Raw genomic sequence first — 459,542 nt, forward strand, 5'->3', positions numbered from 1 at the left:
CTGCGTATTCGGCCATTGTCGGAACAGTCGGGTGACGATGGTCTGGCACTCGTCGAAGCTGCCATTCACTGCAAACTGATGAACCCTTGGGTGCGCCGCTGCTTGCAGATGCTGGAGTTGGTCCAGGGGTACGCCCTTCTCTGGGTAAAACACCACCACAGAGGTGTCCTCGCAGTGCTTGAACGCCTCGATGGCCGCCAGCCCGGTATCGCCGTTGGTGGCACCGATCACCACCCCGCGACGCCCGCGCTTGCGCAGAAAATACGGCACCAGCCGCGCCTGCAACTGCGCGGCGAAATCTTTCGAGGAGCGAGTCGGTCCGTGGAACAGCTCCAGCACCCACTCGTTACGATCGACCTGATGCAAAGGTGCAAGGGATCGATGGCGGAATTGGCTGCCCGCCTCTTTGAGCAGGCGCTTGAGGTCTGTTTCGCAGATCGCCTCCCCCACGAACGGACTGATCACCCTGTAGGCCAGTTCGTCATAGGGCAAGGTCGACCAGTTGGCGATGTCCTGCGCTTCAAACAGCGGCAGTTCCAGCGGTACGAACAGCCCTCCGTCCTGGGCAATGCCAGACAATACGACCTGTTCGAAGTCGACCTGCACGGCCGAATTTCGGGTACTCACATAACGCATGGTTGGCTCCGGCCATTCATTTGAAACGATGTGCCTGCTCGACCAGCCAGGTGGAAAACATCACCGCGTCGGGGTGCTGCTCGGCCCCGGAACCGCGCACAAGGTAAAAAGACTCGCTGGCTTCGATACGCTGAGTAAAGGGTTCGACCAACCGTCCGTCCTGAAGCATCTCCTCCACCATCGAGGACCGCGCCAGGGCGATCCCCTGCCCTAACTCGGCCATGCGCAAAGTGGAAATCAATGTGTCGAACTGCATGCCGGTCGAGGAGTCGACGCTGTCCGCACCGACCATGTTCAACCAGTATCCCCAACCCTCTTCGTAACCCAGGACATGCAACAGCGGATGGTGCGACACGTCCGCCGGGACCGTCAGCGGCGACCTTGCCATCAGGTCCGGCGAGCAGACCGGGAACAACGTGTCCCAGGTCAGGCGCTGCGACACCAGGCCGGGCCATTGACCGTGGCCCCAGCGAATCTCCATGTCATCCTCACCGTCCAGTTCCTTGACCCAGATATTGCTGATGTAGCGGATATCGACATGCGGATGCGCCTGGCTAAACCCCGCCAGCTTGGGTGCCAGCCAATGCACGAAGAACGCCAGGCTGCCACGCACCTTGATCGGCCGACGTTTGTGCTGGCCAAAAATCTCGTTGGTCCCCACGGCCAGTCGCGTGATCGCATCCTGCACCACCGGCAGATAAGCCTGGCCTTCCTCGGTCAGTCCCAAGCCACGGGGCAAGCGCTTGAACAGTGCCACTCCAAGGTGGCTTTCCAGTTGGCGGATCTGTTGACTGACGGCGCCCTGGGTCAAAAACAGTTCTTCGGCAGCATGGGTGAAGTTCAAACAGCGGGCAGACACCTCGAATGCCCGTAGCCAGTTCAATGGGGGTAGCGTCTTTTGCTTCATGACTTGAACCTCTTGGACGCCCCCTCCACCGAGCACGCTTGCCCATCCCGTCGACGCTGACTAGAACGCATCGGACGGTTGTGCCAAGGGGGCAACCGACAAGCGTCGCTCGCGGCTTTTGCGGGTAATGTAATACACGAAATAGCACCAGGCGATGAAGGGCAAACCGAAGTACAACGCCACTCGCTGCTCCGGATCGAACGCAATCCCGACACACGCCAGACTGCAGCAGACCAGCGCTCCCAACGGCACCCATGGATAACCCCGGACACGGAATTTCAAGTCGCGGATGTCACCGCCGTTGGCCACATAGTGACGGCGGAAAGCAATCTGGCTTGCGGCGATGCTCATCCAGACCACCACCACCGCCAATCCGGAGATCGACACCAGCGCCAGATAGATGGTGTCGGCGGCAAACACACTGCTGAGCAACGAGGCAGCCCCACCCGCCATGCTGATGATAATCGCGTTGAGCGGCGTGCCCATACGCGTCAGTGCCGAGAATTGCTTGGGCAGGTGACCCTGATCACTCAGCGTCCAGATCATCCGTGACGCGGCATACAAACCGGAGTTGGCGGCCGACAGCAAGGCACTGATGATCACAAAGTTCATGATGTCTGCCGAATAGGGAATCCCGATGTAGGTGAACACAGTCACGAATGGACTCTCTACCAGGTCGGCCTGCTCTCGAGGCAATAGTGTTGCCAGGACAAAAATGGTCCCCACGAAAAAGATCGCCAGGCGCAGCACCGTCGTGCGGATGGCACGCGGCACGTTGCGTTGCGGGTCCTTGGTTTCCCCGGCGGCAATACCGATCAACTCAGTACCGGAGAACGCAAAAGACACCGCCAATAACGTCATGGCGATCGGCATGACGCCGGTAGGAAAAAGTCCTTCGCGAGTGAAGTTGCTCAACCCGATGCTGTGGCTCTGATCGATGTGCAGCAAACCGAGAATCGCGCCACCGCCAATCATCAAAAACACGATGACGGTCACCACTTTAACCAGAGACAACCAGAACTCGGTCTCAGCGAACAAACGCACCGAAATCACATTGGTCAGAAACACCAGACCTGCAAACAACGCACTCCAGATCCATACAGGTGTATCCGGGAACCAACGCACCATCAAGATACCGGCGGCGGTGAATTCAGAACCGATGGCCACCGTCCAGGTCAGCCAATACAGCCATGCGACGGTATACCCGGTACCAGGCCCCAGAAAGCGGGTGGCATAGGTACTGAACGAACCGGTTTCCGGCATCTGTACCGCCAGTTCGCCCAGGCACATCATCACCATGTAAACCATGAGCGCGCCGATGATGTAGGCGATCACCGCACCCAGGGGACCGGCTTGGTTGACCGTATATCCAGACGTGAGAAACAGCCCGGTACCGATGACGCCACCTAATGCCAACATGACGATATGCCGTGTTTGCATTTCCTGTTTAAAACCGGAACGCAAGTGAAGTTGTTCTTCTTTTATGGACATGGTTGCTCTCATGAAAGTTATTAGGGCGCGGATTAACGTCTGCGATGACTGACTGGGCAGAGAAAAAACAGATCGCCACTAAGTTTTATTATTATTCCACTTCATGAACGCCCCACTCACATCCTTGCAGTGAGGTTTAACGCTAACGCTTCAGTTTGCAACTTCGGCGCAACTTTCATCGATTGAAAGCTGCGTGTTTGATGGTGCGGGTGCGTTGCCCGTCTCCCGGACAAATGCGAACGCCTGTTTCAGGTCGTCGAGCAGATCGTCGGTGTCTTCGATGCCGACAGAGATCCGCACCAGCCCTTCGGAAATACCCAGGGCCAGGCGTTCCTCCAGCGTGTTCTCGACATGGCTGGTGGTGCGGGCCGGACCGTAGATGGTTTCCACCGCACCGAGATTGCCCGCGCAGTGGGCGAATCGCAGTCGTGGCAAGAGCACTTTGACCGTGTCCATGCCGCCCGCCACGACAAAGCTGACGATGGCACCGAAGCCGGACATTTGCGCGCACGCCACCGCATGATTCGGATGGCCGGGCAAACCGGGATAATTGACCGACTCCACCAAGGGTTCGACGCAGAGGTACTCGGCCAGCGCGCGGGCACTGCGTTGCTGCTGACGCATGCGCAGCACCAGGGTTTTCATGCCGCGAATGATCATGTAGGCGGAGAACGGGTCGAGCGTCGCCCCGTTGATTTCCCGGTAATGACGCACCTTGGCCATCAGTGATTCGCTACCGCACACCAGGCCGCCAAGCACATCGCCGTGGCCGCTGAGAAACTTGGTGGCACTGTGAATGACCACGTCCACACCCAGCGCCAGCGGGTTCTGATTCAATGGCGTGGCGAAGGTGTTATCCGCCACCACAATGGCGCCGACGCGCTTGGCTGCAGCCACCAGACGCTCGATATCGAGTATTTTCAGCGTCGGGTTGGTTGGCGTTTCCAGATACACCAATTGGCAACCCTTGGCGATTTCGCATTCGATTTCTTCGTGATCGAACGTCTCGCACAACGTCACGTTCACACCGGTGCGAGGCAGAAACTCTTCGAAAATCTTGTTGGTGCCGCCATAGCTGTCCCTGGTCGAGACCACCCGATCGCCATGGGCCAGGAAGGTGTAGAGCACGCTGCTGATCGCCGCCATCCCGCTGCTGAAAGCCACGGCCGATTCGGCCAGTTCCAACTCGCGAATCTTTGCCTCGAGGGTCTCGACTGTCGGGTTGCTCATGCGGCTGTAAATAAAGCCGGGCGCCTTGCCCAACGCAACGTCGTACCAGACATCGATGTCGTCATAACCATAGGCGGCACTGACCACGATGGGGGTTTGAGTGGCGTTGTAGGGATGCCTGACCTGCTCCCCGCCCCACACGGCACGGGTTCCCGCACCTGCATTAACAAACCCTGCGTTGTCTGGTTTTTTATTCATAAAGACTACTCGCACTGAGGGTGGCGAATGTTGAGTCACTCACCGGATCTGGTGGCCAATATAGTGAAATGCAGCGCCGCCGAGAAACGATGTTATCGGTGCCAAAGGGCTGCTTTTTTTAATGGCTGTGATGGCGCAGATTCAGGTCAGTTGCGGCAGCGAAACGATCTCTTTCAGGAGCGACATCGGCATTCAATACTCCGATAACGTGAATTTTTCCTTGGTCTCGCGCGCCTGCCGCCCCCCCGGCCTCAACGGCGAGTGCAAAGTTTCCCGTGTCGATATCAGGCACGGAGGTGGCGCGATCAGGTATCTGGATTGTCGGACAAGCCGGGTAAGGTGGCGCAACTTTTCACTGCGGTGGCCACATCGCGGTGACAGAGCTTCTAGAACAGTAGCGTTGAGGACTGTCGCTTTCAGGAGGGGCAACAGCAAGCCCCCATGATCGCCCACCCCTCACTCAGAACGCTTGAATGTCGATCGCCAAAGAGTAAAAAAAATGATCAGCCCGAGCTCCAAGGATTCGAGTGGCCAATTGGCGCAGGGCTTCAAGCCTCGTCACGTCACAATGCTGTCAATCGCCGGTATCATCGGCGCCGGTTTGTTCGTTGGCTCAGGACATGCCATTGCAGCTGCCGGGCCGGCCGTCCTGCTGGCCTATCTATTCTCCGGCCTGCTCGTCGTTCTGGTCATGCGCATGCTCGGTGAAATGGCGGTGGCCAACCCGGACACCGGTTCGTTCTCCACCTATGCCGATCAGGCCATCGGACGTTGGGCGGGCTTTACCATCGGTTGGCTGTACTGGTGGTTCTGGGTGCTGGTGATTCCTATCGAAGCACTGGCCGCCGGCCATGTGTTGAACCAGTGGTTTCCCCAGATCGATGCCTGGCTGTTCGCCCTGGTGTCGATCATTGCGTTGGTGATCACCAATCTGTTCAGTGTCTCCAAGTACGGTGAATTCGAGTTCTGGTTCGCCATGGCCAAGGTGGTGGCGATCATTGGTTTCATCGGCGTGGGTTTTGCCGTGCTGATGGGCTGGGTGCCCGATCGGGAAGTCAGCGGACTGAGCGGGCTGATGGCCGAACATGGCGGGTTCGCCCCCAACGGCCTGTCGGCGGTAGTCGGCGCCTTCATCACCATCATGTTCAGCTTCATTGGTACTGAAGCGGTCACCATCGCCGCCGCCGAATCCGACAACCCGTCGCAGAACATTGCCAAGGCCACGCGTTCGGTGATCTGGCGCATCGGCGTGTTCTACCTGTTGTCGATTTTCGTGGTCATCTCCGTGGTGCCCTGGAATGATCCTCTGTTGGCCTCGGTAGGTTCCTATCAACGGGCCCTGGAAATCATGAACATTCCCCACGCCAAGTTCATGGTGGACGTCGTAGTACTGATCGCCGTGGCCAGTTGCATGAACTCCTCGATCTACATTGCCTCGCGCATGCTGTACTCGCTGGGCCGTCGGGGCGATGCGCCGAAGGCGCTGAAGGCGACCTCCTCTGAAGGCGTGCCGCGGGCAGCCGTCATCGCCAGCACCGTGCTGGGCGCAGCGATCACCGTGTGGAGCTACTTCATGCCCGCCGGGCTGTTTGACTTCCTGCTGGCCAGCTCCGGTGCGATTGCCTTGCTGGTGTACCTGGCCATTGCGGTGTCGCAGCTGCGGATGCGCCGGATGCTACGTCGGCGGAATGTCGAACTGGCCTTTCGCATGTGGCTGTTCCCGTGGCTCACCTGGCTGGTGATCGCGTTCATTTGCGCAGCGTTGGCGGTGATGATGATCACCCCGGAGCACCGAAGCGAAGTGAGCTCGACCATTGGCCTGGCGCTGGCAATTTCCTTTATCGGTCTGGTGACATCGCGTCAACCTGCGCGGGATGCAAGGGCGACGTCGGTGGGATAAAAACAGGGCGGTAGTTGCGCCGAACCTGATACCCCCACGCGCCAAGGCTGGGGGTATTGCAAGCGCCTGTGTCTCAGTCCGTAATCGCTCTTTGTGAGGGCATGACCCCCGATGTCATCGAAATCCACCGTGTCCGACAGTACCCCTACAAAATCAGTTGGTTTTCTGCTGCTGGATAAATTCACGCTGATTTCCCTGGCGTCAGCCGTAGAGCCCCTGCGCATGGCCAATCAGTTGTCGGGACAAGAGCTGTATCGCTGGCATACGTTCAGCCCCGGTGGAGAGGCGGTCTGGGCCAGTGATGGCGTGCCGATCACTCCGGATGCTTCGTGGAGCAATCCGTTGGTGGCGGACACTGTAATCGTGTGCGGCGGCGTTGGAATCCAGAACGTGATTACCCGCGAGCACATTACCTGGCTGCAAGCCCTTGCGCGTAAATCCAGACGGCTGGGAGGCGTGTGCACGGGCAGTTGGGCACTGGCCAAGGCCGGGCTGCTCGACGGTTATGAATGCAGTGTGCATTGGGAGTTTCTGGCCGCCATGCAGGAAGCTTTTCCGCGAGTCAGCGTCAGTTCGAGTCTGTTCACCCTCGACCGAAACCGCTTCACCAGTTCCGGCGGAACGGCCCCTATGGACATGATGTTGCACCTGATCGGTCGCGACCATGGTCGTGAATTATCGGCTGCCATCTCTGAGATGTTTGTCTACGAGCGCATACGCAACGAACAGGACCATCAGCGCGTTCCGCTCAAGCACGTGTTGGGAACTCACCAGCCCAAGCTGCAGGAGATCGTTGCGTTGATGGAGGCCAACCTCGAGGAACCGCTCGACCTGGATAACCTTGCACAATACGTTGATCTGTCACGTCGACAACTAGAGCGGCTATTTCAGAAATACCTTCACTGTACGCCGTCACGCTACTACTTGAGGTTACGTCTTGTTCGAGCGCGACAACTGCTCAAGCAAACATCACTGTCGATCATTGAGTTGGCGTATGTCTGCGGTTTCGTGTCCACACCCCACTTTTCCAAATGCTACCGCGAGTACTTTGGTGTTCCACCGAGCGACGAGCGTTCCGGCTCTGAAATGAGTCGCCTACCGGCAACGCTCGCGACTGCGCAGCAGTCATCGACCAGACCGCTGACAGCGCTCGACCAGGCTCGAAACGAATCGACTTTTGCCAGTGTTCGAATGATTGATCGTTCCGATTTGGCGCAATCGTGCTGATCGGCCGTCCTTGCCACCCCCATTCATCCGTAGTGCCTGGGTTTACTCAACAAGATCACGCAGGAGATTTGACGTGCACATTGGTGTTCCTCTCGAAACCCAGACCGGTGAAACACGGGTTGCTGCAACCCCGGAAACCATCAAGAAGCTGATCGGCCAGGGCCATAAGGTCACTGTACAAAGCGGCGCCGGCATTAATGCCAGCGTTGTCGACAGTGCCTATGAAGCGGCAGGCGCAAACATTGGCAGCGCCAACGATGCGTTTGGTGCAGAGCTGATTTTGAAGGTGGTCGCGCCCAGCGACAGCGAGCTGGCGCTGATCAAGAGCGGCACCGTTGTGGTGGGCATGCTCAATCCGTTCAGCAATGAAACCATCGCCAAAATGGCCGAATGCGGGATTACCGCCTTTGCCCTGGAGGCGGCGCCGCGCACCTCCCGCGCCCAGAGCCTGGACGTACTGTCCTCGCAAGCCAACATCGCCGGCTATAAAGCCGTGTTGCTGGCCGCTCACCACTATCCGCGCTTCATGCCGATGCTGATGACCGCTGCGGGCACCGTGAAAGCGGCGCGCGTGCTGATCCTTGGTGCCGGTGTGGCCGGCTTGCAGGCGATCGCTACGGCGAAACGCCTGGGTGCAGTGATCGAAGCATCCGACGTGCGTCCTGCGGTAAAAGAGCAGATCGAATCCCTCGGCGCCAAGTTCGTCGACGTGCCGTACGAGACCGATGAAGAACGTGAGTGCGCCGTCGGTGTCGGCGGTTACGCCCGCCCGATGCCGGCCAGCTGGATGCAGCGCCAGGCCGCGGCCGTGCACGAGCGCGCCAAGCAGGCGGACATCGTGATCACCACCGCACTGATTCCCGGCCGCAAGGCACCGACGCTGTTGAGCGCGCAAACCGTGGCCCAGATGAAACCGGGCTCGGTGGTCATCGACCTCGCGGCCGCCCAGGGCGGCAACTGCCCGCTGACCGTGGCCGATCAGGTGGTCGTCGCACATGGCGTGACCATCGTGGGCCCGACCAACCTGGCCAGCGCCGTGGCGGCTGACGCTTCGGCGCTGTACGCCCGCAACCTGCTGGACTTCATGAAACTGTTGTTCGATAAAGACGGACAACTGGTGATCAACCTTGAAGACGATATCGTCGCCGCGTGCCTGATGTGCCGCGACGGCCAGATCGTGCGCAAGAACGGCTGAGGATAAAAATAATGGAAGACATGCTGATCTCTCACGGTATCTACAACCTGATCATTTTCGTGCTGGCGATCTATGTCGGCTACCACGTGGTCTGGAACGTCACACCGGCACTGCACACGCCGCTGATGGCGGTGACCAACGCCATTTCGGCCATTGTGATCGTCGGCGCCATGCTCGCCGCCGCCCTCACCGTGACCCCGCTGGGCAAGACCATGGGCACCCTGGCCGTGGCCCTGGCCGCCGTCAACGTGTTTGGTGGCTTCCTGGTGACCCGCCGCATGCTGGAAATGTTCAAGAAAAAAGCGGCCAAAGCGCCGGCGGCCAAGGCCGAAGCAGTCAAGGCCGAGGTGCAGCAAGCATGAGCATGAACCTGGTTACTTCCCTGTATTTGATCGCCTCGGTCTGCTTCATCCAGGCGCTCAAGGGCCTCTCGCACCCCACCACGTCGCGTCGTGGCAACCTGTTCGGCATGCTCGGCATGGGCCTGGCGATTCTCACCACGGTGGGCCTGATCTACAAGCTGGGCTCCGAGTTGGCACAAGACGGCATCGTCTACGTGATCGTCGGCCTGCTGATCGGCGGCACCGCCGGTTCGATCATGGCCAAACGCGTCGAAATGACCAAGATGCCCGAACTGGTCGCCTTCATGCACAGCATGATCGGCCTGGCAGCGGTGTTCATCGCCGTGGCTGCCGTGGTCGAGCCGCAGTCGCTGGGCATCGTGCAGAACCTCGGCGACGCGATCCCGGCCGGTAATCGCCTGGAGCTGTTCCTCGGTGCCGCCATCGGTGCAATCACCTTCTCCGGCTCGGTCATTGCCTTCGGCAAGCTGGCGGGCAGCTCTTTTTTCATGAAGCAGAAGTTCCGCCTGTTCCAGGGTGCGCCGGTCCAGTTCGGCGGCCAGCACAAGCTGAACCTGCTGCTGGGCCTGGCCACCCTGGGCCTGGGCGTGACCTTCATGCTCACCGGCGACTACACCGCTTTCGCCGTGATGCTGGCCCTGGCCTTCGTGCTCGGCGTGCTGATCATCATCCCGATCGGTGGCGCGGACATGCCCGTGGTCGTGTCGATGCTCAACAGCTACTCCGGCTGGGCAGCGGCAGGTATCGGCTTCTCGCTGAACAACTCGATGCTGATCATCGCAGGTTCCTTGGTAGGCTCGTCCGGTGCGATCCTCTCGTACATCATGTGCAAGGCGATGAACCGCTCCTTCTTTAATGTGCTGCTCGGTGGCTTCGGCAACACGGCAGAGGCGGCCGGCCCGGCGGGCTCGAAAGAAGCCCGTCCGGTGAAATCCGGCTCGGCTGACGACGCGACCTTCCTGCTGACCAACGCCGACACCGTGATCATCGTGCCGGGTTACGGCCTGGCGGTCGCGCGGGCACAACATGCGCTGAAGGAACTGACCGAGAAGCTGACCCACCGTGGCGTGACCGTGAAGTACGCGATCCACCCGGTGGCCGGTCGCATGCCCGGGCACATGAACGTGTTGCTGGCCGAGGCCGAAGTGCCTTACGACCAGGTGTTCGAGATGGACGACATCAACTCCGAGTTCGGCCAGGCCGACGTGGTACTGGTGTTGGGCGCCAACGACGTGGTCAACCCGGCGGCGAAGAACGATCCGAAATCGCCGATTGCCGGCATGCCGATCCTCGAGGCGTTCAAGGCCAAGACCATCATCGTCAACAAGCGCTCGATGGCCAGCGGCTACGCCGGTCTGGACAACGAACTGTTCTACCTGGACAAGACCATGATGGTGTTCGGCGACGCTAAAAAGGTCATCGAGGACATGGTCAAGGCTGTCGAGTAAAACTTGCTTCGCCGATCCCTCATTGCGGCCATTGTTCGAGCAGTATTGAAACGAACTTCTCCGCAGCGGGGGATAGTGATGCCCCGCGACGGTAAACCAATCCCAACGATCGATTCACCACAGGTTCTATCAAAGGGACGCTTACCAGCGTTGGGTGATCCCCGGCAGGCATTGCCAGACTTGGCATCGCCGATACGCCTAGCCCAGCCTCTACCAGGCCCAGAGAAGTAGACAAGTGCTGTACCTCGTAGAACCACTGTGGGCGCCAACTCAAGCCTGATAAAGCGTGATCCAGCAGCATACGGTTTCCGCTCAGGCGACCCACGCCGATAAGACGATAATCGCTGAGTTCAGACCAGGTCACCGAGCTACGTTCAGCCAACTCATGATCACGCCTGCAGGCCAACACAAAAGGCTCATTCACTAATGGCACGAACTCGATATCCGGGTGCTGGCCGCTCATCATATTGATGCCGAAATCGGCTTCACCCCGCAGGACTGCCTCAAGGCCTTCATTCGCACTAAGGTCCAGCAGTCGGATTCGAATTTTAGGATAGCGCTCGTTGTACAGGCGGATCACCGAAGGCAGAAAGTAGAATGCGGCAGTCGGAATACACGCCAGGGTCACCCTGCCAATTTGACGTTCCGCGAGCTCGCGGATATTGAGAATCGACTCATCGAAATCGTCCAGTAATCGCCGTGCCTTAGGCAGAAAATCCCTACCTACGCTGGTCAGGCTGACCTTGCGCGTTGTGCGATCGAGCAATGAGGTTCCCAACCCTTCTTCCAGCTTTTTGATACGCCGGCTCAAGGCTGGCTGAGACAGATGCAGCGCATCAGCCGCTTCGTGAAAACTGCCCAGTTCGGCAATCTTCACGAAAGATCGTATGTCGTTAAGCTCATAGTCCATTTTTTGTCATGCCAGCAACGAGAATGGATAGCAATCTACCTCAATTTAATCATTCGTCAAACGCAATAATAGCGACGATATTTGCATTGGAAACATTTTTTAAAGCCTGACACTCTTGCCTCAAGAACATCAATTACCCCGATTGATCAACAAGAGTCTGTGTCATGCAAAGAATTCCCTGTGTGCTAATGCGTGGCGGTACTTCCAAAGGCCCGGTATTTCTCGCTTGGGATTTACCTGTAGCCATCGAAGCCCGTGACGAGCTGCTGCTCAACCTGATGGGCTCAGGTCATGAACTGGAAATCGATGGCATCGGCGGCGGCAGCCCGCAAACCAGCAAAGTAGCTATTGTCAGCCCTTCGTTGCACCCGGATGCGGATGTCGACTATCTGTTCGTACAAGTGATGGTTTCACAACGTCGGGTGGATACCGCTCCCAACTGCGGCAACATGCTGTGCGCCGTGGGTCCATTTGCTATTGAACAGGGGCTGGTCAAGGCTACCGGCGAGCGTACTCGCGTACGCATTCGCAATTTGAACACAGGGACATTTGTGAATTCCGAAGTGCAGACCCCGGATGGCAAGGTCAGTTACGAGGGAGAGACTGCAATCGACGGCGTGCCGGGTACCGCTGCACCGGTGCAACTGACCTTCCTCGATGCCGCCGGCAGTAAGACTGGCAAACTCTTCCCTACAGGAAACACACAGGATGTGATCGATAACGTTCCTGTGACCTGCATCGACATGGCAATGCCAATGCTTCTTGTCGAAGCTGGCCAGTTGGGCAAACGTGGAGATGAAAGCCCGGCCGAACTGGACGCCGACAAGGAATTTTTGCGGCGCCTCGAGTCGTTGCGGCTTCAAGCAGGCCTCGCAATGGGCCTGGGTGATGTCAGCGACAAGGTCATTCCCAAACCCGTATTGGTATCACCGGCCAAAGCCGGTGGCACGATCCAGGTTCGCTACTTCATGCCCCACAACTGCCACCGTGCCCTTGCCATTACTGGCTCCATCGGCCTGGCCACCGCTTGCGTCACTGAAGGCAGCGTAGTCGCGCAGATGCTGGGTGGAATCAGCACCCCTCGCCTGGAAAATGTTCGAATCGAGCATCCAAGCGGCGCAATTGACGTCGTGTTGTCCTATACCGGCGACAAGGCTGAGACCATTCGTGCCTCCGTAGTACGCACCGCTCGCAGGCTTTTCGCCGGTTACGTCTACGCCACTGCCACTGCGCGACTTGCCGGATAAATCTCGGTATCAGTTGGCATTTTGCATCAGCACAATTCTAAAAATGGGTGATGCCATGAAAGTTGTTAAATCGCTCTATTTCCAGATCTTCTGCGCTGTCCTGCTGGGCGTAATCGTCGGGCATTTCTGGGCTCAGCAAGCTATCGCTCTCAAGCCGCTCGGTGATGCCTTCATCAAACTGATCAAGATGATGATTGCACCTGTCGTGTTCTGCACCATCGTCACTGGCATTGCCGGGATGAGTGACAAGCGTTCACTCGGTCGCCTGCTCAGCAAGACCATGTTGCTGTTTCTTGGGTTGACGGTGATCAGCCTGATCATCGACCTGGTCGCTGTCTATGTGTTCAAGCCTGGCGCCGGCATGAATATTGATCCGAGTCAGTTAAGCACCAGCGGATTGACTCAATACACCGAGTCGGCTGCGAAGCTTGGGGTGGTCGAGTTTTTCATGCACATCATCCCCGATACCTTTATCGGTGCATTCAGCAAGGGTGAAGTACTGCCGGTGCTGTTCATTGCGGTGTTGTCTGGCTTTGCCCTGTCCTCGCTTGGCGAGCGTGGCAAGCCGGTGCTTGACGTTCTTGAAGCCGCGTCGCACATGGTGTTCAAGATTTTCTCTTACCTGATGCGTTTTGCACCCATCGGCGCTTTCGGCGCGTTGGCGTTCACGGTAGGGCAGTACGGCATCACTTCGCTTGGTTCGCTGGCGAAATTGATCATGACCTTGTACATCGCCTGCGGTTTCTTTGTTTTCGTGGTGTTGGGAAGCATTTGTCGCGCTAATGGCTTCAGTCTCTGGAAGCTGTTGCGATACTTGCGTGAAGAGTTCCTGGTGGTACTGGGGACGTCTTCCACTGAACCTGTGATGCCGCGCATGCTGGAGAAGCTCGAAGCCTTGGGTTGCAAGAAAGGCGTGGTGGGCCTGGTATTGCCGACAGGTTATTCGTTCAACCTGGATGGCACTGCCATCTATCTGTCGCTGGCCGCCATTTTTATTGCCCAAGCCTGCAACATCGACCTCACCTTCACCCAGACCATCACCATGTTGGCGATCATGCTCTTATCCTCAAAAGGAGCTGCTGGCGTTACCGGCAGCGGTTTTGTCGCACTGGCCTCTACGCTGACCGTGATTCACGACATACCTTTGGCCGGCTTGGCCTTGCTGATTGGCATCGATCGTTTCATGTCCGAGGCACGTGCACTGACCAGCCTGGCCAGCAATGCTGTGGCAACTGTCGTGATCTCTATATCGGAAAATGCTTGCAACCGGGAAACGCTGATACAAACCCTGGACGGAAAACCTGTTCCGGCTGAGGCGCTGGCCAAGAAAGAATCCTGGGAAGACCTGGAAGTCGCCAGGAACGCCAAGATCGGATAGTTCCTACTCCTGACTTTACTCAAAACCCACCCGCCAGGCACCGTTGATCGTGTCGCTTAGCGGGTTGGGGTGCGTATGCCTCGGCGTCAGCCACTCTAACGATAACAACAAGAGAATCGTCCTATGCTCGCTTTCCTTGGCTTAGCCATGGTGGTCGTATTCACCTTCCTCATAATGACTAAGCGTTTGTCGCCCATTGTCGCACTGACTGTTGTGCCCATTGTATTCGCCGTCATTGGCGGATTTGGCGGCACCACCGGCAAGTTGATGCTCGACGGCCTGAAAATGGTCGCCCCTTCAGCTGCACTCCTTTTATTCGCAATCCTGTTCTTTGGCTTGATGATCGACGCCGGTTTATTCGATCCACTGATTCGCAAAATATTGAAGCGAGTCAATGGTGACCCAATGAAGATCGCTGTTGGCACTGCCCTCCTCTCCTTGCTTGTAGCTTTGGATGGTGACGGCACAACCACTTACATGATTACTTGCGCGGCAATGCTGCCGCTGTACAAGCGCATCGGCATGAACCCGATGATATTAGCGACCATCGCTATGTTGTCTCTTAGCATTATGAGTGGCATGACGCCATGGGGCGGCCCCGCGACTCGCGCGATCGCGGCATTGGGCCTGGATGCAGGTGAATACTTCGTGCCTTTGCTACCGACCATGATTGGTGGTGCGATGTGGGTAGTCTTTACCGCGTTTTTGCTGGGCCGTGCCGAGCGTAAGCGTATCGGCAATGTTCAGCTGCAAAGTGGTGGCGGCGATTGCTACATCGAGGCGATTCTCGAGGACACACCGCACAAGCGTCCCAAGCTTGCGTACATCAACCTGCTACTCGTAGCCGCAGTGATGGCAACTCTAGTGATGGGGCTGATGCACTCCGCGATTCTGTTCCTGATCGGCTTCGTTCTGGCGCTGATGATCAACTATCCACAATTGGACATTCAGAAAGAACGCATCCTTGCCCATTCGGGCAATGCCATGACCGTCGTGTTGCTGGTGTTTGCAGCCGGGATTTTTGCCGGGATTTTTTCTGGTACAAAAATGGTAGACGCCTTGGCCCAAACCCTCGTCGACTGGATCCCGCCGTCCTGGGGGCACCTGTTCCCACTGGTCGTTGCGATCACCAGCATGCCGCTGACCTTCGTACTGTCTAACGACGCCTACTATTTTGGCGTATTGCCGATCCTGGCCAATGCGGCCACAGCTTACGGCATTGATCCCGTGGAGATCGCCCGAGCGTCTATTCTCGGACAGCCTGTACACCTGATGAGCCCACTGGTCGCTTCTACTCTGTTGCTGGTGGGAATGGTCGACCGCGATATTGGCGACTTCCAGAAAGCCACTGTCAAATGGGCGGTGCTCACCTCGCTGGTGGTTACTGCACTGGCCTTGTTAACCGGGGCAATCAGCCTGTTCACCTGATTCACCCAAATCTTATGCCGTTGTCCAACGCGCCTCACTAGCGAGGCGCGCGCTGTCCTGCACTCTAAAAAACAATAATGAGTAATTTGCCATGAGCTTTTTGTATTCCCGTCAGGCTTTGTTTTGCGTTTTAGGTTTGTTGCCAATGGCCGGTGCCAGCGCCGAAGGCTTTATCGATGACAGCAAACTTAAACTGCAACTACGAAATGTGTATTTCAACGAAAACTTTCGTGACGAGCACGGCATGAGCGCACGAGCAGCGAGAACCGCAAAAAGTGAGCGAACCGAGTGGGCTCAAGGATTCTTGCTGGACTATCAGTCAGGATTTACACAAGGGACGATGGGGTTTGGCATTGATGCCCTTGGCCTGCTTGGGGTCAAGCTCGACTCAGGTCGTGGCCGTAGCGGTACCGGACTATTGCCGGTTCATGATGACGGTCGGGCGGCCGACGAGTTTGCCAGTGCCGGTGTTACAGCAAAAGCACGGTTTGCAAAGACCACCGTCAAATACGGCACCTTGCTGCCCAAGACCCCTGTGCTGATTTACAACGATGCGAGATTGTTGCCACAGACCTATCAAGGCACCCAAATAAGCAGCAGCGACATAGAAAACCTTACCGTCACCGGAGGGTACCTGGACCGTTTCAAACTCCGGGATTCTACCGACAGTGTGCCGATCGTACCTGACGGTTTCAGTGGGGATAAATCAGGAGACTTCAGCTACGCCGGTGCCGAATATAAATTGGGCAAGGACATCCGTCTGAGCTATTTCTATGGCGAGCTCGACAACTTCTACCGCCAGAACTTCGCAGGCATCCAACACGACCTGCCTTTGGCCGGTGGAGTGCTCACCAGTGACTTGCGCTACTTCCATAGCGCTGATACTGGATCTGCCTTCGACGGCAAAATCGACAACGACATGCTCAGTGGCCAACTATCGTATGCCATCGCGGGCCATACGATGGGGGGTGGCTATCAGACCCTTAGCGGCGATGCAGGCTTACCCTTCATCAGTGGTGCTACCGTCTATTCATTCAGTAACGCCGGCATTGGCAAATTCATTGAGGAAGACGAGAAGACCTGGATGCTTAATTACGGCTACAACTTCGCGGCCGCAGGCGTGCCTGGCTTGACCTTTTCCGCGCGCTACCTGAGCGGCAATGACGGAAAATCCGATACCACCGTCAAGGAATGGGAGCGTGATACCGAGCTGGCTTACGTCGTTCAAGGAGGCACTCTCAAGGGCCTGGGCGTGCGCCTTCGCAACTATGTCTACCGCTCGGATTTTTCCCGGGGGCGTGATAGCAACCGGATCTACCTTACCTACGACATTGTCCTTTGGTAGGACACGGATCACGACCGGATACCAAGGCTCGGGGCCGTGATCACGAACCAACTCATTTGAACGATGGCTTGCAGATCTCCCCCGACGCCGCCATGCACAAAACACCGCTCGTGGTAACCGGCATCGTTGGCGGGGGAAGCATTTTTTTGCCTGCACGCAAATTTGTGACGCCGCCGCAGACCAAAGGGACTCTGCGGTTTTCAATCACTCCATCAACCCATTACAGCTGACCGGCAGACACCGATCGCTCTGCTGCGGCGATGGATCCGACGGATCGGGCTATATCCGAACGCTGGCAAAAGTTGATTCGTTGCGCGCCTGGCTCAGCGCCGACAACGGTCCGGACAACGGCGACAGCACCAGCGCTTGCGGCAATGGCGTCATCGCGACCTGTTGTGTGGTGTTGGAACTTACACGCTCGTCGCGTGGCGGAATACCGTAGTACTCGCGGTAGCACTTGGAGAAGTGCGGCGTGGACACGAAACCGCAGACCGACGCCACTTCGATGATCGACATCGGCGTTTGCTTGAGCAATTGCCGGGCGCGGATCAGGCGCAGCTTCAGGTAATAGCGCGACGGTGAGCAGTGCAGGTACTTCTGGAATAGCCGCTCCAGCTGACGTCGCGAAACGGCGACGTACACCGCCAGTTCGTCGAGGTCGATCGGCTCTTCGAGGTTGGCATCCATCAGCGCCACGATTTCCTGCAATTTCGGCTGGTTGGTGCCGAGCATGTGCTTGAGTGGCACGCGTTGGTGATCCTGCTCATTGCGGATGCGCTCGTAGACGAACATCTCGGAAATGGCCGCCGACAGTTCACGCCCGTGATCGCGGCTGATCAGGTGCAGCATCATGTCCAGTGGCGCGGTGCCGCCGGAGCTGGTGAAACGGTTACGGTCGAGAGTGAACAGCCGGGTGCTCATGGTCACCCGGGGAAAGGCTTCCTGCATCGCCGCCAGGCATTCCCAGTGCACACTGCAATCGAATCCATCCAGCAAGCCGGCACCGGCCAGCGCCCAGCTACCGGTGCACACCGCGCCCAAGCGTTTGGACTGACGTGCCTGACTCTGCAGCCAGGACACGTGTGCGCGAGTCACCGTGCGTTGAATGCCGATCCCGCCACAGACAATCACAATGTCGAGCGGCGGTGCTTTGTGCATGGCGGCGTCAGGGGTGATCTGCAGACCGTCACTGGCCCAGACTTGACCGCCATCGACGGTGAGCGTGGTCCAGCGATACAGCTCGCGACCGGACAACTGATTCGCCATGCGCAGGGGTTCCACTGCGGACGCCAGGGAAATCAGCGTGAAATTGTCCAGCAGCAGAAAGCCAATGGATTGAGGCGCACTGTTCTGGGGTTGGGCCCCGGAGTTGAACGTCGTCATCGCGGTATCTCCTCACACAAAGCGGGTAAACGGCCTCAGGCGCAGGCTCTTTTTATTGCTCGTCGGGCGAGCTATTTGTATTTATCTGCAAAACTCACACCTGACTTCAATGGATTCTTCCATGCGTTCAAAAAACGACACTCCGATGTCTCTATCTCGATGGTCGCAAGGCGCAAGGTTAAAAGCGAAGGAGATGGGGTCAACCGCTCTACTCATTGGCAGTGAGCAATAAGGTAGCGTTTTTGGTAGGGAATGGCCGAAAACGACAACCTGCCTGCTACCGACATGCACAGGTCGGTTTTCGAAAAGAACAATGGGCGACAACGTTGGTGATTGCAGCAGCCTGAAGTATTCGAGGTGATGGCTCTGAGATACTATCTAAAGGTCAGAGAGTAGGATTGCGAACGGATATGCCAAAAAAACAATCGCCTTTAAAAATGAGTGGCCCAGGAGAAATCAACACGAGTCCATTTCGAAGCCTCCCGGAAGTGGTTGATTTTATAGGTGGTTCGTCGCAGAGGGTATTCCAGAAAGCAGGCCTGAGTTTAGAGCAATTCGTCAATGAAGAGCGGCACCTCGCCTATATGGACGCTGCTCACCTGTTCAAGGCTGCATTCGAACACACAGATTGCCCCCACATTGGCTTACTGATAGGCGAGCGTTTTACACTGGATAAGTTGGGGCCGGTGGGCCAGCTTATGCGTCTGGCGAATACACCAGGCGATGCATTGATCGATCTGGTCGGGCATGCAAACCTCTATGATCGTGGCGCGACCCCACTCCTTCTTCCTTTGGCGGGCCAACATAGTTTGCTGGGATATGTCATTTATCGCCACGACCTGCCCAATCAATCATTACTTGTCGACACTGCCGTCATGGTTGGCCTGCAAATGTTACGGACATTGTTAGGCGCTAACTGGACACCCGTTCGTGTGCAGTTTTCATATCGCAAGCCATCGGATATCACCCCGTACGTCAGAAAATTTCGCTGCAACATTCAGTTCAACGCAAGCATCTCCGGACTTGTAATAAACAATCAGCAACTCCGGCAAATTCAATGTACGGCGAACCCACGCTTACACCATCTGCTAAAACTGGCTATTTCGACCGCCACGTCACCTTTGACGATTTCAGAACAAATAAAGAGTCAGGCATACGCTCTATTATTGAAAGGCCAGGCAAACTCCAGGCACATCGCCAGTCAGTTTTCATTGAATGAAAGAACATTGCGACGCCGGCTGGATGCGGAAGGTTCTCACCTTAAAGAACTGATCACCGACTCCAGAAGCAACTTCGCGCGGCAGCTCTTGAAAGATACGGATTTGCCGATATCCACAATCTCTCAGGCCCTTCAATACCAGGATCCAAACACCTTCTCCCGTGCATTCAAAACGTGGACAAATACGTCACCGCAGCATTGGAGAAATGGACTGGAGTAGCCTCCATTGAGGGGTGATTCGCCAATTTCCATACCACCGAGATACCGCGCGCACTGTCCGAAAATGCAAGATGCCTTTCTGATGATTGCCGTAAAGTGAACGCAACAACAGGCTGATTGCAAAGCTGATCTTCGGTTTTTTGTGCTGTTCATGAGGTTGGCGATTAGTTGCACCTGCGGGTGGAGTTCCGCGCAGATACTCAAGAAGGCCACACGAGAAAAAAACGATGCCCTGGCCTTCGGGCGATGCAAGCGACATAGACTGAGTGATCTGATAGAGAGGGATTTCATGCCATTAAATAAAAGTGTGTTGTCGATTACTGTTCTTGGTGCGCTGACACTTTTGACCAGTGGCCGCAGTGTTGCCGGTGGCCTGATGTTGTACGAAACCGCCACCGACAACGTCGGACTGGCCAATGCCGGTGCAGCGGCCCGGGCACAAGGCCCTTCGACCATCGCCAGCAACCCCGCAGGCTTGAGTTACCTCAGCGGAACACAGATCTCCGCTGGCGCTCAGGTTCTTTTTGGTGACTTATCTTTTGATAAAGACAGTGAAACCAATACACCGGGCACTGGCAGTGGTAACGCGCTCGATCCCATACCAGGTGGCAGTTTCTTCATCAGCCATCAACTGGATGATCGGTGGTCCGTCGGTTTCGGCTCCTATGGCGATTTCGGCCTGGCTGAAAACTATGACAACGACTGGTCCGGCCGTTATTTCGTACAGAACGCGAGCATTGCGGGACTGTCACTGGTACCCAGTGTCGCCTATCGCTTCAACGATCAATGGTCCGTCGGCGTCGGACTCAAAGCCATGTACGGGATGCTGAAGAGCGAAGCCGCCATCGATCAGGCGCCGCTCGGACTGACACAACGGGGTGACGGCCAATACAAATACCGGGACAGCACCTGGGGTTACGGCGCCAACGCAGGCGTGATTTATGCCCCAAAGCCCGGTACCCGGATTGGCCTGGCTTACACCAGTCAGGTTGACCTCGACTTCGAGGATCGCCTGGATGTGAAGAGCAGTGCTCCGTTGGTGAGCCGCCTCAACAGCGTCAATACCAGGATCGATCTGAAAGTACCGCAAACGGCAACCCTCAGCCTGTACCAACAACTGGATACGCAATGGGCTTTTCTGGCTACAGTCAATTGGCAGGATTGGTCGAAATTCGGCGACATCGGCATTGACGTAGACACGTCCAGAACCGGTTCAAGGGCCGCCTCAATCGATGCGCATTACAAAGACACGTATCAATTGGCGCTTGGCGCTCAATACCAGATGAACCAGGACTGGATCTGGGATTTCGGTATCGCCTATGACACCTCCGCGGTGTCCGATGGTGATCGTACGCTCACCGTGCCCATGGGCGCCGCCTGGCGCTTCGCCACAGGCTTTACTTATTCGCTGAATAAAGAGACAGACGTGAATTTCAGTTGGGTCACGGTGTGGATGGGGGACATGTCAGTCGATCAGCAAAAAACGCTGTCTGGCGATCATGTATCAGGCGAGTTCGACAACGCCTGGATTCAAGCCCTGACCGCCAACATGACTTGGCGCTATTAAAAAATCGGCGAGGGTTTCAGGTCTTCAGATGACTTGACCGTGGATATGAACACTCACGACGTCAGCTTGCACAAAACCAACGAGGTGAACATGAACAGGAAGTCTAACAGGGGCTGGACAATGGCTGCGGCGGTCGTCGTCGTGGGTTCAACGCTTTTCGCGGGGTGTGCGGGCAAGAACGATCCGATCGCGCAGGCCGACAAGGCGGATGTGGCCAAGGGCGTGGCCGCGCCGAGTCTGGAGCAGACCAAGGCGATCGCCGAGGAAGGCTTTATCTACGGCTTGCCGCTGGTCATGAACTACGCCGTGATGAACGAATTCGCGGTGGACGCCAAGTCCAGCCAGTTCAAGGCCCCCTTCAACCAGCTGTACAACGAGCATCGGGTTTCTACTCCCGCCGATACGGCCGTCATTACGCCCAACAGCGACACACCGTACTCGATACTCTGGGCCGACCTGCGCGCCGAGCCGCTGGTGATCACCGTGCCGGCCGTCTCCAAAAAACGTTACTACTCGGTGCAGTTGATCGACGGCAACACCTATAACTACGGTTACATCGGCAGCCGTGCCACGGCCAGCGCAGCCGGGAGCTATCTGATCGCAGGTCCCGACTGGAAGGGGGCGACACCCCCTGGCATCGACAAGGTGTTCAGTTCCACGACGCCCTTCGCACTGACGCTGATCCGCACCCAGCTGTTCAATCCGGCCGACATGCCGAATGTCGAGAAGGTGCAGGCGGCTTACAAGATCCAGCCGCTGTCCGCTTTCCTCCATCAACCCGCGCCGCCCGCTGCGCCGAAAATCGCTTTCGTGCCGGCCACCACGGAGGGCATCAAGGCCAACTTCTTCGAGTACCTGTCGGCCGCGCTGGAGTATGTGCCGCCATCGGCTGAGGACAAGGCGATCCGGGCGAAGCTGGCCAGCATCGGCGTAGGCCCCGGTCGCAGCTTCGAATTCAAGGACCTCTCGCTCGAGCACAAGGCCGCGATCCTGCTGGGAATGAAGGCCGGCGACGAGCAGGTCGACAAGTTCCTCGCGAGCGGCATGAAGAACATCAACGGCTGGAACGTCGGCGCGTTCTTCGGCGACCAGGCGTTCTACAAAGGCGACTGGCTGATGCGGGCTGGCGCCGCGAAGGGCGGTCTGTACGGCAACAACGCCACCGAGGCGACGTACCCCTACACGCGCACCGACGGCAGCGGTCAGACGCTGAATACCGGCAAGCGCAACTACACGCTGACCTTCCCGGCCGGCAAACTGCCGCCCGTCAATGCCTTCTGGTCGGTGACCATGTACGACGGCAAGAGCCAGCTGCTGATCAAGAACCCGCTCAACCGCTACCTGATCAATTCGCCGATGCTGTCGGCGATGAAGAAGAACGCGGATGGCTCGCTGACCCTGTACATCCAGAAGGATTCGCCGGGCAAGGCCAAGGAAGCCAACTGGTTGCCGGCGCCTGACGACACGGTCTATCTGGTGATGCGCCTCTACTGGCCGAAGACCACGGCACCTTCGATTCTTCCCGCAGGCAGCGGCAGCTGGCAGCCGCCGGCAGTGGTGGCATCGAAGTAACGCGAACTTGCGGCTGCTTGCAGTTGGCAAGCAGTCGTTCGATTGCTCAGGCAGAGATCCAGCGGGCTTATTGCCGAAAGGGCTGAGGCCACAGGGTCTGGCCTTGAATAACAGACATTCAGGAACACATCCCTCAAGGAGTACCGTTACATGAACTTCTCGCACAAATGGATAACGGGTGCCGCACTGAGCAGCTTGTTATTGACCGGTTGCGTATCGAAAGTTACCGAGCAACAACAGTACTCCGGCTTTCTGAAGAGTTATGGCGGCCTGCAGGAAACCACCTCGCCAAGTGGCGTGGAGGTGCTGCGCTGGGTGGCGCCAGGATTCAAGCCTGCGGATTATTCCACGGTGGTCTTCGAGCGTTTGGAACTGTATCCGGCGCCCAAGCCGGATGAACGCGTGGACCTGAAAACATTACAGGAACTGCAGGCCTACACCACTGAAAGCGCCAAGCAGGCATTGTCCCAAAACTACCTGGTCGTTCCAGACTCCAGAGATGTTCGCAAAGGCGAGCGAGCGCTGATCCTGCAGGCGGCAATCACTGGCGTGACAGCCACCAATGAAGGCATGAAATGGTACGAAGTGGTGCCGGTCGCGGCAGTCATAGGTGCAACTCAGGCCGCCACGGGGCATCGCGACCAGAATACCGAACTGTATATCGAGGCGGACTTGATCGACGCCAAAACCGGTGCACCGGTCGCAAAAGCCGTGCGTAAAGTGTTTGGCGAGAACCTGAAGAACGCCAGCCAGAAAATCACCGCGAATGACTTCAAAGCGGCCATCAAGGGAATGACCAGCGACATGCAGACGTTACTCAAGTAATCGTCACTGCAGCGGTAAAGTTTTACGACTCCTCGTGCCCGGGCTCGACAAGACCTGGTTACGGGGATCACGTAAAACAAAGACTTACAGCAAGACAAGGAGCGTTATGAGATATCAAGTCGTGAGCAAACGCGACATTGAATCTCGCCTGATTAGCAGCTAGCAGACCGACTCAATCATCTAACACGAAAAATGGAGTTTCAGGTTCATGATAACCACACTACCGAGAACATTTGGCTGTGCGATGGTATTGCTCGCGTCCTTGGGATTTACGCACGCCCAGGCAGCGGACATCACTCCCGCCGAGACGAAAGCCATCGCCGAGGAAGGCTACATCTACGGTCTGCCCATCGTGATGAACTACGCGACCCTGTATGAATATGCCGTGGACAAAAGCTCCAGCCAGTACAAGGCGCCGTTCAACCACATTTACAACATGCACAAAGTCTTTAGCTACAAGGACACGGCCATCGTCTCGCCGAACAGCGACACGCCGTATTCCTTGATGTTCATGGACCTGCGCAGCGAGCCGGTCGTGCTCTCGGTACCGACGGTGGAGAAACCGCGGTATTACTCGGTGCAGTTGATCGATAACAACACCAACAACTTCGGTTACATCGGCAGCCGTACCACCGGCAGCGAAGCCGGCGATTACCTGGTAGTCGGCCCAGACTGGAAGGGCGCGACCCCGCCAGGCATCAAGAAGGTGTTTCATTCCCAAACACAACTACTCTTCGCTATCTTTCGCACCCAGCTCTTCAATCCGGCAGACATGCCAAACGTCGAAAAGGTCCAGGTCGGTTATGCGACCCAGCCGTTATCGGCTTATCTCAAGCAGCCCGCGCCGCCTGCCGCGCCGGCGATCGACTTTCCGAAGTTCGACAAGGCCCTGGCCAAGACCGACTTCTTCAAGTACCTGGGCTTTGCCTTGCAGTTTGCCCCGGCCACCCCGGATGAAGTGGCGATCCGCGCGAAGCTGGCCCGTATGGGCATTGGCGCCGGCAAAGACTTCAACTTCCAGGCGCTCTCCGCCGAGCAAAAGGCCGCTGTGGTCGAGGGCATGCAGGCTGGGCATGCGAAGGTCCAGGATGCGGTCAATCATCTCGGCACGCAGGTCAATGGCTGGAACATCGTGAGTTCCGGCGGTGATGCCGCGTTCTACAACGGTGATTGGCTAAAGCGCGCCGCCATCGCACAAGCGGGCATCTACGCCAACGACGCCGAAGAGGCCACGTATCCGATGGCCAAGATCCTGTCCGATGGTACGCCGCTTGACGGCAGCAAACACAACTACACCCTCACCTTTCCCGCTGGACAGCTCCCGCCGGTCAATGCCTTCTGGTCGGTGACGATGTACGACGGCAAGAGCCAACTGCTGATCAAGAATCCGGTCAATCGCTACCTCATCAACTCGCCGATGCTGCCTGACATGAAGAAAAATGCAGACGGCTCGCTGACGCTCTACATCCAGAAGGACTCGCCCGGCGCGGACAAGGAAAACAACTGGCTGCCCGCACCGAATGATCTGATCTACATGGTGATGCGCCTGTATTGGCCAAAGACCGAAAACCCTTCCATCCTGCCTCCTGGCAAAGGCACCTGGAGTCCGCCCGCGATCGTCAAAATCAATTGAGCACCTGACGACCGGTTGCAGCGGACGGCGCGGGCGTGCCGCCGCTGGACCGGGGCGTCGGCTGTGATTAGCCAAAGGCCTGCGGTGGCCGCAAACCGTAGATATTGTTGTTTGGGCGTTATTTGCACGGCACTGCGCATGCCGCGATTCAACGCCATTGGATGGATCCCCCTCCTCAGGAGGGGGGCGGTGTGAGCACGGTCTGTTCACGATGCTCTTAATGCATCGCGCAGTTCCTTCCACCGTCCAATAGAGAACAACAAGCATGTTTTATGAAAACATCGACACCTCCTCCATCAACGACGAGGACCTGCCGTGGGTTCCGTTCGCACCTTACAGCGATGAAATCTTCATCAAATACATCAAGTGCGACCCGGTTCGCGGGGAAACCATCACCCTGCTCAAGGCCCCGGCCGGGTCTTCTCTGCCCAAGCACTATCACTCCGGTACGGTCATCGTTTACACCGTCAAGGGTGGCTGGAAATACCTGGAGCACGACTGGATCTCGACACAGGGCGGCGTAGTGTTCGAAACCGCAGGTTCCAGCCACACGCCGATCGTGCTGACTGAATATGGCGATGAACTGATCACCTTGAACATCACCCAGGGCGATCTGCTGTATTACGACGATAACAACAACGTCGTGGCCGTCGAGAACTGGAAATCCAGCGTGGATCGTTACCTGGCGTTCTGCAAAGCCAATGATATCGAGCCCAAAGACATCACCAGCTTTGCGGTCTGACCAGCCCGCCAATCTCTCGGCCGTCCGGTCTTCGACCGGGCGGCTGCGCCGTTGCCATGAATAAAAAACGGAGACACCCATGTCCCAGAAGCTGCAACCCGCCGGACGTTTCACCCTGAAACTCTGCGCACTGTTGGCCAGCTCGGTCGCATCCGCACAAGACTCACTGCCCTTCCCGCCGACGCCTTCGGCCAGTGACGCCAAACCGACGCTGCAAGAATCGAAGCACCAGAAACGTCAGCATCAATCCCGCCTTCCTCCCGAGGCTCCCAATATTCTGGTGATCATGCTCGATGACGCCGGCTTCGCGCAGTCCGACACCGTCGGCGGCGCAGTCCATACGCCGACCCTGAGTCGAGTCGCCGACAGCGGTGTGCGCTACAACGCTTTTCATACCGCTGCCATCAGCTCCGCAACGCGTGCCGCATTGCTCACCGGACGCAACCATCACCGAGTTGGCAACGGCGTCATCGCAGAGCTGGCCACTGACTGGGATGGCTACACCGGCAAGATCCCCAAAAGCTCGGCGACCATGGCCGAGGTGCTCAAGCAATATGGCTACAGCACCGCCGCGTTCGGCAAATGGCATAACACGCCCCCCCTGGACACCACAGCGGCCGGTCCTTTCGATACATGGCCGACGGCCTACGGTTTTGAACATTTCTACGGTTTCCTGGCCGGCGAAACCTCTCAGTACGAACCGCGTCTGTACCGCGACACAACGCCAATCGAACCGGCGCGAGATCCGAAATATCACCTCAGCGAGGATCTCGCCAATCAGGCCGTAAACTGGCTGCAAGACCATCAGACCTACGCGCCGGAAAAACCATTTTTCATGTATTGGACACCGGGTGCCGTACATGGCCCGCACCAGGTGAATGCACAGTGGGCCGATAAATACAAAGGCAAGTTCGACGGTGGTTGGGACGCCTATCGTGAGCAGACATTCGCTCGCCAGAAAGCGCTGGGCTTTATCCCGCAGGACGCCGTCCTCACCCCACGCCCGGCGGAACTCCCAGCCTGGGACAGCTTGTCGTCCGAACAGAAACAGTATCAGGCACGGTTGATGGAGGTGTATGCCGGCTTCCTGGAACATGCCGACACGCAGGCCGGCAAGATCCTCGACGAACTGGAGCGTGAAGGTCAGCGCGACAACACGCTGATCTTTTATGTCTTCAGCGACAACGGCGCTTCTTCCGAGGGGATGGAGGGGACGATCAATGAGTTGCTGGCCCAGAACGGGATTCCAGTCCCCAAAGAGCAGCAGTTGAAAGTCCTCGACGAGATGTATGGCGGCTTGTCCGCGCTCGGCGGTCCTAAACTTGAAAGCATGTACAACGCCGCGTGGACCTGGGCAGGTTCAGGGCCATTCGCAGGCACTAAACTGGTCGCCGGCTACTTCGGCGGTACGCGCACGCCGCTGGCCGTTTCCTGGCCGAAACAGATCAAGGCCGACGCCAGGGTTCGCGCGCAATTCCACCACGTCAACGACATTGCCCCGACGGTCTACGACGTACTGTCGATCACGCCACCCAAAGAGGTCAACGGTATCGCTCAGGACCCAATGGATGGCATCAGTCTGCGCTACACCTTCAACGACGCTCAGGTGAGGTCGAAAAAGCCGGCGCAATACTTCGAAGTCCTGGGCAGTCGTGGCATTTACAAGGATGGCTGGATGGCCTCGGTTTTTGGCCCGCGCAAACCCTGGGTGCAAGGCTTTGCGCAGTTCATGGGCTGGAATCCGGCGAATGATCGATGGGCGCTCTACAACCTGCAAGACGACTACTCCCAGGCCAACGATGTAGCCGCGAGCAATCCGCAAAAGCTTGCAGAGCTCAAGGCAGAGTTTGACGTGCAGGCCAAGGCGAACCATGTCTATCCGATCGGTGCCGGTCTCTACCCCTTCCTCGATCCGACTGCACGAATCTCCAGCAGCCAACGCGAATGGCACTTCAGTGATCGCGTCCAGCGCTTTCCGGAGTTTGCGGCCCCCAACCTGCGCAATCAGAACAGCAAAGTCGTCGTCGACGCCGACGTTCCGGCTAACGCCACCGGTGTGTTGTATGCTTTGGGCGGTATCGGCGGCGGGGTCAGCCTGTACATGGATGACGGTTTCCTGATCTACGAGTACAACGCGCTGGCTATCTCTCGCGTCAAACTGCGTTCGGCCGAACGAGTACCCGCCGGCAAAGTCAGTATCGAAGTGCTGACGACCCTGTCGTCAGCCAAGCCCGGAGCGCCGGCCAATCTGAGCTTGCGACTTGACGGGCAGGAAGCCGCCAAAGGGGTGACGCCGTTTACTCCGGCACTGACGTTCACCGCCAGCGAAACCTTCGACGTCGCTCAAGACCTCGGTTCCCCCGTCACCCTGGACTATTTCGAGCGTGCGCCCTTCGCATTCAATGGCAAGGTCAAGGATGTACACGTGACGTATTTGCCTTGACCCTCAATGCCGCCCGGATAACCGGGCGGCAGATTGATGACTCCCGGACCCTGCCCCCATGCCTACCCACGAAACCCCGCCCCAGGGCTTGCATCTCATGGCCAAACCCGTCGGGCCGATCTGCAACCTCGATTGCAGTTATTGTTTCTACCTCGAAAAAGAACAGCTTTACCCGCCCAGGGAACGCTTCAGCATGACCGACGAGGTGCTGCGTCTGTATGTGCAGCGCTACATCGAGGCCCAGCCCACGCCTGAAGTCGAATTTACCTGGCAAGGCGGCGAACCGACGTTGCTGGGGTTGGATTTTTTCCAGCGCGCGGTCCTGTATCAACGCCAGTTCGCGGGCAACAAAGTCATTCGCAACACGTTGCAGACCAATGGCACGTTACTCAGTGACGACTGGTGCGCATTCCTCGCCCGTGAACGCTTCATGGTGGGGATCAGCCTCGACGGCCCTCGATTCGTCCACGACCTCTATCGCCCCGACAAGCGCGGGCACTCCAGTTTCGATGACGTGATGCACGGCCTGGAACTGCTCAAGCAGCATGGCGTCGACTTCAATGTGTTGGTGACCGTGGCGCGTGATGTCGCCAGATATCCCTTGGAAATCTATCGATTCCTCAAGTCTGAAGGCGTTCGTCATATTCAGTTCAACCCCGTGGTAGAACGCGAGCCCAGCGCCTCACAGGTCAGTCAGGGTCTGCATTTCGCTATCCCGCCGGAGTTGCGCTTGCACGTGGTACCGGAGCCGGCGATGGTGACGGAGCAAACGGTTGCCCCCCAGGCCTATGGCGATTTTCTCATCACGATTTTTGACGAGTGGGTACGCCAGGATGTCGGGGAGGTTCATGTCATGAACTTCGAATGGGCACTGGCCTCATGGTGTCAGCTGCCGGCCTCGGTGTGCCTGTTCAGCCCGCGCTGCGGCAAAGCGGCAATCGTGGAGCACGACGGCAACGTGTACTCCTGCGATCACTACATGTATCCCGAGTATTTGCTGGGCAACCTGAAGACCGATGACCCTGCCGAACTACTCGCCTCTGCTGCGCAACAAGCCTTTGGCGCCGCCAAGGAAGAGACACTGCCGACGTATTGCCAGCAGTGCGATTACCGCTTCGCCTGCCATGGCGAATGTCCGAAAAACCGCTTCATGAATGCGCCCGACGGCGAGCCGGGCCTGAACTACCTGTGCCCGAGCTACAAGAAATACTTCCGTCACCTGACGCCCTACATGAACGCCATGGCCCAACTGGTCAGCCACCGGCAACCCGTGGCGTTGATCATGCAGGCCTTCGCCGGCCCGCTGATCGTGCCCCTGGATAAATAACCTTTCAGGGTTGATCAAGGAGCACGACGGAGCAGGAAATGCGACAGCGCCGGGATCAGCACCAAGGCGCCGACCATGTTCCAGATGAACATGAAGGTCAGCAGGATGCCCATGTCGGCCTGGAACTTGATCGGCGACCACGCCCAGGTGATCACGCCCGCCGCCAGGGTGATGCCGACCAGCGCCACCACTTTGCCGGTGAAGGCCACGGAGTTTTTGTAGGCTTCGGTCAACGACAGGCCGGCACGCTGCTGAGCCAACTGAACGCTGAGCAGGTACAGCGCGTAATCGACACCGATGCCGACACCCAAGGCAATCACCGGCAAGGTCGCGACCTTCACGCCCATGCCCAGCCAGACCATCAACGCCTCGCAGAGAATCGACGTCAGCATCAACGGCACGACCGCCACCACCACCGCCCGCCAGCTGCGGAAGGTGATGAAGCACAGCACGATCACCGCGCCATACACGTAGAACAACATGGTGCGATTGGCCTCGCGCACGACGATATTGGTCGCCGCTTCGATCCCGGCACTACCGGCGGCGAGCATGAACTGGCGATCGTCGTTGCTGTGTTCACGGGCGAATTGATCGGCCACTTTCACCACGTGATCGAGGGTTTCAGCCTTGTGGTCGGAGAGATAGGCGATCACCGGCATCATCGAACAGTCACTGTCGAACAGTTCCGGGTTGTTCACCGAGGCCTGTTGCGCGCCGTAGTTCAGCACGTTCTGGTTGCGCGCGACGGTCAGCATTTTCGGGTTGCCTTCATAGGAACCCGCCGTGATCTGGCGCACCGCGTTGACCAGCGACACGGTCGTCTGCACGCCCGGTTGCTGTTGCAGCAGCCAGCCGAGACGATCGGCTTCCACCAGGGTTTCGTACTTCAGGCAACCTTCGCTGGCGGTTTTGACCATGACCGCAAACTGGTCGCTGGACAGCGAATAGTTGGCCGTGATGTAGGCGTTGTCACGGTTGTAACGTGAGTCGGCGCGCAGTTCGGGTGCGCCCGGATCGAGATCACCAATCTTCAATTGGGTGCTGACCATGAAGCCACCTACCGCCAGCAACCCGGCCACCACCACCGCCACCGTCGCCCAGCGACGCTCGGTAAAGCGATCAAGCAGGCTCCACACATTGCCCAGCCCTTTGCCTTTCAGTTCCTGACTTTCCTGACGCAAGCTGCGCGCCGCCGCCTTGGGACTGACACCCCAATAAGACAGCAGCACTGGCAGCAACACCAGGTTGGTAAAGATCAAGACCGCCACACCAATGCTCGCGGTGACGGCCAGGTCCTGGATCACCGGAATGTCGATCAGCATCAGTACCGCAAAACCCACGGCATCGGCCAGCAATGCGGTCAGTCCGGCCAGGAACAGGCGGCGGAAGGTATAACGCGCGGCGACCAACTGGTGGGTGCCGCGTCCGACGTCCTGCATGATCCCGTTCATTTTCTGCGCACCGTGGGACACGCCGATGGCGAACACCAGAAACGGCACCAGAATCGAAAACGGGTCGAGTGCATAACCGAGCAAGGTGATCAGGCCCAGTTGCCAGACCACCGCAACCACCGAGCATAGAATCACCAGCGCGGTGCTGCGCACGCAACGGGTAAAGCCAAAGATGATCGCGGTGGCGATCAGCGCCGCGGCACCGAAGTACATCATGATCAGCATCAAGCCATCGATCAGGTCGCCCACCAGTTTGGCGAAACCGATGACGCGGATTTTGATCGGGCCCTTGCCCTCTTCGCCCGCCTTGTGTTCCGCGCTGCTGTCGGCAAACTCGAACTTGTCACGCAGTTGTTCTTCGAGCGTGCGCGAAAAGCGGTGATAGTCGATGGCGGCGCCCGTGACCGGATCCTTCTCCAGCAGCGGCACCACAATCATGCTCGATTTGAAGTTGTTGCCGACCAGGCTGCCAATGATGCCGGAGCGGGCAATGTTCAAGCGCAGTTGCTCGACCCCACTGGCTGACCCGTCGTAGGAGTCCGGCATGACCGGGCCACCACGGAAGCCCTCCTCCGTGACCTCGGTCCAGCGCACGGCAGGCGTCCACAATGACTTTATCCAGGCCCGGTCCACGCCCGGGGTCAGGAACAAGGTGTCATTGACCTGCTTGAGCACCTCCAGGTATTTCGGGTCGTAGATGTCGCCGTCGGTGTTTTCCACCACCACTCGAACCGTATTGCCCAGCCCGCGTAACGACTGGCGATTCTCAAGGTAGTTTTTGATGTACGGCTGACTCTGCGGAATCATTTTTTCGAAGCTGGCATTGAGCGTCAGCCGAGTGGCCGCGAAGTAGCTCAGCAGCACCGTCACGATAAGGCAAGTCAGCACCACCAACAGGCGGTTATTGAAAATCAAGCGTTCAAGGAAGTTGCCGGAGCGTGCATCGAAGCCCTTGAGCTCTCGGATCACCGGCATCGTATCGAGGTTGTAGTTACCCATGACGTGGCTCGTCTCTTTTTATTGTGTGAAGTGGGCTTATTCAAAGGGCAATTGACGCAAGCCCTGTGCGCCCGCGAGCACGACGGAACTTGACCCGACGGCTTGCGCAGCAGCGGCTGGCCCTAGGCGTTGTTGTGGCTTTTGCGTGAAGCTAGCACCGTCGTCGGCGCTCACCAGCACGTGACCGGCTTGGCTGACCAGAATGATTCGGCCGTCTGCCGTGACCGTACTCGCGGTGATGCTTGAGGACAGACCCAGCTCAACCTTTTCCCAGTTCACGCCGTGATCGACGCTGCGATAAACATTGCCACGCAGGCCATAAACGAGCACCGAGCCCGGCTTGCCGGTGATGCCGAAATAGCTGCCGCTGTAGGGTGTCGGGATGTTGATGAAGCGTTGCGTTGCCGGGTCCAGTTTCAATACCAGACCTTGCTCGCCGACAATGAACAGGTCATCGCCGATGGCACGCATCCCGTAGAAATTCAGCGCCCCCGGATTGTCGGTGCGATCCATCAATGGAACCCAGCTGCGGCCGCCGTCTTCGGTGCGGAAAATCAGATTGAACGCGCCGACGATATAGCCGGTTTTATCATTGGCGAACCAAACGTCCAGAAAAGGTTTGTCGGCCCCTTCATCGACCATTCGTTGAGCCTCAGCCAACAACGCATCATTGGGCTGTTGCCCTTCCTGCCTCTGAAAATGTTCGAGCATAATCTGCCCCACCTGACGGCCATCGAGCTGACGCTTCCAGGTTTCACCCCTGTTGTCGCTGTGCAACACAATGCCGTCATGCCCGACCGCCCACCCCTGCGTCGGGCTCGGAAACTGCACGGCCACCAGATCGGAACTCACCGGCACTTCTGCCTGGTGCCAGCGGCCGCCGTTATCATCGGAATAAAAAATATGACCGCGTTGGCCCACGGCGACCAGACGCTGACCTGCACGGGTCAATCCGGTGAACATCCCGCTAATCGCCTTGTCACTCTGAATCGCGGGGCTCGACAGCACGTCGACAAAATCGGCGGCGACGACGGCTCTGGTGAATGGGGCAGCCAACGCCACAATTAGCGCAGTGAGCGCAATCCATCTAAATGTATTCATGAGATCTACTCGGCAAAAAAAGCCGCCAAACAGTGCGGCACACACTGTCGGCGACAAAAAACACCTGCGTTATGGCTCAGCGAATACCCGTGCCGGCCAATGACTCAGGCGCCCATTGCGCTTTCGAAAGCGGGTCGATGTACTTGACGCCGCCGTACGGCCCGTAGACGCCGGTGATGTTGTAGCTGCCAGAGACCAGGTCATAAATCATGTGGTTATCGGAGTTCGGCGCCTGCACGTCATAGCTGTATGCCAAGTGGGCAAAGGATCCGCGGTACAGCTTGCCGCTGGCGTCATATTCATCCGAAGCCAGTGCGATCCAGCTGTCTTCGTCGAGGTAGAAGGTGCGCTTGCTGTAGATGTGGCGTTTGCCCGGTTTCAGCGTGGCTTCGACCACCCACACGCGGTGCAACTCCCAGCGCATCAGGTCCGGATTGACGTGATGCGGCGTGGTGATATCCGCAGCGATCTTGTGATAGTTCAGCTTGTAGGTGTTGTAAGGAACGATCATTTCCTTCTTGCCGACGAGCTTGAAGTCGTAACGGTCAAGTGCACCGTTGAATACCCAGGCATCGTCATAGGTCGAAGCACCGGCCGAGCCAGGGTTTGGCGTGTCGTAGGCGATATCCGGGGCGAGTTTCACGCGGCGCTGACCTGGCAGGTATTGCCAGCCACGACGCTCCATTTTCAGAGGGTTGACGGCATCCTGCACCAGGATGGCTTCGCCTGCGCGACGGGCCGGGGCCTGGTAATAGAGTTTGGTCTTGAAGAACAGATCCGTCTCTTTCGCCGGTTCCGTACGCTTCGGATCGTACAGCGGGTACTCCAGATAGCCATTACCGGTCGTGGCCAGAATAGCCCGGCCGGAACTGTCGACGTTCCAGGAGTCATACTTGATATTGGTGGCGTACCCCTGATAACGCAGCAGGTGGTTCCACATGGCCTCGTAGCCATCTTTCGGGATCGGGAACGGAACGCCCGGCAACGCGTTTTCCAGTGCTACCCCGCCGTCGAGTGTTTTGGTGCCGACGGCATTTTTTGCGGTGTTATCCAGCAACCGTTGCGGCAGAGCAACGCTGCGATGGGTGGGAAACACATCGACCCGGAACGTCGGGTAACGCTTGAGCAGTTCTTGCGTGGTCGCAGTCAGTTTGTCGGTGTATTGACTGACATTTTTGCCATCGACGACCACGCGTGGTTTATCGGCCTCGTAAGGGTCCGGACGGAACGAACTGCCCGGTTGAAAACTCGCCGGCGCCGTGGTGAGACCACCGGTGTAGGACGGAATGGTGTTGTCGGCATTGCCGGCCTTTTCAGCGCCGACGCCTGTCAGGCTGTTGCCGAGTCTGGCCGCTTCATCGGAGGACACGGCCGCGTGTGCCGAACCCGCGATGGCAACGGTCAATGCAGTGAACAAAAGTGTGTTGACGAATTTCATGGAGTGACTCCTGCTATCAAGCGAATACTTCGATCAAATGGTCGTTTTGAAGGTAAAAGTGACCATGCCCCGATCCTTGAGCTGAGGCTGAGTACCGCCGAAAGCAGTGGTCTGCCCCGGTACGCAGTTGTATTGGCCGTTGGCCCCTGGTGCGGCACCCTCGCCCTGTGCACCTGCACCACCGGCTGAGCCGCAGGTGTCGAACGGACCAAAGTTGTCCACGTACTTCAGGTCGAACCGGTACTGGTTGTGCACGTCCATGCCAACGCCCACCGAGTAGCTGCCGGAGTCCTTGTTACCCCCGAGCTGAACCGACGAGTTGCCCGCAAGGCCGACGCTGTAGTTGGCCGGCAGGTACATATCGATGCCGGGGAACACCTGATACCAGGTCGGGTTGAAGTTGACGCCCAGGACGTAGTTGTCCTTGGTGACCTTGTCGACACCGCGATACCAGTCTTCGCCTTTGAACAGCTGCTTGTTCTCGGTGACGTCCAGCCAGCGGCTGTAGGCGAGTTCAACCAGCAAGGTCGAACTGTCCCAGACCGGTGTCGCACCGAAAGTGGTCAAGCCGTTGAGCACCGCGTGCACGGTGTTGCCTCGGGCCACGCCGTTGTCACCATCAAAACTGCTGATGAAGCCAGGCAAACCGGCAGCACCGGCTGCCGGACTGACCGTTGCCGGCACGCTGGCCAGCGGCATGTTGTGGCGATAGTTCAGGTCGAGACCGACGCTGACACCTTCGATGCTTTTCGACAGGCTGATGCCGTAGATATCGATGTCGTCGACATAGAACTGGTTGTAGCTGCCGGCATTGCCGGAGATCAGTTGCGCAGGGCCGACCGCCGTTGGCTGCAACACCAGGTTGGGCAGAATGTCGGAGGTTTTGCGGTAGTAGAAACCCAGCGTACCCTGCAGCCATTCCGGGCTCCACTTGGCCATCAGGCCAAAGTCACCCTGGTTGTCCGGGGTAAACGTATGCCCGTTGGACAGCCGTAAAAACTGGTTGGCACCCAGTGGGCCAGGTGTGCCGAACAGCGGGTTTCGGCCGCCGATCAACGACAGGTTGTGCCCGCCATTTTGAATGCCGTCGTTGAACCCCAGATAAGTGCCCGACTCCGGCAACCGCGCGGCGTCCCAGTCCAGGAAGTATTGCGCGACGAGGGTCAGTTCCGGATTGACCGTGAGGCTGGTGGACAACTGATTACGCGGAATGAACAGTTCTTTGGCTTCTGTTCCCGGGACCGCCAGCGACTTGGAAATATCCAGACCGGACTGGCCATAACTGTTGCCATGGGCAAAGGCGAGGATGCTTTCGCCCCAGTAAACGGTGTGCTTGCCGAGCTTGCCGCTGAGCAGTGACTCATCGCCGACTTCCGTGCTGCCAAACACGAAGGCATCAAGGATTTCCGAAGAAGGACCGTTGTAATACCGATCGGCGTAACCGCTTTGATGACGAGAGTCCGGCTTACCGTCGTTGAGCTGATTGGTCGAGGCGTTATCGCTGCCAATATCGTCGTAGGCGTGGTCGTACCAGGTGTTGGCGCTGACACGGAAACCGACTTTTTCTTTGTAAACCACGTCCAGTTCGGTCAGCACATCCAGTCGTTGAGAAACGGGACTGCCGGAGGAGAAATTGCGATCTCCGTCATTGTTGTTCCACGAATTGGCCAACTTGCTGTTGGGGGCTTCCACGCGCTGGGCGTAGTTGAACTTCAGGGTGTTGTCGAAGCGAACCGCAAAGTCTTCATTCCCCGTGTTGATCTCCACAGCCCCTACGGGCGCGATGCCCAGGCCGGTGAGAATGGCGGAGGCCAACAACCCTTTGCGAAGGTTTGCATGGCAGATCTTATTATTTTTGTTCATCTAGCTTGCCACCTGCTCTATGGTTTACGAAAAGTCATGGGTTGAATCACGGCGTAGTGAGCCTCCTCTCAGGTGCGCTGCAAAAGGGTGACCGACACTGCCCGGCCCAGGGCGGTGCTATGTTGTAAAGCCGTGCGGGCATCAGCAATTTGCCTGCCGTCGGCCATGCCGCGCAGTTGCCAGACCAACTCGACCAGTTGCGCCAACCCGGTGGCACCCGGGGCGTGACCACGTCCCAGCAAGCCACCCGATGGGCACACCGCATTCATCTGTCCTTTCAGGCAGTGTCCTTGCTGCACGAATCGATCGATCTCGTCCTCCCGGCAAAAGCCCAGCGCGGCGCTATTGATCATGAAGTCGCCGACGCTTTGGTCGTGCAGTTCAACCACGTCGATGTCTTCCGCCCCGAGGCCCGCCTGCTGATAGGCCAACTGTGCGACTCGCCGGGTGGTCGCCTGTCCGAGCACATCCAGCACGCAACCCGATTCCTGCTCTGAAGCGCTGTCACTGCCCCTGACACTGGCCAGCACGGTGACGTCCGTCCGAGCGCCGAAGCGCAGGGCGAAGGTCGGGGTACAGAGCAGGATGGCCGCCGCACCGCAAGCGGGCGGGCACAGATAAGGCGCGAGCCAGCCGTCGCGATCCGGCAGGCGGTTCAACACGGCGTAGGGATTGCGACCGGCCTGGACCCGTGCCCGTTCAAGCACTTGATCGAAGCTGCTTTGAGCAATGCCCATACGTGTCAATAACCAGCTGGTTTGGGCAGCGAACAACAGCGCCGGTTGTTGTCGACGCTCGATAAAGCCGATGGGGTTCTCACCTTGCCTGACCTTTGCCGACTCATCGCGAGCGAGATCTTTCAAACCGAAAAACTCACGATGGGAAATACCTGCCGGCATGCACTCGACACCCACCAACAGGACACATTCAGCCTGGCCGCACAGCAGGCTATTGCGGGCCAGCTGGAAAGCACTGCTGGCCGACGCACAGCCATCGCCGAGGCTGAAAATCGGCACGCCCGAGTAACCAATCTGCGACAACATTTGCTCGGCGATACCGGCTTGTGCGTGTACGCAGGAAGTAAACACCTGGTCGACCAGGTCATAGTCGATCCGCGCATCGGCCAGCGCCGCACGAATGGCTTGCCCCGCCAACGTCGCATGGCTGTCAGAGCCACCCAGCGGTAGAAACGGCACCATTGCTGCACCGGCGATCAGCACTCTTTCAGACATAAACCTGCTCCCACTCACCGATACGTTGGCGCTTTTGTGGGGTCAGACTATTGCGAAGTCGAAAAGCGCACCCCCCCATTGACTGGGGGGGCGATTGGACATCGGATGTGGGGGGCGATTGAAGGATGATCCGAACGGATCATCTCGGGTGGTGAGTTCGCATCAGCCCGCTGTCTCGAGAATTCCCAGCATGTAGGCACGCGCGACTACATGCTGTCTTGTGCCGGCCTGGAATTTTCCAAACAGGTTTTTCAGGTGCCACTTCACGGTTTCCTCGCCGACATTCAGCGCCAGGGCGATTTGCTTGTTGGACAGGTTGCGAGCCAACAGCTGCAACACCTCGCGTTCCTTGGGCGTCAATAGACGACTTGGGGACACGGTCAATGGGGTGGATTCCGGTCGCGGAACAGGTGCGGGCGTAGAGGTCGCCGCGAGCAAATTGACGGTATCACGCTGGAGCGTCTGCTCCCATTTGATCAGGTCCGGATGGGTGTCCTGCACCACGCGCAACATACCGTTTTCTTGCGCGAGGCTGACAGCCTCCAGCAAATAGTCGGTGCCGCCCTGTCCGGTTGCCCGAAGTGCCAGTGCCCTGAGCAACTTGATCTGTACGATGTCTCGTCCACGACGCAGGTATTCGGCCGTTTCGCCAACCTTGTCCAGCACCGCCAGCATAGCCTCCCAATCACGTTGGGCCAGTAACGCGTAAGCGTTGGCTACCCCGGCCAGCAAGTCCAGCTCCGGCCCCAGCAACCCGGCTCGCTCACGGGCAATAACCGGCGTGAAACTGTCCAGCCGTCGCCATAATGCCTGACAGGTATCGCTGCGTCCCAGCAAGGCATGCAGGCGTATTTGCTCTCCCAGGGAGGCAATGCAGAATCGTGGAATATTTCGCTCTTCTCCAAGGGCGAATAACGCCTCGAGCAGATCCTGCCCTCGATGCCCCTGCCCCTGGATTGAAGCCAGTCGAGCGGCGGCGAGAAAACCCTGCACAATGGCATCGGGGGACGCCAATCGTTCAACGATATCCAGCCTGTTCGCCAGCACCGTAGCGGACGCCTGAATGTCCCCCTGCTCCAGCAACACCGTCGCCAGAGCGCTCGCCAGAATGACCGCCACCGGACTGCGCCGACCGATGTCCCGTTCGGCAAGCAACAGGCTGTCGTGCAACGCGGTGCGCGCCGACACCATTCGGCCCTCGTATAAATAAGCAAGACCGACCACCCACTCGCCATACCCGCGTATGGCATCAAGGCCAGGTCTACCGGCGTAAAGCGGTGCTCGCTGAAGAATTCGTCGGGCTTTCTCCGGCTGCCCCTGCAACAGCGTCAGCCGGGCGATCAGGTTCGCGACCAAGGCTTGCACCGTGGTTGAGAATGAAGGCAATCGATCGACCCAAGGCATGATGAGCTCATGGGATTGATCCGGATGGTCCGCAAAGAAGGCGGCTGCGGCGGCGATGGTGGCCGCTTCACAACGTGTCGCCTCGTCGGCGGACGGATGCTGTTCAATAGCCGCAATCAATTGCGCCGCTTCTGCCTGACGCGCTCCCATCGCTAACGTCCAGGCCGCCGCCAGGCAGATGCGCGGATGCGCCAACACGTCAGCGGGGCCAAGCTCCTCGACCCACTCCAGCACCCGGCTGAACTGCCCTTGCAACGCGACTTCGTACAGGCAGTTGCCGATCAACGTATAGGCCGGCTGGGGCATGCCGGCCAACAGATATTGCCGGGCGGCCTGCTCCAGGAAACCGTGTTGTTCCAGCCACACAGCGCCTCGCCGGTGATAACCCTGACGCTCCTCCAACGGCAAGTCGGCAAAACGGCCGAGCAGAAATTCCCGCGCCAATGGATGGATGCGCACCCAGTCACTGTCGATACTTTCAACAAAGATCGGTGTCGAGGCACACAATTCCTTCAGCAATTCGCCCGAGCGCGCGTTGCCCGTCAGCGCCTCGCATAACAAGGGCTGGACCATTTCCAGCAATGCAATGCCGGTCAGAAAACGAACCTGCTCCTCCCGAAGATGTGCGAGCAGACTGTCGACGAAATAACGCTGGATATCCCCCAGACAAGTCGACAACCCTTCGACTGCCGCACTCCGGTTCGGGCTCTTCTCCAACGCCGAAATCGCCAATTGCAGGCCAAGCGGCCAGCCCTCGGTTATCTCGTGCAGCCGCACGCAGAGGTCGGCATCAACCCTTGCGCCGAAACGGTCATTGAGGATGGCGAGCGCCTCTTCCACATTCAGTCGTAAGGCCGCTGTCATGATCGTCGTGAAAAGCCCCCTTGCCGCGAGGTCCGTCACGTGCAGATTCAACCGTGCGCGAGAGGCCATGACGATGCGCAAATTGGCCGGTGCGTTGTGCAGCAGGTACGTCAGGGAGTGCCGGATCGTCAGCTCGGGCAAGGTATCCACTTCATCCAGAATCAATACGGTTTCGCTACCCAGGTCAGCCACTTCCACCAACCACTGCGTCAGCCTCTCCTGTTCGTCACGCCCCGGTCCTGCAATAGGCTCGAATACGCGGGCAAACGACGGCCGACCGCTGCCAATGGCCATGGCTGCTCCCAGCCCCTGGACAAAACGCGCACCATCATCCTGTGCATCCAGCGTCATCCAGGCCACCACGGCGCCGTGAGACAGACATTCACGGCGCCATTGGGTCAGCAGAAAGGTTTTGCCGAAACCTCCCGGCGCTTGAACGGCGATCACCACTTTGTCTGTCAGCTCCTGGGTATGGATACCCAGGCGGTTTCGCATCCGTGCTGATTTCTGACTGCGCGGCGGTGTCGTTTTGAGGATCAGTTGGGGCTCTATGCAGTCCATTGTTTCAGACCTGAGTGGTTGAGAGACGCTTACCCAAGGAGCGTCTGAAGGTCCCTGGATACAGTTCCAAACGGTCGAACACTACCATGGAATAGTCCGAGGGCTTGAACCCCGGTGCAATCCAACACAAGCCGCTTGCGTACTTTCGGTGCAGTGACCTGCTCGCCACGCCAAAGCATCCGCTACCTTCCAGCCAGGGCTCTGTATTCGGCCGGCGTACTGGCGTGCGCAACCTTGAACGCAGCAGTCAGGTGGCTCTGCGAGCTGAAACCACACTCCAGTGCCACATGCAAAATAGGTAGATCGGTCTGCATGAGCAGATCACGTGCATGTTCCAGTCGTAGATTCATCACATAGCGATGGGGCGGCATACCCATGGCGCGCTGGAACAGCCGTCGGAAATGAGCCGGGCTGACACCCGTCTGGTCAGCCAGCGTGCTGATCGAGAGTTCCTGCCCAAGATTCTCGCGAATGAAGACCAGCACTGTATGCAGGCGCGCCAGATGAATATGCGGCGGATAAATACCTCTGCTCGCGTCAACTCGCAGCGCACGATACACCTGCTCAAGCATGACCATGGCCAGTCTTGCCATGAACCCCTGATCAGCCCCTTTCCCAAGACTTAGCTCATCCATCAATTGCCGGGCCGCTGCGCTCACCAAACCATCACTGACGGGCAATGGTGCCTGCGCGCCAGCGCATAGCTCACGCAATTGCCCAAACACGCCATCAGTGCGCTCGGGCAGATAAAAAACCGCGAAATCAATGCTGCCGGAATAGTGCCATTGAGTGGCACAACCGGCAGGCAGCAGCATTGACAAGCGGGGCATCGATGTCGAGCGCAATTCGCCCCCTGCCCCCTCATCCGCCCGCGAGCCACCGAACTGGGTCAGCAGGGCCATGAAGTCAACGGGCGGGACGGATAGATCAGTCGTGTGCAGGAAATAGCGCTCCGCATACAAGGGGATGTCACTGCACACCAGGCCACCCAGCAAGGGTAATCCCAGTGTTTCATGGACCTGTTGTTGCGGATTCATGGGCATCTCGGGATGAGCATATTTTGACAAATATGACCGCTTTTCCGGTGAGTTGTCGATGCCGGGAAGAACAATAATCGACCAAATATTCCGCCACTCGCCTTAAAGCGAGGCAGGCACAACCGCCCGCCCGCATGACTGATCACAGCCAGGAGAACAGCATGAACAAGAAGACCGTCACTGTATTCGGCGCCACCGGGACCGCCGGCGTCGCGTGCGTCAATGAGTTCATTCGCCAGGGCCTGGTCAATATCAATGTGCTGGCGCGCCGCTCCGGCCAGGTGGAACACTCATCGTCGGGCATCAGCAAGAGCGAGGCGCAAAAACAGCTGCAGTACGCCGAATGGGCGCGTCAGGGCGTGACCATCAAGGAGGTCGACGTCACCATTGCCCAAGCGCTGGTCCCGGCGCTGCGTGGCACCGACTACCTGGTGTCCTGCGTGCCGCTCTACGCCACCGAATCGCAGATGCCGCTGATCTTTGCGGCCAAGGAAGCCGGGGTCGAACGCTTCGTGCCATCCGAATACGGCGCGATCTACGAGTTCGAGCAGTTCTGGCAGACCGACACCACGCACCGCTTGATGGCCCGGCAGAAGGCGTTCATCCGACGCATGATCGAACTGGCCGGCATGGACTACACCATCATTCCGGCCGGTGCCTGGATCGAGTACTACATGCTCGAGCCGGTGATGGTGATGGGTGATCCCGACGCCAGGCTGGCCTGGTCGACCGGCGCGGATGTCGGCCGCATCATTCCACATGTGCTGGCCCACCCGGCCTCGCGCAATGCGATCTGCCCAGTCGCGGCCACGGCCTGGTGTTCGTGGAACGAGCTGCTGGCCGCGCGCGAACAGGCCGCGGGTCGCCCGATCGAGCGTAACGAGTTGACGCCCGAGCAGTGGCGCGCAGCCTACGCGGCTTCCCATCCCGGCGCCATCCAGACCCTGCTGGCGATCGGCGTCGCCATGGTCGATACCCCAGCAGGCATGTCGCTGTGCGGCCACTGGAACAAGACCTTCCTCCCCGAATTCAAGGGGACACCGCTGCAAGAGCTGTTCGTCGACACCGTAGAGCCTTTCGTCGAGGCCACGCGTGCCGCGCTGATCGCCGCCGGCGAACTGCCGACCGACGCCTGACGCGTCTCGATGCCTGGCGTGCAGGCCATAAGAAAAACCGAGCGATATGACGAGGCCCATGATGAAACTGAGTAACCGGATCAACCTGCCTGACATTTCAATGACCGGCTTTGAAACGCCCCTGAACGAGGTCGAGCGCGGCATCCAGGACAGCGTGCATCGCTTTGCCAAGGACTTCATGAGGCCCCTTGGTCAGGAACTCGACAAGATGACCGCAGAGCAGGTGGTTGCCCCCGGCTCGCCGTACTACAGCCTGTTCAGCGAAGCCGCCAAGTTGGGCCTGAGTTCCGATCTGCTGGCCGAACTGCCGCCGGAAACGGCTGTACGCGTCGAGTCTATGATCGGCGAGGAAATGGGCTGGGGCGATGCCGGTCTGGCGGTTTCCCTGGGCGTCAGCACCTTCCCGAACGAGATGGCCAAAGCCGTAGGGAACCAGGAGCTGATCGATCTGAGTGCCGGGAAAATCGGCTGCTGGATGATTACCCATCCGGACAAGGGCACTGATGTCAGCGCCTTCGACTTGCAGCGCGACTGGGTGCCAGGGCAGTTGGGCAACAAGGGCAATCTCTTCGCCAAGGTCGGCGAGCACGAGATCGTCATTAACGGCCAGTGCTCGGCCTGGGTGTCCAACGGTGCGGTGGCCCAAGTGGCTCTGGCCTACATGACCGCCGACTATGGCAACGGCTTCTACGATGCCAATGGCTTGCCCTATGGCATCTCCGTCATCGTGCCCCTGGACTTGCCCGGTGTCAGCAGGGGCAAGCCCCTGGAGAAGATCGGTCAGCGCGCCCTGCCCCAGGGCGAGGTGTATTTCGACAACGTGCGGATTCCCAAGCGCTTCGCCGTGGCCCTGCAGGACGAGTACTACGGCAACGTCGTGTCGACCTGGTCGTTCGCTGGCACCCACATGGCGCAATGGTTCACTGGCGTGGCACGTTCCGCCTTCGAACTGGCCCTGGCCTACTGTCATGAGCGCAAGCAGGGTGGCCAACTGCTGATCAACCACCAGCTTACCCGCTACCGCATCGGCGACATGATGCGTCGTGTCGAGCTTTGCCGGGCTGTCGCCCGGCGCACCCTGGCCTATGCGCGCCTGTCCCCGCAGGGGCACCCCTGTGCCACGGCTTCCGGCAAGGTCACCGTGACCGAAGAGGCCATGCGCGTGGTCAGCGATGCCATGCAGCTGTTCGGCGGCAACGGCCTGACCCGCGAGTACCCCATGGAGAAGTTGTTCCGCGATGCCCGCGCCGCGCTGATCGAGGATGGCGAGAACATGATGCTCACCACCCGCCTTGGGTTCCTTGTCCAGGAGCTCTACGAAGACGGCTGGCCCCAGTACTGATCCCAAACCCGACTGACAATAAACGTTGGAGACAATAGAAATGGCTAAGTATCCCGTAGTTGTCTATGGCGCCAGTGGCTACACCGGCATGCTGACCATGGACTGGCTGATCGACCAGAACATCCCCTTCACCGCTGTGGCGCGCGATGCCAGGCGCGCGCAGGAAATGATGGCGCAACGTGTGGTACGCCTGGAGTCCGCGACCTATGAAATCATCGAGGCCGAGCACAACGTCGAGTCGCTGAGCGCCGCCTTCAAGGGAGCCAAGGTCGTCTGCAACACCGTTGGGCCCTTCGTCAACTTCGGTCTGACCACCGTTGAGGCCGCGCTCAAGGCCGGCTGCCACCACATAGATACCACTGGCGAGCAAAGCTATGTCCGCCAGGTTCGCGAGCAATTTGGCGAACTCTATCGTCAGGCTGGCTTACTGGTTTCACCCTCGCTGTCCTACATGTTCAGCTTCTCCGAGATCGCCGCCGAACTGGCGCTGGAAACCCCCGGTATCGATGTGTTGGAAACCGCCGCCCTGTGCCGCGGCCCGCGTGATGTCGCAGGGGTCAGCCTGGGCTCGGCGGCGTCGATTTTCGAATTGTTCCACAGGGAGCAGTTCTACCTGTGGGAAAACAAGCTGGTGCAGCACCCGGCCACCGCTTCGTTCAACATTGTCGACCCCAACTTCATGCAGCCGGTTTTCTGCCTGCCTTGGGGGGGCACCTCGCTGCCGATTTACTTCGAGCATGATCCGCGCGTGCGCGCCTGCACCTCCGCGGTCGGTTTCTACGACAACAATGTGATGCCGATGGTGCATGGTCTAAGCCAGAAGTGGGAAGCGGAATACAAGCACCTGTCCAAGGAGCAGCAGGACGCGGTGGTGAGGAGCCTGGTAGAGGCCACCACGCCGAGCATGCCGCCCCGCGAACGCACCACCTTGCAACGCAGCGTCGACATCGCTATCGGCCGCGGTCACCTGGCCGCTGTGCGCGCTACCGTGCATGGCGTCACCCCCTATATTTCCACCGGTGCCCTACAGGCCGCGGCGGCGATCAGGCTGCTCGACGACGACACCAACAAGGTCGGCTTCGCTTCCGGCTCCAAGGCTTTTGGACATCGCTATCTGCTCGGTTTCCTGGAAGAGCGCGGCCTGGCCCGTGCCACCGTTACCAAACTCTGATTACCGGCACAGGAACCACTTATGGCCATCATCGACTTTTACGATCGCGGCTGGGGCATCAACCCTGGCGGGGTCGCCTACATCCAGGGCGAGCGCTCTTACACCTTCGACGAAATCGGCGAACTCTCGTGTCGCATCGCCAACAAGCTGCTCGCACTGGGCTTGCCGAAGGAAACCAAGGGTGCCGTCTGGTCAGGTAACGACGTCACCGCCTGGGCCTGCACGCTGGGTCTATGGCGCGCCAACATGACCTGGATTCCCGTCAACGCGCGCAACTCGAGCGAAGAAAATCACTACATCCTCGACGCATTCGATTGCGAGGTGATGTTCTACCAAAACGATTTCGCGCCAATCATTGCCGAGCTACGGCCCAGGCTGCCGAAGATCAGGCACTGGATCTGTATTGATTCCGAAGCTGTCGATGCACCCTCGTTGGAACTATGGAGTGCCGGCCAGGCATCGAGCCGTCCCGAAGTCACCTATGACATGGACGACGTAGTGGCGGTCTCACCCACTGGCGGCACTACAGGCACGCCAAAGGGAGTGATGAACACCCACCGCAGCCTGCAGACGTTCATCGCCCACTTCATGCTGACCTGTGCTTATCGCAATGGTGAAAAGCCGGTGAATATGGCCGCCGCACCGATGACCCACACTGCCGGCCTGTTGGCCGTACCCTGCACGGCGCAAGGTGGCACTGTCGTGGTCATTACCAAACCCGATCCGGCATTGATGTTGAACGCCATTGCGCAACACAAGGTCAGCGAGCTCTTTCTGCCGCCAACGGTGATCTACAGGCTGTTGGAAATTCCCGGTATCGAGAAGCTGGACTTCTCTTCGGTGAAGTACCTGATGTACGGCGCGGCTCCTATGTCGGTAGACAAGCTGAAGAAAGCTATCGGGGTTTTCGGCCCGGTCATGACCGGCGGCTATGGTCAGACCGAAGCACCGGCCAGTATCGCCAACTTTCGTCCCGACGAGCATCTGGTGGACGGCCAATTCGCCGACGACGAACGCCTGTCCTCGGTCGGCCGCCCCAACCCGCTGGTCCGCGTCGAAGTGATGAGCGACACCAACCAGATCCTGCCGCGCGGTGAAACCGGTGAAATATGCGTGCGCGGCGACCTGATCATGAAGGGTTACTACAAGCAGCCGGAGAAGACCGCCGAGACCATCATCGACGGTTGGCTGCATACCGGCGACATCGGCCATATCGATGCCGAAGGCTATCTGCACCTCACCGATCGCAAAAAGGACATGATCATTTCCGGCGGTTTCAACGTTTATCCCAGCCAGGTCGAGCAAGTGCTGTGGGGACATCCGGCCGTTCAGGACTGCGCCGTGATTGGCGTGCCCGATGAAAAATGGGGCGAGGCCGTCAAGGCCGTGGTCGAGCTCAACCCAGGCCAGGAAACCACCGAGCAAGAGCTTATCGAGCTGTGCAAAGCCAGGCTGGGCAGCGTGATGGCACCGAAGTCGGTCGACTTCACTACCAGCCTGCCACGCAGCCCGGTGGGCAAGGTGCTGAAAAAAGAACTGCGTCAGCCGTATTGGGAAAACTCGGCTCGCAAGATCTGACACAACCGGAGGGATGCGAACTGGACACCAACCAACTGAATATAAGGAATTTTCAATGAGCAATATCTATATCGCCGGCATCGCCATGACCGTTTTCGGTCGCCACATCGAACGCAGCCTCGACGACTTGGCACGCGAGGCTTTTCAGGGCGCATTGAAGGACGCCCACTGCAGTGCCGCCGATCTCGATATCGCATTTTATGCCGGCATGACCAATGGCCCGTTGCAAGGCCAGCTCTCGATCCCCGGTCAAGTCGTGTTCAGCAAGATCGGTATTCAAGGCATTCCTATCTATAACGTCGAGAATGCCTGCGCCTCGGGTAGCTCAGCCTTCAATCTGGCCGTGCAAAGCCTCAAGGCCGGTACAGCCAGTATCGCGCTGGCGTTGGGCGCGGAAAAGATGAACATCCCGGATAAACTCAAAGCCCTCTCGCTGTTCGAGGCTGGTTGGGACGTATCTTGCGCCGAAGAGAATTATCAGACGCTGGTGAAAATGGGCGAAGGCGTGGTGCCGCCCGCCGGGTCGGAATCGGACAAGCCTTACAGTAAGTTCATGGCCATCTATGCCGCATTGTGCCGCCAGCATATGAAAACCTACGGCACCACACAGCGGCAGATCGCAGCGGTGTCGGCAAAAAACCACACTCACTCGGTCCATAACCCTTACTCGCAATTTCGCAAAGCCTTCAGTATCGACGAAATCCTTGCCGCCCCTCCGATCACCTACCCGCTCACCCTGCCAATGTGCGCGCCGCTGTCGGACGGTGCAGCCGCCGCCATCCTGTGCACCGAGGAAGGACTCACACGCATCGGTGCCGACAAGAGCCGCTGCATCAAGGTAGCGGCCAGTGTCATCCGCAGCTTCAGCCATCGCCGGCTCGATCAGCCGGAACTGAACGTCGGTCACCTGGCAGCTAACCTGGCCTATGACCTGGCGGGTCTGGGGCCACAAGACATGCATGTCGCCGAAGTCCATGACGCCTCGGCGATGGGCGAAATCATTCAGGTCGAAAACCTGGGCCTGGTCCCGTTCGGTCAAGGCGGACCCGCGGCTGAACGTGGCGAATTCACCCTGGGCGGACGCATCCCGGTCAATACCTCGGGTGGCCTGGAATCGAAAGGTCATCCGCTCGGTGCTACCGGGATTGGCCAGCTCTACGAACTGGTGACGCAACTGCGCGGAGAGGCTGGCGCACGCCAGGTTCATGGCGCACGCCATGCAATCCAGGAGAACGGCGGCGGCTTGCAGGGTATTGAGGAGGCAGCGGTCGCGATCCACATTCTCAGCAAATAGTGCTTGTCAGCAAAAAAATTGTAGTGGCGAAACCAATCAAAACAAGAAGGATAAAAACATGTTCCGAAACAAAGTGGTCGTCATCACTGGCGCAGGATCAGGCATCGGTCGGGAGTTGGCTATCCAGATGGTGGAAGCTGGCGCACATGTCGCCCTGTCGGACATCAACCAGGTGGGTCTCGACAAAACCATGAAGCTGTTGCCTGACGCCAGCAAAGCGAAAAGTTACCTCCTGGACGTATCGTCCTGGGACGCCTTCCAGGCTCATGCCGACGAAGTGAAGCGCGATTTTGGCACGGCGCACTTCGTCATCAATAACGCGGGCGCCGCCGTCATCGGGACAGTTGCCAATACCTCCATCGATGAGTACGAGTGGCAACTGGGTATCAACCTGTGGGGCGTGTTGTACGGTACCAAAGCGTTCCTGCCGATGATGCAGGCCCAGCGGGAAGGCTGCATCGTCAATATTTCCAGCGTATTTGGCCTGGTGGGCTTCCCGATGCAAAGCGCTTACAACATGTCGAAGTTCGCCGTACGTGGTCTGACCGAAGCCTTATGGTCGGAACTCGAAGGTAGCGGTGTACGCGCCGTGTGTGTGCACCCTGGCGGAATCCGAACCAATATCGAGAAGTCCGGACGACGTTGCAAAGCCGCCGGTAACACAGAAGAAAGGTTCACGGCACTGGCAGACAAGATGCTGCTGACGCCAGCGGCGGATTGTGCCGGCGACATCATCAAGGGGCTGCGCAAAGGAACCAAACGCATTATCACAGGGAACAAATCGAGCACCTTGTTCTGGATAAGCAGGCTGTTCCCCAATAGCTATCCGGCACTACTCAAGCTGCTTGGCTGAGCCCCAGAAGTTACAAGATGTCTCTGCATGGTGCGAGGCGTCACCACCTATCAGGAACAACCCCATGATCGACAGTTATACCCGCAAGCTTTTTATTTCTGCCGCTTGTTTCAACGTACTCGCGGGTCTTCCATTACTTGTAGCTCTGCGCCCCGTAGCTGCACTGTTGGGGCTGCAAATTACCCCCACCTCAACCCTCTTCATTCAACTCACCACGTGCCTGGTTATCGTATTCGGCTGGGCCTATTGGATGATCGCTCGCGATCCGCTGCACTATCGTCCCTATATCCTGCTCGGGGTAATCCTGAAAGTACTGTTCGTTGTGGTGGTTTATGGTCACTGGCTGGCGGGCAGCATCCCCTGGCCATTACCAGTAGCGGCATCGGGAGACATCGTCTATGCATTACTGTTCTGGCGTTATTTCCAGCGTGCTGAGCGTTGAACTACGTCGTGCTGACCGTCGATGCTGCCGGAGCATCAAGGATTGAGCCAGGAAAATCGAGAGTGTCAGATTTTTTGTGTACGGGCCGGTAACGACCTGCCGTCGGGCAGACCTGGCTCTTCTGTGGGCGAGCTTGCTCGCGATAGCGGCCTGCCAAGACAAACGCACCCAGCAACCAGGCCGGCAGATGTACACCCTCAAAAATCCACACCGCCTGAAAATCGGCGTCCTTGATCTCACATTTTGTTACCGCATACCCCAGCCGGGTGTAAAAAACTGCCTTGGTAACAGCCTCGCAGGCAGCCTCCCTCCCTGCGCTCACTTGCCTGTCAAGCCCATCCCAGAGCGCTTTACGCACTTTCTCAAACGCCCAATCCGCGAATTGGCCGGGTGATTGCATATGCTTGTCTGTACAAGTATCTGCGTGTGCATAAGACATATTGCCAAGCAGTACTCGTTCTCTTGCGTCACAAGCGCTTTCGATGGTCCCTGGGAATAAAATAATGAAAAAAGCATTTCTCACCCTTTCTGCATTAGCTTTGTGTGTAGCTGCAGGTTCTGCGCTGGCCAAGGAGTACAAGGAGTTGCGCTTTGGCGTCGATCCCTCTTATGCCCCGTTCGAATCCAAGGCCGCCGATGGCAGCCTGGTGGGCTTCGATATCGATCTGGGTAACGCGATCTGCGCCGAACTGAAGGTCAAGTGCAAGTGGGTCGAAAGCGACTTCGACGGCATGATTCCCGGCCTCAAGGCCAACAAGTTCGACGGTGTGATTTCCTCCATGACCGCCACGCCAGCACGTGAGAAAGTCATCGATTTCTCAAACGAGCTGTTCTCTGGCCCGACCGCGCTGGTATTCAAAAAAGGCGTGGCCATCGGCACCGACCCGGCCTCCCTCAAGGGCAAGAAAGTCGGCTACGAGCAAGGCTCCATCCAGGAAGCCTACGCCAAGGCCGTGCTGGACAAGGCCGGGGTAGAAACCCAGGCCTACGCCAACCAGGACCAGGTCTACGCTGACTTGACTTCCGGTCGTCTCGATGCAGGGATCCAGGACATGCTGCAAGCCGAACTGGGCTTCCTTAAGTCGCCACCAGGCGCCGACTTCCAGGTCAGCGAGCCGATCGAAAGCCCCCTGCTGCCAGCCAAAACCGCCGTGGGTATCACCAAAGGCAACGCCGAGCTCCAGGCCTTGCTGAACAAAGGTATCCAGGCACTGCACGACAATGGCACCTATGCGGCCGTCCAGCAGAAGCACTTTGGCGACCTGAATCTGTACAGCGGCAAATAATGACCCTGCGCCCATTTGCGGATGGGCACTTTTTTGATCGATGTAGGGCTGCCCAATGCTAGAAAACCTGTTGATGATCCTGGGGCTGTCAGGCTTCAGCCTCAAGGGCTTCGGCCCGCTGCTGCTGCAAGGCTCCTGGATGACTGTCAAATTATCCTTTCTGTGCTTGCTGGTGAGCGTTGGCCTGGGCCTGATCGGCGCCAGCGCCAAGCTTTCGAAATCGGCACTGCTGCGCGTCCCTGCGCAGGCCTACACCACGCTGATCCGCGGGGTGCCGGACCTGGTGCTGATGCTGCTGATCTTCTACAGCCTGCAAACCTGGCTGACCTCGTTTACCGATTTCATGGAATGGGAATACATCGAGATCAACCCGTTCAGTGCCGGGGTCATTACCCTGGGCTTCATCTACGGGGCTTATTTCACCGAAACCTTCCGTGGCGCCATCCTTGCCGTACCGCGAGGGCAGATGGAAGCGGCTACCGCCTACGGCCTGACCCGCGCTCAGCGCTTTCGCTTGGTGGTGTTCCCGCAAATGATGCGTTTTGCCCTGCCGGGTATCAGTAACAACTGGATGGTGATCCTCAAGGCCACGGCGCTGGTGTCGATCATTGGCCTGGCCGACCTGGTCAAGGTGGCCCAGGACGCGGGCAAGAGCTCCTATCAGCTGTTCTTCTTCCTGATTCTGGCCGCCTTGATTTATCTGGTGATAACCACCGTTTCGAACTACGTCTTGCGCCGGATGGAAATCTTCTACGCCGCAGGTACCCGGGAGGCCGTGCGATGATCGAACTTCTACAGGAGTACTGGAAACCTTTCCTGTTCCAGGACGGCAATCACATCACCGGGCTGGCCATGACCCTCTGGCTGCTCAGCGCCTCGATCTTCTTCGGCTTCGTGATGTCGATCCCGCTGTCGATTGCCCGGGTCTCGGACAATGTCTGGGTGCGCTGGCCGGTGCAGTTCTACACCTACCTGTTTCGCGGAACGCCGCTCTATATCCAACTGCTGATCTGTTACACCGGCATTTACAGCCTGGCCGCGGTGCGTGCTCAGCCCGTGCTGGACGCGTTCTTTCGCGATGCGATGAACTGCACCATCCTGGCCTTCGCCCTGAACACCTGCGCCTACACCACGGAGATCTTCGCCGGGGCAATCCGCAGCATGGCCCACGGTGAAGTCGAAGCGACCAAGGCTTACGGACTGACCGGCTGGAAGCTGTATGCCTACGTGATCATGCCGTCGGCCCTGCGTCGTTCGTTGCCGTACTACAGCAACGAAGTGATCCTGATGCTGCACTCGACCACCGTGGCCTTCACCGCGACCATCCCGGACATTCTGAAAGTCGCACGGGACGCCAACTCGGCGACCTTCCTGACCTTCCAGTCGTTCGGCATCGCCGCGTTGATCTACCTGGCAGTCACTTTCTCTCTGGTCGGCCTGTTCCGCCTGGCTGAACGCCGTTGGTTGTCTTTCCTCGGCCCGGCTCACTAATTCAGGATGCTTGCTCATGTACAAACTGACCGTTGAAAACCTGCACAAAAGTTATGGCAACCATGAAGTCCTCAAGGGCGTTTCGCTGAACGCCAGGACCGGCGATGTGATCAGCCTGATTGGCGCCAGTGGTTCGGGCAAAAGCACCTTTCTGCGTTGCATCAACTTCCTGGAAACGCCCAATGACGGCGCCATGAGCCTGGACAACCAGCCGATTCAAATGGTCCATGACCGCCACGGCATGCGCGTGGCTGACGCCAATGAACTGCAACGCATCCGCACTCGCCTGGCCATGGTGTTCCAGCACTTCAACCTGTGGAGCCACATGACCGTACTCGAGAACATCACCATGGCCCCACGCCGGGTGCTGGGCGTCAGCAAGAAGGACGCAGAGGATCGCGCCCGGCGCTACCTGGACAAGGTCGGTTTGCCGGCACGGGTGGCCGATCAATACCCGGCGTTTCTCTCGGGTGGTCAGCAGCAACGGGTCGCCATTGCCCGTGCCCTGAGCATGGAACCGGAGATCATGCTGTTCGATGAACCGACGTCGGCCCTGGACCCGGAACTGGTCGGCGAAGTACTCAAGGTGATCCAGGGGCTGGCCGAAGAAGGCCGCACCATGATCATGGTGACCCACGAAATGAGCTTTGCGCGCAAAGTGTCGAACCAGGTGCTGTTCCTGCACCAGGGGCGGGTCGAAGAACAGGGTGCGCCCGAGGACGTATTGGGTAACCCGAAAAGCGAGCGTCTGCAGCAGTTCCTCAGCGGCAACCTGAAGTGACAAGAGCGCCTTCGAGCAACCGCAGGGTCGCTCGAAGGCATACTCAATGACGCTTTACATCTCAACCTGTGTACCCAGCTCTATTACCCGATTCAATGGCAATTTGAAGTACTTCAGATTGCTATTGGCATTCTTCAGCAAAAACGCGAACAGGCTTTCTCGCCATCGGGCCATACCGATGCGCTTGGTCGGGATCACCGTTTCCCGGCTCAGGAAATAGGTGGTGCGCATCGGGCTGAAGTCCAGCTCGGCCAAGTGACAGAGACTCAACGCCAAGGGGACATCGGGCTCCTCTATAAAGCCAAAGTGCAGACTGACCCGGAAGAACCCTTCACCATAGGCTTCAACCTCGAACCGCCGTTCAGCGCTAACGCGAGGGCTGTCTTCAGACACCACGGTGAGCAATACCACCTGCGCATGTAAAACCTGGTTGTGCAGCAAGTTGTGCAGCAGCGCATGCGGAACGGCATCGGCCCTGGCTGTCAGAAATACCGCCGTGCCTTGTACCCGATGAGGAGGCTGCGTACGGATGCTGCCGATGAACAGTGGTAGAGGCAGCGTGGTTTCATCCAGTCGTTCAACGATGATCTTGCGACCCCGTTTCCAGGTGGTCATCAAAATGAACAGGCCAATGCCGGCAATCACCGGGAACGCACCACCCTGAAAGATCTTCGGAGCATTGGCCGCGAAGTAAAGGCTGTCTACCAGCAGAAAACCGAGCAGCATCGGAATGGCCAACCAGCGAGGGGTTTTCCATAGCAGCAGGACGACGGCCGAGGACAGGATGGTGGTGATCAGCATGGTGCCCGTCACCGCGACCCCATAAGCAGCGGCCAAAGCACTGGAAGACTCGAAACCAAGCACCAACAGCACAACACCGACCATCAACGCCCAGTTGACCGTGCCGATGTAGATTTGCCCCTGCTCCTGGCTGGAGGTGTGCTGGATAAACATGCGAGGGACATACCCAAGCTGGATGGCCTGGTGGGTCAGGGAAAATGCGCCTGAGATCACGGCTTGAGAAGCGATGATGGTCGCCAGTGTGGAGAGTGCGACCATCGGCAGCAGCGCCCAGCCCGGCGCGAGCAAATAAAATGGATTGCGCACCGCCTCCGGGCTCTCCAGGATCAAGGCTCCCTGGCCAAAATAATTGAGTAGCAGTCCTGGTAAAACCAGAATGAACCACGCGCGGGCAATGGGGTTACGACCGAAGTGCCCCATGTCGGCATACAGTGCTTCGGCGCCCGTCAGCGCGAGTACCACTGCACCAAGGATGGCCACGCCGATTCCCGGATGGGCAATAAAAAAATGCGCTCCCCAGTATGGATTGAGCGCTTGCAGTACTTCCGGTCGCTGGGAAATGCCATAGATCCCCAGCACACCCAGCACGACAAACCACAGCACCATCACTGGGCCGAACAGAATACCGATGCGAGCCGTGCCGTGTTTTTGTATCAAGAACAGCGCCACCAGCACGATCAATGACAAAGGCACCACCCAGTGCTCTATTCCGTCAAACGCCAGCTCTAGCCCCTCAACCGCAGAGAGCACCGAGATAGCCGGGGTGATCATGCTGTCCCCGTAAAAAAGTGCCGCACCGAAGAGGCCAAGCAGAACGAGTACTTTACTCATAGCCGGATAGGGGGCTGCCGCCCGACGGGCCAATGCCGTCAGCGCCATGATCCCGCCTTCACCCTGGTTGTTGGCGCGCAGAATGAACAGCACGTACTTGATCGAGACCACCCAGATCAACGACCAGAAGATCAACGACAGAATGCCCAGCACGCCATCGTGGTTGGCCTGGACACCGTAGTGACCGGCAAACACTTCCTTTAGGGTGTACAGGGGGCTGGTGCCGATATCTCCGTACACCACTCCGACAGCTGCGATGAGCAGTCCCACCGCTGAAGTTTTGCGATGGGGTTCTTCAATTGCATGGATCGCTGTTTCGCTCACTTTCTACGTCTCGAGTATTGAGGGCCGAAAACGCATTCCGTGAGATTTCAAGGCCGGTGGACTTCAGTGAAACCGCCATCGACTTCAGATGAGCAGCAAATTGCACAGCCAAGTGCTCACTCTTTCCGAAGGGCCTGCGACAGCCCCACGCCACCTTCTACTCCCCTGCAAGCAGCGTCGAAAACCCTGAGGAAATTTGAGGGTAATAACGTAGAAGTTGAGAGATATGAGGCATAAAAGCAATGTCGGTTTTGCCAGCCAGTATCGTTGCGAGTAACAAAAGCCACCGTAAAAAAAGCGTAAATTTAGAGCCTTTTTTGCATCCCAGGTTGAAGATATTTGTATTTTCAAAAAGCTATCTGCGGTTGCGCCAATCGCTAATCAAGTAATCCCGGAAAACTTCGCTTGAGGGACGATGCGGCGCATAAAAGGCGAGCTCACGCTCGACCTCGTAGTTTGGTGGCGCACGCGTTTCCCTGTAGGAGCTGCCGGAGGCTACTCCTACGGATATTTCGTTATATGTGTTCCCCCGGATTCCGTGAAGAACCTTATCTTATGCAGTCTGTCGACGCAGGGTCAGGATGGCTGCTGCGAAGCAGATGAAGGTCGACCCTACCACCCAACTGACCCACCGGGACAAGTCAGGCCGCGTCAGCACGCCCCTGGCCCGGGAGGCAAGCGCGGCATACAGGCTCAGCGACGCAACCGACAACGCCATGAAGATCGAGGTGAGGATCAGGAACTGCGGCAGCAACGTCGCACTCTGGTCGATGAATTGCGGGAACAACGCAGTGAAGAACATCGTCGCCTTAGGGTTGGTCAGCGCCGTCAGGAAAGCCGACTTGTACAACTTCAAGCGCGTGGGCCTGCTCTTCTTCGAACCATCCTGCATACCGTCCACGAGCATCGGGCTCTTTTTGAACAACTGCCTGACACCCAGGTAGAACAGATAGCCGGCACCGATGACCTTCACCGCATTGAACAGCCATTCGGAACTGGCAAGCAACGCCCCCAGGCCCAGCATGGCAGCGGCAGACAGGCAGAACAGGCCACTGGCATTACCAAGGGACGACCACACTGCGCTGCGCTGTCCGTGGGCCAGGCTGTTGTTGATCGCCATCAGGGTCGCAGGCCCTGGACTGGCAATGGCAATCGCAGCAACCAAGGTAAAAGCAAGAATCGAGTGAAATTCCATTTTCAAAGCTCTTAGTGGGATCGGCGCTGCATATTACAGCAGGTGATGGGTCTACACGTCACATGACACTCAGCTACCTGGCTAAAGAGGTGAGAGGTCGGCGCGCTCATCCGCACTCGAGCCGAAAGCTCATCGACACGACGCGCCGAGGTGTAATTCAACTTCAGCCAATCGATGGCTTTCGCGATCCGATACCCCTGGCCATCGACAGACGTTATTTGTCGAAGCCGGCTCGCCTGATCACTCTGCAAGAGACGGTAATGAATCTCGCGCTGAATCAAGGGGGCCAGAACAGGGATGGACTCAGGCTCATCGAGCAGTGCCAGTAAACGCTCGAACGACGCCAGCATCGCGGGGGTCACTCAACCAATTCCTACCCCCTTCGCAACCGGTCGATCACGGGTTGGCGGCAAGTCACTTTGCGTTATCAGCTCCGCCAGCATGCGCAGATCGAGTTTCAACGTCAGCCCCACGCATGGCTGTTCCGGGCTTGCCGCCAGCACTTCTGAATTGGCAGGCAAGTCCAATGAGGTGATCAGAAATCGCGACCTGTCATAGGGGTAACCTTCGCCACCTACCCAGAGCAGTTTCTGATTGACTGGCAGAGACCTTTGGAGCCCAGTAATCAGCTGACTGATCAGAAGAGAATCCTCCTCTGGATTTTCACAAGCGAGTATTTACTTGAGCCCCAGTGGTCCTCTGCGCTACGAGAGTCCAGCAACAGCCGGTGGGGGGAAAAGTAGGGGGAATCCATTTCATGGACCAAAATCACCCTCGAAGAACCCGAGTTGCTGACTGCCCATTGGCCCACTGCCGATTCAAGTGGTGCGCTTGCATTATCACGCCTGTTTGCAAGCCAACGAGTCAGTCCCCACGCAGAATCAGTGCATGCGCGCCATCCCACTCGGCGAAGATTTTTTGCCCGCAGTGCACGCCGAGCAAGTTGTAATCGGCATGCCGTTTCTGCACCTGCAACTCAAGCCCGCCGCTGGCTTCGAGATAAATGTTGACCATCGAACCGATGAACTCTTCACCGATGACGGTGCAGTTCAGCCGGTTGCGTCGCATAGGCTGCGCGGTCAGGTCGATATGCTCGGCGCTTACGCAGACCGTAACGTGCTCAGCGGGAACAACGGTTTTACCCTCCGGCAGCCGCGCCAGGAATCCACCGTGCTGCGAATCGAGGCAAACCAAACCGCTATCGTCGAAGCCAACGACAGTGCAATCAAGGATGTTTTTACCGCCAACGAACTCGGCAACGAAGCGGTTGTGAGGCTCAAGGAAAACTTCCTGCGGCGAGCCGATCTGTTCGACCCGGCCTCGACTCATGATCACTACTCGATCGGCCATTGCAAAGGCTTCGGATTGACTGTGAGTGACGTAGACAAAAGTGATACCCAGGTCCTTCTGCAGTCCAGTCAGCACGCCTTGCATGCGCACACTCAGATGAGCGTCGAGGGCGCTCAGGGGCTCGTCGAGCAGCAGGATCGGCGGTTCGGTGACCAACGAGCGCGCCAACGCCACGCGTTGCCGCTGGCCACCGGAGAGCAGGCTTATATCGCGAGTGGCGAACTCCTCCAATCCAAGCCGCTCAATCCACAGTAGTGCCTTCTTGCGTCGCTCAGCCTTGGCCATCCCTCTCATTCGCAGACCGAACTCGACGTTCTCCAGCACGTCAAGAAACGGGAACAGTGCCAGGTTTTGCCAGACCAGCGGCGTCTCCCGTTCCCAGGAGTAGAGATCATTGATGCGCTCACCGTTAAGACGAATTTCGCCTTCACTGGGTTTATCCAGCCCCGCGAGCATGCGCAGCGTTGTGGTCTTGCCGCAGCCGCTCGACCCCATGATTGCGACGAACTCACCTTTGTAAATCTCCAGGTTCATACGCTCGACAGCCTGATAGCTACCGAAATGTTTAACCACGTTGTCGAATACCACCAACGGTTGAGTCATGGCTGAATCCTTCGTGTTCGGATGATTGTCAGGTTGGTATCAGGCACTGGCGGGCTTACGCCGCCGCATCAACAGCAGTTGCGCGAGGATCACCAGGGTCATGGTCGTGATAAAGACGATGGTGCCGATTGCGTTGATGGTCGGGCTCACCTGTCCTTGCAGCGTATTGAGGATGCGCACGGGCACCGTTTCGTTAAGCCCCGACACGAACCAGGCGACAGCGAACTCATCGAAGGAAACGGCCATGGTCACGAACAGCGCGGCGAAAATGCTCGGCGCCGTGAATGGCAGGATCACATAACGCATGGCCTTCCATTGATTGGCCCCCAGGTTCCAGGCCGCCGCCTCAATGTTCGGATCCATCTGCGCCAGGCGCATCCTGATGACCGCCATTGCGAACGGTGCGCACATCACGATATGGCTGATCATCACCGCGTAGATCTCGCCGGAAAGTCCGACCCGCGACAGGAAGGCCAGCATCGCCAGCCCCATGATCACCACCGGAATGGTGGGCGGCAGTAGCGCAAGCGCCATGTAGATCGACTTGCCGAAGAACGAGTAACGGAAGTCCGTGTAAGCCGCCGTAAACCCAAGCAGAGTTGAGACCAGCGACACGACCACACCCACCGTCAGGCTGTTCCTGAATGCCTGCCAGACCGCCGGATCGCTGGCGATCATCTCGTACCAGTGCAGGCTGAAGCCGCCCAGCGGCAAGGAAGGGAAACGGTCAATGTTGAACGAGAACACGAAGCTGCCGGCAATCGGCAAAAAGATGAAGAGGAACACCAGTACGACAAAGCTGCGAAGCAAGAAGTTAATCAGCCGATGCTCGTTCATGCGCGCCTCCGGTAAGCGAAGCGAACCGCACCAAAAGCCGCGATGAGCAACGTCACAATCATCATCGTTGCGATCACCGCCGCGCGTGGCCATTGCTGGCCGGACTTGGTGGTGTCAGTAATCAGCGTACTCAAGGTCGGCGGCTGACCACCCCCCAGGTAGAGCGGGCTGACAAAGTCGCCGAAGGTCAGGATGAAACAGAACAGCGCCGCAACCACGATGCCGATCCGCGCCGACGGCACCACCACCAGCAGCACCGTTCGCAATCGTCCGCAGCCGAGGTTGTGCGCGGCCTCAATCAACGAACGATCGATGTACATCAAGCTGAACAGTTGCAGCAAAACCACCAATGGCAGACACAGCGTGAAGTAGCCAATGTAAGTACCGAACGCTGTATTGAGCATGGCAAACGGCTCCAGCCCAAGCAGACCGAGCGCTGCATTGAAGATGCCGTTATCGCTGAGGAACACCTGCCATGAATAGGTGCGCACCAGATAGCTGGTGAAGAACGGAGTGACCAGCAGCAACACCAGCAGCTGCTTTGCCGACTCGCGAAACTTGAAGGCGATTGTGTAAGCGCAGGGAAAGGCCACCAGGCTGACCAGCACAGTGGCACCCGCCGCCATGGCGAGTGTATGGACGTAAGCATCCCAAAAGAAGCCGCGGCTGAGCATGTAGCTCCAGTTTTGCCACTCGAACGTCGGCACCATCCTGAAGTTACGTACAAGCCAAAAACTGATGGCCACCAGAAATGCCAGCGGAAATACGAAGAAAATCAATTGCCAGATCAGGATAGGCATCGAGAAACAGAGGCCAAACCAGGGCAAGCGCCACACCCTCCTTGAACGGCGCTCTGTTCGGGCACCTGCATTACCGGAGAGTACCGACGGTGAAGTCTTCAACTTGTCTGAAATCATAGCGACCACCTCCACTCGTCTCGTCAAGCACCCTTGTATTGCGACCAGAAGTCATTCCACTCATCCAGACTCTGCCGGACCGGAAGTTCGCGGTACTTGATACGACCATCGCGTATGTCATCCATGACGTTGCGCTGACCGAGCAGCATGCCCTGGCGCTTCGCCTCGGCGGGATCGGTCTGGTTCAGCAGTTCCCAGCCCTTTTTGCTCGGGATCAGCGCGGGATAAGCGGCCATCTTCGCCGACTTGACCTGGCCTTCAGGTGAAGTGATGTATTGGATGAACTTCTTCGCCAGCTCCGGGCTGTGGGCTTTTTTAGCGATGCAGTAAGACTCCGTCCATTGCAACCCGCCCTCCTTCGGCAATACGGTTTTCACCGGTGCGCCGGCACGTTGCAAGACACCGGTGATCCAGTCGCCGATGCCGCACATGGCATGGACCTGACCGTTTTTCAGTGAAGAAAAGGTTCCGCCGTAATCGAAGAAACCGCCGATTTGCGCACGCAAGCTCATCATCTTCTGCTGCACCGTTTGCCAGTGCGCGGTATCGATGTCGTACGGGCGCGCGTTGCCATTCATCAAGCTGATCTGTCCGAGATTCGGCAGGTGCCAGTCGAAGTGTCCAACCTTGCCCTTGAGGCTTTCGTCCCAGAACACGTCATAGCTGTGCACCTTGGCTTCGGGAACGAGTTGGGTGTTGTAGGCGATGCCGAGGAAGCCAAAGCGAATCAGGACCGAGTAGAGCTTGTCCCCCTGCCAGTGGCCGGGGAAATGCTGGAACTCTGGGTAGAAGTCATCGAAGGGGTAGTCAGCGGGGTCAAGTTGCTCGATGTACTCGGCGGCATTGAGTTGCTGGACATATTCGGCATCGGACAGAATCAGGTCGAAAGTGCCCGGCGGGGACTGTGAGATCAACCCCAGCATGTTGTCGCCGCCGGTGTAGTACTTGGCCCGGACCTTGACCCCATATTGGCGCTCGAAATCAGCGACGATGTCCGGCTCTGCGTGTCCAGCCCATGCGAGTATGACCAGTTCTTTTTCCGCTACGGCGAAGCTTCTCAAGGGCAGCAAACCAGAAAGCGCGGCGGTGCCTGCCAGAATGCTGGTGGTCTTGAGGAATGTACGGCGTGAATGGTCGATGCGATTTTTCATTATTGTCTCGCCTGGTGATGGAAAGTGGCTCAGATGAAAAGTGCTCCTGTCCGTCTCATCCTTTTGCTCTTGCCTGCTGCCTGCTATCGCTGCCAACCACGGCATCATTCGCTGGCTGGATGCATTGCAGCAGGTCGCCATCACCCGTTTTTGTGCGCGCTCGACCTGGACTTTGTCAGATCCGACTCATGCCCCTTCTCACGCAAAAGCGACGAGCCTTAATCCGATAACCGGACAGAAATGACAAATCAGAGGGTGATTTGTCATTTACGGGTCGGATTTAGACAATTCTGCACCCTCTCCCTCTGATCGAATTGATTCATGCGCCGCCTTCGATTCCTGCAATCTGGAAGGTCGGCCAGACGATAGGCAAACGCCCCCAACCACCGGTTAAAAATGACCAACGGTCAAACGCTTTCAGAGGCTGTATAGATGAACAACAGTGTCGTTATTGGAGAACTCACCTGGCCTGCGTATGCAGAGAAGGTCGCTGCCGGCAGCCCAATCTTTCTGCCCGTGGGTGCACTGGAACAGCATGGACATCACATGTGCATGGAAGTCGATGTGCTGCTGCCTACCGCGATATGCAAAGCGGTAGCGCAGAATGTCAGCGGCCTGGTCTTGCCTGCCCTCGCCTATGGCTACAAATCTCAGCAGAAATCAGGCGGCGGCAACCACTTCCCGGGAACAACCAGCCTCGATGGCGCCACGCTGACCCATACCGTGCAGGACATCATCAGAGAACTTGCCCGCCATGGCGCACGCAAACTGGTGATGATGAACGGGCACTTTGAAAACTCGATGTTCATTGTCGAGGGCATAGACCTTGCCCTTCGGGAGCTTCGCTACGGTGGCATCAACGACTTCAAGGTCGTTGTGCTGTCCTATTGGGACTTCGTCAACGATCCTGCCGTCATCGAAAAGTTGTATCCCGAGGGATTCCTCGGCTGGGATATCGAGCATGGCGGTATTTTCGAAACCTCTTTGATGCTGGCCCTGCACCCCGACAAGGTCGATCTGAGTAGTGCGGTTGATCATCCTCCCGCGACCTTCCCGCCTTACGACGTATTTCCCATCATCCCTGAGCGCACGCCGGCCTGCGGAACACTGTCATCCCCTAAAGGTTCTTGTCGCGAGAAAGGCGAGCTGATTCTCGAAGTCTGTGTCTCTGGCATCAGCGCCGCTGTGCGCGAGGCTTTTGATTTGGACACCTGAAGAACACACGGACGTGCCGAAACGAGTACTCACGGTTATTGCTTCACCCTCTCCAAGTAAAATAAAAAGGGTAAGTCTCATGTCCAGCAGCTCAACCTTGGCCCCAGGCCTCAAGCAGCGTCACGTCACCATGCTGTCCATTGCCGGTGCCATTGGCGCCGGCCTGTTCATCGGTTCAGGACACGCCATCGCCTCGGCGGGGCCGGCCGCCATCCTGGCGTACATTTTTTCCGGCACCCTGGTCGTGCTGGTGATGCGCATGCTGGGAGAGATGGCCGTAGCGTCGCCCGATACAGGATCGTTTTCGACCTACGCCGAGCGGGCGATGGGACGCAGCGCCGGCTTCACCATCGGCTGGCTGTACTGGTGGTTCTGGGTACTGGTCATTCCGATTGAAGCCATCGCCGCTGCCGCCATCTTGCACGCCTGGTTTCCCGCCATTCAGACCTGGGAGTTCGCCATAGCGGTCACGGGCCTGCTGACATTGACCAACCTGTTCAGTGTCGCCCGGTACGGGGAGTTCGAGTTCTGGTTCGCCATGCTCAAAGTCATCGCGGTTCTGGGGTTTATCGCGCTTGGCGCACTTGCCCTGGTGGGCGGATTACCGGATACGACGGTGAGTGGGGTCGTTCAACTAAGTCATGAGTTCGGTGGTTTCATGCCCAATGGCATGACCGCCGTCATCGGCGCGATGCTCACCACCGTGTTCAGCTTCATGGGCACGGAAATCGTCACCATTGCCGCTGCCGAATCGCAAAACCCCTCCAAACAGATCACCCGCGCGACCAACTCCGTCGTCTGGCGAATGGGGATTTTCTATATCGTCTCGGTATTCCTCATCATCTCCATCGTCCCCTGGAACGACCCCATGCTCATGGAAGTCGGCTCTTATCAGAGGGCGCTCGAGTTGATGAACATTCCACACGCGAAAATGATCGTCGATATCGTCGTGCTGATTGCTGTAGCCAGCTGCCTCAACTCAGCCATCTATACGGCGTCACGCATGGTCTACTCCCTGAGCAAACGCGGTGATGGTCCTCGAGTGCTGCAGAAGACGTCGTCTTCAGGGGTGCCTTATATCGCGGTGCTGGCCAGCACAGCGGTCGGTTTTCTGACCACGGCACTCAATTACTTTGCACCCAACGAAGTCTTCTCCTTCCTCCTGGCCAGCTCCGGTGCCGTTGCGCTGCTGGTCTATCTGGTCATCGCTGTTTCGCAACTGGTACTGCGCAAGAAAATGAATGCTTCGCGGCAACCGATCGCGTTCAAGATGTGGTTTTTCCCTTGGCTCAGCTACCTGGTCATTGCCTGCATCTTGAGCATCCTGGTGGTCATGCTGATCTTGCCGCAGCATCGCATGGAAGTGGTTGCGACGGGTGCGCTGACACTGTCCATCGTCTGTATGGGCGCAATCTTCAACTCCAGGAAGAAGACAGTGCAAGCCGTCGACATCGCACGAACCGAAAACGCTTGAAGCGCTATCCCCGATAGCAACACTCATCCTCGTTCACCTCTTTCCGGCCGCTCTCCACCACAGAGCTGGCCGGTTTTTTTGTTGATCACTCATGCCTTGCTCCCCACGTTTTCTACACCCCTCCAGCCAATCGAGACTCATGACATCTTGCGTGCATAATCCTTTCGTCACGGTCTATTGACCGGACACACCGTGTAAAATCCTGAAGCCTGTAAACAGGGCTTACAATCATAAAAACGAGATGACGTTGCCCGTGTCGGCAGCTTGCCGCGGCGCATGTCACTGATGCAGTTGAGGAGCGTTAATAATGGCGAAACTCCAGGTGGCGAAACCCGCCGCAGGACGTTCGGCGAATGAACAACGACCGGTGAAAACCGTGGGTTTTCTGGTCATCCCCAACTTCACCACCATCGGCTTCGCCTCCGCCGTGGAAACACTGCGCATGGCCAATCTGGCCGCACGCAAACCGATGTTCCGTACGGTCATCATCGCCGCCAGCCTGGAGCCGGTGACGGCCAGCAACGGCATGCGCATCCTGCCTGACCATACCATCACCGATGCACCCAAACTCGACATGCTGTTCGTTGTCGGATCAAACCCGATCGTCTCCAATCACGGCAGCCGACCACTGCTCAATTGGCTACGCAAGCTGGCGCATGATCAGGTACCACTGGGCGGGATCTGCACCGGCAGCCACTTGTTGGCGCGCGCCGATCTGCTCAAGGGCTATCGCTGCACGATTCACTGGGAAGATATCGAAGCACTGAAGGAGCGTTTTCCGGGGATCATCATTTCCAACCAGTTGTTCGAGCTGGACCGTGATCGCTACACCTGCTCCGGTGGCGTGGCCTCCATGGACATGACCCTGCAGCTGATTGCCCGCGAACCTGGTGGTCGCGATATCGCAGCCCATGCGGCCGAGTTGTTGTTGTGTGATCGGGTACGTAATGCACAGGAACAACAGCGAGTGCCATTGCGGCAAAAGCTGGGTACCTCGCAGCCCAAGCTCAGCCAGATGGTGGCGATCATGGAAGCCAATCTCGAGGAGCCGGTGGGCCTTGAGGAACTCGCGCGGTTGAACGAGGTGTCGGTGCGCCAGCTCGAACGCCTGTTTCACAAGCACCTGCAGCGCACGCCGAGTCAGTACTACCTGGAATTGCGCCTGGCACGGGCGCGTCAATTATTGCTGCGCAGCGAATCGCAGGTACGTGATATCGCCCTCGCCTGCGGCTTCGTTTCCCCGGCGCACTTCTCCAAATGCTACAGCCGTTTCTTTGGCGTATCGCCGATGGGTGAGCGCAAGCAAGTAGCGGCGGTGCATTGATTGGCAGGTTGGCATTCAACATTGATGTCAGCTGGAATGGCCTCTTCGCGAGCAGGCTCGCTCCTACATTTATCTTTAGTGAACACAGAATGTGTGTCCGCTAAAGATCCCTTGTGGGAGCGAGCCTGCTCGCGAAGTCATCCTCGAGGACACCTCAGTCTGTCAGTCCTGCAACGCCTTATGCGCCGTTTCCCGGCTCGCCAGCATGGCAATCAATGCCACCGCCGCTGCCGCCAGCAGATACCAGGCCGGGGCCATTTTGTTGCCGGTCAGTTGAATCAGCCAGGTCGCGATAAACGGCGCGGTGCCGCCAAACACCGCGTTGGCGATGTTGAAGCTGAAGGCGAAACCACTGAAGCGGACGCGGGTGGGAAATATCTCGGCGAGGAAACACGGCAAGGTGCCGTCGTTCATCGCCAGGATCGCGCCGAAAGCAATCTGGATCATCAGAATCACCATCAGCGGTTGATTCTCCAACATCCCGAACAGCGGAAATGTCAGCGCCAGGAACAATACTGAAGCGGTCAGCAGCATGGTTTTGCGCCCGAACCGATCCGACAGTTTGCCCATCAGAAAGATCAGCCCGATGTAGGTCGCCAGGGATACCGTGGACGCCAGGAACGAATCACTTTCGCTCATGCCCATTTCGGTGGACAGGTAGGTTGGCATGTAGCTGAGCAACAAGTAGAACGCTACCGCATTCAGGCAGGTCGCGCCGATCCCGATCATCACACTGCGTCGGTGCACGGTCAGCAATTCGCGAACCGGAGCGTGGGTTGCGCATTCCTTTGCTTCAAGGCGTTTTTCCATCTCCAGGAACTTGGGCGTGTCTTGCAGACTCATGCGGATGTAGCGCCCCACCAGCCCAAATGGCGCTGCCAGCAGGAAGGGTAAACGCCAGCCCCAGCTGTGCAGATCCTCGACACTCATCCACGCATGCAGGCCGGCGACAAAGACCGCGCCGAAGAGCAAACCAGCCGCCGTACTCGCCGGGACAATGCTGGTGTACAAACCGCGTTTACCCTCGGGCGCATACTCGGCGAGAAAGGCCGATGCCCCGGCGTATTCACCTGAAGCGGAGAAACCCTGGAACAAGCGAATCAGCAACAGCAAGGCCGGTGCCCACAGGCCGATATGGTTGTAGGTCGGCAGGATGCCGATACAGAAGGTCGAGATCGACATGATCAGAATCGACCAGGACAGCGCACTACGCCGCCCGTATTTGTCACCGAAGTGACCCCAGACCAGTCCCCCCAGCGGGCGGACGATAAACGACAGCGCAAACACGGCGAACGTCGCCAGTAGCGCGGTCGTCTTGTCGGTTTGCGGAAAAAACGTGAGCGCGATGACGGTTGCCAGATAGCCGTAGGCCGCATAGTCGAACCACTCGACGAAATTGCCCATGAAGCTGGCACTGGCCGCGCGCCGCAGGGCCTTGCGCTCGGCGGTCTGTTCAAGTTTCTGCGCCAGGGTCGGCGTCAGGCTTGCGCTTTGGGTGTTCATTGGGCACCTCCGGTGTCAGAGGTGTGGTTATCGAAACGAAGAGTCGCGTAGAACATGACAAAACCCTCTATTGTTTTACTTGGCAGGGTTAAGGTTCAGTAGATGCTGCGCGTTTTTTAGCGTGCATACGTTATTTTTTCGCTAGTACACAACCATTCCTCAAAAAGAAACGCCGCACAGGTTCACTGTGCGGCGCGGGATCTTACTTCTTGATGATGTTGTGTTCCGGGCCATACGGGAACTTGGTGATGTTTTCCCCGCCCTGCTCGTTGACGATCAGGATGTCGTGCTCACGATAACCGCCGGCACCTGGAAGGCCTTCGGGCAGCATGATCATCGGTTCAATGGACACCACCATCCCTGGCTCCAGCACCGTGTCGATGTCTTCGCGCAATTCCAACCCGGCTTCGCGTCCGTAGTAATGGCTCAGCGTACCGAAGGAGTGGCCGTAGCCGAAGGTGCGGTATTGCAGCAGATCGTGTTCCAGGAAAATCTCGTTCAATTGCAGCGCGATATCGCAGCAGCGCATGCCTGGCTTGATCAGCTTCAGACCGGCCTCGTGCACTTTGACGTTAACTTCCCATAAGCGCAGATGCTCATCGGAGCAGTGGTCCAGGAACAAGGTACGTTCCAGTGCGGTGTAGTAACCGGCAATCATCGGGAAGCAGTTAAGGCTGAGGATGTCGCCCTTGTTGACCTTGCGCGACGTGACCGGGTTATGTGCACCATCGGTGTTGATACCGGACTGGAACCAGGTCCAGGTGTCCATCAGTTCGGAATCCGGGAAAGTGCGGGCAATTTCGCGCACCATCGCCTGAGTGGCATGCAGGGCTACTTCGTATTCTGGCACCTGATCACGCAAAGCTTCGACGATGGCCGCACCGCCGATGTCCGCGATGCGCGCGCCATGACGGATGATCGCGTGTTCTTCGGCGGACTTGATCATGCGCATACGCATGCACGGTGCGGCGATATCCACCAGCTCAGCCTGCGGATAGCGGCTGGCGAGTTTGTCGCGATTGAGCAAGTTCAGATGGTCGAATTCGATGCCGATGCGCCCGGCCTTGGGCAAGGCCTGCTGGATCGCGACGAAGTAATTGTCGCGCTGCCAGTCGGTGTAGACGATGTTTTCAGTGCCGACGGTACGGCGCCATGGCTGACCGCCATCAATGTTGGCGCTGATGGTCACGGCGCTGTCCTGGGTCACGACCAGCGCGTACTGACGCCCGAAGGAGCAGTACAGGAAATCGCTGTAGTAGTTGATGTTGTGATAAGACGTGAAGACTGCCGCGTCAATATTGTTCTGCGCCAGATACGCCCGCAATTTGGCCTGGCGGTTGGCATATTCCTGAGCCGAGAACGTCGGGTTCACTTTTTCGCCGTTCTTGATCTGGATGGTTTTCGGCATTTGCATGTCATTTATCCTTGTCAGTGATTGAGCAACAGAAGGCGCCAATCTGGCGGGTCGCTGAAGATCATTCGAACAGATGCAAGGTGAGTTTTTTTGTGCGAATCCGACCTGTAGTTGGTCATACCCGCTGTCTGCGAATCGGGTCCCCGAGTCCCCCGGCAGAAACAAAAATGCCCCCGGCAAGCGCAATAAAAGCCGCTTGGCGGAGGCATTGGCAACGCAGTCAGTGCGCGAGCGTGCTTGCTCGCGATGTGGCCGGTGTGTTCAACATTGCTACCCGCTGATTCTGCGCCTTCGTGAGCAAGCTCGCGCCCATATGATCGCGAGGGTGCGCTCCGAAGTATTGGCGATAGCAGCGCGAGAAATGTTGCACCGAGACGAAACCACACTCCCCGGCGACATCTGACAAGGCATGTTCACCGGCCCGCAACAACTGGCGCGCCTGTTGCAGCCGCAAGTCCAGGTAGTGTCGGGACGGCGAACAACCCAGGCTGCGCTTGAACAGCCGTTCCAGATGTCGCCGGGAAATGCCCATGGTTTCGGCCAGTTCGTCGATACCCAGCGTTCGGCGCAAATGCTCGCTCATCAATGCCAGTGTTGCTTGAAGTTTTTCCGGGGCGTCATGCAGGGGAAGTAGCGGCCGGGCCTGGCGTGCTGCATGTTTTTCCATCCGCAGTATCAGACCACGACCGTGGGTCCGGGCGAGAAGCTCGTGCATCAAGCCTTGAACGGCCTGCGGGCCGACGCAGGTCAGACGTTGGCGATCGACACAGAACGGTGCTGCTACCGGCGTCAACCCGCGCAAAGCAGCAAAGGTCGGTGATGGGGTGGGCTCAGGCAAACTGCAGCGGAAACCATCCAGCGCGCCAATCTGCGCCAGCAGCCAACCGGCCTTACCCAACGCCCCCAGGCTGATCGGTTGCCTCGCCCAGTGGTTCAGCTGCTGGAGCAAGTCTGGATATTCGGTTTGAAGATGCAGGTTATCTCCACCGCAGAGGATTAATACATCGAACATTTGTGCCTGATCCAGTCGTGCAGTGGCGGTTGCGATGCCGTTGCTGGCGTTCAGTTGCTGTCCGTCCAGGCTAAGCATTTGCCATTGGCAAACATTGCACCCCGCCAACTGATTGGCCAGGCGCAATGGCTCCAGCGCATTGGCAAGGGCATACAAATCGAAGGCTTCCATCAACCAGAAACCAATACGCAGCACCGGCGGTTGTGGCCGGCCAGACTCGGTCAGTTGCAGCATGTTCCACTCCCCCGTTGGTCAAGGTAACTCAGCACTCGATGGAGCTGACCGCCAGCCCGCCACGGGAGGTCTCTTTGTATTTGTCATGCATGTCGGCACCGGTATCGCGCATGGTGCGGATGACCCGGTCAAGAGAAATGAAATGTGTGCCGTCACCGCGCAAAGCCATTTGCGTAGCATTGATCGCTTTCACCGCCGCAATAGCGTTGCGCTCAATGCACGGTACCTGCACCAGGCCCCCGACGGGATCGCAGGTCAGTCCGAGGTTGTGTTCCAGGCCAATTTCCGCAGCGTTTTCCACTTGCTCGGGACTGGCTCCGAGGATTTCCGCCAAGCCCGCAGCAGCCATTGCGCAAGCCGAGCCGACTTCGCCCTGACACCCTACTTCCGCTCCGGAAATCGAAGCGTTGCGTTTGCACAAAATGCCCACCGCGGCAGCAGCGAGGAAATAGTCCACGACGTCGCTGTCCTTGGCTTCGGGGCAGAACTTCATGTAGTACTGCAATACCGCCGGAATAATCCCTGCCGCTCCGTTCGTGGGGGCGGTCACCATACGCCCGCCGGCAGCGTTTTCTTCATTGACTGCCAGGGCAAACAGATTCACCCACTCCATGGCGCTCAAGGTCGATCCGATGACATTGGGTTTGCCGATTTCCAGCAGGCTGCGGTGCAGACGCGCCGCGCGGCGCTGTACATTCAATCCTCCGGGCAAGACACCTTCATGCCGCAGGCCCGCGTCCACGCAATTGCGCATCGCCTGCCAGATCTGCGCCAGCCCGTGGCGGATGTCTTCTTCACTGCGCCATACCCGCTCATTGGCCAGCATCAGCTGGGAAATACGTAGCCCATGAGCCTTGCACTGGCTCAGCATCTGCGCGGCAGTGCCGAAGTCGTAGGGCAGTTCGCTCTGATCCCGATCGAGCCGGCCACTGGCGGCTTGCTGTTGATCTACGACAAAGCCACCGCCGATGGAGTAGTAGGTTTCGCACAACAGCGGTTGATCCTCGGCAAATGCGCTCAAGGTCATGGCGTTGGGATGGTATGACAGGTTTTCATCCAGCAGTCGCATGTCCCGCTGCCAGATAAAAGGCACACGGAACTCGCCGGCCAATAGCAGGCATTGTGTCTCGCGCAGATCCAGCAAGCGTGGCTCGATCAGCAGCGGGTCGACGTTATCCGGCCACTCCCCCATCAACCCCATGATCACCGCTTTATCGGTGCCATGGCCGATACCCGTGGCCGACAGCGAACCATACAACCGCACTTCGATACGCTGCACTTGCGCCAGCATTTCCCGTTCGCGCAAGGCCTCGACAAACAGAGCCCCGGCACGCATCGGGCCGACGGTATGGGAGCTGGAGGGGCCGACTCCAATCTTGAACAAGTCAAAAACACTGATAGCCATCGTCGATCTCCGCGCCGCTTCAAAGGTGACAGGAACTCACCCGATTGTCGGCGTCAGGAATCATCAAGGCGTGTCAGATATCGACCCCTAAGTGCTCGCCACTACCAATGGCGAGCTGGATGTGTTGCTCGCACTCGCCTTTGCGGTTGCGCAGAAGACGTTCATCGTCAATGGCGGTGCATTGAGCTATGAGGCGCAATTCGTCAACGCAGTGATCACCGCCAAGGCTCCAGTCAAGGGTCGCTTGAACTTCGAGTGGTTCGGCGCCTGGGAAAACGTCATCGGCAAGATGCGCGAAGTCACCAGCAGGACCAAGAAGGACGAGGACACTGGCGAGTTCAAGAAGCACCGTGTTCCGGGCTGGAGCTTTGACGACGAGAAAGGCCTTGGGATTAAGGTCTGGGCAACCTTCAAGGGTGAAGACGAGCCACGCATTCTGGAGCCTCTGCTCACTCAGGTCCGCACGCGGAACTCCACACTTTGGGCGGAAGATCCCAAGCAGCAGATTGCCTACCTGGTAACTAAAAAATGGGCGCGACTCTTCTGCCCTGACGTCATACATGCGCGAACTGTGCTTCGAGCGATTGGCGAAGAAGTCCAAGCACAACGTCAGCAGCGCTTCCATAAAGTGGGGTCACATCGAAGAACAGAAGGCTCAGGACGCCTACGAGATGCTGACCGGCAACATCGTCATACCGTCAGAGTTCGTCGTCCACCCGAAGTACGACTGGCTCGGCTGCTCGCCAGACGGCCTGATCAACGATGACGGGGGCACCGAGTCAAAGTGTCCCTTCAACGAGGCAATACACGTCAGGACCTGGCTCGAAGGCATGCCCGAGGAACACATGCCTCAGGTGCAGGGCTGCATGTTCGTAACTGGGCGGAAATGGTGGGACTTTTTGTCGTTCGATTCTCGTCAAGATGAAGAATGCCAGCTCTACGTCGAGACGATTTACCGCGACGAAGAGTACATCGCCAACCTTCACAAAGAGCTCGTCCAATTCAACCTGGAACTGAATCGCATGGTTGATGAGGTCGCGGACAAAGTGCGGGCACAAGCCCACAGATTAGGAGCTTGAGCATGATCAGCAACCTTAAATACGACATAGAGTTCCGGCGCGATAAAGCCCTGGAGCTTTCCAGTCAGGTCGAACAGTACCTGGCCGCGGGCGGACGGTTCTCCAGAGCGGAACCTGCTCAACTCAATCCACCACCAGCGGTGCGCTCGACGAAGATCGATCCGGAAACAGTCCTCAAGTCCCGCCGCCCCGCCATCACAGCGGCAGAAAGAAAGGCGCTGCGCAAACTCGCGGAGGCCGTATGAAGAAGCGCAAAGCAAATAATGGCTTCGCCCGTGCCGAACGCAGCTGCCGGGCGCTGCTCAGTACCAACCACGTCGCGATCGTGAACATCGACCCCAGCGGCAGCCAGATCATGGCGAACTGGAAGAGCTGCCGGCAGATTCGCAGTCTGGCGATCGCCAATGCCATCTTCGATTTCTCCTACCGCTGGACGATCTACATCGCCGCCATGTGTCGAGACGAGCGCGGCGGTGAATACGTCAAGTCAGTGGAGATATCGCCGGAGGGCATTTACAAGGTCGAGCGCCTGACGGATGCCATCGAGCACTACTACCTGGAGATCCGGAACAGCTGCAACCCAAACCATCTGGTTGCGTCTGGTTGGATCGCCGTTCCCGCCGAGATATCGCTGGCGGAAGACCAAGCCGCCCGGGTGTTCGACGCCGTGGGTGTCTGGAATCAGCAGAGGGCAGCATGAGGCGCATCAGCAACCAGGTGCGCCAGCGCCGACGACAGACATGGCTGGATCTACCAGCCCACGGAATTGAAGAGGCAGGCCATGGCCAAAGACAATGCGCAGACTCAGCGGGGTAAGCGCGCCAAGGAGGAAGCTCTGCTGGACCGGATCGGTGCCGAGAAACGATAGCTGATTGTGTCAAAGGCGCTGGATGATGTCCTTCAGATCCTCGGCGAGCGCCACGACTTGGAGGAGTGGCAGGAGACGGTGTCGACGCTCTTGATCAACCTCGCCGCCGCGCCCACCGAAGAGTCCGCCCGTTTCATCACCATGTCGCGACCTACATTCGTCATCGCTGAAAAGCAATCGCGACATCTTGAAGAGTTCGCAAACACTAGGTGTGACCCTATTGGCTAAATTGGGGAGATTTATAGTTTTCAGGAGCATCTACGTCAGCAATTTGCTGAAGCAGCATCAAATTAAACATTTCACCTGGCTTTATCACAAGGGTATGCCGCTTGAACCCGGCATCGATACAAACCAATCTATAAGCCTCAACTTTTTTACCGTAAATCTCTCTTGGACCAGAAAAAACAAGCCAGCCGTGCAACGGAACTCCATGTTGAACTGGAGCGTCTTTTTTATATATCAAATTACTCTTGAATTTATGCAAGGTTATTTTTTCGCCGTTCACGTCGTTAAAACTCAGAACGTCATATTTTTCCATGCCATAGACGCGCAACAAACGCACCCAACTACCAGATATTTTGACACACATCTCATAATCCAAAATGTGCATCACATTCTTTCTTGAGTTCAGCAAATATAAATAAGGAATAAAAATTGAAACATTCTCGCCTGGATCCCCATCAGAATTAGCCTTTATTACATTCAGCATACTTCCGGTTATTTTTGGCTTATTAGCTTGATGATCAATAAATACTTTAAACCACCCTGACAATGCGATGAGAACTCCGACTAACTTAACCGTGAGATCCATATCCATTAATTCCGCCCCTATCTAGCGCCAACTGCGTTTGACATAAATACCCCACTTCAACGAATCACGCCAGCCGGCGAGGATCAGTTGAGGTCGAGGATGAGCAGCAGTCGCAAAGATTCTTCTATCGACTGAATGCTGACTGCCCAGTGCTCAGCATCCTTGTGTGATTTGTCGGTAAAGGTATCCGGGAAAAGAGCCTTTATTGCGTCTATCTGAGGTCGATACCGGTCAACAACTGGCGGTCGCCAATGAAAGAGCAGTTTTTGTCGAGAAGGCATGATCGAGAAGCACCACGCATCACCCTTGGTGATAGCAACAGAGCGGACCTTTCCCTGATGAGCCGCCCTGCAACTGACACTTTTCAGGCAGGTGAAGGTGCCAACCAATAAAGCGAAGGCCTCTCTTACTCCGTTATCCCTGATGTACTCGTAGAACTCCGCGATTCGCTCCGAATCCTCTGCACCGTTCAGCATCACCAATCCTCCACCCTACCCCTCAAACACTGTAGCCGTTTGGCGACGAGGCACACCTATGTCCGCACAACAGAAGAAACACCCCTTCGATTTCAAAACCCAATACGGACTCGGCTTCAGCACTCAGGACGATGAGATCGTTGTCGACTTCTTCTGTGGTGGTGGCGGCGCCGGTACCGGACTGGAAATGGGCCTGGGCCGCGCGGTGAATGTGGTGAAGAACCACAGCGCCAGCGCTATCAGCATGCACACCGTGAATCACCCGGGCGCGGTGCATTACACGACCGACGTGTTCGACGGTGACCCGGACACCGAGTGCGATGGCAAGGCCGTTGGCTGGTTTCACATGTCACCTGATTGCACACACCACAGCCAGGCCGCCGGCGGCCAGCCGCGCAAACGCGAGATTCGCAACCTGTCGTGGATCGGCCTGAAGTGGGCCGGAAAGAAGAAGCCCCGCGTCATCAGCCTGGAAAACGTGAAACAGATCCTGCAGTGGGGGCCGTTGATCGCCAAGCGTTGCAAGGCTACCGGCCGCGTCGTGAAATTGGGCGGCGGCGTTGCCGAACCGGGAGAAGTGGTTCCGGTTCACCAGCAGTTCCTGGTGCCCGACCCTAAACGCCGCGGTCAAACCTGGGCCGTGTTCGTTGCTGAGCTGCGGCACCTGGGATACGTCGTTGAGTGGCGGGTGCTGAAGGCCTGCGACTACGGCGCGCCGACCAGCCGGGAACGCCTGTTCATGATCGCCCGTTGCGACGACCAGCCTATCGTGTGGCCTGAGCCGACCCACGCCAAGCACCCTGCCAAAGGCCAGAAGAAGTGGCGCACCGCCGCCGAGTGCATTGACTGGACGATCCCAAGCAAGAGCATTTTCGACCGGCCGAAGCCGCTGGCACCAGCCACCCTGCGCCGGATCGCCAAGGGCATGAAGAAGTTCGTCATCGATGCCGCTGACCCGTTCATTGTACCGATCGCAAACTGGTCCGGCGAAAGCGTGCAGTCAGCGCATGACCCGCTGCGCACAGTGACCTCCTGGCCTCGCGGCGGTTCGTTCGCCATGGCCAGCCCGATCATCGCGCCAGCCACGCACCAGGGTAGCGACAGGATAAATGATCCACACGCCCCGCTGCCGACGGTGACTTGTGCCAATCGCGGCGAGCTGACGCTCATCAGTCCAACCCTGATTCAAACCGGTTACGGCGAGCGCGCCGGACAAGAGCCGCGGGTGCCTGGTCTGGATCAACCGCTCGGTACAGTGGTCGCTGGCGGAGTGAAACATGCACTCGCCGCAGCGCACCTAGTGAAGTTCCGGTTTGCAGACGAGGGCAAGGCGCTCGATGAGCCGCTGCCAACCATAACCAGCGGCGGCAACTACCAGCGCCCGGCCGGGGCCGCCCACGCGATGGGCATTTCGACGGTGTTCATGGCCCAGATGAATGGCGGCTTCAACACCACCGATGCCAAGAGCATTGAAGACCCGATGACAGCGGTGACCAACACCGGTAGCCAGCAGCAGCTGGTGACCGCGAACTTGGTGCACCTGCGCGGCAACTGCGATGCACGGGACGCCACTGATCCGCTGCATACCATCAGCGCCGGCGGCCCCAATCACGGGCTGGTCACTGCGTTCATGGAGCGTCAGTTCGGCGTCAGCGTTGGCCAGGAGGTGGACGTGCCAGCGCCAACGATCACCGCGGGCGGAGGCGGCAAAAGTTCGCTGGTCGAGCTCCAGCTCTCGCCAGAGGTTGAAGCCGGCGCGCTGCGGGTCGCGGCATTTCTGATCAGCTACTACGGCACCGAGAACATGAGCGCCGCCGATGCGCCAGCACCAACGATCACCACCAAGGACCGGCTCGGCCTAGTCACCGTCACCATCAAAGGCACGCCGTATGTGATCGTCGACATCTGCCTGCGGATGCTGCAACCCGCCGAGCTGTACAAGGCCCAGGGCTTCCCCGCCGACTACATCATCAGCCATGGCGCCGACGGCAAGCCATTCACTAAGACCCAACAGGTGGTGCACATGTGCGGGAACAGCGTCAGCCCTCCACCGATGGCAGCGCTGGCTAGGGCGAATGACCCATGGCGGCAGGCAACATACCAAGTTAAAGCAGCGTAACCCATAAGGCGGAACTTTAGCTCTGCTCAGCCTCCCATTACTGCCAAAGACTATCGTCCAGATTTCTAACGATTTTGTAGTTTTTAAATGCTGTTCTCACCTTAAAACACTCAACTTCACCGAAGCGCTCTCCCAACGAACGCTTTAGTTGCTCCTTAGACACCGAAGAATTACAACCCAGTATCACCTGGCGCAACTTACCGATCTCCGAAAATGGCTTGAAATAAAGTTCGCCACCTTTTTCCGCTCCAGACAACAGAAAAATTTGGCGAACTTCCTTCTCATACGACCATTCAGAGTGCTTTATACGCAGTTGCCTTAACATAATTTCAAAACGTTCATCTTTTGACTTTTTGATGAAAGTTTCGGGAGCAAACTGCATACGACCGCGTCGATACTCGACCGTGTGTAGATTCTCGGTGCTTACATCGAATGCCAAGCATAATCCCTTATGCCTGTCTCCATAATGCCCCCATTGAACGGGACTAACATAGGTTTTACTAAAACATAACATCCCATACAGTTCAGCCACACGTCTTTTGAAATAAGAAATGGCTTTCCTCATACCTTCCTCAGGGGAGGAGTAACACATCATTTCAAACGGATCATTTAAATCCATAACCGTTGCAACTTTCAGCCTTGATCTCTCTATGTTTTGCAAGCCATATTCTTGATTGCAAAAATGATAAACCCTAATCGTTGACGCATTTGTCATGTTCTCCCTCACCTGACAGAGGACAAAGCGCCAAATATACCGCCGAGGCTTCTCCATGCCCACAGAAAACAAACCGGCCGAACCGCTTCCCAGCCTGGCGACCGGTGCCGAGCTCAATCCAGCATCCTGGGCTGAATTCGTAGAACGCCTTCGCCATGACTGCAACGGTGCCGGCGTTAAATGGCACCACATAGCGGCCGCGCTTTTCACCGTACAGACCAAGCGAATCGATTACAGCTTCGAGCCGGACTATGCGGAAGGCTTGGTCGTGTGTCGCGAGGACTGCTCGTGGTTCAACCCTGAAGATTACTGGGAGGATTGCGACGAAGAAGACCAGGCTGAGTTGAACGCCAGGGTCCAAGAAGACAACTATTGCGACTTCCTGGAACTCGCCACCGATGATTAGTGGGAGCTGCTCGGCGAACTCGATGATCACACCGTCACCGGATGGAACAAGCGCTGGGAGATCGTGAACAGCCACTTCACAAAGGACGCCGCCGAGGCATTCATCCGCCGGAAAAAACACGACTACGGCGAGATGCGCGTCTACGTCGAATCTCAGTATTACGCCTGGGAATTCGAGGCCATCAAGGAAGCCATCCTCAACGGCACGCTGACTTACACGCCGAAGGTGGCCGCATGATCATCCCAATAGCCGCCCCGTTCTATATGCTCTTGCTCATCTACAAGGGCCCGCGACGATGACTTCAGGCTCGCTTACTTCCCTTCACCCAGCCCGCAATCATCAGTACCAACCCAGGAATCCAAAGACCGGGCGCGGAGATAGCAATACCGCAGATCGCCAGCGGCAACCCGGTTAAGAACAACGAATTTCGAAACGCCTTTTCCATAGCAACAACTCCTTTAAGAACTTATCTCATTAAACCACAAAGCCTGCCGGTGAACGCGGGCGAGGAATTCATGCATGCCTGAAATTATGTGCGAATACGGCCACGTTCAGCGGATCGGCACTGATGATTGGGTTGCGCAGCTAACTCTCGATCAGCTTCGTTACGCACGCCAGCAGATGGACGAGAAAATCAGATCCGCCGAGGAGCAGCCGAGACGAACCGTCTGGTGCGTGGATAACGGAATTGCCGTCATTACCTGGTATCGAGAGGGAGATTACGAAAAGGCAGCTGATCATCTGTTGCGGATTTACAAACAGACGTTTCTCGAGGAAGCGAAGGATTTCAAGGGCGGCCCGGGCTCAGTCCATGATTTCAAAGAGTCCATCCCATCAGTCAACCCTCGGCGTGTGACCCAGCTCGAATACGACACCGAGTGGTTTCCCGCCAAATCCGAATAACCACCTTCTGCCGCCACACGCGGCATGGAGCATTTCCCATGGCAAACGCTACAGCGGCCAAGGCCAGCAGCATCCCACCGAGGTTCATTCGGTTCATGGATGCGCCAGGTTATCTCGGCATGTGCCGGGATGAATTCAACAAAACGGTCAGGCCGAACGTACGTGAATTCCCTATCGGGAAACAGGGCGTGGCGTTTGATCGCATCGAGCTGGATGAGTGGGCAGACGCCTACATCGAGAGTAAGTCGATTGAAAAGACCGTGAATCAGGACAACAATCGCCCTCGCAGCGAGCGCCAGGGTGGAGCCAAAGGAGGTAAACCATGGCGAGAAAAGCGATCTCTGGCCTCTACCAGAAAGGTGGAGTCTGGCAAATCGACAAAGTGTTCCGAGGCGAGCGCCTTCGAGAGAGCACTGGAACTGGTGACCGGCAAGAAGCCGAGCAGTACCTGATTCACCGGCTGGAGCAACTTCGACAGCAGAAAGTATACGGCGTACGCCGCACCCGAACCTGGGAGGAAGCGGCGACAAGGTTCCTGATAGAGAGCAAGGACCAGCCCTCTATCAAGTTGACGGCGCACCACCTGAAGCAGCTCAACCCTTATCTCAAGGATCTGCCGCTGACGCACATCGATGACTAGGCGCTTGAGCCGTTTGTGAAGGATCGTTTGAAGGGAATGGTGTTGCCATGCGGGAAGCAGTTGAAGCCGGTGGCACCTCGGACGATCAACATCTCGATCGAGCGGGTGATACGGGTTCTTTCGCTTTGTGCGAGGAAATGGCGGGACGAAGAGCGACGGCCCTGGCTTGATTCGGTGCCGATGCTGGCCAAGCTGGATCTGAAGAAGAAGGTTCGCGAGCCCTACCCCATGACATGGGAAGAGCAATCGATCCTTTTCGGGGAGTTGCCGGCGCACCTGCAAACGATGGCCCTGTTCAAGGTGGACACGGGTTGCCGCGAGCAGGAGGTCTGCAAATTGAGGTGGGATTGGGAAATCTCGGTCCCGGAGCTCGGGACCAGTGTTTTTCTGATACCGGCTGATTTTGGCGGGAGACACGAACGGTCCGGGGTGAAAAACGGTGATGAGCGACTGGTCGTGCTGAACAGCGTGGCGAAATCGATCATCGACAAGCAGCGCGGCCAGAGCAAGGACTGGGTATTCCCTTTCAACGGCAACGCGATGCACCGGATGAATGACTCAGCCTGGAAGAAAGCGCGGGTGAGAGCGGCGAAACTCTGGCAGGAGGAAAACCTTCGCCCCGCTCACCCTGGATACGCATCCATAAGGGTGCACGACTTGAAGCATACGGGAAGATCGAAAGGCCTTGCTGGGACACAAGAACGGCAGCATCACCAGTCACTACTCGGGCGCTGAGCTCGGGCATCTGATTGAGGCTGCAAATATGGTATCAGCAACTGACTCGCGGGGGCCGGTGCTGACGATCTTGAAGAGGAAACAGGCGTGAAAAATAGAGAAGTCACGCAAAAGTCACGCACATGAAAAAGGCCAATGCTGTGAACATTGGCCTAAGTCATTGAAAAATATGGTCGGGACGGAGTGATTCGAACACTCGACCCCTAGCACCCCATGCTAGTGCGCTACCGGACTGCGCTACGCCCCGACTAGGCGTGAAACCTGTTCCTCACCTCGAGGAACGCTCAAGAATATATCGCAAGCTTTTGAAAACTGGAAGTATTTAAAAGCGAGAATTTATTTCTTGAGTACCACCAGAACATCTTCGAGCTCGGCGATCATCTGGCGGATCATTTGTTTGTATTGGGTGGTGTCGTCTTTGGCTTCATCGCCAGACAAACGCAAGCGTGCGCCGCCGATGGTGAACCCCTGATCGTAAAGAAGCGCGCGGATCTGCCGGATCATCAGCACGTCCTGGCGCTGATAATACCGGCGGTTTCCGCGGCGTTTGACAGGGTTGAGTTGAGGAAACTCCTGCTCCCAGTAGCGCAGCACGTGCGGTTTTACCGCACACAGCTCGCTGACTTCACCAATGGTGAAGTAGCGTTTGCCCGGGATGACGGGGAGCTCGTCGTTATGACTTGGTTCCAGCATAAGCCTCAACTCGGGCCTTCAACTTCTGCCCTGGACGAAAGGTGACCACACGGCGAGCCGTGATCGGGATTTCTTCCCCCGTTTTCGGATTGCGGCCAGGCCGCTGGCGTTTGTCCCGAAGGTCGAAATTGCCGAAACCGGACAATTTGACTTGTTCGTTGTCTTCGAGAGCGTGCCTGATTTCTTCAAAAAACAGTTCGACCAATTCCTTGGCCTCCCGTTTATTCAGGCCCAGCTCCTCATACAGACGTTCCGCCATCTCAGCTTTCGTCAGAGCCCCCATACGTCACTTCCTTAACGTGGCGTTCAACCTTTGTTCGAGCGAGGTGAGGATGTTTTGCGTTGCGGTATTCACCTCATCGTCATTAAGAGTGCGCGATGGATGCTGCCAGGTCAAGCCGACTGCGAGGCTTTTTCTATCAGGATCAATGCCTTTACCCTGATACACGTCAAATAGCCTGAGGTCTGTCAGCCATTCGCCTGCATTTTCACGGATTACGTCCAGTACAGCCGTGGCTGCAACGTCTTTATGCGCAATCAGTGCAAGGTCACGACGCACTTCAGGAAAGCGCGATAACTCGTGGAATTTTGGCATTTTGCCCGACGCCACTTCCGCCAGAACCAGCTCGAAGACGAAGACCGGACGGTCGAGACCGAGGGTTTTCGACAATTCAGGGTGGATCGCGCCAATGAAGCCGACCAGACGACCGTCACGCTCGATGCGCGCGGTTTGACCCGGGTGCAGCGCTGGGTGCTTGCCCGGCACGAAAGTGAACGCATCCAGGGCACCGGCGAAGCCCAGCACCGCTTCCACGTCAGCCTTGACGTCGAAGAAGTCGACGGTATCGCGCCCCTGCGCCCAGCCTTCCGGCAGGCGACTGCCGCAAACAACACCCGCCAACATCGGCTCTTGCTTCAGACCTTCAAGCTGACCCACGAAACGCAGGCCGCTTTCGAACAGGCGCACGCGATCCTGCTGACGGTTCAGGTTGTGCTGAAGCGCCTTGACCAGACCCGGCCACAGCGACGAACGCATGGCAGCCATGTCATTGGAAATCGGATTGGCCAGCAACAACGGCTCCACACCCGGATTAAACAGTTCGAACTGTTTCGGATCGATGAAGCTGTAGGTAATTGCTTCCTGATAACCACGGGCAACCAGCAGGCGACGCAGTTCAGGCAGGTCGCTACGCGCCTCTGCCTTGGCTTGCGGCGCCAGACGCGCTTGCGGATAACGAACCGGCAAACGGTTGTAGCCGTACAGGCGTGCCAGCTCTTCGATCAGGTCGACTTCCAGGCTGATGTCGAAGCGATGGCTTGGCACGTCCACACGCCACTGCCCTGCCCCGTCGGCAGCAATGGTCAGGCCCAAGGCATTGAGCAGACGCTCCACTTCGGCCGAATCCATTTCCATACCCAGCATCTGGGTAATGCGCTGGGCACGCAGGGTGATCGGAGCAATTTTCGGCAGGTGCTGTTCGCTGACGGTCTCGATGATCGGACCCGCTTCACCACCGGTGATTTCCAGCAGCAAGCCAGTCGCGCGCTCCATGGCTTCGCGGGCCAGTTGCCAGTCCACGCCACGCTCATAGCGATGGGACGCATCGGTATGCAGGCCATAGGAACGGGCCTTGCCTGCTACGGCGATCTGATCGAAGAAGGCACTTTCCAGGAACACATCACGGGTGGTCGCGCTAACACCGCTGTGCTCGCCACCCATGACGCCGGCGATGGCCAGTGCGCGGGAGTGGTCGGCAATCACCAGCGTATCGCTACGCAGGCTGACTTCCTGACCGTCGAGCAGCACCAGCTTCTCGCCGTCTTCGGCCATGCGCACACGGATGCCACCGTTGATTTCGGCGAGATCGAAAGCGTGCAGCGGCTGACCCAGCTCCAGCATCACGTAGTTGGTGATGTCGACGGCAGCATCGATGCTGCGCACATCTGCACGACGCAGGCGCTCAACCATCCACAGCGGCGTAGGCCTGGACAGGTCGACGTTACGAATCACACGACCGAGGTAGCGCGGGCACGCGGCGGGCGCCAGTACTTCTACCGAACGCACTTCGTCGTGGGCGGCAGGAACCGAAGCCACCACCGGACGGACCACAGGAGCGGCGTACAGTGCACCGACTTCACGGGCCAGACCGGCCAGGGACAGGCAGTCACCACGGTTCGGGGTCAGGTCGACCTCGATGCTGGCATCTTCCAGGTCCAGATAAACACGAAAATCCTTACCTACCGGCGCATCGGCCGGCAGTTCCATCAGACCGTCATTGCCTTCACCGATCTGCAGCTCGGATTGCGAGCACAGCATGCCGTTGGACTCAACGCCACGCAGCTTGGCCTTCTTGATCTTGAAGTCGCCTGGCAGCTCGGCGCCGATCATGGCGAAAGGAATCTTCAGGCCCGGGCGCACGTTTGGCGCACCGCAAACAACCTGGAAGGTTTCCGAACCGTTGCTGACCTGGCACACGCGCAGCTTGTCGGCGTCCGGGTGCTGCTCGGTGCTGAGCACCTCGCCAACGACCACGCCACTGAAAACACCGGCGGCCGGCGTAACGCTATCGACCTCAAGACCGGCCATCGACAGACGAGCAACCAGCTCATCGCGACTTACCTGCGGGCTAACCCAGCCACGCAGCCATTGTTCACTGAATTTCATCCTGCTCTCCTAAGAATTCGTTACGACTAGCGAAATTGCGCGAGGAACCGCAAGTCGTTGTCGAAGAACAGACGCAAGTCGTTCACGCCGTAACGCAGCATGGCCAGACGCTCTACGCCCATGCCGAAGGCAAAGCCCGAGAACTCTTCCGGGTCGATCCCGGACATGCGCAGCACGTTCGGGTGAACCATGCCGCAGCCCATCACTTCCAGCCAGCCGGTCTGCTTGCAGACGCGGCAGCCTTTACCGCTGCACATCACGCATTCCATGTCGACTTCAGCGGATGGCTCGGTAAACGGGAAGTAAGAAGGACGGAAACGCACCGCCAGTTCCTTTTCGAAGAACACCCGCAGGAATTCTTCGATGGTGCCTTTGAGGTCGGCGAAATTGATGTCGCGATCGATCAGCAGGCCTTCGACCTGGTGGAACATCGGCGAGTGGGTAATATCGGAGTCGCTGCGGTATACACGGCCGGGGCAGACGATGCGGATCGGCGGCTGTTTCGACTCCATGGTGCGGACCTGTACCGGCGAGGTATGGGTGCGCAACAGCATGTTCGCATTGAAATAGAAGGTGTCATGCATCGACCGGGCCGGGTGGTGGCCTGGGATGTTGAGCGCTTCGAAGTTGTGATAGTCGTCTTCGACCTCAGGGCCTTCGGCGATGCCGTAGCCAATACGGGTGAAGAACTGTTCGACGCGTTCCAGAGTGCGGGTAACCGGATGCAGACCACCGGAGGTCTGACCACGGCCAGGCAGGGTCACGTCAATGGACTCGGCGGAGAGTTTGGCAGCCAGATCGGCTTCTTCAAACAATGCCTTGCGCGCATTAAGGACCTCTGTGACACGCTCCTTGGCAACGTTGATCAGCGCACCGACCTGCGGACGCTCTTCTGCCGGCAAATTCCCCAGGGTCTTCATCACCTGAGTCAATTCACCCTTCTTGCCAAGGTAGTGAACCCGGATTTGCTCCAGGGCATTGATATCTTCAGCGCTTTGCACAGCCTCTAGTGCTTGAGAGACGAGCGCATCCAGGTTTTCCATGTACAGACTCCAGATACAAAATAGGGGAAGAGCTTGAAGGCTCTTCCCCTATTTATGACGTTTAACACCTGGCCCCACAGATGCGAGGCCGGGTGACTGTCGGGGGTACTTAAGCCAAGGTGGCTTTAGCTTTCTCGACAATCGCAGCAAACGCCGCTTTTTCGTTCACTGCCAGATCAGCCAGAACCTTACGGTCGATCTCGATGGACGCTTTTTTCAGGCCGGCGATGAAACGGCTGTAGGACAGACCGTTGATACGAGCACCAGCGTTGATACGAGCGATCCACAGAGCGCGGAACTGACGTTTTTTCTGACGACGGTCACGGTAGGCGTATTGGCCTGCCTTGATTACCGCTTGCTTGGCAACACGGAATACGCGGGAGCGTGCGCCGTAGTAGCCTTTAGCAAGTTTCAGAATTTTTTTGTGACGCTTACGGGCAATGACGCCACGCTTTACACGAGCCATGAGTTACTTCCTCTATTCTTGACTAAAATTAACGAAGGCGCAGCATGCGCTCGACTTTTGCCACGTCAGACGGATGCAGCAAGCTGCTACCGCGCAGTTGACGCTTACGCTTGGTCGACATTTTGGTCAGGATGTGGCTCTTGAAAGCGTGCTTGTGCTTGATACCGTTAGCAGTTTTCAGAAACCGCTTAGCAGCACCACTTTTGGTCTTCATTTTTGGCATGTTCGGATACTCCGCATTCAGTTGATAAACATAATCAGAAGGCCTGCCGTGCCCTGTTGATTACTTCTTCTTTTTCGGGGCGATGACCATGATCAGCTGGCGTCCTTCCATCTTAGGATGCTGTTCGACCGAACCGTACTCGAGCAAGTCACCTTCAACTCGCTTGAGGAGTTCCATCCCCAGCTCCTGGTGGGCCATCTCACGGCCGCGGAATCGCAAGGATACCTTGGCCCTGTCCCCATCACTCAGGAAACGTACCAGGTTGCGCAGTTTTACCTGGTAATCCCCTTCCTCCGTCCCTGGACGAAACTTGATTTCTTTAACCTGGATCTGCTTCTGGTTTTTCTTGGCCGCAGCAATCTGCTTCTTCTTTTCGAAGATCGATTTGCCGTAGTCCATCAGTTTGCAAACAGGTGGTACTGCATCGGCGGAAATCTCCACCAGATCCAGCTTGGCCTCTTCAGCCTTAAGAAGCGCGTCTTCAATTGACACAATCCCGAGCTGTTCACCTTCAGCTCCAATTAACCGAACCTCGCGTGCCGAGATATTCTCGTTGATCGGGGCTTTCGGTGCAGCTCGTTTATCTTGTCTCATTTCACGCTTAATAATAATTACTCCGAATCTGGGCGACCACGCCGGGAAACCGCTTGCGCGAGGAACTCAGCGAACTGGGCGACGGGCATCGAGCCCAGGTCAGCACCTTCACGAGTACGCACAGCGACAGTCTGCATCTCGACTTCCCGATCTCCGATAACCAGGAGATAAGGAACCTTGAGCAACGTATGCTCGCGGATTTTAAAGCCGATCTTTTCATTTCTCAAGTCAGACTTGGCACGAAACCCGCTTTCGTTGAGAGTTTTTTCCACTTCGGCGGCAAAATCAGCCTGTTTATCAGTGATATTCATCACCACTGCCTGGGTCGGAGCCAGCCACGCGGGGAACGCGCCCTCGTAGTGCTCGATCAGGATTCCGACGAAACGTTCGAAGGACCCCAGGATCGCCCGGTGCAACATGACCGGGTGCTTGCGGCTGTTGTCTTCGGAGACGTATTCGGCTCCCAGACGGACAGGCAGGTTAAAATCGAGCTGCAGGGTACCACATTGCCAGACGCGACCGAGGCAATCTTTCAGCGAGAATTCGATCTTCGGACCGTAGAACGCACCCTCGCCCGGTTGCAGATCGTACGGCAGGCCCGCGCTATCAAGGGCTGCGGCCAGTGCAGCTTCGGCGCGATCCCAAAGCTCGTCGGAACCGACGCGTTTTTCCGGACGAGTGGACAGCTTCATCTCGACATCTTTAAAGCCGAAATCGGCGTAGACGTCCATGGTCAGCTTGATGAACGCGGCGGACTCGGCCTGCATCTGCTCTTCGGTGCAGAAGATGTGGGCGTCGTCCTGAGTGAACGCACGCACGCGCATGATGCCGTGCAAGGCGCCCGATGGCTCGTTACGGTGGCATGCACCGAATTCGGCCAGGCGCATCGGCAACTCGCGGTAGCTTTTCAGACCCTGGTTGAACACCTGCACGTGGCAAGGGCAGTTCATTGGCTTGATCGCGTAGTCGCGGTTTTCCGACTGGGTAGTGAACATGTTGTCGGCGTAGTTGGCCCAGTGCCCGGATTTCTCCCACAGGCTGCGGTCAACGACTTGCGGCGTTTTGATCTCCAGGTAGCCGTTGTCACGCTGAACCTTGCGCATGTACTGCTCGAGCACCTGGTACAAAGTCCAGCCGTTCGGGTGCCAGAACACCATGCCCGGCGCTTCTTCCTGGGTGTGGAACAGGCCCAGGCGCTTGCCGATCTTGCGGTGGTCGCGCTTTTCAGCTTCTTCGATGCGCTGGATGTAAGCCGCCAGCTGCTTCTTGTCCGCCCATGCGGTGCCGTAGACGCGCTGCAACTGCTCGTTCTTGGCATCACCGCGCCAGTAGGCGCCGGACAGCTTGGTCAGCTTGAAGGATTTCAGGAAACGCGTGTTCGGCACGTGCGGACCGCGGCACATGTCGACGTATTCTTCGTGATAGTACAGGCCCATGGCCTGCTCGTTCGGCATGTCTTCGACCAGGCGCAACTTGTAGTCTTCGCCACGGGCCTTGAACACTTCGATCACTTCGGCGCGCGGAGTGACTTTCTTGATCACGTCGTAATCTTTCTCGATCAGCTGCTGCATGCGCTGTTCGATGGCGGCCAGGTCGTCCGGGGTGAAAGGACGTTCGAAGGCGATGTCGTAATAGAAACCTTCATCGATGACCGGACCGATGACCATCCTGGCGGTCGGGTACAACTGCTTGACCGCGTGGCCAACCAGGTGGGCGCAAGAGTGGCGAATGATCTCCAGCCCCTCTTCATCCTTTGGCGTGATGATTTGCAGCGACGCGTCGCTGTCGATGATGTCACTGGCGTCGACCAGCTTGCCATCGACCTTGCCGGCAACGGTGGCCTTGGCCAGGCCTGCACCGATGGATGCGGCGACCTCGGCTACGGAAACCGGGTGATCGAATGAACGTTGACTGCCGTCGGGAAGAGTAATAGTTGGCATGGCGCCTCCTCTCCTAGTGGTGACCCCTACCAAAGGTCACGTGGGTTGGGATGAGCCAGTACAAGATCCGGTCCAGGCCATTCAATGACGAACGCCTGCCTTACAGCGGCAGGAGCCTTGCGGCCAACCGGAAAACCGAACCAGAGTGACTGGGATTCAAATCAGGGTTAATCGTGCATCTGCCGCCACCGGGACTGAAGGTCCGTCGGAGCCTGCAAACGCCCGAGCGAGGCATGCTAGCACAGATGAACGGTCGTCGATGCACGCAGACTCCGTGCGGGGGCAAATCGGGCATTTTTATGCCAGAGTGCTGAACTTGAACACTGCTTCGCCCCTCAGATAACACGTCATTGACCCACAAGGAGCATCCCAGCATGCGTCTGAACCGTTTGTTCGCCGTATTCGCACCCATCGTTCTGCTGCTGCCACTGGCCGCCCATGCCGATTGGCCAAAGGGTGAGCGCGAGAAATACATGGCGCAATGCGTCCCTGCAGCGGCACAAAAGATCGGTGATGCGAAGGCAAAAGCCGTCTGTGGTTGCGGCGCCGATCAGCTCAAATCCTATCCTGCCAAAGACCTTCAGGCATTGATGGACGGCACGGCAAGTCAAGAACTGGGAAATAAGGCGATGCAGAAAATCGCCACTTGCAGGGTGGATGCCGGGGCGAAGAAATAAGCTTCTCCCATTGATTTTTTCACCTGCAATGACCGAAAAACAGGCCGAATGTCGCTTTGCCTGACATTTTTTGAAGGTTTTACAGCTTTTTTTTCGTCTTTTCTTTCGGCTGAAAGCCTTTTAAAACGGGGCTTCCAGCGATAAGAAGCACCAAAGACCGCTCAACAGCAAGGCAAACAGCTCGCCCGGGGGGCTCCCAAAGCGAACATTTCGACTATGATACCCGGGTGTGCCCAGTTGGCCTGAGCAGCACAGTACTACTGAAAATATATGTTTCTTGGAGATACACCATGTCTAATCGCCAAACCGGCACCGTTAAATGGTTCAACGATGAAAAAGGCTTCGGCTTCATCACTCCTCAAGGTGGCGGTGACGACCTGTTCGTACACTTCAAAGCTATCGAAAGCGACGGTTTCAAAAGCCTGAAAGAAGGCCAGACTGTTTCCTTCGTGGCTGAGAAAGGCCAAAAGGGTATGCAAGCTGCTCAAGTTCGCCCAGAGTAATTTCCAGGCGCACTAAAAAAACCCCGTCCATGTGACGGGGTTTTTTATGGGTGAAACAAAAGCCGGGCGATCAGCCGCAGTTGACGCGGGTCACTACCCGGCCGGCATCGGTGTTCAGGTTCAGGCGATCGGAGCGGTATTCCAGCGTCACCATATCGGTTGGCAGCAGGAACCTTGCGCTTTGCGCCCCTGCGCGGGTACGTGCCTGCTCGAGCAGTTGCGGCGACGCCTGTTTGCCGATGGTGAATTCGGCAGCCTTTGCCTCACAGCGACTGTGACCCGTGTCAGTCGTCGCAACATCCGTTGTTGCCGACTCCGTAGAGGGAGTGCTGCAACCGGCCAGCGTGGCAACGGCCAACAAAGTACCCAATGACGCGCGCTTCCAAGGCATGAAGCCTCCTTTTTCAATGATTAAGCTGAGATCGTGCGACAACCAGACTGGCGTTTGGTTTCACAGGCAGCACCCTGCCCATGATCCGGACGAGCCGCGATTCTGCCTGAGCGTCGCCCTGCCCTTAATCACTGAATCGTGACTGAATATGAACGACGCTCAATAGACGTCGATATAGTCGTAAGGCGGATTGGGCCAGTTCTCTTTCAAGGCATTGAAGATTTGCATGACCCAGACTTCATCGCTGGCCGCGACCCGCCCGACATAACCGGAGCCCTTGGCCCAGGTTTCGAGCCGGAACAACAACCCGTCGATATCGGTACCGCCCACGACACCCGAGGAGATGTAGGCAATGCCGCCTTTGGTGACCCGCAACTGGGTGTGCTCATCGTCACTGGCGCCGGCCAGCAACCGACGCACCGCCTCGAGGGTCAGGCCATCCGGGGAGTTCAAATCGATCTGCACAGCGCGTTCCTTGAATATTCGTCAGAGACCAAGTGTCGCACAGCCCTCCTTTCATGCCTAAGTCGACGTGTCAAAAGCCCCGCAAAATGGTTAACTCGGCACTCAGACTTCCCCGACCTCACGAGCGCCATCATGACCACCGTAAGCATCGACGCCGACATCAAGGCCAAGTGGCAAGACGGCCACAGCTCCTACAGCCCAAGCAGCACGGAAGAGCTCGCCATTATCGGTATCGACCTTCTGGTCAGGGACCTTGGAACCGAAGCCGCCCAATCGTTCATCGAGCAGATTTTCGAGAAACACCTATCGGACCAAAAGACCGAAGCGGTTAGCGCGAGGGAGTGAAGCCCGCAGGCAAGCACCTGCGGGAGATGATGCTTACTTCAGACGGGCCAGACGCTCGGTCAGCAGATCGAAGAAGCCCTGTGCGTCGCCGCCTTCTACCCAGAAAGCGTTCTTTGGCGCGTTCAAGCCGTCATACCAGTCGACGATGGTTTGTCCAAAGGTCGGTCCTTCGCGGCTGTCGACCACCACGTTGACCGAACGACCGCTGAATAATTGCGGCTTGAGCAGGTAAGCGACAACCGTGGCGTCATGCACCGGGCCGCCTGGAATGCCGTAGTGCTCCATGTCGCCTTTGATGTACTCATTGAGAATATCGCCCACCAATCGGCTGGCATTGTTATTCAGCGCGGCAATCTGTTGCAGGCGCGCTTCGCTGGTAAGGATCTTGTGGGTCACATCCAGCGGCAGGTAGGTCAGCTTCACGCCACTCTTGAGCACCACTTCGGCTGCTTGCGGGTCGGCGAACAGGTTGAACTCGGCCACCGGCGTGATATTGCCGCCGTTGAAATGCGCTCCGCCCATGACCACCACTTCCTTGATCCCCCGGACGATGCCCGGCTCCTGGATGAGCGCCAGGGCCAGGTTGGTCTGCGGGCCCAGCATGGCGATGGTAATACTGTGGGGCTCGGCAGATTTCAGGGTGTCGATCAGATAAGTGATAGCGCTGCCCTTGTCCAGACCTTTCCTGGGCTCATGCACGGCAATGCCCGACAACCCTTCCTTGCCATGAATGTCCTCGGCGTAAATGGGTGTGCGCATCAGGGGCCTCGACGCCCCCGCATAGACCGGCACCTCTTCGCGCCCCGCCCACTCCCGGGCCAGTCGCGCATTGCGCGAGGTCTTGTCAAGGCGAACGTTGCCGGCAACGGTGGTCAATGCCCGAACGTTCAGTTCGTCTGGCGACGCCAGGGCGAACAACAGGGCAACAACGTCGTCAGCCCCCGGATCGGTGTCGATGATCAGATCAATCTTTGGTGCCGCGTGGGCGTTGGTTACGGTCATCAGGGACAAAAGCAGCAGGCTCCGGAGCAGTGGATGCAGTTTCTGAGCATAGCGATACATGGCGCACTCCTTGTGCATGGGACATCAAAAACGCGGACAGCCCGTCAAAACGTAACGCCGGCGACCAGCACAATGTTGCAGTACGGCTGGCATTCGCCTGTACGAACAATCGCCCTGGCTTGTCGGCTCAGGACCTTGAATTGTTCATGGGTGAGCACCTCGCGCCGCCCCAACGCACCTTCGCTGTCCAGCTCTTCCAGCGCGACCAGGGCCGACGGCTTTTTATCGAAGATTTCCTGAGCCAGCACATGGCTTTCAACCTGCATCTCACTGAGCACGATCTTCAAGGTGCTGACAAAATCCGGAATGCCATGGGTCAGGGCCAAGTCGATCAATTCAACGCCCGGAGGAACCGGCAGCCCCGCATCTCCGATGACGACCATGTCGCCATGTCCCAATGAAGCGATCAGCCGCGACAGCGCAATGTTGAGCAGAGGGGTCTTTTTCATGGGGCTTTAAACGCCTGTACATCGCTCAAGGCGGGAATCGAAGGTTGTGCGCCAGCACGTGTGACTGACAGCGCCGCAGCCACCTGCCCGAAGCGAATCGCCTGCGCCTCATCTTGACCCGCGGCCAGTGCCGCGGCGAAACCGCCGACAAACGTATCGCCGGCCGCCGTGGTATCGACAGCCTTCACCACGGGCGCGGGGAAATGCTCGAAGCCTTGGCCATCGGCAAACAGCGAACCTTGCGCGCCGAGGGTGATGATCACCTTGCCGGCGCCCAGGGCAATCAGGCGGGTCGCCGCGGCTTGTGCGGTGTCCAGGGAGTCCACCGACAGACCGCTCAGGGCCGATGCTTCGCTTTCGTTGGGAATCAGGTAATCGATGGACGCGTACCAGTCCGGTGGTAACGGGCGGCTGACCGGTGCCGGGTTGAGGATGACCGTCTTGCCCAGCTCGCGGCCGCGCTTGAGCGCATGGCCAACAGAAGCATCGGGCACTTCCAGCTGACAGATGAGCACGTCCGCCGCCTGTATCACCGAATCAAAACGGTCGATGGCTTCAGCGGTCAATTCACCGTTGGCGCCGGGGACGATCACGATGGTGTTCTGACTGCTGTCGTCGACCACAATCAATGCCACGCCGCTGGAGCCATCAACGGTGCTCACCGCCTGGCAATCGATCTGCTCGGCCAACAACGCCCCGCGCAGCGCCTCACCATAAGCGTCATTGCCCACGCAGCCGATCATCGACACCCGAGCTCCCAGCCGCGCCGCAGCCACGGCCTGATTGGCGCCCTTGCCGCCGGAGACGGTGGTAAACGACTGACCTATCAGCGTTTCGCCGCCCTTGGGCAAGCGTGGTGCCCGGGTCACCAGGTCCATGTTCAAACTGCCTATTACCACTACTTTTGCTGGCATACATTGCTACTCATCGAGTCTGTTTCGGCGGCGCTGTGGATTCAGCGGCTTTCTGCTTTCAACGGCTTTCTATTTTCAACGGAAGTGGTCAAACACGCCGGCCAGCGGCGCCGTCGATTCACGGATGACGATACTCGGCGTCACGATCCGCTGATCGGTCGCCAGGTCCGGCGTGGCGATTCGCCGTAAAAGCACTTCGGCGGCCATTTCGCCGAGTTGCAGGATCGATTGCCCGACCGTGGTCAACGACGGATAGACATACCGACTCATCTGGATATCGTCGAAGCCGATCACCGACAACTCGCTCGGTACGCGAATATTGCGCTCGGCGGCCGCCCGCAGCACGCCGATGCCGATCATGTCGTTGGCCGCAAAAATGGCACTAGGCGGATTGCTCTCCAGCAGAATCGCGGCGGCGCTGTAACCGCCGGTGCTGGTGAAGTCGCTTTCCAGCATGCGCTCGGGAGAGACTTCGACGCCCGCCTCTTTCAAGGCCCGGCGATAACCCGCCAGCCGCATCTGCGCCACACTGGTGTTTTCCGGCCCGCTGATCGTGGCGATGTCCCGGTGCCCCAACTCCAACAGGTGCCGGGTCGCCAGATACGCACCGTATTCATGGTCGATGCGCACCAGGTCCGCATCGATACCGTCCAGTCCGCGGTCGACGATCACCATGGGTGTGCGGACGCCTTTGAGCCCTTGTACCAGGCCACTGTCACCACCGGCCGAGGCGACAATCAGGCCGTCGATGCGTTTTTCCAGCAGCACACGCAGGTAGCTGCGCTGCTTGTCCGGATTGTCGTCGGAGTTGCACAGGATGACGCAGTAACCGTTTCGCTCACAGTAATCCTCGATACCCCGGGCCAGTTCGGCGAAATACGGGTTGAGGCTGTTGGGGACAAGCAGGCCGATGGTCGCCGTGGTCTTGGCCTTGAGCGAACGGGCCACCGCGCTGGGAACGTAGTCGAGGGTCTGGATGGCCGCTTCGACTTTGATCCGGACTTCTTCACTGACCGGGCGGGTCTTGTTCACCACATGGGAAACCGTGGTGTAGGAAATGCCGGCAAGGGCTGCCACATCTTTGATAGTCGCCATGACTCAGGTCCGCCGGCTTGCGCGCTGACTGCGATAAGTGTCCAGCACCACCGCCACCACGATCACCGCGCCGGTAATGATGCGCTTGGTCGGCTCGGTTGCCCCGATCTGCGCCAGCCCCGCGGCCAGCACGGAAATGATCAGGACGCCAAAAAACGTGCTGATCACCGAACCGCGACCGCCCATCAGGCTGGTGCCGCCGATCACCACCGCGGCGATCACCTGCAGCTCAAGGCCGGAGCCGGCATTCGGGTCGGCGGCCTCCAGGCGGGAAATCTGGAACAACGCGGCAATGCCAGCCAGCAACCCCATCAGGCTGAAGACCAGAATTTTGTAAGGCTTCGGATTGATCCCCGCCAGCCGCACGGCCTCTTCGTTGGTGCCGATACCGATCAGGTAACGACCGAACACCGTGCGGGTCAACACGGCCTGGGCAATGAAAATGATCAGCAAGGCAATGATGAACGACGGTGAAATGCCAAAGGCGATCGGATTGGACAACCAGGCGAACGCATCGCCAATGTAGGCCGTACGCGAACCGGTCATCTGGTACGCCACCCCACGGGCCATTTCCAGCACGCCCAGGGACACGATGAACGACGGAATCCGCCACGCCACCGTGATCGAGCCGGTGACGGTACCGGCGAGCGCCGCGACGGCCATGCCCAGCAGCGCCGCCGGCAGCACGCCCCAGCCCCAGCCGAGAATCGCCACGCTCACGGTCGAAGCCGCCAAGGCCAGCACCGAGCCAACCGACAGGTCGATGCCACCGATGATCAACACAAAGGTCATGCCGACCGCCAGCACCATCAGGTCCGGAATCTGGTTGGCCAGGGTGCTGAAGGTATCGTAGGACAGAAAGTGACTGCTCAGCACCGAGAACAGCACGATCATCGCCAACAAGGCACCCGCCAGGCCCAGATAGGTGCCCAGGCCGTAGAAGTTGCCACTGCGTTTGCCGGCGTAAGAAGCGGTATTCATGGAAGATCCCTAGGCGCGGCTTCGTTAAGCAGCGCATCACGTTTTTGGTAGCCCGCAAAAGCAGCGGCGAGCAACTCATCCTGGGTCCAGCTGTCGCGATCGAATGTATCGATCAGGCGCCCGGCCGACAGCACGCCGATCCGGTCGCAGATCAGCATCAGCTCACGCAAGTCGCTGGAGACCACCACCAGCGCCTTGCCCTGGCGGGTCAATTCGCCGAGCAGGTTGTAGATATCGAACTTGGCGCCGACGTCGATGCCGCGTGTCGGCTCGTCGAACAGCAGCACCGAGCAATCGCGCTCCAGCCAACGGCCGATGACGACTTTCTGCTGATTACCGCCGGACAACTCGGACACCAACTGTGCCGGACCGGAGCTGCGAATGCGCATGGCATCGATCTGACGCTGGGCCAGGGCGTTTTCGCCATCGTTGTCGACAAAGCCCGCTCTGGAGATGCCGGGCATGTTGCCCAAGGCGATATTGGCGCCGATCGACTGCGTCAACAAAAGGCCTTCGCCCTTGCGATCTTCAGTGATCAACGCGATGCCATGCCCGACCGCATCCACCGGCGAGCGCACATTGATGACCTGCGCCGGCGCCCCCAGGGCAATCGTGCCGCTGTCGGCGATATCGGCACCGAAGATCAGACGCAGCAACTCGGTGCGCCCCGCGCCGATCAAACCGGAAATGCCGAAAATCTCTCCGGCACGGACTTCGAACGACACGTCGCGAACCTTGTCGGCACGGCTCAGGCCCTTGACCGTCAACACCGGAGCGCCGATCTTGCGCGCCCCCATATCGATGTGTTCGCCGAGCTCGCGGCCGACCATCAGCGTGACCAGTTGCTCGCTGTTGTAGTTGGCCATCGGCTCGACGCAGACCAGGTTGCCATCGCGCAGCACGGCAATGCGTTGCGCGACTCGCGCCAGCTCTTCAAGGCGATGGGAGATGTAGATGATCGATACGCCACGAGCCTGCAGACGGGTAATCTGCTCGAACAGCATTTCGACTTCGCGGGCAGTGAGCATCGCGGTCGGCTCATCGAGAATCAGCACATGACAATCGCCAATCAGGTTACGGGCGATCTCGACCATTTGCTGGTGGCCGATACCCAGTTCGCCGACCAGGGTGTCCGGGTCAATGGCGTCGAGCCCGACATGCGCCATGGCCTCGATGGCGGCCTTGCGCAACTGCTTGCGACTGATCCAGCCGCCCTTGCTGGGCAGGTTGTCGAGAAACAGGTTTTCCGCCACCGACAGGGTCGGTAGCAGATTGAGCTCCTGCATGACCATGCGGATACCCAGCGCCTCAGCCTGAGCCCGGCTACCCGGACGATAGTCCTGCCCCTGAAACCGCATCTGGCCGGTGGTCGGCGTGACCAGCCCGCCAATAATCTTCGAAAGCGTGCTTTTGCCCGCACCGTTCTCGCCGGTCAACGCCAGCACTTCCCCGCGCATGAGCGTCAGGTCGATGCCGGCCAGGACCGGTTGGGCGTAGGTCTTGCCGATACCGCTGACCGAAAGGACAGCGTTCGGAGCGCAAACTGACATAAAAACTCTCCATGCGCTCGTCCGGCTGGACGAGCGCCGTTGCGTCGCCAGAAGGTTACTTGGTGACCAGTTCAACCGGCGTTTCGATCACGCCATTGGCGCCGCCTTCGACCTTCTCGCCCTTGAGAATCTTCAATGCAGTCTCGATGCCGAACACCGCCTGCCTGGCCGCAAACTGGTCCGCGGTGGCCAGCACACGGCCATCCTTGAGCATTGGCTGGATGGCATTGATGTTGTCGTAGCCGACCACTTGCACCTTGCCGGCCTTGCCCGCGGCGCGCACCGCAGACACCGCACCGACCGCCATGCTGTCGTTGCCGGCCAACAGGGCCTTGGTTTGCGGATATTCGCTGAGAATCGATGCAGCGACCTTGTTGCCCTTGTCGATCTCCCAGTCACCGGATTGCAGGGACACGACCTTGATCTGCGCCGCCTCCATCGCATCCTTGAAACCTGCGGTCCGCTGTTGGGCATTGGTGGTGGTGGACACACCTTCGATGATGCCGACTTCGTCACCGGCCTTCAGCTGTTTGGCCAGGTAATCGCCCACCAGCCGTGCGCCCTTGCGGTTGTCCGGGCCTACGAACGGAACATTGATGTTTTTGCTTTTGACGACAGCGGGGTCCAACTGGTTGTCGATGTTGATCACGGTGATACCGGCATCGATGGCTTTCTTGATCACCGGGACCATGGCCTTGGAGTCTGCCGGTGCAATCACCAAGGCATTGACCTTGGCTAGGATCATCTGCTCGACGATGCGCGTCTGGCCCGCGGTGTCGGTTTCATCCTTGATGCCGTTGGAGATGAGGTCGAATTCGCCGGAGTGATCTTTCTGGTAGGCCTTGGCGCCGTCCTCCATGGTCAGGAAGAACTCGTTGGCCAGGGATTTCATGACCAGAGCGACTTTCGGTTTTTCAGCGGTTTCAGCAAAGGCCGAAGAGACAGGCAGTGCAGCGGGTGCGGCAGCCAGCATAGCGACAGCGAGAAGACGTCCAGCGAATGGCAGCTTCATGGGTTCACTCCGATCTTATGATTATTGTGAGCAACGCTTGCGCTGGCGTAAGCTTCACGGCCCACCGCGATGAAAAGCCATCATTGGAGCCGCGCAAACGTTTGCGTTAACCAAACTATGCGAACCCTGCCTGTATTTGTCAACGACCTGAAATGCGCTTTCAGAGATGCCTGGCAAAAAAACGGCATTCAATTCATGCCGTGGTGTTGACCACCGTTCCCGTGCCGGAACCCTTGGCCAGCTCCTTGATCAGGCTTGCGCTCACTTGCAGGATGGCGCCGTTGGTGTCGGCAACCTGCCCCTGAATGGCCGCTACCGCGGTGGTCTTGGCTTCCGGGGTTGGATAGGACGCTGCCTGGGTTTGCGCCAGTTGCTGCTGTTGCTCGCGCAATTGCTGCTGCAACTCCTTCAGACGCTTGAGCAAGACCTTCACCGCAACGCTGGTGTTATCGCTGGTTTGCGATTCAGCCTGTGCGCCGGCGCTCTCCCCCAGACCTACCGGGCCCGTCTTGACCTGAGTGCCATCGCTTTTCTTTGTACCCAGCGCCTGGGCGGCCGCATCAGCTGCTGCGTCGCTCAAGGCGCGAAGGGTAGTGGCCGATTTGCCACCGATGGTGACGCCGGCGGCATTGGGTATGCCAACAGATAACGACATGTGAACTCCTGAAGAAAAAGATCCCTTGAAGGAGCATCGACCGGCGCGGGCGTTTCTTGAGTCGTCAGTGATGATTTGATCCGTTGAAATCTTAAACAAGACCGCGATCCGTTTCGGAGAGCCGAACGCGAAAGTTAAACATGTTCGGCATTCCGGACGCCCCACCCCCGAAACCGGGTTGGCTACAAACATAAATATCGTTACAAATCATTAACTTAAACGAGTTTTTCGATTCACGACATTACTGGTACAGATCCTGCTCTTCCTCTCGCACCTCCGGCATTCAGATTCGCCCGGGGCGTATCTAGATGAACCTGCATCTGCACCGTCTCACAACTAGAAGAGAAAAATAATGACATCTGCACTCAAGACCTTTGTTCCGGGAGCCTTGGCCCTGCTGCTGCTTCTGCCCACCGCCCTTCAGGCCAAAGAAGCCGAAACCCAACAGAAACTGGCCAACGTGGTGATCCTGGCCACGGGCGGCACCATTGCCGGCGCGGGGGCCAGCGCCGCCAACAGCGCGACCTATCAAGCGGCGAAAGTCGGCATTGAACAGTTGATCGCCGGCGTTCCTGAACTGAGCCAATTGGCTAATGTTCGCGGCGAACAGGTCATGCAAATCGCCTCCGAAAGCATCACCAACGAAAACCTGCTGCAACTGGGTCGCCGCGTAGCCGAACTGGCCGACAGCAAAGACGTCGATGGCATCGTGATCACCCATGGCACCGACACCCTGGAAGAAACGGCGTACTTCCTGAACCTGGTGGAAAAAACCGAGAAGCCGATCATCGTCGTGGGCTCCATGCGCCCAGGTACCGCGATGTCCGCCGACGGCATGTTGAACCTGTACAACGCGGTGGCCGTGGCCAGCAGCAAGGACGCGCGAGGCAAAGGCGTGCTGGTGACCATGAACGATGAAATCCAGTCGGGTCGCGACGTCAGCAAAATGATCAACATCAAGACCGAAGCGTTTAAAAGCGCCTGGGGTCCGCTGGGCATGGTGGTAGAAGGCAAATCCTACTGGTTCCGCTTGCCAGCCAAGCGCCACACCATGGATTCCGAGTTCGACATCAAGACCATCAAGAGCCTGCCTGACGTCGAGATCGCCTATTCCTACGGCAATGTCAGCGACACTGCTTACAAGGCCCTGGCTCAATCCGGCGCCAAAGCCATCATCCACGCAGGCACCGGCAATGGCTCGGTATCGTCGCGGGTAGTTCCATCCCTGCAAGCCTTGCGCAAGGACGGCGTGCAGATCATTCGCTCCTCCCACGTCAACGCCGGCGGCTTTGTATTGCGCAACGCCGAACAGCCTGACGATAAATACGACTGGGTCGTGGCTCACGATCTGAACCCGCAAAAGGCCCGGATCCTGGCAATGGTCGCGCTGACCAAAACCAATGACAGCAAAGAGCTGCAACGGATGTTCTGGGAATACTGATTCGCCCTCGCCTGACCGATCCGGTCGGGCACCCCGTGCGCCACTCGCCAGCCTTGGCGAGTGGCTGCCGCTGGATCTTACAAAAAAACTTCCTTCGCCTTACGCCAAACGGAACAAATCGCTGTCAGAGGATTTTCTTGGTTTTTAAGCAGTTGCGAAATGGCCTACAGTTAAATACTGTATGCACGTACAGCTTAATAAGGATAATTCTGTGGACACCACCTCTGACTCTCCTGACACCTATGTACGCATGGGCCTGCGCGTTCAGAAAATCATCAACTCTCCCACCGCACAAAAGGCCAGGGCGGCACTGATCTTCCGCCTGCCTGACGAACCGGTGGATGAATGGGAACGCTTGCTGGAAGAAATCGACGAGAACGACAACGTCACCCTCGCTTATCGCGACGATGGCGGCGTGCAGATTTTCTGGGTTGTGCCGAAGGAAGATTGAGTCGATGAGTGTCCGCTGGTTTGCTTTGCTGTTTCTGTTTTTTGTCATGGGCGCGCAAGCTGACGCGCCGCGCACCTTCACCGAAGCGAAAAAGGTCGCCTGGACGCTCTACGCGCCCCAGTCCACCGAGTTTTACTGTGGCTGCAAGTACACCGGCAACCGGGTGAACCTTGCCGCCTGCGGTTATGTGCCCCGTAAAAATGCCAAACGTGCAGCCCGCATCGAGTGGGAGCATATTGTTCCGGCCTGGCAAATCGGCCATCAACGCCAATGCTGGCAACAGGGCGGCCGCAAGAACTGCACCCGCTACGACCCGGTTTACCAGAAGGCCGAGGCTGATTTGCACAACCTGGTGCCCAGCATTGGCGAAGTCAATGGCGATCGCAGCAACTTCAGCTTCGGCTGGCTGCCCGAGCAGTCGGGGCAATATGGTTCCTGCCTGACCCAGGTCGACTTCAAGGCCAAGAAAGTCATGCCCCGCCCTTCCATTCGCGGCATGATCGCCAGGACCTACTTCTACATGAGCAAGCAATACGGCTTGCGTCTGTCGAAACAGGATCGGCAACTGTATGAAGCCTGGGACAAGACCTATCCGGTACAGGCCTGGGAGCGCCAACGCAACCAGAGCGTGGGGTGCGTCATGGGACGCGGCAACGAGTTCGTCGGCCCGGTAGACATGAAGGCCTGCGGCTGAATCCAGAACGGGACACCTGAAACGACAAAGGCCTCGAGGTTAAACACCCGAGGCCTTTTTTGTATCTCCAGCGTCTGCGCTACGTTATTGAGCGGCTGGACGCTCAAGCACCAGCAATTCGATATTTTGTTTCTTCGAGCGAGTGAGCGCCGCGCGAACCTCATCCTGTTTGGCTTCGGCCTCGGCTTTCGAATTGAACGGCCCCATCAGGATTCGGGTATTGCCATTCTCCTTGACGACGCTGGACATGAAGCTGTGCTCGATCAGCCAGCCACTCAAATCGCTGACCGCCTGAGGGGTTTCACCTCGCACTTCAAGATCCCATTGCGGGCCGGACACTGGCGCAGGCACGACAGCCATGGCCGGCTTGGGCTTTGGCGCATCCACACTGCTGCCCTCGCCACATCCCGCCAGTGCCAATATCGCGATGACCAAAACCATTTTGCGCACGACGCTTCCCTCCAAATGCATAAAGCGGCGATTTTAACACCCATGAATACTTCACGAGTGCCGTAAAATGGGCTTAAAACAACGAGAATGATGGTTGCGGCCTCTGTATAGTTACGCCTTGGGAATTAATGCCGCATCTGCGCGTCAGAATGAGGCACCCAAACCGCGAGACTTCGCACTAATCTATACATAACACCGACCTCTGCACTGTCCGAATCAGGTGCCCCACAAAGCAATCAAGGAGAAGACCATGCTGATACTCACCCGCAAAGTCGGTGAAAGCATAAACATAGGTGATGACATTACGATCACCATCCTCGGCGTAAGCGGCCAGCAAGTCAGGATCGGCATCAACGCTCCGAAGGACGTTGCAGTGCATCGTGAAGAGATTTACCAGCGTATTCAGGCCGGCCTGACCGCCCCGGAAAAGCCGCAATCCTGAATCCTGTTGCAGTCAGTAGCCAGCCCGTTCAGTCCGGAATCACGGCTGGCTAAAGATTCAGTACCCCATCGCCCTGCACTTTCGCCCCCACCCAAACCCCAGGGGCTGATACTAGCGGCAAGCCTCACTCCATTGCTGTCAGACTTTTCTGGTTTACCCCAGGGAAGGATGCGTTCACTGCGCGATCAACCCAGCATCACGCCTCGCGCCATGCCCGTCGCCGCCACCACCATCAGCAGCACCAGCAGCGCCTCGATATGACTGATCCGTGCAAACAGCTTCGCACGGCCGGTATCGATCGCCATTTTACGGGCAAGCGCTATTCGCCACTTGATCAGCGTCACCATGGGTGCGATTTCCAGCAGCAAGATCAGGACGAACAGCGTCATCTTCAGATGAAACAGCGGCTGATGCAGGTAATAGTCCGTGCCTTTCTCGTACCCGCCAAACGCTCGCACCCCCCCACTGATCAATAAAACGACAGCTGAGATACCCCACATATTGTCCGCCATCAGAACACCGCGCACCTCTGCGGCTCCATCGGCCAAACGCCGAAAAGCCGTGCCTCGAACCAACACGGCCCAAAACCCCAGGGCAAATGCCAGAAGATGAACCGCCGCCAGAAACCAGTGAGTCAGCATCGAGAAACTCCTGCCAGGTCGAAGTTGTTTGAGCCTGTCAGTAGTAGCCCATGAAATGACTGCGTGCACGGCATCCGCAGACAATGCCCGAAACAGAATATGACAGACCAACTAGACTCCACTGCGCTGGTACTGAGCGTCCGCGGCAATACCCGCCCCAACAGCAACTCACTCCCACCGCATTGAACTGAGTAAACAAAATCATGTGTGAATCATGTGATTCAAGCTCTGCTTCAAACACAACAGGCCGTCGTCGTTTTCTTCAATTTGCCGGATTGAGCGCAGGCGCCCTGCTGCTGACCGGCACACTGCCCGGCAAGATCATCCAGGCAGCCGAAAAAGCGTCAGCCCCACCCAAACCTCAAAACGTAATCAATCCCGACATGGCGTTGCAAAGACTGATGGAGGGCAATGCACGATATGTAGGCGGTACTTCCACAACGCACGATTTCAAGGCAGAGCGAGAGGCCCTGGTGTCCGGCCAAAATCCGTTCGTGGCCGTGCTGAGTTGCTCTGACTCGAGGATCGCCCCGGAATATGCGTTCGACACCGCGCGCGGCGATCTTTTCTCCATTCGCGTCGCGGGCAACTTCGTTACACCGGAAGGCTTGGCCAGTCTTGAATACGGAGTTGCCGTATTGGGCGCCCCGCTGATTCTCGTACTCGGGCATGAGAGCTGCGGCGCCATCGAGGCCGGTATCAAGGCCGTCAAGGATCAGACGATTTTCCCCGGGCATATCCCGAAACTGACTGAGGCACTCAAGTCGGCAGTCGAGGCAGTACTCAAGCAGCCCGGGAACCTGATGGAAAACGCCACCGCGCAAAACGTCAAGAATTCGGTCAACAGCCTGAAGCAGGCCTCACCATTGCTGACCGATGCGCAGAGCAAAGGCGTGCTGAAGATCGTAGGCGGTATCTATCGCCTGGCGAGCGGCAAGGTAGAGCTGATCGCTTGATCCACGAAGCGCACCTCGCCGGCATCGGTGCATGACCCCGCATCGGCAAAGAGCCCAGCGCGACGGCTGGGCTCTGGTTATCTTCGGTTTTGCATCATTTTATCCGCGAGGGTTCTGGCCCTCTCGATCAACAGGTTCTGCCTGTCCTCGTGGGTAGCCCCACCCACAATCGGAGCAGTCAGATTGCTTTCGGCAATCAATGCAGCGCAGAAATATCGATCCCAGACAGCCGTGTCCACAGGTGCCTGCTTGCTCATTTGATCGGCGTTCATAGACGGCTCCTTTTGATGAGGTCCCATCGCTAGTTTACGCCTGAATAACAAAAAATCCGGGCCGTCATTCACAGTGGCTCGCCATTCGTCGCCTGCCAGAACACCACGAGGAATTCGCCCCTATCTGTGGCTTGAGGCTTGCTAAGATCGCCCGTAGCAGCGCCGTAACGACAGGATTCTGACGCCGCAGCCCTTCAATCAATGCTTAAGGACGCCAGCGATACGCTTGGTCAGTCACCGGGAGATGTAACGTGTCAACGCTCAACGAAATCGCAATGAACCACGCGAGAATGGCCAGGGAAAAAGCAGAAAAGTCGATCGAACTGAGCGAGCAACACTTCCAGATCGTAGCAAGCTTCGAAGTACCGTCCATTGAGGTACAGCAGAACATCCCAATGCACCTGATCGCGGGAGTACAGGAAGGCCACCACAACTCCCGCCAGTCAACGCCTTCTGGTCGGTGACGATTTACGACGGGTCAACGACAGGATCATCGACGCGGCCGCTTTTTCCAGCTTCCGGATACTCACTCGTCACCGAGTTAGCGGCATCTACATCTACCATTTCTTCATCGACAGGTGCTTCGTCGTCCGCGGGCAGCGGAACTTCAGATTCTTCACGCCCGGGATCATCGCTCTGCCGGGAAGTGTTTATAGGAGCGTTCTCATCAATGTGCATGCTGACTCTCCATACTGATTCGCGGATGTTTAGCCCGAACTAACCGCCCTGGGTATCTATATCAGCATCTTGAACCGGTTTATGTTCAGGCTCGGATTTGAAATCGGGGCTGTAAGAGTTTCCTTTAGCTACGGGATCGTGCTTTGGATTATTAGGCGCAGTGGCTGAACCAAACGGATCAGACACATAGGTCGAATCCTGATCATTCCCCAGCTCATTTTTCCCACTGCCGGGGTTGATCCGGGATTTCTTCAGCGGCACATCAGGCCGCCTTGGATCATGGCCTGTTTCGTTATCCGCACTGCTGCCCGCGCCACCCTGTTGCGATATGTTTCCTGGAGCATTCTCATCAATATCCATGCTGGCTCTCCGTATGGTTACGTGAAATGTCCGTGCTTGAACATGAGAGACGCTGAAGCGCTGGTAAGTGCAAAGCAGTGGACGAATGGCGAGAACGAAAAACCCGGCTCACTGGCCATATTGCTGTTCAGTTGAGGAAATTGTAGGAGCGAGCTTGCTCGCGATGGACCTGAGAACACCGCGGGGTATCAGGTTTGCAGCGTCATCGTTAACGACCATCGCGAGCAGGCTCGCGCCTACAGGGGACCACATTCGCTTAAGTGAACAGCAGAAATTCCCGCAGGAGTACATTCAGGCGCTGATGAGGCATGCAGACGAGAGGCCAGGTTGGCGTTTTGAGTGAGGACTTTGAAAATCTCAGCCAACAAAAAAGGGCCCACCTTTCGGTGAGCCCTTCCAGACCGCCCAGCAGAGCGGATTTTGTTTGGTAGGCGCGATTGGACTCGAACCAACGACCCCCACCATGTCAAGGTGGTGCTCTAACCAACTGAGCTACGTGCCTGCTGTGAGGCGGCATTCTACGGAATTCCCGAGGGGTGTCAACACCTTTTTTCGCGCTAACCCTATGAATATGCAAAATATTTAATTTTGCCGGTACAAAGAAGATTTTCCGGGTGGCTGGCGGGCGATTTTCAACTCGGGTAGGATCAATGCACTCGTAAAATATATTAAACAGAGGCTGCCGGATGGCTAACACTCCCTACCCCGAGTCCTATTACGCCGCATCGGCCAATGCGGTTCCGCCGCGACCGGCGTTGCAGGATGACGTCGAGACCGATGTCTGTGTGATTGGCGCCGGTTATACGGGGCTGTCCTCTGCCCTGTTTCTGCTGGAGAACGGCTTCAAGGTCACGGTGCTCGAAGCCGCCAGGGTGGGTTTCGGGGCGTCCGGGCGTAATGGCGGCCAGATCGTTAACAGCTATAGCCGCGATATCGATGTCATCGAGCGCACGGTCGGTCCCAAGCAGGCCCAGTTGCTGGGGCAGATGGCGTTCGAGGGTGGGCGAATCATTCGTGAGCGAGTCGCCAGGTACAACATTCAGTGCGATTTGAAGGACGGTGGCGTGTTCGCCGCGATGACCGCTAAGCAGATGGGCCATCTCGAATCCCAGAAGCGCCTGTGGGAGCGTTTCGGGCATACCCAGCTTGAGTTGATGGATCAACGTCGCATCCGTGAAGTAGTGGCCTGCGATCAGTACGTCGGCGGGATGCTCGACATGAGTGGCGGCCACATCCATCCGCTTAACCTGGCGCTGGGTGAAGCGGCGGCGGTCGAGTCCCTGGGGGGGACGATTTATGAGCAGTCGCCGGCGATGCGCATTGTGCGTGGCGCGAATCCGGTGGTGCACACGCCGCAGGGTAAGGTCCGGGCCAAATTCATCATCGTCGCCGGCAACGCTTATCTGGGCAACCTGGTGCCGGAACTGGCCGCCAAGTCGATGCCTTGCGGCACACAGGTAATTACCACCGAGCCATTGGGCGAAGAACTGGCCAAGACCCTGTTGCCTCAGGATTACTGTGTCGAAGACTGCAATTACTTGCTCGACTACTACCGCCTCAGCGGCGACAAGCGTCTGATTTTCGGCGGTGGCGTGGTGTATGGCGCGCGGGATCCGGCGAACATCGAAGCGATCATCCGGCCGAAGATGCTCAAGGCATTCCCGCAGCTCAAGGACGTGAAGATCGACTACGCGTGGACAGGCAATTTCCTGCTGACCCTGTCGCGCCTGCCCCAGGTCGGACGGCTGGGCGACAACATCTACTATTCCCAGGGCTGCAGCGGCCATGGCGTGACTTACACACATCTGGCGGGCAAGGTGCTGGCCGAGGCATTACGCGGTCAGGCAGAGCGTTTTGATGCGTTTGCCGACCTGCCCCACTACCCGTTCCCCGGCGGGCAAATGCTGCGCACACCGTTTGCGGCATTGGGTGCGTGGTATTACGGATTGCGGGATAAGTTCGGGTACTAAGCGGCACGCAATACATTGTAGGAGCGAGCCTGCTCGCGATATCGGTCTAGCAGCCAACGAATATGTTGGATGCTACGACCTCATCGCGAGCAGGCTCGCTCCCACAGGGGTTTTGGGTTAGAGACGTTCCCGTGGGATACCGCTGCGAATCCGCAGGATGTCCGCCAACACCGCCAAGGCAATCTCTGCAGGCGTCTTGCTGCCCAGGTTCAAACCGATCGGCGCATGAATCCGCCCCAACTCGACATCTCCCAGGCCACCAATGCGTCGCAAGCGCTCGAAGCGCTTTTGCGAAGTTTGCATGGAGCCCATCACACCGATGTAGAACGCCTCGGTGCGAACAGCCTCCATCATCGCCAGGTCATCGATACGTGGATCGTGGGTCAACGCCACCACCGCCGTGTCGCTGTGGCAACCGCCGTCGGCGATGAACACCGACGGCAGTTGGCGACGAATCTCCACATTTTCCAGCACGACGCCTTCCAGCACTTCGTCCCGCGGGTCACACAGAATCACCTCGAACCCCAGGCCCACGGCAAACTCCGCACAGGCCAGGGCGACACTGGAATACCCCGCCAGCAGCAAGCGCTGGGCCGCGCCGACGCGCACGCGCACCCGGTCGATTTCACGCTCGATACGCACACCCTGCTCACGATCATCGAACAGACTGCGCGCACCGCTGAGCAAATCAACCTCGCGGATCAACCGACGTCGGCCCAACAGCGCCGCCTCCAGTTCCCGCAGATGCGCCTGCACCTCGCAATCGGCCTCAAGCTTCTCGACCAGCACATCCAGCACCCCGCCACAGGGCAGGCTGACGCGTGAGCGGGGGTCGTCGCCTTCGCCGTAACGAACAACGCTGACCGGCTCCAGAAACGCGCCCTCGGCGACTCGCTCGAGAAAGTCTTCCTCGACACAGCCACCGGACAGCGAGCCAATCCAGTGCCCCTGCGTGTTCACCGCCAACAGCGAACCCGGTGCCCGCGGTGCCGAGCCGTAAGTGGCCAGCACCGTACACAGCCAGATGCGCTGTCCGGCCGCCGACCACTCCAGCGCCCGGCGTATCACTTGCAGATCCAGATGCTGCATGTCAGTGGGCCTTGTGCTCGAGCGGCGGCGCATCGGCACGCAACTTCTGCACGTCATTCACAGCCAGATCATTCGGCTGACCGCCCCAACCCTGACGCAGGTAGTTCAGTAGATCCGTGAGTTGCGCGTCGCTCAACTTGTCGACAAATCCCGGCATCGGTTGCATGTGTTCGAACCCGGAGAACTTCTGCTCACCGATACCGTCGTCGATCACCCGTACCAGGTTGCGCGGATCTTCCAGGCGCAGCGTGGTGTTGCCGCGCATGGCCACCGCGATGTGCGGCTTGCCCTCGCCGCCAGGTGCATGGCAACCGGCGCAGACATTCAAATATTCCTGACGGCCGCGCTGGGCACTTGGGCTCAGCTTGTCCAACGGCACTTCGGTGAGCACTTTCGCCGCAGGTGGCTGATCGCCGAGCAGGAAAGTCGCCATCGCCGCCAGGTCCGGATCACTCAGGCCCTGGGTGCTGTTGTGGAACACCGGGAACATCTCGTTGAACATCGTGCCCTGGGCGCTCATGCCGTGCTTGAGGAACGAGCTCAGGTCCTGATGATTCCAGCCACGGGCCGCCAGGTCAGTGGCCAGCAGGCTTGGCGCCAGATAACCATTGAGAATGCCGCCGGTCATGCGTTTGTCCTGCTGCATCGCGCCAGGCAAGCCGCGTGGGGTGTGGCACTCGCCACAGTGACCCAACACGTCGACCATGTACTGGCCGCGCTTCCAGGCTTCGCTTTTGCCTTCGGCAGGCTCCAGCTTCACATCCTTGCCGTACACCATGTTCCAGCCCATCAGGCCCAGGCGCACGTTGAACGGGAAGCTCAGGCTGGTAACCGGTGCTGCACGCTCGATCGGCTCGACGGTTTTCAGGTAGGCATGAATCGCGTCGGAATCTGCACGCGGGATCAAGTGATACGAGGTGTAGGGCATCGCCGGATACAGGTTTGCGCCGTCGCGGCGCTTGCCTTCGGTCAGCGCGGCGAAGAACTCGTCATCGTTGTACTGGCCGATGCCGTGCTCTTTACTCGGGGTGATGTTGGTGCCGTAGATCGTGCCGAACGGCGACACGATCGGCAGGCCGCCCGCGTATGGGGCGCCACCCGGTGCGGTGTGGCACGCCATGCAGTCGGCGGCGCGGGCGAGGTACTCGCCTTGCTTGACCTGCGCATCATCCGCGTGAGCCGCCACCACAGGCGCAACCAGACCAACCGCCAACGCCAGGCGGCTAAGTAGAAGCTTCATGCTTAACCCTCCTTGACCAGGCCGAGATCGGTCAGCACGTTGCGGGTGGCGCTGTAGTAGCGCACGTACCCGGTGCAACGGCAGATGTGATGACCGAGGCTGTCCTCGATGACTTTTTCCAGCTGGCTTTTGACGATCGGCTGGCGCTGCAGCTTTTCCACCAGCACGGTCGCGGCATTGACGAAGCCTGGCGCGCAATAGCTGCACTGGAAGGCGAACTCGTCGACGAAGCGCTGCTGGATCGGGTTCAGTTCGGTGACCTTGCCCTGCTCGTCGCGGGTCGCATGGCCTTCGATGGTCCGAACCTTCTTGCCTTCGAAATAGTGTGCGCCGGTGATGCAGGTGCGCACTTCTTCGCTGGTGCCGTCCGGGTTGTCGACGATCACCACGCAAGCGTGGCAGATACCCTGGCCGCAACCCAGGCGCGAACCGGTGAGGTTCTTGTACTCGTGCAGGTAGTCGATCATCGGCAGGTCATCAGGGATGTCCACCGGGCCGACGGATTGACCGTTGAGGGTCAGTTGAAGCGGACGGTTAGCCATTGAGGGCCTCCTTGATGCGTGCAGAAGTGATAGGCAGGTCGCGGACACGTTTACCGATGGCATGGGCCACGGCGTTGCCGATGGCACCGACCACCGGGATCATCACCACCTCGGCGATGCCCTTGGACGGGTCGCTCGGCGACAATGGCGGCAGGATGTCCGCCGTCTGCTTCCACACCGCGACGTGACGCGCCATCGGCAAACGGTAACGGTTGAAGTTCCAGTCACCCTCCCCCGGCCCGCCTTCGTACAGCGGCATCTCTTCCATCAGCGCGTGGCCGATGCCCATGGCGATACCGCCTTCGAGCTGGCCCCTGACCAGTTCTTCCACCAGCACCCGACCGCACTCGACCCACGAGTGATGGTTGAGTACCGACACTTCGTTCGAACCCTTGTTGACCTTCACTTCCACCAGCGTCGCAACCGGGCTGTAGTAAGTCACCGCCGCGTTGTTCAACTGGGTCGCCGGGTAGGCGATGCCCTGCCGATCCAGCAGATGGAAACCGGCGCTGTTCATCTGCGCCTTCTTCGCCTTCGGTGCACCGTCGCCGTACTTCACGGCCAGGCCGTCGAGCGGCAAGCGCTCACGCACGCCGTCGATGCTGAACTCGGCCTCGGCCCAGCTCCAGCGATTGAAACCGTGCACGGTGGCACCGCTCACCAGGCCACGTTCGTGAACGCGCCTGGCCAGCATGGCGAATGGCAGTGGCTCCATGCCGTTGGCCGTGAGCTTGCCGTCGACCCAGTGGGCGTCTTCGCGGCGCACCACGTAAGGGTTGGCCTGGCCGCCGTAAGGGCCCTGGCGCCAGATCTCCAGCGCCGCCGGCCACAGGCCGTGGTTGAACAGCACGCGCGCCGCTTCACGGGTGGCGTGGCTGAAGTAGTACGCCGAGTTGGTGGCCGACGAAGCCGAAGCGACCTTGCCGACCCAGCGTGGATTGCGCAGGAAATTGTCCTGCTCGGCCTGGCTCATGATGTACGGGTTGCCGCCACTGACCAGCTGCAACTCTTTCCATTCGGTTTCGCCGGTCTTCACTTCGTGCGCCGGGATACCGAGGAAATCGGCCACGACCATGGCCTGGGAGGTGGACATGCCGGTGCCGATTTCGATACCGATGTGGCGCAGGCTGATGCGACCTTCGGCAGTGAATTCAATGCTGGCCATCGGCGCTTCGGAACCGGTGCCGAAGTCTTTCTGGCAGATGGCGAAACCCACCCCGTACCAGTTGTCCGGATCGGCTGCTTCGCGTTGTTTCTTGATCGCGTCGCGGTTTTTCCAGGTGTCGTGGGCCGCCGCCTTGTCGAGAATCTCGTGCAGGCGCAAGGCACCGGCCGGGATCGCGCCCTGGGTGTTTTTCATGCCCGAGCGCAGTGCGTTCTTGCGGCGCAGTTCGATGGCATCGACACCGAGGCGACCGGCGATTTCGTCAACCATCATCTCGGTCGCCGCCATGCTCTGCAGGGTGCCGTAGCCACGCATCGACCCGGCTTCAACGGCGCGGGAGTGATAGGCCGTGACCTGCAGATCGTTCTGCGGCATGTAGTAGATCGACTGTGCCGCCGTGGCGCCCACCGCCGCCACCGAAGGGCTGTAGTTGATTCGCCCGCCACCGTCGACGCTCATCTCACAGCGGAAAATCTTGAAGCTGTGGTCGGTCTTGTCCACCGCCAATTGGTAGCGGATGTCGAACGGGTGACGCTTGATCCCGCTCTGGAACTGCTCGTAACGGTCGTTGGCCAGGCGAACCGGCACACCGGCGCCGTACAACGCCGCCAGCGCTGCGTAGTAGACGAAAATGTTGTGGTCTTTCGAGCCATAACCGACGGTGTAACCCGGGTGCATGTTCAGGTTGGCCAGGCCGAAACGCGACGGCGCGATCATCTTCGCGGTTTCGGTCGCCGCTTCCAGCGGACACTGGGTGGCGACGACGAAATGCAGGGTCTTGGTCGCCGGGTCATACCAGCCGTTGCCGTTGTCCGGCTCCAGGGCAGCCGGTTCGATCGACGGGGTCTTGTAGCGCTCGTCGAAAACCAGCCAGTTGTCCGGTGGCGTATCGATCTGCTGCTTCATGCGCTCGGCGTAGAATAACCCGCGCTCGGTCAGGTTGCCGTGCAGGTTCGGCTGGGCGTTCCACACCGGACGACGGTTTTTCAGCATCGGGAACAGGATCGAATCCTTGAGGCTGGCGAACTCGTCTTCGTCGGCCGAGGTCGCACCGCCGACGCGCACGTAGCGGAAGCTGCCGTAGGGATCGCCTTCGTAGAACGGCGCTTTCTCGCCGTAGCGGATTGCCTTGTCATTGAACTTGAGTTGGTTCTTGGCCTGACGGAAGCGCTCGAAATCGTTCCAGATCAGGATCGCCACCGGGTGCCCGATGAACATCGGCACCTTGCCGGCCGGCAGCAACGGATCCGGGGCGTGCTCCTCAGGGAACACGATGCCGTCCTTGACCAGGTCTTCGGCAGTAACGATGCGGTCCGGCTGCAACCCGGCATCGAGCCACGACAGGTCGATGCCTGCAAAGATGTGGTCGGCCTTGATGGTTTTGAGCAGCATGGCGTGGCCTTGCTGCTGCGGCCAGCCCGGCATGTCCTTGGCGCGGATGTCGCGGGCAAAGACCTTGCTGCCGCAGACCTTGGACAAGGCATCGTTACGGGCCCGCGCCTTGCCATTGTTGCCGAGCCACTGCTCGGACGGCACGGTCACGCTGTTTTCCATCAAGGCGGCCAGCGCCTGGCTGCTCAACGGCGTGAGCGTCACGCTCACGCCCGCTACCAGCCCGCCCTGAAGGAACGAGCGCCGGGATATATCACGGTTGGACATGGATCATCCTCTGGGCGGTTATGGGGTCCGCCCTTCTGGTTATGTTCTGGAAAATCTCGAGTCTTGCAGAAGCCCTTTTCGACGATGCAAAGGGCTGTTGTTGACAGTGCAAAGCTGACCGAAAGGTTAAGTTTATAGGCTTATGGCCTTACGGAAAACCAAAAACTGACCAGAAAATCAAAAAAACGCGACTATTCGACGCAGCACAGTAATAGTAGACGTGAATCTCGGTAGCGCGAGGTCAGGGGGGGCGCTGAACGACGGCGTCGTCAGCTCCAATCGGCCATTCATGCAAAGGGGCATGCAGAAAGGTCCGCCTGGAAAAAGGCGAGAGGAGAAAAACCTGAATTTCAGACACAAAAAACCCCGGCCTTTCGACCAGGGTCTTTGCTATCGACTCGAAGTAAACCTGCGGTTTTCTTCGTAGCTCCAAGGCGTTCAGTGGGCCTCGGGGCAGATATGGCGCAGCGGACGGGACTCGAACCCGCGACCCCCGGCGTGACAGGCCGGTATTCTAACCGACTGAACTACCGCTGCGTATCGCTTTGGACTTTCGTCCAAGTAACTCGTCTGATTGAAAACTCAGTAGCTTTTCAATCTCGAGCCAGGCATGCCTAACTCGGAAAATATGGCGCAGCGGACGGGACTCGAACCCGCGACCCCCGGCGTGACAGGCCGGTATTCTAACCGACTGAACTACCGCTGCGCGTCGGTGGAGGCATTTCAGCCTACCTCTTGCTTTCGCAAGTATCTCGGAAGTGGTGGGTGATGACGGGATCGAACCGCCGACATTCTGCTTGTAAGGCAGACGCTCTCCCAGCTGAGCTAATCACCCGTTTGCATCTCCGAGGCCGCGAAATTTACGCAGGTAGCGAACCTAAGTCAATAGCAGGATTGAAGTTTTTCTGAAAAAGACAAAATCATTTCATTCCGGCCAGTGTCGGCAACCATCAGTCCGCCTTCGCGGGCAAGCTCGCTCCCACAGTTAAAAGCATGCTCTCTCCCTCTGTGGAGCTTGCTCGCGATGAGGGCAGCACATTCAACATCAAATGCTGAAGACCGCACCCTGCCCCCATCACTCGCTGTAAATCATCTTTTTGGTCATGCCGCCATCGACCACGAATTCCTGGCCGGTGACAAACCCGGCATTCCTCGACAGCAGCCAGGCTACCATCGCCGCTACGTCCTCGACCGTCCCTACCCTGCCCGCCGGATGCTGGGCATGATCGGCTTCGGTCAAGGGCTCGGCACGCCGCACCGAGGGGTCGCGTGCATCGATCCAGCCCGGGCTGACGGCATTGACCCGGATCTCCGGACCCAGGCTGATGGCCAACGCATGGGTCAGGGCCAACAAACCGCCCTTGCTCGCCGCATAGGCCTCCGTGTCGGGTTCCGACTGCCCGGCGCGGGTCGAGGCCAAATTGACGATGGCACCGCTGTGAGCGCGCAGGTACGGCGCACAGTGTTTGGCCAGCAACATCGGCCCGCTGAGGTTCACCGCCAACACCCGATTCCAGTGGGCCAGATCAAGGCTTTCCAGGGTGATATTGTGCGGATCGGCAACCGCTGCGTTGCATACCAGCGCATCCAGTCGCCCGAACTGGCCGAGCACCTCGGCCACGCCAAGTGCGACTTGCCCTTCATTCGAGACATCCATGGCGATGAACCAGGCGTTGTCGCCCAGCACTTTCGCCACCTTCGAACCGCGCTCCCGGTCCAGGTCCGTCAGCACGACTTGCCAGCCTTCGCTGATCAGCCAGGCCGAGATCCCCAGGCCAATGCCCCGCGCAGCACCGGTCACCAGCGCTACGCGACCATTCGAGCCGGTGGTCGGCGCAGACAACTCGATCACAACGCAGCCAGACCGCGCGCCAGATCGGCTTGCAGGTCCGCCACGTCTTCCAGACCGACCGCAACGCGGATCAGGCTGTCACGAATGCCCGCCGCTTCACGCTCCTGAGGCGCCAGACGACCATGGGAGGTGGTGCTCGGGTGGGTAATGGTGGTCTTGCTGTCGCCCAGGTTGGCAGTGATCGAAATCAGACGCGTGGCATCGATAAAGCGCCAGGCGCCCTCTTTGCCGCCCTTGACCTCAAAACTGACGACCGCACCGAAGCCCTTCTGCTGGCGCAGCGCCAGTTCGTGCTGCGGATGGCTCTTGAGGCCGGCGTAATGGACTTTCTCGATGCCGTCCTGCTGCTCCAGCCACTCGGCCAGTTGCTGGGCGTTGGCGCAATGGGCCTTCATCCGCAGGTTGAGGGTTTCCAGGCCCTTGAGGAAGATCCAGGCGTTGAACGGGCTCAGGGTCGGCCCGGCGGTACGCAGGAAGCCGACCACCTCTTTCATCTGCTCGCTACGACCGGCGACCACGCCACCCATGCAACGGCCCTGGCCGTCGATGAACTTGGTGGCCGAGTGCACGACGATGTCCGCGCCCATTTTCAGCGGCTGCTGCAACGCCGGGGTGCAGAAGCAGTTGTCGACCACCAGCATCGCGCCTTTGGCGTGAGCGATTTTCGACAGCTCAGCGATGTCGACCAACTCGGCCAGCGGGTTGGACGGCGACTCGACAAACAGCAATTTGGTGTTGGCCTTGATTGCCGCATCCCAGCCGGACAAGTCCGCCAGGGCCACGTAATCGACTTCGATGCCGAAACGCTTGAAGTACTTTTCGAACAGGCTGATGGTCGAGCCGAATACGCTGCGCGACACCAGCACATGATCACCGGCGCTGCACAGGCTCATCACCACGGCCATGATCGCGGCCATGCCAGTGGCGGTGGCCACGGCCTGCTCGGCGCTTTCCAGCGCGGCGATGCGTTCTTCGAACGCGCGTACGGTCGGGTTGGTGTAGCGCGAATAAACGTTGCCCGGCACTTCGCCAGCGAAGCGCGCAGCGGCGTCGGCGGCGGTACGGAACACGTAGCTGGAGGTGAAGAACATCGGATCACCATGTTCGCCTTCCGGCGTACGGTGCTGACCGGCGCGTACGGCCAGGGTATCGAACGCTACACCTTCGAGGTCGCTGTCCAGCCGACCGGCATCCCATTCCTGACTCATGCTGTCACTCCTTTCCTTATTCTCGTAAATAAAAAGCCAGATACAAAACCGGCCCCTCAGGGCCGGTAGAAACTCAGTTGTTGTACAGATCGATGATCGCACTGACTGCCTGCGTCTTGACCTTGGAGGCATCGTTGCGTGCCTGCTCGATCTTGTTCAGGTAAGCCTCGTCGACGTCGCCGGTGACGTACTGGCCGTCGAACACCGCGCAATCGAACTTGTCGATCTTGATCTTGCCGCCACCGACCGCTTCGATCAAGTCAGGCAGGTCCTGATAGATCAGCCAGTCGGCGCCGATCAGGTCAGCCACGTCCTGGGTCGAACGGTTGTGGGCGATCAGCTCGTGAGCGCTCGGCATGTCGATGCCGTAGACGTTCGGGTAGCGAACCGCTGGCGCCGCGGAGCAGAAGTAGACGTTCTTGGCGCCGGCTTCGCGGGCCATCTGAATGATCTGCTTGCAAGTAGTGCCACGAACGATGGAGTCGTCCACCAGCATCACGTTCTTGCCACGGAATTCCAGTTCGATGGCGTTGAGCTTCTGGCGTACGGATTTTTTCCGCGCGGCCTGGCCTGGCATGATGAAAGTCCGGCCGATGTAGCGGTTCTTCACGAAGCCTTCGCGGAACTTCACGCCCAGATGGTTCGCCAGCTCCAGCGCCGCGGTGCGACTGGTATCCGGAATCGGGATGACCACGTCGATGTCGTGATCCGGACGCTCGCGCTGGATCTTCTCGGCCAGCTTCTCACCCATGCGCAGGCGGGCCTTGTAGACCGATACGCCGTCGATGATCGAGTCCGGACGCGCCAGGTAGACGTGCTCGAAGATGCACGGCGTCAGGGACGGGTTGGTCGCGCACTGACGGGTGTACAGCTTGCCCTCTTCAGTGATGTAGACCGCTTCGCCCGGTGCCAGGTCGCGAATCAGGGTGAAGCCCAGCACGTCCAGGGAAACGCTTTCCGAGGCGATCATGTACTCGACGCCTTCATCGGTGTGACGCTGGCCGAACACGATCGGGCGGATGCCGTGCGGGTCGCGGAAGCCGACGATGCCGTAGCCGGTGATCATCGCCACGACGGCGTAACCACCGACGCAACGGTTGTGCACGTCGGTGACCGCGGCGAAAACGTCTTCTTCGGTCGGCTGCAACTTGCCGCGCTGGGCCAGTTCGTGCGCGAACACGTTGAGCAGCACTTCCGAATCGGAACTGGTGTTGACGTGGCGCAGGTCAGATTCGTAAATCTCCTTGGCCAGTTGTTCAACGTTGGTCAGGTTACCGTTGTGCGCCAGGGTGATGCCGTAAGGCGAGTTGACGTAAAACGGTTGAGCTTCAGCCGAAGTCGAGCTGCCCGCGGTTGGATAACGCACATGGCCAATGCCCATGTGACCGACCAGGCGCTGCATGTGACGCTGCTGGAACACGTCACGCACCAGACCATTGTCCTTGCGCAGGAATAACCGGCCATCATGGCTGGTCACGATACCGGCAGCGTCCTGGCCGCGGTGCTGGAGGACGGTTAGCGCGTCATACAGCGCCTGATTGACGTTCGACTTACCGACGATACCGACGATGCCACACATGCGACGCAACCCCTACTTAATGGATCTGAACTGAGCACTACTCACTGAGGCGTTTTGGCCGTCGGCAAGAGTTGCTCCTTGAACGGAATATCAGCGGGTACGCTGATTCCGCTGGCAAGCCACTGACTGCTCCACCCGAGGATCAGGTTTTTGGACCAGTCTGCGACCAATAGAAATTTTGGCACGAGCTGTGACTCTTTCCACCACCCGTCCTGCTGTACCGGCCCCAGGCTCAACAGCCCGACGGCGATAACGACCAGCAACCCGCCACGCGCGGCGCCGAAGGCCATGCCGAGGAATCGGTCGGTCCCGGAGAGCCCGGTGACGCGAACCAGTTCGCCGATAAGATAATTGATCATTGCGCCTACGATTAAAGTGGCGACAAACATGATGGCACAGCCCGTGATTATACGTGCCGATGGCGTTTGAATGTACCCGCCGAGGTACTCGGACAGTGAGCCACCGAACATCCAGGCTACGACTCCTGCGATGATCCAGGTCAACAGCGACAGAGCTTCTTTGACGAAGCCGCGGCTCAGACTGATCAATGCGGAGATGGCGACGATTGCTACGATCGCCCAGTCAACCCAGGTAAATGGCACAGTGCAGCCTACAGACGGATAAGGCGGCGCATTTTAGCAGAGCCCATGCTTATCGGTAAGCTGCGATTGTCAGTGCATTTCATATCGGGGCGATAGTTTTAGCCACGTTCCGGCTGAAAGCGCACCACAAACCCCTTGAGGTTCTGCTGGCGGTTCAGCAAGTCACGCAGCCGGTCGGCTTCAGCGCGTTCGATCAGCGGCCCGACAAACACCCGGTTTTTGCCGTCGGCGGTGCGGATGTAGGCGTTGTAGCCCTGGCTGCGCAGGGTTTTCTGAAGCTTTTCCGCGCTTTCACGGCTAGACAGGCTGGCCAGTTGCACCGACCAGCTGACAGACAAGCCATTGGCATCGACACGGCTTGGCGTGGTGTCCGGCTTGCCCGGTGCCGCAGTGATGGGCTGGGCAGGCGCTGTCGCAGGTTTGGCCGCCAAAGCCGGGACCGGCGCAGGTGCAGCCGGCTTGGCTGCCGGCGCTGGAGCCACCGGCGCAGTTGGCACCGCCGATTCCTGCTGGGCGATTTCGTCATCGCTCGGCACGGGTTCCTGAGGCAAGGCTTGCGGCTCAGGCACCACCACGGGCTCGACCTGCACCTGGGGCAACGCCGGCGCCTGTGGAGCCGCAGGCGCTTCGACCGTCACCTGGCGCTGTTCGTCCTGGCGGGAAAACAGCATCGGCAGAAAAATCACCGCCAGCGCGACCAACACCAGGGCGCCAACCATGCGCTGTTTGTATGCCTTATCCAGCAATGCCATTTGCCGCTTCCTCCGTGGAGCGCCGGGCCAGCCACTCAAGGGCCTCGGCGACACAATAAAATGATCCGAACAACAGGATTTCGTCGTCGTTCGTGGCCTGCGCGCACTGCCCTTCCAGGGCGGCCGCTACGCTGCCGTATGACGTGACCGACGCACCAAGACCTTGCAACGCATCGTGCAAATCCGCAACCGGACGCGCCCGAGGCGAGTCCAGCGGTGCGACAGCCCAGTGCTGGACACTAGCATTCAATTCGCCGACAACACCACCCAGGTCTTTGTCCGCCAGCAGCCCGAACACCGCCAGGCGCCTGCCGACCGGCGGGCGACTGGCCAGGCGACGAGCCAGATACTCCGCCGCATGGGGGTTGTGTCCCACATCCAGCAATAGATTCAAGCGCTTGCCTTGCCACTCGATCTCACGGCGATCCAGACGACCGACCACCTTCGTTGCCTGCAGCGCCTCGACAATCTGCGCATCCACCCAAGGCAAACCGAGCAGCTGGTACGCCTGCAACGCCAGCGCAGCGTTTTCCATCGGCAGATCGAGCAGCGGCAAGTCGCGCAGTTCAACCGCGCGCCCTTGCCCATCGACACCGCACCATTGCCAGTTGTGATCGGTCACACCGAGGTCGAAATCGCGTCCACGCAGGAAAAACGGGCAATTGAGCTCGCGCGCCTTATCCAGCAGAGGTTGTGGAGGATTCAGGTCGCCGCAGAGCGCAGGCGCGCCCTGACGGAAAATACCGGCCTTCTCGAAGGCCACGGACTCTCGGGTATCACCCAGGTAATCCGCATGATCGACACCAATACTGGTGACCAGCGCCATGTCGGCGTCCACCACGTTGACCGTGTCCAGCCGACCGCCCAGACCGACTTCCAGCACCACCGCATCGAGCCCGGAGCGCTGGAACAGCCAGAATGCCGCCAGGGTGCCCATTTCGAAGTAAGTCAGGGAAGTGTCGCCGCGCCCGGCCTCTACCGCGGCAAAGGCCTCGCACAACTCGGCATCCGTGGCTTCGACGCCATTGACCGTTACCCGCTCGTTGTAACGCAGCAGGTGCGGGGAGTTGTAGACCCCCACTTTCAAGCCCTGTGCCCGCAGCAGGGACGCCACGAACGCACAGGTGGAACCCTTGCCGTTGGTCCCGGTGACCGTGATCACCCGAGGCGCCGGCTTGCCCAGTCCCATGCGGGACGCTACCTGTTGCGACCGCTCCAGGCCCATGTCGATGACCGAAGGGTGCAACTGCTCAAGGTAGGCGAGCCATTCGCCAAGGGTTCGTTGGGTCATAGGTTGGCAGGTACCGGTGGAACCACGATCGGCTCGATGGGTGCAGCCACGAACTTCGGCGTCGGCAGGCCCATCATTTGCGCCAGCAGGTTGCCCAGGCGCGGACGCAGTTCCTGACGGTCGATGATCATGTCGATGGCACCGTGCTCCAGCAGGAACTCGCTGCGCTGGAAGCCTTCCGGCAGTTTTTCACGCACGGTCTGCTCGATCACACGTGGACCGGCAAAACCGATCAACGCCTTCGGCTCGCCGACAATCACATCGCCCAGCATCGCCAGACTGGCGGAAACGCCGCCGTAGACCGGATCGGTCAACACGGAAATGAACGGGATGCCTTCTTCACGCAGACGAGCCAGCACCGCGGAGGTCTTGGCCATTTGCATCAGGGAAATCAGCGCTTCCTGCATCCGCGCACCACCGGAAGCGGAGAAGCAGATCATCGGGCAACGTTTTTCCAGGGCGTAGTTGGCGGCGCGCACGAAACGCTCACCGACGATGGCGCCCATCGAACCACCCATGAAGGAAAACTCGAACGCCGAAACCACCACCGGCATCCCCAGCAAAGTACCGCTCATGGAAACCAGCGCGTCTTTTTCGCCGGTCTGCTTTTGGGCAGCGGTCAGGCGATCCTTGTACTTCTTGCCGTCGCGAAACTTCAGACGGTCGACCGGCTCCAGGTCCGCACCCAGTTCGGCACGGCCTTCAACATCGAGGAAGATGTCGATACGGGCGCGGGCGCCGATACGCATGTGATGGTTGCACTTGGGGCAAACGTCCAGGGTCTTTTCCAGCTCCGGACGATACAGCACAGCCTCGCAAGACGGGCATTTGTGCCAAAGACCTTCAGGCACCGAGCTCTTCTTGACCTCGGAACGCATGATCGAAGGGATCAGTTTGTCTACTAACCAGTTGCTCATGCTTTCTTTCTCCAGTACCGGCGGCCCGAACGCTCTGGTTCGCGGCCCCGTGTATGCCCTAGCGCTAAATTCATGTGTGCGAAGAGGGTCGAGGACTGCCACGGTCAGCGCGAAACATGACCTGCGTGCAACCAAAAACCCTCGGATCTGCCTGCTGTGTGCAGTGCATCCGCTTTGTACAGTGCAGTGGACGGCGGCAGTCTGCCAGCCGTCACATCAACAGGTGCTACCGCGTACCGCTTTGATAAATGCCCGGATCCTTGCGTGATCCTTGATGCCCTTGCTCGCCTCTACCCCACCGCTGACATCCACGGCATAAGGCCGGACGCGGGCAATCGCTTCGGCGACGTTATCCGGCGTCAGACCACCCGCCAGAATGATCGGCTTGCTCAAGCCTTGCGGTATCAGTGACCAGTCAAATGCCTCGCCGGTTCCTCCGGGAACGCCTTCGACATAGGTATCGAGCAAGATGCCGCTGGCACTGGCATAGGCATCACAGGCCGCGGCGATATCATCCCCCGCCTTGACCCGCAGCGCCTTGATGTACGGGCGGTGCCAACCCTCACAATCCTCTGCGCTTTCATCGCCGTGAAATTGCAGCAGGTCCAGGGGCACTGCGTCGAGGAGCTCACCCAATTCGCAACGGCTCGCATTGACGAACAGGCCCACGGTGGTCACGAACGGCGGCAGCGCCTTGATGATCGAGCGCGCCTGCTGGAACGTCACCGCACGGGGGCTTTTGGCGTAGAACACGAATCCGATGGCATCCGCCCCGGCCTCGACGGCCGCCAACGCATCCTCTATGCGGGTAATCCCACAGATCTTGCTGCGAACGGCTGACATGTCGACACAACTCCAAGACAAATCCGGGAAAGTCCCGGATGGTAACAAAAGCATTCGAGGGCGTCAGCCGCCAAGTTCCGAGAACCCGGTCAGGAAGTGTGGACCGATGTAACGCTCGGGCAATTGGAACTCGTCACGGTACTCGACCTGAACCAGATACAAACCGAATGGATGCGCGGTCACGCCACCGGTCCGTCGAATCCGACTCTCCAGCACCTCTTTCATCCACTCCACCGGACGCTCTCCGGCGCCAATGGTCATCAGCACGCCGGCAATGTTGCGCACCATGTGATGCAGGAAGGCGCTGGCGCGGATATCCAGCACGATCATCTTGCCGTGACGGGTGACGCGCAGGTGATGCAGTTCCTTGATCGGCGACTTGGCCTGGCACTGGCCGGCACGAAAAGCGCTGAAATCATGGGTGCCGAGCAGGTATTGAGCGGCCTCGGCCATGCGCTCGACGTCCAGCGGACGGTGGTTCCAGGTCACTTCTTCGTTCAGGTGCGCCGGGCGGATCTGATCGTTGTAGATCACATAGCGATAACGCCGGGCAATGGCCTTGAAGCGCGCATGGAAGTGCGCCGGCATGACCTTGGCCCAACTGACACTGACGTCGTGGGGCAAATTGATGTTGGCACCCATGGTCCAGGCCTTCATCGAACGCTCGACCTGGGTGTCGAAATGTACCACCTGTCCGCAGGCATGCACCCCGGCGTCGGTACGCCCGGCGCACATCAGCGAAACGGGTGAGTCGGCGACTTTGGACAAGGCGTTTTCAAGGGTTTCCTGCACGGTGAGGACGCCGGAGGCCTGGCGCTGCCAGCCGCGATAGCGCGAGCCTTTGTATTCGACGCCCAGCGCGATCCGGAAAAAGCCGTCGGCAGCCATTTCGGCGGCCGGGTTATCTATATTTGCCAAGGAGGGACAGCCTGATGATGTACCAAAGGCGGGCATTATAAGGCCGACTGGAGGGGATGCCAGTACAACTGAGGGCCTGGAGTGAATGTCAGGGCCTCTTCGCGAGCAGGCTCGCTCCCACAGGGGATGGGTGCAGAGCCCAATATTGCGGAAGACATTGATCCAATGTGGGAGCGAGCCTGCTCGCGAAAATCCCAGGGAGCACGGGGACTCACTGCAAAAACGGCAGCCTCTATGGGCTGCCGCTTTTCTTACAACCTACCGATCACTCAAGCCAGGCGCGACAGCATTTCCTCGGCTTCACCCTTCTGCTCGGCATTGCCTTCGCTTACGACCTCTTTGAGGATGTCACGAGCACCGTCGCTGTCGCCCATGTCGATATAGGCCTGAGCCAGATCGAGCTTGGTAGCGGCCTCGTCAGTGCCCGAAAGGAAGTCGAAGTCATCATCGTCGCCCAGTGCGGCATCTGCTTCGGTGAAGGTCGGTTCGCCAATGCTGCTGGACAGGCTCTCCAGTTCAGCGTTGACATCATCCAGCTCTGCCGCGAACGCATCCGGTGCGTCCAGCTCATCGGCCAGCGACAGATCGAAATCGGCCGGCAATTCCAGGTCATCCAGCGCGACCTCAGGAACAGACGGTGTTTCGGCAACCGGAAAATCCTTCACGCCCTCATCCAGGTCCAGCAGGAAGTCGTCTTCAGCCAGCATCGCCGGCGACGGTTGCGCACCGAGATCCAGGTCAAGGTCAAGGTCGAAGTCCGACAGATCGTCGAGGTTTTCCTTGATGTCAGTCTGCTGCTGCAACACCGACTCAAAACTCAGGTCGTCGTCCAGCGGGAACTCTTCCAGGTCTGCCAGCCCCGCTACTTCGGGCTCCGGTGCAGGTGCGGGTGCGGGCGCCACAGGTGTAATCGAGTCCAGATCATCCAGGCTCAGGTCGAAGGCGCTGTCGAGGTCATCCTCGAACGGCGCAGGCGCAAGCTCTGGTTCTGGCGCTGGTGCTTGCGGCTCATCGAGCAACAGGTCCTTGACGTATTGCGCGTCCAGCTCGGCGGCAACGGCGGCTGCGGCGATACCACCGGCAGCGACCAGCGCCATGGCCGGGAAGCGGCTTTTGAGCTTTTCAACCTGGGCGAAGTTGTCGCCATTGGCCACCAACTGACGCTCCTGGCCGACGAATGCATCGCGGTCGCCTTGCTGGCCGTAGACTTCCATCAGTTTCAAGCGCAAGTCGCTGCGCTTGGGCTCTTGCTTGACGCCGTCCTCCAGCAATGCGGCAGCCTGGTTCAGGCGACCGGCATCGATGTGCGACTGAGCCTGGCCCAGCACGTCGTCGGAACGCTCGGCAGCGGGTGCCACCAATGGCGCGGCGATCGGCGTGGTCATCACCACCGGAGCAACTACCGGCGCTGGCGCGGGAGCAGGCGTCGGGGCTGTCGCCAGTTTCACGCTCGGCGGCGGAACTTCCAGGCCATCGAAGCTGCTTTCCGGCAAGTCGAAATCGGCCGAGAACGGCTGTTCTTCGGCCAGGGCACGGGCCATGCGCAGATGTTTTTCGGCTTCTTGCCGGGCTTTGCGGCGACGCGCCAGCAACAGCAGCAGGAGCAGCAGAATCACCGCACCGCCACCGACCAGGCCCAGCAACACCGGATTGGTCAGCAATTCATTGAATTTCTGATCGTCGGATGCGGCCGGTGTCGCCTCAACAGGTTTTTCGGCGGGTGTCGGAGTTGCCCCGGGCGCTGGCGCAGTGTCAGCGGGAGCAGGCGCTGCCCCTGGGTTGGCAGCCAGTTCGGCCGACATTGCCGGCGCTGTCACGGCCGCAGCGCCCTCGGTTTGCAACTTGGCCAACTGGTTGTTCTTCAACTCGATCAGGCGCTGCAGCTTGTCCACCTGGCTTTGCAGGTCGGCCATGCGACTTTTCAGTTCGGCGTTATCACGACGGCTGGTGTCGAGGCTTTCCTGAGTCACCGCCAGCTTGTTGCTGAGGGCCTTGGCATCTCCGACAGCTCCTTTGCCTGGGTTCTTGCCGGATTCGGCCGACACCAGGCTCAGCTTGTCGGTGGCCGCTTGCGCCGGCGCGCCATCAGTACGCGCGCGATGGGTAGCGTCGAGCTGTTGCTGCCCTGCCCCGGGTTTGGCCACATAACGGCGACCCTGGCGCCAGGCCTTGTTCTGTGCGGCCACTTCGGCAATCGCCTTGGCTTGCGGCAGGTCCGTGCTCTGCGCCTGGCCCGGCAGGCGCAGCACCTGGCCGGTTTTCAGGCGGTTGATGTTGCCGTCGATAAAGGCATCCGGGTTCAGCGCCTGGATGGCCAGCATGGTTTGCTGGATCGAACCACCATTACGCGCCTTCGCGGCGATTTCCCACAGGGTATCGCGCGCCGTGGTGGTGTATTGGGACGGTTTGGTCGCACCGGTGACGGGCGCGGCAACCGTTGACGCCGGTTGTGCGGCCGCTTCAGCGGTTTGCGGCGAGAATTTGGACGGATCGAGCAGCACACTGTAGTCGCGCAGCAAACGGCCGTTCGGCCACATGACCTGAACCAGGAATTTCACCATGGGTTCGGAAAGCGGCTTGCTGGAGGTCACGCGCAGGATGCTTTTGCCGCCGGCGTTGAGCACAGGGGTGAAGGTCAAGTCATTGAGAAACGCCTGGCGGTCGACACCGGCCTTGGCGAAATCGTCTGGTGAGGCCAGGCTCGGCACCACTTCGGCGGCGGTGAGTTCCTTGACATCGAGCAGCTCGATTTCCGCTACCAGCGGCTGGTTGAGCGTCGATTTCAGGGTCAACTCCCCGAGCCCGAGGGCATGCGCCATACCGGAGGACAGCGCCGAGGCGGCCGCTATTGCTAACACCAGTTTGCGAACTTGAACCATTAGCTCATCCTTAGTTTGAACATTCCTCGGCCAGCGAGAAGGTATTGATAGCCGCTGCCGTAAGGCACTGCGCGCAACGGCGAGGGTCGTCACGCGGAATTATTCGACAAATAGTTGCAAAGTATCTTTTACAGCAGGTCTTTTATCAACAACTCGGCCAGCTGCACAGCGTTGAGCGCCGCGCCTTTGCGTACGTTATCTGACGTCAGCCACAGATTAAGTTCCGACGGGTCGTCGATACCCTGGCGAACCCGACCCACGTAGACCACATCCTGCCCTACCGCATCGCCCACCGGTGTCGGGTAATCGCCGGCTTCCACCAGCTCGATGCCGGGCGCGTCTTCCAGGGCCGCATTGATTTTCCCCAGGTCGATCTCACTCGCGGACTGCAGGGCCACGCTATAGCTATCGCCAAAAAACACCGGGGCTTGAATGCAAGTGACGGAAATCTTCAATGAAGGCCGCGCCATGACCTGGCGCAGCTCACGCACCAGGCGTTTTTCCAGCAGCGTATGACCTTGCTCATCCGGTTTGCCGACCTGGGCCAACAGGTTGAAGGCCATCTGCCGATCAAAGAATTTCGGCTCCAGCGGCCGCACATTCAGCAGCTCGGCGGTCTGCCGGGCGAGTTCGCTCACGGCTTCGCGCCCCTGGGCCGATACCGCGAGGCTGGCGGTCAGGCTGATGCGCTGCAAATCGAGCAAATCCATCAGCGGCGCGAGTACCACCGCCAGCGTGGTGGCCGATGGGCTTGGACTGCTGACCTGAAAGGGTTTTTTCAAGCCGGCCAACACTTGGGCGTTGGCCTCAGGCACGACCTGTGGCGCCTTTTCGGCCGGCAGGGCACCGGAGAGATCGATCACCGAGCAACCGGCGTCTGTCGCCCGGGAAGCAAAACTCAACGAAACCGCCGGGCCGGCGGCAAAGAATGCCAACTGCACCTTGCTGAAGTCGAACTCATCGACCTCTCGCACCCGCACGTTCTTGCCGCGAAACGGCACCGAACTGCCGGCCGATTCGCTGCTGGCCAGCAGGTGAAGGGTGCCGATCGGGAAATCGCGCTCTTCGAGAATCTGCACGAGTGTTTCGCCGACAGTACCGGTGGCGCCGATCACGGCAATATCAATGGACTGGCTCATGGTTTGACCTCTGGCGAAACGGGGGGAGCGGCACTTTACCGGGTGGGTGACATGCAGGCAATTCTGTGGTGCCTGACCTGGCCCCTTCGCGAGCAGGCTCGCTCCCACAGGGGTTGATGGTGTACACAAATTTCCTATTCAACTGCAACTCTCTGTGGGAGCGAGCCTGCTCGCGATGAGGCCAGCACTGACGACGCTACTTCCATAAAAAAACCCGCGCCTCTTGCAAGGCGCGGGTTCTTTCATTTCATCAATCGATCAACGCTCGAGCAGGATCCGCAGCATGCGGCGCAGCGGTTCGGCCGCACCCCACAGCAACTGGTCGCCGACGGTGAACGCGCCGACAAACTGCGAACCCATGTTCAGCTTGCGCAGACGGCCAACCGGGATGTTCAGGGTGCCGGTGACCTTGTTCGGGCTCAGCTCCTGAATGCTGGTTTCGCGGCTGTTCGGCACCAGCTTGACCCAAGGGTTGTGCTGGCTGATCAGCCCTTCGATATCAGCGATCGGTACGTCTTTGTTCAGCTTGATGGTCAGCGCCTGGCTGTGGCAGCGCATGGCGCCGATGCGCACGCAGATGCCATCGACCGGGATCGGGCTCTTGAAGCGACCGAGGATCTTGTTGGTCTCTGCCTGGGCCTTCCACTCTTCGCGGCTCTGGCCGTTCGGCAGTTCCTTGTCGATCCACGGGATCAGGCTGCCGGCCAGCGGTACGCCGAAGTTTTCGGTCGGGTACGCGTCGCTGCGCATGGCTTCGGCCACACGGCGGTCGATGTCGAGGATCGCGCTGGCCGGATCGGCCAGTTGATCGGCAACAGCGGCGTGGGTCGCGCCCATTTGCTTGATCAGTTCACGCATGTTCTGCGCGCCGGCACCGGAGGCCGCCTGATAGGTCATGGCGCTCATCCACTCCACCAGCCCAGCCTCGAACAGACCACCGAGGCCCATCAGCATCAGGCTGACGGTGCAGTTGCCGCCGATGTAGTTCTTGGTGCCTGCATCCAGCTGCTGGTCGATGACCTTGCGGTTGACCGGATCCAGAACGATCACCGCGTCATCCTGCATGCGCAGGCTGGAAGCGGCATCGATCCAGTAACCCTGCCAGCCGGCTTCGCGCAGCTTGGGGAAGACTTCGCTGGTGTAGTCGCCACCCTGGCAGGTCAGAATCACGTCGAGGGTCTTCAGCTCTTCAATGCTGTAAGCGTCCTTGAGCGGAGCAATGTCCTTGCCCACGGACGGGCCTTGGCCACCGACATTGGAAGTGGTGAAAAACACCGGCTCGATAAGATCGAAATCCTGCTCTTCCAGCATCCGCTGCATGAGCACGGAACCGACCATGCCGCGCCAACCGATCAGACCTACACGTTTCATCGCAACTACACCTTCTTGAAATGTGGACCGCTACCTTGTCTTGAATTTGGCAGCGGGCCCGAGAGATTACAGATTCCGCAGCGCGGCGACTACTGCGTCACCCATTTCCTGCGTACCGACTTTAGTACAACCGGCCGACCAGATGTCGCCGGTGCGCAAGCCCTGATCCAGCACCAGGCTGACGGCTTTCTCGATGGCATCGGCCGCGGCTTGCTGGCTGAAGCTGTAGCGCAGCATCATCGACACCGACAAAATGGTCGCCAACGGGTTGGCGATGCCCTTGCCCGCGATGTCCGGCGCCGAACCGTGGCACGGCTCGTACATGCCCTTGTTGTGGGTGTCCAGAGACGCCGACGGCAGCATGCCGATCGAACCGGTAAGCATCGAGGCCTGGTCGGACAGGATGTCGCCGAACATGTTGTCGGTGACGATCACGTCGAACTGCTTCGGTGCGCGCACCAACTGCATCGCGGCGTTGTCGACGTACATGTGGCTCAGTTCGACTTCAGGATAATCCTTGGCCACTTGTTCGACCACTTCACGCCACAGTTGGCTGGAGGCCAGTACGTTGGCCTTGTCCACCGAGCACAGCTTCTTGCCACGAACCATGGCCATGTCGAAACCGACACGGGCGATACGACGGATTTCGCTTTCGCTGTACGGCAGGGTGTCATAAGACTGACGCTCGCCGTTTTCCAGGGTGCGGGTGCCGCGAGGCGCGCCAAAGTAGATACCGCCGGTCAGCTCACGCACGATCAGGATGTCCAGCCCGGAAACGATTTCCGGCTTCAGGCTGGAAGCCTCGGCCAGTTGCGGGTACAGGATCGCCGGGCGCAGGTTGCCGAACAGGCCCAGTTGCGCACGGATCTTCAACAGGCCGCGCTCAGGGCGGATGTCACGTTCGATGGCATCCCATTTCGGACCGCCAACGGCGCCCAGCAATACGGCGTCGGCCGCGCGGGCACGTTCCAGAGTCTCGTCGGCCAGGGGCACGCCGTGCTTGTCGATGGCAGCACCACCGATCACGTCATGGCTCAGCTCGAAGCCCAGGGCGAACTTGTCGCTGGCCAACTCCAGCACCTTGACCGCTTCGGCCATGATTTCCGGACCAATACCGTCACCTGGGAGAATCAGAATCTGCTTGCTCATGCTTTCCTCATGTCATCAGTCGGTGCGCCTTTGGCGCACCCGGAAAAATTCTATCGATCGGTGCCTATCTTTCTACAAACAGCACCAATACATCGGTACTGAACGAACCATCGGCCTCAATCTCGAAATATTCGCGTACTTCGTTGCCCATCGACTGCTGCAATTCGCGGATCGCCGCGCGCATCACTTCAGGCGTGCGCATGCGCTCGACCCAGCTGTTGTACTCCAGGCGCAAACGCTGACGCGTGGTACTGCGGGTGTGCAGCCCCGCCTCGCTGACCTGGCGCAACCACTCGCCGGCGGAATAATCGCGCACATGGCTGGTGTCGCGCAGCACTTCGACGCTTTGCAGGTAAGTGTCGAACAGCGGGCTACCCGGTGACAATACGTCGACGAATGCCGCCACACCGCCCGGCTTCAGGACTCGACGCACCTCCCGCAGGGCCACGCCCAGATCGCTCCAATGGTGCGCCGAATAACGGCTGAAGACGAAATCGAATTCGCCATCGGCGAACGGCAGGCGCTCAGCGGCACCGTTGACCGTGGACACGTTGCTCAAACCACGATCGACAGCGGCAGCGGTCACCACGTCGAGCATCTGTTGGGACAGGTCGTAAGCCACCACTTCTTTGACCAATGAGGCCACATGAAAACTCACGTGACCGGCACCGCAGCCCAGGTCCAGGACCCGGGCATCGCCCTGCCCTGCCAGCTCGGCCTGTAGCAGCGCAAATTCAGTGCCTTGAGCGTGTACGGCGCTGCTCAGGTAGGCCGAGGCCTGTTCACCGAATTGCTTCTGGACTACCTGGGTGTGCTGGGCGGTGCTGGTCATGGGGACTTCCTTTTGGGGCTTAGTCTTGGGGTGTCTCTACTGCCGCCATCGCTAGCAGGCTAGCTCCCACATTGGATCTATGGCGTACACAAGTCCCCTGTGGGAGCTAGCCTGCTAGCGATGAGGCCAGAGTGGCCTACATCAATGTCGGATCAATCAAGCGTCGCGAAACAACCACGGCTGGCTAGCCCGGTGCTTGGCCTCAAACGTCGCAATCGCCTCATGGTCCTGCAACGTCAGGCCGATATCGTCCAGGCCGTTGAGCAGACAATGTTTGCGGAAGGCATCGATTTCGAAGCTCAACACCTTGCCGTCAGGGCGGGTCACGGTCTGGGCTTGCAGATCGACCTGCAACTGGTAGCCCGGATTGGCCTCGACCTGCTGGAACAGCTCATCGACTTCGGCATCGCTCAAAATGATCGGCAGCAAGCCGTTCTTGAAGCTGTTGTTGAAGAAGATGTCGGCATAGCTCGGCGCGATGATGCTGCGGAAACCGTACTCTTCCAGCGCCCACGGCGCGTGTTCACGGCTGGATCCGCAACCGAAGTTCTCCCGGGCCAGCAACACGCTGGCGCCCTGGTAACGTTCGGCGTTGAGGACGAAGTCCTTGTTCAGCGGACGCTTGGAGTTGTCCTGGTAAGGCTGGCCCACATCCAGGTAGCGCCATTCATCGAACAGGTTCGGGCCAAAACCCGTGCGCTTGATCGACTTCAAGAATTGCTTCGGGATGATCTGGTCGGTGTCGACGTTGGCACGATCCAAAGGCGCGACAAGACCAGTATGTTGGGTAAATGCTCTCATGCTTACTGCGCTCCCTGAATCAATTCACGGACGTCGATGAAACGACCGTTCACAGCGGCTGCGGCGGCCATGGCCGGGCTGACGAGGTGGGTACGACCACCGGCGCCCTGACGGCCTTCGAAGTTACGGTTGGAGGTCGAGGCGCAATGCTCGCCGGACTCCAAACGGTCCGGGTTCATCGCCAGGCACATCGAGCAACCCGGCTCACGCCATTCGAAACCGGCTTCGAGGAAAATCTTGTCCAGGCCTTCCGATTCAGCCTGGGCTTTGACCAGACCCGAGCCCGGCACGACGATGGCCTGCTTGATGGTCGAGGCCACTTTGCGGCCCTTGGCGATCACGGCCGCAGCGCGCAGGTCCTCGATCCGCGAGTTGGTGCACGAACCGATGAACACGCGATCCAACTGAATGTCGGTGATCGCCTGGTTGGCGGTCAAACCCATGTACTTCAAGGCACGGACGATGGAGTCGCGCTTGACCAGGTCCATTTCCTTCGCGGGATCCGGCACGTTCTGATCCACCGCCAACACCATCTCAGGCGAAGTGCCCCAGCTGACTTGCGGCTTGATGTCGGCTGCATCGAGTTCAACAACGGTGTCGAAGACGGCGTCGGCATCGGAAACCAGGTCTTTCCAGGCTTCGACGGCCAGGTCCCATTCGGCGCCTTTCGGAGCAAATGGACGGCCCTTGACGTAGGCCACGGTTTTTTCGTCAGCCGCTACCAGGCCTACGCGAGCGCCGGCCTCGATGGACATGTTGCAAATGGTCATGCGGCCTTCGACGGACAGGTCGCGTATCGCGCTGCCAGCGAATTCGATGGCGTGGCCGTTGCCGCCGGCGGTGCCGATCTTGCCGATCACCGCGAGCACGATGTCCTTGGCGGTCACGCCGAACGGCAATTGGCCTTCGACGCTCACCAGCATGTTTTTCATTTTCTTGGCGACCAGGCACTGGGTGGCGAGCACATGCTCGACCTCGGAAGTGCCGATACCGTGAGCCAATGCGCCGAATGCGCCGTGGGTCGAGGTGTGGGAGTCGCCGCAGACCACGGTCATGCCCGGCAAGGTCGCGCCCTGCTCCGGGTCGATGACGTGGACGATGCCCTGGCGAACGTCGTTCATCTTGAACTCGACGATGCCGTATTCATCGCAGTTGTCATCGAGGGTCTGGACTTGCAGGCGCGAGACCTGGTCGACGATGGCGTCGATGCCACCCTTGCGCTCCGGCGTGGTCGGTACGTTGTGGTCCGGGGTCGCGATGTTGGCATCGATGCGCCATGGCTTGCGCCCGGCCAGACGCAGGCCTTCGAAGGCTTGCGGCGAGGTCACTTCGTGGATGATGTGACGATCGATGTAGATCAGCGCGGAGCCATCGTCGCGCTGCTTGACCAAATGCGAATCCCAGAGCTTGTCGTAGAGCGTTTTGCCGGCCATCAGACGGTTCCTCATCAGCTTGTTTCTATGCCAGAGAGGTCTGTATAGCGAGTTTCGTTAGTCAACTTCGGCGCCAGAAGCCCATATCCTGCGTTGCTGCTCCTCGCCATAGCGCGCTATGACTCGTCGCAGCGCCTTGGCTATGGACTTCTGGCATCCGAATTTGAACTAACAAACTCGCTACACAGACCTCTGGGTTTTGAAAGTCTCAATAACCCTTTGGCTTGTGAGGCTGATCCTATGGGGTTACATTAAATAACTCAAATTCATATTTTTTATGCTTTGGATAACCAATTGGAATGCGACTATGGATCTGGCCAACCTCAATGCTTTTATTGCCATCGCCGAGACCGGAAGCTTCTCCGGCGCCGGCGAACGGCTGCACCTGACCCAGCCTGCCATCAGCAAACGCATCGCCGGGCTGGAGCAGCAATTGAAGGTGCGGCTGTTCGATCGCCTGGGGCGTGAAGTGGGCCTGACCGAGGCCGGGCGCGCCCTGCTGCCGCGGGCCTACCAGATTCTCAATGTCCTCGATGATACGCGCCGCGCCCTGACCAACCTCACCGGCGAAGTGACCGGCCGTCTGACCCTGGCCACCAGTCACCACATCGGCCTGCACCGTTTGCCGCCCTTATTAAGGGAGTTCACCCGGCGCTACCCACAGGTGGCACTGGATATTCAGTTCCTCGATTCGGAAGTGGCCTACGAGGAAATTCTCCACGGCCGCGCCGAACTGGCGGTCATTACCCTGGCACCGGAACCCCACGCGCTGGTCAAGGCCACCCCGGTGTGGGACGACCCGCTGGATTTCGTGGTTGCCCCGGAGCATTCGCTGCTCAATAACGGCCAGGTCAGCCTGGCGGACATCGCCCGTCACCCGGCGGTCTTCCCCGGCGGCAACACCTTTACCCACCACATCGTGCAGCGGCTGTTTGAAGCCCAGGGCCTGACGCCAAACATCGCGATGAGCACCAACTACCTGGAAACCATCAAGATGATGGTCTCGATCGGCCTGGCCTGGAGCGTTTTGCCGCGCACCATGCTCGATGACCAAGTGGCGCGCATACCTTTGCCGGGCATACAGCTCACTCGCCAGCTAGGCTATATCCTGCACACGGAAAGGACACTGTCGAACGCCGCGCGGGCCTTCATGGCCCTGCTGGATGCTCAACTCGATCCGCCAGGGACTCAAGGCTAAGTTGTGCTACTCCTATAGAGCCGCGAATTCCCGTGCCAAACGCCCATTCAGCCTAAGGCTTGCCAATGCCCAAATCTGTTGACCGTATTCCGCCAATGCCGCGCATACAGGCACTTGACCCGAAAAACTCCGAACAGAGCTGGGAAAGTGCCTCGCAACTGTTGGCCGCGCTCAACGGCGCACGCCTGGGTGCCTGGTATTGGGACATCGAGCGCGGGCAGATCAGTTGGTCTCGGGGTACGCAGGCGCTGTTCGGCTTCGATCCCCGGCAACCGCTGCCACGGGATCTGGAATACCTTGACCTGCTGCCCCCGGAAGATCGCGCGAAAACCCTTCGCGCATTCCACGCGGTCATCGCTGGCGCACCACTGGAGCAAGCGATGCATCACCGCATCCGCTGGCCCGATGGCAGCCTGCACTGGCTGGAGATCAACGGCAGCCTGTTGCCGGACAAACACGGCCGGCCACGGATGATCGGTGTGATCCGCGAGATTACCCACCAGCGTCAGCGCGAACAGGCGTTGAGCAGCTCGGAAAAGCGCTTCGCCACCCTGTTCCACCTGTGCCCGAACATGGTCCTGCTGACCCGCCAGGAAGACGGCCTGATCTCCGAAGCCAACCAGTATTTCGAAAGCCTGTTCGGCTGGCCGGTGCAAAACGCGATCGGCCGCACTACCCTGGAGCTGGGCCTGTGGGTACACCCCGAGCAACGGGACGAACTGGTCAAGGCCACCAAAGCCAAAGGCGACCTGGTCAGCATGGAAGTGCAGTTTCGCGCCAGCAATGGGCAAATCCATGATGGCATCCTCAGTGCGCAAAAGGTCGAGCTCGAAGGCCAGCCCTATCTACTGAGCACCTTCCTTGACACCACCGAACGCAAAATCGCCGAACAGGCCCTCAAGGACAGCCAGGAACGTCTCGATCTGGCCCTGGACTCGGCGCAACTCGGCACCTGGGACTGGCACATTCCCAGCGGCATGCTCTACGGATCGGCACGGGCCGCCCAACTGCACGGCCTGGACGCCAAACCCTTTCACGAGTCCTTCGACGAGTTCTTCGAAGGCGTGCCCGGCGAAGAGCGCGACACCATGCGTGACGCTTACCGCAGCCTGCGTGAAGGCCCGGCCGGCAACTACCAATTGACCTACCGCGTGCAATTGCCCGACGGCAGTTCGCGCTACCTGGAAAGCCGTGCCCGCCTCTACCGTGATGACAGCGGCGTGCCGGTGCGCATGGCCGGTACATTGCTCGACATCACCGACCAGGTGGAGCGCGAACAACGGCTGGTGGCCTCCGAAGAAAAATTCGCCACGCTGTTCCAGGTCAGCCCCGATCCGATCTGCGTCACCCACCAGGACACCGGCCAGTTCATTGAAATCAACTCCAGCTTCACCCAGACCTTCGGCTGGAGCACCGCCGATGTGATCGGCCGCAGCGCCGACGAAATCGGCCTGTGGGACGCTTCGGCGAAAAGCCTGCGACGGATCGAACAAGTGATCCGCGAACAAGGCCTGAACAACGTGGCCATTCTCGTCCAGCACAAGGACGGACAGGTCCTGACCTGCGTGATTTCCAGCCGCCAGATCAGCGTCGGCGACCAGGCCTGCATCGTCACTACGCTGCGCGATATCACCCAGCAACAGCGCTCGGAAGCGGCGCTCAAGGCCAGTGAAGAGAAATTCGCCAAGGCCTTCCACTCCAGCCCCGACGCCATCACCATCACCGAGCGCGACACCGGACGCTATCTGGAGGTCAACGACGGTTTCTGCCGCCTGACCGGTTACCGCGCCGAGGAAGTGGTGGGCCGCACGGTGTATCAGGTCGGGATCTGGGCTGAAGAAAAACAACGCTCGGCGCTGCTGGCCGAATTGCAGATCAAGGGTCGGGTTCATCACCAGGAAATGCTCGGGCGCAACAAGCGCGGCGAACTGCTCACCGTCGAAGTCTCGGTGGAACCGATCACCCTCAACGAAACCGCCTGCCTGTTATTGACCGCACGCGACGTCAGCCTGCTGAAAAACGCCGAAGCGCAGATCCGCCACCTGGCCTACCACGACCCACTGACCAACCTGCCCAATCGTGCCTTGCTGATGGACCGTCTGAGCCAGCAGATCGCCCTGCTCAAACGCCACAACCTGCGCGGCGCGCTGATGTTCCTCGACCTCGACCATTTCAAGCACATCAACGACTCCCTCGGGCACCCGGTGGGCGACACGGTGCTGAAAATCATCACCGCGCGCCTGGAAGCCAGCGTGCGCATGGAGGACACCGTTGCGCGCCTGGGCGGTGACGAGTTCGTGATACTGCTCAGTGGCCTCGAAGGCTCGCGCAGCGAGGTCAGCGATCAGGTTCGCGAAGTGGCCGACACCATTCGCGAGCTGCTATCCGAACCAATGTTCCTCGACGGCCAGCGCCTGCAGGTAACCCCAAGCATCGGCATCGCCCTGATCCCCGATCACGGCTCGACCCCGACCGACCTGCTCAAGCGCGCGGACATCGCGCTTTATCGCGCCAAGGACTCGGGGCGCAATACCGCACAGATGTACCACAACACCATGCAGAAGGCCGCGAGTGAACGCTTGCGCATGGAAACCGACCTGCGCCTGGCGCTTTCCCGGGGCGAATTTCGCGTACATTACCAACCCCAGGTCGACGCCCGGGGCGACCGCATCGTCGGCGCCGAGGCCCTGGTACGCTGGAATCATCCGGAGCTCGGCCCGCAGTCACCCAACGAGTTCATCAAGGTACTGGAAGACAGCGGACTGATTCTGGAGGTCGGCACCTGGATCCTCGACGAAGCCTGCCAGGCCTTCAAGCAATTGATCGAAAACGGCCTGATAGACCCGCTAAGATTCAGCCTGTGCGTGAACATCAGCCCGCGCCAGTTCCGCCAGAACGACTTCGTCGAACGCGTCGAAAACAGCCTGTCCAGCCATGGCCTGCCCTGCTCCCTGTTGAAGCTGGAAATCACCGAAGGCATCGTCATCCAGAACCTGGAAGACACCATCAGCAAAATGCGCCGCCTGAAAAAACTCGGCGTAAGCTTCGCCATGGACGACTTCGGCACCGGCTATTCCTCGCTGACCTACCTCAAGCGCCTGCCAGTCGATACCCTGAAAATCGACAAGTCGTTCATCCGCGACGCCACCAGCGACCCGAACGACGCCGAGATCATCCGCGCCATCGTCGCCATGGCCCACAGCCTGGATTTGAAGGTGATTGCCGAAGGGGTGGAAACAGCGGAGCAGCTGGAGTTCTTGCAGGGGTTGGACTGTCACTTCTACCAAGGGTATTTGCACAGTCAGCCGTTGCCGGTGGAGGAGTTTCAAAAACTGCTGAAGTGACGAGCACAAAAAAGGGCGCCAATGGCGCCCTTCTTCTTGCTCTGACTCAGTGTTGCAGAGCCTTCTTCTGCGTGCCGTTGATCGGGATGCGCTTGGCTTTCGCCTCTTCCGGTACCACCCGCAGCAGGTCGATGCTCAACAGACCATTACTCAGACCGGCAGCCTTGATCTCGATGTGATCAGCCAGACGGAAGGACAGTTTGAAGGCACGTTGCGCAATGCCCTGATACAGATAAGTGACGTCTTCGTCCGCGTCGCGTTTACCGCCACTGATGGTCAGCACACCTTTCTCGACTTCGAGTTCCAGATCTTCTTCCTGGAAACCTGCCGCGGCAATTACGATGCGGTATTGATCGTCGCCGTGTTTCTCCACGTTATAGGGTGGATAGCTGCTGCCTGGCTCGTTGCGCAGGGCGGTCTCGAACAGGTCGTTGAAACGGTCGAAACCTACCGAGGAACGGAACAGTGGGGCCATGGAAAATGTAGTAGCCATGATGCAAATCTCCTGAAAACAATCAGCAAGGTTTTTTGTCTCCGCGACCCGAATTCGGCATCGCGTAATCCTTAGATAGGGACCGCTGATTGCATTTCAAGAGATTGTTTTCTGCTTTTTTCATAAAAAGTTTCAGGCCGCTGCCGCCACCGGCAGCCCCAGCAAACGCGAGACGTTATCCAGCTCGGTCTCACGACGCAGCACGGTGAACAGCTCTACCGCCTCGGGATAATTGCGGGTCAGCATCGCCAGCCATTGCTTCAGGCGGCCCGGCGACTGGCGTGGCGTCATCTGTGCCTTGGCTTGCAGCCAGAAGTCCTGGATCAGCGGCAGCAACTCGGCCCACGTCATCTCGACCACTTCTTCACCGGCCCGCGCTGCGGCGATCTGCCGGGCAAGGTCCGGACGCGAAACCAGGCCGCGACCAAGCATGATGTCTTCAACGCCGCTGATCTCGCGGCAGCGACGCCAGTCTTCGACGCTCCAGATGTCGCCGTTGGCGAACACCGGAACCTTGACCACGTCCTGCACCCGCGGAATCCACTCCCAGTGCGCCGGCGGCTTGTAGCCGTCGACCTTGGTCCGCGCGTGCACCACGATGTGTTCGGCGCCGCCTTCGGCCAGGGCCGTGGCACATACCAGCGAACCGTCCGGGCTGTCGAAGCCCAGGCGCATCTTGGCGGTGACCGGAATGTGCGCGGGGACGGCACGACGGACATGCTCGACGATCTGGTTGAGCAGCTCGGGCTCCTTGAGCAATACCGCGCCACCACGGGATTTGTTGACGGTCTTGGCTGGACAGCCGAAATTCAGGTCGATCACTTCGGAACCCAGCTCGCAGGCCAGCGCGGCATTTTCCGCCAGGCACACGGGATCGGAACCGAGCAATTGCACACGCAGCGGCACGCCGGAGGCCGTCCGGGCGCCGTTGAGCAACTCCGGGCCGAACTTGTGGAAATAGGCAGGTGTCAGCAACTGGTCGTTGACCCGAATGAACTCGGTCACGCACCAGTCAATACCACCCACGCGGGTCAACACATCGCGCAGGATGTCGTCGACCAACCCCTCCATGGGCGCCAAAGCAATTTGCATGAAAAACACACTCGAGGAAAAACGTGCGGCAGTTTACTGGATTGCGCGAAGAATCTGCAGAACATCACAAATCCCCCCTGTAGGAGCAGCCGGTCGACGCTCGATTGCTCGCGAAAAACCTGAGACCACCGTGGGGAGCCAGGCTGGTCGCGTTATCGTTGACGACCATCGCGAGCGAGCTCGCTCCTACATTGGTTAGAGCGATAGCAACGCCGGGCCATAGCCTTCGATGAACTCCGCCGGCATGCGCTTGGGTTTGCCGCTCGACAGTTCGATACAGACGAAGGTGGTTTGCGCGCGCAGCAAGGTCGAATTGTCACTGGGTCGGATCAACTGGAAGTGCCGGGTCATTTTCAGGCGTTGGTCCCAATCCACGATCCAGGTCGCCAATTGCAATTCATCGTCCTCATAGGCAGCCGCCAGGTAATCGATCTCGTGCCGCACCACCGCCATCGCCCGGTCCAGCCGACGATATTCGACCAGGTCCAGGCCCAGGCGCTGGGAGTGGCGCCAGGCACAGCGTTCGAGCCAGGTCACATAGACCGCGTTGTTCGCGTGCCCCAACCCGTCAATGTCCTCGGCGCTCACTTGCAGATCAATGATGAACGGCGTTTCCCGATCCCAGCCCATGCCCGACTCCCTGGTCAGATAATTTCGACCAGGGCAGTGTAACGGAAGCTCAGGCGGATTGGCGTGATTGCAGGCTGCGCCCGGCCAGCAGTGATAACACACCATCGATCACCCGAGGGTCGGCCAACACTCGCTGATGACCACCCTCTTTCAAACGCAGCAAGCGGCTGTCGAACCACGCTTCGTGAATCAGCTGGGATTCCTTCACCAAGACGAAGTTGTCGTCTTCGGCGTGGACAACCAGACCGGGCATGTCGAGTTGATAGTGCGCGACATCCAGCGTCGCGGCTCGCATGCCGACGTCTTGCTCGACCTGGCGAATGAACGCCGAGCGGGCCTTCGGTGGCAGCCCGACATAGCGGGCAAAGCCACGCAACACGCCGAGAATCCGCGCCGGAGCCGCAATGGTGACCAGGGTTTCGGTGCGCAAGCCCAACTGGACCGCGAGCATGGCGCTGGCGCCGCCCATGGAGTGGCCGATGACCGCTTGCAGAGGTGGCAGTTCGGCGGCCGCTTCGAGCATGGCGCGAGCGAACAGCACCACATTCGCTTCGCTGCCCGGCGAGCGACCGTGGGCCGGACCATCCAGGGCCACGACCGAGTAACCGGCATCGACCAGCGCCGTGATGAGGCTGGCAAACTGCGTCGGCCGCCCTTCCCAACCATGCATCAGCAAGACTGCCGGGCCTTGGCCCCAGCGCAGGGCCGAGAGGCCAAAACGCAGGGTGATCCGCTCGGACTTGGCCAGCAGTGGCAACTCCCAGTCACGCAGCGGCAGATCCCTTGGCGTCATGAACGCCTGTCGCATTTTGCTTGCGACCAGTTTCGGGGCAAACCAGCCCAAGGTGCCATTAACGCCACGAACCCACTTTAACGCGCTCATCGCATTCTCCTCAGGCCGCAGCCTTCAGGTCAACGCACTGCCGATTTGGCGGCACGCAGTAATCGATCGGACAACTCTCCAGGCCCCAGCGCCCGCGCCAGAGCCAACCCACCCACCATCAAGGCCATGTCGGCCAGGGCTTTTTCGGTTTCTTCAGGGCTGGCCGCCAACTGCGCGACCATCAATTCCACATGCTCATTGAGCGCAACACGAAACGCTTCCGGCAGCCGCCCCAGTTCGCCGACCGATGCCGGGATCGGACAGGCCGATTCGGAGGAATCACGGTGCTTGCGCGACAGATAGAACGCTGCCACCAGCGCGCGGCGCTCTTCGCCGGTCAACTGCGCGTCCATGTCGGCAATCAGGTCGCGGCGGTGACCGAGCAATTGCCTGAACGCCTCGAGCATCATCGCGTCCTTGCTTTCGAAGTGGGCGTAGAAGCCGCCGACCGTCAGGCCCGCCGCACCCATCACTTCGCCCACACTTGGCTCGGCCGGGCCGCGCTGAATCAGCGCTGCGCTGGCGGCCTTGAGGATGCGTTCGCGGGTTTGAGCTTTTTTATCGTTCATCGTCGCCTCCGAATATTACGATTGAAATATTATTCTCATAATAAATTTTAGCAAGTCATGGACATGACCGCTGGTCTGAAGAACAGTTTTTTGGAAATGGGAGGGTTTTTGTCAAACGCCAGACAAACAAAAGGGCCATTCAATAATTGAATGACCCTTATAAAATCCCGCAGAGCGGGTAATCGTGGCGTCCCCTAGGGGACTCGAACCCCTGTTACCGCCGTGAAAGGGCGGTGTCCTAGGCCACTAGACGAAGGGGACACAAACCCTTCTATACAACTGATCAGTGCTGAGTGCTGATCGATTCAAGGCCGGTGTGGCCAGACCTTGAACTGTAAAATTGGTGGAGCTAAGCGGGATCGAACCGCTGACCTCCTGCATGCCATGCAGGCGCTCTCCCAGCTGAGCTATAGCCCCGGATTTTTCGCCTCGCGGCGGAGCGACATCTTGCAACATCGCTTCTGTAAAACTGGCGTCCCCTAGGGGACTCGAACCCCTGTTACCGCCGTGAAAGGGCGGTGTCCTAGGCCACTAGACGAAGGGGACGCAAACCCTTCTATACAACTGATCAGTGCTGAGTGCTGATCGCTTCAAGACCGGTGTGGCCAAGTCTTGAAGTGTAAATTGGTGGAGCTAGACGGGATCGAACCGTCGACCTCTTGCATGCCATGCAAGCGCTCTCCCAGCTGAGCTATAGCCCCTCATCGTTGATGTCATCGCTGAGGACGGGGCGAATCTTAAGGGCGTATCGAAAGTCTGTCAAACTTATTTTTGAAAAATTTCAAAATTTTTTGCCGACATAACAACCACTTACCGCCCTCCCCCTCGTAAATTCAGGGGGAGCGCCGAAGAACGGGAGCAAAAGATCCCGGCCTTCGGCCATTACCGCAGAGGCAAACGCAATCAGGCGATAGCGCCCAACAGCTTTTCCCACTCTTTGTTTTCTTTCTTCGACACGCCGCCCAGCAGGTCAATGGCCTGGCGCAGACGGAAACGGGTCAGGTCCGGCCCGAGGATTTCCATCGCATCGAGCACCGACACCGAGCTGGCCTGGCCGGTGATCGCAGCGAACATCAGCGGCATGGCATCACGCAGCTTCAGCTCCAGGGACTCGACCACAGCCTGAATGGTTGCGGTGATGCTGTCCTTCTCCCACTGACGCAGGCTTTCGAGCTTCCACAGGATCAACTGCATCAACTGGCGGACCTGATCGCCCGACAGCTTCTTGGATTCGAACAGCTTGGCATCGGGGTTCACGCCACCGGCAAAGAAAAACCCGGCCAGTGGTGCCACCTGGCTGAAGGTTTCGACCCGGCCCTGCACATGCGGCGCGATTTTCATCATGTATTCGGAGTTGAACGCCCACTTCTGCACGCGCGCGGCGAACTCTTCCACCGGCAGGTCGCGCAGCCACTGGCCGTTGAGCCACGACAGCTTCTCGATGTCGAAGATCGGCCCGCCGAGGGACACGCGCTTGAGGTCGAAGTTGTCGACCATTTCCTGCAGCGAGAACTTCTCGCGCTCGTCCGGCATCGACCAGCCCATGCGCCCCAGGTAGTTGAGCATCGCTTCGGGCATGAAGCCCATGCGCTCGTAGAAGGTCACCGAGGTCGGGTTTTTGCGCTTGGACAGCTTACTCTTGTCCGGGTTACGCAGCAGCGGCATGTAGCACAGCTCCGGTTGTTCCCAGCCGAAGTATTCGTAAAGCAGGATCAGCTTCGGTGCCGATGGCAGCCACTCTTCGCCACGCAATACGTGGGTGATGCCCATCAGATGGTCATCGACCACGTTGGCCAGGAAGTACGTCGGCAGGCCGTCGGTCTTCATCAGGACTTGCATGTCCATGCGGTCCCACGGGATCTCGACGTCGCCACGCAGCATGTCCGGCACCACGCAGACGCCTTCGCTTGGTACTTTCATCCGGATAACGTGGGGCTCGCCAGCCGCCAGGCGACGGGCGACTTCTTCCTTCGACAGCAGCAGCGCGCGGCCGTCGTAGCGCGGGGTTTCACCACGGGCCATCTGCTCGGCGCGCATCTGATCCAGCTCTTCGGCAGTGCAGAAGCACGGGAAAGCATGACCGAGCTCTACAAGCTGCTGGCAATACTTCTGATAAATATCGCCGCGCTCGCTTTGACGGTACGGACCGTGCGGGCCGCCGACGTCCGGGCCTTCGCTCCAGTCGATCCCGAGCCAGCGCAAGGCGTCGAAAATCTGCTGTTCGGACTCGCGAGTCGAACGCAGTTGGTCGGTGTCTTCGATCCGCAGGATGAACTCACCGCCGTGCTGCTTGGCAAAGCAGTAGTTGAACAAGGCGATGTAAGCGGTACCTACGTGGGGATCCCCGGTAGGCGATGGCGCGATGCGAGTGCGGACGGTGGTCATGGCATGTCTCGAAAAGAAAAAAAGCAAAGTTCAAACAAGGCGCGAATGGTAACAGGCGATACCCGCCCGGCTCCAGCGAACAGGGCATTTAAGCCAAGGTTGCGGCTGTAACGCCCGTATGTCGCGGATATCGGCCGACGGCATTTACCGCTTATCGGCTGTATGCCAGATTTGCCTGCTGATAACTTCCCTTACAATTTCTCGACTACAGTTTGCCTCATGCCTGCCCAACTCAAGCGTCGCCTCTTCACGTTCCTGCTGATTGTCCTGCTGATTGCCGGGGGCCTGTTTGCCCATTGGTTCTTCAAGGGGCGCTTTTATGAAAGCACCGACAACGCTTATGTCCAGGGCGAGATCACCCGCGTGTCGAGCCAATTGGGCGCGCGCATCGATCAGGTGCTGGTGCAGGACAACCAGCATGTCGAGAAAGGCCAATTGCTGGTCAAACTCGAAGGCGACGACTTCCACCTCGCTGTCGACCGCGCCAATGCCGTCCTGGCCACCCGCCAGGCCGAGCGCCTGCAAGCCACGAGCAAACTGACCCAGCAGGCCAGCCTGATTGCCGCCAGCGAAGCGCAAGTCGCCTCCAGCCAGGCCAGCCTGGGCCGCTCGCAGATTGACCTGACCCGCGCCGAGACCTTGCGCAAACCCGGTTATGTCTCGGAAGAACGGGTGACCACCCTCTCCGCCGAATCCCACATTGCCCGCTCCCAACTGGCCAAGGCCCAGGCCGACGCACAAAGTCAGCGCCAGCAAGTCAACGCACTCACCGCAGAGATCAAACGCCTCGACGCGCAGATCGCCAACGCTAAAACCGATTTGGCCCAGGCCGAACTGAACCTGACCCGCAGCGAAATCCACGCCCCCATCAGCGGCCTGATCGGCCAGCGTGCGGCCCGCGAGGGCCAATACGTGCAGGCCGGCGCTTACCTGTTGTCGATCGTGCCGGACGAAGACATCTGGATTCAGGCCAATTTCAAGGAAACCCAGATTGGCCACATGCAGCCCGGCCAGGAAGCCGAACTGACCTTCGATGCCTACAGCGATACCCCGATCAAAGCCCGGGTCGACAGCCTGTTCGCCGCCTCGGGTGCGCAGTTCAGCCTGTTGCCGCCGGACAATGCCACGGGCAACTTCACCAAAGTCGTACAACGGATTCCGGTAAAACTGACGTTCGCCGCGGACAATCCACTACGCGGCAAGATCCGCCCGGGCATGTCGGTCACCGCCAAAGTGAACATCAAGGACGCGCCTGAAGAAATCACCCCCAAAGTGAGCCACAAAGACGCCCCTGACGATGGCCGGTGATCAACTGATCCGCCCGGTCGGCGAACCGACCCGGCGGGACTGGATTGCGGTGATGAGCGTGATGCTCGGTGCGTTCATGGCGGTGCTGGACATTCAGATCACCAACTCCTCGCTCAAGGACATCCAGGGCGCGCTGTCGGCGACCCTGGAAGAAGGTTCATGGATCTCCACCTCGTACCTGGTGGCGGAAATCATCATGATCCCCCTCACCGCCTGGCTCGTGCAGTTGCTGTCGGCGCGGCGCCTGGCGGTGTGGGTATCCCTCGGGTTCCTGGCCGCATCCCTGCTCTGCTCCATGGCGTGGAGCCTGGAAAGCATGATCGTGTTCCGCGCCCTGCAAGGTTTTACCGGTGGCGCGCTGATTCCGCTGGCGTTCACCCTGACCCTGATCAAGCTGCCGGAACACCACCGCGCCAAGGGCATGGCCATGTTCGCCATGACCGCCACCTTCGCCCCTTCCATCGGCCCTACCCTCGGCGGCTGGCTGACGGAGAACTGGGGCTGGGAATACATTTTCTATATCAACATCCCGCCTGGCCTGATCATGATCGCCGGCCTGATGTACGGCCTGGAGAAGAAAGAAGCCCACTGGGAATTGCTGAAAAGCACCGACTACGCCGGCATTCTCACCCTCGGCGTCGGGCTCGGTTGCTTGCAGGTGTTCCTGGAGGAAGGCCATCGCAAGGACTGGCTGGAATCGAGCCTGATCGTGACCCTGGGCAGCATCGCGCTGGTCAGCCTGATCAGCTTTGTGATCGTGCAGTTCTCCAAACCCAATCCGCTGATCAATCTCGGTATCCTCGGCAACCGCAACTTCGGGTTATCCAGTATTTCCAGCGTCGGGATGGGGGTCGGTTTGTACGGCTCGATCTACCTGTTGCCGCTGTACCTGGCGCAGATCCAGAACTACAACGCCCTGCAGATCGGTGAAGTGATCATGTGGATGGGCGTGCCGCAGCTGTTTCTGATCCCGCTGGTGCCCAAGCTGATGAAATACATCTCGCCCAAATGGCTGTGCACCCTGGGGTTCGGGCTGTTCGGGCTGGCGAGTTTTTCCTCGGGCGTGCTGAACCCGGACTTTGCCGGGCCGCAGTTCAATCAGATCCAGATCATCCGCGCCCTGGGCCAACCGCTGATCATGGTCACCATCTCGCTGATCGCCACCGCCTACATCCTGCCCCAGGATGCGGGATCGGCCTCGAGCCTGTTCAACATCCTGCGCAACCTCGGCGGCGCCATCGGCATCGCCCTGCTCGCCACGCTGCTGGATGCGCGGACCAAGGTTTACTTTGACTACTTGCGTGAATCCATCGTGCCGAGCAATCCGCAGGTGGCAGAACGGATCGCCTCGCTGGCTGACCGGCTGGGCAATGAAACGGCAGCACTGGGCAAACTCAGCGAGATCGCCCACCAACAGGCGTCGATCATGGCCTACAACGATGCGTTTCATTTTGTCGGGATTGCGCTGGGGATCAGCATGCTGGCGGTGTTGCTGACCAGGAAATTGCCGGAGGGGTTGAAGGCTGGGGAAGCGCACTGAGACCGAGTTGCCCCAATCGCGAGCAGGCTCGCTCCTACAGGGATCACATTGAACCCTGTAGGAGCGAGCCTGCTCGCGATGAGGCCAGTTCAGACACTACAAATCAAACAGTGATCAACCGCTCGCGCAACTTGGCAATCTCGTCGCGCATCTGCGCCGCCGCTTCGAACTCCAGATCACGAGCAAGCTGATACATCTTCTCTTCCAGGGCCTTGATGCGCTTGGCGATCTCGCCCGGCGAGCGCAACTCGGCTTCGTATCGGGCGTTTTCCTCGGCGGCCTTGGCCATGCCCTTGCGCTTCTTGCTGCGCGAACCGGGCACGGTGGCGCCTTCCATGATGTCGGCGACGTCCTTGAACACGCCTTTGGGGGTAATGCCATTGGCCAGGTTGAAGGCGATCTGCTTGTCGCGACGGCGCTCGGTTTCGCCGATGGCCCGCTCCATGGAACCGGTGATCCGGTCGGCATACAGAATCGCCCGACCGTTGAGGTTACGCGCCGCGCGGCCGATGGTCTGGATCAGCGAGCGCTCGGAACGCAGGAAGCCCTCCTTGTCGGCGTCGAGAATCGCCACCAGCGACACTTCCGGCATGTCCAGGCCTTCACGCAACAGGTTGATCCCCACCAGCACATCGAAGGTGCCCAGACGCAGGTCGCGGATGATCTCGACCCGCTCCACGGTGTCGATGTCCGAGTGCAGATAACGCACACGCACACCGTGGTCGGCCAGGTAATCGGTCAAATCCTCGGCCATGCGCTTGGTCAGCGTGGTGACGAGCACCCGCTCTTCCAGAGCGACACGCTTGGTGATTTCCGACAGCAAGTCGTCGACCTGGGTCAGTGCCGGGCGGATCTCGATTTGTGGATCCACCAGCCCGGTCGGACGCACCACCATGTCAATGACGCGCCCGGCGTGCTCGGCTTCATAGTTGCCCGGGGTCGCCGAGACGAAAATCGTCTGCGGGCTGATGCTTTCCCACTCATCGAAACGCATCGGCCGATTGTCCAGCGCCGACGGCAGACGGAATCCATATTCCACCAGCGTCTCTTTACGCGAACGGTCGCCTTTGTACATCGCACCGACCTGCGGAACGCTGACGTGGGACTCGTCGATCACCAACAAGGCATCGGCCGGCAGGTAATCGTAAAGCGTCGGTGGCGCCGCGCCGGCTTCGCGGCCGGACAGATAACGCGAGTAGTTTTCGATGCCGTTGCAATAACCCAGCTCGAGGATCATCTCCAGATCGAAACGGGTGCGCTGCTCCAGGCGCTGGGCTTCCACCAGTTTGTTGTTGGAGCGCAGGTATTCCAGGCGCTCCTGCAACTCGACCTTGATGCCTTCGACCGCGCCCATCAGGGTTTCCCGTGGCGTCACGTAGTGGCTCTTCGGATAGAAGGTGAAGCGCGGCAGTTTGCGAATGACTTCGCCGGTCAGCGGATCGAATGCCGACAGGCTTTCCACCTCATCGTCGAACAGCTCGATGCGGATCGCCTCGAAATCGGATTCCGCCGGGTGAATATCGATCACATCGCCACGCACGCGAAAGGTCGCACGGGCAAAATCCATGTCGTTGCGGGTGTACTGCAGGTCGGCCAGGCGTCGCAGCAGTTCACGCTGATCGAGCCGGTCGCCGCGATCCACGTGCAACACCATTTTCAGATAGGTTTCCGGGCTGCCCAGACCGTAGATGCAGGACACCGTGGTGACGATGATCGCGTCCTTGCGTTCCAGCAATGCCTTGGTCGCCGACAGACGCATCTGCTCGATGTGGTCGTTGATCGACGCATCCTTCTCAATGAAGGTGTCCGAGGACGGCACGTAGGCTTCCGGCTGGTAGTAGTCGTAGTAGGAAACGAAATATTCCACCGCGTTGTTCGGGAAGAACGCCTTGAACTCACCGTACAACTGCGCCGCCAGGGTCTTGTTCGGCGCCAGCACCAGCGTCGGGCGCTGCACCTGGGCGATCACGTTGGCGATGCTGAAGGTCTTGCCCGAGCCGGTCACACCGAGCAGCGTCTGGTGCGCCAGCCCGGCTTCGATGCCTTCGACCATCAGGCGGATGGCTTCCGGCTGATCGCCGGCGGGCTCGAAACGGGTGACTAGCTGGAATTCAGACATGAAATACCTCTGGATCACTCTTGCCGGTATAACCGACACGAACGAGAAAGACCGTAAACGACCGACTGTCGCCCGAAGAAAAAACTGGATTGTGCTCAATGTGGAGCCGATTGCCAGCGCTTTCAAGGCAAACGTCCTACATCGCGCAAAACCTTTGCCGACGCCATTCGACTAACGGTCGAAAAATAATCGGAAAAACTTAACCGAAAAGCCGAATCGCCTGTCGCCATTGATCGCGGATGGCCTCTATACTAGCTCCCCGTTTGTGCACCGCTCTAGTGCATTCGGCTGGAGCGCGACACGTCCCTCCACTCTCCATTCAGAGCCGCCGCAATAATGAGCCTGTTCTCCGCTGTCGAAATGGCACCACGCGATCCAATCCTGGGCCTCAACGAAGCATTCAACGCCGATACCCGGACCAACAAAGTCAACCTGGGGGTCGGTGTTTACTGCAACGAGGAGGGGCGAATTCCACTCCTGCGCGCCGTTGTCGAAGCCGAAACGATTCGCGCCGCTCAACACCTTTCCCGTGGCTACCTGCCAATCGACGGCATCGCCGCCTACGACCAGGCTGTGCAGAAATTGCTGTTCGGCAATGACTCGCCGCTGATCGCCGCTGGCCGCGTGATCACCACCCAGGCCGTTGGCGGTACGGGTGCTCTGAAAATCGGTGCCGACTTCCTCAAGCAACTGCTGCCGAACGCCGTTGTGGCGATCAGCGACCCGAGCTGGGAAAACCACCGCGCCCTGTTCGAAACCGCCGGTTTCCCGGTGCAGAACTACCGTTACTACGACGCCGCGACCCACGACGTGAACCGTACCGGCATGCTGGAAGACTTGAACGCACTGCCAAACGGCTCGATCATTGTGCTGCACGCTTGCTGCCACAACCCGACTGGCGTGGACCTGAGCCCGGCGGACTGGAAAAACGTCCTGGACGTCGTTAAAGCCAAAGGCCACGTGCCGTTCCTCGACATGGCGTATCAGGGCTTTGGCGATGGCATCGACGAAGATGCCGCCGCCGTACGCCTGTTCGCTGAATCGGGCCTGACTTTCTTCGCCTCCAGCTCGTTCTCCAAGTCGTTCTCGCTGTACGGCGAGCGCGTGGGCGCCCTGTCGATCGTCAGCGAATCGAAAGAAGAAAGCGCGCGCGTGTTGTCGCAAGTCAAACGCGTGATCCGCACCAACTACTCCAACCCGCCGACCCACGGTGCCAGCGTTGTCGCTGCTGTGCTGAACAGCCCGGAACTGCGCGCCCATTGGGAAGCCGAACTGGCCGAAATGCGCTTGCGCATTCGTGGCATGCGCACCCAGATGGTCGACCTGCTGGCCAAAAAAGCACCTCAGCGCGATTTCAGCTTCGTCGGTCGTCAGAGCGGCATGTTCTCCTACTCCGGTTTGACCGTTGAGCAGGTTCACCGCCTGCGCAACGAGTTCGGCATCTACGCCCTGGACACCGGCCGCATCTGCGTGGCCGCGTTGAACCAGAGCAACATCGAGGTGGTGACGGACGCTATCGTCCAGGTCATCTGATTACGCCTTGAAATGAAAAACGGGAAGCCATGTGGCTTCCCGTTTTTTTATTTGTCGCCTCTAAACTCCACACAATCCAAAATGTGGGAGCGAGCCTGCTCGCGATAGCGATGTACCAGTCACCACTAATGGTGAATGTGCTGTTGCCATCGCGAGCAGGCTCGCTCCTACAGGTTTTGTGTACACCCTGGAATTCCTGCGAGAACCCACATGAAAAACGATGACCTGCGCGCCGACCGCGATGACCTGGATGACCTTGATCACTTCATCCCCCGCGCCCCGACAAAACGCGGCAACAACCTGGTGATGCAAGTGGCCGCCGGTGTGTTTCTCGGCGGCCTGGCTCTGTGGCTGGTGCAATTGGGGGCCACGGCGCTCTACGCCAAGCTGATGCTTGCCACGATCACCTTCGGCGGTTAAGCCAGTTCGGTCGCACGCTGGCTGGCAGCATCGTCGTAGGCGACATACAGCGATTCCGCGACCTGGCTCTTGATCGCTTTAGTGCTTTCCAGGCCCAGAACAAAACCTTCGGCCTTACCGCCAGCACGGTTCAATGCTTCAGCGGTGCTGGCTTGAGTGATGGCGTCGAACAACTTTTCGGCGTGGGGGCCGACACCTTTGGGCAGGCTGATCTGAGAGATGCTCATGAGTGCACCCCGTGGTATCGAGGTGTGAGGGTCAAATGATTCATGGCGCGTACCTTTTCGGCGAATGGCCGGCAGCGCGTGTCACCACTTCCGGGCGGCCATGGTAGACCTCTGGTGCGATTCTGGTAACCGCCAATGTCCGCGAAACCACCGTCCGCCACCACGAATCCGTCCAATTGCCATTCGGTGCTTGACTTCTCTTTTTGAATCAGTAACATAGGCGCCATTCCGCGATAGCTCAGTTGGTAGAGCAAGTGACTGTTAATCACTGGGTCCCTGGTTCGAGTCCAGGTCGTGGAGCCAGACAGAAGCATCGAAAAGCCCCTGAATCGAAAGATCCAGGGGCTTTTTTGTGGCCGATGACTCGCCGGGTTATTCACGCATTCCGACCATCCGGTTCGGCAATCGCTACGGCGCCTCTTAGGTTCGCCAGACCGAGGCAATTGGCTCAAGGGTTTTGGACAGGCTGACAGCCGCGTCGGTAATCGCCTTCAAATCGTCGATCGTGGTCTGTGGAGCAAGATCAAAGAGTCTTGCATAGTGGTTGATGTTACGAAGCAGCGTATTGGCTTCATGCAAATAATCGACCTTCAAGCCTTCTACCGATTTTACCTGCCTCAAGATATCAACTCTGGTTTCTTGATCTGCCTGCAGTTTCTGGTACTCATTTTTTTGTTCAAAATAATGTGCACGCTTAATCCGCAAACCGTCTCGGGCCCGTACCATCTCAGTGTATTTTATATACTCAGAAGCCTGTTCAAGAATCTTGCGCAGCAGTTCCAATCCTTTTTTCACTAGCTCAGCCTGCGGAGTAGATATCTCAAAACTCTTGAAAAAATTGGCATCCGGAATCCATGGCAACAGGTGATCGATCAGGTTTTTATCATCTATCACACGGATCAAATCATCTAGAATCCTGCATTGCACCTCAACCTCTTCAATCCGCCTGTCCAGATCACTGAGCGCCTTCACAATATCCTCATCGAACCCAGGCAAAATACTTGAATCACCTTGCCCCTCCCCCAGCACATCGATATCGCCCAGACTATTGAGATGAGCATTCAGTGCAAGCATGCCCCCTCGAATCTTCCCCGCATCGGCATTAATACTTTTTATATAATCAGCCTTAAGACCTTCCAGGGTCTTCATTCGCACATCACCCGACAAATCCGGCTCATGGCTCAACCGCTGAAATTCGGTCATGAAACTCTTGAAATTAGCCTCCCTCAACATAGGCATTACAGCCACTGCCACCCCAACGATACTCGCATGCGCATCATTGAGCGCTCCATCAAGCCGCCCCAACTTTGCTTTCAAATAATCGGAAAAATCCAGATTCAATTGAGCAACAATTTTATTGATAGCCTTTTTATTAAATTTCATCAACGAATAATTTGGCATACGCTGCTCATGAACCATTACTGCACCGTCCGTATTCATACCACCCCCTCTTCCTGAAGAGCACTCTGTTCATTAAAATCCTTGATCGCCTTCCTCAGGGAACTCAGCAGCGTATCAGCCACATTCTGAACTTCACTCCAAGGGGAAATACCGCGATTAAAACTCTGCTTAAATCGGATCAGGCTTACGCCATCCTCTATCAGTGAAAACTCAGTGGCAGACCTGTCGATCTCGGCCACGACGGAGTTCCAAACTAACACCAATGCGTTCGACGCCCTTGCGGCAGCCGCCATGTGAGCGGATAGATTGTCCAGCGACTTGCTGTGAGAAAGAATCAACCCAGGCAACTTCTCCTGCCCGTCAATCAGGCTCAACAGCCTCCGCTTTTCCATGATGAAGCTGTAGAGCTTTTCCTGGGCCTCAAGGAACGCCTTACCCAGGAGTGCCTCTTCAGGACTGGAGAAAAGCGCATTCAAAAGCACCCCAAGACCATCGATACCCCTCACAATCTGCATCGCACTATGCTTAACTAACTCCTTGTTTGTCTGATCGATATTTTTTTCAATCCACTCAAGTTCCGCACGAAATTTGTCAAGATCAATCGCAAAATCAACGGTATCGAGCTTGGCTACCTTCTCACTTATCAATGGAATGAGCTTATCATTCAATATCCTGTTGAAGTTTTCTATTTCAACTTTCAATCCCAATGCTGGCTTACTGGCAGCAACTACACTTTTTTTAAGGTCTTCGAACACCAACCCAAGCTGGGTGTGAATAGCCACATCGCTCTGGTCAAGCTCCATGAATGGCGCGTTCTCGACCTCCAGATCATTATATGGCTTGAGGCGCTCGACTATGGGCATTTGATCAATATCGCTGACCAGATTCTGACTGAACTCAACCAGATCCTTTGCCAACCCGCTCAATCCACTACCGACCTGAACCAATCCACTTTCTATGGAAGGCCACCCAGCAGCGTGATCTTTTACTTTTACATTCAAATCCTGAATTTCCAACCACCCAAAATTCGGATGATCAATGACCCCTCCCAGGTTTTTTTCTATCTCTCCACGCTCAGTCGGCAGCGTTCGACCAAATCGTACATACTGCTTTATTTCCAGCAACTGCTCTGGTGTGACCACCAGCCTTGGTTGATAAACCGATTCATCACGCCTCCCTGAACTCACGTCAATCGAAGGTTGAGCCCCCTCATGACTGGCCGGACTATAAATCTCGATATCTTCCATGATTACTCCACGCCCAAGTTATTACATTCAATTTCTAGAGGAGCTATCAATTTGTGAGAGCAGACCTTGAAAACTACCAGACAATGGTAGCCATTTAAAAAAAACAGCGAAATGTAATTCTTCACTTCCGCGCGTAGGAAATCAGACTTTATAACAGAAACCTTTTACACAATTCGAAGCAACACATTAATACAAAGAGCATTAAACCAAGTCAGCCTGCGAAACACTTGGCATACCCAGGCGTTATCCTTATTCTCGCTAACAACAAGCCATACCGCTGCATTTCCCGGATACAAAAAAAAGGCCGATCTACCTGTTGGTAAATCGGCCTCGTTCATCAAGCCTTGTTGTCAGACATGCTCACTGCTTTTCGCATGCACCGCATGTGGCTCGCCATGTCCGTGGTCCACCTCAACCACCGGAATTTCCTTGCCGTCGCAATCATGCAGTTTACCGTCGCTGAAGTAGTCCCCCTCACGCAGCGCCGCCAGATCCTGATAACGCAGCACTCGCTCGGTACCGGCCGCAAACACCGATTGCTGGTCGGAGTTACCGGCGGTGAGGTGGTTGAAGGTCAGGTTCAGCACGATGGCCATGATCGCCGAGGAACTGATGCCCGAATGGAAAATGGTCGCGAACCAGCTTGGGAAGTGATCGTAGAAGCTTGGTGCCGCGATCGGGATCATGCCGAAGCCAATCGAGGTGGCAACGATGATCAGGTTGACGTTGTTGCGGTAGTCGACCTTGGACAAGGTGCGAATACCGCTGGCGGCGACGGTACCGAACAGCACGATGCCGGCGCCACCCAGTACCGAGGTCGGCACGGCGGCGATGACCCGGCCCATGAAGGGCAGCAGACCGAGGATCACCAGGAACAGGCCGCCAGTGGCCACTACATAGCGGCTCTTGATGCCGGTGACCGCCACCAGCCCGACGTTCTGGGCAAAGGCACTCTGGGTGAAGGAACCGAAGATCGGCGCGAACATGCTCGACAGCATGTCGGCGCGCAGGCCGTTGCCCAGGCGTTTGGAGTCAACCTTGGTACCGATGATTTCACCGACAGCCAGAATGTCCGCCGAGGTCTCCACCAGCGTCACCATCACCACGATGCACATCGACAGGATCGCAGCGAAGTGGAAGGTCGGCATGCCGAAGTGGAACGGCGTCGGGAAGCCGAACATCGGGCCCTGGGTTACGGACGAGAAGTCCGCCATGCCGAGGAACACCGCGATGATCGTCCCGATGACCATGGCCAGCAGAATCGACAGGCGGGAGATGGTCGCACTGCCGATTTTGCTCAGCAGCAGCACCAGCACCAGCGTAACCGCCGCCAGACCGATGTTCGCCATGCTGCCGAAGTCCGGCGCATGGCTGTTGCCGCCCATTGCCCAGCGCGCGGCGACCGGCATCAGCGTCAGGCCGATGGTGGTAATCACGATGCCGGTCACCAGCGGCGGGAAGAACCTGGTGATGCGTGAAAACACCGGGGTTATCAGCAAACCGATCAGGGATGCCGCTATGACCGCGCCCAATACCGATTGAAACCCGCCCTCCCCGCCACTGCTGACAATCGCCACCATGGTCGCGACGCCGGAGAAGGACACGCCCTGCACCAGCGGCAACTGACAACCAAAAAACGGTAAGCCCAGGGTTTGCAGCAACGTTGCCAGCCCCCCTGCAAACAATGAAGCAGCAATCAACAAACCGATGTCCGCCGGCGAGAGCCCGGCCGCTTGGCCGATGATCAGTGGCACAGCGACGATACCGCCATACATGGTCAGAACATGTTGCAGGCCATAAGCCATATTCGCGCCGATCCCAAGATTTTCGTCCTCGGGCCGTTGGTGTGAAACATGGGGCGTTTTCATGGTAGGGGGTTCCCTGGTTTTTGTTATTCGCACACTGTATTCAATAGTCAGGACAAATGTCTATAGAGTTGTATACAACTTATCGGTCACAAAATGGATACATGTCCATTTCACCCTGCTACCCATCCTCCTGGCCCTGCCAAAAAACCTTGAAATACACCCCCTCCCTGTCCAACCCCTGGTGCTGACCAGTCTTTCGAATTCCTGGCGACCATCGGTAAGGGTTGCCTTTTTATACATATAAAATATGCATAATTAAGTCATTCAAAATGCAGTTCCGCATCGCCACCAAAAGCGAGCGCCGTCAGTACCTGGAGGCATGACCGATGAAAGACGAATACGATTTCAGCAACGCCAGGCGCGGGGCCGTGGTGCCCGCCAAAGGCAAGACCCGCATTACCATCATGCTCGATGACGCGGTCATCGAAGCGGCCCGCGCACTGGCAGAACACGAGGGGTACGGCTACCAGACGGCGATCAACAATACGTTGCGCCGAGCCCTGCTCAACGAAGGCAGAACCGCGCACTTGAAACACCCCCTCACCCCTGCCGAACTCAAGGACCTGGAGCAGAAACTGGCAGAGGCCTTGCGCGAAATCCAGCGGGTGATGGAGCCGGGAGTCCGGCCCTGAAACACAAAAGGCCAATCAATCGGATCAGCCCATTGTGATGCCTGTGATCAGCCGGCTATTGCGGCGCTGCGATCAATCGCTCCAGCGTCCGCGCCAATTGCGCCTGTTCCGGCACGCGAATGCCGAACTCGCTGCCCAGCAGGCCAATCAGTTCCAGCACATCCGTCACCTCCCGCCGTTCGCTGTCATGGCCAATCCGGTGAATCGCGAAACTGCCGTTGTTGAGCGTGCGCCGCCACCCCTCTCCGGTACGCGCCACCATCAACTGCTTGACGAAAGACGACTCGGGGTGGGTCGAGACGTACCAGTTGCCCACAGCAAAATCGATATCTTCCTGGCGTTGCAGGTCGAAGATGTACATCGCTCGCCACTCGCCCGCAACGTTGGCGCGCAGGGTAAAGCCGTCGACGTTCAGGTCGATGCGATACGGCTCGTGCGGGGTGAGTTGTTCGGCGCGAGTATCGAGTAACAGGGGCGCGGTCGGCACCATGCCGCCGAAGCCGACGTCGGTGATGTAGCGCACGTCATCGATGATGACCAGGCTCAGGCGATGGGTCCGGGCCGTCCATGCACCCTCCGGCTGGCCCATCACCACCCGGCCGCTGATGGCACGGGCGTCGAAACCCAAATCCTGAAGCAAGGCCAGGAACAGGTTGTTGAGTTCGTAGCAGTAACCGCCACGACCCTCGTGCAAGACCTTCTGCTCGATGGACGGCAGGTCGATCAGCACCGGCTCGCCGGATAAAGTGGTGAGGTTCTCAAACGGGAAAACGCTGGTATGGCGCAGTTGCAGTTGGCGCAAGGTTTCCAGGGTCGGTGCCGCAGGTGCATCGAAGCCCAGGCGTCGCAGATACAAAGCTAGGTCGGTCAGGCGTGGCTCGCTCATCGTTCAATCCTTTTGCACGCAAGCGGCGGATTGCTCCGCCAGTGGCCGTTATGTATACGGGATCAAGCACTGTCGCCGACAATTGATTTAGCCAATCAACCGGCATGAAAAACTCAACGCCGCTTGTGCGGGCCCAATTGAATCCAGGTCGGCGCGTGGTCGCTGGCATGAGGCTCGTTACGCACCCAGGCATCCACCCCGGCGTCTTGCAGATACGGACTCAGGGCCGGGTTGAGCAACAGATGATCAATGCGCAGCCCGGAGTTTTTCTGCCAGTGCTGACGGAAATAATCCCAAAACGTGTAGAGCCGATCCTGCGGATGCAAGTGCCGCAATGAATCGGTCCAGCCCTGATCCAGCAATCGCTGGTAACACTCGCGACTTTCCGGTTGCAGCAAGGCGTCCTTGAGCCAGGAACGCGGGTTGTAGATGTCCAGGTCGGTGGGCACCACGTTGTAGTCTCCCGCCAGCACCACCGGATGTTCGCTGCCTTGAAGTGTCTGCGCATGACGGATAAGCCGTTCGAACCACGCCAGCTTGTAATCGAATTTCGGCCCCGGTTGCGGATTGCCGTTGGGCAGATACAAGCAACCCACCAGAACCCCGTGGACAGCGGCTTCCAGATAACGACTGTGGCTATCGCTGTCATCGCCGGGCAACCCGCGTCGGCTTTCCAGTGGCTGCGCATCCCGCGCAAGGATCGCCACGCCGTTCCAGGACGCCTGCCCCTGCCAGATGGCGCCGTAGCCGGCCGCTTCAAGCTCGGCAGCCGGGAATGCGCTGTCCACCGCCTTCAATTCCTGCAGGCAGGCGATATCCGGTTTTTCCCGCTCAAGCCAGGCCAGCAGATTCGGCAGCCGTGCGCGCAGGCCATTGACGTTGAACGTGGCGATCCGCAGTTTCTTCATGAATGGACACTCCTGAGGACGAGGTGCCTGACTTGTGACACCAGCACGTTTCGCAGGTTGCGTCAGCAATCTCGGGTGCGGTAGTACCTTGAGCGTAAACTGGACGATGATGGCCGGCGTTGAGACAGCCACTCGTCAACCGAATGGCACCCACCGCGTGCCCCTTCACACCAACATCAGGTAACGGCTCATCCCGGGAGACGACCATGATGAACATCAAAATGACTTCTCTGCTCATGGCCGGATGGTTGTCGGCAGCGTCCCTGGCCACCTTTGCGGCGTCCGGCGATGGCCCTGGCGCGCCCGGTACGGCACCCGGCGCAACCCGCAACTCAACCCTGCTGCCAGACAACAACCGCCCCAGCGATCCCTCGGGCAACAACAGCCGCGGTCAGCGCCCCAGCTCGTCAAGCGGCAGCACCGGCGTCAATGGTCCGGGCAGTGGCGCGGGCGGCGGCACCGGTGCGCCCGGTGGCGGAACCGGCGGTGCTGGCGGCGGGACGGGTAGCTGGACAGGCCAAGGCCGCCAATGACCTGCAGTCGTTGGCGGCTTCAGATCACCTGAGACTTACATCGGCTTGACCGCCGGCGGGACCGGCAGCGCTAACGGAACTCTAGATGATCAATACCACCAGGCCCGGGAGACGGACCACCGGCGGAAAAAACTTCAACGGTCAGAGCGCATCAATGCCTCGACGCCACCGGCCATCGACAACGTTGCCACGCGGTTTCGCCCCGAATGCTTGGCCTGATACAACGCCGCATCCGCCCGCTCGACGAACACGTCCATGCTGTCACGCCCCGATGGCACAAACGCATAGCAACCCAGACTGACCGTCACGTAGCCGTTGGGCGAGCCGGTGTGACTGATGTGCCTGTCGATGACGCTGCGGCGGATCTGCTCGGCAATCGTCATGGCGCCGTGGATGTCGGTGTCCGGCAGCAACACCGCAAACTCTTCGCCGCCGTAACGCACCGCCAGATCGGCTTTGCGTTGGCAGCAACCCTTCAGCGCCCGTGCCACCTCGGCCAGGCAGTGATCGCCCACCACGTGCCCGTAGGTGTCGTTGTAGCGCTTGAAGTAATCGATATCGAGCATGATCAGGCTCAAGGGGTTCGCCTGCCTGGCGCCGCGCCCGAACTCGATGTCCAGCGCCCGCTCGAATAATCGTCGGTTGGCCAGCCCGGTCAGACTGTCGTGGGTGGCGATCAGCTCCAGCGCTTGCTGGGCCCTGCGCAAATCCGACTCGACTCGCTCGCCGACACGCACCTGATGCAGGAACACCCACCCGAACAGCCCCACGCCCACCAGCACCAGGGCAACGATGAGACTGGAGCGAAACGCCGTGTCGTACCAGCCCGCGAGAATGGACTCCGTGGACGACGCCGCGGCGACCACCAGCGGATACCCCTCCAGCTGTCGGTAACCGTACATGCGTGTCACACCGTCGATGATGGACGTGAACATCGCATTGCCGGAGGTGGCCAGCGGCAGGAACTTCTGGAAGATCTCGCTCTGGGCCAGCGACACGCCGATCTGCGCCTCTACAAAAGGTCGACGCGCCAACAAGGTGCCATCGGTCAGGCCGAGAAACATCGAGCCGTTGTCGTCGAGGCTGAAGCTTTTGAAAAACTGGTCGAAGTACGACATCTTGATGCCGGCCAACAACACGCCCTGAAAATGCCCGTTCCTGTCGTTGATCCGCCTGGATATCGGAATGATCCACTCACCGTTTTCCCGGCTGCGGATGGCCGGGCCGATATGCGCCACCGACGATACGTTTTGCTGGTGATACTTGAAGTACTCGCGATCCGCGACACCGGCACCCCGGGGCAGATTTTCAAACGAGCTCACCACCCACTGGCCCTTCTGATCGAACAGCAGGATGCCGTGCAACTGATCCAGCGCCAGCACTCGCCGGGCGAAGGTCTGCTGCAAGCGTGGCCGTTGATCCGGGCCGAAACCGTCGACCTGAATCCAGTCCACCAGGCTGGTCAACACCAGGTCGGCCTTCATGAAGGTGTCTTCGGCTTGCTGCGCCATGGCCCGCGTCAGGTTCGAAGACGCCACTTGCGCCAGGCTCAGGTCATGGCGACGGGACTGTTCCAGTTGCAGATAAAGCAAACCACACAGGCACAGGCACACCGTGGCAATGAACAATACCGCGGCCTTGCGCAGCGGTATGCGTTTCAATGCGACGCCAGGGGCGTGGTCCGGGTCGTTAAAGCGCGTGGGCAAAAATTCATCCTGTCGGGGGGGCAAGGCATGGGCAACAACCCAAAGCCCTCAGTCTTTGTGGGGCGTAGTTTACGGGGTTATCCAGGACAAATGGGTGGCCACTTGCCCGGCGGTATCACACCTGTCCGGCCTAAGCTGCAAACATGACCCAGGGCAAGCGCTGCCTGTGCGTCAACGAGCTACGATTAGACTGACTTCAATAAAGGGAATCGACATGAGCAAAGCAGACGAGCTCGCCGCAAAATTGAAACAGGCACGGCTGACCAGTGCGGATCAAGCGATCGATGGCTGGCCGGGCCAGGTCTACGAACTGTATCAACGGATAGAGGCCTGGCTGCTGCCCTTGACCGAAGCGGGCCTGGTCCTGCGGCGCAACCCCACCCACGTGTTCGAGAGCCACCCCAATGGCGACGCTTACGACTACGCCATCGACCAGTTGGTCATCTCCGGCAACGAGCACAGCATTACCTTTGACCCGGTTGCACGCTTCACCGCCGATGGCGAGGGACGGGTCGAGATCCACACGACAGGCAACGAACTCGCCCTGTTGCGCACCGTGGACGAGCACGGTGAAACACACTGGTGGCTGCAGACGATCGAACAGGCCACCGCGCAGCCGGATGCGGTGGCGCTGACGGAAACCGATCTGCTTGTGGTGGTGCAACAAGGGTTGGCGCTTTAGGGGATTGGCTGAATACCAGTTTGTTGAATGCCACAAACCCTGTAGGAGCGAGCCTGCTCGCGATGGTCGTTAACGATAACGCGTACTTACTGGCTAAACGCGGCGTTCTTGAGTCCATCGCGAGCAGGCTCGCTCCCACAAGGTCCGGGGTGTGATTCATTACTGTTTGCTCTGCCCCGTCACCACCAGCGGCACCTCTGCAAGACGCAAGTCCAGGGCGGGTAATTTCACAGGCTGACTCAAGCCCTGCAACACCCTGGCATCGTAATCATAAATGTCAGGCTTGAACGTCACCCGCCCGTCCTTGCTCAGGTCCACGGTCCAGTAAGCCAACAACACCGGCACTTTCACCGGTAGCAGGACGTTCTCGGTCCGGCCATTGGCCAACTGCTTCTGGATGCCGGCGCTGTTCCAGCGCACCGGGTCGTTGAACAACAGTTCGACCAGTTGCAGCGGGTTTTCCACACGGATGCAGCCTGAGCTGGTGGCCCGGACCGTTTTGGCGAACAGCTCGCGGTGCGGTGTGTCGTGCAGGTAAATCGCATAGTCGTTGGGGAAACGGATCACCACCTGCCCCAGCGAACTGTCGGGGCCGGCATCCTGACGCAGATGGATGCCTCGCGGATTGCTCCAGTCAACGTCCGACGGGTCGAGCACATTGCCTTCGCGATCAAGCACACGAATCCGGTTCGCCGCCAGGTAGCCCGGATCGTTCTGGACTTTCGGAATCACGTCCTGCTTGAGGATGGTCGGCGGCACGGTCCAGGTCGGGTTGAAGGTGATGTAGGTGATTTCGGCCTGGAACACCGGCGTACTGCGCACCGGTTTACCGACTTGCACCCGCGAATGCCAGATCGGCAGACCGTCGCGATACATCGCCACCTTGTAGCCGGCGATATCGACGATCACAAACGTGCCCTGAAGCTTGTACAACAGCCAGCGGGCACGCTCCATGTTGACCCGCACCTGATCGATCCGCGCCTCGACAGGCACGTTCAGGGCCGCCAGCGTCGCCGCCCCCGCCACACCATCGGCCCCCAGGTATTGCTCGGCCTGATATTTCTTCACCGCGGCAGTGACCTTGTCGTCATAACCGGCTTTTTTCGACAAGTGCGGGTCCAGGTAACCGCCCGCCACCAGACGCGCACGCAATTGTGCGACCGCCACCCCGTCCATGCCCGGCTTGAGCGATTGACCTTCGGCGACTTTCGGCCAGCCGCCCGCATCACGCACCTGGCGCAACCGGGCCAGGCCCTCACGCAAGTTGCGGTAAATCTCTTCCTGAGGAGGTGCCTCGGCAAAGGCACGCGCCACGTCATGGTCATCGAGGGCGGCGAACAGATTGTTCATGTCCTCGCGGGCATTGCCGCCGGCAGGTTCGAAATTCCAGTGAATGTCCAGCCGCGACGGATCGACTTTGCCGCGCCGCAATTGCAGCAGCGCGGTGATGAAGGTGCGGGTCGCCGCCATGTCGAACATTGCCCGTTGCGCCGTGGAAGGCATGGCCGCCGCCAGCGACTCATGGGCCTGGGCCAGTTCGGTGATGCGAAAATCCGCCGGGTTCAGGCCGTCGATCCGGGTGTCTTCGAGGCTCTTGAGTAATTGCGCCACGTCACGATCATCCGTCCACGCGGCGCGATAGTTGCGATGCATATAGAAATCGAGCACCACCCGGCTGACATCCACCCGCTGATGGCGCCTGGAGGTGAGCAACGGCGGAAAAGCCGACCGCAGCGGTTCCAGCGTCGCCTGAATCACATGGCCGACCGCATCGCCGGGCGCTGCGGCATCGATTGTGCTGCGCGCCACCGATACCGGCTCAATCGGCGAAATTTGCCCAACCGCCGCACCGCTGATCAGAAAGCCCATAAAAAACATGCGGCTTATGACGAATGACCTTGTTAATTGCACCATGGATAATCCTTAATCCCCCGTTTCAAACGGCTAGCTTTCCACTCGCCGCCAGCTAGACTCGAAATTATCATGATGAGACCCGACTATGGCGCTAAACCGCTTTGGCCTTTTATTTGCCATTTTACTGACGTGCCTTTCAGTAACGTCAGCCTACGCCGATTCGCTTGAAAACGCGCTGGTCAAAGCAGCCCCCGGCGCCGACGCCAAAGTGATTGCCCTGGCCGTTCGGGCCACCCAATGCATCCGCGCCCAAGGCGTTGCCCCCGCCCAAAGACTGGCGGTGATCGATTACTCCCTGCCCTCGACCGAACAACGCCTGTGGGTCTTTGATCTCAAGCGGCGCAAGTTGCTGTTTCACGAACTGGTCGCCCATGGTCGCAACAGCGGTGAAAACATGGCCACGCTGTTCTCCAACCGCAACGAAAGCCATGCCACCAGCCTCGGTCTGTTCCGCACCCAGCAAAGCTACCTCGGCCAGAACGGTTACTCGTTGCGCATGGAAGGCCTGGAGCCCGGCTTCAACGATAACGCCTTTGACCGGGCCATCGTCATTCACGGCGCGCCCTATGTCAGCCCGGTGCTGGCGCGCGCCAATGGCCGTATCGGCCGCAGCCTCGGTTGCCCGGCCGTCAGACCGGCGATTGCCCATCGGCTGATTGATTCGATGAAGGACGGGCAATTGTTGTTTTCCTACTACCCGGACCAACGCTGGCTGAAGTCGTCGTCCTATATCAACTGCGGCGGCGACACCGTGGCCTCGAGGGAAAAGTCCACTTCAAGCCAGAAAACGACGCCCAACCTGTCAAAAATGTAATCTTCGCCTCAGCCTGCTGAAAGCACCGCCCGCTAGACTCATCGGCAAGTTCAACAGGCTGACGGGCGGAACACACGGCATGCACTCCCACACTTCAAGACGCACCTTCGTCAAAGGCCTGGCCATCGGCGGGCTCTTCGGCGGCCTCGGGTTATGGCGCACGCCGGTCTGGGCGATCAGCAGCCCCGGCGAACCGCAGGTGTTGGCGGGTAGCGACTTCGACCTGTTCGTCGGCGAATCCCCGGTCAACTTCAGCGGCAACCCGCGCACCGCCATGACCATCAACGGCGGCATTCCCGGCCCGCTGCTGCGCTGGCGTGAAGGCGATACGGTGACGCTGCGGGTGCGCAACAGACTCAAGGACAGCACCTCCATTCACTGGCACGGCATCTTGCTGCCAGCCAACATGGACGGCGTGCCGGGGCTGAGCTTCAAGGGCATCGAGCCCGGCGGCCTGTACGTCTACCAGTTCACCGTGCGGCAGAACGGCACCTACTGGTATCACAGCCACTCAGGGTTCCAGGAACAATCCGGCGTCTACGGCCCGCTGGTGATCGACGCCAAAGACCCGGAGCCGTTCCAGTACGACCGCGATTACGTGGTGATGCTCAGCGACTGGACCGACGAAGACCCGGTCGGCCTGATGAAGACCCTGAAAAAGCAGTCCGATTACTACAACTTCAACAAACGCACCGTGGGCGACTTCATCCACGACGTCAGCGAAAAAGGCTGGGGGCCGGCCGTCGCCGACCGCAAGATGTGGGCCGAGATGAAGATGAACCCCACCGACCTGGCGGACGTCGGCGGCGCCACCTACACCTACCTGTTGAACGGACAGGCGCCCGATTCGAACTGGACCGGGGTATTCCGCCCGGGGGAAAAGCTGCGGCTGCGCTTCATCAACGGCTCGTCCATGACCTACTTCGACGTGCGCATCCCCGGCCTGAAAATGACCGTGGTCGCTGCCGACGGCCTGCACGTCAAACCAGTGAGCGTCGACGAATTTCGCATTGCCGTGGCGGAGACCTTCGACGTTATCGTCGAGCCGACCGAAGCGGTCTACACCCTGTTCGCCCAGGCGATGGATCGCACCGGCTACGCACGGGGCACCCTGGCGGTGAAGGCGGGACAGGTTGCACCACTGCCGCCACTGGACCCGCGCCCGCTGGTGACCATGGAAGACATGGGCATGGGCGGCATGGACCACGGCAGCATGGCGGGCATGGATCACAGCAACATGGACATGGGCGACATGCCCGGCATGCAGTCCCACCCGGCCTCGGAAACCGACAACCCACTGGTGGACATGCAAGCCATGTCCACCTCACCGAAACTCGACGATCCGGGCATGGGCCTGCGCAACAACGGTCGCCGCGTGCTCACCTATTCCGACCTGCGCAGCACCTTCGAAGACCCGGACGGCCGCGAGCCTGGCCGCACCATCGAACTGCACCTGACCGGCCACATGGAAAAATTCGCCTGGTCGTTCAACGGCGTGAAGTTCTCTGATGCAGAGCCCCTGCGCCTCAAGTACGGCGAGCGGCTGCGGATCGTGCTGGTCAACGACACGATGATGATGCACCCCATCCACCTGCACGGAATGTGGAGCGACCTCGAAGACGAGAATGGCCAGTTCATGGTGCGCAAACACACCATCGACATGCCGCCGGGCTCCCGGCGCAGCTATCGGGTCACCGCCGATGCGCTCGGCCGCTGGGCCTATCACTGCCATCTCCTGTACCACATGGAAATGGGCATGTTCCGTGAAGTTCGCGTGGAAGAATGAGGTGCACCCCATGATTCGATTCACCCCGTTTTTTTTGGCACTCGCGACCTCGACGGCGATGGCCGCCAGCGATGACATGCAAGGCATGGATCACAGCCAGATGGACCATGGTCAGATGCAAGGCATGGACCACAGTCAGATGGACCACACCCAGATGCAAGGCATGGACGACGGCCAGATGCAGCCCGCCGCGCCCAGCGAAAGCCGTACGCCGATCCCGGTGCTGACCGATGCCGACCGCGCTGCGGTGTATGCCGATCCCGCCGGCCACCACGTACATGACAGCACGCTCAATTCCTTTTTCCTCGCCGACAAACTGGAGTGGCAGGACGCCGACGACGGCAGCACCCTGGCCTGGGATTTGTCCGGTTGGGTCGGCGGTGACATCGATCGCCTGTGGCTGCGCTCCGAAGGTGAACGCACCAACGGCGTGACCGAAGACGCGGAAATCCAGGCCCTGTGGGGCCACGCCATTTCCCCGTGGTGGGACGTCGTCAGCGGCGTGCGCCAGGACTTCAAACCCGGCGCCCCGCAAACCTGGGCCGCGCTCGGCGTGCAAGGCATGGCGCTGTACAACTTCGAGGCCGAAGCCACGGCCTTTATCGGCGAAGGCGGCCAGAGCGCAGTGCGGCTGGAGGGCGACTACGACATCCTGCTGACCAATCGGCTGATCCTGCAGCCGACCGTCGAGCTCAACGCCTACGGTAAAAACGATCCGCAACGGGGTATCGGCGCGGGCCTGTCCAACACCGAAGCCGGCCTGCGCCTGCGCTACGAAATCCGCCGGGAATTCGCGCCCTACCTCGGCGTAACCTGGAACCGCACCTACGGCAACACCGCCGACTTTGCCAACGACGAAGGCGAGGACCGCAGCGAAACCCGCCTGGTGCTCGGTGTTCGGCTGTGGTTCTGAACAGACTCACCCAAAACCAACAACAACCGCTTCAAGCGGTAAAGGACCTTGCATGCGCCTCATCAAACCCACCGCTATCGCAGTCGCGTTGCTCAGCGGCCTGCTTGTCAGCACCCTCGCTCAAGCGCACCCCAAACTACTCTCTTCCACCCCGGCGCAAGGCGTAGAAGGTGCATCGCCGGACAAGATCGAACTGCACTTTTCCGAAAACCTCGTCACCCAGTTTTCCGGCGCCAAACTGCTGATGACCGAAATGGCCGGCATGGCCCACGCCCCGATGCCGGTCAAGGCCAAAGTCAGTGGCGGCAGTGACCCGAAGACCATGCTCATCACACCGACAGCGCCTCTGACTCCCGGCACCTACAAGGTCGAATGGCGCGCGGTGTCGTCGGACACCCACCCGATCACCGGCAACGTCACCTTCAAAGTGAAATGATCGATGAGCGACTCGGCCAACGTCGTGCTGCGGTTTGTGTTGTATGCGGATCTGATGCTGTTGTTTGGTGTGGCACTGTTCGGGCTGTATAGCCTCAAAGGACGGGACCGGCGTTCGGGGACCGTGCTGCCCTTTCGCGGGTTATTGGCGGGTTTTGTCGGACTCGGGGCATTGTTGTCGAGCGCCGGCATGGTGCTGATGGCGAGCAACATGAGCGGCGAATCAGACGTTGCCGAGTTGCGTCCTCACATCGAGATGATGCTGTTCGAGACAGACGTCGGGTTGGCCTGGGCTGTACGGATGATTGCATTAGCGGTCGTGGGGCTGGCGTTGATACTGAACCCACGCGCCCCCGGTATCAGCCTGGTGATCGCTGCCACGGCCGGCGGCATCGCCCTCGCCAGCGTGGCCTGGAGCGGGCATGGCGCCATGGACGAAGGCAGTCACCGCTACTGGCACTTTACGGCAGACATCCTGCACCTGTTGGTGGCCGGCGTCTGGTTCGGCGCGTTGCTCGCGTTTGCCCTGATGGCTCAACCCCGGGCCCTGCAAACCGAAGCACACATTCGCTTGCTGGCCGACGCGGTCAAGCGATTCGAACTTGTCGGTGCGCTGATCGTTGTGATCATCACCGTGACGGGCTTGGTGAACTACCTGTACATCGTCGGGCCGAAGCTCGATGAGGTTTTACTCAGCCACTACGGAATTCTGCTGGCGATCAAAGTGCTGCTGTTTGCCGGGATGCTGGCGTTGGCGGCGTTGAACCGCTTCCATCTTGGCCCCTTGCTGGAGCGGTCATTGCGGGAGGGGCAATATCGCGCGGCAGCCCATGCACTTCGGCGCAGTGTGGTGGTGGAAATGGCCGCGGCGGTTTTGATTGTGGGCTTGGTGGCGTGGCTGGGGACGTTGAGTCCGGAAGTGGAATGAGCCATCTTCAGGAGACGTTGATTTTTCACAGCGGTGAAAGTTTCACTACACTCCCCTTCAAATCCACTCCAGCACAAAAGCCCGATAACAATGACGAAAATCAAAAGAGCAATGATGCTCGGCGGCTTGCTCGCACTCACCCTTGGCGCTCAGGCAGAACCTTCGCATCTGGACAGCGTCATGCAACAGGGACAACTGCGGGTCTGCACCACCGGCGACTACAAGCCCTACACCCTCAAGGCCGCGGACGGCGAATATTCCGGCATCGACATCGCCATGGCCCGCGCACTGGCCGACAGCCTTGGCGTCAAGGTCGAGTGGGTGCCCACCACCTGGAAAACCCTGATGCCCGACATGCTCGCCGGCAAGTGCGACATCGCCATGGGCGGCATCTCGGTCACCCTGGAACGGCAGAAAAAAGCCTTTTTCAGCAGCCTCCTCGACGTCGACGGCAAAATCCCCCTGGTGCGCTGCGAAGACCAGGCGCGGTACCAAACCGTCGAACAGATCAACCAGCCAACGGTTCGCCTGGTCGAACCCGCCGGCGGCACCAACGAAGCCTTCGTCCACGCCTACCTGCCCAAGGCGCACTTGCGACTGCACGACAACGTGAGCATCTTTCAGGAACTGCTGGATAAAAAAGCCGACGTGATGATCACCGACGCCTCGGAGGCGCTGTACCAGCAGAAGCTCAGGCCGGGCCTGTGTGCGGTCAACCCCACGCACTACATGCAGTACGGCGAAAAAGCCTACCTGCTGCCCCGCGACGACATCACCTGGAAGCTGTACATCGATCAATGGCTGCACCTGGCCAAGGCGACAGGCAACTACCAGAAGATCCTGCGCCAGTGGCTGGCGGTGCCTGACGCCAAGTAACGGATCTTTTTTTCGCACATAGAAGGGCGCCCCCAAAGGAGCGCCCTTCTTCATTGCGGACCCCGCCCCGTATCAGTCGTCGTGCAGCAAACCTGAACCGTATTCGCCAAAGCTGTTGCCGAGTGCGCTGCCGTGGAAATTCATCTTGTCGGGAGTACGGCTGGTCGGCCCCGGGCCGAAGCCGGCAGGTTGCACCGAGTCGATCGAATAATCGTCGTGGGAGCTCACACCCGAACAGGCGCTCAACAACAAAGCACCGGCCATCAGCGAGACTTTGACGAGGTTTGCGATCATTTTTTTGTTCCTGTGGGTTGAGGCGCGGGGGGGCATGATCTTTGGTGGACATGCTATGCCTCACCTCAACGAAACATCGTGAAACTTTTCGGCAAGTCAGCGTTGGTTCAGGAACCGTGATCACCTGGAGATCTGTCATCCCAACTGCCTTGGGGATCGACATTGTCCAAAGCTCGATTCACCAACAACTCCCCCACCACCGCCAGTTGCTGAATCGACAGCGCCAGACTGCGTGTTGAACCTTCGAGCTTGCAAGCCAGATCAGTGGTCAAGACGTTCAACGATGCAAGGGTTTCGCAGGCGTGGCACAAGAGCGTTTCAGTATCGACGTTGGGCAAAATGGTGAACACATGGCAGACGGGATCAGCGTGATTCGGATTTCGCAGACGTTTGCTGACCACCCGCTGAGAGTCAGCGGAGAGTTGACCAAGATCGAGAGAACCGGAAGCCGTTGCGGTTTCCGGAGGATCAGGCGTGATCTTTTTCATCGTGTGAGTTCCTAGAATTAACCAAAGGAACTGCCAGCATCACTTCCACATGATGGGGTGGCAGCTGTGCGCAGGTGTGGAAGACCGGGGATCTAGGAACCCGGCGCACCCGAAAGTGCCCCGCGCACAGCCGCCATAATTTAACAGCAGACATGAAAAAAGCGCCTGCCTAAATTCAGGTGGCGCCTGTGCGCCTAGATCTTGTGAAGGGCTTCCACACCCTTGTCGCTGAATTTGCAGCGACGGAGGGAGGTTAACTGGGTGATCAGAGTGAGGGCAATATGGGCAATGTGGACGCGATTTGAGGGAAATCTCCTACTTTTTCGTGATGCTTTCAACGCAATACCCTGCACTGACTCAATCGTCCTGAGGCACGCCCAAGTCCCGCCGCCCCATTCCTGATAAACTCCCCACCTCCTAGCCTCACCGATTCCAGATCCCCCATGTCCGTAACCACCGCCACACCCGCCCCGCTCTCCCGCCGTTTCTCCGTCGCGCCGATGATGGATTGGACCGACCGCCACTGCCGCTTCTTCCTGCGCCTATTGTCGAAAAACGCCCTGCTCTACACCGAAATGGTCACCACCGGTGCCCTGCTCAACGGCGATCACGAGCGCTTCCTTCGCCATAACGAAGCCGAACACCCGCTCGCCCTGCAGCTCGGTGGCAGTGTGCCGCTGGACCTGGCCGCGTGTGCGCGCATGGCGCAGGAGCATGGTTACGACGAGGTGAACCTGAATGTCGGCTGCCCGAGTGATCGGGTGCAGAACAATATGATCGGTGCGTGCCTGATGGGGCATCCGCAGTTGGTGGCCGATTGTGTGAAGGCGATGCGGGATGCGGTGTCGATTCCGGTGACGGTCAAGCACCGTATCGGGATCAACGGGCGGGACAGTTACGAGCAGCTGTGTGATTTCGTCGGCACGGTGCGCGATGCCGGGTGCACCAGTTTTACCGTGCACGCGCGGATTGCGATTCTGGAGGGGTTGTCGCCGAAGGAAAACCGCGACATCCCGCCCCTGCGTTATGACGTGGCGGCGCGGCTGAAGGTGGATTTTCCCGAGCTGGAGATCATTCTCAACGGCGGGATCAAGACGCTGGAGGCCTGTCACGAACATTTGCAGACGTTCGACGGTGTGATGTTGGGCCGCGAGGCGTATCACAACCCTTATGTGATGGCCGAGGTGGATCAGCAGCTGTTCGGCAGCACGGTGCCGGTGATCACCCGTGCCGAAGCACTGGCGCAGCTGCGGCCGTATATCGCTGCACACATCGACGTTGGCGGTTCGATGCACCACATCACTCGCCATGTGCTGGGGCTGGGCACCGGGTTCCCGGGGGCGCGCAAGTTTCGGCAGTTGTTGTCGGTGGATATCCACAAGGCCAAGGAGCCCCTGGCCTTGCTGGATCAAGCTGCGGAGCTGCTTGAAGGGCGCTAATGCCCGGTTGTTCTCGTCACTTCAGCCAGGCGGTTTGATCCGCCTGGCTCGCCTGTCAGCCGGCGGTCGCCGCCGTCCAGTTCACCCATCCGAATGCCCAGGTTGCCAGGATCAACAATCCGAAAACGATCCGGTACCACGCGAAGGCGGCATAACTATGGTTCGCAATGAACTTGAGCAGGCCGCGTACGGCGATCATGGCGAAAAAGAACGCCGTGACGAAGCCCAGGGCGAAAACCGGCAGGTCGCCAGCCTGGAACAGCTCTCGGTACTTGTAGCCTGAATACACCGCCGCACCGACCATGGTGGGCATCGCCAGGAAGAACGAGTACTCGGTGGCTGCCTTGCGCGACAGGCCAAACAGCAAGCCGCCGATAATGGTCGATCCGGAGCGGGAAGTGCCCGGTATCATCGCCAGGCATTGCGCGAAACCTACCTTCAGTGCATCCGACCAGCGCATGTCGTCGACATGGTCCACGTGCACCACGTGGTCCCTCTGCTCCGCCCACAACATGACAATACCGCCCACGACCAATGCGACTGCCACGGTGATCGGGTTGAACAGGTAGTGATGAATCTGGTCGGCGAACAAGACACCCAGAACCACGGCCGGAAGAAAACCGATCAGCAAGTTCAGCGTGAATCGTTGTGCATTGCGTTGGGTCGGCAGTCCTTTGACGATCTCTGTAATCTTGCGGCGAAACTCCCAGACAACAGCAAGGATTGCGCCCAGCTGAATAATGATATTGAACGCCATGGCGCGTTCACCGCCAAATTCCAGCAAGTCCGCAACAATAATCTGGTGGCCCGTACTGGAGATCGGCAAAAACTCAGTCAGGCCCTCTACCGCGCCCAGGATCAACACTTTGAAAAGGGTCCAGAAATCCATCAATCCTCCGTCAGACCGTTCTGCGGGAACGATCCGTCAACTGCACTCAGATATTGAGTAGCTCAAGCAAAACATTCGAGACATCCACACCCATTACCTGATGTAGCAAGGGAGAATATGTCTTATCAAAAGACACACTCAAGCCATGTTAATAATCGTCCGGGTACGAACAGCTAGGAAATATATTTAGCTATTTAGTAGAAAAAAGCCTCGCCACTCAATAAAGTGTGATCGCTCTCACACTAATTATGTGTCTTACTGGATTCAGCACCCTGGCATGAATGGTGGCACGCAGTGGGCCAAACAGTGGCAAAAGGACACAAAAAACAAATCGCCATCGTTTCAAAATAGTGGCACAATTTCATATTGCCACCATCTAACGATGATATTTCACTAGTTCAGCTCGCCGAGAAAATCAACTAAAAGCTTGAAAAGCTTAAACATTGTTAAAAAACTCGGGAGCCACGTCTAAAATTCGCGCAAATGTTACCAATTGTCAGTCACAGATGAGAACCGGTGCTTTAACATCCCGATGTCAGCACCTATTCGAGTCAATGCATGATGCTTACAGGGAACTTAGCGACTAGAAGCCAGCGCCAGACAAACGATGAACCCGGAGTTCTCACTCTAGGTCGTACCCGTGGCGTGGCTGAACATTTTAGAGCGCTAGTCGCAAGGCATGTGCGGACCGATATGGCACTAGAGGCCAACTCTTACACTAGTTCATTCAAGAAGAATGAACGCCCTGGTTCGTATCGCGCCATCTTCATCATCATCGACAGCCCCCAAGCCCTCGAGGAAAGCCTCGCGCTAGTGGAAAACCTGCGCACCGGCAACTTGAAACCCATCATTTGCGCGGTCATCACGGGCCGAGGCACCTACAACAAGATCAAGTACTATCTTGCGGGGGCCGACTACTGCATCAAGCTCAATACCCTTTCCGATGAAAGCTCTGAGTTGCTTGCCGAGTTCTTCAACAGTGAAGAATGGCAAAGAGATATCAATTTGATATTGGACCCGACCCGTATTTGTCTACTGGGCACCAGCAAGAAGCTGGACATCTCCTTTGCAGAAATGAAGATCCTCGAAGCCTTCGCGCAAACCAGTAACCACATACTAAGTCACGATGAAATCGCCAACATCATGGGGCTCAACACCAACTTTTATGACCCCAGGGCGTTGGAAAAGTCGATCAGCCGCCTTCGTGGAAAAATCAAGGACATGTATGGCACAAACGCCATCCAGAGCATCCGGGGGCATGGTTACCGGTTGATGAGGGGGCTGATCTCAACCCCCTGATACACAGAAGAGATGGCGCTTTAGTATCAATTAATCAGGCGATTTCCTTAACGACAAAAGTCTAGACTTCATCGTTTTTTTTGTATTTCATACCAAAGGCATTTATCGATTCCATGACCGTGGCAACATCGAACCATAACAATAAAAGTTTATTCTATAGCAGCAGATCGAGTGGAACCTATCGAGGGCCAAATTTGGGCCCAGACCCTGCCTTTCGACCACTTCCCAGGGAGTCATTGCTCCCCTGCCGATCATCTTTTCGCCAAATTTGGTGTGTACTTCAGGAGAGAGACATGGAAACTAGTACAACCCTCCCAAGGAAATACTTTGTCGTCGTGACCCACAGCACTACGTCGCAGCGTGAACTTGAGACCATCCTGTCCAGTGAGCGCTTCAACTCGTTTGGCACCTCCCAGGCACAAATGTTTATTGAAGGTGCTGCGTCGCCCTCTTCCGCTCCCGTGCTGATGGAGTTCCGCTACCCAAGCGTTTCAAGGAAAAACGTTGCGCGCAGTATCGAGCATGATACACAGCGACTATTGGCCACCCTGGAGTCCGAATGGCTGGCAGCGCAATCGACGAATCCATTCCACAGCATGCCGGCAACAGCCGGGGCAGCCAACGATATTGCGCAAACAATCGAGGGCGACACGCCATACAGCGAAGCCTGGCAACTCGACAAGGATCAAAGCGTATTGGTAAAAGAGGGCGTCGAGATCAGCCTGACCGGATTGGAAGCTGCACTGGTAAAGAAAATGCTGCACCATGAAGAGCGTGTCGTCAGTCGAGACGAACTGATCCTCAGCATCGGCAGGGAGCCGGAACAATACCGCGGCCTGGAAATGTGCCTGAGTCGACTGCAAGACAAATTCAAAAGTGCCAGCAATGGTGAACGGCTGTTTCGTGCAGTAAGAAATCGCGGCTATTGCCTGATCCAGGAAGTCGTGGCGTAAACACCTCCACCTTTAACGAATAAAACAAACAGAAACAGTGCGATTACAACAATAAAAAAGCACTCTGTTTGGTTTCAACCTCCGCGCCAGTCAGACCGCCCTCATCCCCACCCCTCCTACAATACCAAAGACCACTCTAATTATTCACCCCCTTCCATTCGACCTTTTCTAACGCTCGGCTTTTTCTAAAATACTGATAGTTGGCACTTTGCCATCTTGTTAGAACTCGTCAGACAGCATCTCCGCCAATAACTTAGTCTATTGACTGACGACAGTTCGGCATATCGACGTTGTTGCCTCAGGACACTCGCTCTAACAACAATAATAAGTCTGTTTAACAACTCGGATTTCAACTGTCGAAACCTGAATGGACGTCTTTTGGGGATATTGTATGGATCTTACTCTTGGTATCAATCGAAACACCGGCCTCAAGGGACTTACCTTTTGGGGGCAATGGGCGCTGGCACAGGGCTTTGTAGTTTCCCTGTTGTTCATACTTGCCGAGCGGCACACTGGAACGGTCGAGTTCTATTACAGAATGTGCGCAACGCTCGCCGTACTGGCCTCGGTTCCGGCTTATACGTTCAGTGGTGTGTACCGCAAAAGAGACAATTATCTGTCAGGGCTGGGACGCCTGTTCATGGGCTGGTCCATGACGATGGCGGCACTGGCCTGCATCGCGTTTATCTGCAAGGCCGATGAGCTGTTTTCCCGACAAGTCATCCTGGGTTGGGCGGTGTACGGCTTCCTCGGCCAGGCGTTGCTGTATGCGCCGCTGCATGCGTTCTCGAAGTTCTACCAGCGGTCACGTAAAAGCGAGCATAAAACCCTGATCGTCGGCACCGGTGAACTGGCGCTGGGATTGGCGAACAAGCTGAGCGACCTCGAAAACCTGCCGTTGGTGGGCCTGGTCAGCAACGGTGCCCTTCCTGCCCTGGAGCCGGGCTCACCGCGCATCGTCGGTGCCCAGGAGGACTTGCTGGAACTGATCAAGACCCATGACATCCGTCGTTTGTACATCACGCTGCCCCTGTCGGAAGCGGCAAAAATCGAAGCCCTGTACGTCGATTTGCTGGATGCCAACGTTGACGTGGTCTGGGTGCCGGACTTGAACAGCCTGACGCTGCTCAATCACTCGGTGAAAGTCGTGGACGGCCTGCCGGCGATCTACTTGAACGAAAGTCCGCTGACCAGCCGGCCCACTGCCGCGCTCAGTAAAAGCCTGGTGGAAAAGAGCGTGGCCCTGCTGGCCATTATCCTGTTGAGCCCGGTGTTGCTGGTCATTGCCCTGGCCGTAAAGCTCAACTCCCCCGGCCCGGTGTTCTTCAAGCAGGACCGCCATGGCTGGAACGGCAAGGTGATTCAGGTCTGGAAGTTCCGCTCCATGCGTGTGCACGACGACCATGAAGTCAAGCAGGCCAGCCGTAACGACTCGCGTATCACCGCCGTCGGACGCTTCATCCGTCGCACTTCGCTGGACGAGTTGCCGCAACTGTTCAACGTGCTGCAAGGACAAATGGCGCTGGTCGGCCCGCGCCCTCATGCCATCGCGCACAACAACTACTACTCCGGGAAAATTCTCGCCTACATGGCGCGCCACCGAATCAAACCGGGCATCACTGGCCTGGCGCAGATCAACGGTTGCCGTGGCGAGACCGACACCATCGACAAGATGCAGAAGCGTGTCGAGATCGACCTCAAGTACATCAACAACTGGTCGTTGTGGCTGGACCTGAAGATTCTGGTGAAGACGCCGTTCACCTTGTTGTCGAAGGACATCTACTGACGGTTTAGGGCTGCACAAGGCAACACCGCAAGGGGACGCAAGTCCCCTTTTTCGTCGCTGTGAATCGGCAGATTTTTTCTCCCTGCTACCAGAGCAAGAGCATCCAGCGACCAATCGTCTCAGGCAAACCCGGTGAAACAGGATTACAGTTAGAGCACACCGTCGGACAAGAACGGTGGCTTTAAACCGGACCTCTGAGGAACACCGTATGCCGTGGAAAAACTCCAAGTCGCGCTACAGCACCGTATCGATCGCGCTGCATTGGTTGATGCTGGTCCTGCTGGTGCTGGTTTACGCCTGTATCGAGTTTCGCGGGCTCTTTCCCAAGGGCAGTGGTGGGCGCACGCTGATCGTAGAATCACACTTCATGCTCGGCCTGACCGTATTCGTTCTGGTCTGGCTGCGATTGTTCGCGCGCAGCCTCGGCCCGGCGCCGCAGATCTTCCCGGCCTCGCCGCACTGGCAAACGACGCTGGCCAGGCTGATGCACTGGGCGCTGTACATTTTCATGATCGTCACGCCGATTCTCGGCTGGCTGGTCACCAGCGCCAAAGGCAATCAGGTGATGTTCTACGGTTTCGACCTGCCGATGCTGGTAGCGGAAGACAAGGACCTGGCCAAACAACTCCAGGACTGGCATGAGCTCGGCGGCACTATCGGCTATTGGCTGATCGGCCTGCATGCCGCGGCCGGGCTGTATCACCACTATGTGGTGGGCGATAACACCTTGCTGCGGATGATGCCCAAGCGGGTGAACCGCGACGCCTGAGACCAATGAACTCCAATGTGGGAGCGAGCTTGCTCGCGATGAGGGTGTTGCATTCGGCGCATTTGTCGACTGATACACCGCCATCGCGAGCAGGCTCGCTCCCACATTGGTTTTCGGTGACTTTCAGACTTGAGAGTTGAACCCCCGCCGCCCTTGCAAGCCGCCCGTGTGGACGAATATCAGCCGAGTGCCCCGGGCGAATTTCCCCGCCTCGACTTGTTGCTTGAGGGCCATGAGTGCCTTGCCGGTATACAGCGGCTCCAATGGAATACTTCCCGCCTGCTCTGTCTGTTCGATAAAGTCGAGCAGCAGCGGATCAACCTTGGCAAACCCGCCGCGACTGGCCTCGAACAGCTCATACACTGCATCGATCAGCCCCGTTTCCTGCACGATCCTCTCGACCTGCTGCGCCACCCCGTGGTCGTCAGGCACCGCCAGGGCACCGTACACCGGATGATCCCCCGCTTCGGCCAGCACCAGGCCGGCCAGGGTTGTGCCGGTTCCGCAGGCCAGCCACCAACCGTCATAGTCACGCCAATCCAAGCCCTCCAGTTGCGCGCAAACGCTGGCCCGCAGTTGCATGCAGCCCAGGGCGCCAGGCAAACCGCCTCCCCCTTCAGGCACCGGATGCAACGTCGGGTAGCGGGTTTGCCAGGGTTGCCAGAAACCCTCTTCATGCCTGGCTCGATAGCCTGCGTAACCGAGCCAGTGCAACTCCATGCCGAACGCCTGCAAGTCCTTGACCGTCGGGGTTTGCTGCGGATGCCCGCGCAACAGGCCGACAGTGGCAAAGCCCAGGCGCTTGCCCGCCGCCGCCAATGCGTGGAGGTGATTGGAGTGCGCACCACCGAGACTGATGATGCCCTCGGCACCCAGGCGTTCGGCGGTCTTCAGGTGTTCGATGAGCTTGAACCATTTGTTGCCACTGATCAGCGGGTCGATCTGGTCCAGACGCAGTACCGCTACTTCGATGCCGGCTTGAGTGAGCCAGTCGAGATCAAGGCGTTGGAGGGGAGCCTGGGGTAGCCAGGTGGAGAGAGGGAGAAGCATTGGCGCCTGATTGAGCTAAAAAAGAATTTACATTCTAGTCGCTCAAAGACAGCCATCGCGAGCAGGCTCGCTCACACACTGAATCTGTGTCGTTCAGCAGATCGAAGGTGGGAGCGAGCCTGCTCGCGATAGCCATTGGTATGCTGAGCCTGCTATTACAACTGCGCCGCCAACCGCGAACCCTGATTGATCGCCCGCTTGGCATCCAGTTCTGCCGCAACATCCGCGCCGCCGATCAGGTGCACACTCTGCCCCGCCGACACCAGACCGTCATGCAATTCGCGCAGCGGATCCTGCCCGGCGCAAATCACGATGTTGTCCACTGGCAGCACCTGCGGCTCGCCGGTTTCGCCGATGCGAATGTGCAGGCCTGCGTCGTCGATCTTCAGGTATTCGACACTGTTGAGCATCTGCACCTGCTTGTTCTTAAGGCCCGTGCGATGAATCCAGCCGGTGGTCTTGCCCAGGCCGTCGCCGACCTTGGACGTCTTGCGTTGCAGCAGGAACACCTCGCGGGCCGGCGCATGGGGTGCCGCCTTGATACCCGCGACACCGCCGCGCGCTTCAAGATGCGTATCGATGCCCCATTCTTTCCAGAACGCGGCGCGATCCTGACTGGTGGCGACACCTTCATGCACCAGGAACTCGGAGACGTCGAAACCGATACCACCGGCACCAATCACCGCGACACGCTTGCCGACCGGTTTGCGCGCCAGGATCACGTCCAGGTAGCTCAGCACCTTGGCGTTTTCCACCCCTGGAATGGCCGGCACGCGCGGCGCAATGCCGGTGGCCAGAATGATCTCGTCGTAACCGCCCTCGACCAGCCCGGCCACGTCGACGCGGGTGTTCAGGCACACCTCGACATTGGTGGTCTGCAACTTGCGGTTGAAGTAGCGAATGGTTTCGTAGAACTCTTCCTTGCCCGGAACGCGCTTGGCAATGTTGAACTGACCGCCGATCTCGCTGGCCGAATCGAACAGCGTCACCTGATGGCCACGCTCGGCGGCCACGGTCGCTGCAGATAAACCGGCCGGACCGGCACCGACCACGGCAATTTTCTTCAACTGCTGCACCGGCAGATAGTTGAGCTCGGTTTCGTGGCAGGCACGCGGGTTGACCAGGCAACTGGTCAGCTTGCCGCCGAAGGTGTGGTCGAGGCAGGCCTGGTTGCAACCGATGCAGGTGTTGATTTCATCGGCACGGCCTTCAGCGGCCTTGTTGACGAAATCCGGGTCGGCGAGGAACGGCCGCGCCATGGACACCATGTCGGCATCGCCGTCGGCCAGGATCTGCTCGGCCACTTCCGGGGTGTTGATACGGTTGGTGGTGATCAGCGGAATACTGACCGAACCTCGCAGCTTGGCCGTGACCTTGCTGAAGGCCGCGCGTGGAACTTTGGTGGCGATGGTCGGAATCCGCGCTTCGTGCCAACCGATACCGGTGTTGATGATGGTCGCGCCGGCCTGCTCGATGGCCTTGGCCAGTTGAACGATCTCTCCCCAAGTGCTGCCGCCTTCGACCAGGTCGAGCATCGACAGGCGGAAAATGATGATGAAGTTCGGACCTACCGCTTCACGCACGCGACGCACGATCTCCACCGGCAAGCGCATGCGGTTTTCGTAGCTGCCGCCCCAGCGGTCGGTACGGTGGTTGGTGTGGGCGGCGAGGAACTGGTTAATGAAATAACCTTCGGAGCCCATGATTTCCACGCCGTCGTACTCGGCGGTTTGTGCCAGTACCGAGCAGGTAACGAAATCGCTGATCTGCTTCTCGATGCCTTCCTCGTCCAGTTCCCTGGGCTTGAACGGGTTGATCGGCGCCTGGATCGCGCTGGGCGCAACCTGTTTCGGGCTGTAGGCATAACGACCGGCATGGAGGATCTGCATGCAGATCTTGCCGCCCGCGTCATGCACGGCACGGGTGACGATACGGTGCTTGAGCGCCTCTTCTTCGGTCGTCAGCTTGGCCGCGCCGGAATACACGCCACCCTCGTCGTTCGGGCCGATACCGCCGGTAACCATCAGGCCGACACCGCCACGGGCACGCTCGGCGAAGTACGCCGCCATGCGCTCGAAGCCACCCGGTTTCTCTTCAAGGCCAGTGTGCATCGACCCCATCAGGGTGCGATTGCGCAGCGTGGTGAACCCCAGGTCCAGCGGAGCCAGCAGGTGCGGGTATTGAGCGGCGGTCATCGGTAACTCCACATCGAGCGATCACGGAAAGTGCGGGAGCTCTGTGGCCCCCATCAGTCATGTTCGACAGACTAAGAGTCGCACCGCCATCGCTCAATGACCGTAAGTTACAACTTATTGATCAAAATGAGCAGAAACTCAGTACCGGCCTAGCATGCGCTTGCTACTGCCCGCGCAGGCGCAACGTAGTCGTCCTGTTGTTTCGCTCGCTGGGTCAACACCAGCATCGTCAGGAACCCGAGCGCAATCAGCAGCGGATAAGCCATCAACAGTTCGGAAAGGGAATACTTCCAGGCCAAAGGGCGCCCGACTCCCAGCATGGCGGCATACAGCCATGACACTGCTGACAACGACCCGCAGGCCAACGCCATCATCCGTGCACTGAATCCGAGATTGAGCAAGGAGCCTGCCTTTTTCAGGGCCGGCAGTACCAGGCGATGCAACAGGACGCCGTTGTAACTAAGCAACGCCACAATAATGACTTTGGCTTGAAGCTTTGGATTCAAAAAGTAATCGGCTCCTTTACCCAGGTAATCGATACCGACGACAGCGACACCCGTTACCCATAACGCTATGAGTGCAACGATGACAGACTTCTGAAGACTTTCCATGTGAGCATTATCATGCTCAGTAAATACTTTCCGTTTTAAAAGGTCCCTGACCATCGCAACATCACTGGTCAGCACCAAACCGATGGCCACACAACACGCCACCAAATGAACGTAAATAACGCCCAGACGCAAAAACTCCAGGAATTCCTTATTTTCCAGCAGACTCATAATGGTATTTATCGCCACGGTAATTTCTCCACCTTATTCGAGAGTACGGATCGACCACTTGACAGAATCTTCAATTATTAAAAACCCTGTACGACCTTACTTCTAAAAGATAAGCCAAATCATGGACTCGGCACTGTCAACCTCATTGACGCACTTGGAAAATCAATGACCGGTTGGTTTATTGCCTCCCTGAGTTTCAGATAAAAAATCCCCATTTGCTTTCACTGCATTTGAGATTCCATTTCCACTTCTTTTTTTGCAATCGCGGAGGCAAGTCATGGCTGACGTGCTCAAGGATCAGAGGCCGCAGACGCTGCAATGTTCATTTTTCGCACAAACCACCGACAAACGGTGCACAGCGCAAGTTCGCCTGACGCGACAGCAATGAGTAAACTTCCGCGCTATTGCCCACGACAACTGGCCTGCTTGACTAGATGCACTTCGACAATTGAAAATTGGATCCGCTAGTTGTTATACATCTCACAACTCGCGCTATAGCGAGCGACTCTCATCCAGAGCAAACTTCAACTGCGGATTCACCGTGATCCAGCCACCCTTTCAGGTAGACGGCAACGCAGGATTAACTGAAACAGACAGGATGCCAATCAGGTCAGTTAATTGTCAGCGAATAAAACTGTGCACAGTCAAACCCTATCGAATGGAAAGTACATTAAAACGGAATACCCGCCAGTTGTGGTTACGCTCAAAACCCGAAGTAGATAAATGCCGTAGCTGCCACGATACCCCATGCGACCAACGCCATTACCGTTGAGTTTTGCGTCGACCAGGATTCGTCCAATCGCTGCAAGCCGAACTTCGAAAATCCGGCCTGGTCATAACAGTAATGCATGATCGCCCGGTAGGTATATCGCAGGCCGGCCAACAGAAACAGGGTAATCAGGCCAAGGAAAAGTGCATGCCTGAAAGCCGGTTTAACCAATGGCGCAAGATGATCCTGTTCGCAAGCAACGCTATCGACTTCCACAACGGTTATTCGCTGATAGTCCGCCGAAGACCGCTGTTGGCCAATCTGAATCACCGCCTGTTGCTCCAGATCCAGCGCCTGGTACTTCCAGAGCGTTGATGATCCTTCCCGGCAGTAGGTAAACGCAGCAGGACTTGAGACGGCGATAATACAGGCGTCGTTGATGCCCATTTCTTTGAGCGTTTGCGTGGCTGATCGGGTGAAGTCCAGGTCGAAGAGCGGAGTGACCCCGCTGGCAGATGCCGCGACCGAAACCAATAGGCTGCTCAAGAGGCAGATGGCTGAAATGTTCAAGGCCGGGTTTCCTTTTTCCATTGTTTCTTTGATTTCGCAGTTCGGTTCCAACCTGCTTTGATGAGTTCCAGTACGCTGCTGGCACCCCGATAGCTAATGGGCAATCGAATGGAAGGAGAAAGGGAGGGCATCCATTGCCCTCCCCTGCGCTGTCCATGCTCCCTGCGACAGTACTGACCAGGACCTCAAGTGGCCAGAATGAAGTCCGTCTGATCAACGGCCGCGCTGGCGACACCCACAAGGCGGATGGAGTCCGCCCCGATCCCCACCATCGTGTCCGCCCCGTCAGCCGTTATGCTCACGTTGGCCGCGAACGTCGCACTGGTGATCCCCAACCCCGTGATGTTGAGCAAGTCGTGCCCTGCGACCAGATTGGCTCCGAAGTTAAAGATCGCATCGGTGCCGAAACCCGCGGCAGCAAACACGAAGGTATCGTTGCCGCCGATACCGCTACTCAACAGGTCGTTACCACCACCACCGGTGAGCACGTCGTTACCCGCACCACCCACGATCGTGTTGTTGAGCGTGTTACCCGTGCCCGCGAAGTTGCCGCTGCCGCCGAAGAACAGACTCTCGACATTGGCACCCAGGGTGTAGCTCGAGAGCGAGGTCCAGACCGTATCGTTACCACCACCGGCGGCCTCGGTCACCACGTCCCCAAGGTCGGTGACTTCGTAGACATCGTTGCCGGCACCGCCGGCCATCGTGTCGGAACCTGAACTACCGATGATGACGTCGTTACCCGCACCGCCCACAAGCGTGTTGGCGAGCCCGTTACCGGTGCCCCTGAAGTTGCCGCTACCGCCGAAATACAGATTGTCGACGTTGGCGCCCAGGGCGTAGTTCACGAGCGAAGTCCAGACCGTATCACTACCGGCGCCGGCGAGCTCGGTCACCACGTCTCCAAGGTCGGTGACCTCGTAGACATCGTTGCCGGCACCGCCGGCCATCGTGTCGGCACTTCCGCCACCTCTGATGACGTCGTTACCCGCACCGCCCACGACCGTGTTGGCCAGCGCATTACCGGTACCCGCGAAGTTGCCGCTGCCGCCGAAAAACAGATTGTCGACGTTGGCACCCAGGGTGTAGTTCGCGAGCGAGGTCCAGACCGTGTCGCTACCGCCACCGACAAGCTCGGTCACCACGTCTCCAAGGTCGGTGACTTCGTAGACATCGTTGCCGGCACCGCCGGTCATCGCGTCGGCACTTCCGCCACCTCTGATGACGTCGTTACCCGCACCGCCCACGATCGTGTTGGCCAACGCATTACCGGTGCCCGCGAAGTTGCCGCTACCGCCGAAATACAGATTCTCGACGTTGGCACCCAGGGTGTAGGTCGCGAGCGAAGTCCAGACCGTATCGCTGCCGCCACCGGCGAGCTCGGTCACCACGTCCCCGACGGAGGTGACTTCGAAGGTATCGTTGCCAGTACCGCCGGCCATCGTGTCGCTACCGTTACCACCGACGAGAATGTCATTGCCTGCATCACCATTGATGATGTCGTTGCCACCCTGGCCGTTCATGATGTCGTTGCCGTCACCTCCGCTGGCCACATCATTGCCCGCCGTGCCGATCCATGTGTCGACACCGACGGTACCGGCAAATGTAGTACCGACGAGCACAGGGGCCGTGGCGTCGGATGCGATGCTTTCGGTCACACCGAAGTCATCCACGAAACTGACCACCACGCGCACTTGATCGCCGACCTGAGCCTGACCAAGCGTGAAGGTGCTACTGGTGGCTCCGGCGATGTTGACGAAGCTGACCCCGTTGGTCTCCTGCCACTGGAAGGTGAACTGCGGATTGCTGAGGCCATCGACGTCGACGAGGGTCGACAGGTTGGCGGCCAGCACTTCGTTCAGGAACGCAAACCCGAGGATGCCCGGCCCTGCGATCGGTGCGTTGTTCGCCGACGAGTCGACGATCTCCAGCGTACCATTGGCATCCTGATACACCGCCCGAACACGGATGTTCAGACCGGCGACATCGTCCGCCACCAGATAGGAGGCGCCGGTCGCCCGTGAAGCCTCGCCTGCGGCGATAAAGGTGATGTCCTCAAAGATGCCCGAACCCGGGACGTTTTCGACCTGCCAGTAGTAAGACACGGCCCCGGTAATCGCACCGGTCACATTGGCCACGCCCTGGTTGTTGGCGTCGCGTACCGTCTGGCTGCTGACGCGCAGCAGCTGGCCGGCGACAGGCGCATCGACACGAGCACCGGTGGTAGCATCGAGGATCGCCAGACGCCCCACAGGAGCGCTGTTCGTGGCGGTGCCAACACCGGAGGCCTGCGCCTGGTCAGCGAACTGCAGGCGCTCGATGCCCGTCAGGCGATCGACGCCATCACGCCCTGCAACCAGGTCGGTCACGATGACAGCGTTGCCATCGACAGTGACGGTGTACTCCGACGCATTACCGGAGAACACCGCAGTGTCGAAGTCGTCAGTGCCGGTCAGGATCTCCCGCACGATGACCAGTTGGCCCGGGTTGTAGGTACCGTTCAACATCGCCTGGACCATCGGCCCCATGCTGTCGAACGTGGCGATTTCCGCGCCGGTGCCATCAGCGTTTGCCCGTACGCTGATGCGTACGTTCAGCCACTTGTCACCGTCGATGATGTCGTCACCGCCGCGACCTTCGATGAGGTCGCTGCCGCTGCCACCGAGGATGATGTTGCCGCCGTCGTAGAACGTCGCGCCGACCGGCAGCAGACCCGCCAGACCGTTGATCAGGCTGATGTTGGTCAGCACACTGCCGGTTGCACCCAAAGTGGGTAGCGTTGTTGCATCGGAGCTATCACCGCGCAGGAAGTCACCGTGTGACGAGCCCGACAGACCTTCCGTGGCGTCGAAACGCACCAGCGCCGAGGCTCCCGAACCCGGCATCGGTGGCACATCGAAGAAGCGGTCGCTGAAATCGATGCTAACGCCTTGGGCGAGATCCTTGAAGGTCGCCCAGTCATAGCCCGAGCCGCCGATATAGCGGTCACCAAAGCCGAGACTGCCGACCATGATGTCGTCACCGCCTTCGCCGTTGAACTTATCGTTCTCGCCGCCGCCGATGTAAACATCGTGGCCGATCACAGGGTCGTTGCCCAGCGGGTCGAAGTTGTCGCCAGGTGCACCGTCCGAGGTGCCCTTCTCGATCCAGTCGTCGCCTTCGTTACCCATGTCCTGTTCGTTGGCTTTGCTACCCAGGATGAAGTCATTGCCCTGGCCACCAATGGCCTCGGAGGCGTCCTCACCGGTAATGATGAAGTCGTTGCCGAACCCGCCAATGATCAGGTTGACGCCGTTGCCTCCGTGCAGTACGTCGTGGCCGTCGCCACCCTGGAGGTTATCGTCGCCGCCGGTGTCGGTGATGATGTCGTCGCCGGCACCACCGCGCAGTTGGTCGTTGCCGTCACCGCCATCGATGCGATCGTTGCCACCATCGCCCCAGACCGTGTCATCGCCTTCACTGGAAATGAGGATGTCTGCGTTGTCGGTGCCGCCCAGCACGATGTGCTCATCACCTGTGTACTTGATGTAGTTGGTGTCCGCCCCCACGGTCAGCGGGTTGTCGCGGAACACTACCTGCGCGCCGTTCGGGCCGAGCGGATCGGCAGTGAGCAGGCCTTCGTTGAATTGCCTGCCCTGGTCCACTTCCAGATAGAACCCCGGATCCGAGAACACCAGGCCCGGCAAGTGAGTGGCGGAGGTGTTGGCCATGATCAGCTTGGCGAACGAGTTGCTTTCAAGCTCGGCATTCATCGATAGACCAGAGGTACGCTCCAGGTAGTAGAAGCGATCGCCGTCCTGCAGTTTTTCCAACTGGTTCTCGAACACGAAGTTGAAGGTCGAGCCGAGCATGCCGCCGAACGGGGTTTTCGCTTCGGCCAGACCGCCGATCCAGAGATCGATGGCGTCGACGCCAGTGACCGTCACGTTCCTCAGATCGTCGGCGGTGCCCAGCACGCCATCCGTGCCGGCCAGCGTTACGTTGGCAAAGGCACCCGTGCTGTTGAGGAAGTCCAGACGGTCAGCCGGTGCGCCCACACCACCGAAGACCAGCGCCAGAGCTGCCGCGCGCTTGCCTTCCAGAGTGGTCGCCGCCGTGATCGTGTCATGCGTGCCATAGGCCGCGATGAAGTTGATCAACGACTCCGGATGTTTGAGGTACTGCACCAGATCGACCCAGCTGGTGTACGGCTTGAGTTGGGTATCACCGGTCTGGCTGTAGATGTCGCGGCGGATCGCGTTGAGTGAGGGAATCCCCACGTCGCGGCCACGGGCGATGTTGATCGCCGGCAGGTCGAGCGGCAGGCCGAGCAGGTTATTGCGCAGCGCCTCGGTGACGAACTCGTCGATTTCGTTACCGGCTTGCCGAGTCACCCCACGTATGATCGCACTGGTCGCATCCTCTGGCGACACGCCACTGGCGGCGTACGCCAACGGGTTAAGGAACGCCGCGATCAAGCCCAGTTGCTGATCGGGATTAGCGCTGGCCGGATCGCCTATCACGTTGAAGTCGATGTCGTAGCGATCGACGGTCTCGGTCAGCATCGAGTGCCCAAACCGGTACACGGTGTGGGCGAACTCGGCGACGATCGAGGCATCGAGGTCGACGTCGTAGACCTGGGTCGGTGCGAAGAACAGGTCGACTCGAGGCTGGATGGTCCGCGCAAACTCCTCGAACACCAGGTGCTGATACTGCATTTCGGTGCCGAACTTGGCCGCCTGGAACAAGCGCTCGCCATTCCACTGCAGCGCATCGAACTCGGCCTGGGTGGTTGGCAATGCCGCCACCGGATTGAGCAGCCACTCGTTGAGGAAGGCCACGTCACCCGAGTCGAGCACGGTGTCCTTGGTCTGCTGGACCAGGCGGTTGTGCTCGGAGTGGAAGATCGCATGCACCGCGGTCAGGCCGATGTTCTCGTTGACCCGGCCGTCGCCAGCGATGTAGTGAGCGTCGAGCAGTTCGTTGTCATAGGTCAGGTTGTTGCCGCCTGGGCCAACGGGCTGAGCATTGCCGACAAGGGTGTCGGCATCCGCCTGCAGAACCCCGCCGGTAACGACCGGCACGGCGTTGTGGGCGATGTCGTTGAGGAAGGCATGGCTGGTGCGCACCGCGTTCACGAGGCTTACCGGACTGGCCGGATTGCCTTCGACAAGCGTAGTGACGTCATCGGCGTTGCCGGCAATGCCGTCCGCCCCGTTGTTGACCCGAATGACAACCTGCGGGAAGCCGTTCGGCCCTTTGATGAAGTTGCCATAGGCGTCAGTCGCCAGCAGCGGGCCGCTGTCGATATCGGCATCGGTAAGGTTGATACCCAGGATGTCGCGGGCTTGCGCCTTGACCACCTTCCAGGTTGCCATGCCACCGATTTCGACGTCGTCCGCGGTACCAAACGTGCCATCCACACCCAGATCACGGTTGGTGATCAACCGGCCAGTCGCTACGGGGCCGTTGGCGGTCAGTTCATAACCGCGCAGGAACACCTGATGCGACGGGTGCGAGCTATAGGTCTGGTTCTGGTCCACGAACGGCGAGGTGGTGTTGGTGTGCTCATGGATGTCGTCGGCCGTACCAAGAACGCCATCCGCCCCTGGTTGGTTGGTCGCGCGGGTCAGCACCATGAAGTTCGTCGGGCTGCCTGGGACAAAGAGTGGATCATCCGGCTGAAGCGGAATGAAGACAGTGCCCGAACCACCTTTGGTGACCAGGTCCAGACCATGATCGAAGAACTGCCCGAAGAAGGTCATCCAGGCGTTGAACGGCGCGGATAACCCCGCGTCCGCCGTGGTGTTCTCGAACAGGTACACGTCGTGGTCGTCGGCCGTACCGAACTGTCCATCCAGCCCGGGGCTGGCAACTATCTGTACGCCATCCTTGAGTACGTCGTCATTACCCACGCCCACCACGCCGAAGTTGAGCACGCCGTCCAGACCCGGGTTGAATGCCGTGGCATAGGCCGCCGGGTTGTTCGCCGTCTGATCGACGATCAGGTTACTGATGGTGCGCGGCTGCGAGTCAATCACCAGGCCGCTGTTCTGCGTATACGAAGTTCCCTGCTCCGCCGGATTGAACACCGGATCGGTCAAGCGCGGGAAGAGGTTATCGGCTGCACCAAACTCGGTGTTGTCAATGCCGTTGAGGTTCATCAGATTGTTGTTTGACCCGTCGACCGTACGCAGGCCCAACGGCGCGCGGATGTTCGGAATCAGCGAGAGGATGTCCTGTCCGGCCGCATCCGCCTCGGCAATCCTGATCTGGTCAAGAATGAAATTGAGGTCGGAGCGGACCATGTTCAGGCCCGCACCACCCGCCGTGGCATCGACCACTGGCGTCGGCGCCGTCGGCACGACCGGCGCGCCGGGAGCTACCACTGAAGTGGGTTGCGAGAACAACACTTCAGTCGTGCCATGACCGTCCTGGTAGATCGCCTTGACCCGCAATGACAGCCCGGCAAGGTCGGGAGAGACCTTGAACGTAGTGCCGTCGGCACTCTGGAACGCCAGGTCGCCAGCCGGCAACAGGATGATGTCCTCGAATATGCCGCTGCCTGCCTCCGCCTCGAATTGCCAGTAGTAGGACACCGAACCGTTGATCAAGCCCTGCGGATTACCCCCTGTGACGTTGTCGTCATCGCTCACCCCGGCCACGCTGACAGTCAGTATATCGCCCACCGTGATCTCGCCGCCGTTGCCATCCGTGACAGTCGGGCTGCCATTCGGTTGGGCATTGAGCCCCGCCACCAACACTTGCTGGTTATCGGCGAACTGCAAGCGTTCGATATTCAGCAGCGTATCGATGCCGTCGCGACCGGCTACGCTATCTGCCACAGTCCAGACATCGTCCGTCACATCGTCCGTGCCACGGTCGTCGACAGTCACCGCATACTCGGCCTCAAGCCCGGAGAAAATGGCCGTGTCGAAGGCCTCCCCGTCAGTCGAGGCGCCGGGCATGATTTCCCGCACGGCCTTGAGCTGACCGGGGTTGATGGTGCCGTCCAGCATAAGCGGGATCATATCCACCATGCTGTCGAAGGACGCGATTTCGGGACCGGTATGGTTGACGTCAGCCGGGTCGTAAACGGCAATCCTGACATTGATCCATTTGTCGCCATCGATCAGGTCATCGCCTCCGCGCCCCTCGATCAGGTCACTGCCATCGCCACCGAGGATGATGTTGCCAGTAGCAAAGCCGGTGGTCGGCAACCCGGCATCGGCCAGGAACTGGTCCAGTCCGCGGATCAACGCCACATTGGTCAGCGCACTGCCTGTGGTACCGCCGTGGTTGATGATAGTGTCCGCATTGATATTATCGCCTTTGAGCACATCGCCAAAACTCGAACCGGACAAGCCCTCGACCTCGGCAAAACGGTCGAGAATCGAGGCCGGCGAGGCGCCGACCGGATTGAACACCCCGGTGTTCTGGTTTGGCGCATTACCGTGTGGCTGTGCCAGCGCGGCCATGGTCAGGTCGGCGGTCACGCCGATCCTGTCATTCTTGTAGGTCACCCAGTCGAAACCGGACATGCCTTCCATCTTGTCCTGAGCGTCGCTGCCGGTAAATATGTCATCGCCACCCTCGCCGATCATTTCGTCGAAGCCGGGACCACCGACAAAGATGTCGTTGCCGATCACATCGTCAGTGAGCAGTGGCGCGAAGTTATCGCCAGGCGCACCGTCCTGGGTGCCCTTCTCGATCCAGTCATCACCTTCGTTGCCGGTCGGTGGCAGGTTGGTCTTGGCACCGAGGATGAAGTCGTCACCCTGGCCGCCGAAGGTGGTGGTGATGTCTTCGGTGGTGATGATGAAGTCCTGACCATCGCCACCCAGGATCAGGTTGCCTGCAGCAAGCATGCTGCCGGCCACGATCACATCGTTACCGGCATTGCCTTCCAGACGGTTGTCACCGAACGAGTCGCTGATGATGTCATCGCCATCGCCACCCAGTACCGCATCGTTGCCCGCACCGCCTTCGAGGCGGTCGTTGCCTGCGTCGCCGTAAAGGGTGTCATCACCGTCACCGGAAATGATGATGTCATTGCCGGCGGTGCCACCCATGACGATATGGTCTTCACCGGTGTACTGCAGATAGTTGGTGTCCGGACCCACGGTGTCGGGGTTGTCGCGAATCACAAGGGACACGACTTCGACGCCGTTGATCAGGATGCCGCCAATCGGGTCGGCACGGCCATCCACGCCAAGGCCGGTGAACTGAGAGGCCTGATTCACTTCGAGGGTGAACGTCGGCGTCAGGAACACGGTGTTCGACAGGTGGGTGACATCGGTGTTGAGCATGATCAGCTTGGCAAAAGAGTTGTTTTCCAACTCGGTGCCGAAGTTCAGGCCCGCGGTACGCGACAGGTAGTAGAAGCGGTCGCCGTTCTGCAACGCCTCCATCTGGGTTTCAAACACGAAGTTGAAGGTCGAGCCGAGCATGCCGCCGAACGGCATCTTCTGTTCGGCGAGGCCACCGACCCAGAAGTCGATGTCGTCGACGCCCGTGACCGTCACACCGGTCAGGTCATCGGCAGTACCCAGTACCCCATCCCTGCCGGCCGTCGTTACGTTGGCGTAGGCACCGGTGCTGTTGAGGAAGTCCAGGCGGTCAGCCGGCGAACCCACGCCACCCAATACCAGCGCCAGGGCTGCATCGCGTTTGCCTGCCAGTGTGGTCGCCGCCGTGATCGTGCTGTGCGTGCCATAGGCCGCGATGAAGTTGACCAGCGACTCGGGGTGCTTGAGGCTGTCTGCCAGGTCAGCCCAACTGATGTAAGGCTTGAGCTGGCTGTCGCCGGTGGATGCGTAGAACTCCCGGCGCGCCTCATTCAAGGTGGGGATGCCCGTGTCGCGACCACGTGCCAGGTTCAGGGCCGGCAAATCGAGTGGCAGACCGAGCAGGTTGTTGCGCAACGCTTCAGTGACGAACTCATCGATTTCGTTGCCGACCTGGCGGGTCACACCGCGAATGATCGCACCTGCCGCCTGGTCCGCGGTCAACCCGCTGCTGGCGAACGCCAGAGGGTTGAGGAAGGCCGCGATCAACCCCATTTGCGAGTCCGGGTTGGTGGGGTCAGTGAGCAGCGGATTGAACGCGGGGTCGAAGCGATCGACGGTCTCGGTCAACATCGAGTGACCGAAGCGGTACACCACATGGGCGAACTCGGCGAGGATTGCCGGATTGATTGAGGTGTCATACCCGGTGGGAGCAAGGAATGCGTCGACCTGTGGCTGGACGGTCCGCGCGAACTCCTCGAACACCAGATGTTGGTACTGCATTTCAGTACCGAACTTGGCAGCCTGGAACAGGCGTTCGCCGTCCCACACCAGCGCCGCGATCTCGGCCGGTGTGGTGGGTATAGCGGCCACGTCGTTCACCAGCCACTCATTGAGGAAGGCCAGGTCGCCAGCGGCAATGAGGGTGTCCTTGGTTTGCTGGACCAGACGGTTGTGCTCGGAGTGAAACACATGGTGCACGGAGGTCAGGCCAATGTTTTCGTTCGCCCGGCCATCGCCGGCAATGTAGTGGGCGTCGAGCAGTTCGTTGTCATACGTCAGGTTGTTGCCGGTAGGGCCAACGGGCTGCGCATTGCCGACAGCGATGTCGGCGTCCGCCTGCAGAACCCCGCCGACGACGACCGGCGCGGCATTGTGGGCGATGTCGTCGAGGAAACCATGCCCGGTGCTTACGGCATTGGCCAGACTGATGGGGGCTGCCCGGTTGCCTTCGACCAGTTGAGTGACGTCATCAGCCGTCCCGGCAATGCCGTCGGCACCGTTGCTGATGCGAATCACCACCTGCGGCATGCCGTTCGGCCCGCGGATGAAGTTGCCGTACGCATCGGTTGCCAGCAAAGGCACGTTGTGCACGTCGGCGTCGGTCAGGTTGATGCCGAGAATGTCACGGGCCTGGGCCTTGACCACTTTCCAGGTCGCCATGCCGCCATTTTCGCTGGCGCCATCATCGGCGGTGCCGAACAAGCCATCGGCGCCAAGGTCGCGGTTGGTAATCAAGCGCCCCGTTGTTACAGGATCGCCCGCCGCGTTGAGCACGTATTCGCGCAGGAACACTTGATGCGAGGGGTGCGAGCTGTAGGTCTGGCTCTGGTCGACGAACGGCGAGGTGGTGTTCGTCTGGCCATCATCGGCAGTGCCGACTACTCCGTCCGCTCCAGCGGTACGCACTGCGCGTGACAGCACCATGAAATTGGTCGGGCTGCCCGGTACGAACAACGGATCGTCCGGCTGCAGCGGAATGAACACAATGTCGGTAGCACTCTTGGTGACCAGGTCGAGACCGTGGTCGAAGAACTGGCCGAAGAAAGTCATCCACGAGTTGAAGCTGGCGGTCAGGCCGACGTCCGGCGACACGTTGGGAAAGAAGAATACGTCCTTGTCATCGGCCGTGCCGAACACGCCATCCAGTCCGGGGCTGGCGACTATCTGAACGCCATCCTTGAGTACGTCGTCATTACCCACGGCGCCGAAGTTGAGCACACCGTCCAGGCCCGGGTCGAACGCAGAGGCATAGGCCGCCGGGTTGTTGGCGGTCTGGTCGACGACAAGGTTACTGATAATCCGTGGTTGCGGGTCGACCACCGTCCCGGTTCCGGCATACTCCGCCGATAGAAAAGAAGGATCAAGCAGGCGCGGAAAGTCAGCGTCCGCGGCGCCAAAATCACTCTGGCCGGTGACCAGGTTGTTAAAGCTGCCATCGACGGTACGCAGGCCGAATGGCACCTGAGTATTGGGAAGCAAATCAATGAGGCTGGTGCCGGCGGCATTCGCTTCGGCGATAAAGATTTGCTTGAGGATGAACTCCAGGTCCGACTTGCTGAAATTGGCCATTTTGGATTGCCCTCGATCTGTCTGGGTAAAGGCGCGGGACGAGAAAATCCTCCCGCGCCAAGTCAAGTGCTGGCTTGCGCAGTTTGTTGGTTGTGTTTTTTTGCGAGAGCTGGCGTTACCCGGGACCCGGGATCAGCGCCTGGAATTCGCTATATGAATTGCTCGCCGGGCGATCAGGCAGAGCGGATTCGAGCCCTGGGCGGGCCATGGAATCTGGAAGTGAAGGCAAACGTCCTGGAAAGCCCCTTCCCTCTGCAAAAGAACGAAATGATCGACATATTTCTGCTCCTCTCGGGAAAATCACCGCGCCTTGCACTGCCAAAGCGATGGCAGGCTTCAGGCGGGCGGGCCCCCCGATAACTAAGACTAAAGTTCCATAGCAAATCTTTGTCAATATTACGTCGTTAAAACAGACGACTGGTGGCAGGCATTCCAACTAGCTGTTTTTAAAAGATATATAGAAAGTTGTGTGCTGGTATAGAGCGAAATGTTATTTCGGAGTGTTTAAGCGCCACCTACGCTGCTGCTTAAGGGAGCAACGCAGCGATTTCGGAAGACTCGCCATCCCCTAGAGCGACCAGCCTGCGTGTCCATAAGCTGTTTACAGGACTACATTTACTGTTAGCTGTTGCGCCCCAGGGGCAATCGGCTTTTCGCAGTGGGAGGATCAACATGCCCAAGCAGTCGAGCATCCGTTCCGAACTGGCCGACGCGCTCTTTCGCCTGCGCCGCAGTTTTTATTCGCTGGCAGCATTCAGCGGCGTCATAAACGTCATGATGTTGACGCCAGCTATTTATATGCTGCAGGTCTACGATCGAGCCCTGGTCAGTCGCAACGTTACGACGCTGGCAATGTTGACGGTCTTGGTGGTGGGCCTGTTCCTGCTGATGTCCACGCTGGAGATGGTCCGCACCCGCGTGCTGATCCGGGTCGGCAACTGCCTCGACATGGATCTCAACCGACGCATTTTCACCGCTGCATTCGAGCGCAACCTGAGCCGCGCCGGAGGTAACCCGGCCCAGGCCCTGCAAGACCTCGCCCAGGTTCGTCAGTTCGTCACCGGCAACGCCCTGTTCGCTTTCTTCGATGCACCGTGGACGCCGATCTACCTGCTGGTCGCCTATCTGATCCACCCGATACTCGGACTGATCACGCTGATCGGCTCGCTGATCCTGGTGGCCCTGGCCTGGCTCACCGAGAAGGCGACACAGAAGCCGCTGGCCGAAGCCAATCAGGCCGCCATGTCTTCCTCCCTATACGCCAACAACAACCTGCGCAACGCCGAGGTCATCGAGGCCATGGGCATGCTGCCGTCGATCAGCAAGCGCTGGTTCCAAAGCCATTTGCGCATCCTGGAAATGCAGACCCTGGCCTCCGACCGCGCCGCCTTGATCAGCAGCACCGGGCGCTTCGTGCGGATCACTTTGCAGTCGCTGATCCTCGGCGCCGGTGCGCTGCTGGCGATCGAAGGCAAGATCACCCCGGGGATGATGATTGCCTGCTCGATCCTCTCCGGCCGCGCACTGGGTCCGGTGGAACAGGTCATCGCGTCGTGGAAGCAATTGCTCGGCTGCCGCTCGGCCTGGGGCCGGCTCAACGAGATGCTGCAGGACTATCCGCGCCGGCCACCGAGCATGTCGCTGCAGCGGCCAATGGGCATGCTGGCGGTTGAGAATGTGTATGCCGGCGCCCCGGCTACCAACAACACGATTCTGCGCGGCGTGAGCTTCAGCCTTGTCCCCGGCGAAAGCCTTGGCATTATCGGCCCGTCCGCCTCGGGCAAATCCACCCTCGCCCGCCTGCTGGTCGGCGTCTGGCCGGCACAGGCCGGCAAGGTGCGCCTGGACGGTGCGGACATATTCAACTGGAACAAGGGCGAACTTGGCCCCTGGCTCGGCTATCTGCCACAGGACGTGGAGCTGTTCGAGGGCAATATCGCCGACAACATTGCGCGCTTTGGCGAAGTGGACAGCGAAGCGGTCATCCGCGCCGCCAAGATCACTGGCGTGCACGAGATGATCCTGCGTTTTCCGCAGGGTTACGACACCCGCCTGGGTACTGATGGCAGCCCGCTTTCCGGCGGCCAGAAGCAACGCATCGCCTTGGCCCGCGCGTTGTATGGCGAGCCCAATCTGATCGTGCTGGACGAGCCGAACGCCAACCTCGACGACGTCGGCGAAAAGGCCTTGGTCGATGCCCTGGCCGAACTCAAGGGCCGTGGCGCGACCGTCATTCTGATTTCTCACCGTCCCAACGTACTCTGTGCCGTCGATAAGGTACTGATGCTGCGCGACGGCAGCGTGCAGATGCTCGGCACGCGCGATGAAGTATTCGCAGCGCTGCGCAAGGCCAGTGTCATCCCTGCAGGCGCGTCGACTCCGCTGGCCTCCGTCAAAGCACGGGAGTGACCGATCATGCAAATGAGCCAACATACCGAGATGATTACAGCCGATTCCAGGAGCGTGGTAGACCTGGACGTTGGCAAACCCGCGCGGTGGGGCGTGTGGCTGGTGCTTGCCGGCTTCGGCGGCTTCCTCCTGTGGTCATGGCTGGCGCCGCTGGATGCCGGCGTGGTAGCGACAGCCACGGTCAAGGTCACCAGCAATCGCAAAGCCGTGCAGCACCTGAGCGGCGGCACCGTGGAGGCCATTCTCGTTCGCGAAGGCGATCTGGTGACAAAAGGCCAGGAGGTGGTCCGCCTCGACTCGTTGCGTGCCCTTGCCGAACAGGGTGCGGTCAGCGCTCAGTACATCGTCAGCAAGACGGTGGAAAACCGTCTGGAAGCGGAACGTGACGGTCGCGATGTAGTGAACTTCGATCCTGAACTGCTCAAGCGCTTCCAGGATGACCACCGCCTGGAAGCCGCCATGGACCTGCAACAGCGTCTGCTCGACACCCGGCGCGCCGGTCTCGCCGGCGAAATCAGCATCCTGCAGGAGAACCTGGCGGCGTCGGCCGTGCAGCTCAAGGGCCTGCAGCAGGTCTATAGTGCCCGCGCCTCGCAGATCAGTTTCCTCAACCAGGAACTGCAAGGCACCCGCGTGCTGACGGCCGAAGGCTATGTGCCGCGCAACCGCCTGCTTGAGCTGGAACGCAGTAATGCCGACCTCTCCGCCGGCCAGGCCGAGAACCTCAACAACATCGCCCGCGTGCGCAGCCAGACCACCGAAATCAAGCTGCGCATCCTGCAGCGCCAACACGACTACCTGAAGGAAGTCGAATCGCAGTTGACGGAAACCGCCAAGGAAAATACTACCCTGGCCGACCGCTTGCGCGCGCTCGACTATGAAGTGACACACACGGTGATTCGGTCACCGATCGATGGCATGGTCCAGGCTTTGAGCATCGCCACCGTCGGCGGGATCATTCAGCCCGGCTTCAAGATCATGGAGATCGTTCCAGTCAACGAACCCTTGCAGGTCGACGCGATGATTCCTGTGCAGGCCATCGACAAGATGGTCCCCGGCCTGCCCGTGGACATTTCCTTCCCGGCCTTCAACCATGCCAAGACACCAAACATCCCCGGCCGTGTGATGACCATTTCCGCCGACCGCCTGATGGACGAGGAAAGCAAGCAGCCGTTCTATCTGGCCCAGGTGGAAGTCACCCCCGATGGCATGGGTCTGCTTGGCACCAATCACATTCGCCCCGGAATGCCCGCCAGCGTCACCATAAAGACCGGCGAACGCAATATGTTGAGCTATCTTCTTAAACCAATGCTCGAACGTGTGGACAGCTCATTCAAGGAACAATGAAATGGATCGTCATTGCTTGCTCTTCTGCCTGATGGGGTTGGCCTTGCCGGCCAACGCCATGGACCTCAAGCAAGCCTGGGACCTGTTGCAGTTCCAGGGCCCCATCTACCAGGCCGCCATGCATGAAAAGGAGGCCGGCGGGGAAAACCGCGCCATTGGCACGGCCGGCCTGCTACCGCAGATCAACGCCTCGGCCTACGACAACAAGGTCAATGGCACGCAACGCCAGAGCGGTATCGAAAGGGATCTCGACTATGACTCCAAGGGCGCCAACGTGCGCCTGCGCCAGCCGCTGTTCAACAAACAGAAAATGGCCGAATACCGTCAGGGTCAGCAGCGTGCCGACTACAGCAATGCGGTATTCGATGCCAAGAGCCAGGATGCCGCGGTGCGCCTGGCCGAAAGCTATTTCGACGTGCTCCTGGCCAGCGAAACCATCACCTTGGCCAAGTCCAAGCTGACCGCCTTTGAAGAGCAACTCGCCTCGGCGAAACGGCGCCTGGAACTGGGGGCCGGCACCGTCACCGACGTCGACGAATCGACCGCTCGCCGCGACCTTGCCGAAGCCGAACTGATCGAAGCGCAAGACAACCTGGTCAACGCGCGTCGCAAGCTCGAGGAATACATCGGTGAAACCCCCGAATCGCTGACCACCTTGCGTCCGAGCTTCGATACACCACCGCTGCTGCCGAGCAACCTGCAGGACTGGCTGGTCAAAGCCCAGGTCGATAGCCCGTTGCTCCATGCGCGCCGGTACAGCCGCGACCTCGCCGAAGAAGAAGTGAACCGCGCCAGGGCCGGCCACTGGCCAACCCTGGATTTCGTTGCCGGCTACACCGCGGGTGAGAGCCAATCCCTCTCCGAGCTGAATCAACGCAACCGCTACGGTTCGATCGGACTGGAAGTCAACATCCCGATATTCGCCGGTGGCGGCGTCAGCGCGTTGACACGCCAGGCCAGTGCCAATAGCGACAAGGCCACGGACGAACTCGACGCCGCGCGACAGGAGGTCATCACCGGAACCACCCGCGAATATCAAGGCATCCTGAGCGGAGCCAAACGCATCCGTGCCCTGGAGAAGGCCGTGGCGTCCAACGAACGCTCACTGGCATCGTCACGCAAGGGCTTCAAGGAAGGCGGCACCAGCACCAACTCGGATGTCCTCAATGCAGAAGAACTGCTCTTCGTTGCGCGCCACGATCTGTTCGATGCCAAGTTGCGCTATTTGATGTCACGCCTGCGCCTGGCCTCCTCGGTAGGCAGCCTGGGCGACGACGATATCGACCAGATCAACAACTACCTCGGCCCGGAATTGCTGGTCACCAATTGACGCTCACTTGCCGGCCGGTCGCGCAAAATGATGGCTGACCGGCGTTCCACTAAGCTCTTGATTCCCTTTATGCTCGATCCGGTTCCAAATCAAAAGCCACGCCCGGCTCCAGGCTGTAAACTGTTTCCCCATGCGCAAACTTTTGTACCTGACATTTTCCATGGCGTTGCTCGCCGCCCTCACGACCTACGCGATGTGGGCCGCAGACCGGCCGGTGGGTCATTACCTTTCGGACCTGCGGATCAGCCTGGCTGTCGACCAGGGCACGCCCGCGGACCGAGGCAATCTGTTGGGCATCCAGCCCGAACTGTTTCCTACCGACTATCAAAGCCCCGAGCGTTTGCACCGCAAACTCGCGGCCTATCTGCAAGCAGCCCGGGACCAGGGTTTGCTGAACGGCAAGACCGTCGTTGTGTTGCCGGAGCACGTCGGTACCTGGCTGATGGTCAGCGGCGAGAAAGATGAGCTGTATCAGGCCAGCACCCTCAAGGAGGCCATGAACTGGCTGGCGGTGAGCAATCCCCTGAAGTTCGCCAAGGCGTTGATCGGTGCCGAAGGCGGCAATCGTCTGGACGATGCCCACCTGCGCATGAAAGCCAAGGCAATGGCCAGGGACTACCAGGCATTGTTCGGAGGTCTGGCCAGGGAGTTCCACGTGACACTGGTGGCGGGCTCCATCGTGTTGCCCGAACCAAGCATCATCGACGGCACCTTGAGAATCGGCCGCGGCGCGCTGTACAACAGCAGCGTGGTGTTCAACAGCGAAGGCCTGCCGATCGGCCAGCCCCAGCGCCAGATACACCCGCTCTTCGCGGAACAGAACGGGATCAAGGCGAACGGCGAGCACTCGCTCAATGTCGTTGATACCCCCGCGGGAAGGCTGGGCGTATTGATCGGCCACGACAGCTGGTACCCGGAAAACTACCTCAAGCTCAACGACCAAAGCGTGCAGCTGGTTGCGGTACCGGCCTATGTTGCCGGCCGTGGCACCTGGGATCAACCGTGGCGCGGCTACAGGGGCTCGTCGGCGCCGGCGTCGGTCAACTTGAAGCCAGGGGACGTCAGTGAAGGCCAGGCCTGGCAGCGCCTGACCCTCACGACCCGGATGCCGGCCAGTCAGGCGGTCGCTGGCATGAGTGTGTTCCTGCGAGGTCGGTTCTGGGACCAGGGCAGCGCCGGGCATAGCTTCCTCAGCAGCAATGGCCAGCACTTTGCCGATGGCAACGCCCATGGTGCACGCTTGCTGAACCTCTGGTTGTAAGCCATGAATCCACAGCCGATGCGCCTCGGCGATCTGTCGGTGGGCTTTGTTCATAGCCTGGCCGATGCCGTGCGCAGTCATGGCGTCGATCCGCAGCCGCTGCTCGATCAATACGGTCTCGATGCCGCGCGCCTGAGCGAAGCCGGTGCCCGGTTGTCGATACCGCGCTACATGCGTCTGGGCCACAGCGCCATTCAACTGACCGATAACCCTGCCCTTGGCTTGCGCATGGGGCGGCTCAGTCGCCTGAGTCAGGCAGACCTCGCCGGGGTCACCGCCGCCCAGGCGCCGACGGTACGTGAAGCCGCGCGTTGCCTGATTCGATTCGAAGCCTTGTACGGCTCCAATTATCGGGGCCAATCAAGCTTTCACGAAGACGCCCAGGGCGCCTGGCTGCGCTTCTATTCGATCAGCCCCTACAATGCCTATAACCGCTTTGTGGTGGATTCGATCATCGCCGGATGGTTGCAGCAATTATCCAGTGTCAGCCCTGCCCCGCTGCACGCCGAACGCATCGAGATCGAATTCGAGGAGCCCGGTTACCGTGCGGCCTATGACGTGTTGGGTGATTGTCCGATTCAGTTTGGCGGCGAGCGCAATCAACTGCGCTTGAGCCTGGCAAGTCTCGCCCAGCGCAATCCCGAGCATTGCCCGAGTACCTGGAGGCATTTGCTGCAACTGTGCGAGCGGGAACTGGAACAACTGACACGCACCCGCAGCCTGCGTGAACGCATCATCGCGCTGCTGGGACCCTTGCTCAATGGTGGCCGGGAGCCCGACCTGCAGGAAGTGGCGGCACGCCTGAAACTGCCCACCTGGACCTTGCGCCGCAAGCTCGCCGATGAGGGCACACAATTTCGTGCGATTCTCAACGACACCCGTCGCGACCTGGCCATGACTTACATACGCGACACCGAACTGGCGTTCGGAGAGATCGCCTACCTGCTGGGTTTTGCCTCAGCCGAAGCCTTTCAACGCGCATTCAAACGCTGGAACGGGCAGACACCCGGCGAATTTCGCCGCAGCCATCGCCAATCCGCCTGATGCCTACAACTCGGTAGCGTCTTCCGCTGGCTCCAGTGGATCCAGTTCAAACGCCTGGTACTCGAGCAGCTCTTCTTGATAATCGTCCATTTTTGAATCCCCCAAACCATACTGAAAAACGTCTGAATTAATGACCAGTTCCCTGAGCATAAAGTGCCCGCGTGAAAGAAAAATGACGCGGACACGACACTCTGTCGCTACTGAATAAAACGTAGCAGCTGGTCAGGAATTTATCATTGGTTTTTTTAGCGCAAGGCCGCAGAACAGCGGACCTCGTTGATGAGGGTCAATCTTTTGGCTGGCAACGGGATCGGGTCATCTGACCCGATCCCGTGACGTTTCCATCACTGGCCGGAGGCAGGCATCGCCGGGATGGGTTCGCTCGGCGGTGGCAAGTCACTCGGGTTCGACGGTGGCGTGACGATTTCCTGGAACGATGCAGGCTCTACGTGCTCGGTCGGCGTGATCGGCGTGATCGGCGCCGCTTCAGGAGGCGGGGCAACCGGCTCGGAGGCCGCTGGAACGGCTTCAACGGGTGCTGGTGCAGCAGGCTCTACAGCGGGAGTCGCTGCCGGGGCAGGTACCAACGGTGCCGGTGCTGCCTTGGCTTCAGGCATGCCCAGGTCCGTTTTCGGCTTTTCGGGGATGTGCGCAGCTTTTTTCGCTTCCGGCGGCAGGAACAGCTCGACCAGTGCGAAGAAACGCTCGTAAAACTTGGCAGACGATACGGTTTCGCTGGCGACCTTGACCATCGAGTCATCGGAGGAGCCGATCGGCATCGACACCGAGCCCAACACACCCACACCGAGACTGGCGGAGTTGTTGGTCTTCTTCAGCGCATAACGATCCTGCAGGGCATTGGCGAACACGGTCGCGTGGTGCCCTTCGCTGCCGTCATCGGCGCAGACCACACTGAAGCTGATCTCCATGTGATTCTCGCCGGTCTGCTGGAAACTCTTGTGACCGCTGACCAGCTTCGGATCGTTGCTGGTGATGATGTAACCCTGACTGAGCAAGGCGCGACGGGCGGCTTCACAGCTCTGGGTATCGGTGACCGGATAGTTTCTGGAAAAGGTACCTGAGTCGTCGAAATTCTCATGCTCATAGATGGCAGCCTTGTTCGATGAACAACCAGCCGCAGTGGCAAACACGGCTGCCAGCCCGACAACCCGCATGGGAAGTGATTTAAACATTGAACATCCTGAGGAAAACGGTTCGGGGCATATTGTGCAACAGATCGATGCTCAGCGGAGCATCGATCTGTCTTATTACGGTTACAGGCTGATTGACCCCGGTTTTGCGTAAAAGTCACCGCGGCAAATGACGTACGGCGCACAACAAAAAAAAGACCCCGGTCTTTCGGCCGGGGTCTTCTGTGCAGCGCTAAACCTGGTCAGGCATCAGTAACGCTTGATCTCCGCCTGGCTTTCCAGCTGCTTGCGATAGGCCGCGAAGTCTTGCTGGCCGATGCGCGAAGCGAGGTAGCGACGATACTGTGCTTTCTCTTCTTCAGTCGGCGCCGCTGCTTCGTTCACGCCATTGAGGCGCACGATCATCAGGCTTCCATCAGCCAGCGTCACGCTGGTGAAGGTCGGCTTGTCCTTGGCCACAGGCTTCGCCATGCGGAACAGCGCTTGCAGCACCGCCGGGTCGACACCTTCCTGAGCACGGGTCGCCGCCTCGGTGACTTTCCAGGTCTGGCCGTCGATCGCCTGATCCAGCGGGGTCTTGCCGTCGCGCAGACTGGCAATCAGGGTGTCAGCCTTGGTCTTGGCATCGGCGCTGGCGTGTTCCTTGGCCAATTGCACACGGATCGCGGCAGAAACGCTTTCCAGCGGCAATTGCGAAGGCTTCAGGTGCTCCTTGGCGCGCAATACGACCACGGTTTCCGGATCCAGCTCGATGGCGGTGCTGTTCGCACCCTCATCCAGCACTTCCGGGCTGAACGCAGCCGTGATCACGGCACGGTTAGCGGCAATACCCTCACCGCCTTCACGGCCGAACGGCTTGGACGTATGGACGGTCAGTTTCAGGTCCTGCGCCGGCTGAGCCAGATCGGAGGCTTCGAACGAGGCGTCTTCCAGTTGCTTGGTCGCCTCGACAAACCGCTGTTCGACCTGCTGGGCCTTCATTTCGCGGGTCAGCTTGTCTTTCAGGCTGGCGAATGTCGGAACTTCTGGCGCTTCCACGCCCAACAGCTTGATCAGGTGGAACCCGAAATCGGTACGCACCGGCGCGGAAACCTGATCCTTGGTCAACGAATACAGGGCTTTCTCGAACGCAGGGTCGTAGACGCCAGGACCGGCATAACCCAGGTCACCGCCGTTGTTCGCCGAACCCGGATCCTGGGAGAATTCCTTGGCCAGCGCCTCGAATTTCTCGCCCTTGGCCAGACGGGCCTGGATCTCTTCGATCTTCGCCTTGGCTTGCGCCTCGGTGGTCTTGTCGTTCACTTCAATCAGAATATGCGCCGCCTGACGTTGCTCGGACAGGTTCGCGATTTCTTTCTGATAGGCCGCCTGCAGGTCTTCGTCATTGACGCTGACCTGATCGAAGAAGGAAGCCTTCTTCAGCTCGAGGTAATCGATGACCACCTGATCCGGCGTCATGAATTCCTTGGCGTGCTCGTCGTAGTAAGCCTTGACCTCATCGTCGGTCAGCTTCACCGCTGCCGGGTCGGTCTTGATGTTCAGGGAGGCAAAATCGCGAGTCTGTTTTTCCAGACGGGCAAAGGCCAGTACCTGTGCGTCGGTCACGAAACCGCTACCGGCCAGGCCGGCACGCAGCTGACCGATCAGCATTTCCTGAGCCATCAGTTGGCGGAATTGCATGCGGGTGTAGCCGAGTTGGCGAATCACCTGGTCGAAACGCTCGGAACTGAACTTGCCATCCACCTGAAAGTCAGGCGTTTGCAGGATGACCTGATCCAGAGCCGCTTCGGAAAAAGCGAATTTCGAACTTTCTGCGCCTTGCAGCAGCAGCTTGCGATCGATCAGGCCCTTGAGAGCCGACTCGCGCAGCATTTTTTCATCGAGCAAGGAAGCATCGAAATCCTTGCCCAGCTGTTGCATGAGCTGGCGGCGTTGCATATCGACCGCCTGGCTCAGCTCGTTCTGGCTGATTTCTTCGCCATTGACCTTCGCCGCTTCATTCTTGTTCGTCGTGGCCTGAAAAATGGCGTCGAAACCGGTCAAAGCCATCAGTGCAACGATGACCCCGATAATAGTCTTGGCAATCCAGCCTTGTGAATTGTCCCTGATATTCTGCAGCATGCGTCCCCCAGAAACGGTTGAACTTCAAAAATTAGGCAACCGTGGAGCGTGGGTAGAATCCGGATAGAAGAAAGGCGCATCCGAGGATGCGCCTTCTCGTAACTGGCGGAGCGGATCGAGGGGCTCGAACTGGCGACCCTCGGTGTCTTGAACCGGCGACCTGCAGACAGGACTGCCGCTCCGCTGCCAAGTCAGGCATGACCCCGACCCGGATGGGTAAAAACCTGAATCGAACTTAGTTGACAGCTTCTTTCAGTGCTTTACCGGCTTTGAAACCTGGTTTTTTGGCTGCTGCGATTTCCAGCGTCTTACCGGTCTGTGGATTACGACCAATGCGAGCCGGACGATCAGTTACGGAGAAGGTACCGAAACCAACCAGAACAACAGAGTCGCCAGCCTTGAGAGCGCCAGTGACGGATTCGATTACAGCGTCCAGCGCACGGCCAGCAGCAGCTTTCGGGATATCAGCGGATGCAGCGATAGCATCAATCAGTTCCGACTTGTTCACTCTAAGTCCCCTTATATCTATTTGAGTATGATTCTAAGTTTTTTTGGTGAAAGCAAAAACGAGTGCTGAATGGCCTACAGACACTTAAGAGCCGCTTTATAACAAGGGCTCTAAAAAGCTGTCAAGAAAGCCCCCCAGGCAAATACGTACTAATGCGTGCTAATTCTTTCCTTAGAATCTGCGTCACGTTTCTCATCCTTCGCGACTATCTCCGGAGCCACGTCCGGCAAGGGCTCCGGCGCGTATTGCAACGCAATTTGCAGGACCTCGTCAATCCATTTAACCGGTTTAATCTGTAGATCCTGCTTGATATTGTCCGGAATCTCTTTGAGATCGCGCACATTCTCTTCAGGAATGATCACCGTCTTGATTCCGCCGCGATGGGCAGCCAGCAGTTTTTCTTTCAAGCCACCAATGGCCAGGACCTGGCCACGCAGCGTGATTTCGCCGGTCATGGCGACATCCGCGCGCACCGGAATGCCGGTCAATGCCGATACCAGGGCCGTGCACATGCCCACGCCGGCGCTAGGGCCGTCCTTGGGCGTCGCCCCTTCCGGCATATGGATGTGCGTGTCGCGCTTCTCATGGAAGTCCAGGGGAATGCCCAGGCTCTTCGCCCGGCTGCGAACTACGGTCAAGGCAGCGGTGATCGACTCGACCATCACGTCGCCCAGAGAACCGGTCTTGATCAACTGGCCCTTGCCCGGCACTACCGCGGCTTCAATGGTCAGCAGTTCGCCGCCCACCTGAGTCCACGCCAGCCCGGTCACCTGACCGATCTGATCCTGCTGCTCGGCCAGGCCGTAGCGGAATTTGCGCACGCCCAGGAAGTGCTCCAGCATGTCTGCGGTGACCTTCACCGAAAAGCGTTTTTCCAGCGCATGCTCCTTGACGGCCTTGCGGCAAACCTTGGCAATCTGGCGTTCCAGCCCACGCACACCGGCTTCACGGGTGTAGTAGCGGATGATGTCGCGGATCGCTTCCGCATCAAACTCCAACTCGCCTTTCTTCAGGCCGTTGGCCGTAATCTGTTTTGGCGAAAGGTATTTGACGGCGATGTTGATCTTCTCGTCTTCGGTGTAGCCCGGCAGACGGATCACTTCCATCCGGTCCAGCAACGCCGGCGGGATATTCATCGAGTTCGAGGTGCACAGGAACATCACATCGGACAGGTCGTAATCGACTTCCAGATAGTGATCGTTGAAGTTGTGGTTCTGCTCGGGATCGAGCACTTCCAGCAACGCCGATGCCGGATCGCCACGCATGTCGCTGCCCATCTTGTCGATTTCGTCGAGCAGGAACAGCGGGTTGCGGACACCCACTTTTGTCATCTTTTGAATCAATCTTCCTGGCATCGAACCGATGTAAGTACGGCGATGACCACGAATTTCCGCCTCGTCACGCACACCACCGAGGGCCATGCGTACGAATTTACGGTTGGTGGCGTGAGCAATCGACTCCGCCAGGGACGTTTTACCCACCCCGGGAGGACCGACCAGGCACAACACCGGACCACGAATCTTCTTCACGCGCTTTTGCACGGCGAGGTATTCAAGGATGCGTTCCTTGACCTCTTCGAGGCCATAGTGGTCGGCATCCAGAATGTCTTCTGCACGCGCCAGGTCCAGGCGTACCTTGCTCTGAGCCTTCCACGGCACCTGAACCAGCCAGTCGATGTACGAACGCACCACAGTCGCTTCCGCGGACATCGGCGACATCTGCTTGAGCTTGTTCAGCTCGGCCGTCGCCTTGGCCAGTGCGTCTTTCGGCAGGCCGGCAGCATCGATACGCTTTTTCAGCTCTTCGACTTCGTTGTGACCTTCGTCGCTGTCGCCGAGCTCTTTCTGAATGGCCTTCATCTGCTCATTCAGGTAGTACTCGCGCTGACTGCGCTCCATTTGTTTTTTGACGCGGCCGCGAATGCGTTTTTCGACTTGCAGCAGATCGATCTCGGCATCCAGCAACGCCAGGACGTGCTCGACCCGGGCCGACAAATCGATGATTTCGAGGATTTCCTGCTTCTGTTCGATTTTCAATGCCATGTGCGCGGCCATAGTGTCTACCAGGCGGCCTGGCTCATCGATGCTGTTGAGCGACGACAGGACTTCAGCCGGGACTTTCTTGCCCAACTGCACATATTGCTCGAACTGGGACAGCAAGCTGCGAACGAACACTTCCGACTCGCGCTCTGGTGCTTCGACTTCGTCGATCAGGGAGACTTCGGCACGGCAGTGGCCGTCCACTTCGCTGAAGCGCTCGACAGCGCCCCGCTGCTCGCCTTCGACCAGAACCTTGACCGTTCCGTCAGGCAGCTTCAGCAGCTGCAGAACGGTGGCAATCGTACCAACGCGGTACAGGGCCTCTTCACCGGGATCGTCGTCAGCCGGGTTTCTCTGGGCCAGCAGAAGAATCTGCTTGTCACCCGTCATCGCAGCTTCGAGGGCTTCGATGGATTTCTCGCGCCCCACGAACAGCGGGATAACCATGTGCGGATAAACCACGACATCACGCAATGGCAGGAGAGGCAATTCGATGGTTGTCTTCATGATTTCGCCTCTACGGCGGCCATAAGGCCGGAAACAGATGGAAGTAAGCTTGAAACCAAGATGGGGGCTGCTCTGGAAAAAAACAAGCGGATAAAAGTACGACTTAAAAGATTGCAGCTGATGGCAGCGTTTGTGATGGTCCGGACACATCCGAAAATCAGATGGGTTGTCAGCTCGCCTTCGCCAGCAGGCCAGCTCCCACAAAAGCAAAGGGGCCCGAAGGCCCCTTCTTTGTACCGGCTGCGCGACGCTTAAGCGTCTGGCGCTGCCTTGGCAGCAGGCTCACTGTTTTCGTAGATATACAGTGGCTTGGACTTGCCCTCTATCACGCTTTCATCGATCACTACTTTGCTCACCTCCGATTGCGAGGGGATTTCATACATAGTGTCGAGCAATACACCTTCGAGAATCGAACGCAGGCCACGGGCACCGGTTTTACGCTCCAGGGCGCGCTTGGCGACCGATTTCAGAGCGTCGCTGCGGAATTCCAGATCCACGCCTTCCATCTCGAACAGCTTGGCATACTGCTTGGTCAGGGCATTTTTCGGCTCGGTGAGGATCTGCATCAATGCAGCCTCGTCGAGCTCGTCCAGCGTGGCAAGTACCGGCAGACGACCAACGAATTCCGGGATCAGACCGAACTTGACCAGATCGTCAGGCTCGACTTCACGCAGGGACTCACCGACTTTCTTGCCTTCTTCCTTGCTGCGCACTTCTGCGTTGAAGCCGATGCCGCCCTTGGTGGAACGGTTTTGAATAACCTTTTCCAGACCAGAGAACGCACCACCGCAGATGAACAGGATGTTACGGGTGTCGACCTGCAGGAACTCCTGCTGCGGATGCTTGCGACCGCCTTGTGGCGGAACGGAAGCGACCGTGCCTTCGATCAACTTGAGCAGGGCCTGCTGCACGCCTTCACCGGAAACGTCCCGGGTGATCGACGGGTTGTCAGACTTGCGCGAAATCTTGTCGATTTCATCGATATAGACAATGCCCATCTGGGCTTTTTCCACGTCGTAATCGCACTTCTGCAACAGCTTCTGAATGATGTTCTCGACATCTTCACCCACGTAACCCGCCTCGGTGAGGGTGGTTGCGTCGGCGATGGTGAACGGAACGTTCAGCAAGCGGGCCAGTGTTTCGGCAAGCAGGGTCTTACCCGAGCCTGTCGGGCCGATCAGCAGGATGTTGCTCTTGCCGAGTTCGACGTCGTCATTCTTTTTGTCACGCTGGTTCAGGCGCTTGTAGTGGTTGTACACCGCTACGGCCAGAACCTTTTTCGCACGCTCCTGACCAATCACATACTGATCAAGGATGCCGCTGATTTCTTTAGGCGAAGGCAATTTATGCGCGCTGCTTTCGGCCTGTGCTTCCTGCACCTCCTCGCGGATGATGTCGTTGCACAGGTCGACGCACTCGTCGCAGATAAAGACCGAGGGGCCGGCAATCAATTTGCGTACTTCATGCTGGCTTTTGCCACAGAAGGAGCAATAGAGCAGCTTGCCGTTGTCCTCGCCGTTGCGGGTGTCAGTCATTCGTTCGATCCAAATCCGATAGGCTTGCAACACAAGATGAAGGCTATTGCGGGCTTTTTCAAGCCCGCAGGTGTCGGACCCGCCGACCAACCTTATTTTGAGCTGCTTATTTTAAGCAGGACGCTGGCTGATCACTTCATCGATCAACCCGTACTCACGCGCGGCTTCTGCACTCATGAAATTGTCGCGATTGGTATCACGCTCGATTTCTTCGAGAGTGCGCCCGCTGTGCTGGGCCATCAGCGTGTTGAGACGCTCACGAATGAAGAGGATTTCCTTGGCATGGATTTCGATATCCGACGCCTGGCCCTGGAAACCGCCCAGTGGCTGGTGAATCATCACACGCGAGTTCGGCAGGCAGTAACGCTTGCCTTGTGCACCGGCCGTCAGCAGGAACGCACCCATGCTGCACGCCTGACCGATACAGGTGGTCGCCACGTTGGGTTTGATGAACTGCATGGTGTCATAGATCGACATGCCCGCCGTCACCGAACCGCCCGGGGAGTTGATATAGAGATGGATGTCCTTGTCCGGGTTTTCCGCTTCAAGGAACAGCAGTTGCGCACAAATCAGGTTGGCCATGTAGTCCTCTACCGGACCAACCAGAAAGATCACCCGCTCCTTGAGGAGACGCGAGTAGATGTCGTAGGCGCGCTCGCCACGAGCGGACTGCTCGACAACCATCGGGACCAGGCCGCCTGCGGCCTGGATATCAGAGTTCTGCTGAATATACGAATTACGGAACATGCTCTGCAGTCACTCCCAAATAGTTATGTCTTGAATACGCATAAGCCAGCTCGAAGGCTGGCTTATGGTGTTTGCTTCTTACCGCAAAAGTGATCAGTCGGCTTGTGGAGCTTCTACCGGCTTGACCGCTTCTTCGTAAGAGACCGATTTGTCGGTCACGCTAGCTTTCTGCAGAACAGTATCCACAACTTGCTCTTCCAGCACAACCGAGCGAACTTCGTTCAGTTGCTGGTCGTTCTTGTAGTACCAGGACACAACTTGCTCAGGCTCCTGGTAGGCCGAAGCCATTTCCTGAATCATCTCGCGAACGCGGGTTTCGTCAGGCTTGAGGTCGAATTGCTTGACCACTTCAGCCACGATCAGGCCCAGCACTACGCGGCGCTTGGCTTGCTCTTCGAACAGCTCGGCCGGCAGTTGGTCAGGCTTGATGTTGCCGCCGAACTGCTGGACAGCCTGCACGCGCAGACGGTCAACTTCGTTGGACAGCAGAGCCTTTGGCACTTCGATCGGGTTGGTGGCCAGCAGACCGTCCATTACCTGATTCTTGACCTTGGATTTGATCGCCTGACGCAGCTCGCGCTCCATGTTCTTGCGAACTTCGGCGCGGAAGCCTTCCAGACCGGTTTCCTTGATACCGAATTGAGCGAAGAACTCTTCGGTCAGTTCTGGCAGCTTTGGCTCGGAAACGGTGTTGACGGTCACGGTGAACTCGGCGGTTTTGCCAGCCAGGTCCAGGTTCTGATAGTCCTCTGGGAAAGTCAGGTTCAGAACGCGTTCTTCACCGGCTTTTGCGCCAACCAGGCCATCTTCGAAACCAGGGATCATGCGGCCGGAACCCAGAACCAGCTGAGTACCCTTGGCGGAACCGCCAGCGAACACTTCACCGTCGACCTTGCCGACGAAATCGATGTTCAGCTGGTCTTCGTTTTGAGCGGCGCGATCGGCCACTTCGAAACGGGTGTTCTGCTTGCGCAGGATGTCCAGCATCTTGTCCAGATCGGCATCAGACACGTCAGCGCTCAGGCGCTCTACGGTGATACCTTCGAAACCGGCAACGGTGAACTCAGGGAACACTTCGAATACGGCTACGTATTCCAGGTCCTTGCCCGCTTCCAGGGATTTCGGCTCGATCGAAGGCTGACCGGCCGGGTTCAGCTTCTGCTCAACCACAGCTTCGTAGAAAGAAGACTGGATCACGTCGCCTACCGCTTCCTGGCGAGCGTCGGCACCGAAACGGCGCTTGATTTCGCTCATTGGCACTTTGCCTGGACGGAAGCCAGCAATCTTGGCCTTTTGGGCGGTCTGCTGCAGACGCTTGTTGACCTGGCTCTCGATGCGCTCAGCCGGCACGGTGACGCTCATGCGGCGCTCAAGAGCAGTAGTATTTTCAACAGAAACTTGCATGGATATTCCTCGTTGCACAGACGTTAGCCGGCCGTTTCCGACCCCAGAATCAAGGGCATGCATTCTAGTGGGTCAAACTCAAGAAGTCACCCTACTGAAAACGGGTAAAAACGCAGCAGGCAATTTATAGGTGCGAATGCACGAATGCACCTCGCCCCGATGGCAAATACAACCAATCACGCCAGGGCTCTGCGCCAACCTTTCCATATATAGAGGAGGTCGCCAATCATCTCCCTGACAGCCGAACTCGCAAGCAAGGCCGGCGGGCAGGACCGCATCATCGAGAAACATAAATACGACGAAACGCCCTGCCCCTGCGACCCGGAACCTGCGGCCGCTGAAACAAAAAAGGCGCCAGACTTTTCAATCTGGCGCCTTTCGAAATATGGGGTGGACGATGGGGATCGAACCCACGACAACGGGAGTCACAATCCCGTGCTCTACCAACTGAGCTACGCCCACCATATTGCCTGTTAAAGAAGCCAAACAACTTCTTTATCAAGCTCCAGCCAGGCCAACGACCTGAGTGAAGCTTTAATTGGTGCGGATGAAGAGACTCGAACTCTTACGCCTCGCGGCGCTGGAACCTAAATCCAGTGTGTCTACCAATTCCACCACATCCGCGGGTGAAGCCTTTAAAGCAAAGGCGCCAGACTGTTAATCTGGCGCCTTTCGAAATATGGGGTGGACGATGGGGATCGAACCCACGACAACGGGAGTCACAATCCCGTGCTCTACCAACTGAGCTACGCCCACCATATCGCGCTACTTGTGCCAAAGCTGCCTAATGGCGCACCCGGCAGGACTCGAACCTGCGACCATCCGCTTAGAAGGCGGATGCTCTATCCAGCTGAGCTACGGGCGCCTTGTTAGCTGTAACCTTGGAGGACTACAAACTAAGTGCTTTCCAGTCTCGCAGAACCGTAATCCCGCTCAACCTTCCTAACCAGTGCTAGGCTGTGCCCGACAAGTGCGACGAATAGTATAGAGCCACCCGAAGGTCGTCAAATCCTTTTTAAAAAAAATTCATTTAATTAAAGGAGTTAGGGGAATTTGCAGACCAAGCGCCTTTGCCCTCACCGCATGACATGCGAGAATGCGTTCTCTTTTTTTCCCCTCTCGATGGTTAATCACGCGCAATGACTGCACAACTTATCGACGGCAAATCGATCGCCGCCAGCCTGCGCCAGCAGATCGCCCAACGTGTCACCGAGCGTCGCCAGCAAGGCCTGCGCACGCCCGGCCTTGCGGTGATCCTGGTCGGCAGCGATCCTGCCTCTCAGGTTTATGTCTCGCACAAGCGTAAAGACTGTGAAGAGGTCGGCTTTCTATCCCAAGCCTATGACCTGCCTTCGGAAACCACTCAAGAAGCGCTGACCGAGCTGATCGATCGCCTGAATGACGACCCTGCAATCGACGGCGTCCTGCTTCAGCTTCCGCTTCCCGAACACCTGGACGCGTCCAGGCTGCTGGAACGCATTCGTCCGGACAAAGACGTCGACGGCTTCCATCCTTATAACGTCGGTCGCCTGGCCCAGCGTATCCCGCTGCTGCGCCCATGCACCCCCAAAGGCATCATGACCCTGCTGGAAAGCACCGGTGTCGACCTTTACGGGATGGATGCCGTGGTTGTCGGCGCGTCCAATATCGTTGGCCGTCCGATGGCCATGGAATTGCTGCTGGCCGGTTGCACCGTGACGGTCACCCACCGCTTTACCAAGGACCTGGCCGGCCATGTCGGCCGTGCGGACCTGGTCGTCGTCGCCGCCGGCAAGCCGGGCCTGGTCAAGGGCGAGTGGATCAAGGAAGGCGCGATCGTGATCGATGTCGGCATCAACCGTCAGGAAGACGGCAAGCTGGTGGGTGACGTGATCTACGAAACCGCCTTGCCCCGCGCTGGCTGGATCACTCCTGTACCGGGCGGCGTAGGCCCGATGACCCGTGCCTGCCTGCTGGAAAACACCCTGTATGCCGCCGAAACCCTGCACAGCTGAGTTACACCGCGGACGCTGGCAGCGTGACAAGGAACCCCGCCCTGGCGGGGTTTTTTTTGCCTGCGAGAAACACCGACCGCCCGCCGGAAAATGACTTTTTTTTCATGTTTCTCAGGACTTTCACCCGTTACTTGAACAACCATCGACAGTTATTCAGCCATACTCCAGAATGTCGCGCTTTTTACGAAATAGCCCGTTACAAAACGGCTTATCAACACCTTACGAGTCTGCCAGCGTGAAAATCCGTCTTTCCATCCTGAGCCTATTTTTTGCAGTTACAGGGACTTTCATCACGCCAATCGCCAGCGCTGGCGAAACCACCGCCGCGCCTCGGGATACCTCGCAACTCAAACTCGCTTCCGGCAGCTCTTTACTGCTGGATATGCAGACCAACAAAGTCATCTATGCCAGCAATCCGGACGTTGTCGTCCCCATCGCGTCCGTCAGCAAACTGATGACCGGCCTGGTCGTGGTTGAAGCCCGACAAAACATGGATGAATACATCAACATCAACATCAGCGACACACCGGAAATGAAAGGTGTGTACTCTCGGGTCAAGCTCAAGAGCGAACTGCCGCGCCGGGAAATGCTGCTGATTGCCCTGATGTCATCTGAAAACCGGGCCGCCGCAAGCCTGGCCCACCACTATCCGGGTGGTTATGCCGCGTTCATTGCTGCAATGAACGCCAAGGCCCGGGCCTTGGGCATGACCAATACCCATTTCGTCGAACCGACAGGTCTCTCGCCGCGCAACGTTTCGACCGCTCGTGATTTGAGCAAACTGTTGATCGCCGCGCACAAGTACCCGCTGCTGACCGAGCTGAGTACAACCAAGGAAAAGACCGTTTCGTTTCGCAAACCGAACTACAGCCTGGGTTTCCGCAACACCGACCATTTGGTCCGCAAGCCGGACTGGGACATCCAGCTGACAAAAACCGGTTTCACCAACGAAGCAGGTCACTGCCTGGTGCTGGTGACCCGAATGAGCAACCGCCCGGTGGCCTTGGTGATCCTTGACGCCTATGGCAAGTACACCCACTTCGCCGATGCCACGCGCATGCGTAATTGGGTAGAGAGCGGAAAGAGCGCGGAGGTGCCTTCCGTGGCCTTGCAGTACAAGGCAGACAAGAACCTCAAGCAGCGCCAGAGCGGCGTGGTTGAAGCCTCGAAGTAACCTTGCTGCAAACCCATGAAAAAGCCCCGAACATCCGGGGCTTTTTTTCGTCGCAACGTCAGTCGTTGGGCAGCGGCATCTGGTCGTCATCCGGGATGCCGTCGCCAGCACTTGGATCCCTCCACCCCTTCGGCTTTCCAGTGGGCACCACCGTTGGCCGCGCCAGGGGATCCCTCAAAGGGCTGTCGGGGTCCATCACCGGATCGGTGCTTTGCTCGGGAGTCGTGGGGACGGTTTCCGGACGTTTGTCGTCGAAACTGGAATCGGTAGACATACACACCTCCATTGAACCTAAGGCTTCAGGTTGCCCAGTGGATCATAGGGCTTGGCCGGTGCCTTGGGGTTGTCACCCGGCTTCACGTCCCTCGGTGCCTTGGCGGGCCCGATCGGGTCGACCTGAGGATCGGCAAGGTCCGGGGAATCGGGATCGAAACCCAACTCATCGCCAGACGAATGTTCAGACGAGTGCGGACCGACGGGGGTTGTGGAATCAGCCATGGAAGCCTCCTGATCTTGGCCCGAAGTGATGTTGCGGGCCCTTTAGATCAGAGGCTGGCGGTGGACAATGGTGCCCGGCGGGTGACCAACGGACTTACTGGCTGGCCAAGGCTTTTTTCGCCCTGGCGGCGGCCTGCTCCTGACCGGCCTGGGCCAGATCGTTGGCGGCCTTGAGCCATCGCTGCTGATCGACCTGGGCCGGTATTTGCGTCGGTTTCTGGATCAGCACCGCCCAACCACCGGCGTCCTTGAACGCCGACTCGAAGGAGCTGAAGCTCATCAGTTCGCGGCGGTTCATCCCGGCACGCAGCAGCACGGTCTGCTTCTGACGGTTGTAGCCGGCCAGAATGGCGTATCGCGGTTCGGCCCACATGGCCGAGCCTTCGGTAAAGCGCACCATCACCGGATAACCGGCGGCGACTTGCGTCAACAACGCCGCCAGGTTGCTGTCGAGGGGATAAACGACCATCCCGTACTCCCGGGCCAGGTTCTGCATGTTCTGTTGTAATTGGGCTTCGCCCCCCGGCAAATGCAAGGGTTTGTCGAGCAGTCCCGGGGTAATCACGATGCCCTGCTGGGACAGCATGCTGGCCAGCACCTGCGGCCCGCTTTGATACGCATCGCCCCGGTAGAACCGGCCACTGAGCTCGACACGCTCGGGCAAGCGCTTGATCTCGGGCGCAACGCTCCCGGCACAGCCCGCCAGGCTTGCCACGCAACCGGCGATCAGCATGGTCGACAAAATTCGAGAAAATCCCCGCACCATCATCTCTCTCTTGTTCAGGTTCAGACGCCAGGCAATCCCATTCCCGGCTTGGTCGTCGATCATAGGTCGCCGCGCCGCTACGGTATAGCTCTAAACGGTAGTGGAGTGAATTCGATAGAGCGAACTGGTTGGTGACAGGCGACTTTCGGTCAATAGCCTGAAATGCAGCAACGGCTAGACTGTTCCCTGAAGAGACGACAGCGAAGCGTGAGTGCCCAAAGAAGGGCAAAGAGGAGGCACAGATGAGCCTGACCATGATCATTGTAATGTTGCTTTGCGGCTGGCTGGCGGTCGCCGCCGCCATGCTGTGGGGCGTGCTGCGCATTACCCGCCGCCACCACCACCCTGTCCGGCCGGCCCCTGCGCCTGAAGCAGACAAGACGCCGAACCAACCCGCCAACGCTCACTGACCACACCTTTACCCCAGACCAACAAAAACGGCCGCCTGCACTCCTTCGAGTTCAGGCGGCCGTTTCCTTTAGCGTGGGTCAGGCCTCAGTGGCTGCCCGCTTCTCCCTGGACCGACGGGACATCATGTTCAACACCTCGATCGCAGCCGAGAATGCCATGGCCGCATAGACGTAACCTTTCGGTACATGGGCGCCAAAGCCTTCGGCAATCAGCGTCATGCCGATCATGATCAGGAAGCCCAGGGCCAGCATCACCACCGTCGGGTTGTCGTTGATGAACTTGGCCAGCGGATCAGCCGCCAGCAACATCACCAGTACCGACACCACCACCGCGATGACCATGATCGGCAAATGCTCGGTCATGCCGACAGCGGTAATGATGCTGTCGATGGAGAACACCATGTCCAGCATCAGGATCTGACCGATCGCGGCAGCGAAGCCCAGGGTCACGGTCGAGGTCGCCGACTTCGGATCTTCTGGCGCCGGGTCCATGCTGTGATGGATCTCGGTGGTCGCCTTCCACAACAGGAACAGGCCACCGGCAATCAGGATCATGTCTTTCCAGGAAAACGCGTGGCCCAGGATCTCGATCACCGGCGCAGTCAACTGCACGATGAACGCGATGGTGCTCAGCAAGCCCAGACGCAGGATCAACGCCATACCGATACCAATGCGCCGTGCGCGCTGGCGATTGTGCAAGGGCAGCTTGTTGGTCAGGATCGAGATGAAGATCAGGTTATCGATGCCGAGCACGATCTCCATCACGATCAGGGTGGCAAGGGCGACCCAGGCGGTGGGGCTGGCGGCAAGTTGTAAAAGGTAGTCCATGGGTCAGTCCTGACTCGTTGTAATACGGTTTAGATTTCCTGGGAGGAAGATTCGGTTTTTTCCGATTCTTTTTCCGATGATTCTTTTTTGCTGATCAACCCGCTGGTGGCGTCACTGAGCGCTTGCTCGGCGGCCTTGTGGGTATCGTCAATCGCCTGTTTGGCGCTTTCGGCAGCCTTGCCCATCAATTGTTGCGCGCTTTTCTCGGCCTGGTCGCAACCGGCCAGTACCAGTAAAGACGTGATCAGCAGTGCCGTGGTTTTAAGCTTCATGATGCTTTCCTCGATAGAACGAACGGGACCTAAACGATGGCCCGTTGATAGCGATGCATTCTAGGGAAGCAAACACTTCAGGAAAATTCGTATTTTCAGCGGTTATACTTCGGTTTTTACGAACTATAGATCGCCATGCTCAATTATCGACAATTGCATTACTTCTGGGTGGTGGCCAAAACCGGCAGCATCGTGCGCGCCTGCGAGCAGCTCAATCTCACGCCACAAACCATCAGCGGGCAGATTTCATTACTGGAACAGACTTTTGGCATCGAGTTGTTTCAGCGCGTGGGACGTCAACTCGAACTGACCGAGGCCGGCCGCCAGGCCCTGCCCTACGCCGAACAAATGTTTCAGCTGGGTGGCGAACTGGAACTGATGCTGCGGGCACAGCCCAATGAACAGCAGATCCTGTTTCGCGTCGGTGTGGCCGACGTAGTGCCCAAGTCCATTGTCTATCGCCTGATCGCACCGACCATGGAACTGAGCGAACCGCTGCGCATCACGTGCCGCGAAGACAAGCTTGAACGTTTGTTGGCCGACCTGGCGATCCAGCGCCTGGACCTGGTGATATCCGACAGCCCGATGCCGTCGCACCTGGACATCAAGGGCTACAGCCAGAAACTCGGTGAGTGCGGGATCAGCTTCTTCGCCACCCCTGAGCTGGCGGCCCGTTACGGTCGCGACTTTCCGCGCAATCTGCACGGTGCGCCGCTGCTGATTCCCGGCCCGGAAACCGTGGTGCGCAGCCGTTTGCAACGCTGGTTCGCCGAGCAGCAAATCCAGCCAAGAATTGTCGGTGAGTTCGACGACAGCGCTCTGATGCAGGCCTTCGGCCAATCCGGCAGCGGGATCTTCATCGGCCCGAGCGTGATTGCCGATGAAGTGCAACGCCAATATGGCGTGGAGGTGATTGGCCAGACCGACGCGGTGAGCGAGTCGTTCTATGCCATCTCAGTGGAACGCAAGGTCAAGCACCCCGGCATAGTCGCCATTACCGAAGGTGCCCGACGCGAGCTGTTTACAGCGCTGTGATTTCTTCGCGCGGCTTGAGGGTCATCAGGGCGATGGCCAGCAGGATCGACGCCAGAATGAAAGCGGCGGCTGCAAAGCCAAGGCCTTGCAGACCGACGCTGTCGATCACCCGACCACCGATCATCGCGCCCAAGCCAATACCGAGGTTGGCCCCGGCAATGTTCAGCGACGCGGCGAAGGCCGGCGCTTCGGGCGCTGCTTTCATCAGGCGCACATGGCTGACCAGGAACAACGCTGCCTGGGTCACACCCCAGATGCCCATCGCCGCCGCCAGACCGAGGGGCGAATGGATGTTCGGCACCAGCGCCACCAGGCCGGCAATCATGAATGCACAGAACATCATCGACGCCATCAGCGGATGACGATCCACCGCCCGGCCGCCCAGGGAGTTGCCGATCAACCCCACCGCGCCAAAGCCCATCAAGCACCAGCCGACCACGGTGCCGTTGAAGCCGGCCAGCCGCTCGAGAATGTCCGCCAGATAGGTGTAGGCGGTGAACATGCCGCTGAACACAATCACTGACAGCAGCACATGACCGAGCATAAGCGGACTGCGCAGGATCTTGAACTGCGAGCGAAAGCTCACCTGATGCTGGTGCAGGTTGGTCCTGGGCAGATAGATAAACAGCAACAACGCCTTGGCAAAGGCGATGACCGCCAGAATCGCGAAGGCGCTGCGCCAGCCGAATGCATCGGAAATCAGCGTGCCTACGGGAATGCCAAACACCGTGGCGCAGACGATGCCGAAGCCGATCTTGGCGATGGCGCGACCGGCGTAATCCGGCCCAACGATGTCCACCGCCGTTTCGCTGGCCAAGGCCCAGAACACCGGCAGCCCCAGCGCCGGGATCAAGCGGGCGAACGCCATCACCCAGATATTCGGCGCCAGCGCCGCGAGCGTGTTGGCCAGGCCAAACATGATCAGCACCGAGATGAACAGCTTGCGGCGCTCGAAGCGGGCGAAATACGCCGTCAGGAACGGCCCGAACGCGGCCACGGTGAAGGCGAACAGGGTCACCAGCAAACCGGCCTGCGGGATGCTGACCTCCAGGTCCCGGGCGATGGCTGGCAACAGGCCAACGATGATGAACTCCGTGGTCAGCACCGTGAAGCCGGCGGCGGACAACAGAAGAATGGGCAACAGCATGCAAAACTCCAGAAAACGAAAACACCAGCGATAGCCCGAAGGCCCACTGGCAGACATGAAAATGAGGATGGCGAATATTAACAGAGTGTTTTCGGATGCGGTTGCACGAACCTGCAATTCGCGTTGAATGCCAGGGTGGCAGTTCGTCACAGGTCTGAAAGATCGTTCCTGCGCTGTGATAAAGTTCGCGCCCTGAAAAACGTACACCCTGTGATCAATGCCGATCATTTAAGGGGCAAAACCTGCTCCCACAAGGAATGCGGCGTTCTACACCCTGTGTTCCCCTCTCGGTTTCCCGTCTGCGGCCTGCCCTGCTTGTTGCTGCAACTGCGACGAAACCATGCACTTATAAAAATTCAGAGATGCCGTTTTATGACTGTTTCATCCCCTTCTCTATTGCAACGCCTTAAACGCTTGAGCCTGGTCACACAGATCGTGATCGGCCTGATCGCCGGTATTGCCCTGGCGCTGATTGCCCCCGACATGGCGAAGTCCACGGCGTTCATCGGCAAAGTGTTTGTCTCGGCACTCAAAGCCGTCGCGCCGATTCTGGTGTTCGTGCTGGTCATGGCGTCGATTGCCAACCACAAGCACGGTCAGGAAACCCATATCCGGCCGATTCTGTTCCTGTATCTGCTGGGTACTTTCGCCGCGGCCGTAGTCGCGGTGGTTGCCAGCATGACGTTCCCGTCGAACCTGGTGCTGTCGACCCAGGACGTTGCGGTCACAGCGCCAGGCGGGATTGGCGAAGTGTTGCAAAGCCTGTTGCTGAGCGTGGTCGACAACCCGGTCAGTGCCTTGATGAACGCCAACTTCATCGGCATCCTGGCCTGGGCCATCGGTATGGGCATTGCCATTCGCCATGCTGGCAACACCACCCGTGAAGTACTGGGCGACCTGTCCAACGGTGTGACCGTGATCGTGCGAGTGGTGATTCGCTTCGCACCGCTAGGCATCTTCGGCCTGGTGGCCTCGACCCTGGCCACTTCCGGTTTCGGCGCCTTGATCGGTTACGCGCACCTGCTGGCCGTGCTGCTGGGCTGCATGCTGTTCGTGGCACTGGTGATGAACCCGCTCATCGTGTTCTGGAAACTGCGCCGCAACCCGTACCCGCTGGTGCTCACCTGCCTGCGCGAAAGCGGCATCACGGCGTTCTTCACCCGCAGCTCGGCAGCGAACATTCCGGTCAACCTGGAGTTGAGCAAGCGACTGGGCCTGCACGAAGACACCTACTCGGTATCGATCCCGCTGGGTGCGACCATCAACATGGCCGGCGCGGCAATCACCATCACCGTGCTGACCCTGGCGGCGGTGCACACCCTCGGTATCGCCGTGGACATCCCCACCGCGATCCTGTTGAGCGTTGTCGCGGCGATCTGCGCTTGCGGCGCCTCGGGCGTGGCCGGTGGCTCGCTGTTGCTGATTCCGCTGGCGTGCAGCCTGTTCGGCATCCCGAGCGAAATCGCCATGCAGGTGGTGGCGGTCGGTTTCATCATCGGCGTGTTGCAGGACTCGGCGGAAACCGCGCTGAACTCCTCCACCGACGTGCTGTTCACCGCGGCGGCTTGCCTGGGTGAAGAGCAGAAAGCCGAACGTCTGGCCTGACACTCACCCGCTGTAGGAGCGAGCTTGCTCGCGATGGACGTTAACGATAACGCTGGCAGCCTGACACCCCGCGGCGTTCTCTGGCTCATCGCGAGCAAGCTCGCTCCTACAAGTACCTGGCCGGTTTAGAACGCGCCCATGTAGTCGCGCTTGCCCACTTCCACGCCGTTGTGGCGCAGCAGTGCGTAAGTGGTGGTGACGTGGAAGAAGAACTGCGGCAGGCCGTAGGTCAGCAGGTAGGACTGGCCGCTGAAGCGCTTCTCTTTAGGCGTGCCCGGACGGGTGACGATCTCGATGCCTTCCTTGCCGTTGATCTGCTCTGGCGTGAACTCGCCGATATAGGCCAGAACCTTGGCGATCAGTGCTTGCAGCTCGGCGAAGGTGGTTTCAGTGTCGTCGTACTTCGGCAGTTCGACTTCGGCCAGACGCGAAGAAATGCCTTTGGCGAAATCAACGGCGATCTGCACCTGACGCACCAGCGGGAACATGTCCGGGAACAGGCGCGCTTGCAGGAAGGCGTTAGGGTCGATGTTTTTTTCGGTGGCGTGGGCTTCGGCCTTCTTCAGTACATCGCTCAGGGCGTTGAGCATTTGCTGGAAAACAGGGATGGAAGCGTCGTACAGGGAAATGGTCATGACAGGTCTCGTGTGGTGACTGGAGGGAAACGTCGGCCACCTGTAGGAGCGAGCTTGCTCGCGATGGACTCAAGCGCAACGCGTTTATCCAGAATCAACGCGTTATCGTTAACGTCCATCGCGAGCAGGCTCGCTCCCACAGGTGATCGGTTTTGGAACGTGGGCCGATTATAGCCATGCACGCCCCTCCCCGGACCGGACTTTTTTAGCTGCCGTAAACCTTCGCCGCCGGAACGGCCTGAGCCACCAGCTGTGCGACGGCTTCGCCCATCTCACCTACTGCCCAACGGCCCTGGCGATCCAGTTGCGGGCCACGACGCCAGCCGTCGGCAATGGACAACTTGCCGCCCTCGACTTCGAACATCTGCCCGGTCACCTCGGCGGAAGCCTCGGAGCCCAACCACACCACCAGCGGCGCGACGTTTTCCGGGGCGAAGTAATCGAAGCCCTCTTCAGGCTTTTTCATGGTGTCGGCGAACACTTGCTCGGTCATCCCGGTGCGCGCGGCCGGTGCCAAGGCGTTGGCGGTGATCCCGTAACGGCGCAGTTCAGCCGCCTGCACCAACGTCAGCGAGGCAATACCGCCCTTGGCCGCCGCGTAGTTGGACTGACCAATGGAACCCTGCAACCCGGCGCCGGAACTGGTGTTGATGATCCGCGCATCGACCTTGGCGCCGCCCTTGGCCTGCTCGCGCCAGTACTTCACGGCGTGGCTGGAAATGCAGAAGTGGCCCTTGAGGTGCACGGCCACCACGGCATCCCAGTCGGCTTCGCTGAGGCTGGCGAACATGCGGTCGCGGCAGATGCCGGCATTGTTGACCACCACGTTCAGGTCGCCGAAGGTTTCGATGGCCTGGCGCACGATCAGCCCCGCCGAGTCATAGCGGGTGATGTCGTCGCTGTTGGCCACGGCACTGCCGCCCTGGCCGAGGATTTCACCGACCACGGCCAGCGCCGCTTCGCGGTTGATGTCGTTGACCACCACTTTCGCGCCTTCGGCGGCGAAAGCCAGCGCGTAGGCGCGGCCCAGACCACCGCCGGCACCGGTGATGATCACCACGCGGTTTTCACAGGTTTTCATGTTCTACATCCTTCAAATTCATCACGGGTCGACACAATCCCCTGTAGGAGCGAGCCTGCTCGCGATGGTCGTTAACGAATACGCGGGGGTATCTGGATAACCGCGTCGTTCTTGAGCCCATCGCGAGCAGGCTCGCGCCCACAGGCTCGGTGTGCATCCTGGGTTACAAACGTTCGATAATCGTCACATTGGCCTGCCCGCCGCCTTCGCACATGGTCTGCATACCGAAGCGACCGCCGCTGCGTTCCAGTTCATGCAGCAAGGTGCACATCAAGCGGGTGCCGGTGGCGCCCAATGGGTGACCAAGGGCAATCGCGCCGCCGTTGACGTTGGTCTGTTCATGGGGATAGCCAGTCTCTTTGAGCCAGGCCATGGCCACCGAGGCGAAGGCTTCATTGATCTCCACCCGGTCGATGTCTTCGAGCTTCATGCCGGCGCGCTTGAGTGCGTAAGCGGTAGCCGGGATCGGCGCGGTGAGCATCCAGATCGGGTCTTCGGCGCGCACGCTCAGGTGATGAATGCGTGCCCGTGGCGTCAGGCCGTAACGCTTGAGCGCCGCCTCCGAGACGATCAGCATCGCGCTGGCCGCGTCGCAGGTCTGGCTCGACACCGCGGCGGTCACCCGGTCACAGCCGAACAGGAATTCCAGCTCCGCCATTTTTTCCAGACTGGTCTGGCGCGGGGTTTCGTCATGCATCACTCCGGCCAGTGGCACGATCTCGCGGTTGAAACGGCCTTGCTCGATGGCCTGCAAGGCACGTCGATGGGACTCCAGCGAATAGGCTTCAAGCTGGGCCCGGGACAAGCCCCACTTTTCGGCAATCATCTGCGCCGAACGGAACTGGGTCGGCGGTTGCGCGCCATAGCGCCGCACCCAGCCTTCAGAACCGCTGAACGGATCGGTGAAGCCCAGGGGCTCGGCAGCGATCATCGCCGAGGAAATCGGGATCTGGGTCATGGTTTGTACACCACCGGCGACGACCACGTCCTGAGTGCCGCTCATCACCGCCTGGGCGGCGAAGTGCACCGCTTGCTGGGACGAACCGCACTGGCGATCGATGGTGGTGCCCGGCACCGCTTGCGACAGGCCGGCCGCCAGCCAACTGGTGCGGGCGATGTCACCGGCCAGCGGGCCGATGGTATCGACACAGCCGAAGATCACGTCGTCGTAATCCTCGTCGGGAATGGCGTTGCGCTCGACCAGCGCGCGCAACACATGGGCGCCCAGGTCGGCGGCGTGGATCTGGCTCAGACCACCCTTGCGCCGCCCGGTGGGCGTACGCAGGGCGTCGACGATATAAGCTTCAGGCATGGTCTACCTCGGTGAAGAAATTGAAATCTGGTATTGAAAGTGCCGAAAATCCTGTGGGAGCGAGCCTGCTCGCGAAGGCGGTGTATCAGGCAACATGAATAGTGAATGTGCCGGCCTCTTCGCGAGCAGGCTCGCTCCCACAGGGATGTAGTCACCCTTAATGACTGGTTAGAACGTACTACCCGCTCCCAGCGCGAGCTTGCCGTCAAACAGCGCCGCGCGAATTCGCCCTTTGTGATACCCGCGATCACCCCAGACCTTGTCCAGCGCCCAGGCGCGCTTCATGAACAGGTGCAGGTCGACTTCCCAGGTGTACCCCATGGCGCCATGGGCCTGGATGCTGTTCTTCGCCGCGAGCATGGCCGCTTCCGCCGTTGCCAGCTTGGCGTGGGACACCTGCACGTCCTGTCCCGGTTGTTGCTCGGCCAACGCATACGCGGCGCGGTACAACGGGCCTTTGGCGAACTCGATCTGCACCGCGACGTTGGCCATCAAGTGCTTGACCGCCTGGAACGAACCCACCGGTTTGCCGAACTGTTTGCGCTCGAAGGTGTAGTCCACCGCCAGGTCAACCATGCGTTTGGCCAGCCCGAGCAATTGCGCGGCACTGGCGAGGGCGCCACGGTTGAACGTGGCCGTCCACAAGCGTCGGCCCTGCTCACCGCAGGCAACGCAAGTGGCGGGAGTTGGCGTCCACTCGACCTGGAACAATTGACGGCTCGGATCGACCGACTCGTTGCGGGTCAGGCGCACGGCATCACGCTCCAGCGCATGCACCTCATCGCCATGGGCCAGCAACAGCAGATCGGCGACATGGGCATCGCTGACCAGGGGATTACCCGGCTCGGCAACCGCGAGACGCGCACGGCCCTCGGCCACTCGCGACAGCCATTTTTGTTTGAGTGGCGCGTGTTGCTCATCGAGAGCGGCGAGCATCGGTACGCCGATCAGCATGGTGTCCACCAGCGGTTCGGGCAGCCCGGCGTAACCGCATTCCTGGGCGATCAGCACGACGTCCAGCTCATTCATGCCCATGCCGTCCTGCGCCTCGGGCACGGTCAGGGCGGTCAGGCCCAGTTCCACCAATTGCGCCCAGAGCTGATCACTGCGCCCGCTGTCGCTCTGCCACAGTTCGCGGATGCGTTCCGGGGTGACTTCGTTGATCAGAAAGCTGCGGACGTTGTCCTGAAACAGCAGTTGGTCGCGGCTGAAACTAAAGTCCATGGTCTATTCCTCAGGCACGCGGCATGCCGAGCATGCGTTCGGCAATGATGTTGCGCTGGATCTCGTTGGTGCCGGCGTAGATCGGCCCGGCCTGGGCAAACAGGAAACCTTCCAGCCAATGGCCGACGTCACCGGCGGCCGGGGCTTGCGGCAGCAGTTCGCCGCGCAGGCCAAGAATGCTCATGGCGGTGTCGTGCATGCGCTGGTCGAGTTCGGACCAGAAGATCTTGTTGGTCGACGACTCCGGGCCGATCTTGCCGCCCTGCACCAGTTGCGAAGCGGTCATGTAGGTGCTCAGGGTGTAGGCCTCGGCATCGAGCCAGGCGCGCATCACCGCTTCAACGATGGCCGGGTCGCGGTCGGCCTGCTCACGATTGGCCAGGTACAACTGCACCAGGCGCTTGGCGGTTTCCTGGAAGCGCGCCGGAGAACGCAGCAACAAACCACGCTCGAACCCGGCAGTGGACATCGCCACGTGCCAGCCCATGCCTTCGCCACCGAGGGCGTTTTCCACCGGCACCTTGACGTCGTCGAAGAAAATTTCGGCGAAACCCGGCAAGCCGTTGAGCTGCGGAATCGGCCGCACGGTAATGCCCGGCGTGTCCAGCGGCAGCAGGATGAAGGTCAGCCCGTGGTGACGCTGGGACTGCGAGTCGGTCCGGAAAATGCCGAACGCCCAATCGGCCCACACCGCGCGGGTCGACCAGGTCTTCTGGCCATTGATCACGTAGTGATCGCCCACCCGCTCTGCCTTGGAACGGATCGCCGCCATGTCGGAACCGGCGCCCGGCTCGGACCAGGCCTGGGCCCAGATGTCTTCGCCGGTGGCCATGCGCGGCAGAAAGCGTGCCTTTTGTTCAGCGCTGCCGTACTCCATCAGGGTCGGGCCGAGCAGGAAGATGCCGTTCTGGTTGACCCGTGCCGGCGCTCCGGAGCGGTAGTATTCCTCTTCGAAAATCAGCCACTCGATCAGGTCGCAGCCGCGCCCGCCAAGTTCGGTCGGCCAGGTGACCATGCCCCAACGGCCTTCATTGAGCCTGGCTTCCCAGGCGCGGTGCTCGGCAAAGCCCTGTTCGGTGTCGAACGATTGCAGCGGTTCACTCGGTACATTGGCCGCCAGCCAGGTCCGTGCCTCGGCACGAAAAGCCTGCTGGGCCGGGGTATAGGTCAGGTCCATGGATATGCCTTCAGCCGTTGAATCGGGCATCGCGTTTCTCGACGAACGAGTCGCGTGCTTCCTGAGAGTCCAGTGAGCGGTAGGCTTCGAGGGTGAAGCCCTGCTCCCAGCGGTATTTGTCTTCCAGATTGCCGTCTTCGATGCCGCTCAACGCCTCCTTGGCCAGGCTGATCATGCCGGGGCTCTTGGCGGCGATGGTGCGGGCGATCTGCAACGCGGCTTCACGCAGGTCTTCGCGCTTGACCACCCGCTCCACCGCACCCAGGCGGTAAGCCTCGGCGGCGTCGATGGCCTCGCCGGTGAAGTACATGTGGCGGACTTTCTGCACCGGGAACAGGCGCTGCAAATGCGCACCGCCGCCCATGGCCCCGCGATCCACTTCCGGCACGCCGAAGGTGGCGCACTCGGACGCGACAATGATGTCGGCGGCGCCGCAGATGCCGATGCCGCCGCCCAATACGAAGCCGTGCACGGCCACGATCACCGGTTTCGGGTTGCGGTGAATGGCCTTGAAGCTGTCGTAGTTGCCCTTGTTCACCGCGACGATCAGGTTGCCGTCGGCGGCCAGTTCCTTGATGTCGACCCCGGCGCAGAAACCCCGGCCTTCGGCACGGATCACGATCACCCGCACGTCGCTGTTGCGGCCCAGGCCCTCGATCTCGCTGGCGATATCGGCCCAGCCCTGACTGCTGAAGGCATTGACCGGTGGCCGGTCGAACACCAATTCTGCAATGCCGCTATCAATACTCACGCTAAATGGTTTCATGCCTTTCCCCTTCACGATACACGGCGGCACAGCTCGCCCAGGCGCGTTTCGGCGTCGCGGACGATCTGTTCAATCAATTGGGCGCAGCTGGGCAAGCTGTCGATGGAGGCGGCGATCTGTCCGGCGGGCAACACGCCCGCGGCCGGTTGCCCGTCGACCATGGCTTTCTGGATCACCATCGGTGCGTTGGCGGCCATGATGCTTTGCGCGGCGGTCAACTCTCCGGCACCGCGCATCTTCAGCGCGCTGGTGAGCAACTGGGTCAGGCTCATGCCGGTGTGGCGGCGGTAGGCCAGGCCACTTTGCAAGGCCAGCAACAGACGCTTGAGGCCGCCGCTGTTTTCCAGCTGGTTGAGCAATTCGTTGCGGATCATCCGTTGCGGCATGCCGTCGATGGCGCGGCTGATGATGATCGCCGCCGGGTCCTTGACCGCCAGGTATCGGGCCAGGGTCGCCTGGGGCACCGGGCTGTCGGCGCACATCAGGAAACGCGTGCCCATGGCGATGCCTTCCGCGCCATAGGCCAAGGCCGAGACCAGCCCCTTGCCATCCTTGAAACCACCGGCCGCCACCACGGGCACCGACACGGCATTGACCACTTGATCGAGCAACAACGAAGTCGGCACGGACCCGGTGTGACCACCCCCCTCGCCGCCCTGCACGGTTACCGCATCGGCGCCCATTTCCACGGCTTTCTGCGCATGCTTGAGCGCGCCCACGGTAGGAATACACACCACCCCGGCATCCTTCAGGCGGCTGATCATTTGCTTGCCCGGCGAACGGCTGTAGCTGACCGCCCGGACTTGGTGGCGCAACACCAGCTCGACGATCTCGCCGGCATTGGCCTGGTACATGTGGAAATTAACCCCGAACGGCTGATCGGTCAGGCGTCGGGTTTCGATAATCGCCGCTTCCATCTGCTGCGGTTCGATGGTCGCCCCGGCGAGAAAACCGAAGCCACCGGCATTGCCCGTGGCCGCCACCAGTTTCGGGTCGGCGACCCACCCCATGGCGGTCTGGATGATCGGGTAGCGGCAACCGAGCAGGTCAGTCAAACGGGTATTCAACGAGATTGCCATGTTCACGCCTCGCCCGTTTTGCGCTGGGAACTGGCCATGGCCTTGGCGTCATAGCCGCCGAGACGGTCGCCGGACACCAGTTCATTGTGGGCATGGGCGAAGTGATGCAGGCCGAACACCATGTCCATGGTCGCGCGCTTGCCCATCAGGTCTTCGGCGTTGTTCACCGCTTGCTTGCTCAGTTGCAGGCCCAGGCGCGGCATCTGGGCGATGCGCCCGGCGATGTCCAGGGTCTGTTGCTCCAGCTCGTCGCGAGCGACTACCCGGTTGAGCATGCCCATCTGATAGGCACGCGGTGCCGGCATGCGCTCGCCAAGGAACAGGAATTCCTTGGCGATACGCGGATTGAGTTCATGCACATGGGCGAAATACTCGACCCCGGGAATGCCCATGCGCACCACTGGATCGGCGAAGTAGGCATCCTCGCTGGCGACGATCAGGTCGCAGACCCAAGCCAGCATCAGCCCACCGGCAATGCACGCGCCCTGGACCATGGCGATCGTCGGCTTAGGGATTTCGCGCCAGCGGCGGCACATGCCCAGATAAACTTCATGCTCCCGGGCATAGAGAAACTCGCCGCCCGGTTTGTTTACATGGTCGTACCACAGGCTGGCGCGGTCGAAGGTCTTGTCGACGTCGCGGCCCGGGGTACCGATGTCATGCCCGGCGGAGAAATGCTTGCCGGCGCCACGCAGCACAATGACCTTCACTTCATCGTCATCGCAGGCCCGGCGAAACGCCGCGTCCAGCGCATAGGTCATCTGCGAGTTCTGCGCGTTGTGGAACTCGGGGCGGTTCATGGTGACCAGGGCCACCGCGCCACGCACCTCGTACAGCACCACCTCGGCCTGATTGTTATCGTTATCTTCAGCCATCACTTTTCTCCGCAACGCGTTGCTCAGCGTTGGCCTGGCGGGTTGTCTTTGAGTTGCAGGGCGCGCAGGTTGTGCGGGTCCAGACGCTGGATCAGCTGCAACTGCTCGGCCGTCGGTGCTGCCGTGATCGGGCAGGCGTCCGGCACGTGCAGTTCAAAGCCGGTGTTGTCCTGGACCTGCGCCGCTGTTACGCCGGGGTGCAGCGAACGGATGCGCATCTGCCGCTGCGGGCCCTGGAAGTCCAGGACGCAGAGGTCGGTGATGATCAGGCGGATGTCGATGTCATCCAGCGACCAGCCCCGCGCCAGACGGGCCGGGTTGTAGCCGACCGAGGCGACCATATCGACCTCGCCTTCGACGAACACCCGACGGTTATGGCTCGGCACGCAAAACGAGTTGGCGTGACTGATCGAGTTGCCGGGAAAACCGCGCACACCGAGCATCTGCGCCTTGGGTTTGGCGTAGTCGCCGATGCAGGAAATGTTGGCCTGACCGTAACGGTCGATCTGGGTCGGGCCGACCAGGGCATGGCGCTTGCCGCCCCAGACGTTGTCGAAAATCCGCGAGAAACCCATCCAGCTGTCGCGCTTTGGTTCGTAGCCTTTACGTGCGCCCAACGGCACCGGCTCGGCAACCATGTAGGCTTCGGAATCGGTCATCAGCAGTCGCGGGTTGCTGGTCAGCATGGCCAAGGACGCGGCCAGACGCGGGATCACGCCGATGCCAGAGGCCAATACTTCGCCGTCTTCGCGCCAGGCGTCGCAGGCCGCGCAGATCATCAACTCAGCGAGGCTGTAATCAATAGTGCTCATCGAAAGGCTCCTTAGAAAATCGGCAACGGCAGTTCACGGATCGCAGCCAGGCCGCCAACCTTTTCCAGATACTGTTCGTGGGTGCAGTCGACGTAGTCGCGGACATAGCCCTGCCAGCCATCGGCCGCCTGGACCGTGGCGTTGTAGGCCTTGAAGTGCGCGACATCGAAACCGTACAGCGGCGCGCAGGACGACGGATGCGCCCCGCCCGGCACGTGAGCCACGGCGGTGGTCAGGTTGCGTTCCCAGAACACTTGATGGGCATGGGCGCTGTCCTGATGGAAGTAGTCGCTGTCGACCAGCTCATCGCAGGTTACGTAGCTGTGGGTCGCGGCACGTACGAACAGGTCGTCCATGTAGTGATCCGGACCGCTGATCTGGCACACGCCGCGTTTGTCGGCGCGGTCGACATGCACCAGCGCCGCGTCGAGCTTGAGCGCCGGCATGGCCACCCAGTCCTTGCCATCGGCGTACGGCGAGGCAATCAACTTGATCTGGCGGTTGTGGCGCAGCACGTCAGTGCCCAGGCCCACGGCGGTCGGAATGAACGGCACATTCATCGCCGCCGCCCGCAGGCCGAGCAGCAGCATGCCTTCATCGATCTCCATCACTTCCAGCGCCGCTTCCTGGCGCGCCTTGCGGAAGTACGGCTCCAGCGGAATGAAATCCAGGGACACGAAGGCGAATATCAGTTTCTTGATCTTGCCGGCGGCACAGAGCATGCCGACATCGGCACCACCGTAGGCGACCACGGTCAGGTCCTTGAGGTCCGAGCGCAGAATCTCGCGCACCAGCGCCATTGGCTTGCGACGCGGACCCCAGCCACCGATACCGATGGTCATGCCGTCACGCAGTTGGCCGACGATCTCGGCGGTGCTCATTTGCTTGTCCATCGTCTTGTTCCTCATTGGCGACCGACACTGAAGTCGTGGCCCCAGTGGCTGACCAAGGTGCTTTCGAACGGCGTGTGGCGATCCCAGTCGACCACCAGGCCATCGCAGCCGTACTCCAGGTCAAACCCGGACGGGGTCTTGATATAGAAAGAAATCATCTGGTCGTTGGTGTGCTGGCCGAGGGTGGCCGACAGCTTCACGCCATTGGCGTGGACGCGGTCCAGGGCGCGGCCGACTTCGTCCAGCGCGTTGACCTCGACCATCATGTGCACGCAACCGTGGGGCATCGGGCACTCGAAAATCGCCAGCGAGTGGTGGCGGCCGTTGTTGCAGTGCAGGAAGTGGATGCGTTTTTGCGGCTCGGCCGGGTCCGGGGTGAAGCGGACTTTCATCAGGTCCGACAGGCCGAAACCCATCACCTGTTCGTAGAAATCGCGGCAGCGTTCGAAGGCCGGGGCTGGCAATACAACGTGGCCCATGCCGAGGTCGTTGGTAACGAACCCTTTGACGCCAACCGGCGAAACGAAACGGGCGAAGTCCTGCAGCGGGCCCCAGAAAATTTCGTGGCGATTGCCATCCGGGTCGCTGAAGTGCACCAACTCCTGGACCTTGCGCAGCTCGGCCTCGGCCGCTGTGCCACGGGTCACTTGCACGTCGGCCTGTTGCAACTCGCTGACCGCCTGTTCCAGCGCCGCCTTGCCGGCCACTTCCCAGCCGCAGGCACCGAAGCTGTTTTCGGCATTCTTCTGCACGAGGATGCGGTAATGACGTTCGTCCATTTTCAGGTACAGACGCTCATCATCGCCGCTGACCATCATGCCCAACACCTGGCTTGCGTAGTGGCGCCATTGCGCCAGGTCGCTGGACAGCAGGGTGACGTAACCCAGACCACGGATATCCATGGATGCACTCCTCGTTTTTCTCAGGCGGTGTCGCCCTTCGGCTGGTGCCGGGGGAGACTTTATGTAGGGCCTATTCAAACGGGTTCGGCGAGGGGCAACATCGTCCAATGGGACTAGCGGAAATGATGGCTTTTGATGCAAAAAAACCTGTGGGAGCCAGCCTGCTGGCGATAGCGGTGTGTCAGGCAACATGGATGTTGAATGTCAGGCCGCTATCGCCAGCAGGCTAGCTCCCACAGGGGGCAGTGGTATGGCGGGTTTATGCGGCTGGTTCGATTTGGTCCAGCACGCGGTTTGCCGTGATTTCGGCCAGCATCACGCTGTTTGAAATGCCTGGCAGGACATTGCGCGATGAACCTTCCAGATGATCGACCAGGTAATGAACCATCACATCCACCGAGGCCAGCGTCTCGACCAGATAGACCACCAGGGTTTCGGTCGTGGCCCCGGGGTCGACGATGAACAGCGTACTGATTGTTCGAGGGGTGGCGCGGATGTCGGCGTTTGAGGGGATGCGCTCGGTTTCCGGCGGATTAGGTGAAGGTTTGACCATAGTTGAATGCTCCAAAATGTGGAGCCGTCACCTACTTGCGACTAAACAAGAGGGGTGGCAGCTGTACGCAGGTTAGTCGACCGGCGGAGCACGAAACCGGCGCGCCCGAAGGCGCCCTGCGCACAGCTACCATGAAGTGCAGGGCATGAAATGGCCTGACTGTTTGGGATGCAAATGCGCTTCGTGTCACAACGGGCGACTAAACCCGATCACTGATGAGCAGTGACGCGAATCAAGTTACCGAGGGGGTCCAGGGCGCACAAGCCGGCGGATTCTGGCGTACCTGTAGGCAACGACGCAAGGCGTTGTAGCTTTCATCAAGTAACGCTGACAGCCGTTAAACAGGCGCTATCTATAGGCCAAAAACCTGTAGGAGCGAGCCTGCTCGCGATGGTCGTCAACGATAACGCTGGAAACCTGACACCCCGCGGCGCTCTCCGGTTCATCGCGAGCAGGCTCGCTCCTACAAGGGGTATGCGGTGTTCAATCTTATTCGGCAGGCATAAAAAAACGGGCCTTGGGGACCCGTTGGAAAGTTGACCTGACGTCCATGCCAGGCCTGAAATGCGATCAAACTGTGGGAGCCAGCCTGCTGGCGATGGCGGTGTGTCAGACAACATGGATGTTGAATGTAAGACCGCTATCGCCAGCAGGCTGGCTCCCACAGGGGTTGCGAGGTTTGACCCGCATCAACCCTTACGGAAGTGCGGAATCACCTTCTCGCCAATGTTCTTCAAAGTCTCCAGCTGCGCCCACTGCGGCACGGTGCCCATCTGGCAGATGAACAGGATTTCGTCGGCGCCGGCATCGATCAAGCGCTGCACGTAGCCGATGCAATCCTCGACGGTGCCGTAAGCATGGTTCGGGTTCATCATGGCCATGGTCGGGTCGGAGAAGTCGACGCTGACTTCTTCCGAGGCAAAGCGCGACTTGATTACGCTCTGGCCGTTGCCGTCGACGAAGGTGTCGTCCTTCCACTTCTCCGGGTCCGGACGCTCGCCACCGCCGTACCAGTAGCCCAGGGATTCCATGAAGTAACGCTGGCCACGGATACCGATGCGGCGCGCTTCTTCGTTATCTTCCAGCACGATGGCCGGGCACAGCGCGGCGATGTGACGGTTAGGGCGGAAGCCCACTTGCTTCTTCTCGTCACGGTTGTCGTAGGCCGTGTGATACACCTCGACCTTCTTGGCGATCTCTTCCGGGCCACCGAAGCCCAGCACCAGCGCGCCCATGCCACGACCGCCGGCATTTTTCAGCGACTCGGTGTTGGTGCATGCCAGGTACATCGGCGGGTGCGGATCCTGGTACGGCTTTGGATGGATCGGGCGCTTGGGGATCTGCACGAAGTCGCCGTTGTGCTCGATCTCGTCCTGCACGAACATTTTCGGAATCAGGTACATCATCTCGTCGATCTGCGGCTGCAAGGTCGCCAGGTCGTAGCCGAAGGTGCCGGCTTCCTGCTGAGTGCCGCCCTTGCCCACGCCGAAGTGCACACGGCCCTTGGACAACAGGTCGAGGGTGGCGATGCGCTCGGCGACTTTCACCGGGTGGTTCATCGCCGGCGGCAGACAGACCACGCCGTGGCCGATGCCGATGCGTTCGGTTTTACCGGCCACGAACGCCAGCATGGTTTCCGGCGCGGACATGTGCGAGTAGTTGCTCAGCGCGGTGTGTTCCACGCACCAGAAGGTGTCGAAGCCGAGCTTGTCGGCGAGCACGGCCTGCTCGACGGTGTCTTCGAAAATCTTGCGGTCGCCTTCGCGGCTGGAGTCCACCGTCTGGGCTTCGTAAATCAGGGAAAATTTCATGGTTGATCCTTGTGCTTATTTGGATGCGCAGTCGGCGCCGTAGACCTTCGCCTTACCGCCAATGCTCGTGCATCGACGGGGCGCTCGAATCACGCAAACGGACTAGCTGATTCATGCGTAACTGTCAGAGGAAAAAGTCGCTGCTGTCCTGACCCATGCTGACCCCGCCGAGGTTCCAGGCGTACTTGGCCGGGCTGTTGGCGACGTGGGCGCGACCGGTGTGAATGTCGCGGAACGCACGGTTGATCGGATGGCTGCGGAAGATCGTCGAAGCACCGCTGTTGAACATCAGGTCGCCCACAGTCTTGGCGCACTTATCGGCCACCAGTGCCGAGTCGTATCGCATCTTCACCCGCTCGGGCATGCTCAACGGCTCACCCTTCTGCGCGCGCTCCAGCATCAGGGCGAAGTTGCGATGCAGCACGGTCTTGCACTCGTCGACGCAGACCATGGCATTGGCCAACGCCGATTGCGCAGCCGGGTCCTGGACCATCTTGCGCCCGTCATTGACCCCGACCCGGGCACGGTTGTGCTCGACAAACTGATCCACCGCGCCTTGCAGGGCACCGATGGCCGACGACGAAACCGCACGCACGAAAATCTGCCCGAACGGCAGGCGGAACAACGGTGCGGTGTTCACCGCATTGCCCGGACTGTTCTGCATGAATCCGTCGAACGCGCGATGGGTGCGGTACTCGGGAACGAAGGCGTCTTCCACCAGAATGTCGTGGGAACCGGTGGCTTCCAGACCCATGACGTTCCAGTTGTCGAGGATCTGGTAGTCGCTGCGCGGCACCAGGAACGTCCGATAATCCGGCGCCCCGCCCGCCTCTGCCGGCGGCACCAGCGCACCGAGGAACACCCAGTCGCAATGCTTGCTGCCGGAAGAAAAGCCCCAGCGACCGCTCAACTTGAAGCCACCCTCGACCCGCTCGACCTTGCCCACCGGCATATAGGAAGAGGAGATCAACACGCTGGAGTCGCTACCCCAGACATCCTGGGCCGCGCGGTCGTCGAACAACGCCAGTTGCCAGTTGTGGATCGCCACCACCCCCAGCACCCAGGCCGAGGACATGCAGCCTTCGGCAAGGGTCATCTGTACGTCGAAGAAATCCTTGGGCTCCAGCTCATAGCCTTCCCAACGGGACGGTTGCAGGATGCGAAAGAACCCGGCGTCCTGGAAATCCTTCAGGGTTTCTTCAGGCAACTGCCCGGCTTGCGCGGCATTCAGGGCGCGTTCACGCAGGATCGGCACCAACTCGCGGGCACGTTGGCTCAGACGCTGGCGAATCAGGTCTTGGTTGAGCATTTTTATTGTTCTCCTTTGTTCACCCCATCCGCCGGGGCGCGCGTGCAACGGGGCGGGTGTAGCGCCCCTACACTGGCATTCAAACAATGCGCAACGCGGCGGGCATCCCTCAAACGGACCATGTGGTTTTGGGACAACAGTTACTTGGGGTACATCTGAAAGAGGTGTGTTGGTTGGCAGGCCGCCATCGCCAGCAGGCTGGCTCCCACAGGGATTAGCGTCGTACACAAAATCAGTGAACAACCACCAACCCTGTGGGAGCCAGCCTGCTGGCGATGGGGCCGGCACATTCAACATTGAAATGGCCTGATGCCTAGTCCCCTCGGACGATGTTTGCGCTAGACGTCAGCGCAAGAATCCATCGCACTCCCCAACCAACAAAAAGGCCCAGTGCGATGAACGACGTCAATCTCAAAGCCGACATGCTCCAGGCCATGCGCCGCCTGGCCAAGTCAGTCACCATTATCAGCACCAGCAACGGCACCGAACGCTTCGCCATGGCCGCCACGGCCGTTGACTCCCTGAGCACCGAGCCGCCATCGCTGCTGATCTGCGTCAACAAGACCGCCTCGCCCCACGCCGCACTGGCGACCGGCGCCGACTTCTGCGTCAACATCCTCGGCGTCGAACAACAAGACCTGGCCAACCTGTGCAGCGGTGCAATCAAAGGCGAAGCGCGCTTCGACCGTGGCAACTGGCTGACCAGCCCCGGCGGTATTCCTTACCTGGGTGATGCGCAGTCGGCAATCCTCTGCCGCCAGGACGGCCACTTCAGCTACGGCACCCACACCGTGTTCATCGGGCGCATCCTGCAGATCCACACCACCGCCGAAATCACCCCGCTGGTCTACCTCGACGGCAGCTACACCACCACCGCCAAACCCGCACCTTCTCTCGCTGCTGCTGGCTGAGGCCCGAACATGGACAGCCTGAACCGGTTGACGGCGTTGCGAGTGAACAGCGCCGACCAGTTGCCATGGGACGACCGCTGCGACTTGCTGATCGTCGGGTTTGGCGGTGCCGGCGCCTGTGCCGCCATCGAAGCCAGCGCTCGCGGCTTGTCGGTGCTCGCACTGGATCGCTTCGAAGGCGGCGGCGCCACGGCACTCAGCGGTGGCGTGGTGTATGCCGGCGGCGGTACGCCGTATCAGCGTCAGGCTGGCTACGAAGACAGCAGTGAAGCCATGTTCAATTACCTGCGTCAGGAAGTCGGGGAAGCCGTCAGCGGCGAAACCCTAAAGCACTTCTGCGACGGCAGCCGCGAGCAACTGGCCTGGCTGGAGCGACAAGGCGCGGCCTTCGAGGCCAGCGTGCCACCGCATAAAACCTCGTACCCGAGCGACCAGTACTATCTCTATTTCTCCGGCAACGAAGCCGTGCCGGCCTATGCCGCCAGCGCCAGGCCGGCGCCCCGTGGCCACCGCACCCAAGGCCCGGGTATGTCCGGCGCCAGCCTGTTCGCCCCGCTCAAGGCCAGCGCCTTGCGTCATGGCGCACGCCTGCGCAGCCAGTGCGAAGTGCGGCGACTGGTGCTCGACCTCGACGACAAGGTCATCGGCGTCGAAGCCTGGCAACTGCCGTCGGGCAGCCGCGCCGCCAAACAACATGCGCGCCTGTCGCGCTGGACCGCTGCCATTCATATGTACGCTCCGGCATTGGCCGACCGCTTGCGCGCCCGGCAGCGTCGCATCGAACAGAGCAGCGCCATTCGGCAATTGATTCGCGCCGAACAGGCAGTGCTGCTGAGCAGCGGCGGCTTTATCTTCAATCGCGATCTGGTGCGCCAACACGCGCCGCAATACCTGGCCGGCCTGCCGCTGGGCGCCACCGGGTGCAATGGCAGCGGCATCGCCCTGGGCCAGAGCGCCGGTGGCAGCGTGGCGCGGATGGACAAGGTCAGCGCCTGGCGTTTCATCAACCCGCCACTGGCCTGGGCCCGCGGGCTGATCGTCAATGCCCGCGGACAGCGTTACGCCAACGAAGAAATCTACGGCGCGACCCTCGGCCACGCCATGGTCGAAGAGCAGGATGGCCGAGCCATTCTGGTACTCAACCGTGAGCTGGTGCGCGAAGCGCTGCGCCAGGTCGGCCCGGGCAAAGTCTGGAATTTCCAGCGCCTGCCGGTGCTGCTCAATCTGCTGTTCAACGCCAAGCGCAGCAACAGCCTGGCCGGGTTGGCCAAACGCTGCAACCTGCCGCCGGAACTGCTGCGCCAAAGTGTCGAACGCTACTCCCGAGCAGCACGCGGTGAGGTCGCCGACGAGTTCGGCAAGTCCGCCGCGATGCTCGCCAACCTCGACCAGGGTCCGTGGTACGCCCTCGACCTGTCTTTCGACAGCAAGCTCTTCCCCTGCCCGGTCATCACCCTCGGCGGGCTGAAGGTCTGCGAGGCCAGCGGACAGGTGCTGGACCACGCCGGCCAGCCAATAAACGGTCTCTACAGCGCCGGCCGTAACGCTGTCGGTGTCGCGTCCAACCTTTATGTCTCCGGCCTGTCATTGGCCGACTGCATCTTTTCCGGTCGCCGGGCTGCCGCCCACGTGGCCGACCAATTCGCACTTCAAACCGCACGATCAGGAGAACAACAATGCAACGTGTAGAAGGCAAAGTCTGCATCATCACCGGCGCCGCCAGCGGCATCGGTCGCGAAGACGCCCTGCTGCTGGCCCGCGAAGGCGCCAAAGTGGTGCTGACCGATCTCAACGAAGAGGCTGGCCGTCAGGTTGCCGCCGAGATCGGCAGCAACGCGCTATTCATCCGCCACGACATCGCCAGCGAAAGCGATTGGCAACACGTGGTCAAGACCACCGTCGAACACTTCGGCCGTCTCGATGTATTGGTCAACAACGCCGCGATCCTGGCCCTGGGCAGCATCGAAGACACCACGCTGGAACTGTGGCAGAAAGTGCAGAAGATCAACGGCGAAGGCTACTTCCTCGGCTGCAAGTACGCGATCCAGGCCATGAAGGAAACCGGCGGCGGCTCGATCATCAACATGTCGTCGGTGGCGGCCTTGGGCGCAATGCCGATGTTCTGTGCCTACTCGGCGTCCAAAGGCGCAGTGGCGGCGATGACCCGCTCCATCGCCTTGCACTGCAAGCAACAGGGTTACCGCATCCGCTGCAACAGCGTGCACCCCGATGGCGTGAACACGCCGATGACCCAGGCCCTGGCCGGTGGTCAACCGATCCCGCAGGAAGCGCTGGACCAGGACCCGATGAACCGAATGGCCGCGCCACGGGACATTGCCAACGTGGTGCTGTTCCTCGCCGCCGACGAGTCGCGATTCGTCAACGGTGCCGAGATCCGCGTCGACAACGCCCAGCTGATCAGCGGGCTCTGAGGTCGAGGTGAACATGGGCACGCAACAACAGAACCTGACCCCGGCCGAACACACGACGGGAAGTGTCTCATTGCAAGTGTGCGCGGTGATCGACGAGACCGCCGATGCGCGCTCGCTGGTGCTGGACGTACCGCCAACCCTGCGTGAGCGCTTTCGCTACAAACCGGGCCAGTTCCTGAGTTTTCGCGTGCCCTTGGCCGGTAAACTGTTGACCCGTTGCTATTCCATGGCCAGCTCGCCCCTCGCGGACGCGCTGCCCAAGGTCACGGTGAAACGGGTCGACGGCGGCCGGGTGTCGAACTGGATGAACGAAGTGCAGGTCGGCGACTGGCTGGAAGTACTGCCACCGGCCGGGTTTTTCTGCCTGGACCCGCAGGCGGACACCGAAAAGCCCCTGGTCCTGTTCGGGGGCGGTTCGGGCATCACCCCGGTGTTCTCGATTCTCAAGTCGGTGCTGCACAGCAGTCGGCGGCCGATCAAGTTGATCTACGCCAACCGCGATGAAGCGTCGGTGATTTTCAAGGACGAGCTGTGCCGGTTGATCAAGGCGCATCCTGATCAACTGCACGTGGTGCACGTCCTCGATTCGGTGCAGGGTTTCCTGACGGACCATCAGGTCCGTCATCTGCTGCGCGGGTCGGTCGGCGGCGACTACTTCATCTGCGGGCCGGGACCGTTCATGGACACCGTGGAGCGCGCGCTGCTGGCACTGGGCGAAGCGGCCGAGCGGATCCATGTCGAACGTTTCGTCTCACCGCCGGACCCCGACGAACTATTGGCCGAAGAAGCCCTCGCCCGCGAGGCAGCGATGGGTTCGCAGTGCAAAGCGCTGATCGTCGAACTCGATGGCCAGCAACACGAAATTACCTGCCAGCCGGGCGACACCCTGCTGCAAAGTTGCAAGGCCGCCGGCCTGGATGTGCCGTCGTCCTGTGAAGAAGGTTTCTGCGGCGCGTGCATGTGTGTGGTCAAGGAAGGCGAGGTTCAGTTGGCACGCAACGATGTGCTGACGCCCAAGGAACTGGCCGACGGCTGGACCCTGGCCTGCCAGAGCCGACCAACCGGCGCCAAGGTACACCTGAAATTCCCCGATTGAAGATACGCATCCCCCTGTAGGAGCGAGCCTGCTCGCGATGGACGTCAACGATAACGCGCCCTATCTGAATGACCGCGGTGCCCGGGCGTTTTTCGCGAGCAGGCTCGCTCCTACAGTTGAAATGTGCCGGTCTTGAGATCTGTTGCTTAGTCTCATTGGACGATCACCCAGGCCCGGTCAGCGGTTAGACTCGGCCACAGCATTAGCCCACAACAATAAAGAGGTGCAGTTATGGCTCGTTTGCAGAATAAGGTCGCGGTGGTCACCGGCGGCGCTTCGGGGATCGGTCTGGCCTGCGTGCGCCGTTTCGCGGCCGAAGGCGCGCAAGTGGTCGGGCTGGACATCGGCAGCGCACCGGCAGACTTTCCCGGCCTGTTCATGACCCTGGACGTGCGCGACGAAGCGCAGGTGCAGCAGGTCATGCAAGAAGTCATCAACCGCTTCGGACGCATCGACGTACTGGTCAATGCCGCTGGCGTCGCCGACCAGGGCAGCGTGACCCAGACCACCACCGCCAACTGGCAACGGGTAATGGACATCAACCTGACCGGCAGCATGCTCACCAGCAAGTACGCGCTGGCGTCGATGGTTGAACAACGCAATGGCTCGATCATCAACGTCGGTTCGATCTTCGGCCTGCAAGGCTGCGACGGCAACGTGGCCTACAACGTGTCCAAGGGCGGCATCAACCAACTGACCCGCTCGATGGCCATCGACTACGGCTACGCCAACGTGCGCGTCAACGGTTTGTGCCCGGGCCTGATCGAAACGCCGATGACCAGCATGGTCCGTGACAACGACGCGTTCCACGCCTTCTTCGCCTCGCAGCATATGCTCAGCCGCTCCGGGCAACCGGAAGAAGTGGCCAACGTCGCGCTGTTCCTGGCCTCCGACGAAGCGTCCTTTGTCAGCGGCCAGATGATCGCCGTGGACGGTGGTTTCTCCGCCGGTCGCCGTTTCGCCCCGCCCGCCCAGTAATTCGTTATCCGGCCGGGCGCCCTGCCCGGCCTACTCCCTTTTTCGCAACTGTCTTCTAACCGGGGAGGCCCCATGCCGCCTGTCGCCACCGCACTGACCATCGCTCAACTGTTCGCCAACGCTGCCCAGGCCTACGGCGATCGCCCGGCCATCGAGGACGCGGGCCTCGTCATCAGTTACCGACAACTGGACCAACTGCGCCGCCAGGCTGCCCGCGCACTGCTGGCCCTCGACGTACAGGTCGGGGACCGCGTGGCGGTCTGGGCACCCAACGTGTGGGAATGGATTGTCGCCGCCGGTGCCCTGCAAAGTGTCGGCGCCGCCCTGGTGCCGCTCAATACCCGGATGAAAGGCAGCGAGGCCGGCTACATCCTGCGAGAAAGCGGCACCTGCGTACTGTTTGCCATCGGCGAGTTTCTTGGTGCGGACTATCCCGGCATGCTGGCGTCCGAGGATCTGCCTGAGCTGCGCCACATCGTCAGCGTACGCGGTGCCAACTCAGGCACCCTGGCCTGGGAACGGTTTATGGACCTGGGGATCGACGTGCCGCACCTGGCCCTGCGTACCCGCGAACAGAGCGTTGGCCCGCAGGCCTTGTCCGACGTGCTGTTCACCTCCGGCACCACCGGCAAACCCAAAGGCGTGATGACCAGCCACGGCCAGAACCTGCGCATCGTGCGTGACTGGAGCGATATCGTCGGCTTGCGCGAGAGCGATCGCTACCTGATCGTCAATCCGTTCTTCCACTCCTTCGGCTACAAGGCCGGTTGGCTGGCGGCGTTGATGCGTGGCTGCACTCTGCTGCCGCAGCAAGTGTTCGACGTGCAGGCCGTGCTCGAATGCGTGCAACGGGAACGCATCACCGTGTTGCCCGGGCCACCGACGTTGTATCAGTCGTTGCTGGCCCATCCGCAGCGCAACGAATTCGACCTGAGTTCCTTGCGCGTGGCAGTGACCGGGGCGGCGGCGATTCCCGTGGAGATGATCCACCGCATGCGCGACGAACTGGGCTTCGCCACCATCGTCACCGCGTATGGCCTGACGGAAGTCTGCGGTTTCGCCACGATCTGCCGCGCCGGTGACTCTGCGGAACGGGTCGCCAACACCAGTGGCCGGGCGATGCCGGGAGTTGAAGTGCGTTGTGTCGGCAGCAGCGGTCGCAGCCAGCCGGCGAGCGTTCCCGGTGAAGTGCAGATTCGCGGCTACAACCTGATGCAGGGTTATCTGAACAACCCCGAAGCCAGCCAGGAAATTCTCGACGCCGACGGCTGGCTGCACACCGGCGACATCGGCATGCTCGACGAGCAGGGTTACCTGCGCATCACCGAACGCCTCAAGGACATGTTCATCACCGGCGGCTTCAATGTGTACCCGGCGGAGATCGAACAGTGCTTGCTGACCTATCCGGGCGTGGCCCAGGCAGCGGTGATCGGCATTCCCGATGAGCGCATGGGTGAAGTGGCGATGGCGTTCCTGCTGCCCGCACCAGGTGTGGAAATCGAACAGGCGCGGTTCCTCGCCTGGTGCCGCGAGCAGATGGCCAACTACAAGGTTCCGCGCCGGGTGCAGGTGCTGCAGAAGATGCCGATCAATGCGGCGGGCAAAGTGACCAAGAATGTGTTGCGCGAGTGGGCACTGCAGCCCGCAGACTAAACGCAATCCCTGTAGGAGCGAGCCTGCTCGCGATGGTGTGTCAGTCGACATCAATGCAACTGATAGACCATCGCGAGCAGGCTCGCTCCTACAATGTTCGAGGGTGTACACAGATTTCGCGTCCGACACAGATCAACTGTGGGATCGAGCTTGCTCGCGATAGCGTCAGGTCAGTCAACATAGATGTTGAATGTTCTGCCGTCATCGCGAGCAGGCTCGCTCCTACAGATTTTTGTGTATGACTGGACGGCTCAGACCACCCGCGCCGGATGCTGCTGGCGCGGGTTGCCGAGCATGGCGCGGTGGGACGGTGGCTGGCGGCCTTCGGCTTCACTGATGCCGTAGCCGGGGGCGATTTCGGCGGTGATCAGGGTCTGCCCGGACAACGCCATCAACTGTGGATCATTGAGCAAGGCATGAATCACCCGCCCGTTGAACTGTGGGGTTTCAGCGTGAGCCAGGAACGCCTGGTACTGCTCGCCATGCTGCTCGCCGGCAATCTTCGTGCGTTCGGTCAGTTGCGGGCCGAGCCACAGCGATAACGCCGCCACACCCTGCCCTTCGAAATCGATCGCCATGTCCGCCGCCAGCTTGTCGACCCCGGCCTTTTGCGCGCCGTACGCCGGGCCATGCATGTAGCACCCGGCACCGAATGACGAGGTAAAGCAAATCAGCCCCTGGGCACTTTTCAGCAACAACGGTGCCGCGTAGAAGCTGGCGATGTAAGCCGAGCGCAGACCGACGTCGAGAATGCGCACCAGCTCCAGCGGTTTGGCCCAGAACGGCCCCGGTTCGATCAACCGGTCATGGATGAACGCGGCGTTGTTGACCAGCAAATCCAGATGCCCGCTCTCTGCTTCAACGCGGGCAAACAGTGCCTGAACCTGCGCGTCATCGGCGTGGTCACAGACGACCGCGATACCGCGTCCACCGGCAGCGGTAACCGCAGCGGCGGTGTCCTGCAACGAGCCGCGCAAGGCATGCCCATACAAATTCGACCCGCCTTGCGCCGGAGCACGACCGGTGACATACACTGTCATGCCCGCCGCCCCGAGGGCCTGGGCAATGCCCTGCCCGACTCCGCGACTGGCGCCGGTCACTACGGCGACCTGTGGATGCTGGTTGTTCATTCGACACTCCCGAACAAGGTTTTCGCCGACGCGGTTTCGCTCTGGCGTTTGATGTGATTGGCGGCCAGGTAACCGAAAGTCATGGCCGGGCCGATGGTAGAACCGGCGCCCGGATAGGTGCGGCCCATCATTGAGGCGGCGCTGTTGCCGATGGCGTACAGGCCGTTGATCGGTTCGCCGTCTTCATGCAACACGCGGGCGTGCACGTCGGTCAGCAGGCCACCCTTGGTGCCGATGTCGCCGGCGTCGATGCGCACGGCATAGAACGGTCCCTTGAGCAACGGCGCCAGGCACGGATTGGGTTGCACGTTCGGGTCGCCGTAGTAGCGATCGAACAGCGATTCGCCCTTGTGGAAATCCTCGTCGACGCCCTGCACCGCCATGCCATTGAAGCGCTGCACGGTGCGCACCAGCCCGCCAGCGTCGACACCGATTTTCGTCGCCAGTTCTTCCAGGCTCGACGCCTTCTGGAAGTAGTCGCGCAAATGCTCGGGCAATTGCCAATCGCGCTGGGCATAGCCCGGCAGCAACGCACCGCACGGGTATTTGCGGCGGAACTCGGCGTCAAACACCATCCAGCACGGCACGCTCGCGGCACCTTCGCGGTTATTGGCGTACATCGCGTAAACGATATCGGTATAGGGCGCGGCTTCGTTGACGAAACGCGCCCCCGCCGCGTTGACCATCACGCACCCCGGTAACGTACGTTCAACGAACAAGGCGCGCTGTTTTTCTTCCCCGCGCACGTAAGTGGTCGGCGCCCACCAGCTGTGCTCCATCAACGCGGTTCGTGCGCCAATGGCCTGACCCGCGCGGATACCGTCGCCGGTATTGTTCGGCGGCGTGGCGCTCCAGTTCACCTGGGACGGCTGCGGCAGGTACTGCTCGCGCATCGCCTGGTTACGCTCGAAACCACCGGCGGCAATGATCACCCCGTAACGCGCCTTGACGTTGAGCAACTGACCGTTGCGATTGACCCGCGCCCCACCGACCCGGTCATCAACCAGCAATAGTTCTTCGAGCGCACAGTTGAGCCACAGCGACTTGCCGCGATCGAGCAACGAACAGCGCAAGGCGCCGATCAAGGCATTGCCCAAAGTCAGGAAACGGTCGCGACGGGACAAGCGTCGGCCTTCGCGATCACGCCAGTAGCGCCACATCACCCGCAGGGTCAGGCGCAACCAGCCGGGCCCACGGCACAACAGCACTTGCGCCTCTTTCATGGTCATCGCCATGCGCCCCATCATCAGGGTGCCGGGGGACGGTGCGCGCATGCGCAGGAATTCTTCGCCGAGTTCGGCGGCATCGAACGGTTGCGGATCCATCGAGCGATAGCCCGGTTTGCCGCCCTCGACTTCCGGGTAGTAATCGGCGTAGCGCGGTTGCGCCTCGAAGCGCACACGGGTGTGTTGTTCCAGGTACTCGACCATCTCCCGACCATGCTCGACATAGGCTTCGATGCGCCCGTCATCGATCTCGCCATGGGTCACGGCGCGGATGTAGGCAATCGCTTCGGCCGCCGAATCACTGCCGCCGATCGCATTGATCCGGTGGTTGTTGGGGATCCAGATGCCGCCGCCGGACACCGCCGAGGTACCGCCGTACTCGCCGCTCTTTTCGATCAGCAGCGCATTGAGGCCCAGGTCGTGGGCGCGCAGCGCAGCGGTCATGCCCCCGGCTCCCGAGCCAATCACCAACACATCACAGCACTCATCCCATTTGATCCCGGCAGCGTTCATGCGATCACCCTTGTTCAGCGCCCATCAGGCAGAAACCGCCACCGCCGGATCTTCGCCCGGTGCAGTCGGTCTCGGGATTGTTCGCCGCGCGCGCCGGGTGTTCATCGTCCGATAAGACTAAGGCCAGGCCTGGGGCCGCCCCGTACAAATCGCTTAGTCCGCTTGGACGATGTTGCGCGCAAGTCGTGACTCCATAGTCGCCCACAGCACCAATCACCCCCCTGAAATGCAGGTCGGGCAGGTCTGACCTGGGCCATGAGGACGACATGATAAAAACAATAATCGCCCCACCAACACAGCACCCTCGCACACAGCTTGTTCTATTGATGCTGGCTGGTGGACTTAGCGCTCACGTTAACGCCATGAGCTTTCAGCAAAGCGAAGACTTGAGCATCGACTGGGACACCACACTGACGTACAGCCTCGCCTGGCGGACCGAGTCTCGCGATCACAAATTGACTGCCAATGCCAACGGCAACGACGGCGACAACGCGTTCGACAAAGGCAGCCTGATCAACAACCGCAGTGGCTTTCTCACCGAAGCCAACATCAAGTGGCAAGACGACTACGGCGTGTTCGTCCGGGCGACGGGCTTCTACGACAACGTCTACGATCAGGACAACGACAACACCACCGGCACTTCCAACTGCTTCGCCGGCGGCCATTGCAGCAAGCCTGACCGCTTCTCCCAGGACACCATCGACCAGCACCGCAATGAACTGCGCATGCTCGATTACTACGCCTATGGCACCTGGGACCTGGGCGGCCATGCCTTCAACGCGCGCCTGGGCAACCAGGTGGTGAGCTGGGGTGAAAGCCTGTTCTATCCGGGCATTTCCGCGGCCCAGAGCCCGGTGGACGCGACCAAGGCGACCACCCCGGGCGTCGAGGTCAAGGAAATCCTGCTGCCGGTCGGCCAGCTGTTCACCCAGTTCGCCCTGACCGAAAGCCTGGGTATCCAGGCCTACTACCAATACAAGTGGGAAAAGACCGAGCTGTTCGGCGTGGGTAGCTACTTCTCCACCACCGACTTCATCGACGAGGGCGGTTTCAACGACGCCTCCGGTTTTGTCACCCGTCTGAAGGACGACAAGCCGAGCGACAGCGGCCAGTACGGTGTGGCCTTCACCTACGCCGCCGAGTCGCTGAACAACACCGAGTTCGGCCTCTTCTATTCGCGCTATCACGACAAGACGCCGTCGCTGGATTTCGCGACGAACCTGGGCCGCTACCAGGTGCGCTACTTCGACAACATCGACCTGTTTGGCGCGAGCTTCGCCACCGTGCTGGGCGACGTCAGTTGGGCCGGTGAAGTCAGCTACCGCGACGGCACGCCGGTGATGGTCGACAACGGTTTCTCCAGCCCCGTGCGTGGCAAGACCGTGCAAGCGCAAACGTCGATGATCTACGTGCTCGGCCCGACCGCCTTCGCCGACAACACCAGCCTGACCGGCGAGCTGGTCTACAACACCGTGGTCAGCAACGACAAGTCGCAGCCGGTGACCCTGGCGCCGGGCTTCGCGCTGCCGGGAACCGACAGCCTGGTCTACGACCGCGATGCCTGGGGCTACACGGTGCAGGCGAACTTTGACTACAACGACGTGTTCAGCGGATGGGACATGTCGGTGCCTGTCACCTTCAGCGCCGCCGCTCACGGCGACAGCTCGATGGTCGGCTCGATCAACGCCGGCCAGAACGATAACCGCGCCAGCATCGGCAGCTCGTGGCGCTACCTGGGCAACTTCACCGTCGAGGCCCGTTACAACGCCTACCTCGGCAGCGCCAACAACAGCCCGTTGGCCGACCGCGACAACGTCGCGCTCAACTTCAAGTACCGGTTCTGATTCCCCTGTCGGAGGAGCACAGCATGTCCAGATTCACCCAAACCTTACTGAGCACGGCATTGACCGTCGGCCTGCTCGGCAGTGGCCTGGCCTACGCCAAGGTCAGCCCCGAAGAAGCCGCCCGCCTGGGCCAGGACCTGACCCCGATGGGCGCGGAAAAAGCCGGCAACGCCGACGGCAGCATCCCGGCCTGGTCCGGCAAATGGCTCGGCCTGCCGCCAGGCCTCAAGTTTGACGGCCCCGGTACGCCATACCCGGACCCCTATGCCGCGGAAAAACCGTTGTTCGTGATCGACTCGAAGAACATGGACAAGTACGCCGAGAACCTCACCGACGGCCAGAAAGCGTTGCTCAAGCGCTACCCTGACACCTTCAAGATCCCGGTGTACCCGAGCCACCGCGACTTCCGCGTTGACCCGAAACTGGTCGAGGCGGTCAAGCACAACGCCGTCAACGCCGAGCTGGCCAACGACAACAACGACACGAAAAACGCCTGGGCCGGTTCACCGTTCCCGATTCCCAAGAACGGCAGCGAGTTGATGTTCAACCACACCCTCGCCGGCCGCGCCGCCGCCGAAGAGGCCAACTACCGGCAGGCCGTGGTGTACTCCAACAAGGAGCGGGTACTCGAAGAGGTCAACTACAAGATCTTCTCGATCTGGTCCAACCCGGACCGAACCCTGGAGACATCCAACGGCATTCTCACCAACTTCCTGATCACCACGCTGGAACCGGTGCGCAAGAAAGGCGAGATCGTCGTCGGTCACGAGTTCATCAACCCGACCGCCTCCCCGCGTCAGGCCTGGCAGTACAGCCCCGGTCAGCGCCGGGTGCGTCGCGCGCCGACCGTGGGCTACGACTCGCCGACCGGCGCGGGAGGTTTTCGCGTGTACGACGAAGACCGTTTGTTCAACGGTGCCCCGGACCGCTACAACTGGACCATCGTCGGCAAAAAGGAAATCTACATTCCTTATCACAACTACAAGATCGATGATCCGAGCGTAAGCACCGATCAGATTCTGGCCACCACCGGCCATATCGATCCGCAGTACATGCGCTATGAAAAACACCGCGTCTGGGTGCTGCAAGCCACCCTCAAGGAAGGTGCCCGCCACGTGTACGCCAAGCGTGTGATGTACCTGGACGAGGACACCTGGGCCGCGACCCTGGCCGACAACTACGACAGTCGCGGCCAACTCTGGCGCACCAACATGCAGACATCGATCTACGCCTACGAGATGCAGCGTTACCACGCTCGCCTCGGGGTCTATCACGACCTGATCGCCGGTTCGTATCTGGTTGACCGGATGCTGATCGATCAGAAACCGGCGAAGCTCAACGCCACCGCCTTCACCGAAGACGAGTTCACCCCTGGCAACCTGCGCAAACTCGGTACCCGCTAAAACCTCAGCGCCCCGACCGATTCATTCGGTCGGGGCGTTATGCTTTTCCAAATCTGTAGATTTCACGGAAGACTGCCCATGAACAAACTCCTCACCGGCGTCATCGCCATGGCCAGCGTTGGCCTGTCGATGCACGCCAATGCCCTGAACATCCTGCTGACCAACGACGACGGTTGCCGTGCACCCGGCATCGATGCGATGTACCGCGCCCTGACTGCTGCCGGGCATAAAGTCACCCTGGTCGGCCCGTTGAACGACAGCAGCGGCATCAGCGCCGCCAGCGTGGTCGTACCTGGCCAGGCCCTGGCGGTGACCGAACTGGCGCCGGGCAAATTTTGCGTCGGGCCACCGCAGGGCTACACCCCGCCAGCCGGCAAGACGTCCGCCATCGGCACGCCGGTGGATGCAGTCAACGTCGGCCTCGATGTCATCCTCAAGGATTCGCCGCCGGACCTGGTGGTATCGGGCAGCAACTTTGGCGAAAACGTCGGCCCGCTGACGCAGATGTCGGGCACCCTCAACGCCGCCGTTCGTGCCATGTTCAAAGGGGTTCCAGCCGTGGCGGTGTCAACGGCCATCGACATGGACCTGATCATCCGCGACCAGCAGGCCGGCTACCGCAAGACCCTCGGCGCCATGGACGACACGGCGCGCTTTGCCGTGAAGGTGATCGAACAGGCGAGCCTGACCGGCGCCGAAGCCAGACAGGCCTGCGCCAAAAGCAAACACTCGTGTGAGCTGAACGTGCTCGGCCTGCCAGGCGTCAACGGCCTGAACCTCAACTACCCGCCCCTGAAACCCGATGAAGTCAAAGGCGTGAGCTTTGCGCCGATCGGCAACTGGGATCGGGTGAACTTCACCTCACAGCGCGGCGCCGACGGCGTGGTCCACGTCAACCTGGCCCCACCGTCGACACCGACCGAAGTCCAGCAAAAGGCCGATGCCTATCAACTGTGGCAAGGCCACGCGGTCATCACCGTGATCGACGGCAACATGACCGCGCCGCAGGCAGTGCAGGATCAGGCGAAGGAGATGTTGCAAGGCATCAAGCCTTAAACCGACGCATATCGACCGGCAAGTTCAACTCGACGTCTCTTGTTTCTGAATGACTCGTAGGACATTTCCTGTTCGTACCCGGACACCTTGAATTCCGTCGCTGCCCCGTTAGTTTGCGCTAGCCCGGCTCACACCCGAGCCAGTGCAAACCATCGAGCAGCAGCGCCTCCCTCACCGGGGGTGCCAAGGACACGGAGTTCGAATCATGGCTGAAGGATATTTTATTTGTCTGGGCGACTGGACCAGCTGCGGTGGCAAGGTGCTGGACGCCAAAGCAGACGTCGCGATGTTCGACGTCGCCCTTGCGTGTGAGGGCGATCCGGTTTCCTGTGGCGCGAACAACAATATTTACGTGATCCTCGGCGGTGTCCCGAGTATCGACAGCGACGGAAGACTGGTGGCCGGTACCCTGGACAGCTACAGCAGTTGCCCCTGCAGCGCCAGGCTGATCCCTTCGATACTCGATACCACTTATGAGTCCAGCGATGACGCTGAGGCACTGACTTCCAGAACAGTCGCTCAGCCGGCAACTTACGCTCCAGCCTATTATTCAACGACCGCGCGGGCTCCGGCCTCCCCGCCACCGCCATCGGGATGGGTGCAGAAACAGCCGACACCCAACAAAATCGGCATTGCACTGCGCATCGGCGTGTTTTTCGACGGTACTGGAAACAATGCCGACAACACCGCACTCGGGCTGGCTTGCGGGGCCCACCATGCCATCCTGCCTGAAGATCTGGAGGCCAGTTGCAAGCCGTATATGAGTGATCCGGGGAGTAGTTATGGGAATGATGTGACCAACATCAAAAAACTCAGCGAGCTTTACATCTCAGATGAAGGCATGGAAGAAGCAGGGTTAAGCAAGTCGGTGCAGCGAACACTTTATGTTGAGGGTATCGGTACTCGATCTGGCGAAAAGGACAGCCTGATAGGGTCCGGAACAGGTCGAGGTGAGTCTGGTGTTGTTGGGCGAGTTCAACAGTCGTTTGGAGTTATCAGTACCTTTATCGATGAAGTTGCAAGGGAAAACCCGGACGGCGAAATCACCTCACTGACCTTCGACACCTTCGGCTTCAGTCGCGGTGCAGCCGCTGCCCGTCACTTCGCCAATGAGGTGGCGCTGAGCAGTCAGGGACTGCTGCAAAGGGTTCTGATCAACAATGCACAGGGCTTCAGTCGCCAGTTCCTGGGGCAGTATCACCGCGACATCCATATGGGGTTTATCGGTCTGTTTGACACCGTCGCCTCCGTTGCCGGTATCAGCAACCTGGGCAATGTCCAGAGTTCGGTCGCTCCGGGTTTGCGCCTGCATCTGCCCCGCTCCCTGTTTCTCGATGTGGTGCATCTGGTGGCCCGCGATGAGCATCGCGCCAATTTCCCCTTGAGCCGGGTCGCACCCGATCATCCAGAAATTGCCTTGCCCGGGGTGCACTCGGACATCGGTGGCGGCTACCTCGCCGAAGCCCAGGAACGCGTACTCGTTGGCCCGATGCAGGGTTTGACCGTAGCTCAGGGCACGGATGTCAGGAGCACGTCGATCTACCGTGTTGCGCGGCAGCACAGGGCCAACATGATTACCCAGGGTTGGCCGGCCGACATGCTGGAAATTGTCACCCCCGAGCCAAGGCTGCTGCCCCCCGACCTGCAGGACCGTGCAAGCGCGCGGGAGCAACGGGTTTACGCTGGCTTGCAACTTACGCGCTCGGTCCGGGGCGAGCTGTCGCGAGTCTACCTGCGACTGATGCACGAACTAGCCAAACAAAAAGGTGTGAGGTTTAACGATCTTGATGAGCATGACCCTCAATACAGCCTTCCGATAGAACTCCAAGCGCTATGCGACAGGTTTGTTGCCGGTGCCTACCACGTTATGCCAGCCGAAGAACGCATGCTCAAGCACCGCTACATCCACACATCGGCACACTGGAATCACCCGCTGGATAAAACCGGGCAACGCGAAACCAGGGTTCTGTACATCAATGCGCCCACCGCCGATGCCGTACGTGTGCAGCACCCTCACGCACCACGCGGAGGTCAGGGATGATGAAAAAATGGATGACCCTCACGGGCCTTTTATTCCTCGGCGGCTGCCAGGCCACCGATCCGTTGTCAGCTGAGCACGACCCGCACTCGCCTTGGTGGAGCATTGATTTTCAAGGGCCGTCGTACATGCTCGGCTGGGTCGAAAACAGTACTGCAGAAGATATAAACGGCAAATTCTTCAACAATCATATGGGAGGAGTAATCGGGACTGACACCGCATTGGAGGGCTCGGAGGCCGCTCGTGGCTGGCACCGGGCCGGAGGTAATGTCAGGCCCGTGACCGGCGCCGCACTGCCCAAGCGCATCTTTGTCCGCTGGCAATCGGTCGTCGAACCCCAAACCTACAAGGTCTGGGTCGACATCCCCGAGCAAGCGCGCGAGATCATGCGCACATCCATCAGTCGACGCTGCCCGGACACCCTTCGATCTCGCTACTACGCCTCGCTGATTCTGGGCCTGGCCCCGGGCGGCGTGGTGCAGGTGTGGGTGCGCGATAGCTGTCATGACGCAATCAAGGTCGCCCGGGCTCAGGCCGAGGTCGAGCCCTTGGGTCCGCATCTGGGTAAGTCCAATGGACACTACTACCCACAATCCGAGAAATCGAAGCGCTACATCGAACGCTACGGCATCCCCTATGGCAGTTGGTAACCCTGCGCTGCCACTCCGAGGCCAAGGATGATGAAAAGTCTGGCAGACGACGCCCGGCGCACGCCCTCTCCCACCGGTTTATGGGCTTGCATTAGCCTATCGGTTGAAACGGCACGAATTCCGTCACTTCCAGGTCGAACCCGGACACGGCCTTGTACGGTACCGGGGAGCTCATCAAGCGCATTTTGCGTACATTCTGGTCGCGCAGGATCTGTGCGCCGATGCCCAGGGTTCGTTGTGGAAACTGTGGTGTGCGCTGCTTGCCGCCACTGCGCTGGCGCAACTGTTCAAGCACACCGTCGGCGCTTTCCTTTTGGGCCAGTAACACCAGTACGCCGTTACCGGCGGCGGCGATGCTCGCCAGTGAGCGATCCAGGCTCCACTGCTGCGCCCCGCTTTCGCTTTCACACCCCAGCACATCGCGCAACGTCTCGATGCCTTGCACCCGCACCAGCACCGGTTGCGTGCTGTCGATCCGGCCCTTGACCAGCGCCAGGTGCAGCGAGCCCTGGTAGGTGTCCTGATAGGTCGTCACGCGGAACTCGCCGTGGCGGGTATGCAAGGGATATTCGCCGCCGCGCTCGATCGTGCCTTCATGCAGGATGCGGTAGTGAATCAGGTCGGCGATGGTGCCGATGCGCAGGCCATGCCGATGGGCAAATTCATGCAGCTCGGCACCACGGGCCAGTTCGCCGTCCTCGTTGAGAATGCCCACCAGGGTTGCCGCCGGTTGCAGTCCCGCCAGGCGCGTCAGGTCGCACGCGGCCTCGACATGTCCGGCCCGCTGCATCACGCCACCGGGCAAGGCCTGCACCGGGAAGATATGCCCCGGCTGCACCAGGTCCGTCGGGCCGCTGGCCGGATCGACCGCGACCTGGATCGAACGCGCCCGGTCCGCCGCCGAGATACCCGTGGACACCCCGGTGGCGGCTTCGATCGAGCGGGTAAAACCCACGCCATGTTGCGCCCGGGAGTTGGGCACCATCAGGTCCAGGCCCAGCGCACGGCAGCGCTGCTCGGTCAGGGCCAGGCAAATCAGCCCGCGCGCCTGCACCGCCATGAAGGTGACGGCCTCGGCCCCGGCTTGTTCGGCGGCCATCAACAGCGAGCCTTCGCCGTTGTGTTCGTCGTCGGTGATCACCACCATCTGACCTGCACCAATGGCCTCGATCAGTTGCGGTACCGTGTTGAAAGCCAGGCCGCTCATTTGAGCGCCCCGCGCAGGTCGGTCGCCGCATCGGACAAGGCGCGTGCCGCCCCTTCGACAAATGCAGCCATGCTGATAAAACCGTGGATCATGCCGTCACAACGCTGTACCCGCACAGGCACACCGGCCTCGCGCAAGCACTCGGCCATTGCCTCGCCTTCATCACGCAACGGGTCGAATTCGGCGGTGATCAGGGTCGTTGGCGGCAATCCCGCCAGGCTCTCGGCGCGCAGTGGCGAGGCCAAAGGATCATCCGCCTGCCCGACGTCTTGCAGATATTGCTGCCAGAACCAGCGCATCATCCCGGCGGAAAGCAGATAGCTTTCGGCAAAGTCTTCGAAGGACTGAGAGTCGCAACCTGCGTCGGTAACGGGATAGAACAGACACTGATAGCTGATTTTCGGCCCCCGGCGCTGTACCGCCAACTGACTGACCGCCAACGCCAGATTGCCCCCGGCGCTGTCCCCGGCCACGGCCAGTCGACTGCCATCGACCCCAAGTTCGGCGGCATGTTCGACCAGCCAGCAGGTGGCCGCATAACAATCGAGGGGCGCCGCCGGGAACGGGTTTTCGGGGGCCAGTCGGTAGGCAACGGACACCACCACCGCCTCGGTCTGGCGGGCCAGCGAGCGGCAGAGATTGTCGTGGGTATCGAGATTGCCCATGACAAATCCGCCGCCATGGAAAAACACCAGCAATGGCAGATCAGGTTGTTCCGATGGCCGGTACAGGCGTGCGTCCAGTTCACCGTCCGCGCCGGCCACCCGCAGGTTGCGCACCTCGCTCATCGGTTCGCCGGGGATCGCCGGCAGCAGGTTGTCGGAGAACTGCCGGTACTGAGCAGCATCGACCTGGCTGAAATCGGGCTCCGGGATGTCGCGAAACTGCTGGAGGACCCCAGCGATCTGCTTATCGAGCGGCATGGGCATCATCCTCTACGTCGGCCATTTGGAACTGCGGATTGGTCTCGCCCAGAATGCTTTGGACCCGACGCTCAAGGGCCGGCTTGAAACCCTTGTGGGGCAGGATCCAGAAACGCTTTTGCGCGACGGCGGCGAACACCTGCGCGGCCAGTTCCGCCGGGGTCATGCCCTGGCGAATGGTGCTGTCGAGCAGTTGACTGAAGTCGGATCCGGCAGTGTCCATCACCTGGTTCGAGGCCATGATTTCACTGGCCACCGGCCCCGGGCACAGCACCGAAACCGACACCGGTGCACCGATCATTGCCAGTTCGTAATGCAGGGTTTCCGAGAGCGCGACCACAGCCTGCTTGGTCACGTTGTACGGTGCCATCAGCGGACTGCTGACCAGCCCGGCAAGGGACGCCGTGTTGATCACATGGGCCGCCCGGCCCTGGCTGAGCAACAGCGGCACAAAACTGCGAATGCCGTTGATCACGCCGTTGAGGTTGACGTCGAGCATGCGCTGCCATTGCGCTTCGGTGATTTCCCAGCTGAAACCGGTCTGCATCACCCCGGCATTGTTGAACAGCAGGTCGACCCCGCCAAAGTGCTCGACAGCCCGATCACGCAAGCGCTCGACCTGCTTCGCATCACCGACATCGGTGACGCAGGCAATCGCTTGCACACCGCAAACCTTCAATTCGTCGCACAGGGCTTGCAGGCCCGCTGCATCCCGATCCGCCAGCACCAGGCGCATGCCCAGCGTCGCCGCGTGTTCGGCCAAGCCGCGGCCAATACCACTGGCGGCCCCGGTAATCACCGCTACCGGCCCTTGTTCATTACTCATCGCCAACTCCTGCCATGGGTCCAATGGCACCAGTAGAGCGGGCCTACTTAACGCAGCCATCGTCCATTCAGACGATGCCCGCTTTTACAGGGGCGGCAGAATCCGTTACATGCGCCAACCCCGTGATCCCTTGGGAGAATAATAAGATGAGTACCCTGCACCGCATCGAAGCCAAACTGCTGGAAGACCGCTACGCCCGCGGCTGGCATTGCCTGGGCCTGGCCGCGCAATACCGCGACGGCAAGGCCCACCGCCTGGAGGTGTTCGGCACCCGCTTGGTGGCGTTCCAGGGTGAAGACGGCGAACTGCATATCCTTGATGGCTACTGCCCGCACATGGGCGCCGACCTGAGCACCGGTTGCGTTGAAGGCAACTCGATCCGCTGCCCGTTCCACGCCTGGCGCTGGGGCGCCGATGGTGTTTGCGATGACATCCCTTATGCCAAGCGCATTCCGCCACGGGCCAGGATCAAGAGCTGGCCGATCATGGAAGAGAACCAGTTGCTGTTCGTCTGGAATGACCCCGAAGGCAACCCGCCGCTGCCGGAACAACGCATTCCGCGCATCGACGCCTGCTACAGCGACGAATGGGCGGCATGGGAAGTTGCCGAATTGCAGATTGGCACCAACTGCCGCGAACTGATCGACAACATCGCCGACATGGCGCACTTCGGCACCGTGCACGGCGCGCCGGTCGAAGAGTTCATCAACATCTTCCAGGGCCACCTGGCCACCCAGATCATGCGCGCCCGCAGTGAGCGCCTGTCCGGCGACAGCGTGCTGACCACCGAAGCCACCTACTTCGGCCCGGCCTATCAGATCACCGAGATGAACGGCGCCATGAACGGCCAGCCGATCCATTCGATCCTGCTCAACTGCCACGTGCCGATCGATCTGGACAGCTTCACCCTGCGCTACGGCGTGCTGGTGAAGAAGATCCCGGGCTTGAGCGAAGAGCAGAACCAGGCGATGGCCAAGGCCTACGTAGCGCAGGCGCAGGCAGCCTTCTACGAAGACGTGGCCATCTGGCACAGCAAGACCCGCGTCGACAACCCGTTGCTGTGTGACGGCGACGGTCCGGTCTATCAGTTGCGCCGCTGGTACGAGCAGTTCTACACCGACGTCCAGGCGCTGTCGGCGGACGTTGCCGAACACAAGAAGTTCGTCGTGCGCGCCAGCGAACGGGTCTGACGCCAGCGGCTTTTCGCCCGCCCCGGGCCTGACCGGCAGCCGCCGGTCAGGCCCTGAGCCCGAGCGTTGCAAGGAGTCGATACCGGCGCTTATCCTCGGCCACCGCCAACGCTAATAATAAAAACGGTTTTTCCCTATGCAGCAGAGCCTCAGCCTCGATACGTTCAGTGATTTGATCGGCAACCTCTATCAGGGGCCGCTGGAAACCATTCCCTGGGCGACTTTTCTCAATCAGCTCAATGTGCATCTGAACAGCAAGTACGTGACCTTCATCCTGCGTCCGCCCAGCGCCCATGTGGACGGCCTGATGGTCAACACCACCGGCACCTCGACCGAGGCGACCGCGTCGTACAACAAACACTTTTTCAGCCTCGATCCGTTTGTCGACCTGCCCAACCGCCAGGTCGTGACCCTCGCCGAGTTCGTCTCCAACGACGACTGGCAGAATTCCGAGTTCTATAAGAATTTCCTCGAACCGGTGGACGTGTTCCACATCCTCGGCGCCGACATCAACACCGTCGACGGCGCCCAGTGCCGCATTCGCATCAGCCGCGGACGTGACGACAAGCCGTTCGGCAATGAAGAAAAGGCCATGCTCACGCATTTCATTGCGCACCTGGAACGCTCGATCAAGATCCACATGCAACTCAACCGCATCGAAGCCGAGCGCAACCTGTACGCCGGCGCGGTGAACCAGATGGCGGTCGGCACGATCATCCTCGACGAGTCCGGCAAGGTGCTGCAGACCAACCAGGTCGCCGACCGGCTGATCCAGGAAAAGGACGGCATCAAACTGGTCAACGATGGCTTGCAGGTCGGTACGGCCCGGGATACCCAGGAATTCCGCAGACTGGTCAAGCAGTCGCTACTGTCGCAAAAGAGCGGCAACCCGTCAGTGGTCGAGGCCCTGCGCGTACAGCGGCCGTCGGGGAAAGCGGATCTGGGGATCATCGTGCGCTCGGTGCCCTTGAGCGACTGGAGCGAAGGCAAGCAGTGTCCGACCGTGGTGATTTTCATCAGCGACCCGGAGCAGCAGTCCACCGCACCGCAGGATATTGTCCGTGCGCTGTTCGACTTCACCCCGGCGGAAACCCAGCTGGCGATGTTGCTGGCCAACGGCTTGACCCTCGACGAAGCGTCGGAAGAGCTGGGCATCAGCCGCAACACCTCCCGGGCACACTTGCGCTCGACCTTCTCCAAGACCGGCGTGACCCGCCAGACCATGCTGGTGCGCCTGATCCTGCGCAGCGTGGCAACCCTCGGCTAACCCTCATTGCTGCCCTCGTCCGCTCGGACGATGGCGGCTCCCGTTGTACAGCGCACAGTGTCTTTATCCCAAACAGGGGACTGCCCCATGCGCAACTGCCCAACCATCCTCAAGACTGAACTGCTGGCGCAAAGCGGCCACTTTCAGATCGAAGCCCTGCACCTGCAATTCAGCAACGGCCAGCAGCGGGTCTACGAACGCCTGCGCGGCACCGGTTATCGCTCGGTGATGCTGGTGGCGATGCCCGATCCTGCGCATGTGCTGCTGGTGCGCGAATACGCGGTCGGCGTGGAAAAAACCATTCTCGGCCTGCCCAAGGGCGGTGCCGAGCCCGATGAAGACTATTTGCAGGCGGCGCAGCGCGAGCTGAGCGAAGAAGTCGGCATGCGCGCCGAACGCCTCACCGAACTGGGCGAGCTGACCTTGGCACCGGGGCACTTGTGCCACCGCTACCGGGTGGTGCTGGCCGAACAATTGAGCCCCTGCCAACTGCAAGGCGACGAACCCGAACCCCTGGAATGCCTGCGTGTACCCCTGGCACAGATCCCCGAACTGGTGGCCCGTGGCGAACTGCATGAAGCCCGGGCGATTGCGGCGCTGTTCATGGCCATGGGCGCCCTCGCCCGACGCACCTGACACCACACAAAACCTGTAGGAGCGAGCCTGCTCGCGATGAGGCCAGCACATCCAACATCCATGCCGCCTGACATACCGCCATCGCGAGCAGGCTCGCTCCTACAGGGGATCACGACCAGGCACAGATCCCGGGAACACCACAAGGAACGGGGAAGCTTCAATTTGAACGGATAGTCCATTCGGACGAAGCCACTCGCGAACCGCCGCCATAACCTGTCTCTACAACAATAAAACCGTGTCGAGACTCACCATGCGCAAAACCACTTGTGCTCTGTTCATCATCCTCTGTGCGGGTGCTTCCACCAGCCTCTGCCAACTGTTCAAGAACGAAGCCTACCGACCGACCACCGCCTACTTCAGCTGTTCGAGCTCGGCGATCAATTGCTTTCCGCCCGTGGTGCGCAATCTGCTGCCTTGAGCATGGTTTCCACCGGCCATAAAAAAACCACCGAATCATCGGTGGTTTTTTCGTTGCCGCAATAATCAGGTCGGCAGTGCACCCCTGGCCCGCGACAGGGTCAGTGCCAGGTCTTCGATCATGTCTTCCTGACCACCCACGGTTCCGCGTCGGCCCAGCTCAACCAGCAGCTCGCGAGCAGCAATACCGTACTTCTGCTCAGCCCGCTTGGCGAACAGCAGGAACGAGCTGTACACCCCGGCATAACCCAACGTCAGCGCATCGCGGTCGAGGCGGATCGGCTGGTCCATCATCGGCACCACCAGGTCTTCGGCCACGTCCATGATCTTGTACAGGTCGACGCCACTGTTGACGCCCATGCGCTCCAGCACCGCGACGAACACTTCCAGCGGCGTATTGCCCGCCCCCGCGCCAAGACCTGCAACCGATCCGTCGATGCGCGCGGCGCCGGCCTCAATGGCCGCCAGGGAGTTGGCGATGGCCATGCCCATGTTGTGATGGCCGTGGAAACCGACTTCGGTCCCGGCATTCAATCCGGCACGCAGGGCGCCGATCTTCTGCGTCACTTCATCGGGCAGCATGTAGCCGGCCGAGTCGGTACAGTAGATGCAATTGGCGCCGTAGCTTTCCATCAGGCGCGCCTGCTCCAGCAGCTTCTCCGGGCTGACCATGTGCGCCATCATCAGGAAGCCGACGGTGTCCAGGCCCATCTTCGCCGACATACCGATGTGCTGGCCGGACACGTCTGCCTCGGTGCAGTGAGTGGCCACGCGAATGGTCGATACGCCGTGTTCGTGGGCCATCTTCAGGTGGTCGAGGGTGCCGATCCCCGGCAACAGCAGGGCCGAGACCCTGGCCTGTTTCATCTGCGGAATCACCGCGGCGAAATACTCCTCGTCGCTGTGGGCCGGAAAGCCGTAGTTCAGCGACGCACCGCCCAGGCCATCGCCGTGGGTGATTTCGATCAGCGGCACACCCGCCGCATCGAGGCCGGTGGCCACCGAGACCATTTGTTCAATGCTGATCTGGTGCTGTTTGGCGTGCATGCCGTCGCGCAGGCTCATGTCGTGCAGACGGACGCTCTTACCTTGCAAATTCATCGGAATTCTCCACTCAACGGACAGGCAGTTGCAGGGTGCCCTTGTGGGCTTCTTCGGCGAACATCTCGGCCGTGCGCAAACCGGCGGCGGTCATGATGTCGAGGTTGCCGGCGGACTTGGGCAGGAAATCGCCGAGGCCTTCGACCTCGATGAAAATCGACACCTTGCGCCCGTCGAACACCGGCCCGTTGATCAGTTTGTAGCCCGGTACATAGCGCTGAACTTCGCGGACCATCTCCAGCACCGACGTACGGATCGCATCCTGGTTCGGCTCGTCATCGGTCAGGCAGTGGATGGTGTCGCGCATCATCAGCGGTGGCTCGGCCGGGTTGATCACGATGATCGCCTTGCCGCGTCGGGCGCCACCGATCTTCTCCACCGCACCGGCCGTGGTGCGGGTGAACTCGTCGATGTTCTGTCGCGTACCCGGGCCGACCGAACCGGAAGAAACCGTCGCGACGATTTCGCCGTAGCTCACCGGTTGCACCCGCGACACTGCTGCCACCATCGGGATGGTCGCCTGGCCACCGCAGGTGACCATGTTGACGTTCATCGCCAGGCTCGACGCGTGCTCCTTGAGGTTGACCGGCGGCACGCAGAACGGGCCGATGGCCGCCGGCGTGAGGTCGATCATGATCACCCCCAGCTCGTTGAGCTTGCGGCTGTTTTCGGCATGCACGTAGGCCGAGGTGGCATCGAAGGCGATACGGATGTCATCGTCGAGTACGTGGGGCAGCAAGCCATCGACACCGCCGGCAGTAGTTTTGATGCCCATTTCCCGAGCACGTTTCAGACCCTCGGATTCAGGGTCGACACCGACCATCCAGACGGGCTCGATCCATTGCGATCGGCACATTTTCATCAGCAGATCGGTGCCGATGTTGCCCGGGCCGATAATGGCCGCTCTGAGTTTTTTACTCATGGGGTCAAACTCCAAAAGTCAGGCGCAGAAAGACACCCGGGCACTGCCCAGGCCATCAATGGTCAGTTCAAAACGGTCGCCGGCACGGGCCGGTTCCAGTGGCACCAGCGAGCCGGACAGGATGATTTCCCCGGCTTTGAACGGAATGCCGAAGGCACCCAGGGTGTTGGCCAGCCAGGCCACCGCCGTCAACGGGTTACCCTGCACCGCCGAACCCAGGCCTTCGCTCAGGGGCTCACCGTTCTTGAACACACGCATGCGCAAGTTCGGCAGGTCCAGCTCGCGGGGGGCGACCTTGCTGTCGCCCAGCACGAACACGCCGCAGGAGGCGTTGTCTGCGACCGTGTCCTGGATGCGGATGCGCCAGTCATGAATCCGCGAGTCGACGATCTCGAAGCACGGCATCACGTATTCGGTGGCGGCCAGCACGTCGGCCTCGGTAATGCCGGGGCCGACCAGGTCATGCTTGAGCTTGAAGGCGATCTCGCCCTCGGCGCGGGGCTGGATCAGTTTGTTGGCGGACAGGGAAATCCGGGCATCGTCATCGAACGACATCTGCCGCGTGATGAAGCCGAAATCCGGCTGATGCACGTTGAGCATCTGCTGCACCGCCGCCGAGGTCACGCCGATTTTCTTGCCGACGATCTGGTCACCCGCCGCCACCCGACGCTCAATGGCGTACAGGGAAATGTGATAGGCATCTTCGATGCTGATCGACGGCCAACGCTCGGTCAGCGGCGCCAGGGTGGAGCCGCTGAGCAGCGCCTGATAAAGCTCTTCGCCGAACTCTCGGCGCAATTGCACGCTCATCCGAGGGCCTCCTGAAAAAACGCCAGGCACTGGCGGTTGAAAAAGTCACGGTGCTCGACCTGGACCCAATGCCCGCACTCGCTGAGCATCACGAAACGGATTTTGCTGCAGTGCTCAAGCATGGTCTGGGCGCCGGAGGACGGGCAGAACTTGTCGTTCATGCCCCAGAAACCGAGGATCGGGCACTGCAACTCGCCCAGGCGTGACGTCATGTTCGGCACCTGCATGGTCGACAGCACGTACACCGGTTGCTGTTGCACCACAGCCACGCGTTCGTTGACCGTTTCGTCGCTGATCAGGCTTTCATCGAACAGTTGCAGCGCCAGCAGGCGACGCATGCCCGCCGCATCGTTCAGTTCACCCTTGGCGAAGGCCGCACCCATTTTCTGGATGCCTTCCATCTGCAGGTAGTACTGTTCCTTTTCCATCAGACCACCGGGCGCCATCAGCACCAGACGGCTGACACGCTGCGGTTGGTCGAGGGCCAGTTTGATCGCGATCGCGCCGCCCAGGGAGTTGCCGACCAGCACGCAACGCTGGATGTCCAGGGCGTCGAGCAGACCGTTCAGCGCTGCAACAAAGAAGTCCAGGGTGTAGAGGGTGTCGGGTTTGTCCGAAGCGCCGTAGCCCGGCAGGTCCGGGACGATCACCCGGTAACCGGCCTCGGCGAACACCGGGTAGTTCTGCTTGAAGTTGCTGTGACCGCTGGCACCCGGCCCGCTGCCATGGATGAAAATCACGGGGTCGCCGTTGCCGGTGTCATGCCCGCCGATGTCTTTGTAGTGCAGCTGCAAACCATCCGACAGCGTAACGAAGTGCCCTTGCGCTGAAGCGCCCATAAGGTGTCCTCCCGGCCTGTTGTTGTAGCCGGATTATTCCGAGGGGCCGGATGGTCAACATCGTCCGACAGGACTACGTGCCCCACCTGTAGGAGCGAGCTTGCTCGCGAAGGAGGCCAGGACAGCGCGGGGCATCAGGTTTTACGCGTTATCGTTGACGTCCATCGCGAGCAGGCTCGCTCCTACACCGTTCCTAGTCTCATCGGACGTTGGATTACAGGGACCACAGACCTAGCATCGATAGCATTCCCGAGCGACAAAAAGAGAATCCCCATGCTTGATCCGATGGACTTTCGCAGCAAAGTGGTACTGGTCACCGGCGGTGGCAAAGGTGTGGGGCGCGGTATCAGCCAGCGCTTCCTCGACTGCGGCGCCGAGGTGGTGATCTGCGGGCGCGAAGCACCACAGACCTTACCTGCCAGCGCCGGGCGCGAGGCGCTGTTCCTGCCCTGTGATCTGCGGGATGTCGAGCAGTCCGGGCGTTTGATCGCACACATCGTCGAGCGTTTCGGTCGCCTCGATGTGTTGGTCAACAACGCCGGCGGTTCGCCGAATGCCGATGCCGCCACAGCCTCGTCGCGTTTCAGCGAAGCGATCATCCGCCTGAACCTGATCGCGCCGCTGAACCTCTGCCAGCAGGCCAACCAGGTGATGCAGGCCCAGGCCGATGGCGGTGCGATCATCAACATCTGCAGCGTCAGCGCCACCCGCCCTTCCCCCGGCACCGCCGCTTATGGCGCGGCCAAGGCCGGCCTGCTGAACCTGACCACCTCGCTGGCAGTGGAATGGGCGCCAAAGGTGCGAGTCAACGCCGTGACCGCCGGGCTGATTCTCACCGAGCAGGCGGCCATGCATTATGGTGACGACGCAGGCATTGCACGGGTGGCGGCAACCATTCCGTTGCAACGCCTGGCGACCCCGGAGGACATTGGCGACACCTGCCTGTACCTGGCTTCGAAGCTGGCCCGTTACGTCAGTGGCGCGGATATCGCAGTGCATGGCGCGGGTGAGCGGCCGGCGTTTCTTGATGCCGCACAATCTCATTCATAAGAGGACTTTCGAGATGCCCGCGATTGCCAGCCACATCGTACTGCTTGACCTTTCACAGCCAGCCGCATGGGCCAAACTGCGCGACCTGAGCCTCGCTCCACACTACGTGCCGGGCCTGACCGGTTGCCAGTTTCATCCCGGCGCAACGCAAGGTGTCGGCGCCAGTCGCCGAGTGTTGCGCAAGAGTGGTCAGTATCTGGATGAAAGCGTGGTGCAGTGGCAGGAAGGCACAGGGTTCGTGTTGCGGTTGCACAAGGGCGGCAATGACTCGCCCTTTCCGTTTCGCGAGGCGAGTTTCAGTTATGCCTTGCAAGCCGAAGGCAACGCGACCCGCGTCACCCTGCAAATGCGATACAGCCTGCGCGGCGGCAGGCTGATGGAATTATTTTTGGGAAAAGCCTTCAACAAAGTCGTGCGGCAGATTGCCGAGAACCTCAAGGTTTACTACGAAACCGGCCGAACGCAGAATCCGGATATGGCTGTCAGCATATCCAACATCGATGTTGCCTGACACGCCGCCTTCGTCGGAACGCCGCCCGGGGCAAGCCCGCTCCCACAGGGGATTGGGGATACTCGCAATGTCGGCGTCACCACAAAAAACTGTAGGAGCGAGCCTGAACTGGTCAAGTAATCCCGGACACCGGTTACGGTGTTTATGCCGCTTTTTGCTCCATGGCTATTGGCGACAGATAGTTGTTGTAGCTGTGGAGCCTGGTGCGGTTGTAGTACATGAAGAAGCGCACCATATCGGTTTTTGCTTCCTCGATCTTGCTGTAACCACTGCGAGGCACCCATTCTGATTTCAGCGTGCCGAAAAACCGCTCTGTTGGAGCGTTGTCCCAGCACTGCCCGCGATGACTCATGCTTTGCAATATGTCACGACGCTTCAGTTCTTCTTGAAACTTGCGGCTGGTGTACTGACAGCCCTGATCCGAATGGAACATCAGTCCCGGAGGACACGTTCGAACCTCTGCTGCCATGCGTAGCGCCTTGCTGACCAAGTGGGCGTCATTGACCAGCGAAAACGCCCAGCCAATGACGCGGCGAGCAAACAAGTCGATCACGATGGCCAGATGAACCCAGCGTTTGCCCACCATCAAGCTGGTAACGTCGCCACACCAAACCTGATCGACTGCAGCCGGCTTGAAATTGCGCTTGAGCCGATTGGGCGCGACAAATGCTTCAACGCCTTTGGATCTGAATGGGTGAGGCTGACGTTGTTTACTGACAATGTTGGCCTCCCTCATCAGCACTCTGACAAGGCCTCTTCCGATCGCGATGTTTTGGGACTTCAGGTTCTTGCTGATCATTCTGGAACCCATGGCTTCCCGGCTTTCGCTGTGCAGTTCAACCACTTTCAGCTTGAGCTCTTCGCGTCTGATCCGCGGTTTGGCTCGCCGCTGAAGCCACTCATAAAAGCTGCTGCGCTTCACCTCGAAAACACGACACACAATGGCAGTCGGGAATGACTCTCTTAGTTCCGCAATCATCGAAAACGATCGGGATCCGACATCAAGAGAGCGGTAGCCTTTTTTAAGATCTCGGCTTCCATCTCCATGCGCTTGATCTTGGCCTTTAGTTCCTGGATCTGCCGTTGATCTTCGGTAATCGCCTTGGTGCCCTTGACGGGCTGTCCCTCGCGTTCCTTGCGAACCTGATCGACCCAGCGCCGTAAAGCGGTGGGCCCGATGTCCAGCGATGCACACACGTCTGGAACCGGGCAGTTATCATCAAGCACCATGCTGGCAGCATGCAGCTTGAATTCGCGGGTATAGACCTTTCTTTCGTTCATGGAACCTCCAAGTTGGCGAAATCATATCGCCCTTAAGAGGTGTCCGGAATTATTAGGCCAGTTCAGCCTGCTCGCGATGAGGCCGGCAAATTCAACATTGATGTTGCCTGTCATGCCGCCATCGCGAGCAGGCTCGCTCCCACAAGGGGGATCGGGTTGTACGCTAATGCCAGGTTCACCACAAAGAAACTGTGGGAGCGAGCCTGCTCGCGATGAGGCCGGCACATTCAACATTGATGTTGCCTGTCATGCCGCCATCGCGAGCAGGCTCGCTCCCACAGGGGGATCGGGTTGTACGCTAATGCCAGGTTCACCACAAAGAAACTGTGGGAGCGAGCCTGCTCGCGATGAGGCCGGCACATTCAACATTGATGTTGCCTGTCATGCCGCCATCGCGAGCAGGCTCGCTCCCACAGGGGGATCGGGTTGTACGCTAATGCCAGGGTCACCCCAAAAACTGTGGGAGCGAGCTTGCTCGCGATGAGGCCGGCACGTCCAACATCAATGTTGCCTGACATGCCGCCTTCGCGAGCAGGCTCGCTCCCACAGGGGCCACCTCTGGGGCGAGCGGTCTTCAGGAACGCGCCACTTGCGAGTGAGCGGTAAAACGGGTGGCGACTATCTTCCATTGGCCGGCGATACGCTGGTAACGGTCCTGATAGAAGCCACCCAGCTGCCGCGTCGCCCCGCTCTCGCCATCCAGGTTGAAATACCACAGGGCCCAACGGCCCTGGGCCTGATCCTCGTTCAGCACCTCGATTTCCGGGTTGGCGCCGTGATGCAGGTCGATCACCCGCTCATGGCAAGCCAGTTCGCGGTACAGCGCGACAAAACTGTCGCGCTCACGAAAGATCCCCAACGGCCCGTAATCGATCAGCACTTCACCTTCGGCGAAGCAGTCGGCAATCACCTCGACCTGCTTGAGATCGCAGGCGTTGAGGTAGCGATGCTTGAGTTGGCGGATATCCTCCAGTGCCTCCAGGCGGGCAATCCGCTGTTCCAGGTTCATGCTGCACCTCGCGCTGTTACGTTAACTTCACTCCAGAAGGCTTTCATCGAGCGGATCTTGCCGTCGGCGTCGAACTCCATCACGTCGATCACATGCAGTGAGCACGGTTGCCCGCCCCACTCCATATCGACCCGGAACGGCATCGCTCCGCAACCGTTGAGCGTCGCGCGCACCGGACCGGTCCGGGTCGCCGAGACCTTCATCGCCCCCAGTCCTTCACGGTAAAAGCGCGTGATGGCGTCGATGCCTTGCAACGGCGCCTGGCCGACCGGGTCTTCAACGGTGGCGTCTTTGGCGTAGAGCGCGAGGATGCCCTCGATGTCGCCGGCATCCACCAGTTCCACGTAGCGTGCCATGGTCGCCTGGATCTGCTGTGCGCTGATCATTCAGACCACCTCGAACAGGGCGGCAGCGCCCATGCCGCCACCGATGCACATGCTCACCACCACGTAACGCAAGCCGCGACGCTGGCCTTCGACCAACGCGTGGCCGACCATCCGCGCCCCGGACATGCCGAACGGATGGCCGATGGAGATCGCCCCGCCGTTGACGTTCAGGCGCTCGGCCGCAATGCCCAGGGTGTCGCGGCAGTACAGCACCTGACAGGCGAACGCTTCGTTCAACTCCCAGAGGCCGATGTGGTCCATGGTCAGACCGTGGCGCTTGAGCAGCTTGGGAATGGCATACACCGGGCCGATGCCCATCTCGTCGGAATTGCAGCCGGCGACGGCCATGCCGCGATAGATCCCCAGTGGTTCCAGGCCACGCTTCTCGGCCATTTTGGCGCTCATCAACACCGAAGCCGATGCGCCGTCGGATAGCTGGGAGGCGTTGCCGGCGGTGATGAATCGACCCTTGTCGCTCCACTGACCGCCGGGCCATACCGGTTCCAGGGCGCTCAGGCTTTCGCGAGAGGTGTCGATGCGGTTGCATTCGTCACGCAGCAAGGTGACGGTTTCATAGCTGGTTTCGCCGGTGGCCTTGTCGAACAGTGCCTTGCGGCTGGTCAGCGGCGCCAGTTCCCGGTCGAATCGCCCGGCGCTCTGGGCCTGTGCGGTACGCAGCTGGCTCTGGTAGCTGTATTCGTCCTGCTCGTCGCGGGAGATGCCGTAGCGCGCGGAGACGATCTCGGCGGTTTCGATCATCGGGATGTAGGCGTGCGGGTCCAGCTCGATCACCGAACCCGACTGGTTGCGATAGAGGTTCTTGTGCTTGTTCTGCACCAGGGATATCGACTCCAGGCCACCGGCCACGGCGATGTCGATTTCGTCGCACATGATGCCTTTGGCGGCCATGGCGATGCTCATCAGGCCCGACGAGCACTGGCGCTCGACCGCCATCCCGGCCACTGACGTCGGCAAGCCGCCGGCAATCGCGCAAAGACGCCCCAAATTGTACGACTGGGTGCCCTGCTGCGCCGCGGCGCCGATGATCACGTCGTCCACTTCACCCGGCTCGATGCCGGCACGGCGCACGGCTTCGCGCACCACGTGGCCACCCAGTTGCGGCGCTTCGGTGTCATTGAACGCACCACGAAAGGCTTTGCCGATCGGAGTGCGGGCGGTGGAAACGATGACGGCTTCTTTCATGCTGGATTCCTCGAAAATTCTATTGAAGGTCAAGCCGGGTAATAGCGACTGATGGTGTCGACCACGCACCCGGGACGTTCCTCGCCGTCGATTTCGACGCTGACGCGGATGGTCGCCTGCACGCCGCCCTTCACTTCCTCGACCGCGATCAATTGCGCACTGCCGCGCACCCGCGAGCCGACGCGCACCACCGAAGGAAAACGCACCCGCTCACAGCCGTAATTGACGCCCATCGCCAGGCCACGGACCTCGACGATCTGCGGCAGGAACAGATTGACCAGCGACAGGCTCAGGTAACCATGGGCAATGCAGGTGCCAAACGGGCCGCTGGCAGCCTTGACTGGATCGACGTGAATCCACTGGTGATCGCCAGTGGCGTCGGCGAACCGATCGATGCGGTCTTGTTCCAGCAACAGCCAGTCGCTGGCGCCGAGTGATTCGCCCACGGCATCGAACAAGGCCATCGGCGTGTCGAACATTCGTGGCATGGTCACGCCCTCTGGCTGGACACCGACAACACTTCGCCGGTCATGTAGGAGCTGTAGTCGCTGGCCAGGAACATCATCACGTTGGCCACTTCCCAGACTTCGGCGGCGCGGCCGAACGCTTCGTTGGCGGCCAGTTGATCGAGCACCGCCTGGGGCGCGGACTTGCGCAGGAAATCGTGCAGGGCAATGCTCGGGCTGACCGCGTTGATGCGGATGCCGTAGTCGGCGGCCTCGACCGCTGTGCAGCGGGTCAGCGCCATGACTCCGGCCTTGGCGGCGGCGTAGTGCGCCTGTTCTTTCTGCGCGCGCCAGCCCAGCACTGAGGCGTTGTTGACGATCACTCCGGCACGCCGCTCCATCATTTTCGGCAGCATGGCGCGGGTCATGCGCATGGTGCCGGTGAGCGTCACATCAATGACCCGATTCCACTCTTCATCGGCCATGTCCACCAGCAAGCGCGAGCCGCCGAGGCCCGCGTTGTTGATCAGCACATCCACGCCTTGCAAGTCACGTTCGGCGCAGGCGATCAGCTGCTGAACCTGGGCTTCGTCGGCAACGTTGCAGACCTGGCCGAACACGTGTTGCAGCCCGGTGGTTTCGCGGATTTTCAGCACCGCTTCGGCCAGCCGGCCTTCATGGATATCGCTGATCATCAGCGCACGGCAGCCTTCTTCGGCAGCACGCACGGCGGCGGAAAAACCGATACCGGCGCCTGCGGCGGCGGTGATCAGCACCGACTTGCCGCGCAGCAGGCCGCGACCTTCAACATATTGAGGTACAGACATGAACTCTCTCCTTTCAGGCACGCGGACGCGGCTCTTTGGGCATGCCCAAGGCACGCTCGGCAATGATGTTGCGCTGGATTTCGTTGCTGCCGCCGTAGAGGGTGTCGGCGCGGCTGAACAGGTACAGCGACTGCAAACGGGTCAGTTGGTAAGGTCCGGCTTCGAGCAATTCCGCCTCGGCGCCGAGAACGTCCATCGCCAACTTGCCGAGGCTGGCGTGCCAGGTCGACCAGAACAGCTTGTAGATGGTCGCCTCCTTGCGCAGCGATCCGTCCTGGCTACCCGAGAGCATGCGCAGCGAGTTGTAACGCATGATCCGCAGCCCGCTCCAGGCTTCGGCCAGGCGCTGACGCAGGATCGGATCGCGGTCGGCGCCATTGGATTTGGCGATGGCGATGATTTCGTTGAGTTCGTTCTGGAACTGCATTTGCTGGCCGAGGGTCGAGACTCCGCGCTCGAAGCCCAGCAGCGCCATGGCGATCTTCCAGCCGTCGCCCGGCGCGCCGATGATGTTGGCGGCGTCGGTGCGGGCATCGTCGAAGAACACCTCGTTGAATTCCGAGGTGCCGGTCAGTTGCTCAATCGGGCGAACGCTGATTTCAGCCTGGGCCATCGGCACCAGCAGGAACGACAGACCGCGATGGCCGACGCTGCCCGGTTCGGTGCGGGCGATGACAAAACACCAGTCCGACTCGTGGGCCAGGGAGGTCCAGACTTTTTGCCCATTGATCAGCCATTGGCCGGTCGCTTCATCCAGCGTTGCACGGGTCTTGACGTTGGCCAGGTCGGAACCGGCGCCCGGCTCTGAATAGCCCTGGCACCAGAACGACGTACCGCTGACGATCCCCGGCAAAAAGCGCTGTTGCTGTTCGACCGTGCCGAATGCGGCGATGGTCGGCCCGGCCAGGCCTTCGCCGATATGGCCCATGCGGCCAGGGCCGCCGGCGCGGGCGTACTCTTCGTTGAAGATCACCTGCCGGGTGATCGACAGGCCGCGCCCGCCATGCTCCGGCGCCCAGCCGACGCAGGTCCAGCCGCCTTCTGCGAGCTTGCGCTCCCAGGCTTTGCGTTCTTCGGGAAACATGTGCTCATCGCCCGGACCACCGCGAAAACGCAGGGCTTCGAACTCGCCGCAGAGGTTGGCGCTCATCCAGTCGGCGACTTCCCGACGGAAGCATTCGTCCTGCTCGCTGAAACTGATTTTCATGGCTGCTCTCCCAGAATCACCGAAGCAATGCGCTCGCGATGCCAGGCCGGTAGCCCGAGGAAACTCTCGCTGGCGCGGGCGCGTTTGAAGTAGAGGTGCGGGTCGTATTCCCAGGTGAAACCGACGCCGCCGTGCAACTGGATGGACTCGGAGGCGCAGTGGAAATAGGTTTCCGAACACTGCGCCTTGGCCAGCGCCGCCGCCAGAGGCAGTTCGGCCGCGACCTGAGGATCACCTTGGGGATCGAGGACCTCTTGGGCCACGCACGCGGCGTAATAACTGGCGGATCGCGCGCATTCGACTTGCAGCATCATGTCGGCGGCGCGGTGTTTGAGGGCCTGAAAACTGGCAATCGGACGACCGAACTGCTGGCGCTCCTGCATGTAGGCCACGCTGAGGTCGAGCACCTGTTGCGCGCCGCCGGTCTGCTCGGCGGCCAGGCCGATGCAGGCCAGTTGCAGGACGCGTTCAAGGTGCGACCAGCCGTTCCCGAATTCTCCCAGCAGGCAGTCGGCTTCAAGGTACAGGCCCTTGAGCTGGATCCGCGCCTGGCGCCGGGTCTGGTCCATGGTCGGCAGCATTTGCCGTTCGATGCCTGCGCTTACGGCGTTCACGGCAAACAGACTGATGCCTTTTTCGCCGGTGGTTCCGGGTTGTCGCGCGGCAATGATCAACAGGTCGGCGCCATGGCCGTCGAGCACATGCTTGAGGGTGCCGTCGAGGACGAACCCGTCGCCTTCGGCCACCACCGTTGTCTGGACATCCTCGGCGGACCAACCGTTGGCACTGCTGAACGCCAGGGTCCCGGTCACGCTGCCGTCTGCAATCGACGGCAACCAGCGCTGCTTCTGTTCATCATTGGCCGCCAGCAACAGTGCTGGGGTGGCCATGCAGGCGGTGGCGAAAAACGGCGAGCACAGCAAGCGCCGGCCCATCTGCTCCAGCAGGATCGTCAGCTCGACAAAGCCCAGGCCCAGGCCACCATAGGTTTCGGGGATATGAATCGCCGGCCAGTACATTTCCTGGCACAGACGCTGCCAGAGGGCTTCGTCGAAACCCCGCTCGCTGACCATCGCCGCGCGCACGGCGGCTGAATCCGAGACATCGGCGAGGAAACCCTCGGCCGATGCGCGGATCATTTCCTGTTCGTCGCTGAATGCAAACTCCATCGCGGCGCCTTCTGCTCGTTTGGCGGGGCGCGCGTGGCGCAACACCCCTTTGAGCATGAAGTTTGGCGCTGGCCGGACGCGGCAGAATCGTTAGCCTTGCCTAGTCCGAACGGGCGATGTCAAAGTGCGCTTACGCAAGTGAAAAACATGAATCGGCTAAGGATGCAGAACCATGAGCACTGAGCAAGAGACGACTTTCGACGAGCCGCGGCTCAACAGCACGGAAATCCGCATTCTGGGATCGTTGATCGAGAAACAGGCCACCAGCCCGGAAACCTATCCCCTGACCCTCAATGCCCTGGTGATTGCCTGCAACCAGAAAACCAGCCGCGAGCCGGTGATGAACCTGACGCCGGGCCAGGTCGGCCAGAGCCTGCGCGCCCTCGAAGGACGCGGTTTCGCCAGGCTGGTGATGGGCAGCCGCGCCGACCGCTGGGAGCACAAGGTCGACAAGGCCCTGGAACTGGTGCCGGCGCAAGTCATCCTGACCGGGCTGATGTTTCTGCGTGGTCCGCAGACCGTCAATGAACTGCTGACCCGTAGCGGCCGCATGCATGAGTTCGAAGACACCGAACAGGTGGTGCATCAACTCGAACGCCTGATTGCCCGGGGTCTGGCGGTGCTGATTCCGCGTCAGGCTGGCCAGCGCGAAGACCGATACACCCACGCCCTGGGCGACCCGGCGGATATCGAAGCGATCATGGCGGCAAGGAACAACCCGGCCGAGCGTGGCAGCAGCGGGGTTTCGGTTGAACGCATCGAAGAACTGGAAGCGCGGATTGCGGCGCTGGAAGAAAGGCTGGCTCGGCTCGAATAACCTGGATGTTTGCCTGGCAAAAAAACCTGTAGGAGCGAGCCTGCTCGCGAAAAACGTCCAGACGACGCGCTCATTCAGACAGCACGCGTTATCGTTGACGTCCATCGCGAGCAGGCTCGCTCCTACAGTAGCTTGAGAGGCTGCGCCTATTCGCCGTCCCAGTAATCCACCCCATCGGCTTGCCGGGCAACGGCAACAAAGCCTGACGCATTACCCTCGGCATCCACCTTGAAATCATCCATCACGGCATACTTGCCGGAATCCGGGTACTCACAGATCTCCGGTGATTGCTGGGTGCTGACGGCCAGGTATCGCAACTCGCCGTTGCTGGTATTGATGATCTGGTGCGCCTTTTCAGGCCCGCCCGGTGGACAGGCGATCACATCACCGGTGCGGATCGGAAAACGTTCGGTTCCCAGGCGGACCTCTCCTTCCCCGGCCACAACGTAGAACATTTCCTCATTGACCCGATGACTGTGGAACGGGCTGCCGCGCATGCCTGGCTCCAGCGCATACAGGCGATAACCCAGCTTTTGCGCCCCCAATTGCTGACCGACTCGGGCCAGGCGCTGTTGATAGCGCCCGGCGGTTTCACCGCCCGGCGCAAACGCTTCGGGCAGCGCTTCAAGTTCGACCGAATCCAGATTGAGAATGGGGGGATGCATGGACAGCTCCTAGCTGCGGGCAAACGCCACGGCCTTGTGAAATTGCTCGTCCGTCGGACGTACGCCGGTATAGAGCACAAATTGCTCCAGTGCCTGGATCGCGATCACTTCCAGTCCGGTGATGACCCGCTTGCCTTCGGCACGAGCACGCACGATCAACGGTGTTTCCGAGGGAATCGCTACCACATCGAAGACAGTTTCCGCTTTTTCGATCACATCAGACTCGAAGGCCAGTTGATCGGCCTCAGGTCCTCCCGTCATGCCGATCGGGGTGACGTTGACCAGCATTTGTGGGCGACGATTCCCCAGCTCGGCCTGCCACTCATACCCCAACGACTGTGCCAGCGCCTGCCCGGCGCGCTCGTTGCGGGCCACGATCAGGCCGTTTTCATAGCCGCCATCGCGCAAGGCGCTCGCCACGGCCTTGGCCATGCCGCCGCTGCCGCGCAAGGCAAAGCTCGAGTCCTTGGGCACCTGGTGTTTTTCAAGCAATTGGGCCACGGCGATGTAGTCGGTGTTGTAGGCCTTGAGATGTCCGTCGGTGTTGACGATGGTGTTGATCGATTGAATGGCGGCGGCAGACGCGTCGAGTTCATCCACCAGGGCAATGCAGGCTTCCTTGAACGGCATCGACACGCCACAACCACGAATCCGCAGGGCGCGAATGCCGGCGACGGCACCCGTCAGGTCCTGGCTGGCAAAGGCCTTGTAGTAAAAATTCAGACCCAGCTGTTCATACAGATGATTGTGAAAACGCAGACCAAAGTTCCCGGGGCGTCCTGAAAGGGACATGCACAGCTGGGTGTCTTTGTTGGGGTTCATCTGCATGGGCAAGCTCCTTCAAATGCACTTTTCGGATGGACGGGATTAGCCCTCCATCGGGTTCTGATCGATCATATAAGTGTGTTAACGCGGCCTTACAGGGGACGGTAAGAAAGTCGGTACAGACCTTACACAAAATTTACCTCGCCGCCGTGCTGTTTTTCGAAAAAAAGCTGTCTTAGAAGTATCCCCGCGACAATCCCTGGGTCTATTGCAGATACAGGCGCCGGGTGGAAGAACCGAGGAACTATCATGATCCGTAAAGTCCCCACAGTAGCCTTGCTGATCGGCACCCTCGCTATCGCAGGACAGGCGCAAGCCGGTGGTGGTAATGACGCCGCGGTATTTGGAGCGATCGTTGGTACTGCCATCGTCGGCTCGGCTCTGATCAACGCCAACCGCCCGGTCTACGTCGCACCGCAACCGGTCTACTACCAGCCCGCGCCGGTTTATTACGCACCACCGCCTCCGGTTTACTACCAGCCGGCCCCGGTCTACGTGCAGCAACCGATCTACTACCGTCCGGTCCCGGTGTACTACGGTCCACCCCGTGGTTACTATGGCCCGCCACGGGGCTACTACGGCCACGGCCATGGCCGCTGGTAACGAACTCATCAAGCCCCGCTGAAACTGCGTAATGCTGTTCACTTAAGGAAGTTGTAGGAGCGAGCTTGCTCGCGATGAACCTGAGAACACCGCGGGGTATCAGGTTTGCAGCGTCATCGTTGACGACCATCGCGAGCAAGCTCGCTCCTACAGAGGACCACATTCGCTTAACTGAACAGCATTACGCTGAAACAGCGGGGCTTTTTTATGCCCGTTTGTCGGTGCAGGTCTGAATAAATCTCGCCAAGGTCGCTATCGGGACAGTGCCCGTGGCTGAAACGGGCAAGATGAACTCGAGCCGATTTCTGCCGTGTGGCAAAAAACGGTCATATTTTTGTCATGACAGTTCCGCAAGCTCGCTGCTGTCCGTCGAAAACAGATTGATAACAACAAGGACGACCACATGCCAACGCAAAACCCGCACCGCATCGTCGGTCTGTGCACCTCCGGCAAGGTGTACAACGCACTGACCGAACTCAAGCACCTGGAAGGTCATCGCAGCGCCAAGTTTCTCTCGCTGCTGGCGCAAAGCCTGGTGCGCAAGGGCCTGCTCAACGAGCAGGAAGTGGTTCATATGCTTGATCAGGTGGTCAGCTGACCGTCCAAGGGTCGTTTACCCCCTCTGGCATCAATGACCACTATCGAAAGCGTTGATTACTCCTCAAGGCACCCGGACCTTACAGTAACTCCACAGATTGATGGAGGTACTTGTCATGTCAAAGGTTCAGATCATGTCCGTTATCGGCAGCGCCGTCCCCGCACAGCTCAGGGAGCTGGGCATGCTCGCCTGCTGGTATCTGGTGCAGGACGGCGTGCAGATCAGCGGCCCGCTCACTTCACTGCCCGCCGCCCGTGAACTGTCGCAACGCATCGGCACCGGCCAGTCCGGCAGGCTCAGCGCCTAAGGCAGCTGCATCCGCGGTTTGGTTTCAACGAAAATGGCCCAGCTCGACATGAACAGGGCCGCGATCAACGGGCCGATGACAAAGCCGTTCAACCCGAAAATCGACAGGCCGCCGAGGGTCGAGATCAAGACCATGTAGTCCGGCATTCTGGTGTCCTTGCCCACCAGCAACGGCCTGAGCAGGTTGTCCACCAGCCCGATCACGAAGACCCCGAACAATACCAGCAACACGCCCTGCCAGATCGCCCCGGTGAACAGGAAAAACGCCGCCACCGGCAGCCAGACGATTCCCGCCCCCACCGCCGGCAGCAGCGACAGAAACGCCATCAACACCGCCCAGAGCAATACGCTGGGAATGTCCAGGAACCAGAAGATCAGACCGCCCAGCGCGCCTTGGGTAATGGCCACCAACAGGTTGCCTTTCACCGTGGCCCGCACCACATGATTGAGCTTGAGCTGCAAACGGCGTTTCTGCTGCTCCTGCAACGGCACCGCCTGGCGTACCTTGCGTGCCAGTTCCGCACCGTCGCGCAGGAAGAAGAACAGCAGGTACAGCATGATGAAGATACTGACGATGAACTCGAACGTACCCTGGCCGAAACTGAATGCATGAGAGGCCAGCACCTGTCCGCCGGTCATTGCGCTCTTGACGATTTTCTCTCGCAGCCCGCTCAACTCGCCCATGCCGAAGCGATCCAGCAGATACTGGAAATACGGTGGCAGGCTGTGCTTGAACTGCGACACGTACCCGGCGATGTCGAGTTCACCGCTCTCGACGCGTTTGTAGAGTACCGCCCCCTCCTGAACCAGCAAGGCGCTGATGGTGATCACCGGCAGAATCGCGATCACCAGGCAAATGCTCAATGTGCACAGCGACGTGAGGTTGCGTGGCCAGCCGAACTTCAGTTGCAGTCGACTCTGCAGTGGCGCAAAGACGATGCCGAGGATCACCGCCCAGAACGCCGCGCCGTAAAACGGCAGCAGGATCCAGATGAAGGCAGCGCTCACCAGCACCAGCAAAACCATCAAGGACTTGTCTTGTAGGGTCGTTTCGTTCATGTCCGATCCGTGCGAGCCAGTCAGGACGAAAAACTTTCGTCTTGATGTTTAGTCCGCCACGGCTCGCGCGAGTGCCATCGGTTTGTTGATCAGGCATAGATCCAGGTCAATAAACCCTTGGCACAGGGCATTTACCCTGTGCGGCTTTTGCGACCGACACCGCCATGACCCTCACCGCGCCAGAACTGCTCGCCCCCGCCGGCACCCTGAAAAACATGCGTTACGCCTTCGCCTACGGCGCCGATGCGGTGTACGCCGGCCAACCGCGCTACAGCCTGCGGGTGCGCAACAACGAATTCGATCATGCCAACCTCGCCCTCGGCATTCGCGAGGCACAGGCCCGGGGCAAGCGCTTCTACGTGGTGGTGAACATCGCGCCGCACAACGCCAAGCTCAAGACCTTCCTCAAGGACCTTGAACCGGTGATCGCCATGGCCCCGGATGCGCTGATCATGTCCGACCCCGGATTGATCATGCTGGTGCGCCGGCACTATCCGCAGATGCCGGTCCACCTTTCGGTGCAGGCCAATACGGTGAACTGGGCGAGCGTCGAGTTCTGGCAGCAGCAAGGCTTGAGCCGGATCATCCTGTCCCGGGAGCTGTCCCTGGAAGAAATCGCCGAGATCCGCGAGCAAGTGCCCGCCATGGAACTGGAAGTGTTCGTGCACGGCGCGTTGTGCATGGCCTATTCCGGTCGCTGCCTGCTGTCGGGCTACATGAACAAGCGTGACGCCAATCAGGGCAGTTGCACCAACGCTTGCCGCTGGAAATACTCGGCGCAACCGGCCACGGAAAACCAGCTCGGCGAGATCGTCCAGACCTTCGATCCCGAACCGACCCTGGGCATCGGTACGCCCACCGATCAGGTGTTCCTGTTGCAAGAAGCCAATCGTCCCGGCGAACAGATGCCGGCCTTCGAAGACGAACACGGCACCTACATCATGAACGCCAAGGACCTGCGCGCCGTGCAGCACGTCGAACGCCTGACCCACATGGGCGTGCACTCCCTGAAAATCGAAGGCCGGACCAAATCGCACTTTTATTGCGCGCGCACCACCCAGGTGTATCGCCGGGCCATCGACGATGCGGTGGCGGGCCGGGCCTTCGACCGCGACCTGATGACCGACCTGGAGTCCCTCGCCCAGCGCGGCTACACCGAAGGTTTTCTGCGCCGGCATGTGCATGACGAATACCAGAACTACCAGAACGGCAGTTCGGTCTCGGAGCGCCAGCAGTTTGCCGGTGAACTGACCGGCCAGCGGCGGGATCGCCTGGCCGAGGTCAAGGTGAAAAACCGCTTCGGCCTGGGCGATCACATGGAGCTGATGACGCCCAAGGGCAACTTCCACTTCGATCTGCATCAATTGCAAAACGCCAAGGGTGAAGCGATCGAAGTTGCACCGGGGGATGGGCATACGGTGTATTTGCCGATTCCGGATGCGGTGGATCTGGAGTTTGGTTTGCTGATGCGGGACGTAGGTGTGAACTGACCTTCAAATACACACAAAACCCTGTGGGAGCGAGCTTGCTCGCGATAGCGGAGTGTCAGTCACTTTCAACGTTGACTGATGCACTGCTATCGCGAGCAGGCTCGCTCCTACAAGGAAATGCGTCAGACAAATTCCTCGCGCAGCATCGCCACAAACGCCTCACGCGCCGGATGCACCCCGGCGTTTTCATGCCAATAGAACAGGTTGTCGACGGCGGTCAGTTCGGGGAACTCAAACCCCGCGCACCCGGCGCCTTTGGCGTATTGATCGAACACGCCTTTGGGCACCAGCGCCACGCCGGCCCCGGCGCTGACGCAACCGACAATTGCGCCATAGCTGGCCAGGCTGACAATCGGCAGCGCCTGCCCCTGTCGCAACAGCCAATGCTCCAGCGCCGCCCGGTATGGACAGCCCTGGGGCCACATGAACACGGTCTGGTCCTGCAAATCGCTGACGTCCCGCAGCGGCCCCAGGGAGGTCGAGGCGATCAGCAGCAGCTCTTCGCGGTACATCGGCGTGCGCTTGAGGTGCGCACGCTCGACGTCCACCGCCACGATGGCACCGTCGAGCTTGTGATTGAGCGTGTCATCGAGCAACTGCCCCCAGGAGCCGGTGCTCAACTCCAGCGCTACCTGTGGGAAACGCTTGTGGAATTTCGCCAGCAAACGCGGCAATCGCCCGGTGGCCGACGACTCGATGGCCCCGATGCGCAATGGCCCCGACGGTTCGGCCGAAGGGTCGACCGCACGCTTGGCCTCGGCGGTGAGGGCAAGAATTTTCGAGGCGTAGGCCAGAAAAGTCTGCCCCGACGGGCTGATGCGCAGCCCTCGCCCCTCACGCAGAAACAGCGCGACACCCAGTTCGGCCTCCAGGGCCTTGATCCGTGCCGTGATGTTCGACGGCACGCAATGCAGTAATTCGGCCGCGCGGGCGATGCTGCCGACATCGGCCACGGTCTTGAACATGCGAATCTGTGCCAGTTCCATACATCACCCACAGTGAACGGTTCTAGCATTATAAGTCAGTTGTGGCGAACGATCCGCTTTCCGATACTCGGTGCATCCACCACAGGTGCACGACCATGACGCCGCTCACACCCTCCCCCGTTTCACCCTGGAAAATCATCCTGGCCATGGTGTTTGTCGTGGCGTGCTGGGGCTATTCCCCGACCGGCATCCATATCGGCTTACAGGCCTACGACCCCGTGCATCTGGCACTGCTGCGCTTCCTGCTGGCTTCCGTATTCATGGCCGTGGTCGCGATGTTCAAGGGCGTTCGCCTGCCGAGTCTGCGCGATCTGCCGCTGATGTTCGGCCTGGGTTTCTTCGCGGTAAGCCTGCACCACGTGGCTATCAACTTCGGACAGCAGGGTGTCAGCGCAGGTGCTTCGAGCGTGTTGGCGCAGACCACGCCGCTGTTCAGCACATTGATTGCACGCTTCGTGTTCAAGGATCAGGTGAGCCTGTGGCGCTGGGGGTGTGTGCTGCTCGGATTGTTTGGCGTGCTGGTTGTCGTAGCCGGCGATCACGGCCTGGGCAGCATCGACGCCCACGGCTTGTTGATCCTGCTGGCAGCGGTGTCCTGGAGCCTCTACTTTGCCCTGCAAAAGCATCACACCGGGCGTTACGACGGGCTGACGCTGGTGTGTTACACGGTGTGGTCCGGGACAGCGCTGTTGCTGGTTTTTTTGCCCGGCCTGGCGGATCAAGTCGCCCAGGCGCCGCTGCGCGTACAGTTTGCAGTGATTGCCCTGGGGATATTTCCCAGTGCCCTGGCGTACCTGGCCTGGGCCTATGTGCTGGCGCATGTCGATTTGAGCCGGGCGACGATGACCCTGTATTTGACGCCGCCGACGGCGATGGTCATTGCGTCTTATGCGCTTGGCGAGCGGCCGACGTCGATGATCGTGGTCGGCGGGTTAGTGGTGTTGGCGAGTGTGCTGGCGTTGAATCTGGAGCGGCAGCCGGTCGTTGCTCGGGTTGCCAGAATTTAATCTGATTTCTGCGCTGACTCGTCTGGCGTCATCGCGAGCAGGCTCGCTTCCACAGGGGTACGCATTCCAATGTGGAAGCGAGCCTGCTCGCGAAGAACGATGACGCGGTATCACTGACCATCAACTGGCCGAAAACCGGTCGCGACTGTTGGTCAGGTGCAGCCACATCGCCGCCCTCGCCGCGTCCGGATCCTGGCGTTTGATGGCGTTGAGAATCGCCTCGTGCTCCAGGTTGGCCAACTGACCGAGCTTGCTCAAATCCACCGCGCCACGCTCGGCGGCATTGACCCGGGTGCGCGGGATCATGGCACTGCCCAGGTGCTGCATGATTTCGGTGAAGCAAACGTTGCCGGTGGCTTCGGCGATCAGCAGATGAAAGCGCCGGTCCGCTTCGACACAGCTGTCGTTGTTGGCCAGCAGGCTTTGATAGTCATCCAGCGCTTCACGCATCTGCGCCAGCTGCAGGTCGGTGCGGCGCGTTGCCGCCAGCGCCGCCGCCTGGGTTTCCAGGCCCATGCGCAACTCCAAAATACTGCGCACCCCCAACGCCGTATCGACATTCAGCCGCAGCCCCTGCTCCGGCGCGCGCTCGATCACGAACGTGCCAATGCCGTGCCGGGTTTCCACCAGCCCCGAGGCTTGCAGCTTCGAGATCGCCTCACGCACCACCGTGCGGCTGACCCCGTGTTCCTGAACGATGGTGTTTTCCGACGGCAACTTGTCACCGGGCAACATCTGGCCGAGCAGGATGCGCTGGGTCAGTTTCTCCACCAAGTCATGGGCCAGGTTGTGGCTGCGCTTGCGGGCGGGTACTTCGAGGTCTTCTTGCATGGGAGTGTCCGAAATCAGGGCTATCGAATCGTAGCACCGCGCCGGACGGGAATCCTGAAAAATCTCGTCTAGCTTGTATGACAACACTCAACAACACGCCCATATTGAGCAGCCAGAAAGGCCATCAATCACCACTAATAGAATAAATAATCCCAGCAAAAGCGCTATTCTGTTGGACGAACGTAGTTGCGCGATCAAAAAATCTAGTTGTATGATGTCTATCAACAACACAACACCCAGCTTCACCCCGCATAAAAATAACGAGTGGGAGAAAACGCAGTGAATACATCCATCTCCGGGATGCACGACGACGCCAATTCAGCGCTGAAGTCCGCCATCGCCAAAGTCAAACGTCACGTCTTGCCGCTGTTCGTCATCATGTTCATCGTCAATTACATTGATCGCGTGAACATCGGTTTTGTCCGTGCCCACATGGAACACGACCTGGGCATTGGCGCGGCCGCCTATGGCCTGGGTGCCGGTCTGTTCTTCATCGGTTATGCACTGTTCGAGGTGCCCTCCAACATCCTTCTGCAGAAAGTCGGCGCGCGTATATGGCTGACGCGGATCATGCTGACCTGGGGCCTGGTCGCCGCGGGCATGGCGTTCATCCAGAACGAAACCCACTTCTACATCCTGCGTTTTCTGCTGGGCGTGGCCGAAGCCGGGTTCTTTCCCGGGGTGATCTACTACTTCACCCGCTGGTTGCCCGGCGTAGAGCGCGGCAAGGCGATTGCGATTTTCCTCAGCGGCTCGGCGATTGCCTCGCTGATCTCCGGCCCGCTGTCCGGGCTACTCCTGCAAATCAGCGGCCTGGGCATGCACGGCTGGCAATGGATGTACTTCATCGAAGGCATGTTTTCGGTGGGGTTGTGCGTGTTCGTCTGGTTCTGGCTGGACTCCAGACCCCATGACGCCAAATGGCTGAGCCGCGAAGAGCAGGATGCACTGGTCAAGGCCATCGACGACGAACAACTGGCCCGGGAGGCCGCCACGCCGATCAAGCCGTCGCTGGGCAAGTTGCTCAAGGATCGCCAGATCATCCTGTTCTGCCTGATCTACTTCTTTATCCAGCTGACCATCTACGCCGCGACCTTCTGGCTGCCGAGCATCATCAAGAAGATGGGCGAGCTGAGCGATGTCCAGGTCGGGCTGTTCAACTCGATCCCGTGGTTGCTGTCGATTGTCGGCATGTACGCCTTCGCGTCCCTGTCGGCCAAGTGGAAACACCAGCAAGCCTGGGTTGCCACTGCCCTGCTGATCGCCGCGGCCGGGATGTTCATGTCCACCACCGGCGGGCCGGTCTTCGCCTTTGTCGCCATCTGCTTTGCTGCACTGGGCTTCAAATCGGCCTCGTCGCTGTTCTGGCCGATTCCCCAGGCCTATCTGGATGCGCGCATTGCCGCCGGTGTCATCGCGCTGATCAACTCGGTGGGCAACCTCGGCGGCTTCGTTGCGCCGACCACGTTCGGCCTGCTGGAAGAACGCACCGGTTCCATTCAGGGCGGGCTGTACGGCCTGGCCGCGACCTCGATCATCGCCGCCATCATCGTGTTTGCCGCCCGCAACAAACCCAAATCCGCGCCTGCCGTCGAATCGGCCAAAGCTGCGCCACGTCACGCCTGAAAGGATAAAAAAATGACTGCACAAGAAATCGCCAAGGCCCCGATCATCACCAGCATGCAGATTGTTCCGGTGGCCGGCCACGATGGCATGCTACTCAACCTGAGCGGCGCCCACGGCCCGTTTTTCACCCGCAACATCGTGATCCTCAAGGACAACGCCGGCCATACCGGCGTTGGCGAAGTGCCGGGAGGCGAGCGCATTCGCCAGACCCTCGAAGACGCCCGCAGCCTGGTGGTCGGCAGCCCGATTGGCACTTATCAGAAGATTCTCAATCAGGTACGCCAGACCTTCGCCGATCGCGATGCCGGCGGCCGCGGTTTGCAGACCTTCGACCTGCGCATCACCATCCACGCGGTTACCGGCCTGGAAGCCGCATTGCTCGACTTGCTCGGCCAGCACCTGGACGTGCCGGTGGCCGCCCTGCTCGGCGAAGGTCAGCAGCGCGATGAAGTGAAGATGCTCGGCTATCTGTTCTATGTCGGTGATCGCAACGAAACCGACCTCGCCTACCGCAGCGAACCGGACGCCGACAACGACTGGTTCCGCGTGCGGCACGAGAAAGCCATGACCGCCGATGCGGTGGTGCGCCTGGCCGAGGCGGCCCACGCGCGTTATGGCTTCAAGGACTTCAAACTCAAGGGTGGCGTGCTCAGCGGCAACGCCGAAATCGAAGCCGTCACGGCCCTGGCTGAACGCTTCCCCGATGCGCGCATCACCCTCGACCCGAATGGCGCCTGGTCATTGAAAGAAGCCATCCGCCTGTGCCGCGATCAGCATCACGTCCTGGCCTATGCCGAAGACCCGTGCGGGGCGGAAAACGGTTACTCGGGACGCGAAGTCATGGCTGAATTCCGCCGGGCCACAGGCCTGAAAACCGCAACCAACATGATCGCCACCGACTGGCGGGAGATGGGCCACGCGATCCAGTTGCAGTCAGTCGACATTCCCCTGGCCGACCCGCACTTCTGGACCCTGCAGGGCTCGGTACGCGTGGCGCAGATGTGCCACGAGTGGGGCCTGACCTGGGGCTCGCACTCCAACAACCACTTCGACATCTCCCTGGCGATGTTCACCCATGTCGCGGCGGCCGCGCCGGGCGAGATCACCGCCATCGACACCCACTGGATCTGGCAGGACGGCCAGCGCCTGACCAAGGCCCCGCTGCAAATCGTCGACGGCTGCGTGCAGGTGCCACAGAAACCGGGGCTGGGGGTGGAGCTGGACTTGGACCAGGTCGCCAAAGCTCATGAACTCTACAAAGGCATGGGCCTGGGGGCGCGGGATGACAGCATGGCGATGCAGTTCCTGATTCCCGGCTGGAAGTTCGATAACAAGCGGCCGTGCCTGGTACGTTGAATCGACGGATGCGCATCTTGTAACAATAAACCCGACCCGCCTGTGGGCGGTCGGTTTTAAAAAACAGGGTTTCTTCCCCTAGAATGGCGCGCAACTAAATCAACGACGGACGAAACCAACATGGACAGGCTGAAAACCATCGTCGCTTGGATAGCGATATTCGCCGCGGGCCAGTGCGTGGCACAGGATCAAATCGAGACCGTGGTGAACGCCGCTGTACAACCGGTGATGCAGGCCGAGGGTATTCACGGAATGGCCGTGGCAGTCACCGTCAACGGCCAGGCGCATTACTTCAACTATGGCGTCGCCTCGAAAGAAACCGGCAACCCCGTTACGCAAGACACCCTGTTCGAAATCGGCTCTGTCAGTAAAACCTTCACCGCCACCCTCGCCGCCTACGCCCAGGCCACGGGCAAGCTGTCGCTGTCGGACAAGGCCAGTCATGTCCTGCCGGCCTTGCGCGGCAGTGCGTTCGACCACATCAGCGTGCTGCAACTGGGCACTTACAGCGCCGGTGGCCTACCGCTGCAATTCCCTGCTGAATCTGATTCGGCCGACAAAATGCTCGGCTACTACAAACAATGGAAACCGCTCTACGCCCCCGGCAGCCACCGACTGTATTCGAACCCCAGTCTCGGCCTGTTCGGCTACCTCGCCGCCCAAAGCATGGGCCAGCCGTTTGATGAGCTGATGGAGAAAACCCTGCTGCCGAAACTGGGCCTCCAGCACACCTATGTGCACGTGCCGCAGGATCAGATGGCGCTGTACGCCCAGGGCTACAACAAGGATGGCCAACCGGTACGTGTCACTCCGGGTGCGCTGGATTCCGAGGCATATGGGGTGAAAACCAGCGCCGCGGACTTGCTGGGCTATGTCGGTGCAAACATGAAACCGGCGTCCCTGGAAAAGCCGTTGCAGCAAGCCATCGCCCTGACCCATAGCGGTTACTACACCGTTGGCGATATGACCCAGGGCCTCGGTTGGGAGATGTATCGCTACCCGATCACACTGGATCGTTTGCTGGAGGGCAACTCCACGCCGATGGCCATGCAGGCCCATGAAGTCCGGTGGCTGAACCCGTCACAAGCGCTGCCGCTGAACGTGCTGATCAACAAGACAGGCTCAACCGGTGGCTTTGGGGCATACGTGGCGTACGTGCCATCGAAGGACATTGGCATTGTGATGCTGGCCAACAAGAATTATCCCAATGCAGAACGGGTCAAGATTGCCCATCAGATTCTGAGTACCCTTTCCCAATAGTGGCTGATCCATCTGTGGGAGCTCGCTCCCACAGCAAAACCTTCCATCGCCACAAGATTGAGGTTCAATCATCCGGCATTTCAGGCGGCTTGGCGGGCTTGGCCGGTTTTCCGGATTTTGTACCTTTGGCGCCTTTGGCCGCCGGTTCCGCTTCAGTGACGGGAGCGGCCACGGTCGCGGTAAATTCTTTCTCGGCCGCCGGCAACTGATCGACAGCGCTGAAAATCTCCTCCAGCTTGATGGCGTCCGACTGTTCAAGTTTCTTTTCGCCGTCCTTGCCGACCAGAATCACCTTGGTCTTGGCGCCGGCACCCAGTTTGAGCGAGCGGATCAGTGCCGCAGTGTCCTGCGGCCCCAGGTCCTTGCCGTCGCGCTGGCCCATCAGGTTCAGTACGGTGTAGAGCACCATGTTGCGGTCGGTGAAACCCTTGCGATTGGCCGGCTCATCCAGGGACTTTTTCAGGCTGACCCAGGCCGGATCAACCGTGCTCGGAGCGATGACGATCAGTGGCCGGGCCCTGCCCTTGTCCATGTCCAGTGGTGAGTCGCCATCGGCGGCGAACGAGGTGCCGGCAATCGCCAGCAAAGTAGCCAGGGTCAGTGACCTGATGAGCATGCGCATCTCCTTTTGATATCCACGCTCTAATGATTGCGCATTGCGGCGATCGTTCCGGGTGACGTACCGCAAATATGTCTCGCCTTGCCCCAAGCTTAGGTCAGGGCGGTCATTGCGCAACAGACTGGGCTAATCATGAGGGCTTATGACAGCCCGCTCGATCCGTGGCGCGGTGAGCAATGATTGAGGGAGGTCAATGATCAGACGGGAGGACGGCGGGTGTATTTCGATGACCCGGACGGGCATCTGCTGGAAATATTCACCCGCGAATGAAGCTTACGTGACGGCTTGAATCAGAACGCCAGTTTGTAGCCGATCATCAACAGCATGGTCGCCAGGCAAGGGCGCAGTACTTCGTCGGAGATACGCCCGGTCAGGTGGCTGCCCAGGTAAATCCCCGGCAACGAGCCCACCAGCAAGTAACCCAGGACGTGCCAATCCATGTTGCCCATGCTGGCATGGCCAAGGCCCGCGACCAGGGTCAGCGGCACGGCATGGGCGATTTCAGTCCCCACCAGGCGGCGGGTCGGCAGCATCGGATAGAGAATGAACAGTGCCACGGTGCCCAGCGCACCGGCACCGATGGACGTCAGCGCGACCACGGCGCCAAGGACCAGCCCGGTGATGACCGTCATCACGTTCAAGCGCAATCCGCTGGGGTTGTAGTTGCCGCCCGCACGTTTGTGGGCGAAGTCGAGCAGGCGCCTCTTGAACAGGATCGCCAATGCCGTGGCGAACAACACAAACCCGAGGGACTGCTTGATGATCGCGTTCATCGCCTCGGGGGCGCTGTGCAGTGTACTGAGGAACCACAGCGTCAACGCCACCGCGGGCACGCTGCCCAAGGTCAGCCAGCCGGTAATCGCCCAGTCGATGTTGTTGTTCTTGCGGTGAACCAGTACGCCGCTGGACTTGGTGATGGCGGCGTACAGCAGGTCGGTACCGACCGCCGTCGCCGGGTTGATCCCGAACCACAGCAGGATCGGGGTCATGAGCGACCCGCCACCTACGCCAGTCATGCCGACGATGAAGCCGACGACCAGCCCGGCAACGACCAACCCGATGTTCAGTAAATCCATGAATACGTCCACAACGATCGCAGGGGAAATCCGGCCCGCAGCATAACGGCATTTCTTATAACCAGCTATATCGATGCGATCTATCTTTATACCCTGAGCTCAATCCCCCCTGTGGGAGCGGTGCTGAGTTCACTGCACCGGCAGGAAATTCAGGAACAGCAGGCTCTGGGCATAGTTCAGGCCGATGCGCCGGTAGCGTTCGTCGAGCATCTGGGTCAGCAGGTCCAGCCGGGCGACGATCTTGCCGAACTCGACGGCAAAGCTCAGGTTGCTGCCCTCCTCCGAGATTTCATTGGAGAACAGCAAGGGCTGGCCCTCTTTGTTCTGTCGCTGGCTGAGGATCCAGGTGGCGATCTCGATGTTGCGCGCGGCATTGCTGACGAATACCGGGTTGATCGTATCGGTCATGTAGAACTCGAGGCGATTGCCATGGGCGGTCACCAGCATGCTGCCGACGGCATAGATGAACGCGCCGACCCGATCGCCCAGAAACTCCGGGCTCATGGCAAAACGCAGGGCCGCAAGGTCCTTTTTGCCGCCCAGGGTCGGTAAGGGCTGCTGCAACTCGATGGCCATGCGCACTTGCTTGCCGGCGGTGCGGGCATCGAGGAACCCGGATTTTTTCAGTTCATCGGGGTTACGCAGGTAGAGCTTGCTCATCAACAGGTAAAGGCTGTCGAGGTTGTCGCGCATGGTCAGGGTGGCCATGCGGTCGACGCTGGTCTGCAGGAACTCCTGGGGTTTGCCTTCGCGCATCTGGTCGATGATGTCGCCGCCCTGCTGCTGGCTGCAACCGGTGACGAAGAATATCGACAGACCTGCCAGCAGCAGGCAATGACGGCGGATTTTAGTAGTGATCGCGGGTGAAACTCGAGCCATGGGTTCTTGGACTTGGGCATGGGCCGGCGGTGGGGATCGCCGCAGGCTGCCATGGATAGAGCCGGACATTTCGAAAAAGTGCAGTATCGGCACAGAGCAATCGATCACCGGCAAGGTGCAGCTCAAGAGATCACAGCCCGCGGCGGAACCGATGGACTATTCTGCTGCCCACAGAAATAGTCATCGGCATTCATAAAGGAGGTTTGCATGCGCACGCTTGAACTGGCTGGCACCAGGGTCCCGGTCATCGGCCAGGGGACCTGGCAGATGGGCGAAGACCGTTCACGGCACACGCAAGAAGTCGCTGCACTGCGCCTGGGTATCGAACTGGGCATGACCCTGATCGACACCGCGGAAATGTACGCCGAAGGCGGTGCCGAGAAAGTGGTCCGCGATGCCATTGCCGGCCAGCGCGACAGCGTCTTTCTGGTCAGCAAGGTGTACCCGCACAACGCCAGTCGCCAGGGCATTCCCCTGGCTTGCGAGCGAAGCCTGCGCCGGCTTGGCACCGATTACATCGATCTGTATCTGCTGCATTGGCGCGGCCAGTATCCGCTGGAAGAAACCGTTGAAGCCTTCGAACGCCTGCGCGAAGACGGCAAGATCGGGCGTTGGGGCGTGTCCAATTTCGACCTTGACGACTTGCTGGAACTGGACGCCCCGGCCTGCGCCACCAATCAGGTGCTCTACAACCTGGCACAACGGGGCATAGAATTTGATTTACTGCCCTGGAGCCAGCAACAGCGGTTGCCGGTCATGGCTTACTGCCCGATCGACCAGGGCGGAAAATTGCTCGCCAATGCCACCCTCAAACAGGTGGCCGCCCGACACGACGCGACGCCTGCACAAGTGGCACTGGCATGGATCCTGCGTAAGGACGGCGTGATCGCCATCCCCAAAGCGGTCCGCTCCGAGCATGTGCGGCTCAATGCCCAAGCTGCCCGATTGCAGCTTGAAGCCGGGGATCTGGAGGCGCTGGACCAAGCGTTTCACGCGCCACAACGCAAACAGCGGCTGGCCATGGTCTGAACCACCGCAGTCAGTCAGAGAGCTTCACCATGAGAAGCACCGACCACCAGGACCCGTTCAATCTGCAACGTTTTCTCGATGCTCAAGACCCGGTGTTCGACCGGGTTCAAACCGAGCTGAACAACGGGCACAAGCGCAGTCACTGGATGTGGTTCATTTTTCCCCAGTTTGCCGGGCTCGGCGGCAGCGAGATGTCGCGCCGCTTTGCCATCCGATCGCGGGAGGAAGCTCTGGCCTACCTTGAGCATCCGTTGCTGGGCGCCCGGCTACGCACCTGCACCCAGGAAGTACTGAACATCCGGGAGCGTTCGGTGGCCGGGATTTTCGGCCATCCCGACGACTTGAAGTTTCATTCCTCGATGACCCTGTTTGCCCAGGTCACCGATGCCGACAGCCTTTTCCAGCAAGCCTTGAATCAGTACTTCCATGGCATCCTGGATGACTGGACCTTGTCGCTGATGGACTCAAAACAGGCCCAGTTGCCCCCCAACCAGGGTTGAGAAGTCGTCGTCGACAAACGGCAGTATGGCGTCCGCCACCGGTTGCAGCTGTTTAGTGATGTAGTGGTCGTAATCGATGGGCGCGCTGCGCACTTCCAGCGGTTCAGGGCCGGCGACGGTGATCACGTAGCTGATCCAGCCGCCGTTCTGGTATTGCCGCGGGCGGCCCTGGCGGTCGTTGTACTCGTCGGCCAGGCGTGCCGCGCGCACATGGGGCGGCACGTTACGCTGATAGTCATCGAGGGTGCGGCGCAGGCGTTTGCGGTAGATCAGCCGGTCATCGAATTCACCGGCCAGGGTCTTGCGCACGTAGTCACGCACATAATCCTGGTAGGGCTTGCGCAGGAAGATCCGCGAATACAGCTCCTGCTGGAATTGCCGAGCCAGCAGCGACCAGTCGGTGCGCACGGTTTCCAGGCCTTTGTAGACCATTTCGTCGCTGCCATCCTCCCGGGTGACCAGCCCGGCGTAGCGCTTCTTGCTGCCTTCCTCGGCGCCGCGAATGGTCGGCATCAAAAAACGCTTGTAGTGGGTCTCGAACTGCAATTCGAGAACGCTCTGCAGGCCGTATTCCTGCTGCACGTGCTCGCGCCACCACTGATTGACGTGCGCCACCAGCGCGTGGCCGATCTGCGCCGCCTCCTGCTGGCCATGGGCGCGACGCAGCCAGACGAACGTCGAGTCGGTGTCGCCGTAAATCACCGCATGGCCCTGGGCTTCGATCAACTGGCGGGTGCGCAGCATGATTTCGTGCCCGCGCAAGGTGATGGATGACGCCAGGCGCGTGTCGAAGAAGCGACAACCGCTGGAGCCGAGTACGCCGTAGAAGGCGTTCATGATGATTTTCAGCGCCTGGGACAGCGGCGCGTTGTGTTCGCGCTTGGCGGTTTCCCGGCCTTCGGCCACCCGGGCGACGATGGATGGCAGGCAATGTCGGGTGCGGGAAAAGCGCGCGCCACGAAAACCCGGCACCGACTCGCTGTCGTCCGGGTGCTTGAGCCCTTCAATCAACCCCACGGGGTCAATCAGGAAGGTGCGGATGATCGACGGATAGAGGCTTTTGTAGTCGAGCACCAGCACCGACTCGTACAGCCCCGGCTGCGAATCCATGACAAAACCGCCGGGGCTGGCTTCGGGTGGCTTGCCACCGAGGTTCGGCGCAACGAAACCCTGACGGTGCATCAGCGGCATGTACAGGTGCGTGAACGCGGCCACCGAACCGCCCATGCGATCGGCCGGCAAACCGGTGACGCTGGCCCGCTCCAGCAGGAAGGTGAGCAACTCGGTCCTGGCAAAAATCCGCGTAACCAATTCGCAGTCCTTGAGGTTGTATTTGGCCAGCGCCGGTTTGTCCTCGGCGAACATGCGATTGATTTCGTCCATGCGCTGGTACGGGTTGTCGATGGACTTGCCCTCGCCGAGCAAGGTTTGTGCGACGTTTTCCAGGCTGAACGAGGGGAAACTCCAGGTCGCCGAACGCAGGGCCTCGATACCGTCGATGATCAAGCGACCAGCGGCTGAAGCGAAGTAGTGGTTGCCGTTGCCGTGTTCACGCCACTGCATTTCCTCGCCGCCACGCCCCAGTTTCAACGGCACCGCCAGGCGTCGGGCGTGTTCGTGGAGCACCCGCAAGTCGAACTGCACGACGTTCCAGCCGATGATCGCGTCCGGGTCGAACCGGGCAAACCAGTCGTTGAGCTTTTTCAGCAGCAGGGTTCTCGAATCGCAGTATTCGAGCTGGAAATCCACCTGGCTGGCGTCGCCATTGGGTGGACCGAGCATGTACACCTGACGCTCGCCGCAGCCTTCCAGGGCGATGGAATACAACTCGCCCTGGGCGGTGGTCTCGATGTCCAGGGATACGAGTTTCAGGCTCGGCCGGTAATCGGCATCCGGTTTCATCTGGGCGTCGAGCAGCAGGCCCTCGGCATTCGGCGTGCCACTGAAACGCACCGGCGCGGTGATGAAGCGTTCCATCATGTAGCGTTCCGGCGGGCGCACGTCGGCTTCGAACACCTCGACACCGGCCCGGCGCAGCGCGGTTTCCAGGCGCATCAACTGGCCATGTTGCTGACAGTAAAGTCCGAGGACCGGGCGATGTTCGAAGTCCTGCAGGGCCAGAGGCCTGAGCTCGACGTTCTTCTCGCCATGCAAAACGCTTTCTGCGGGCTGACGCTGCGCAGCGGGGATGAACGCCACCGATGGTTGATGAGGCAAGCGCAGACGCCGGGGACCGCTGTCGGTCGCCAGCCAGAACTCGACTTCCGTACCGACCGGGGTGTCGCGCCAATGCCGGGTCAGGACGAAGCCCTGCTGTAGATCCACCACTGCAAACCTCGAAACTGATTCAGAGGGTGATTCTACCCGCCATCGGTGGCGATAGCGCGTTCGTCGCCGGTCTATCAGGCAGACACCGCACACAGGTGGTTCGTTGGCCTTAAATGAGGGGTTTGCCGAAAAAAACCGCCGAATGACGTTTTTTGCGTGTTATCTGCCGCATTCGCCCTTGCCCAGAACGCTCGCGTCTACGATTCTTCAAGAACAACGACAACACCCGAGTAACCACCATGAAAACCGTCGCCCAACTGCTCAAGCTCAAAGATCAGAAGAATCAGGAAGTGCACCAGATCAAACCCGACCACATGGTGCTCGAAGCACTGATGAAGATGGCCGAGAAAAACGTCGGGGCCTTGCTGGTGGTGGATAATGATGAAGTGCTGGGCATTATCAGCGAACGGGACTACGCGCGAAAACTGGTGCTGCACGGCCGCTCTTCGGTGGGCACGCCGGTGCGCGACATCATGGTGTCACCGGTGATTACCGTCGACACCCATCAAACCGTGGATACCTGCCTGGGCATCATGTCCGACAAACGCCTGCGTCACTTGCCGGTGGTCGAAGGTGGCAAATTGATCGGCCTGCTGTCGATCGGTGACCTGGTCAAGGAAGCCATTGCCGAACAGGCGGAGCTGATCAAGCAGTTGGAGCAGTACATTCGCGGGGAGTGAATCCGCACACGCCGCCCCCCTGTAGGAGCGAGCCTGCTCGCGATGGCGGTATGTCAGTCACTTAGATGTTGAATGATAAGCCGCCATCGCGAGCAGGCTCGCTCCTACAGGGGGGGGTCAGGCCGGCCAATGCCGGGCGAACACCGGTGCCAGTGCCGGGTGGCGGTCGATGCGTTCCAGCCAGGCGAAAAAACCAGGCCGGGCGTTGCGCAAATGTTCCCGGCTGCCCGCCCATCGCGAGATCACCGCCGCCAGCACATCCAGGGCCCCTGGCTTCTCACTGCCCAGGTACAACTCGCCCGAAAACTGATCGGCAAACACCTCCCAACTCCAGTGCAGGCGCCGGCGGGCGCCCTCCATGAGGTTCTGCCTGGACGACTCATCCGCCTCGGCCAGCCAGCGTTCGGGGTAATCGATGATGCCGATGGCCGCATAGCAATTGCTGACGATGTAGGCCATGCCGCGAATGGCCTGGCCTCGCTCGGCCGGATCCTGCGGCAACAATCCCGATGCGGGAAAGGTCAACCCGAGGTGGATCAGGATCGCCGCGCTCTCGGTCAGGACAGCGCCATCGGGTAGCTGCAAGGTCGGAATCTGTTTGAGCGGGTTGAGTTTTTCCAGCGTCTGGGCCGCCTCCGCGGACGTCTCGACATCGATGAAGCGATAAGCGACATCACAGAGTTCAAGAGCAGCCTCGATGGCCGCCGCCCCGGAGTTCTGATGGCCGTAGAGCTGGTACATAAACGTCTCCTTGCATACCTCGATCTCTGCCGGGCCACATCGACCGTCGCGGCAGAGGAACGCGCCAGCTATCCAGTGTAGAAGCCGCCGCCGACCACACCGTAGCCATCCGACGACCGCACCATCACGCTCACAAGAGGAGTGGCGTCGGTCCTATCATTGCCGTCGATGTTCACCATCACCTCAATGAAGTTCTCTTAAAAAATCCCCGGCGTAACATCTGCTCCATACCAACCCATAAGCACCCCGGAGCACACCATCATGAAACGCCAAACCCTCCTCAGCATCGCTTTCTCGGTTTTCGCCGTTAACGCTTTCGCCGCAAACTCTGCTCAACCTGTGGTCGCTGAAGGCGGCTCGGATCGTCTGATTGAAAGCCGTGTGGCCGAGGGTGGCTCCGATCGCCTGATCGAGAATCGCGTGGCCGAAGGTGGTTCGGATCGCCTGCTGGAAAAACGTGTTGCCGAAGGCGGTTCCGACAAGCTCCTGCAAAACCGCGTTGCCGAAGGCGGTTCCGACAAACTGCTGCAAAACCGCGTCGCTGAAGGCGGTTCCGACAAACTGCTGCAAAACCGCGTTGCCGAAGGTGGCTCGGACCGTCTGATCGAAAGCCGCGCTGTCTGAATGCAGTGCTTGACCGCGGGACTCAATGAAAACCCGGCCTTACCCGCCTAATGCTGTTCACTTAAGCGAATGTGGTCCTCTGTAGGAGCGAGCTTGCTCGCGATGGTCGTTAACGATAACGCGTATTTACTGGCTAAACGCGGCGTTCTTGAGTCCATCGCGAGCAAGCTCGCTCCTACAACTTCCTTAACTGAACAGCATTAGGCCTTACCCGCCGGGTTTTTTATGCTTTTTTGCGCCGCGATTACTTCCCCGCCCGCGCCATGCAGCGCTGGTAGCGTTCATCGACTCGCTTGGCGAACCAGGCGGTGGTGAGTTTGCGGGTGATTTTCGGGCTTTGCAGCACGATCCCCGGCAACACTTCACGGGGTAACGGCCGGCCCTCGGCCCGTTCGGCCAGTTCGAAAACCCGCCGATAGAGTTTACTGTCTTCGAACGCCAGGGTGTTCCCCTCTTCCAGTTGGTCGCGGATCGTCGGATTGCGCATGTCCAGTTGCTTGCCAAGGGTACGCACGGCCAGTTCCGTGGTGCCGGGCATGATCGAACCGTAGCGCACCAGGTCGCCATCCAGCGCCAACGGGATACCGGAAGCCCGGCTCACCGCGTTCTGGAATGCAGCGTTACGGCTGGCGTACCAACCCGCGTTGAAGTCCGCAAAGCGGTACAACGGCTGTGGGTAACTGACCGGATACCCGAGCAGATGCGCGATGCCGAAATACATGCCGCCGCGCCGGGTGAACACTTCATGACGAATCGAGCCTTTCACCGGATACGGATAGCCCTTGGCCTGCTGTTCGGCAAAATCAATGCTGACCTGCATCGGCCCGCCGGTATGCACCGGGTTGAAGCCGCCGAACAGCTTCTTGCCCATCGGCACCATGCCGATGAAGTCGTCAAAAACAGCGCTCAGTTCCTTTTCACTGCGCGCGGCATTCAGGCGGTTGCTGTAGCTTTTGCCATTGGGCGAATCGAGCATTAACGCACCGCTCACCAGCAGGCGGGGAATATGTGCCTTGGCGGCACGGCGGTCGATCTCGTCACGGGCGATCTTGCCAAGGCCCGGTACGTTCGGATCGACCTGAAAGGTCGACTCCTGTTCAGTCACCGCCAGCACCGAGCACAGGTTTTGCGTGGTCGGCGAGATGTCTTGCGCGGTAAACGCCACCTGGATATCCGTGGCCCAACCCTGGGGATCGGCGGCCTTGGCCGGCAGCAAACGAACAATCTCGGCCTTCACTTCGGCCGGGCTGCGCGCCGCCGGTTCCTGGGTCCGTTGGCTGCCGCAACCGGCCAATATCAGCAATACGGCAACGCTTGTGATCAATCTGATTTGCATGTCGTTCCATCTAATCCGTTTGTCCGGGCCAACCATACGACCAATGGCAGGTCAGCGGCTACGTCCGTGGCAGTCCGACGGTTGCCGCCCTCCCCGACTGGACCATACTTGACTCACACAGCGAGGAGGACAGGTCATGCACCGCAGCGACGTGTTGATCATCGGCGCCGGCCCGACCGGGCTGGTCCTGGCGTTGTGGCTAAGCAAACTGGGGGTGCGCGTGCGGATCGTCGACAAAACCTCGGCCCCCGGCACCACGTCCCGGGCGCTGGCCGTCCAGGCACGGACGCTGGAGTTGTATCGCCAACTCGGACTGGACGAGGCTGTGGTGCAACACGGCCATCAAGTAAAGGCCGGCAACTTCTGGGTCAAGGGTGAGCCCGTGGCACGCCTGCCTCTGTCCCGGATCGGCGAGGGCCTGACACCTTACTCGTTTCTCGAGATATTCCCGCAGGACGAACACGAACGGCTGCTGATCGAGCACCTGCAAGCCTTCGGCATTACGGTGGAACGCAACACTGAACTGGCAGGCTTCGAGCAAACCGCAGACGGCATCACGGCCACGCTGCAGCTGCCCGACGGCCAGCAGGAAATCTGCCAGGCCTGTTATCTGGCCGGATGCGACGGTGCCCGGTCGATAGTGCGCAAGACCCTGGATACCGGGTTTCCCGGCGGGACTTACCAACAGATTTTCTACGTCGCCGACGTGCAGGCCAGCGGCCCGACATTCAACGGCGAACTGCATGTGGATCTCGACGAGGCGGACTTCCTCGCCGTGTTCCCGCTGGCAGACACGGGTCGCGCGCGCTTGATCGGCACGGTGCGCGACGAGCGCGCCGAACACGCCGAGACCCTGCGCTTCGAGGATGTCAGCAGCCGGGCCATCGAGCACATGAAGGTGCAGATCGAGCAACTGAACTGGTTTTCGACCTACCGCGTGCACCATCGGGTGGCGGATCACTTCCGCAAAGAGCGGGCGTTTTTGCTGGGTGATGCCGCCCATGTGCACAGCCCGGCGGGCGGCCAGGGCATGAACACCGGGATTGGCGATGCCATCAACCTGGCCTGGAAACTGGCGGCCGTGTTGAGCGGCGGTGCCGAGGCCAGGCTGCTCGACACCTATGAAACCGAGCGCATTGCGTTTGCGCGCAAACTGGTGGCGACCACCGATCGGGTCTTCACGTTCGTCACTGCCGACGGGCCGATTGCCGATTTGCTGCGTACGCGCCTGGCCCCGTTCTTGTTACCGAAAATGACCGCGTTCGAAACCTCCCGCCAGTTCCTGTTTCGCACGGTGTCGCAGATCACCCTGAATTATCGTGGAATGCCGCTGAGTACCGGCGTTGCCGGGCATGTGCATGGCGGTGATCGCCTGCCCTGGGCCCATGACGGCGAGGGGGATAATTTCGAGTCGCTCAAGTGCCTGACCTGGCAGGTGCATGTCTATGGCGACACCAGCGACGAGATGATCGCCTGGTGCCACGAGCACCACCTGCCGCTGCACGTATTCGACTGGCGACCGGCGTTCGAAGCAGCGGGTCTGGGGCGCAACGGCTTTTATCTGTTGCGGCCCGATACCTATGTGGCAATTGCCGAAACCTGTTCGGACCCGAAAGTGATCGAACGGTACTTCCGTGATCACGGGATCCGGCCGTTTTTTGGCGCGCCCTGAGAACACCATATCCCCTTGTGGGAGCGGGCTTACTCGCGAAAGCGGTGGGTCAGTCGATACAAATGCTGCCTGACACTACGCCATCGCGAGCAGGCTCGCTCCCACAGGTTATGCGGTGTATCAGCTCGCGACAGGACTTGGAATCTGCAACCCGCGCACCACCGCCGGCCGCGCCAGGAAGCGTTCCAGCACCCGCGTGACGTTAGGGAAGTTCTGGATGCCCACCAGATCGCCAGCCTCATAAAAGCCGATCAGGTTGCGCACCCACGGGAAGGTGGCGATGTCGGCGATGGTGTAGCGCTCGCCCATGATCCAGTCACGCCCTTGCAGCCGGCCGTCGAGTACCTTGAGCAGGCGCCTGCTTTCCTCGACGTAGCGGTCACGGGGACGCTTGTCTTCGTAGTCCTTGCCGGCGAATTTGTTGAAAAACCCGAGCTGGCCGAACATCGGACCAATACCACCCATCTGGAACATCAGCCACTGGATCGTTTCGTAGCGCGCTGCCGATTCCTGGGCCAGCAGTTGCCCGCTCTTGTCGGCCAGGTAGATCAGAATCGCTCCCGATTCGAATAGCGCCAGCGGCTGGTCATCCGGACCGTGGGGGTCGAGGATCGCCGGGATCTTGTTGTTGGGATTGAGGGAAAGAAATTCCCGGGACATCTGGTCGTTGGTGTCGAAGCCTACCCGGTGAGGCTCATACGGCAGGCCGATCTCTTCGAGCATGATCGAGACCTTGACGCCGTTGGGGGTCGGCAAGGAGTACAGCTGAATCCACTCCGGATACTGGGCAGGCCATTTGCGGGTGATGGGAAATGCGGACAAATCGGTCATGGGCGGGATCCACGAAGACATTGAGAGTGACGATCATAATGTAGATATCCGCTCAGCGATCCCTTGAAACCATCAATCTCGCTGATAGAGGAGATCAAAAGAGATCACGACCGTTTCAACGCCATTGAGTGTAGGGTGTCCACAATTGTGCAACATCCTGTCGATAACCTTCGCTGCAAACCCATGAAGGTTACCGGTACATTGCCGCCCACTCGGCCGGAATCGAACCAAACGGGTTCAGGGGACTCTGAGCACCACCCCCTTTGATAACGGACCGGCTTCAATGACATGGAAAACACCCGACGCAGGACAATCGTGGTGGAAAGGTTTGTCAGCCTTAACTGAATTACGCTGAAGACCCTTTACTCATGAACCTGTTCAATTTTGCCCAACGTTTCAGACATCGAGCTTACCTGCTGTTGCCCGCCTTGCTGGTGGTCAGCGCGTTGTTCCTGTCGCTGGAATCCGGTCTGAGTCGCGCCCAACCGATGGATGGCACCCAGACGCTGGTCTTCCTGCGCCACGGGGAAAAACCCGACGGTGGCCTGGGCCAGCTCAATTGCCAGGGACTGAACCGCGCCATCGACCTGGCCACGCTGCTGCCGGAAAAGTTCGGCAAGGCCAACTATGTGTTCGCGGCGAACCCGACCCGTAACGTCGAGGAAGGCGAGCTCGACAATTCCTACAGCTACATCCGCCCCCTGATGACCATCAGCCCCAGCGCCATCAAGCTGGGCCTGCCGGTGAACATCAATTTTTCCGCCAATGACACCAGTGACCTGGCCGATGAGTTGCTGCACGACAAGTACCACAACTCGATCATCTACACCGCCTGGTCCCACGGTTACCTGCCGGAGCTGATCAACAAGGTGGCCGGCGACGCTACCGGCAAGAAAACGACCATCACCGATGACTGGGAGTCCAGCGACTATGACTCGCTGTATGTGTTGACCCTGACCTGGCATAACGGCAAGGCCAGTTTGCAGAGCCATGTGTACAAACAGGGTCTGGATAATGGCGCTGAAACTTGCCCGACCTGAGGTTTTGCTTTGTCTGAACGGGCGCCATCGCGAGCAGGCTCGCTCCCACATTCGATCTTCAGCGAACACAATTTTTGTGACCGCCGCTGATTAAATGTGGGAGCGAGCCTGCTCGCGATGGGGCCGGCAAAAACACCCTCAACCTTTCTGTCTGCCCCGCTCGCGCAGATACTCGAGAACCGCCCCCCGCTCCCCGGCAAACTCGATCCGCGCGTCTTTCTTCTCCCGCTGAAACGCGTACATCGGGTCGTAATACTCGCGCAGCAACCCTTCGATCCAGCCCCGGTGCAGATCCACCGCGCCACTGCGGGCCTGCTCCGCCAACGCATCCTCCATCAAAACCAGCATGCGACGATGACGTTCGCCACCCAGGCGTTTCTGCACATTGTTCAGGCTCGCCAGCAAGCGTTCGGAAAACAACGCAAAGCCCTCCTCGCCATGCACGTCGATGAATTCGGCGCACAGATCCACCACGTAATCGCGCAGGATCCGCTCGACCCGACCTTCCAGGCTGTCTTCCAGCCAGACCATCGGGAACTGCTGCATGCCCTGGTACAGTGGCAACGGCAGCGCACAACTGCCCACCGCACGGCTTTCGTCTTCCAGTACGAACTGCTCGATGCCCCGGGCGCGTTTTTTCAGCACGTCGATGGCCAAGCGGTTTTCGAAGTCGATATTCGAGGGTTGGCCCGTTGCGCGCTTGCCGAAACTGGAGCCGCGATGGTTGGCATGGCCTTCAAGGTCCACGGCGTTGCCCAGTTGCGTGAGCACCTCGGTCTTGCCGGTGCCGGTCATGCCGCCCAGCAGGACGAAATCACACTGGGTCACGGCTTGATCGAGGGTGTCCAGCAGGAAGGTGCGCATGGCCTTGTAGCCGCCGCCCACCCGTGGATAGTCGATACCGGCCTCGTCCTTGAGCCATTGCTGGACTATCTGCGAGCGCAGGCCGCCGCGAAAGCAATACAGCAAGCCATCCGGATGCGCCCGGGCAAAATCGGCCCAGGCCTGGATGCGTTCGGCCTTGACCGCCCCCGACACCAGTTGATGCCCCAGCACGATGGCCGCTTGTTGGCCGTGCTGCTTGTAGCAGGTGCCGACCCGCTGGCGTTCATGGTCATTCATCAACGGCAGGTTGATCACGCCGGGAAACGCGCCCTTGTTGAATTCGACCGGCGCGCGGGCGTCCATCATGGGCCGATCGTTGAGGAAGATATCGCGGTAATCAGTGCAGTCGACGAACATCAATACACCTCGACCGCGTTGCTCTGTCGCTCGACCAGTTCACCGATCGGTTCCAGGCTCAGGCCCAGTTCGGCGGCCACTGAGAGGAATTGCTCGTTGCCTTGCGGCGTCACGGCAATCAGCAGGCCACCGCTGGTCTGCGGATCGCAGAGCACGCGTTTGTGCAGTTCCTGAAGGCGTCCGAGCTTGCTGGCGTAGCTGTCGAAATTGCGCAAAGTCCCGCCCGGTACGCAGCCCTGTTCCAGGTAATACTCCACCCCCGGCAGGCGCGGTACGCGTTCATATTCAATGCGCGCCGTGAGCTGGCTGCCGTCGGCCATTTCCACCAGGTGCCCGAGCAAGCCGAAACCGGTGACATCGGTCATCGCGGTCACGCCGTCGAGCTTGCCGAAACGGCTGCCGGGTTTGTTCAGGGTGCACATCCAGTCCCGGGTCAGGCCGATGTCGGCGTTGCGCAATTTGCCCTTTTTCTCGGCGGTCGTAAGGATGCCGATCCCCAGGGGCTTGGTGAGGTATAGCAGGCAACCGGCCGTGGCGGTGTCGTTGCGTTTCATGTGGCGCTTTTCCACCAGACCGGTCACAGCCAGGCCAAAGATCGGTTCCGGCGCGTCGATGGAGTGCCCGCCTGCCAGCGGGATACCCGCCGCGTCACACACCGCGCGGCCGCCGCGTATCACTTCCCGGGCAACTTCCGGCGCCAGCACGTTCACCGGCCAGCCCAGAATCGCTATCGCCATCAAGGGATCGCCGCCCATCGCATAGATGTCGCTGATGGCATTGGTGGCGGCAATTCGGCCGAAATCGAAGGGATCGTCGACGATCGGCATGAAAAAGTCGGTGGTCGAGACCACGCCGCGTTCCTCGTCAATGGCATACACCGCCGCATCATCGCGCGAGGCATTGCCGACCCAAAGCTTCGGGTCGAGGTTCTGCGCCCCGCTGCCGGCCAGGATCACTTCCAGCACCTGAGGGGAAATCTTGCAACCGCAACCGGCGCCGTGGCTGTATTGGGTCAGGCGAATCGGCTCGCTCATAGGGGTACCTCATTGGGTCAATGGGGCCGATTCTAGCAGAGCGAGGCATGCGCAAGGTGTTGCACAGCCACGGACTTTGTGGGAGCGGGCTTGCTCGCGAAGAGGCCATGTCAGTCGACATGGATATTGAATCTCACTACGCCTTCGCGAGCAGGCTGAACTGGCCTAATAATTCCGGACACCTCTTAAGGGCGATATGATTTCGCCAACTTGGAGGTTCCATGAACGAAAGAAAGGTCTATACCCGCGAATTCAAGCTGCATGCTGCCAGCATGGTGCTTGATGATAACTGCCCGGTTCCAGACGTGTGTGCATCGCTGGACATCGGGCCCACCGCTTTACGGCGCTGGGTCGATCAGGTTCGCAAGGAACGCGAGGGACAGCCCGTCAAGGGCACCAAGGCGATTACCGAAGATCAACGGCAGATCCAGGAACTAAAGGCCAAGATCAAGCGCATGGAGATGGAAGCCGAGATCTTAAAAAAGGCTACCGCTCTCTTGATGTCGGATCCCGATCGTTTTCGATGATTGCGGAACTAAGAGAGTCATTCCCGACTGCCATTGTGTGTCGTGTTTTCGAGGTGAAGCGCAGCAGCTTTTATGAGTGGCTTCAGCGGCGAGCCAAACCGCGGATCAGACGCGAAGAGCTCAAGCTGAAAGTGGTTGAACTGCACAGCGAAAGCCGGGAAGCCATGGGTTCCAGAATGATCAGCAAGAACCTGAAGTCCCAAAACATCGCGATCGGAAGAGGCCTTGTCAGAGTGCTGATGAGGGAGGCCAACATTGTCAGTAAACAACGTCAGCCTCACCCATTCAGATCCAAAGGCGTTGAAGCATTTGTCGCGCCCAATCGGCTCAAGCGCAATTTCAAGCCGGCTGCAGTCGATCAGGTTTGGTGTGGCGACGTTACCAGCTTGATGGTGGGCAAACGCTGGGTTCATCTGGCCATCGTGATCGACTTGTTTGCTCGCCGCGTCATTGGCTGGGCGTTTTCGCTGGTCAATGACGCCCACTTGGTCAGCAAGGCGCTACGCATGGCAGCAGAGGTTCGAACGTGTCCTCCGGGACTGATGTTCCATTCGGATCAGGGCTGTCAGTACACCAGCCGCAAGTTTCAAGAAGAACTGAAGCGTCGTGACATATTGCAAAGCATGAGTCATCGCGGGCAGTGCTGGGACAACGCTCCAACAGAGCGGTTTTTCGGCACGCTGAAATCAGAATGGGTGCCTCGCAGTGGTTACAGCAAGATCGAGGAAGCAAAAACCGATATGGTGCGCTTCTTCATGTACTACAACCGCACCAGGCTCCACAGCTACAACAACTATCTGTCGCCAATAGCCATGGAGCAAAAAGCGGCATAAACACCGTAACCGGTGTCCGGGATTACTTGACCAGTTCAGGCTCGCTCCTACAGGGGTTGGGTCAGGGCAGCAGAATCACCTTGTCGCCACTGCCCTGATTCACCTCGGCATAACGCTCAAGGCCTTCGGCCAGTGGCGACTCGAACAAACCCTGGGGCAACGGCAACAGGTCCTGGTCGAAGAACCGGCCGAACTGGTCGAGCATCGCCGCACACGCCTGCACTCCGTACAGCAACGAGTTGATCCCCACCACCGAGCCACCCTTGCGATACAACGCCAGCGACGGCAAGTGCACGTGACCGTCCAGAGGCGCCGCGATGATCGCGATGCGGCCGAACGCGGCCAGAGCGGGTACCGAGGCCGGCAGCCAGAAACCGGTGGTGTCGAAAATCACGTCGGCGCCGCCGGCATAGACGGCGTTGACCTGAGCCCCGAGGTCTTCGGGTTTATCCAGTTGCAGGGTCTGATAACCCTGATCCTGCAAGTCCTTGACCTGCTCCGGACGCCGCGCGGCCGCCAGCACCCGGGCACCGCGCACCTTGGCCAAGGCCAGCGCGGCACTGCCGACTGCCCCGCCACCGATGACCAGCAATCGGGTTTCGGCCGTCACCAGGCTGCGTTCCAGAGCATCCCACGCCGTGGTGTAGGGCACACCAAGGCTGGCGGCCTGCGTGAAGCTCAAATGCGTGGGTTTGAGCGCCACGCCGTTGGCCGGCAGCTTGACGAACTGCGCGTGTGAACCGTCGGCGAAAAACCCCAGTTCCTTGCCCGTGCCCCAGACCTCCTGACCGATCAGCGCCTGCGGGCCGGCCACGACAACACCGGCAAAGTCACGACCGGGAATCCGCGGCAAGGTGGTGTAGGGAAAACGCCCCAGCACGTTCTTGACATCGCTCGGGTTGAGGCCGGCGGCCTTGATCTGGACCAGCACTTCATCGGTGCCTGGCACAGGTGTAGGCACCTCGACGTAGCGCAGGGCCGAGAGATCACCGGTTTTATCGAATTGCAGAGCTTTCATGGGCGTATCCATCGAGTCGAAAGGGTTCAGGAGATCCAGCCAGCCACCAGCCCCCGCCCCATCGGCCAGAGCTTTTCGCCGGCAAGCATGCCGAGCAGGCCCACCAGCGCGATGGCCGGGGGTGCGGGGGAACGAAAGTCCAGGGCGCCGTAGAGCAAACCGACACCCAGACCGATGGCCACTGACACGAGGTAGTTCATGGCAGACTCCGGGGGCAATTGAGGTATGCGCTGAGTCTAGAAGGCGATGCCTTTGAGCATCGGCCAAGTGCTTCTGAATTTCGGCCAAAGCCTGGCCTCGGCGAACTCAGTCCTGGCGTTGCGCCGCCGGAAACTGCGAAGGCGCAACGCCCAGTTCACGACGAAACATGTCGCTGAAGCTGCTCGGTGAATAGCCCAGCTCCCGGGCAATCGCGCTGACCGGTACGCCCTGGATCAACTCGGCCACCGCCGTCGCCAGTTGCACCTGACGCCGCCACTCGGCGAAGCCCATGCCCAAGCCGTCCTTGAACAGTCGCGCCAGGGTGCGCACGCTGGCTCCGGCGTTATCCGCATGTTGTTCGAAAGGAATATCCAGTGAAGGCGCGGCCATGACCGCCTGACACAAATTCATCAATCGCCGGTCGGAATCGTCCGGCAGCGGGATTTTCAGCAACGAGCGCCTGGCCCGCTTGAGTTCCAGCAGCGCCAGGCCCACCAGCGCATCGTAATACTCGGGCGCACCGTCGTTGCCCTGCTCCACCAGGCCGACGATCAGTTCGCGCAGCAAGCCGCCGACCTCGATCACCTGAACGCGGTCATCCAGGGTCGCGGCCAGGGACGGCCGCAGGTAGATGTTGCGCATTTGCAGGTCGGACACCACACGAATTCCATGAGGTACGCCGGGCGGCAACCACACCGCCCGCTGCGGCGGCACCACCAGCGCCTCGTGCGGCGTCTCGACCCACATCACCCCGCTCATCGCATACAGCAACTGGCCCCAGACGTGCTCATGGGGCTCGATGTACAACCCGCGCGGATAGGTGCGCGCCAGCGGCTGCACGGGCACATCGGTGTCACTCAGGTCAGGCGGTGCGGCGAGGGCCATGATCAATGTTCATTGGGGGTGCGGGAGGCTCAATGGTAACGGGGCGTAGAACTTGTCGCCAGCAATCGCCGCCGTCCGACAATCCGAATGAATTTTCCTGAGGGCGCGCGATCCTTCTATGTACAACAGGGAGGAACCGGGGCTTTATGAACAGTGCAAAATTATTCGTCATCGAGTACACCCTCCATGGCGCTCCGAAATCATTCATCATCCGCCTGGACAAAATGGATAACGCAGAAGCCTGGCATTGGGCGAGCTGTGATGCGGGGGTGGGGCGAATCCCCCGCTTCGGACGCGAGAAGGTGCAAAAGACCAGCAAGCCGATGGCTGAAAAATTCGGCGTGGAAAACGTCAAGTGGCGACCGACGAACTAATATCCGGTAACCATCAGGTTCGGGGGAAGGGATATGAGCGCAACATCCGTCAACAGCCCTGCGCAGCTGGACTACGGTCTGGACACACTGTTCGGCCGCATCACCAAAAGCGCCGAGTGCCGGATCGGGCTGGAACAGGTCGAAAATGCCCCATTCTGCTTCGCCATACGCGTCCCGGTGCCACTGCCGGAAGATCTGGAGCAAGCCAGGACCCTGGTGCTGCGGGTCGAAGGCCGGCGCTTGCAGGGCACCGTGCGCCACAGCGAACGCCTGGAAGATGACAGCCTCAGGCTGGAAGTGGAGCCGGATTAGGCTCCACTTTGGCGTGTGCCGTGGTTTTCAGTGGGCACACTTGCAGCCTTGGGATGCGCACTCCTCGCCGTGCTCGTGATGCTTGGCACAGGCTTCACAGCAGTAATGCTTGCCGTGACGCACGATCGGATGTTCACCGAGCTTGCAGTTACATTTCGGACAGTCGCAAGTACGTTCGGTCATGGGTTTGACTCCTTGGGTACTGATCTTCGGGGACGTTGAGGTACAACCCGTGTTGTCAGTGTAGGAGCTACCATCCAACGGAACCGGTCGGCTGTCGGATCGATTTGGCGTGAACCCTGTGGGAGCGAGCTTGCTCGCGATAGCGGTGGCTCAGCCAACATCAATGCTGAATGTGCTGCCGTCATCGCGAGCAAGCTCGCTCCCACAGGTTTTGTCTCTGTTCTGTCAGATCCGGAACTGCCCCACCAGACCACCCAGGCGCTGACCGAGGTCGGCCAGGCTGCGCGAAGTCTGCGCGCCAAGCTGGGTTTCGTCGGCGACGTTATCCACCGCCACGGCAATCTGATGCACGCTGCGGTTGATCTCCTCGGCGACGGCAGTCTGTTCTTCGGCGGCACTGGCGATTTGTGCGTTCATCGAGTTGATGGTCGCGATCAGCTGAGCCATGGTGTCCAGCGAAGCCCCCGCCTCATTGGCCTGGGCCGAGGTGCCGTCGCCGGCCTCGCTGGAGCGGCGCATCGCCTCCACCGCCGACTGGGTGCCGGCCTGCAAGCGGTCGATCATGCCCTGGATTTCCTGGGTGCTGATTTGCGTGCGGCTGGCCAGCGCCCGTACCTCATCGGCCACCACCGCAAAGCCGCGCCCGGCCTCGCCGGCGCGGGCGGCTTCGATGGCCGCGTTGAGGGCCAGCAGGTTGGTCTGCTCGGCAATCGAGCGGATCACCCCGAGCACGCTGACAATCGACGACACGTCTTTTTGCAGGCTGTCCAGGGACACGCCGCTGCTGCGGATGTCGTCCACCAGGGCATGAATTTTCTCGATGCTGCCGGCCACCACACGCTTGGCGGCCTGGCCTTCTTCGTCGGTCTGCTGGGCTGCCACCGCGGCATTCTGCGCGCTCTTGGCCACTTCCTGGGCCGCCGCCGACATTTCGTTGATGGCCGTGGCCACCTGATCGGTCTCATGGCGCTGACGCTCCATGGCCTGGTCCGAGCGATTGGCCTGGTCGGACACCTGATTCACCAGTCCGGTCAGTTGCGAGGTCATTTCGGTGATCTGCCGCACCAGGCCATGGATCTTGTCGACGAAACGGTTGAACGAGCCGGCCAGTTCACCGAGCTCGTCCTGGCTGGTAATGGTCAGGCGGCGTGTCAGGTCGCCCTCGCCTGCCGCGATGTCGTCGAGGTTGGCTTTCATCAGATGCAGCGGACGCAGAATGGTATTGGCCAGCAGCATCCCGGCAGCGGCGATCACCAGCAGCACCACGACTGCTACGCCAACAATGCTCAGCACCATGCCTTGCATGCGCTCCTGAACCTTGGCTTCGACCACCGCCACCTGTGCTTCAATGCCGTCGAGGTTGACCGAGGTGCCGACCGCCATGTCCCACTTGGGCAGGTATTCGGTGTAGCCGAGCTTGGGCACCAGCACTTGGGTGTTGCCGGGCAATGGCGAGCTGTATTGCAGGTAGTGCGTACCATCCTTGGCGACTTTCACCAGGTCGCGGTTGACGTAGACACCGTTCGGGTCGCGGTTGTCCTTGAAGCTCTGGCCCACGCCTTCGGGGCTGTTGGCCTTGAACAGGCGCACGGTGTTGGAGTCGTAGCCGAAGAAGTAGCCGTCCTTGCCATAGGTGATGCTCGACAGCAGCTTGATCACCTGGGCCCGCGCCGCCTCATCGCCGGGGGCGGCCGCGTCGTAGAGCGGTTTGATCGTGGTCATGGCCACGGCCACGTAGCTTTGCAGGGTTGCCTTGGCATCACTGAGCAGGCGCTCGCGGGTCTGCTCGACTTCCTTGCGTGCCTGATCCTGCAGAATGAACAGCGTGGTCAGGCTGATGACCAGCGCAAACAGCAACACCGGGAGGACGGCAAGGGACAGGACTTTGGCCTTGAGGCTCATGCGCATGACGTTCACTCTTTTGATTTTGTTAGCGTGGTTAAAAGCTTTAACGGCACGACAAATCAAAAGTTGAATTCAGTCATCAGGAGCACTGAAGATCCCTTGTAGGAGCGAGCCTGCTCGCGAAGGTGTGTCAGCTACCTTGGTGTCGGCTGACACACCATCGCGAGCAGGCTCGCTCCTACAGGGGTATCGGGGTTACAGGACCATCGCCGCTACCCAGCCAAACACCAGTAGCGGCAGGTTGTAGTGCAGGAAGGTCGGGACCACGGTGTCCCAGATGTGATGGTGCTGGCCGTCGATGTTCAGGCCGGAGGTCGGGCCCAGGGTCGAGTCCGAAGCCGGTGAACCGGCGTCGCCCAGGGCACCGGCCGTGCCGACGATGCACACGATCGCCAATGGGCTGAAGCCCAGTTGCACGCACAGCGGCACGAAAATCGCCGCCAGGATCGGCACGGTGGAGAACGACGAGCCGATGCCCATGGTCACCAGCAACCCCACCAGCAACATCAGCAAGGCGCCAATGCCTTTGCTGTGATCGATGTACGCCGCCGACGACTCGACCAGCGTCTGCACCTCACCGGTGGCCTTCATCACTTCGGCAAACCCGGAGGCGGCGATCATGATGAAGCCGATCATCGCCATCATTTTCATGCCTTCGGTGAACAGGTCATCGGTGTCGCGCCATTTGACGATGCCCGACACCGAGAAAATCAGGAAGCCGGCCAGCGCACCGATAATCATCGAATCCAGCAGCAACTGAATGATGAACGCCGCCGCGATGGCCACGCCGGCCACCACCAGGCTCAACGGGTTGTATTGCACCGCCACTTGCTCGACCTGTTCGATCTTCGCCAGGTCGTAGACACGCTTCTTGCGGTAGCTGACAAACGCGATCAGCAGGCCTGCCACCATGCCCAGGGCCGGGATGCCCATGGCGTGGGTCACGTTGATGCCGCTGATGTCCACACCGCTGCGGGCGACGTTGGCCAGCAGGATTTCATTCAGGAAGATGTTGCCGAAGCCCACCGGCAGGAACATGTAGGGCGTGATCAGGCCGAAAGTCATGACGCAGGCGATCAGGCGGCGGTCCAGTTGCAGCTTGGTCAGCACATAAAGAAGCGGCGGCACGAGCAACGGAATGAACGCGATATGGATCGGCAAGATGTTCTGCGAGGCAATGGCCACGACCCAGAGCAGACCGATCAGTAGCCACTTGACCTGGCCACCGCCATTGGCGTGCTGGCGATCGACCATCGCCAGGGCCTTGTCGGCCAGCGCATGAGCCATGCCGGACTTGGCAATGGCCACGGCGAACGCGCCGAGCAAGGCGTAGGACAACGCCACCGTCGCCCCGCCGCCGAGGCCGCTGTTGAAAGCCTTGAGCGTCGCCTCGATCCCCAGGCCACCGGTCAAGCCACCGACCAGCGCACCGACGATCAGGGCGATCACCACATGCACGCGGGACAGGCTGAGGATCAGCATGATGCCGACCGCGGCAATTACTGCATTCATTGTCATACCTCTGGGCAAGCGAAAAGAGTCCGGCCGGCAGTCTGCGAGAGCCGCCAGCGGATAAAAGGAATGGGTTTTATTAGAGGGCGCGCACTTTGAATGAAGCGGCTTCAAGCTGCAAGCCTCAAGCGACAAGCTTTTACGCTTTTTACCTGAAGCTTGCCGCTTGCGGCTCAAGAATGCTGTCTGTTGGCCGCTACAGTGCAAAGTCTCAGATATTTATCGAATAAGGACGCCTCCATGTCGCTCAGACAACTTTCCATTCAATGGAAAATCACCCTGCTGGCCGGGCTGTGCCTGGCGGGCATCGTGACCCTGCTGGTGGGTCTTTCGCTGTACCGCATGGAGCACAGCTCCGAGTTGGTGAAAGCCTCGAGCATGGAGATGCTGACCGAAGCGGCCCAGGTCCGGATCGAGTCCCAGGGGGAAAACCAGGCGCTGGGGATTCGCCAGCAGTTCATGGACGCCTATCAGTACGGCCACGGCTTCTCCCGGCAGGTGCTGTTCCTGCGTGATCAGGCCGAGAAGCGCTTTCTCGATGCCTTCGACCTGCGCGAAGACCTGACCCGCCAGGTCAAGTCGGCCCTGCAAGCCAACCCGGAGCTGCTCGGTCTATCCCTGGTGTTCGAACCCAATGGGCTGGACGGCAAGGACGAACTGTTCGCAGGGCAGGCCGAATTGGGCAGCAACGACAAGGGCCGTTTCGCCCTCTACTGGTCGCAGCCGACGCCGGGCAAGGTAACCTCCATGGCGCTGCCGGAAAAGGACATGGCCGACACCAGCACCGGCCCCAGCGGCGAAGCGGCCAACGCCTGGTTCACCTGCCCGCGCACCGCCCTCAAGCCGTGCGTGATCGAACCCTACTTCTATGAGATCGACGGTCAGAACGTGCTGATGACCAGCATCGTTTTCCCGCTGATGGTCAACGGCAAGGTCATCGCCTCGCTGTCGGTGGACATCAACCTCAACAGCCTGCAAGCGGTCAGCCTGGGCGCGAGCAAGAAGCTCTATGACGGCCAGACCAGCGTCAGCATCATCAGCCCGGCCGGCCTGCTCGCCGGCTACAGCCCGGACGCCAGCAAACTCAGCCAGCGCCTGGACGTCGTGGACAAGGCCAGCGGTGCCGAACTGCTGAGCATGCTCGCCGCCGGCAGCAAAACCGCCAGCCTGCACAGCCATCAGCAACTGAAACTGCTGGCGCCGTTCCAGCCGATTCCCGGCGGCAAATCCTGGGGCGTGCTGCTCGACGTGCCGGAGAAAGTCCTGGTCGGCCCCGCCGAAGCCCTGAAAAAGCAACTCGATGACAGCAACACCGCCGGTACGCTGGTCGAACTCGGCCTGGGCGTGCTCGCCGCACTGCTCGGCCTGGTGCTGGTGTGGTTGATGGCCCGCAGCGTCACCCGACCGATCCTCGGCGTGGCGCACATGCTCGAAGACATCGCCAGCGGCGAAGGTGACCTGACCCGCCGACTGGCCTACGACAAGCAGGATGAACTGGGCCAACTGGCCGGCTGGTTCAACCGTTTCCTCGACAAGCTGCAACCGATCATTGCCGAAGTGAAACGCTCGGTGCAAGACGCCCGCAGTACGGCTGACCAGTCGTCCGCCATCGCCGCACAAACCAGCGCCGGCATGGAACAGCAGTACCGTCAGGTGGACCAGGTGGCGACCGCCTCCCACGAAATGAGCGCCACCGCCCAGGACGTCGCCCGCAGCGCCGCGCAAGCGGCCCATGCAGCGCGGGATGCCGATCAGGCGACCCGTCAGGGTTTGACCGTGATCGACCGCACCACCGCCAGCATCGACAACCTCGCCGCCGACATGAGCGCGGCCATGATCCAGGTCGAAGGCCTGGCCGCCAACAGCGAGAAGATCGGCACGGTACTGGAAGTGATCCGTGCGATTGCCGAGCAGACCAACCTGCTGGCCCTCAACGCCGCGATCGAAGCGGCCCGTGCCGGTGAAGCGGGACGCGGGTTTGCCGTGGTGGCCGATGAAGTGCGCAACCTGGCCCGGCGTACCCAGGAATCCGTCGAAGAAACCCGTCTGGTGATCGAACAACTGCAAACCGGCACCCAGGAGGTGGTGGGTTCGATGAACAACAGCCATCGTCAGGCCCAGGGCAGTGTCGAGCAGGTTGGCCAGGCGGTGACGGCGCTGCGCCAGATCGGCGACGCGGTCACCGTGATCAACGACATGAACATGCAGATCGCCAGCGCCGCCGAAGAGCAAAGCGCGGTGGCCGAGGAGATCAACAACAACGTGGCGACCATCCGCGACGTGACCGAGTCGCTGTCGGGCCAGGCCAATGAATCGGCGCGGGTCAGCCAGTCGCTCAACAGCCTGGCGAACCAGCAGCAGAGCCTGATGGATCAGTTCCGCGTCTGAGCCTTGCAAGTCCCCTGTAGGAGCGAGCCTGCTCGCGATAACGGTGGGTCAGACAACATCTTTGTTGATTGACACTCCGCCATCGCGAGCAGGCTCGCTCCCACATTTTTCCCACATTTGATTCTGTGCCCGACTCAATCAAATAATGGCGAGTGGATATCTGCCGGACCTTGATTATGCTTCATGGAACCTTACAGCGTTTTCTGGCGTCAACCTGAATGCAAGCCACGTAATCCGATGACTTCAGCCCCAGGGCCTGGGTACGGTTAGTGATGGTGGGAACTCCGGCCTACAACAAGAGCAAGACGGAGAATACTCATGGCAACAATCGACACTACAGCCACCGGCAGCACGCCCAACCGCGGGCTCACCCGGGAGGAGCGCAAGGTCATCTTCGCCTCGTCCCTGGGCACCGTGTTCGAATGGTATGACTTCTACCTGTACGGCTCCCTCGCGGCGATCATCGCCAAGCACTTCTTCGCCGGTGTCAACGAAACGACCTCCTTCATCTTCGCCCTGCTCGCCTTCGCCGCCGGCTTCGCCGTGCGACCCTTCGGCGCCATCGTGTTCGGTCGGTTGGGCGATATGATCGGGCGCAAGCATACGTTCCTCATCACCATCGTGATCATGGGTATTTCCACGGCCGTGGTGGGTTTGCTGCCCGGCTATGCGACCATCGGCGTGGCCGCGCCGATCATTCTGATCAGCCTGCGCCTGTTGCAAGGCCTGGCGCTGGGCGGTGAGTACGGCGGCGCCGCGACCTACGTGGCCGAACATGCACCCAAGGGCAAACGCGGCTTCTTCACCTCGTGGATCCAGACCACAGCCACCCTCGGCCTGTTTCTTTCGCTGCTGGTGATCCTCGCCTGCCGTACCGCTTTGGGCACCGAAGCCTTCGAGGCCTGGGGCTGGCGGATTCCGTTCCTGCTGTCGATCCTGTTGTTGATCGTCTCGGTGTACATCCGCCTGCAGCTCAGCGAGTCGCCGGTGTTCCAGAAAATGAAAGCCGAAGGCAAGTCCTCCAAGGCACCGTTGACCGAGTCCTTCGCCCGTTGGGGCAATCTCAAGATCGTGATCATGGCCCTGCTCGGCGGTACCGCCGGTCAGGCGGTGGTCTGGTACACCGGGCAATTCTATGCGCTGTTCTTCCTGTTGCAGACGCTGAAGATCGACCCACAGACCGCCAACCTGCTGATTGCCGGCTCGCTGCTGATCGGTACGCCGTTCTTCGTCATTTTCGGCAGCCTGTCCGACCGCATCGGGCGCAAGGGCATCATCATGGCTGGCTGCATCCTTGCGGCCGTGACCTATTTCCCGATCTTCCATGCCTTGACCCAATACGGTAACCCCGACGTGTTCATTGCGCAGGAGAAGAATCCGGTCACGGTCATCGCCAATCCCGCCCAGTGTTCGTTCCAGTTCGACCCGGTGGGCAAGGCCAAATTCACCAGTTCCTGTGACCTGGCGAAGACCGTGCTGGCCAAAAAGGCTATCCCCTACAAGAACGAGAACGCCGAGCCGGGCGCCGTTGCGCAGGTGCGCATTGGCGAAAAAGTGATCGAAAGCTTCGAGGGCACCGGCATGCCGGCCGCCGACTTCAAGGCCAAAAACGACGCCTTTACCGCCACCCTGGTCACCGCCCTCAAGGACGCCGGCTACCCCGAAAAGGCCGACCCGGCCAAGACCAACTACCCGATGGTGTTGCTGCTGCTGACGATCCTGGTGATCTACGTGACCATGGTCTACGGGCCGATTGCCGCCTGGCTGGTGGAACTGTTCCCGGCGCGCATCCGCTACACCTCCATGTCGCTGCCCTATCACATCGGCAATGGCTGGTTCGGTGGCTTCCTGCCGACGGTGGCGTTTGCCATGGTGGCGGCCACGGGGGATATCTACTACGGGCTGTGGTATCCGATTGTCATCGCGGTGATGACGGCGGTGCTGGGTATCTTCTTCATGCCGGAAACCAAGGATCGGGAGATTCATCACACCTGACCGGCGCCGTCCCTGTAGGAGCGAGCCTGCTCGCGATAGCGGTGTGTCAGCCACAGTTAATGTTGACTGACATGGCCTCATCGCGAGCAGGCTCGCTCCCACAGGGTTCCTGGTGTGGCTTCAAGTGTGTTTTGGCAACTCGATGACGACCATCAGCCCGCCCCACTCGCTTTCGAGCAACGACAGTTTGCCGCCCCAGCTGTCGACGATGTCGCGCACGATACCCAGCCCCAAACCATGCCCATGGGTTTGCTCATCCAGCCGCGTCCCTCGACCGAACACCTGATCGCGACGCTTTTCGGGAATGCCCGGGCCGTCGTCTTCCACGCTGAGTTCAAAGCCCTCTGCATTCTCGGCCACGGTCAGGCGAACCTCGGCATCCGCCCATTTGCAGGCGTTATCCAGCAGATTGCCCAACAGTTCCAGCAAGTCCTCACGATCCCAGGGCAATTGCAGGCCGGTGGGTGCGCGGTAACTCAGCGCCAGGTGTTCGCCATGGATCATGTTCAGGGTGGCCAGCAATCCGGGGAGTTCGGCATCGCAATCAAACAGTGCGCCCGGTAAGGCATCGCCGGACAACCGCGCACGATTGAGTTCCCGATTGAGCCGTTGCTCGACCTGTTGCAGTTGTTCCTTGAGGGTCTTGCGCAGTTGCGGATGCGCGTCGAGTTGCTCGCTTGAAGCCAGGCTCAACAGCACCGCCAGCGGGGTTTTCAAGGCGTGGCCGAGGTTGCCCAGGGCATTGCGCGAGCGCTTGAGGCTGTCCTCGGTGTGGGCCAGCAGATGGTTGATCTGCGCCACCAGTGGCTCCAGCTCCACCGGCACCTGATCATCGAGTTGCGAGCGCTGGCCCTGTTGCAACTGCGCGATCTGCTCGCGGGCCTGCTCCAGCGGACGCAAGGCCCGGCGCACGGTAATCCGTTGCAGCAGCAGAATCAGCAACAACGCGGTTAGACCGAGGCCGAACCCGAGCTGTTGCATGCGCCGGAAGCTTTCGCGTATCGGCGTGTAATCCTCGGCGACGCTGATGGAGATCGGCACCCCCGAACGTCGATAGTCCGTGCGCAGCATCAGTAACTGTTGCCCCTCCGGCCCCAGTTGCAGGTTGCCGTGCAGGCCGGGGTGATCGAGCACCGGCAGTTCCTGATCCCATAGGGAACGGGAACGCCAGTGGCCGTCGACGAAATCAATGCGGAAATAATGCCCGGAAAACGGCCGCTGGTAGGCCGGTGACAGGCGTCGCTCATCCAGTTGCAAGCCTTGCGGCCCGCGCACCAGTGCCGCCAGCAGGTTCTCGCTGTCATTGCGCAACCCGGCTTCCAGGTAGCGCTGCAACCCCATTTCGAACAGCCACAGGCTGGTTTGCGCCAGCACCAGGCCAACGACCACCATCACGCTGATCAGGCCCAGGCTCAAGCGGCGCTGAATCGATTTCACCGGGCTTGCCCGCCGAACAGGTAACCCTGGCCGCGACGGGTTTCAATCACGCTTTTGCCGAGCTTGCGGCGCAAGTGGTTGACGTGGACTTCCAGCACATTGGAGTCGCGCTCGGTTTCACCGTCGTAGAGGTGTTCGGCGAGATGGCCCTTGGAGAGGATCTGCTCGGGGTGCAGCATGAAATAACGCAACAGGCGAAACTCCGCTGCGGTGAGCTGAATGTCGGCACCGTCGCGCACAACGCACTGGCGACCTTCGTCCAGATGCAGCCCGGCGGCCTTGAGCGTTGGCTGGTTGACCTGGCCATGGGAGCGGCGCAACAACGCCTGGATGCGCAAAAACAGCTCTTCGGGGTGGAATGGCTTGGTCAGGTAATCGTCGGCGCCGGCCTTGAGGCCCTCGATGCGTTCGGCCCAGGAGTCCCGGGCCGTCAGGATCAGCACCGGCGTGGCCAGCCCCGCCGCCCGCCATTGTGCCAGCACCTCAAGTCCCGGCACGCCCGGCAAACCGAGGTCGAGGATGATCAGGTCATAAGGCTCGGTGCTGCCCTGATACACCGCATCGCGACCGTCGGCCAGCCAGTCCACCGCATACCCTTGGCGATTGAGGCCGGCCAGCAGTTCATCGGCCAGGGGCACATGGTCTTCCACCAGGAGCAAACGCATGGATCAGTCTTCCTCGTCTTTCAATAATCGGCCGTCAGTCGCATCGATGTGCAGCTCACGGACCACGCCTTCGGGGGTCAGCAACTCGACATCATAAAGGTAGATGTTGTGCTTCTCTTCGAGCTCGGCTTCCAGCAGTTTCGCGCCGGGGTAGCGATCCATCGCCTGCTGCAGCAGTTGCTCCAGCGGCAGGATCACGCCCTGTTGACGCAGGCGCAGGGCTTCATCCTGATCCAGGTCGCGGGCCATCACTGCCGAGCAAAATGCCAGAAGCAGCAGCGCCATCCTGCGTGCGCAACATCGATTGAGTAGAAACACCTTCATTACCAATCCTGATGATCCTTGAGTCACTGCCCGCTGACCGGGTCTAATTCCATGCCCAGTGCCAGTGGTGTGAGCTTCTCGAAAGCCACAATGGTACCAGCGATGCGCTATCCCAGCGTTGCGTCGGGGTCCAGGCGAGCCACCCTAACCCGCTGAACTTAATTGAAACTGAATTGCCATCATCGACAACACCCCCCCCTCTGTGGGAGCGAGCCTGCTCGCGAAGGCGGCGGTACACTCAACTCAGCGGTGACTGACACACTGCTTTCGCGAGCAGGCTCGCTCCCACATAATCTGTCCGCTGGCCATACATCGAGAGCGCAATGACCGCCATCCACATCAAGTTCCCTTCCCTGACCCTCAAGGCCGGTCCGCGCGCCATTGCGCACATCCGCGCCAACGGCCTGAACGCCGCCGACGTCGGCACCCTGCCTGGCGCGGCCGGCGGTCCGAAGGCACTGGGGATTCAGGGTCTGGACCTGGCGCTGTTCGGCGAGTGGCTGCCGGCGTCACCGCGGGAACGCTCGCTGATTGGCGCATCGGTGGGTTCCTGGCGCTTCGCCAGCGCCTGCCTGCCGGACGCCGCCGAGGGCATCCAGCGTCTCGGGCAACTGTACACCGAGCAACACTTCGCCAAGGGCGTGACCATGGCGCAGATCAGCCAGAGCTCACAGCGCATGCTCAATGACCTGCTCGACGGTCGCGATGCCTCGATCCTCAGCAACAACCATTACCGGCTGAACATCATGGTGGTCAAAAGCCACGGTCTGCTGGCCGACGATCATCGCGGCCGCCTCGGGCTGGGCCTGTCATCGGTCATCGCCGACAACCTGCGTGGCCGGGCACGGTTGGCACGGCACTTCGAACGCCTGATCATCCACGACCCGCGCCTGGCGCCGCCGGTCAATGCCTTGACTGACTTCCCGTCGCGCTTCGTCGCCCTCAATACCGGCAATTTGCGCCAGGCCCTGCTGGCTTCGGGCTCGATCCCGATGGTGATGGAAGGCGTGCGCGACCTGCCCGGCGCCGGCGCCGGGACCTTCCGCGACGGCGGTCTGCTGGATTACCACCTGGACCTGCCCTACAGCGGCAACGACATCGTGCTCTACCCGCACTTCACCGACCGGGTGATCCCCGGCTGGTTCGACAAGACCCTGCCGTGGCGCCGCGCCTGCCCGGCTCGCTTGCAGAACGTGCTGTTGCTGGCGCCGTCGAAGGAATACCTGGCGCGCCTGCCCCACGGCAAACTGCCGGACCGTAACGATTTCAAGCGCTTCATGGGCGACGCCCCGAGCCGGCAGAAATACTGGCGCACGACCATGGACGAAAGCCGCCGCCTGGGGGACGAATTCCTCGAACTGGCCGCCAACGGTCGCCTCGGCGAGCGCTTGCTGACCCTTTAGTCAGGACAAACTGGTAAACTCGCCGCCTGCCCGAATCGCTGCGGCGAACGCCACCTGAACAGAGCTGAAAACACTGTGGAAATCTTCAAGGAATTTACTTTCGAATCCGCCCACCGCCTGCCCCACGTACCGGACGGCCACAAGTGCGGGCGCCTGCACGGTCACTCGTTCAAAGTGGCCATCCACCTGAGCGGCGACCTCGACCCGCACACCGGCTGGATCCGCGACTTCTCGGAAATCAAGGCGATCTTCAAGCCGCTGTACGAGCGCCTGGACCACAACTACCTGAACGACATTCCCGGCCTGGAAAACCCGACCAGCGAAGTGCTGGCCAAGTTTATCTGGCAGGAAATGAAGCCTCTGCTGCCAGAGCTGAGCGCGATCCGTATCCACGAGACCTGCACCAGCGGCTGCATCTATCGCGGCGAGTAAGCCAGGCAACACAAATAACCTGTGGGAGCGAGCCTGCTCGCGATGACGGCGGCACATCCAACATCAATGTGCCTGACCCACCGCTATCGCGAGCAGGCTCGCTCCCACAGGGGAACAGCGTTTTGTCAGAGAAAAAGAAAACAGCCTTCATCGGCTGTTTTTTTATGCCTATCCTTTTTGCCTCTTCCCCCCGCCAAGAGGACAAGCCCATGACTGACTGGCCACTGGATCAGGTCTTCGACTTCAACGGACATCAGATACCCAACGCCGGTCATCTGGTTCAGGAAGATGCACCTGAAGCCATAGTCGCTGCGCTGCTACGGTTTTTGCCACTGCAGAAATCTTCCTGAATAAACCCAATCCCCTGTGGGAGCGAGCCTGCTCGCGATGACTCTGGCACATTCAGCACCAAGGTGACTGACACTCCGCCTTCGCGAGCAGGCTCGCTCCCACATTTTGAACTGGCGGGATTCGCCACAGGCGAGCTAACGTAAGGATATTGCCTACACGATTCACGAAAAGGACTCGCCCGATGCACATCATCAATGCCCGTCTGCGCAACCAGGAAGGCCTGCATGAGTTGAACCTGGAAAACGGCCTGATCAGCAGCATCGGCCGCCAGACCGAAGCCCGGACCCTGGGCCCTGACGATCTGGATGCCGGCGGCAATCTGGTGGTGCCACCCTTTGTCGAGCCGCACATCCACCTCGACGCCACCCTGACCGCCGGCGAGCCGCGCTGGAACATGAGCGGCACGCTGTTCGAAGGCATCGAGTGCTGGGGCGAACGCAAGGCGACCATCACCCACGAAGACACCAAGGCCCGGGCGAAGAAAACCATCCAGACCCTCGCCGCCCACGGCATCCAGCATGTGCGCACCCACGTCGACGTCACCGACCCGCAACTGACCGCGCTCAAGGCGATGCTCGAAGTGCGCGAGGAGAGCCGGCACCTGGTCGACCTGCAAATCGTCGCCTTTCCCCAGGAAGGCATCGAGTCCTACCACAATGGCCGCGAATTGATGGAAGAAGCCATCCGCATGGGCGCGGATGTGGTGGGTGGCATTCCACATTTCGAGTACACCCGCGACCAGGGCGTCAGCTCGGTGAAGTTCCTGATGGACCTGGCCGAACGCAGCGGTTGCCTGGTGGACGTGCATTGCGACGAAACCGACGACCCGCATTCACGCTTTCTCGAAGTGCTCGCCGAAGAGGCCCGCAGCCGCGACATGGGTTCGCGGGTCACGGCCAGCCACACCACGGCCATGGGCTCCTACGACAACGCTTACTGCGCCAAACTCTTTCGCTTGCTCGGGCATTCGGGGATCAGTTTTGTCTCCTGCCCCACTGAAAGCATCCACCTGCAAGGTCGCTTCGACAGTTTCCCGAAACGCCGGGGCGTGACCCGGGTCAACGAGTTGCTGGAAGCGGGCATGAACGTGTGCTTCGGGCAGGACTCCATCGTCGATCCGTGGTATCCGCTGGGCAACGGCAACATTCTGCGGGTGCTCGAAGCCGGCCTGCACATCTGCCACATGCTCGGTTATCGCAACCTGCAAAGTGCGCTGGACCTGGTGACGGACAATAGCGCCAAAGCCATGAACCTCGGCGATCGCTACGGCCTGGAGCGCGGGCGGCCGGCGAACCTGCTGATTCTGTCGGCGGAAAGTGATTACGAAATGATCCGCAGCCAGGGGTTGCCGCTGTACTCGGTGCGTGAGGGCAAGGTGTTGATGAAGCGGACGATGCCGGTGGTGGAGTTCAGTGGGCTGAGCTGAAATTTGCGTTGACCGGATTGGCCCCATCGCGAGCAGGCTCGCTCCTACAGGTTTTGTGAACGACATAAAACCACTGTGGGAGCGAGCCTGCTCGCGATGGCGATATCAGCTTCACTCGATCAATCGAGCCGTACCAAACAGACTGACCCGACTCAACTCCCCCGACTCTTCCTCCAGCAAGATCGGCGCCGTGCCACCCGGCATTGTCACCTTCACCTCCCCGGCGCTCACCCAACCTACCCGCCAGGCCGCACAGGCCACCGCGCTGGCGCTGGTCCCCGACGACGCCGTCGGCCCCTCGCCGCGCTCGAATACCCGCGCGGCGATGTGCCCTTCGGACAAGCGCATGGCCCATTGCAGATTGATTCCCGCCGGACAGGGTTTGCCTGCACCGACCGGCAGGGCGTAGGCGATTCGCGTCAGCCCCTCACCCAACGCCGGCTCGCGCATCTGTTCGTTGCTCGGCAGGTCCTCGGCACTGTCCACCAGCGTCACGCAATGGGGATTGCCGACCCGCACGAACTGGCTGCGCGACCATGGGTCATTGAGTGCCGACAATTGCACAACATGGCTGAGTTCGCGGCCATTCAACAGCACCGTTTCAACGCCGACTGCACTGACTGCCGTCGGTCCGAACCCGGGCTGGCCAAGGTCAAGCCAGAAACCCTGCACGCCCTCGACTTGAGCGGCTTTCACTGAAGTCTGCCCTGGCGAAGGCGTATCAGCCTTGTCGTGGTGAACCCTGAGCAGACAGGCTTCGTTCTGCGGTAACAACCCTTGATCGCTGAGGGCCTGGGAAAAAATCGTCAGCCCGTTGCCGCTGCGTTCGGCCAGGGTGCCGTCGGTGTTGACGATCAACAGATCAAAGGGAGGCGAGGGCTGAAACGGTCCGACCAGCAAACCGTCGCTGCGATGATCCTTGCTGCCGGACGGTTGGGTACCTGGCGCCCAGCTGCAGCAAGCCTCGACCGCCGCCATCGCCCAGGCTTCGAGGGTTTGCGCTGCCTGGATGGCCTGATCGGGCAGGTCAATGCCCTGGCGGCGCAGTTCTTCGGGCGCTACCACGATGTAGATGTTGCCCCGTGCATCGTACCGCTGCGCCATGGCGCCCTCCGTGTGTCATTGAAATGGCTCAACATATCGCGAAAAGCAGCGGCGCTGTGCAACGATGTCGCTCTGTTTGACCGTAAACTTTCCGGGCACTGATCGAACCCTCACAGGCCGATCACTGTCCGTTGAGGACGCGACGCTTTTTGCCAAGGATTATTATGACCAGCCTCAACAGCCAGACCACCTTCGTTCCCGGCCGCCTGGAACAGATGTCCACGCGCATCGGTTTTTTCATCGCCGGAGCGGGCATCGCCGCATGGGCGCCGCTCGTGCCCTATGCCAAGGCCCGGGCCGGACTGGATGAAGGCACCCTGGGTTTGTTGCTGCTGTGCCTGGGGGTGGGTTCGATCCTGGCGATGCCGTTGGCCGGGATCCTGTCCACACGTTTCGGCTGCCGACGGGTGACGACCGGCGGAACCCTGCTGATCTGTGTCGCCTTGCCGCTGCTGGCGACGGTGTCGTCGATTCCGGCGCTGATCGCCGCGTTGTTCATGTTCGGCGCGGGGCTCGGCACCGTGGATTCGACGGTCAACCTGCAAGCGGTGATCGTCGAGCGCGCCAGCGGCAAAAACATGATGTCGGGTTTTCATGGCCTGTTCAGCCTGGGCGGGATTGTCGGTGCAGCGGGTGTCAGCGGCTTGCTTGGCCTGGGGATTTCACCCCTGGGAGCCACGCTGGTGGTGATCGTGTTGCTGCTGATCGCGCTGGCCAAGGCCGTGCCGCATCTATTGCCCTACGGCAGCGAGAGTTCGGGGCCGGCCTTTGCGGTGCCCCACGGCATCGTCCTGTTCATCGGCGGCATGTGCTTCATCGTGTTCCTCGCCGAAGGCGCGGCACTGGACTGGAGCGCGGTGTTCCTGACGCAGGAACGTGGCATCGACACGGCGTATGCCGGGCTTGGTTATGCGGCGTTTGCCCTGACCATGACGGCCGGGCGTTTGACCGGCGACAAAATCGTGCGACGCCTGGGCGCGACGCGGGTGATTGTGTTCGGCGGGCTGACAGCCGCTTCAGGACTGTTTCTGGCGACGTTCGCACCGAGCTGGGAGGCGGCGCTGGTGGGTTATGCGCTGCTGGGGGGCGGTTGCTCGAACATTGTTCCGGTGCTGTACACCGCCGTCGGCAAGCAGACGGTCATGCCCGAAAGCATCGCCGTGCCGGCCATTACCACCCTGGGGTATGCGGGCATCCTGGCAGGCCCCGCCGTCATCGGCTTCGTCGCCCATGGCAGCAGCTTGAGCTTTGCCTTTGCCTTGATGGCGTTGTTGCTGGTGGCGGTGGCCGTTGGCGGGAGAGTGTTGAAGGTCTGAAAAGCTTCCCGAGCAGGCTCGCTCCCACAGGGATCACACGGAACCTGTGGGAGCGAGCCTGCTCGCGATGGGGTCCACTCGGTCTGTCAGAACCCGACACTGGCCTGCACGAAGAACGTGCGCGGCGCACCGACGTACATCCCCGAGTTGTTGTCGCTGGAACGGGTGAAGTACTGCTTGTCGAAGATGTTCTTCACCCCCGCCCCCAGTTTCAGGTTTGACACCTGCGGACCGAAGTCATAGCCGGCACGTGCGTTCCAGAGCACGTAACCCGGGATATCACCGAACTGGCCGTCAGCGCTGCCTTCGGTGATGTAGTTGCCGTTGAAGCTGCCATCGGCGTTCACGCCGGTGCCCGGCGAACGCTGCTTGGACTGGGCGAACGCATCGAGGTTGTAAGTCCAGCGGTTGACGTCGTAACGCAGGCCGGCGGTGGCAACCTGGCGGGAGTAGAACGGCAGGTCACGGCCCTTGAAGCCCGGGATCTCGCCTTCGTAGGTGGCGCGGGTGTAGGTGAAACCGGCGTTGGCGGTCAGGCCGTCCAGCATCGGGTTCAGCGCAGCCATGTCGTAATGCACCGAGGTTTCGATACCCTGGTGCTTGGTCGCGCCGAGGTTGGTCCAGCCCACATCGTTGCTGATGTATTGCAGTTCGTCGTCGAAGTCGATGTAGAACAGCGTCACTTCGCCGCCCCACACGTCATCGTTGTAACGCGTACCGATTTCGTAGGTCTTGGCCTTTTCCGGCTCCAGGCCGTTGGCGGGCTCATTACCGATACCGCCCTGCCCCAGCTGGAAATACTGCAGCGCGCCGAACGAGGTTTCGTAGTTGGCGAACAATTTCCAGGCATCGGACAGGTGATACATCACGCTCAGGGCCGGCAGCGGCTCGTTGCTTTCGATGCTGCGTTTTTTCTCCGGCACCCGTTTACCGGCGGTATCGAGCACCGGGCGATCGTGCCAATCGGTGCTGATGTGCTCGAAGCGAATACCCGGCGTGACAGTCCAGTTGCCGACGTCGATCTTGTTGTCGACGTAGACCGAATTGGCCTCGGTGCCACCGGTGCGGTCCTGATAGACATGGCCGTCCGCTCCTGGACGCACGACTGGCTCGTTGTTGACCAGCGCCACACGACTGGCCTCTTCGTGCATGGCCTCTTTCAGGTAACGATAACCGACGCTGACTTCCTGGGTGGTCGGGCCCACATCAAACACATGGGACACCCGTGGTTCGATACCGTAGGTGTAGTAGCTGCGCGGATAGGAATTGAGTGTCTTCAGATCCCGCGAGGCAATGGTGCTGCCACGGAAACTGTCGGTGTAGTAGGTCAGCACTTCGGCCTGGGTGCGATCGTCGATCTGCCGCACCCACTTGAACGACACATCCTTGCGGCGGCCACTGAAGTTGTCGTGGTCGCGCACGGACTGGAACGGGTCGGCGTCGTATTGCGCCTGGGTCAGGCCGCCGGGCATGTCGGCCTTGGCGTCGTAGTAGTGGAAGTTGAGGCTGAAATCGTCGACATCGGTCGGGGCCCAATGGGTCTTGAGGATCACGTCGTCGATGTCGTTGCCGTTGTTGCTTTCACGGTAACCGTTGCCGTTCACCCCGGAGTACAACAGCGCCACGCCCATGCCATTGTCGGCGGTGCCGCCCATGAACGCGGTATCGATGTGCTTCCAGCCACCGTGCTGCGAGGTTTCCAGGGTGGTGCCGATTTCCGCCGAGGCTTTTTCCGGGATCGCGCGGGTCACGAAGTTGATCACGCCGCCCACGTTTTGTGGTCCGTAGCGTACGGAGCCGGCACCGCGTACCACGTCGATGCTGTCGAGGTTGCCGGAGGAAATCGGCGCCATGGACAGTTGCGGCTGACCGTAAGGCGCGAACGCCGCCGGGATGCCGTCGATCAGCACGGTGGAGCGAGGCGACAGGCGCGAAGTCAGACCGCGTACGCCGACGTTCAGGGAAATATCACTGCCACCGGTGCCGTTGGCGTCTTGGACTTGCACGCCCGGGACACGTTTAAGTACGTCGCCGACGTTCATCGCACCCTGCTCGATCATGGCTTCACGGCGCACCACCGTGCGTGCGCCGGGGTGGTTCTGCACCACGGCGGCATCGGCATCACCGAGCCAGTCGCCGACCACCTTGATGTCCGTCACGCCCAGCTCCAGCGGGCCGTTGGCCGTCGAAGTCGGTGCCGGCATCAACGTCACCGAACCTTCATCGATCTGGTATTGCAGGCCGCTGCCTTGCAGCAACTGGCGCAGCGCGTCTTCCGGGGAAAGGTTGCCATCCACCGCCGGGGCCTGCTTGCCGGCAACCAGTTCAGGGCTGAAGAACACCTGAAGCGAGGTTTGCTGGCCCAATTGGCTCAGGGCTTCTCCCAAGGGTTGCGCCGGAATGCGGATGCCGTCGGCAGCGAAGGCCTGGGGCAACGCAATATTGACCGCCAGCGCGAGGGCCAGCGGCAACCAGGGGAGTTTGTTGTTTTTAGCGGTGGAGTTTTTCACGTCGAACGTAATCCTGTGGATCGCAAGAGTGTGCGCTTGTTAATGCAAACCAGTTGCAGTTGAACAGGAAGACGATGAACTCGAAAAAAACCTGAATTTTATTTTGAGATTATTTCCTGGCTGCCATCGCCAAGGGTACGCACGGCCACCGGCAGGATGCTCGGCAAGGCCTTGAGCAGTGCGTCGGTATTGTCGGATTTGAACACGCTGGTCAGGCGCAGATCGCCCACTGCTGCGTTGGCGACCTTGAGCGGCTTCTCGCGATAGCGCGAGACCTGCTCGGCGACATCGGTCAGGCTGGCGTTGTTGAACACCAGTTTGCCATTGCGCCAGGCAGTCATTTCCGTCGGGTTGACGGCATAGGCGACGGCAACTTTGCCCCGGGCATCGACGTGGGTGCCAAGGCCTGCCGTCAGATTGATGAAATCGTTATCGCCGGCATCGCGCCCTTGAACCTTGACGGTACCCTGCTCCACCACCACCCGGGTTTCGCTGGCGCCATGGCGTACATCGAATCGGGTGCCGGTGACCGTGACCTTGCCGCTGCCCGCCGCGACCACGAATGGTCGGCTGGTGTCGTGCTCGACACTGAACATCGCTTCGCCTTCGCTCAGCTCAACGTTGCGCCGACCCTTCTCAAAGCGCACCTGGATCCGGCTGCGACTGTCCAGATCGACCACCGAGCCATCGGGCAACGCCACTTGGCGTCGCTCATTCAGGGACGTTGAAAACTCGGCCGTGTAAGGCGCCGGATGATTCAGGCCGCTGAACAAACCCAGGCCGAGCGCCACGGCCAGCACGCTGGCGGCCACTGCGTAACGCAGCATCGGGCGAGGCTTTTTCAGGGCTGGCGGAGTTTCACACAGGGCCCGCAAACGCGTCGCCGGCACCAGGTCGGCGGCGCTCCACAAGCCCTGGAGTACTTCGAATTCGCTTCGGTGCTGGGGGTGCTGGTCCAGCCAGAGCTGAAACCGGCGCCGCACTTCGACATCCGCAACAGGCTCCTGCAAACGCACAAACCACTGCGCCGCGTCATCGCGAACCGCTGTTTGCCCGCACGCGCAATCACGAGTATCCATCATGGAAGTTCCTGTTTGGCTGGGGAGGAGAAGGCGCGGCCGGTCATGACTGCAACCCGTCCAGGCGATCACGCAGGTGCCGAAGCGTGCGGATCATATACTTTTCCACCATGTTCTTGGACAGTCCCAGGCGTTCGGCGATTTCGGCCTGGGTCAGGCCCTCGATTTTCTGCCAGACAAACACCTTGCGGCAGTTGACCGGCAGCTCGGTGAGTGCCCGTTCGATGGAATCAGCCAGCTGGATCGCGTGCATGAAATGCTCCGGGTCGCCGGTCGGCGACTCACTGAGATCGATCGCCTCCGACTCCATGGCGCCCCGCCGGTCCTCGCGCCGATAACCATCCACGGCAATGTTGCGCGCGGTCTGGTGCAAATACGCCCGGGGCTGTTGCACCACCGCCGAATCGGACTCAAGCACCCGCACGAAGGTGTCGTGGGCCAGGTCCTCGGCCTGCTGACGATTCCTCAGGCGACGGGTCCAGGTACCAACCAACTCTTCGTAATGCTCGAAAAAGCCGTGTCTGCGGGGCAGCTTGAGGGTCATTGCGGTGTGCTGTGGAGACGGGGCGTGAATAGTAATGCTTCCTATTAACTTGAAGCAATGACTGCGCTCCAATGAACGAGCACTTTGTCCGCTTGCCAATGTGCCTTCCGTCAGGAAAGCTGGATCGCGGCACGGAACCCAAGAAATCTGGCAGGCATTCAAAAGCATCCATTGACGGGTTGTAACAAAGTGCAGGAGTGCCCGTACCCGGCTTTTCCCCAGGAATTCACCCATGTTCAGCCCCAAAGCGTCGCCCAAAAGAACACCGCTTGCCCGCCTCGCCCTGGCCATCACCCTGAGCACCCTCGGCCTGCCTTTCTGGGCGGGCAATGCCCAGGCCCACGGCGGTCACGCCGACATGGTGCCGCTGCAAGCGGGTCTTGAGGAATTTGGCGCCACGGTGAAATGGGACGATTACGCCAATCTGTTCACCATCGCCAAGGACGGGGTCTACCTCAAGGTCAAGCCCAACAGCAAAGTGGCGATGCTCAACGGCAAGCGTATCGAGCTGACGGTGCCGGTGGTGTTCAAGGACCATACGGCGTTCATGTCCAAGGACTTCATCAACCAGGTGTTCCAGTCAGGGCTGGACAAGACCTTCGTCGTCGAGACCCGCCCCAACCCGCTCAATCCCCTGAGCGCGGCCGAAATCACCACGGCCGTGGACATCGTCAAGAAATCGGAAAACTACAAGCCCGGCTTCCGCTTCACCGAAGTCTCGGTCAAGGAGCCGCCGAAGGATCAGGTGTGGAACTTCGTCTTTACCGGGCAGAACGTCGCCCAGCCGCGTGAGGCCTCGATCGTGGTGCTCGACGGCAAGCACGTGATCGAAGCCCTGGTCGATCTCGACAAGAAAGAACTCAAGTCCTGGAGGCCGATCGAAGGCGCCCACGGCATGGTCCTGCTGGACGATTTCGCCACGGTGCAAACCGCCGTGGAAACCAGCCCGGAGTACGCCCAGGCCCTGGCCAAGCGCGGCATCAATGACGTGAAGAAAGTCGTGGCCACGCCGCTGACCGTCGGCTACTTCGACGGTAAGGACGGCCTGGCTCAGGACAAGCGCCTGCTGAAAATCGTCAGCTATCTCAACACCGGTGACGGTAATTACTGGGCGCACCCGATCGAGGGCCTGGTGGCGATTGTCGACCTGGAACAGAAGAAACTGATCAAGATCGAAGACGAAGCGCTCATCCCGGTACCGATGAAGCCGACGCCGTATGACGGTCGCGGACGCCAGGGCGTGGCGGTCAAACCGCTGGAAATCATCGAGCCCGAGGGCAAGAACTACACCATCAGCGGCAACAGCATTCACTGGCAGAACTGGGACTTCCACGTTCGACTCGACTCGCGGGTCGGGCCGGTCCTGTCCACCGTCACCTACGACGACAAGGGCAAGAAACGCAAGATCATGTACGAAGGCTCGCTGGGCGGCATGATCGTGCCTTACGGCGACCCGGATATCGGCTGGTACTTCAAGGCCTACCTCGACTCCGGCGACTACGGCATGGGCACCCTGACTTCACCGATTGCCCGTGGCAAAGACGCCCCGCAAAACGCCGTGTTGCTGGACGCCACCATCGCCGACTATACCGGCGCACCGACGGCAATCCCGCGCGCCATGGCGGTGTTCGAGCGCTACGCAGGTCCGGAATACAAACACCAGGAAATGGGCCAGCCCAACCTCAGCACCGAGCGTCGTGAACTGGTGGTGCGCTGGATCAGTACCGTGGGCAACTACGACTACATCTTCGACTGGGTCTTCCAGCAGAACGGCACCCTCGGCATCGACGCCGGCGCTACCGGCATCGAAGCGGTCAAGGGCGTGAAATCGAAAACCATGCACGAAGACACCGCCAGGGAAGACACACGCTACGGCACCCTACTGGACCACAACATCGTCGGCACCACGCACCAGCACATCTACAACTTCCGCCTCGACATGGACGTGGACGGCGAGCAGAATTCGCTGGTGGAAGTGAACCCGGTGGTGCTGCCGAACGACCGTGGCGGCCCGCGCACCAGCACCATGCAGACCGAAACCAAAGTCGTCACAACCGAGCAACAGGCGGCGCAGAAATTCGACCCGTCGACCGTGCGCCTGCTGACCAACTCCAGCAAGGAGAACAAGGTCGGCAACCCGGTTTCCTATCAGCTGATTCCGTACGCCGGCGGCACGCACCCGGTGGCCAAGGGCGCCAACTTCGGCAAGGACGAATGGCTCTACCACCGCCTGAGTTTCATGGACAAGCAGCTATGGGTGACGCAATACAACCCGGAAGAAAAATACCCGGAAGGCAAGTACCCGAACCGCTCGGATAAGGACTCGGGCCTGGGGCAGTTCACCCAGGACAACCACTCCATCGAGAACACCGACGATGTGGTCTGGCTGACCACCGGCACCACCCACATCGCCCGCGCCGAGGAGTGGCCGATCATGCCGACCGAATGGGTGCATGTGCTGTTGAAGCCGTGGAACTTCTTCGATGAAACGCCGACCTTGAACCTCAACGCACCGAAGTAACCAGGCCGAACGCAATACCTGTAGGAGCGAGCCTGCTCGCGAAAAAATCAAAGACACCGCGATTCTCCAGCATTCGCGCGTTATCGTTGACGACCATCGCGAGCAGGCTCGCTCCTAAAGACTTCCAGTGATCGTCATTGATGTTTTGATAGCGGCAGACCGGTTTCCGGATCGAGGCTTTTTTCCTGACTGAGCTCGCGGATCATGTCCTCCGAAGGTTTCTCCGGTGGTGGTGTGGAGTCCCTTTTTTTCAGCCATTCGAAAGTACCGTCCCACTCAGGGAGTTTGGCTGGGGGAAGCGGAACGATGTTGTCGATGTCGGGGACCTTGGCGCCAAAATCTTCATAGCGATCCAGGAATTCTTCGATTGTTGCGTAACGACGGGAGCGCTCTGGATCTTCGGTCAATGCAAAATAATACAGTCGGTTTTTTGGATCTGGTGTTGCAAACCCTCCACTCAAAAACCCGGCACTGTTATTGCTGCCGTTTCGAACGCCGGCCTGAAAACCCTCAATAGCTTCAGGATAGGAATGCCGCACTTTCAAAAACATTCCGTAATGGTAGGCGCTCTGCGCATGCCCCTGATTCATCGCGCAACGACGCATATCAAGAACTGTTTGTTTCGCTGGCGCAATCCCTTCAAGTAACTTCGACACGTAAAACTGCGCATCGGGGTTGCCCAAGTCCGCAGCTCTTCGAAAATATGCATGTGCTCGACTGGTATCCTGTTTGACCCCATAACCAAGTTCCAGATAATGCCCCATATCATAGTAGCCACCAGGAACACCAGCCGCGATGAGTTTCTCGACAATATCGATCACTTCCTTGCCAGGGTGATCGCTTTTAATCAGGCCTTGCGATATCAGTGTATGCAGATTCGTCGCAGCCTTGTAGCTGCCTGCGGCGTAGGCCAACCGGTAGAATCTGGCTATCTGCTCATAGTCCTTTTCATCAACTCCGGAGTTTAGGAATCGTGCATAGTTATAAAGACTCTGAGCATTTTCACTAACAGGCGGCAGGCGCTCTGACTCTTTAACACAGGTAAACTGCAATTTACCCAAGGCATAGGCCATATGGTCATCTGTAATATCCAAACTTTCTTCCTTTTTACACGCTCCAAGACCAACCATTAGAAAAGATAAAAATAAAACCCTTAGAACCATTATCAATCCTTATATGTTCGACTAGGGCTTTCCCTTCTGAACTCGGTCAGAGAGCTCAACGGAGACTCTAGGTTTTCGCTATTGCTGCGATTTGCAGCGTTGTAACCTGCGATCCTAGTCCAAGTATGAAAGGCGACTCTAATATCATCCCCAGCCCCCTGCTCATCCGTATGTATCCCCCACAACTTCTTCCTCAACGGCCTGGCAACCGCCGGATCCTCAATACAGATATTCAGCTCACTGTCGACTTCCATACTCCGTGTATTGATGTTGGCCGACCCCAAAGTGGTGAACACATCGTCAATGATCAGCAACTTGCTGTGGATATACACATCCAGCCAGTTCTTGGGTGGCGAGTCCGGAGCGACCAGGGTGCACACCACGACCTTCAGGCCCGGAATCTCTTCGGGCAGCACGGGCTTGGCATCTTCCTGAGGAAGGTTGGCCACCAATTCCTCGTATTGTTTATGCGCCGCTTTCAGTCGAGCCTCGATGGGTTCGTAGGCCCGACTGACCCATTCGCCGTGAATGTGGCCATAACCGCAGTTGAACAGGGTGGATTCACGTTGGGCGTCGAGGACCTTCTGCCTGGCTTGAGCAACTCGTTCCTGAAGCTCATCGCGGCGCTCCAGTCGGGAGACCTCTGGAATGACATCCGGACGCCCCAGTTGCCTGAGCATCCGGTAGGTGTTGACCGTGCCATCGCCCTTGCCTTCATTGGAGGAGTTGGTCACGACAAACAGATAAATCGGGCCATGCACGGCCGTGTTTCGACCCCAGGCCACCTGGACCGCAGCGGCGTTCTTGATCTCCTCGGCCAAGGGTGGCCAGCGAAAGTACTGGTTCTCCAGATACAAAAACTGCGTCACATTCCTGGCCGCTTGCAGGTAGTTCGACTTGATGTCTTGCCGGCCTTCCTGAAGCTGCGTTCGCAAGACCTGCGCCATCATCCGTGGGCCGAACCCGGCCCGAGGCCGGAGCTAGCCGCCATCACGCCCAGCAGTTGGCCTATGCACAGCGAACTGGTATCCCCGCGCTTGAAGTACATCGATGGCTGAAATCCCCAACAGATGATTTCCACACTGCTTTTGGCTTCAAGGATGGCGTCATAGACCGCGCCGAATGCACACTCGCCGTTCACCAGCGGCTCAAAGGTGGCGGGCACTGGGCCATATTCGGTGCGCTGCGTGAACCACGGCAGGTTGAGCTGGCAGGTGTTGGTTTTGCTGGTGGCGATCGGGACGATGATCGTGGGAGTGGCCATCTTCAATCCTCCGTTTTGGGGGAGTTCCGTAGGGTATGGGCCGCCCGCAAGCCCGAACCGGGCAGCCATTGTGCTGAAGCGAATCTGTCGCTTGAGGTCCAGGGCAGGCAAAACAGTCCGGGGAGCCGAACGTTAATGACAGCAGGCAACGGTCACAAGTCGGCGCATTCCTGAAAAGGTGTAGGTCGAGTCCCGACATGGCGTAGTACCCGTCCGAGGACTAAACCTTAGGTGAAGCCTGAAGGGTCGGTTTCAGCGGGGCAGGATTTGGCAGGTACTGTTGAAACCTTGGAACTTCTTCGATGAAACGCCGACCTTGAACCTCAATTCACCGAAGTAATCGGGTCGAACGCAATACCTGTAGGAGCGAGCCTGCTCGCGAAGATCTCAAGGACACCGCGTTTCTCCAGAATTCGCGCGTTATCGTTGACGACCATCGCGAGCAGGCTCGCTCCTACAAGATTGACCGGTGTTCAAACAATCATGCATACCGCTTGCGATACTCTCCCGGCGCAATGCCGAAGCGCGATTTGAACGCGGTGGAGAAGTAGCTCGAATCGGAAAACCCCCACGAATACCCCAGCACCGACAACTTCTCGTCCCTGCCTGACCGACGCAGGGATTCGGCGCACAGGTCCAGGCGACGGTTCTTGATGTAGCGCGCCACCACCAATCCCTTCTTGGCAAACATGCGGTACAGGCCGCGGGTGGACATGCCGACTTCCCGCGCCAGCCATTCCGGGCACAGGTCTTCGGAGCGAATGTTTTCGTCGATGCAGGTGAGCGTCTTGCGGAAAATGCGCTCGTGGGAATCGGTGCAGTCGTCGGTCTGGCTGATCGCCGGGCGCAGCAGGCTGACAATCGCCTCCAGGGTCGCTTCGCTTTCCTGGCGGGTCAGGTGCTGCTGGCGGGTGGCATCAAGGATCAGCCGGTGCGAGAGCATCGCAATGGGCGAGGTCGCGGCAATCCGGTGGCCGCACTTGACCTGATTGAAGCGCAGGGTTTGTTCGACCAGTTGATACGGCAGGATCAGCGACAACTGCCGGGAGTTTTCGCCGTAGGTGAAGTCGCTGGGCCGCGCGGCATCGATCAGCGTGATGTCGCCGGGGGACAGCAAGACCTTGTCGTCGCCTTGGGCCATGCCCGCCGTGCCGTCGAGCTGGAACACCGCAAAATACTTGCCACCCTCGCCCGCCGCGACTTCCTGGGGCGTACGGTACAGCCGCGCCTGGCACGCGTCGACGAAACTGAGCTTGAGCGCATCGCTCTGGTATTCGCGGATACGCCCGGCAAATTCGCTGCCCAGGGGTTGTGCGTTGAAGGCGCCACAGATCTGGTTGATCTGATGGATCCACTGGTCGAACCCATCATGGCGCTGTGCTGTTGTAGAAATCATGTCAGGCCTCACGCAGGCTTATTTTTATTGTCTACGTCAATCCACACGACATCGGATGCTTCGAGTCTCCTGAACCGCACCATTCCCTGAACAATGACGTGCTATTTCAGTCCGCCAAAACGCCGATAGAAGCTTTCACCCACATCCGGCAACGGGCCGTCGGCCGTTTCCAGCGCGGCGTTCAGCCATTCTTCGGCCTTGGCATAGATCAAACGGTAAATATTACGGCACAACTGCCGGGCCGCACGGCCTTCCCAATCGCCGGGCAACAATTCGTCCGGCAGCTGCGGGTCGCGCAGCAGCAGTTTGCGGTATTCATGAATAAGCAGGATCCGCGCCAGGAAGCAGTCGGACGGTTGCAGGTTTTCCTGCTCGCGAAGCGCCTGCCAGAGCGGCCGGAACAGCTGAATGAACTCGCTGTAGTGCGCCGCCAGCTCCTCGATGTTCCAGCTCTCGCGCACCTGCAGGCGCAGGGCCTTGGAGGCCAGTACGTCCTGGGCGGTGGTTTCGAAGACGATGGTGTCTTCCTGGGCGCCGAGGTCGAGCAGCGTCGCGTTGACATCAGAGCGGTCACTGCGCGGACAAGCCAGCACCACCGGCGAGATCGCACCAAAACCTTGCCACTCCAGCTCCTCGCGCACCTGTTTGCGTTTGTCCTGTGTCAGCTGCGAGAGCATCACCAGGCACCAGGAACCATCCCAGGCCGGCATCGTGGTGCTGTAGACCCGCTTGAAGGCCTTGTCGAAACGCCGGCGACCGGTGCCAGTCAGGCTGTAATAGCTACGACGACCGACTTTTTCGGCGGTCAGCCAGCCTTCCTTGGTCAGGCGAAAAATCGAGGTGCGGATCAGTCGTTCGTTGATGCCGATGGGCTCGAGCAACTGAATCAGGCTGCCCAGCCAGACGGTGCCGCCATGGGGTTCGATGGCATCCCCGTACAACGTGATGATCAAGGAACTGGCGCGGATTGGCGTCTGTTCCTGGAAGCGGGTAATCAGATGGTTCAAGGGAGTCAGGGACGACATGGGCGTTCCGTGCGAAAAAAGAAAAGGAATATACCGAAAGCCAACCGGTTAAGCCCAACCCCTTGTAGGAGCCAGCCTGCTGGCGATGGTGTGTCAGTCAACGCCAAGGTAGTTGACCCACCTTCGCCAGCAGGCTGGCTCCTACAAGGGGCCGTGTTCACAAGGCACTGCCTTTCGGGCGCAACCCGCTGTCACTGATACGCGGGCGATCCGGCTCCGGTTCGCTCAGTGGATCGCAGACCTGCATCTGCGTCAGACAACGCTGGGCCAGTTGCTGATATTCCCGGGTGCCGGCCTGTTTCCACGCCACTTCCTGATCGCTGAGGCTGCGCTTGACGCTGGCCGGTGCACCCATGACCAGCGACTGCTCCGGGCATTCGAAGCCGGCCTTGACGAACGCCGCCGCCGAAACGAATGAACGCGGGCCGATCCGGGCGTTGTCCATGACCACCGCATTCATGCCCACCAGCGCATCGGCGCCGATCCGGCAACCGTGCAGCACAGCGCCGTGGCCGATGTGGCCGTTGCGTTCGACCACGGTGTCGCTGTCGGGGAAACCGTGCATCACGCAGGTGTCCTGCAGGTTGGCGCCCTCCTCCAGCACGATCCGCCCGAAATCTCCACGCAGGCTGGCCAGCGGACCGACATAGCAATGGGGGCCGATGATCACGTCACCGATCAATACGGCGGACGGGTGCACATAAGCGCTCGGGTCAACCACCGGAGTCAGGCCATCAAGGCTGTAGCAGGTCATGAACGCGTCCCTCACAAAGCGATGCAAATAATTACTAATTTTGTATCACATCAGTTTTAACAGTACAAAGACTAAAAACCGTATCACTTTAAATGCACCTTTCCGACGAATGCCAACGCGTCTCTAAAATCGCCGCCAAACCCAATGTTTTCTAGAAAAAACCCGCCATCAGCCCCCCTTCGGCAGGAAGCCTGAAAATCGAAACACTCACAAATAAGACACATTAAATCTATTTTCGTATTGCATTTACGTATCACGTTATAGCTATACTTGGGCAAAACCGGCCCCCGCGGCCGATCCAATAACGAGCCGGCACCACGCCGAGCGTGCACCGTGAGAGCATCCGCCATGCCTCTGACCCTTGCCGTCGAATTGATCGAGCCTGGCGTCCGTCTGATTACACTGCAGCGCCCGCAAGCCCTGAACGCCTTGACCACCGAGTTGCTGGGCGAACTGGCCGCCGAACTGAGCATTGCGCAAGCCGACCCCGACACCCGCGCCGTGGTCCTCACCGGCAGCCGCAAGGCCTTCGCCGCCGGCGCCGACATCAAGGAAATGGCCGAACGAAATCTGGTCGGGATCCTCGACGACCCGCGCCAGGCCTCGTGGCAAACCATTACCCGCTTCAGCAAACCGCTGATCGCCGCCGTCAACGGCTTCGCCCTCGGCGGTGGCTGCGAACTGGCGATGCACGCCGACATCATCATTGCCGGTGAAGACGCCCGTTTCGGCCAGCCGGAAATCAACCTCGGGATCATGCCTGGCGCCGGTGGCACCCAACGCCTGCTGCGCGCCGTCGGCAAATCCATGGCCATGCAGATGGTGCTGACCGGCGAGCCGATCGACGCCCGCCAGGCCCAGCGCGCCGGCCTGGTCAGCGACGTCACCCAACCGGAACTCACCGTCGAGCGCGCCCTGCACATCGCCCGCAGCATCGCGGCCAAGGCACCGCTGGCGGTGCGCCTGGCCAAAGAGTCGCTGCTCAAGGCCATGGACACCGACCTGGCCAGCGGCCTGCGTTTCGAGCGCCACGCCTTCACCGTGCTGTCCGGCACCCGCGACCGCGACGAAGGCATTGCCGCCTTCCAGGAAAAGCGCACGCCGACCTTCACCGGCCAGTAACCACTGAATTCGAACGACTGCCAAGAGAACGCCAAGACCATGAACTTCGAACACATCCTGTTTTCCATCGACGCCGGCGTCGCCCTGCTCAGCCTCAATCGGCCAGACCAGCTCAACAGCTTCAACACCCAGATGCATGGCGAAGTGAAGGAAGCACTCAAGCAAGTGCGGCAAAACCCGGACGTGCGCGTGTTGTTGCTGACCGGTGAAGGCCGCGGCTTCTGCGCCGGGCAGGACCTGAGCGACCGCAATGTCGCGCCGGGCAGCGCCGTGCCGGATCTGGGCGAGTCCATCGAGAGGTTCTACAATCCGTTGATCCGTCAGTTGCGCGACCTGCCGCTGCCAGTGATCTGCGCGGTCAACGGCGTCGCCGCAGGGGCCGGTGCCAACATTCCGCTGGCCTGCGACCTGGTATTGGCCGCGCGTTCGGCGAGTTTCATCCAGGCGTTCTGCAAGATCGGCTTGATCCCTGATTCCGGCGGCACCTGGACCCTGCCGCGCCTTGTCGGCATGGCTCGAGCGAAGGCCCTGACCCTGCTCGGCAACCGCCTGAGCGCCGAACAAGCCGAGCAATGGGGCTTGATCTACCAGTGTGTGGACGACGCCGATTTGCGCGACGAAGCCTTGAAACTGGCCCGCCACCTGGCGACCCAGCCGACCTACGGCCTGGCGCTGATCAAACGCAGCCTCAACGCCAGCCTGAGCAACAGCTTCGACGAACAGCTTGAGCTGGAAAAAGACCTGCAGCGCCTGGCCGGGCGCAGCGAGGACTACCGCGAAGGCGTCGGCGCCTTCATGGAAAAACGCACCCCAAGCTTCAAGGGACGCTGAGTCATGACCGCACTGAACACCAACGCACGCATCGCCGTGATCGGCGCCGGGGCCATGGGTGCCGGTATCGCCCAGGTCGCGGCCCAGGTCGGCCATCCGGTATTGCTGCTGGACAATCGTCCCGGCGCTGCCGCTCAAGCGATTGAAGGCATCGACCGCCAACTGGGCAAGCGGGTCGAGAACGGCAAACTGTCCGCCGACTTGCGCAGCGCGACGATTGCCCGCCTGCAAGCGGTAGAAGCCATCGAGACCCTGGCCGACTGCGATCTGATCATCGAAGCCATCGTCGAGAACCTCGAGGTCAAACGCGCGCTGTTCCGTCAGCTCGAAGGCATCTGCGGCACGCATTGCATCCTCGCCAGCAACACCTCGTCGCTATCGATCACCAGCATCGCCGCACAGCTTGATCATCCACAACGCCTGCTCGGCCTGCACTTCTTCAACCCGGCGCCGGTGATGGCGTTGGTGGAAATCGTCTCCGGCCTGGCCAGCGATCCAACACTCGCCGAGTGCCTGTACGACACCGCCAAGGCCTGGGGCAAAAAACCGGTGCACACCCGTTCGACGCCGGGTTTCATCGTCAACCGCGTGGCCCGGCCGTTCTACGCCGAGAGCCTGCGGATGCTGCAGGAAGGCGCGGCCGACTGCCCGACACTGGATGCGTTGATGCGCGAGGCTGGCGGTTTCGCCATGGGCGCGTTCGAGCTGACGGATTTGATCGGCCATGACGTCAACTACGCCGTAACCTGCTCGGTGTTTGACGCTTACTACCAGGACACGCGCTTCCTGCCGTCGTTGATCCAGAAAGAACGGGTGGACGGCGGGCGTTTGGGACGCAAGAGCGGTCGGGGTTTCTATAGCTACGCCCAAGGTGCGGAGCGCCCGCACGCCGCTGAAATCAGCAGCGATGCGAAGGTCGAGGTTTGTGCTGTGGAAGGCGACCTCGGTATCGCTAAAGGCTTGCTCGCACGCTTGCATGAACAAGGCGTCGAGATCATCCAGCGCGACGGCCAAGGTTTGCTGCGGGTCGGTGATGCCGTGCTGGCCCTGAGCGACGGGCGCATGGCCTGCCAGAGGGCTCACGAAGACGGGCTGCGCAACCTGATCCTGCTGGACCTGGTGTTCGATTACGGCAATGCCAAACGCATCGCCATCAGCCATGCGGCAGGCATTGATCCGCAGGCACTCGAACAAGGCATTGCCCTGCTGCAACGGGCCGGCCTGAAGGTCAGCCTGCTCAGCGACAGCCCCGCCCTCGCCGTCCTGCGCACCGTGGCCATGCTCGCCAACGAAGCCGCCGACGCCCTGCTGCAAGGCGTGGCCTCGGCCGCCGACATCGACCTGGCCATGCGCGCCGGGGTCAATTATCCGCAAGGGCCGCTGGCCTGGGCCGATGCCATTGGCCTGTCGCACATTCTTGAAACGCTGGAAAACCTGCAAGCCAGTTATGGCGAAGAACGCTACCGGCCGTCGCTGCTGCTGCGCCGCCACGTCGCCGAAGGGAGAAACTTCCATGACTAACCACGAATCCATGACCCTGGCCAGTGAATGCGCGCAATCGCTGTTCCAGCGCGACGCCGCCAGCCAGGCCATGGGCATGCGCCTGCTCTCGGCCGGCCCCGGCTGCGCGCGAGTGGGCATGACAGTGCGCGCCGACATGGTCCAGGGCCACGGCACGTGCCACGGCGGCTACCTGTTCGCCCTGGCCGACTCGGCATTCGCCTTTGCCTGCAACAGCTACAACGAAGCCACCGTGGCCATCGGTTGCAGCATCGACTACATCGCCCCGGCACGCCTGGGCGACACGCTGAACGCCGACTGCATCGAGCAGAGCCGCTCCGGTCGCACCGGCAACTATGACGTGCGCATCGAAAACCAGCAGGGCCAGTTGATCGCCCTGTTCCACGGCAAATCCTACAAAGTGCGCGGCCCGGTGCTGACGCAGGAGACCCCCAATGAATGACGCCCTGATCATCGACGCCGTCCGCACCCCGATTGGCCGTTACGCCGGTGTCTTGAGCAGCGTGCGCGCCGACGACCTCGGCGCGGTACCGTTGCGCGAACTGCTGCGCCGCCACCCGCAAGTCGACTGGAACACGGTCGACGACGTGATCTACGGCTGCGCCAACCAGGCCGGCGAAGACAACCGCAACGTCGCGCGTATGTCGGCGCTGCTGGCCGGGTTACCGGTCAGCGTGCCGGGCACCACCCTCAATCGCTTGTGCGGCTCCGGGCTGGATGCCATCGGCACCGCCGCTCGCGCCATTCGCAGCGGCGAAACCGGGCTGATGCTGGTCGGTGGCGTTGAATCCATGTCCCGCGCGCCGCTGGTGATGGGCAAGGCCGAGCAGGCGTTTTCCCGTGCCGCCGAGATTTTCGACACCACCATCGGCTGGCGCTTCGTCAATCCGCTGATGAAAAAGGCCTACGGCATCGACTCCATGCCGGAAACGGCAGAGAACGTCGCCGAACAGTTCAACATCTCCCGGGCCGACCAGGATGCCTTCGCCCTGCGCAGCCAGCAACGCGCCGCGGCCGCCCAAGCCAATGGGCGCCTGGCCAAAGAAATCGTTGCGGTGGAAATTCCCCAGCGCAAAGGCCCGGCCAAAGTGGTCGAGCACGACGAACACCCACGCGGCGACACCACCCTTGAACAGCTGGCCAAACTCGGCACGCCGTTCCGCGAAGGCGGCAGCATCACCGCCGGCAACGCCTCCGGGGTCAACGACGGGGCCTGTGCGCTGTTGCTGGCCAGCCCGGAAGTCGCCAAGCGCCACGGCCTGACCGCCCGTGCCCGGGTCGTGGCCATGGCCACCGCCGGCGTTGAACCACGGATCATGGGCATCGGCCCGGTGCCTGCCACCCGCAAGGTACTGGAGGTGGCCAACCTGAGCCTGGCCGACATGGACGTGATCGAGCTCAACGAAGCCTTCGCCGCACAAGGCCTGGCGGTGCTGCGCGAACTGGGCCTGAGCGACACCGACCCGCGGGTCAACCCCAACGGCGGCGCCATCGCCCTGGGCCATCCGCTGGGCATGAGCGGCGCCCGCTTGGTCACCACCGCCCTGCATGAACTTGAGGAACGCAATGGCCGCTACGCCCTGTGCACCATGTGCATCGGCGTTGGCCAGGGGATCGCGCTGATCATCGAGCGTCTATCCCACTAAAGAATCGCGATTCCCAAGGAGCCGAGAGGTATCCTTGGGGCATGCACTCAAAGCCCTTGTGCAAAAGGGCTGGAACACAAAAACAATTCGAGTGAACACATGAACATGCCAATTGCCAAAGCCGTGCTGGACCCTGTGCTGGACCCGCTGGAAACCGCCAGCATCGACGAGCTGCGCCAGCATCAGCTGGAGCGCCTGCGCTGGAGTCTGAACCACGCCTACAACAACGTGCCGCTGTACCGTCAGCGTTTCGATGCGCTGGGCGTGCACCCGGACGACATCAAGTCCCTCGACGACCTGGCGAAATTCCCCTTCACCACCAAGTCCGACCTGCGAGACAACTACCCCTACGGCATGTTTGCCGTGCCGATGCACGACATCGTGCGCCTGCACGCCTCCAGCGGCACCACCGGCAAACCCACCGTGGTCGGCTACACCCAGAACGACATCGACACCTGGGCCAACGTGGTGGCGCGCTCGATCCGCGCCGCCGGTGGCCACCGTGGCGACAAGGTGCACATTTCCTACGGCTACGGCCTGTTCACCGGCGGCCTCGGCGCGCACTACGGTGCCGAACGCCTGGGTTGCACGGTGATCCCGATGTCCGGTGGCCAGACCGAAAAACAAGTGCAACTGATCAAGGATTTCCAGCCGGACATCATCATGGTCACGCCGTCCTACATGCTCAACATCGCCGACGAAATCGAGCGCCAGGGCATCGACCCACACAAACTGGCCCTGCGCCTGGGCATCTTCGGCGCCGAGCCGTGGACCGCCGAACTGCGCAGCGCCATCGAGAACCGCCTGGGCATTACTGCGCTGGACATTTACGGTCTCTCGGAAATCATGGGGCCGGGTGTCGCCATGGAATGCGCGGAAACCAAGGACGGCCCGACCATCTGGGAAGACCACTTCTACCCGGAAATCATCGACCCGGTCACCGGCGAAGTGCTGCCGGACGGGCAGATGGGCGAACTGGTGTTCACCTCGCTCAGCAAAGAAGCCTTGCCGATGATCCGCTACCGCACCCGCGACCTGACGCGCCTGCTACCGGGCACCGCACGGCCAATGCGGCGCATCGACAAGATCACCGGGCGCAGCGATGACATGCTGATCATCCGCGGGGTCAACGTGTTTCCGACGCAGATCGAGGAGCAGGTTCTCAAAGTTAAACAACTTGCCGAGTGCTATGAGATCCATCTGTATCGCAATGGCAACCTGGACAGTGTTGATGTGCATGTCGAGTTGAAGGCTGAGCATCAGCACCTGAGTGATGAACAGCAGAAGGCTGTTTGCGGGGAGTTGAGCAAGCACATCAAGACGTATATCGGGATCAGTTCGCGGATTGTTTTGCAGCCGCTTCATTCGATCAAGCGATCGGAAGGCAAGGCTTGCCACGTGGTGGATAAACGTCCGAAAGCATGACCTCCCAAAGCATGACTGCTGCACCCCTTATGGCCCCGCTTTTGCGGGGCTTTTTTTTGGGTTTTGGGTGCACACCCATCAGCTTTTCTGTGGGAGCGAGCCTACTCGCGATGGAGGTCAACGATGACGCGCGCTGTCTGGAGGTATGCGTTGTCTGGAGGTTTTTCGCGAGCAGGCTCGCTCCTACAGTTGATCCGAGTATGCCTGTAAGGGATTGGTTGGCTGTCAGGCCGTCTTCGCGGGCAGGCTCGCCCCCACAGGTGGCCGTTACCGCAGGAATGGATATGCGCACCGACCATCCTGCCCCCCAAAAACAGCCCCCCACCCAAAGCGATACAAAAAACAAATACGACACGTCATTTTGTGTTTGATATTAAATTCTGTATCGCTTATAAAGTTCCCCATGCCCCAGAACAGATTCAAGGCGGGAACTCAAAAATGTACGCACAGCTCGTAGAAACCGGCGTCAAGCGCATCAAGGACCTCTCGGAAATGTCCGAACAGGAACGCGCATTCCAGGAAAAAATCGATTCAGAAATCAAGATCGAAGCCAAGAACTGGATGCCAGATGCCTACCGCCAGACCCTGATCCGGCAGATCTCCCAACACGCCCACTCCGAAATCGTCGGCATGCTGCCCGAAGGCAACTGGGTCACCCGCGCACCAAGCCTCAAACGCAAACTGCAACTGATGGCCAAGATCCAGGACGAAGCCGGCCACGGCCTGTACCTGTACAGCGCCATGGAAACCCTGGGCGCCGACCGCGATGAAGAAATCGCCAAACTGCACAGCGGCAAGGCCAAGTACTCGAGCATCTTCAATTACCCGACGCTGAACTGGGCTGACATGGGCGCGGTGGGCTGGTTGGTGGATGGTGCGGCGATCGTCAATCAGGTGGTACTGCAGCGCACCTCTTACGGTCCGTACTCGCGGGCGATGATCCGCATCTGCAAGGAAGAGAGCTTCCACCAGCGCCAGGGCTACGAAATTCTCCTGACCATGATGCGTCACGGTACTCAGGCGCAAAAAGACATGGTCCAGGACGCGATCAACCGACTGTGGTGGCCGTCGCTGATGATGTTCGGCCCGAGCGACGAACACTCGCCGAACAGTGCCCAGTCCATGGCCTGGAAAATCAAGCGCCAGAGCAACGACGAACTGCGCCAGCGCTTCATCGACCAGACCATCCCGCAGCTGGAACTGCTGGGCTGCACCTGCCCCGACCCGGACCTGAAATGGAACGCCGAACGCGGTCACTACGACTTCGGCGAAATCCAGTGGAACGAATTCTACGAAGTGCTCAAGGGCAACGGCCCGTGCAACCAGGAACGCGTCGCCACCCGCCGCAAGGCGATGGAAGACGGTGCCTGGGTCCGTGAAGCCGCCGTCGCCCACGCCCGCAAAAAACAAAACAAGAACGCCGCCTGATCCGGCCACCTGATGTGGAGTAACTGAAATGTCCGAGTGGACCCTCTTCGAAGTCTTCGTGCGCAGCAAGCACGGCCTCAACCACAAGCACGTCGGCAGCGTGCATGCCGCCGATACCACCATGGCCATCGAGAACGCGCGCGAGCTTTACACCCGTCGCAGCGAAGGCGTGAGCCTGTGGGTGGTGCCTTCGGCATTGATCACCGCCTCGTCGCCGGATGAAAAAGACCCGCTGTTCGACCCGTCGGACGACAAGGTCTACCGCCACGCCAGCTTCTACGAGCTGCCGGCCGAAGTCGGGCACATGTGAGGTCGACCATGAATAACAAGACCGATCTGATCGAATACCTGCTGCGCCTCGGCGACAGCGCCCTGATCCAGGGCCAGCGCCTGTGCCAATGGTGCGGCAAGGCCCCGGCGCTGGAAGAAGAGCTGGCGCTGATGAACGTCGGCCTGGACCTGGTGGGCCAGGCGCGCAACTGGCTGGAATACGCCGCCGAACTGCTGGACGACGGTCGCGACGCCGATCACCTGGCGTTCCGTCGTGACGAGCGCGCTTATCGCAACCTGCTGCTGGTGGAACAACCCAACGGCGACTTCGCGGTGACCATGCTCAAGCAGTTCCTCTATGACGCCTGGCATTTGCCGGTGCTGCAGGGCCTGAGCCAGTCCAGCGACGAACGCATTGCCGGGATCGCCGCCAAGGCGGTGAAGGAAGTGACCTATCACCTGCGCCGCTCCGGCGAGTGGATCGAGCGTATGGGTGACGGCACCGAGGAAAGCCACAAGCGCATGCTCGCGGCGATTCCCGAGGTCTGGCGCTTCACCGTTGAACTGATCGCCTTTGATGCCAGCGAGCAACGCCTCTGCAAAGCCGGCATCACCCCGGACATCGCCAGCGTGGCCGCTCAGTGGCAGGCCAGGGTCGAGCTGATTTTCACCAGCGCCACCCTGCCCGTTCCCGCGGCGCCGAACTACTTCTACCTGAATGCGCGCAAGGGCCTGCACACCGAACACCTGGGCATCCTGCTGGCCGAAATGCAGTTCCTGCCACGAGCGTACCCCGATGCAACCTGGTGAGCTGATCGCCAGCGACCTCGGCGCCCGGCCGGCACAACCGACCGACCTGGCTGCCGCGTGGGCGATTCTGGCAGAGGTCATGGACCCGGAAGTGCCGGTGGTCAGCGTGGTTGACCTGGGTATCGTCCGCGATCTGGATTGGCAGGCCGGTCACCTTCACGTGGTGGTCACGCCGACCTACTCCGGCTGCCCGGCCACCGAAGTGATCGAGAGCGACATCCGCGAAGCCCTGGAACTGGCTGGATTCAAGGCGCCGCAATTGGAGCGCAAGTTGACCCCGGCCTGGACCACCGACTGGATCAGCGACAGCGGCCGCGAACGCCTGCGGGCCTATGGCATCGCGCCGCCCGAGGGCAGCACCAGCAAGCGCAGCCTGCTCGGCAAAAGCCCGCAGGTTGTGTGCCCGCAATGCGGCAGCGCCCACACCGAGGTCCTCAGCCAGTTCGGCTCCACCGCGTGCAAGGCGCTGTACCGCTGCGTCGAGTGCCGGGAACCGTTCGACTATTTCAAGTGCATCTGAGCGGCGAATCGGCCGTCCCAGCTGGAGAACAACAATGAGCAAATTTCACAGCCTGACCATCAAGGACGTGCGCACCGAGACCCGTGACGCGGTGTCCATCGCCTTCGAGATTCCGCAGCACTTGCAGGACAGCTTCCACTTTACCCAAGGCCAGCACCTGGTGATGCGCACCCAACTGGACGGCGAAGAAGTACGCCGCTCCTATTCGATCTGCACCGGGGTCAACGACGGTGAACTGCGTGTCGCCATCAAACGTGTGGCGGGTGGGCGCTTCTCGGCGTTTGCCAACGAACAGCTGAAAGCCGGGCACACCCTGGAAGTGATGCCACCGGCCGGGCACTTCTGCGTCGAGCTCGACCCGGCGCGCCATGGCAATTACCTGGCCGTGGCCGCAGGCAGCGGCATCACGCCGATCCTGTCGATCATCAAGACCACCCTGCAAACCGAGCCCCACAGCCGCGTCACCCTGCTGTACGGCAACCGTTCCAGCTCCGGCGCATTGTTTCGCGAGCAGCTGGAAGACCTGAAAAACCGCTACCTGCAACGCCTGAACCTGATCTTCGTGTTCAGCCGCGAGCAGCAGGACGTCGACCTGTACAACGGCCGGATCAACGCCGAGAAATGCGAGCAACTGTTCAGCCGCTGGCTCGACGTCAAGGCCCTCGACGCCGCCTTCATCTGCGGCCCGCAGGAAATGACCGAGACCGTGCGCGACAGCCTCAAGGCCAAGGGCATGCAACCAGAGCGCATCCATTTCGAACTGTTCGCCGCCGCCGGCAGCGAGCAAAAACGCGCCGCCCGTGAAGCCGCCCGCCAGGTGGATGCGGCGGTCAGCCAGATCACCGTGATCAGCGACGGCCGCGCCCTGGCGTTCGACCTGCCGCGCAACAGCCAGAGCATCCTCGAAGCGGGTAACGAGCAAGGTGCGGAACTGCCCTACTCGTGCAAGGCCGGCGTGTGCTCGACCTGCAAGTGCAAGGTCATCGAAGGCGAAGTGGAAATGGACAGCAACCACGCCCTGGAAGACTACGAAGTGGCGGCCGGTTATGTGCTGTCGTGCCAGGCGTTCCCGGTCAGCGACAAGGTAGTGCTGGATTTCGATCAGCTCTGAATCAACACAAAACCCTTGCAGGAGCGAGCCTGCTCGCGATGGACCCGAGATCGCCACGGGGTATCAGGCACCCAGCGTTATCGTTGACGACCATCGCGAGCAGGCTCGCTCCTACAGGGGCCGAGCCGTAGTTTCACCCAAAACAAAAACAACAAAGGAGCGCGCGTCATGACACCCCATGAAGTAGAACTCATTCGCCAGCACCCGGATTTCATCCAGCTGGTTCGCCGTAAACAGAAGCTGTACTGGTCATTGAGCCTGGCCATGCTGGTGATCTATTACGGCTTCGTGCTGCTGGTAGCTTTCTCCCCTTCTACCCTCGGTCAATCCCTGAGCGGCGGCGTGACCACCGTGGGCATGCTGGTGGGTGTCGTCATCGTCGGGCTGGCCTTTGCGCTGACCGGGTTCTATGTCTATCGCGCCAACAACGTGATCGATCCGCTGAATGAAAAACTCAAGCAGGAGTGCGCCCGATGAACCGCCTTCTTGCGTTGTTCCTGCTGCCGCTGGCGGCTGTCACTGATGTTGCGATGGCCGCCGACGGCGCGTCCCGACCATTGAACTGGAACGCCATCGGCATGTTCCTGGTGTTTGTGCTGTTCACCCTCGGCGTGACGCGCTGGGCGGCACTTCGCACCCGCTCCACCAGCGACTTTTACACCGCTGGCGGCGGCATGACCGGTTTCCAGAACGGTCTGGCGATTGCCGGCGACATGATCTCGGCCGCCTCGTTCCTCGGCATTTCCGCGATGATGTTCCTCAATGGCTACGACGGTTTGCTCTACGCCCTGGGCGTGCTGGCCGGCTGGCCGATCATCCTGTTCCTGATTGCCGAACGCCTGCGCAACCTGGGCAAGTACACCTTTGCCGACGTGGTTTCCTATCGCCTGGAACAGACCCCGGTGCGCCTGACCTCGGCCTTCGGCACCCTGACAGTGGCCCTGATGTACCTGGTGGCGCAGATGGTCGGCGCCGGCAAGCTGATCGAGTTGCTGTTCGGTATCGACTACCTCTACGCAGTCATGCTGGTCGGCGTGTTGATGGTGTTCTACGTGACCTTCGGCGGCATGCTCGCCACCACCTGGGTGCAGATCATCAAGGCGGTGATGCTGTTGTTCGGCACCAGCTTCATGGCGTTCATGGTGCTCAAGCACTTCGGCTTCAGCACTGAGGCGATGTTTGCCGGCGCCACCGCCGTGCATGCCAAGGGCAATGCGATCATGGCCCCCGGCGGCTTGCTGTCCAACCCGATCGACGCGATATCCCTGGGGCTGGGCATGATGTTCGGCACCGCCGGCCTGCCGCACATCCTGATGCGTTTCTTCACCGTCAGCGATGCCAGGGAAGCGCGTAAAAGTGTGTTCTACGCCACCGGTTTCATCGGCTACTTCTACTTGCTGCTGATCATCGTCGGCTTTGGCGCCATCGTCATGGTCGGCACCGATCCAGCGTTCCGTGACGCCAGCGGCGCGATCATCGGCGGCGGCAACATGATCGCCGTGCACTTGGCCCAGGCAGTAGGCGGCAACCTGTTCCTCGGCTTCATCTCGGCGGTCGCCTTCGCCACCATCCTGGCAGTGGTTGCCGGGCTGGCGCTGTCCGGCGCCTCGGCGGTGTCCCACGACCTGTATGCCTGCGTGATGCGCAAAGGCCAGGCCAGCGAGCAGCAAGAAATGCGCGTGTCGCGCATCGCCACCCTGTGCATCGGTGTGCTGGCGATCATCCTCGGCCTGCTGTTCGAGTCGCAGAACATCGCCTTCCTCTCGGGTCTGGTGCTGGCCATCGCCGCGTCGGTGAATTTCCCGGTGCTGTTTCTCTCGATGTACTGGAAAGGCCTGACCACCCGCGGCGCCGTCCTCGGCAGTCTGTCCGGACTGGTCTCGGCGATTGTCTTGCTGGTGCTGAGCCCGGCGGTGTGGGTCAACGTGATGCATCACGACAAAGCGCTGTTCCCGTACTCCAACCCGGCGCTGTTTTCCATGAGCCTGGCGTTCTTTAGTGCATGGCTGTTTTCCGTCACCGACACCTCGCCTCGTGCAGCTCTTGAGCGTGGCCGTTATCTGGCGCAGTTCATCCGCTCGATGACCGGCATCGGTGCCACCGGCGCCAGCAAACACTAAATATTGGCAGGGAATAAAAATAATGAAGCCCGCACGTACCACGTCTTACCCATCACTGTTTTCGCTGGCCGCCGCAATGAGTCTGCCCATGATCGCCCCCAGCGCCATGGCCGACTTCATCGGCGACAGCAAGGCCCGCATTGATATGCGCAACCACTACATCAACCGCGATTTCCGTCAGGACAACGCGCCGCAATCCAAGGCCGAAGAATGGGCTCAGGGATTCACTGCGCGCATCGAATCCGGGTTCACCGACGGCACCTTCGGTTTCGGTCTCGACGCGCTGGGGGAGCTGGGGCTCAAGCTCGACTCCAGCCCCGACCGCCGTGGCACCGGGCTGCTGCCGTTCGGCCCGCAGAGCCATGAGCCCGACGACGATTACAGCGAACTGGGCCTGACCGGAAAATTGCGGGTATCCAAAAGCGTGTTGAAACTCGGCACCCTGCAACCCTTGTTGCCAGTGGCAACTTACAACGACACGCGCCTGCTGGGCTCGACCTTTGAAGGTGGCTTGCTGACCAGCCAGGAAATCGACGGCCTGACGGTGAATGCCGGGCGCCTGACCAAGGCCAACCTGCGCGACTCCTCCAGCAACGATGACATCGGCTTCGGCGCCGCCACCAGCGATAGCTTCGACTTCGGTGGCGGCAGCTACGCGTTCAGTCCGCAACTGAACCTGAGCTACTACTACGGCAAGCTCGACCAGATCTATCGCCAGCAATTCGCCGGACTGGTGCATACGCAACCGTTGGGCCACGGCTTCAACCTGCGCAGCGACCTGCGTTATTTCGACAGCCGGGGTGACGGCGCGGAAAAGGCCGGGCGCATCGACAACCGTAACTTCAACGGCATGCTCACAGTGTCCCACGGTGCCCACAAGGTCAGTGCCGCCTACCAGCAATTGTCCGGCGACAGCGCCTTTCCGTTCCTCAACGGCGGCGATCCGTATGTGGTCAACCTGGTGACGTTCAACACCTTTACCCGCGCCGACGAGGATTCCTGGCAGCTGCGTTACGACTATGACTTCGCGGCGCAAGGCATTCCCGGCCTGACCTTCATGACTCGCTACACCGACGGCACCCATGTCAAGGCAGGCACCGTCGACAACGGAAGCGAATGGGAGCGCGACACCGATATCAGCTACGTCATCCAGAGCGGTGTGTTGAAGAACGTCAGCCTGCGCTGGCGCAACGTGACCTTCCGATCCGGCAATGGCTTGACGACCGACCTGGATGAAAACCGGCTGATCGTCGGCTACACCCTGGCGCTTTGGTAATCCCTGAATGGCGCGGTCGCGACCGCGCCACAACCCTTCAAAACCAGGAGCAATCGTGATGTCCTCTTCACCTACACTGCATGCCCCTACCCTGCAGAGTTTCATCGCCGGTCGCTGGATCGGTCAACAGGGCGCACAAGTGCTGCGCAGCGCCATCGACGGCCATGAAATCGCCCGCACCCATGAGGAGCGCCCAGACTTCGCCGAAGCCATCGAGCACGGCCGTCGCCAGGGCATCAGTGGCTTGATGGCGCTGGACTTCCAGCAGCGCGCTCAGCGTCTCAAGGCCCTGGCCCTGTACCTGAGCGAGCGCAAGGAACAGCTCTACGCGATATCCCACCACAGCGGCGCGACCCGTGCCGACAGCTGGATCGACATCGAAGGCGGCAACAGCACGCTGTTCACCTACGCCAGCCTCGGTTCCCGCGAGCTGCCGTCGGGCAACATCGTCCACGAAGGCCCGGCCATGCAGCTGAGCAAAATGGGCACCTTCGCCGGTACGCACATCCTGGTGCCTCGCGGTGGCCTGGCAGTACACATCAACGCGTTCAACTTCCCGATCTGGGGCATGCTGGAAAAGTTCGCCCCGAGCTTCCTCGCCGGCATGCCATGTATCGTCAAGCCCGCCAGCGCCACCAGCTACCTGACCGAAGCCGTGGTACGCCTGATGGACGAATCCGGCCTGCTGCCGGCGGGCAGTCTGCAATTGATCATCGGCGGCACCGGCGACCTGCTCGACCGCCTGCAAGGCCAGGACGTGGTGACCTTCACCGGTTCCGCCGACACCGCGGCCAAGCTGCGGGTCAACCCGAACCTGATCCACAATTCGGTACCGTTCAACGCTGAAGCCGACTCGCTGAACTGCGCGATCCTCGCCCCGGACGTGACCCCGGATGACGAAGAGTTCGAGCTGTTCATCAAGGAAGTCGCCCGGGAAATGACCACCAAGGCCGGGCAGAAATGCACCGCCATCCGCCGCGCCATCGTCCCGGCCAAACACATCGATGCCGTTGCTACCCGCCTGCGCGATCGCCTGGCCAAAGTGATGGTCGGCGACCCGTCGGTGGAAGGTGTGCGCATGGGCGCACTGGCTTCCCACGACCAGCAGAAAGACGTGGCAGAACGCCTGGAAGCGCTGTTGCAGAGCAGCGACATGCTGTTCGGCGCCCGCGACGGTTTCGAACCCCGTGGTGTAAATGTCGACAAAGGCGCGTTCTTCGCCCCGACCCTGTTGCAGGCCCGCGACCCGCACGCCGAGGGCGGTGCCCACGATATCGAAGCGTTCGGCCCGGTCAGCACCCTGATGGCCTACGACGATCTCGACGAAGCGCTGGCCCTGGCCGCTCGCGGCAAAGGCAGCCTGGTGGCCAGCCTGGTGACCAAGGATCCGCAAATCGCCGCCAAGGCCATCCCGGTCGCGGCTGCCTGGCACGGCCGTTTGCTGGTGCTGGATCGCCATTGCGCCGGCGAATCCACCGGCCACGGCTCGCCGCTGCCACAACTCAAACACGGCGGCCCGGGGCGTGCTGGCGGTGGTGAAGAACTCGGCGGCCTGCGCGCGGTGAAGCACTACCTGCAACGCGCGGCGGTGCAAGGTTCGCCGACCATGCTGGCGGCGGTCACCGGCGAATACGTGCGCGGCGCCAAGGTCATCGAAACCGACGTGCATCCGTTCCGTCGTCACTTCCAGGACCTGCAGATCGGCGAATCGCTGCTGACGCACCGTCGCACCGTCACCGAGGCGGATCTGGTGAACTTCGGCTGTCTGTCGGGCGACCACTTCTACATGCACTTCGACGAGATCGCGGCCAAGGAATCGCAGTTCGGCAAGCGCATCGCCCACGGTTACTTCGTGCTGTCGGCGGCGGCCGGTCTGTTCGTCTCCCCTGGCGTCGGCCCGGTGCTGGCCAACTATGGCCTGGACACCTTGCGCTTCATCAACCCGGTAGGCATCGGCGACACCATCCAGGCGCGCCTGACCTGCAAGCGCAAGATCGATCAGGGCAAGAAGAGCCCCCAGGGCATCCCGCAAGGGGTGGTGGCGTGGGATGTGGAAGTGACCAACCAGTTGGGTGAGCTGGTGGCGAGTTATGACATTCTCACCCTGGTCGTAAAACGCGAAGACTGACGCAACACCTGCTCGCGATGGACGTGAATGATGGCATGCGCTTTCTGGATGAACGCGGTGCTCTCAGGTTTTTCGCGAGCAGGCTCGCTCCTACAGGGTTCCGGGTTGGTCAAAAAATCTGTGGCCGATCAATTACACCTGTAGGAGCGAGCATGCTCGCGATGCTCGTGAACGATGAAACTGGCTGCCTGACACCCCGTGGCGATCTCAGGTTCTTCGCGAGCAGGCTCGCTCCTACAGGGTTCCGGGTTGGTCAAAAAATCTGTGGCCGATCAATTACACCTGTAGGAGCGAGCATGCTCGCGATGCTCGTGAACGATGAAACTGGCTGCCTGACACCCCGTGGCGATCTCAGGTTCTTCGCGAGCAGGCTCGCTCCTACAGTTGATCTGCGTTGTCTGCTAATGCTTGCGCAACCACTCGATAAACAGCGCAAACAACTCCGACTGCGACCCCACCTCCAGTTTCAGGTACAGGTTCTTGCGGTGCATGCGCACGGTTTCCGGTGAGATGTTCATCTGGCTGGCCGTGGATTTCACCGAATGCCCGCGCAACACCATATGCGCCACTTGTCGCTCACGTTCGGTGAGCAGGTCGCTGCCGAAATGCTCGAACGCCGACTGCACCCGGTGCTTGAGATCATCGCGCAGGCCCTGGTCTTTATCGCACTGGATCTCACTACTGCGCAGCATTCCCCGTTGACTGAATTCGCTGATGAATTCGCGCACCAATGGCTCTACGGCACGCAGCAGATTCAGCTGTTCGGCGCTCAGGCATTCGCCGCCGAAACCCTGATAGAGGCTGACGGAAATCTTCGTGTCATTGCCGATATCGACGATGTAGTAACTGTCTTCCGAGCAACCCGCCTTCAGGTAATAGGACTTGTAGTAGTCGCTGTCGAAGAAGTTGTCCGGGGCAATCTCCTCCAGATGATAGAAGCCTTGCGCCAAGCCCTGCTCCACCGCCAGGCAGAATGGGTCGAGCAAATAACCACCGGCAAAATAGCGCTCCAGAATCGAGACCTGATACTCCTGGGCAATCCCGCGCTGATGCAGCAGCTGCGGTGCGCGGTCCTTGCGTTCCAGGCTGATCATCATCGACTCGACGGACACCATCTGCGCCAACGCCGACGCCAGGTGTTGCAGGGCGTCGGGCTCATCGATATGGGCGAATGCCTCGCGCATTCCCCCATGCCATTTGTGCAATGCCCCGAAGGGCACCGCGATCAGCGTATCGTCGTCTGGTTTGCTCATGCCCCGCAGTCTAGCGGCTGGACACGCCCTTGGTAACAGCCTGACTGACGAAATCATTGGCCCGCGTACTGTCCGCTCGCTTCAAGCTCGGCGGCCACTTGCAGAATGCATTCGCGCAAGGTCTCGACGATTTCATCGACCTGGGCAAAGGTCAGGATCAACGGTGGCGACATCACGTTGAGGTGCATGATCGGCCGCACCAGCAAACCCCGGGCCTGGGCCCGCACGTGGATCTTCTCGCCGATGTTGATCTCGTCGGGGAACAGCGCCTTGGTGCGTTTATCGGCGACGAACTCCACGCAGGCCATGAGTTTCTGGCAGCGCACATCCCCCACCAGCGGCAAGTCCCGCAGGGTCGCGAGGCGCTCTTCCAGGTACGCCCCCACCGTGTCGACATGGGCCAGCAGGTTTTCCCGCTCGATGATTTCGATGTTCTTCAGCGCCGCCGTGCAGCACACCGGATGCCCGCTGTAGGTGAAGCCGTGGGTGAAGCAGCGGCCCTTGCCCGGTTCGGCGATGACTTTCCAGATACGGTCGGAAAAGATGCAGGCGCCCAGCGGCAGGTAGGCCGAGGTCAGGCCCTTGGCGGTGGTGATGATGTCGGGCTGCACATCGAACACATCATAAGAGGCAAAGAACTTGCCCAGGCGACCGAACGAAGTCACCACTTCGTCGGCGACGAACAGGATGTCGTAGCGCTGGCAGACGTCCCACATGCGCTTGAGATAACCCCGGGGCGGAATGATCACCCCGCCCGAGCCCATGATCGGCTCGGCGAAGAACCCGGCGACCTTGTCCGCGCCAATCGAGAGGATCTTGTCTTCGAACTCCTTGACCAGGAACTCGAGGAACTGCGCCTCGTCCATGCCGTCCGGCGCACGGTACGGGTTGGGGTTGGAGACGTGGTGGATCAGCGGGTTGGCGTAATCGAACTCCGGCACCCGGTCGGCGGCCTTGTTGCCGATCGACATGGTCAGGGTGGTGGAGCCGTGGTAGGCGTTGAATCGGGCGATGACGTGCTTCTTCTCGGGTTTGCCACGGCAGTTCTGGTAGTACTGGATCAGCCGGTAGGCGGTGTCCACGGCGGTGGAGCCGCCGGTGGTCAGGAACACATGGTCGAGGTCGCCGGGAGCGAGGCTGGCGAGTTTTTCGCACAGCTGGATCGCCACGTTGTTCGACATGTCGGAAAACGGATTGGAATAGGCCAGTTGCCGCACCTGATCGGCGATGGCTTCGGCCATTTCCTCACGGCCCAAACCAATATTGGTGCACCACATGCCGCCTACCGCATCGAGAAAACGATTGCCCTGGGTGTCGTAGATGTAGGCGCCATCACCGGCGACGATGTTCAACGAGCCCTGCTCGGCGTGTTCGTCGAACACGTGATAGCCGTGCATATGGTGAGCCTTGTCGGCCTTGACCAGCCGGGACTCGTCCGCTGGGGAAAAAACGCTGCGTGTTGGAGTCGCCATAAATAAACCTCTAATCGAAATGACTAACGATCGAACCCATCAGATGCCGCTTTTCACGGTGCTCCAGACCCGGGTAATCGCCCGCATGTCCTTGGCGTCCTGGGTCTTCTGCGGGAACAGGCGCTCGCGGGTTTGCGCGTCGGGGTAAATCGCCGGGTTGTTGCGCACATCGGCGTTCAACAACGGCGTGGCCGCGGCGTTACTGTTGGCGTAGTTGATGAAGTCGCTCACGTCCGCCATCACCTGCGGTTGCATCAGGTACTCGAGAAACTTGTGGGCATTGGCGACGTGGGGCGCGTCGGCCGGGATGTACAGGTTGTCGAACCAGATCAGCGAGCCTTCCTTGGGGATGAAGTAGGCCAGGTCGATCTTCTTCTTGGCTTCTGCGGCGCGGGCCATGGCGGTGGCGTAGTCGCCGGACCAGGTCATGGCCATGCACACGTCGCCGTTGGGCAGGCTGGTCAGGTAATTGACCGAGTCGAACTTGCGGATGTACGGCCGCACCGACAGCAGCAAGTCCTGGGCGGCTTTCAGATCTTCCGGCGCGGCGCTGCGTGGATCACGTCCCAGGTACTTCAGGGCCATGGGAATGACTTCGGTCGGGGCATCGAGCAGGGTCACGCCGCAATCGGCGAAGCGCGAGACGATCTTCGGATCGAAGATCATCGCCAGCGAGCCGATCGGCGCGTCCGGCATGCGTTCCTTGATCTTGTCGACGTTGTAGGTGACGCCGTTGCTGCCCCAGGTGTAGGGCGCCGAGTACTGGGTGCCGGGGTCATAGCCTTGCAGGTCTTCGAGGATCTGCGGATCCAGGTTGGTCCACCCCGGCAATTGCTTTTTATCCAGCGGCTGGAACACCTTGGCCTTGATCAGCGGCGGCGCGAGGGAGGCATTCAACACGATCAGGTCATAACCGGAATGACCGGTGAGCAGCTTGGCCTGTACCGTTTCATAAGAATCGAAGGTGTCGTAGACCACCTTGATACCGGTGGCCTTTTCGAAGTCGGCGATGGTTTTTTCACCGATGTAGTCCGCCCAGTTGTAAAGCCGTAGCGTATTGCCGTCGTCCACTTGAGCGGCGTAGGCATTCAATGTCAGCGGTACAACAAACAGACTGGAAATCACCTTAAGCAGTGTCTTGCCCATAGCAAATGCACCTTATAGCGAGTTCGGCTCTGGATGAGCGGATGCCCCCACTATTGGTCGATTCGCCGGGCGCGGCCATACCCCGAATGGGTGTGTATCGCTTTTGGCACACCGGCATGGCAAAAAGCGGCAGTGCAGTTGACCCGTTTTGCCATAGATCCGGAGTTTGTCCGGCGCTTAAAGTGGCAGCCCTGAACCGACCCTGCAGAGCCTGCGATGACCGACCTGATCAAACACGAGCAACGCGACGGCGTGTTGACGCTGACCATCGACCGCCCGGACAAGCTCAATGCGCTGAACAACGCCATGTACACGCAACTGGCCGAGCTGCTGCAGGCCGCTGACGAAGACCCGCAGACCGGCGTGATCATCCTCACCGGTGGCCCGGCGTGCTTCACCAGCGGCAATGATCTGGTGGATTTCCTGCAGAATCCACCCACTCATCTGGACGCCCCGGCATTCCACTTGATGAAGGTCGTCACGCGCCTGCAAAAACCGCTGGTCGCGGCAGTCTGCGGGGCGGCCATCGGCATTGGCACCACGCTGCTGTTGCATTGCGATCAGGTGCTGGTCACCCGCAACGCCAAGCTGCGCATGCCGTTCGTCAACATTGGTCTGTGTCCCGAATTTGGTGCCAGCCTGTTGCTGCCACGCCGCCTCGGCCATGCCCGCGCCGCGAGCCTGCTGCTGTTGGGCAACGGCCTGGACGGTAATGAAGCGGTGGCCTGGGGTCTGGCCAACGAGGCCTTCGATGACGGCGCACAATGCCTGGCGGCGGCGACAAAAATCGCCCAGCGTTTTTTGGCCATGCCACAGCAAGCCTTGCGCCAGTCCCGCCAATTGATGAAACAGGCGACGTTGCCAGAATTGGAAGCCACCCTGCGCGAAGAAAACACGCTGTTCATCCAGCGCCTGAATACCGACGAGGCGAAAACCGCCTTGAACGCCCTGCTCAATCGCAGTACAGATAAGAATCCACCGAAAGGAAACCAGCCATGAACACTCCAGAAATCTACGTCGTCAGCGCCGCCCGTACCGCCATCGGTACCTTCGGTGGTTCGCTCAAGGACGTGCCACTGGCCGACCTCGCGACCACGGCCGTGAAAGCCGCCCTGGAGCGAGCCGCCGTGGACCCGGCGCTCGTTGGCCACCTGGTGATGGGCAACGTGATCCCGACCGAAACCCGTGATGCCTACATCTCCCGCGTCGCGGCGATGAACGCCGGCATCCCGAAGGAAACCCCGGCCTACAACGTCAACCGCCTGTGCGGTTCGGGCCTGCAAGCGATCATCAACGCCGCCCAGACCCTGATGCTCGGCGATGCCGACATCGTCGTCGGTGCCGGCGCCGAATCCATGAGCCGCGGTCCGTACCTGATGCCGAGCGCCCGTTGGGGTTCGCGCATGGGCAACGCCCAGGTCATCGACTACATGCTCGGCATCCTGCATGACCCGTTCCATGGCATCCACATGGGCATCACCGCCGAGAACGTCGCCGCGCGCAACGGCATCACCCGCGAAATGCAGGACGCCCTGGCTTTCGAAGACCAGCAACGCGCGGCCCACGCGATTGCCAACGGCTACTTCAGCGAGCAAATCGCGACCGTGGAAATCCAGGATCGCAAAGGCGTCAAACTGTTCAGCGTCGATGAACATCCGCGCGCCACGTCCCTGGAACAGCTGGCGGCGATGAAGCCTGCGTTCAAGAAGGACGGTTCGGTCACCGCCGGCAACGCCTCGGGCCTCAACGACGGTGCAGCGGCACTGGTCATGGCCAGCGGCAACGCGGTCCAGGCCAACAACCTGAAACCCCTCGCCCGCCTGGTCAGCTACGCCCACGCCGGCGTCGAACCGGAATTCATGGGCCTGGGCCCGATCCCGGCCACGCGCCTGGCACTCAAGCGCGCCGGCCTGACCGTCGCCGACCTGGACGTGATCGAAGCCAACATCGCCTTCGCCGCCCAAGCCTGCGCCGTCAGCCAGGAACTGGACCTCGACCCGGCCAAGGTCAACCCGAACGGTTCGGGCATCGCCCTGGGCCACCCGGTGGGCGCGACCGGCGCAATCATCGCCACCAAAGCCATCCACGAACTGCATCGCACCGGCGGTCGTTACGCGCTGGTGACCATGTGCATCGGTGGTGGCCAGGGGATCGCGGCGATTTTTGAACGCGTCTAAGCAATAGCTGTAAAAAAGGCCGGTGATCGCGCAGATCACCGGCCTTTTTCATTCCCGATTCTGTGTGGGAGCGAGCCTGCTCGCGATTGCGGCCGTTCAGTTGGCAATGATGTTGCCTGACACACCGCTATCGCGAGCAGGCTCACTCCCACAGTAGTTATTCATCGAATTCAAAATCTGATCCCCCTCTCCCACAGTAGTTATTCATCGAATTCAAAATCTGATCCCCCTCTCATTTATCACCTGACGACCGGCAGCAAAAACCAATTGCCTCAAAATATTACATGCGTCATATTACACTCATCATAAATAACCCCCGCTCCAGCAGGTAATCCTCCATGACCAGCATGCCCACCGCTGAACCCGACCTGGCTGCCCCGGTGCCTGCCGCCAAACCTCCCCAGCTTAAACGCCTGCTGTTGCCAACACTGGGCATCGCCGCACTGGTACTGGCTGGTGTATATGGCGTGCATTGGTGGTCTGCCGGGCGTTTCATCGAGGAAACCGACGACGCCTACATCGGCGGTGATGTGACGGTGATCGGGCCGAAAGTGGCGGGTTACATCGACGAAGTGCTGGTGGCCGACAACCAGAAGGTCAAGGCCGGCGACGTGCTGATCCGTCTCGATTCGCGCGACTACCGCGCCAACCTGGCCAAGGCCGAAGGCGCAGTGGCCGCCCAGGAGGCCCTGCTGGCCAACCTCGACGCCACCGAACAACTGCAACAGGCCGTCATTGGCCAGGCCCGCGCCGGCATCGACGCCGCCGGTGCCGAAACCGCCCGTTCGCGGGATGACGATGCCCGCTACAAAAAACTGGTGATCACCAACGCCGTCTCGGTGGAAAGCGCCCAGCGCGCCAACACCACGTTCAAGACGGCCCAGGCCCAAAGCAACCGCGCCCAGGCTGAACTGCTGGCCGCGCAGCGCCAGTTGAATGTGATCGACACCCAGAAACAACAAGCCCGGGCCGCCTTGATCCAGGCCAGGGCCGAGCGTGACCTTGCGCAATTGAATGTCGGCTACACCGAACTGAAGGCGCCGGTCGATGGTGTGATCGGCAATCGCCGGGCACGGGTCGGCGCCTATGCCCAGGCCGGCTCGCAATTGCTCTCGGTGGTGCCGGCCAGCGGTCTGTGGGTCGATGCCAATTTCAAGGAAGACCAACTGGCCCGCATGGTGCCGGGGCAACGGGTGGTGATCCGTGCCGACGTGCTGTCGGGCCAGGAATTCCACGGTCATCTGGACAGCCTCGCCCCTGCCAGCGGTTCGCAATTCAGTGTGTTGCCACCGGAAAACGCCACCGGCAACTTCACCAAGATCGTGCAACGGGTGCCGGTGCGGATCCACCTCGACCCGGCCGACAGTGTGCTCGGCCACTTGCGTCCGGGGTTGTCGGTGACCGCTGAAGTGGACACGCGCAAGGAGCCTGAAGCGCCAGCCGTGGCCAGCGCGCCATGAGCCGCGCCCTCGCCGCCCCGGCGCAACCGTTCAATGCCGCGGACATGGCGACGACAACCAAGGTCTTCGCCTTTGCCAGCATGTGCATCGGCATGTTCATTGCGCTATTGGATATCCAGATCGTCTCGGCTTCGTTGCGTGACATCGGCGGCGGGCTTTCCGCCGGCACCGACGAAACCGCGTGGGTGCAAACCAGCTACCTGATCGCCGAAATCATCGTGATCCCGCTGTCCGGCTGGCTGTCGCGGGTGTTTTCGACGCGCTGGCTGTTTTGCGCATCGGCGGTGGGTTTCACCCTGACCAGCCTGCTGTGCGGCGTGGCCTGGAACATCCAGAGCATGATTGCCTTCCGCGCCCTGCAAGGCTTTCTGGGTGGCTCGATGATCCCACTGGTGTTCACCACGGCCTTCGTGTTCTTTACCGGCAAGCAACGGGTGATCGCCGCCGCGACCATCGGCGCGGTGGCCTCATTGGCGCCGACCCTGGGCCCGGTGATCGGCGGCTGGATCACTGACATATCGTCCTGGCACTGGCTGTTCTACATCAACCTGGTCCCCGGCATCTTTGTCGCCGTGGCCGTGCCGATGCTGGTGAAAATCGACCAGCCGGAACTGTCGCTGCTCAAAGGCGCGGATTACTTGAGCATGGTGTTTCTGGCGCTGTTCCTCGGCTGCCTGGAATACACCCTCGAAGAAGGCCCGCGCTGGAACTGGTTCAGCGACCGCACGATCCTGACCACCGCGTGGATCAGCGGCCTGGCCGGGCTGGCGTTCATCGGCCGGACCCTGCATGTGGCCAATCCGATTGTCGATCTGCGCGCCTTGAAGGACCGCAATTTTGCCCTCGGCTGTTTCTTCTCGTTCGTCACCGGCATCGGCCTGTTCGCCACCATTTACCTGACGCCGTTGTTCCTCGGCCGGGTGCGTGGCTACGGTGCGCTGGACATTGGTCTGGCGGTTTTCTCCACCGGGGTGTTCCAGATCATGGCGATTCCGCTGTATGCCTTTCTGGCCAACCGCATCGACCTGCGCTGGATCATGATGACCGGCCTTGGGTTGTTCGCGTTATCGATGTGGGATTTCAGCCCGATCACCCATGACTGGGGGGCCAGGGAATTGATGCTGCCACAAGCCTTGCGCGGGATTGCCCAGCAATTGGCGGTGCCGCCAACCGTGACCTTGACCCTCGGCGGCCTGGCGCCGGCACGGCTCAAGCATGCGTCGGGGTTGTTCAATCTGATGCGCAACCTGGGCGGGGCTATCGGCATTGCCGCCTGCGCGACCATCCTCAACGACCGCACCAACCTGCATTTCACCCGGCTGGCGGAGAACCTCAACAGCACCAACGAGGCGCTCAACCAATGGCTGTCCCAAGTCAGTAACAACTTCGCCGCTCTCGGTCAGGGCGGTGACGCCGGGGTCACCGCCAGCCTGCATCAGTTATGGTTGTTGACCTACCGCGAAGCCCAGACGCAAACCTATGGCGACGCGTTCCTGATGATCATGGTCTGCTTCATTATCGCCACGGCGATGGTGCCCCTGATGCGCAAGGTGCAACCACCGGCCGCGCCGAGTGCCGATGCGCATTGATGCTTGTGCGGGTCAGGCCTGGGGCATTTTGCGGAAGCCGATGGCGAGGCGGTTCCAGGCATTGATGGTGGTGATGGCGACAGTCAGGTCGACCAATTCCTTGGCATCGAACTGGGCGGTAGCCAGCTCATAGTCTTCGTCCGGGGCATGGGTCTGGCTGATCAGGGTCAGGGATTCGGTCCAGGCCAGTGCGGCGCGCTCACGCTCGGTGAAGAACGGCGTTTCGCGCCAGGCCGACAGTGTCGCCAGGCGACGCTCAGACTCACCACCCTTGCGGGCATCGGCGCTGTGCATGTCCAGGCAAAAAGCGCAGCCGTTGATTTGCGAGGTGCGCAGCTTGACCAGTTCGATGAGGTTTTTTTTTCCAGCGGCAGCTTCGACACCGCTGTTTCCAGGGCGATCATCGCTTTGAGGGCGTCAGGGGAAGCGGTGTAGAAATCGATACGGGATTGCATGGCATGCTCCAGGGCAAGTGGGTGTGTCACTACGTTAGTCCCACGACCGGTCTGCACAAATAGCCAATCTTCCAGAAGTCGAGGAGGCCATTGCCGAGGGTGTGATGGGTTTCACTCTTCACTTTTGCTGAGCTCACTGCCGTCATCGCGAGCAAGCTCGCTCCCACATTTGACCGCATTTCCCTGTGGGAGCGAGCCGGCTCCGGGCGGCGATCCGACGAACCGCGCAGCGGCCATTCACACCCGATTGCGCAACCACTGCAAAAAGCCCTTTTTCGCCTGTGCCACCGGCAGGTCCTGAGTCAGGGTTTTCGCTTTGAGCAGCCGGTAATCGAGCAAGGTTTTCATTGCATCGCTGATGTCGTGACGGGCATCCAGGCACGGCTTGAGGTAGGATTTTTCGATGCGATACAGGCCACAGAAGGTCTTGGCGGTGAACTGCGCAGGCACCGAACTGTCGGCCAGGATCCCGGCCTCGCCGATCACTTCCCCCGGCCCCATGCGCCCTGATTCGAATGGCGCCCCGTGGCGCATCAACGTCACCGAGACCACGCCGGACTCAATGATGTACAAGTGATCGCTGACCTCCCCCGCTTCCAGAATCGTCTCCCCGGCACGGAAGGTTTGCAGTGTCATGTTCTGGCTGAAGGTGTCTTTCTCTTCCTGACGCAAGGTGGAGAAAATCGGCGAGCTGTCCAATAACGCCCGCTGCCGTGTCAAGTTGACCGGCGGGTCGAGTTCCACACTCGACAACAAGTTGATCCCGGATGCCTGTAAGTGCCGGTAGGCCAGATCGTATAGTTGATTGCGCACCTCACGCTTCTCGCTCATCGACGCGACAAACCCGCTGATTTCGTACTCCACCCCGGCGCTGCTGGCGTTTTTCAGGGCGACGTTAGGCGCTGGTTTATCCAGCAGCAGGCGACAGCCCTGCATGGCACGCTCCAGGGCATCGATCACGGTGTTCGGTCGCGCATGCGGACTCAGTTCCACAGAGATGGATATGCCGAAAATATCGCTCGGCCGACTGAAGTTGATGATCTTGGCCTTGGCCGCCAGTGAATTGGGAATCACCGCCATGCTGCCTTGAGAGGTCTGCATGCGCGTGGCACGCCAGTCGATGTCGGTCACCTTGCCCTCCATGCCATCGATGGAGATATAGTCATCCAGTTGATAAGGCTTGGTGGTGTTCAGGACGATCCCGGAGAACACGTCGCTGAGGGTACTTTGCAAGGCCAGGCCGACGATGATCGCCAACGCACCGGACGTCGCCAGCACGCCCTTGACCGGCAGATCGAGCACATAGGCCAGGGCGGCAATGATCGCAATCAGGAAAATCACCGCACCGAGCAGATCCTGAAGCAATCGCCCGGTATGCCCGACCCGTTGCATCATCACCGCGCCGATCAGCACGGTCAGGGTCCGTGCACCGAACAACCACCAGCCGATTTGCAAACCGGTGGCCGCCAGATGCAAGGGTACGTTGTCGGCCCAGGGCGCTGGCTCCATCGGGTTCATGCCTTCGTTGAACAACAGCAGGCTGAACAACGAAAAAATCACCACCCGCACCAGCAGCCGCCAGGCGCTGCCAACGGCACTGAGCAAGTACCACAACCCAAGATCGATCAGGATCAGCGCCATCGCGCAAAACAATGGGTGTTCGGTGAGCAATGACAGCATCAAGCAACTCCAGCCAGGGTCAATAACGCGAAGATCGCATGGATTGGCCATAGTGTAGGAGCAATTGATTTGGCTGGTTTCTGCAATCACCACAAAACCAATGTGGGAGCGAGCCTGCTCGCGATGGCGGCCTGACAGTCACTACATCAGTGCCTGTTGTACCGTCATCGCGAGCAGGCTCGCTCCCACAGGGGAAAGCGTGTTGGCTGGATTACTTGCTATTGGCCAGCGTGCTGTAGCTGGTCATCAGGTTGCGGTAATCCGGAATATGGTTGGAGAACAGCGTGCCCAAGCCTTCGATGTCGTTGCGCCAGTCGCGGTGCAGTTCACAGGCCAGGCCGAACCAGGTCATCAGTTGCGCGCCCTGAGCGGTCATGCGGTTCCACGCCGATTCGCGGGTCAGTTCGTTGAAAGTGCCGGACGCGTCGGTGACCACGAACACCTCAAAACCTTCGGCCAGTGCCGAAAGCGCCGGGAACGCCACGCACACTTCAGTTACCACACCGGCGATGATCAGTTGCTTCTTGCCGGTGGCCTTGATCGCCTTGACGAAATCTTCGTTGTCCCAGGCGTTGATCTGGCCCGGGCGAGCGATGTACGGCGCATCCGGAAAGAGTGCCTTGAGCTCGGGCACCAGCGGTCCGTTGGGACCGGTTTCGAAACTGGTGGTGAGGATGGTCGGCAGTTTGAAGTACTTGGCCAGGTCGGCCAGGGCCAGCACGTTGTTCTTGAATCGATCCGGGTCGATGTCGCGCACCAGTGACAACAGGCCCGCCTGATGATCAACCATCAGAACCGCGGCGTTGTCCTTGTCCAGACGCTTGTAGGAAGTAGTCATTGCAGTAGTCCTCGCGTGTTATCGATGCCGAGTGGAAATCGGCGTGGGGTCACCGATCAGCGCTGAGAGTCCAGCGCCTCGTGTTCGTTCGCCACTTGCTGGGCCTTGAGGTAACTCTCGATCAGCAATTGATAATGCGGCATGGCCTGGGCATAGACAGCCGCCCACTGCTCGGCATCCGGACGGTTCCACGAGCCTTGCAGTTCGGATAGCGTAGCCATGATGTCGATCGGCACCACCCCGGCCTGGGCCAGACGGGCAACAGTCAGATCAGTGGCCAGTTTCGAGTGGTTGCCGGAGGCGTCGACCACGGCAAACACCTTGTAGCCTTCATGCACGGCGGCGATGGACGGGAACGCCAGGCACACGCTGGTCAACGTGCCGGCAATCACCAGGGTTTTCTTGCCGGTGGCTTTGACCGCCGCGTGAAACTGCGGGTTGTCCCAGGCGTTGATTTCACCTTTGCGCGCCACGTATTGCGCATGGGGTGCGGCCTCGTGGATTTCCGGGATCAACGGCCCGTTCGGCCCCTGGGGAACGGAAGCGGTGGTGATCACCGGCATCTTCAGCAGGGTCGCGGCCTTGGCCAAGGCAATGGCGTTGGCGCGCAGTTGGGGCACGTCCATGTCCTTGACGATCTGGAACAGTCCGCTCTGGTGATCGATCAACAGCATCGCGCTGTCATTGGGGTCGATGGTCGGTTTCTGGCCGTTGAAGTTGGCCGCGTAGACAGTATTCATGTGCGTTTCCTCTTTCTTTTGGGCAACAGCCATCCCTGGCCTGAAAACCGGCCTACTCATCCTGTGTAGAGTCGGGTGTAAAAGCGCTGCGAATTAAGCGTGCATCCGGCCGAAGCGACCGGACTGGAAGTCGGCGAAGGCCTGGTGGATTTCTTGCTCGGTGTTCATCACGAACGGGCCGTGACCGACGATCGGCTCGTCGATCGGCTCGCCGCTGAGCAACAGCACCACCGCGTCTTCGCTGGCTTCGAGGGTCAGCTGATCGCCCTTGCGATCGAACAGGGCCAGTTGCCCCTGGCGCACCGATTCCAGGCCATTGACCTGAACCGTGCCGCGCAAGACCACCAGTGCGGTGTTACGCCCTTCATGCAGATCCAGGGTGAGCAACTTGCCGGCATTCAAACGAATGTCCCATACGTCGACCGGGGTAAAGGTGCGCGCCGGGCCCTTGTGACCGTCGAACTCACCGGCGATCAGGCGCAGGCTACCGGCGTTGTCCTGCAAGGCGATGCTCGGGATGTCGCCGTCGAGAATGGTCTGGTAGCCGGGGTCGGCCATTTTGTCCCTGGCCGGCAGGTTGACCCACAGTTGCACCATCTCCAGGGTGCCGCCGCTTTTGGCGAATCCCTCGGAGTGGAACTCTTCATGCAGGATCCCTGAGGCAGCGGTCATCCATTGCACATCGCCGGGGCCGATCTTGCCGCCACTGCCGGTGGAGTCCCGGTGCTCCAGCTCGCCCTTGTAAACGATAGTCACGGTTTCGAAGCCACGATGCGGATGCTGACCAACGCCACGTCGCTCGGTGGTCGGGGTGAATTCAGCGGGGCCGGCGTGATCCAGCAACAGGAACGGGCTGATGTGCTTGCCCAGGTTGTCATAGGAAAACAGCGTGCGAACCGGAAAACCGTCGCCGACCCAATGGGTCCGTGGGCTGGTGTAGATACCGATGATGTTTTTCATGGTGTCTCCTGATGAGGTGAGTGAAGCCATGGACAAAGCTTAAAACCGTGACCTTTGCTGCGCTAGACTGCAAAAATCAGCTTTAGCGTTCTATTTGGAGAACGATGGTGGAAGACCTCAACACCCTCTACTACTTCACCCAGGTGGTGGAGCATCACGGTTTCGCCGCGGCCGGCCGGGCACTGGACATGCCCAAGTCCAAGCTCAGCCGACGCATTGCCGAACTCGAAGAGCGCCTCGGCGTGCGCCTGCTGCACCGCACCAGTCGGCATTGCTCGTTGACGGAAATCGGCCAGGCCTATTACCAGCGCTGCCTGGCCATGCGCGTGGAGGCGGAAAGCGCCGCCGAACTGATCGAGCGCAACCGCTCCGAACCCCAGGGCCTGGTGCGTGTCAGTTGCCCGACGGCGCTGCTCAATTCCTGGGTCGGGCCGATGCTGACCCGCTACATGCTCAAATACCCGCTGGTGGAGTTGTTCATCGAGAGCACCAACCGTCGGGTCGACCTGATTCACGAAGGCTTCGACATTGCCCTGCGTGTTCGTTTTCCACCGCTGGAAAACACCGACATGGTGATGAAGGTGCTGGGCAACAGCACCCAGAGCGTGGTCGGCAGCCTGGCCTATTTATCGCGCCTGTCGACACCGGCCTCCCCGGCCGACCTCAGCGGTTTGCCGAGCCTGCACTGGGGCGCGGCGCAACGCGAATATCAGTGGGAACTGTTCGGGGCCGACGGCAGCACCGCGATGATCCGGCATGCGCCGCGCATGGTCACCGATGACCTGTTGGCGTTGCGCCATGCGGCGGTCGCCGGGATCGGCATCGTGCACCTGCCCAGTGTGGTGGTGCGCGACGAAATCGCTGCCGGGCAATTGGTGGAACTGGTGCCGGGCTGGGCACCGAAAAGCGGCGTGATTCATGCGATTTTCCCTTCGCGTCGGGGTTTGCTGCCTTCGGTGCGCACGTTGATCGACTTTCTCGGGGAGGAATTCAGCCGTAGTGATATTGCCTGAAAGCAGCTAAAAGCTTTTAGCTGCAAGCTGCCGATGATTCATGACTTTCGGTAAACATTGCTTTGCCGCTCCAGCGGTTTTTCTCATGGATGCAGGCGCCGATACTGCCGCCCATTCCCACTGCAACCTCTGGAGTCATCAATGTCCATTCCCGCCTTCGGCCTGGGTACCTTTCGCTTGCAAGGCCAAGTGGTCATCGATTCGGTGAGCACCGCCCTGGCGCTCGGCTACCGGGTGATCGATACCGCACAAATCTACGAGAACGAATCCGACGTCGGCGAAGCCATCGCCGCCAGCGGCATCGCCCGGGAGGCGTTGTTCATCACCAGCAAGATCTGGGTCGCCAACCTGGCCGGTGATCGTTTGATCGACAGCCTGAAACAAAGCCTGCGCAAACTGCGGACCGACTACCTGGACCTGACCCTGATCCACTGGCCGTCGCCGGAAGATCAGGTGCCGGTCGAAGAGTTCATGGGCGCTCTGCTCGAAGCCAAACGCCTGGGCCTTACCCGGCAGATCGGCGTGTCCAACTTCACCATCGACCTGATGCAGCAAGCGATTGCAGCCATCGGCGCCGAGCACATCGCCACTAACCAGGTCGAGCTGCACCCGTACCTGCAAAACCGCGAGGTCGTCGAATTCGCACGCAGCCAAGGCATCGGTATCACCTCGTACATGACCCTGGCTTACGGTGAAGTCCTCAAGGACCCGCTCATCCAGCAGATCGCCGAATGCCTGCAAGCGACACCGGCGCAGGTCACCCTGGCCTGGGCCATGCAATCGGGTTACTCGGTGATCCCGTCTTCCACTCGCCGGGCCAACCTTGAAAGCAACTTGAAGGCTCGCGAGCTGACCTTGAGCGAGGCCGACATGGCCCTGATCGCAACGCTGGATCGTGGCCACCGCTTGACCAGCCCGAAAGGCATCGCACCGAACTGGGATTGAGGCTCAATCCTGCTCCAGACGCTGGTCCAGACGGGCCATGGCCTGCTGCAACCGGTCGACGGCGCCATCGATCATTGCCGCGCGGCCGTCATTGCACGCCTGCTCCAGCTGTTCGCAACACTCGACCAGGGCGAGCGCGCGCACCATCAGCGCCCCGCCCTTGATCCGGTGTGCCAGTTCCTGCAAGCCCGGGCGATTGCCGCCGGCGTGCAAGGCCAGTAAATGCACGCGATCCTCGCGGTTGCTCAGCGCCAGATCGTGCAACAGTTGATCGATCAGCTCACGGTCCGCATCCGCAAAGCGCTCCAGCCCGCTCAAATCGAACTCGGCGACGCCAGGATCATCGATAGCCGTTAAGGGTGTGCTGGAAAACCGCTGGGCCAGCCACGCCTGCAAATCCACCAGGCGAATGGGCTTGAACAGGCAATCGTCCATGCCCGCCGCCTGGCACCGAGCCTTCTCCTCAGCCTGCGCATTGGCGGTGAAGCCCAGAATCAGCGTCGACGACAACCCCTGCACCCGCTCTTGCTCGCGTATCGCACCCGCCAATTCATAACCACTGAGCTGCGGCATGTTGCAGTCGGTGATGACCAGGTCGAACCCTTGCCTGCGCCACTGTTCAAGCCCCTGCGCCCCGTCCTCCGCCAGCACCACGCTGTGGCCCAGATAGCTCAGCTGCCGCGAGAGCAACAGGCGATTGGCCGGGTAATCATCGACCACCAGAATCGACAACGCCCGGGTCGTGAGTTGCGCCGGATCCTGGGGCATCCCCCCCGCTGGCAATGCTTGCAGCGCGGGCAGCACCAGGCTGATATCCACCCGCGTGCCGCGCCCAAGCTCACTGTCGAGGTGCAACCGGCCGCCCATCATTTCGCACAGGGTACGACTGATCACCAGGCCCAGGCCGGAACCTTGCCGGGCTGTCTGCTGACTGTTACCCGCCTGCACGAACGGGCTGAACAGACGTTGCTGGTCGAGCGCGCTGATGCCGATGCCGCCGTCCTCGATCTGTACGCTGACGGAGAGGTGCGCCGGGGCTTGAGGCCGCACCCGCAGTGTCAGGCTCACCTGGCCTTCACGGGTGAACTTGATCGCGTTGCTCAGCAGATTGGACAGCACTTGTTTGAAGCGCGTGGGATCGAGCATCACGTCACAGTCACTGTGTTCGTCGAGTTCGACCCGCCACTGCAGATTCTTCTGCACCGCCAGCCCTTCGAAAACCCGGCAGACCGACGTCACCAGCGCTTGCAGATTGACCCGCTCCGGCGCCAGCGACAAATGCCCGGATTCGATCCGGGCGACGTCCAGAATGTCGCCGATCAAATCCAGCAATTGTTGCCCGGCGTTGGACGCCACCTCGATGGCGGCGCGGTCGGTCTCCCCTTCATCGGCCCGTTTCAGTGCCAGTTCGAGCATGCCGATCAGCGCGTTCATCGGCGTGCGGATTTCATGGCTCATGGTGGCCAGGAACGTGGTCTTGGCCCGGTTGGCATCGTCCGCCGCGTCCTTGGCTTCCTGCAATTGCCCGAGCAATTGCTGACGCTGGCTAATCTGTCGGCGCTGCCACACAATCCCGGCCAACGCGAGCAACAGCAAGACACCCGCCAGCGCAAATGCCTGCACGATCGCCTGCCGGTGTCGTAGCCAATAGCTCTGCTCGACCATCGCGTCATAGCGCCAGGGTTGGGTCAGCTCGTCAATTTCTTCGGGGGGGATGCTCAACAGCGCCTTGTCCAGGATCGAATGCAGCTCGGTGGCCTCGCGGCTGGTCGCCAGGGTGCTTCGTGCAGGGTCGGTGCCCACGGTGCTGGTCACTTGCAGGCGATCGCGATACTGCCGGGAAATCAGGTAACGGGCGCTGATCAGGGAGTTGATGCCACCCTGAGTCTCGCCCTGGTCGACCATTTCCATGGCGTCCGTCGACAGGGGCGCATCCACCAGCTGGATCTGCGGGTAATGCTGGCGAAGGTACTCGCCGACAATGTTGCCCTGGGTCAGCGCCAACATCCTTCCCGCCATGTCATCCAGCGTCCTGGGGCTGTCCGTGTCCACGCGGGTCACCAGCACCGAAGGGCTGCTCAGAAACGCGCGGGTGAACAGCAATTCATCTTCACGCTGGGAGCTGAGGCCGATACCCGCCAGGACATCGATTTGCCCGCTTTTGATGCCGGTCATCATCTCGGCCACCGACTTCATGCCCCGGATGTCGAATTGCAAGCCGGTGCGCAAACTGATTTTCGTCAGCACATCGACGCCAATACCGCGGAACTTGCCTTCGCTGTCGACAAATGAAATCGGCGGGATATTTTCGTTGATTGCGACCTTCACCCGCGGGTGCCGTTTGAGCCAGTGCTGTTCGGCCACGCTCAATTGTAATGACTGAGTGCCCGGGAAAGACACCCCGTTGGCCCCCCAGCGGCGCAGGATGTTCATTTGTTCATTGGTGGTGATGGCCGCCAGCGCCTTGTTGACGATGGGCAACAGCGAATCGTTGTCGCGGGCCATCGCAAAGGCAAAACGCCCGGATTCCATGGGCGAGAAGTCCGTCAGTTGCACGTTGTTCAGGTAATTTTTGCTGATCAGGTAATGGGCATTGATCGCATCGCCCAGGTAGACATCGGCCTGGCCGAACGCTACGGCGCCCATCGCCGCCAATGTCGAGGGAAACAACTGGACCTGCGCCCTGGAATAGAACTGTTGCACGCTGTATTCGGGCAAGTAGTGATACAGCATCACCAGCCGCTTGCCGGCCAGTGTCGGGTCGAGCACCGGAGGGAAATCGGTGCGGGTGACCAGCACCGGTTGATCGACCGCATAGGCGCTGGACATCTGCAGCTGTGGATCTTCGGCTTCAAATCGATTGGCCGTTCCCAGCAGGTCTGCCTGCCCCTCCTTGATGGCCCGCACCGCATCGGCCCGGGACGGATAACGTCGGACCTCGATGGCGACGTTCAACAATTGTTCGAGCAATCCGGCGTAATCGGCGGTCACGCCTTCGAATACCTTGCCCGCCGTATTGAACTCGAAGGGAGGATAGTCCGGCGCCGAGACAGCCAGCACCAATCGGCCATTTTTCTGTAGCCAGCGCGACTCGGTTTGCGACAACCTGACGCTCAGGCCTTCGACGCTCGAGCGCCCCAACAGGGTCAACGACTGTTGTGCACAGACCGTCGATGCCCAGAGAAAAAGGCCGATCAGCACCCCACCTGCCAGTCGTCGGAGTGCGTTCATTCAGATCAGATGATTGCGCAGGGCGAAATCCCTCAAGTGCACCGACGAGCTCACGTTGAGCTTGAGGGTGAGTCGGGTCTTGTAGGTACTGACGGTCTTGTAGCTCAGGTGCATGATCTCGGCGATTTCCAGGTTTTTCGAACCCCGGGCCAGGTACTGCAAAATGGTCAACTCACGATTGGAGAGCTTTTCGATCAACTGCTTTTCGCTGCGTTGCAACTCCCCCATCGACACAGAGCTCGAGGAGATCTGGGCGAAATAGGTATAGCCGGCCATAACGGAATTCACCGCCGCCTTCAGATCATCCAGGTCCTTGCTCTTGGAAACATAGGCAACAGCCCCGGCACGCATGCAGCGGTCCTGATAGAACTGGGCCTCCAGTGAAGTGAACACCACCACGCGACATCGCGTGTTTTCGGCCTTGATACGGTCCATCACCTCAAGCCCCGCCACACCGGGAAGACCCAGATCAAGCAGCACGACATCCGGTCGATGCTCCCGGATCAACGCCAGGACCTCATCGCCACGGGAGGCCTCGTAAACCTGCTTGAACCCTTCGCCCTTGAGTACGAGTTGGATCATGGAGCGAACCACCGGATGATCTTCCACAATCAGTGCTGACTTCATGACAACTCCCGTGCAAAACAACACGATCGGGCAAAAAATGCCCTCCAGGCACCGCAGCGGTGGGGCACAACGCTGCGCACAGACTTTTGCATGGAAGGCTGGAAAGAACTACCTGACAGAAATGACAGTTCCGACAAACGGTAGGCGATGTTCGATGGCGCTCATCAGCTGCGTAATGGACGTCAAGTCAGGCAGCGCGGCCTGGCTGAGCTGGACGTTGCCCGCGACTGGCGGCAACGACGCCTGCTGTACATTGAAGATAAAGGCCTGATGGACTTGCGGGTTTTCGGTAAAGAAATTCAACAGGTCCAGCCCTTCGCTGGCCATCGCTCCATTGATGAGCACCAGGTCCAGAGGCTCGCAACCGTACTCCACCAGTGGAAGGAGCTCGTCGAGACTCTGCACCGGTGCCACGCGAAAGTAGCCGAGCTGATTGAACAGCCGCTCGATCCGCAGGCGGTTGAAGTGCTGCGCATCGGCGATCAGGATGCGCAAGGATTTGTTCGGCAAGATCACCTCCAAAAGGATGTCGGTTTCAAGAGGTCGCAAAGCCTACGGAAGACCTTCCTAGATTTATGTAGGAATATTCCTAAATAAACGCCGGTTAATCTGACTTTACTCCGTGGTACTCGGACTCCAGAACGCCTGCACCACCAAGGTCGAAGTCGAAATCCGTGCCACCAGCGCATCCAGTTCATCACCATCGACCGAGGTGGTGGCCAGGGTGGCTTCGATTTCAATTTCATCCTTGCCGAAGGCGTGCACATCGACATCGCTGGCCGGGTAGTTGCTGCGTTCCAGCTCGGCTTCGAGCAAGGCCAGCACGGTTTTCTGCTGCGTGCGTCGGGCAATGACATAGACGATGTTGGTGACTTCCGCCGAAATCACGTCCAGCGGCTGACGGTTGATGTTGTTGACGATCGGCCGCAGCAGGGTGTTTGCCGCCAGCACAAACAAGGTGCCGAGCAACGCCTCGGCCAGCAGGTCGGCACCGGCGCAGGCACCGACCGCCGCCGAGGTCCAGAGCGTGGCGGCGGTATTGAGGCCGCGCACATTGCCCTCTTCGCGCATGATCACCCCGGCACCGAGAAAGCCGATACCGGAAACCACGTAGGCGACGACCCGCACAGCGCCTTCGGCACCGGCGAGCCGGTTGGCCATGTCGACGAAAATCGCCGCGCCCACCGCCACCAGCACGTTGGTGCGCAGGCCCGCGGTGCGCTGCCGGTACTGGCGCTCGAAACCGATCAGACCACCGAGGATGAAGGCCGCGCTGAGGCTGACCAGGGTGTCGAGCAGGGAGTTCAGGTTGAGGTTGTTGATGGCTTGCATATGAAAATCCTTGAAAAACACACGATCCCTGTAGGAGCGAGCCTGCTCGCGATGGACTCAAGAACGCCGCGTTTAGCCAGTAAACACGCGTTATCGTTAACGACCATCGCGAGCAGGCTCGCTCCTACATCTGGCAGCATTACTGCCAGCCAAACCGGCGAATGTAGAACCCCTTCACCGCCTGGGTCAGCGCCATGTACGCCAGCAGGATCACCGGCAGGAACACGAAGTACAGCGACGGCAGCGCCTGCAATTTGAAGTAATGGGCCAGCGGTCCCATCGGCAGGAAAATCCCCACGGCCATGATCAGCCCGGTCATCACCAGCAAGGGCATGGCCGCGCGGCTTTGCAGGAACGGGATCTTCGGCGTGCGGATCATGTGCACGATCAGGGTCTGGGTCAGTAGTCCGACCACGAACCAGCCGGACTGGAACAGGGTCTGGTGATCCGGGGTGTTGGCATCGAACACGTACCACATCAAGGCGAACGTGGTGATGTCGAAGATCGAACTGATCGGCCCGAAAAACAGCATGAAGCGCCCGACATCCGCCGGTTGCCAGCCCTGCGGTTGCTTGAGCATTTCCTCATCGACGTTATCGAACGGAATGGCGATCTGCGAAATGTCATAGAGCAGGTTCTGCACCAGCAGGTGCATCGGCAGCATTGGCAGGAACGGGATGAACGCACTGGCCACCAGCACCGAGAACACGTTGCCGAAGTTCGAACTGGCGGTCATCTTGATGTACTTGAGCATGTTGGCGAAGGTCCGGCGCCCTTCCAGCACGCCCTCCTCCAGCACCATCAGGCTCTTTTCCAGCAGGATGATGTCGGCCGCTTCCTTGGCGATGTCCACGGCGCTGTCCACCGAAATACCGATGTCGGCGGTGCGTAGCGCCGGGGCGTCGTTGATGCCGTCGCCCATGAAACCGACCACGTGTCCGTTGCCCTTGAGCAGCCGGACGATGCGCTCCTTGTGGGATGGCGTCAGTTTGGCGAAGACGTTGGTGGTTTCCACCGCTTTCGCCAGCTCGGCATCGCTCATGCCTTCGATGTCGTTGCCCATCAGTAGGCCTTGCTGTTCCAGGCCGACTTCGCGACAGACTTTCGCCGTCACCAGCTCGTTGTCGCCGGTCAGTACTTTCACTGCCACGCCATGGGCTGCCAGCGCCTTGATGGCTGGGGCAGTGCTTTCTTTCGGTGGATCGAGGAACGCCACGTAACCAATCAGCGTCAGTGCCTGTTCATCGGCCAGGCTGTAGGTGTCGCGTCCTTCGGTCATCGGCCGAGCAGCAACCGCCACGACACGCAAGCCTTCGCCGTTGAACGTGGCCGTGACCTGACGGATTCGCGCCAGCAATTCTTCGCTCAAGGCTTCATCGACTTCGCCATGGCGTACCTGCGAGCACACCGCCAGCACCTCTTCCACCGCGCCCTTGCAGATCAGCAGGTGCGGTTGATCGCGCTCGGCGACCACCACCGACATGCGCCGGCGGGTGAAGTCGAACGGGATCTCGTCAACCTTGCGAAACGCCGTGCCGACTTTCAGCTCACGGTGGATCTCGACGTGTTCGAGCACCGCCACATCCAGCAGGTTTTTCAGGCCGGTCTGGTAGTAGCTGTTGAGGTAGGCCATTTCCAGCACATCATCGCAGGCGTTGCCCCAGACGTCGACGTTGCGCGCCAGGAAGATCTTGTCCTGAGTCAGTGTGCCGGTCTTGTCGGTGCACAGCACGTCCATGGCGCCGAAGTTCTGGATGGCGTCGAGGCGTTTGACGATGACTTTCTTGCGCGACAGGAACACCGCGCCCTTGGCCAGGGTCGAGGTGACGATCATCGGCAGCATTTCCGGGGTCAGGCCCACGGCGATCGACAGCGCGAACAGCAACGCTTCGGTCCAGTCGCCCTTGGTGAAACCGTTGATGAACAACACCAGCGGCGCCATCACGAACATGAAGCGGATCAGCAGCCAGCTGACTTTGTTGACCCCGGTCTGGAACGAAGTCGGCGCCCGGTCGGTGGCGCCGACGCGCTGGGCCAGGGCACCGAAATAGGTGCTGTTGCCGGTGGTGACAATCACCGCCATGGCCGTGCCGGACACCACGTTGGTGCCCATGAACAGGATGTTGTCCAGTTCCAGGGGGTTGATAGTGTCGCGGTCCTGCTGGCGGGGAAATTTTTCCACCGGCATCGATTCACCGGTCATGGCCGCCTGGCTGACGAACAGGTCCTTGGCGCTGAGCACCCGGCAATCGGCGGGAATCATGTCACCGGCAGACAGCACGATCAGGTCGCCCGGCACCAGTTGCCTGATCGGCAACTCGATACGCTGCGCGCTCTGGTCCTCAAGGTCGCGGCGCATCACCGTGGCGGTGTTGCTGACCATCGCCTTGAGGGCATCGGCGGCCTGGTTGGATTTGGTTTCCTGCCAGAAGCGCAGCAAGGTCGAGAGCACCACCATGGAGAAAATCACGATGGCGGCTTTCATGTCTTCGGTCAGCCAGGAGATGAGCGCCAGCAAGGTCAGCAGCAGGTTGAACGGATTCTTGTAGCAGTGCCACAGGTGGGTCCACCAGGGCAGCGGCTGTTCGTGCTCGACTTCATTGAGGCCCAATTGCTCGCGCAGGGCATCGGCTTCAAGTTCGCTCAAACCGTCGGTGTGACTGCCCAAATTGTTGAGCAGTTGCCCCGTGTCGCTGCCGGCAGCGGCCACCAGGGTTTGCGCCAGGGTGGGCGGGACTTCACGGCTGACCGTGGTGTCGGTGAAGGTTTCCAGCAACGCAAGGCGACGGAAGTGCCGGGCGATGTGGCGGTTACGCAGGAAGCCTGCGAAGAATTCCTTGAGGGTAAGTTTCATGGCTGGTGCCCCTTTGGTCAGCCGGGAAACCGTCGAGCAGGCAGGTCCACGCCGCTGCCGCCGGAACAACCGGCAAAGCAAGGCCTGGCGCGCCGGTCACGAATGACAGACGTGTCGATAGAGCGGCGGCCACGACAAAAAGTCGAAACCACGCACTGTTCAGCGTCGATGAGAGGGACGTCGGGACATGGCCGGAACTGGCCATGATCGGGATGCCGCTGCTCGCTTGTCGGCGAGACAACGGCACAGGAGACTGCGCGTTATCTTGCCGAGAAAATGCCGGTTACCGAGACCGGCCGACAACTGTCACTCGAACAAGTACCCACTGTGGGTCTCCGTAATGGATGAAAACGCGCGAAGCTTACGCCCCGATGTTTGGCGAGTAAACCCGTTACAAAGTCTTGCCGGGGGTATCGCGGGGTTCTTCAGGAAGGGTTCAGGATTGAGGGTCTTGGGTGATTTCAATGGCCTCATCGCGAGCAGGCTCACTCCTACATTGGTCCTGTGAACACCGGTCCATTGTAGGAGCGAGCCTGCTCGCGATGGCGGCCTTACAGACGCAGCAAACTCAGCTGGCAGTGGCCAACAACAAATCCACCACCGACCGCCCATGCCCGCGATGCTTGCCATGCTCATACAACGACCCGGCAATTTCATCGGCACGAATCGGCAGGATCGACAGCAAGGTGTCGCTCAGCCCATGGCTGGCCTGGCAAAAGCCCTGCATGTAGAGGCCGGCCTTGCAGCGTTCATCGGTGATCAGCTTGTAGTGGCGATCGACCTCGAAATCCCCCAGGTACTCCTCCAGCGGCGCCAGCAGCTTGCGGTGCATCTGCCGCTCGTAACCGGTGGCCAGCACCACGGCGTCGTAGTGACGCACCGAGACTTCACCGGTGGCGTTGTTGCGCAACACCAGTTCGATGCCGCGTTCGTTGGCGGTGGCTTTTTCGATGGTGGTCAGGGTGTGGAAGGCATGGCGGGCGATGCCCGAGACTTTCTGCCGGTAGAAGATGCCGTAGATGCGCTCGATCAGATCGATGTCCACCACCGAGTAGTTGGTGTTGTGGTACTCGTTGACCAGTCGCTCGCGCTCGCTGTCTGGCTGCTGGAACACCAGGTCGGTGAACTCCGGCGAAAACACTTCATTGACGAAGGGGCTATCGTCGGCCGGCTTGAGTGCCGAGCCGCGCAGGATCATGTCCACCTGCACCGACGGGAAGCTGTCGTTCAAATCGATGAAGGCCTCCGCCGCGCTCTGCCCGCCACCGATGATCGCAATGCTCATCGGCCGGTTGTCCACGCACGGCTGCCTGGCCATCTGCGCCAGGTACTGGGAATGGTGGAACACCCGGCCGTCATCCTTGAGCGCCTTGAACACCTCGGGAATGCGTGGCGTACCACCGGCGCTGACCACCACCGAACGGGTGGTGCGCACCTGCTGATGCCCGCTCCCATCGCGGGAAATCACCCGCAATGCCTCGACCTGATGGTTGTGCAGCACCGGCTCGATGGTCAGCACTTCTTCGCCGTAGCGGCTTTGCGCGGTGAACTGCCCGGCGACCCAGCGCAGGTAGTCGTTGTACTCCATGCGGCACGGATAGAAGGTGCCCAGGTTGATGAAGTCCACCAGGCGCCCGTGGGCCTTGAGGTAATTGACGAACGAGTAAGGGCTGGTCGGATTGCGCAGGGTTACCAGGTCCTTGAGGAAGGAAATCTGCAACTCGCTCTGGGTCACCAGGGTGTTGCCGTGCCAGCGGTAGTCGGCCTGCTTGTCGAGAAACAGCACATCCAGATTGCCCTGGCTCGCCCCGCGCTCTTGCAGCGCGATGGCCAGTGCCAGGTTCGACGGGCCGAAACCGACGCCGATCAGGTCGTGAACGAGGGGCGATGCAATTGCCTGTGTCATTTCCAGTGTCCTCTGGATGTTCCCCGCCATAGCGGGACATTGAACCTAAGTGACCTGACAGGCCGTGGGCCGCACAACAGGTCGTCTGTTGAGTAGGAACGAGGACCGTGAAAAAAAATTTAACCGCCCGGGATCACTAGGCGTCCCACTGTCGCATGCGTATACGGCAATGCTTCATGGCATTGACTATGTGCTTCTCGACCATTGCCCGGGAAATGCCCAGTTGCTCGGCAATCTGCGGATGGGAAAGGCCTTCGATCTTGCGCAGCAGGAAACTCTCGCGGCACAGCCTCGGCAACTCCGCCAGGGCACTCTGGAGCATTTCCAGGCGCTGGCCATGATCGAGCACGTTTTGCGGCGAAGGGGTGAAATAGCGCTCCTCATTGTCGAGCACGTCCAGGGGTTCGGCCTGACGCAGGGTATTGCGTCGATGGTCGTCGATGACCAGGTTGAGGGCGGTGCGATAAAGGAATGCCCGGGGCTGCTCGATCGGCGTATCACTGGAGCGCTCCAGGACCCGCAGATAAGCGTCATGCACCACATCTTCGGCCACCTGACGGTTGCCCAGCCTGGCGTTGAGGAAACACACCAGTTCGCGATAGTAGTTTTCCAACATGACTCCCGTCCGCATGGGGGTGCGGTTTCTGTCCTTGAGCCGGTTCGGTGACCGCTGAATTACACAGTGGCACGACAGTGGCAGTTCGAGTCGCGTAATTTATAGTAATTCTCATATAGATTTAAAGTACTGCTTCAACTTGCCCGATAAATTGTCTCGCCCCCTGTAGGAGCGAGCCTGCTCGCGATGGTCGTGAACGATGATGCGTATTTTCTGATTTATCGCGTCGTCCTTGCGGCCATCGCGAGCAAGCTCGCTCCTACAGTGGGTTGTGTCGTCGCCTAAATTCTGTGCCCGGTTCATCGTTTACAGGACAGCTCCCCGTCTCTGCCCGCCTCCGCCGCTGAACGACGGGCCGATTTTCCCAGGCTGGAACCCCGCATGAAACGTCCCCGACAGACCCGACGCGCCCTGCTTGCAGCACTTTGTCTGATCCCCGTGGTGGCCGTCGCCGCCTGGCCGTTCATCCCGCCGGGCCGCGACGGGCTGGTCACCGTCCAGGTCAGCCGCGCCGACATTGAAAGCAGCGTCACCGCATTGGGCACCCTGCAACCTCGGCGTTATGTCGACGTCGGCGCCCAGGCCTCCGGGCAGATCCAGAAAATCCACGTGGAAGTCGGCGATGTGGTCAAGGAAGGCCAGTTGCTGGTGGAAATCGACCCGTCCACGCAACAGGCCAAACTTGATGCCGGGCGCTTCTCCGTCGAAAATCTCAAGGCGCAGCTGCAGGAACAGCGCGCGCAACACGACCTGGCCCGGCAGAAGTACCAGCGTCAACAGAACCTCGCCGCCGGCGGCGCCACCCGTGAAGAAGACGTGCAAACCGCCCACGCCGAACTGCGCGCCACCCAGGCACGGGTCGCCATGTTCCAGGCGCAGATCCGCCAGGCCGAAGCCAGCCTGCGCAGCGACCAGGCGGAGCTCGGCTACACGCGGATCTATGCGCCGATGGCCGGCACCGTGGTCGCGCTGGATGCCCGGGTCGGCCAGACCCTCAACGCCCAACAGCAGACGCCGCTGATCCTGCGCATCGCCAAACTGTCGCCAATGACCGTGTGGGCCGAGGTCTCGGAGGCCGACATCGGCCACGTCAAACCCGGCATGCACGCCTGGTTCACCACCCTGAGCGGCGGCACCCGGCGCTGGACCAGCACCGTGCGGCAAATCCTGCCTGTCCCGCCCAAGCCGCTGGACCAGACCAGCCAGGGCGGCGGCAGCCCCGCCAGCACCAGCAAAAGCGGGAGTGCCCGCGTGGTGCTGTACACCGTGTTGCTGGACGTCGACAACGCCGACAACGCCTTGATGGCGGAAATGACCACCCAGGTATTTTTCGTCGCCAATCAGGCGCAGAACGTACTCACCGCGCCCATCGCAGCCCTGCAGGCCGGCCCGCAGACAGACCGGCAGACCGCGCAAGTGGTCGCCAGCAACGGCAGCATCGAGCAGCGCAACGTGCGCACCGGCATCAGTGACCGCCTGCGGGTACAAATCCTCGACGGCCTGCAGGAGGGCGATCACCTGTTGATCGGCCCGGACGACGGGAGTGGCGGCTGAATGCACACGCCCCTGATCGACCTTTCGGACATCCGCAAAGCCTACGGCGGTGGCGACGCGCCTGAAGTCCACGTGCTGCGCGGCATCGACCTGTCGATCCATGCCGGGGAATTCGTGGCAATCGTCGGCGCTTCCGGCTCCGGCAAGTCGACGCTGATGAACATCCTCGGCTGCCTCGACCGCCCGACCTCGGGCGAATACCGCTTCGCCGGGGAAAACGTCGCGGCGCTGGACAGTGACGAACTGGCCTGGCTGCGCCGTGAAGCCTTCGGTTTTGTGTTCCAGGGCTACCACTTGATTCCCTCCGGTTCGGCCCAGGAAAACGTCGAGATGCCGGCCATCTACGCAGGCCTGCCGGCCGCCGAACGCCACGCCCGCGCCGCCGCCCTGCTCGAGCGCCTCGGCCTGGCTTCGCGCACCGGCAACCGCCCCCATCAACTCTCCGGCGGGCAGCAGCAACGGGTGTCGATTGCCCGCGCGTTGATGAACGGCGGCCACATCATCCTGGCCGACGAACCCACCGGTGCCCTCGACAGCCACAGCGGCGCCGAGGTCATGACCTTGCTCGACGAGCTGGCGAGCCAGGGCCACGTGGTGATCCTCATCACCCACGACCGCGAAGTAGCGGCCCGGGCCAAACGCATCATCGAGATCCGCGACGGCGAGATCATCAGCGACAGCGCCCGGGACAATCCTGCCGCGCAACACTCGGCCAACCCCGGCGCCCTGCAAGCCGTCGATTTACGCAGGCGCCTGAGCGAAGGCGCAGAAGCCACTGGCGCCTGGAAAGGCGAACTGGTCGATGCCGTGCACGCGGCGTGGCGAGTGATGTGGATCAACAAGTTCCGCACCGCCCTGACCCTGCTCGGCATCATCATCGGCGTCGCCTCGGTGGTGGTGATGCTGGCCGTCGGCGAAGGCAGCAAACGCCAGGTGATGGCGCAGATGGGCGCGTTCGGCTCCAACATCATTTACCTCAGCGGCTCGGCGCCCAACCCGCGTACGCCCATGGGCATCGTCACCCTCGATGAAGTCGCGGCGATTGCCAGCTTGCCCCAGGTGAAACGAATCATGCCGGTCAACGGCCAGGAGGCCGGGGTGCGTTTCGGCAACCTCGACCACATGAGCTACGTCGGCGGCAACGACACCAACTTCCCGGCGATTTTCAACTGGCCGGTGGTCGAAGGCAGTTACTTTACCCACGCCGACGAACAGAACGCCGCGGCGGTCGCGGTGATCGGGCACAAGGTGCGGACCAAACTGCTCAAGGACGTGGCCAACCCGATCGGCCAGTACATCCTGATCGAAAACGTCCCCTTCCAGGTGGTCGGCGTGCTCGCGGAAAAAGGCGCCAGCTCCGGCGACTCCGACAGCGACGACCGCATCGCCATCCCCTACTCCGCCGCCAGCGTGCGCCTGTTCGGCACCCACAACCCCGAGTACATCGCCATCGCCGCCGCCGACGCGCGCAAGGTCAAGGAAACCGAAAAAGCCATCGAGCAACTGATGCTGCGCCTGCACGACGGCAAGCACGATTTCGAACTGACCAACAACGCGGCGATGATCCAGGCCGAGGCGCGCACACAAAACACCCTGTCGCTGATGCTCGGTTCGATTGCGGCGATTTCGCTGCTGGTGGGCGGAATCGGCGTGATGAACATCATGCTCATGACCGTGCGCGAGCGGACTCGCGAGATCGGTATCCGCATGGCCACCGGTGCCCGCCAGCGCGACATCCTGCGTCAGTTCCTCACTGAAGCGGTGATGCTCTCGGTGGTGGGCGGCCTCACCGGGATCGCCCTGGCGCTGATCGTCGGTGGCGTGCTGATTTTCAGCGAAGTCGCTGTCGCGTTCTCCCTGATAGCGGTGCTGGGTGCCTTCGGCTGCGCCCTGGTCACCGGTGTCGTTTTCGGCTACATGCCGGCCCGCAAGGCTGCCCGACTCGACCCGGTCACGGCCCTTACCAGTGAATGATCGATTGATGAAGCCGCCACTCAGCCTGTTAACTTTGTGCCTGCTGCTCAGCGCCTGTGGCAGCCCGGCCCAGCGCCCGGACAGCGGCATCCAGCCGCCCGCCGCCTGGCAATCGCCGCACACCGCAGGCACTGTCCATGACAACCAGCAATGGTGGAACCGCTTCGGCAGCCCGCAACTGGGGCGCCTGATCGAACAGGCACGGCTTGGCAGCTACGACCTGGCCGCAGCCATCGCGAGAGTACGCCAGGCCCAGGCCGACACGGTGATTGCCGGCGGCTCGCAATTGCCCGAGGTCAAGGCCGGGGTCAACGCCAATCGCCAGAAACTGCTGCGCGGCAGCGGCTACAGTCAGCTCGATGCCGACAGCGATAACGATGCCGTCGACTACTTCACGGCGAACCTGACGGCCAGCTACGAAATTGATTTCTGGGGCGGCCAACGGGCCAGTCGCGACAGTGCGCAATTCAGTCTGCAAGCCAGCGAGTTCGATCAGGCCACAGTGGAATTGACGTTGCTCAGTGGTGTGGCCAACGGCTACGCGCAAGCCTTGTCGTTGCAGGAGCAGAGCCGCATCGCCGAGTTGAATCTGGCCAATGCCCAAAACGTGTTGAAACTGGTGCAGACCCGTTTCGATTCGGGCTCGGCCACGGCCCTGGAACTGGCGCAGCAAAAAAGCCTGGTGGCCGCGCAGCAACGCCAGCTGCCGCTGGTGCAGCAACAGGCCGAGGATGCACGGATCAGCCTCGCTGTCCTGCTCGGTCGCCCGGTTCAGGCGCTGTCACTGGGTCAGGAGCGATTCGATCAACTGACCTGGCCCGACATCGAGGCCGGGGTACCCAGCCAGTTGCTCAGCCGCCGTCCGGACATTGCCCGGGCCGAGGCGCAACTGGCCGCCGCCCAGGCCGACGTCACCGTCGCCCGGGCTGCGATGCTGCCGACCGTGACCCTCACCGCCGAAATCGGCTCCGGCGCCGACCGGGCCGACGACATTCTGCGCAGCCCCTTCTACAACCTCACCGCCGGGCTGCTCGCGCCGGTGTTCAACAACGGCCGCCTCGGCGCCCAGCGCGACAAGGCCGCGGCACGCCAGGAGGAACTGCTGGAGACCTATCGCGGCGCGATCATCAACGGCTTCGCCGACGTCGAAAAGGCCCTCAACAGCATTCGCGGACTGGATGAACAGCGCGGGTGGCAGAGCGAAGAGCTGAGCCAGGCACAGACCGCGTTCAACATCGCGCAAAGCCGCTATCAGGCCGGGGCCGAGGATTTGCTGACGGTGCTGGAAACCCAGCGCACGCTGTATGCGGCGCAGGATTTGAACGTGCAACTGCGGTTGTCGCGGATGCAGGCGAGTATTGCGCTATACAAGGCGTTGGGTGGCGGGTGGCAGGTTTTGTAATCTTTGTCGTCAGTGAGTACGCCTTCGCGAGCAGGCTCGCTCCTACATGATTTGTGTCGTGCCCGAACCATGCGGAAAACACTAAACCTTGTAGGAGCGAGCCTGCTCGCGATTGAACGATAACGCGGTATCAAGCCTGGCTCTGTTTAGCCTTCAAATGCCGCGCATACCACGGCCGCTGCGGCACTTTGCGGAACAGCCCCGCCAGTTTCTTCTCGTCTTCGCCAAAGGTAATGCGCAGCGCCAGTTTCATGGTTTCCGGGTCCATTTCCACCGACTTGCCCGCCTGCAACCCCGGCGTGGTGCTGCAACCATGGGTGCTCGGGCCGAGCCACGGGTCATCGATCTCGACCCAGCGCCCTGGCGCGAACCATTGCACGCCGTTGACCTGCAGCCGACTGACCTGCCCCGGATGAAAGCGCTCGTGAGCGCGGAACCAGTCTTCCAGGCGATCGTCGATCCAGCCGTGGAAATGCCAGAACACCGGGCTCACATGGGAAGAAAACGGGTCGCCGAGAAAATCGTTTTCCGCTGCAAACCAGCGTGCGGAAAAGTCCGCCGGATCCCGGGCGAATGGCACCGGCTGACCGTTGGACGGATCACGCGGCACCGAAGCCCAGCGCATGTGCAGCCAGTCGTGCAGGCCCAGTTCGACCTCCGAGCCGAACTGACCGAGGGTCAACGTCGATAGGTAACGCGGATCGCGGTAGCGCGATTCCCAGACCTGGAAATTGCTGTGATAGGTCTCGCCAGTCTTGATGTCGCTGACCCATTGCGTGTACTCGTCATCTTCCTCGGCCAGCCAGGTCGGCGGCAAAGCGGTGCCGTCGTGGTTGTCGAAGTAACGTGCAAAGCCGAGCCTGTCCCGCGCCAGCTCCGGCTGCGGCAACGGGAAGTGCGTCCAGGACGGCAGGTCCTGCATCGAGCGCGCGGTGCCGAGCATGTGCCGGTGCATGAAGAAAAAGTCCACGCCCGAACCGTTGCGATCCTTGCGTTCACCTCGGGCGTCACGCTCCTTGTCTCGCGGTCCGGGTTGCCAGCCGAGCCCGCGCAAGGCGCCGCGCTGGTCTTCGGACAGCTTGTGCCACTTGTCCCGGGAGGCATGCCAAAGCTGGTGGAACAACCGGTGTTCCGGGGATACCAGCCAGGCCAGCAGGGTCGGATTGAGGCCGGCGCGCTCCCGGGCTTCAGGGAATTCCCGTTTGACGGCAATGAAGCGATTGTCCTGCGCGGTGAGCATCAGTGGCCGATTCAGGTCCAGCACCCGTCCACTGAGGCTGCCGCTGCCGGCGTTGCCGAAACCGGCCCACACCTCGTCCAGGGTCATGTCGAACTCGTAATCGCAACAGCCGCTGGCCCCCAGCAGTCGCCAGGCCAGCTGCTTCGGGTTGGCCCCGGACAGATCGCCGAGCACCCGGTAGCGAGGCTCTTGGGTGGAGCGCAAACGCTCGGCGGTGTCGAGATAACCACTGACACCGCGCCCCTTGTGGCCGATGTCGATGAACACTTCCAGGCCTTCGAGGGGCAAGCCTTCGATGCCGGCGTCACGACCTTCGAAACGAATCTGCCAGACCCCGCGCAAGGTATCCGCCAAACGTTGGCCGGCGACATCCGCCACCTCGAACGAGGCTTCGCCGGGGGTGATGGTCGGGTCCGGCCTGGTCAGTTCGCGATGCCCGTAATACACCGCCGGCACGGCGGCACCGGTCAGCGCCAGACCCGCGAGGAACCATCGTCGAGAAATCGTCATTGCCCTACCTGTGTCAGCCATGAAGCAGGCTTTATCCAAGCTAGAACGTTTGTTGCCCGCATAAATTTAAAAAGCATCGCGAGCAGGGCTCGCTCCTACAGGAGACCGCATTCCCCTGTGAGCGAGCTTGCTCGCGATGAGGCCATCAGCCGCGCTAAATTTTCCGGCCAGCCACTCGTTCCCCCCAGATAGCAAAGGCCCCTGCGCCTGATCCGGGGCGGCGAACCTGACTGAGACGACAATGACAAAACCACGTTCGAAAAAGGCTCTTTTCATCGGCCTGCCGCTGGCCCTGGCGATCAGCGCAGGAACGGGCTTCGCGGCCTGGGACTACGGGTTCAGGGACAACCCAGGCTACCCGGTCAAGGTGATGAAACAGGCCGATCAGTTGCAGGAACGCATTCTCTCGTTCGACAGCCACATCACCGTGCCCATGGACTTCGGCACCGCCGGCAATGAAGTCGACAAGGACGGCGAAGGCCAGTTCGACCTGATCAAGACCGGGCGCGGGCGCCTGTCCGGTGCGGCGCTGACGATTTTCGGCTGGCCGGAAATCTGGAACGGCCCCAACGCCCCCCATCGCCCTACCGCCGGCTTCGTCGACGAGGCCCGCCATGAGCAGGAAACCCGCTACAAGATCATCAGCGCGATGGTGCGTGACTTCCCCAATCAAGTAGCCATCGCCTACACCCCCGACGACTTCCGCCGCCTGCATGGCGAAGGCAAATTCGCGGTGTTCATCAGCATGCTCAACGCCTATCCGCTGGGCAATGACCTCAACGCCCTGGACAAGTGGGCCGCGCGCGGCATGCGCATGTTCGGCTTCAGCTACGTGGGCAACAACGCCTGGGCCGATTCGTCACGGCCGCTGCCGTTTTTTAATGATTCGCGGGACGCCTTGGGTGGGCTGTCGGACATCGGCAAGCAAGCGGTACATCGCCTCAACGACCTGGGCGTGATCATCGATGTGTCGCAGATGTCGACCAAGGCCCTGGAGCAAGTCGCGCAACTGAGCCGCACGCCGATGGTCGCCTCCCACTCGGCACCACGCGCGCTGGTGGACATCCCGCGCAACCTCAGCGACCCGGAAATGCAGCTGATCAAGAACAGCGGCGGCGTGGTGCAGATCGTCGGTTTCCCGACCTATATCCGCCCGCTGAGCCAGGCCACCCAGGACAAGCTCAACGCCCTGCGCGCCCGCTTCGACCTGCAACCGCTGCAAGGCCTGGAGATGGCGCTGATGCCCGGCGATCCGGTGATCACTGTCTGGCCCGAGCAGCGCTTCGGCGAGTACGCCAGCCAGCTCTATTCGATCCTCGACGAAGAACCCAAGGCCACTCTCAAGGATTACGGCGATGCGATCGACTATGCCGTGAAGAAAATCGGCATCGACCACGTCGGCATCAGTTCCGACTTCAACGACGGCGGCGGCCTCGACGGCTGGAAGGACGTCAGCGAGGCCCGCAACGTGACCGCCGAACTGATCAGCCGCGGCTACAGCGAGGCCGACATCGCCAAGCTCTGGGGCGGCAACTTCCTGCGGGTCTGGGACCAGGTGCAGAAGTCCTCCCGGCCTGTCGTTCAAAACTGATTTCTCCTTTGCCAAAGCGAACCGAATCCATGACCAACCGTCGTTCATTCCTCAAGCAGGCCGGCATCCTCGCGGCCGGCATCCCCCTGGTCTCCGCCGTGAGTCTGCCGGCACAGGCCGCCAGCCCCGCGCCACTGCCCAAGGACAAATGGGATCAACTGCGTCAGTTGTTCACCCAGGATCCGAACTACCTGCACTTCGCCAACTTCCTGGTGACCTCGCACCCGCTGCCTGTGCGTGAAGCCATCGAAATGCACCGCGCCAATCTGGATCGCAACCCGGGCCTGGCCATGGACTGGCATCGCGGCGAAACCGAACGCCGCGAAGAAGAGGTGCGCGTGTGGGCCGGTCGCTATCTGAAAGCCAAGCCGTCGCAGATCGCCCTGACCGGCAGCACTACCGAAGGCCTGGCGATGATCTACGCCGGCATCCACGTGCGCCCGGATCAGGAGATCCTCACCAGCGAACACGAGCACTACGCCGCCAACAGCGTGTTCGAATACCGCACCCAGAAGGACGGCACCCAGGTTCGCAAGATCAAATTGTTCGAAGACCCGTACAAGGTTTCGACCGCCGAAGTGCTGGCCGCGATTGAACGCAACATCCGCCCCGAAACCCGCGTGCTGGGCATGACCTGGGTGCATTCCGGCAGCGGCGTGAAGCTGCCCATCGGCGAGATCGGCAAACTGGTGGAAGAGAAAAACCGTGGCCGCGCCGACAAGGACCGCATCCTCTACGTGATCGATGGCGTACACGGCTTCGGCGTGGAGAACGTCGACTTCCCGGACATGCACTGCGACTTCTTCATTGCCGGCACCCACAAATGGATGTTCGGCCCACGGGGTACCGGGATCATCTGCGCCCGCTCCGACGAGCTCAAGGACGTGACCCCGACCATCCCGACCTTCTCCGAAGCGACCCAGTTCTCCACCGTGATGACCTACGGTGGCTACCACTCGTTCGAACACCGCTGGGCGCTGAACGAAGCTTTCAAATTGCACCTGGAGCTGGGCAAGGCCGAGGTGGCGACGCGCATTCACGCCATCAACAGCTACCTGAAAAAACACTTGCAAGCACACCCGTCGGTGGAACTGGTCACACCGTTGTCGCCGGAGTATTCCGCCGGCTTCACCTTCTTCCGCATCAAGAACCGAGACTGCGAGGAAGTCGCCAATTACCTGATGGATCAGCGTGTGGTGTGTGATGCCGTGGACCGTGATGTCGGGCCGATCATTCGAGTGTCGCCGGGGCTGCTCAATACTGAAGCGCATATCGACCGCCTGATGGAACTGCTGGCCAACCAGGTCTGACCGAGCGAGAGACATTATGAAAAGCACCCTGAAAAAACTCGGCGCCCTGACGCTGTTGGCCGTGCTCGGCAGCGCCTTGCCCGGCCTCGCCCAGGCCTACACCGCGCCGTTGCCCGGCAAGGTCTTCAAGGATTGCCGTAACTGCCCGGAAATGGTCGTGTTGCCCGCCGGCACCTTCACCATGGGCACCCCGGACGACGAGGTCGGCCGCGAGCCTGATGAAGGCCCGATGCATGAGGTGACATTCGACAAACCCTTCGCCATGAGCCGCTACCAGATCACTGCCGGCGAATGGGCCCAATACATGAAGGAAACCGGGATCACCCTGCCCGATGGCGACACCCGCCCCGGCCGGGCATGCACCAATGGCAAACCGAGTTACCCCCAGGACCCGCGCCAGCCGGCGGTGTGCATGAACTTCGCCGAAGTCAGCGCCTACGTCGCCTGGCTGTCGATGAAAACCGGCCAGCATTACCACATCGTCAGCGAGGCCCAGCGCGAGTACGCAGCCCGTGCCGGGTCAACGGGAGCGTTCCCCTTCCCGTTCGACCCCGGCACCGAGTACAGCATCGCCACCCATGCCAACACCTACGGCCCCACCGATGGCTACAGTTACTCCTCACCGGTGGGCAGCTTTCCGGCGAATGCCTTCGGCATGTACGACATGCATGGCAACGTCTACGAGTGGATCGCCGACTGCTACCACCCGGACTACGTCGGCGCGCCCACCGATGGCAGCGCCTGGACCGAACCGAACTGCGACACCCTGCGCATCCGTGGCAACGACTGGGGCGAAGCGCCAGTGTTTTCCCGCTCGGGCAACCGCAATGACATCGACCCGCAAACCCGTGGCGACTGGATCGGGTTCCGTGTCGTGCGCACTCTCTAGCTTCCCCATCCTGTGGGAGCGAGCCTGCTCGCGAAAGCGGTCTGCCTGTCGCAGTAGAAGTTGACTGATAGTCCGCCTTCGCGAGCAGGCTCGCTCCCACACTGATTTGTACCCTGTCAGCGGACCGAGCCCCCGCCACCCGTCTCCCACCCTTTAAATTAAGCCCTCCATCAGACGTTCTACTGGGTATCTGCCTCAAGACCCAAGGAACCCTCTGCTCATGACCCAGCCAACGCGCGGTGCAATTCATGAATTGTTCACCCTCCTCAAACCGTTCCGGCTCGTCGTCAGTCTGTCGATCCTTTTGGGCATGTTGGGTGGCCTGAGCGTGACGGCGCTGTTGGCCACCATCAACAACGCGCTGCACTCGCCGAATGGCCTGACCCAAGGCGTGGTCGCGCTGTTCGGCGGCCTGTGCCTGCTGGCCCTGGGCAGTTCGATCTGCTCGGACATCGGCACCAACTACGTCGGCCAGCACATCATTGCCAGGCTGCGCAAAACCCTTGGGGAAAAGGTGCTTTCAGCGCCCATCGAGCAGATCGAGCGCTACCGCGGCCACCGGCTGATCCCGGTGCTGACCCACGATGTCGACACCATCAGCGACTTCGCCTTCGCCTTCGCGCCGCTGGCGATTTCCCTGACCGTGACCCTCGGCTGCATGGGCTACCTGGCGATGTTGTCGTGGCCGATGTTCCTGATGATGGTGCTGGCGATTGCCATCGGCACCGGCATCCAGTTCTACGCCCAGGGCAAGGGCATCCAGGGTTTCATGGCCGCCCGCGATGCCGAGGACGATCTGCAAAAGCACTACAACGCCATTGCCGGCGGCGCCAAGGAGTTGCGCATCCACCGCCCGCGCCGCCAGCGCATGTTCGTCAAGGGCATCCAGGGCACCGCCGATTTCATCTGTAACACACAGGTGCGTTCGATCAACACCTTCGTGATCGCCAAGACCCTGGGCTCGATGCTGTTCTTCGTGGTGATCGGCCTGGCGCTGGCCCTGCAATCGTTCTGGCCCAGTGCCGACCAAGCGGTGATGAGCGGTTTCGTGCTGGTGCTGCTGTACATGAAAGGCCCGATCGAGCACCTGGTCAGCACCTTGCCGATCGTCAGCCGGGCGCGCATTGCCTTTCGCCGCATCGCCGAACTGTCCAGCCAGTTTTCCTCCCCCGAGCCGCACCTGCTGCTCAACCACAAAGGCACCTCGCCGACGGTGGTCAACCGCTTGCAACTGGACAACGTCAGCTACGCCTTCCCCGCCGCGCCCGGCAGCGACGCGTTTCGCCTGGGCCCGGTGAACCTGACCATCGAGCAAGGCGACATCGTTTTCATCGTCGGCGAAAACGGCTGCGGCAAGACCACCCTGATCAAGTTGCTGCTGGGCCTCTACGCGCCGCAACAGGGATCGATCCTGCTCAACGGCCAAGGCATCGATGCGCACAATCGCGACGACTACCGCCAATTGTTCACCACGATTTTTGCCGACTACTACCTGTTCGATGACGTGGTCCAGGGCGACCAGCACATTCCCGAAGATGCCAACCAATACCTGCAGCGGCTGGAGATCGCGCACAAGGTCAGCGTCAGGGACGGCAGCTTCACCACCACCGACCTGTCCACCGGCCAGCGCAAGCGCCTGGCGCTGGTCAATGCCTGGCTGGAAGAGCGCCCGGTGCTGGTGTTCGACGAATGGGCCGCCGACCAGGACCCGACCTTCCGCCGCATCTTCTACACCGAGCTGCTGCCGGACCTCAAACGCCTGGGCAAGACCATCATCGTGATCTCCCACGACGACCGCTATTTCGACATGGCCGATCAACTGGTGCGCATGGAATCGGGCCGGGTCGTCACCGAGCGCACAACCGCTTGAGTGCCATTGCCGCACGCAAATCATTGTTTTTTGAAGTTTGTTTTCCGGTTTAGCCAAAGTGGTCCGTCTAATAATAATTATCATTAACTAAAAAACTGCACACACCATTCTGGAGCGATTCGAGCAATGCAAAGCCTTACTCTGTCCCGCGCACCCTTGGCGTTAGCCATCGAACGGCAAAAGAAATTCCGAACGCTCGTGCCGGGTGCGCTGCTGACCCTGTTGCTGCTGGGTACGTCCCAGGTCGAGGCAGCCCCGGTGAACGTCAATGTGCCGGCTCAGTCGCTGGCCAGCGCATTGCGCCAACTGGGCCAGCAGACCAACCTGCAGATTCTCTACAGCCAGGACATGGTCAACGGCATCAAGTCCACGGCGGTGTCCGGCAACATGGAACCGGAACAGGCACTGAAAACCTTGCTGCTGGGGAGCGGCATCAATTTTCAGTTGAATGGCAACACCGTGTCGCTGGTGCCATCGGCCGGTGACTCCAGTGCACTGCAACTGGGTGCGACTTCCATCACCGGCGTGGCGCTGGGGCCGACCACCGAAGGCACGCACTCCTACACCAGCGATGAAGTGACCATCGGCAAAGGCAACATCAAGCTCAAGGACATCCCGCAGTCGGTGTCCGTCGTCACGCGCCAGCGCATGGACGACCAGAACCTCAACAGCCTGCAGGACGCCATGCGCCAGGTCACCGGTGTGACCATCAAGACCTACAACTCCGGCTCCAGCCTCAACGACGTCTACATGCGTGGCTTCCTCGTCGATCAGGTGCAGGTCGACGGCGTCTCGCAGCCCACCGGCCAGGGCGACATGGCCACCAGTTTCGACCTGGCGATGTACGACCGCATCGAAGTACTGCGCGGCCCGTCGGGCCTGTACCAGGGCGCGGGTGAACCCGGCGGTACGATCAACGTGGTGCGCAAGCGCGCCCTGAGCAAATTCGCCCTCGGTGGCGAACTGGCCGCCGGCTCTTACGATCGCTACCGTTCTTCGGTGGACGTCACCGGCCCGCTGAACGAACAGGGCACCGTGCGCGGTCGTTTCATCACCGCCTACGAGAACAACCAGTCCTTCGTCGACTACGCGCAGAACGAACGCCCGATGGTCTACGGTCGCCTGGAATTCGACCTCGACCCGGCCACCACCCTGTCGGTCGGTGGCGCCTACCAGAAGAACAACTCCACCCCGGCCTTCGGCCTGCCGGCCTACGCCGACGGCTCATTGCTCGACGTACCGCGCTCGACCTTCGTCGACGCCAAGTGGAACACCCTCAACGAAAAAGTCTGGGAATCCTTCGCCGAACTCGACCACGAACTGGACAACGGCGGTCAGTTCAAGACCACCCTGACCTACCGCGATGCCGAAACCCCGGAGCGTAACTTCACCTGGGCCGACGGCGCAGTCGACCCGGCCACCGGTGACAGCTGGGCCGTGGCCTACGACTACTACACCCACATCAAGACCGTCGGCGTCGACAGCTTCGTCACCACGCCGTTCGAATTCGCCGATCGTCGGCACGAGTTCACCGTGGGCGCCGAATACCAGCATCTGGACAAGGACTTCACCTACGGCGGCGGCGAGTACTTCCCGATCAACGTGTTCGATCCGGGCAGCATCGACATTCCCCGCAACGACTATGCGCACGTCAACGGCAACTGGTCCAAGTCCGATCAGTACGGCGTCTACACCCGCGCCAAGTTCAACGTCACCGACTGGCTCGATGTCATCGGCGGCAGCCGTGTCACCTGGTACGAAAGCGACGCGAAGAACGCCAACGCCTTCTTCAACAACTTCGGCGAAGCCCACACCAGCATCAACCGCAAGGTCGTGCCGTACGGCGCCATCATCGGCAAGATCACCCCTGAACTGTCGACCTACTTCAGCTACACCGGCGTATTCAAGCCGCAGAGCGAAATCGGCACGAACGGCGAGCCGGTCGGCCCACGCGAAGGCAAGCAGTATGAAATCGGCCTCAAGCGCGAGTTCTACGACGGCCGCCTGAACGCCAGCGTTGCAGCCTTTCGCATCTACGATGAAAACCGCGCCGAATACGACAACACCTCCGGTGCCTACATGACCGAAGGCAAGGCCCGCAGCCAGGGTTGGGAAACCGAGTTGAGCGGCAACCTGACCGACAACTGGAGCATCGTCACCGGTTACGCCTTCACCTCCACCAAGTTCCTGGACGGCGATCAGGCCAACAAAGGCAAGACCTTCAGCACCATCACGCCCAAGCACAACTACAACCTGTGGACCAAGTACGAGTTCACCGACGGTGCGCTCAAGGACTTTAGCGTCGGCGGTGGCGTGCGTGTAGTCAGCGACACCTACTACCAGCGTGATGTGAAGTTCAAACAAGGCGGCTATGCCGTGACCTCGGCGCAGGTGGGCTACAAGTTCAACGAACACCTGTCGTCGACACTGACCGCCAACAACCTGTTCGACCGCAAGTACTACGACCGCGTCGATGCCTCCTGGGGCACCAACTTCTACGGCGACCCGCGCACCCTGACCCTGAGCCTGCGCGCGCAGTACTGATGGCCGGCTGACTCCACTTGTAGGAGCGAGCATGCTCGCGATGGTCGTTAACGATAACGCGTGTTTACTGGTTAAACGCAGCGCTCTTGAGTCCATCGCGAGCGAGCTCGCTCCTACAGTAGTGAGCCGGTTCCGTTTTCTGCTTGCGCAGCGGCCCTGAGTTGCTCGGTATCGACGCGGACAAACGTGGAGTCCCCGACAGCGGTCAGGACATCCCCGGCGAAGATCTCGCAGATGACCCGGCTTTTGCGCCCGACCTCGCCCTCGACTCTTGCACGCAGTGTCAGGGGGACACCCATCGGGGTGGGCTTGATGTACTTGATGCCCAGGTTACCGGTGACGCAGGTGATGTGGGGCAAGCTGCCCACCTCGCGTTGCTCTGCCCGGTAGTGATAAGCCATCGCCGCCCAGTTGGAGTGGCAATCGACCAGCATCGCGATCAAACCGCCGTAAACCAGACCCGGCCAGCCGCAGTACTTGTCTTCCGGCAAATGCTCGGCCATGACATGCACCCCGTCTTCATGCCAGAAGCTCTTGATGTGCAGCCCGTGCGGGTTCTGGCTTCCGCAGCCATAACAAACGCCTTCGGGCGCGGCGATGTCTTGAAGCGAGGTGTGCTGCGTGGTCATACCGTGTCCATCCTTAATACCGGGTGGTTGAAAGCGGACCGGGTCACTCCGGTCCGCAGCGCCTGATCAATATTGGCAGAAGCGAATCCGGTTGCCGAACGGATCGTAGACTTGCAGCTCTTTGCCCCAGCCCTGCTGAACAATATCAGGGCGTCCGTAGCCGTAGCGCTTGCCCTGCAATTCATCCCTGAGCAGTTCGATATTTTTCATCGGCACAAATACCGTCGAGCCTGGGCTGGCATCGCCGTGATGTTCGGAAAGGTGCCAGGCTGTGTGAAAACGCGCTAAATACGTCGGAAACTGAGAGTCGCGAGGGTTGCCTTTGGAATCAGCCGGCGGAAGCGCGAATTACCTTAGTCAGCTACATAGATGTTCGTAATGCCGTTTGTGCCGCGTCAGCGGCCCAAACGGCCACTAACGGGCGAGCAAACGGTTGGATTCACGCCCTGATCGCCTCAAGCAGTCCTGCGATGCCGAAGATGCTCATCATTCGCTTGAGGTTGTAGGCGAGCACATGAAGACTCATCTCAGTGCTCACCCTCGGCAGGGTCTTGGTCAGGAAGTGGGTACTTCCCATCCAGTACTTGAGCGTTCCAAACGGATGTTCAACGGTCTGTCGCCGAACCCTCATCATCGCCGGATCATGTTCTAGCCGAGCCTGCATCGCGTCGACTACAGCTTCATGTTCCCAGCGTTTCACACGGCGTTCCTTGCCCGTAGTGCACTGCTTGTGCATTGCGCAGGACTGGCAGCCCGAGAAGTAATAACAATGCAATAACATGCCGTCTTCCATCGACGAATGCCGCCTGGTCAGTAACTGCCCCGCAGGGCATCGATACTCGTCCGATGCAGCAACGTAGATGAAGTCCTGCTTACCAAATCGGCCTTCGGCTTTGCTGCCAGATGTCAGGGGTTTCGGTACGAAGGTGGTGATGTCCGCCTGTTCGCAGGCAAGGATTTCCAGCCCTTTGTAATAGCCTCGGTCGGCGACCACCGTCAGCGACTCAGCGCCGATCTCTTCACGCGCCTGGTTCGCCATATTGCTGAGTTGACCACGATCATTACCAACGTTGGTCACCTCATGGGCAATGATCAAATGGTGCTTGTCGTCGACGGCTGTTTGTACGTTGTAGCCAACCGTTCCGGTGCCTCGTCCGCTCGTGGCCATTGAGCGTGCATCTGGATCGGTAAGGGAGATCTGCTGGTCTGGGCTTTCGTGAAGCTGCGCCTCGATGTCCTTGAGTTTTTGCATCTGCTTTTTCAGCGTTTCTATCTTTTCTTTCAGCCGTTCTGCTTTGGCCTCGGCCACTTCGGGCGTTGCCCGATCCGCCGAATCCATTGCCGCCAGATATCGATCGATGCTCTGCTCGATCTGCTGCATGCGTGCCTTCACTTTTCCCTGAGTGAAGTTACGGTCGCGGTTGTTCACAGCTTTGAATTTGCTGCCGTCGATGGCGATGATCGACTGGGAGAAGAGATTGAGGTTGCGGCAAAGCACTACGAATTGTCGGCAGACGCTGCGAATGGCTTTGCCGTTGTCTTTGCGAAAGTCGGCGATGGTTTTGAAATCTGGAGCCAGTCGACCCGTCAGCCACATCAACTCGACGTTGCGCTCGGCCTCACGCTCCAGCCGGCGGCTGGACTGAATCCGATTGAGATAGCCGTAGATATAGATCTTCAGCAAGATCGCTGGATGGTAGGCCGGACGCCCCGTTGCAGCAGGATCGACGCCCTCAAAACCAAGTGCACCCAGGTCGAGTTCATCAACGAAAACGTCGACCACTCGCACTGGATTTTCTTCGGCAACGTAATCGTCCAGGCACTCCGGCAGCAACGTGACTTGCGTCCGAGCCTCACCTTCAATGAAACGCTTCATGATCGTCCCCGCCACGATCTAGACGATCAGAAGATTAGACAATCGCAGGCGTTTTCACACAGCCTGGTGCAGTTGCAGACCGTCGCGACTGATGCCCAGGTACAGCGGCAGATCAGCCTCGAAACGGTGCTCGAACTCGACGCTGAACCCCAGGAAATCCAGATAGAACTCGCGCGCCTTGGCTTCGTCGAACATCCGCAGGATTGGAATGGGTTTGTCGAAAGTCGCAGCAGGCGTGGACGGGGTGTTTGCCTGGGCAAGCATCGCTGACGCGGTGTTCCAGTCCTTGTAGCCCAGTTGCTGCGCGACCAGTTCCAGCGCGGTGGAATGGGTCACCACTTGATTGCGTTCCTCCAGCGAGGCGCGCAACTGTTTGGCCATTTGCTTGGCTTGCTCGATTGAAAACATGACTGCTCCTGTAGCCGAGATGCCTTGGTGCTCGCATTGCCAAACCTCGACCGTCAAGAGAGGCGAAAAGGTTTGTAGAAGGAGGAGATGCTTTCACCTTTCCCAACGGGAGCGAGCGGCGGGCAGCATCGGGCCGAGGTCGATGATACATAGCCGATACGGTCTGCGGAAGATGGCCCGGCAGTACCCGGTCCGAGGCCTGAAGACTATTCCTTCAGACGTGAAAGTTGCTGAAGCACAAATGCCCCGACGGTGACCGCGCAGGCTGCCCATGCGCAGGCCACCTGCCAATGCCTGAATGGACCGAACGTGTCGCCCATCAGGAAACCGCTCGAAAGCATAAACAGAAACAACGCAATGGCTACCAGCACGACGCGTGGAATCGCCATCAACCACCGCCACCAGGCACCGCGTTCAAAGCGCCGCGAGCCCCATCGAGTCAACCCTGTCAGCCCCGCCAGCAACGGTGCGGCAATTACCAGCAGGATCGGAATGATAACGAGCGCCAGCGTTGGTTCCACTTCGCCGCCGTCCTCGCCGGGCGTGTAGAAACTTTCCATCCAGATGTCCTTGCACAGGGCGAAGGTGAGAAAAATGACGGCGACAGGGGCGATGGGGAATATCAGGCAACTGAGGAGGTTTTTTTTATGATCCATCATTGAATCGTCCTTGGTTTTTTCAGAACGCCGTTGGGATTGATACCGCCAATTAACGGGCAGCTTTTTCGTATTTCGCAGTGTTTTTCCTCTGGCAAGGCACTTGATCGGTGATTTCGTATGGGCTATTTGCCCTTCACCAATGACTTCATATGCGTCGCATGTTCATCGTGTATCGGTTCAAACCCGCTGCGCAGGTAAAAGGCAGCGCCCTCGGGGGTGTCCGTGGACAGTCGCACAACGCGGAAATGCTCAGACGCCAGTTCCAGTAGCTGCCGCACCAGCGCTTTACCCACATTCCGGCCCCTTGATGCAGGGGCGACGTACACCCGCCGTAATCTTCCTACGCCCGATTCGGAAAATGGATCGGATGAGAGACCTCCAACGGCTATCAGCCTCCCGTTGCGAAACACCCCCAATAGGCACTCACCCTGCTGATCGAATCGATTGGCGCCGCTTTCCCATTCCGAAATCAACCGGGTGAGGAACCTGAAGCCTTCTGCAACAGCCTGCGCTTCCAGCTCGCGGATTTGCGGTGCGAGCCCGGAGATTTTACATATCACCCATTCGTCCATTGACATTGCGCTTTGACTCGATGAGGGCTCGAATATCTTCCATCATCCGATCATGTGGGACATTCGGGCGCGGGTCGTCTATCGAAGCTTGCACCTTGGCGCGGAACCAACGGTCATGGTTCCCGACCTGCTCTTCGGTCTCAAGCCCTGAAACGATGGGGGAAAAGTCGACGCTCATAATGGCCTCCAGAGCCGCTGTCGTCATTGGCAATGATGAATGTCATTGGGTTAGCCGACCATTGCATTGCGTCAGATCGTAAGGGCTGTACTTCCGAGGGCCAACCGCAAATTTTCGTAGGACTCTTCCTGCCGGCTCCGAGGAATTCAACGCTCTCTGACAAGGCATGACAGCAGGTTAAAAACCACTCAACAGCGCCTGTTTAAGCGGCCTACAGGTTACTTCGTGAAAGCCACAACGCCTTGCGCCGTTGCCTACAGGTACGCCAGAATCCGCCGGCTTGTGCGCCTTGGGGGTCGTCGGTAACTTGATTCCGTCACTGATTTCCAGTGATCGGGTTTAGTAGCCCGATGAGGTTGAACGGTTGCACAAGTTTCATCCAGTCGGACATTCGTCTGCACTTGATGGTGGCTGTGTGCATGGCGCCCTCGGGCGCGCCGGTTCGCTTCCTCACCGGTCTACTAACTTGCGCACAGCCGCCACCCTTTCGTTTAGTAGCGAGATGGTTGTGGGCTCACTACTAGAGGAAGATTTTTATGTTCAAGGTAACTCCAAATCCGCCGGACACCGACCCGGCCTCGCCGTACGAAAGCCCCGACTCCAAACAATTCCACGAAGCCGCCGAGCGCGCGCTCAATCACTACCTCAACCCGGGCGCCAACATCATGGCCACCCCGCGCACACCCAGCACCATGTTCATCGTGAACCCCGAACTCAGTACCGAAACCCTGCTGGTGCATGCCTGCGAATCGCTGGCGTCGGCCAATGTCATGGCCAACGATCTGGTGGATCATCTGGAGGGGACGAGTCGCCATGCGCTGTTGGGGATTGCGCAGGTGATCATGCTGGGGGAACTGGCGGTGAATCGGGCGCTGGATCGGCTTGATCCACCTTAATTATCCGATTCAGCGCAAAACGAACTGTAGGAGCGAGCCTGCTCGCGATGGCGGTGTGTCAGACACATTGAAGTTGAATGTGCTGCCGCCATCGCGAGCAGGCTCGCTCCTACAAGGGGTACGGTGTCGCTGATCACTACGCTATGCGTCAGGCCAAACTCTCGCCGATCTGCGCCGCCAGTTGCACCAGCATCCCCGGCACTTCCTGGACCATCTCGCCCATGCGCGCAAAGTCGTGGATCATGCCGGCTTTTACCTCCAGCACCACGGGTTGCCCCGCCGCGCGCAGTTTCTCGGCCCAGGCCAGGCCTTCATCGAGCAACGGATCGTACTCGGCCAGCCACAGCACCGTCGGCGCCAGCCCTTGCACGCACTCGGCGTACAGCGGCGAAAAACGCCAGTCGGCACGATCCGCTTCACTGCGTTGGTACTGCTGGTAGAACCACTCCAGCGTGGTGGCTTCCAGCAGGTAGCCTTCGGCGAATCGCTCAAGGGACGGGCGTTTTTTTACCGCGTCGATCACCGGGTACAGCAACACTTGCAGGCGCGGTACCAGCGGCCAGCCCAATGGGGCCTGGGCGATGGCGATGCACAGCGAAGCCACCAGGCTGCCGCCGACGCTGTCCCCGGCCAGCGCAATGCGCCTGGCGTCCAGCCCCAACGCCTTGGCTCCGGTAACGGCCAGCCAGCGCGTCACGTCTTCGGCATCGTTGTAAGCGGTGGGAAACCGGTGTTCTGGCGCCAACCGATAATCGGCCGACAACACGGCAAACTCCCCCGCCAGCGCCAGGCGCCGGCACAGGGTGTCGTGGGAATCGAGGCTACCGACCACGTAGCCGCCGCCATGGAAGTACAACAACACCGGGCGCGGTTCGCTGTCCGGTTGCGGTTTGGCGTACAGCCGCGCGTTGAGCACATGCCCGTCCCGCGCAGGAATGCTCACCGCCGTCACCGTCAACGCGCCCGCTGGCGCCGCATCGAGCAACTGCGAAGTCTGTTCGAACTGCTGCCGCGCTTCGCCGGGGCTCAGCTCATGCATCGGTTGGCTTTTGCCGCTGAGGCGGCCGAACTCGGCCAATTCCAGAAAACCTTCGATGTCCGGGTGCAGTGCCATGGGCGGTAGTCTCCAAAAATAAAAAGCTCGCCCAATAAACGAACAGTGAGTTCCGTTCATTAGGGCGAGCCTGTTTTTGTCGCGGGCAAGCCCTAGATCTGCGCCACCACCTCCCGGCCAAGCGCCGCCACCACGACGTCCAGGCACTCATCCTGCTGCAGGATATCGAAGTGGCCGGCCGTCACCGTTTGCACCTTGCGCAGCCGTGGTTGCTGACGCTCCAGGGTCGCGCGTTCGGCCGTCGGGTTGCCATCGGCCCACCAGCAATGCAGTTCGGCCTGAGGAATCGGCAAGGTTTCGACCTGCCGCGACAGCGCCTTCAAGCGTGTGCTGACCATGAACGTCTGGGCCAACTCGTCGGCACCAAGCAGCGCATAACCGCTGGCCTGATCGCTTTCGCTGTCGATCACCGCGCGAATGATCCGCGCCACGGCGTCGTGGTCCCCTGCCGACTCGGTAGTCAACACCCGGGCAATCACCTCGCCATCCATGCTCAAAGTTGCACCGAGGAACTCGGCCAGATCCGTACGCCACTCATCCGGGCTGGCCACGGCATTGGCCTGGGTCGGTACAAAGCTGTCCACCAGACCGACGAATGCCACACGCTGGCCCTGCTGTTCGAACAGGTCACTCACCAGCAACGCCAACGCCCCGCCCAGCGACCAGCCCAACACGTGGTACGGCCCCTGGGGTTGCCGGGCGCGGATTGCCTCGACGTAGTCGGCGGCCATCTGCGCAAGCGAGGTGTCGTGCCATTGCCGGTCGAGCAGCATCCGGCATTGCACGCCGTACACCGTGCGCTCCCCCTCCAGGCGCCGGGCCAGTGGCTCGTAGTCGAACACCGTGCCGAAACCGGCGTGCAGGCAAAACAGCGGCGGCTGATCATTCACCACCTGGTTGAGCAGCAACAGCGGTTGCGGACTCTGCCGCACGGGCTGTTCATCGACTCCGGACAACCCGGCAATCGTCGGTTTGGCCATCATGTCCCGCAGCTTGAGCTGGAAGTCAGGCTCGTTCAGGGCGCGGACTTTCGAGATCACCTTGAGGGTGCGCAGCGAATCGCCGCCCAACTCGAAGAAGTTGTCGGTGATGCCGACCTTCTCGACACCCAATACCTGCTGCCAGATCTCCGCCAGCGCCCATTCCAGCGGCGTGCGCGGGGCCATGTATTCGCGACCGCTGAAGGCCGGGTCCGGCAGGGCCTTGCGGTCGAGCTTGCCGTTCGGGGTCAGCGGGAAGCGCGACAGCACCACGACCTGCGTCGGCACCATGTAGTCGGGCAGGCTTTCGCGCAATGCCGCCTGGCAACGCGGGCCGAGGCCATCGTCTTGTGCCGCGACCACATAGCCCACCAGTTGCGGCCCCTGGCCGTTGTCCCGCACCACTACCAACGCATCGTTGACCCCGGCCTGCTCGCGCAAACGGGCTTCGATTTCGCCCAATTCGATGCGGAAGCCGCGCACCTTGACCTGATGGTCGATGCGCCCGACGTAATCGAACACGCCATCTTCGCGCCGGCGCACCAGGTCGCCGGTGCGGTACAGGCGCCCGCCCTCGGCGCTGAACGGGTCGGCGACGAAGCGCTCGGCAGACTGCCACGGGTGACGGTGGTAGCCGCGCGCGACACCCCGTCCGCCGATATACAGCTCGCCGACCATGCCCACCGGCAACGGGTTGAGGTCCATGTCCAGCACGTGCAGGCTGCGGGCGCCGACGCGTTGGCCAATCGGCGCGTACATCGCCTGGCAGTGGCCGTCGGCGGCGATTTTCCACAGCAACGGCGTGACCACGGTTTCCGTCGGACCGTAGCCGTTGACCAAGTATTGTGGCTTGAGGGTGTGCTTGACCCGTTCGAAGGTGGCGTCCGGCACCGCATCGCCACCGAAGCAATAGATGCGCACCGGCGGCGGATCGCCGCCCTGCAGTTCGGCGTGCTCGGCCAGTTGCAGCAGGTACGCCGGCGGGAAGCAGGCGACGCTGATGCGCTGGCGGTGCAGCACCGCCAGGGTCTGTTCGGCGGTCCACAGGGTGTTGTCGCGGATCACCAGGGTCGAGCCGCTGATCAGCGCGGTGATCCAGCGTTCATGGGCACCGTCGAAGGCGAACGACATGAAATGCAGTTCGCGATTGTCCGGGTCCATCTCGTACAGCTCGGCGATGGCTTGCACGTGCATGCTCAGCGGCCCGTGGGACACGGCGACGCTTTTCGGCTTACCGGTGGAGCCCGAGGTGTAGATCAGGTAGGCCAATTGCTCGGCGTGCACGGAACACGAAGGCAGCGTCACATCGACATCAAGGTTCAAGCGATCCACGGCGACCATCGTTGTGCCCGGATTGAGTTGTGCGCTATCGCGCAGCCGCTCCTGGGTCAGCAGCAGACGCATGTCGCTGTCGGCCATCATGTAGCGCAGGCGTTCCTGCGGGTATTGCGGGTCCAGCGGCACATAGGCGGCACCGCACTTCATCACCGCCAGCAGCGACACCACCAGCTCCAGCGAGCGCTCCATGAACACGCCGATCACGTCTTCGGCCTGCACGCCCCGTTCCAGCAAATGCACCGCCAAGGCGTCGGAGCGACGGTCCAGCTCGGCGTAGCTCAACTGCTCGGCGTCACGCTCGGCATGACTGAGCACCAGCGCCGTGTGATCCGGTTGCAGTCGCGCACGCTGGCGGATCAGCTCGTGCACCGGCGTCTCGCCCCCCTCGGCCATCACCGGCAGCTCGCCGTCCAGCGCCCGGCCTTCGTCCAGGGTCAGCAGGCCCAGCTCACCGACGGTGCGCCCGGCATCGTCGCACAGACGCAGCATCAGGCTTTCCATGTGGCCGCGCAGGATTTCCACGGTGGTCAGATCGAACTGATCGCGCTGGTGCATGTACTCGATGCGCAGCCCTTCATCGAGGCTGACCATCAGATCCATGGCAAAGCTGGTCAGGCCGAAATCGGAAATGTCCTCGAAGCGCAGGGAGTCGCCGTTCCACTCGCGCAGGGTGCGGTCCACCGGCTGGTTTTCGAACACGATGATGCTGTCGAACAACGCCTGCCCACCCTGCCCGGCCCAGCGCTGGATGTCGCTGAGCGGGGTTTGCTGGAAGTCGCGGATGTCGAGGTTGTAGGCCTGGATTTCGCGCAGCCAGTCACCGACGCGGGCTTCAGTCGGCACCGTATTGACCACCGGCAAGGTGTTGATGAACAGCCCGAGCATGTTCTCCGAGCCGTTGAGGGTTTCCGGACGCCCGGACACGGTGGCGCCGAAGGTCACCGTGCGCTGGCCGGTGTAGCGCTGCAACAGCAACAGCCACGCGGCTTGCACCAGGGTGTTGAGCGTCACTTGCTGTTGCTGGGCAAAGGCCTGCAAACGTCCGGTCTGCGCGGCACTCAGGTGCGTATAGATTGCGTGGTAACCCGCCTGCGGCGCCTTGACCGGCAAAGCGCGGGCCAGGTGCGTGGCGCCTTCGAGGTTGGCGAGCTTGCCTTTCCAGAACGCCTCGCTGGCCTCGGCGACTTGCTGGCCGAGCCAGTCGATGTAGTCGCGATAGGCGGCCACCGGCTCGTGCTCGTCGCCACTGTAATGGCGCAGCACTTCACCGATCAGGCGCGACACGCTCCAGCCGTCCATGAGGATGTGGTGATAGGTCCAGATCAGGCGATAGCGGTCGTCCTCCAGGCGCACCAACAATAGGCGCAACAAGGGTGCGCGGTTCAACGAGAAGCCACGTTCGCGCTCCTCGAGGGCCAGTTGGCGCACACGCCCGGGCTGATTATCCAGACCACGCCAGTCCAGTTCGGTGAGCAATGACGGCGCATCACGCAGCACCACTTGCAGCGGTTCCTTGTCGCCTTCCCAGAGGAATGCGGTGCGCAGAATCCCGTGACGCCGGGCGGTGTCGGCCCAGGCTTCACGGAAACGCGCGCCATCAACCCCGCGCACGCCCACTTCGATCTGGTTGACGTACAGCCCCGAGTCGCCGTCCTGCACCGAGTGGAACAGCATGCCCTGCTGCATCGGCGACAGCGGATAAACATCCTCGACTTCGTCCGCCGTCAGTTCCAGCGCCTGATATTGCGTGTCACTCAGTTCGATTTTTGCTGTCGGTGCGAACACAGTCGGTACAGCTTGATCCTCCCCGACCGGTTGAGCGACCGAGGCCAGTTCGGCGATGGTCGGATGGCTGAACACATCCTTGGGTGAAATGCTCAACCCGGCCTTGCGTGCGCGACTGACGGCCTGAATCGAGACGATGGAATCACCGCCCAGTTCGAAGAAGTTGTCTTGCATGCCAATCTGCGGCACTTCGAACAACGCCTGCCACACCGCTTGCAGCGTTGTTTCCGCGGCATTGCGCGGCGCGATGTATTCACGCACTTGTTGATCCGGCTGCGGCAATGCGCGGCGGTCGAGCTTGCCGTTGGGCGTCACCGGCAACTGTTCGAGCAGCAGCACGTGGCTCGGCTGCATGTGCTCGGGCAGCGCGTTGCGCAGGTGTTGCTTGAGTGGATCGAGGGCAGCATCACCTGTGACGTAAGCCACCAGTTGTTTGGACTTGCCGACATCGAGGGCAATGACCACCGCTTCGCGCACGGACGGATGTTCCAGCAGGCAGGCTTCGATTTCCCCCAGCTCGATGCGCAGGCCGCGGATCTTCACTTGATGGTCGATGCGCCCGACGTAATCGATTACGCCGTCCTCGCGGTAACGCGCCAGGTCGCCGGTGCGGTACAGGCGCTCGCCCTGTAAACCGAACGGGCTGGCGACAAAGCGCTCGGCGGTCAGCTCCGGACGGTTGTGATAACCGCGAGCCAGGCCGATGCCGCCCAGGTACAGCTCACCGACGCAACCCTGCACTTGCGGTTGCAGGCTGTCGTCGAGGATGTAGGTGACCAGGTTGGCAATCGGATAACCGATCGGCACGCTGAAGCCGCCGTCGTCGACACAGGTCCAGTGGGTCACGTCGATGGCCGCTTCGGTCGGGCCGTACAGGTTGTACAGGCCGACGTTGGGCAGCACGCGGAACAGGCTGTGCTGCAAGTCTGCCGACAAGGCTTCGCCGCTGCACAGGATCTGCCGCAGGCTGGCGCACCGCTCGAAGCCTTCGCCCTGGACAAACGCCTGCAACATCGACGGCACGAAATGCAGGGTGCTGACCTGGTACTGCTCGATCAGGCTGACCAGTTGCGCCGGATCGCGATGAGCGCCCGGTGCGGCCACGGCCAGGCGCGCGCCGGTCATCAATGGCCAGAAGAACTCCCAGACTGACACGTCGAAACTGAACGGGGTTTTCTGCAAGACGGTGTCGCGCCCGTCCAGTGGATAAGCGCCCTGCATCCACGCCAGGCGGTTGTACAAGGCATCGTGACGGTTGGCCGCGCCCTTGGGTTTGCCCGTGGAACCGGAGGTGTAGATCATGTAGGCCAGCGATTGCAACTCGACCACGCAGGGCAGGTTCTCGTCGCTGCGGCCTTCGAGCAACGGCGCCATGTCGTCCAGGCAGATCGCCGTGGTGGCGGCTGGAATCGGCAACTGCTGCAGCAAATGCCGTTGGGTCAGCAGCAGGTGTACGCCGCTGTCTTTGAACATGTGTTCCAGGCGTTCGCGCGGGTAGTCCGGGTCCAGCGGTACATAGGCGCCACCGGCCTTCATGATCGCCAGCAGGCCGATCACCAGTTCCAGCGAACGCTCGGCGGCAATGCCCACCAGCACTTCGGCGCCGACGCCTTGGCTGCGCAGGTAGTGCGCCAGCCGGTTGGCCTGTTGATTGAGCTCGCGATAGCTGAGGGTCTGGCCGGCAAACACCAGGGCCGGGGCCTGCGGGGTTTGCAGCGCCTGGGCTTCGAAGCACTGGTAGACCGGGCGCACATCCGGCCAGGCCTGCGCGGTGCGGTTGAAGCCTTCGACCTGCTGCGCCGTTTGTTCGGCATCGAGCAGGCTCAGGCGCCCCAATGGCTGCTGTGGCGCACGGACCATGGCATCGAGCAACGCCAGCAGACGTGCGCTCAAGCCTTCGATGGCTTCGGCGCTGAACAGCGCCGTGTCGTAGTTGAAACGCAAGTCCAGGCGTTCACCCAGCTCGGCGGCGATGGCCAAGGGGAAGCTGGTCTGGTCGTGGTGACTGATGCCGGAGAACTTCAACGCGCTGGCGTTACCCTGCTCCAGCGCTTGCGCCACCGGGTAGTTTTCGAACACCAGCAGTGTGTCGAACAGCGCCTCGCCAGAATGACCGGCCCAGCGCTGCACATCTGCCAGCGGCGTGTATTCGACTTCGCGCAACCTGAGGTTGAGTGCCTGGACTTCATCGATCCATTGGCTGACCGTGTGCTCGGGGTGCGGTGTGGCGATCACCGGCAAGGTGTTGATGAACAGACCGATCTGCTGCTCGATGCCTTGCAACTCGCTCGGACGCCCCGACACTGTGGCGCCGAACGCCACAGTCTGCTGCCCGGTGTAGCGCTGCAACAGCAACAGCCACGCCGCTTGCAGCAGAGTGTTGGGCGTGACGCGGGCCTGACGGGCAAAGCCGCTCAGGCGTTCGGTGGCCGCGCGGTCCAGGCTCAGGTGCAGGGTGCGATGAGCATCGCTCTGCCCTGCAACCGGTCCTGGCAAGGCGCCGGCCAGTCGCGTCGGCTCGGTGAACGACTGCAATTGCTCCAGCCAGAACGCTTCGCATGTGGCGCGATCACGGCTGCCCAGCCAGGTCATGTAATCGCGATATCCGCCAACGACTGGCGCCGGTATGACACCGGAGTAGCGTTGCAGCACTTCGCCGAACAACTGCGAGGTACTCCAGCCGTCCAGCAGGATGTGGTGATTGGTGAAGATCAGGTGATGGCGGTCAGCGGCGGTCTGCACCAACGTCAGGCGCAGCAACGGCGCCACCGTCAGGTCGAAACCGCGCAAACGGTCGTCCTCCGCCAGGCGATCCAGCGCTTCGGTCACCTTGGTTTGATCGCGCCAGTCGAGCACAGTCAGCGGCAGCGTGGCGTCGGCGAGGATCACTTGCAGCGGCCGCGAGCCGTTGCTTTCACTGAAGAACGCCGCGCGCAGCACTTCATGGCGCTGCAGCGTCTGTTGCCAGGCATCGCGGAACGCCTCGACGTCGAGACCCTGCACATCCACGCGCATCTGCGGGATGTAAGCCCCGGCATCCGGGGCGAACAGGCTGTGAAACAGCATGCCTTGCTGCATCGGCGACAGCGGCAGGATGTCTTCGATCCGGCTGGCCGCCAGCGGCAAGGCATCCAGCTGCGCCTGATCGACGCGCACCAGCGGCACATCGCTCGGGGTCAGGCCGCCGGCACCGCTGAGGCAATGTTCGATCAGTTGCTGCAGTTCCACCGCATAGGCATCGGCCAGACGCTGCACTGTCTGCGGGTTGAACACGTCACTGCTGAAGGTCCAGCTCAGGCGCAGTTGCCCGGCATACACCTGGCCGTTGATGCTCAGGCCCCGGTCCAGCTCGGCCGATGCGCCCTGCTCGGCGCCACCGTTTTCCTTGGCCGGGCGCCACGGCGCCTGTTCGTCGAAGCTGGCGTCGAACTGGCCCATGTAGTTGAAGGTGACTTGCGGTGACGGCAGATCCTCAAGGCCGGTGTCGGCCAGATAGCGCAGGATGCCGAAGCCGATGCCTTTGTCAGGCACGGCGCGCAGCTGTTCCTTGACCGCTTTGACGCTGCCGGCCAGATCAGTGGCCGGAGTGAGTTTCACCGGAAAAATCGAGGTGAACCAGCCCAGGGTGCGGGTCAGGTCGATGTCGTCGAACAGGTCTTCGCGGCCGTGGCCTTCCAGTTTCACCAGGGTCGAAGTTTGACCGGTCCATTGGCCCAACACCCGCGCCAGCGCCGTCAGCAACAGGTCGTTGACCTGGGTGCGGTAAGCCGCCGGAGCATCTTGCAGCAGCTGGCGGGTCAAGGTGCTGTCGAGCACGGTTTCCACGCTGATGGCGTGCTGGCTGGCCAGGCTGCCTTGGGGGTTGTCGGCGGGCAGTTCAACTTGCACGTCGCGGTACTGGTCTTGCCAGTAATTGGCCTGGCTGGCCAATCCGGCACTTTGCGCATGGGATTGCAGGCGAGCGGCCCAGGCCTGATAGGCACTGGTTTTCGCTGGCAGACGCAAGGGTTGAGCTTGCTGCGCTTGTTGATACGCGGTTTGCAAATCCTCCAGCAGCAATCGCCACGACACGCCGTCCACCGCCAGGTGATGCACCACCAGCAACAGGCGCTGACCCGCCGCGCCCATGTCCACCAGCAAGGCGCGCAACAGCGGGCCGTCCTGCAGATTCAGGCTGGCCTGCGCGGCGTTGCACAGTTCCAGCAATTCATCGGCATCGGCATCGGCAGCCTGGCGCTGCCACAGCACCTCGGCACTGTTCCACTGCTCGGCCTGGGCCTGTTGCCAGACGCCGTCGACATTACGCAAACGCAGGCGCAATGCATCGTGATGCTCCACCAGCGCGGCCAAGGCCTGTTGCAGGCTGGCGCTGTCCAACGGTTCGCGCAGTTCCAGCAGCAGCGACTGGTTCCAGTGATGACGGGCCTCGATGTCTTGCTCGAAGAACCAGTGCTGGATCGGCGTCAGCAGCACCTCGCCACGCACCGGCCCCTGGTCGATGAGCAACCCGGCGCTGCGTACCGCGACCTTCGCCAGGCTCTGCACGGTCTGGTGCTGGAACAGGTCGCGGGGGGTGATGCGAATCCCGGCCTGACGCGCACGGCTGACCACCTGGATCGAGATGATCGAGTCGCCGCCCAGCTCAAAGAAGTTGTCGTCGATGCCTACGCGCTCGAGCTTGAGCACGTCCTGCCAGATCGCCGCCAATTCGGTTTGCAGCGCATCCATCGGTGCCGTGTAAGCCTGCTGCGCCAGCGCCGCGTCAGGCTTGGGCAATGCACCGCGATCCAGCTTGCCGTTGCCGGTCAGCGGCCATTGGTCGAGCTTGATCAGGTGCGCCGGCACCATGTATTCCGGCAGACCGGCCTGCAAGTGTTCGCGCAGGGACTGACGCAAATCGCTGTCGTCGCCGGTCGCGGTGAACCATGCGACCAGTTGCGGGCTGCCATTGACCTCGGGCGCCAGCACCAGCGCCTGCTCGATGACCGGATGACTTTGCAGGCGATCCTGGATTTCCCCCAGTTCGATGCGGAAGCCACGGATCTTCACTTGATGGTCGATACGCCCGGCGTACTCGATGCTGCCATCGGCGCAATACCGCGCCAGATCGCCGGTGCGGTACAGCCGCGCGCCCGACTCGGTGGCGAAAAGGTCCGGGACAAACCGCGTGGCGGTCAGGTCGGCACGCTGGTGATAACCGCGAGCAAGGCCAGCACCGCCGACGTACAACTCACCGACGCAACCCTTGGCCACCGGGTTCAGGCGCGGGTCGAGCACGTACCAGCGCAGATCAGCGATCGGCTCGCCCAGCGGCGAGCTGTTGGCGCCGTCGAGGTCGGCGCGGGACAGCGGTCGGTAGGTCACGTGCACCGTGGTTTCGGTGATGCCGTACATGTTGATCAGCAACGGCTGCCGGTCGTCGAAGGCGTCGTACCACGGACGCAGGCTGGCCACGTCCAGCGCCTCGCCGCCGAACACTACATAACGCAGGGACAGGTTTTGCGCATTGGCGCAGGCGAACGGCATCAACTGGCGGAAGGCCGACGGCGTCTGGTTCAGCACAGTGACGCGCTCGTCGCTGAGCAAACGGGCGAAGTCTTCCGGGGAGCGGCTGACCGCATGCGGCACCACCACCAGTTTGCCGCCGTAGAACAACGCACCAAAGATCTCCCACACGGAAAAGTCGAAGGCATAGGAGTGGAACAGGCTCCAGACATCGTCGGCGTTAAAACCGAACCAGTGTTGCGTGGCACTGAACAGGCGCGTCAGGTTGCTGTGGGGCAGCAGCGTGCCTTTCGGTTTGCCGGTGGAGCCGGAGGTGTAGATGACGTAGGCCAGGTTCTCTGGAGCAGTCAGGTTCGGCAGGTTGTCGGCACTCGCCTCGAGCATCCAGTCGCTGGCGTGATCGAGGTAGATCACTTCGATCTGTTCGTTCAAAGGCAAGCGTGGCAACAGCACGGAATCAGTCAGCAACAGGCACGTGCCGCTGTCGGCGAGCATGTAGGCCAGGCGATCCTGCGGATACTCCGGGTCCAGCGGCACATAGGCGCCACCGGCCTTGAGGATCGCCAGCAGGCTGACGATCATCTCCAGCGAACGCTCCAGGGCGATGCCCACCAACACGTCCGGGCCGACGCCGCGCTCGCGCAGGCGATGGGCGATGCGGTTGGCGCGGCGGTTCAGTTCGGCGTAAGTGAGGGTGACGCCATCGCAGGTCACGGCGATGTTGTTCGGGTGCGCGGCGACCTGGGCTTCGATCAGTTGATGGGCGCACAACAGGTTCGGCTGATCGCTGCTCAACCCGGCAGTGCGATTCCAGTCGAGCAAGGTCGCCTGCTGCTCGGCGGCGTCGAGCATGCACAGGTCCGCCAGGGCAACCGTGCTGTCAGTGCAAATCGCCTGCAACAGGCTCAGCCAATGCCGGCCGAGGCGCTCGATGGTCGAGGCGTCGAACAGTTCGGTGGCGTAGACGAACGACGCGCGGATGCCCTCGTCGCCCTCGACGGTGTCGAGCATCAGGTCGAACTTGGTGGTTTTCTCATCCCAGATCAGCGGTTCGACGCTCAGCCCTGGCAGGTCCCAGCGTTGCGGACCGCCACTGTCGCGCTGGTGGTTGAACATCACCTGGAACAGCGGCGTGTGGCTCAGGCTGCGTTCCACCCCCAGGCCATCGACCAGTTGCTCGAACGGCAGGTCCTGATGGGCCTGTGCGCCGAGTGCCGCGGCCTTGATCTCGGCCAGCAATTGCCCGAACGGCTGGTCGGCCCGTGGCTGGCTACGCAGGACCTGGGTGTTGACGAAAAAGCCCAGCAGGTTCTCGACGTCCTGGCGAGTGCGGTTGGCAATCGGCACGCCGACGCGGATGTCCTGTTCGCCGCTGTAGCGGTGCAACAGCGTTTGCAATGCCGCCATCAGCAGCATGAACAAGGTGCAGCCTTCGCGGCGGGCAAGATCCCGCAGTTGGGCGGTCAACGCAGTGGAGATTTCCAGCTCGACGCTGGCCCCCTTCTGGCTCGGGATCGCCGGGCGACGACGGTCGGTCGGCAGGTTCAGTGGCGGATGCTCGTGCCCCAACTGTTCGCGCCAGTAATTGAACTGGCGTTCGGCCTCGCCTGCCTCAAGCCACAGGCGCTGCCAGCGGGCGAAGTCGGCGTACTGGATGCCCAACTCCGGCAGCTGCGCAGACTGCCCGGTACTGAACTGCGCATAGAGGCGGGTGAACTCCTGCAACAGGATCGGCAGCGAGCCGCCGTCGGTGACGATGTGGTGGAAGGTCAGCACCAGCACATGTTGCTGCGCATCGAGGCGGATCAAGCGGCAGCGCATCAACGGACCGCTGTGCAGATCGAATGGCTGCTCGGCGTTCAGGGCGATCTGCCGTTGCAGTTCGGCCTCGTCGCCAGCGCTGACTTCCACCAGCGGCGCATCCATCCATGGGTGAATCTTTTGCAGCACTTGCTGCTCATCGAAGACGAAGGTGGTGCGCAGTACTTCGTGACGCTGTACCAGCGCGTCCAGGGTTTGCGCCAGCGCCTCAGGGTTCAGCTCACCGCTCAGGCGGAAGGCACCGGTCAGGTTGTAGGCAGTGGCCTGGGGCTGCATCTGCCAGAGGAACCACAAGCGCTGCTGCGCGTAGGACGCCGGCAGCGTGTCGACGGCGCGGTCCCGTGGCGGGATCGGCAGCAGTTCCAGGGTCAGCCCCTGGGCATGCATCTTCTGTTGCAACGCACGCCGGGCGTCCGCGCTCAAGCCGCAGAAACGCTGGGCCAGGGTCATCATTCTGTCCGGTGCGGCACTCATCGCGCGTGTTCCTCATCCACTTCGTCAAACAACGCTTCAAGGGCGTCTACATCGTTTTCTTTGTGTTCACTGTGCTGGTGTAACTGCTCGATTTCCGCCGCCAGTCGCTCCAGGGTGTCACCGTCGAAAAACAGCTTGAGCGGGATCGCCAGGTTCAGTTCTTCCTGAATCCGCGCACGAATGCGCGTGGCCAGCAGCGAGTGCCCGCCGAGTTCGAAGAAGTTGTCGTGCACACCGACGCGCTCGACCTGCAGCGCTTCGACCCAGATCGCCGCCAGGGTCTTTTCCAGGTCGTTGCGCGGCGCGACAAAGACGCTGCGGCGCACATCGAGATCGAACAAGGCCTGGCGATTGAGTTTGCCGTTGGGCATCAGCGGGAAACGCTCCAGCACCTGCAAGCGTGCCGGCTGCATGTGTTCGGGCAGCGCCTCGGCCAGGTGGCTGCGCAATTCGTTGAGGCGGATCTCGGCGGTGTCGGCCGGTGACACCACGAAGCCCAGCAGTTGCGGACCGGTCGGGGTTTCGTGGGCAATCACGGCGGCGTCCTCGATGCCCGGCGCGTTGCGCATGGCCGACTCGATTTCCCCCAGCTCAATGCGGAAGCCGCGGATTTTCACTTGATGGTCGACCCGGCCCAGGTACTCCAGCACGCCATCGGCGCGATAGCGCGCCAGGTCGCCGGTGCGGTACAGGCGCTGGCCTGCCGCCTTCGCGAACAGGTCGGGGACAAAACGCTCGGCCGTCAGCGTGGCCCGTTGCAGATAACCCCGGGCGATGCCGGCGCCACCGACATACAGCTCGCCTTCGACGCCCACGGCCACCGGTTGCAGGTCCGGACCGAGCACGTGGAGGCGCATGCCGGCAATCGGCTGGCCGATCGGGATGCTGTCATCGTCCTGGTCAAGCGGCAGTTCCCAGGCCGAACACCACACGGTGCCTTCGGTCGGGCCGTATTCGTTGACCAGCGCCACCCCCGGCAATGCCTCGCGATGTCGCTGCACCAGTGCGTTGCCGCAGGCTTCGCCAGCGACGATCACACAGGCCAGCGCCTGGCGGTCGAGGTGCTCGAGAATCTGCGCGTGGTAGGACGGCAAGGTCAGGTAGTGGGATATCTCTTCCTGCTGGATCAACGCCGCCAGTCTGGCCGGATCCTTGTAGTTGTCTTCGTCCGGCAGGCACAGGGTCGCGCCCTGCCCCAGCGCCCAGAAAACCCCGGCCACCGAGCTGTCGAAGGAGAACGACGAGAGCATCAGGAACGCGCGCAGCGGCTGGCGATAAAACGCCGTACGCGCCAGGGTCGAGGCCACGGCGTTGGCATGACTGATCATCACGCCCTTGGGCTTGCCGGTGGAACCGGAGGTGTAGATGACGTAGGCCAGGTTGGCGCTGTCGCCCTGAGGCGCAGGTTCGGATTGCGCGGCGGACCAGACTTCAGCCCCCGGCATCAGGGAAACCACACGCTCACTGTGCAACGCGTCTGGCAGCGGCTGGCAGGCCAGTACCTGGCGCGCGCCGGTGTCGGCGAGCATGAACGCCAGGCGCTCGATCGGGTAGTTCGGGTCCAGTGGCAGGTACGCAGCGCCAGCCTTGAGCGTGCCCAACAGGGCGATAACCATCTCCAGAGAACGTTGACCGTAGACCGCAACGATTTCATCCGCCGCCACCTCTTGGGCGCGCAAGGTATTGGCCACTTGGTTGGAGCGCGCATCCAGCTCGGCATAGGTCAGGCGCTGGCCGTTGACACTCAGGGCGATGCGTTGCGGATGCAGGCGCGCCTGTTCACTGAACAACTCGTGCAGGAACTGGCACGGCAAAACCTGTTCGGTGGCGTTCGGGTTGAAGCCTTCGATCAGGCGAGTCCGTTGCGCGGCACTGACCAGATCAGCCCCGGCCAGGGTCAGTTCGGGCGACGCCAACAGTTGCCGACTGAACTCGGCAAACTGCCCCAGCCACTCGGCCAGCATCGATTCAGGCAACGCATCGTCGAGACACGACAACTGCAACTGATCGCCCAGCACTCGCAAGCGCAGGACTTCCGGGTTGCCGTCGTCCACCTCGATTGCGGCCTCTTCGCCAGCCTGATGGACGAAGCCGTAACGCAGCGGCGCGGTGCCTTCAGTGCTCAATTCAAATTCATTGAGGCAATCGAGCCACGACAGCGACTGTTCGACGCTGGCGGCAAAGGTTGCCAAGGCTTGCGCCAGAGTCTGCTGGCTGCGGTATTCGAAGGCCACCGGCAAACGCCGGGCGAAACGCCCGAGGGTGGCGGCGGTCTGCTCGTTGCGACCGTCCACCTGCCAGCCGATCAGGCCTTTTTCCTGTTGGCCGATGCGCGCCACGAATGCGCTCCACAGCAGTAACGCGACCTGAGGTGCCTCGACGTTCGACTCATCAGCCAGTCGTTGTACCCCGGCGTACCAGGTGGCATCGCTGAGCGTGACCTGACGGCGAGCCAGGGACACTTCAACGGTTTTTTCGAACGGCAAACGGTGGGCCACGGCGAACTGCTGTTGCAGGTTGCGCCAGAACGCGGCGCCCTGGTGGCCGATGTCTGCTTCGCGCAGTTCTTCCTGCCAGGCGCTGTAGTCCAGGTATTGCAGCGCGTCCTCGTCTTCGACCAGGGTTTCGCCGCGCAACAGACTGGCAAGCTCGGCCGAGAGTACCCGCAGCGAGGCCTCGTCGAAGCTGCACGCTGGGGTCAGCAGGGTGATGAAAGACTGCCCTGCCTGGTCTTCAACCTGCGCCACCACCAGCGCCTTGCTCGAATCTTCAACCATGACTTCACGGCTGCGGCTCAAGGCCTCGTCCAGCGAAGGCTGGTTGCCCAGCAACGTGACCGGCAAGGCATCGCACAGGCTTTGCACCGGCCACTTCATGCCCGGCAGGCGGCGGTACAGCGTGCGCAGGATTTCATGGCGCCGGCCGAGTGTTTCCACGGCTCTGCGCAACGCCTGGGCTTCCACCGGGCTGGCGACCGGCAACGTCAGCGCGGCGAACAGCGGCCGAGCGCCCAGCTCCTGGGCACGCAAATAAAAGGCCTGCTGGGCCGAAGTCTGGAATACGTCTACCGAAGGTTCGAGGGCGGTGGTGTTCATGTCGGGTGTCCTTATTCCTGATCCAGGTCGGCGCTTTTCTGCGCGATGGCCATGGCCGTGAGGATTTTTCTGTAGCCGGTGAATTCGTTGCGCGCATGCACGCTGAGGATGTTGTCGAGCAGGACCACGTCGCCCTTCTCCCAGGCGAACTCGACCATCACCTCGCGGTAGATGCCTTGCAGGTGGCGAATCACATCCTCGGGAATCGGCGAGCCGTCGCCGAAGAAGGTGTTTTGTGGCAGGTCCTGCGGGCCGAATTCACGCAGCAGGTTGTCGCGGATGCTGTCAGGCAGGGTCAGTGCGTTGAAGAAGGTGCCGTGGTTGAACCAGATGCGCTCGCCGGTCAGTGGATGGCGCACGATGGCCGGGCCGTTCTGCCGGGTGCGCAGGCGGTTGCCCGGCTTCCATTCGGCCTGGATGCCAATTTTCGCGCAGTAGGCCTCGACTTCTGCGCGGTCCTCGCTCTGAAACACCGTCTGCCATGGCAGGCCCATGCCGTCGCCGTAGTTGCGCACGTACATGATGCGTTTGCGGGTAAATTCTTCGCGCACCGCCGGGTCGATCCGCGCGAGGATCCGGCGGGTATCGCCAAAGGGGGTTTCACCGCCGGTGGTCGACGGCGTGTCGCAGTAGAAATACAGGTGACGCGGGAACACCGGCGAATACGAGTGTTCGTTGTGCGGGAAAATTTTCTCCGCCGCCGGGTAATCGGTGGAGCTGTAGATCTTGAACTGGCCGCTGATCTGGGTCCGTGGCGAGGCGCGGAACAGGTACTCCAGGGCGCCGCCGGAAATCCCGTCGACGCATCGGTTGAACTCGCCGATATCGGCCACCTGGAAGCCACGGAACAGGATCACCGCGTGTTCCAGCAGCTTGCTTTCGATCAGCGCGCGACTCTGGCTCGCCCATTCCACCAGGCTCACGCCGGACACGGCCGGACGGCACACCAGCGGCATGCTGAGGCCTTCGAACATCGGCGCAAAACTCACCAGCCGCGTCGGATCGGTGGACAGGCTTTTGCGGGCACCACGGCCCATCCTGGGCATGGACTTGGTCGTTGAAACGGTCATAAACCCCTCCAGAAAATGTTGACGGCGGCGCTCAAGGGCGCCGCCGACTGAATCAGTCCGCCGCGGATTGCGCAGCCGGCGCGCCACGGTTCGCCGAGCGACGCTTGATCGCCATGGCACCGCCGAGCAGGGCCTTGCGTTGCTCGTTCACGCGCGCATCGGCAAGGCGTTGCATATCAGCCGCCAGGTCCAGCAACTCACCGACCTGCACCCCGTCAGCGCGTATCAGCGCTTCGAGCACCGCCCGGACCTGTTCGAACAAAGACTCCAGCGTGCTCGGCAGGTACTGGCCCACCGGCGTTTCGAAACTCAGGTGAATGTGCTCGGCATCGTTGTAGAACGCGGCGACCATGCCGATCTCGGCGGCCTGACGCCCGGACGGGAAGTCCTCTACCTGCAAGCCCTCCATCGACGGCAGGCGACCGACGCCTTCCTGGTAGATCAGCTTGATGTCGAACAACGGCGAACGACCGGCCCGGCGCGGCAGGCGCAAGGCTTCCACCAGACGCTCGAACGGCAGGTCCTGATGGTCCGAAGCCTCCAGCACCGCCCGGCGACAGGCCTCCAGCAACTGCGCCGCCGACTGTTCGGCATCGACCTCCACTTGCAGTACTAATTGGTTAACGAAGAAGCCGACCATTTCTTCAAGCTCGGCTTGATTTCGGTTGGCGATATCGGTGCCGATGCGCACTCGACCGACCTCGGTACGCTGGCGCAGGACCAGGGTGAAACCGGCCAGCAGCAGCATGAACAGCGACAGGTCGCGCTGTTGGGCAAAGTCGCGCAACTGCTGGCTGAGTTCACCGCTGAAGGTGAAATGGGCGCCGGCGCCTTCCTGTGCAGCGCGGCCGTCGCCATCGGCGGGCAACTCCAGCACCGCCTGTGGCTCGGCAAGGCGCTGCTGCCAGTAGTCGAGCTGGCGTTGCAACTCACCGCCCTGCTCCAGCCACTGGCGCTGCCATTTGGCGAAGTCGGCGTACTGCACGCTGTGCGCCGGCAGTTGCGGGGTCTGGCCACGGTTGAGGGTTGGATAGAGCGTGACGAATTCATTGATCAGCACACGGAACGACCAGTCATCGGCGACGATGTGATGCACCGTCAGCAACAGCACATGCTGGTCATTCGCGACCCGCAGCACCCGCACCCGCAGCAACGGACCGTGGCGCAGGTCGAATGGCCGGGCGACTTCCTCCCGGGCCAGTTGTTGCGCTTCGACGTCCGGCGCCGACCGATGCCGCAGGTCGCTGGCCTCGAAGCTCAACGGCAACTGCCCGTGGACCCGCTGCCAGGCCTGGCCGTCTTCCTCGTAGAAGGTGGTGCGCAATACTGCATGACGCTGCACCAGGGTTTCGAAGGTCTGGCGCAGGGCGTCGAGATTCAGTTCGCCCCGCAGGCGCAAGGCACCCGGCATGTTGTACATCGAACTGTCCGGCTCCAGGTTCCACAGGAACCACAGGCGCTGCTGGGCAAAGGACAACGACTGGCGCTCGCCAGAGGTGTCCGCCACCAGCGCCGGGCGTTCACAGCTGTGTTGCAGCGCCTGCACCTGAGCGGCGAAATCCTCGAGGCGCGGATGCTCGAACAGGCTGCGCAGGCTCACCGACAGGCCCAGGCGCTGGCGGATCTGCGAGACGATCTGCGTCGCGAGCAACGAGTGCCCACCCAATTCGAAGAAGCTGTTTTCGCGGTCGACGCGACTGACCTGCAACACCTGCCGCCAGATCTGCGCCAGTTCGATTTCCAGCGCACCTTGCGGCGCACTGCCGACTTCGGCCTCCCAGACCTCCGGGGCCGACAACGCGGCGCGGTCGAGTTTGCCGTTGCGGTTGAGCGGCAACACCGCCAGCAACACCAGTTGCGCCGGCAGCATGTAGTCCGGCAGGCGTTCGCCCAGAGCGCGACGCACGGTGTCGGTGAGTTGACGCGCATCCGCCGGCAGCCGCTCGGCATCGGCCGGCACCACATAGCCGATCAATTGCTTGCCGCCAACGCCTTCGTGCACCAGCACTGCGGCTTCGCTGATCATCGGCAGGCCTTGCAGGTGCGCTTCCAGCTCACCCAGCTCGACGCGGAAACCGCGAATTTTCACCTGGTGATCGATGCGCCCCAGGTACTCCAGCGCTCCGTCCTCGCGATAGCGCGCCAGGTCGCCACTGCGGTACAGCCGCGCACCCGGTGTGGCGGAAAACGGATCGGCGATGAAGCGCTCGGCGCTCAAGCCCGGTCGCTGGTGATAGCGCTGGGCAAGGCCGGCGTCGCCGCCGATGCACAACTCGCCGACGCAACCGGTCGGCAGCAGATGGCCCTCGCTGTCCAGCACATACAGTGCGCGACCCGGCAGCGCTTTACCGATGGGTACGCCGATGTGGTTGCGGGTATCGGCCAGCGTGCATGCGTGGGTACTGGACACCACCGTGGCTTCGGTCGGCCCGTAGGTGTTGAGCAGGCGCACATCGCCCAAACCGGCGGCGTGCCACAGCTTCAGGCCTTCCAGCGACATGGCTTCGCCGCCGACGTGGACCTGGCGCAAACGCCCCTTGTCCCGCTGCGATTGCGCGGCCCACTCCTGAGCCAGCAGGAACCAGTACGCCGCCGGCAAATCCGCCAGGGTCACGCCCTGTTCGATGATCTGGCGATAGAGGGTGTCGGTGTCCCACAGCTCATCGCCGCGCATCACCAGCGCCGCACCCACGCACAATGGCGGGTAGCACTGCTCGACAAAGCCGTCGAAGCTGAACGTGGCGAACTGCAACACGCGGTCTTGCGCGGTGAGTTGTGAATAGTCCGACGCAATCACGCAAAACTCGCGCAGTGCGGCATGGGCCAGGCACACGCCTTTCGGCCGTCCGGTGGAGCCGGAGGTGTAGATCAGGTAGGCGAGGTCTTCGGCGCTGGCGAGGTTGACCGGGTTGTCGGTGCAATACCCCGCGTCTGCGCCAGGCTCCAGCGCCAGGCGTGGCAAACCTTGCGGCAGCGCTACATCGGCCAGCAGGCCCGGTTGCGCCAGCAGCAGGTCGATGCCGCTGTCTTCGATCATGTAGGCCAGGCGCTCGGCCGGGTAATCCGGGTCGAGCGGCACATACCCGGCGCCGGACTTGAGGATCGCCATCAGGCTGACGATCATCTGCGCATTGCGCCGCACCGACAGGCCAACCCGCTGCCCCGGCGCCACACCCTGGGCGCGCAGGCGATGGGCGAGCTGGTTGGCTTGCGCATTGAGTTGGGCGTAGGTCAGGCGCTCGTCACCGACCATCACCGCCAGCGCATCGGGGGTGCGGGCCGCTTGTTGCTCGAAGCGCTGATGGGCCAGCAACGGGCTATCGATTGACGGCGCAGGCGGACGGGAAAATGCCAGTATGTTTGCTTGGGCCTCAGGACCCAGCAGGCTGATCGCGCCCAGTGCTTGTTGGGGCTGTGCGACGAACTGCTCCAGCACCTGCAACAGGCTGGCGCCCAACTGACTGATCTGCGCAGCACTGAACCGGGTGCGGTCGAAACTGAAATCCAGACGCAGGCTGACGCCGACTTCGATGCCCAGGGTCAGCGGGTAACTGGTGATTTCGTGATTGCGCAGCGTGCCGAAGGTCAGGCCTGCCGGTGCGCCCTGCTTGAGGGCTTCGGCCACCGGGAAGTTCTCGAACACCAGCAGGCTGTCGAACAGCGCCCCCTGCTGCCCGGCCCAGCCCTGAATGTCGTACAGCGGCACGTGTTCGAACTCGCGCAGGCTCAGGTTCAGGGCTTGCAGGTCGTTGAGCCACCGGGCCACGGACTGGCTCGCTGGCGGTCTGGCAATGATCGGCAAGGTGTTGATGAACAGCCCCAACTGCTGCTCGATGCCCGGCAACGGCGCGGAACGCCCGGCAATGGTTGCGCCGAAGGCCACACAGGACTGGCCGGTGTAGCGCTGCAACAGCAGGCCCCAAGCGCCTTGCAGCAGCGTGTTGAGGGTGACTTTCTGCTGGCGGGCGAAATCGCTCAGGCGCTGTAGCGCGGCGCTTTCAAGGGTCAATTGATGTTCGCCCATGCCGCGCCCATCGGCGGGCGTCGGCAAGGCTTGCGCCAGCAGCGTCGGCGTTTCCAGCGGCGCCAGCGCCTGCTTCCAGAACTGCTCGGCGGGCAGCAGCGGCTGCTGTTGAATCCAGCCGAGGTAGTCGCGGTATTGCCCCAACGGCCTGGCCAAGGTCTGGCCGGCATAGTGCTGGATCACTTCACCGAGCAACTGGGCGTTGCTCCAGCCGTCCATGAGGATGTGGTGGCTGGTATGGATCAAGTGCCAGTCTTCACTGCCCCGACGCACCAGCAGCAGGCGGAACAACGGCGCGGTGCCGAGTTCAAAGCCACGGCTGCGCTCCTCGGCGGCCAGTGCATCGAGGTCGATGTCGGCCGCTTCGATCACTTGCAGTTGCAGGTCGATCTGGCGATGAATCACCTGATGCGCGCACTCAAGCCCCAGCCAGTGGAAGCTGCTGCGCAGGATGTCATGCCGGTTGATCGCCGCCTGCCAGGCCCGGCCGAACGCCGCCAGTTCCAGGCCGTGGATGTCCAGGCGCAATTGATTGATGTAGGCCTCGGCCTGGGGTTCGTACAGGGTGTGGAACAGCATGCCCTGCTGCATCGGCGTCAGCGGGTAAACGTCCTCGATGGCCGGCGCCGCAACAGGCAAGGCATCGAGTTGTGCCTGGGTGATGCGCGCCAGCGGGAAGTCCGACGGCGTGACCTGGCCTGCCGCTGTCGTGCAGCAATGTTCGATCAGCATCTTGAGTTCTTCGGTGTAGGCGTCGGCCAGTCGTTGCACGGTGGACTCGGCAAACATTTCACGGCTGAAACCCCATTGCAGCGAGAGCTGCCCGCCATACACCTGGCCTTCCACGGCCAGCCAGTTGGCTAGCGGCGCATCGTCGCCCTGGGCCTGGCCACCGCTTTCCGGGGCCGGGACCAACAGCGCGGCGTCGTCGAACTGACGGTCGAACTGCCCCAGGTAGTTGAAGGTGATCCGAGGCGTCGGCAGGTCTTGCAGGGCCTGACGCTGTGCCGGTTCACCGAGATAACGCAGCAAGCCGTAGCCCAGGCCTTTGCCGGGAATGGCGCGCAGTTGTTCCTTGATCGACTTGATCGAATTCGCCGCCCCGGCTTCGGGTTGCAGGCGCAACGGAAACAGGCTGGTGAACCAGCCGACGGTACGGCTCAGGTCGATGTCGTCGCCCAGCTCTTCGCGGCCGTGGCCTTCCAGCTGGATCAACGTCGAGCCCTGCCCGCTCCAGCGGCAGATGACCCGCGCCAGCGCCGTGAGCAACAGATCATTGACCTGGGTGCGATAGGCCGCCGGGGCCTGTTGCAGCAACAGGCGGGTCAGCTCGGCGTCCAATATCGACTCGATCTTGTGCCCGTGGCGCTGCTGCAAGCTGCCCTGGGGGTTGTCACACGGCAGGTCCCGGGCATCCGCCAGTTGCGACTGCCAGTACGGCATTTGCCCAGGCACGGTGCCAGCATACTGTTGCAGGTGCGCGGCCCAGGTTTGGTAGGCGCTGGTTTTCTCAGGCAGCGCCACTTGCCGGTAAGCCTGTTGCAAATCTTCGAGCAACACCCGCCACGACACCCCGTCCACTGCCAGGTGATGGACCACCAGCAGCAGGCGGTGACTGCCATCGTCGAGGCTGACCAGCAAGGCACGCAGCAGCGGCCCGTTTGCCAGATCGAGACTGCGTTGCGCCTCATCGCACAGGGCGGTCAAGGCATCGGTCGAAGACGCCTGACGCTGCCACAATCCAGCTGATTCGACTGGCGCTGCGTGGTGCTGTTGCCAGCCTTCGGCACCTTCGACGAAGCGCAGGCGCAAGGCGTCGTGGTGGTTGATGACGGTAACCAACGCCTGTTCCAACGTCTCAGGATTCAACGCTTCCCGGGGCGTCAGCAGCAGCGACTGATTCCAGTGCCGACGCTGGGCGATGGCCTGTTCGAAGAAGTAATGCTGCGCCGGAGTCAGGCTCACTTCGCCGCTGACCGGGCCTTGATCGACAGTGCTGCGGCTGTCGAACACCGCGACCAATGCCAGGCTGCGCACGGTCTGGTACTGGAACAGGTCGCGGGGGCTGAGGCGAATGCCAGCCTGACGGGCGCGGCTGACCACCTGAATGGAAATGATCGAGTCGCCGCCAAGCTCGAAGAAATTGTCTTCAAGCCCCACGCGTTCCAGGTCCAAAACGTCCTGCCAGATCTGCGCCAACGCGGTCTGCATTGCATCTTGCGGTGCGACGAATGCCTGTTGCGGCACGGCGTCGGGTGGCGGCAAGGCCTTGCGGTCAAGCTTGCCGTTGGCGGTCACCGGCAAGGCATCCAGCGGCATCAGGTAGGTGGGCACCATGTATTCCGGCAGGCCGCCGAGCAGCCAGGCCTTGAGGGTTTGTGGCCACTGCTCATCGGCATCGGGATTTTCCAGCACCAGATACGCCACCAGCTGCTTGCCACCCTGCACCAACACCACGGCCTCGCGCACCAGGGCATGCTGCATCAGGCGGGTTTCGATCTCCCCCAGCTCGATGCGCAGGCCACGCAATTTGACTTGATGGTCGAGGCGCCCGAGGTATTCGATCACCCCATCGGCACGCTGGCGCACGCGGTCGCCGGTGCGGTACAAGCGCGCGCCGTCATGGAAGGGGCACGGCACGAACCGCTCGGCGCTGAGCGCCGGACGCCGGTGATAACTGCGCGCCAGACCGGCACCGCCGAGGTACAACTCCCCCGCCACGCCAGCCGGAACCGGCAGCAATTGCGCATCCAGCACATGGGTGCGCAGGTTGGCGATGGGCCGGCCGATGGGCACGCTGTCGGCGCCTTCGTCGATGCAGGTCCAGTGGGTGACGTCGATGGCCGCTTCGGTCGGGCCATACAGGTTGTACAAGCCTGCGCCCGGCAGTTTTTTGAACACCTGCAATTGGGCATCCAGCGGCAAGGCTTCACCGCTGCAGACGATGCGCTTGAGGCCGGTACAAGCCTCGACACCCGGCTCGTGGATGAACGCCTGGAGCATCGACGGCACAAAGTGCAGCGTGCTGATGCGGTAGTCAGTGATGAGGCGGATCAACTGCGCCGGTTCACGATGCGCCCCCGGCGGCGCCACCACCAGGCGCGCGCCGGTCATCAGCGGCCAGAAAAACTCCCACACCGACACATCGAAACTGAACGGGGTTTTCTGCAGTACCGAGTCGCTGCCATCCAGCCCGTAAGCCTGCTGCATCCAGCACAGGCGGTTGACCAGCGCCGCGTGACTGTTGCCAGCGCCCTTCGGCTTGCCGGTGGAGCCGGAGGTGTAGATCACATAGGCCAGGTTCAACGGATGCACTTCAACCAGCGGGCAGGTCTCGCTGTAGCCGTCGAGCCAATCCTGCTCCTGATCCAGGGCGATGACCTTGACGCCATCGGCAGGCAGTGCGCCGATCAAGGTGCTTTGGCTGAGCAGCAAGCCAATCGCGCTGTCTTCGATCATGTAGGCCAGGCGTTCGGCCGGGTACTCAGGGTCCAGCGGTACGTAGGCACCACCGGCCTTGTGAATCGCCAGCAGGCCAATGACCATTTCCAGCGAACGCTCGACGCAGATGCCCACCAGCACATCCGGGCCAACACCCTGCTCGCGCAAGCAGTGCGCCAGTTGATTGCTGCGGGCGTCGAGTTGCGCGTAGCTGAGCTGACGTTCGCCAAACACCAGCGCCGGCGCGCCGGGGGTGCGGCGGGCCTGGGCCTGGATCAACTGGTGCATGCACTGTTCGACCGGATAGACCTCGGCGGTGCGGTTCCAGTCTTGCACCAGCACTTGCTGCTCAGCTGCCGTCAGCATCGGCAACTCGCCGATTTTTTGCGTCGAATCGTCGACTATCGCTTGCAACAGGCGCGTCCAGTGCCCGGCCATGCGTGCAATGGTATCGGCCTCGAACAGGTCACTGGCGTAGGTCAGCGCGGCGTGCAGCTTGCCGCCCTTCTCCCAGGTGTCGAGGGTCAGGTCGAACTGGGTGGTGCGGCTTTGCCAGTCGATACTGCCCAGCTCCAGGCCGGACGCGGTGCCGACCGACGCCATGTCGGCCACGTGCGGCTGGTGGTTGTACATCGCCTGGAATAAAGGCGTGTGGCTGAGGCTGCGTTCCAGTTTCAGCGCTTCGACCAGGCGCTCGAACGGCAGGTCTTGATGGGCCTGAGCGCCAAGGGCGGTTTCCTTGATGGTGCGCAGCAGGTCATCAACCCGGGTCTGGTCGTCCAGTTGCGTGCGCAGCACCTGGGTGTTGACGAAGAAGCCGATCAAGCCTTCGATTTCCGCGCGATTGCGGTTGGCGATGGGCACGCCGACGCGGATGTCGGTTTGCCCGGTGTAGCGATGCAGCAACGTGTTGAAGGCGCCGAGCAACAGCATGAACAGGGTGATGTTGTGTTTCTGCGCGGTGCTGCGCAGTTGCTCGGCCAGTTGCGCCTCCACCGCGAATTCGTAGCGGGTGCCGCGATAGCTCGGCATCGCCGGGCGCGAATGATCCAGGGGCAATTCCAGCACCGGGTGTTCGTCACCCAATTGCGCCTGCCAGTACGCCAGTTGCCGCGCCTGCTCGCCCGCCTCCAGCCAGCGGCGCTGCCACAGGGCGTAGTCGCTGTACTGGATCGGCAACGCTGGCAGTTGCGGCTGTGCGCCCGCATCGAAGGCGTCGTAGCAGCGGATGAATTCGTCGATCAGCACGTTCATCGACCAGCCGTCGGACACTATGTGGTGCAGGGTCAACAGCAGGACATGTTCCTGCTCGGCGAGCTTGAGCAAGGTCACCCGCAGCAGCGGACCGGTCGACAGATCGAACGGCAGTACCGATTGCTGTTCGGCGGTTTCAGCCACTGCACCTTCGCGCTCATTGGCAGGCAATGCGCTGAAGTCCACCTGTTCGATCCGCAGCGGCGCAGCGGCCGGCACTTGCTGCAAGCTGTCATCGGCCTGACGGGCGAACACCGTGCGCAGGGTTTCATGCCGCGCCACCAGGCTGGCGAATGCCTGTTCCAGCGCCGACAGGTTCAGGCGCCCGGTCAGCCGTACTGCGCCCGGCAGGTTGTACGCACCGCTGTGGGGATCCAGTTGCCAGAGAAACCACATGCGTTGCTGGGCGTACGACAGCGCTTGGCGATCCTCGGCCTCGATGCCGGCCGGAATCGGGAAACGGGCGAAATCCACGCCCTCCCTGTGCAAGGCCGCAAGGAACATCTGGCGCTTTTCCAGGGGCAGCCCGATAAACCGGCGAGCAAGTTTCAAGGAGTCTTGAGCATTCATCTATCGGCATCCGCATCAGTAGGCAGCAGGCGCAAAGGCGCGTCGTGCCTATAAAACGAATGCAGGCGGGAAAAATTAGCGGATCAGGCGGGAGGTGAAATACGCAATACAGAACAATGAAAAAACCTGTAGGAGCGAGCCTGCTCGCGATAGCGGCGGGTCAGACACATTCAAGTTGAATGTGATGCCGCCATCGCGAGCAGGCTCGCTCCTACAAGGTGTGCGGTGATGCATGAATCGGATCAGCCCACTGCTTTCAACCCATGCCGCCGATGATGCACCTCAAGCTGATCCTTGATCACCCGCAGCACCTTGGCTTCTTGCTCATGGATGAAGAAGTGCCCACCCGCCAGCATGTCCACCGAAAAGCTGCCACGGGTTTCCTGGCTCCAGCCGATCAACTGTTCGGCGGTGGCGCGGTCGGTTTTGCCGCCGAGCACGTGCACCGGGCACTTGAGTAACGGGCGCTGCACTGGTTCGAAACGCCCGCAGAGCAGGAAGTCCGCACGCAGCACCGGCAGGGTCAGGCTCATCAACTCTTCGTTGGCCAGGATCTCTTCGCTGGTGCCGTTGAGGGTGCGCAGTTGCTCGATCAGTTCGGCGTCGCTTTTAGGCTGGGCAAAGCCTCGGTCGTATTCGGCGCGCATCGTAGGCGCGGCGGTGCCCGAGGCGAACAGCGCTACCGGCTCCGGGCAACCCAGCGAGCGAAACGCATGGGCCATCTCGCAGGCCAGCAGCGCGCCCATGCTGTGCCCGAACAACGCGTACGGCGCCTTCAGCGTGGCTTTTTGTTCCTGGGCCAATTGCAGCGCCAGGCGGCGCATGTCGGTGTGCAAGGGCTCGCCATATCGTGCGCCACGCCCCGGCAGTTCCACCGGTTGCAGCCTGAGCCACTCCGGCAATTTGCGTCGCCAACGGCTATAGACCATGGCACTCGCGCCCGAATAGGGCAGGCACAGCAATGTCAGCGGGGTCACCGGGCTTTCCTCGAGAGTTGTCTGTAAAGAGAACGGATGAGGTGTAGTCGGAATTAGCCGGATTGCGATCCCGTGTAGGAACGAGCCTGCTCGCGATAGCAGTGTGTCAGGCAATAATGATGTCGACTGATAGTCCGCTATCGCGAGCAGGCTCGCTTGTATGTTTAGACTTGAAGGGGTGGGTGGGACTAAAGCTCGTCATCTGACTCTGACCAGTACAGACCGTGGGAGACTTCGTCCCCCCCCTTCACCTAATGCGCCGATAAGGAATGCATCGGCTCGGACCGACGATAGAAACAAGCCAGCGCAACGGTGAACCCCGACAAGTCTTTAAACCCTAGCTCGGAGGGTGGGCCATGACAATCCTTGATTCGCAGGTGGTCGTTGGTGTGGATGTGGCGAAGGACGAGATCGTTGTCTATCGATCCGACCTGCAAAAAACCCTCAAGGTCGCGAATAAGCGATCAACCCTGAAGCAATGGCTCAAGACGCTGCCAACGAACAGCGCCCTCGCGCTTGAGGCGACCAATATCTATCACCTTGATACAACGGAAATGGCCCATGAAATGGGCCATGACGTTTATGTCATCGATGGCAGTCGCCTCAACAAATACCGCGACGGCATAGGCATGAGGGCGAAAACAGACGCCCTGGATGCCGAACTGCTGGCGCGTTACTTGAGCCGGGAGTCTGACAGGCTGAGGATCTGGAACCCGCCACCGAAGGCTTACACACAGCTCAAAAGCCTGCTTCGTCGCCGGGCCCAGCTGGTCCGGGGCTGTGTCGCACTCAAGCAGAGCTGGAAAAACGAGCCCCTGCTCAAAGAGCAGTTCAACCAGCTTCTGGCCGCCATTGCCCAGTTCGAAAAAACGATTCAGAAAACACTCAAGGAGATTGCTGAGGACGCCGGGATGCAGGATCAAGTGAAGCGCTGCCAAGCCGTCGAGGGTGTCGGGCTCCTGACGGCCACCGCAGCGGCCACTGCGTTTTTGCGTGGGGAGTTTGCAAACAGTGACGAGTACGTCGCCTTCCTTGGCATGGATCCGCGGGTGAGGCAGTCAGGACAAAAGGATCAAAGGCGTTGGCTATCCAAGCGAGGGGATTCGGAGTTCCGGCGTCTGTTTCACAACAGCGCCATGGCCGCCAGCCGCTCGCCGGTCTGGAAACCGTACTACCAGAGCTACCTGGCCAGGGGTCTAAAAGGCACTCAAGCCTTGGTTATCCTGGCGCGCAAGCTGGCCAGAGTGATGTTCGCGCTGATGAAAAACCAAAGTGAATACAGGCCAAATTCTATGCTTGGGGGTTCCCCCCAAACATAGAATCTCCCACAAGGGACTGTGTACACCGATCAACTGTGGGAGCGAGCTTGCTCGCGATGGGGCCAGAACAGACAACTCACACCTCTCGCCGAATGAACTCTCGCCCACCCAGACCAGTCAGCTATTTAGGCCCCCGGTTCCCGGAGTTTCGCGACAATGGTCGATCCCCCCGAACGCCAACGCCCCATCGACGCCCACGGCATCATCGGCGACATGCGCAGCGCGGCGCTGGTCAACGACAAGGGCAGCGTGGATTTTTTCTGCTGGCCGGAGTTCGACAGCCCGTCGATCTTCTGCTCGCTGCTGGACACCCCCGAGGCCGGGATTTTCCAGTTGTCACCGGACTTGCCCGACGCCCGCCGAGAGCAAATCTACCTGCCCGACACCAATGTACTGCTGACCCGCTGGCTCAGCGACCGCGCCGTGGTCGAGGTCACCGACCTGCTGCCCGTCGGCGACACCGAGGATGACCTGCCGCTGCTGATGCGACGGATCCGTGTGGTCAGCGGCCGCGCCACCTTCCACATGCGCTGCGCCGTGCGCCATGACTACGCCCGCGCCCACACTCGCGCACGCCAGAACAAACAGGATGTGATTTTTGAGGCGGCCGACCAACCGACTCTGCGGCTCTCTGCGGACCAGGTGTTGCGCATCGACGCCAACGTGGCGGTCGCCGAATTCACCCTCGAACAGGACCAGACCGGTCAATTCCTGCTCGGCGCCCTCGACGATCCGCGCTTCAAGGAAGGCGCGGCGCAATTGTGCCTGGAGCGCACCCTGAAGTTCTGGCGCGACTGGATCGGCCAGTCTAACTACCGCGGCCGCTGGCGCGAAATGGTCAACCGCTCAGCCCTGGCGATGAAGCTGCTGACCTCGCGCAAACACGGCGCCATTCTCGCCGCCGCCACCTTCGGCCTGCCGGAAAGCCCGGGGGGCGCACGCAACTGGGACTATCGCTTCACCTGGATCCGCGACGCCTCGTTCACCGTCTATGCATTCATGCGCCTGGGCTTCGTCGAAGAAGCCAACGCCTACATGCGCTGGTTGCGCGGGCGGATCAGCGACTGTCAGGGCACGCCGATGAAACTCAATATCCTGTATGCCATCGACGGTCGCCAGGAGCTGCCGGAGATCGAACTGGCGCACCTGTCCGGGCATGGTGGCGCACAACCGGTGCGCATCGGCAATCAGGCCTATGAACAGATTCAGCTCGATATCTTTGGCGAGCTGATGGACGCGATTTACCTGGTCAACAAATACGGCGAAGCCATCTCCCATGAAGGCTGGAAGCATACGGTGGAGGTGGTCGATCAAGTCTGTGAAACCTGGGAACAAAAGGATGTCGGCATCTGGGAAATGCGCGGCGGACAATACCATTTCCTGCATTCACGGCTGATGTGCTGGGTCGCCCTGGACCGCGCCATCCGCCTCGCCTCAAAACGTTCGCTGCCGGCACCCTTCGCGCGTTGGGACCAGACCCGCCAGGCGATCTACGCCGACATCTGGGACAACTTCTGGAATGAAGAGCGAGGGCATTTCGTCCAGCACATCGGCGGCACCGGCCTGGACGGTTCGATGCTGCTGATGCCACTGGTGCGTTTCGTCAGCGCCCGCGACCCACGCTGGCTGTCGACCCTGCAAGCCATCGAAAAGAGCCTGGTGCGCGACGGCATGATCTACCGCTACCGCAACGACGACTGCCAGATCGACGGCCTGCCCGGCAGCGAAGGCGCCTTCGCCGCGTGCTCGTTCTGGTACGTCGAATGCCTGGCCCGCGCCGGCCAGCTCGACAAGGCCCACCTGGAGTTCGAACAACTGCTCAGGTACGCCAACCCGCTGGGGTTGTACGCCGAAGAGTTCGACAGCCATGGGCGGCACATGGGCAACACGCCGCAGGCGCTGACGCATCTGGCGTTGATCAGTGCGGCGTGCTTTCTGGATCGGAGGTTGAGTGGGGAGAAGGTTATTTGGCAGCCGTGAGGTTTGATTGTCCCACCCAATAAACTCGTTAGCCGGAAACACTTTGTATTTTTGCTGTACATAAGCCGATGTAGGACTGTTCCGAGAATACTGTCAGCAATATCAGATCCAAGTAGATCGGCGTAAAAAGCTTTTTTCTGGGGGTATTATTAAAAACGCTGTCACATTCTGTTTTTTTGTTCCCACAACACACGCCAAGCCTTCTTGATATCCAGCCAATAGTTCCGACTAAAATCACACAACAACAAACGCCCTCGCAATCTATCGTTTTTTTCAGGAGCCTGTACATGAATAGCCTGGACAGCCTAATGCGTTCAATCTCCGAGGCATACGATCTACACATAAAGCACATTGAGCTCATTTACGACGCAGTCAACAAAATATTCAGAATAACCAACGAAAACGATTCGTTGATTTTCAAGATTTTCAATAAAAGAGACCATTCAAAACAAAGAATTTCTTTCGAAAGAAAAATCACATTTCATATATCATCCCGCCAACCCAACAGCATCAATCCAATACTTGCGAAAGCCCAGATAGAAAAAACCTACCTATACGAGAACCAGTTTTACTATGGCATTCTCACTCGTGAGTGCACTGGCAACCCGTATCTTACAAATGCCGGAGCTCAGTCAGACGACTATCTGTTTGGCCAAGCATTATTCACATTGCATCACATTCCACCGCCCCCGTTCAGAAATCCAAAACACGATACCAGTAACGTTAAGCATCTAATATCAAAGCTTGGAAGCCCCAACCGCTCCCAAAAAACCATTCAATTAAAGACAATCATACAAACCTTACACAACGATATAAATCTAACTACCCTATCCCATACCGAGCGTATGAAACGTTGTATTTGCCACGGAGATGCCTGGCCAGGAAACGCACTTTATTCTTCTAATGCGTGCACCCTGATTGACTTTGAGCACACCAGAATCTCTGACCCGGCATTTGATGTCGCTACGTTCATCTGGTGGCTCACGGGGAGCGAACACACGGAATTGGAAAAACTCAAATCCTGGGAGCAATTCGTCAATGGGTATGGTGAATCCATAAAACAATTAATCAACAACAGCACACCAGCACTAATAAAAACCAACCAACTAAGAAGCCTTATCTTCTTACACAACAACATTATCATTAACGAAGAAATACTTGAATATGCACAGCGCCGAACATCTCATCTACTAGAGAAATTAACCCCACACCTAAAAAGCGAACAACTACTAGAGGCCCTGTGGAAAAAATAACAAATGCAAGCATCTCGAATTTCTCATTGCTTGCGAGAACACTTACAGACTTTTGAAGTTTGTTAGCAAAACCACTCTCACTGCCCATTTCGTAATTTTCTTACACCTTGAAATGTCTTGTTGCCAGCCGTTACATCCCCACCTAACATCCTTGCTCTACGGGTACAGCGGAGCTGTCCAACACCCCCCGAATTCAAGGAACCAGAATGACCCAACGCATCCAACGCAGCATCGACTCCCCGCTTCGAACCGGTTTGAACCGCGAAGAACTCTGGGAGGCCGGTGACAAGGGCCTGATCAAATGCTGGGAGGTCGGCCGCCAGCGCGCTGCCCGTTTCCCCGACCTCGCCCGACAGTGTCTCGCCGGCGAGTTGCCGGTACTGGGCTGGAAAGGTGGCGTCAGCCGCAGCCTGAAGAAACTCGAAAAATATGGCTCCCTCAAATACCTCGCGCAGTGGCAAGGACTACGCGGAGAAGATCTGGATGTTGATTTGAGCGAAGAGCGGGCGCTGACCTGCTCGCGAACCGGCATGGTGGTGACGTTTACGCCGGATCGGGCGAAGTATTTCAATCAGTTGGCGGAAGCTGAAGCCTGACGTGAACCGGACACCGGATCCGCTCCGCCAACCGAAAACCGCTCCCGATACGCCTGTGGCGTCACGCCCATGGCCCGCAGGAAGCTGCGGCGCAGGGTTTCTTCGCTGCCGAAGCCGCATTGCACCGCCACCCGTTTGATCGGCACGCCGGTATCGCTGAGCAAACGCCGCGCGGTTTCGACGCGGATCAGTTCGATGGCCCGGGCCGGGGTCTGGCCGGTGTCGGCGCGGTAGTGGCGCACGAAGCTGCGTTCGCTCATGCCGGCCTGCAAGGCCAGGGTCGGGATGCCCAGGTCGTGGGTCAGGTTTTCGCTGATCCAGGCATGAAGTTCGTCGAAACGGTTGCCTTCCTGCTGCAGGGACAGGGTCACGCTGAATTGCGACTGGCCACCCGGACGCTTGAGAAACACCACCAGTTGCCGGGCGACTTCCAGGGCCATGGTGCGCCCCAGATCTTGTTCGACCATGGCCAACGCCAGGTCGATGCCGGCGGTCACCCCGGCCGAGGTCCAGACCGGGCCGTCGTTGATGAAGATCGGGTTGGGCTCGACGTGCAGTCGCGGATGCTGCCGTGCCAGTTGCTCGCAACGGGTCCAGTGGGTGACCACGCGCCGGCCGTCGAGCCAGCCGCTGGCCGCCAGCAGGAACGCGCCGGTGCACACCGAGGAAACCCGTCGGCAGCCACGGGCATGTTCGCGCACCCAGGCGACCAACGGCGCATCTTCCGCCGCTGCGTAGACACCCCAGCCACCGGCGATGATCAGGGTGTCGGTGCCCTCCTCCGGTAACGGTTCGGCCAATAGCGCCAAGCCCGCCGATGACATCACCGCCCCGCCGCTGCTGGCAATCACCGTCGGCGCATAGGGTGGCGGCAGACCTTGCTGGCGGGCAATGTCGTTGGCCGAAGCGAATACCTGCAACGGCCCGGTGACGTCGAGCAATTGCACGTTGGCGAAAGCGAGCACATGGATGGTTTTCGACATTTGGCGTAATTCGTGGGGATATTGGCGTATGCGCCAAAGCCTACGAGCCTAAAGTCAAACCGTCCACCCACTTCACGAGAAAAAACACCATGACGTTGCAGATCGGTTTTCTGTTGTTTCCACAGGTTCAACAACTGGACCTGACCGGCCCTTATGACGTACTGGCCTCGCTGCCGGACGTGAAAGTGCATCTGATCTGGAAAGACCTGATGCCGGTCACCGCCAGCACCGGCCTGCTGTTGAAACCGACCACCACCTTCGACGATTGCCCGGCACTGGACGTGATCTGTGTGCCCGGTGGCAGTGGCGTCGGCCCCTTGATGGAGGATGACCAGACCCTGGACTTTCTCAAGGCCCAGGCCGCCAACGCCCGCTACATCACGTCGGTGTGCACCGGCGCGCTGGTGTTGGGCGCGGCGGGATTGCTCAAGGGCAAACGCGCCACCACTCACTGGGCGTATCACGAATTGCTCAAGCCGCTGGGCGCAATCGCGGTGAAAGACCGGGTGGTTCGCGACGGCAATCTGCTGACCGGTGGCGGCATCACCGCCGGTATCGACTTCGCCCTGACCTTGGCCGCCGAGCTGTTCGACCAGGCCACCGCCGAGCTGGTGCAACTGCAACTGGAATACGCCCCGGCCCCGCCGTTTACCGCGGGCAGCCCGGAGACGGCCCCGGCCAGTGTGCTGGAAGAGGCTCGCCTGCGGGCTGCCGGTTCGTTGAAGCTGCGGGCGCAGATCACCGAGCGCGCAGCGGCGAAACTCGACCTTCAGTGAAAAAACGGCGGCAGGAACACGGCTCCTGCCGCCGCGACTTTTCATGCGCGCAAAAAAACCCGCCGAAGCGGGTTTTTCCAAGACCATGACGACTCCTTGTCGTAGCGTTCCTTGCAGATGGTCGATCATCCATGATCCTGAGCACATCCTGTGCTTCAGTGGGTAAGGCCAGATTACGCTTCGGATCCAATTTGTAACAGGCGATATCGCTACCATCGCGTGTAAGACATTCGCTATAAACCCCCTTCCGAAAACCCTTAGACGCCTCAGGTTTCGAGCCGGCTTCAGCCACTCTGTTGCTCGTGGGACTTGGCATTTTCGATCAAAAACTGCTCGATATTGTTCATTTGCTCTTCCCAGCCACGACTGTCCATGCGGAAAGCCTTCTCGCGACGGGCCTGGGGAATGTGATCGAATCCGGATTCGGAGACCTTGAGCAACGTGCCGTTGTCCATGTCTTCGAGCTCGAATTTCACCAAGGTGGTGGGTTCCTGGGAGTAATCGACTTCAGGCTTCACGGCGTACGGGTGCCAGCGAAACGAAAACAGCCGCTCCGGCTCGACCCGTTCTACCAGTACATTCCAGCGCAAATGCTCATAACCGGGATAGGTAACCTGCCCCTGGGTCCATTCGCCTGCCACAAAACGCTTGCCCTCCAGCGCCACGCCAAACCACTGTCCGAACATTTCGGCATTGGCCAGCACACGCCAGACCTGCGAACGCTTGGCCTTGAGCAGGACTTTCCTTTCGATGCGATCAGATGCTGGGTTCATAAGTCACCTCCTGTACTTGAACAGTAGGTCAGTAAGACCACAAGACCAACCCTAAAGTAGTACCAATCGGGATTGGCAATCAAACATGCCTGAAATATTCGGTCGCATTTGTGCGGATAAGTTCTGGAGTTATCGCAAAATCAAAGGGGCGAAACTGCTAACGTCCTGCCTCGAAACAGCATCGAAAAGGATAGCCACATGAAAAACCTGCGCGGCAGTTGCCTGTGCCCCTCGGCGCTACACTGCACTTTTCTTTCGGTCACAGCGAGCACTCCAGCATGAACCCACGCTTACTTTTGGCGCTGACGCCCCTGTTGTTCACCTCCATGGCGTTCGCCGTGGACTGCGACAACGCCAGCGATCAGGCGACGATGAACCAGTGCGCTGCCCAGCAGAATGCGGCCGCCGACAAGGAATTGAATGCGCTGTACCAGCAGATCACTTCGCGACTCAAGAGCAACCCGGACAGCAAGAAGCAGTTGGTGGGTGCGCAGCGGGCGTGGGTGGCGTTTCGCGATGCCGAGTGCAAGTTCTCGGCGTCCGGGGTGGAAGGCGGGAGTGTGTATCCGCTGATCTACAGCAACTGCACCACGGAGCTGACCAAGGCGCGGGTTCAGACTTTCAAGCAGTACTTGAAGTGTCAGGAGGGGGATTTGAGTTGTCCGGTGCCGGGGGTTTGATTATGTGCTGTTTTTGCGGTGTTTTTGAGGGCCCCATCGCGAGCAGGCTCGCTCCCACATTGGATTTGTGGTGTTCACAAAACCTGTGGGAGCGAGCTTGCTCGCGATAGCGTCAGTTCAGACGCCACAATTACCGGACGAAAACCTGCGCCGTGGTAATCGCCATGTCCCCGCCCGGCAACTTGATGCTGCCCGTCTGCTTCAGGCTGTCGGCATCAAAGATCGCCACGTCGTTGAAGGTCCCCGCCAGGTAGATCTTGCTGCCGTCCTTGTTGAAGGAAATGCAGTAATACGAGTGATCGAGCGTGGCGGACTGGAGCATTTTCTTCTGTTTGATGTCGTACTTGGCCAGGCGGTTGAGCACGCCGAACATCAGGTTCGGGTCCTTGGGCGAGCGCATGCCGCTGAAGTAGATTTCGGTCAAAGGGCCGAAGTCGGTGGTTTCGGTCTTGCCGGTTTTCAGGTCGACGCTGAACAGGCCGTACAGGTATTCGGCGGTGGCCGGGTCCTGTTTCTTGTCCTTGAACTTCGCCGCGGTGTACAGCAGCGAGAAGTCATGCCGGTACGTCTGCTGGTTCCACACGTAAAGCACGTCCGGCGCGCTGTAGTTCGGGCGCTTCCAGTGACGGCTGGGGATCAGTACGTCGAACTTGCCGGTTTGCACATTGACCTTGTAGACATCGGCCCCGGCCACGTACAGCGTACCGTCATCACCGCTCTGCATGATGGTCAACTGGCGCGGTGCCGGAAAACTGCGCACAGGCTTGGCGTCCATGCCGGCGTCGGTCTTGTACACGTCGAGCCGGGGCTGCTGCACCTCGTAGCGATCGTTCATCATCAGCGTCGGGTTGGCGACGGTGTACAGCTCCTTGCCGTCGTGGCTGAGGGTGAAGGCGAACATCGACTTGGCTTTTTCCCCCGGCTTCTGGGTGATGCTGGCGTGGAACACCTGCTTGCAGTTGTCCAGTTCGACTCCATAGACATCCGCATAGTGATTGTTCAGCACGTAGGCGGTCTTGCGGTCCGGCGACAGCTGCACGGTGCCGGGGCCGAAGGCGTCGGGCATCTTGCAGGTCTTGAACAGGGTGTCGGTGGCCAGGTCGATCACGTGCAGGTTGTTCGGGTAGTTGGTGGTCACCATGTATTCGTGACCGACTTGCAGCGCGGTGTTTTCATCGGCCAGAACACTGACAGAACAGCTGCTCAGGACGGCGAACGCGGCCAGGCCGCAGGCTTTGATGTTACGCATGCTGGAATCCTTCTTCTGTGATCACTTGTCTTTGGGGAAGACAGTGCCGAGGTTGCGCCAGTTGTCGTTGGACGCCTGGGCATCCTTGTTCCAGTCCGGGTAGGTGCTCATCATGTCGGGCACCTGGGCCGGCCACCAGCACGGGTCTGAGCAACCGTAGAGGTCGGCTTCCATCGGCTGGCACAGCGACGACACACCGCCGAACGCATCGATTTCCCAGCCCGGGTCGGTGGTCGAGGCACAGCCCGCCACGGAGCTCATGGCCACCACTTCTTCAATGCGGTTCTCGTCCGCGGCCTGATCCAGCTTCAACGCTTTGTTATTGATTGCCTTGAGATGTTTCATATCAGTGAGCCTTGCGCGGAGTGATGTAACTGCTGATGAACGCAGGGTTATTGGCCATGATCCGGGTGTAGACCTCGATGCCGAAGTCGACCCAGTCACGCATCAGTTCGCAGTAGTGATAGGTCGGGTGGGTCGGGTCGCCGTAGCGGGCGTAGCTCTCGTGGTAGCAGCCGCCGGAGCACAGGTTACGGATCTGGCAGTCTTCGCAGCCAGTGTTGGTGCGATCCAGGCGCTGGGACAGGAAGTCGTTCAACTCCACCTGTTTCACACCGCTGTGGACGTTGCCGAAGGTCGGCAGGCTCGAACCGGTAAAGCGGTGGCACAGGTTCAGCTCGCCCTTGTGATCCACTGCCAGCATCTTCAGGCCCGCGCCGCATGGCAGGGCTTTCTTGTGGCCTTCGTGGATGTCGGTGATGAGCTGGTGCAGGTTGGAGAAACCGATGTTGCGGTGCTCCAGTGCCGCTTCCAGGTAACGACGACCGAGGGCCTTCATGTTGGCGAACACCTGCACCAGTTCGTCACTGGTGAGGTTGAAGCTGCTGATGTCGCCGGAGGTCACAGGGGCAAAGCCGACTTCGGCAAAACCCAGTTCGTTGAACAGGTGATCCCAGATGGTTTCGACGTCGGTCACGCCGGTAGTCAGGGTCACCCGGGCGCCAACGGGACGGCTGTTGTAGCGCGACAGCAGCATTTCGGCCTTGCGTCGCACCACATCATAAGTGCCCTGCCCGCCCACGGTGATGCGGTTGCGGTCGTGCACGGTTTTCGGCCCGTCGATACTCACTGACAGCCCGAAACGGTGGGCATTGAGGTAGTCCACGGTTTCTTCGGTGAGCAGCGTGGCGTTAGTGGTCATGACGAATTCGACGAACTTGCCCGCCTCGCGAAAACGCTTCTCACAGTAGTCGACCATGTACTCGATCAGCTTGCGGTTGCTCAGCGGTTCGCCACCAAAGAACACCACGGTGAAACGCTCTTCGTCCGGGGATTCGCGCAGCAGCATTTCCACCGAGGCGATCGCCGTTTCGACGTCCATCTTCTTGCCCGCCGACGGCTTGTCGAGGTCTTCCTTGTAGCAATACGTGCAGCTCAGGTTGCAGCCGGTGTTGACGTTGAGCACCACGGTATTGATCGCCGTGCGCTCGACGCGCTTGGTGGCGATGTCCGGGGTCAGTGGCGAGCCGTCGCTGACCAGCTCCAGGGCCATCAGCTCGCGCAGGGTCTCGGTGATTTCCTCGCCATTGAAACGCGCGGCGAGGCGCTGGATCAGGTCGTCCGAAGAACAACCGGGCCCGCGCAAGGTATCGATGATGGTACCCGTCAGTTCATCGCTGGCGAACAGCGAACTGCTGGGAATGTGAAACAGCATGCGGTCGGCATCGACGTGCACTTCGTGCAGGTTGCGTTCGACCAGATTCAAGATAGCGCCCATGGCAAACCTCCTGTGCAGGCCCCGCTTGGCGGGGCTTGCGATCATTCCGAAAAGTGTCTGAAGCCAGTGCTGTCAGCCAACTCATGGAATGGGTGGATTGTTCCAGCGTTGCACGGTCACGATCATGTGGCCTTCGCCGGTCAGGGATTTCCCTGCGTCGTCGACGGCGGCGATCACCTTGAGGTTGCCGGCATTGTTGGTGGACATTTTGCGCGCCGGATTCGGCCCGGCGTCGCCCGGGGTGAACACGCCGGTGTCGGCGTGCATGGTGCCGGCAAACTTGACGTCTTCGTCTTCCCTGGCGCGGTCGTCGAAGGCTTCGACTTTCCACTGCGCCGGGAACACACCGATGCGATATGGCTTGCCGTCAGCGCCCTTGCCCCAGGCTTCCGCGTCGAAACGGCCCTGGACTTTCGGCGTCGAACCACCGCCCTCGCCGATACGCGCCACCGAGAATTCCGGCACCACCTTGACCGAGGCGATCTTGCTGTACACCGACAGGCTCGGGCCTTTCAGCGTACCGACGGTGACGGCGCGCACGCCCGGTTGAGCATTGGCTGCCGCCTTGAGTTTGACTTTGATCCGCTCAGGGCTCTGCTCGATCACGTCGAGCACTTCCACGCCTTTACCAAAGTCCGGCTTGCCAGTCAGGCCACTGCCGATCAGGGTCACTTCGCTTTCGCTGCCGGCCTTCAGGTAACCCGGCTGCACTGCCAGCAAACGCTGGGAACCCTGTTTGGCGGCGACGAAGTCCAGACCGCGCTCGTCGTGCTCGGCCTCGAACATCCGGCCCTGCATCGCATTGCCCTGGGCGGCGAACACCTGGCGCATGGTCACGCCATCGATGGTCACGTTGCCGCGCCATTCGTAGCCGGTGTAGAGAATCGCACTGCCGTCGCCATTGAACGGGCTGCCGTCGGCGTACTGGCCTTTGACGCTGACCTTGAAGATGTCGCTGCCATCGGCACTCACGGTCATGACACCGGCCAGCTCACCCTTGCCCGGCAGGTGGCCGCTGAAGCTCCAGTCGCCCACCAGGGCCTCGGCTTTCGGCGCCGCGCTCTGCCATTTTTTCCAGGCCGGGTTGTCCAGCGGATAACGCTTGGCCAGCAGCGGCACCATCTCCTTGCGGGCCATATCGAACCAGTCGCGGTCCCGGGACAGCGCCTGGTATTCCAGCGACGGCCATTGGCCGAGGTGGAAGTTCACCAGGCGCTCCCACTCCTGGGCCGGACGCCGTTGCAGGGCGACCCGCGCACCGGAGTGGCAACGGCCGCACATCTGGCGGGTTGGGTCGTCGAACTGCTCGACGGTATTGAGCCGGCGCTCCAGCGCATAGCGCACGCCGTCGGTTTCGCTCGGCGCCAGGCCCTGGGTGTCGGCCAGGTACTTGACCAGCGTGCGACGGTCGTCATCGCTGATCTGCAAACCGTGCATGGTCTGCATGCGGGCGATGCTCATCAACCAGCCTTCCGGCGTTTTGCGCTGGTGGCTGATGCGGCTGAGGGCATTATCGGCTTCGGGGGTGTGACAACCCTGACAGGTTTCCTTGAGGATGGTCTGGGCGTCGCGGGCTGCCAGGCTATGAGGCGAATGCAGCGCTATACAAGCGGCTACGGCCAGCAGGCTGGCGCTCATGCCCGATCGGAGTTTTCTCTTCATCAACGTCGAACCTCGCACGGTGCGTTCTTATTGTTGTGGCTTATCGTTTTTATGGTTTCTGCCGTCGGCTTTGATCCGCTGACGGAGGCAAGAGAAACGTCTGAGATGAGCAATACACGGAGCGTGCCAGCTTATGAATAATTCTATGAATCAATGACTTGCCGATAGAGGCCGGTGTTTTGCCAATCGTGTCGTCGGTGTTCCACGTTTAATTTCGCGACAACTGTTTCACCCTGAGACAAGCATAGCTTTCTGTAGGAGCGAGCCTGCTCGCGATGGTCGTTAACGATTACGCGTGCTTACCGGCTAAATGCAGTGCTCTTTAGTCCATCGCGAGCAGGCTCGCTCCTACAGGGTATTGTGTTCGGGACGTCTCACGTCGTCGCAAATTGCGACGTTTATCGATCTCACGGTCACCCGGAAAATATCTGTCGCCCCACAGGATCGGGCCTTTTGGCCGAAAAAACATAACTGGCACAGCCATTGCGAAAGCCCGGTTCTCACGAACAACAAGAGGCCTCGCCAATGTCGCTCCCAAACCTGCTTCCCGCCACTTCGGCATTCATCCAGCGTGCCCCGCGCATGCTCATCGGCGGTGACTGGGTCGAGGCCGCCGACGGCCAGACCATGCCCCTGCACAACCCGGCCACTGGAGAAGAGCTGTGCGTGGTGCCACGGGCAACGCCGGAGGATGTCGACCGCGCGGTGCTCGCCGCCCGCCAGGCGTTCGACGATTCGGCCTGGACCCGCACCCGCCCCCGGGAGCGGCAGAACCTGCTGTGGAAACTCGCCGACCTGATGCAGCGCGACGCCGAGCTGCTGGCGCAACTGGAATGCCTGAACAACGGTAAAAGCGCGGCGGTCGCCCAAGTGATGGACGTGCAACTGTCCATCGATTTCCTGCGCTACATGGCCGGTTGGGCGACCAAGATCGAAGGTTCTACGGTTGACGTGTCGGCACCGCTGATGCCCAACGACCAGTTCCACAGTTTCATCCGACGCGAAGCGGTGGGCGTGGTCGGCGCCATCGTTGCCTGGAACTTCCCGCTGTTGCTGGCCTGCTGGAAACTCGGTCCGGCCCTGGCCACCGGTTGCACGGTGGTGCTCAAACCCGCCGACGAAACCCCGCTGACCGCACTGAAACTCGCCGAACTGGTGCTGGAGGCCGGTTATCCCGAAGGCGTGTTCAACGTGGTCACCGGTACCGGCATCACCGCCGGCTCGGCCCTGACCCACAACCCGCGGGTGGACAAGCTGACCTTCACCGGCTCCACCGCCGTGGGCAAGCAGATCGGCAAGATCGCCATGGATTCCATGACCCGGGTCACCCTGGAGCTGGGCGGCAAATCGCCGACCATCGTCATGGCTGACGCCGACCTGAAAACCGCCGCAGTGGGGGCCGCCAGCGCGATTTTCTTCAACCAGGGCCAGGTCTGCTGCGCAGGCTCGCGGTTGTATGTGCAGCGCAAGCACTTCGACAATGTGGTGGCGGACATCAGCGACATCGCCAACGCCATGAAACTGGGCAACGGCCTGGACCCGAGCGTCGACATGGGACCCTTGATCTCGGCGCGCCAGCAAGAGCGCGTCTACGGCTACATCGAAAAGGGCCGGGAAAGCGGCGCGACCATCGCCTGCGGCGGTGAACAGTTCGGCCCGGGGTTCTTCGTCAAGCCGACGGTGATTGTCGATGTCGATCAGAAGCATTCACTGGTGCAGGAAGAAATTTTCGGGCCGGTGCTGGTGGCGATTCCGTTCGATGATGAGACCGATGCGCTGCGCATGGCCAATGACAGTCCGTATGGATTGGGCGCGAGTATCTGGTCCAATGACCTGGCGGCGGTACACCGGATGATTCCGCGCATCAAGTCAGGCTCGGTGTGGGTCAACTGCCACAGCGCCCTGGACCCGGCGCTGCCGTTCGGCGGCTACAAGATGTCCGGGGTCGGGCGTGAGATGGGGTATGCGGCGATCGAACATTACACTGAGTTGAAGTCGGTGTTGATCAAACTCTGATTCGGCGGCGCCCTCACGGGCACCATCGCGAGCAGGCTCGCTCCTACAGGGGATTTGTATTCAACACAAAACCACTGTAGGAGCGAGCTTGCTCGCGATGAGGCCCGCCCCGGCAACCCAGAACTCAGGGTTTGAATCCCTGAGCCAATAACCAACTCCTGACCATTCTTCCCTGTTCAGTGGTTAAGCCGGCCAACACCTGCTCAGCCGGTTCACTGCGCAACCGCCGCACCAACGCCGCCACCTCAACCCCCTGCACATGCCAGATCCCCAACGGCTGATCCGCCGTGATCACCACCTCGGCCTCATCGACCAGCCCATCACGCAACACCGGCGCCCGCTCGATCCTCAGCGCATTGAAATCCGCCTCGGCATGGGCCACCTCGGCGTCCGGCCAGTTCCGTCGTGCCTGCCAGAACGGCTGATCCGGCCAGCGTTGCTCATCGGCATAAAAATCCCGGCCGATCCGCGCAAACCGCAAAAACAATTGCTCCACCCGTTGCTGGTGAAAACGCTGGGCCAAAGCCGCCCGTTCGGGTTTGCACAGCAGCGTGTTGATCACCGCCGGCGCCTGCAACGCCGAAGACAAGGACTGAAAGATGCCGTTGCCCGACAACGGGTCCACCGCCATGGCCGCATCGCCGACCCGAATCCAGTTTTCGCCACACACCTGCGGGCTCAGAATCGCCGTACTGCTGCGGGCGTGCAGTTGTAGATCACCTTGCGCTTCACCAGCAAAAAAATCGGCGGCCAGCTTCGAACCCTGGCGGCGCTGTCGGCAGTAATCGAGCAATTGCGCCTTGCCCGGCAACCCGGCGCTGGTCACGTCCACCGTCCATTGCCAGTAACACTGGCCGTCGGCGCACCGCGCCATCCATGCCCAGCCGTCCTCAAGGCTTTCCACGGCGCTGGCGGTGTCGCCAGGCCCACCTTGCCAGCGATTGAGCAAGCTGACCGTCTCGGGCCCACGCAAGCCTTTGCCGATAGCGGGTGCCTGACGTCCGCGGGCTTCCACCAGAAACGGAGTGAACAACGGTCCGCGGCCGTCGATTTCAATTCGATGACCATTGGCCGATGACTGAACCGTCAGCACCCGGCCTTCGATCAGCTCGACCCCCGCCAGACGCAAATCCTCACGCAGGCCTCGGTCAAACACCGGACGGTCGAGCAAGTATTCGATGTTCTGCGCATGGTGCTGGCCGTTCCAGCTCACCTGGCGCTGAGAAGGCAGCGCCGCCTCCGTCAACGCCTGATGCAGGCCCGCGCTGCGCAAGGCCTCCAGAACCCGCACCGACACCCCTTCGAGCGCGGCAAACCGGCGCCATTCGCTGATCAGCGTGACGCCATGGCCCAGCCGCCGTAGCCCCAGTGCCACCGCCGCCCCCGCCGGTCCGGCGCCAAGAATGACGATGTCAGTCATGGCCCGAAGCGCCGTTCAGGGCCGCGGTAACGGGCATGCTCGCGCAACCACTCGATGACTTGCTCATTGCTGGCGCCGGGCTGTTCGGCGAGGAACCCGGCGATGTGTCCGCTCAAGGCGGCACAACCGAGGCTCGCCCCGGATTGCCCCGGGTAAGTGCCATGCACACACGCAGCGAAATCTGCCTGGGCGCTGTTGAGCCACGACCATTCCTGCTCGGCACACCGCGCATCACCGGTCACCCGCAGCACCTGCGGATAGTTCGCCGGAAACACCCCTTCCCCCTGGGCCGGACTCGACGCACACAGCAGCACGCCCCGCGCCACCGCCGCCGCGCAGGCCGCGCGCAGCAGGCTGCGATCCTGGCGCAGGCCAAGGCTCAGATTGATCAGTCGCACGTTCTGCGTCAGCAGCCAGTCGATCGCCGTAGCGATCTGCAAGGCGCTGGTGACACCCCGCTGGTCGAACACCTGGGCCACGCAAAACAGCGCCGAAGGTGCACGCCGGCCGATCGCCTCGATCACCGCGCTGCCATGCCCCAGCGGGTCGTCGCGCAAGTCGCCCTCGGCCAGGCCGTCTTCAAGTAATGAAAAGCGCCGACCCGCGATCACCTGCACCCGTTGTGCTGCCGAGTGGCCGCTGTCCACCACACCCATGCGCAACTCAGGTTTCATGCAGCACCGCTTTGGAAGTCAGCACGCCGTCGAGCAGTTCGAAGCGCAGATCGGCATCGGCCAGGGTTGAAGGGCGATGGCTGATCAGGATGCGCGTACGCCCGGCGAACAAGCGGTCGATGGCGTCGATGACTTCGCGCTCGGTGGCTTCATCCACCGCAGAAGTGGCTTCATCGAGCACCAGAATCAATGGGTCCTGCAACAGCGCCCGGGCAATCGCGATGCGTTGCTTCTGCCCGCCGGACAACTGCTGGCCCCGCTCGCCCAATGGGCTGTCGAGGCCTTCGGGCAACAACTCGATCAGGCTGTCGAGTTGCGCCAGCCGCGCCACTTCGCCAATCGCCTCGCGGCTGGCGTCCGGCACCGCGTAGGCCAGGTTGTCGGCGAGGCTGCCGCGAAACAGCACGATGTCCTGGCTGACGATGGCGATGCGTCGACGCAGCTGGAACAGATCCAGTTCACGCAGATCGACATCGCCCAGCAGTACCCGGCCCGACTGCGGATCGTGATGACGTTGCAGCAGGTCGATCAGGGTGGATTTACCCACGCCCGAGCCGCCGCTGAGAGCCACTTTCATACCGTAGGGGATCCGCGCCTCGATGCCGCGCAGGGTCGATTGGCGGCCGGGATGGGCGAAGTGCACGTTGTCGAACCAGAGATCGCCGCCATTGGGCATCGGACGTGGCGTGACGGGCGTCAGTACGGTCGGTTGTTCGCCGCGCAACTCCATGACCCGGCCGAGGCTGACGGTCATCCGCTGGATCGCGACGTAGAGCCCGAGCAAACTCTGCACCGGCCCCACGGCCATCCCCAGGTAAGTGGAAAACGCAATCAGCGCGCCGAGTTGCCAGGTGCCCTGCACCACCCAGTAACCGCCGATCAAGAATGCGCAGGCCCGGGACAGCGAGGTCAGCGTGCCGGGCACGGCCTGGGTGAAAAACTCGGTGACCTGCAGGCGCAGCAACTGGCTCATGTAGCCCTGCCCCAGCGTCTCGAGGCGCCGCGCTTCGCGCTGTTGCTGGCCAGCGGACTGGATGAATTTCATCACCGGCAATGTTTCTACCATGAACGACGACATGTCCGCCGAACGCTCGCGCAACTGCCGCACATCGCGCTCGACCTTACGCCGCATCCAGCGCAGCCAGAGGACATCAAGGGGAATCAGCACCAGGGCCAGCAGCGAGAGTTTCCATGACAGCGTCAACAGCATCGCGATGGCAACCACCAGGCCGATCACGCTCGACACGGCCGAGAACAGCGAGTCCACGGCAAACCGCTGGATTTCCGCGACGTCGCCATCAAGGCGCGACATCAGGTCGCCGATGCGCCGCTGGCCGTAAAAGCCCGGCGACAGGGTTTGCAAATGCCGGTACAAGTCATCGCGCAGGGCAAACAGCATGCGCCCGGACAGTCGCGTGTGCAGGTAGCGGTTGATCCCCGAGAGCGCCGTGCCCAGTAACCCGGCCACGATCATCAGACCGGCGATCAACACCAGCATCGGGAAGTTGCGCGCCAACAGGCCATCGTCGATCAGTAGTTTGGTCAGCCACGGCTGCACCAGTACCAGCGCCGAGGCGCAGACCGACAGGCCCAGCAGCCCGGCAATCGCCAGTCGATGCGGTCGCACAAAGCCGTACAGCCAGCGCAGTGACGCTTGCAGGGCCTCGGGGTTCTGGCTGTCGATCAGCCGAACGATAAAACGCTGCATCACGAACGCAACTGTTTGAGCTTGCGATACAGGGTCGCGCGGCTGATACCCAGAGCATCGGCGGCGGCCGAGACATTGCCCTGATGCGTGTCCAGGGACTGACGGATCAGCTCCAGTTCGTTTTCCCGGATGCTGCCGGCCTGGGGCCGTTCGCTGGCGGTCAACTCGTCGAGCATGCTGTCGGGCAAGTGATCGAGGGTCAGCACGGTGTCACCCGGTTCGCGCATGGCCAGCGCGGTGCGCAGGACCATCTCCAGTTGGCGGATGTTGCCGGGCCAGTGATAGCCACTGAGCAAGCGATCGAAATCGTCGTGCAGGACCACGGTGGGGGCGCCCAGTATCGTCAGCATGCGACTCACCAGCGCGCCGAAATCTTCGCGTTCGCGCAGGGCCGGGAGCATCACACTGATGCCATTGACCCGGTAGAACAGGTCCTCGCGAAAGTGTTTTTCCTCCACCAGACGCTTGAGGTCGCGGTGGGTGGCGCAGATCAGCGCGACGTCGATGTCCTGCTCTTCGCCAGCGCCCAGGGGCGCGACCTTGCGATCCTGCAACACCCGCAAGAGTCGGGCCTGCAAGGCCAGTGGCATGTCGCCGATTTCATCGAGGAACAGTGTGCCGCCATGGGCCTGCTGCAAGCGCCCGACCATGCCGCCCCGGCGTGAACCGGTGAATGCACCCTCGCGGTAGCCGAACAGTTCGGACTCGATCAGGCCTTCGGGAATGGCCGCGCAGTTCACCGCCACGAAGGGTTTGTCGCAGCGGCTTCCGGCCATGTGCAGGGCGCGGGCGATGACCTCCTTACCGGTGCCTGTTTCACCCAGCAGCAAGACCGGCAACTCATTGGCCAGGCCTTGACGGGCCATGCGCAAGGCACGGGCGTAGCGCGTATTGCTGCCGGCCAGCGCTTCCAGATCCGGTTGCGCCTTGGCCGGTTTCGCTGCTGTGCGCGGTGGGCTGCTGACGTTGATGGAGCGTTGCGGCGCGCGCAGGGTCTTGTAGAAGAATTCACCCTTGGCGGTTTGCAGGCTGCCGGCCCCGCCCTGATGCAGACGCGCCAACAACTGCAGGCCGTCGACGCCGAGAAACTCTTCGCAGCGTCGACCGACCAGGGCCGAACGCTCGGCGTGGAGCAACTGGCAGGCCTGGGCGCTGACTGCGAGGATCTGCCCGCCCAGGCTCACCGCCAGCAAGCCTTGCCACGGGGATTCCAGGTATTGCCTGCGGCTGTGGAAGGCCAGGACGATTTCGTCCGGATAGCTGGCGTTGAACACCCGGCTTTCGATCTGGCTGACGGCCATGGCCAGCAGCGCGGTGCTGTCGTGGGCGCGGCCGAGGGGACCTTCGCGGGTCAGGTCGAGGACACCAAGAATGTCGCCTTGGGGGCAATGGATCGGCACCGACGTGCAGGAAAAATCACTGAGGCGATCCAGATAATGTTCGCCGCAATCGATCAGGGTCGGCCGGGCTTCCACCAGTGCCGTGCCGAGGGCGTTGGTGCCGCGAACCGCTTCGCTCCAGCACGCACCGAGGGTGATGTCCTGCAGACCACTACCCTTGAGGCGGTCGGCGCGACCTTCGACGGCGAGGATGGTGGCGTCGGAGTTGGCGAGGATGATCAGCCCTTCCTTGCCCTGACGCTCGGCCAGGTAATCGATGGCCGGCAGCGCGGCGTCGATCAGCAAGCGATTGCTGGCCAGCAACACGTCGAGGCTGGCACTCGATTCCAGCGCCAGCTCATGCTTGGCATTGAAATGCACGCCATGGCTCAGGCTGCGCCGCCACGAGGCATCGATTTCCGCTCGCAGGACGCCATCCGGCACTTCACCTTCCAGGTGCAGCTTCTCCCGGGCCAGCCGGGCTTCGCGATGCAGTTTGGGGGAGTTTGTTTTTATTGGCGTCATCAAGCGCTCCGGGTCATCAGCCCTGCGCCTTGATACGTCGGCGCCCTGGAGCAATCTTTACGTTAACGTCAGGGCTATGGCAAGTGCCGTAGGGCGCTTGTGTTCCGTCAGGTGGACCGTGTCATCGTTCTTCGCGAGCAGGCTCGCTCCCACAGGTTCAGCGTCGCCCACAAATCTACGACTCAACTCAGTCACTGTGGGCGGAGTATTCACCTGTGAACTTCGACAAGCCGAGGACTAAATGCAAAAACTGAAAATGCGGCGTCCAAAAATCTCTGGCAAAAAAAATGGCCGTCCCAAGGACAGCCAGGAAAACAGGTGTTGATTCGAAGCTGGAGCTAGCGATTGCGCGCGAGTCATCGTACTGGCATTTCGATTGCAATTTTATGTTCAGCGCACGGATCAACCGGCTCTTTCCAAAGCGGAAAACAGGCTGACGAATTCCAATGAAAGCTTATGGCGTGGCGCCAGATGGATCATGGGCACCGACGCTTCATGGGACTCACGCATTTTGACCGTGCTACTCAAATAATCCGGCAACACGGGCAAGCCTTCGGCCAACAACTCGTCGATCAGCGTCTGGTGCACGCTGGCACGCGCCACAAACTGGTTGATCACCACACCTTCCACGATCAACGACTCATGATGGTCAGCCTGCAACTCGGCCACTTGCGCGATGACGTTATAAAGCGCCTGACGGGAAAAGCTGTCGCAATCAAATGGAATCAGCACGCGGTCGGCGGCGATCAGTGCGCTGAAGGTATAGAAATTCAGGGACGGCGGCGTATCGATATAAATGCGCTCGTAATCCTCGGAAAGCTCCACCAACAAGCGGCGCAGCTTATTGATCTTGAATTTTGACTCAAGCTTTGACTGCAGATCGGCAAGCTCCCGACTGGCCGTAACCAGATGCAGATTGTCGTAGCGAGTATCAGTGATGGCCACCCGATTCTTTTTGCTGGCCGGGCCGCTGGATAAGGTTTGCTTGAAGAAATCGGCAATCCCCATGGGGATATCATCGCCTGTCAGCCCTGTCAGGCATTGAGTCGAGTTAGCCTGAGGATCGAGATCCACCAGCAGCGTCCTGTAGCCTTCGGCAGCACTGACAGCCGCGAGATTGCAGGCGATGCTTGATTTGCCAACGCCTCCTTTTTGATTGAACACAACTCGACGCATGTGGGAGGTAACCTGAAAAAAGATCTCCCTCGATCATAGGATTGAAACATTTCAGTAATATTTCTACGCGACAATTTTGTTTCATTTTTAAGACAGCAACTGCCATACCCTGACTGCGTCATCCGAGATGCAGTTACGATAGGCGTGTCTGTACTTATGGCATTACAAGGAGGTCGACAATGCAATGTTCAGTGGATGAAATACGCCATCAGATCCTGGATGCACAACCCGTCTTGAAGCGACTCGATATCGAGATGGAAGGGATTCAGTTTGATCCGCTGGTACCTTCAAGCGTCACTGCTGCCTACGCCAAGGTGGATCGGGTGATTGAGCATCTGTTGGCCCGGTTCAAGGCAAACCCCATTCTTGGGCCGTTAACGACAGAGCTTAAGTCCCAATATCTTGATGGCATTCGAGCGAAGGTAGCGCATGCCAGGAATGACAAGTAGCCTGGAACTTCGTCGCCCCGGTGTCGCTTGGGACTCTTCAAAATGATGCCGTAACAATGGCATCTCTCGCTAATAGCCAACGCAGACACGTTCTCGCCCTTAAAATCCCTCTTGGCCAGCACTATAAATAGCAAGCTATTTGTTAACGAAAGTCTGAAGTATTCATTTGAACTTTCAGATTCTTTCAGTGCCCGGCCTGTGCCTAACATCGACTCCACAACGAACCAGGCGCTTGGCAGCCTGGCGCCGTCGAAGTGCTTTTGCAGCAGGCCCTGGGATTTTTGAGGATCACCGATGAAGCTGGAAATTTTCCGCACGCTGTGGGGCTATACCGCCACCAAGGCTCAGGCGCTCGAGGAGTTGCTGCACGCGGGCTTCGATGGCATGGAAGCACGCCTGCCACTGGACGCCCGTGAACGGGCCGAGTTTGGCGCTTTTCTGCAGGCCAATCGCCTGGGCTATATCAGCACGGTCTTCACCGCGTACGACGTGCTGCCGGACCAGTCGGCAACGCCTGCCGCTCACCTTGATGACCTCGACCAGAAACTCGCCTGGGCTGCCGAACTCGGTCCACGCTTCGTCAACGTGCTGGCGGGCAATGACCGCTGGTCCTTGCCACAGCAAGTGGAGTTTTTTGGCCTGGCGCTGGATCTGGCGCGCAAGCACGGCCAGGTCTGCAGCTTTGAAACCCACCGCTCACGTTCGCTGTTCAACCCCTGGGTGACCCTGGAGTTGATCCGGCAACTGCCCGAGCTGTTGTTCACCAGTGACATCAGCCATTGGGTCGTGACCTGCGAGCGCCTGTTGAATGACCCGGCCGATGACCTGAGCGCTTTCATCGAGCGGGTTCACCATATCCAGGCCCGGGTCGGTTATGACCAGGGACCGCAGGTTCCGCACCCGGCGGCTCCGGAATATGCAAGGGAACTGGCCTTCCATCAACAGCACTGGGAAAGCATCTGGCGCTCGCAGCAAACCCGCGGTTACCAGGTCAGCACCCTGACCCCGGAATTCGGCGCAGACGGCTACCTGCATCATTTGCCCTTCACCAATGTCCCGGTCGCCGACCTGTGGTCATTGAACGTGTGGATGGGCCAGACCGAGCGTGAACACTTCGACCGTTTCAGCCATTCAAGCCATCCTTAGGGAGCCGATGCGTCATGCCTGACAACAAAAACAACAGCGCAAGCACTGACACACACAAAGCCAACTTCAATAGCATCCCGGTGGTCAACATCGCCGGTCTGTTCAGCTTTGAACTGGAACACCGCCTGGCCGTCGCCGAACAATTGGGGCGCGCCGCCAGCGAGGTCGGGTTTCTCTACATCACCGATCACGGTATCGACCCGCAACTGATCGCCAACCTGCGCAAGGCTGCCAAGGACTTTTTCGACCAGCCCATCGACACCAAGATGCGCCACTACATCGGCACCTCGCAAACCCACAAGGGCTTTGTGCCCGAAGGCGAGGAGGTCTACTCCAAGGGCAAGCCGGACCACAAGGAAGCCTTCGACGTCGGCTTCGAAGTCCCGGCCGATGACCCGCTGGTGCTGGCCAACACCCCGTTGCTGGGGCCCAACGACTGGCCGCAGCTGCAAGGTTTCAAGGCCTCGGTGCAGGCCTACTATGAAGCCATCTTCGCCTTGGGCCGGCGCCTGTTCGGCGGCTTCGCCCTGACCCTGGGCCTGGAAGAAAACTATTTCGACAGCCTGGTGACCCGTCCGCCGTCCAAGCTGCGTCTGATCCACTATCCCTTCGACGGTGCAGCCCATGACGCACCGGGTCTTGGCGCCCATACTGACTACGAGTGCTTCACCATCCTTTTGGCCGACAAACCGGGCCTTGAGGTGATGAACGATCGTGGCCATTGGATCGATGCACCACCGATGGCCGATGCCTTTGTCGTCAACATCGGCGACATGCTGGAAGTGATGACGGCAGGCGCTTTCGTTGCCACCGCGCACCGGGTGCGCAGCGTGAAGGAGGAGCGTTACTCCTTCCCGCTGTTTTATGCCTGCGACTACCACACCCAGATCAAGCCGCTGCCCGGGTTCGCCCAGGCAGGCAACGACTACGAAGAAATCACCATCGGCGAACACATGTATGGCCAAGCGCTGCAGACTTATCAGTATCTGCGCCAGAGGGTGGCCAACGGGGACGTTCAACTGCCAGGCAAGGCACGCAAGCCCGCCAGTTTCGGACATTTGAAAAATCAGGCTCAACCGTCCTGATTGAAGTTTTCAGCTAAACCCCTACCTACGCCGGAGTCAGCACATCATGAAAAACAACAAGAAAAACCTTTTGAGCCTGGCTGTATTGGCAGCCGGTATGTTCGGTGCCTCGGTGAGCATGGCCGCGGCAGACACGTTAAAGGTCGGCATGGAGATCACCTACCCGCCCTTCGAGTCCTATGACAAGGACAAAAACGTAGTGGGTTCGGACCCCGAGCTGGCAACGTCACTGGCCAAACACATGAACGCCAAGGTGGAGTTCGTCGATACCAAGTTCCCGAGCCTGATCCTGGGCCTGAACTCCGGCAAGTACGACGCGATCATTTCCGGCATGTACATCACACCGGAGCGCCAGACCCAGGCCCAGACCATCGCCTATGCCAATACCGGCGCCGCGGTCATGGTGCCCAAGGGCAGCGAGATCAATGCGAAAAAGCCTGAAGACCTGTGCGGTCTGAAACTTGGCCTGGAACAGGGCACCACCTGGGTCAAGGAATTCAAGAAGCTCTCCGATGATTACTGCGTGCCGAACAACAAAGGCGCGATCACCGTCAGCGAGTACCCTTCGGCGCCCGAAGTGACGCAGGCCCTGCTGTCCAAAAACATCCAGGCCCAGGTCGAAATCGCTGGCGCGGCAAAAATGATCGCAGAAAAGACCAACGGCCGGGTCGTGATCACCACCGAGCATCCGATTTATCAGCAAACCCTGGGCATCTTCGTCAAGAAAGGTAACGACGAAACTTTCCAGGCCGTGCAAAAGGCCTTCGAGGAGAGCAAAAAGAGCGGTGAATACGCGGCAATTCTCCAGAAATATGGCCTGGAAGAACCGACTGCCAACTAAGAACCTGTCCTTGTAGTCTGGTCATCTGCCTCCCCTGCACCGGGGCGGCAGATCGAGGTGCCCCATGCAATTCGATTGGTCGTATTTCTTATCCCTGTTCTCCCTGCCGGACTTCTGGAAGGCCTGCGTCACGGTGGTCCAGCTCAGTGCTTTGGCCTGGTTCATCGGCATGCTGCTGGGTTTTGTCCTGGCCTCGGCCAAGCTGTCCCAATCGCCCTTGCTGCGCATTCCCGCAGCGGTCTACATCTGGTTCTTCCGCAGCATCCCGTTGCTGGTGCTGGTGGTCTTCGTCTACAACCTGCCGCAATTGTTTCCCGGTAGCGGACCGATTCTGTCCAACCCCTTCTACGCAGGGTTGCTGGCCCTGGTGGTTACGGAAGCGGCGTACATGGCGGAAATCCATCGTGGCGGCCTGATCTCCGTGGCCAAGGGCCAGAAGGAGGCCGGGCGCGCTCTGGGTGTCGGCCTGTTCGGCATGCAACGCCTGATCGTGATCCCCCAGGCCTTCCGTATTTCGTTGCCCACGCTGATTAATGAATACATCACGGTGGTCAAGCTGACCTCGCTGGTCTCGGTCATCTCCCTGACCGAAATCCTCACCGTCGGCCAACGCCTCTATGCCACCAACTTCCTGGTCATGGAAACCCTGGCCGCGGTAGGCGTCTATTACGTGTTGATCGTCACCGTGTTCGGCTATTTCCTGCAGCGACTGGAGCGCTACCTGGACCTGAACTTCCGCAAGCCGCACACACTCGACGCGGCCACCATCGCCAGTTTCAAGGCCAGCGCCGAAGCCTTGCCCGACATTGCGCGCAAAGCCGCTGGCAATAACGCGACGCCCATCCTGCAACTGAAGAACATCCAGAAGAGCTATGGCACCCACCAGGTACTGATGGGTATCGACCTGAATGTCGAATACGGCCAGGTGGTCTCGATCATCGGGCCATCCGGCTCCGGCAAAACGTCTCTGATCCGCACGGTCAACGGCCTGGAAACCATCGATACCGGCGACATTCTGTTGTTCGGCGAAAAATTCATCGAAGCGTCGGACAAACCCAACGGCGCCCGCCTGCGCAAAGGCGTGCGGCACATCGGCATGGTGTTCCAGAGCTTCAACCTGTTCCCGCACCGCACCATTCTCGACAACGTCACCCTGGCGCCCCGTTACCACGGTCAGCCGGGCGAGCTGAGTGAACATCGTGCCTACGCGCTACTGGACAAGGTCGGCTTGCTGGCCCATGCCCACAAGTACCCGCACCAGCTCTCCGGCGGGCAGCAACAGCGCGTGGCGATCGCTCGAGCCCTGGCGATGGAGCCGCAGATCATGCTGTTCGATGAGCCGACCTCGGCCCTCGACCCGGAACTGGTCAACGACGTGCTGAACGTGATCCGCGACCTGGCCAAAGAAGGCATGACCATGCTGATCGTGACCCACGAAATGGACTTTGCCATGTCGATATCCGACCGGGTCGTATTCATGGAAAACGGTAACATCCAATTGGATGCCGCACCGCAAACCATACGATGCGATGCCGAAGGGGAACGCGTGCGGCGCTTCATGGGCATCAGTACCCGATCGCCGAACCTGTCTGCGACGCTGGATCATGCATGAGCATGTGGGTAGCCCTAATGCCGATCAGGGCTTACGCGCAATGATCACCTGGCTTTTCGCCACCACCGCATCCAGCGCCTGCTTGATCTGCGTACCCCGTGGCGAAGCCAGGATCGCCTGCCAGGTGTCCGCCCAGTGGTTGAGCAAGGGATGGTCCGGGTTGCTGAAATCGACCTTGGCTTCCCAGAACAACAGCATCCACATCGACCAGTAGAATCCGTACTGGCTGTGGCTGATCACTTCCAGGCCCGCATCGCTGACCATGGCCTTGAACTGTTCTTCGCTGATGATGCGGATGTGGTTGGGCTTCTGGAAATACTCGGCCGCCGCGATATCTTTCTGCAGGTCTTCGGAGCTGGGGTGCGGGACGCTCAGCAGATACAACGCGCCCGGTTTGCCCACACGCACCAGTTCAGCGAGGAATTGGGCCGGATCGTCCACGTGCTCGATGACTTCGGTCGACACCACCCGGGTGGCCGTCCCATCGGCAATCGGCAGCGGGTTGCAGTCGGTGACATGGCATTCGACGTCGCGGGCCGGTGTATCGCCCAGGCGCTGACGTGTCGCCTCGACCTTGGCCGCGTCGATATCGGCGATGATGATCTTCGCCCCGCGCATCCCGCAGAAATGCACGTTGCCGCCGTCGCCGCAGCCGACATCCAGCAGCGTGTCCTCGGGGGTCACCGGGAAGCCGGTGAACAGTTCGCCGGTCTGCTGATTGAACCAGCCGCTGAGCATCGCGTCGTGCAGACCGAGCATGTAGGGGTCGACTTTCTCCGCCACTGGCGCCGCGGGCGGTGTCTCTGCCTGCACAGGCGCGGGCGTGCCCGCCGTGAGTTTCTTCAAAAGGCTCAGCATGAGGTGGCTCCAGAGGATGGGATGGCTGTTCGGGAGGTGCCCAGGCGTTTGACCAGCAAGGCGCCGCGGTTGCGCAGGGGCATTTCAATGAAGCGATAGTTGAGTTCGCTCAGCAGCACGATCAGGCCGCCAGCCATCAGCAACATCAGTATCGGATGGCCAGCCGGACTGGGCAGCCCGGCAGCCTGTAAACGGAAAATGAACTCACGAACCAGCAAGTAGGCCGGGATGTGGATCAGGTAAATCCCGTAGGAACGGCTGCCGACCCACGTCATCAGGTTTTTGAACACTCCGCGCGGCAACAGGTAATCTCGGTTGTAAGAAGCGATCCAGACCAGCAGCGCACACAACAGCGCAATCACGCCGATCCGGTAAGACGTGAAGGTGAAACGATCCGTTGCCATGAAGCTGAGCAGCAGCGATACCGCGATCAGTGCGGCAACACCCGCCCATGGACGACGCAGGAATTTTGGCTCCCAGCGCAGGTACGACGGTTGCGTACTCCACATCGCCAACAGCACGCCAAGGGCCAGCGCGTCGGTTCGCACCACCATCAGGATCGGCGTGCGCAGGGTCAACAATTGCACCGCCACCAGCGCCAGCAACGCCCACACCAGGTGCTTGCGCAACAGCACGATCATCAGCGGAAACAGCAGATAGAACTGCTCCTCCAGCGACAGGCTCCAGTAGACGAAACTGGTGCCATATTCGTAATGATAAAAACTGTCGGCAAAGCGGAAATTGGCGTATTGCGCGACGCCGGCCAGGGTCGCCTGAAGGTTCGCGTGCAGGGTGCCGAACGCGCCGGAGCGGTTGAGAAAAAGACACGCCAACAACATCAGTGCCAGCCACAGCCAGGCCGACGGCAGCAAACGAAAGGCCCGGCGCAACCAGAAATTGCGCGTCTGTTGCCAGTATTCCTGGCGAGTTGTGCAGCGGCGCAAGGCCGGAATCAGGCTGCGGGCAATGACGAAACCCGAGATCGCGAAAAACAGATCCACGCCCCACCACGGCTGGCTGTACAGCGTGATGGCCTGCAGCAACGGCACGGCCGCCGCGAACAGGCTGTCCTGCAGGTGATGAAACAGCACGCCAAGCACCGCAATGCCGCGCAGCAACTCGATGTCCATGATCCGTTTTTCGTTGCTCATGCGCCCTCCTGGACATGGGGTTTGCGGGCAATGATCACCTGGCTCTTGGGCATGAACCGGTCCAGCATCTGCTTGATCGCCAACCCGTCAGGCTGGGCCAGCAAGTCCTGCCAGGTTTTCGCCCAGCTCTCCATCAGCGGCGGATACGGTGCCTGAATCCGGTCGCGAACCGCGCCACCCAATTCACGCCCGGCAGCCCGCTCGCTGGCCCAGAAAAAAATCATGCCCATGACCCAGAAAAACCCGGTGGCCTGGCGATGCTCGATGACCAGGTCCGCGTCTTCCACCAGCGCGGCGAATCGCTCGGGGCTGAAAATCTGCACGTGATTGGGCGATTGAAAATAGCTGGCCGGGGCGATGCCTTTCTGCAGATGCTCGCCCACCGGGGACGGCACGCTCAGCAGGTACAGCGCGCCGGGGCGGCCCATGCGCACCAGTTCGGCCATGAAGGGCTCTGGCTGATCAATGTGTTCCAGCACTTCCATGCACACGACTTTGCTGGCGCACCCGTCGGCCAATGGCAGCGGTAAACTGTTACTGACCAGCCCCAGGTTCGGTTTGTCCGATTGCGCCGCCACTTGCCGGGCAAGCTCGCGGACCTTGTCGTGTTCACTGTCGGTGAAAATCACCGAAGCGCCCTGGCGGACCGCGAACAAGGTCGCCACCCCTTCGCCGCAGCCGACATCCAGCAAGGTGTCGTCGGCGGTAATGGCAAACCCCTTGAGCAATTCGCCGCTGTCGCCGCAAAACCAGCCGTCATGCATTGCATCGTGCAAGCCCACGTCTCTTGGCGACACACGGGATTGCTCGACCGGCGACGGCGCGGGCCGGGGCTCGGGTTTCGTCTCTGGAAAGAAACGTCTGACCAATGCGCGAATCATGCCTCAGGGGTTTCCACGACACGGTTTTCGAACAAACGCTCAAAAAATACGCCAAGCCGCTGCTCGGCTGTGGCCTGGCTGCAGAACTTCCTGAGGCTGGCCACTGCGTGCACGGACATCTGTGCATAACGCCCGGGATCACCCTTGGCCACGTCATAGCTTGATTGGTAAGCCCTGCACAACGACGCCCAATTGGTGACGTAGCGCAAGGTACGAAACGCCCTGCGCGGGTCATGTGGCCAGGCCGTCAGCTCATCGGTGGAGTCAATCAGGAATGCATTATCGGCATCCAGATAATCGATCATCGCCGTGGTCCGTGGCGCCACCGCCGGTTTGCCACAGGACATGAACTCCATCAGCGGAAGACATTGGCCTTCGCCATAGGATGTGTTGACCACATAACTTGTGGCTTGCACCAGCTGCTCATAGTCCGCGTCAGCCAGATAGCCGTAAATCAATACGACCCGGCAGCGGTAAGACTGGTTTTTGTACAAGTGGTGAAGGATGTCGGTCAGCGCTTGCTCGGCATCGTGGTGCGTCAACTTGAGCACCAGCGTTGCGTCGTCCACCTCGCGAAACGTCACGCAAAAGGCACTGAGCATGTCTTCCCAGTTCTTGCGCCCGTCACCGGGGTTGAACACCGAGGTATAAATCACGCCGTCGAGGACCAACTCGTGCTCACTCGGCGGGGCCTCGAAATCAATACCCGCACCTTCGCGAGTGGCCACGGGGCCGAAGGCACGCAAGTCGAGTTTGCGGCTGTCGGCCAGCAACCCCTTGAGCGTCAACCGCACCTGACTGGCCAGGGGCTGGCGTTGCAAGTGGGCGCCGCGCTCGGAAAACCGGTCCCATACCGGGGCCGGTACCGCGATGACCGGATAGTCGGCGCCCATCGCCTCGCGCACCGCATTCACGGTGTAGCTGGAATGTGTAATCGCCGCACCCGCTGCCTGCAATACCGTGCGCCAGTCATTGAGCGGATCACCGGCAAAGGGTTCGTTGGGGATAGTGCTGAATTCCCACGCGAACACCGGCAGCGTCGGGCAGGTGAAATTGACCGGCGTGCGATGAGGTGGTGAAAACGACAGGAACACGCACGCTTCGCCACGGGATAAACAGTCCAGGTACAAGGCATCGACTTCGGTCTGCGGGTCGCTGACTTCTACCACTCGCCCCAGCCGCTCCAGCACGGGTCGGTACTCCTTGAGCACGAAGTAATAGCTGTACTCCGAGCGGCCAAGGTTCCGGGCAATGGTGTGCTGGTTGGTTTCCGAATGAATGATGATCAGCATGAGGCGGTATCCGTCACGGTTGCTGTCGGCAAAGCCTGTGGCGCCAGCCCGAAAAAATCCGCCATGCGTTTGTGCACCGGGGCGAATGCGCAGTAATCACGCATGCGTTCGACGGCGGCCAGGGACATGCGCTGATACTCCAGCGGTTGTTCCTTGGCCAGACGGTAGCTGTTTTCGTAAGCGGTTTTCAGCGAACCCCAATCCGGCCGGTAACGCAGGGTGCGGTAGATGATGCGAGTGTCCTGTGGCCAGATGGTCAGCTCTTCGCTGGACGTGACCACAAACGCCACACGCTCATCGATGTAGTCCTCCATGGCCGTGTGATCCGGGGCAATTACCGGTTTACCGCTGGCCATGAACTCCATCAGCGGCAGGCACAGCCCTTCGCAGCGCGAGGCATTGACATAGTAACTGGCGGCTTCGTACAGACGGGCGTATTGCGGGTCGTCCAGGTAGCCGTGCATGACCACCACCCGACAGGCGAACGGCGAAAGCTGCGCGAGCAACGTCATCAGTTCGTCATGGTAGGACGACAGATCGCTTTGGGTAATTTTCAGCACCAGTGTCGCGTCAGGCGTTTCGCGGAACGCCCAGCAGAATGCGGTGATCAGCTGATGCCAGTTTTTGCGACCGTCACGCGGGTTGAACACGGTGACGTACACCACACCGTCAACCTGTGTTTCGACCTGGGCGGTGGTGTCCGGCCACTGTCGCGGGTCTGGCTCGGGTACTGCAATCGTCTGCGGGCCGGCGATGGCCGGACACCAGTCAGCGAGACGTTCATGGGCGGTTTGCGACAACAAGTCGCGAATCCCTTCCCAGTACCACTGGCTTAGAAAATGCGTGCGATGAACCGGGACCGGCAGCGATTTACCTTTGTCCAGGCGCCACATATGCAGGTAATGGCGAGCAATCACCAAGCGGCGCTTGAGCGTCAGCGGCGGTGGCTTCAATGCCTCCAGTTCAGCCTCGAGCGCCGCCAGTTCCTCGGCGCTCGGCACGACGGGAATCAGTGCATCGGCGCTCAGCCCGAGGGTGCGCGTATCGAAGATGCAACCCTTGATGTCCAGGGTCGAGCCGGTGCTGATCGGGACGCTGGTGTGGCGACTACGAATGTCGGCGAAGTTTTCCCACAACGGCGTCGGCAACACCAACACCGGAAAGTCTTCGCCCATGGCCCGACGAATCGCCCGGGCGGTATGGCTGGAGAGTGTGATCACCCGGCCCTGCCGCGCCAGCATTTGCGTCCAGTCCTGGCGCGGGTCGTTATCCCATTGTTCATCGGGAATCGAATCAAACTCCCAGGTCACCACGCAGATCGTCGGGCACTCAAGGTCGTTCGGGGTTTTCTGCGGCGGCGTAAACGACAGGAACAGACTGTCTTCGCCGGCGGCCAATAATTGTTTGTAGAGCGGATCGACCTCGGCGGTGGAGGACACCACATGCACTCGCCCAAGGCTTTCGAGTACAGGGCGATACGCCTTGAGCACGAAGTAGTAACTGTACTCGGGACGGCCGAGACTCTGGCTGATGGAGCTGTCGTTGACGTCGGAGTAAAGAATAAAATTCATGGTATCCCACGGTGACACCGCCATCCCGGCAGCCTCACGCCATGACGGGGAGAACACGGTTCGAGTCAGTGTTTACTGGCGCTCGTCCATCGTCTTGCTGCCCGTCTTCGTTCTTGTTTTAGTGGTCAGTTTCTCGCAGTTTCGAAGCGACGCTGCCGAACCCCGGATACTCGTGACGAAGGGCATTCTAACCACATCCGTTGAGGATTCGTGAACCGCCCGACGAGAATAAATCAGGCTACGCTGACGAGAACTGACCGGTCACGATTGGACCTGTTGAAATTGCCGAGCAAATGGCACAGATTGACCAGCAAACAACTACAACAAACATTTCATCTGTCTTTGCGAGCGATCCTGTTGGTTCGTAAGACCCTTCCATCAAGCCAATCAGGAATGGATGAAATGCATGACCGGGGGGTCGCGGTTGAAAAAACGTCTGTTTGTCACGGGCCTGACTGGATTCACAGGACAGCACACCCAATCGCGTTTGCAGGCCGATGCCTCGGAATGGGAACTTCTGCCTGTTCCTTGCCGCTACGATCTCGCCGCGCCAGACAGCCTCGAAGGCTTGTGGCCGGAATTGCCCGATGTGGTAATTCACCTGGCTGACCAGACTTTCGTCCCGGACGCCTTTCATGATCCGGCGCGCACCCTGAACATCAATCTGCTGGGCACCCTGAACCTGCTGCGAGCCTTCAAGGCATGCGGCTTCACCGGCGCGTTCCTGTACGTCAGCTTGCTCGGGGCGCGAGCAGAGCATTCGCAGCCTGATCGAAACCACCGGATGGAAGCCTGAAATCACAACACAACAATCCCTGCGGGCGATCCTGTCCGACTGGGAGAAGCGAGTACGACAAGAATGACTAAAAGTGCATTGATCACAGGTATCACCGGCCAGGATGGCGCGTATCTGGCCAAACTGCTGCTCGACAAGGGCTACAAAGTCCACGGCCTGGTGGCGCGTCGCAGCAGCGACTCGCGCTGGCGCCTGCGTGAGATGGGGGTCGAGGCAGACATCGTCTACCTGGAGGGCGACATGGCCGATGCCTGTTCAGTGCAGCGCGCGGTGATCAAGTCGGCGCCGGACGAGATCTACAACCTCGCCGCGCAAAGCTTTGTCGCGGCCTCCTGGGATCAACCGGTGACCACCGGCATCGTCGACGGCCTGGGCGTGACCCACCTGCTCGAAGCGATCCGTCAGTTCAGCCCGCAAACGCGCTTCTACCAGGCGTCCACCAGCGAAATGTTCGGCCTGATCCAGGCCGAGCAGCAGGACGAGAACACGCCGTTCTATCCGCGCAGCCCTTATGGCGTGGCCAAGCTGTACGGCCACTGGATCACCGTGAACTACCGCGAAAGCTTCAACCTGCATGCCAGCAGCGGCATTCTGTTCAACCATGAATCACCGCTGCGCGGCATCGAGTTCGTGACGCGCAAAGTCACCGATGCCGCTGCCCGAATCAAGCAGGGCAAGCAGCAGGAACTGCGCCTGGGCAACATCGACGCCAAGCGCGACTGGGGCTTTGCCGGGGACTACGTCGAAGCCATGTGGCTGATGCTGCAACAGGACAAGCCCGACGACTTCGTGGTGGCCACCGGTGTGACCACGACCGTGCGCGAGATGTGCCGGATTGCCTTCGATCATGTGGGTCTGAACTACCGCGACTACGTGAAGATCGACCCGGCGTTCTTCCGCCCGGCCGAAGTCGAAGTGCTGCTCGGCAACCCGGCCAAGGCCCAACGTGTGCTGGGCTGGAAACCAAAAACCGATCTGGATGCCTTGATCCGCATGATGATGGATGCGGACATGAAACGCGTCGCCAAGGAGTAGGCCATGCTGATTCCCGTGATTCTCTCCGGTGGTGCCGGGACAAGGTTGTGGCCGGTGTCGCGTGAGGACCATCCCAAACCCTTCATGGTATTGCCCGACGGCCAGTCGCTGCTGGGCAAGACCTATCGGCGTGCCGCGCATCTGATCGCCGGCTGGGGCGATATCGTCACGGTGACCAACCGCGAGTACTACTTCCAGAGCAAGGATCACTTTCGGGACGCGCACCTGGGCCATCATCGCGGGCACTTCCTGCTGGAGCCGACGGGTCGCAACACGGCGCCGGCCATTGCCGCCGCCGCCCTCTCCCTCCAGGCCCTGCATGGCGACGACGCGATCATGCTGGTCATGCCCGCCGACCATCTGATCGTCAATGTCGACGCACTGAAGGACGCGGTCGAGCATGCCGTGACGCTGGCCAGGCGCGGTCACCTGGTGACCTTTGGTGTGGTGCCGACGGCGCCGGAAACCGGTTTTGGCTACATTGAAGCCGGCACATCGCTGGACGACAAAGGCGCTGCCAGCGTGCGACGCTTCGTCGAAAAACCTGACCTGCAAACCGCGACTCATTACCTGGAAAGCGGCAACTTCCTGTGGAACTCCGGGATGTTCTGCTTCTCGGTCGCCAGCGTACTGGCCGAACTGCAAACCCATGCGCCCGACTTGCTGGAGCAGACGCGAACCTGCATGGCCGCCAGCGCTGCGGTGGAAAACGCGGGGTGCCTGCAACAGGAACTGTCGCCGGCCCTGTTTGGCGAGATCATGGACATTTCCATCGACTACGCGTTGATGGAGCGCTCCGACAAGGTGGTTGTCGTGCCGGCCCGTTTCGACTGGAGCGACATCGGATCCTGGGGTGCGGTGGCCGCGCTGGTACCGGCGGATGCACAAAACAACCGCGCCGTCGGCGAGTCGATTTTCATCGACAGCCACGACAACTTCGTCCACAGCGAAGACCGTCTGGTCGCGACCGTGGGCGTGGACAACCTGATCATCGTCGACACCGCCGACGCGGTGCTGGTGGCCCACGCCGACCGCGCCCAGGATGTGCGCCGGGTGGCCAGGCAACTCAAGGATAAAGAGCACGAAGCCTATCGCCTGCACCGTACCGTCAGCCGGCCATGGGGCACCTACACCGTGCTCGAGGAAGGCCCGCGCTTCAAGATCAAACGCATCGTGGTCAAGCCCGGCGCCAAGTTGTCACTGCAGATGCACCACCATCGCAATGAACACTGGGTGGTGGTCGAAGGCATGGCCAGGGTCACCAACAATGGCACCGGCACTCGCCTGGTGGCCAAGAACGAATCGACCTTCATTGCCGCGGGTCACAAGCATCGCCTGGAAAATCCCGGCGTGATCGACCTTGTGATCATCGAAGTGCAAAGCGGCGAATACCTGGGAGAGGACGACATCGTCCGCTTCGAAGATCAATACGGCAGGACGGTTTGAATGCTGCTTTCCCTTTACCGCACGCTGAGCAGCTATCGAGGGTTCATCCTCGGTAGCGTCCAGCGAGAGTTTCAGGCGCGTTATCGCAATTCGTTGTTCGGTGCCCTGTGGACCGTGCTCAATCCGCTGTCGATGATCATTGTCTACACCGTTATTTTTTCCCAGATCATGCGCGCGCGTTTGCCAGGGGTAGATGACGGCATGGCCTACAGCATCTACCTCTGCGCCGGGTTGCTGACCTGGGGCTTGTTCGCGGAAATCACCGTGCGCAGCCAGAACATGTTTCTGGATAACGCCAACCTGCTGAAAAAAATCAGCTTTCCACGGATCTGCCTGCCGGTGATCGTGCTGTTGAATGCCGGTATCAACTTCGCAATCATCATCGGCTTGTTCCTCGGCTTTCTGTTGATCACCGGTCGACTACCGGGCCTGGCCCTGTTTGCGCTCATTCCTCTGCTGGCGTTACAGGTGATGTTCTGTGCCGGGTTGGGGATTATTCTTGGCGTATTGAATGTTTTTTTTCGCGATGTCGGGCAATTTTTCGCCATCTGTCTGCAATTCTGGTTCTGGCTGACGCCAATCGTTTACCCGCTGAGCATCCTGCCCGATTGGGTGCAGCGCTTGCTGCAACTCAACCCCCTGACCAACCTGATCACCAGCTACCAGAACATCTTCCTGTATGGCCAATGGCCCGTCTGGAGTTCGCTGCTGCCGATCCTGGTCGCCAGCGTTATGTTTCTCGTCATCGGGCTTCGGCTGTTTCGGCAGAGGGTCGGTGAAATGGTGGATGAACTCTGATGGGGCACATACGCGTCACCGGCCTGGGCAAGGCCTATAAACAATACCCTTCCCGCTGGAGTCGACTGGTTGAATGGCTGGTCCCGTTCTCGCCGATTCGTCATCGCCAGCATTGGGTGCTGCAGGACGTAACCTTCCAGATTGCCCCCGGAGAATCGGTGGGTATCGTCGGGGTCAACGGCGCCGGCAAAAGCACCTTGTTGAAGATGATCACCGGCACCACCCAACCCACCCGCGGCACCATTGAGCTCGAAGGCCGCGTCGCCGCCCTGCTGGAATTGGGCATGGGTTTTCATGCGGACTTTACCGGCCGGCAGAATGCGGTCATGGCCGGGCAACTGCTGGGCATGCAGGTCGAAGAAATAGAAGCGTTGATGCCGGAAATCGAACGCTTCGCGGAAATTGGCGACGCCATCGACCACCCGGTGCGCACTTATTCCAGCGGTATGCAAATGCGTCTGGCGTTCAGTGTGGCTACCGCGCGGCGCCCGGACATTTTGATCGTCGATGAAGCACTGTCGGTGGGCGATGCCTACTTCCAGCACAAAAGTTTCGACCGCATCCGCAGTTTTCGCAAAGCCGGTACCACGCTGTTGATCGTCTCCCATGACCGTGGGGCGATTCAGTCGATCTGCGACTCGGCGATCCTCCTGGAAAACGGCCACATGGCCATGCACGACACACCCGAATCCGTGATGGATTACTACAACGCCCTGCTCGCCGAGCGTGAAGGACAGACCGTGCGCCAGGAAGCCCTCGCCGGCGGCCAGGTCAGTACCATTTCGGGAACGGGTGAAGCCCGGATCCTGACCGTGCGCTTGCTCGACCAACATGAACGCTCCATCGACGCCGCCGAAGTCGGCCAGCCGGTCGTGCTGGAAGTGAATGTCGAGGTTTGCCAGGACATCGAACGGCTGGTACTGGGCTTCATGATCAAGGATCGCCTGGGCCAGGCCATGTACGGCATCAACACCCATCGCCAGGATCAGGCGCTGACCGACTTGCAGGCTGGCGAGCGCGTGACCTATCGCTTTGCTTTCGTCATGGGGCTGGGCAAGGGTAACTATTCCGTGGCCTTGAGCCTGTCACGCCTGGATTCACACCTGGACCGCAACTTCGAGTGGCGCGATTACGGGTTGGTGTTCCATGTGATCAACAACCGCCAGGAAGACTTTGTCGGCTGCTCGTGGTTGGCCGCGAAGACCACCGTCACGCGTTCGAGCGCGCCGGTGACCTCGGGGGGCACGCCATGACGCGTCTTTTGGTGGAATGTACGCACGTTTTCCAGCACCCCAAGGTCAATTCGGGCATTCAGCGGGTGGTGCGCAACGTCGTCAACCAGTTACCGGAATCGGTCGACGGCGTTGAATGCATCCCGGTTGTGATGCTCAAGGGCAAACTCTATCGGGTGCTGAAACTCGGTGCGCTGAACATTCCGTTTTTCGATCAGTTGATGATGTTCGGCGGGCGACTTGGCCGACTGGCACATCGTTTCTGGCAATGGCATCAGCGGCTCGATAAACGCCTGACATCGCGTTTCGCCCGGCGCTTGGTATACGTGGCTTATCGACTGACAGCGCTGACCTGCTTCAGCGTGCCGCTGCGTCTGATCGACCAACTCAATCAGTATCAACTGCCCAAACGTTGCACGCCGCTACAGCACCAACCGGGGGATCAACTGGTGCTGCTGGACTCGTCCTGGCACACCGATTTCTTCCCGTTTGCCGAACGACTCAAACGTGAAGGCGTGGGCATCGTTTCGGTGATTTACGACCTGATTCCCGTGACGCATCCGCAGTTTTACGACACGCGGTTGGTGCAGGTTTTCAATGAATGGTTCGACTGGATCACCAAAACCGCCGATGGCTATGTGGCCATTTCCGCCACGGTGCGCGATCAGGTGCGTGATGAACTGCAGCGCCGCCTGGGTCCTGCCAAGGCCAGTGAATTGTGGTTCGACTATTTCCACCTCGGCTCCGAACTGGACCTGAGCGAAGTCACGGCCGCCGTCGAGCCGCGCCTGACGCATATTTTCAGAACGCCGGAACCAGTGTTTTTGATGGTCAGTACCATCGAGCCGCGCAAGAACCACGACTACCTGCTGGATGCCTTCGAACGGGCCTGGGCGGCAGGCTCCAATGCCCGTCTGTGCATTGCCGGGCGAGTCGGCTGGAAATGCGATGCACTGCTGGCCCGGGTCCGTAATCACCCGCAGTTGAACCAACGACTGTTCATGTTCAACGACCTGAACGACACCAGCCTCGAACATGCCTACACCCACGCCAGCTCACTGGTGTTTCCGTCTTTTGTGGAAGGCTTCGGCCTGCCACTGGTAGAAGCCATGCAGCGTGGACTGCCGGCCATGGGCAGCGACATTGCGGTTTTTCGCGAAATCGGTGGCGAGTTCATGGCGTACTTCGATCTGGCCGAACCACAAAGCCTGGCTGACCTGGTCATTCGTTTCGAGAGCAGCGGTCAATTCCCGGCCACTCGTGATGTCGCGCACTGGCGCTGGATCGGTTGGCGTGAAGCCAGTGCGCAATTGGCCGAACGCACTCTGCGCAATCTCTCGGACGTGCCGCTCGCACAAGAGAGGCAACATGCGCATTGCCCTTAACGCCCGGATTCTCCAGGCGCCGCGCACCGGCATCGGCCACTACGTCGTCGAACTGGCGAACGCCCTGGCGTGTGAACCGGATATTGAACTGGCGCTGTTTCATGGCTGGGGCTGGAGTGATGTGCTGCCTGAGGCGGCCATGCCCGGCTATTCCCGACTGACGCCATTGCTGCGGC

The 459,542-nt window shown here is 60.2% G+C and carries 385 protein-coding genes, 14 tRNA genes and 15 pseudogenes (2 of these 414 only partly in view); 180 read left to right on the forward strand and 234 right to left on the reverse strand.

Annotation, left to right across the window (positions count from 1 at the left end; genetic code table 11):
* From thrC to AC3ITA_RS17970, 4 genes are all read right to left on the reverse strand, one after another.
* On the reverse strand, positions 1-636 hold the start of the coding sequence (thrC, locus tag AC3ITA_RS17955; RefSeq protein WP_095945809.1) for a threonine synthase. 744 nt of this gene lie to the left of the window's left edge; the window shows 636 of its 1,380 coding nt (coding positions 1-636); it begins with the start codon at positions 634-636; the stop codon falls past the left edge of the window.
* Between the two features lie 16 nt (positions 637-652).
* Positions 653-1,543 carry a LysR substrate-binding domain-containing protein gene (locus AC3ITA_RS17960; RefSeq protein WP_095945810.1) on the reverse strand — a complete coding sequence of 297 codons (891 nt, stop codon included), beginning with the start codon at positions 1,541-1,543 and terminating at the stop codon, positions 653-655.
* 60 nt (positions 1,544-1,603) lie between these two features.
* Positions 1,604-3,034 carry an amino acid permease gene (locus AC3ITA_RS17965; protein ID WP_489278115.1) on the reverse strand — a complete coding sequence of 477 codons (1,431 nt, stop codon included), beginning with the start codon at positions 3,032-3,034 and terminating at the stop codon, positions 1,604-1,606.
* Positions 3,035-3,184: 150 nt separating this feature from the next.
* Positions 3,185-4,462 carry a cystathionine gamma-synthase family protein gene (locus AC3ITA_RS17970; protein ID WP_489278116.1) on the reverse strand — a complete coding sequence of 426 codons (1,278 nt, stop codon included), beginning with the start codon at positions 4,460-4,462 and terminating at the stop codon, positions 3,185-3,187.
* Positions 4,463-4,961: 499 nt separating this feature from the next.
* Here AC3ITA_RS17970 and gabP (AC3ITA_RS17975) point away from each other — a divergent pair, with 499 nt between their 5' ends.
* From gabP (AC3ITA_RS17975) to AC3ITA_RS17995, 5 genes are all read left to right on the forward strand, one after another.
* Positions 4,962-6,362, forward strand: a complete 1,401-nt coding sequence (gene gabP, locus AC3ITA_RS17975; protein ID WP_414928689.1) for a GABA permease — start codon at positions 4,962-4,964, stop codon at positions 6,360-6,362.
* A gap of 111 nt (positions 6,363-6,473) precedes the next feature.
* Positions 6,474-7,589, forward strand: a complete 1,116-nt coding sequence (gene gbdR / locus AC3ITA_RS17980; RefSeq protein ID WP_489278117.1) for a choline metabolism transcriptional regulator GbdR — start codon at positions 6,474-6,476, stop codon at positions 7,587-7,589.
* A 73-nt stretch (positions 7,590-7,662) separates the two neighbouring features.
* Positions 7,663-8,784, forward strand: a complete 1,122-nt coding sequence (locus AC3ITA_RS17985) for a Re/Si-specific NAD(P)(+) transhydrogenase subunit alpha (RefSeq protein ID WP_489278118.1) — start codon at positions 7,663-7,665, stop codon at positions 8,782-8,784.
* A gap of 11 nt (positions 8,785-8,795) precedes the next feature.
* The gene (locus AC3ITA_RS17990) at positions 8,796-9,146 is read left to right on the forward strand and encodes an NAD(P) transhydrogenase subunit alpha part 2 (RefSeq protein WP_053152987.1); all 351 of its coding nucleotides are present in this window, start codon (positions 8,796-8,798) and stop codon (positions 9,144-9,146) included.
* Complete coding sequence (locus AC3ITA_RS17995) at positions 9,143-10,594, forward strand: NAD(P)(+) transhydrogenase (Re/Si-specific) subunit beta (RefSeq protein ID WP_489278119.1); 1,452 nt, start codon at positions 9,143-9,145, stop codon at positions 10,592-10,594. The genes AC3ITA_RS17990 and AC3ITA_RS17995 overlap by 4 nt, the downstream gene beginning before the upstream one ends.
* Before the next feature lie 19 nt (positions 10,595-10,613).
* Here AC3ITA_RS17995 and AC3ITA_RS18000 read toward each other — a convergent pair whose 3' ends face one another.
* Entirely contained in the window at positions 10,614-11,504 is an 891-nt protein-coding gene (locus AC3ITA_RS18000; RefSeq protein WP_095946308.1) for a LysR family transcriptional regulator, read from the reverse strand.
* Positions 11,505-11,668: 164 nt separating this feature from the next.
* Between AC3ITA_RS18000 and AC3ITA_RS18005 the strand changes: the two genes are divergently transcribed.
* The 4 genes from AC3ITA_RS18005 to AC3ITA_RS18020 all read left to right on the forward strand — a co-directional run bounded on the left by AC3ITA_RS18005 (position 11,669) and on the right by AC3ITA_RS18020 (position 16,902).
* Entirely contained in the window at positions 11,669-12,751 is a 1,083-nt protein-coding gene (locus AC3ITA_RS18005) for a 4-oxalomesaconate tautomerase (protein ID WP_489278120.1), read from the forward strand.
* 43 nt (positions 12,752-12,794) lie between these two features.
* A complete protein-coding gene (locus tag AC3ITA_RS18010) occupies positions 12,795-14,129 on the forward strand; it encodes a dicarboxylate/amino acid:cation symporter (protein WP_489278121.1) in 1,335 nt (444 codons plus the stop codon).
* A gap of 123 nt (positions 14,130-14,252) precedes the next feature.
* On the forward strand, positions 14,253-15,557 hold the full coding sequence (locus tag AC3ITA_RS18015) for a CitMHS family transporter (RefSeq protein WP_489278122.1): 1,305 nt from the start codon (positions 14,253-14,255) through the stop codon (positions 15,555-15,557).
* 91 nt (positions 15,558-15,648) lie between these two features.
* Positions 15,649-16,902: an OprD family porin gene (locus tag AC3ITA_RS18020; protein ID WP_489278123.1), complete on the forward strand. Its 1,254-nt coding sequence runs from the start codon at positions 15,649-15,651 to the stop codon at positions 16,900-16,902.
* A gap of 279 nt (positions 16,903-17,181) precedes the next feature.
* On the opposite strand, the gene gbdR (AC3ITA_RS18025) is transcribed toward AC3ITA_RS18020, so the two are convergent.
* Complete coding sequence (gbdR, locus tag AC3ITA_RS18025) at positions 17,182-18,285, reverse strand: choline metabolism transcriptional regulator GbdR (RefSeq protein WP_095946313.1); 1,104 nt, start codon at positions 18,283-18,285, stop codon at positions 17,182-17,184.
* Between the two features lie 410 nt (positions 18,286-18,695).
* Between gbdR (AC3ITA_RS18025) and AC3ITA_RS18030 the strand changes: the two genes are divergently transcribed.
* From AC3ITA_RS18030 to AC3ITA_RS18065, 8 genes are all read left to right on the forward strand, one after another.
* Positions 18,696-19,724 carry an AraC family transcriptional regulator gene (locus AC3ITA_RS18030; protein WP_489278124.1) on the forward strand — a complete coding sequence of 343 codons (1,029 nt, stop codon included), beginning with the start codon at positions 18,696-18,698 and terminating at the stop codon, positions 19,722-19,724.
* Between the two features lie 288 nt (positions 19,725-20,012).
* Complete coding sequence (locus AC3ITA_RS18035) at positions 20,013-21,290, forward strand: OmpP1/FadL family transporter (RefSeq protein ID WP_414928532.1); 1,278 nt, start codon at positions 20,013-20,015, stop codon at positions 21,288-21,290.
* 120 nt (positions 21,291-21,410) lie between these two features.
* Positions 21,411-22,862: a DUF1254 domain-containing protein gene (locus AC3ITA_RS18040; protein WP_412072617.1), complete on the forward strand. Its 1,452-nt coding sequence runs from the start codon at positions 21,411-21,413 to the stop codon at positions 22,860-22,862.
* Between the two features lie 150 nt (positions 22,863-23,012).
* On the forward strand, positions 23,013-23,687 hold the full coding sequence (locus AC3ITA_RS18045) for a DUF3313 domain-containing protein (protein ID WP_150672736.1): 675 nt from the start codon (positions 23,013-23,015) through the stop codon (positions 23,685-23,687).
* A 244-nt stretch (positions 23,688-23,931) separates the two neighbouring features.
* On the forward strand, positions 23,932-25,320 hold the full coding sequence (locus AC3ITA_RS18050; protein WP_489280805.1) for a DUF1254 domain-containing protein: 1,389 nt from the start codon (positions 23,932-23,934) through the stop codon (positions 25,318-25,320).
* Positions 25,321-25,585: 265 nt separating this feature from the next.
* Entirely contained in the window at positions 25,586-26,062 is a 477-nt protein-coding gene (locus AC3ITA_RS18055) for a 2,4'-dihydroxyacetophenone dioxygenase family protein (RefSeq protein ID WP_095945994.1), read from the forward strand.
* Between the two features lie 79 nt (positions 26,063-26,141).
* Complete coding sequence (locus AC3ITA_RS18060) at positions 26,142-28,505, forward strand: arylsulfatase (protein WP_489278125.1); 2,364 nt, start codon at positions 26,142-26,144, stop codon at positions 28,503-28,505.
* 58 nt (positions 28,506-28,563) lie between these two features.
* The gene (locus tag AC3ITA_RS18065; protein WP_095945996.1) at positions 28,564-29,832 is read left to right on the forward strand and encodes an anaerobic sulfatase maturase; all 1,269 of its coding nucleotides are present in this window, start codon (positions 28,564-28,566) and stop codon (positions 29,830-29,832) included.
* A gap of 14 nt (positions 29,833-29,846) precedes the next feature.
* Here AC3ITA_RS18065 and AC3ITA_RS18070 read toward each other — a convergent pair whose 3' ends face one another.
* From AC3ITA_RS18070 to AC3ITA_RS18100, 7 genes are all read right to left on the reverse strand, one after another.
* Positions 29,847-32,282: an efflux RND transporter permease subunit gene (locus AC3ITA_RS18070; RefSeq protein WP_489278126.1), complete on the reverse strand. Its 2,436-nt coding sequence runs from the start codon at positions 32,280-32,282 to the stop codon at positions 29,847-29,849.
* Positions 32,283-32,318: 36 nt separating this feature from the next.
* On the reverse strand, positions 32,319-33,383 hold the full coding sequence (locus AC3ITA_RS18075) for a WD40/YVTN/BNR-like repeat-containing protein (protein WP_489280807.1): 1,065 nt from the start codon (positions 33,381-33,383) through the stop codon (positions 32,319-32,321).
* Between the two features lie 76 nt (positions 33,384-33,459).
* The gene (locus AC3ITA_RS18080; RefSeq protein ID WP_489278127.1) at positions 33,460-34,821 is read right to left on the reverse strand and encodes a DUF1329 domain-containing protein; all 1,362 of its coding nucleotides are present in this window, start codon (positions 34,819-34,821) and stop codon (positions 33,460-33,462) included.
* A 33-nt stretch (positions 34,822-34,854) separates the two neighbouring features.
* Positions 34,855-36,684, reverse strand: coding sequence for a DUF1302 domain-containing protein (locus AC3ITA_RS18085; protein ID WP_489278128.1), 1,830 nt, complete (start codon positions 36,682-36,684; stop codon positions 34,855-34,857).
* Between the two features lie 68 nt (positions 36,685-36,752).
* A complete protein-coding gene (locus AC3ITA_RS18090; RefSeq protein ID WP_095946001.1) occupies positions 36,753-37,916 on the reverse strand; it encodes a thiolase C-terminal domain-containing protein in 1,164 nt (387 codons plus the stop codon).
* 162 nt (positions 37,917-38,078) lie between these two features.
* Positions 38,079-40,679, reverse strand: a complete 2,601-nt coding sequence (locus AC3ITA_RS18095) for a winged helix-turn-helix domain-containing protein (protein ID WP_489278129.1) — start codon at positions 40,677-40,679, stop codon at positions 38,079-38,081.
* Positions 40,680-40,927: 248 nt separating this feature from the next.
* Positions 40,928-41,782 (reverse strand): helix-turn-helix domain-containing protein, encoded by an 855-nt coding sequence (locus AC3ITA_RS18100; RefSeq protein ID WP_095946003.1) that lies wholly within the window; start codon positions 41,780-41,782, stop codon positions 40,928-40,930.
* Between the two features lie 161 nt (positions 41,783-41,943).
* On the opposite strand from AC3ITA_RS18100, the gene AC3ITA_RS18105 reads away from it, so the two are divergent.
* The 7 genes from AC3ITA_RS18105 (at position 41,944) to AC3ITA_RS18135 (ending at position 49,598) form a co-directional block, all read left to right on the forward strand.
* Positions 41,944-42,918: an NmrA family NAD(P)-binding protein gene (locus tag AC3ITA_RS18105; protein WP_489278130.1), complete on the forward strand. Its 975-nt coding sequence runs from the start codon at positions 41,944-41,946 to the stop codon at positions 42,916-42,918.
* Between the two features lie 58 nt (positions 42,919-42,976).
* Positions 42,977-44,260, forward strand: coding sequence for an acyl-CoA dehydrogenase family protein (locus AC3ITA_RS18110; RefSeq protein ID WP_095946005.1), 1,284 nt, complete (start codon positions 42,977-42,979; stop codon positions 44,258-44,260).
* A gap of 40 nt (positions 44,261-44,300) precedes the next feature.
* The gene (locus tag AC3ITA_RS18115; RefSeq protein ID WP_489278131.1) at positions 44,301-45,431 is read left to right on the forward strand and encodes a saccharopine dehydrogenase family protein; all 1,131 of its coding nucleotides are present in this window, start codon (positions 44,301-44,303) and stop codon (positions 45,429-45,431) included.
* A 21-nt stretch (positions 45,432-45,452) separates the two neighbouring features.
* Positions 45,453-47,009 carry a class I adenylate-forming enzyme family protein gene (locus AC3ITA_RS18120; RefSeq protein WP_489278132.1) on the forward strand — a complete coding sequence of 519 codons (1,557 nt, stop codon included), beginning with the start codon at positions 45,453-45,455 and terminating at the stop codon, positions 47,007-47,009.
* A gap of 55 nt (positions 47,010-47,064) precedes the next feature.
* The gene (locus tag AC3ITA_RS18125) at positions 47,065-48,303 is read left to right on the forward strand and encodes a thiolase family protein (RefSeq protein WP_489278133.1); all 1,239 of its coding nucleotides are present in this window, start codon (positions 47,065-47,067) and stop codon (positions 48,301-48,303) included.
* Between the two features lie 58 nt (positions 48,304-48,361).
* Positions 48,362-49,156 carry an SDR family NAD(P)-dependent oxidoreductase gene (locus AC3ITA_RS18130; RefSeq protein ID WP_489278134.1) on the forward strand — a complete coding sequence of 265 codons (795 nt, stop codon included), beginning with the start codon at positions 48,362-48,364 and terminating at the stop codon, positions 49,154-49,156.
* A gap of 64 nt (positions 49,157-49,220) precedes the next feature.
* On the forward strand, positions 49,221-49,598 hold the full coding sequence (locus AC3ITA_RS18135) for a hypothetical protein (RefSeq protein ID WP_489278135.1): 378 nt from the start codon (positions 49,221-49,223) through the stop codon (positions 49,596-49,598).
* Position 49,599: 1 nt separating this feature from the next.
* Here the strand turns inward: AC3ITA_RS18135 and AC3ITA_RS18140 are convergent, their stop codons facing one another.
* Complete coding sequence (locus AC3ITA_RS18140) at positions 49,600-49,998, reverse strand: hypothetical protein (protein ID WP_489278136.1); 399 nt, start codon at positions 49,996-49,998, stop codon at positions 49,600-49,602.
* Between the two features lie 103 nt (positions 49,999-50,101).
* Between AC3ITA_RS18140 and AC3ITA_RS18145 the strand changes: the two genes are divergently transcribed.
* Genes AC3ITA_RS18145 through AC3ITA_RS18160 form a run of 4 tightly spaced genes read left to right on the forward strand, consistent with a single transcriptional unit; the run spans position 50,102 to position 53,156 of the window.
* Entirely contained in the window at positions 50,102-50,884 is a 783-nt protein-coding gene (locus AC3ITA_RS18145; protein WP_489278137.1) for a transporter substrate-binding domain-containing protein, read from the forward strand.
* A gap of 55 nt (positions 50,885-50,939) precedes the next feature.
* Positions 50,940-51,668, forward strand: a complete 729-nt coding sequence (locus AC3ITA_RS18150) for an ABC transporter permease (RefSeq protein ID WP_095943613.1) — start codon at positions 50,940-50,942, stop codon at positions 51,666-51,668.
* A complete protein-coding gene (locus tag AC3ITA_RS18155; protein ID WP_489278138.1) occupies positions 51,665-52,375 on the forward strand; it encodes an ABC transporter permease in 711 nt (236 codons plus the stop codon). The genes AC3ITA_RS18150 and AC3ITA_RS18155 overlap by 4 nt, the downstream gene beginning before the upstream one ends.
* Positions 52,376-52,391: 16 nt before the next feature.
* The gene (locus tag AC3ITA_RS18160; protein WP_007936956.1) at positions 52,392-53,156 is read left to right on the forward strand and encodes an ABC transporter ATP-binding protein; all 765 of its coding nucleotides are present in this window, start codon (positions 52,392-52,394) and stop codon (positions 53,154-53,156) included.
* Between the two features lie 54 nt (positions 53,157-53,210).
* Here AC3ITA_RS18160 and AC3ITA_RS18165 read toward each other — a convergent pair whose 3' ends face one another.
* The 7 genes and pseudogenes from AC3ITA_RS18165 to AC3ITA_RS18195 form a co-directional block, all read right to left on the reverse strand.
* Entirely contained in the window at positions 53,211-55,112 is a 1,902-nt protein-coding gene (locus tag AC3ITA_RS18165) for a potassium transporter Kup (protein ID WP_489278139.1), read from the reverse strand.
* A gap of 553 nt (positions 55,113-55,665) precedes the next feature.
* Positions 55,666-56,307, reverse strand: coding sequence for a LysE family translocator (locus AC3ITA_RS18170; protein ID WP_095943616.1), 642 nt, complete (start codon positions 56,305-56,307; stop codon positions 55,666-55,668).
* Between the two features lie 89 nt (positions 56,308-56,396).
* Positions 56,397-56,900, reverse strand: a pseudogene (locus AC3ITA_RS18175) (AraC family transcriptional regulator); the annotation flags it as partial.
* Positions 56,901-57,171: 271 nt separating this feature from the next.
* Positions 57,172-58,260 (reverse strand): ABC transporter ATP-binding protein, encoded by a 1,089-nt coding sequence (locus AC3ITA_RS18180; RefSeq protein WP_489278140.1) that lies wholly within the window; start codon positions 58,258-58,260, stop codon positions 57,172-57,174.
* Between the two features lie 39 nt (positions 58,261-58,299).
* A complete protein-coding gene (locus AC3ITA_RS18185) occupies positions 58,300-59,097 on the reverse strand; it encodes an ABC transporter permease (protein WP_489278141.1) in 798 nt (265 codons plus the stop codon).
* Positions 59,094-60,014, reverse strand: a complete 921-nt coding sequence (locus AC3ITA_RS18190) for an ABC transporter permease (protein ID WP_489278142.1) — start codon at positions 60,012-60,014, stop codon at positions 59,094-59,096. Before AC3ITA_RS18190 ends, AC3ITA_RS18185 begins: the two co-directional genes overlap by 4 nt.
* A 23-nt stretch (positions 60,015-60,037) precedes the next feature.
* Positions 60,038-61,165 (reverse strand): extracellular solute-binding protein, encoded by a 1,128-nt coding sequence (locus AC3ITA_RS18195; protein ID WP_489278143.1) that lies wholly within the window; start codon positions 61,163-61,165, stop codon positions 60,038-60,040.
* 432 nt (positions 61,166-61,597) lie between these two features.
* Here AC3ITA_RS18195 and AC3ITA_RS18200 point away from each other — a divergent pair, with 432 nt between their 5' ends.
* The 3 genes from AC3ITA_RS18200 (at position 61,598) to AC3ITA_RS18210 (ending at position 65,178) form a co-directional block, all read left to right on the forward strand.
* Positions 61,598-62,380, forward strand: coding sequence for a creatininase (locus AC3ITA_RS18200; RefSeq protein ID WP_489278144.1), 783 nt, complete (start codon positions 61,598-61,600; stop codon positions 62,378-62,380).
* Between the two features lie 79 nt (positions 62,381-62,459).
* Positions 62,460-63,854, forward strand: a complete 1,395-nt coding sequence (gene gabP / locus AC3ITA_RS18205) for a GABA permease (RefSeq protein ID WP_095943622.1) — start codon at positions 62,460-62,462, stop codon at positions 63,852-63,854.
* Between the two features lie 307 nt (positions 63,855-64,161).
* Positions 64,162-65,178 carry a GlxA family transcriptional regulator gene (locus tag AC3ITA_RS18210; protein WP_095943623.1) on the forward strand — a complete coding sequence of 339 codons (1,017 nt, stop codon included), beginning with the start codon at positions 64,162-64,164 and terminating at the stop codon, positions 65,176-65,178.
* 162 nt (positions 65,179-65,340) lie between these two features.
* Here AC3ITA_RS18210 and AC3ITA_RS18215 read toward each other — a convergent pair whose 3' ends face one another.
* The 4 genes from AC3ITA_RS18215 to AC3ITA_RS18230 all read right to left on the reverse strand — a co-directional run bounded on the left by AC3ITA_RS18215 (position 65,341) and on the right by AC3ITA_RS18230 (position 70,746).
* A complete protein-coding gene (locus AC3ITA_RS18215) occupies positions 65,341-66,681 on the reverse strand; it encodes an MFS transporter (RefSeq protein ID WP_414928225.1) in 1,341 nt (446 codons plus the stop codon).
* A gap of 202 nt (positions 66,682-66,883) precedes the next feature.
* Positions 66,884-68,095, reverse strand: coding sequence for a M24 family metallopeptidase (locus AC3ITA_RS18220; RefSeq protein ID WP_108217669.1), 1,212 nt, complete (start codon positions 68,093-68,095; stop codon positions 66,884-66,886).
* Positions 68,096-68,315: 220 nt separating this feature from the next.
* Positions 68,316-69,341 (reverse strand): GlxA family transcriptional regulator, encoded by a 1,026-nt coding sequence (locus AC3ITA_RS18225; RefSeq protein ID WP_489278145.1) that lies wholly within the window; start codon positions 69,339-69,341, stop codon positions 68,316-68,318.
* A 28-nt stretch (positions 69,342-69,369) separates the two neighbouring features.
* Positions 69,370-70,746, reverse strand: a complete 1,377-nt coding sequence (locus AC3ITA_RS18230) for an L-serine ammonia-lyase (RefSeq protein WP_150672759.1) — start codon at positions 70,744-70,746, stop codon at positions 69,370-69,372.
* 121 nt (positions 70,747-70,867) lie between these two features.
* On the opposite strand from AC3ITA_RS18230, the pseudogene AC3ITA_RS18235 reads away from it, so the two are divergent.
* From AC3ITA_RS18235 to AC3ITA_RS18255, 5 genes and pseudogenes are all read left to right on the forward strand, one after another.
* A pseudogene (locus AC3ITA_RS18235) lies at positions 70,868-71,266 on the forward strand (recombinase RecT); the annotation flags it as partial.
* A gap of 40 nt (positions 71,267-71,306) precedes the next feature.
* Positions 71,307-71,825, forward strand: coding sequence for a lambda exonuclease family protein (locus AC3ITA_RS18240; protein ID WP_489278146.1), 519 nt, complete (start codon positions 71,307-71,309; stop codon positions 71,823-71,825).
* A gap of 2 nt (positions 71,826-71,827) precedes the next feature.
* Positions 71,828-72,070, forward strand: a complete 243-nt coding sequence (locus AC3ITA_RS18245; protein ID WP_489278147.1) for a hypothetical protein — start codon at positions 71,828-71,830, stop codon at positions 72,068-72,070.
* Positions 72,067-72,525: a hypothetical protein gene (locus AC3ITA_RS18250; protein WP_489278148.1), complete on the forward strand. Its 459-nt coding sequence runs from the start codon at positions 72,067-72,069 to the stop codon at positions 72,523-72,525. Before AC3ITA_RS18245 ends, AC3ITA_RS18250 begins: the two co-directional genes overlap by 4 nt.
* 174 nt (positions 72,526-72,699) lie before the next feature.
* Positions 72,700-72,921: a hypothetical protein gene (locus tag AC3ITA_RS18255; RefSeq protein WP_489278149.1), complete on the forward strand. Its 222-nt coding sequence runs from the start codon at positions 72,700-72,702 to the stop codon at positions 72,919-72,921.
* On the opposite strand, the gene AC3ITA_RS18260 is transcribed toward AC3ITA_RS18255, so the two are convergent.
* Together AC3ITA_RS18260 and AC3ITA_RS18265 are read right to left on the reverse strand one after the other, a co-directional pair.
* The gene (locus AC3ITA_RS18260) at positions 72,911-73,510 is read right to left on the reverse strand and encodes a hypothetical protein (protein WP_489278150.1); all 600 of its coding nucleotides are present in this window, start codon (positions 73,508-73,510) and stop codon (positions 72,911-72,913) included. The genes AC3ITA_RS18255 and AC3ITA_RS18260 overlap by 11 nt on opposite strands.
* A 77-nt stretch (positions 73,511-73,587) precedes the next feature.
* On the reverse strand, positions 73,588-73,980 hold the full coding sequence (locus AC3ITA_RS18265; protein WP_489278151.1) for a hypothetical protein: 393 nt from the start codon (positions 73,978-73,980) through the stop codon (positions 73,588-73,590).
* 58 nt (positions 73,981-74,038) lie between these two features.
* Between AC3ITA_RS18265 and AC3ITA_RS18270 the strand changes: the two genes are divergently transcribed.
* Positions 74,039-76,099, forward strand: coding sequence for a DNA cytosine methyltransferase (locus AC3ITA_RS18270; protein WP_489278152.1), 2,061 nt, complete (start codon positions 74,039-74,041; stop codon positions 76,097-76,099).
* A gap of 37 nt (positions 76,100-76,136) precedes the next feature.
* Here the strand turns inward: AC3ITA_RS18270 and AC3ITA_RS18275 are convergent, their stop codons facing one another.
* The gene (locus tag AC3ITA_RS18275; RefSeq protein ID WP_489278153.1) at positions 76,137-76,814 is read right to left on the reverse strand and encodes a DUF2971 domain-containing protein; all 678 of its coding nucleotides are present in this window, start codon (positions 76,812-76,814) and stop codon (positions 76,137-76,139) included.
* A 55-nt stretch (positions 76,815-76,869) separates the two neighbouring features.
* Between AC3ITA_RS18275 and AC3ITA_RS18280 the strand changes: the two genes are divergently transcribed.
* Together AC3ITA_RS18280 and AC3ITA_RS18285 are read left to right on the forward strand one after the other, a co-directional pair.
* Positions 76,870-77,220: a hypothetical protein gene (locus tag AC3ITA_RS18280; protein WP_489278154.1), complete on the forward strand. Its 351-nt coding sequence runs from the start codon at positions 76,870-76,872 to the stop codon at positions 77,218-77,220.
* 63 nt (positions 77,221-77,283) lie between these two features.
* Positions 77,284-77,457: a hypothetical protein gene (locus AC3ITA_RS18285; RefSeq protein WP_489278155.1), complete on the forward strand. Its 174-nt coding sequence runs from the start codon at positions 77,284-77,286 to the stop codon at positions 77,455-77,457.
* 64 nt (positions 77,458-77,521) lie between these two features.
* Here the strand turns inward: AC3ITA_RS18285 and AC3ITA_RS18290 are convergent, their stop codons facing one another.
* Positions 77,522-77,665: a hypothetical protein gene (locus tag AC3ITA_RS18290; RefSeq protein ID WP_489278156.1), complete on the reverse strand. Its 144-nt coding sequence runs from the start codon at positions 77,663-77,665 to the stop codon at positions 77,522-77,524.
* 74 nt (positions 77,666-77,739) lie between these two features.
* Here AC3ITA_RS18290 and AC3ITA_RS18295 point away from each other — a divergent pair, with 74 nt between their 5' ends.
* The 3 genes and pseudogenes from AC3ITA_RS18295 (at position 77,740) to AC3ITA_RS18305 (ending at position 79,589) form a co-directional block, all read left to right on the forward strand.
* Positions 77,740-78,123 carry a hypothetical protein gene (locus AC3ITA_RS18295; RefSeq protein ID WP_489278157.1) on the forward strand — a complete coding sequence of 128 codons (384 nt, stop codon included), beginning with the start codon at positions 77,740-77,742 and terminating at the stop codon, positions 78,121-78,123.
* Between the two features lie 38 nt (positions 78,124-78,161).
* Positions 78,162-78,575, forward strand: a complete 414-nt coding sequence (locus tag AC3ITA_RS18300; RefSeq protein ID WP_489278158.1) for a hypothetical protein — start codon at positions 78,162-78,164, stop codon at positions 78,573-78,575.
* Positions 78,461-79,589: pseudogene (locus AC3ITA_RS18305) on the forward strand (tyrosine-type recombinase/integrase). Before AC3ITA_RS18300 ends, AC3ITA_RS18305 begins: the two are co-directional and overlap by 115 nt.
* A 79-nt stretch (positions 79,590-79,668) precedes the next feature.
* Here the strand turns inward: AC3ITA_RS18305 and AC3ITA_RS18310 are convergent.
* The 9 genes from AC3ITA_RS18310 to thrS form a co-directional block, all read right to left on the reverse strand.
* Positions 79,669-79,745 (reverse strand) — tRNA-Pro (locus AC3ITA_RS18310).
* An 89-nt stretch (positions 79,746-79,834) separates the two neighbouring features.
* Positions 79,835-80,191, reverse strand: a complete 357-nt coding sequence (locus AC3ITA_RS18315; protein ID WP_003179985.1) for a MerR family transcriptional regulator — start codon at positions 80,189-80,191, stop codon at positions 79,835-79,837.
* Entirely contained in the window at positions 80,172-80,474 is a 303-nt protein-coding gene (gene ihfA / locus AC3ITA_RS18320) for an integration host factor subunit alpha (RefSeq protein WP_002553164.1), read from the reverse strand. Before ihfA ends, AC3ITA_RS18315 begins: the two co-directional genes overlap by 20 nt.
* A 3-nt stretch (positions 80,475-80,477) precedes the next feature.
* Positions 80,478-82,856, reverse strand: coding sequence for a phenylalanine--tRNA ligase subunit beta (gene pheT / locus AC3ITA_RS18325; RefSeq protein ID WP_489278159.1), 2,379 nt, complete (start codon positions 82,854-82,856; stop codon positions 80,478-80,480).
* A 26-nt stretch (positions 82,857-82,882) separates the two neighbouring features.
* Positions 82,883-83,899: a phenylalanine--tRNA ligase subunit alpha gene (gene pheS / locus AC3ITA_RS18330; RefSeq protein WP_007975711.1), complete on the reverse strand. Its 1,017-nt coding sequence runs from the start codon at positions 83,897-83,899 to the stop codon at positions 82,883-82,885.
* A gap of 109 nt (positions 83,900-84,008) precedes the next feature.
* The gene (gene rplT / locus AC3ITA_RS18335) at positions 84,009-84,365 is read right to left on the reverse strand and encodes a 50S ribosomal protein L20 (RefSeq protein WP_007905879.1); all 357 of its coding nucleotides are present in this window, start codon (positions 84,363-84,365) and stop codon (positions 84,009-84,011) included.
* 28 nt (positions 84,366-84,393) lie between these two features.
* On the reverse strand, positions 84,394-84,588 hold the full coding sequence (gene rpmI / locus AC3ITA_RS18340; protein ID WP_002553160.1) for a 50S ribosomal protein L35: 195 nt from the start codon (positions 84,586-84,588) through the stop codon (positions 84,394-84,396).
* A 60-nt stretch (positions 84,589-84,648) separates the two neighbouring features.
* The gene (infC, locus tag AC3ITA_RS18345; RefSeq protein WP_172435341.1) at positions 84,649-85,200 is read right to left on the reverse strand and encodes a translation initiation factor IF-3; all 552 of its coding nucleotides are present in this window, start codon (positions 85,198-85,200) and stop codon (positions 84,649-84,651) included.
* Positions 85,200-87,122 (reverse strand): threonine--tRNA ligase, encoded by a 1,923-nt coding sequence (gene thrS / locus AC3ITA_RS18350; RefSeq protein WP_095943643.1) that lies wholly within the window; start codon positions 87,120-87,122, stop codon positions 85,200-85,202. Before thrS ends, infC begins: the two co-directional genes overlap by 1 nt.
* Positions 87,123-87,496: 374 nt before the next feature.
* Here thrS and AC3ITA_RS18355 point away from each other — a divergent pair, with 374 nt between their 5' ends.
* Together AC3ITA_RS18355 and AC3ITA_RS18360 are read left to right on the forward strand one after the other, a co-directional pair.
* Positions 87,497-87,799, forward strand: a complete 303-nt coding sequence (locus tag AC3ITA_RS18355) for a hypothetical protein (RefSeq protein ID WP_489278160.1) — start codon at positions 87,497-87,499, stop codon at positions 87,797-87,799.
* Positions 87,800-88,089: 290 nt separating this feature from the next.
* Entirely contained in the window at positions 88,090-88,302 is a 213-nt protein-coding gene (locus tag AC3ITA_RS18360; RefSeq protein WP_003179963.1) for a cold-shock protein, read from the forward strand.
* A 70-nt stretch (positions 88,303-88,372) separates the two neighbouring features.
* On the opposite strand, the gene AC3ITA_RS18365 is transcribed toward AC3ITA_RS18360, so the two are convergent.
* Positions 88,373-88,693 (reverse strand): I78 family peptidase inhibitor, encoded by a 321-nt coding sequence (locus AC3ITA_RS18365; protein ID WP_095943645.1) that lies wholly within the window; start codon positions 88,691-88,693, stop codon positions 88,373-88,375.
* 159 nt (positions 88,694-88,852) lie between these two features.
* Positions 88,853-89,158 carry a hypothetical protein gene (locus tag AC3ITA_RS18370; RefSeq protein ID WP_489278161.1) on the reverse strand — a complete coding sequence of 102 codons (306 nt, stop codon included), beginning with the start codon at positions 89,156-89,158 and terminating at the stop codon, positions 88,853-88,855.
* A 132-nt stretch (positions 89,159-89,290) separates the two neighbouring features.
* Between AC3ITA_RS18370 and AC3ITA_RS18375 the strand changes: the two genes are divergently transcribed.
* On the forward strand, positions 89,291-89,503 hold the full coding sequence (locus AC3ITA_RS18375; RefSeq protein ID WP_095943646.1) for a hypothetical protein: 213 nt from the start codon (positions 89,291-89,293) through the stop codon (positions 89,501-89,503).
* Positions 89,504-89,536: 33 nt separating this feature from the next.
* Here the strand turns inward: AC3ITA_RS18375 and AC3ITA_RS18380 are convergent, their stop codons facing one another.
* The 8 genes from AC3ITA_RS18380 to AC3ITA_RS18415 all read right to left on the reverse strand — a co-directional run bounded on the left by AC3ITA_RS18380 (position 89,537) and on the right by AC3ITA_RS18415 (position 97,221).
* A complete protein-coding gene (locus AC3ITA_RS18380; protein WP_489278162.1) occupies positions 89,537-90,565 on the reverse strand; it encodes a nucleoside hydrolase in 1,029 nt (342 codons plus the stop codon).
* 44 nt (positions 90,566-90,609) lie between these two features.
* Complete coding sequence (gene rbsD, locus AC3ITA_RS18385) at positions 90,610-91,014, reverse strand: D-ribose pyranase (protein WP_489278163.1); 405 nt, start codon at positions 91,012-91,014, stop codon at positions 90,610-90,612.
* Complete coding sequence (rbsK, locus tag AC3ITA_RS18390) at positions 91,011-91,928, reverse strand: ribokinase (RefSeq protein WP_095943649.1); 918 nt, start codon at positions 91,926-91,928, stop codon at positions 91,011-91,013. Before rbsK ends, rbsD begins: the two co-directional genes overlap by 4 nt.
* 75 nt (positions 91,929-92,003) lie before the next feature.
* Positions 92,004-93,023 carry a LacI family DNA-binding transcriptional regulator gene (locus AC3ITA_RS18395; RefSeq protein ID WP_489278164.1) on the reverse strand — a complete coding sequence of 340 codons (1,020 nt, stop codon included), beginning with the start codon at positions 93,021-93,023 and terminating at the stop codon, positions 92,004-92,006.
* 3 nt (positions 93,024-93,026) lie between these two features.
* Positions 93,027-94,004, reverse strand: a complete 978-nt coding sequence (locus AC3ITA_RS18400) for an ABC transporter permease (protein WP_150672778.1) — start codon at positions 94,002-94,004, stop codon at positions 93,027-93,029.
* Entirely contained in the window at positions 94,001-95,554 is a 1,554-nt protein-coding gene (locus AC3ITA_RS18405; protein WP_095943652.1) for a sugar ABC transporter ATP-binding protein, read from the reverse strand. The genes AC3ITA_RS18400 and AC3ITA_RS18405 overlap by 4 nt, the downstream gene beginning before the upstream one ends.
* A gap of 55 nt (positions 95,555-95,609) precedes the next feature.
* Complete coding sequence (locus tag AC3ITA_RS18410; RefSeq protein ID WP_489278165.1) at positions 95,610-96,566, reverse strand: sugar ABC transporter substrate-binding protein; 957 nt, start codon at positions 96,564-96,566, stop codon at positions 95,610-95,612.
* 193 nt (positions 96,567-96,759) lie between these two features.
* Complete coding sequence (locus AC3ITA_RS18415; protein ID WP_095943654.1) at positions 96,760-97,221, reverse strand: hypothetical protein; 462 nt, start codon at positions 97,219-97,221, stop codon at positions 96,760-96,762.
* Positions 97,222-97,573: 352 nt separating this feature from the next.
* Here AC3ITA_RS18415 and AC3ITA_RS18420 point away from each other — a divergent pair, with 352 nt between their 5' ends.
* The 3 genes from AC3ITA_RS18420 to AC3ITA_RS18430 all read left to right on the forward strand — a co-directional run bounded on the left by AC3ITA_RS18420 (position 97,574) and on the right by AC3ITA_RS18430 (position 99,807).
* Positions 97,574-98,662, forward strand: a complete 1,089-nt coding sequence (locus AC3ITA_RS18420; protein WP_095943655.1) for an asparaginase — start codon at positions 97,574-97,576, stop codon at positions 98,660-98,662.
* 181 nt (positions 98,663-98,843) lie between these two features.
* On the forward strand, positions 98,844-99,113 hold the full coding sequence (locus AC3ITA_RS18425) for a DUF1654 domain-containing protein (protein ID WP_095943656.1): 270 nt from the start codon (positions 98,844-98,846) through the stop codon (positions 99,111-99,113).
* Between the two features lie 4 nt (positions 99,114-99,117).
* A complete protein-coding gene (locus AC3ITA_RS18430; protein ID WP_150672780.1) occupies positions 99,118-99,807 on the forward strand; it encodes an endonuclease in 690 nt (229 codons plus the stop codon).
* 84 nt (positions 99,808-99,891) lie between these two features.
* Here the strand turns inward: AC3ITA_RS18430 and AC3ITA_RS18435 are convergent, their stop codons facing one another.
* Complete coding sequence (locus tag AC3ITA_RS18435; RefSeq protein WP_150672781.1) at positions 99,892-100,257, reverse strand: SPOR domain-containing protein; 366 nt, start codon at positions 100,255-100,257, stop codon at positions 99,892-99,894.
* A 250-nt stretch (positions 100,258-100,507) separates the two neighbouring features.
* Between AC3ITA_RS18435 and csrA the strand changes: the two genes are divergently transcribed.
* Positions 100,508-100,699 (forward strand): carbon storage regulator CsrA, encoded by a 192-nt coding sequence (gene csrA, locus AC3ITA_RS18440; RefSeq protein WP_007975691.1) that lies wholly within the window; start codon positions 100,508-100,510, stop codon positions 100,697-100,699.
* Positions 100,700-100,884: 185 nt separating this feature from the next.
* Here the strand turns inward: csrA and AC3ITA_RS18445 are convergent, their stop codons facing one another.
* Positions 100,885-101,340, reverse strand: a complete 456-nt coding sequence (locus tag AC3ITA_RS18445; protein WP_489278166.1) for a DUF2214 family protein — start codon at positions 101,338-101,340, stop codon at positions 100,885-100,887.
* Between the two features lie 203 nt (positions 101,341-101,543).
* On the opposite strand from AC3ITA_RS18445, the gene AC3ITA_RS18450 reads away from it, so the two are divergent.
* The gene (locus AC3ITA_RS18450) at positions 101,544-102,296 is read left to right on the forward strand and encodes a carbonic anhydrase (RefSeq protein WP_095943660.1); all 753 of its coding nucleotides are present in this window, start codon (positions 101,544-101,546) and stop codon (positions 102,294-102,296) included.
* 77 nt (positions 102,297-102,373) lie between these two features.
* On the opposite strand, the gene AC3ITA_RS18455 is transcribed toward AC3ITA_RS18450, so the two are convergent.
* Positions 102,374-102,568 (reverse strand): hypothetical protein, encoded by a 195-nt coding sequence (locus AC3ITA_RS18455; RefSeq protein WP_095943661.1) that lies wholly within the window; start codon positions 102,566-102,568, stop codon positions 102,374-102,376.
* 251 nt (positions 102,569-102,819) lie between these two features.
* Here AC3ITA_RS18455 and AC3ITA_RS18460 point away from each other — a divergent pair, with 251 nt between their 5' ends.
* Positions 102,820-103,032, forward strand: a complete 213-nt coding sequence (locus tag AC3ITA_RS18460) for a hypothetical protein (RefSeq protein WP_095943662.1) — start codon at positions 102,820-102,822, stop codon at positions 103,030-103,032.
* Between the two features lie 4 nt (positions 103,033-103,036).
* On the opposite strand, the gene AC3ITA_RS18465 is transcribed toward AC3ITA_RS18460, so the two are convergent.
* The 3 genes from AC3ITA_RS18465 to AC3ITA_RS18475 form a co-directional block, all read right to left on the reverse strand.
* Positions 103,037-103,246, reverse strand: a complete 210-nt coding sequence (locus tag AC3ITA_RS18465) for a hypothetical protein (RefSeq protein WP_489278167.1) — start codon at positions 103,244-103,246, stop codon at positions 103,037-103,039.
* 39 nt (positions 103,247-103,285) lie between these two features.
* Positions 103,286-103,606, reverse strand: a complete 321-nt coding sequence (locus AC3ITA_RS18470) for a hypothetical protein (protein WP_095943664.1) — start codon at positions 103,604-103,606, stop codon at positions 103,286-103,288.
* A gap of 425 nt (positions 103,607-104,031) precedes the next feature.
* A tRNA-Val gene (locus AC3ITA_RS18475) sits at positions 104,032-104,108 on the reverse strand.
* A gap of 184 nt (positions 104,109-104,292) precedes the next feature.
* On the opposite strand from AC3ITA_RS18475, the gene AC3ITA_RS18480 reads away from it, so the two are divergent.
* Entirely contained in the window at positions 104,293-105,576 is a 1,284-nt protein-coding gene (locus tag AC3ITA_RS18480; protein WP_095943665.1) for an NAD(P)/FAD-dependent oxidoreductase, read from the forward strand.
* Positions 105,577-105,693: 117 nt separating this feature from the next.
* Here AC3ITA_RS18480 and AC3ITA_RS18485 read toward each other — a convergent pair whose 3' ends face one another.
* The 23 genes from AC3ITA_RS18485 to leuC form a co-directional block, all read right to left on the reverse strand.
* On the reverse strand, positions 105,694-106,665 hold the full coding sequence (locus tag AC3ITA_RS18485; protein WP_489278168.1) for an XdhC family protein: 972 nt from the start codon (positions 106,663-106,665) through the stop codon (positions 105,694-105,696).
* Between the two features lies 1 nt (position 106,666).
* A complete protein-coding gene (locus tag AC3ITA_RS18490; protein WP_489278169.1) occupies positions 106,667-107,905 on the reverse strand; it encodes a c-type cytochrome in 1,239 nt (412 codons plus the stop codon).
* Positions 107,906-107,907: 2 nt separating this feature from the next.
* Entirely contained in the window at positions 107,908-108,447 is a 540-nt protein-coding gene (locus AC3ITA_RS18495) for a (2Fe-2S)-binding protein (protein WP_007982256.1), read from the reverse strand.
* Positions 108,440-111,271 (reverse strand): xanthine dehydrogenase family protein molybdopterin-binding subunit, encoded by a 2,832-nt coding sequence (locus tag AC3ITA_RS18500; RefSeq protein WP_150672786.1) that lies wholly within the window; start codon positions 111,269-111,271, stop codon positions 108,440-108,442. The genes AC3ITA_RS18495 and AC3ITA_RS18500 overlap by 8 nt, the downstream gene beginning before the upstream one ends.
* Before the next feature lie 460 nt (positions 111,272-111,731).
* Positions 111,732-111,808 (reverse strand) — tRNA-Asp (locus AC3ITA_RS18505).
* 92 nt (positions 111,809-111,900) lie between these two features.
* Positions 111,901-111,977, reverse strand: a tRNA-Asp gene (locus tag AC3ITA_RS18510).
* A 53-nt stretch (positions 111,978-112,030) separates the two neighbouring features.
* Positions 112,031-112,106 (reverse strand) — tRNA-Val (locus AC3ITA_RS18515).
* Positions 112,107-112,346: 240 nt separating this feature from the next.
* The gene (locus AC3ITA_RS18520; RefSeq protein WP_095943669.1) at positions 112,347-113,123 is read right to left on the reverse strand and encodes an SDR family oxidoreductase; all 777 of its coding nucleotides are present in this window, start codon (positions 113,121-113,123) and stop codon (positions 112,347-112,349) included.
* Entirely contained in the window at positions 113,120-114,331 is a 1,212-nt protein-coding gene (locus tag AC3ITA_RS18525) for an O-succinylhomoserine sulfhydrylase (protein ID WP_095943670.1), read from the reverse strand. The genes AC3ITA_RS18520 and AC3ITA_RS18525 overlap by 4 nt, the downstream gene beginning before the upstream one ends.
* 73 nt (positions 114,332-114,404) lie before the next feature.
* A complete protein-coding gene (gene purF / locus AC3ITA_RS18530; RefSeq protein WP_095943671.1) occupies positions 114,405-115,910 on the reverse strand; it encodes an amidophosphoribosyltransferase in 1,506 nt (501 codons plus the stop codon).
* Between the two features lie 41 nt (positions 115,911-115,951).
* Positions 115,952-116,512: a CvpA family protein gene (locus AC3ITA_RS18535; protein WP_056722189.1), complete on the reverse strand. Its 561-nt coding sequence runs from the start codon at positions 116,510-116,512 to the stop codon at positions 115,952-115,954.
* A gap of 98 nt (positions 116,513-116,610) precedes the next feature.
* Positions 116,611-117,264, reverse strand: a complete 654-nt coding sequence (locus AC3ITA_RS18540) for an SPOR domain-containing protein (protein ID WP_095943672.1) — start codon at positions 117,262-117,264, stop codon at positions 116,611-116,613.
* A complete protein-coding gene (gene folC, locus AC3ITA_RS18545) occupies positions 117,248-118,555 on the reverse strand; it encodes a bifunctional tetrahydrofolate synthase/dihydrofolate synthase (RefSeq protein ID WP_095943673.1) in 1,308 nt (435 codons plus the stop codon). Before folC ends, AC3ITA_RS18540 begins: the two co-directional genes overlap by 17 nt.
* The gene (accD, locus tag AC3ITA_RS18550) at positions 118,552-119,472 is read right to left on the reverse strand and encodes an acetyl-CoA carboxylase, carboxyltransferase subunit beta (protein WP_095943674.1); all 921 of its coding nucleotides are present in this window, start codon (positions 119,470-119,472) and stop codon (positions 118,552-118,554) included. Before accD ends, folC begins: the two co-directional genes overlap by 4 nt.
* 216 nt (positions 119,473-119,688) lie before the next feature.
* Positions 119,689-120,315, reverse strand: coding sequence for a phosphoribosylanthranilate isomerase (locus tag AC3ITA_RS18555; RefSeq protein WP_095943675.1), 627 nt, complete (start codon positions 120,313-120,315; stop codon positions 119,689-119,691).
* A 63-nt stretch (positions 120,316-120,378) separates the two neighbouring features.
* Positions 120,379-121,203, reverse strand: coding sequence for a tRNA pseudouridine(38-40) synthase TruA (gene truA / locus AC3ITA_RS18560; protein WP_095943676.1), 825 nt, complete (start codon positions 121,201-121,203; stop codon positions 120,379-120,381).
* 299 nt (positions 121,204-121,502) lie between these two features.
* A complete protein-coding gene (locus AC3ITA_RS18565) occupies positions 121,503-124,112 on the reverse strand; it encodes a motility hub landmark protein FimV (RefSeq protein ID WP_489278170.1) in 2,610 nt (869 codons plus the stop codon).
* Between the two features lie 128 nt (positions 124,113-124,240).
* Positions 124,241-125,251, reverse strand: a complete 1,011-nt coding sequence (locus AC3ITA_RS18570) for an aspartate-semialdehyde dehydrogenase (protein WP_489278171.1) — start codon at positions 125,249-125,251, stop codon at positions 124,241-124,243.
* A 258-nt stretch (positions 125,252-125,509) separates the two neighbouring features.
* Positions 125,510-126,622 carry an aspartate-semialdehyde dehydrogenase gene (gene asd, locus AC3ITA_RS18575; protein WP_007975660.1) on the reverse strand — a complete coding sequence of 371 codons (1,113 nt, stop codon included), beginning with the start codon at positions 126,620-126,622 and terminating at the stop codon, positions 125,510-125,512.
* Between the two features lie 66 nt (positions 126,623-126,688).
* Complete coding sequence (gene leuB, locus AC3ITA_RS18580; protein WP_095943680.1) at positions 126,689-127,771, reverse strand: 3-isopropylmalate dehydrogenase; 1,083 nt, start codon at positions 127,769-127,771, stop codon at positions 126,689-126,691.
* A gap of 64 nt (positions 127,772-127,835) precedes the next feature.
* Positions 127,836-128,603, reverse strand: a complete 768-nt coding sequence (locus AC3ITA_RS18585) for a class I SAM-dependent methyltransferase (RefSeq protein ID WP_095943681.1) — start codon at positions 128,601-128,603, stop codon at positions 127,836-127,838.
* A 156-nt stretch (positions 128,604-128,759) separates the two neighbouring features.
* Positions 128,760-129,404 (reverse strand): 3-isopropylmalate dehydratase small subunit, encoded by a 645-nt coding sequence (gene leuD / locus AC3ITA_RS18590; RefSeq protein WP_045057951.1) that lies wholly within the window; start codon positions 129,402-129,404, stop codon positions 128,760-128,762.
* 2 nt (positions 129,405-129,406) lie between these two features.
* Positions 129,407-130,837 carry a 3-isopropylmalate dehydratase large subunit gene (leuC, locus tag AC3ITA_RS18595; RefSeq protein ID WP_489278172.1) on the reverse strand — a complete coding sequence of 477 codons (1,431 nt, stop codon included), beginning with the start codon at positions 130,835-130,837 and terminating at the stop codon, positions 129,407-129,409.
* A gap of 307 nt (positions 130,838-131,144) precedes the next feature.
* On the opposite strand from leuC, the gene AC3ITA_RS18600 reads away from it, so the two are divergent.
* Positions 131,145-132,035, forward strand: coding sequence for a LysR family transcriptional regulator (locus AC3ITA_RS18600; RefSeq protein WP_095943684.1), 891 nt, complete (start codon positions 131,145-131,147; stop codon positions 132,033-132,035).
* A gap of 65 nt (positions 132,036-132,100) precedes the next feature.
* The gene (locus tag AC3ITA_RS18605) at positions 132,101-135,379 is read left to right on the forward strand and encodes a PAS domain S-box protein (protein WP_489278173.1); all 3,279 of its coding nucleotides are present in this window, start codon (positions 132,101-132,103) and stop codon (positions 135,377-135,379) included.
* Between the two features lie 46 nt (positions 135,380-135,425).
* On the opposite strand, the gene AC3ITA_RS18610 is transcribed toward AC3ITA_RS18605, so the two are convergent.
* From AC3ITA_RS18610 to gltX, 10 genes are all read right to left on the reverse strand, one after another.
* On the reverse strand, positions 135,426-135,872 hold the full coding sequence (locus tag AC3ITA_RS18610) for an Hsp20 family protein (RefSeq protein WP_095943686.1): 447 nt from the start codon (positions 135,870-135,872) through the stop codon (positions 135,426-135,428).
* A gap of 132 nt (positions 135,873-136,004) precedes the next feature.
* Positions 136,005-136,964: a tRNA dihydrouridine synthase gene (locus AC3ITA_RS18615; RefSeq protein ID WP_095943687.1), complete on the reverse strand. Its 960-nt coding sequence runs from the start codon at positions 136,962-136,964 to the stop codon at positions 136,005-136,007.
* A gap of 195 nt (positions 136,965-137,159) precedes the next feature.
* Positions 137,160-137,594 (reverse strand): acyl-CoA thioesterase, encoded by a 435-nt coding sequence (locus AC3ITA_RS18620; RefSeq protein WP_489278174.1) that lies wholly within the window; start codon positions 137,592-137,594, stop codon positions 137,160-137,162.
* A 49-nt stretch (positions 137,595-137,643) separates the two neighbouring features.
* Entirely contained in the window at positions 137,644-138,477 is an 834-nt protein-coding gene (locus AC3ITA_RS18625) for an alpha/beta fold hydrolase (RefSeq protein WP_489278175.1), read from the reverse strand.
* Positions 138,478-138,506: 29 nt separating this feature from the next.
* Positions 138,507-139,046, reverse strand: coding sequence for a TetR/AcrR family transcriptional regulator (locus tag AC3ITA_RS18630; protein WP_008050839.1), 540 nt, complete (start codon positions 139,044-139,046; stop codon positions 138,507-138,509).
* 185 nt (positions 139,047-139,231) lie between these two features.
* Positions 139,232-139,307 (reverse strand) — tRNA-Glu (locus AC3ITA_RS18635).
* An 80-nt stretch (positions 139,308-139,387) separates the two neighbouring features.
* A tRNA-Ala gene (locus AC3ITA_RS18640) sits at positions 139,388-139,463 on the reverse strand.
* Between the two features lie 53 nt (positions 139,464-139,516).
* Positions 139,517-139,592: transfer RNA gene (locus AC3ITA_RS18645), tRNA-Glu, on the reverse strand.
* 79 nt (positions 139,593-139,671) lie between these two features.
* Positions 139,672-139,747, reverse strand: a tRNA-Ala gene (locus AC3ITA_RS18650).
* A 202-nt stretch (positions 139,748-139,949) separates the two neighbouring features.
* Positions 139,950-141,431: a glutamate--tRNA ligase gene (gene gltX, locus AC3ITA_RS18655; RefSeq protein ID WP_007997532.1), complete on the reverse strand. Its 1,482-nt coding sequence runs from the start codon at positions 141,429-141,431 to the stop codon at positions 139,950-139,952.
* A 219-nt stretch (positions 141,432-141,650) separates the two neighbouring features.
* On the opposite strand from gltX, the gene AC3ITA_RS18660 reads away from it, so the two are divergent.
* Together AC3ITA_RS18660 and AC3ITA_RS18665 are read left to right on the forward strand one after the other, a co-directional pair.
* Entirely contained in the window at positions 141,651-142,739 is a 1,089-nt protein-coding gene (locus AC3ITA_RS18660; RefSeq protein ID WP_095943691.1) for an HlyD family secretion protein, read from the forward strand.
* Positions 142,729-144,279 (forward strand): MDR family MFS transporter, encoded by a 1,551-nt coding sequence (locus tag AC3ITA_RS18665; protein ID WP_150672794.1) that lies wholly within the window; start codon positions 142,729-142,731, stop codon positions 144,277-144,279. The genes AC3ITA_RS18660 and AC3ITA_RS18665 overlap by 11 nt, the downstream gene beginning before the upstream one ends.
* Positions 144,280-144,382: 103 nt before the next feature.
* On the opposite strand, the gene uvrB is transcribed toward AC3ITA_RS18665, so the two are convergent.
* Positions 144,383-146,398 (reverse strand): excinuclease ABC subunit UvrB, encoded by a 2,016-nt coding sequence (gene uvrB / locus AC3ITA_RS18670; RefSeq protein WP_095943693.1) that lies wholly within the window; start codon positions 146,396-146,398, stop codon positions 144,383-144,385.
* Here uvrB and AC3ITA_RS18675 point away from each other — a divergent pair.
* The 3 genes from AC3ITA_RS18675 (at position 146,397) to AC3ITA_RS18685 (ending at position 148,351) form a co-directional block, all read left to right on the forward strand.
* A complete protein-coding gene (locus AC3ITA_RS18675; RefSeq protein WP_172435339.1) occupies positions 146,397-146,573 on the forward strand; it encodes a hypothetical protein in 177 nt (58 codons plus the stop codon). The genes uvrB and AC3ITA_RS18675 overlap by 2 nt on opposite strands.
* Positions 146,574-146,734: 161 nt before the next feature.
* Positions 146,735-147,931 (forward strand): amino acid aminotransferase, encoded by a 1,197-nt coding sequence (locus AC3ITA_RS18680; RefSeq protein WP_095943694.1) that lies wholly within the window; start codon positions 146,735-146,737, stop codon positions 147,929-147,931.
* A 210-nt stretch (positions 147,932-148,141) separates the two neighbouring features.
* Complete coding sequence (locus tag AC3ITA_RS18685; protein ID WP_116261663.1) at positions 148,142-148,351, forward strand: hypothetical protein; 210 nt, start codon at positions 148,142-148,144, stop codon at positions 148,349-148,351.
* Here the strand turns inward: AC3ITA_RS18685 and AC3ITA_RS18690 are convergent.
* Complete coding sequence (locus AC3ITA_RS18690; protein ID WP_489278176.1) at positions 148,348-148,578, reverse strand: hypothetical protein; 231 nt, start codon at positions 148,576-148,578, stop codon at positions 148,348-148,350. The two genes, AC3ITA_RS18685 and AC3ITA_RS18690, sit on opposite strands and share 4 nt — an antisense overlap.
* 227 nt (positions 148,579-148,805) lie before the next feature.
* On the opposite strand from AC3ITA_RS18690, the gene AC3ITA_RS18695 reads away from it, so the two are divergent.
* Positions 148,806-148,881: transfer RNA gene (locus AC3ITA_RS18695), tRNA-Asn, on the forward strand.
* A 117-nt stretch (positions 148,882-148,998) separates the two neighbouring features.
* On the opposite strand, the gene AC3ITA_RS18700 is transcribed toward AC3ITA_RS18695, so the two are convergent.
* The 3 genes from AC3ITA_RS18700 to AC3ITA_RS18710 form a co-directional block, all read right to left on the reverse strand.
* Entirely contained in the window at positions 148,999-150,018 is a 1,020-nt protein-coding gene (locus tag AC3ITA_RS18700) for an alpha-xenorhabdolysin family binary toxin subunit B (protein WP_095943697.1), read from the reverse strand.
* Positions 150,015-151,226: an alpha-xenorhabdolysin family binary toxin subunit A gene (locus tag AC3ITA_RS18705; RefSeq protein ID WP_489278177.1), complete on the reverse strand. Its 1,212-nt coding sequence runs from the start codon at positions 151,224-151,226 to the stop codon at positions 150,015-150,017. The genes AC3ITA_RS18700 and AC3ITA_RS18705 overlap by 4 nt, the downstream gene beginning before the upstream one ends.
* 350 nt (positions 151,227-151,576) lie before the next feature.
* The gene (locus tag AC3ITA_RS18710; protein ID WP_095943699.1) at positions 151,577-153,094 is read right to left on the reverse strand and encodes a nucleobase:cation symporter-2 family protein; all 1,518 of its coding nucleotides are present in this window, start codon (positions 153,092-153,094) and stop codon (positions 151,577-151,579) included.
* A gap of 326 nt (positions 153,095-153,420) precedes the next feature.
* Here AC3ITA_RS18710 and AC3ITA_RS18715 point away from each other — a divergent pair, with 326 nt between their 5' ends.
* Positions 153,421-153,726 (forward strand): BrnA antitoxin family protein, encoded by a 306-nt coding sequence (locus AC3ITA_RS18715; protein ID WP_150672799.1) that lies wholly within the window; start codon positions 153,421-153,423, stop codon positions 153,724-153,726.
* A gap of 55 nt (positions 153,727-153,781) precedes the next feature.
* On the opposite strand, the gene AC3ITA_RS18720 is transcribed toward AC3ITA_RS18715, so the two are convergent.
* Both AC3ITA_RS18720 and AC3ITA_RS18725 read right to left on the reverse strand, forming a co-directional pair.
* Positions 153,782-154,612: an arylamine N-acetyltransferase family protein gene (locus AC3ITA_RS18720; RefSeq protein ID WP_489278178.1), complete on the reverse strand. Its 831-nt coding sequence runs from the start codon at positions 154,610-154,612 to the stop codon at positions 153,782-153,784.
* A 113-nt stretch (positions 154,613-154,725) separates the two neighbouring features.
* Positions 154,726-155,520 carry an exodeoxyribonuclease III gene (locus AC3ITA_RS18725; RefSeq protein WP_489278179.1) on the reverse strand — a complete coding sequence of 265 codons (795 nt, stop codon included), beginning with the start codon at positions 155,518-155,520 and terminating at the stop codon, positions 154,726-154,728.
* A gap of 206 nt (positions 155,521-155,726) precedes the next feature.
* Here AC3ITA_RS18725 and AC3ITA_RS18730 point away from each other — a divergent pair, with 206 nt between their 5' ends.
* A complete protein-coding gene (locus AC3ITA_RS18730; protein WP_095943703.1) occupies positions 155,727-156,053 on the forward strand; it encodes a hypothetical protein in 327 nt (108 codons plus the stop codon).
* Positions 156,054-156,187: 134 nt separating this feature from the next.
* Here AC3ITA_RS18730 and AC3ITA_RS18735 read toward each other — a convergent pair whose 3' ends face one another.
* Positions 156,188-157,759: a sensor domain-containing diguanylate cyclase gene (locus AC3ITA_RS18735; RefSeq protein WP_489278180.1), complete on the reverse strand. Its 1,572-nt coding sequence runs from the start codon at positions 157,757-157,759 to the stop codon at positions 156,188-156,190.
* A 214-nt stretch (positions 157,760-157,973) separates the two neighbouring features.
* Here AC3ITA_RS18735 and AC3ITA_RS18740 point away from each other — a divergent pair, with 214 nt between their 5' ends.
* Positions 157,974-158,441, forward strand: a complete 468-nt coding sequence (locus AC3ITA_RS18740) for a hypothetical protein (protein ID WP_489278181.1) — start codon at positions 157,974-157,976, stop codon at positions 158,439-158,441.
* A gap of 159 nt (positions 158,442-158,600) precedes the next feature.
* Here AC3ITA_RS18740 and AC3ITA_RS18745 read toward each other — a convergent pair whose 3' ends face one another.
* A complete protein-coding gene (locus AC3ITA_RS18745; RefSeq protein WP_489278182.1) occupies positions 158,601-160,355 on the reverse strand; it encodes a L,D-transpeptidase family protein in 1,755 nt (584 codons plus the stop codon).
* Positions 160,356-160,440: 85 nt separating this feature from the next.
* Between AC3ITA_RS18745 and AC3ITA_RS18750 the strand changes: the two genes are divergently transcribed.
* From AC3ITA_RS18750 to AC3ITA_RS18775, 6 genes are all read left to right on the forward strand, one after another.
* Entirely contained in the window at positions 160,441-161,169 is a 729-nt protein-coding gene (locus AC3ITA_RS18750) for a murein L,D-transpeptidase catalytic domain family protein (RefSeq protein WP_095946180.1), read from the forward strand.
* A gap of 79 nt (positions 161,170-161,248) precedes the next feature.
* Complete coding sequence (locus AC3ITA_RS18755; protein ID WP_150672803.1) at positions 161,249-162,955, forward strand: copper resistance system multicopper oxidase; 1,707 nt, start codon at positions 161,249-161,251, stop codon at positions 162,953-162,955.
* Positions 162,956-162,965: 10 nt separating this feature from the next.
* The gene (locus AC3ITA_RS18760; protein ID WP_489278183.1) at positions 162,966-163,868 is read left to right on the forward strand and encodes a copper resistance protein B; all 903 of its coding nucleotides are present in this window, start codon (positions 162,966-162,968) and stop codon (positions 163,866-163,868) included.
* A gap of 52 nt (positions 163,869-163,920) precedes the next feature.
* Positions 163,921-164,304: a copper homeostasis periplasmic binding protein CopC gene (gene copC, locus AC3ITA_RS18765; RefSeq protein ID WP_489278184.1), complete on the forward strand. Its 384-nt coding sequence runs from the start codon at positions 163,921-163,923 to the stop codon at positions 164,302-164,304.
* A 3-nt stretch (positions 164,305-164,307) separates the two neighbouring features.
* Positions 164,308-165,231 (forward strand): copper homeostasis membrane protein CopD, encoded by a 924-nt coding sequence (gene copD, locus AC3ITA_RS18770; RefSeq protein WP_489278185.1) that lies wholly within the window; start codon positions 164,308-164,310, stop codon positions 165,229-165,231.
* A gap of 114 nt (positions 165,232-165,345) precedes the next feature.
* The gene (locus AC3ITA_RS18775; RefSeq protein WP_489280810.1) at positions 165,346-166,107 is read left to right on the forward strand and encodes a transporter substrate-binding domain-containing protein; all 762 of its coding nucleotides are present in this window, start codon (positions 165,346-165,348) and stop codon (positions 166,105-166,107) included.
* A 72-nt stretch (positions 166,108-166,179) separates the two neighbouring features.
* On the opposite strand, the gene AC3ITA_RS18780 is transcribed toward AC3ITA_RS18775, so the two are convergent.
* Entirely contained in the window at positions 166,180-166,401 is a 222-nt protein-coding gene (locus tag AC3ITA_RS18780; protein ID WP_489278186.1) for a hypothetical protein, read from the reverse strand.
* A gap of 107 nt (positions 166,402-166,508) precedes the next feature.
* The gene (locus tag AC3ITA_RS18785; protein WP_150672810.1) at positions 166,509-166,889 is read right to left on the reverse strand and encodes a DUF6124 family protein; all 381 of its coding nucleotides are present in this window, start codon (positions 166,887-166,889) and stop codon (positions 166,509-166,511) included.
* A gap of 443 nt (positions 166,890-167,332) precedes the next feature.
* On the opposite strand from AC3ITA_RS18785, the gene dusA reads away from it, so the two are divergent.
* Positions 167,333-168,328, forward strand: coding sequence for a tRNA dihydrouridine(20/20a) synthase DusA (gene dusA, locus AC3ITA_RS18790; RefSeq protein ID WP_489278187.1), 996 nt, complete (start codon positions 167,333-167,335; stop codon positions 168,326-168,328).
* A gap of 55 nt (positions 168,329-168,383) precedes the next feature.
* Here the strand turns inward: dusA and AC3ITA_RS18795 are convergent, their stop codons facing one another.
* A complete protein-coding gene (locus AC3ITA_RS18795; RefSeq protein WP_095946169.1) occupies positions 168,384-169,217 on the reverse strand; it encodes an undecaprenyl-diphosphate phosphatase in 834 nt (277 codons plus the stop codon).
* Between the two features lie 558 nt (positions 169,218-169,775).
* Here AC3ITA_RS18795 and AC3ITA_RS18800 point away from each other — a divergent pair.
* The 4 genes from AC3ITA_RS18800 to AC3ITA_RS18815 all read left to right on the forward strand — a co-directional run bounded on the left by AC3ITA_RS18800 (position 169,776) and on the right by AC3ITA_RS18815 (position 174,024).
* Positions 169,776-170,516 (forward strand): winged helix-turn-helix domain-containing protein, encoded by a 741-nt coding sequence (locus tag AC3ITA_RS18800; RefSeq protein ID WP_095946168.1) that lies wholly within the window; start codon positions 169,776-169,778, stop codon positions 170,514-170,516.
* 293 nt (positions 170,517-170,809) lie between these two features.
* Positions 170,810-171,469 carry a winged helix-turn-helix domain-containing protein gene (locus AC3ITA_RS18805; protein ID WP_489278188.1) on the forward strand — a complete coding sequence of 220 codons (660 nt, stop codon included), beginning with the start codon at positions 170,810-170,812 and terminating at the stop codon, positions 171,467-171,469.
* 391 nt (positions 171,470-171,860) lie between these two features.
* Positions 171,861-173,255 carry an undecaprenyl-phosphate glucose phosphotransferase gene (locus tag AC3ITA_RS18810; protein WP_489278189.1) on the forward strand — a complete coding sequence of 465 codons (1,395 nt, stop codon included), beginning with the start codon at positions 171,861-171,863 and terminating at the stop codon, positions 173,253-173,255.
* A gap of 208 nt (positions 173,256-173,463) precedes the next feature.
* A complete protein-coding gene (locus AC3ITA_RS18815) occupies positions 173,464-174,024 on the forward strand; it encodes a cytochrome b (RefSeq protein WP_414928464.1) in 561 nt (186 codons plus the stop codon).
* A 123-nt stretch (positions 174,025-174,147) separates the two neighbouring features.
* Here the strand turns inward: AC3ITA_RS18815 and AC3ITA_RS18820 are convergent, their stop codons facing one another.
* The 5 genes from AC3ITA_RS18820 to AC3ITA_RS18840 form a co-directional block, all read right to left on the reverse strand.
* Complete coding sequence (locus AC3ITA_RS18820; RefSeq protein ID WP_489278190.1) at positions 174,148-175,074, reverse strand: 1-aminocyclopropane-1-carboxylate deaminase/D-cysteine desulfhydrase; 927 nt, start codon at positions 175,072-175,074, stop codon at positions 174,148-174,150.
* A 155-nt stretch (positions 175,075-175,229) separates the two neighbouring features.
* On the reverse strand, positions 175,230-177,269 hold the full coding sequence (locus AC3ITA_RS18825) for an oxidoreductase (protein WP_489278191.1): 2,040 nt from the start codon (positions 177,267-177,269) through the stop codon (positions 175,230-175,232).
* Positions 177,270-177,418: 149 nt separating this feature from the next.
* Entirely contained in the window at positions 177,419-178,066 is a 648-nt protein-coding gene (locus AC3ITA_RS18830; protein ID WP_150673480.1) for a hypothetical protein, read from the reverse strand.
* 685 nt (positions 178,067-178,751) lie between these two features.
* Positions 178,752-179,327 (reverse strand): hypothetical protein, encoded by a 576-nt coding sequence (locus AC3ITA_RS18835; protein WP_191628408.1) that lies wholly within the window; start codon positions 179,325-179,327, stop codon positions 178,752-178,754.
* Between the two features lie 185 nt (positions 179,328-179,512).
* Entirely contained in the window at positions 179,513-190,165 is a 10,653-nt protein-coding gene (locus AC3ITA_RS18840; protein WP_489278192.1) for a peroxidase family protein, read from the reverse strand.
* Between the two features lie 672 nt (positions 190,166-190,837).
* Between AC3ITA_RS18840 and AC3ITA_RS18845 the strand changes: the two genes are divergently transcribed.
* The 5 genes from AC3ITA_RS18845 to AC3ITA_RS18865 all read left to right on the forward strand — a co-directional run bounded on the left by AC3ITA_RS18845 (position 190,838) and on the right by AC3ITA_RS18865 (position 197,556).
* Positions 190,838-192,574, forward strand: coding sequence for a type I secretion system permease/ATPase (locus tag AC3ITA_RS18845; RefSeq protein ID WP_095944375.1), 1,737 nt, complete (start codon positions 190,838-190,840; stop codon positions 192,572-192,574).
* A 6-nt stretch (positions 192,575-192,580) separates the two neighbouring features.
* On the forward strand, positions 192,581-193,921 hold the full coding sequence (locus AC3ITA_RS18850) for an HlyD family type I secretion periplasmic adaptor subunit (RefSeq protein ID WP_095944374.1): 1,341 nt from the start codon (positions 192,581-192,583) through the stop codon (positions 193,919-193,921).
* Position 193,922: 1 nt separating this feature from the next.
* Positions 193,923-195,251 carry a TolC family outer membrane protein gene (locus AC3ITA_RS18855; protein ID WP_095944373.1) on the forward strand — a complete coding sequence of 443 codons (1,329 nt, stop codon included), beginning with the start codon at positions 193,923-193,925 and terminating at the stop codon, positions 195,249-195,251.
* Between the two features lie 130 nt (positions 195,252-195,381).
* Complete coding sequence (locus AC3ITA_RS18860; RefSeq protein ID WP_095944372.1) at positions 195,382-196,512, forward strand: carbon-nitrogen hydrolase family protein; 1,131 nt, start codon at positions 195,382-195,384, stop codon at positions 196,510-196,512.
* 3 nt (positions 196,513-196,515) lie between these two features.
* Positions 196,516-197,556: an AraC family transcriptional regulator gene (locus AC3ITA_RS18865; protein WP_489278193.1), complete on the forward strand. Its 1,041-nt coding sequence runs from the start codon at positions 196,516-196,518 to the stop codon at positions 197,554-197,556.
* Positions 197,557-197,900: 344 nt separating this feature from the next.
* Here AC3ITA_RS18865 and AC3ITA_RS18870 read toward each other — a convergent pair whose 3' ends face one another.
* From AC3ITA_RS18870 to AC3ITA_RS18920, 11 genes are all read right to left on the reverse strand, one after another.
* On the reverse strand, positions 197,901-198,749 hold the full coding sequence (locus AC3ITA_RS18870; RefSeq protein WP_095944370.1) for a DUF2242 domain-containing protein: 849 nt from the start codon (positions 198,747-198,749) through the stop codon (positions 197,901-197,903).
* Between the two features lie 207 nt (positions 198,750-198,956).
* Complete coding sequence (locus tag AC3ITA_RS18875) at positions 198,957-200,828, reverse strand: SurA N-terminal domain-containing protein (RefSeq protein WP_095944369.1); 1,872 nt, start codon at positions 200,826-200,828, stop codon at positions 198,957-198,959.
* 235 nt (positions 200,829-201,063) lie between these two features.
* Positions 201,064-201,336, reverse strand: coding sequence for an HU family DNA-binding protein (locus AC3ITA_RS18880; protein ID WP_002552737.1), 273 nt, complete (start codon positions 201,334-201,336; stop codon positions 201,064-201,066).
* A 149-nt stretch (positions 201,337-201,485) separates the two neighbouring features.
* Positions 201,486-203,882 carry an endopeptidase La gene (lon, locus tag AC3ITA_RS18885; RefSeq protein ID WP_008048849.1) on the reverse strand — a complete coding sequence of 799 codons (2,397 nt, stop codon included), beginning with the start codon at positions 203,880-203,882 and terminating at the stop codon, positions 201,486-201,488.
* A gap of 251 nt (positions 203,883-204,133) precedes the next feature.
* A complete protein-coding gene (clpX, locus tag AC3ITA_RS18890) occupies positions 204,134-205,417 on the reverse strand; it encodes an ATP-dependent Clp protease ATP-binding subunit ClpX (protein ID WP_095167797.1) in 1,284 nt (427 codons plus the stop codon).
* Positions 205,418-205,528: 111 nt separating this feature from the next.
* Positions 205,529-206,164 (reverse strand): ATP-dependent Clp endopeptidase proteolytic subunit ClpP, encoded by a 636-nt coding sequence (clpP, locus tag AC3ITA_RS18895; RefSeq protein ID WP_095944368.1) that lies wholly within the window; start codon positions 206,162-206,164, stop codon positions 205,529-205,531.
* Between the two features lie 93 nt (positions 206,165-206,257).
* A complete protein-coding gene (tig, locus tag AC3ITA_RS18900) occupies positions 206,258-207,568 on the reverse strand; it encodes a trigger factor (protein WP_057714092.1) in 1,311 nt (436 codons plus the stop codon).
* A 386-nt stretch (positions 207,569-207,954) separates the two neighbouring features.
* A tRNA-His gene (locus AC3ITA_RS18905) sits at positions 207,955-208,030 on the reverse strand.
* 77 nt (positions 208,031-208,107) lie between these two features.
* Positions 208,108-208,192, reverse strand: a tRNA-Leu gene (locus tag AC3ITA_RS18910).
* A 56-nt stretch (positions 208,193-208,248) separates the two neighbouring features.
* Positions 208,249-208,324, reverse strand: a tRNA-His gene (locus AC3ITA_RS18915).
* 32 nt (positions 208,325-208,356) lie between these two features.
* A tRNA-Arg gene (locus tag AC3ITA_RS18920) sits at positions 208,357-208,433 on the reverse strand.
* Positions 208,434-208,707: 274 nt separating this feature from the next.
* Here AC3ITA_RS18920 and folD point away from each other — a divergent pair.
* The gene (gene folD, locus AC3ITA_RS18925; protein ID WP_095944367.1) at positions 208,708-209,562 is read left to right on the forward strand and encodes a bifunctional methylenetetrahydrofolate dehydrogenase/methenyltetrahydrofolate cyclohydrolase FolD; all 855 of its coding nucleotides are present in this window, start codon (positions 208,708-208,710) and stop codon (positions 209,560-209,562) included.
* A gap of 235 nt (positions 209,563-209,797) precedes the next feature.
* Positions 209,798-210,736: a D-alanyl-D-alanine endopeptidase gene (pbpG, locus tag AC3ITA_RS18930; RefSeq protein ID WP_095944366.1), complete on the forward strand. Its 939-nt coding sequence runs from the start codon at positions 209,798-209,800 to the stop codon at positions 210,734-210,736.
* Between the two features lie 58 nt (positions 210,737-210,794).
* Here pbpG and AC3ITA_RS18935 read toward each other — a convergent pair whose 3' ends face one another.
* The 3 genes from AC3ITA_RS18935 to AC3ITA_RS18945 all read right to left on the reverse strand — a co-directional run bounded on the left by AC3ITA_RS18935 (position 210,795) and on the right by AC3ITA_RS18945 (position 212,063).
* Positions 210,795-211,010, reverse strand: coding sequence for a hypothetical protein (locus AC3ITA_RS18935; protein WP_095944365.1), 216 nt, complete (start codon positions 211,008-211,010; stop codon positions 210,795-210,797).
* A gap of 17 nt (positions 211,011-211,027) precedes the next feature.
* A complete protein-coding gene (locus AC3ITA_RS18940; RefSeq protein ID WP_095944364.1) occupies positions 211,028-211,234 on the reverse strand; it encodes a DUF6021 family protein in 207 nt (68 codons plus the stop codon).
* A 94-nt stretch (positions 211,235-211,328) separates the two neighbouring features.
* Positions 211,329-212,063: a C39 family peptidase gene (locus AC3ITA_RS18945; RefSeq protein WP_489278194.1), complete on the reverse strand. Its 735-nt coding sequence runs from the start codon at positions 212,061-212,063 to the stop codon at positions 211,329-211,331.
* Positions 212,064-212,242: 179 nt separating this feature from the next.
* Between AC3ITA_RS18945 and AC3ITA_RS18950 the strand changes: the two genes are divergently transcribed.
* On the forward strand, positions 212,243-212,410 hold the full coding sequence (locus tag AC3ITA_RS18950; RefSeq protein ID WP_489278195.1) for a hypothetical protein: 168 nt from the start codon (positions 212,243-212,245) through the stop codon (positions 212,408-212,410).
* Between the two features lie 78 nt (positions 212,411-212,488).
* On the opposite strand, the gene AC3ITA_RS18955 is transcribed toward AC3ITA_RS18950, so the two are convergent.
* Complete coding sequence (locus tag AC3ITA_RS18955; protein WP_095944362.1) at positions 212,489-213,238, reverse strand: TerC family protein; 750 nt, start codon at positions 213,236-213,238, stop codon at positions 212,489-212,491.
* 29 nt (positions 213,239-213,267) lie between these two features.
* Entirely contained in the window at positions 213,268-213,510 is a 243-nt protein-coding gene (locus AC3ITA_RS18960; RefSeq protein ID WP_223462332.1) for a hypothetical protein, read from the reverse strand.
* Between the two features lie 135 nt (positions 213,511-213,645).
* Here AC3ITA_RS18960 and nhaR point away from each other — a divergent pair, with 135 nt between their 5' ends.
* Positions 213,646-214,545, forward strand: coding sequence for a transcriptional activator NhaR (gene nhaR, locus AC3ITA_RS18965; RefSeq protein ID WP_489278196.1), 900 nt, complete (start codon positions 213,646-213,648; stop codon positions 214,543-214,545).
* Here nhaR and AC3ITA_RS18970 read toward each other — a convergent pair.
* Positions 214,532-215,692: an MFS transporter gene (locus tag AC3ITA_RS18970; RefSeq protein ID WP_489278197.1), complete on the reverse strand. Its 1,161-nt coding sequence runs from the start codon at positions 215,690-215,692 to the stop codon at positions 214,532-214,534. The genes nhaR and AC3ITA_RS18970 overlap by 14 nt on opposite strands.
* Before the next feature lie 372 nt (positions 215,693-216,064).
* Here AC3ITA_RS18970 and sstT point away from each other — a divergent pair, with 372 nt between their 5' ends.
* A complete protein-coding gene (gene sstT / locus AC3ITA_RS18975; RefSeq protein ID WP_489278198.1) occupies positions 216,065-217,297 on the forward strand; it encodes a serine/threonine transporter SstT in 1,233 nt (410 codons plus the stop codon).
* Between the two features lie 125 nt (positions 217,298-217,422).
* Here sstT and AC3ITA_RS18980 read toward each other — a convergent pair whose 3' ends face one another.
* The 12 genes from AC3ITA_RS18980 to AC3ITA_RS19035 all read right to left on the reverse strand — a co-directional run bounded on the left by AC3ITA_RS18980 (position 217,423) and on the right by AC3ITA_RS19035 (position 228,606).
* Positions 217,423-217,932, reverse strand: coding sequence for a DUF1993 domain-containing protein (locus AC3ITA_RS18980; protein WP_095944358.1), 510 nt, complete (start codon positions 217,930-217,932; stop codon positions 217,423-217,425).
* Between the two features lie 205 nt (positions 217,933-218,137).
* Complete coding sequence (locus tag AC3ITA_RS18985; RefSeq protein WP_150673470.1) at positions 218,138-219,013, reverse strand: SDR family oxidoreductase; 876 nt, start codon at positions 219,011-219,013, stop codon at positions 218,138-218,140.
* Between the two features lie 163 nt (positions 219,014-219,176).
* The gene (locus AC3ITA_RS18990; protein ID WP_150673469.1) at positions 219,177-220,325 is read right to left on the reverse strand and encodes an acetyl-CoA C-acetyltransferase; all 1,149 of its coding nucleotides are present in this window, start codon (positions 220,323-220,325) and stop codon (positions 219,177-219,179) included.
* Positions 220,326-220,493: 168 nt separating this feature from the next.
* A complete protein-coding gene (locus tag AC3ITA_RS18995) occupies positions 220,494-221,549 on the reverse strand; it encodes an acyl-CoA dehydrogenase family protein (RefSeq protein WP_095944355.1) in 1,056 nt (351 codons plus the stop codon).
* Between the two features lie 10 nt (positions 221,550-221,559).
* Positions 221,560-222,726, reverse strand: coding sequence for an acyl-CoA dehydrogenase family protein (locus AC3ITA_RS19000; RefSeq protein ID WP_095944354.1), 1,167 nt, complete (start codon positions 222,724-222,726; stop codon positions 221,560-221,562).
* 10 nt (positions 222,727-222,736) lie between these two features.
* Positions 222,737-223,492, reverse strand: coding sequence for an enoyl-CoA hydratase family protein (locus AC3ITA_RS19005; RefSeq protein ID WP_095944353.1), 756 nt, complete (start codon positions 223,490-223,492; stop codon positions 222,737-222,739).
* An 11-nt stretch (positions 223,493-223,503) separates the two neighbouring features.
* A complete protein-coding gene (locus AC3ITA_RS19010) occupies positions 223,504-224,571 on the reverse strand; it encodes an NAD(P)H-dependent flavin oxidoreductase (RefSeq protein ID WP_150673467.1) in 1,068 nt (355 codons plus the stop codon).
* A 2-nt stretch (positions 224,572-224,573) separates the two neighbouring features.
* Positions 224,574-225,446, reverse strand: a complete 873-nt coding sequence (locus AC3ITA_RS19015; RefSeq protein ID WP_095944351.1) for an enoyl-CoA hydratase — start codon at positions 225,444-225,446, stop codon at positions 224,574-224,576.
* A gap of 23 nt (positions 225,447-225,469) precedes the next feature.
* Entirely contained in the window at positions 225,470-226,258 is a 789-nt protein-coding gene (locus AC3ITA_RS19020) for a CoA-transferase subunit beta (protein WP_489278199.1), read from the reverse strand.
* A gap of 11 nt (positions 226,259-226,269) precedes the next feature.
* Positions 226,270-227,151: a CoA transferase subunit A gene (locus AC3ITA_RS19025; RefSeq protein WP_095944349.1), complete on the reverse strand. Its 882-nt coding sequence runs from the start codon at positions 227,149-227,151 to the stop codon at positions 226,270-226,272.
* Between the two features lie 11 nt (positions 227,152-227,162).
* On the reverse strand, positions 227,163-228,053 hold the full coding sequence (locus AC3ITA_RS19030) for a VOC family protein (RefSeq protein WP_095944348.1): 891 nt from the start codon (positions 228,051-228,053) through the stop codon (positions 227,163-227,165).
* A gap of 259 nt (positions 228,054-228,312) precedes the next feature.
* A complete protein-coding gene (locus AC3ITA_RS19035; RefSeq protein ID WP_095944347.1) occupies positions 228,313-228,606 on the reverse strand; it encodes a DUF6124 family protein in 294 nt (97 codons plus the stop codon).
* A 390-nt stretch (positions 228,607-228,996) separates the two neighbouring features.
* Here AC3ITA_RS19035 and AC3ITA_RS19040 point away from each other — a divergent pair.
* Positions 228,997-229,074 (forward strand): annotated as a pseudogene (locus AC3ITA_RS19040) (outer membrane lipoprotein carrier protein LolA); the annotation flags it as partial.
* Positions 229,075-229,295: 221 nt separating this feature from the next.
* On the opposite strand, the gene AC3ITA_RS19045 reads toward AC3ITA_RS19040, so the two are convergent.
* On the reverse strand, positions 229,296-230,417 hold the full coding sequence (locus AC3ITA_RS19045; RefSeq protein ID WP_095944346.1) for an LLM class flavin-dependent oxidoreductase: 1,122 nt from the start codon (positions 230,415-230,417) through the stop codon (positions 229,296-229,298).
* 124 nt (positions 230,418-230,541) lie between these two features.
* Positions 230,542-231,726: an acyl-CoA dehydrogenase family protein gene (locus AC3ITA_RS19050; RefSeq protein ID WP_150673463.1), complete on the reverse strand. Its 1,185-nt coding sequence runs from the start codon at positions 231,724-231,726 to the stop codon at positions 230,542-230,544.
* A gap of 395 nt (positions 231,727-232,121) precedes the next feature.
* Here AC3ITA_RS19050 and AC3ITA_RS19055 point away from each other — a divergent pair, with 395 nt between their 5' ends.
* The 6 genes from AC3ITA_RS19055 (at position 232,122) to AC3ITA_RS19080 (ending at position 238,796) form a co-directional block, all read left to right on the forward strand.
* Positions 232,122-232,637, forward strand: coding sequence for a flavin reductase family protein (locus tag AC3ITA_RS19055; RefSeq protein ID WP_057714069.1), 516 nt, complete (start codon positions 232,122-232,124; stop codon positions 232,635-232,637).
* Positions 232,638-232,646: 9 nt separating this feature from the next.
* Positions 232,647-234,326: an FAD-binding protein gene (locus tag AC3ITA_RS19060; protein WP_414928477.1), complete on the forward strand. Its 1,680-nt coding sequence runs from the start codon at positions 232,647-232,649 to the stop codon at positions 234,324-234,326.
* On the forward strand, positions 234,314-235,069 hold the full coding sequence (locus AC3ITA_RS19065; protein WP_414928478.1) for a glucose 1-dehydrogenase: 756 nt from the start codon (positions 234,314-234,316) through the stop codon (positions 235,067-235,069). The genes AC3ITA_RS19060 and AC3ITA_RS19065 overlap by 13 nt, the downstream gene beginning before the upstream one ends.
* Before the next feature lie 13 nt (positions 235,070-235,082).
* The gene (locus AC3ITA_RS19070) at positions 235,083-236,165 is read left to right on the forward strand and encodes a 2Fe-2S iron-sulfur cluster-binding protein (RefSeq protein WP_489278200.1); all 1,083 of its coding nucleotides are present in this window, start codon (positions 235,083-235,085) and stop codon (positions 236,163-236,165) included.
* A 231-nt stretch (positions 236,166-236,396) separates the two neighbouring features.
* Positions 236,397-237,143: an SDR family NAD(P)-dependent oxidoreductase gene (locus AC3ITA_RS19075; RefSeq protein ID WP_095944341.1), complete on the forward strand. Its 747-nt coding sequence runs from the start codon at positions 236,397-236,399 to the stop codon at positions 237,141-237,143.
* Between the two features lie 72 nt (positions 237,144-237,215).
* On the forward strand, positions 237,216-238,796 hold the full coding sequence (locus tag AC3ITA_RS19080) for a FadD3 family acyl-CoA ligase (RefSeq protein WP_489278201.1): 1,581 nt from the start codon (positions 237,216-237,218) through the stop codon (positions 238,794-238,796).
* A gap of 251 nt (positions 238,797-239,047) precedes the next feature.
* Here AC3ITA_RS19080 and AC3ITA_RS19085 read toward each other — a convergent pair whose 3' ends face one another.
* The gene (locus AC3ITA_RS19085) at positions 239,048-239,926 is read right to left on the reverse strand and encodes an SDR family NAD(P)-dependent oxidoreductase (protein WP_095944339.1); all 879 of its coding nucleotides are present in this window, start codon (positions 239,924-239,926) and stop codon (positions 239,048-239,050) included.
* A complete protein-coding gene (locus tag AC3ITA_RS19090; RefSeq protein WP_489278202.1) occupies positions 239,923-241,665 on the reverse strand; it encodes an FAD-binding protein in 1,743 nt (580 codons plus the stop codon). Before AC3ITA_RS19090 ends, AC3ITA_RS19085 begins: the two co-directional genes overlap by 4 nt.
* Positions 241,666-241,991: 326 nt before the next feature.
* Here AC3ITA_RS19090 and AC3ITA_RS19095 point away from each other — a divergent pair, with 326 nt between their 5' ends.
* The 5 genes from AC3ITA_RS19095 to AC3ITA_RS19115 all read left to right on the forward strand — a co-directional run bounded on the left by AC3ITA_RS19095 (position 241,992) and on the right by AC3ITA_RS19115 (position 248,656).
* Positions 241,992-243,509 carry a DUF1302 domain-containing protein gene (locus AC3ITA_RS19095; RefSeq protein WP_489278203.1) on the forward strand — a complete coding sequence of 506 codons (1,518 nt, stop codon included), beginning with the start codon at positions 241,992-241,994 and terminating at the stop codon, positions 243,507-243,509.
* 23 nt (positions 243,510-243,532) lie between these two features.
* Positions 243,533-244,912, forward strand: a complete 1,380-nt coding sequence (locus AC3ITA_RS19100) for a DUF1329 domain-containing protein (protein WP_095944336.1) — start codon at positions 243,533-243,535, stop codon at positions 244,910-244,912.
* A gap of 78 nt (positions 244,913-244,990) precedes the next feature.
* Positions 244,991-245,968: a 5'/3'-nucleotidase SurE gene (gene surE / locus AC3ITA_RS19105; RefSeq protein ID WP_414928484.1), complete on the forward strand. Its 978-nt coding sequence runs from the start codon at positions 244,991-244,993 to the stop codon at positions 245,966-245,968.
* A gap of 205 nt (positions 245,969-246,173) precedes the next feature.
* Entirely contained in the window at positions 246,174-248,009 is a 1,836-nt protein-coding gene (locus AC3ITA_RS19110) for a type VI secretion system family protein (RefSeq protein WP_489278204.1), read from the forward strand.
* Positions 248,009-248,656, forward strand: coding sequence for a DUF2931 family protein (locus tag AC3ITA_RS19115; RefSeq protein WP_150673495.1), 648 nt, complete (start codon positions 248,009-248,011; stop codon positions 248,654-248,656). The genes AC3ITA_RS19110 and AC3ITA_RS19115 overlap by 1 nt, the downstream gene beginning before the upstream one ends.
* 91 nt (positions 248,657-248,747) lie before the next feature.
* Here the strand turns inward: AC3ITA_RS19115 and AC3ITA_RS19120 are convergent, their stop codons facing one another.
* From AC3ITA_RS19120 to AC3ITA_RS19130, 3 genes are read right to left on the reverse strand one after another with little or no spacing between them, the layout of a single operon-like run.
* The gene (locus AC3ITA_RS19120) at positions 248,748-249,863 is read right to left on the reverse strand and encodes a 3,4-dihydroxy-2-butanone-4-phosphate synthase (RefSeq protein ID WP_489278205.1); all 1,116 of its coding nucleotides are present in this window, start codon (positions 249,861-249,863) and stop codon (positions 248,748-248,750) included.
* Positions 249,860-250,786 carry an alpha/beta hydrolase gene (locus AC3ITA_RS19125; protein WP_150673456.1) on the reverse strand — a complete coding sequence of 309 codons (927 nt, stop codon included), beginning with the start codon at positions 250,784-250,786 and terminating at the stop codon, positions 249,860-249,862. The genes AC3ITA_RS19120 and AC3ITA_RS19125 overlap by 4 nt, the downstream gene beginning before the upstream one ends.
* Complete coding sequence (locus AC3ITA_RS19130; protein WP_489278206.1) at positions 250,773-251,612, reverse strand: SDR family NAD(P)-dependent oxidoreductase; 840 nt, start codon at positions 251,610-251,612, stop codon at positions 250,773-250,775. The genes AC3ITA_RS19125 and AC3ITA_RS19130 overlap by 14 nt, the downstream gene beginning before the upstream one ends.
* A gap of 146 nt (positions 251,613-251,758) precedes the next feature.
* Here AC3ITA_RS19130 and AC3ITA_RS19135 point away from each other — a divergent pair, with 146 nt between their 5' ends.
* The 4 genes from AC3ITA_RS19135 to AC3ITA_RS19150 all read left to right on the forward strand — a co-directional run bounded on the left by AC3ITA_RS19135 (position 251,759) and on the right by AC3ITA_RS19150 (position 255,123).
* Positions 251,759-252,802 carry a 3-ketosteroid-9-alpha-monooxygenase, oxygenase component gene (locus AC3ITA_RS19135; protein ID WP_414928489.1) on the forward strand — a complete coding sequence of 348 codons (1,044 nt, stop codon included), beginning with the start codon at positions 251,759-251,761 and terminating at the stop codon, positions 252,800-252,802.
* A gap of 136 nt (positions 252,803-252,938) precedes the next feature.
* Positions 252,939-254,069, forward strand: a complete 1,131-nt coding sequence (locus AC3ITA_RS19140; RefSeq protein WP_095944329.1) for a helix-turn-helix transcriptional regulator — start codon at positions 252,939-252,941, stop codon at positions 254,067-254,069.
* Positions 254,070-254,156: 87 nt separating this feature from the next.
* The gene (nudE, locus tag AC3ITA_RS19145; protein WP_489278207.1) at positions 254,157-254,705 is read left to right on the forward strand and encodes an ADP compounds hydrolase NudE; all 549 of its coding nucleotides are present in this window, start codon (positions 254,157-254,159) and stop codon (positions 254,703-254,705) included.
* Positions 254,706-254,955: 250 nt separating this feature from the next.
* On the forward strand, positions 254,956-255,123 hold the full coding sequence (locus tag AC3ITA_RS19150) for a hypothetical protein (RefSeq protein WP_172435356.1): 168 nt from the start codon (positions 254,956-254,958) through the stop codon (positions 255,121-255,123).
* 65 nt (positions 255,124-255,188) lie between these two features.
* Here the strand turns inward: AC3ITA_RS19150 and dmpG are convergent, their stop codons facing one another.
* The 4 genes from dmpG to AC3ITA_RS19170 are packed head-to-tail and all read right to left on the reverse strand — an operon-like array spanning position 255,189 to position 258,794.
* Positions 255,189-256,223 (reverse strand): 4-hydroxy-2-oxovalerate aldolase, encoded by a 1,035-nt coding sequence (gene dmpG, locus AC3ITA_RS19155; protein ID WP_095944327.1) that lies wholly within the window; start codon positions 256,221-256,223, stop codon positions 255,189-255,191.
* A gap of 13 nt (positions 256,224-256,236) precedes the next feature.
* Positions 256,237-257,145 (reverse strand): acetaldehyde dehydrogenase (acetylating), encoded by a 909-nt coding sequence (locus tag AC3ITA_RS19160; protein WP_095944326.1) that lies wholly within the window; start codon positions 257,143-257,145, stop codon positions 256,237-256,239.
* A gap of 18 nt (positions 257,146-257,163) precedes the next feature.
* Complete coding sequence (locus AC3ITA_RS19165) at positions 257,164-257,955, reverse strand: fumarylacetoacetate hydrolase family protein (RefSeq protein WP_150673452.1); 792 nt, start codon at positions 257,953-257,955, stop codon at positions 257,164-257,166.
* Positions 257,952-258,794: an alpha/beta fold hydrolase gene (locus tag AC3ITA_RS19170; protein WP_150673451.1), complete on the reverse strand. Its 843-nt coding sequence runs from the start codon at positions 258,792-258,794 to the stop codon at positions 257,952-257,954. Before AC3ITA_RS19170 ends, AC3ITA_RS19165 begins: the two co-directional genes overlap by 4 nt.
* 273 nt (positions 258,795-259,067) lie before the next feature.
* Between AC3ITA_RS19170 and AC3ITA_RS19175 the strand changes: the two genes are divergently transcribed.
* Together AC3ITA_RS19175 and AC3ITA_RS19180 are read left to right on the forward strand one after the other, a co-directional pair.
* Positions 259,068-259,844 carry an SDR family oxidoreductase gene (locus tag AC3ITA_RS19175; RefSeq protein ID WP_150673450.1) on the forward strand — a complete coding sequence of 259 codons (777 nt, stop codon included), beginning with the start codon at positions 259,068-259,070 and terminating at the stop codon, positions 259,842-259,844.
* Between the two features lie 13 nt (positions 259,845-259,857).
* Positions 259,858-260,355 carry an SRPBCC family protein gene (locus tag AC3ITA_RS19180; RefSeq protein WP_150673449.1) on the forward strand — a complete coding sequence of 166 codons (498 nt, stop codon included), beginning with the start codon at positions 259,858-259,860 and terminating at the stop codon, positions 260,353-260,355.
* Positions 260,356-260,497: 142 nt separating this feature from the next.
* Here the strand turns inward: AC3ITA_RS19180 and AC3ITA_RS19185 are convergent, their stop codons facing one another.
* The 9 genes from AC3ITA_RS19185 to AC3ITA_RS19225 form a co-directional block, all read right to left on the reverse strand.
* Positions 260,498-261,334, reverse strand: a complete 837-nt coding sequence (locus tag AC3ITA_RS19185; protein WP_489277972.1) for an IS3 family transposase — start codon at positions 261,332-261,334, stop codon at positions 260,498-260,500.
* The gene (locus AC3ITA_RS19190) at positions 261,331-261,636 is read right to left on the reverse strand and encodes an IS3 family transposase (RefSeq protein ID WP_008047186.1); all 306 of its coding nucleotides are present in this window, start codon (positions 261,634-261,636) and stop codon (positions 261,331-261,333) included. Before AC3ITA_RS19190 ends, AC3ITA_RS19185 begins: the two co-directional genes overlap by 4 nt.
* A 574-nt stretch (positions 261,637-262,210) precedes the next feature.
* Positions 262,211-262,645, reverse strand: a complete 435-nt coding sequence (locus AC3ITA_RS19195; protein WP_414928495.1) for a nuclear transport factor 2 family protein — start codon at positions 262,643-262,645, stop codon at positions 262,211-262,213.
* Positions 262,642-263,031, reverse strand: coding sequence for a steroid Delta-isomerase (locus AC3ITA_RS19200; RefSeq protein WP_489278208.1), 390 nt, complete (start codon positions 263,029-263,031; stop codon positions 262,642-262,644). The genes AC3ITA_RS19195 and AC3ITA_RS19200 overlap by 4 nt, the downstream gene beginning before the upstream one ends.
* Positions 263,032-264,234 carry an acetyl-CoA C-acyltransferase gene (locus tag AC3ITA_RS19205; protein WP_489278209.1) on the reverse strand — a complete coding sequence of 401 codons (1,203 nt, stop codon included), beginning with the start codon at positions 264,232-264,234 and terminating at the stop codon, positions 263,032-263,034. It abuts the gene before it with no gap.
* Positions 264,235-264,263: 29 nt separating this feature from the next.
* Positions 264,264-264,722 carry a MaoC family dehydratase gene (locus AC3ITA_RS19210; protein WP_095944318.1) on the reverse strand — a complete coding sequence of 153 codons (459 nt, stop codon included), beginning with the start codon at positions 264,720-264,722 and terminating at the stop codon, positions 264,264-264,266.
* A gap of 2 nt (positions 264,723-264,724) precedes the next feature.
* The gene (locus AC3ITA_RS19215) at positions 264,725-265,507 is read right to left on the reverse strand and encodes an SDR family oxidoreductase (RefSeq protein WP_414928499.1); all 783 of its coding nucleotides are present in this window, start codon (positions 265,505-265,507) and stop codon (positions 264,725-264,727) included.
* Positions 265,508-265,520: 13 nt separating this feature from the next.
* Positions 265,521-266,714, reverse strand: coding sequence for an acyl-CoA dehydrogenase family protein (locus AC3ITA_RS19220; protein WP_414928500.1), 1,194 nt, complete (start codon positions 266,712-266,714; stop codon positions 265,521-265,523).
* Positions 266,711-267,883 carry an acyl-CoA dehydrogenase family protein gene (locus AC3ITA_RS19225; protein ID WP_489278210.1) on the reverse strand — a complete coding sequence of 391 codons (1,173 nt, stop codon included), beginning with the start codon at positions 267,881-267,883 and terminating at the stop codon, positions 266,711-266,713. The genes AC3ITA_RS19220 and AC3ITA_RS19225 overlap by 4 nt, the downstream gene beginning before the upstream one ends.
* Positions 267,884-268,055: 172 nt before the next feature.
* Between AC3ITA_RS19225 and AC3ITA_RS19230 the strand changes: the two genes are divergently transcribed.
* Entirely contained in the window at positions 268,056-268,700 is a 645-nt protein-coding gene (locus tag AC3ITA_RS19230) for a YceH family protein (RefSeq protein ID WP_095946368.1), read from the forward strand.
* A gap of 146 nt (positions 268,701-268,846) precedes the next feature.
* Here the strand turns inward: AC3ITA_RS19230 and AC3ITA_RS19235 are convergent, their stop codons facing one another.
* On the reverse strand, positions 268,847-269,365 hold the full coding sequence (locus AC3ITA_RS19235) for a cupin domain-containing protein (protein WP_095946369.1): 519 nt from the start codon (positions 269,363-269,365) through the stop codon (positions 268,847-268,849).
* Positions 269,366-269,374: 9 nt separating this feature from the next.
* Positions 269,375-270,193, reverse strand: a complete 819-nt coding sequence (locus AC3ITA_RS19240; protein ID WP_095946370.1) for a shikimate 5-dehydrogenase — start codon at positions 270,191-270,193, stop codon at positions 269,375-269,377.
* Positions 270,194-270,439: 246 nt separating this feature from the next.
* Between AC3ITA_RS19240 and AC3ITA_RS19245 the strand changes: the two genes are divergently transcribed.
* The 3 genes from AC3ITA_RS19245 (at position 270,440) to AC3ITA_RS19255 (ending at position 271,698) form a co-directional block, all read left to right on the forward strand.
* Complete coding sequence (locus AC3ITA_RS19245; protein WP_489278211.1) at positions 270,440-270,793, forward strand: hypothetical protein; 354 nt, start codon at positions 270,440-270,442, stop codon at positions 270,791-270,793.
* Between the two features lie 403 nt (positions 270,794-271,196).
* The gene (locus AC3ITA_RS19250) at positions 271,197-271,391 is read left to right on the forward strand and encodes a hypothetical protein (protein ID WP_095946372.1); all 195 of its coding nucleotides are present in this window, start codon (positions 271,197-271,199) and stop codon (positions 271,389-271,391) included.
* A gap of 115 nt (positions 271,392-271,506) precedes the next feature.
* The gene (locus AC3ITA_RS19255; protein ID WP_008004165.1) at positions 271,507-271,698 is read left to right on the forward strand and encodes a hypothetical protein; all 192 of its coding nucleotides are present in this window, start codon (positions 271,507-271,509) and stop codon (positions 271,696-271,698) included.
* Here AC3ITA_RS19255 and AC3ITA_RS19260 read toward each other — a convergent pair.
* Positions 271,695-272,756, reverse strand: a complete 1,062-nt coding sequence (locus AC3ITA_RS19260) for an AI-2E family transporter (RefSeq protein ID WP_489278212.1) — start codon at positions 272,754-272,756, stop codon at positions 271,695-271,697. The two genes, AC3ITA_RS19255 and AC3ITA_RS19260, sit on opposite strands and share 4 nt — an antisense overlap.
* A gap of 164 nt (positions 272,757-272,920) precedes the next feature.
* On the opposite strand from AC3ITA_RS19260, the gene trhP reads away from it, so the two are divergent.
* Positions 272,921-274,246 carry a prephenate-dependent tRNA uridine(34) hydroxylase TrhP gene (gene trhP, locus AC3ITA_RS19265; protein ID WP_489278213.1) on the forward strand — a complete coding sequence of 442 codons (1,326 nt, stop codon included), beginning with the start codon at positions 272,921-272,923 and terminating at the stop codon, positions 274,244-274,246.
* A gap of 122 nt (positions 274,247-274,368) precedes the next feature.
* Here the strand turns inward: trhP and AC3ITA_RS19270 are convergent, their stop codons facing one another.
* Entirely contained in the window at positions 274,369-275,232 is an 864-nt protein-coding gene (locus AC3ITA_RS19270) for a LysR substrate-binding domain-containing protein (protein ID WP_150673436.1), read from the reverse strand.
* A gap of 95 nt (positions 275,233-275,327) precedes the next feature.
* Between AC3ITA_RS19270 and AC3ITA_RS19275 the strand changes: the two genes are divergently transcribed.
* Entirely contained in the window at positions 275,328-276,239 is a 912-nt protein-coding gene (locus tag AC3ITA_RS19275; protein ID WP_489278214.1) for a DMT family transporter, read from the forward strand.
* Between the two features lie 120 nt (positions 276,240-276,359).
* Here the strand turns inward: AC3ITA_RS19275 and AC3ITA_RS19280 are convergent, their stop codons facing one another.
* Positions 276,360-277,070 (reverse strand): FadR/GntR family transcriptional regulator, encoded by a 711-nt coding sequence (locus tag AC3ITA_RS19280; RefSeq protein ID WP_056722458.1) that lies wholly within the window; start codon positions 277,068-277,070, stop codon positions 276,360-276,362.
* Between the two features lie 279 nt (positions 277,071-277,349).
* Here AC3ITA_RS19280 and AC3ITA_RS19285 point away from each other — a divergent pair, with 279 nt between their 5' ends.
* The 3 genes from AC3ITA_RS19285 to ampC all read left to right on the forward strand — a co-directional run bounded on the left by AC3ITA_RS19285 (position 277,350) and on the right by ampC (position 281,312).
* Entirely contained in the window at positions 277,350-278,696 is a 1,347-nt protein-coding gene (locus AC3ITA_RS19285; protein ID WP_489278215.1) for an MFS transporter, read from the forward strand.
* A 12-nt stretch (positions 278,697-278,708) separates the two neighbouring features.
* A complete protein-coding gene (gudD, locus tag AC3ITA_RS19290; protein ID WP_095946138.1) occupies positions 278,709-280,052 on the forward strand; it encodes a glucarate dehydratase in 1,344 nt (447 codons plus the stop codon).
* Positions 280,053-280,172: 120 nt separating this feature from the next.
* A complete protein-coding gene (ampC, locus tag AC3ITA_RS19295) occupies positions 280,173-281,312 on the forward strand; it encodes a class C beta-lactamase (RefSeq protein ID WP_095946137.1) in 1,140 nt (379 codons plus the stop codon).
* Between the two features lie 64 nt (positions 281,313-281,376).
* Here the strand turns inward: ampC and AC3ITA_RS19300 are convergent, their stop codons facing one another.
* Entirely contained in the window at positions 281,377-281,928 is a 552-nt protein-coding gene (locus AC3ITA_RS19300) for a DUF4174 domain-containing protein (protein WP_095946136.1), read from the reverse strand.
* 189 nt (positions 281,929-282,117) lie between these two features.
* Here AC3ITA_RS19300 and AC3ITA_RS19305 point away from each other — a divergent pair.
* A pseudogene (locus AC3ITA_RS19305) lies at positions 282,118-282,201 on the forward strand (VOC family protein); the annotation flags it as partial.
* Positions 282,202-282,221: 20 nt separating this feature from the next.
* Here AC3ITA_RS19305 and AC3ITA_RS19310 read toward each other — a convergent pair.
* Together AC3ITA_RS19310 and AC3ITA_RS19315 are read right to left on the reverse strand one after the other, a co-directional pair.
* On the reverse strand, positions 282,222-283,007 hold the full coding sequence (locus AC3ITA_RS19310) for a sulfite exporter TauE/SafE family protein (RefSeq protein ID WP_095946135.1): 786 nt from the start codon (positions 283,005-283,007) through the stop codon (positions 282,222-282,224).
* A 129-nt stretch (positions 283,008-283,136) separates the two neighbouring features.
* Positions 283,137-283,886: a hypothetical protein gene (locus AC3ITA_RS19315; RefSeq protein ID WP_095946143.1), complete on the reverse strand. Its 750-nt coding sequence runs from the start codon at positions 283,884-283,886 to the stop codon at positions 283,137-283,139.
* Between the two features lie 207 nt (positions 283,887-284,093).
* Between AC3ITA_RS19315 and AC3ITA_RS19320 the strand changes: the two genes are divergently transcribed.
* A complete protein-coding gene (locus AC3ITA_RS19320) occupies positions 284,094-284,915 on the forward strand; it encodes an aldo/keto reductase (RefSeq protein ID WP_489278216.1) in 822 nt (273 codons plus the stop codon).
* A 29-nt stretch (positions 284,916-284,944) separates the two neighbouring features.
* Positions 284,945-285,415: a DUF1810 domain-containing protein gene (locus AC3ITA_RS19325; RefSeq protein ID WP_095946133.1), complete on the forward strand. Its 471-nt coding sequence runs from the start codon at positions 284,945-284,947 to the stop codon at positions 285,413-285,415.
* Here the strand turns inward: AC3ITA_RS19325 and AC3ITA_RS19330 are convergent.
* The gene (locus tag AC3ITA_RS19330) at positions 285,380-287,740 is read right to left on the reverse strand and encodes a DNA polymerase II (protein WP_489278217.1); all 2,361 of its coding nucleotides are present in this window, start codon (positions 287,738-287,740) and stop codon (positions 285,380-285,382) included. The two genes, AC3ITA_RS19325 and AC3ITA_RS19330, sit on opposite strands and share 36 nt — an antisense overlap.
* A gap of 242 nt (positions 287,741-287,982) precedes the next feature.
* On the opposite strand from AC3ITA_RS19330, the gene AC3ITA_RS19335 reads away from it, so the two are divergent.
* The gene (locus AC3ITA_RS19335; RefSeq protein ID WP_057397016.1) at positions 287,983-288,423 is read left to right on the forward strand and encodes a CBS domain-containing protein; all 441 of its coding nucleotides are present in this window, start codon (positions 287,983-287,985) and stop codon (positions 288,421-288,423) included.
* A 117-nt stretch (positions 288,424-288,540) separates the two neighbouring features.
* Here the strand turns inward: AC3ITA_RS19335 and AC3ITA_RS19340 are convergent, their stop codons facing one another.
* Positions 288,541-289,164 (reverse strand): glutathione S-transferase family protein, encoded by a 624-nt coding sequence (locus AC3ITA_RS19340; RefSeq protein ID WP_150673429.1) that lies wholly within the window; start codon positions 289,162-289,164, stop codon positions 288,541-288,543.
* A 261-nt stretch (positions 289,165-289,425) separates the two neighbouring features.
* Between AC3ITA_RS19340 and AC3ITA_RS19345 the strand changes: the two genes are divergently transcribed.
* Positions 289,426-289,788 carry a hypothetical protein gene (locus AC3ITA_RS19345; RefSeq protein ID WP_150673428.1) on the forward strand — a complete coding sequence of 121 codons (363 nt, stop codon included), beginning with the start codon at positions 289,426-289,428 and terminating at the stop codon, positions 289,786-289,788.
* A 244-nt stretch (positions 289,789-290,032) separates the two neighbouring features.
* Here the strand turns inward: AC3ITA_RS19345 and AC3ITA_RS19350 are convergent, their stop codons facing one another.
* Positions 290,033-291,124 (reverse strand): DUF1615 domain-containing protein, encoded by a 1,092-nt coding sequence (locus tag AC3ITA_RS19350; protein ID WP_414928510.1) that lies wholly within the window; start codon positions 291,122-291,124, stop codon positions 290,033-290,035.
* A gap of 136 nt (positions 291,125-291,260) precedes the next feature.
* Here AC3ITA_RS19350 and AC3ITA_RS19355 point away from each other — a divergent pair, with 136 nt between their 5' ends.
* Positions 291,261-292,796, forward strand: a complete 1,536-nt coding sequence (locus tag AC3ITA_RS19355; RefSeq protein ID WP_489278218.1) for an FAD-dependent oxidoreductase — start codon at positions 291,261-291,263, stop codon at positions 292,794-292,796.
* Positions 292,797-292,916: 120 nt separating this feature from the next.
* Here AC3ITA_RS19355 and AC3ITA_RS19360 read toward each other — a convergent pair whose 3' ends face one another.
* Positions 292,917-293,627, reverse strand: coding sequence for a glutathione binding-like protein (locus AC3ITA_RS19360; protein WP_095946127.1), 711 nt, complete (start codon positions 293,625-293,627; stop codon positions 292,917-292,919).
* Between the two features lie 368 nt (positions 293,628-293,995).
* Between AC3ITA_RS19360 and AC3ITA_RS19365 the strand changes: the two genes are divergently transcribed.
* A complete protein-coding gene (locus tag AC3ITA_RS19365) occupies positions 293,996-294,667 on the forward strand; it encodes a histidine phosphatase family protein (protein WP_095946126.1) in 672 nt (223 codons plus the stop codon).
* Between the two features lie 138 nt (positions 294,668-294,805).
* Here AC3ITA_RS19365 and mnmH read toward each other — a convergent pair whose 3' ends face one another.
* Positions 294,806-295,909, reverse strand: coding sequence for a tRNA 2-selenouridine(34) synthase MnmH (gene mnmH, locus AC3ITA_RS19370; protein ID WP_489278219.1), 1,104 nt, complete (start codon positions 295,907-295,909; stop codon positions 294,806-294,808).
* Positions 295,909-296,943, reverse strand: coding sequence for a selenide, water dikinase SelD (gene selD / locus AC3ITA_RS19375; protein WP_489278220.1), 1,035 nt, complete (start codon positions 296,941-296,943; stop codon positions 295,909-295,911). The genes mnmH and selD overlap by 1 nt, the downstream gene beginning before the upstream one ends.
* Before the next feature lie 221 nt (positions 296,944-297,164).
* Here selD and AC3ITA_RS19380 point away from each other — a divergent pair, with 221 nt between their 5' ends.
* Together AC3ITA_RS19380 and AC3ITA_RS19385 are read left to right on the forward strand one after the other, a co-directional pair.
* Positions 297,165-297,470: an IS3 family transposase gene (locus tag AC3ITA_RS19380; RefSeq protein WP_008047186.1), complete on the forward strand. Its 306-nt coding sequence runs from the start codon at positions 297,165-297,167 to the stop codon at positions 297,468-297,470.
* Positions 297,467-298,303 (forward strand): IS3 family transposase, encoded by an 837-nt coding sequence (locus AC3ITA_RS19385; RefSeq protein ID WP_489277972.1) that lies wholly within the window; start codon positions 297,467-297,469, stop codon positions 298,301-298,303. The genes AC3ITA_RS19380 and AC3ITA_RS19385 overlap by 4 nt, the downstream gene beginning before the upstream one ends.
* Before the next feature lie 61 nt (positions 298,304-298,364).
* Here the strand turns inward: AC3ITA_RS19385 and AC3ITA_RS19390 are convergent, their stop codons facing one another.
* From AC3ITA_RS19390 to AC3ITA_RS19400, 3 genes are all read right to left on the reverse strand, one after another.
* Positions 298,365-299,321, reverse strand: coding sequence for a quinone oxidoreductase family protein (locus AC3ITA_RS19390; protein WP_489278221.1), 957 nt, complete (start codon positions 299,319-299,321; stop codon positions 298,365-298,367).
* A gap of 26 nt (positions 299,322-299,347) precedes the next feature.
* On the reverse strand, positions 299,348-299,521 hold the full coding sequence (locus AC3ITA_RS19395) for a DUF1427 family protein (protein WP_008049832.1): 174 nt from the start codon (positions 299,519-299,521) through the stop codon (positions 299,348-299,350).
* 106 nt (positions 299,522-299,627) lie between these two features.
* Positions 299,628-300,407: an AraC family transcriptional regulator gene (locus tag AC3ITA_RS19400; protein WP_095942593.1), complete on the reverse strand. Its 780-nt coding sequence runs from the start codon at positions 300,405-300,407 to the stop codon at positions 299,628-299,630.
* A gap of 146 nt (positions 300,408-300,553) precedes the next feature.
* Here AC3ITA_RS19400 and AC3ITA_RS19405 point away from each other — a divergent pair, with 146 nt between their 5' ends.
* Together AC3ITA_RS19405 and AC3ITA_RS19410 are read left to right on the forward strand one after the other, a co-directional pair.
* Positions 300,554-300,781, forward strand: coding sequence for a DUF6555 family protein (locus tag AC3ITA_RS19405; protein ID WP_095942592.1), 228 nt, complete (start codon positions 300,554-300,556; stop codon positions 300,779-300,781).
* Positions 300,782-300,814: 33 nt separating this feature from the next.
* Positions 300,815-301,093 carry a hypothetical protein gene (locus tag AC3ITA_RS19410; RefSeq protein ID WP_489278222.1) on the forward strand — a complete coding sequence of 93 codons (279 nt, stop codon included), beginning with the start codon at positions 300,815-300,817 and terminating at the stop codon, positions 301,091-301,093.
* 27 nt (positions 301,094-301,120) lie between these two features.
* Here the strand turns inward: AC3ITA_RS19410 and AC3ITA_RS19415 are convergent, their stop codons facing one another.
* From AC3ITA_RS19415 to AC3ITA_RS19430, 4 genes and pseudogenes are all read right to left on the reverse strand, one after another.
* Positions 301,121-301,276, reverse strand: a complete 156-nt coding sequence (locus tag AC3ITA_RS19415) for a metallothionein (protein ID WP_007998919.1) — start codon at positions 301,274-301,276, stop codon at positions 301,121-301,123.
* 225 nt (positions 301,277-301,501) lie between these two features.
* Positions 301,502-302,323: a methyl-accepting chemotaxis protein gene (locus tag AC3ITA_RS19420; protein ID WP_414928548.1), complete on the reverse strand. Its 822-nt coding sequence runs from the start codon at positions 302,321-302,323 to the stop codon at positions 301,502-301,504.
* A 36-nt stretch (positions 302,324-302,359) separates the two neighbouring features.
* Positions 302,360-303,184 (reverse strand): annotated as a pseudogene (locus AC3ITA_RS19425) (cache domain-containing protein); the annotation flags it as partial.
* A 192-nt stretch (positions 303,185-303,376) separates the two neighbouring features.
* Complete coding sequence (locus AC3ITA_RS19430; RefSeq protein ID WP_095942589.1) at positions 303,377-304,693, reverse strand: Na+/H+ antiporter family protein; 1,317 nt, start codon at positions 304,691-304,693, stop codon at positions 303,377-303,379.
* Positions 304,694-305,152: 459 nt separating this feature from the next.
* Here AC3ITA_RS19430 and AC3ITA_RS19435 point away from each other — a divergent pair.
* From AC3ITA_RS19435 to AC3ITA_RS19445, 3 genes and pseudogenes are all read left to right on the forward strand, one after another.
* Positions 305,153-306,223 (forward strand): annotated as a pseudogene (locus tag AC3ITA_RS19435) (methyl-accepting chemotaxis protein); the annotation flags it as partial.
* A 264-nt stretch (positions 306,224-306,487) separates the two neighbouring features.
* Positions 306,488-307,081, forward strand: a pseudogene (locus AC3ITA_RS19440) (methyl-accepting chemotaxis protein); the annotation flags it as partial.
* A gap of 318 nt (positions 307,082-307,399) precedes the next feature.
* Positions 307,400-309,076: an MFS transporter gene (locus AC3ITA_RS19445; protein ID WP_095942587.1), complete on the forward strand. Its 1,677-nt coding sequence runs from the start codon at positions 307,400-307,402 to the stop codon at positions 309,074-309,076.
* A 120-nt stretch (positions 309,077-309,196) separates the two neighbouring features.
* Here the strand turns inward: AC3ITA_RS19445 and AC3ITA_RS19450 are convergent, their stop codons facing one another.
* Genes AC3ITA_RS19450 through AC3ITA_RS19460 form a run of 3 tightly spaced genes read right to left on the reverse strand, consistent with a single transcriptional unit; the run spans position 309,197 to position 311,502 of the window.
* Complete coding sequence (locus tag AC3ITA_RS19450) at positions 309,197-310,513, reverse strand: sensor histidine kinase (protein ID WP_489278223.1); 1,317 nt, start codon at positions 310,511-310,513, stop codon at positions 309,197-309,199.
* The gene (locus AC3ITA_RS19455) at positions 310,510-311,178 is read right to left on the reverse strand and encodes a response regulator transcription factor (RefSeq protein WP_095942585.1); all 669 of its coding nucleotides are present in this window, start codon (positions 311,176-311,178) and stop codon (positions 310,510-310,512) included. The genes AC3ITA_RS19450 and AC3ITA_RS19455 overlap by 4 nt, the downstream gene beginning before the upstream one ends.
* A gap of 3 nt (positions 311,179-311,181) precedes the next feature.
* Complete coding sequence (locus AC3ITA_RS19460) at positions 311,182-311,502, reverse strand: PepSY domain-containing protein (RefSeq protein ID WP_095942584.1); 321 nt, start codon at positions 311,500-311,502, stop codon at positions 311,182-311,184.
* 323 nt (positions 311,503-311,825) lie between these two features.
* On the opposite strand from AC3ITA_RS19460, the gene AC3ITA_RS19465 reads away from it, so the two are divergent.
* The 4 genes and pseudogenes from AC3ITA_RS19465 (at position 311,826) to codA (ending at position 315,114) form a co-directional block, all read left to right on the forward strand.
* Positions 311,826-312,905: a patatin-like phospholipase family protein gene (locus tag AC3ITA_RS19465; RefSeq protein WP_489278224.1), complete on the forward strand. Its 1,080-nt coding sequence runs from the start codon at positions 311,826-311,828 to the stop codon at positions 312,903-312,905.
* Between the two features lie 75 nt (positions 312,906-312,980).
* Positions 312,981-313,337, forward strand: coding sequence for a 6-carboxytetrahydropterin synthase QueD (gene queD / locus AC3ITA_RS19470; protein ID WP_008049817.1), 357 nt, complete (start codon positions 312,981-312,983; stop codon positions 313,335-313,337).
* 251 nt (positions 313,338-313,588) lie between these two features.
* A pseudogene (locus AC3ITA_RS19475) lies at positions 313,589-313,687 on the forward strand (alpha/beta fold hydrolase); the annotation flags it as partial.
* Positions 313,688-313,869: 182 nt separating this feature from the next.
* A complete protein-coding gene (gene codA / locus AC3ITA_RS19480; RefSeq protein ID WP_489278225.1) occupies positions 313,870-315,114 on the forward strand; it encodes a cytosine deaminase in 1,245 nt (414 codons plus the stop codon).
* Positions 315,115-315,225: 111 nt separating this feature from the next.
* Here codA and AC3ITA_RS19485 read toward each other — a convergent pair whose 3' ends face one another.
* Positions 315,226-316,218, reverse strand: coding sequence for a diaminopimelate epimerase (locus AC3ITA_RS19485; RefSeq protein WP_489278226.1), 993 nt, complete (start codon positions 316,216-316,218; stop codon positions 315,226-315,228).
* 164 nt (positions 316,219-316,382) lie between these two features.
* Between AC3ITA_RS19485 and AC3ITA_RS19490 the strand changes: the two genes are divergently transcribed.
* Positions 316,383-317,534 (forward strand): MFS transporter, encoded by a 1,152-nt coding sequence (locus tag AC3ITA_RS19490; RefSeq protein WP_095942579.1) that lies wholly within the window; start codon positions 316,383-316,385, stop codon positions 317,532-317,534.
* A gap of 86 nt (positions 317,535-317,620) precedes the next feature.
* Here AC3ITA_RS19490 and AC3ITA_RS19495 read toward each other — a convergent pair whose 3' ends face one another.
* From AC3ITA_RS19495 to AC3ITA_RS19505, 3 genes are all read right to left on the reverse strand, one after another.
* Positions 317,621-320,044, reverse strand: coding sequence for a TonB-dependent siderophore receptor (locus AC3ITA_RS19495; RefSeq protein ID WP_489278227.1), 2,424 nt, complete (start codon positions 320,042-320,044; stop codon positions 317,621-317,623).
* Between the two features lie 98 nt (positions 320,045-320,142).
* A complete protein-coding gene (locus tag AC3ITA_RS19500; protein WP_489278228.1) occupies positions 320,143-321,126 on the reverse strand; it encodes a FecR family protein in 984 nt (327 codons plus the stop codon).
* 40 nt (positions 321,127-321,166) lie between these two features.
* Positions 321,167-321,667: a sigma-70 family RNA polymerase sigma factor gene (locus tag AC3ITA_RS19505; protein ID WP_057713991.1), complete on the reverse strand. Its 501-nt coding sequence runs from the start codon at positions 321,665-321,667 to the stop codon at positions 321,167-321,169.
* A 232-nt stretch (positions 321,668-321,899) separates the two neighbouring features.
* Here AC3ITA_RS19505 and tynA point away from each other — a divergent pair, with 232 nt between their 5' ends.
* Entirely contained in the window at positions 321,900-324,188 is a 2,289-nt protein-coding gene (gene tynA, locus AC3ITA_RS19510) for a primary-amine oxidase (RefSeq protein ID WP_489278229.1), read from the forward strand.
* A gap of 134 nt (positions 324,189-324,322) precedes the next feature.
* Here tynA and AC3ITA_RS19515 read toward each other — a convergent pair whose 3' ends face one another.
* From AC3ITA_RS19515 to paaY, 6 genes are all read right to left on the reverse strand, one after another.
* Positions 324,323-325,351: an SEL1-like repeat protein gene (locus AC3ITA_RS19515; protein ID WP_489278230.1), complete on the reverse strand. Its 1,029-nt coding sequence runs from the start codon at positions 325,349-325,351 to the stop codon at positions 324,323-324,325.
* Between the two features lie 2 nt (positions 325,352-325,353).
* Positions 325,354-326,301, reverse strand: coding sequence for a phospholipase D-like domain-containing protein (locus AC3ITA_RS19520; protein WP_489278231.1), 948 nt, complete (start codon positions 326,299-326,301; stop codon positions 325,354-325,356).
* The gene (locus AC3ITA_RS19525) at positions 326,298-326,615 is read right to left on the reverse strand and encodes a hypothetical protein (protein WP_489278232.1); all 318 of its coding nucleotides are present in this window, start codon (positions 326,613-326,615) and stop codon (positions 326,298-326,300) included. Before AC3ITA_RS19525 ends, AC3ITA_RS19520 begins: the two co-directional genes overlap by 4 nt.
* A gap of 481 nt (positions 326,616-327,096) precedes the next feature.
* A complete protein-coding gene (gene feaR, locus AC3ITA_RS19530; RefSeq protein WP_095942574.1) occupies positions 327,097-328,011 on the reverse strand; it encodes a transcriptional regulator FeaR in 915 nt (304 codons plus the stop codon).
* A gap of 101 nt (positions 328,012-328,112) precedes the next feature.
* A complete protein-coding gene (gene paaX / locus AC3ITA_RS19535) occupies positions 328,113-329,036 on the reverse strand; it encodes a phenylacetic acid degradation operon negative regulatory protein PaaX (RefSeq protein WP_095942573.1) in 924 nt (307 codons plus the stop codon).
* Between the two features lie 157 nt (positions 329,037-329,193).
* The gene (gene paaY, locus AC3ITA_RS19540) at positions 329,194-329,790 is read right to left on the reverse strand and encodes a phenylacetic acid degradation protein PaaY (protein ID WP_095942572.1); all 597 of its coding nucleotides are present in this window, start codon (positions 329,788-329,790) and stop codon (positions 329,194-329,196) included.
* A 348-nt stretch (positions 329,791-330,138) separates the two neighbouring features.
* Here paaY and paaF point away from each other — a divergent pair, with 348 nt between their 5' ends.
* The 15 genes from paaF to paaZ all read left to right on the forward strand — a co-directional run bounded on the left by paaF (position 330,139) and on the right by paaZ (position 345,998).
* Positions 330,139-330,912, forward strand: a complete 774-nt coding sequence (paaF, locus tag AC3ITA_RS19545) for a 2,3-dehydroadipyl-CoA hydratase PaaF (RefSeq protein ID WP_095942571.1) — start codon at positions 330,139-330,141, stop codon at positions 330,910-330,912.
* A gap of 39 nt (positions 330,913-330,951) precedes the next feature.
* Complete coding sequence (gene paaG / locus AC3ITA_RS19550) at positions 330,952-331,743, forward strand: 2-(1,2-epoxy-1,2-dihydrophenyl)acetyl-CoA isomerase PaaG (RefSeq protein ID WP_414928522.1); 792 nt, start codon at positions 330,952-330,954, stop codon at positions 331,741-331,743.
* A gap of 3 nt (positions 331,744-331,746) precedes the next feature.
* Positions 331,747-333,264 (forward strand): 3-hydroxyacyl-CoA dehydrogenase PaaH, encoded by a 1,518-nt coding sequence (paaH, locus tag AC3ITA_RS19555; protein WP_489278233.1) that lies wholly within the window; start codon positions 331,747-331,749, stop codon positions 333,262-333,264.
* Complete coding sequence (paaI, locus tag AC3ITA_RS19560; protein ID WP_489278234.1) at positions 333,257-333,706, forward strand: hydroxyphenylacetyl-CoA thioesterase PaaI; 450 nt, start codon at positions 333,257-333,259, stop codon at positions 333,704-333,706. The genes paaH and paaI overlap by 8 nt, the downstream gene beginning before the upstream one ends.
* Positions 333,699-334,910 (forward strand): 3-oxoadipyl-CoA thiolase, encoded by a 1,212-nt coding sequence (gene pcaF / locus AC3ITA_RS19565; protein WP_489278235.1) that lies wholly within the window; start codon positions 333,699-333,701, stop codon positions 334,908-334,910. Before paaI ends, pcaF begins: the two co-directional genes overlap by 8 nt.
* Positions 334,911-335,009: 99 nt before the next feature.
* A complete protein-coding gene (gene paaK, locus AC3ITA_RS19570) occupies positions 335,010-336,335 on the forward strand; it encodes a phenylacetate--CoA ligase PaaK (RefSeq protein ID WP_489278236.1) in 1,326 nt (441 codons plus the stop codon).
* 438 nt (positions 336,336-336,773) lie between these two features.
* On the forward strand, positions 336,774-337,763 hold the full coding sequence (paaA, locus tag AC3ITA_RS19575; RefSeq protein WP_489278237.1) for a 1,2-phenylacetyl-CoA epoxidase subunit PaaA: 990 nt from the start codon (positions 336,774-336,776) through the stop codon (positions 337,761-337,763).
* A gap of 28 nt (positions 337,764-337,791) precedes the next feature.
* Positions 337,792-338,073 (forward strand): 1,2-phenylacetyl-CoA epoxidase subunit PaaB, encoded by a 282-nt coding sequence (gene paaB / locus AC3ITA_RS19580; protein WP_007943393.1) that lies wholly within the window; start codon positions 337,792-337,794, stop codon positions 338,071-338,073.
* A gap of 8 nt (positions 338,074-338,081) precedes the next feature.
* Positions 338,082-338,843, forward strand: coding sequence for a 1,2-phenylacetyl-CoA epoxidase subunit PaaC (gene paaC / locus AC3ITA_RS19585; RefSeq protein WP_489278238.1), 762 nt, complete (start codon positions 338,082-338,084; stop codon positions 338,841-338,843).
* Positions 338,830-339,363, forward strand: coding sequence for a 1,2-phenylacetyl-CoA epoxidase subunit PaaD (gene paaD / locus AC3ITA_RS19590; protein ID WP_489278239.1), 534 nt, complete (start codon positions 338,830-338,832; stop codon positions 339,361-339,363). Before paaC ends, paaD begins: the two co-directional genes overlap by 14 nt.
* A gap of 34 nt (positions 339,364-339,397) precedes the next feature.
* Positions 339,398-340,474, forward strand: coding sequence for a 1,2-phenylacetyl-CoA epoxidase subunit PaaE (gene paaE / locus AC3ITA_RS19595; RefSeq protein ID WP_489278240.1), 1,077 nt, complete (start codon positions 339,398-339,400; stop codon positions 340,472-340,474).
* A 168-nt stretch (positions 340,475-340,642) separates the two neighbouring features.
* Positions 340,643-340,951: a DUF485 domain-containing protein gene (locus AC3ITA_RS19600; RefSeq protein WP_095942561.1), complete on the forward strand. Its 309-nt coding sequence runs from the start codon at positions 340,643-340,645 to the stop codon at positions 340,949-340,951.
* Positions 340,948-342,594, forward strand: coding sequence for a cation acetate symporter (locus AC3ITA_RS19605; RefSeq protein ID WP_056722557.1), 1,647 nt, complete (start codon positions 340,948-340,950; stop codon positions 342,592-342,594). Before AC3ITA_RS19600 ends, AC3ITA_RS19605 begins: the two co-directional genes overlap by 4 nt.
* Positions 342,595-342,616: 22 nt before the next feature.
* Positions 342,617-343,870, forward strand: a complete 1,254-nt coding sequence (locus tag AC3ITA_RS19610) for an OprD family porin (RefSeq protein WP_489278241.1) — start codon at positions 342,617-342,619, stop codon at positions 343,868-343,870.
* A gap of 58 nt (positions 343,871-343,928) precedes the next feature.
* Positions 343,929-345,998: a phenylacetic acid degradation bifunctional protein PaaZ gene (gene paaZ / locus AC3ITA_RS19615; protein WP_489278242.1), complete on the forward strand. Its 2,070-nt coding sequence runs from the start codon at positions 343,929-343,931 to the stop codon at positions 345,996-345,998.
* Between the two features lie 401 nt (positions 345,999-346,399).
* On the opposite strand, the gene AC3ITA_RS19620 is transcribed toward paaZ, so the two are convergent.
* Genes AC3ITA_RS19620 through AC3ITA_RS19630 form a run of 3 tightly spaced genes read right to left on the reverse strand, consistent with a single transcriptional unit; the run spans position 346,400 to position 349,869 of the window.
* The gene (locus AC3ITA_RS19620; RefSeq protein ID WP_095942558.1) at positions 346,400-347,308 is read right to left on the reverse strand and encodes a LuxR C-terminal-related transcriptional regulator; all 909 of its coding nucleotides are present in this window, start codon (positions 347,306-347,308) and stop codon (positions 346,400-346,402) included.
* Positions 347,305-348,723, reverse strand: a complete 1,419-nt coding sequence (locus tag AC3ITA_RS19625) for an aminotransferase (RefSeq protein ID WP_095942557.1) — start codon at positions 348,721-348,723, stop codon at positions 347,305-347,307. Before AC3ITA_RS19625 ends, AC3ITA_RS19620 begins: the two co-directional genes overlap by 4 nt.
* A 39-nt stretch (positions 348,724-348,762) precedes the next feature.
* Positions 348,763-349,869: a polyamine ABC transporter substrate-binding protein gene (locus AC3ITA_RS19630; RefSeq protein ID WP_095942556.1), complete on the reverse strand. Its 1,107-nt coding sequence runs from the start codon at positions 349,867-349,869 to the stop codon at positions 348,763-348,765.
* Between the two features lie 216 nt (positions 349,870-350,085).
* On the opposite strand from AC3ITA_RS19630, the gene AC3ITA_RS19635 reads away from it, so the two are divergent.
* From AC3ITA_RS19635 to AC3ITA_RS19650, 4 genes are all read left to right on the forward strand, one after another.
* Positions 350,086-350,868, forward strand: a complete 783-nt coding sequence (locus tag AC3ITA_RS19635; protein ID WP_489278243.1) for an enoyl-CoA hydratase-related protein — start codon at positions 350,086-350,088, stop codon at positions 350,866-350,868.
* Positions 350,865-352,046 carry an acetyl-CoA C-acyltransferase family protein gene (locus AC3ITA_RS19640; RefSeq protein WP_150715800.1) on the forward strand — a complete coding sequence of 394 codons (1,182 nt, stop codon included), beginning with the start codon at positions 350,865-350,867 and terminating at the stop codon, positions 352,044-352,046. The genes AC3ITA_RS19635 and AC3ITA_RS19640 overlap by 4 nt, the downstream gene beginning before the upstream one ends.
* Before the next feature lie 338 nt (positions 352,047-352,384).
* Positions 352,385-353,506, forward strand: coding sequence for an HlyD family secretion protein (locus AC3ITA_RS19645; RefSeq protein ID WP_150674004.1), 1,122 nt, complete (start codon positions 352,385-352,387; stop codon positions 353,504-353,506).
* A complete protein-coding gene (locus AC3ITA_RS19650; protein WP_489278244.1) occupies positions 353,503-355,095 on the forward strand; it encodes a DHA2 family efflux MFS transporter permease subunit in 1,593 nt (530 codons plus the stop codon). Before AC3ITA_RS19645 ends, AC3ITA_RS19650 begins: the two co-directional genes overlap by 4 nt.
* A gap of 12 nt (positions 355,096-355,107) precedes the next feature.
* Here the strand turns inward: AC3ITA_RS19650 and AC3ITA_RS19655 are convergent.
* From AC3ITA_RS19655 to AC3ITA_RS19675, 5 genes and pseudogenes are all read right to left on the reverse strand, one after another.
* Positions 355,108-355,550, reverse strand: a pseudogene (locus AC3ITA_RS19655) (carboxymuconolactone decarboxylase family protein).
* A gap of 237 nt (positions 355,551-355,787) precedes the next feature.
* The gene (locus AC3ITA_RS19660) at positions 355,788-357,230 is read right to left on the reverse strand and encodes a mechanosensitive ion channel family protein (RefSeq protein ID WP_095942551.1); all 1,443 of its coding nucleotides are present in this window, start codon (positions 357,228-357,230) and stop codon (positions 355,788-355,790) included.
* Positions 357,231-357,441: 211 nt separating this feature from the next.
* Entirely contained in the window at positions 357,442-358,068 is a 627-nt protein-coding gene (gene ycaC, locus AC3ITA_RS19665) for an isochorismate family cysteine hydrolase YcaC (RefSeq protein WP_095942550.1), read from the reverse strand.
* A gap of 56 nt (positions 358,069-358,124) precedes the next feature.
* Entirely contained in the window at positions 358,125-358,808 is a 684-nt protein-coding gene (locus tag AC3ITA_RS19670; protein ID WP_150674005.1) for an isochorismatase family protein, read from the reverse strand.
* A 93-nt stretch (positions 358,809-358,901) separates the two neighbouring features.
* Positions 358,902-359,768: a pirin family protein gene (locus tag AC3ITA_RS19675; RefSeq protein ID WP_095942548.1), complete on the reverse strand. Its 867-nt coding sequence runs from the start codon at positions 359,766-359,768 to the stop codon at positions 358,902-358,904.
* Between the two features lie 104 nt (positions 359,769-359,872).
* Between AC3ITA_RS19675 and AC3ITA_RS19680 the strand changes: the two genes are divergently transcribed.
* Together AC3ITA_RS19680 and dkgB are read left to right on the forward strand one after the other, a co-directional pair.
* Entirely contained in the window at positions 359,873-360,781 is a 909-nt protein-coding gene (locus tag AC3ITA_RS19680) for a LysR substrate-binding domain-containing protein (RefSeq protein WP_489278245.1), read from the forward strand.
* Positions 360,782-360,922: 141 nt separating this feature from the next.
* Complete coding sequence (dkgB, locus tag AC3ITA_RS19685) at positions 360,923-361,726, forward strand: 2,5-didehydrogluconate reductase DkgB (protein WP_489278246.1); 804 nt, start codon at positions 360,923-360,925, stop codon at positions 361,724-361,726.
* Between the two features lie 3 nt (positions 361,727-361,729).
* Here dkgB and AC3ITA_RS19690 read toward each other — a convergent pair whose 3' ends face one another.
* The 7 genes from AC3ITA_RS19690 to AC3ITA_RS19720 all read right to left on the reverse strand — a co-directional run bounded on the left by AC3ITA_RS19690 (position 361,730) and on the right by AC3ITA_RS19720 (position 372,292).
* The gene (locus AC3ITA_RS19690) at positions 361,730-364,957 is read right to left on the reverse strand and encodes a transporter substrate-binding domain-containing protein (RefSeq protein WP_489278247.1); all 3,228 of its coding nucleotides are present in this window, start codon (positions 364,955-364,957) and stop codon (positions 361,730-361,732) included.
* The gene (locus AC3ITA_RS19695) at positions 364,958-365,584 is read right to left on the reverse strand and encodes a response regulator transcription factor (protein ID WP_095942544.1); all 627 of its coding nucleotides are present in this window, start codon (positions 365,582-365,584) and stop codon (positions 364,958-364,960) included. It lies immediately after the preceding gene.
* A 108-nt stretch (positions 365,585-365,692) separates the two neighbouring features.
* Entirely contained in the window at positions 365,693-366,094 is a 402-nt protein-coding gene (locus tag AC3ITA_RS19700; RefSeq protein WP_095942597.1) for an ANTAR domain-containing protein, read from the reverse strand.
* 105 nt (positions 366,095-366,199) lie between these two features.
* Entirely contained in the window at positions 366,200-366,916 is a 717-nt protein-coding gene (locus AC3ITA_RS19705; protein WP_489278248.1) for an MgtC/SapB family protein, read from the reverse strand.
* A gap of 139 nt (positions 366,917-367,055) precedes the next feature.
* Complete coding sequence (gene mgtA / locus AC3ITA_RS19710; protein WP_489278249.1) at positions 367,056-369,770, reverse strand: magnesium-translocating P-type ATPase; 2,715 nt, start codon at positions 369,768-369,770, stop codon at positions 367,056-367,058.
* Positions 369,771-370,338: 568 nt separating this feature from the next.
* Positions 370,339-371,676 carry a lysine N(6)-hydroxylase/L-ornithine N(5)-oxygenase family protein gene (locus tag AC3ITA_RS19715; RefSeq protein ID WP_489278250.1) on the reverse strand — a complete coding sequence of 446 codons (1,338 nt, stop codon included), beginning with the start codon at positions 371,674-371,676 and terminating at the stop codon, positions 370,339-370,341.
* Positions 371,677-371,812: 136 nt separating this feature from the next.
* Positions 371,813-372,292, reverse strand: coding sequence for a sigma-70 family RNA polymerase sigma factor (locus AC3ITA_RS19720; protein WP_150674013.1), 480 nt, complete (start codon positions 372,290-372,292; stop codon positions 371,813-371,815).
* A 381-nt stretch (positions 372,293-372,673) separates the two neighbouring features.
* On the opposite strand from AC3ITA_RS19720, the gene AC3ITA_RS19725 reads away from it, so the two are divergent.
* From AC3ITA_RS19725 to AC3ITA_RS19735, 3 genes are read left to right on the forward strand one after another with little or no spacing between them, the layout of a single operon-like run.
* Positions 372,674-373,846, forward strand: a complete 1,173-nt coding sequence (locus tag AC3ITA_RS19725) for an efflux RND transporter periplasmic adaptor subunit (RefSeq protein WP_489278251.1) — start codon at positions 372,674-372,676, stop codon at positions 373,844-373,846.
* On the forward strand, positions 373,847-375,820 hold the full coding sequence (locus AC3ITA_RS19730; RefSeq protein ID WP_489278252.1) for a MacB family efflux pump subunit: 1,974 nt from the start codon (positions 373,847-373,849) through the stop codon (positions 375,818-375,820).
* A 7-nt stretch (positions 375,821-375,827) separates the two neighbouring features.
* Complete coding sequence (locus AC3ITA_RS19735; RefSeq protein ID WP_489278253.1) at positions 375,828-377,222, forward strand: efflux transporter outer membrane subunit; 1,395 nt, start codon at positions 375,828-375,830, stop codon at positions 377,220-377,222.
* A gap of 130 nt (positions 377,223-377,352) precedes the next feature.
* On the opposite strand, the gene pvdP is transcribed toward AC3ITA_RS19735, so the two are convergent.
* A complete protein-coding gene (gene pvdP / locus AC3ITA_RS19740) occupies positions 377,353-378,972 on the reverse strand; it encodes a pyoverdine maturation tyrosinase PvdP (RefSeq protein ID WP_489278254.1) in 1,620 nt (539 codons plus the stop codon).
* A 241-nt stretch (positions 378,973-379,213) separates the two neighbouring features.
* Here pvdP and pvdM point away from each other — a divergent pair, with 241 nt between their 5' ends.
* The 5 genes from pvdM (at position 379,214) to AC3ITA_RS19765 (ending at position 387,176) form a co-directional block, all read left to right on the forward strand.
* Positions 379,214-380,563 (forward strand): pyoverdine-tailoring dipeptidase-like protein PvdM, encoded by a 1,350-nt coding sequence (gene pvdM, locus AC3ITA_RS19745; protein WP_489278255.1) that lies wholly within the window; start codon positions 379,214-379,216, stop codon positions 380,561-380,563.
* Positions 380,564-380,592: 29 nt separating this feature from the next.
* Positions 380,593-381,873 (forward strand): pyoverdine-tailoring periplasmic protein PvdN, encoded by a 1,281-nt coding sequence (gene pvdN, locus AC3ITA_RS19750; RefSeq protein WP_489278256.1) that lies wholly within the window; start codon positions 380,593-380,595, stop codon positions 381,871-381,873.
* A 16-nt stretch (positions 381,874-381,889) separates the two neighbouring features.
* The gene (gene pvdO / locus AC3ITA_RS19755; protein ID WP_150674019.1) at positions 381,890-382,762 is read left to right on the forward strand and encodes a dihydropyoverdine dehydrogenase; all 873 of its coding nucleotides are present in this window, start codon (positions 381,890-381,892) and stop codon (positions 382,760-382,762) included.
* Positions 382,763-382,982: 220 nt separating this feature from the next.
* Entirely contained in the window at positions 382,983-384,632 is a 1,650-nt protein-coding gene (locus tag AC3ITA_RS19760; protein WP_489278257.1) for a cyclic peptide export ABC transporter, read from the forward strand.
* Between the two features lie 126 nt (positions 384,633-384,758).
* On the forward strand, positions 384,759-387,176 hold the full coding sequence (locus tag AC3ITA_RS19765) for a TonB-dependent siderophore receptor (RefSeq protein WP_150674021.1): 2,418 nt from the start codon (positions 384,759-384,761) through the stop codon (positions 387,174-387,176).
* Positions 387,177-387,289: 113 nt separating this feature from the next.
* Here AC3ITA_RS19765 and AC3ITA_RS19770 read toward each other — a convergent pair whose 3' ends face one another.
* The 7 genes and pseudogenes from AC3ITA_RS19770 to relB form a co-directional block, all read right to left on the reverse strand.
* Positions 387,290-387,805 (reverse strand): PaaI family thioesterase, encoded by a 516-nt coding sequence (locus AC3ITA_RS19770; protein WP_489278258.1) that lies wholly within the window; start codon positions 387,803-387,805, stop codon positions 387,290-387,292.
* 66 nt (positions 387,806-387,871) lie between these two features.
* Positions 387,872-388,102: pseudogene (locus AC3ITA_RS19775) on the reverse strand (glyoxalase superfamily protein); the annotation flags it as partial.
* Between the two features lie 142 nt (positions 388,103-388,244).
* A complete protein-coding gene (locus AC3ITA_RS19780) occupies positions 388,245-389,681 on the reverse strand; it encodes an IS1182 family transposase (RefSeq protein ID WP_489277636.1) in 1,437 nt (478 codons plus the stop codon).
* A 66-nt stretch (positions 389,682-389,747) separates the two neighbouring features.
* Positions 389,748-390,089: pseudogene (locus tag AC3ITA_RS19785) on the reverse strand (glyoxalase superfamily protein); the annotation flags it as partial.
* Positions 390,090-390,295: 206 nt separating this feature from the next.
* A complete protein-coding gene (locus tag AC3ITA_RS19790; protein WP_150725726.1) occupies positions 390,296-390,748 on the reverse strand; it encodes a hypothetical protein in 453 nt (150 codons plus the stop codon).
* Positions 390,749-390,870: 122 nt separating this feature from the next.
* Positions 390,871-391,326, reverse strand: coding sequence for a GNAT family N-acetyltransferase (locus AC3ITA_RS19795; protein ID WP_150725725.1), 456 nt, complete (start codon positions 391,324-391,326; stop codon positions 390,871-390,873).
* A complete protein-coding gene (relB, locus tag AC3ITA_RS19800) occupies positions 391,298-391,498 on the reverse strand; it encodes a type II toxin-antitoxin system RelB family antitoxin (protein WP_150725724.1) in 201 nt (66 codons plus the stop codon). The genes AC3ITA_RS19795 and relB overlap by 29 nt, the downstream gene beginning before the upstream one ends.
* A gap of 536 nt (positions 391,499-392,034) precedes the next feature.
* Between relB and AC3ITA_RS19805 the strand changes: the two genes are divergently transcribed.
* Positions 392,035-392,394: a DUF6124 family protein gene (locus tag AC3ITA_RS19805; protein ID WP_489278259.1), complete on the forward strand. Its 360-nt coding sequence runs from the start codon at positions 392,035-392,037 to the stop codon at positions 392,392-392,394.
* 148 nt (positions 392,395-392,542) lie between these two features.
* Here AC3ITA_RS19805 and AC3ITA_RS19810 read toward each other — a convergent pair whose 3' ends face one another.
* From AC3ITA_RS19810 to AC3ITA_RS19845, 8 genes and pseudogenes are all read right to left on the reverse strand, one after another.
* Positions 392,543-393,508, reverse strand: a complete 966-nt coding sequence (locus tag AC3ITA_RS19810; protein ID WP_489278260.1) for an alpha/beta hydrolase — start codon at positions 393,506-393,508, stop codon at positions 392,543-392,545.
* Positions 393,509-393,600: 92 nt separating this feature from the next.
* The gene (locus tag AC3ITA_RS19815; protein ID WP_489278261.1) at positions 393,601-405,411 is read right to left on the reverse strand and encodes an amino acid adenylation domain-containing protein; all 11,811 of its coding nucleotides are present in this window, start codon (positions 405,409-405,411) and stop codon (positions 393,601-393,603) included.
* Positions 405,408-405,782, reverse strand: a complete 375-nt coding sequence (locus AC3ITA_RS19820; protein WP_489280812.1) for a phosphopantetheine-binding protein — start codon at positions 405,780-405,782, stop codon at positions 405,408-405,410. The genes AC3ITA_RS19815 and AC3ITA_RS19820 overlap by 4 nt, the downstream gene beginning before the upstream one ends.
* Positions 405,780-407,375: pseudogene (locus tag AC3ITA_RS19825) on the reverse strand (amino acid adenylation domain-containing protein); the annotation flags it as partial. The gene AC3ITA_RS19820 and the pseudogene AC3ITA_RS19825, both read right to left, overlap by 3 nt.
* 210 nt (positions 407,376-407,585) lie before the next feature.
* Positions 407,586-408,506: pseudogene (locus AC3ITA_RS19830) on the reverse strand (condensation domain-containing protein); the annotation flags it as partial.
* An 11-nt stretch (positions 408,507-408,517) separates the two neighbouring features.
* Complete coding sequence (locus AC3ITA_RS19835) at positions 408,518-409,576, reverse strand: TauD/TfdA family dioxygenase (protein WP_489278262.1); 1,059 nt, start codon at positions 409,574-409,576, stop codon at positions 408,518-408,520.
* Positions 409,577-409,628: 52 nt separating this feature from the next.
* Positions 409,629-418,865, reverse strand: coding sequence for an amino acid adenylation domain-containing protein (locus AC3ITA_RS19840; RefSeq protein ID WP_489278263.1), 9,237 nt, complete (start codon positions 418,863-418,865; stop codon positions 409,629-409,631).
* Between the two features lie 242 nt (positions 418,866-419,107).
* Positions 419,108-419,842: a thioesterase II family protein gene (locus AC3ITA_RS19845; RefSeq protein ID WP_095942523.1), complete on the reverse strand. Its 735-nt coding sequence runs from the start codon at positions 419,840-419,842 to the stop codon at positions 419,108-419,110.
* A gap of 356 nt (positions 419,843-420,198) precedes the next feature.
* Between AC3ITA_RS19845 and AC3ITA_RS19850 the strand changes: the two genes are divergently transcribed.
* The 4 genes from AC3ITA_RS19850 (at position 420,199) to AC3ITA_RS19865 (ending at position 424,990) form a co-directional block, all read left to right on the forward strand.
* The gene (locus AC3ITA_RS19850) at positions 420,199-421,161 is read left to right on the forward strand and encodes an IS110 family transposase (RefSeq protein WP_150674321.1); all 963 of its coding nucleotides are present in this window, start codon (positions 420,199-420,201) and stop codon (positions 421,159-421,161) included.
* Between the two features lie 156 nt (positions 421,162-421,317).
* On the forward strand, positions 421,318-423,141 hold the full coding sequence (locus tag AC3ITA_RS19855; protein WP_489278264.1) for a glycoside hydrolase family 15 protein: 1,824 nt from the start codon (positions 421,318-421,320) through the stop codon (positions 423,139-423,141).
* Positions 423,142-423,428: 287 nt separating this feature from the next.
* Positions 423,429-424,394 (forward strand): phosphotransferase enzyme family protein, encoded by a 966-nt coding sequence (locus tag AC3ITA_RS19860; RefSeq protein ID WP_489278265.1) that lies wholly within the window; start codon positions 423,429-423,431, stop codon positions 424,392-424,394.
* Positions 424,395-424,600: 206 nt separating this feature from the next.
* Entirely contained in the window at positions 424,601-424,990 is a 390-nt protein-coding gene (locus AC3ITA_RS19865) for a hypothetical protein (protein ID WP_223541888.1), read from the forward strand.
* On the opposite strand, the gene AC3ITA_RS19870 is transcribed toward AC3ITA_RS19865, so the two are convergent.
* Positions 424,966-425,973, reverse strand: coding sequence for a GlxA family transcriptional regulator (locus AC3ITA_RS19870; RefSeq protein WP_489278266.1), 1,008 nt, complete (start codon positions 425,971-425,973; stop codon positions 424,966-424,968). The genes AC3ITA_RS19865 and AC3ITA_RS19870 overlap by 25 nt on opposite strands.
* Positions 425,974-426,062: 89 nt before the next feature.
* On the opposite strand from AC3ITA_RS19870, the gene inhA reads away from it, so the two are divergent.
* Positions 426,063-426,749: an isonitrile hydratase gene (inhA, locus tag AC3ITA_RS19875; RefSeq protein WP_489278267.1), complete on the forward strand. Its 687-nt coding sequence runs from the start codon at positions 426,063-426,065 to the stop codon at positions 426,747-426,749.
* A gap of 284 nt (positions 426,750-427,033) precedes the next feature.
* On the opposite strand, the gene AC3ITA_RS19880 is transcribed toward inhA, so the two are convergent.
* On the reverse strand, positions 427,034-427,522 hold the full coding sequence (locus tag AC3ITA_RS19880) for an SRPBCC family protein (protein ID WP_095942517.1): 489 nt from the start codon (positions 427,520-427,522) through the stop codon (positions 427,034-427,036).
* A gap of 278 nt (positions 427,523-427,800) precedes the next feature.
* On the opposite strand from AC3ITA_RS19880, the gene AC3ITA_RS19885 reads away from it, so the two are divergent.
* A complete protein-coding gene (locus tag AC3ITA_RS19885; RefSeq protein WP_150674032.1) occupies positions 427,801-428,202 on the forward strand; it encodes a lysozyme inhibitor LprI family protein in 402 nt (133 codons plus the stop codon).
* Between the two features lie 130 nt (positions 428,203-428,332).
* Here AC3ITA_RS19885 and peaD read toward each other — a convergent pair whose 3' ends face one another.
* The 4 genes from peaD to peaA all read right to left on the reverse strand — a co-directional run bounded on the left by peaD (position 428,333) and on the right by peaA (position 432,890).
* Complete coding sequence (gene peaD / locus AC3ITA_RS19890) at positions 428,333-429,451, reverse strand: quinohemoprotein amine dehydrogenase subunit beta (protein WP_095942516.1); 1,119 nt, start codon at positions 429,449-429,451, stop codon at positions 428,333-428,335.
* Positions 429,452-429,472: 21 nt separating this feature from the next.
* Positions 429,473-429,796, reverse strand: a complete 324-nt coding sequence (gene qhpC, locus AC3ITA_RS19895) for a quinohemoprotein amine dehydrogenase subunit gamma (protein WP_008016081.1) — start codon at positions 429,794-429,796, stop codon at positions 429,473-429,475.
* Between the two features lies 1 nt (position 429,797).
* Positions 429,798-431,228, reverse strand: a complete 1,431-nt coding sequence (peaB, locus tag AC3ITA_RS19900) for a quinohemoprotein amine dehydrogenase maturation protein (RefSeq protein ID WP_489278268.1) — start codon at positions 431,226-431,228, stop codon at positions 429,798-429,800.
* A gap of 81 nt (positions 431,229-431,309) precedes the next feature.
* A complete protein-coding gene (gene peaA / locus AC3ITA_RS19905; RefSeq protein WP_489278269.1) occupies positions 431,310-432,890 on the reverse strand; it encodes a quinohemoprotein amine dehydrogenase subunit alpha in 1,581 nt (526 codons plus the stop codon).
* A gap of 525 nt (positions 432,891-433,415) precedes the next feature.
* Between peaA and AC3ITA_RS19910 the strand changes: the two genes are divergently transcribed.
* The gene (locus AC3ITA_RS19910; RefSeq protein ID WP_095942513.1) at positions 433,416-434,906 is read left to right on the forward strand and encodes an aldehyde dehydrogenase family protein; all 1,491 of its coding nucleotides are present in this window, start codon (positions 433,416-433,418) and stop codon (positions 434,904-434,906) included.
* A gap of 124 nt (positions 434,907-435,030) precedes the next feature.
* Here AC3ITA_RS19910 and qhpG read toward each other — a convergent pair whose 3' ends face one another.
* From qhpG to AC3ITA_RS19935, 5 genes are all read right to left on the reverse strand, one after another.
* Positions 435,031-436,326, reverse strand: coding sequence for a flavin-dependent monooxygenase QhpG (gene qhpG / locus AC3ITA_RS19915; protein WP_489278270.1), 1,296 nt, complete (start codon positions 436,324-436,326; stop codon positions 435,031-435,033).
* Positions 436,323-437,000, reverse strand: a complete 678-nt coding sequence (gene qhpE, locus AC3ITA_RS19920) for a subtilisin-like serine protease QhpE (RefSeq protein WP_489278271.1) — start codon at positions 436,998-437,000, stop codon at positions 436,323-436,325. Before qhpE ends, qhpG begins: the two co-directional genes overlap by 4 nt.
* A complete protein-coding gene (locus AC3ITA_RS19925) occupies positions 436,990-438,708 on the reverse strand; it encodes an ABC transporter ATP-binding protein (protein WP_150674038.1) in 1,719 nt (572 codons plus the stop codon). The genes qhpE and AC3ITA_RS19925 overlap by 11 nt, the downstream gene beginning before the upstream one ends.
* The gene (locus AC3ITA_RS19930; protein ID WP_095942509.1) at positions 438,708-440,612 is read right to left on the reverse strand and encodes a sigma-54-dependent Fis family transcriptional regulator; all 1,905 of its coding nucleotides are present in this window, start codon (positions 440,610-440,612) and stop codon (positions 438,708-438,710) included. The genes AC3ITA_RS19925 and AC3ITA_RS19930 overlap by 1 nt, the downstream gene beginning before the upstream one ends.
* A gap of 402 nt (positions 440,613-441,014) precedes the next feature.
* Complete coding sequence (locus tag AC3ITA_RS19935; RefSeq protein ID WP_489278272.1) at positions 441,015-441,788, reverse strand: ParA family protein; 774 nt, start codon at positions 441,786-441,788, stop codon at positions 441,015-441,017.
* A gap of 179 nt (positions 441,789-441,967) precedes the next feature.
* Between AC3ITA_RS19935 and AC3ITA_RS19940 the strand changes: the two genes are divergently transcribed.
* The 5 genes from AC3ITA_RS19940 (at position 441,968) to AC3ITA_RS19960 (ending at position 446,921) form a co-directional block, all read left to right on the forward strand.
* Positions 441,968-442,237: a hypothetical protein gene (locus AC3ITA_RS19940; RefSeq protein WP_095942506.1), complete on the forward strand. Its 270-nt coding sequence runs from the start codon at positions 441,968-441,970 to the stop codon at positions 442,235-442,237.
* 294 nt (positions 442,238-442,531) lie between these two features.
* Complete coding sequence (locus AC3ITA_RS19945) at positions 442,532-443,383, forward strand: sugar phosphate isomerase/epimerase family protein (RefSeq protein ID WP_489278273.1); 852 nt, start codon at positions 442,532-442,534, stop codon at positions 443,381-443,383.
* Positions 443,384-443,397: 14 nt separating this feature from the next.
* On the forward strand, positions 443,398-444,468 hold the full coding sequence (locus tag AC3ITA_RS19950) for an isopenicillin N synthase family dioxygenase (protein WP_489278274.1): 1,071 nt from the start codon (positions 443,398-443,400) through the stop codon (positions 444,466-444,468).
* Positions 444,469-444,514: 46 nt separating this feature from the next.
* Positions 444,515-445,309: an ABC transporter substrate-binding protein gene (locus tag AC3ITA_RS19955; protein WP_414928167.1), complete on the forward strand. Its 795-nt coding sequence runs from the start codon at positions 444,515-444,517 to the stop codon at positions 445,307-445,309.
* 64 nt (positions 445,310-445,373) lie between these two features.
* Positions 445,374-446,921, forward strand: coding sequence for an amino acid ABC transporter permease/ATP-binding protein (locus tag AC3ITA_RS19960; protein ID WP_095942502.1), 1,548 nt, complete (start codon positions 445,374-445,376; stop codon positions 446,919-446,921).
* 24 nt (positions 446,922-446,945) lie between these two features.
* On the opposite strand, the gene AC3ITA_RS19965 is transcribed toward AC3ITA_RS19960, so the two are convergent.
* The 5 genes from AC3ITA_RS19965 to AC3ITA_RS19985 are packed head-to-tail and all read right to left on the reverse strand — an operon-like array spanning position 446,946 to position 452,674.
* Entirely contained in the window at positions 446,946-447,779 is an 834-nt protein-coding gene (locus AC3ITA_RS19965; RefSeq protein ID WP_095942501.1) for a class I SAM-dependent methyltransferase, read from the reverse strand.
* A complete protein-coding gene (locus AC3ITA_RS19970) occupies positions 447,773-448,930 on the reverse strand; it encodes an acyltransferase family protein (RefSeq protein ID WP_150674041.1) in 1,158 nt (385 codons plus the stop codon). Before AC3ITA_RS19970 ends, AC3ITA_RS19965 begins: the two co-directional genes overlap by 7 nt.
* A complete protein-coding gene (locus tag AC3ITA_RS19975) occupies positions 448,927-449,811 on the reverse strand; it encodes a class I SAM-dependent methyltransferase (RefSeq protein ID WP_489278275.1) in 885 nt (294 codons plus the stop codon). Before AC3ITA_RS19975 ends, AC3ITA_RS19970 begins: the two co-directional genes overlap by 4 nt.
* Positions 449,808-451,103 (reverse strand): glycosyltransferase, encoded by a 1,296-nt coding sequence (locus AC3ITA_RS19980; RefSeq protein ID WP_489278276.1) that lies wholly within the window; start codon positions 451,101-451,103, stop codon positions 449,808-449,810. Before AC3ITA_RS19980 ends, AC3ITA_RS19975 begins: the two co-directional genes overlap by 4 nt.
* Positions 451,097-452,674 carry a glycosyltransferase gene (locus AC3ITA_RS19985; RefSeq protein ID WP_489278277.1) on the reverse strand — a complete coding sequence of 526 codons (1,578 nt, stop codon included), beginning with the start codon at positions 452,672-452,674 and terminating at the stop codon, positions 451,097-451,099. The genes AC3ITA_RS19980 and AC3ITA_RS19985 overlap by 7 nt, the downstream gene beginning before the upstream one ends.
* 424 nt (positions 452,675-453,098) lie before the next feature.
* On the opposite strand from AC3ITA_RS19985, the pseudogene AC3ITA_RS19990 reads away from it, so the two are divergent.
* The 7 genes and pseudogenes from AC3ITA_RS19990 to AC3ITA_RS20020 all read left to right on the forward strand — a co-directional run.
* Positions 453,099-453,443 (forward strand): annotated as a pseudogene (locus AC3ITA_RS19990) (NAD-dependent epimerase/dehydratase family protein); the annotation flags it as partial.
* A 90-nt stretch (positions 453,444-453,533) separates the two neighbouring features.
* Entirely contained in the window at positions 453,534-454,505 is a 972-nt protein-coding gene (gmd, locus tag AC3ITA_RS19995; protein WP_150674044.1) for a GDP-mannose 4,6-dehydratase, read from the forward strand.
* 3 nt (positions 454,506-454,508) lie between these two features.
* Positions 454,509-455,951: a mannose-1-phosphate guanylyltransferase/mannose-6-phosphate isomerase gene (locus AC3ITA_RS20000; RefSeq protein WP_489278278.1), complete on the forward strand. Its 1,443-nt coding sequence runs from the start codon at positions 454,509-454,511 to the stop codon at positions 455,949-455,951.
* Entirely contained in the window at positions 455,952-456,749 is a 798-nt protein-coding gene (locus tag AC3ITA_RS20005) for an ABC transporter permease (RefSeq protein ID WP_489278279.1), read from the forward strand. It abuts the gene before it with no gap.
* Entirely contained in the window at positions 456,749-458,002 is a 1,254-nt protein-coding gene (locus AC3ITA_RS20010) for an ABC transporter ATP-binding protein (RefSeq protein ID WP_095942494.1), read from the forward strand. The genes AC3ITA_RS20005 and AC3ITA_RS20010 overlap by 1 nt, the downstream gene beginning before the upstream one ends.
* A complete protein-coding gene (locus AC3ITA_RS20015) occupies positions 457,999-459,366 on the forward strand; it encodes a glycosyltransferase family 4 protein (RefSeq protein WP_489278280.1) in 1,368 nt (455 codons plus the stop codon). Before AC3ITA_RS20010 ends, AC3ITA_RS20015 begins: the two co-directional genes overlap by 4 nt.
* Positions 459,350-459,542, forward strand: the beginning of a protein-coding gene (locus AC3ITA_RS20020) for a glycosyltransferase family 4 protein (RefSeq protein ID WP_489278281.1). The gene runs 938 nt beyond the window's last position; only the first 193 of its 1,131 coding nucleotides appear in the window; its start codon is at positions 459,350-459,352; its stop codon lies beyond the right edge, outside the window. The genes AC3ITA_RS20015 and AC3ITA_RS20020 overlap by 17 nt, the downstream gene beginning before the upstream one ends.

The organism is Pseudomonas sp. GL_090, assembly GCF_057837765.1.

Excerpts from the sequence above, each read along its gene's own strand:
- AC3ITA_RS17960 (WP_095945810.1), bottom strand. The coding sequence starts at position 1,543 with ATGAAGCAAAAGACGCTACCCCCATTGAACTGGCTACGGGCATTCGAG.
- AC3ITA_RS17965 (WP_489278115.1), bottom strand. The coding sequence starts at position 3,034 with ATGTCCATAAAAGAAGAACAACTTCACTTGCGTTCCGGTTTTAAACAG.
- AC3ITA_RS17970 (WP_489278116.1), bottom strand. The coding sequence starts at position 4,462 with ATGAATAAAAAACCAGACAACGCAGGGTTTGTTAATGCAGGTGCGGGA.
- gabP (WP_414928689.1), top strand. The coding sequence starts at position 4,962 with ATGATCAGCCCGAGCTCCAAGGATTCGAGTGGCCAATTGGCGCAGGGC.
- gbdR (WP_489278117.1), top strand. The coding sequence starts at position 6,474 with ATGTCATCGAAATCCACCGTGTCCGACAGTACCCCTACAAAATCAGTT.
- AC3ITA_RS17990 (WP_053152987.1), top strand. The coding sequence starts at position 8,796 with ATGGAAGACATGCTGATCTCTCACGGTATCTACAACCTGATCATTTTC.
- AC3ITA_RS17995 (WP_489278119.1), top strand. The coding sequence starts at position 9,143 with ATGAGCATGAACCTGGTTACTTCCCTGTATTTGATCGCCTCGGTCTGC.
- AC3ITA_RS18000 (WP_095946308.1), bottom strand. The coding sequence starts at position 11,504 with ATGGACTATGAGCTTAACGACATACGATCTTTCGTGAAGATTGCCGAA.
- AC3ITA_RS18005 (WP_489278120.1), top strand. The coding sequence starts at position 11,669 with ATGCAAAGAATTCCCTGTGTGCTAATGCGTGGCGGTACTTCCAAAGGC.
- AC3ITA_RS18010 (WP_489278121.1), top strand. The coding sequence starts at position 12,795 with ATGGGTGATGCCATGAAAGTTGTTAAATCGCTCTATTTCCAGATCTTC.
- AC3ITA_RS18015 (WP_489278122.1), top strand. The coding sequence starts at position 14,253 with ATGCTCGCTTTCCTTGGCTTAGCCATGGTGGTCGTATTCACCTTCCTC.
- AC3ITA_RS18020 (WP_489278123.1), top strand. The coding sequence starts at position 15,649 with ATGAGCTTTTTGTATTCCCGTCAGGCTTTGTTTTGCGTTTTAGGTTTG.
- gbdR (WP_095946313.1), bottom strand. The coding sequence starts at position 18,285 with ATGACGACGTTCAACTCCGGGGCCCAACCCCAGAACAGTGCGCCTCAA.
- AC3ITA_RS18030 (WP_489278124.1), top strand. The coding sequence starts at position 18,696 with ATGCCAAAAAAACAATCGCCTTTAAAAATGAGTGGCCCAGGAGAAATC.
- AC3ITA_RS18035 (WP_414928532.1), top strand. The coding sequence starts at position 20,013 with ATGCCATTAAATAAAAGTGTGTTGTCGATTACTGTTCTTGGTGCGCTG.
- AC3ITA_RS18040 (WP_412072617.1), top strand. The coding sequence starts at position 21,411 with ATGGCTGCGGCGGTCGTCGTCGTGGGTTCAACGCTTTTCGCGGGGTGT.
- AC3ITA_RS18045 (WP_150672736.1), top strand. The coding sequence starts at position 23,013 with ATGAACTTCTCGCACAAATGGATAACGGGTGCCGCACTGAGCAGCTTG.
- AC3ITA_RS18050 (WP_489280805.1), top strand. The coding sequence starts at position 23,932 with ATGGTATTGCTCGCGTCCTTGGGATTTACGCACGCCCAGGCAGCGGAC.
- AC3ITA_RS18055 (WP_095945994.1), top strand. The coding sequence starts at position 25,586 with ATGTTTTATGAAAACATCGACACCTCCTCCATCAACGACGAGGACCTG.
- AC3ITA_RS18060 (WP_489278125.1), top strand. The coding sequence starts at position 26,142 with ATGTCCCAGAAGCTGCAACCCGCCGGACGTTTCACCCTGAAACTCTGC.
- AC3ITA_RS18065 (WP_095945996.1), top strand. The coding sequence starts at position 28,564 with ATGCCTACCCACGAAACCCCGCCCCAGGGCTTGCATCTCATGGCCAAA.
- AC3ITA_RS18070 (WP_489278126.1), bottom strand. The coding sequence starts at position 32,282 with ATGGGTAACTACAACCTCGATACGATGCCGGTGATCCGAGAGCTCAAG.
- AC3ITA_RS18075 (WP_489280807.1), bottom strand. The coding sequence starts at position 33,383 with ATGAATACATTTAGATGGATTGCGCTCACTGCGCTAATTGTGGCGTTG.
- AC3ITA_RS18080 (WP_489278127.1), bottom strand. The coding sequence starts at position 34,821 with ATGAAATTCGTCAACACACTTTTGTTCACTGCATTGACCGTTGCCATC.
- AC3ITA_RS18085 (WP_489278128.1), bottom strand. The coding sequence starts at position 36,684 with ATGAACAAAAATAATAAGATCTGCCATGCAAACCTTCGCAAAGGGTTG.
- AC3ITA_RS18090 (WP_095946001.1), bottom strand. The coding sequence starts at position 37,916 with ATGTCTGAAAGAGTGCTGATCGCCGGTGCAGCAATGGTGCCGTTTCTA.
- AC3ITA_RS18095 (WP_489278129.1), bottom strand. The coding sequence starts at position 40,679 with ATGCGAAACCGCCTGGGTATCCATACCCAGGAGCTGACAGACAAAGTG.
- AC3ITA_RS18100 (WP_095946003.1), bottom strand. The coding sequence starts at position 41,782 with ATGAATCCGCAACAACAGGTCCATGAAACACTGGGATTACCCTTGCTG.
- AC3ITA_RS18105 (WP_489278130.1), top strand. The coding sequence starts at position 41,944 with ATGAACAAGAAGACCGTCACTGTATTCGGCGCCACCGGGACCGCCGGC.
- AC3ITA_RS18110 (WP_095946005.1), top strand. The coding sequence starts at position 42,977 with ATGATGAAACTGAGTAACCGGATCAACCTGCCTGACATTTCAATGACC.
- AC3ITA_RS18115 (WP_489278131.1), top strand. The coding sequence starts at position 44,301 with ATGGCTAAGTATCCCGTAGTTGTCTATGGCGCCAGTGGCTACACCGGC.
- AC3ITA_RS18120 (WP_489278132.1), top strand. The coding sequence starts at position 45,453 with ATGGCCATCATCGACTTTTACGATCGCGGCTGGGGCATCAACCCTGGC.
- AC3ITA_RS18125 (WP_489278133.1), top strand. The coding sequence starts at position 47,065 with ATGAGCAATATCTATATCGCCGGCATCGCCATGACCGTTTTCGGTCGC.
- AC3ITA_RS18130 (WP_489278134.1), top strand. The coding sequence starts at position 48,362 with ATGTTCCGAAACAAAGTGGTCGTCATCACTGGCGCAGGATCAGGCATC.
- AC3ITA_RS18135 (WP_489278135.1), top strand. The coding sequence starts at position 49,221 with ATGATCGACAGTTATACCCGCAAGCTTTTTATTTCTGCCGCTTGTTTC.
- AC3ITA_RS18140 (WP_489278136.1), bottom strand. The coding sequence starts at position 49,998 with ATGCAATCACCCGGCCAATTCGCGGATTGGGCGTTTGAGAAAGTGCGT.
- AC3ITA_RS18145 (WP_489278137.1), top strand. The coding sequence starts at position 50,102 with ATGAAAAAAGCATTTCTCACCCTTTCTGCATTAGCTTTGTGTGTAGCT.
- AC3ITA_RS18150 (WP_095943613.1), top strand. The coding sequence starts at position 50,940 with ATGCTAGAAAACCTGTTGATGATCCTGGGGCTGTCAGGCTTCAGCCTC.
- AC3ITA_RS18155 (WP_489278138.1), top strand. The coding sequence starts at position 51,665 with ATGATCGAACTTCTACAGGAGTACTGGAAACCTTTCCTGTTCCAGGAC.
- AC3ITA_RS18160 (WP_007936956.1), top strand. The coding sequence starts at position 52,392 with ATGTACAAACTGACCGTTGAAAACCTGCACAAAAGTTATGGCAACCAT.
- AC3ITA_RS18170 (WP_095943616.1), bottom strand. The coding sequence starts at position 56,307 with ATGGAATTTCACTCGATTCTTGCTTTTACCTTGGTTGCTGCGATTGCC.
- AC3ITA_RS18180 (WP_489278140.1), bottom strand. The coding sequence starts at position 58,260 with ATGACTCAACCGTTGGTGGTATTCGACAACGTGGTTAAACATTTCGGT.
- AC3ITA_RS18185 (WP_489278141.1), bottom strand. The coding sequence starts at position 59,097 with ATGAACGAGCATCGGCTGATTAACTTCTTGCTTCGCAGCTTTGTCGTA.
- AC3ITA_RS18190 (WP_489278142.1), bottom strand. The coding sequence starts at position 60,014 with ATGATTTCAGACAAGTTGAAGACTTCACCGTCGGTACTCTCCGGTAAT.
- AC3ITA_RS18195 (WP_489278143.1), bottom strand. The coding sequence starts at position 61,165 with ATGAAAAATCGCATCGACCATTCACGCCGTACATTCCTCAAGACCACC.
- AC3ITA_RS18200 (WP_489278144.1), top strand. The coding sequence starts at position 61,598 with ATGAACAACAGTGTCGTTATTGGAGAACTCACCTGGCCTGCGTATGCA.
- gabP (WP_095943622.1), top strand. The coding sequence starts at position 62,460 with ATGTCCAGCAGCTCAACCTTGGCCCCAGGCCTCAAGCAGCGTCACGTC.
- AC3ITA_RS18210 (WP_095943623.1), top strand. The coding sequence starts at position 64,162 with ATGGCGAAACTCCAGGTGGCGAAACCCGCCGCAGGACGTTCGGCGAAT.
- AC3ITA_RS18215 (WP_414928225.1), bottom strand. The coding sequence starts at position 66,681 with ATGAACACCCAAAGCGCAAGCCTGACGCCGACCCTGGCGCAGAAACTT.
- AC3ITA_RS18220 (WP_108217669.1), bottom strand. The coding sequence starts at position 68,095 with ATGCAAATGCCGAAAACCATCCAGATCAAGAACGGCGAAAAAGTGAAC.
- AC3ITA_RS18225 (WP_489278145.1), bottom strand. The coding sequence starts at position 69,341 with ATGCTGCAACTGACCGAGTCTGGCCGGCCACAACCGCCGGTGCTGCGT.
- AC3ITA_RS18230 (WP_150672759.1), bottom strand. The coding sequence starts at position 70,746 with ATGGCTATCAGTGTTTTTGACTTGTTCAAGATTGGAGTCGGCCCCTCC.
- AC3ITA_RS18240 (WP_489278146.1), top strand. The coding sequence starts at position 71,307 with ATGCGCGAACTGTGCTTCGAGCGATTGGCGAAGAAGTCCAAGCACAAC.
- AC3ITA_RS18245 (WP_489278147.1), top strand. The coding sequence starts at position 71,828 with ATGATCAGCAACCTTAAATACGACATAGAGTTCCGGCGCGATAAAGCC.
- AC3ITA_RS18250 (WP_489278148.1), top strand. The coding sequence starts at position 72,067 with ATGAAGAAGCGCAAAGCAAATAATGGCTTCGCCCGTGCCGAACGCAGC.
- AC3ITA_RS18260 (WP_489278150.1), bottom strand. The coding sequence starts at position 73,510 with ATGGATATGGATCTCACGGTTAAGTTAGTCGGAGTTCTCATCGCATTG.
- AC3ITA_RS18265 (WP_489278151.1), bottom strand. The coding sequence starts at position 73,980 with ATGCTGAACGGTGCAGAGGATTCGGAGCGAATCGCGGAGTTCTACGAG.
- AC3ITA_RS18270 (WP_489278152.1), top strand. The coding sequence starts at position 74,039 with ATGTCCGCACAACAGAAGAAACACCCCTTCGATTTCAAAACCCAATAC.
- AC3ITA_RS18275 (WP_489278153.1), bottom strand. The coding sequence starts at position 76,814 with ATGACAAATGCGTCAACGATTAGGGTTTATCATTTTTGCAATCAAGAA.
- AC3ITA_RS18280 (WP_489278154.1), top strand. The coding sequence starts at position 76,870 with ATGCCCACAGAAAACAAACCGGCCGAACCGCTTCCCAGCCTGGCGACC.
- AC3ITA_RS18290 (WP_489278156.1), bottom strand. The coding sequence starts at position 77,665 with ATGGAAAAGGCGTTTCGAAATTCGTTGTTCTTAACCGGGTTGCCGCTG.
- AC3ITA_RS18295 (WP_489278157.1), top strand. The coding sequence starts at position 77,740 with ATGCCTGAAATTATGTGCGAATACGGCCACGTTCAGCGGATCGGCACT.
- AC3ITA_RS18300 (WP_489278158.1), top strand. The coding sequence starts at position 78,162 with ATGGCAAACGCTACAGCGGCCAAGGCCAGCAGCATCCCACCGAGGTTC.
- AC3ITA_RS18315 (WP_003179985.1), bottom strand. The coding sequence starts at position 80,191 with ATGCTGGAACCAAGTCATAACGACGAGCTCCCCGTCATCCCGGGCAAA.
- ihfA (WP_002553164.1), bottom strand. The coding sequence starts at position 80,474 with ATGGGGGCTCTGACGAAAGCTGAGATGGCGGAACGTCTGTATGAGGAG.
- pheT (WP_489278159.1), bottom strand. The coding sequence starts at position 82,856 with ATGAAATTCAGTGAACAATGGCTGCGTGGCTGGGTTAGCCCGCAGGTA.
- pheS (WP_007975711.1), bottom strand. The coding sequence starts at position 83,899 with ATGGAAAACCTGGATGCGCTCGTCTCTCAAGCACTAGAGGCTGTGCAA.
- rplT (WP_007905879.1), bottom strand. The coding sequence starts at position 84,365 with ATGGCTCGTGTAAAGCGTGGCGTCATTGCCCGTAAGCGTCACAAAAAA.
- rpmI (WP_002553160.1), bottom strand. The coding sequence starts at position 84,588 with ATGCCAAAAATGAAGACCAAAAGTGGTGCTGCTAAGCGGTTTCTGAAA.
- thrS (WP_095943643.1), bottom strand. The coding sequence starts at position 87,122 with ATGCCAACTATTACTCTTCCCGACGGCAGTCAACGTTCATTCGATCAC.
- AC3ITA_RS18355 (WP_489278160.1), top strand. The coding sequence starts at position 87,497 with ATGCGTCTGAACCGTTTGTTCGCCGTATTCGCACCCATCGTTCTGCTG.
- AC3ITA_RS18360 (WP_003179963.1), top strand. The coding sequence starts at position 88,090 with ATGTCTAATCGCCAAACCGGCACCGTTAAATGGTTCAACGATGAAAAA.
- AC3ITA_RS18365 (WP_095943645.1), bottom strand. The coding sequence starts at position 88,693 with ATGCCTTGGAAGCGCGCGTCATTGGGTACTTTGTTGGCCGTTGCCACG.
- AC3ITA_RS18375 (WP_095943646.1), top strand. The coding sequence starts at position 89,291 with ATGACCACCGTAAGCATCGACGCCGACATCAAGGCCAAGTGGCAAGAC.
- AC3ITA_RS18380 (WP_489278162.1), bottom strand. The coding sequence starts at position 90,565 with ATGTATCGCTATGCTCAGAAACTGCATCCACTGCTCCGGAGCCTGCTG.
- rbsD (WP_489278163.1), bottom strand. The coding sequence starts at position 91,014 with ATGAAAAAGACCCCTCTGCTCAACATTGCGCTGTCGCGGCTGATCGCT.
- rbsK (WP_095943649.1), bottom strand. The coding sequence starts at position 91,928 with ATGCCAGCAAAAGTAGTGGTAATAGGCAGTTTGAACATGGACCTGGTG.
- AC3ITA_RS18395 (WP_489278164.1), bottom strand. The coding sequence starts at position 93,023 with ATGGCGACTATCAAAGATGTGGCAGCCCTTGCCGGCATTTCCTACACC.
- AC3ITA_RS18400 (WP_150672778.1), bottom strand. The coding sequence starts at position 94,004 with ATGAATACCGCTTCTTACGCCGGCAAACGCAGTGGCAACTTCTACGGC.
- AC3ITA_RS18405 (WP_095943652.1), bottom strand. The coding sequence starts at position 95,554 with ATGTCAGTTTGCGCTCCGAACGCTGTCCTTTCGGTCAGCGGTATCGGC.
- AC3ITA_RS18410 (WP_489278165.1), bottom strand. The coding sequence starts at position 96,566 with ATGAAGCTGCCATTCGCTGGACGTCTTCTCGCTGTCGCTATGCTGGCT.
- AC3ITA_RS18415 (WP_095943654.1), bottom strand. The coding sequence starts at position 97,221 with ATGTCGTTATCTGTTGGCATACCCAATGCCGCCGGCGTCACCATCGGT.
- AC3ITA_RS18420 (WP_095943655.1), top strand. The coding sequence starts at position 97,574 with ATGACATCTGCACTCAAGACCTTTGTTCCGGGAGCCTTGGCCCTGCTG.
- AC3ITA_RS18425 (WP_095943656.1), top strand. The coding sequence starts at position 98,844 with ATGCACGTACAGCTTAATAAGGATAATTCTGTGGACACCACCTCTGAC.
- AC3ITA_RS18430 (WP_150672780.1), top strand. The coding sequence starts at position 99,118 with ATGAGTGTCCGCTGGTTTGCTTTGCTGTTTCTGTTTTTTGTCATGGGC.
- csrA (WP_007975691.1), top strand. The coding sequence starts at position 100,508 with ATGCTGATACTCACCCGCAAAGTCGGTGAAAGCATAAACATAGGTGAT.
- AC3ITA_RS18445 (WP_489278166.1), bottom strand. The coding sequence starts at position 101,340 with ATGCTGACTCACTGGTTTCTGGCGGCGGTTCATCTTCTGGCATTTGCC.
- AC3ITA_RS18450 (WP_095943660.1), top strand. The coding sequence starts at position 101,544 with ATGTGTGAATCATGTGATTCAAGCTCTGCTTCAAACACAACAGGCCGT.
- AC3ITA_RS18455 (WP_095943661.1), bottom strand. The coding sequence starts at position 102,568 with ATGAACGCCGATCAAATGAGCAAGCAGGCACCTGTGGACACGGCTGTC.
- AC3ITA_RS18465 (WP_489278167.1), bottom strand. The coding sequence starts at position 103,246 with ATGCACATTGATGAGAACGCTCCTATAAACACTTCCCGGCAGAGCGAT.
- AC3ITA_RS18470 (WP_095943664.1), bottom strand. The coding sequence starts at position 103,606 with ATGGATATTGATGAGAATGCTCCAGGAAACATATCGCAACAGGGTGGC.
- AC3ITA_RS18480 (WP_095943665.1), top strand. The coding sequence starts at position 104,293 with ATGGCTAACACTCCCTACCCCGAGTCCTATTACGCCGCATCGGCCAAT.
- AC3ITA_RS18485 (WP_489278168.1), bottom strand. The coding sequence starts at position 106,665 with ATGCAGCATCTGGATCTGCAAGTGATACGCCGGGCGCTGGAGTGGTCG.
- AC3ITA_RS18490 (WP_489278169.1), bottom strand. The coding sequence starts at position 107,905 with ATGAAGCTTCTACTTAGCCGCCTGGCGTTGGCGGTTGGTCTGGTTGCG.
- AC3ITA_RS18495 (WP_007982256.1), bottom strand. The coding sequence starts at position 108,447 with ATGGCTAACCGTCCGCTTCAACTGACCCTCAACGGTCAATCCGTCGGC.
- AC3ITA_RS18500 (WP_150672786.1), bottom strand. The coding sequence starts at position 111,271 with ATGTCCAACCGTGATATATCCCGGCGCTCGTTCCTTCAGGGCGGGCTG.
- AC3ITA_RS18525 (WP_095943670.1), bottom strand. The coding sequence starts at position 114,331 with ATGAGTCAGGAATGGGATGCCGGTCGGCTGGACAGCGACCTCGAAGGT.
- purF (WP_095943671.1), bottom strand. The coding sequence starts at position 115,910 with ATGTGTGGCATCGTCGGTATCGTCGGTAAGTCGAACGTCAATCAGGCG.
- AC3ITA_RS18540 (WP_095943672.1), bottom strand. The coding sequence starts at position 117,264 with ATGGCATTGCTGGATAAGGCATACAAACAGCGCATGGTTGGCGCCCTG.
- folC (WP_095943673.1), bottom strand. The coding sequence starts at position 118,555 with ATGACCCAACGAACCCTTGGCGAATGGCTCGCCTACCTTGAGCAGTTG.
- accD (WP_095943674.1), bottom strand. The coding sequence starts at position 119,472 with ATGAGCAACTGGTTAGTAGACAAACTGATCCCTTCGATCATGCGTTCC.
- AC3ITA_RS18555 (WP_095943675.1), bottom strand. The coding sequence starts at position 120,315 with ATGTCAGCCGTTCGCAGCAAGATCTGTGGGATTACCCGCATAGAGGAT.
- truA (WP_095943676.1), bottom strand. The coding sequence starts at position 121,203 with ATGGCTGCCGACGGCTTTTTCCGGATCGCGCTGGGCGTCGAATACAAA.
- AC3ITA_RS18565 (WP_489278170.1), bottom strand. The coding sequence starts at position 124,112 with ATGGTTCAAGTTCGCAAACTGGTGTTAGCAATAGCGGCCGCCTCGGCG.
- AC3ITA_RS18570 (WP_489278171.1), bottom strand. The coding sequence starts at position 125,251 with ATGAGCCAGTCCATTGATATTGCCGTGATCGGCGCCACCGGTACTGTC.
- asd (WP_007975660.1), bottom strand. The coding sequence starts at position 126,622 with ATGAAACGTGTAGGTCTGATCGGTTGGCGCGGCATGGTCGGTTCCGTG.
- leuB (WP_095943680.1), bottom strand. The coding sequence starts at position 127,771 with ATGAGCAAGCAGATTCTGATTCTCCCAGGTGACGGTATTGGTCCGGAA.
- AC3ITA_RS18585 (WP_095943681.1), bottom strand. The coding sequence starts at position 128,603 with ATGACCAGCACCGCCCAGCACACCCAGGTAGTCCAGAAGCAATTCGGT.
- leuD (WP_045057951.1), bottom strand. The coding sequence starts at position 129,404 with ATGAGAGCATTTACCCAACATACTGGTCTTGTCGCGCCTTTGGATCGT.
- leuC (WP_489278172.1), bottom strand. The coding sequence starts at position 130,837 with ATGGCCGGCAAAACGCTCTACGACAAGCTCTGGGATTCGCATTTGGTC.
- AC3ITA_RS18600 (WP_095943684.1), top strand. The coding sequence starts at position 131,145 with ATGGATCTGGCCAACCTCAATGCTTTTATTGCCATCGCCGAGACCGGA.
- AC3ITA_RS18605 (WP_489278173.1), top strand. The coding sequence starts at position 132,101 with ATGCCCAAATCTGTTGACCGTATTCCGCCAATGCCGCGCATACAGGCA.
- AC3ITA_RS18610 (WP_095943686.1), bottom strand. The coding sequence starts at position 135,872 with ATGGCTACTACATTTTCCATGGCCCCACTGTTCCGTTCCTCGGTAGGT.
- AC3ITA_RS18615 (WP_095943687.1), bottom strand. The coding sequence starts at position 136,964 with ATGCAAATTGCTTTGGCGCCCATGGAGGGGTTGGTCGACGACATCCTG.
- AC3ITA_RS18620 (WP_489278174.1), bottom strand. The coding sequence starts at position 137,594 with ATGGGCTGGGATCGGGAAACGCCGTTCATCATTGATCTGCAAGTGAGC.
- AC3ITA_RS18625 (WP_489278175.1), bottom strand. The coding sequence starts at position 138,477 with ATGAGCGCGTTAAAGTGGGTTCGTGGCGTTAATGGCACCTTGGGCTGG.
- AC3ITA_RS18630 (WP_008050839.1), bottom strand. The coding sequence starts at position 139,046 with ATGAACGATAAAAAAGCTCAAACCCGCGAACGCATCCTCAAGGCCGCC.
- gltX (WP_007997532.1), bottom strand. The coding sequence starts at position 141,431 with ATGACCACCGTCCGCACTCGCATCGCGCCATCGCCTACCGGGGATCCC.
- AC3ITA_RS18660 (WP_095943691.1), top strand. The coding sequence starts at position 141,651 with ATGCCTGCCCAACTCAAGCGTCGCCTCTTCACGTTCCTGCTGATTGTC.
- AC3ITA_RS18665 (WP_150672794.1), top strand. The coding sequence starts at position 142,729 with ATGGCCGGTGATCAACTGATCCGCCCGGTCGGCGAACCGACCCGGCGG.
- AC3ITA_RS18675 (WP_172435339.1), top strand. The coding sequence starts at position 146,397 with ATGAAATACCTCTGGATCACTCTTGCCGGTATAACCGACACGAACGAG.
- uvrB (WP_095943693.1), bottom strand. The coding sequence starts at position 146,398 with ATGTCTGAATTCCAGCTAGTCACCCGTTTCGAGCCCGCCGGCGATCAG.
- AC3ITA_RS18680 (WP_095943694.1), top strand. The coding sequence starts at position 146,735 with ATGAGCCTGTTCTCCGCTGTCGAAATGGCACCACGCGATCCAATCCTG.
- AC3ITA_RS18685 (WP_116261663.1), top strand. The coding sequence starts at position 148,142 with ATGAAAAACGATGACCTGCGCGCCGACCGCGATGACCTGGATGACCTT.
- AC3ITA_RS18690 (WP_489278176.1), bottom strand. The coding sequence starts at position 148,578 with ATGAGCATCTCTCAGATCAGCCTGCCCAAAGGTGTCGGCCCCCACGCC.
- AC3ITA_RS18700 (WP_095943697.1), bottom strand. The coding sequence starts at position 150,018 with ATGAATACGGACGGTGCAGTAATGGTTCATGAGCAGCGTATGCCAAAT.
- AC3ITA_RS18705 (WP_489278177.1), bottom strand. The coding sequence starts at position 151,226 with ATGGAAGATATCGAGATTTATAGTCCGGCCAGTCATGAGGGGGCTCAA.
- AC3ITA_RS18710 (WP_095943699.1), bottom strand. The coding sequence starts at position 153,094 with ATGAAAACGCCCCATGTTTCACACCAACGGCCCGAGGACGAAAATCTT.
- AC3ITA_RS18715 (WP_150672799.1), top strand. The coding sequence starts at position 153,421 with ATGAAAGACGAATACGATTTCAGCAACGCCAGGCGCGGGGCCGTGGTG.
- AC3ITA_RS18720 (WP_489278178.1), bottom strand. The coding sequence starts at position 154,612 with ATGAGCGAGCCACGCCTGACCGACCTAGCTTTGTATCTGCGACGCCTG.
- AC3ITA_RS18725 (WP_489278179.1), bottom strand. The coding sequence starts at position 155,520 with ATGAAGAAACTGCGGATCGCCACGTTCAACGTCAATGGCCTGCGCGCA.
- AC3ITA_RS18730 (WP_095943703.1), top strand. The coding sequence starts at position 155,727 with ATGATGAACATCAAAATGACTTCTCTGCTCATGGCCGGATGGTTGTCG.
- AC3ITA_RS18740 (WP_489278181.1), top strand. The coding sequence starts at position 157,974 with ATGAGCAAAGCAGACGAGCTCGCCGCAAAATTGAAACAGGCACGGCTG.
- AC3ITA_RS18745 (WP_489278182.1), bottom strand. The coding sequence starts at position 160,355 with ATGGTGCAATTAACAAGGTCATTCGTCATAAGCCGCATGTTTTTTATG.
- AC3ITA_RS18750 (WP_095946180.1), top strand. The coding sequence starts at position 160,441 with ATGGCGCTAAACCGCTTTGGCCTTTTATTTGCCATTTTACTGACGTGC.
- AC3ITA_RS18755 (WP_150672803.1), top strand. The coding sequence starts at position 161,249 with ATGCACTCCCACACTTCAAGACGCACCTTCGTCAAAGGCCTGGCCATC.
- AC3ITA_RS18760 (WP_489278183.1), top strand. The coding sequence starts at position 162,966 with ATGATTCGATTCACCCCGTTTTTTTTGGCACTCGCGACCTCGACGGCG.
- copC (WP_489278184.1), top strand. The coding sequence starts at position 163,921 with ATGCGCCTCATCAAACCCACCGCTATCGCAGTCGCGTTGCTCAGCGGC.
- copD (WP_489278185.1), top strand. The coding sequence starts at position 164,308 with ATGAGCGACTCGGCCAACGTCGTGCTGCGGTTTGTGTTGTATGCGGAT.
- AC3ITA_RS18775 (WP_489280810.1), top strand. The coding sequence starts at position 165,346 with ATGCTCGGCGGCTTGCTCGCACTCACCCTTGGCGCTCAGGCAGAACCT.
- AC3ITA_RS18780 (WP_489278186.1), bottom strand. The coding sequence starts at position 166,401 with ATGATCGCAAACCTCGTCAAAGTCTCGCTGATGGCCGGTGCTTTGTTG.
- AC3ITA_RS18785 (WP_150672810.1), bottom strand. The coding sequence starts at position 166,889 with ATGAAAAAGATCACGCCTGATCCTCCGGAAACCGCAACGGCTTCCGGT.
- dusA (WP_489278187.1), top strand. The coding sequence starts at position 167,333 with ATGTCCGTAACCACCGCCACACCCGCCCCGCTCTCCCGCCGTTTCTCC.
- AC3ITA_RS18795 (WP_095946169.1), bottom strand. The coding sequence starts at position 169,217 with ATGGATTTCTGGACCCTTTTCAAAGTGTTGATCCTGGGCGCGGTAGAG.
- AC3ITA_RS18800 (WP_095946168.1), top strand. The coding sequence starts at position 169,776 with ATGATGCTTACAGGGAACTTAGCGACTAGAAGCCAGCGCCAGACAAAC.
- AC3ITA_RS18805 (WP_489278188.1), top strand. The coding sequence starts at position 170,810 with ATGGAAACTAGTACAACCCTCCCAAGGAAATACTTTGTCGTCGTGACC.
- AC3ITA_RS18810 (WP_489278189.1), top strand. The coding sequence starts at position 171,861 with ATGGATCTTACTCTTGGTATCAATCGAAACACCGGCCTCAAGGGACTT.
- AC3ITA_RS18815 (WP_414928464.1), top strand. The coding sequence starts at position 173,464 with ATGCCGTGGAAAAACTCCAAGTCGCGCTACAGCACCGTATCGATCGCG.
- AC3ITA_RS18820 (WP_489278190.1), bottom strand. The coding sequence starts at position 175,074 with ATGCTTCTCCCTCTCTCCACCTGGCTACCCCAGGCTCCCCTCCAACGC.
- AC3ITA_RS18825 (WP_489278191.1), bottom strand. The coding sequence starts at position 177,269 with ATGACCGCCGCTCAATACCCGCACCTGCTGGCTCCGCTGGACCTGGGG.
- AC3ITA_RS18840 (WP_489278192.1), bottom strand. The coding sequence starts at position 190,165 with ATGGCCAATTTCAGCAAGTCGGACCTGGAGTTCATCCTCAAGCAAATC.
- AC3ITA_RS18845 (WP_095944375.1), top strand. The coding sequence starts at position 190,838 with ATGCCCAAGCAGTCGAGCATCCGTTCCGAACTGGCCGACGCGCTCTTT.
- AC3ITA_RS18850 (WP_095944374.1), top strand. The coding sequence starts at position 192,581 with ATGCAAATGAGCCAACATACCGAGATGATTACAGCCGATTCCAGGAGC.
- AC3ITA_RS18855 (WP_095944373.1), top strand. The coding sequence starts at position 193,923 with ATGGATCGTCATTGCTTGCTCTTCTGCCTGATGGGGTTGGCCTTGCCG.
- AC3ITA_RS18860 (WP_095944372.1), top strand. The coding sequence starts at position 195,382 with ATGCGCAAACTTTTGTACCTGACATTTTCCATGGCGTTGCTCGCCGCC.
- AC3ITA_RS18865 (WP_489278193.1), top strand. The coding sequence starts at position 196,516 with ATGAATCCACAGCCGATGCGCCTCGGCGATCTGTCGGTGGGCTTTGTT.
- AC3ITA_RS18870 (WP_095944370.1), bottom strand. The coding sequence starts at position 198,749 with ATGTTTAAATCACTTCCCATGCGGGTTGTCGGGCTGGCAGCCGTGTTT.
- AC3ITA_RS18875 (WP_095944369.1), bottom strand. The coding sequence starts at position 200,828 with ATGCTGCAGAATATCAGGGACAATTCACAAGGCTGGATTGCCAAGACT.
- lon (WP_008048849.1), bottom strand. The coding sequence starts at position 203,882 with ATGAAGACAACCATCGAATTGCCTCTCCTGCCATTGCGTGATGTCGTG.
- clpX (WP_095167797.1), bottom strand. The coding sequence starts at position 205,417 with ATGACTGACACCCGCAACGGCGAGGACAACGGCAAGCTGCTCTATTGC.
- clpP (WP_095944368.1), bottom strand. The coding sequence starts at position 206,164 with ATGTTCCGTAATTCGTATATTCAGCAGAACTCTGATATCCAGGCCGCA.
- tig (WP_057714092.1), bottom strand. The coding sequence starts at position 207,568 with ATGCAAGTTTCTGTTGAAAATACTACTGCTCTTGAGCGCCGCATGAGC.
- folD (WP_095944367.1), top strand. The coding sequence starts at position 208,708 with ATGACTGCACAACTTATCGACGGCAAATCGATCGCCGCCAGCCTGCGC.
- AC3ITA_RS18935 (WP_095944365.1), bottom strand. The coding sequence starts at position 211,010 with ATGTCTACCGATTCCAGTTTCGACGACAAACGTCCGGAAACCGTCCCC.
- AC3ITA_RS18940 (WP_095944364.1), bottom strand. The coding sequence starts at position 211,234 with ATGGCTGATTCCACAACCCCCGTCGGTCCGCACTCGTCTGAACATTCG.
- AC3ITA_RS18945 (WP_489278194.1), bottom strand. The coding sequence starts at position 212,063 with ATGATCGACGACCAAGCCGGGAATGGGATTGCCTGGCGTCTGAACCTG.
- AC3ITA_RS18950 (WP_489278195.1), top strand. The coding sequence starts at position 212,243 with ATGAGCCTGACCATGATCATTGTAATGTTGCTTTGCGGCTGGCTGGCG.
- AC3ITA_RS18955 (WP_095944362.1), bottom strand. The coding sequence starts at position 213,238 with ATGGACTACCTTTTACAACTTGCCGCCAGCCCCACCGCCTGGGTCGCC.
- AC3ITA_RS18960 (WP_223462332.1), bottom strand. The coding sequence starts at position 213,510 with ATGAAGCTTAAAACCACGGCACTGCTGATCACGTCTTTACTGGTACTG.
- nhaR (WP_489278196.1), top strand. The coding sequence starts at position 213,646 with ATGCTCAATTATCGACAATTGCATTACTTCTGGGTGGTGGCCAAAACC.
- AC3ITA_RS18970 (WP_489278197.1), bottom strand. The coding sequence starts at position 215,692 with ATGCTGTTGCCCATTCTTCTGTTGTCCGCCGCCGGCTTCACGGTGCTG.
- sstT (WP_489278198.1), top strand. The coding sequence starts at position 216,065 with ATGACTGTTTCATCCCCTTCTCTATTGCAACGCCTTAAACGCTTGAGC.
- AC3ITA_RS18980 (WP_095944358.1), bottom strand. The coding sequence starts at position 217,932 with ATGACCATTTCCCTGTACGACGCTTCCATCCCTGTTTTCCAGCAAATG.
- AC3ITA_RS18985 (WP_150673470.1), bottom strand. The coding sequence starts at position 219,013 with ATGAAAACCTGTGAAAACCGCGTGGTGATCATCACCGGTGCCGGCGGT.
- AC3ITA_RS18990 (WP_150673469.1), bottom strand. The coding sequence starts at position 220,325 with ATGCCTGAAGCTTATATCGTCGACGCCCTGCGTACGCCCACCGGGCGG.
- AC3ITA_RS18995 (WP_095944355.1), bottom strand. The coding sequence starts at position 221,549 with ATGGACTTTAGTTTCAGCCGCGACCAACTGCTGTTTCAGGACAACGTC.
- AC3ITA_RS19000 (WP_095944354.1), bottom strand. The coding sequence starts at position 222,726 with ATGGACCTGACCTATACCCCGGCCCAGCAGGCTTTTCGTGCCGAGGCA.
- AC3ITA_RS19005 (WP_095944353.1), bottom strand. The coding sequence starts at position 223,492 with ATGAAACCATTTAGCGTGAGTATTGATAGCGGCATTGCAGAATTGGTG.
- AC3ITA_RS19010 (WP_150673467.1), bottom strand. The coding sequence starts at position 224,571 with ATGGCAATCTCGTTGAATACCCGTTTGACTGACCTGCTCGGTTGCCGC.
- AC3ITA_RS19015 (WP_095944351.1), bottom strand. The coding sequence starts at position 225,446 with ATGGCTGAAGATAACGATAACAATCAGGCCGAGGTGGTGCTGTACGAG.
- AC3ITA_RS19020 (WP_489278199.1), bottom strand. The coding sequence starts at position 226,258 with ATGAGCACTATTGATTACAGCCTCGCTGAGTTGATGATCTGCGCGGCC.
- AC3ITA_RS19025 (WP_095944349.1), bottom strand. The coding sequence starts at position 227,151 with ATGGACAAGCAAATGAGCACCGCCGAGATCGTCGGCCAACTGCGTGAC.
- AC3ITA_RS19030 (WP_095944348.1), bottom strand. The coding sequence starts at position 228,053 with ATGGATATCCGTGGTCTGGGTTACGTCACCCTGCTGTCCAGCGACCTG.
- AC3ITA_RS19035 (WP_095944347.1), bottom strand. The coding sequence starts at position 228,606 with ATGGTCAAACCTTCACCTAATCCGCCGGAAACCGAGCGCATCCCCTCA.
- AC3ITA_RS19045 (WP_095944346.1), bottom strand. The coding sequence starts at position 230,417 with ATGAAATTTTCCCTGATTTACGAAGCCCAGACGGTGGACTCCAGCCGC.
- AC3ITA_RS19050 (WP_150673463.1), bottom strand. The coding sequence starts at position 231,726 with ATGCTCAACCAAGACCTGATTCGCCAGCGTCTGAGCCAACGTGCCCGC.
- AC3ITA_RS19055 (WP_057714069.1), top strand. The coding sequence starts at position 232,122 with ATGAACGACGTCAATCTCAAAGCCGACATGCTCCAGGCCATGCGCCGC.
- AC3ITA_RS19060 (WP_414928477.1), top strand. The coding sequence starts at position 232,647 with ATGGACAGCCTGAACCGGTTGACGGCGTTGCGAGTGAACAGCGCCGAC.
- AC3ITA_RS19065 (WP_414928478.1), top strand. The coding sequence starts at position 234,314 with ATGCAACGTGTAGAAGGCAAAGTCTGCATCATCACCGGCGCCGCCAGC.
- AC3ITA_RS19070 (WP_489278200.1), top strand. The coding sequence starts at position 235,083 with ATGGGCACGCAACAACAGAACCTGACCCCGGCCGAACACACGACGGGA.
- AC3ITA_RS19075 (WP_095944341.1), top strand. The coding sequence starts at position 236,397 with ATGGCTCGTTTGCAGAATAAGGTCGCGGTGGTCACCGGCGGCGCTTCG.
- AC3ITA_RS19080 (WP_489278201.1), top strand. The coding sequence starts at position 237,216 with ATGCCGCCTGTCGCCACCGCACTGACCATCGCTCAACTGTTCGCCAAC.
- AC3ITA_RS19085 (WP_095944339.1), bottom strand. The coding sequence starts at position 239,926 with ATGAACAACCAGCATCCACAGGTCGCCGTAGTGACCGGCGCCAGTCGC.
- AC3ITA_RS19090 (WP_489278202.1), bottom strand. The coding sequence starts at position 241,665 with ATGAACGCTGCCGGGATCAAATGGGATGAGTGCTGTGATGTGTTGGTG.
- AC3ITA_RS19095 (WP_489278203.1), top strand. The coding sequence starts at position 241,992 with ATGCTGGCTGGTGGACTTAGCGCTCACGTTAACGCCATGAGCTTTCAG.
- AC3ITA_RS19100 (WP_095944336.1), top strand. The coding sequence starts at position 243,533 with ATGTCCAGATTCACCCAAACCTTACTGAGCACGGCATTGACCGTCGGC.
- surE (WP_414928484.1), top strand. The coding sequence starts at position 244,991 with ATGAACAAACTCCTCACCGGCGTCATCGCCATGGCCAGCGTTGGCCTG.
- AC3ITA_RS19110 (WP_489278204.1), top strand. The coding sequence starts at position 246,174 with ATGGCTGAAGGATATTTTATTTGTCTGGGCGACTGGACCAGCTGCGGT.
- AC3ITA_RS19115 (WP_150673495.1), top strand. The coding sequence starts at position 248,009 with ATGAAAAAATGGATGACCCTCACGGGCCTTTTATTCCTCGGCGGCTGC.
- AC3ITA_RS19120 (WP_489278205.1), bottom strand. The coding sequence starts at position 249,863 with ATGAGCGGCCTGGCTTTCAACACGGTACCGCAACTGATCGAGGCCATT.
- AC3ITA_RS19125 (WP_150673456.1), bottom strand. The coding sequence starts at position 250,786 with ATGCCGCTCGATAAGCAGATCGCTGGGGTCCTCCAGCAGTTTCGCGAC.
- AC3ITA_RS19130 (WP_489278206.1), bottom strand. The coding sequence starts at position 251,612 with ATGAGTAATGAACAAGGGCCGGTAGCGGTGATTACCGGGGCCGCCAGT.
- AC3ITA_RS19135 (WP_414928489.1), top strand. The coding sequence starts at position 251,759 with ATGAGTACCCTGCACCGCATCGAAGCCAAACTGCTGGAAGACCGCTAC.
- AC3ITA_RS19140 (WP_095944329.1), top strand. The coding sequence starts at position 252,939 with ATGCAGCAGAGCCTCAGCCTCGATACGTTCAGTGATTTGATCGGCAAC.
- nudE (WP_489278207.1), top strand. The coding sequence starts at position 254,157 with ATGCGCAACTGCCCAACCATCCTCAAGACTGAACTGCTGGCGCAAAGC.
- AC3ITA_RS19150 (WP_172435356.1), top strand. The coding sequence starts at position 254,956 with ATGCGCAAAACCACTTGTGCTCTGTTCATCATCCTCTGTGCGGGTGCT.
- dmpG (WP_095944327.1), bottom strand. The coding sequence starts at position 256,223 with ATGAATTTGCAAGGTAAGAGCGTCCGTCTGCACGACATGAGCCTGCGC.
- AC3ITA_RS19160 (WP_095944326.1), bottom strand. The coding sequence starts at position 257,145 with ATGAGTAAAAAACTCAGAGCGGCCATTATCGGCCCGGGCAACATCGGC.
- AC3ITA_RS19165 (WP_150673452.1), bottom strand. The coding sequence starts at position 257,955 with ATGAGCGTGCAATTGCGCCGAGAGTTCGGCGAAGAGCTTTATCAGGCG.
- AC3ITA_RS19170 (WP_150673451.1), bottom strand. The coding sequence starts at position 258,794 with ATGGGCGCTTCAGCGCAAGGGCACTTCGTTACGCTGTCGGATGGTTTG.
- AC3ITA_RS19175 (WP_150673450.1), top strand. The coding sequence starts at position 259,068 with ATGCTTGATCCGATGGACTTTCGCAGCAAAGTGGTACTGGTCACCGGC.
- AC3ITA_RS19180 (WP_150673449.1), top strand. The coding sequence starts at position 259,858 with ATGCCCGCGATTGCCAGCCACATCGTACTGCTTGACCTTTCACAGCCA.
- AC3ITA_RS19185 (WP_489277972.1), bottom strand. The coding sequence starts at position 261,334 with ATGATTGCGGAACTAAGAGAGTCATTCCCGACTGCCATTGTGTGTCGT.
- AC3ITA_RS19190 (WP_008047186.1), bottom strand. The coding sequence starts at position 261,636 with ATGAACGAAAGAAAGGTCTATACCCGCGAATTCAAGCTGCATGCTGCC.
- AC3ITA_RS19195 (WP_414928495.1), bottom strand. The coding sequence starts at position 262,645 with ATGAACCTGGAACAGCGGATTGCCCGCCTGGAGGCACTGGAGGATATC.
- AC3ITA_RS19200 (WP_489278208.1), bottom strand. The coding sequence starts at position 263,031 with ATGATCAGCGCACAGCAGATCCAGGCGACCATGGCACGCTACGTGGAA.
- AC3ITA_RS19205 (WP_489278209.1), bottom strand. The coding sequence starts at position 264,234 with ATGAAAGAAGCCGTCATCGTTTCCACCGCCCGCACTCCGATCGGCAAA.
- AC3ITA_RS19210 (WP_095944318.1), bottom strand. The coding sequence starts at position 264,722 with ATGCCACGAATGTTCGACACGCCGATGGCCTTGTTCGATGCCGTGGGC.
- AC3ITA_RS19215 (WP_414928499.1), bottom strand. The coding sequence starts at position 265,507 with ATGTCTGTACCTCAATATGTTGAAGGTCGCGGCCTGCTGCGCGGCAAG.
- AC3ITA_RS19220 (WP_414928500.1), bottom strand. The coding sequence starts at position 266,714 with ATGAAAATCAGTTTCAGCGAGCAGGACGAATGCTTCCGTCGGGAAGTC.
- AC3ITA_RS19225 (WP_489278210.1), bottom strand. The coding sequence starts at position 267,883 with ATGGAGTTTGCATTCAGCGACGAACAGGAAATGATCCGCGCATCGGCC.
- AC3ITA_RS19230 (WP_095946368.1), top strand. The coding sequence starts at position 268,056 with ATGAGCACTGAGCAAGAGACGACTTTCGACGAGCCGCGGCTCAACAGC.
- AC3ITA_RS19235 (WP_095946369.1), bottom strand. The coding sequence starts at position 269,365 with ATGCATCCCCCCATTCTCAATCTGGATTCGGTCGAACTTGAAGCGCTG.
- AC3ITA_RS19240 (WP_095946370.1), bottom strand. The coding sequence starts at position 270,193 with ATGCAGATGAACCCCAACAAAGACACCCAGCTGTGCATGTCCCTTTCA.
- AC3ITA_RS19245 (WP_489278211.1), top strand. The coding sequence starts at position 270,440 with ATGATCCGTAAAGTCCCCACAGTAGCCTTGCTGATCGGCACCCTCGCT.
- AC3ITA_RS19250 (WP_095946372.1), top strand. The coding sequence starts at position 271,197 with ATGCCAACGCAAAACCCGCACCGCATCGTCGGTCTGTGCACCTCCGGC.
- AC3ITA_RS19255 (WP_008004165.1), top strand. The coding sequence starts at position 271,507 with ATGTCAAAGGTTCAGATCATGTCCGTTATCGGCAGCGCCGTCCCCGCA.
- AC3ITA_RS19260 (WP_489278212.1), bottom strand. The coding sequence starts at position 272,756 with ATGAACGAAACGACCCTACAAGACAAGTCCTTGATGGTTTTGCTGGTG.
- trhP (WP_489278213.1), top strand. The coding sequence starts at position 272,921 with ATGACCCTCACCGCGCCAGAACTGCTCGCCCCCGCCGGCACCCTGAAA.
- AC3ITA_RS19270 (WP_150673436.1), bottom strand. The coding sequence starts at position 275,232 with ATGGAACTGGCACAGATTCGCATGTTCAAGACCGTGGCCGATGTCGGC.
- AC3ITA_RS19275 (WP_489278214.1), top strand. The coding sequence starts at position 275,328 with ATGACGCCGCTCACACCCTCCCCCGTTTCACCCTGGAAAATCATCCTG.
- AC3ITA_RS19280 (WP_056722458.1), bottom strand. The coding sequence starts at position 277,070 with ATGCAAGAAGACCTCGAAGTACCCGCCCGCAAGCGCAGCCACAACCTG.
- gudD (WP_095946138.1), top strand. The coding sequence starts at position 278,709 with ATGACTGCACAAGAAATCGCCAAGGCCCCGATCATCACCAGCATGCAG.
- ampC (WP_095946137.1), top strand. The coding sequence starts at position 280,173 with ATGGACAGGCTGAAAACCATCGTCGCTTGGATAGCGATATTCGCCGCG.
- AC3ITA_RS19300 (WP_095946136.1), bottom strand. The coding sequence starts at position 281,928 with ATGCTCATCAGGTCACTGACCCTGGCTACTTTGCTGGCGATTGCCGGC.
- AC3ITA_RS19310 (WP_095946135.1), bottom strand. The coding sequence starts at position 283,007 with ATGGATTTACTGAACATCGGGTTGGTCGTTGCCGGGCTGGTCGTCGGC.
- AC3ITA_RS19315 (WP_095946143.1), bottom strand. The coding sequence starts at position 283,886 with ATGGCTCGAGTTTCACCCGCGATCACTACTAAAATCCGCCGTCATTGC.
- AC3ITA_RS19320 (WP_489278216.1), top strand. The coding sequence starts at position 284,094 with ATGCGCACGCTTGAACTGGCTGGCACCAGGGTCCCGGTCATCGGCCAG.
- AC3ITA_RS19325 (WP_095946133.1), top strand. The coding sequence starts at position 284,945 with ATGAGAAGCACCGACCACCAGGACCCGTTCAATCTGCAACGTTTTCTC.
- AC3ITA_RS19335 (WP_057397016.1), top strand. The coding sequence starts at position 287,983 with ATGAAAACCGTCGCCCAACTGCTCAAGCTCAAAGATCAGAAGAATCAG.
- AC3ITA_RS19340 (WP_150673429.1), bottom strand. The coding sequence starts at position 289,164 with ATGTACCAGCTCTACGGCCATCAGAACTCCGGGGCGGCGGCCATCGAG.
- AC3ITA_RS19345 (WP_150673428.1), top strand. The coding sequence starts at position 289,426 with ATGAAACGCCAAACCCTCCTCAGCATCGCTTTCTCGGTTTTCGCCGTT.
- AC3ITA_RS19350 (WP_414928510.1), bottom strand. The coding sequence starts at position 291,124 with ATGCAAATCAGATTGATCACAAGCGTTGCCGTATTGCTGATATTGGCC.
- AC3ITA_RS19355 (WP_489278218.1), top strand. The coding sequence starts at position 291,261 with ATGCACCGCAGCGACGTGTTGATCATCGGCGCCGGCCCGACCGGGCTG.
- AC3ITA_RS19360 (WP_095946127.1), bottom strand. The coding sequence starts at position 293,627 with ATGACCGATTTGTCCGCATTTCCCATCACCCGCAAATGGCCTGCCCAG.
- AC3ITA_RS19365 (WP_095946126.1), top strand. The coding sequence starts at position 293,996 with ATGAACCTGTTCAATTTTGCCCAACGTTTCAGACATCGAGCTTACCTG.
- mnmH (WP_489278219.1), bottom strand. The coding sequence starts at position 295,909 with ATGTTCGTCGACTGCACTGATTACCGCGATATCTTCCTCAACGATCGG.
- selD (WP_489278220.1), bottom strand. The coding sequence starts at position 296,943 with ATGAGCGAGCCGATTCGCCTGACCCAATACAGCCACGGCGCCGGTTGC.
- AC3ITA_RS19380 (WP_008047186.1), top strand. The coding sequence starts at position 297,165 with ATGAACGAAAGAAAGGTCTATACCCGCGAATTCAAGCTGCATGCTGCC.
- AC3ITA_RS19385 (WP_489277972.1), top strand. The coding sequence starts at position 297,467 with ATGATTGCGGAACTAAGAGAGTCATTCCCGACTGCCATTGTGTGTCGT.
- AC3ITA_RS19390 (WP_489278221.1), bottom strand. The coding sequence starts at position 299,321 with ATGAAAGCTCTGCAATTCGATAAAACCGGTGATCTCTCGGCCCTGCGC.
- AC3ITA_RS19395 (WP_008049832.1), bottom strand. The coding sequence starts at position 299,521 with ATGAACTACCTCGTGTCAGTGGCCATCGGTCTGGGTGTCGGTTTGCTC.
- AC3ITA_RS19400 (WP_095942593.1), bottom strand. The coding sequence starts at position 300,407 with ATGGCCCTCGCCGCACCGCCTGACCTGAGTGACACCGATGTGCCCGTG.
- AC3ITA_RS19405 (WP_095942592.1), top strand. The coding sequence starts at position 300,554 with ATGAACAGTGCAAAATTATTCGTCATCGAGTACACCCTCCATGGCGCT.
- AC3ITA_RS19410 (WP_489278222.1), top strand. The coding sequence starts at position 300,815 with ATGAGCGCAACATCCGTCAACAGCCCTGCGCAGCTGGACTACGGTCTG.
- AC3ITA_RS19415 (WP_007998919.1), bottom strand. The coding sequence starts at position 301,276 with ATGACCGAACGTACTTGCGACTGTCCGAAATGTAACTGCAAGCTCGGT.
- AC3ITA_RS19420 (WP_414928548.1), bottom strand. The coding sequence starts at position 302,323 with ATGACCTCGCAACTGACCGGACTGGTGAATCAGGTGTCCGACCAGGCC.
- AC3ITA_RS19430 (WP_095942589.1), bottom strand. The coding sequence starts at position 304,693 with ATGAATGCAGTAATTGCCGCGGTCGGCATCATGCTGATCCTCAGCCTG.
- AC3ITA_RS19445 (WP_095942587.1), top strand. The coding sequence starts at position 307,400 with ATGGCAACAATCGACACTACAGCCACCGGCAGCACGCCCAACCGCGGG.
- AC3ITA_RS19455 (WP_095942585.1), bottom strand. The coding sequence starts at position 311,178 with ATGCGTTTGCTCCTGGTGGAAGACCATGTGCCCCTGGCCGATGAACTG.
- AC3ITA_RS19460 (WP_095942584.1), bottom strand. The coding sequence starts at position 311,502 with ATGAAGGTGTTTCTACTCAATCGATGTTGCGCACGCAGGATGGCGCTG.
- AC3ITA_RS19465 (WP_489278224.1), top strand. The coding sequence starts at position 311,826 with ATGACCGCCATCCACATCAAGTTCCCTTCCCTGACCCTCAAGGCCGGT.
- codA (WP_489278225.1), top strand. The coding sequence starts at position 313,870 with ATGCACATCATCAATGCCCGTCTGCGCAACCAGGAAGGCCTGCATGAG.
- AC3ITA_RS19485 (WP_489278226.1), bottom strand. The coding sequence starts at position 316,218 with ATGGCGCAGCGGTACGATGCACGGGGCAACATCTACATCGTGGTAGCG.
- AC3ITA_RS19490 (WP_095942579.1), top strand. The coding sequence starts at position 316,383 with ATGACCAGCCTCAACAGCCAGACCACCTTCGTTCCCGGCCGCCTGGAA.
- AC3ITA_RS19500 (WP_489278228.1), bottom strand. The coding sequence starts at position 321,126 with ATGATGGATACTCGTGATTGCGCGTGCGGGCAAACAGCGGTTCGCGAT.
- AC3ITA_RS19505 (WP_057713991.1), bottom strand. The coding sequence starts at position 321,667 with ATGACCCTCAAGCTGCCCCGCAGACACGGCTTTTTCGAGCATTACGAA.
- tynA (WP_489278229.1), top strand. The coding sequence starts at position 321,900 with ATGTTCAGCCCCAAAGCGTCGCCCAAAAGAACACCGCTTGCCCGCCTC.
- AC3ITA_RS19515 (WP_489278230.1), bottom strand. The coding sequence starts at position 325,351 with ATGGTTCTAAGGGTTTTATTTTTATCTTTTCTAATGGTTGGTCTTGGA.
- AC3ITA_RS19520 (WP_489278231.1), bottom strand. The coding sequence starts at position 326,301 with ATGATGGCGCAGGTCTTGCGAACGCAGCTTCAGGAAGGCCGGCAAGAC.
- AC3ITA_RS19525 (WP_489278232.1), bottom strand. The coding sequence starts at position 326,615 with ATGGCCACTCCCACGATCATCGTCCCGATCGCCACCAGCAAAACCAAC.
- feaR (WP_095942574.1), bottom strand. The coding sequence starts at position 328,011 with ATGATTTCTACAACAGCACAGCGCCATGATGGGTTCGACCAGTGGATC.
- paaX (WP_095942573.1), bottom strand. The coding sequence starts at position 329,036 with ATGTCGTCCCTGACTCCCTTGAACCATCTGATTACCCGCTTCCAGGAA.
- paaY (WP_095942572.1), bottom strand. The coding sequence starts at position 329,790 with ATGACCTGCTACAGCCTTGATGGCCTGACTCCGGTGGTTGACCCGAGC.
- paaF (WP_095942571.1), top strand. The coding sequence starts at position 330,139 with ATGCCTCTGACCCTTGCCGTCGAATTGATCGAGCCTGGCGTCCGTCTG.
- paaG (WP_414928522.1), top strand. The coding sequence starts at position 330,952 with ATGAACTTCGAACACATCCTGTTTTCCATCGACGCCGGCGTCGCCCTG.
- paaH (WP_489278233.1), top strand. The coding sequence starts at position 331,747 with ATGACCGCACTGAACACCAACGCACGCATCGCCGTGATCGGCGCCGGG.
- paaI (WP_489278234.1), top strand. The coding sequence starts at position 333,257 with ATGACTAACCACGAATCCATGACCCTGGCCAGTGAATGCGCGCAATCG.
- pcaF (WP_489278235.1), top strand. The coding sequence starts at position 333,699 with ATGAATGACGCCCTGATCATCGACGCCGTCCGCACCCCGATTGGCCGT.
- paaK (WP_489278236.1), top strand. The coding sequence starts at position 335,010 with ATGAACATGCCAATTGCCAAAGCCGTGCTGGACCCTGTGCTGGACCCG.
- paaA (WP_489278237.1), top strand. The coding sequence starts at position 336,774 with ATGTACGCACAGCTCGTAGAAACCGGCGTCAAGCGCATCAAGGACCTC.
- paaB (WP_007943393.1), top strand. The coding sequence starts at position 337,792 with ATGTCCGAGTGGACCCTCTTCGAAGTCTTCGTGCGCAGCAAGCACGGC.
- paaC (WP_489278238.1), top strand. The coding sequence starts at position 338,082 with ATGAATAACAAGACCGATCTGATCGAATACCTGCTGCGCCTCGGCGAC.
- paaD (WP_489278239.1), top strand. The coding sequence starts at position 338,830 with ATGCAACCTGGTGAGCTGATCGCCAGCGACCTCGGCGCCCGGCCGGCA.
- paaE (WP_489278240.1), top strand. The coding sequence starts at position 339,398 with ATGAGCAAATTTCACAGCCTGACCATCAAGGACGTGCGCACCGAGACC.
- AC3ITA_RS19600 (WP_095942561.1), top strand. The coding sequence starts at position 340,643 with ATGACACCCCATGAAGTAGAACTCATTCGCCAGCACCCGGATTTCATC.
- AC3ITA_RS19605 (WP_056722557.1), top strand. The coding sequence starts at position 340,948 with ATGAACCGCCTTCTTGCGTTGTTCCTGCTGCCGCTGGCGGCTGTCACT.
- AC3ITA_RS19610 (WP_489278241.1), top strand. The coding sequence starts at position 342,617 with ATGAAGCCCGCACGTACCACGTCTTACCCATCACTGTTTTCGCTGGCC.
- paaZ (WP_489278242.1), top strand. The coding sequence starts at position 343,929 with ATGTCCTCTTCACCTACACTGCATGCCCCTACCCTGCAGAGTTTCATC.
- AC3ITA_RS19620 (WP_095942558.1), bottom strand. The coding sequence starts at position 347,308 with ATGATTTCGTCAGTCAGGCTGTTACCAAGGGCGTGTCCAGCCGCTAGA.
- AC3ITA_RS19625 (WP_095942557.1), bottom strand. The coding sequence starts at position 348,723 with ATGGCGACTCCAACACGCAGCGTTTTTTCCCCAGCGGACGAGTCCCGG.
- AC3ITA_RS19630 (WP_095942556.1), bottom strand. The coding sequence starts at position 349,869 with ATGGGCAAGACACTGCTTAAGGTGATTTCCAGTCTGTTTGTTGTACCG.
- AC3ITA_RS19635 (WP_489278243.1), top strand. The coding sequence starts at position 350,086 with ATGACCGACCTGATCAAACACGAGCAACGCGACGGCGTGTTGACGCTG.
- AC3ITA_RS19640 (WP_150715800.1), top strand. The coding sequence starts at position 350,865 with ATGAACACTCCAGAAATCTACGTCGTCAGCGCCGCCCGTACCGCCATC.
- AC3ITA_RS19645 (WP_150674004.1), top strand. The coding sequence starts at position 352,385 with ATGACCAGCATGCCCACCGCTGAACCCGACCTGGCTGCCCCGGTGCCT.
- AC3ITA_RS19650 (WP_489278244.1), top strand. The coding sequence starts at position 353,503 with ATGAGCCGCGCCCTCGCCGCCCCGGCGCAACCGTTCAATGCCGCGGAC.
- AC3ITA_RS19660 (WP_095942551.1), bottom strand. The coding sequence starts at position 357,230 with ATGCTGTCATTGCTCACCGAACACCCATTGTTTTGCGCGATGGCGCTG.
- ycaC (WP_095942550.1), bottom strand. The coding sequence starts at position 358,068 with ATGACTACTTCCTACAAGCGTCTGGACAAGGACAACGCCGCGGTTCTG.
- AC3ITA_RS19670 (WP_150674005.1), bottom strand. The coding sequence starts at position 358,808 with ATGAATACTGTCTACGCGGCCAACTTCAACGGCCAGAAACCGACCATC.
- AC3ITA_RS19675 (WP_095942548.1), bottom strand. The coding sequence starts at position 359,768 with ATGAAAAACATCATCGGTATCTACACCAGCCCACGGACCCATTGGGTC.
- AC3ITA_RS19680 (WP_489278245.1), top strand. The coding sequence starts at position 359,873 with ATGGTGGAAGACCTCAACACCCTCTACTACTTCACCCAGGTGGTGGAG.
- dkgB (WP_489278246.1), top strand. The coding sequence starts at position 360,923 with ATGTCCATTCCCGCCTTCGGCCTGGGTACCTTTCGCTTGCAAGGCCAA.
- AC3ITA_RS19690 (WP_489278247.1), bottom strand. The coding sequence starts at position 364,957 with ATGAACGCACTCCGACGACTGGCAGGTGGGGTGCTGATCGGCCTTTTT.
- AC3ITA_RS19695 (WP_095942544.1), bottom strand. The coding sequence starts at position 365,584 with ATGAAGTCAGCACTGATTGTGGAAGATCATCCGGTGGTTCGCTCCATG.
- AC3ITA_RS19705 (WP_489278248.1), bottom strand. The coding sequence starts at position 366,916 with ATGCAAGCCATCAACAACCTCAACCTGAACTCCCTGCTCGACACCCTG.
- mgtA (WP_489278249.1), bottom strand. The coding sequence starts at position 369,770 with ATGAAACTTACCCTCAAGGAATTCTTCGCAGGCTTCCTGCGTAACCGC.
- AC3ITA_RS19715 (WP_489278250.1), bottom strand. The coding sequence starts at position 371,676 with ATGACACAGGCAATTGCATCGCCCCTCGTTCACGACCTGATCGGCGTC.
- AC3ITA_RS19720 (WP_150674013.1), bottom strand. The coding sequence starts at position 372,292 with ATGTTGGAAAACTACTATCGCGAACTGGTGTGTTTCCTCAACGCCAGG.
- AC3ITA_RS19725 (WP_489278251.1), top strand. The coding sequence starts at position 372,674 with ATGAAACGTCCCCGACAGACCCGACGCGCCCTGCTTGCAGCACTTTGT.
- AC3ITA_RS19730 (WP_489278252.1), top strand. The coding sequence starts at position 373,847 with ATGCACACGCCCCTGATCGACCTTTCGGACATCCGCAAAGCCTACGGC.
- AC3ITA_RS19735 (WP_489278253.1), top strand. The coding sequence starts at position 375,828 with ATGAAGCCGCCACTCAGCCTGTTAACTTTGTGCCTGCTGCTCAGCGCC.
- pvdP (WP_489278254.1), bottom strand. The coding sequence starts at position 378,972 with ATGACGATTTCTCGACGATGGTTCCTCGCGGGTCTGGCGCTGACCGGT.
- pvdM (WP_489278255.1), top strand. The coding sequence starts at position 379,214 with ATGACAAAACCACGTTCGAAAAAGGCTCTTTTCATCGGCCTGCCGCTG.
- pvdN (WP_489278256.1), top strand. The coding sequence starts at position 380,593 with ATGACCAACCGTCGTTCATTCCTCAAGCAGGCCGGCATCCTCGCGGCC.
- pvdO (WP_150674019.1), top strand. The coding sequence starts at position 381,890 with ATGAAAAGCACCCTGAAAAAACTCGGCGCCCTGACGCTGTTGGCCGTG.
- AC3ITA_RS19760 (WP_489278257.1), top strand. The coding sequence starts at position 382,983 with ATGACCCAGCCAACGCGCGGTGCAATTCATGAATTGTTCACCCTCCTC.
- AC3ITA_RS19765 (WP_150674021.1), top strand. The coding sequence starts at position 384,759 with ATGCAAAGCCTTACTCTGTCCCGCGCACCCTTGGCGTTAGCCATCGAA.
- AC3ITA_RS19770 (WP_489278258.1), bottom strand. The coding sequence starts at position 387,805 with ATGACCACGCAGCACACCTCGCTTCAAGACATCGCCGCGCCCGAAGGC.
- AC3ITA_RS19780 (WP_489277636.1), bottom strand. The coding sequence starts at position 389,681 with ATGAAGCGTTTCATTGAAGGTGAGGCTCGGACGCAAGTCACGTTGCTG.
- AC3ITA_RS19790 (WP_150725726.1), bottom strand. The coding sequence starts at position 390,748 with ATGATGGATCATAAAAAAAACCTCCTCAGTTGCCTGATATTCCCCATC.
- AC3ITA_RS19795 (WP_150725725.1), bottom strand. The coding sequence starts at position 391,326 with ATGTCAATGGACGAATGGGTGATATGTAAAATCTCCGGGCTCGCACCG.
- relB (WP_150725724.1), bottom strand. The coding sequence starts at position 391,498 with ATGAGCGTCGACTTTTCCCCCATCGTTTCAGGGCTTGAGACCGAAGAG.
- AC3ITA_RS19805 (WP_489278259.1), top strand. The coding sequence starts at position 392,035 with ATGTTCAAGGTAACTCCAAATCCGCCGGACACCGACCCGGCCTCGCCG.
- AC3ITA_RS19810 (WP_489278260.1), bottom strand. The coding sequence starts at position 393,508 with ATGGCACTGCACCCGGACATCGAAGGTTTTCTGGAATTGGCCGAGTTC.
- AC3ITA_RS19815 (WP_489278261.1), bottom strand. The coding sequence starts at position 405,411 with ATGAGTGCCGCACCGGACAGAATGATGACCCTGGCCCAGCGTTTCTGC.
- AC3ITA_RS19820 (WP_489280812.1), bottom strand. The coding sequence starts at position 405,782 with ATGCCCAACGGCAAACTCAATCGCCAGGCCTTGTTCGATCTCGATGTG.
- AC3ITA_RS19835 (WP_489278262.1), bottom strand. The coding sequence starts at position 409,576 with ATGACCGTTTCAACGACCAAGTCCATGCCCAGGATGGGCCGTGGTGCC.
- AC3ITA_RS19840 (WP_489278263.1), bottom strand. The coding sequence starts at position 418,865 with ATGAATGCTCAAGACTCCTTGAAACTTGCTCGCCGGTTTATCGGGCTG.
- AC3ITA_RS19850 (WP_150674321.1), top strand. The coding sequence starts at position 420,199 with ATGACAATCCTTGATTCGCAGGTGGTCGTTGGTGTGGATGTGGCGAAG.
- AC3ITA_RS19855 (WP_489278264.1), top strand. The coding sequence starts at position 421,318 with ATGGTCGATCCCCCCGAACGCCAACGCCCCATCGACGCCCACGGCATC.
- AC3ITA_RS19860 (WP_489278265.1), top strand. The coding sequence starts at position 423,429 with ATGAATAGCCTGGACAGCCTAATGCGTTCAATCTCCGAGGCATACGAT.
- AC3ITA_RS19865 (WP_223541888.1), top strand. The coding sequence starts at position 424,601 with ATGACCCAACGCATCCAACGCAGCATCGACTCCCCGCTTCGAACCGGT.
- AC3ITA_RS19870 (WP_489278266.1), bottom strand. The coding sequence starts at position 425,973 with ATGTCGAAAACCATCCATGTGCTCGCTTTCGCCAACGTGCAATTGCTC.
- inhA (WP_489278267.1), top strand. The coding sequence starts at position 426,063 with ATGACGTTGCAGATCGGTTTTCTGTTGTTTCCACAGGTTCAACAACTG.
- AC3ITA_RS19880 (WP_095942517.1), bottom strand. The coding sequence starts at position 427,522 with ATGAACCCAGCATCTGATCGCATCGAAAGGAAAGTCCTGCTCAAGGCC.
- AC3ITA_RS19885 (WP_150674032.1), top strand. The coding sequence starts at position 427,801 with ATGAACCCACGCTTACTTTTGGCGCTGACGCCCCTGTTGTTCACCTCC.
- peaD (WP_095942516.1), bottom strand. The coding sequence starts at position 429,451 with ATGCGTAACATCAAAGCCTGCGGCCTGGCCGCGTTCGCCGTCCTGAGC.
- qhpC (WP_008016081.1), bottom strand. The coding sequence starts at position 429,796 with ATGAAACATCTCAAGGCAATCAATAACAAAGCGTTGAAGCTGGATCAG.
- peaB (WP_489278268.1), bottom strand. The coding sequence starts at position 431,228 with ATGGGCGCTATCTTGAATCTGGTCGAACGCAACCTGCACGAAGTGCAC.
- peaA (WP_489278269.1), bottom strand. The coding sequence starts at position 432,890 with ATGAAGAGAAAACTCCGATCGGGCATGAGCGCCAGCCTGCTGGCCGTA.
- AC3ITA_RS19910 (WP_095942513.1), top strand. The coding sequence starts at position 433,416 with ATGTCGCTCCCAAACCTGCTTCCCGCCACTTCGGCATTCATCCAGCGT.
- qhpG (WP_489278270.1), bottom strand. The coding sequence starts at position 436,326 with ATGACTGACATCGTCATTCTTGGCGCCGGACCGGCGGGGGCGGCGGTG.
- qhpE (WP_489278271.1), bottom strand. The coding sequence starts at position 437,000 with ATGAAACCTGAGTTGCGCATGGGTGTGGTGGACAGCGGCCACTCGGCA.
- AC3ITA_RS19925 (WP_150674038.1), bottom strand. The coding sequence starts at position 438,708 with ATGCAGCGTTTTATCGTTCGGCTGATCGACAGCCAGAACCCCGAGGCC.
- AC3ITA_RS19930 (WP_095942509.1), bottom strand. The coding sequence starts at position 440,612 with ATGACGCCAATAAAAACAAACTCCCCCAAACTGCATCGCGAAGCCCGG.
- AC3ITA_RS19935 (WP_489278272.1), bottom strand. The coding sequence starts at position 441,788 with ATGCGTCGAGTTGTGTTCAATCAAAAAGGAGGCGTTGGCAAATCAAGC.
- AC3ITA_RS19940 (WP_095942506.1), top strand. The coding sequence starts at position 441,968 with ATGCAATGTTCAGTGGATGAAATACGCCATCAGATCCTGGATGCACAA.
- AC3ITA_RS19945 (WP_489278273.1), top strand. The coding sequence starts at position 442,532 with ATGAAGCTGGAAATTTTCCGCACGCTGTGGGGCTATACCGCCACCAAG.
- AC3ITA_RS19950 (WP_489278274.1), top strand. The coding sequence starts at position 443,398 with ATGCCTGACAACAAAAACAACAGCGCAAGCACTGACACACACAAAGCC.
- AC3ITA_RS19955 (WP_414928167.1), top strand. The coding sequence starts at position 444,515 with ATGAAAAACAACAAGAAAAACCTTTTGAGCCTGGCTGTATTGGCAGCC.
- AC3ITA_RS19960 (WP_095942502.1), top strand. The coding sequence starts at position 445,374 with ATGCAATTCGATTGGTCGTATTTCTTATCCCTGTTCTCCCTGCCGGAC.
- AC3ITA_RS19965 (WP_095942501.1), bottom strand. The coding sequence starts at position 447,779 with ATGCTGAGCCTTTTGAAGAAACTCACGGCGGGCACGCCCGCGCCTGTG.
- AC3ITA_RS19970 (WP_150674041.1), bottom strand. The coding sequence starts at position 448,930 with ATGAGCAACGAAAAACGGATCATGGACATCGAGTTGCTGCGCGGCATT.
- AC3ITA_RS19975 (WP_489278275.1), bottom strand. The coding sequence starts at position 449,811 with ATGATTCGCGCATTGGTCAGACGTTTCTTTCCAGAGACGAAACCCGAG.
- AC3ITA_RS19980 (WP_489278276.1), bottom strand. The coding sequence starts at position 451,103 with ATGCTGATCATCATTCATTCGGAAACCAACCAGCACACCATTGCCCGG.
- AC3ITA_RS19985 (WP_489278277.1), bottom strand. The coding sequence starts at position 452,674 with ATGAATTTTATTCTTTACTCCGACGTCAACGACAGCTCCATCAGCCAG.
- gmd (WP_150674044.1), top strand. The coding sequence starts at position 453,534 with ATGACTAAAAGTGCATTGATCACAGGTATCACCGGCCAGGATGGCGCG.
- AC3ITA_RS20000 (WP_489278278.1), top strand. The coding sequence starts at position 454,509 with ATGCTGATTCCCGTGATTCTCTCCGGTGGTGCCGGGACAAGGTTGTGG.
- AC3ITA_RS20005 (WP_489278279.1), top strand. The coding sequence starts at position 455,952 with ATGCTGCTTTCCCTTTACCGCACGCTGAGCAGCTATCGAGGGTTCATC.
- AC3ITA_RS20010 (WP_095942494.1), top strand. The coding sequence starts at position 456,749 with ATGGGGCACATACGCGTCACCGGCCTGGGCAAGGCCTATAAACAATAC.
- AC3ITA_RS20015 (WP_489278280.1), top strand. The coding sequence starts at position 457,999 with ATGACGCGTCTTTTGGTGGAATGTACGCACGTTTTCCAGCACCCCAAG.